Source organism: Advenella kashmirensis WT001 (genome assembly GCF_000219915.2).
GTDB lineage: Bacteria > Pseudomonadota > Gammaproteobacteria > Burkholderiales > Burkholderiaceae_B > Advenella > Advenella kashmirensis.
The window spans coordinates 1-461,373 of sequence record NC_017964.1 but is presented as its reverse complement, the minus strand read 5'-3'; the positions used below and the strand labels follow the sequence as shown (position 1 = coordinate 461,373).

General features: G+C 55.4%; 371 protein-coding genes, 85 pseudogenes and 1 riboswitch (1 of these 457 only partly in view). Of the genes and pseudogenes, 185 read left to right on the top strand and 271 right to left on the bottom strand.

The genetic code is table 11. The features are described from left to right. From TKWG_RS02145 to TKWG_RS02130, 4 genes and pseudogenes are all read right to left on the bottom strand, one after another. Positions 1 to 744 (bottom strand): annotated as a pseudogene (locus TKWG_RS02145) (TRAP transporter large permease); it reaches 539 nt to the left of the window's first position. Beyond that, positions 735 to 1,307 carry a TRAP transporter small permease gene (locus tag TKWG_RS02140; protein WP_014749245.1) on the bottom strand — a complete coding sequence of 191 codons (573 nt, stop codon included), beginning with the start codon at positions 1,305 to 1,307 and terminating at the stop codon, positions 735 to 737. Before TKWG_RS02140 ends, TKWG_RS02145 begins: the two are co-directional and overlap by 10 nt. Positions 1,308 to 1,315: 8 nt before the next feature. Continuing rightward, positions 1,316 to 2,253: pseudogene (locus TKWG_RS02135) on the bottom strand (TRAP transporter substrate-binding protein). Between the two features lie 201 nt (positions 2,254 to 2,454). Continuing rightward, a pseudogene (locus TKWG_RS02130) lies at positions 2,455 to 3,341 on the bottom strand (SMP-30/gluconolactonase/LRE family protein). Positions 3,342 to 3,476: 135 nt separating this feature from the next. On the opposite strand from TKWG_RS02130, the gene TKWG_RS23140 reads away from it, so the two are divergent. Further along, on the top strand, positions 3,477 to 3,869 hold the full coding sequence (locus TKWG_RS23140) for a hypothetical protein (protein WP_148274460.1): 393 nt from the start codon (positions 3,477 to 3,479) through the stop codon (positions 3,867 to 3,869). A 395-nt stretch (positions 3,870 to 4,264) separates the two neighbouring features. Continuing rightward, the gene (locus TKWG_RS02120) at positions 4,265 to 4,531 is read left to right on the top strand and encodes a hypothetical protein (RefSeq protein ID WP_014749242.1); all 267 of its coding nucleotides are present in this window, start codon (positions 4,265 to 4,267) and stop codon (positions 4,529 to 4,531) included. A gap of 119 nt (positions 4,532 to 4,650) precedes the next feature. Here TKWG_RS02120 and TKWG_RS25690 read toward each other — a convergent pair whose 3' ends face one another. Beyond that, a complete protein-coding gene (locus tag TKWG_RS25690) occupies positions 4,651 to 4,902 on the bottom strand; it encodes a LysR substrate-binding domain-containing protein (protein WP_264300266.1) in 252 nt (83 codons plus the stop codon). Positions 4,903 to 5,039: 137 nt separating this feature from the next. Next, a pseudogene (locus TKWG_RS25685) lies at positions 5,040 to 5,555 on the bottom strand (LysR family transcriptional regulator); the annotation flags it as partial. Positions 5,556 to 5,789: 234 nt separating this feature from the next. On the opposite strand from TKWG_RS25685, the gene TKWG_RS02110 reads away from it, so the two are divergent. After that, on the top strand, positions 5,790 to 6,497 hold the full coding sequence (locus tag TKWG_RS02110; protein WP_014749241.1) for a pirin family protein: 708 nt from the start codon (positions 5,790 to 5,792) through the stop codon (positions 6,495 to 6,497). Between the two features lie 245 nt (positions 6,498 to 6,742). Here TKWG_RS02110 and TKWG_RS02105 read toward each other — a convergent pair whose 3' ends face one another. The 5 genes from TKWG_RS02105 to TKWG_RS02085 form a co-directional block, all read right to left on the bottom strand. Continuing rightward, complete coding sequence (locus TKWG_RS02105; RefSeq protein ID WP_014749240.1) at positions 6,743 to 7,714, bottom strand: TauD/TfdA dioxygenase family protein; 972 nt, start codon at positions 7,712 to 7,714, stop codon at positions 6,743 to 6,745. 60 nt (positions 7,715 to 7,774) lie between these two features. Beyond that, complete coding sequence (locus TKWG_RS02100; protein ID WP_171815106.1) at positions 7,775 to 9,067, bottom strand: ABC transporter substrate-binding protein; 1,293 nt, start codon at positions 9,065 to 9,067, stop codon at positions 7,775 to 7,777. After that, a complete protein-coding gene (locus TKWG_RS02095; RefSeq protein ID WP_014749238.1) occupies positions 9,051 to 9,761 on the bottom strand; it encodes an ABC transporter ATP-binding protein in 711 nt (236 codons plus the stop codon). The genes TKWG_RS02100 and TKWG_RS02095 overlap by 17 nt, the downstream gene beginning before the upstream one ends. Continuing rightward, complete coding sequence (locus tag TKWG_RS02090) at positions 9,751 to 10,671, bottom strand: ABC transporter permease (RefSeq protein ID WP_014749237.1); 921 nt, start codon at positions 10,669 to 10,671, stop codon at positions 9,751 to 9,753. Before TKWG_RS02090 ends, TKWG_RS02095 begins: the two co-directional genes overlap by 11 nt. A gap of 63 nt (positions 10,672 to 10,734) precedes the next feature. After that, positions 10,735 to 11,697 carry a TauD/TfdA dioxygenase family protein gene (locus TKWG_RS02085; protein ID WP_014749236.1) on the bottom strand — a complete coding sequence of 321 codons (963 nt, stop codon included), beginning with the start codon at positions 11,695 to 11,697 and terminating at the stop codon, positions 10,735 to 10,737. A 345-nt stretch (positions 11,698 to 12,042) separates the two neighbouring features. Here TKWG_RS02085 and TKWG_RS02080 point away from each other — a divergent pair, with 345 nt between their 5' ends. Genes TKWG_RS02080 through TKWG_RS23890 form a run of 4 tightly spaced genes read left to right on the top strand, consistent with a single transcriptional unit; the run spans position 12,043 to position 15,367 of the window. Next, a complete protein-coding gene (locus TKWG_RS02080; RefSeq protein ID WP_014749235.1) occupies positions 12,043 to 12,756 on the top strand; it encodes a nitroreductase in 714 nt (237 codons plus the stop codon). Then, on the top strand, positions 12,753 to 14,129 hold the full coding sequence (locus TKWG_RS02075) for a CoA transferase (protein ID WP_014749234.1): 1,377 nt from the start codon (positions 12,753 to 12,755) through the stop codon (positions 14,127 to 14,129). Before TKWG_RS02080 ends, TKWG_RS02075 begins: the two co-directional genes overlap by 4 nt. A gap of 45 nt (positions 14,130 to 14,174) precedes the next feature. Continuing rightward, positions 14,175 to 14,933, top strand: coding sequence for an MFS transporter (locus TKWG_RS23895; protein WP_202947757.1), 759 nt, complete (start codon positions 14,175 to 14,177; stop codon positions 14,931 to 14,933). Then, the gene (locus TKWG_RS23890) at positions 14,933 to 15,367 is read left to right on the top strand and encodes an MFS transporter (RefSeq protein ID WP_050981504.1); all 435 of its coding nucleotides are present in this window, start codon (positions 14,933 to 14,935) and stop codon (positions 15,365 to 15,367) included. Before TKWG_RS23895 ends, TKWG_RS23890 begins: the two co-directional genes overlap by 1 nt. Before the next feature lie 129 nt (positions 15,368 to 15,496). Here the strand turns inward: TKWG_RS23890 and TKWG_RS22215 are convergent. From TKWG_RS22215 to TKWG_RS02050, 3 genes and pseudogenes are all read right to left on the bottom strand, one after another. After that, a pseudogene (locus TKWG_RS22215) lies at positions 15,497 to 16,551 on the bottom strand (NAD(P)H-dependent flavin oxidoreductase). Positions 16,552 to 16,890: 339 nt separating this feature from the next. Next, a complete protein-coding gene (ggt, locus tag TKWG_RS02055; RefSeq protein ID WP_014749231.1) occupies positions 16,891 to 18,678 on the bottom strand; it encodes a gamma-glutamyltransferase in 1,788 nt (595 codons plus the stop codon). A gap of 186 nt (positions 18,679 to 18,864) precedes the next feature. Next, complete coding sequence (locus tag TKWG_RS02050) at positions 18,865 to 19,254, bottom strand: RNA-binding S4 domain-containing protein (protein ID WP_014749230.1); 390 nt, start codon at positions 19,252 to 19,254, stop codon at positions 18,865 to 18,867. A 244-nt stretch (positions 19,255 to 19,498) separates the two neighbouring features. Here TKWG_RS02050 and TKWG_RS02045 point away from each other — a divergent pair, with 244 nt between their 5' ends. Both TKWG_RS02045 and TKWG_RS02040 read left to right on the top strand, forming a co-directional pair. Continuing rightward, positions 19,499 to 19,996, top strand: coding sequence for a CreA family protein (locus tag TKWG_RS02045; protein ID WP_148274457.1), 498 nt, complete (start codon positions 19,499 to 19,501; stop codon positions 19,994 to 19,996). A 38-nt stretch (positions 19,997 to 20,034) separates the two neighbouring features. Continuing rightward, positions 20,035 to 20,820, top strand: coding sequence for a DUF3025 domain-containing protein (locus tag TKWG_RS02040; protein WP_014749228.1), 786 nt, complete (start codon positions 20,035 to 20,037; stop codon positions 20,818 to 20,820). A gap of 25 nt (positions 20,821 to 20,845) precedes the next feature. Here TKWG_RS02040 and TKWG_RS02035 read toward each other — a convergent pair. The 5 genes and pseudogenes from TKWG_RS02035 to TKWG_RS02015 all read right to left on the bottom strand — a co-directional run bounded on the left by TKWG_RS02035 (position 20,846) and on the right by TKWG_RS02015 (position 24,759). Further along, positions 20,846 to 21,672 (bottom strand): annotated as a pseudogene (locus tag TKWG_RS02035) (sulfite exporter TauE/SafE family protein). 85 nt (positions 21,673 to 21,757) lie between these two features. After that, positions 21,758 to 22,524, bottom strand: a pseudogene (locus TKWG_RS02030) (ABC transporter ATP-binding protein). A gap of 7 nt (positions 22,525 to 22,531) precedes the next feature. Further along, positions 22,532 to 23,265: pseudogene (gene hisM / locus TKWG_RS02025) on the bottom strand (histidine ABC transporter permease HisM). Beyond that, complete coding sequence (locus TKWG_RS02020; protein WP_014749225.1) at positions 23,262 to 23,951, bottom strand: ABC transporter permease; 690 nt, start codon at positions 23,949 to 23,951, stop codon at positions 23,262 to 23,264. The pseudogene hisM and the gene TKWG_RS02020 overlap by 4 nt, the downstream one beginning before the upstream one ends. A 1-nt stretch (position 23,952) precedes the next feature. Continuing rightward, positions 23,953 to 24,759: a transporter substrate-binding domain-containing protein gene (locus TKWG_RS02015; RefSeq protein WP_014749224.1), complete on the bottom strand. Its 807-nt coding sequence runs from the start codon at positions 24,757 to 24,759 to the stop codon at positions 23,953 to 23,955. Between the two features lie 252 nt (positions 24,760 to 25,011). Between TKWG_RS02015 and TKWG_RS02010 the strand changes: the two are divergent. From TKWG_RS02010 to TKWG_RS01985, 5 genes and pseudogenes are all read left to right on the top strand, one after another. Then, a pseudogene (locus tag TKWG_RS02010) lies at positions 25,012 to 25,613 on the top strand (GNAT family N-acetyltransferase). 69 nt (positions 25,614 to 25,682) lie between these two features. Next, a complete protein-coding gene (locus tag TKWG_RS02005; protein ID WP_014749222.1) occupies positions 25,683 to 25,973 on the top strand; it encodes a hypothetical protein in 291 nt (96 codons plus the stop codon). A 17-nt stretch (positions 25,974 to 25,990) separates the two neighbouring features. Beyond that, positions 25,991 to 26,592 (top strand): annotated as a pseudogene (locus tag TKWG_RS26835) (lysine exporter LysO family protein). Between the two features lie 599 nt (positions 26,593 to 27,191). Continuing rightward, a complete protein-coding gene (locus TKWG_RS01990) occupies positions 27,192 to 27,926 on the top strand; it encodes a glutathione peroxidase (RefSeq protein ID WP_014749219.1) in 735 nt (244 codons plus the stop codon). A gap of 266 nt (positions 27,927 to 28,192) precedes the next feature. Beyond that, positions 28,193 to 29,641 carry a dihydrolipoyl dehydrogenase gene (locus tag TKWG_RS01985; protein ID WP_014749218.1) on the top strand — a complete coding sequence of 483 codons (1,449 nt, stop codon included), beginning with the start codon at positions 28,193 to 28,195 and terminating at the stop codon, positions 29,639 to 29,641. A 348-nt stretch (positions 29,642 to 29,989) separates the two neighbouring features. On the opposite strand, the gene TKWG_RS01980 is transcribed toward TKWG_RS01985, so the two are convergent. The 6 genes from TKWG_RS01980 to TKWG_RS01965 all read right to left on the bottom strand — a co-directional run bounded on the left by TKWG_RS01980 (position 29,990) and on the right by TKWG_RS01965 (position 33,952). Beyond that, a complete protein-coding gene (locus tag TKWG_RS01980) occupies positions 29,990 to 31,015 on the bottom strand; it encodes an ABC transporter ATP-binding protein (RefSeq protein WP_014749217.1) in 1,026 nt (341 codons plus the stop codon). Further along, complete coding sequence (locus tag TKWG_RS01975; protein ID WP_238534290.1) at positions 31,003 to 32,184, bottom strand: ABC transporter permease; 1,182 nt, start codon at positions 32,182 to 32,184, stop codon at positions 31,003 to 31,005. Before TKWG_RS01975 ends, TKWG_RS01980 begins: the two co-directional genes overlap by 13 nt. A gap of 5 nt (positions 32,185 to 32,189) precedes the next feature. Further along, complete coding sequence (locus TKWG_RS24355) at positions 32,190 to 32,552, bottom strand: ABC transporter permease family protein (RefSeq protein ID WP_238534289.1); 363 nt, start codon at positions 32,550 to 32,552, stop codon at positions 32,190 to 32,192. Next, a complete protein-coding gene (locus tag TKWG_RS24350; RefSeq protein ID WP_238534288.1) occupies positions 32,533 to 32,709 on the bottom strand; it encodes a hypothetical protein in 177 nt (58 codons plus the stop codon). The genes TKWG_RS24355 and TKWG_RS24350 overlap by 20 nt, the downstream gene beginning before the upstream one ends. 8 nt (positions 32,710 to 32,717) lie before the next feature. Beyond that, positions 32,718 to 32,858 carry a hypothetical protein gene (locus TKWG_RS23495; protein WP_171815104.1) on the bottom strand — a complete coding sequence of 47 codons (141 nt, stop codon included), beginning with the start codon at positions 32,856 to 32,858 and terminating at the stop codon, positions 32,718 to 32,720. 122 nt (positions 32,859 to 32,980) lie between these two features. Continuing rightward, positions 32,981 to 33,952, bottom strand: coding sequence for an ABC transporter substrate-binding protein (locus TKWG_RS01965; RefSeq protein ID WP_014749215.1), 972 nt, complete (start codon positions 33,950 to 33,952; stop codon positions 32,981 to 32,983). A gap of 257 nt (positions 33,953 to 34,209) precedes the next feature. On the opposite strand from TKWG_RS01965, the gene TKWG_RS01960 reads away from it, so the two are divergent. From TKWG_RS01960 to TKWG_RS01945, 4 genes are all read left to right on the top strand, one after another. Further along, the gene (locus TKWG_RS01960) at positions 34,210 to 35,514 is read left to right on the top strand and encodes a sulfite oxidase (protein ID WP_014749214.1); all 1,305 of its coding nucleotides are present in this window, start codon (positions 34,210 to 34,212) and stop codon (positions 35,512 to 35,514) included. Positions 35,515 to 35,594: 80 nt separating this feature from the next. Further along, positions 35,595 to 36,533 (top strand): EamA family transporter, encoded by a 939-nt coding sequence (locus tag TKWG_RS01955; protein ID WP_014749213.1) that lies wholly within the window; start codon positions 35,595 to 35,597, stop codon positions 36,531 to 36,533. Positions 36,534 to 36,740: 207 nt separating this feature from the next. Continuing rightward, a complete protein-coding gene (locus TKWG_RS01950) occupies positions 36,741 to 36,989 on the top strand; it encodes a GlsB/YeaQ/YmgE family stress response membrane protein (RefSeq protein ID WP_014749212.1) in 249 nt (82 codons plus the stop codon). An 86-nt stretch (positions 36,990 to 37,075) separates the two neighbouring features. Next, positions 37,076 to 37,432 carry a YkvA family protein gene (locus tag TKWG_RS01945; RefSeq protein WP_014749211.1) on the top strand — a complete coding sequence of 119 codons (357 nt, stop codon included), beginning with the start codon at positions 37,076 to 37,078 and terminating at the stop codon, positions 37,430 to 37,432. A 45-nt stretch (positions 37,433 to 37,477) separates the two neighbouring features. Here TKWG_RS01945 and TKWG_RS23490 read toward each other — a convergent pair whose 3' ends face one another. Beyond that, entirely contained in the window at positions 37,478 to 37,801 is a 324-nt protein-coding gene (locus TKWG_RS23490; RefSeq protein WP_014749210.1) for a hypothetical protein, read from the bottom strand. On the opposite strand from TKWG_RS23490, the pseudogene TKWG_RS23485 reads away from it, so the two are divergent. Both TKWG_RS23485 and TKWG_RS01935 read left to right on the top strand, forming a co-directional pair. Beyond that, positions 37,772 to 38,844 (top strand): annotated as a pseudogene (locus TKWG_RS23485) (DUF2868 domain-containing protein). The gene TKWG_RS23490 and the pseudogene TKWG_RS23485 overlap by 30 nt on opposite strands. Beyond that, positions 38,841 to 40,235: a GTPase/DUF3482 domain-containing protein gene (locus TKWG_RS01935; protein ID WP_014749207.1), complete on the top strand. Its 1,395-nt coding sequence runs from the start codon at positions 38,841 to 38,843 to the stop codon at positions 40,233 to 40,235. Before TKWG_RS23485 ends, TKWG_RS01935 begins: the two are co-directional and overlap by 4 nt. Before the next feature lie 216 nt (positions 40,236 to 40,451). Here the strand turns inward: TKWG_RS01935 and TKWG_RS26830 are convergent. The 3 genes and pseudogenes from TKWG_RS26830 to TKWG_RS01920 all read right to left on the bottom strand — a co-directional run. Next, a pseudogene (locus TKWG_RS26830) lies at positions 40,452 to 40,871 on the bottom strand (TPM domain-containing protein); the annotation flags it as partial. Positions 40,872 to 40,938: 67 nt separating this feature from the next. Next, a pseudogene (locus TKWG_RS26825) lies at positions 40,939 to 41,791 on the bottom strand (TPM domain-containing protein). A gap of 110 nt (positions 41,792 to 41,901) precedes the next feature. Then, positions 41,902 to 42,549 (bottom strand): LemA family protein, encoded by a 648-nt coding sequence (locus tag TKWG_RS01920; protein WP_050981502.1) that lies wholly within the window; start codon positions 42,547 to 42,549, stop codon positions 41,902 to 41,904. Positions 42,550 to 42,901: 352 nt separating this feature from the next. Between TKWG_RS01920 and TKWG_RS01915 the strand changes: the two genes are divergently transcribed. From TKWG_RS01915 to TKWG_RS23885, 6 genes are all read left to right on the top strand, one after another. Beyond that, positions 42,902 to 43,273 carry an MbcA/ParS/Xre antitoxin family protein gene (locus tag TKWG_RS01915; RefSeq protein WP_014749204.1) on the top strand — a complete coding sequence of 124 codons (372 nt, stop codon included), beginning with the start codon at positions 42,902 to 42,904 and terminating at the stop codon, positions 43,271 to 43,273. Beyond that, positions 43,273 to 44,019: an RES family NAD+ phosphorylase gene (locus tag TKWG_RS01910; protein ID WP_014749203.1), complete on the top strand. Its 747-nt coding sequence runs from the start codon at positions 43,273 to 43,275 to the stop codon at positions 44,017 to 44,019. The genes TKWG_RS01915 and TKWG_RS01910 overlap by 1 nt, the downstream gene beginning before the upstream one ends. A gap of 210 nt (positions 44,020 to 44,229) precedes the next feature. Further along, positions 44,230 to 45,387, top strand: a complete 1,158-nt coding sequence (nhaA, locus tag TKWG_RS01905; protein ID WP_014749202.1) for a Na+/H+ antiporter NhaA — start codon at positions 44,230 to 44,232, stop codon at positions 45,385 to 45,387. 488 nt (positions 45,388 to 45,875) lie between these two features. Beyond that, positions 45,876 to 47,492 (top strand): peptide chain release factor 3, encoded by a 1,617-nt coding sequence (locus TKWG_RS01900; protein ID WP_014749201.1) that lies wholly within the window; start codon positions 45,876 to 45,878, stop codon positions 47,490 to 47,492. 30 nt (positions 47,493 to 47,522) lie between these two features. After that, positions 47,523 to 48,089, top strand: a complete 567-nt coding sequence (locus TKWG_RS01895; protein ID WP_041709767.1) for a hypothetical protein — start codon at positions 47,523 to 47,525, stop codon at positions 48,087 to 48,089. A gap of 467 nt (positions 48,090 to 48,556) precedes the next feature. After that, positions 48,557 to 48,730, top strand: a complete 174-nt coding sequence (locus tag TKWG_RS23885; protein ID WP_202947756.1) for a hypothetical protein — start codon at positions 48,557 to 48,559, stop codon at positions 48,728 to 48,730. Between the two features lie 416 nt (positions 48,731 to 49,146). Here TKWG_RS23885 and TKWG_RS01885 read toward each other — a convergent pair whose 3' ends face one another. Continuing rightward, positions 49,147 to 49,797 carry a helix-turn-helix transcriptional regulator gene (locus TKWG_RS01885; protein WP_014749197.1) on the bottom strand — a complete coding sequence of 217 codons (651 nt, stop codon included), beginning with the start codon at positions 49,795 to 49,797 and terminating at the stop codon, positions 49,147 to 49,149. A 102-nt stretch (positions 49,798 to 49,899) separates the two neighbouring features. On the opposite strand from TKWG_RS01885, the gene TKWG_RS01880 reads away from it, so the two are divergent. Further along, positions 49,900 to 51,345 carry an MFS transporter gene (locus tag TKWG_RS01880; protein WP_014749196.1) on the top strand — a complete coding sequence of 482 codons (1,446 nt, stop codon included), beginning with the start codon at positions 49,900 to 49,902 and terminating at the stop codon, positions 51,343 to 51,345. A 152-nt stretch (positions 51,346 to 51,497) separates the two neighbouring features. On the opposite strand, the gene bfr is transcribed toward TKWG_RS01880, so the two are convergent. From bfr to TKWG_RS24335, 4 genes are all read right to left on the bottom strand, one after another. After that, positions 51,498 to 51,974, bottom strand: coding sequence for a bacterioferritin (gene bfr / locus TKWG_RS01875; protein ID WP_014749195.1), 477 nt, complete (start codon positions 51,972 to 51,974; stop codon positions 51,498 to 51,500). Between the two features lie 549 nt (positions 51,975 to 52,523). Next, positions 52,524 to 52,790: a (2Fe-2S)-binding protein gene (locus tag TKWG_RS22195; protein WP_014749194.1), complete on the bottom strand. Its 267-nt coding sequence runs from the start codon at positions 52,788 to 52,790 to the stop codon at positions 52,524 to 52,526. 261 nt (positions 52,791 to 53,051) lie between these two features. After that, positions 53,052 to 53,840, bottom strand: coding sequence for an RNA polymerase factor sigma-54 (locus TKWG_RS25680; RefSeq protein ID WP_264300264.1), 789 nt, complete (start codon positions 53,838 to 53,840; stop codon positions 53,052 to 53,054). Further along, positions 53,741 to 54,445: an RNA polymerase factor sigma-54 gene (locus TKWG_RS24335; protein ID WP_014749192.1), complete on the bottom strand. Its 705-nt coding sequence runs from the start codon at positions 54,443 to 54,445 to the stop codon at positions 53,741 to 53,743. Before TKWG_RS24335 ends, TKWG_RS25680 begins: the two co-directional genes overlap by 100 nt. A gap of 17 nt (positions 54,446 to 54,462) precedes the next feature. Between TKWG_RS24335 and TKWG_RS20960 the strand changes: the two genes are divergently transcribed. After that, positions 54,463 to 55,449, top strand: coding sequence for a membrane protein (locus tag TKWG_RS20960; protein WP_014749191.1), 987 nt, complete (start codon positions 54,463 to 54,465; stop codon positions 55,447 to 55,449). A gap of 359 nt (positions 55,450 to 55,808) precedes the next feature. Continuing rightward, the gene (gene leuA / locus TKWG_RS01855) at positions 55,809 to 57,512 is read left to right on the top strand and encodes a 2-isopropylmalate synthase (RefSeq protein ID WP_014749190.1); all 1,704 of its coding nucleotides are present in this window, start codon (positions 55,809 to 55,811) and stop codon (positions 57,510 to 57,512) included. Positions 57,513 to 57,806: 294 nt separating this feature from the next. On the opposite strand, the gene TKWG_RS01850 is transcribed toward leuA, so the two are convergent. Beyond that, positions 57,807 to 58,169: a DUF1840 domain-containing protein gene (locus TKWG_RS01850; RefSeq protein WP_014749189.1), complete on the bottom strand. Its 363-nt coding sequence runs from the start codon at positions 58,167 to 58,169 to the stop codon at positions 57,807 to 57,809. A 206-nt stretch (positions 58,170 to 58,375) separates the two neighbouring features. On the opposite strand from TKWG_RS01850, the gene TKWG_RS01845 reads away from it, so the two are divergent. The 7 genes and pseudogenes from TKWG_RS01845 (at position 58,376) to pdxK (ending at position 67,855) form a co-directional block, all read left to right on the top strand. Further along, the gene (locus TKWG_RS01845; RefSeq protein WP_014749187.1) at positions 58,376 to 62,512 is read left to right on the top strand and encodes a phospholipase effector Tle1 domain-containing protein; all 4,137 of its coding nucleotides are present in this window, start codon (positions 58,376 to 58,378) and stop codon (positions 62,510 to 62,512) included. 30 nt (positions 62,513 to 62,542) lie between these two features. Next, a pseudogene (argS, locus tag TKWG_RS01840) lies at positions 62,543 to 64,224 on the top strand (arginine--tRNA ligase). A gap of 76 nt (positions 64,225 to 64,300) precedes the next feature. Next, positions 64,301 to 64,903 (top strand): hypothetical protein, encoded by a 603-nt coding sequence (locus tag TKWG_RS01835; RefSeq protein ID WP_148274455.1) that lies wholly within the window; start codon positions 64,301 to 64,303, stop codon positions 64,901 to 64,903. Then, entirely contained in the window at positions 64,852 to 65,058 is a 207-nt protein-coding gene (locus tag TKWG_RS22185) for an SPOR domain-containing protein (RefSeq protein ID WP_171815103.1), read from the top strand. The genes TKWG_RS01835 and TKWG_RS22185 overlap by 52 nt, the downstream gene beginning before the upstream one ends. 120 nt (positions 65,059 to 65,178) lie before the next feature. Then, positions 65,179 to 65,814 (top strand): thiol:disulfide interchange protein DsbA/DsbL, encoded by a 636-nt coding sequence (locus TKWG_RS01830; RefSeq protein WP_014749184.1) that lies wholly within the window; start codon positions 65,179 to 65,181, stop codon positions 65,812 to 65,814. Between the two features lie 332 nt (positions 65,815 to 66,146). After that, positions 66,147 to 66,962, top strand: a complete 816-nt coding sequence (locus tag TKWG_RS01825) for a YggS family pyridoxal phosphate-dependent enzyme (RefSeq protein WP_041708898.1) — start codon at positions 66,147 to 66,149, stop codon at positions 66,960 to 66,962. Beyond that, positions 66,959 to 67,855 (top strand): pyridoxine/pyridoxal/pyridoxamine kinase, encoded by an 897-nt coding sequence (gene pdxK / locus TKWG_RS01820; protein WP_014749182.1) that lies wholly within the window; start codon positions 66,959 to 66,961, stop codon positions 67,853 to 67,855. Before TKWG_RS01825 ends, pdxK begins: the two co-directional genes overlap by 4 nt. A 223-nt stretch (positions 67,856 to 68,078) precedes the next feature. On the opposite strand, the pseudogene metC reads toward pdxK, so the two are convergent. Further along, positions 68,079 to 69,283: pseudogene (gene metC, locus TKWG_RS01815) on the bottom strand (cystathionine beta-lyase). A 66-nt stretch (positions 69,284 to 69,349) separates the two neighbouring features. Between metC and TKWG_RS01810 the strand changes: the two are divergent. Further along, positions 69,350 to 69,978, top strand: a pseudogene (locus TKWG_RS01810) (LysE family translocator). A 162-nt stretch (positions 69,979 to 70,140) separates the two neighbouring features. On the opposite strand, the gene TKWG_RS01805 reads toward TKWG_RS01810, so the two are convergent. The 3 genes and pseudogenes from TKWG_RS01805 to TKWG_RS01795 all read right to left on the bottom strand — a co-directional run bounded on the left by TKWG_RS01805 (position 70,141) and on the right by TKWG_RS01795 (position 73,043). Continuing rightward, on the bottom strand, positions 70,141 to 70,896 hold the full coding sequence (locus tag TKWG_RS01805; protein ID WP_148274454.1) for a GntR family transcriptional regulator: 756 nt from the start codon (positions 70,894 to 70,896) through the stop codon (positions 70,141 to 70,143). Between the two features lie 136 nt (positions 70,897 to 71,032). Further along, complete coding sequence (locus tag TKWG_RS01800) at positions 71,033 to 71,797, bottom strand: enoyl-CoA hydratase-related protein (RefSeq protein WP_014749178.1); 765 nt, start codon at positions 71,795 to 71,797, stop codon at positions 71,033 to 71,035. A gap of 17 nt (positions 71,798 to 71,814) precedes the next feature. Beyond that, positions 71,815 to 73,043 (bottom strand): annotated as a pseudogene (locus tag TKWG_RS01795) (CaiB/BaiF CoA transferase family protein). Between the two features lie 294 nt (positions 73,044 to 73,337). Here TKWG_RS01795 and TKWG_RS25675 point away from each other — a divergent pair. The 3 genes from TKWG_RS25675 (at position 73,338) to TKWG_RS01785 (ending at position 74,951) form a co-directional block, all read left to right on the top strand. Then, positions 73,338 to 73,676, top strand: a complete 339-nt coding sequence (locus tag TKWG_RS25675) for a tripartite tricarboxylate transporter substrate-binding protein (protein ID WP_014749177.1) — start codon at positions 73,338 to 73,340, stop codon at positions 73,674 to 73,676. Further along, positions 73,628 to 74,368: a Bug family tripartite tricarboxylate transporter substrate binding protein gene (locus TKWG_RS01790; RefSeq protein WP_081489193.1), complete on the top strand. Its 741-nt coding sequence runs from the start codon at positions 73,628 to 73,630 to the stop codon at positions 74,366 to 74,368. Before TKWG_RS25675 ends, TKWG_RS01790 begins: the two co-directional genes overlap by 49 nt. A gap of 124 nt (positions 74,369 to 74,492) precedes the next feature. Further along, entirely contained in the window at positions 74,493 to 74,951 is a 459-nt protein-coding gene (locus TKWG_RS01785) for a MaoC family dehydratase (protein WP_014749175.1), read from the top strand. A 149-nt stretch (positions 74,952 to 75,100) separates the two neighbouring features. Here TKWG_RS01785 and TKWG_RS01780 read toward each other — a convergent pair whose 3' ends face one another. The 7 genes from TKWG_RS01780 to TKWG_RS01750 all read right to left on the bottom strand — a co-directional run bounded on the left by TKWG_RS01780 (position 75,101) and on the right by TKWG_RS01750 (position 83,208). Next, entirely contained in the window at positions 75,101 to 76,324 is a 1,224-nt protein-coding gene (locus TKWG_RS01780) for a CaiB/BaiF CoA transferase family protein (RefSeq protein WP_014749174.1), read from the bottom strand. A 199-nt stretch (positions 76,325 to 76,523) separates the two neighbouring features. Next, positions 76,524 to 78,890, bottom strand: a complete 2,367-nt coding sequence (locus TKWG_RS01775) for an acyl-CoA dehydrogenase (protein WP_014749173.1) — start codon at positions 78,888 to 78,890, stop codon at positions 76,524 to 76,526. Then, entirely contained in the window at positions 78,891 to 79,799 is a 909-nt protein-coding gene (locus TKWG_RS01770) for an amidohydrolase family protein (protein ID WP_014749172.1), read from the bottom strand. It abuts the gene before it with no gap. Beyond that, complete coding sequence (locus tag TKWG_RS01765; RefSeq protein ID WP_014749171.1) at positions 79,796 to 80,413, bottom strand: carboxymuconolactone decarboxylase family protein; 618 nt, start codon at positions 80,411 to 80,413, stop codon at positions 79,796 to 79,798. The genes TKWG_RS01770 and TKWG_RS01765 overlap by 4 nt, the downstream gene beginning before the upstream one ends. Before the next feature lie 54 nt (positions 80,414 to 80,467). Continuing rightward, positions 80,468 to 81,100, bottom strand: a complete 633-nt coding sequence (locus tag TKWG_RS01760) for a glutathione S-transferase family protein (protein WP_014749170.1) — start codon at positions 81,098 to 81,100, stop codon at positions 80,468 to 80,470. Between the two features lie 52 nt (positions 81,101 to 81,152). Next, entirely contained in the window at positions 81,153 to 81,776 is a 624-nt protein-coding gene (locus tag TKWG_RS01755; RefSeq protein WP_041708896.1) for a flavin reductase family protein, read from the bottom strand. A gap of 364 nt (positions 81,777 to 82,140) precedes the next feature. Continuing rightward, a complete protein-coding gene (locus TKWG_RS01750; RefSeq protein WP_014749168.1) occupies positions 82,141 to 83,208 on the bottom strand; it encodes an MBL fold metallo-hydrolase in 1,068 nt (355 codons plus the stop codon). A gap of 101 nt (positions 83,209 to 83,309) precedes the next feature. Here TKWG_RS01750 and TKWG_RS01745 point away from each other — a divergent pair, with 101 nt between their 5' ends. From TKWG_RS01745 to TKWG_RS20950, 6 genes and pseudogenes are all read left to right on the top strand, one after another. Continuing rightward, positions 83,310 to 83,708: a MerR family transcriptional regulator gene (locus TKWG_RS01745; RefSeq protein WP_014749167.1), complete on the top strand. Its 399-nt coding sequence runs from the start codon at positions 83,310 to 83,312 to the stop codon at positions 83,706 to 83,708. Positions 83,709 to 83,963: 255 nt separating this feature from the next. After that, positions 83,964 to 85,141: pseudogene (locus tag TKWG_RS01740) on the top strand (isovaleryl-CoA dehydrogenase). Between the two features lie 51 nt (positions 85,142 to 85,192). Next, a pseudogene (aceK, locus tag TKWG_RS01735) lies at positions 85,193 to 87,060 on the top strand (bifunctional isocitrate dehydrogenase kinase/phosphatase). Next, entirely contained in the window at positions 87,057 to 88,238 is a 1,182-nt protein-coding gene (locus TKWG_RS01730) for an acetyl-CoA C-acyltransferase (RefSeq protein WP_014749166.1), read from the top strand. Before aceK ends, TKWG_RS01730 begins: the two are co-directional and overlap by 4 nt. Positions 88,239 to 88,355: 117 nt before the next feature. Continuing rightward, positions 88,356 to 89,963, top strand: a complete 1,608-nt coding sequence (locus TKWG_RS01725; protein WP_014749165.1) for a carboxyl transferase domain-containing protein — start codon at positions 88,356 to 88,358, stop codon at positions 89,961 to 89,963. A 14-nt stretch (positions 89,964 to 89,977) separates the two neighbouring features. Beyond that, positions 89,978 to 92,009: pseudogene (locus TKWG_RS20950) on the top strand (acetyl/propionyl/methylcrotonyl-CoA carboxylase subunit alpha). 194 nt (positions 92,010 to 92,203) lie between these two features. Here the strand turns inward: TKWG_RS20950 and TKWG_RS01705 are convergent. The 3 genes from TKWG_RS01705 to TKWG_RS23135 form a co-directional block, all read right to left on the bottom strand. Next, a complete protein-coding gene (locus TKWG_RS01705; RefSeq protein ID WP_014749163.1) occupies positions 92,204 to 92,536 on the bottom strand; it encodes a hypothetical protein in 333 nt (110 codons plus the stop codon). An 84-nt stretch (positions 92,537 to 92,620) separates the two neighbouring features. Beyond that, positions 92,621 to 93,811 (bottom strand): acetylornithine transaminase, encoded by a 1,191-nt coding sequence (locus TKWG_RS01700; RefSeq protein WP_014749162.1) that lies wholly within the window; start codon positions 93,809 to 93,811, stop codon positions 92,621 to 92,623. A 230-nt stretch (positions 93,812 to 94,041) separates the two neighbouring features. Then, positions 94,042 to 94,293 carry a hypothetical protein gene (locus TKWG_RS23135; RefSeq protein ID WP_148274452.1) on the bottom strand — a complete coding sequence of 84 codons (252 nt, stop codon included), beginning with the start codon at positions 94,291 to 94,293 and terminating at the stop codon, positions 94,042 to 94,044. A 108-nt stretch (positions 94,294 to 94,401) separates the two neighbouring features. Here TKWG_RS23135 and TKWG_RS01695 point away from each other — a divergent pair. Continuing rightward, positions 94,402 to 94,859 (top strand): annotated as a pseudogene (locus tag TKWG_RS01695) (DUF494 domain-containing protein). 125 nt (positions 94,860 to 94,984) lie between these two features. Then, a complete protein-coding gene (gene gluQRS / locus TKWG_RS01690; RefSeq protein ID WP_050981694.1) occupies positions 94,985 to 95,911 on the top strand; it encodes a tRNA glutamyl-Q(34) synthetase GluQRS in 927 nt (308 codons plus the stop codon). A gap of 239 nt (positions 95,912 to 96,150) precedes the next feature. Here gluQRS and TKWG_RS25670 read toward each other — a convergent pair whose 3' ends face one another. The 3 genes from TKWG_RS25670 to TKWG_RS01675 are packed head-to-tail and all read right to left on the bottom strand — an operon-like array spanning position 96,151 to position 98,941. Next, positions 96,151 to 96,291 (bottom strand): GDYXXLXY domain-containing protein, encoded by a 141-nt coding sequence (locus TKWG_RS25670; RefSeq protein WP_014749160.1) that lies wholly within the window; start codon positions 96,289 to 96,291, stop codon positions 96,151 to 96,153. After that, positions 96,291 to 97,643 carry a GDYXXLXY domain-containing protein gene (locus TKWG_RS01680; protein WP_148274451.1) on the bottom strand — a complete coding sequence of 451 codons (1,353 nt, stop codon included), beginning with the start codon at positions 97,641 to 97,643 and terminating at the stop codon, positions 96,291 to 96,293. Before TKWG_RS01680 ends, TKWG_RS25670 begins: the two co-directional genes overlap by 1 nt. 5 nt (positions 97,644 to 97,648) lie before the next feature. Beyond that, positions 97,649 to 98,941, bottom strand: a complete 1,293-nt coding sequence (locus TKWG_RS01675) for a DUF2157 domain-containing protein (protein WP_238534366.1) — start codon at positions 98,939 to 98,941, stop codon at positions 97,649 to 97,651. A 160-nt stretch (positions 98,942 to 99,101) separates the two neighbouring features. Between TKWG_RS01675 and TKWG_RS01670 the strand changes: the two genes are divergently transcribed. Genes TKWG_RS01670 through TKWG_RS01660 form a run of 3 tightly spaced genes read left to right on the top strand, consistent with a single transcriptional unit; the run spans position 99,102 to position 104,054 of the window. After that, positions 99,102 to 101,825: a DNA topoisomerase III gene (locus TKWG_RS01670; RefSeq protein WP_014749157.1), complete on the top strand. Its 2,724-nt coding sequence runs from the start codon at positions 99,102 to 99,104 to the stop codon at positions 101,823 to 101,825. Between the two features lie 36 nt (positions 101,826 to 101,861). Then, entirely contained in the window at positions 101,862 to 103,223 is a 1,362-nt protein-coding gene (gene hemN / locus TKWG_RS01665; protein WP_014749156.1) for an oxygen-independent coproporphyrinogen III oxidase, read from the top strand. Positions 103,224 to 103,232: 9 nt separating this feature from the next. Further along, entirely contained in the window at positions 103,233 to 104,054 is an 822-nt protein-coding gene (locus TKWG_RS01660) for a class I SAM-dependent methyltransferase (protein ID WP_014749155.1), read from the top strand. A gap of 24 nt (positions 104,055 to 104,078) precedes the next feature. Here TKWG_RS01660 and TKWG_RS01655 read toward each other — a convergent pair whose 3' ends face one another. The 6 genes from TKWG_RS01655 to TKWG_RS24325 all read right to left on the bottom strand — a co-directional run bounded on the left by TKWG_RS01655 (position 104,079) and on the right by TKWG_RS24325 (position 106,940). Then, a complete protein-coding gene (locus TKWG_RS01655; protein ID WP_041709757.1) occupies positions 104,079 to 104,468 on the bottom strand; it encodes a type II toxin-antitoxin system HicB family antitoxin in 390 nt (129 codons plus the stop codon). 2 nt (positions 104,469 to 104,470) lie between these two features. Further along, positions 104,471 to 104,659 carry a type II toxin-antitoxin system HicA family toxin gene (locus TKWG_RS22175; RefSeq protein ID WP_014749153.1) on the bottom strand — a complete coding sequence of 63 codons (189 nt, stop codon included), beginning with the start codon at positions 104,657 to 104,659 and terminating at the stop codon, positions 104,471 to 104,473. A 300-nt stretch (positions 104,660 to 104,959) separates the two neighbouring features. After that, entirely contained in the window at positions 104,960 to 105,547 is a 588-nt protein-coding gene (locus TKWG_RS01650) for a peroxidase-related enzyme (protein ID WP_014749152.1), read from the bottom strand. Next, a complete protein-coding gene (locus TKWG_RS01645) occupies positions 105,544 to 106,056 on the bottom strand; it encodes a CMD domain-containing protein (protein WP_014749151.1) in 513 nt (170 codons plus the stop codon). Before TKWG_RS01645 ends, TKWG_RS01650 begins: the two co-directional genes overlap by 4 nt. Positions 106,057 to 106,178: 122 nt before the next feature. Next, positions 106,179 to 106,670, bottom strand: coding sequence for an IclR family transcriptional regulator domain-containing protein (locus tag TKWG_RS24330; RefSeq protein WP_238534287.1), 492 nt, complete (start codon positions 106,668 to 106,670; stop codon positions 106,179 to 106,181). A gap of 15 nt (positions 106,671 to 106,685) precedes the next feature. Then, a complete protein-coding gene (locus tag TKWG_RS24325; RefSeq protein ID WP_050981500.1) occupies positions 106,686 to 106,940 on the bottom strand; it encodes a helix-turn-helix domain-containing protein in 255 nt (84 codons plus the stop codon). Between the two features lie 108 nt (positions 106,941 to 107,048). Here TKWG_RS24325 and TKWG_RS01635 point away from each other — a divergent pair, with 108 nt between their 5' ends. From TKWG_RS01635 to TKWG_RS01620, 4 genes and pseudogenes are all read left to right on the top strand, one after another. Further along, positions 107,049 to 108,023 carry a Bug family tripartite tricarboxylate transporter substrate binding protein gene (locus TKWG_RS01635; protein WP_014749150.1) on the top strand — a complete coding sequence of 325 codons (975 nt, stop codon included), beginning with the start codon at positions 107,049 to 107,051 and terminating at the stop codon, positions 108,021 to 108,023. A gap of 17 nt (positions 108,024 to 108,040) precedes the next feature. Then, positions 108,041 to 109,544 (top strand): annotated as a pseudogene (locus TKWG_RS01630) (class I adenylate-forming enzyme family protein). A gap of 19 nt (positions 109,545 to 109,563) precedes the next feature. After that, positions 109,564 to 110,334, top strand: coding sequence for a citryl-CoA lyase (locus TKWG_RS01625; RefSeq protein ID WP_014749146.1), 771 nt, complete (start codon positions 109,564 to 109,566; stop codon positions 110,332 to 110,334). Then, positions 110,327 to 111,121: an SDR family NAD(P)-dependent oxidoreductase gene (locus TKWG_RS01620; protein ID WP_014749145.1), complete on the top strand. Its 795-nt coding sequence runs from the start codon at positions 110,327 to 110,329 to the stop codon at positions 111,119 to 111,121. Before TKWG_RS01625 ends, TKWG_RS01620 begins: the two co-directional genes overlap by 8 nt. Positions 111,122 to 111,205: 84 nt before the next feature. Here the strand turns inward: TKWG_RS01620 and TKWG_RS01615 are convergent, their stop codons facing one another. From TKWG_RS01615 to ilvB, 8 genes and pseudogenes are all read right to left on the bottom strand, one after another. Then, positions 111,206 to 112,519, bottom strand: a complete 1,314-nt coding sequence (locus TKWG_RS01615; RefSeq protein WP_014749144.1) for an acyl-CoA thioesterase/BAAT N-terminal domain-containing protein — start codon at positions 112,517 to 112,519, stop codon at positions 111,206 to 111,208. Between the two features lie 119 nt (positions 112,520 to 112,638). Then, positions 112,639 to 114,200: pseudogene (locus TKWG_RS01610) on the bottom strand (ABC transporter substrate-binding protein). Positions 114,201 to 114,282: 82 nt separating this feature from the next. Continuing rightward, entirely contained in the window at positions 114,283 to 115,296 is a 1,014-nt protein-coding gene (locus TKWG_RS01605; protein ID WP_014749142.1) for an ABC transporter ATP-binding protein, read from the bottom strand. Further along, a complete protein-coding gene (locus TKWG_RS01600) occupies positions 115,293 to 116,285 on the bottom strand; it encodes an ABC transporter ATP-binding protein (RefSeq protein WP_014749141.1) in 993 nt (330 codons plus the stop codon). Before TKWG_RS01600 ends, TKWG_RS01605 begins: the two co-directional genes overlap by 4 nt. Beyond that, a complete protein-coding gene (locus TKWG_RS01595; RefSeq protein ID WP_014749140.1) occupies positions 116,282 to 117,208 on the bottom strand; it encodes an ABC transporter permease in 927 nt (308 codons plus the stop codon). Before TKWG_RS01595 ends, TKWG_RS01600 begins: the two co-directional genes overlap by 4 nt. Continuing rightward, positions 117,205 to 118,179 (bottom strand): ABC transporter permease, encoded by a 975-nt coding sequence (locus TKWG_RS01590; RefSeq protein WP_014749139.1) that lies wholly within the window; start codon positions 118,177 to 118,179, stop codon positions 117,205 to 117,207. Before TKWG_RS01590 ends, TKWG_RS01595 begins: the two co-directional genes overlap by 4 nt. Continuing rightward, a pseudogene (locus TKWG_RS01585) lies at positions 118,176 to 119,637 on the bottom strand (NAD(P)-binding domain-containing protein). Before TKWG_RS01585 ends, TKWG_RS01590 begins: the two are co-directional and overlap by 4 nt. Before the next feature lie 312 nt (positions 119,638 to 119,949). Continuing rightward, a complete protein-coding gene (gene ilvB / locus TKWG_RS01580) occupies positions 119,950 to 121,704 on the bottom strand; it encodes a biosynthetic-type acetolactate synthase large subunit (protein ID WP_014749136.1) in 1,755 nt (584 codons plus the stop codon). A 154-nt stretch (positions 121,705 to 121,858) separates the two neighbouring features. Between ilvB and panB the strand changes: the two genes are divergently transcribed. Then, positions 121,859 to 122,683: a 3-methyl-2-oxobutanoate hydroxymethyltransferase gene (gene panB, locus TKWG_RS01575; protein WP_041709753.1), complete on the top strand. Its 825-nt coding sequence runs from the start codon at positions 121,859 to 121,861 to the stop codon at positions 122,681 to 122,683. Then, on the top strand, positions 122,680 to 123,189 hold the full coding sequence (locus TKWG_RS01570) for an SET domain-containing protein (protein WP_014749134.1): 510 nt from the start codon (positions 122,680 to 122,682) through the stop codon (positions 123,187 to 123,189). Before panB ends, TKWG_RS01570 begins: the two co-directional genes overlap by 4 nt. Positions 123,190 to 123,245: 56 nt before the next feature. On the opposite strand, the gene TKWG_RS01565 is transcribed toward TKWG_RS01570, so the two are convergent. Beyond that, positions 123,246 to 123,740: a nucleoside 2-deoxyribosyltransferase gene (locus TKWG_RS01565; RefSeq protein ID WP_014749133.1), complete on the bottom strand. Its 495-nt coding sequence runs from the start codon at positions 123,738 to 123,740 to the stop codon at positions 123,246 to 123,248. Positions 123,741 to 123,867: 127 nt separating this feature from the next. Between TKWG_RS01565 and TKWG_RS01560 the strand changes: the two genes are divergently transcribed. Beyond that, positions 123,868 to 125,517, top strand: a complete 1,650-nt coding sequence (locus TKWG_RS01560; protein WP_014749132.1) for a YdgA family protein — start codon at positions 123,868 to 123,870, stop codon at positions 125,515 to 125,517. Positions 125,518 to 125,867: 350 nt separating this feature from the next. After that, entirely contained in the window at positions 125,868 to 126,197 is a 330-nt protein-coding gene (locus TKWG_RS01550) for a YegP family protein (RefSeq protein ID WP_014749130.1), read from the top strand. A gap of 153 nt (positions 126,198 to 126,350) precedes the next feature. Here the strand turns inward: TKWG_RS01550 and TKWG_RS01545 are convergent, their stop codons facing one another. Further along, positions 126,351 to 127,691, bottom strand: coding sequence for an aminotransferase-like domain-containing protein (locus TKWG_RS01545; RefSeq protein ID WP_148274449.1), 1,341 nt, complete (start codon positions 127,689 to 127,691; stop codon positions 126,351 to 126,353). 320 nt (positions 127,692 to 128,011) lie between these two features. Between TKWG_RS01545 and TKWG_RS01540 the strand changes: the two genes are divergently transcribed. Further along, a complete protein-coding gene (locus TKWG_RS01540) occupies positions 128,012 to 128,623 on the top strand; it encodes a LysE family translocator (RefSeq protein ID WP_041708874.1) in 612 nt (203 codons plus the stop codon). A 48-nt stretch (positions 128,624 to 128,671) separates the two neighbouring features. Here TKWG_RS01540 and TKWG_RS20935 read toward each other — a convergent pair whose 3' ends face one another. The 6 genes from TKWG_RS20935 to TKWG_RS01510 form a co-directional block, all read right to left on the bottom strand. Beyond that, positions 128,672 to 129,469: a polysaccharide deacetylase family protein gene (locus tag TKWG_RS20935; protein WP_014749127.1), complete on the bottom strand. Its 798-nt coding sequence runs from the start codon at positions 129,467 to 129,469 to the stop codon at positions 128,672 to 128,674. 60 nt (positions 129,470 to 129,529) lie between these two features. Next, positions 129,530 to 130,651: an acyl-CoA dehydrogenase gene (locus tag TKWG_RS01530; RefSeq protein ID WP_014749126.1), complete on the bottom strand. Its 1,122-nt coding sequence runs from the start codon at positions 130,649 to 130,651 to the stop codon at positions 129,530 to 129,532. A 2-nt stretch (positions 130,652 to 130,653) separates the two neighbouring features. Then, complete coding sequence (locus tag TKWG_RS01525) at positions 130,654 to 131,835, bottom strand: acyl-CoA dehydrogenase family protein (RefSeq protein ID WP_014749125.1); 1,182 nt, start codon at positions 131,833 to 131,835, stop codon at positions 130,654 to 130,656. Then, positions 131,835 to 132,824 (bottom strand): Bug family tripartite tricarboxylate transporter substrate binding protein, encoded by a 990-nt coding sequence (locus TKWG_RS01520; protein WP_014749124.1) that lies wholly within the window; start codon positions 132,822 to 132,824, stop codon positions 131,835 to 131,837. Before TKWG_RS01520 ends, TKWG_RS01525 begins: the two co-directional genes overlap by 1 nt. A gap of 78 nt (positions 132,825 to 132,902) precedes the next feature. Beyond that, positions 132,903 to 135,047, bottom strand: coding sequence for an acetate--CoA ligase family protein (locus TKWG_RS01515; RefSeq protein ID WP_014749123.1), 2,145 nt, complete (start codon positions 135,045 to 135,047; stop codon positions 132,903 to 132,905). Next, complete coding sequence (locus TKWG_RS01510) at positions 135,044 to 135,847, bottom strand: enoyl-CoA hydratase (RefSeq protein WP_014749122.1); 804 nt, start codon at positions 135,845 to 135,847, stop codon at positions 135,044 to 135,046. The genes TKWG_RS01515 and TKWG_RS01510 overlap by 4 nt, the downstream gene beginning before the upstream one ends. 111 nt (positions 135,848 to 135,958) lie before the next feature. On the opposite strand from TKWG_RS01510, the gene TKWG_RS01505 reads away from it, so the two are divergent. From TKWG_RS01505 to TKWG_RS01490, 4 genes and pseudogenes are all read left to right on the top strand, one after another. Then, a complete protein-coding gene (locus TKWG_RS01505; protein WP_014749121.1) occupies positions 135,959 to 136,759 on the top strand; it encodes an IclR family transcriptional regulator in 801 nt (266 codons plus the stop codon). Positions 136,760 to 136,816: 57 nt separating this feature from the next. Beyond that, a pseudogene (locus TKWG_RS01500) lies at positions 136,817 to 138,360 on the top strand (Re/Si-specific NAD(P)(+) transhydrogenase subunit alpha). A 1-nt stretch (position 138,361) separates the two neighbouring features. Continuing rightward, positions 138,362 to 139,751: pseudogene (gene pntB, locus TKWG_RS01495) on the top strand (Re/Si-specific NAD(P)(+) transhydrogenase subunit beta). A gap of 268 nt (positions 139,752 to 140,019) precedes the next feature. Continuing rightward, a complete protein-coding gene (locus TKWG_RS01490) occupies positions 140,020 to 140,937 on the top strand; it encodes a pseudouridine synthase (RefSeq protein WP_041709747.1) in 918 nt (305 codons plus the stop codon). Between the two features lie 27 nt (positions 140,938 to 140,964). Here TKWG_RS01490 and TKWG_RS26820 read toward each other — a convergent pair whose 3' ends face one another. From TKWG_RS26820 to TKWG_RS01470, 5 genes are all read right to left on the bottom strand, one after another. After that, positions 140,965 to 141,291: a phosphodiester glycosidase family protein gene (locus tag TKWG_RS26820; RefSeq protein WP_407636910.1), complete on the bottom strand. Its 327-nt coding sequence runs from the start codon at positions 141,289 to 141,291 to the stop codon at positions 140,965 to 140,967. Then, positions 141,222 to 141,746 carry a phosphodiester glycosidase family protein gene (locus TKWG_RS26815; RefSeq protein WP_050981499.1) on the bottom strand — a complete coding sequence of 175 codons (525 nt, stop codon included), beginning with the start codon at positions 141,744 to 141,746 and terminating at the stop codon, positions 141,222 to 141,224. Before TKWG_RS26815 ends, TKWG_RS26820 begins: the two co-directional genes overlap by 70 nt. Before the next feature lie 88 nt (positions 141,747 to 141,834). Continuing rightward, on the bottom strand, positions 141,835 to 142,347 hold the full coding sequence (locus TKWG_RS01480) for a PepSY domain-containing protein (protein ID WP_050981498.1): 513 nt from the start codon (positions 142,345 to 142,347) through the stop codon (positions 141,835 to 141,837). Positions 142,348 to 142,381: 34 nt separating this feature from the next. Beyond that, positions 142,382 to 143,458 (bottom strand): PepSY-associated TM helix domain-containing protein, encoded by a 1,077-nt coding sequence (locus TKWG_RS01475; RefSeq protein ID WP_050981497.1) that lies wholly within the window; start codon positions 143,456 to 143,458, stop codon positions 142,382 to 142,384. An 89-nt stretch (positions 143,459 to 143,547) separates the two neighbouring features. Further along, on the bottom strand, positions 143,548 to 144,081 hold the full coding sequence (locus tag TKWG_RS01470) for a DUF2946 family protein (RefSeq protein WP_148274446.1): 534 nt from the start codon (positions 144,079 to 144,081) through the stop codon (positions 143,548 to 143,550). A gap of 368 nt (positions 144,082 to 144,449) precedes the next feature. Here TKWG_RS01470 and TKWG_RS01465 point away from each other — a divergent pair, with 368 nt between their 5' ends. Further along, positions 144,450 to 144,872, top strand: coding sequence for a VOC family protein (locus TKWG_RS01465; RefSeq protein ID WP_014749115.1), 423 nt, complete (start codon positions 144,450 to 144,452; stop codon positions 144,870 to 144,872). Positions 144,873 to 144,891: 19 nt separating this feature from the next. Here the strand turns inward: TKWG_RS01465 and TKWG_RS01460 are convergent. The 13 genes and pseudogenes from TKWG_RS01460 to TKWG_RS01400 all read right to left on the bottom strand — a co-directional run bounded on the left by TKWG_RS01460 (position 144,892) and on the right by TKWG_RS01400 (position 165,237). Continuing rightward, positions 144,892 to 145,742 (bottom strand): annotated as a pseudogene (locus TKWG_RS01460) (sulfurtransferase). Positions 145,743 to 146,061: 319 nt separating this feature from the next. Further along, positions 146,062 to 146,874 (bottom strand): immunity 22 family protein, encoded by an 813-nt coding sequence (locus tag TKWG_RS01455; protein WP_014749112.1) that lies wholly within the window; start codon positions 146,872 to 146,874, stop codon positions 146,062 to 146,064. 76 nt (positions 146,875 to 146,950) lie between these two features. Beyond that, positions 146,951 to 151,315 (bottom strand): RHS repeat-associated core domain-containing protein, encoded by a 4,365-nt coding sequence (locus tag TKWG_RS01450; RefSeq protein WP_050981496.1) that lies wholly within the window; start codon positions 151,313 to 151,315, stop codon positions 146,951 to 146,953. After that, entirely contained in the window at positions 151,264 to 153,015 is a 1,752-nt protein-coding gene (locus TKWG_RS01445) for a type VI secretion system Vgr family protein (protein ID WP_050981495.1), read from the bottom strand. Before TKWG_RS01445 ends, TKWG_RS01450 begins: the two co-directional genes overlap by 52 nt. 26 nt (positions 153,016 to 153,041) lie before the next feature. Next, a complete protein-coding gene (locus TKWG_RS01440; protein WP_014749111.1) occupies positions 153,042 to 154,124 on the bottom strand; it encodes a pentapeptide repeat-containing protein in 1,083 nt (360 codons plus the stop codon). Beyond that, positions 154,121 to 154,879, bottom strand: coding sequence for a pentapeptide repeat-containing protein (locus tag TKWG_RS24320; protein ID WP_238534365.1), 759 nt, complete (start codon positions 154,877 to 154,879; stop codon positions 154,121 to 154,123). The genes TKWG_RS01440 and TKWG_RS24320 overlap by 4 nt, the downstream gene beginning before the upstream one ends. Before the next feature lie 81 nt (positions 154,880 to 154,960). Further along, positions 154,961 to 156,738, bottom strand: a pseudogene (locus tag TKWG_RS24315) (DUF2169 family type VI secretion system accessory protein); the annotation flags it as partial. Positions 156,739 to 156,778: 40 nt separating this feature from the next. Beyond that, positions 156,779 to 159,145: a type VI secretion system Vgr family protein gene (locus TKWG_RS01425; protein ID WP_014749108.1), complete on the bottom strand. Its 2,367-nt coding sequence runs from the start codon at positions 159,143 to 159,145 to the stop codon at positions 156,779 to 156,781. Between the two features lie 16 nt (positions 159,146 to 159,161). Next, complete coding sequence (locus TKWG_RS01420; protein ID WP_014749107.1) at positions 159,162 to 159,554, bottom strand: DUF4150 domain-containing protein; 393 nt, start codon at positions 159,552 to 159,554, stop codon at positions 159,162 to 159,164. Positions 159,555 to 159,577: 23 nt separating this feature from the next. Then, positions 159,578 to 161,932, bottom strand: coding sequence for a type VI secretion system Vgr family protein (locus TKWG_RS01415; protein WP_014749106.1), 2,355 nt, complete (start codon positions 161,930 to 161,932; stop codon positions 159,578 to 159,580). A gap of 414 nt (positions 161,933 to 162,346) precedes the next feature. Further along, a pseudogene (locus TKWG_RS01410) lies at positions 162,347 to 162,600 on the bottom strand (Txe/YoeB family addiction module toxin). Continuing rightward, positions 162,597 to 162,848, bottom strand: coding sequence for a YoeB-YefM toxin-antitoxin system antitoxin YefM (yefM, locus tag TKWG_RS01405; RefSeq protein WP_014749104.1), 252 nt, complete (start codon positions 162,846 to 162,848; stop codon positions 162,597 to 162,599). The pseudogene TKWG_RS01410 and the gene yefM overlap by 4 nt, the downstream one beginning before the upstream one ends. A gap of 215 nt (positions 162,849 to 163,063) precedes the next feature. Beyond that, a pseudogene (locus TKWG_RS01400) lies at positions 163,064 to 165,237 on the bottom strand (malate synthase G). Positions 165,238 to 165,447: 210 nt separating this feature from the next. Here TKWG_RS01400 and TKWG_RS20930 point away from each other — a divergent pair. After that, positions 165,448 to 166,992, top strand: a complete 1,545-nt coding sequence (locus TKWG_RS20930; protein ID WP_081489186.1) for a UvrD-helicase domain-containing protein — start codon at positions 165,448 to 165,450, stop codon at positions 166,990 to 166,992. Beyond that, on the top strand, positions 166,992 to 167,267 hold the full coding sequence (locus TKWG_RS01390) for a 3'-5' exonuclease (RefSeq protein ID WP_041708867.1): 276 nt from the start codon (positions 166,992 to 166,994) through the stop codon (positions 167,265 to 167,267). The genes TKWG_RS20930 and TKWG_RS01390 overlap by 1 nt, the downstream gene beginning before the upstream one ends. Positions 167,268 to 167,467: 200 nt before the next feature. Here TKWG_RS01390 and TKWG_RS01385 read toward each other — a convergent pair whose 3' ends face one another. Further along, positions 167,468 to 168,241 carry a ferredoxin--NADP reductase gene (locus TKWG_RS01385; protein ID WP_014749101.1) on the bottom strand — a complete coding sequence of 258 codons (774 nt, stop codon included), beginning with the start codon at positions 168,239 to 168,241 and terminating at the stop codon, positions 167,468 to 167,470. 167 nt (positions 168,242 to 168,408) lie between these two features. On the opposite strand from TKWG_RS01385, the pseudogene TKWG_RS26810 reads away from it, so the two are divergent. Next, positions 168,409 to 169,664 (top strand): annotated as a pseudogene (locus TKWG_RS26810) (MFS transporter). 94 nt (positions 169,665 to 169,758) lie between these two features. Here the strand turns inward: TKWG_RS26810 and TKWG_RS22145 are convergent. Both TKWG_RS22145 and TKWG_RS20920 read right to left on the bottom strand, forming a co-directional pair. Continuing rightward, the gene (locus TKWG_RS22145; protein WP_238534364.1) at positions 169,759 to 170,172 is read right to left on the bottom strand and encodes a TlpA family protein disulfide reductase; all 414 of its coding nucleotides are present in this window, start codon (positions 170,170 to 170,172) and stop codon (positions 169,759 to 169,761) included. Further along, a complete protein-coding gene (locus TKWG_RS20920) occupies positions 170,172 to 170,513 on the bottom strand; it encodes a prolipoprotein diacylglyceryl transferase family protein (protein WP_148274444.1) in 342 nt (113 codons plus the stop codon). The genes TKWG_RS22145 and TKWG_RS20920 overlap by 1 nt, the downstream gene beginning before the upstream one ends. Positions 170,514 to 170,662: 149 nt before the next feature. Here TKWG_RS20920 and TKWG_RS01370 point away from each other — a divergent pair, with 149 nt between their 5' ends. The 5 genes and pseudogenes from TKWG_RS01370 (at position 170,663) to TKWG_RS01345 (ending at position 176,817) form a co-directional block, all read left to right on the top strand. Then, complete coding sequence (locus TKWG_RS01370; RefSeq protein ID WP_014749095.1) at positions 170,663 to 171,679, top strand: ABC transporter ATP-binding protein; 1,017 nt, start codon at positions 170,663 to 170,665, stop codon at positions 171,677 to 171,679. Continuing rightward, positions 171,676 to 172,608, top strand: a complete 933-nt coding sequence (locus tag TKWG_RS01365) for an ABC transporter permease (RefSeq protein ID WP_014749094.1) — start codon at positions 171,676 to 171,678, stop codon at positions 172,606 to 172,608. Before TKWG_RS01370 ends, TKWG_RS01365 begins: the two co-directional genes overlap by 4 nt. Continuing rightward, positions 172,605 to 173,558 (top strand): ABC transporter permease, encoded by a 954-nt coding sequence (locus TKWG_RS01360; RefSeq protein WP_014749093.1) that lies wholly within the window; start codon positions 172,605 to 172,607, stop codon positions 173,556 to 173,558. The genes TKWG_RS01365 and TKWG_RS01360 overlap by 4 nt, the downstream gene beginning before the upstream one ends. Continuing rightward, positions 173,555 to 176,310: pseudogene (locus TKWG_RS26315) on the top strand (oligopeptide/dipeptide ABC transporter ATP-binding protein). Before TKWG_RS01360 ends, TKWG_RS26315 begins: the two are co-directional and overlap by 4 nt. A gap of 18 nt (positions 176,311 to 176,328) precedes the next feature. Beyond that, a complete protein-coding gene (locus TKWG_RS01345) occupies positions 176,329 to 176,817 on the top strand; it encodes a GNAT family N-acetyltransferase (protein ID WP_014749092.1) in 489 nt (162 codons plus the stop codon). A gap of 2 nt (positions 176,818 to 176,819) precedes the next feature. Here the strand turns inward: TKWG_RS01345 and TKWG_RS01340 are convergent, their stop codons facing one another. Then, complete coding sequence (locus tag TKWG_RS01340; RefSeq protein WP_014749091.1) at positions 176,820 to 177,530, bottom strand: glutathione S-transferase family protein; 711 nt, start codon at positions 177,528 to 177,530, stop codon at positions 176,820 to 176,822. Between the two features lie 265 nt (positions 177,531 to 177,795). Between TKWG_RS01340 and TKWG_RS01335 the strand changes: the two genes are divergently transcribed. After that, positions 177,796 to 178,110, top strand: coding sequence for a glycine zipper 2TM domain-containing protein (locus TKWG_RS01335; protein WP_014749090.1), 315 nt, complete (start codon positions 177,796 to 177,798; stop codon positions 178,108 to 178,110). Between the two features lie 149 nt (positions 178,111 to 178,259). Here TKWG_RS01335 and TKWG_RS01330 read toward each other — a convergent pair whose 3' ends face one another. From TKWG_RS01330 to TKWG_RS01320, 3 genes are all read right to left on the bottom strand, one after another. Continuing rightward, positions 178,260 to 178,472, bottom strand: a complete 213-nt coding sequence (locus TKWG_RS01330) for a cation transporter (RefSeq protein WP_014749089.1) — start codon at positions 178,470 to 178,472, stop codon at positions 178,260 to 178,262. A gap of 59 nt (positions 178,473 to 178,531) precedes the next feature. Beyond that, on the bottom strand, positions 178,532 to 179,296 hold the full coding sequence (locus tag TKWG_RS01325) for a metallophosphoesterase family protein (protein ID WP_014749088.1): 765 nt from the start codon (positions 179,294 to 179,296) through the stop codon (positions 178,532 to 178,534). A gap of 188 nt (positions 179,297 to 179,484) precedes the next feature. Next, positions 179,485 to 181,986, bottom strand: coding sequence for a penicillin acylase family protein (locus tag TKWG_RS01320; RefSeq protein ID WP_014749087.1), 2,502 nt, complete (start codon positions 181,984 to 181,986; stop codon positions 179,485 to 179,487). A 183-nt stretch (positions 181,987 to 182,169) separates the two neighbouring features. Between TKWG_RS01320 and TKWG_RS01315 the strand changes: the two genes are divergently transcribed. Then, positions 182,170 to 182,934, top strand: coding sequence for an IclR family transcriptional regulator (locus TKWG_RS01315; RefSeq protein WP_014749086.1), 765 nt, complete (start codon positions 182,170 to 182,172; stop codon positions 182,932 to 182,934). A 114-nt stretch (positions 182,935 to 183,048) separates the two neighbouring features. On the opposite strand, the gene TKWG_RS01310 is transcribed toward TKWG_RS01315, so the two are convergent. The 4 genes and pseudogenes from TKWG_RS01310 to TKWG_RS01295 all read right to left on the bottom strand — a co-directional run bounded on the left by TKWG_RS01310 (position 183,049) and on the right by TKWG_RS01295 (position 187,075). Further along, positions 183,049 to 184,215, bottom strand: coding sequence for an acyl-CoA dehydrogenase family protein (locus TKWG_RS01310; protein ID WP_014749085.1), 1,167 nt, complete (start codon positions 184,213 to 184,215; stop codon positions 183,049 to 183,051). 155 nt (positions 184,216 to 184,370) lie between these two features. Continuing rightward, complete coding sequence (locus TKWG_RS01305) at positions 184,371 to 185,594, bottom strand: CaiB/BaiF CoA transferase family protein (protein ID WP_014749084.1); 1,224 nt, start codon at positions 185,592 to 185,594, stop codon at positions 184,371 to 184,373. Continuing rightward, positions 185,594 to 186,556 (bottom strand): Bug family tripartite tricarboxylate transporter substrate binding protein, encoded by a 963-nt coding sequence (locus tag TKWG_RS01300; protein ID WP_014749083.1) that lies wholly within the window; start codon positions 186,554 to 186,556, stop codon positions 185,594 to 185,596. The genes TKWG_RS01305 and TKWG_RS01300 overlap by 1 nt, the downstream gene beginning before the upstream one ends. Positions 186,557 to 186,647: 91 nt before the next feature. Next, positions 186,648 to 187,075: pseudogene (locus TKWG_RS01295) on the bottom strand (cupin domain-containing protein). Positions 187,076 to 187,463: 388 nt separating this feature from the next. On the opposite strand from TKWG_RS01295, the gene TKWG_RS01290 reads away from it, so the two are divergent. The 4 genes from TKWG_RS01290 to TKWG_RS01275 all read left to right on the top strand — a co-directional run bounded on the left by TKWG_RS01290 (position 187,464) and on the right by TKWG_RS01275 (position 191,898). Beyond that, positions 187,464 to 188,468 (top strand): ABC transporter substrate-binding protein, encoded by a 1,005-nt coding sequence (locus tag TKWG_RS01290; RefSeq protein WP_014749081.1) that lies wholly within the window; start codon positions 187,464 to 187,466, stop codon positions 188,466 to 188,468. 93 nt (positions 188,469 to 188,561) lie between these two features. Next, positions 188,562 to 189,563, top strand: a complete 1,002-nt coding sequence (locus TKWG_RS01285) for an ABC transporter substrate-binding protein (protein WP_014749080.1) — start codon at positions 188,562 to 188,564, stop codon at positions 189,561 to 189,563. A gap of 110 nt (positions 189,564 to 189,673) precedes the next feature. After that, on the top strand, positions 189,674 to 190,531 hold the full coding sequence (locus tag TKWG_RS01280) for an ABC transporter permease (protein WP_014749079.1): 858 nt from the start codon (positions 189,674 to 189,676) through the stop codon (positions 190,529 to 190,531). Further along, a complete protein-coding gene (locus TKWG_RS01275; RefSeq protein ID WP_014749078.1) occupies positions 190,528 to 191,898 on the top strand; it encodes a quaternary amine ABC transporter ATP-binding protein in 1,371 nt (456 codons plus the stop codon). Before TKWG_RS01280 ends, TKWG_RS01275 begins: the two co-directional genes overlap by 4 nt. A gap of 207 nt (positions 191,899 to 192,105) precedes the next feature. On the opposite strand, the gene TKWG_RS01270 is transcribed toward TKWG_RS01275, so the two are convergent. After that, entirely contained in the window at positions 192,106 to 192,717 is a 612-nt protein-coding gene (locus tag TKWG_RS01270) for a LysE/ArgO family amino acid transporter (RefSeq protein ID WP_014749077.1), read from the bottom strand. 167 nt (positions 192,718 to 192,884) lie between these two features. Here TKWG_RS01270 and TKWG_RS01265 point away from each other — a divergent pair, with 167 nt between their 5' ends. After that, the gene (locus TKWG_RS01265) at positions 192,885 to 193,814 is read left to right on the top strand and encodes a UDP-2,3-diacylglucosamine diphosphatase (RefSeq protein WP_014749076.1); all 930 of its coding nucleotides are present in this window, start codon (positions 192,885 to 192,887) and stop codon (positions 193,812 to 193,814) included. A 267-nt stretch (positions 193,815 to 194,081) separates the two neighbouring features. Here the strand turns inward: TKWG_RS01265 and TKWG_RS01260 are convergent, their stop codons facing one another. Beyond that, entirely contained in the window at positions 194,082 to 194,843 is a 762-nt protein-coding gene (locus TKWG_RS01260; RefSeq protein ID WP_014749075.1) for an ABC transporter permease, read from the bottom strand. Beyond that, a pseudogene (locus tag TKWG_RS01255) lies at positions 194,840 to 195,768 on the bottom strand (ABC transporter ATP-binding protein). The gene TKWG_RS01260 and the pseudogene TKWG_RS01255 overlap by 4 nt, the downstream one beginning before the upstream one ends. 230 nt (positions 195,769 to 195,998) lie before the next feature. On the opposite strand from TKWG_RS01255, the gene TKWG_RS01250 reads away from it, so the two are divergent. Further along, on the top strand, positions 195,999 to 196,601 hold the full coding sequence (locus tag TKWG_RS01250; protein WP_014749072.1) for a class I SAM-dependent methyltransferase: 603 nt from the start codon (positions 195,999 to 196,001) through the stop codon (positions 196,599 to 196,601). Here TKWG_RS01250 and TKWG_RS01245 read toward each other — a convergent pair. The 3 genes from TKWG_RS01245 to TKWG_RS01235 form a co-directional block, all read right to left on the bottom strand. Continuing rightward, complete coding sequence (locus tag TKWG_RS01245; protein ID WP_014749071.1) at positions 196,591 to 197,106, bottom strand: gamma-glutamylcyclotransferase family protein; 516 nt, start codon at positions 197,104 to 197,106, stop codon at positions 196,591 to 196,593. The two genes, TKWG_RS01250 and TKWG_RS01245, sit on opposite strands and share 11 nt — an antisense overlap. Before the next feature lie 40 nt (positions 197,107 to 197,146). After that, complete coding sequence (locus TKWG_RS01240) at positions 197,147 to 197,569, bottom strand: DUF2214 family protein (protein WP_014749070.1); 423 nt, start codon at positions 197,567 to 197,569, stop codon at positions 197,147 to 197,149. Positions 197,570 to 197,881: 312 nt separating this feature from the next. Next, positions 197,882 to 198,820: a LysR family transcriptional regulator gene (locus TKWG_RS01235; RefSeq protein WP_014749069.1), complete on the bottom strand. Its 939-nt coding sequence runs from the start codon at positions 198,818 to 198,820 to the stop codon at positions 197,882 to 197,884. Positions 198,821 to 198,924: 104 nt separating this feature from the next. On the opposite strand from TKWG_RS01235, the pseudogene TKWG_RS01230 reads away from it, so the two are divergent. Continuing rightward, positions 198,925 to 200,015 (top strand): annotated as a pseudogene (locus TKWG_RS01230) (tartrate dehydrogenase). A 116-nt stretch (positions 200,016 to 200,131) separates the two neighbouring features. Next, positions 200,132 to 201,051: pseudogene (locus TKWG_RS01225) on the top strand (Bug family tripartite tricarboxylate transporter substrate binding protein). 163 nt (positions 201,052 to 201,214) lie between these two features. On the opposite strand, the pseudogene TKWG_RS01220 reads toward TKWG_RS01225, so the two are convergent. From TKWG_RS01220 to TKWG_RS01175, 10 genes and pseudogenes are all read right to left on the bottom strand, one after another. Continuing rightward, positions 201,215 to 201,642: pseudogene (locus TKWG_RS01220) on the bottom strand (secondary thiamine-phosphate synthase enzyme YjbQ). Between the two features lie 91 nt (positions 201,643 to 201,733). Next, positions 201,734 to 202,114, bottom strand: coding sequence for a type II toxin-antitoxin system VapC family toxin (locus TKWG_RS01215; protein WP_014749066.1), 381 nt, complete (start codon positions 202,112 to 202,114; stop codon positions 201,734 to 201,736). Beyond that, positions 202,111 to 202,320, bottom strand: coding sequence for a type II toxin-antitoxin system VapB family antitoxin (locus TKWG_RS01210; protein WP_014749065.1), 210 nt, complete (start codon positions 202,318 to 202,320; stop codon positions 202,111 to 202,113). The genes TKWG_RS01215 and TKWG_RS01210 overlap by 4 nt, the downstream gene beginning before the upstream one ends. Before the next feature lie 219 nt (positions 202,321 to 202,539). After that, positions 202,540 to 203,514, bottom strand: a pseudogene (locus tag TKWG_RS01205) (quinone oxidoreductase family protein). Positions 203,515 to 203,626: 112 nt separating this feature from the next. Then, positions 203,627 to 204,547 carry a kdo(2)-lipid IV(A) palmitoleoyltransferase gene (gene lpxP, locus TKWG_RS01200; RefSeq protein WP_014749063.1) on the bottom strand — a complete coding sequence of 307 codons (921 nt, stop codon included), beginning with the start codon at positions 204,545 to 204,547 and terminating at the stop codon, positions 203,627 to 203,629. 345 nt (positions 204,548 to 204,892) lie between these two features. Further along, positions 204,893 to 205,879, bottom strand: a complete 987-nt coding sequence (locus TKWG_RS01195) for a Bug family tripartite tricarboxylate transporter substrate binding protein (RefSeq protein ID WP_014749062.1) — start codon at positions 205,877 to 205,879, stop codon at positions 204,893 to 204,895. A gap of 16 nt (positions 205,880 to 205,895) precedes the next feature. Next, entirely contained in the window at positions 205,896 to 206,078 is a 183-nt protein-coding gene (locus TKWG_RS01190; protein ID WP_014749061.1) for a hypothetical protein, read from the bottom strand. A gap of 10 nt (positions 206,079 to 206,088) precedes the next feature. Then, positions 206,089 to 207,276 (bottom strand): CaiB/BaiF CoA transferase family protein, encoded by a 1,188-nt coding sequence (locus tag TKWG_RS01185; RefSeq protein ID WP_014749060.1) that lies wholly within the window; start codon positions 207,274 to 207,276, stop codon positions 206,089 to 206,091. A 1-nt stretch (position 207,277) separates the two neighbouring features. Beyond that, a pseudogene (locus tag TKWG_RS01180) lies at positions 207,278 to 208,209 on the bottom strand (hydroxymethylglutaryl-CoA lyase). Positions 208,210 to 208,427: 218 nt separating this feature from the next. After that, complete coding sequence (locus tag TKWG_RS01175) at positions 208,428 to 209,147, bottom strand: IclR family transcriptional regulator (RefSeq protein ID WP_014749059.1); 720 nt, start codon at positions 209,145 to 209,147, stop codon at positions 208,428 to 208,430. 149 nt (positions 209,148 to 209,296) lie between these two features. Between TKWG_RS01175 and TKWG_RS23470 the strand changes: the two genes are divergently transcribed. Further along, positions 209,297 to 209,446, top strand: coding sequence for a hypothetical protein (locus TKWG_RS23470; protein WP_171815100.1), 150 nt, complete (start codon positions 209,297 to 209,299; stop codon positions 209,444 to 209,446). On the opposite strand, the gene TKWG_RS01170 is transcribed toward TKWG_RS23470, so the two are convergent. Together TKWG_RS01170 and TKWG_RS01165 are read right to left on the bottom strand one after the other, a co-directional pair. Next, positions 209,438 to 210,424 (bottom strand): GlxA family transcriptional regulator, encoded by a 987-nt coding sequence (locus tag TKWG_RS01170; RefSeq protein ID WP_014749058.1) that lies wholly within the window; start codon positions 210,422 to 210,424, stop codon positions 209,438 to 209,440. The two genes, TKWG_RS23470 and TKWG_RS01170, sit on opposite strands and share 9 nt — an antisense overlap. Beyond that, positions 210,421 to 210,990: a cysteine hydrolase family protein gene (locus TKWG_RS01165; RefSeq protein WP_014749057.1), complete on the bottom strand. Its 570-nt coding sequence runs from the start codon at positions 210,988 to 210,990 to the stop codon at positions 210,421 to 210,423. Before TKWG_RS01165 ends, TKWG_RS01170 begins: the two co-directional genes overlap by 4 nt. Positions 210,991 to 211,184: 194 nt before the next feature. Between TKWG_RS01165 and TKWG_RS26805 the strand changes: the two are divergent. Both TKWG_RS26805 and TKWG_RS01155 read left to right on the top strand, forming a co-directional pair. Further along, positions 211,185 to 213,389: pseudogene (locus tag TKWG_RS26805) on the top strand (TonB-dependent receptor domain-containing protein). A 188-nt stretch (positions 213,390 to 213,577) separates the two neighbouring features. Beyond that, a pseudogene (locus TKWG_RS01155) lies at positions 213,578 to 216,036 on the top strand (glucose/quinate/shikimate family membrane-bound PQQ-dependent dehydrogenase). Between the two features lie 119 nt (positions 216,037 to 216,155). On the opposite strand, the gene TKWG_RS01150 reads toward TKWG_RS01155, so the two are convergent. The 8 genes and pseudogenes from TKWG_RS01150 to TKWG_RS01115 all read right to left on the bottom strand — a co-directional run bounded on the left by TKWG_RS01150 (position 216,156) and on the right by TKWG_RS01115 (position 223,185). Then, on the bottom strand, positions 216,156 to 216,518 hold the full coding sequence (locus TKWG_RS01150; protein WP_014749051.1) for a DUF488 domain-containing protein: 363 nt from the start codon (positions 216,516 to 216,518) through the stop codon (positions 216,156 to 216,158). Positions 216,519 to 216,729: 211 nt separating this feature from the next. Then, positions 216,730 to 217,323, bottom strand: a complete 594-nt coding sequence (locus TKWG_RS01145; RefSeq protein ID WP_014749050.1) for a fumarate hydratase C-terminal domain-containing protein — start codon at positions 217,321 to 217,323, stop codon at positions 216,730 to 216,732. A gap of 6 nt (positions 217,324 to 217,329) precedes the next feature. Next, positions 217,330 to 218,199 (bottom strand): fumarate hydratase, encoded by an 870-nt coding sequence (locus tag TKWG_RS01140; RefSeq protein WP_014749049.1) that lies wholly within the window; start codon positions 218,197 to 218,199, stop codon positions 217,330 to 217,332. An 8-nt stretch (positions 218,200 to 218,207) separates the two neighbouring features. Beyond that, the gene (locus TKWG_RS01135) at positions 218,208 to 219,233 is read right to left on the bottom strand and encodes a ketopantoate reductase family protein (protein ID WP_014749048.1); all 1,026 of its coding nucleotides are present in this window, start codon (positions 219,231 to 219,233) and stop codon (positions 218,208 to 218,210) included. Between the two features lie 282 nt (positions 219,234 to 219,515). Beyond that, positions 219,516 to 220,777 (bottom strand): annotated as a pseudogene (gene pcaCD / locus TKWG_RS01130) (bifunctional 4-carboxymuconolactone decarboxylase/3-oxoadipate enol-lactonase PcaCD). 225 nt (positions 220,778 to 221,002) lie between these two features. Next, positions 221,003 to 221,792 (bottom strand): annotated as a pseudogene (map, locus tag TKWG_RS01125) (type I methionyl aminopeptidase). Beyond that, the gene (locus tag TKWG_RS01120) at positions 221,789 to 222,049 is read right to left on the bottom strand and encodes a ParD-like family protein (RefSeq protein WP_041709728.1); all 261 of its coding nucleotides are present in this window, start codon (positions 222,047 to 222,049) and stop codon (positions 221,789 to 221,791) included. Before TKWG_RS01120 ends, map begins: the two are co-directional and overlap by 4 nt. A gap of 131 nt (positions 222,050 to 222,180) precedes the next feature. Then, positions 222,181 to 223,185 carry an MmgE/PrpD family protein gene (locus TKWG_RS01115; RefSeq protein WP_014749044.1) on the bottom strand — a complete coding sequence of 335 codons (1,005 nt, stop codon included), beginning with the start codon at positions 223,183 to 223,185 and terminating at the stop codon, positions 222,181 to 222,183. Positions 223,186 to 223,471: 286 nt separating this feature from the next. Here TKWG_RS01115 and soxR point away from each other — a divergent pair, with 286 nt between their 5' ends. Further along, a complete protein-coding gene (soxR, locus tag TKWG_RS22135; RefSeq protein ID WP_014749043.1) occupies positions 223,472 to 223,933 on the top strand; it encodes a redox-sensitive transcriptional activator SoxR in 462 nt (153 codons plus the stop codon). Here soxR and TKWG_RS01105 read toward each other — a convergent pair. Together TKWG_RS01105 and TKWG_RS01100 are read right to left on the bottom strand one after the other, a co-directional pair. After that, a complete protein-coding gene (locus tag TKWG_RS01105; protein WP_014749042.1) occupies positions 223,859 to 224,752 on the bottom strand; it encodes an arylamine N-acetyltransferase family protein in 894 nt (297 codons plus the stop codon). The two genes, soxR and TKWG_RS01105, sit on opposite strands and share 75 nt — an antisense overlap. Before the next feature lie 63 nt (positions 224,753 to 224,815). Next, positions 224,816 to 225,615, bottom strand: a pseudogene (locus TKWG_RS01100) (helix-turn-helix domain-containing protein). Between the two features lie 250 nt (positions 225,616 to 225,865). Between TKWG_RS01100 and TKWG_RS01095 the strand changes: the two are divergent. Then, entirely contained in the window at positions 225,866 to 226,255 is a 390-nt protein-coding gene (locus TKWG_RS01095) for a putative quinol monooxygenase (protein WP_014749039.1), read from the top strand. 80 nt (positions 226,256 to 226,335) lie between these two features. Further along, the gene (locus tag TKWG_RS01090) at positions 226,336 to 226,812 is read left to right on the top strand and encodes an OsmC family protein (protein ID WP_014749038.1); all 477 of its coding nucleotides are present in this window, start codon (positions 226,336 to 226,338) and stop codon (positions 226,810 to 226,812) included. Positions 226,813 to 226,979: 167 nt separating this feature from the next. On the opposite strand, the pseudogene TKWG_RS01085 reads toward TKWG_RS01090, so the two are convergent. Then, positions 226,980 to 228,276: pseudogene (locus TKWG_RS01085) on the bottom strand (MFS transporter). Between the two features lie 143 nt (positions 228,277 to 228,419). On the opposite strand from TKWG_RS01085, the gene argE reads away from it, so the two are divergent. Further along, the gene (gene argE, locus TKWG_RS01080; RefSeq protein WP_014749036.1) at positions 228,420 to 229,583 is read left to right on the top strand and encodes an acetylornithine deacetylase; all 1,164 of its coding nucleotides are present in this window, start codon (positions 228,420 to 228,422) and stop codon (positions 229,581 to 229,583) included. A 214-nt stretch (positions 229,584 to 229,797) separates the two neighbouring features. Here argE and TKWG_RS01075 read toward each other — a convergent pair whose 3' ends face one another. Beyond that, a complete protein-coding gene (locus tag TKWG_RS01075; RefSeq protein WP_014749035.1) occupies positions 229,798 to 231,588 on the bottom strand; it encodes a pyrroloquinoline quinone-dependent dehydrogenase in 1,791 nt (596 codons plus the stop codon). A gap of 77 nt (positions 231,589 to 231,665) precedes the next feature. Beyond that, the gene (locus TKWG_RS20905) at positions 231,666 to 232,448 is read right to left on the bottom strand and encodes a c-type cytochrome (RefSeq protein WP_014749034.1); all 783 of its coding nucleotides are present in this window, start codon (positions 232,446 to 232,448) and stop codon (positions 231,666 to 231,668) included. Positions 232,449 to 232,872: 424 nt separating this feature from the next. On the opposite strand from TKWG_RS20905, the pseudogene TKWG_RS01065 reads away from it, so the two are divergent. Together TKWG_RS01065 and TKWG_RS01060 are read left to right on the top strand one after the other, a co-directional pair. After that, positions 232,873 to 233,891 (top strand): annotated as a pseudogene (locus tag TKWG_RS01065) (XdhC family protein). 8 nt (positions 233,892 to 233,899) lie between these two features. Next, positions 233,900 to 234,538: a nucleotidyltransferase family protein gene (locus tag TKWG_RS01060; RefSeq protein WP_014749032.1), complete on the top strand. Its 639-nt coding sequence runs from the start codon at positions 233,900 to 233,902 to the stop codon at positions 234,536 to 234,538. A gap of 160 nt (positions 234,539 to 234,698) precedes the next feature. Here the strand turns inward: TKWG_RS01060 and TKWG_RS01055 are convergent. From TKWG_RS01055 to exaC, 3 genes and pseudogenes are all read right to left on the bottom strand, one after another. Continuing rightward, a pseudogene (locus tag TKWG_RS01055) lies at positions 234,699 to 237,037 on the bottom strand (molybdopterin cofactor-binding domain-containing protein). Continuing rightward, entirely contained in the window at positions 237,034 to 237,498 is a 465-nt protein-coding gene (locus TKWG_RS01050; RefSeq protein WP_014749029.1) for a (2Fe-2S)-binding protein, read from the bottom strand. The pseudogene TKWG_RS01055 and the gene TKWG_RS01050 overlap by 4 nt, the downstream one beginning before the upstream one ends. Before the next feature lie 365 nt (positions 237,499 to 237,863). Beyond that, positions 237,864 to 239,387 (bottom strand): acetaldehyde dehydrogenase ExaC, encoded by a 1,524-nt coding sequence (gene exaC / locus TKWG_RS01045; protein WP_014749028.1) that lies wholly within the window; start codon positions 239,385 to 239,387, stop codon positions 237,864 to 237,866. A gap of 243 nt (positions 239,388 to 239,630) precedes the next feature. Between exaC and TKWG_RS01040 the strand changes: the two genes are divergently transcribed. The 7 genes and pseudogenes from TKWG_RS01040 (at position 239,631) to TKWG_RS26360 (ending at position 246,530) form a co-directional block, all read left to right on the top strand. Then, positions 239,631 to 241,616, top strand: coding sequence for a sigma-54-dependent Fis family transcriptional regulator (locus tag TKWG_RS01040; protein WP_014749027.1), 1,986 nt, complete (start codon positions 239,631 to 239,633; stop codon positions 241,614 to 241,616). A gap of 255 nt (positions 241,617 to 241,871) precedes the next feature. Further along, the gene (locus tag TKWG_RS01035; protein ID WP_014749026.1) at positions 241,872 to 242,384 is read left to right on the top strand and encodes a VOC family protein; all 513 of its coding nucleotides are present in this window, start codon (positions 241,872 to 241,874) and stop codon (positions 242,382 to 242,384) included. 202 nt (positions 242,385 to 242,586) lie between these two features. Continuing rightward, positions 242,587 to 242,925 carry a VOC family protein gene (locus tag TKWG_RS01030; RefSeq protein ID WP_322786591.1) on the top strand — a complete coding sequence of 113 codons (339 nt, stop codon included), beginning with the start codon at positions 242,587 to 242,589 and terminating at the stop codon, positions 242,923 to 242,925. A 125-nt stretch (positions 242,926 to 243,050) separates the two neighbouring features. Then, positions 243,051 to 243,784: pseudogene (locus TKWG_RS01025) on the top strand (SDR family oxidoreductase). A gap of 261 nt (positions 243,785 to 244,045) precedes the next feature. Continuing rightward, positions 244,046 to 245,083, top strand: coding sequence for a hypothetical protein (locus tag TKWG_RS26370; protein ID WP_322786590.1), 1,038 nt, complete (start codon positions 244,046 to 244,048; stop codon positions 245,081 to 245,083). Positions 245,084 to 245,139: 56 nt separating this feature from the next. Beyond that, the gene (locus TKWG_RS26365) at positions 245,140 to 245,307 is read left to right on the top strand and encodes a hypothetical protein (protein ID WP_322786589.1); all 168 of its coding nucleotides are present in this window, start codon (positions 245,140 to 245,142) and stop codon (positions 245,305 to 245,307) included. Further along, positions 245,304 to 246,530, top strand: a complete 1,227-nt coding sequence (locus tag TKWG_RS26360; protein WP_322786588.1) for a mechanosensitive ion channel domain-containing protein — start codon at positions 245,304 to 245,306, stop codon at positions 246,528 to 246,530. The genes TKWG_RS26365 and TKWG_RS26360 overlap by 4 nt, the downstream gene beginning before the upstream one ends. Positions 246,531 to 246,684: 154 nt before the next feature. Here the strand turns inward: TKWG_RS26360 and TKWG_RS01015 are convergent, their stop codons facing one another. The 5 genes and pseudogenes from TKWG_RS01015 to hglS form a co-directional block, all read right to left on the bottom strand. Beyond that, positions 246,685 to 247,443 (bottom strand): iron ABC transporter ATP-binding protein, encoded by a 759-nt coding sequence (locus tag TKWG_RS01015; protein WP_014749022.1) that lies wholly within the window; start codon positions 247,441 to 247,443, stop codon positions 246,685 to 246,687. Beyond that, complete coding sequence (locus TKWG_RS01010) at positions 247,440 to 248,396, bottom strand: iron chelate uptake ABC transporter family permease subunit (protein ID WP_014749021.1); 957 nt, start codon at positions 248,394 to 248,396, stop codon at positions 247,440 to 247,442. Before TKWG_RS01010 ends, TKWG_RS01015 begins: the two co-directional genes overlap by 4 nt. Next, positions 248,389 to 249,390: an ABC transporter permease gene (locus tag TKWG_RS01005; protein ID WP_014749020.1), complete on the bottom strand. Its 1,002-nt coding sequence runs from the start codon at positions 249,388 to 249,390 to the stop codon at positions 248,389 to 248,391. The genes TKWG_RS01010 and TKWG_RS01005 overlap by 8 nt, the downstream gene beginning before the upstream one ends. A gap of 64 nt (positions 249,391 to 249,454) precedes the next feature. Further along, positions 249,455 to 250,389, bottom strand: a pseudogene (locus TKWG_RS01000) (siderophore ABC transporter substrate-binding protein). A 443-nt stretch (positions 250,390 to 250,832) separates the two neighbouring features. Beyond that, positions 250,833 to 252,209: a 2-oxoadipate dioxygenase/decarboxylase HglS gene (gene hglS, locus TKWG_RS00995; protein WP_014749019.1), complete on the bottom strand. Its 1,377-nt coding sequence runs from the start codon at positions 252,207 to 252,209 to the stop codon at positions 250,833 to 250,835. Positions 252,210 to 252,447: 238 nt separating this feature from the next. Here hglS and TKWG_RS00990 point away from each other — a divergent pair, with 238 nt between their 5' ends. Then, on the top strand, positions 252,448 to 253,092 hold the full coding sequence (locus TKWG_RS00990; RefSeq protein WP_014749018.1) for a TetR/AcrR family transcriptional regulator: 645 nt from the start codon (positions 252,448 to 252,450) through the stop codon (positions 253,090 to 253,092). A gap of 171 nt (positions 253,093 to 253,263) precedes the next feature. Here TKWG_RS00990 and TKWG_RS26350 read toward each other — a convergent pair whose 3' ends face one another. After that, positions 253,264 to 253,641: a helix-turn-helix transcriptional regulator gene (locus TKWG_RS26350; protein ID WP_322786585.1), complete on the bottom strand. Its 378-nt coding sequence runs from the start codon at positions 253,639 to 253,641 to the stop codon at positions 253,264 to 253,266. Between the two features lie 65 nt (positions 253,642 to 253,706). After that, positions 253,707 to 254,099, bottom strand: a complete 393-nt coding sequence (locus TKWG_RS26345) for an AraC family ligand binding domain-containing protein (RefSeq protein WP_322786584.1) — start codon at positions 254,097 to 254,099, stop codon at positions 253,707 to 253,709. Positions 254,100 to 254,131: 32 nt separating this feature from the next. Here TKWG_RS26345 and TKWG_RS00980 point away from each other — a divergent pair. The 3 genes and pseudogenes from TKWG_RS00980 to TKWG_RS00970 all read left to right on the top strand — a co-directional run bounded on the left by TKWG_RS00980 (position 254,132) and on the right by TKWG_RS00970 (position 256,295). Beyond that, positions 254,132 to 255,365: pseudogene (locus TKWG_RS00980) on the top strand (MFS transporter). 62 nt (positions 255,366 to 255,427) lie between these two features. Continuing rightward, positions 255,428 to 255,838 carry a hypothetical protein gene (locus tag TKWG_RS23465; RefSeq protein WP_171815099.1) on the top strand — a complete coding sequence of 137 codons (411 nt, stop codon included), beginning with the start codon at positions 255,428 to 255,430 and terminating at the stop codon, positions 255,836 to 255,838. A gap of 133 nt (positions 255,839 to 255,971) precedes the next feature. Then, entirely contained in the window at positions 255,972 to 256,295 is a 324-nt protein-coding gene (locus TKWG_RS00970) for an EthD family reductase (protein WP_014749014.1), read from the top strand. A 550-nt stretch (positions 256,296 to 256,845) separates the two neighbouring features. Here the strand turns inward: TKWG_RS00970 and TKWG_RS00965 are convergent. Continuing rightward, a pseudogene (locus tag TKWG_RS00965) lies at positions 256,846 to 257,483 on the bottom strand (NAD(P)-dependent oxidoreductase). A 144-nt stretch (positions 257,484 to 257,627) separates the two neighbouring features. Between TKWG_RS00965 and TKWG_RS00960 the strand changes: the two are divergent. From TKWG_RS00960 to TKWG_RS00945, 5 genes are all read left to right on the top strand, one after another. Continuing rightward, positions 257,628 to 258,377: a LysR family transcriptional regulator gene (locus TKWG_RS00960; protein ID WP_014749011.1), complete on the top strand. Its 750-nt coding sequence runs from the start codon at positions 257,628 to 257,630 to the stop codon at positions 258,375 to 258,377. Next, positions 258,329 to 258,544 (top strand): LysR substrate-binding domain-containing protein, encoded by a 216-nt coding sequence (locus TKWG_RS25660; RefSeq protein WP_014749010.1) that lies wholly within the window; start codon positions 258,329 to 258,331, stop codon positions 258,542 to 258,544. Before TKWG_RS00960 ends, TKWG_RS25660 begins: the two co-directional genes overlap by 49 nt. Before the next feature lie 416 nt (positions 258,545 to 258,960). Then, entirely contained in the window at positions 258,961 to 259,146 is a 186-nt protein-coding gene (locus TKWG_RS23875) for an L-lactate permease (protein ID WP_202947755.1), read from the top strand. A 121-nt stretch (positions 259,147 to 259,267) separates the two neighbouring features. Further along, positions 259,268 to 260,656 carry an L-lactate permease gene (locus tag TKWG_RS00950; protein WP_202947754.1) on the top strand — a complete coding sequence of 463 codons (1,389 nt, stop codon included), beginning with the start codon at positions 259,268 to 259,270 and terminating at the stop codon, positions 260,654 to 260,656. Positions 260,657 to 260,826: 170 nt separating this feature from the next. Further along, positions 260,827 to 261,636, top strand: a complete 810-nt coding sequence (locus TKWG_RS00945) for a substrate-binding domain-containing protein (protein ID WP_014749008.1) — start codon at positions 260,827 to 260,829, stop codon at positions 261,634 to 261,636. Positions 261,637 to 261,833: 197 nt separating this feature from the next. Here TKWG_RS00945 and dmeF read toward each other — a convergent pair whose 3' ends face one another. Both dmeF and TKWG_RS00935 read right to left on the bottom strand, forming a co-directional pair. Next, positions 261,834 to 262,829 (bottom strand): CDF family Co(II)/Ni(II) efflux transporter DmeF, encoded by a 996-nt coding sequence (gene dmeF / locus TKWG_RS00940; RefSeq protein ID WP_014749007.1) that lies wholly within the window; start codon positions 262,827 to 262,829, stop codon positions 261,834 to 261,836. A gap of 12 nt (positions 262,830 to 262,841) precedes the next feature. Then, positions 262,842 to 263,117: a metal/formaldehyde-sensitive transcriptional repressor gene (locus TKWG_RS00935; RefSeq protein ID WP_014749006.1), complete on the bottom strand. Its 276-nt coding sequence runs from the start codon at positions 263,115 to 263,117 to the stop codon at positions 262,842 to 262,844. A 189-nt stretch (positions 263,118 to 263,306) separates the two neighbouring features. Between TKWG_RS00935 and TKWG_RS00930 the strand changes: the two genes are divergently transcribed. From TKWG_RS00930 to TKWG_RS00905, 7 genes and pseudogenes are all read left to right on the top strand, one after another. Then, positions 263,307 to 264,029: a GntR family transcriptional regulator gene (locus TKWG_RS00930; RefSeq protein WP_171815098.1), complete on the top strand. Its 723-nt coding sequence runs from the start codon at positions 263,307 to 263,309 to the stop codon at positions 264,027 to 264,029. Positions 264,030 to 264,071: 42 nt separating this feature from the next. Further along, a complete protein-coding gene (locus tag TKWG_RS24300) occupies positions 264,072 to 264,428 on the top strand; it encodes an ABC transporter permease (protein ID WP_238534285.1) in 357 nt (118 codons plus the stop codon). A gap of 106 nt (positions 264,429 to 264,534) precedes the next feature. Further along, positions 264,535 to 264,855, top strand: a complete 321-nt coding sequence (locus TKWG_RS24295; protein WP_238534284.1) for an ABC transporter permease — start codon at positions 264,535 to 264,537, stop codon at positions 264,853 to 264,855. Between the two features lie 2 nt (positions 264,856 to 264,857). Next, complete coding sequence (locus TKWG_RS00920; RefSeq protein ID WP_014749004.1) at positions 264,858 to 265,676, top strand: ABC transporter ATP-binding protein; 819 nt, start codon at positions 264,858 to 264,860, stop codon at positions 265,674 to 265,676. A gap of 37 nt (positions 265,677 to 265,713) precedes the next feature. Further along, positions 265,714 to 266,712, top strand: coding sequence for an ABC transporter substrate-binding protein (locus TKWG_RS00915; protein ID WP_014749003.1), 999 nt, complete (start codon positions 265,714 to 265,716; stop codon positions 266,710 to 266,712). A 5-nt stretch (positions 266,713 to 266,717) separates the two neighbouring features. Further along, the gene (locus tag TKWG_RS00910; RefSeq protein ID WP_014749002.1) at positions 266,718 to 268,343 is read left to right on the top strand and encodes a GMC family oxidoreductase; all 1,626 of its coding nucleotides are present in this window, start codon (positions 266,718 to 266,720) and stop codon (positions 268,341 to 268,343) included. Positions 268,344 to 268,381: 38 nt separating this feature from the next. Next, positions 268,382 to 269,574, top strand: a pseudogene (locus TKWG_RS00905) (mandelate racemase/muconate lactonizing enzyme family protein). Between the two features lie 127 nt (positions 269,575 to 269,701). Here the strand turns inward: TKWG_RS00905 and TKWG_RS00900 are convergent. Further along, positions 269,702 to 270,523, bottom strand: a pseudogene (locus TKWG_RS00900) (SDR family oxidoreductase). A gap of 367 nt (positions 270,524 to 270,890) precedes the next feature. On the opposite strand from TKWG_RS00900, the gene TKWG_RS00895 reads away from it, so the two are divergent. Next, entirely contained in the window at positions 270,891 to 271,583 is a 693-nt protein-coding gene (locus TKWG_RS00895) for a TetR/AcrR family transcriptional regulator (RefSeq protein ID WP_014748999.1), read from the top strand. Positions 271,584 to 271,641: 58 nt separating this feature from the next. On the opposite strand, the gene TKWG_RS00890 is transcribed toward TKWG_RS00895, so the two are convergent. The 14 genes and pseudogenes from TKWG_RS00890 to TKWG_RS00825 form a co-directional block, all read right to left on the bottom strand. Next, complete coding sequence (locus TKWG_RS00890) at positions 271,642 to 272,277, bottom strand: isochorismatase family protein (protein WP_014748998.1); 636 nt, start codon at positions 272,275 to 272,277, stop codon at positions 271,642 to 271,644. Then, positions 272,277 to 273,335, bottom strand: coding sequence for a M29 family metallopeptidase (locus TKWG_RS00885; protein ID WP_014748997.1), 1,059 nt, complete (start codon positions 273,333 to 273,335; stop codon positions 272,277 to 272,279). The genes TKWG_RS00890 and TKWG_RS00885 overlap by 1 nt, the downstream gene beginning before the upstream one ends. Positions 273,336 to 273,368: 33 nt before the next feature. Beyond that, the gene (locus TKWG_RS00880) at positions 273,369 to 274,184 is read right to left on the bottom strand and encodes an alpha/beta fold hydrolase (RefSeq protein ID WP_014748996.1); all 816 of its coding nucleotides are present in this window, start codon (positions 274,182 to 274,184) and stop codon (positions 273,369 to 273,371) included. A gap of 122 nt (positions 274,185 to 274,306) precedes the next feature. Next, positions 274,307 to 275,194 (bottom strand): FAD-dependent monooxygenase, encoded by an 888-nt coding sequence (locus TKWG_RS00875; protein ID WP_238534281.1) that lies wholly within the window; start codon positions 275,192 to 275,194, stop codon positions 274,307 to 274,309. Continuing rightward, complete coding sequence (locus tag TKWG_RS26310; protein WP_238534280.1) at positions 275,137 to 275,535, bottom strand: FAD-dependent monooxygenase; 399 nt, start codon at positions 275,533 to 275,535, stop codon at positions 275,137 to 275,139. The genes TKWG_RS00875 and TKWG_RS26310 overlap by 58 nt, the downstream gene beginning before the upstream one ends. A 105-nt stretch (positions 275,536 to 275,640) precedes the next feature. After that, positions 275,641 to 276,343: pseudogene (locus TKWG_RS00870) on the bottom strand (ABC transporter ATP-binding protein). A gap of 59 nt (positions 276,344 to 276,402) precedes the next feature. Continuing rightward, positions 276,403 to 277,212, bottom strand: coding sequence for an ABC transporter ATP-binding protein (locus TKWG_RS00865; RefSeq protein ID WP_014748991.1), 810 nt, complete (start codon positions 277,210 to 277,212; stop codon positions 276,403 to 276,405). Next, positions 277,209 to 278,204, bottom strand: coding sequence for a branched-chain amino acid ABC transporter permease (locus TKWG_RS00860; RefSeq protein WP_014748990.1), 996 nt, complete (start codon positions 278,202 to 278,204; stop codon positions 277,209 to 277,211). The genes TKWG_RS00865 and TKWG_RS00860 overlap by 4 nt, the downstream gene beginning before the upstream one ends. Further along, positions 278,201 to 279,073 carry a branched-chain amino acid ABC transporter permease gene (locus tag TKWG_RS00855; RefSeq protein ID WP_014748989.1) on the bottom strand — a complete coding sequence of 291 codons (873 nt, stop codon included), beginning with the start codon at positions 279,071 to 279,073 and terminating at the stop codon, positions 278,201 to 278,203. Before TKWG_RS00855 ends, TKWG_RS00860 begins: the two co-directional genes overlap by 4 nt. 30 nt (positions 279,074 to 279,103) lie before the next feature. Beyond that, positions 279,104 to 280,206: pseudogene (locus tag TKWG_RS00850) on the bottom strand (ABC transporter substrate-binding protein). Positions 280,207 to 280,709: 503 nt separating this feature from the next. Beyond that, positions 280,710 to 281,369 (bottom strand): dihydrofolate reductase family protein, encoded by a 660-nt coding sequence (locus TKWG_RS00840; protein WP_014748986.1) that lies wholly within the window; start codon positions 281,367 to 281,369, stop codon positions 280,710 to 280,712. A 206-nt stretch (positions 281,370 to 281,575) separates the two neighbouring features. After that, on the bottom strand, positions 281,576 to 282,826 hold the full coding sequence (locus TKWG_RS00835) for a c-type cytochrome (RefSeq protein WP_014748985.1): 1,251 nt from the start codon (positions 282,824 to 282,826) through the stop codon (positions 281,576 to 281,578). Beyond that, positions 282,819 to 283,373, bottom strand: coding sequence for a (2Fe-2S)-binding protein (locus TKWG_RS00830; RefSeq protein ID WP_014748984.1), 555 nt, complete (start codon positions 283,371 to 283,373; stop codon positions 282,819 to 282,821). Before TKWG_RS00830 ends, TKWG_RS00835 begins: the two co-directional genes overlap by 8 nt. Continuing rightward, positions 283,370 to 286,161, bottom strand: a pseudogene (locus TKWG_RS00825) (xanthine dehydrogenase family protein molybdopterin-binding subunit). Before TKWG_RS00825 ends, TKWG_RS00830 begins: the two are co-directional and overlap by 4 nt. 217 nt (positions 286,162 to 286,378) lie before the next feature. Between TKWG_RS00825 and TKWG_RS00820 the strand changes: the two are divergent. From TKWG_RS00820 to TKWG_RS00790, 7 genes are all read left to right on the top strand, one after another. Further along, positions 286,379 to 287,353, top strand: a complete 975-nt coding sequence (locus TKWG_RS00820) for a TRAP transporter substrate-binding protein (RefSeq protein ID WP_014748983.1) — start codon at positions 286,379 to 286,381, stop codon at positions 287,351 to 287,353. 144 nt (positions 287,354 to 287,497) lie between these two features. Beyond that, positions 287,498 to 288,046 carry a TRAP transporter small permease gene (locus TKWG_RS00815; protein WP_014748982.1) on the top strand — a complete coding sequence of 183 codons (549 nt, stop codon included), beginning with the start codon at positions 287,498 to 287,500 and terminating at the stop codon, positions 288,044 to 288,046. Positions 288,047 to 288,065: 19 nt separating this feature from the next. Beyond that, positions 288,066 to 289,319 (top strand): TRAP transporter large permease, encoded by a 1,254-nt coding sequence (locus TKWG_RS00810; RefSeq protein ID WP_014748981.1) that lies wholly within the window; start codon positions 288,066 to 288,068, stop codon positions 289,317 to 289,319. 119 nt (positions 289,320 to 289,438) lie between these two features. Then, entirely contained in the window at positions 289,439 to 290,659 is a 1,221-nt protein-coding gene (locus TKWG_RS00805; protein WP_014748980.1) for an HTH domain-containing protein, read from the top strand. 46 nt (positions 290,660 to 290,705) lie between these two features. After that, a complete protein-coding gene (locus tag TKWG_RS00800; protein ID WP_014748979.1) occupies positions 290,706 to 291,371 on the top strand; it encodes an NHL repeat-containing protein in 666 nt (221 codons plus the stop codon). Between the two features lie 47 nt (positions 291,372 to 291,418). Continuing rightward, entirely contained in the window at positions 291,419 to 292,192 is a 774-nt protein-coding gene (locus TKWG_RS00795) for a DUF899 domain-containing protein (protein ID WP_014748978.1), read from the top strand. Positions 292,193 to 292,211: 19 nt separating this feature from the next. Next, on the top strand, positions 292,212 to 292,787 hold the full coding sequence (locus tag TKWG_RS00790) for a hypothetical protein (protein WP_014748977.1): 576 nt from the start codon (positions 292,212 to 292,214) through the stop codon (positions 292,785 to 292,787). 19 nt (positions 292,788 to 292,806) lie between these two features. Here the strand turns inward: TKWG_RS00790 and TKWG_RS00785 are convergent, their stop codons facing one another. Continuing rightward, complete coding sequence (locus TKWG_RS00785) at positions 292,807 to 294,054, bottom strand: MFS transporter (RefSeq protein WP_014748976.1); 1,248 nt, start codon at positions 294,052 to 294,054, stop codon at positions 292,807 to 292,809. A gap of 326 nt (positions 294,055 to 294,380) precedes the next feature. On the opposite strand from TKWG_RS00785, the gene TKWG_RS00780 reads away from it, so the two are divergent. Beyond that, positions 294,381 to 294,998, top strand: coding sequence for a TetR/AcrR family transcriptional regulator (locus TKWG_RS00780; RefSeq protein ID WP_014748975.1), 618 nt, complete (start codon positions 294,381 to 294,383; stop codon positions 294,996 to 294,998). A 182-nt stretch (positions 294,999 to 295,180) separates the two neighbouring features. On the opposite strand, the gene TKWG_RS00775 is transcribed toward TKWG_RS00780, so the two are convergent. The 12 genes from TKWG_RS00775 to TKWG_RS20890 form a co-directional block, all read right to left on the bottom strand. Beyond that, positions 295,181 to 296,125, bottom strand: coding sequence for an MFS transporter (locus tag TKWG_RS00775; protein WP_014748974.1), 945 nt, complete (start codon positions 296,123 to 296,125; stop codon positions 295,181 to 295,183). Beyond that, a complete protein-coding gene (locus tag TKWG_RS20900) occupies positions 296,122 to 296,448 on the bottom strand; it encodes a hypothetical protein (RefSeq protein ID WP_014748973.1) in 327 nt (108 codons plus the stop codon). The genes TKWG_RS00775 and TKWG_RS20900 overlap by 4 nt, the downstream gene beginning before the upstream one ends. Before the next feature lie 52 nt (positions 296,449 to 296,500). Next, entirely contained in the window at positions 296,501 to 297,199 is a 699-nt protein-coding gene (locus TKWG_RS24280) for a siderophore-interacting protein (protein WP_238534279.1), read from the bottom strand. Further along, positions 297,091 to 297,573 (bottom strand): DUF2218 domain-containing protein, encoded by a 483-nt coding sequence (locus TKWG_RS24275; RefSeq protein WP_238534278.1) that lies wholly within the window; start codon positions 297,571 to 297,573, stop codon positions 297,091 to 297,093. Before TKWG_RS24275 ends, TKWG_RS24280 begins: the two co-directional genes overlap by 109 nt. Before the next feature lie 3 nt (positions 297,574 to 297,576). Then, positions 297,577 to 298,140: an ABC transporter ATP-binding protein gene (locus tag TKWG_RS00765; RefSeq protein ID WP_171815097.1), complete on the bottom strand. Its 564-nt coding sequence runs from the start codon at positions 298,138 to 298,140 to the stop codon at positions 297,577 to 297,579. Further along, positions 298,107 to 298,391, bottom strand: coding sequence for an ATP-binding cassette domain-containing protein (locus TKWG_RS25655; protein WP_171815096.1), 285 nt, complete (start codon positions 298,389 to 298,391; stop codon positions 298,107 to 298,109). Before TKWG_RS25655 ends, TKWG_RS00765 begins: the two co-directional genes overlap by 34 nt. After that, entirely contained in the window at positions 298,388 to 299,281 is an 894-nt protein-coding gene (locus tag TKWG_RS00760; RefSeq protein WP_238534277.1) for a FecCD family ABC transporter permease, read from the bottom strand. The genes TKWG_RS25655 and TKWG_RS00760 overlap by 4 nt, the downstream gene beginning before the upstream one ends. Continuing rightward, positions 299,260 to 299,478 (bottom strand): hypothetical protein, encoded by a 219-nt coding sequence (locus TKWG_RS23865; RefSeq protein WP_014748971.1) that lies wholly within the window; start codon positions 299,476 to 299,478, stop codon positions 299,260 to 299,262. Before TKWG_RS23865 ends, TKWG_RS00760 begins: the two co-directional genes overlap by 22 nt. Then, positions 299,478 to 300,590 (bottom strand): ABC transporter substrate-binding protein, encoded by a 1,113-nt coding sequence (locus TKWG_RS00755; RefSeq protein ID WP_014748970.1) that lies wholly within the window; start codon positions 300,588 to 300,590, stop codon positions 299,478 to 299,480. The genes TKWG_RS23865 and TKWG_RS00755 overlap by 1 nt, the downstream gene beginning before the upstream one ends. A gap of 17 nt (positions 300,591 to 300,607) precedes the next feature. Continuing rightward, a complete protein-coding gene (locus TKWG_RS00750; protein WP_014748969.1) occupies positions 300,608 to 302,797 on the bottom strand; it encodes a TonB-dependent receptor domain-containing protein in 2,190 nt (729 codons plus the stop codon). A gap of 73 nt (positions 302,798 to 302,870) precedes the next feature. Further along, entirely contained in the window at positions 302,871 to 303,458 is a 588-nt protein-coding gene (locus TKWG_RS20895) for a helix-turn-helix transcriptional regulator (protein WP_050981491.1), read from the bottom strand. Beyond that, positions 303,413 to 303,880, bottom strand: a complete 468-nt coding sequence (locus TKWG_RS20890; RefSeq protein WP_171815095.1) for a hypothetical protein — start codon at positions 303,878 to 303,880, stop codon at positions 303,413 to 303,415. The genes TKWG_RS20895 and TKWG_RS20890 overlap by 46 nt, the downstream gene beginning before the upstream one ends. 821 nt (positions 303,881 to 304,701) lie before the next feature. On the opposite strand from TKWG_RS20890, the pseudogene TKWG_RS00740 reads away from it, so the two are divergent. The 5 genes and pseudogenes from TKWG_RS00740 (at position 304,702) to TKWG_RS00730 (ending at position 308,269) form a co-directional block, all read left to right on the top strand. Continuing rightward, positions 304,702 to 306,398, top strand: a pseudogene (locus TKWG_RS00740) (sodium:solute symporter family protein). A 14-nt stretch (positions 306,399 to 306,412) separates the two neighbouring features. Continuing rightward, entirely contained in the window at positions 306,413 to 306,544 is a 132-nt protein-coding gene (locus TKWG_RS24270; protein ID WP_014748968.1) for a putative transporter small subunit, read from the top strand. Between the two features lie 181 nt (positions 306,545 to 306,725). Beyond that, positions 306,726 to 306,899, top strand: a riboswitch (yybP-ykoY riboswitch). Position 306,900: 1 nt separating this feature from the next. Then, a pseudogene (locus tag TKWG_RS26800) lies at positions 306,901 to 307,079 on the top strand (TMEM165/GDT1 family protein); the annotation flags it as partial. A gap of 54 nt (positions 307,080 to 307,133) precedes the next feature. Beyond that, positions 307,134 to 307,478, top strand: coding sequence for a TMEM165/GDT1 family protein (locus TKWG_RS26795; RefSeq protein WP_407636942.1), 345 nt, complete (start codon positions 307,134 to 307,136; stop codon positions 307,476 to 307,478). A 287-nt stretch (positions 307,479 to 307,765) separates the two neighbouring features. Then, positions 307,766 to 308,269, top strand: coding sequence for a DUF1801 domain-containing protein (locus tag TKWG_RS00730; protein ID WP_014748967.1), 504 nt, complete (start codon positions 307,766 to 307,768; stop codon positions 308,267 to 308,269). Between the two features lie 33 nt (positions 308,270 to 308,302). On the opposite strand, the gene TKWG_RS00725 is transcribed toward TKWG_RS00730, so the two are convergent. Then, on the bottom strand, positions 308,303 to 309,031 hold the full coding sequence (locus tag TKWG_RS00725; protein WP_014748966.1) for an ABC transporter substrate-binding protein: 729 nt from the start codon (positions 309,029 to 309,031) through the stop codon (positions 308,303 to 308,305). Between the two features lie 27 nt (positions 309,032 to 309,058). Further along, a pseudogene (gene acnA, locus TKWG_RS00720) lies at positions 309,059 to 311,718 on the bottom strand (aconitate hydratase AcnA). A gap of 123 nt (positions 311,719 to 311,841) precedes the next feature. Here acnA and TKWG_RS00715 point away from each other — a divergent pair. Together TKWG_RS00715 and TKWG_RS00710 are read left to right on the top strand one after the other, a co-directional pair. Then, positions 311,842 to 312,936, top strand: a complete 1,095-nt coding sequence (locus TKWG_RS00715; RefSeq protein ID WP_014748965.1) for a Bug family tripartite tricarboxylate transporter substrate binding protein — start codon at positions 311,842 to 311,844, stop codon at positions 312,934 to 312,936. Beyond that, complete coding sequence (locus tag TKWG_RS00710) at positions 312,902 to 313,957, top strand: lactonase family protein (protein ID WP_014748964.1); 1,056 nt, start codon at positions 312,902 to 312,904, stop codon at positions 313,955 to 313,957. Before TKWG_RS00715 ends, TKWG_RS00710 begins: the two co-directional genes overlap by 35 nt. 23 nt (positions 313,958 to 313,980) lie before the next feature. Here TKWG_RS00710 and TKWG_RS00705 read toward each other — a convergent pair whose 3' ends face one another. Next, on the bottom strand, positions 313,981 to 314,964 hold the full coding sequence (locus TKWG_RS00705; protein ID WP_014748963.1) for a GntR family transcriptional regulator: 984 nt from the start codon (positions 314,962 to 314,964) through the stop codon (positions 313,981 to 313,983). A 238-nt stretch (positions 314,965 to 315,202) separates the two neighbouring features. On the opposite strand from TKWG_RS00705, the pseudogene TKWG_RS26340 reads away from it, so the two are divergent. From TKWG_RS26340 to TKWG_RS00695, 4 genes and pseudogenes are all read left to right on the top strand, one after another. Beyond that, positions 315,203 to 315,984 (top strand): annotated as a pseudogene (locus TKWG_RS26340) (Bug family tripartite tricarboxylate transporter substrate binding protein); the annotation flags it as partial. 26 nt (positions 315,985 to 316,010) lie between these two features. After that, a complete protein-coding gene (locus tag TKWG_RS24255; protein WP_014748962.1) occupies positions 316,011 to 316,229 on the top strand; it encodes a hypothetical protein in 219 nt (72 codons plus the stop codon). Further along, positions 316,226 to 316,861, top strand: coding sequence for a hypothetical protein (locus TKWG_RS24250; protein WP_238534276.1), 636 nt, complete (start codon positions 316,226 to 316,228; stop codon positions 316,859 to 316,861). The genes TKWG_RS24255 and TKWG_RS24250 overlap by 4 nt, the downstream gene beginning before the upstream one ends. Next, positions 316,750 to 318,189, top strand: coding sequence for a tripartite tricarboxylate transporter permease (locus TKWG_RS00695; RefSeq protein WP_238534455.1), 1,440 nt, complete (start codon positions 316,750 to 316,752; stop codon positions 318,187 to 318,189). The genes TKWG_RS24250 and TKWG_RS00695 overlap by 112 nt, the downstream gene beginning before the upstream one ends. Positions 318,190 to 318,310: 121 nt before the next feature. On the opposite strand, the gene TKWG_RS00690 is transcribed toward TKWG_RS00695, so the two are convergent. The 6 genes and pseudogenes from TKWG_RS00690 to TKWG_RS00665 all read right to left on the bottom strand — a co-directional run bounded on the left by TKWG_RS00690 (position 318,311) and on the right by TKWG_RS00665 (position 325,028). After that, positions 318,311 to 319,021, bottom strand: a complete 711-nt coding sequence (locus TKWG_RS00690) for a TerC family protein (protein WP_014748960.1) — start codon at positions 319,019 to 319,021, stop codon at positions 318,311 to 318,313. A gap of 388 nt (positions 319,022 to 319,409) precedes the next feature. After that, complete coding sequence (locus tag TKWG_RS00685; RefSeq protein ID WP_014748959.1) at positions 319,410 to 320,399, bottom strand: Bug family tripartite tricarboxylate transporter substrate binding protein; 990 nt, start codon at positions 320,397 to 320,399, stop codon at positions 319,410 to 319,412. Between the two features lie 60 nt (positions 320,400 to 320,459). After that, the gene (locus TKWG_RS00680) at positions 320,460 to 321,269 is read right to left on the bottom strand and encodes an HpcH/HpaI aldolase family protein (RefSeq protein ID WP_014748958.1); all 810 of its coding nucleotides are present in this window, start codon (positions 321,267 to 321,269) and stop codon (positions 320,460 to 320,462) included. Positions 321,270 to 321,310: 41 nt separating this feature from the next. Continuing rightward, a pseudogene (araD, locus tag TKWG_RS00675) lies at positions 321,311 to 323,055 on the bottom strand (L-arabinonate dehydratase). Positions 323,056 to 323,068: 13 nt separating this feature from the next. Then, positions 323,069 to 323,891, bottom strand: a pseudogene (locus tag TKWG_RS26790) (Bug family tripartite tricarboxylate transporter substrate binding protein). 192 nt (positions 323,892 to 324,083) lie between these two features. Next, a complete protein-coding gene (locus tag TKWG_RS00665; RefSeq protein ID WP_081489178.1) occupies positions 324,084 to 325,028 on the bottom strand; it encodes a 2-hydroxyacid dehydrogenase in 945 nt (314 codons plus the stop codon). A 119-nt stretch (positions 325,029 to 325,147) separates the two neighbouring features. Between TKWG_RS00665 and TKWG_RS00660 the strand changes: the two genes are divergently transcribed. Next, the gene (locus tag TKWG_RS00660) at positions 325,148 to 325,921 is read left to right on the top strand and encodes a LacI family DNA-binding transcriptional regulator (RefSeq protein ID WP_050981489.1); all 774 of its coding nucleotides are present in this window, start codon (positions 325,148 to 325,150) and stop codon (positions 325,919 to 325,921) included. Then, positions 325,918 to 326,208 carry a substrate-binding domain-containing protein gene (locus tag TKWG_RS20875; protein ID WP_050981488.1) on the top strand — a complete coding sequence of 97 codons (291 nt, stop codon included), beginning with the start codon at positions 325,918 to 325,920 and terminating at the stop codon, positions 326,206 to 326,208. Before TKWG_RS00660 ends, TKWG_RS20875 begins: the two co-directional genes overlap by 4 nt. Before the next feature lie 134 nt (positions 326,209 to 326,342). Here the strand turns inward: TKWG_RS20875 and TKWG_RS00655 are convergent, their stop codons facing one another. The 4 genes and pseudogenes from TKWG_RS00655 to TKWG_RS00640 all read right to left on the bottom strand — a co-directional run bounded on the left by TKWG_RS00655 (position 326,343) and on the right by TKWG_RS00640 (position 328,948). After that, positions 326,343 to 326,927 carry a LysE family translocator gene (locus tag TKWG_RS00655; protein WP_407636941.1) on the bottom strand — a complete coding sequence of 195 codons (585 nt, stop codon included), beginning with the start codon at positions 326,925 to 326,927 and terminating at the stop codon, positions 326,343 to 326,345. 254 nt (positions 326,928 to 327,181) lie between these two features. Next, positions 327,182 to 327,724 carry a uracil-DNA glycosylase family protein gene (locus TKWG_RS00650; RefSeq protein ID WP_014748951.1) on the bottom strand — a complete coding sequence of 181 codons (543 nt, stop codon included), beginning with the start codon at positions 327,722 to 327,724 and terminating at the stop codon, positions 327,182 to 327,184. Between the two features lie 244 nt (positions 327,725 to 327,968). Continuing rightward, positions 327,969 to 328,180, bottom strand: a pseudogene (locus tag TKWG_RS00645) (DUF2945 domain-containing protein). Between the two features lie 243 nt (positions 328,181 to 328,423). Further along, positions 328,424 to 328,948 (bottom strand): cytochrome b, encoded by a 525-nt coding sequence (locus TKWG_RS00640; RefSeq protein WP_014748949.1) that lies wholly within the window; start codon positions 328,946 to 328,948, stop codon positions 328,424 to 328,426. Between the two features lie 444 nt (positions 328,949 to 329,392). Here TKWG_RS00640 and TKWG_RS00635 point away from each other — a divergent pair, with 444 nt between their 5' ends. Then, positions 329,393 to 329,893, top strand: coding sequence for a CinA family protein (locus tag TKWG_RS00635; RefSeq protein WP_041708841.1), 501 nt, complete (start codon positions 329,393 to 329,395; stop codon positions 329,891 to 329,893). A gap of 39 nt (positions 329,894 to 329,932) precedes the next feature. Here TKWG_RS00635 and TKWG_RS00630 read toward each other — a convergent pair whose 3' ends face one another. Continuing rightward, a complete protein-coding gene (locus TKWG_RS00630; RefSeq protein WP_014748946.1) occupies positions 329,933 to 330,115 on the bottom strand; it encodes a DUF3008 family protein in 183 nt (60 codons plus the stop codon). 335 nt (positions 330,116 to 330,450) lie between these two features. Here TKWG_RS00630 and TKWG_RS00625 point away from each other — a divergent pair, with 335 nt between their 5' ends. Further along, entirely contained in the window at positions 330,451 to 330,657 is a 207-nt protein-coding gene (locus TKWG_RS00625) for a CsbD family protein (RefSeq protein ID WP_014748945.1), read from the top strand. Positions 330,658 to 330,722: 65 nt separating this feature from the next. On the opposite strand, the gene TKWG_RS22115 is transcribed toward TKWG_RS00625, so the two are convergent. The 7 genes from TKWG_RS22115 to TKWG_RS00595 form a co-directional block, all read right to left on the bottom strand. Beyond that, complete coding sequence (locus tag TKWG_RS22115) at positions 330,723 to 330,881, bottom strand: DUF1328 family protein (protein WP_041708838.1); 159 nt, start codon at positions 330,879 to 330,881, stop codon at positions 330,723 to 330,725. 325 nt (positions 330,882 to 331,206) lie between these two features. After that, a complete protein-coding gene (locus TKWG_RS26785; protein ID WP_014748944.1) occupies positions 331,207 to 331,698 on the bottom strand; it encodes a GNAT family N-acetyltransferase in 492 nt (163 codons plus the stop codon). 114 nt (positions 331,699 to 331,812) lie between these two features. Then, complete coding sequence (locus tag TKWG_RS00610; RefSeq protein ID WP_202947753.1) at positions 331,813 to 332,409, bottom strand: lysozyme inhibitor LprI family protein; 597 nt, start codon at positions 332,407 to 332,409, stop codon at positions 331,813 to 331,815. Beyond that, the gene (locus tag TKWG_RS24245; RefSeq protein WP_238534275.1) at positions 332,402 to 332,596 is read right to left on the bottom strand and encodes a hypothetical protein; all 195 of its coding nucleotides are present in this window, start codon (positions 332,594 to 332,596) and stop codon (positions 332,402 to 332,404) included. The genes TKWG_RS00610 and TKWG_RS24245 overlap by 8 nt, the downstream gene beginning before the upstream one ends. Then, a complete protein-coding gene (locus TKWG_RS24240; RefSeq protein ID WP_238534274.1) occupies positions 332,571 to 332,951 on the bottom strand; it encodes a P-loop NTPase family protein in 381 nt (126 codons plus the stop codon). The genes TKWG_RS24245 and TKWG_RS24240 overlap by 26 nt, the downstream gene beginning before the upstream one ends. Before the next feature lie 102 nt (positions 332,952 to 333,053). Further along, complete coding sequence (locus tag TKWG_RS00600) at positions 333,054 to 333,455, bottom strand: type II toxin-antitoxin system VapC family toxin (protein ID WP_014748941.1); 402 nt, start codon at positions 333,453 to 333,455, stop codon at positions 333,054 to 333,056. Further along, positions 333,452 to 333,691, bottom strand: a complete 240-nt coding sequence (locus TKWG_RS00595) for an antitoxin (protein ID WP_322786583.1) — start codon at positions 333,689 to 333,691, stop codon at positions 333,452 to 333,454. Before TKWG_RS00595 ends, TKWG_RS00600 begins: the two co-directional genes overlap by 4 nt. Positions 333,692 to 333,929: 238 nt before the next feature. Here TKWG_RS00595 and TKWG_RS00590 point away from each other — a divergent pair, with 238 nt between their 5' ends. The 3 genes and pseudogenes from TKWG_RS00590 to TKWG_RS00580 all read left to right on the top strand — a co-directional run bounded on the left by TKWG_RS00590 (position 333,930) and on the right by TKWG_RS00580 (position 336,256). Beyond that, on the top strand, positions 333,930 to 334,679 hold the full coding sequence (locus tag TKWG_RS00590; RefSeq protein WP_041709709.1) for a maleate cis-trans isomerase family protein: 750 nt from the start codon (positions 333,930 to 333,932) through the stop codon (positions 334,677 to 334,679). A 27-nt stretch (positions 334,680 to 334,706) separates the two neighbouring features. After that, positions 334,707 to 335,602 (top strand): annotated as a pseudogene (locus TKWG_RS00585) (LysR substrate-binding domain-containing protein). 133 nt (positions 335,603 to 335,735) lie between these two features. After that, positions 335,736 to 336,256: pseudogene (locus TKWG_RS00580) on the top strand (MarR family winged helix-turn-helix transcriptional regulator). A gap of 232 nt (positions 336,257 to 336,488) precedes the next feature. On the opposite strand, the pseudogene TKWG_RS25645 reads toward TKWG_RS00580, so the two are convergent. The 7 genes and pseudogenes from TKWG_RS25645 to TKWG_RS00545 all read right to left on the bottom strand — a co-directional run bounded on the left by TKWG_RS25645 (position 336,489) and on the right by TKWG_RS00545 (position 344,697). After that, a pseudogene (locus tag TKWG_RS25645) lies at positions 336,489 to 337,204 on the bottom strand (ABC transporter permease). Between the two features lie 53 nt (positions 337,205 to 337,257). Continuing rightward, positions 337,258 to 338,022 (bottom strand): ABC transporter ATP-binding protein, encoded by a 765-nt coding sequence (locus TKWG_RS00570; protein ID WP_014748938.1) that lies wholly within the window; start codon positions 338,020 to 338,022, stop codon positions 337,258 to 337,260. Continuing rightward, a complete protein-coding gene (locus tag TKWG_RS00565) occupies positions 338,019 to 338,891 on the bottom strand; it encodes an ABC transporter substrate-binding protein (RefSeq protein WP_014748937.1) in 873 nt (290 codons plus the stop codon). Before TKWG_RS00565 ends, TKWG_RS00570 begins: the two co-directional genes overlap by 4 nt. Before the next feature lie 229 nt (positions 338,892 to 339,120). Continuing rightward, on the bottom strand, positions 339,121 to 340,320 hold the full coding sequence (locus tag TKWG_RS00560; protein WP_014748936.1) for a xanthine dehydrogenase family Fe-S subunit: 1,200 nt from the start codon (positions 340,318 to 340,320) through the stop codon (positions 339,121 to 339,123). Continuing rightward, the gene (locus tag TKWG_RS00555) at positions 340,313 to 341,161 is read right to left on the bottom strand and encodes an FAD binding domain-containing protein (protein ID WP_014748935.1); all 849 of its coding nucleotides are present in this window, start codon (positions 341,159 to 341,161) and stop codon (positions 340,313 to 340,315) included. The genes TKWG_RS00560 and TKWG_RS00555 overlap by 8 nt, the downstream gene beginning before the upstream one ends. After that, positions 341,158 to 343,573, bottom strand: a pseudogene (locus tag TKWG_RS00550) (xanthine dehydrogenase family protein molybdopterin-binding subunit). The gene TKWG_RS00555 and the pseudogene TKWG_RS00550 overlap by 4 nt, the downstream one beginning before the upstream one ends. 32 nt (positions 343,574 to 343,605) lie before the next feature. Next, entirely contained in the window at positions 343,606 to 344,697 is a 1,092-nt protein-coding gene (locus TKWG_RS00545) for a TRAP transporter substrate-binding protein (RefSeq protein ID WP_014748934.1), read from the bottom strand. Between the two features lie 351 nt (positions 344,698 to 345,048). On the opposite strand from TKWG_RS00545, the gene TKWG_RS00540 reads away from it, so the two are divergent. The 4 genes from TKWG_RS00540 (at position 345,049) to TKWG_RS00525 (ending at position 348,565) form a co-directional block, all read left to right on the top strand. After that, complete coding sequence (locus TKWG_RS00540; RefSeq protein WP_014748933.1) at positions 345,049 to 345,357, top strand: non-heme iron oxygenase ferredoxin subunit; 309 nt, start codon at positions 345,049 to 345,051, stop codon at positions 345,355 to 345,357. A 62-nt stretch (positions 345,358 to 345,419) separates the two neighbouring features. Next, on the top strand, positions 345,420 to 346,706 hold the full coding sequence (locus TKWG_RS00535) for an NAD(P)/FAD-dependent oxidoreductase (RefSeq protein ID WP_014748932.1): 1,287 nt from the start codon (positions 345,420 to 345,422) through the stop codon (positions 346,704 to 346,706). A 35-nt stretch (positions 346,707 to 346,741) separates the two neighbouring features. Beyond that, the gene (locus TKWG_RS00530; protein ID WP_014748931.1) at positions 346,742 to 348,031 is read left to right on the top strand and encodes an aromatic ring-hydroxylating dioxygenase subunit alpha; all 1,290 of its coding nucleotides are present in this window, start codon (positions 346,742 to 346,744) and stop codon (positions 348,029 to 348,031) included. 15 nt (positions 348,032 to 348,046) lie between these two features. Continuing rightward, on the top strand, positions 348,047 to 348,565 hold the full coding sequence (locus tag TKWG_RS00525; protein ID WP_014748930.1) for an aromatic-ring-hydroxylating dioxygenase subunit beta: 519 nt from the start codon (positions 348,047 to 348,049) through the stop codon (positions 348,563 to 348,565). 106 nt (positions 348,566 to 348,671) lie between these two features. Here TKWG_RS00525 and TKWG_RS00520 read toward each other — a convergent pair whose 3' ends face one another. The 6 genes and pseudogenes from TKWG_RS00520 to TKWG_RS00495 form a co-directional block, all read right to left on the bottom strand. Next, positions 348,672 to 349,307 (bottom strand): isochorismatase family protein, encoded by a 636-nt coding sequence (locus TKWG_RS00520; RefSeq protein WP_014748929.1) that lies wholly within the window; start codon positions 349,305 to 349,307, stop codon positions 348,672 to 348,674. Then, positions 349,297 to 350,342, bottom strand: a pseudogene (locus TKWG_RS00515) (peptidase M29 family protein). Before TKWG_RS00515 ends, TKWG_RS00520 begins: the two are co-directional and overlap by 11 nt. Positions 350,343 to 350,429: 87 nt before the next feature. Then, positions 350,430 to 351,271: pseudogene (locus TKWG_RS00510) on the bottom strand (alpha/beta fold hydrolase). A gap of 17 nt (positions 351,272 to 351,288) precedes the next feature. After that, positions 351,289 to 352,251 (bottom strand): amidohydrolase family protein, encoded by a 963-nt coding sequence (locus TKWG_RS00505; RefSeq protein WP_014748925.1) that lies wholly within the window; start codon positions 352,249 to 352,251, stop codon positions 351,289 to 351,291. Positions 352,252 to 352,362: 111 nt separating this feature from the next. Beyond that, positions 352,363 to 354,096: a TRAP transporter large permease gene (locus TKWG_RS00500; RefSeq protein ID WP_014748924.1), complete on the bottom strand. Its 1,734-nt coding sequence runs from the start codon at positions 354,094 to 354,096 to the stop codon at positions 352,363 to 352,365. Position 354,097: 1 nt separating this feature from the next. After that, the gene (locus tag TKWG_RS00495) at positions 354,098 to 354,709 is read right to left on the bottom strand and encodes a TRAP transporter small permease subunit (RefSeq protein ID WP_014748923.1); all 612 of its coding nucleotides are present in this window, start codon (positions 354,707 to 354,709) and stop codon (positions 354,098 to 354,100) included. A 318-nt stretch (positions 354,710 to 355,027) separates the two neighbouring features. Between TKWG_RS00495 and soxC the strand changes: the two genes are divergently transcribed. From soxC to TKWG_RS00475, 4 genes are all read left to right on the top strand, one after another. Next, positions 355,028 to 356,347, top strand: coding sequence for a sulfite dehydrogenase (gene soxC / locus TKWG_RS00490; protein ID WP_014748922.1), 1,320 nt, complete (start codon positions 355,028 to 355,030; stop codon positions 356,345 to 356,347). Next, on the top strand, positions 356,334 to 356,966 hold the full coding sequence (locus TKWG_RS00485; protein WP_014748921.1) for a c-type cytochrome: 633 nt from the start codon (positions 356,334 to 356,336) through the stop codon (positions 356,964 to 356,966). Before soxC ends, TKWG_RS00485 begins: the two co-directional genes overlap by 14 nt. 160 nt (positions 356,967 to 357,126) lie before the next feature. Next, entirely contained in the window at positions 357,127 to 358,041 is a 915-nt protein-coding gene (locus TKWG_RS00480; protein WP_014748920.1) for a LysR family transcriptional regulator, read from the top strand. A gap of 121 nt (positions 358,042 to 358,162) precedes the next feature. After that, positions 358,163 to 359,161: an MBL fold metallo-hydrolase gene (locus TKWG_RS00475; protein ID WP_014748919.1), complete on the top strand. Its 999-nt coding sequence runs from the start codon at positions 358,163 to 358,165 to the stop codon at positions 359,159 to 359,161. A gap of 4 nt (positions 359,162 to 359,165) precedes the next feature. On the opposite strand, the gene TKWG_RS00470 is transcribed toward TKWG_RS00475, so the two are convergent. Genes TKWG_RS00470 through TKWG_RS00460 form a run of 3 tightly spaced genes read right to left on the bottom strand, consistent with a single transcriptional unit; the run spans position 359,166 to position 361,510 of the window. Further along, positions 359,166 to 360,422: a cyanate transporter gene (locus TKWG_RS00470; RefSeq protein WP_014748918.1), complete on the bottom strand. Its 1,257-nt coding sequence runs from the start codon at positions 360,420 to 360,422 to the stop codon at positions 359,166 to 359,168. Between the two features lie 4 nt (positions 360,423 to 360,426). Next, a complete protein-coding gene (locus tag TKWG_RS00465) occupies positions 360,427 to 360,897 on the bottom strand; it encodes a nucleoside deaminase (RefSeq protein WP_041708824.1) in 471 nt (156 codons plus the stop codon). Between the two features lie 19 nt (positions 360,898 to 360,916). Then, positions 360,917 to 361,510 (bottom strand): ankyrin repeat domain-containing protein, encoded by a 594-nt coding sequence (locus TKWG_RS00460; protein ID WP_238534271.1) that lies wholly within the window; start codon positions 361,508 to 361,510, stop codon positions 360,917 to 360,919. A gap of 336 nt (positions 361,511 to 361,846) precedes the next feature. Between TKWG_RS00460 and TKWG_RS00455 the strand changes: the two genes are divergently transcribed. Together TKWG_RS00455 and TKWG_RS00450 are read left to right on the top strand one after the other, a co-directional pair. Then, a complete protein-coding gene (locus TKWG_RS00455; RefSeq protein ID WP_014748915.1) occupies positions 361,847 to 362,593 on the top strand; it encodes a LysR family transcriptional regulator in 747 nt (248 codons plus the stop codon). A gap of 468 nt (positions 362,594 to 363,061) precedes the next feature. Next, positions 363,062 to 363,940 (top strand): Bug family tripartite tricarboxylate transporter substrate binding protein, encoded by an 879-nt coding sequence (locus TKWG_RS00450; RefSeq protein WP_014748914.1) that lies wholly within the window; start codon positions 363,062 to 363,064, stop codon positions 363,938 to 363,940. Between the two features lie 134 nt (positions 363,941 to 364,074). Here the strand turns inward: TKWG_RS00450 and TKWG_RS00445 are convergent, their stop codons facing one another. From TKWG_RS00445 to pcaB, 9 genes and pseudogenes are all read right to left on the bottom strand, one after another. Further along, positions 364,075 to 364,761, bottom strand: coding sequence for a hypothetical protein (locus TKWG_RS00445; RefSeq protein WP_014748913.1), 687 nt, complete (start codon positions 364,759 to 364,761; stop codon positions 364,075 to 364,077). A gap of 60 nt (positions 364,762 to 364,821) precedes the next feature. Next, on the bottom strand, positions 364,822 to 365,850 hold the full coding sequence (locus TKWG_RS00440; protein WP_041708817.1) for a Gfo/Idh/MocA family protein: 1,029 nt from the start codon (positions 365,848 to 365,850) through the stop codon (positions 364,822 to 364,824). A gap of 1 nt (position 365,851) precedes the next feature. Further along, positions 365,852 to 366,697, bottom strand: coding sequence for a sugar phosphate isomerase/epimerase family protein (locus TKWG_RS00435; RefSeq protein WP_171815093.1), 846 nt, complete (start codon positions 366,695 to 366,697; stop codon positions 365,852 to 365,854). Between the two features lie 34 nt (positions 366,698 to 366,731). Next, the gene (locus tag TKWG_RS00430; RefSeq protein ID WP_014748910.1) at positions 366,732 to 367,799 is read right to left on the bottom strand and encodes an Ldh family oxidoreductase; all 1,068 of its coding nucleotides are present in this window, start codon (positions 367,797 to 367,799) and stop codon (positions 366,732 to 366,734) included. Continuing rightward, positions 367,796 to 368,602 (bottom strand): SDR family NAD(P)-dependent oxidoreductase, encoded by an 807-nt coding sequence (locus tag TKWG_RS00425; protein WP_014748909.1) that lies wholly within the window; start codon positions 368,600 to 368,602, stop codon positions 367,796 to 367,798. Before TKWG_RS00425 ends, TKWG_RS00430 begins: the two co-directional genes overlap by 4 nt. Before the next feature lie 159 nt (positions 368,603 to 368,761). Further along, positions 368,762 to 369,757, bottom strand: a complete 996-nt coding sequence (locus TKWG_RS00420; RefSeq protein WP_050981486.1) for a LysR family transcriptional regulator — start codon at positions 369,755 to 369,757, stop codon at positions 368,762 to 368,764. A 317-nt stretch (positions 369,758 to 370,074) separates the two neighbouring features. Next, a pseudogene (gene pcaG / locus TKWG_RS00415) lies at positions 370,075 to 370,721 on the bottom strand (protocatechuate 3,4-dioxygenase subunit alpha). Further along, a complete protein-coding gene (pcaH, locus tag TKWG_RS00410; protein ID WP_014748907.1) occupies positions 370,721 to 371,479 on the bottom strand; it encodes a protocatechuate 3,4-dioxygenase subunit beta in 759 nt (252 codons plus the stop codon). The pseudogene pcaG and the gene pcaH overlap by 1 nt, the downstream one beginning before the upstream one ends. A 97-nt stretch (positions 371,480 to 371,576) precedes the next feature. Beyond that, positions 371,577 to 372,935 carry a 3-carboxy-cis,cis-muconate cycloisomerase gene (pcaB, locus tag TKWG_RS00405; protein WP_014748906.1) on the bottom strand — a complete coding sequence of 453 codons (1,359 nt, stop codon included), beginning with the start codon at positions 372,933 to 372,935 and terminating at the stop codon, positions 371,577 to 371,579. Between the two features lie 253 nt (positions 372,936 to 373,188). Between pcaB and pcaU the strand changes: the two genes are divergently transcribed. Further along, a complete protein-coding gene (gene pcaU, locus TKWG_RS00400; RefSeq protein WP_148274619.1) occupies positions 373,189 to 374,004 on the top strand; it encodes an IclR family transcriptional regulator PcaU in 816 nt (271 codons plus the stop codon). A gap of 128 nt (positions 374,005 to 374,132) precedes the next feature. Here the strand turns inward: pcaU and nadC are convergent. Together nadC and TKWG_RS00390 are read right to left on the bottom strand one after the other, a co-directional pair. After that, positions 374,133 to 374,989, bottom strand: a pseudogene (gene nadC, locus TKWG_RS00395) (carboxylating nicotinate-nucleotide diphosphorylase). Positions 374,990 to 375,091: 102 nt separating this feature from the next. Further along, on the bottom strand, positions 375,092 to 376,033 hold the full coding sequence (locus TKWG_RS00390; RefSeq protein WP_014748904.1) for an NUDIX hydrolase: 942 nt from the start codon (positions 376,031 to 376,033) through the stop codon (positions 375,092 to 375,094). A gap of 156 nt (positions 376,034 to 376,189) precedes the next feature. On the opposite strand from TKWG_RS00390, the pseudogene nadA reads away from it, so the two are divergent. Then, positions 376,190 to 377,361: pseudogene (nadA, locus tag TKWG_RS00385) on the top strand (quinolinate synthase NadA). Continuing rightward, positions 377,361 to 379,070 (top strand): L-aspartate oxidase, encoded by a 1,710-nt coding sequence (gene nadB, locus TKWG_RS00380; protein ID WP_014748901.1) that lies wholly within the window; start codon positions 377,361 to 377,363, stop codon positions 379,068 to 379,070. Before nadA ends, nadB begins: the two are co-directional and overlap by 1 nt. Positions 379,071 to 379,087: 17 nt before the next feature. Here the strand turns inward: nadB and TKWG_RS00375 are convergent, their stop codons facing one another. Next, the gene (locus TKWG_RS00375; RefSeq protein ID WP_014748900.1) at positions 379,088 to 379,747 is read right to left on the bottom strand and encodes an NAD(P)-binding oxidoreductase; all 660 of its coding nucleotides are present in this window, start codon (positions 379,745 to 379,747) and stop codon (positions 379,088 to 379,090) included. Positions 379,748 to 379,802: 55 nt separating this feature from the next. Next, positions 379,803 to 380,432, bottom strand: a complete 630-nt coding sequence (locus tag TKWG_RS00370) for a GntR family transcriptional regulator (RefSeq protein WP_014748899.1) — start codon at positions 380,430 to 380,432, stop codon at positions 379,803 to 379,805. Between the two features lie 299 nt (positions 380,433 to 380,731). Between TKWG_RS00370 and TKWG_RS00365 the strand changes: the two genes are divergently transcribed. The 3 genes and pseudogenes from TKWG_RS00365 to TKWG_RS00355 all read left to right on the top strand — a co-directional run bounded on the left by TKWG_RS00365 (position 380,732) and on the right by TKWG_RS00355 (position 383,444). Then, complete coding sequence (locus TKWG_RS00365; RefSeq protein ID WP_014748898.1) at positions 380,732 to 382,003, top strand: C4-dicarboxylate transporter DctA; 1,272 nt, start codon at positions 380,732 to 380,734, stop codon at positions 382,001 to 382,003. A 14-nt stretch (positions 382,004 to 382,017) separates the two neighbouring features. After that, positions 382,018 to 382,529: pseudogene (locus TKWG_RS00360) on the top strand (ureidoglycolate lyase). A 63-nt stretch (positions 382,530 to 382,592) separates the two neighbouring features. After that, positions 382,593 to 383,444 carry a bifunctional allantoicase/(S)-ureidoglycine aminohydrolase gene (locus tag TKWG_RS00355; protein WP_014748896.1) on the top strand — a complete coding sequence of 284 codons (852 nt, stop codon included), beginning with the start codon at positions 382,593 to 382,595 and terminating at the stop codon, positions 383,442 to 383,444. A gap of 220 nt (positions 383,445 to 383,664) precedes the next feature. Here the strand turns inward: TKWG_RS00355 and TKWG_RS00350 are convergent, their stop codons facing one another. The 7 genes and pseudogenes from TKWG_RS00350 to TKWG_RS00320 all read right to left on the bottom strand — a co-directional run bounded on the left by TKWG_RS00350 (position 383,665) and on the right by TKWG_RS00320 (position 393,589). Further along, entirely contained in the window at positions 383,665 to 384,624 is a 960-nt protein-coding gene (locus tag TKWG_RS00350) for a 3-hydroxyacyl-CoA dehydrogenase family protein (protein WP_014748895.1), read from the bottom strand. A gap of 177 nt (positions 384,625 to 384,801) precedes the next feature. Then, complete coding sequence (locus tag TKWG_RS00345) at positions 384,802 to 386,052, bottom strand: MFS transporter (RefSeq protein WP_014748894.1); 1,251 nt, start codon at positions 386,050 to 386,052, stop codon at positions 384,802 to 384,804. A 39-nt stretch (positions 386,053 to 386,091) separates the two neighbouring features. Next, a complete protein-coding gene (locus TKWG_RS00340; protein ID WP_014748893.1) occupies positions 386,092 to 386,838 on the bottom strand; it encodes a peptidylprolyl isomerase in 747 nt (248 codons plus the stop codon). A gap of 13 nt (positions 386,839 to 386,851) precedes the next feature. Then, entirely contained in the window at positions 386,852 to 387,538 is a 687-nt protein-coding gene (gene narI, locus TKWG_RS00335) for a respiratory nitrate reductase subunit gamma (protein ID WP_014748892.1), read from the bottom strand. 10 nt (positions 387,539 to 387,548) lie between these two features. Continuing rightward, a complete protein-coding gene (gene narJ / locus TKWG_RS00330; protein ID WP_050981485.1) occupies positions 387,549 to 388,265 on the bottom strand; it encodes a nitrate reductase molybdenum cofactor assembly chaperone in 717 nt (238 codons plus the stop codon). A 55-nt stretch (positions 388,266 to 388,320) separates the two neighbouring features. Further along, positions 388,321 to 389,825 (bottom strand): annotated as a pseudogene (narH, locus tag TKWG_RS00325) (nitrate reductase subunit beta); the annotation flags it as partial. A 15-nt stretch (positions 389,826 to 389,840) separates the two neighbouring features. After that, positions 389,841 to 393,589: pseudogene (locus tag TKWG_RS00320) on the bottom strand (nitrate reductase subunit alpha). Between the two features lie 498 nt (positions 393,590 to 394,087). Here TKWG_RS00320 and TKWG_RS00315 point away from each other — a divergent pair. From TKWG_RS00315 to TKWG_RS23125, 4 genes are all read left to right on the top strand, one after another. Beyond that, the gene (locus TKWG_RS00315) at positions 394,088 to 394,879 is read left to right on the top strand and encodes a MipA/OmpV family protein (protein ID WP_148274438.1); all 792 of its coding nucleotides are present in this window, start codon (positions 394,088 to 394,090) and stop codon (positions 394,877 to 394,879) included. A gap of 7 nt (positions 394,880 to 394,886) precedes the next feature. Continuing rightward, positions 394,887 to 395,582, top strand: coding sequence for a response regulator transcription factor (locus TKWG_RS00310; protein WP_014748884.1), 696 nt, complete (start codon positions 394,887 to 394,889; stop codon positions 395,580 to 395,582). Then, positions 395,566 to 396,987 carry a sensor histidine kinase gene (locus tag TKWG_RS00305; protein ID WP_081489177.1) on the top strand — a complete coding sequence of 474 codons (1,422 nt, stop codon included), beginning with the start codon at positions 395,566 to 395,568 and terminating at the stop codon, positions 396,985 to 396,987. The genes TKWG_RS00310 and TKWG_RS00305 overlap by 17 nt, the downstream gene beginning before the upstream one ends. Positions 396,988 to 397,058: 71 nt before the next feature. Next, positions 397,059 to 397,244, top strand: a complete 186-nt coding sequence (locus tag TKWG_RS23125; protein ID WP_148274437.1) for a hypothetical protein — start codon at positions 397,059 to 397,061, stop codon at positions 397,242 to 397,244. A 22-nt stretch (positions 397,245 to 397,266) separates the two neighbouring features. Here the strand turns inward: TKWG_RS23125 and TKWG_RS23860 are convergent, their stop codons facing one another. From TKWG_RS23860 to TKWG_RS00275, 7 genes are all read right to left on the bottom strand, one after another. Then, entirely contained in the window at positions 397,267 to 397,653 is a 387-nt protein-coding gene (locus tag TKWG_RS23860; protein ID WP_202947752.1) for a hypothetical protein, read from the bottom strand. 148 nt (positions 397,654 to 397,801) lie between these two features. Then, positions 397,802 to 398,488: an MFS transporter gene (locus TKWG_RS23855; protein WP_202947751.1), complete on the bottom strand. Its 687-nt coding sequence runs from the start codon at positions 398,486 to 398,488 to the stop codon at positions 397,802 to 397,804. A 125-nt stretch (positions 398,489 to 398,613) separates the two neighbouring features. After that, complete coding sequence (gene arsB / locus TKWG_RS00295) at positions 398,614 to 399,669, bottom strand: ACR3 family arsenite efflux transporter (RefSeq protein WP_014748881.1); 1,056 nt, start codon at positions 399,667 to 399,669, stop codon at positions 398,614 to 398,616. After that, positions 399,666 to 400,169: an arsenate reductase ArsC gene (locus TKWG_RS00290; protein ID WP_014748880.1), complete on the bottom strand. Its 504-nt coding sequence runs from the start codon at positions 400,167 to 400,169 to the stop codon at positions 399,666 to 399,668. Before TKWG_RS00290 ends, arsB begins: the two co-directional genes overlap by 4 nt. Then, positions 400,166 to 400,933, bottom strand: coding sequence for an arsenical resistance protein ArsH (gene arsH, locus TKWG_RS00285; RefSeq protein WP_014748879.1), 768 nt, complete (start codon positions 400,931 to 400,933; stop codon positions 400,166 to 400,168). Before arsH ends, TKWG_RS00290 begins: the two co-directional genes overlap by 4 nt. After that, positions 400,930 to 401,265, bottom strand: coding sequence for an ArsR/SmtB family transcription factor (locus TKWG_RS00280; protein WP_041708804.1), 336 nt, complete (start codon positions 401,263 to 401,265; stop codon positions 400,930 to 400,932). Before TKWG_RS00280 ends, arsH begins: the two co-directional genes overlap by 4 nt. 101 nt (positions 401,266 to 401,366) lie before the next feature. Continuing rightward, a complete protein-coding gene (locus TKWG_RS00275) occupies positions 401,367 to 402,293 on the bottom strand; it encodes a LysR family transcriptional regulator (RefSeq protein ID WP_014748877.1) in 927 nt (308 codons plus the stop codon). A 139-nt stretch (positions 402,294 to 402,432) separates the two neighbouring features. Here TKWG_RS00275 and TKWG_RS00270 point away from each other — a divergent pair, with 139 nt between their 5' ends. Further along, a complete protein-coding gene (locus TKWG_RS00270; protein WP_014748876.1) occupies positions 402,433 to 402,837 on the top strand; it encodes a RidA family protein in 405 nt (134 codons plus the stop codon). 108 nt (positions 402,838 to 402,945) lie between these two features. Here the strand turns inward: TKWG_RS00270 and TKWG_RS00265 are convergent, their stop codons facing one another. Further along, on the bottom strand, positions 402,946 to 404,400 hold the full coding sequence (locus TKWG_RS00265) for a YdgA family protein (protein WP_014748875.1): 1,455 nt from the start codon (positions 404,398 to 404,400) through the stop codon (positions 402,946 to 402,948). Positions 404,401 to 404,695: 295 nt separating this feature from the next. Here TKWG_RS00265 and TKWG_RS00260 point away from each other — a divergent pair, with 295 nt between their 5' ends. Then, the gene (locus tag TKWG_RS00260; RefSeq protein ID WP_014748874.1) at positions 404,696 to 405,742 is read left to right on the top strand and encodes an MBL fold metallo-hydrolase; all 1,047 of its coding nucleotides are present in this window, start codon (positions 404,696 to 404,698) and stop codon (positions 405,740 to 405,742) included. Between the two features lie 282 nt (positions 405,743 to 406,024). Here TKWG_RS00260 and TKWG_RS00255 read toward each other — a convergent pair whose 3' ends face one another. The 6 genes from TKWG_RS00255 to TKWG_RS00230 are packed head-to-tail and all read right to left on the bottom strand — an operon-like array spanning position 406,025 to position 411,170. Next, positions 406,025 to 407,167 (bottom strand): mandelate racemase/muconate lactonizing enzyme family protein, encoded by a 1,143-nt coding sequence (locus tag TKWG_RS00255; RefSeq protein ID WP_014748873.1) that lies wholly within the window; start codon positions 407,165 to 407,167, stop codon positions 406,025 to 406,027. Further along, positions 407,118 to 408,149, bottom strand: coding sequence for an NAD(P)-dependent oxidoreductase (locus TKWG_RS00250; protein ID WP_014748872.1), 1,032 nt, complete (start codon positions 408,147 to 408,149; stop codon positions 407,118 to 407,120). The genes TKWG_RS00255 and TKWG_RS00250 overlap by 50 nt, the downstream gene beginning before the upstream one ends. Further along, on the bottom strand, positions 408,142 to 408,846 hold the full coding sequence (locus TKWG_RS00245) for a fumarylacetoacetate hydrolase family protein (RefSeq protein ID WP_014748871.1): 705 nt from the start codon (positions 408,844 to 408,846) through the stop codon (positions 408,142 to 408,144). The genes TKWG_RS00250 and TKWG_RS00245 overlap by 8 nt, the downstream gene beginning before the upstream one ends. After that, positions 408,843 to 409,046: a hypothetical protein gene (locus tag TKWG_RS00240; RefSeq protein ID WP_014748870.1), complete on the bottom strand. Its 204-nt coding sequence runs from the start codon at positions 409,044 to 409,046 to the stop codon at positions 408,843 to 408,845. Before TKWG_RS00240 ends, TKWG_RS00245 begins: the two co-directional genes overlap by 4 nt. Next, positions 409,027 to 410,190 (bottom strand): mandelate racemase/muconate lactonizing enzyme family protein, encoded by a 1,164-nt coding sequence (locus TKWG_RS00235; RefSeq protein WP_014748869.1) that lies wholly within the window; start codon positions 410,188 to 410,190, stop codon positions 409,027 to 409,029. Before TKWG_RS00235 ends, TKWG_RS00240 begins: the two co-directional genes overlap by 20 nt. Next, positions 410,187 to 411,170: a Bug family tripartite tricarboxylate transporter substrate binding protein gene (locus TKWG_RS00230; protein WP_014748868.1), complete on the bottom strand. Its 984-nt coding sequence runs from the start codon at positions 411,168 to 411,170 to the stop codon at positions 410,187 to 410,189. The genes TKWG_RS00235 and TKWG_RS00230 overlap by 4 nt, the downstream gene beginning before the upstream one ends. A 95-nt stretch (positions 411,171 to 411,265) precedes the next feature. Here TKWG_RS00230 and TKWG_RS00225 point away from each other — a divergent pair, with 95 nt between their 5' ends. Then, positions 411,266 to 412,003, top strand: a complete 738-nt coding sequence (locus TKWG_RS00225; RefSeq protein ID WP_014748867.1) for a GntR family transcriptional regulator — start codon at positions 411,266 to 411,268, stop codon at positions 412,001 to 412,003. Positions 412,004 to 412,204: 201 nt separating this feature from the next. On the opposite strand, the gene TKWG_RS00220 is transcribed toward TKWG_RS00225, so the two are convergent. Next, positions 412,205 to 413,128 (bottom strand): LysR family transcriptional regulator, encoded by a 924-nt coding sequence (locus tag TKWG_RS00220; RefSeq protein ID WP_014748866.1) that lies wholly within the window; start codon positions 413,126 to 413,128, stop codon positions 412,205 to 412,207. 120 nt (positions 413,129 to 413,248) lie between these two features. On the opposite strand from TKWG_RS00220, the gene TKWG_RS00215 reads away from it, so the two are divergent. From TKWG_RS00215 to TKWG_RS00190, 6 genes and pseudogenes are all read left to right on the top strand, one after another. Continuing rightward, positions 413,249 to 414,229 (top strand): Bug family tripartite tricarboxylate transporter substrate binding protein, encoded by a 981-nt coding sequence (locus tag TKWG_RS00215; protein ID WP_014748865.1) that lies wholly within the window; start codon positions 413,249 to 413,251, stop codon positions 414,227 to 414,229. A gap of 12 nt (positions 414,230 to 414,241) precedes the next feature. Then, positions 414,242 to 415,497 (top strand): annotated as a pseudogene (locus tag TKWG_RS26780) (CaiB/BaiF CoA transferase family protein). Between the two features lie 24 nt (positions 415,498 to 415,521). After that, complete coding sequence (locus tag TKWG_RS00205) at positions 415,522 to 416,442, top strand: SDR family NAD(P)-dependent oxidoreductase (RefSeq protein WP_014748864.1); 921 nt, start codon at positions 415,522 to 415,524, stop codon at positions 416,440 to 416,442. Between the two features lie 100 nt (positions 416,443 to 416,542). Then, a complete protein-coding gene (locus TKWG_RS00200; RefSeq protein WP_014748863.1) occupies positions 416,543 to 417,070 on the top strand; it encodes a MaoC family dehydratase in 528 nt (175 codons plus the stop codon). A gap of 362 nt (positions 417,071 to 417,432) precedes the next feature. Beyond that, positions 417,433 to 417,960, top strand: a complete 528-nt coding sequence (locus tag TKWG_RS00195) for a cysteine dioxygenase family protein (protein ID WP_041708795.1) — start codon at positions 417,433 to 417,435, stop codon at positions 417,958 to 417,960. A 62-nt stretch (positions 417,961 to 418,022) separates the two neighbouring features. Next, on the top strand, positions 418,023 to 418,526 hold the full coding sequence (locus TKWG_RS00190; protein ID WP_014748861.1) for an Lrp/AsnC family transcriptional regulator: 504 nt from the start codon (positions 418,023 to 418,025) through the stop codon (positions 418,524 to 418,526). 134 nt (positions 418,527 to 418,660) lie between these two features. Here TKWG_RS00190 and TKWG_RS00185 read toward each other — a convergent pair. From TKWG_RS00185 to TKWG_RS00135, 11 genes and pseudogenes are all read right to left on the bottom strand, one after another. After that, positions 418,661 to 419,932: pseudogene (locus TKWG_RS00185) on the bottom strand (NAD(P)/FAD-dependent oxidoreductase). Between the two features lie 321 nt (positions 419,933 to 420,253). After that, positions 420,254 to 421,213 (bottom strand): tripartite tricarboxylate transporter substrate binding protein, encoded by a 960-nt coding sequence (locus tag TKWG_RS00180; protein WP_014748860.1) that lies wholly within the window; start codon positions 421,211 to 421,213, stop codon positions 420,254 to 420,256. Positions 421,214 to 421,465: 252 nt separating this feature from the next. Beyond that, positions 421,466 to 423,199: an acetolactate synthase catalytic subunit gene (locus TKWG_RS00175; protein WP_014748859.1), complete on the bottom strand. Its 1,734-nt coding sequence runs from the start codon at positions 423,197 to 423,199 to the stop codon at positions 421,466 to 421,468. Positions 423,200 to 423,249: 50 nt separating this feature from the next. Further along, positions 423,250 to 424,290, bottom strand: a complete 1,041-nt coding sequence (locus tag TKWG_RS00170; RefSeq protein WP_014748858.1) for a zinc-dependent alcohol dehydrogenase — start codon at positions 424,288 to 424,290, stop codon at positions 423,250 to 423,252. A 191-nt stretch (positions 424,291 to 424,481) separates the two neighbouring features. Beyond that, positions 424,482 to 425,444 (bottom strand): tripartite tricarboxylate transporter substrate binding protein, encoded by a 963-nt coding sequence (locus TKWG_RS00165; protein ID WP_014748857.1) that lies wholly within the window; start codon positions 425,442 to 425,444, stop codon positions 424,482 to 424,484. 64 nt (positions 425,445 to 425,508) lie between these two features. Then, positions 425,509 to 426,267 (bottom strand): SDR family NAD(P)-dependent oxidoreductase, encoded by a 759-nt coding sequence (locus TKWG_RS00160; protein WP_041708793.1) that lies wholly within the window; start codon positions 426,265 to 426,267, stop codon positions 425,509 to 425,511. A 43-nt stretch (positions 426,268 to 426,310) separates the two neighbouring features. Next, a pseudogene (locus tag TKWG_RS00155) lies at positions 426,311 to 427,023 on the bottom strand (SDR family oxidoreductase). Positions 427,024 to 427,311: 288 nt separating this feature from the next. Next, entirely contained in the window at positions 427,312 to 428,001 is a 690-nt protein-coding gene (locus tag TKWG_RS00150) for a GntR family transcriptional regulator (RefSeq protein ID WP_014748855.1), read from the bottom strand. A 193-nt stretch (positions 428,002 to 428,194) separates the two neighbouring features. After that, a pseudogene (locus TKWG_RS00145) lies at positions 428,195 to 429,867 on the bottom strand (ABC-F family ATP-binding cassette domain-containing protein). A gap of 344 nt (positions 429,868 to 430,211) precedes the next feature. Then, positions 430,212 to 431,249, bottom strand: coding sequence for an LLM class oxidoreductase (locus TKWG_RS00140; protein ID WP_014748854.1), 1,038 nt, complete (start codon positions 431,247 to 431,249; stop codon positions 430,212 to 430,214). 18 nt (positions 431,250 to 431,267) lie between these two features. Then, positions 431,268 to 431,891 (bottom strand): glutathione S-transferase family protein, encoded by a 624-nt coding sequence (locus TKWG_RS00135; protein WP_014748853.1) that lies wholly within the window; start codon positions 431,889 to 431,891, stop codon positions 431,268 to 431,270. Positions 431,892 to 432,012: 121 nt separating this feature from the next. Here TKWG_RS00135 and gcvA point away from each other — a divergent pair, with 121 nt between their 5' ends. The 3 genes from gcvA to TKWG_RS00120 all read left to right on the top strand — a co-directional run bounded on the left by gcvA (position 432,013) and on the right by TKWG_RS00120 (position 434,328). Continuing rightward, a complete protein-coding gene (gcvA, locus tag TKWG_RS00130) occupies positions 432,013 to 432,897 on the top strand; it encodes a transcriptional regulator GcvA (RefSeq protein ID WP_014748852.1) in 885 nt (294 codons plus the stop codon). A 141-nt stretch (positions 432,898 to 433,038) separates the two neighbouring features. Beyond that, complete coding sequence (locus TKWG_RS00125) at positions 433,039 to 433,398, top strand: hypothetical protein (protein WP_014748851.1); 360 nt, start codon at positions 433,039 to 433,041, stop codon at positions 433,396 to 433,398. Positions 433,399 to 433,632: 234 nt separating this feature from the next. Beyond that, complete coding sequence (locus tag TKWG_RS00120) at positions 433,633 to 434,328, top strand: glutathione S-transferase N-terminal domain-containing protein (protein WP_014748850.1); 696 nt, start codon at positions 433,633 to 433,635, stop codon at positions 434,326 to 434,328. Positions 434,329 to 434,430: 102 nt separating this feature from the next. Here TKWG_RS00120 and TKWG_RS00115 read toward each other — a convergent pair. Then, positions 434,431 to 435,386 (bottom strand): annotated as a pseudogene (locus tag TKWG_RS00115) (alpha/beta fold hydrolase). Between the two features lie 93 nt (positions 435,387 to 435,479). Here TKWG_RS00115 and TKWG_RS00110 point away from each other — a divergent pair. Continuing rightward, complete coding sequence (locus tag TKWG_RS00110) at positions 435,480 to 436,058, top strand: CGNR zinc finger domain-containing protein (RefSeq protein WP_041708791.1); 579 nt, start codon at positions 435,480 to 435,482, stop codon at positions 436,056 to 436,058. A 17-nt stretch (positions 436,059 to 436,075) separates the two neighbouring features. On the opposite strand, the gene TKWG_RS00105 is transcribed toward TKWG_RS00110, so the two are convergent. Further along, entirely contained in the window at positions 436,076 to 436,729 is a 654-nt protein-coding gene (locus tag TKWG_RS00105; RefSeq protein WP_014748848.1) for a hydrolase, read from the bottom strand. A gap of 143 nt (positions 436,730 to 436,872) precedes the next feature. On the opposite strand from TKWG_RS00105, the gene TKWG_RS00100 reads away from it, so the two are divergent. Beyond that, positions 436,873 to 437,763 carry a LysR family transcriptional regulator gene (locus TKWG_RS00100; protein WP_041709691.1) on the top strand — a complete coding sequence of 297 codons (891 nt, stop codon included), beginning with the start codon at positions 436,873 to 436,875 and terminating at the stop codon, positions 437,761 to 437,763. Between the two features lie 43 nt (positions 437,764 to 437,806). Here the strand turns inward: TKWG_RS00100 and TKWG_RS00095 are convergent, their stop codons facing one another. Continuing rightward, positions 437,807 to 438,727, bottom strand: a complete 921-nt coding sequence (locus TKWG_RS00095) for a LysR family transcriptional regulator (RefSeq protein ID WP_041708789.1) — start codon at positions 438,725 to 438,727, stop codon at positions 437,807 to 437,809. Between the two features lie 166 nt (positions 438,728 to 438,893). Here TKWG_RS00095 and TKWG_RS00090 point away from each other — a divergent pair, with 166 nt between their 5' ends. The 3 genes and pseudogenes from TKWG_RS00090 to TKWG_RS00080 all read left to right on the top strand — a co-directional run bounded on the left by TKWG_RS00090 (position 438,894) and on the right by TKWG_RS00080 (position 442,375). Then, positions 438,894 to 440,033, top strand: a complete 1,140-nt coding sequence (locus TKWG_RS00090) for an iron-containing alcohol dehydrogenase (protein WP_014748845.1) — start codon at positions 438,894 to 438,896, stop codon at positions 440,031 to 440,033. Between the two features lie 341 nt (positions 440,034 to 440,374). Beyond that, positions 440,375 to 440,833 carry a cupin domain-containing protein gene (locus TKWG_RS00085; RefSeq protein WP_014748844.1) on the top strand — a complete coding sequence of 153 codons (459 nt, stop codon included), beginning with the start codon at positions 440,375 to 440,377 and terminating at the stop codon, positions 440,831 to 440,833. Between the two features lie 265 nt (positions 440,834 to 441,098). Then, positions 441,099 to 442,375, top strand: a pseudogene (locus TKWG_RS00080) (ABC transporter substrate-binding protein). Between the two features lie 449 nt (positions 442,376 to 442,824). Here TKWG_RS00080 and TKWG_RS00075 read toward each other — a convergent pair. Then, positions 442,825 to 443,352: a LysE family translocator gene (locus TKWG_RS00075; protein ID WP_081489175.1), complete on the bottom strand. Its 528-nt coding sequence runs from the start codon at positions 443,350 to 443,352 to the stop codon at positions 442,825 to 442,827. A 114-nt stretch (positions 443,353 to 443,466) separates the two neighbouring features. Next, on the bottom strand, positions 443,467 to 443,808 hold the full coding sequence (locus TKWG_RS00070) for a winged helix-turn-helix transcriptional regulator (RefSeq protein WP_014748842.1): 342 nt from the start codon (positions 443,806 to 443,808) through the stop codon (positions 443,467 to 443,469). A 124-nt stretch (positions 443,809 to 443,932) separates the two neighbouring features. Between TKWG_RS00070 and TKWG_RS22110 the strand changes: the two genes are divergently transcribed. Beyond that, positions 443,933 to 444,340, top strand: a complete 408-nt coding sequence (locus TKWG_RS22110) for a GFA family protein (RefSeq protein ID WP_148274433.1) — start codon at positions 443,933 to 443,935, stop codon at positions 444,338 to 444,340. Positions 444,341 to 444,402: 62 nt separating this feature from the next. On the opposite strand, the gene TKWG_RS00060 is transcribed toward TKWG_RS22110, so the two are convergent. The 4 genes and pseudogenes from TKWG_RS00060 to TKWG_RS24215 all read right to left on the bottom strand — a co-directional run bounded on the left by TKWG_RS00060 (position 444,403) and on the right by TKWG_RS24215 (position 446,898). Beyond that, positions 444,403 to 444,717 (bottom strand): putative quinol monooxygenase, encoded by a 315-nt coding sequence (locus TKWG_RS00060; protein WP_014748840.1) that lies wholly within the window; start codon positions 444,715 to 444,717, stop codon positions 444,403 to 444,405. Between the two features lie 231 nt (positions 444,718 to 444,948). Continuing rightward, positions 444,949 to 445,341 (bottom strand): sigma-70 family RNA polymerase sigma factor family protein, encoded by a 393-nt coding sequence (locus TKWG_RS23845; protein ID WP_202947748.1) that lies wholly within the window; start codon positions 445,339 to 445,341, stop codon positions 444,949 to 444,951. Then, a complete protein-coding gene (locus TKWG_RS23840; RefSeq protein ID WP_202947747.1) occupies positions 445,338 to 445,886 on the bottom strand; it encodes a sigma-70 family RNA polymerase sigma factor in 549 nt (182 codons plus the stop codon). Before TKWG_RS23840 ends, TKWG_RS23845 begins: the two co-directional genes overlap by 4 nt. A gap of 107 nt (positions 445,887 to 445,993) precedes the next feature. Continuing rightward, positions 445,994 to 446,898, bottom strand: a pseudogene (locus tag TKWG_RS24215) (ABC transporter six-transmembrane domain-containing protein). Positions 446,899 to 446,991: 93 nt separating this feature from the next. Here TKWG_RS24215 and TKWG_RS00045 point away from each other — a divergent pair. After that, positions 446,992 to 447,591: a TetR/AcrR family transcriptional regulator gene (locus TKWG_RS00045; RefSeq protein ID WP_014748837.1), complete on the top strand. Its 600-nt coding sequence runs from the start codon at positions 446,992 to 446,994 to the stop codon at positions 447,589 to 447,591. A gap of 27 nt (positions 447,592 to 447,618) precedes the next feature. Here the strand turns inward: TKWG_RS00045 and TKWG_RS00040 are convergent, their stop codons facing one another. Further along, complete coding sequence (locus tag TKWG_RS00040) at positions 447,619 to 448,566, bottom strand: LysR family transcriptional regulator (protein WP_202947745.1); 948 nt, start codon at positions 448,564 to 448,566, stop codon at positions 447,619 to 447,621. A gap of 304 nt (positions 448,567 to 448,870) precedes the next feature. On the opposite strand from TKWG_RS00040, the pseudogene TKWG_RS00035 reads away from it, so the two are divergent. The 4 genes and pseudogenes from TKWG_RS00035 to TKWG_RS00020 all read left to right on the top strand — a co-directional run bounded on the left by TKWG_RS00035 (position 448,871) and on the right by TKWG_RS00020 (position 455,322). Continuing rightward, positions 448,871 to 450,045: pseudogene (locus TKWG_RS00035) on the top strand (efflux RND transporter periplasmic adaptor subunit). 13 nt (positions 450,046 to 450,058) lie between these two features. Next, positions 450,059 to 453,233 (top strand): annotated as a pseudogene (locus TKWG_RS24210) (efflux RND transporter permease subunit). A gap of 584 nt (positions 453,234 to 453,817) precedes the next feature. Then, a complete protein-coding gene (locus TKWG_RS00025; RefSeq protein ID WP_014748833.1) occupies positions 453,818 to 454,402 on the top strand; it encodes a TetR/AcrR family transcriptional regulator in 585 nt (194 codons plus the stop codon). After that, positions 454,402 to 455,322: a DMT family transporter gene (locus TKWG_RS00020; RefSeq protein WP_014748832.1), complete on the top strand. Its 921-nt coding sequence runs from the start codon at positions 454,402 to 454,404 to the stop codon at positions 455,320 to 455,322. Before TKWG_RS00025 ends, TKWG_RS00020 begins: the two co-directional genes overlap by 1 nt. Positions 455,323 to 455,665: 343 nt before the next feature. On the opposite strand, the pseudogene gyrB reads toward TKWG_RS00020, so the two are convergent. The 3 genes and pseudogenes from gyrB to dnaA all read right to left on the bottom strand — a co-directional run bounded on the left by gyrB (position 455,666) and on the right by dnaA (position 460,938). Further along, positions 455,666 to 458,115: pseudogene (gene gyrB, locus TKWG_RS00015) on the bottom strand (DNA topoisomerase (ATP-hydrolyzing) subunit B). A gap of 178 nt (positions 458,116 to 458,293) precedes the next feature. Then, entirely contained in the window at positions 458,294 to 459,403 is a 1,110-nt protein-coding gene (dnaN, locus tag TKWG_RS00010; protein ID WP_014748831.1) for a DNA polymerase III subunit beta, read from the bottom strand. 2 nt (positions 459,404 to 459,405) lie between these two features. Continuing rightward, on the bottom strand, positions 459,406 to 460,938 hold the full coding sequence (dnaA, locus tag TKWG_RS00005; RefSeq protein WP_041708777.1) for a chromosomal replication initiator protein DnaA: 1,533 nt from the start codon (positions 460,936 to 460,938) through the stop codon (positions 459,406 to 459,408). Positions 460,939 to 461,373: the final 435 nt, after the last annotated feature.

The following is a 461,373-nucleotide window of genomic DNA, read 5'->3' as shown; positions in this document are numbered from 1 at the left end:
GTAGAGCACGGCAATGGCTGCCGATTCCGTGGCCGTAAATACCCCGCTCAATATCCCCGCAATGATCAGCACAATCACAAACATGCCGGGTACCGCGGCCACCATGGACGTGAACACGATACGCCATCCAGGAAACGTACCTGCCGGATAACCGCGTTTGCGTGCAACCAGATAGGCGGCAAGCAGATTGCACAACGTCAGGATCACCGCCGGTACGATACCGGCAGCAATTAGTGCCGCAATGGATACTTTACCGCCAGCCGCCAGCGTGTAGATAATGATGTTATGGCTGGTGGGCATAAGCGCCCCTACCAGCGCTGCATGCGTGGTCACATTGACCGCATAGTCGGCGTGGTAACCTTCGCGTTTCATCATGGGAATCATGACCGAGCCCATGGCCGATACATCTGCCACGGGCGAGCCCGATACGCCGCCAAAAAGCGTGCATGCAACCACATTCGACATTCCCAGGCCGCCTCGCACATGCCCGACCATGGACTTGGCGAAGTTGACAATGCGGTCGGCAATGCCGCCGTACAGCATCAGTTCCCCGGTAAAGATAAAAAACGGAATGGCCAGGAAGGAAAATGCGTTCATGCCGGATGTCATTTGCTGGAACGCAACCGCAATAGGAAGGTCCTCAAAAGCGATCGTGGCAATGGATGCCAGGCCAATCGCAAAGGCAACCGGTACGCCAATCACCAGAAAGCCGATGAACGACATGGAAAGAAGTGTCAAAGCCATGCGGGCACCACCTTTTGATTGCGCAATATCGCGATGATATGCTCGATCGAAAACAATACGATCAGTACACCGGAGAGCATGGCGGGCACATACTTCCATGCTTCGGAAAGACCAAGATTGGGAATTTTTACCGCATGCACCGATTGCGCCAGCTCGCCGCAATACCATGCCATCAGCGCGCCAAACAGCAACACCAGCGCATGCACCAGAATGCATTGCCAGCGTTTGAGCGCAGGCGGCAACAGATCGGCCAGTGATTCGAAACCGATATGGCCGGCATCACGCACACCCACAGCCGCGCCCATCATCGTCACAAACAGCACCAGCAGCAGCGACAGGCTTTCAGCCCAGGTAGGCGTATCGTTCAGGACATGGCGCCCGAATACCTGGAATGCCACGGCCGCAATCAGGCAGACCAGGCCGACGACACTGGCCATCATGCACAGACGCGCCAGCAGTGCACATCCGCGCGTATACAGATCCAGCGGGAAAGCCCAGCCGCAGCCGGGCCTTCCCGCATGAACATCGCCAACGGTTTTGGATTCAATCATTTGGGCAGTCATCACAGGTCCTATTTCACAGCCTGAATGCGCGCAACCAGATCCTTCATTTGCGGTGTTGTAATGAAGCGATCATAGACGGGCTTCATGACGGCCTGGAACGATGCCTTGTCCGGCTCTACAATCTGCGCACCGCCTTTTTCCACCACCGCGCGGGACTTTTCTTCACGCTCTGCCCACAGCTTGCGCATATAGGGAACTGACTCCTGAGCTGCCTGGCGAATGATTTGCTGGTCCGCTGCCGGTAGCTTGTCCCACTGCCGCTTGGAGTACACCAGGATCTCCGGCGTCATCGTATGCTCTGTCAGCGAAAAGTACTTTGCCACTTCGAAATGATGACCACTGTCGTAGCTGGGGAAATTGTTTTCGGCTGCATCCACCAGCCCTGTCTTGAGCGCCGTGTAGACTTCGCCATTGGCATGGGGGTCGCATTGGCGCCAAGCGCTTCCACCATGGCGACCGACAGGTCAGACTGCTGTACCCGAATTTTCATCCCCTTAACGTCCGCAACGGTTTTGACCGGCTTGCTACGGGTGTACATGGAGCGCGCACCGCTGTCATACCATGCCAGGCCTACGAACCCGGCATCTTCGCAAGACTTGAGAATCTGGCTGCCGATATCGCTGTCCAGCACTTTGTGCTGGTGTTCTACCGAGCGAAACAGAAATGGCAGCGACGGCACCCTTGTGGTTTCACAAATGTTATGCATGGCAGCGCTGCTCACCCGGGCCATGGCCAGCGCTCCAAGCTTGACCTGTTCGATCGAGTCATCTTCGCTGCCCAGTTTACTGCCTGAAAATACCTTGACCGTAATACGGCCATCACTTTTTTTCTTGATAAGATCGCCCATGTATTCCACCGCTTTCACGGTGGGATAATCACTGGGATGGATGTCGGCTGTGCGCAGTTCAAGCGCCTGGGCGGTGTGCATGCCTGCAAATGCGAGCATGGCGGCGGTCACGATCTGACCGAAACGGCTGGGGTCAATTGCATTGTCTTCCTCCGGGTTGGGGCTGGTATTGTTGTTGGATATGAACTGATTGATAACACGGTAAAGCGTGGTTGCTGCGGTGCTGCGCGCCGTCCCTGTACGGGCCGGTTTCCATCACGAATCACGATCGCTTAATCGCAATCGCTTAATCACATACGATTAGTCACAATAGCTCGGTTCCTGCAGACCGCGGGTTCCCGGCGTCAGGGCAAAGACCGCGCCATCCAGGCGTCGGGCGCCGCATCTGCCGGACGTATGCTGGTCACAAACAAGGTATCAAGATTACGACCCCCAAAGGCGCACATGGCAACCCGGGGGACGGGCAGTTGCACACTGCGGTCCAGACGGCCGTCGGGCGTATATCGATAGATTCGGCCCGCTTCGTTACCGCAAATCCAGTAACAACCATCCTGGTCTATTGCAGCGCCGTCGGGACGCCCGGCAGGCAAGGCTTCAATGAAAACGCGGCGATTGCCCGGCAAGCCGGTCTCAGGATCATAGTCATACACCCACACCATCTTGCGTGACGGGTGGGAGTCCGACAGATACATGCGGCGGCCATCAGGACTGAACGCCATGCCATTTGGCACAATCATGGGCTCAACCACTGGCATGGCAAGTTCGCCCGCCGCGTAGCGGTATAGCCGGCCTACCGATGCGCCCGCTGCCATGTCCTTGAGCATGGTCCCGGCCCAAAAGCGACCCTGGCGATCGCAGCGCCCGTCGTTAAATCGCATACCCGAACGCGTGTGCATCACAGTTGCCATAAGTTGCACAGCCGGGGCAGGATCGGCGACAGTCAAATCAGAAAGCGAAAAAATCCCTGTTTCCATGGCTGCAAGCCAGCCATCGTCTCGCATGGCAATGCAACCGGCCATCTCGGGCAAAGACCATTGATCAATCGCGCCATTGCCTGGCTCATAGCGCCACAATTGCCTGGCCGGAATATCGGTCCAGTAAAGCGCCTGGTGTTGCGAATGCCATACCGGGCTTTCCCCCACCTGGCACAACATATTGCCAATGCGTTCAACATGGGCGTGCGTCATGCATGTACTCCTGTCCTGGCCTTGCAGATATCACATTCATCATTAGTGTGTGGAGACCATTGCTGCGTCTGCGCGCTTGCACACGCAATGCAGCTTAATGGGTGCAGCCAGCTCCATCGCGGAGGATAAAGGGATATGACGTCCGATAAGATACGCGCCCTATTGCGAATCGGGGCAATAGGTGTGCTTCGGGTGATTGCAAGCCGCGAAAAGTTGCCAGGCACGCCAAGGCATTCCGAGGCATGTTTCTTTTTTCCTTTAGACAAAGCGAAAACTTGCAGCAAGGGGAAAGAATGCAGAAGAATGGGTTTCATGATGATTTGCGTTTTTCATTGTATGACATCATACAAGTATGTGCGTAGTATGGAATTCAATATTTTGGCTGTCAAGCACTCATTAATTCGGGATATCCCTTGTTTGCCGCCTGAATCCGCTAGCCGTTATCTGGTTGAAGATCAGCGCCTGACTGTACCTGCCCTGGCGCAACAAAAGCACCACATTCGTTATACCCAATTGCATTTGGCATAGCTATGCTGGCCCGGCATAATCCGAGAAACCAGTGCAAAACAAAAAAGCAACGGATAGTAGCCTGCGCTTATATCTTTATGCAACTGCGCCGGCACCCAATTCGACAAAGCTGCCCGCTCCAGCTGTGATGCACGGCAACATCCCACTGAATATAATAAATGACCGCTTTGCAAACTTCATGTATATTGGTGATAGCTTATTCCAAATATGGAATTAGTTAAAATCAATCACACTATTGATACCATGATTATTCCATATATGGAATTCACAATTCTGTAATAAGTATTTTTCTATCGATTTTAGAAGTCCATAATGAACTCACTGAAACCTGCAGTGCATCAAAACCGATACACACTTGCGCAGATTTCAACCGATCATTTATGGAGTTAACAATCATGAAAAACGTACTTGCTTCCCTTCTTTTTGGTGCCGCTTTTGTTACTGGCGCCGCTCATGCTGCCGGATTTTCTGACAGCCAATATGGCTTTCCTGAAAATGCGGTCAGCCCCGTGCAACAAAATCTGATCGTTGAACAAAGCGACACCAACGATTCTTCCTATCCAGCCATTCTTATTCGCAGCACCGATAGCCGTGCTGATGTTCAACGCGATCTGGCTGCGTATCAGGCAGAACATCCTGCAGACGAATATCTGGGTGACTAAGTCAGAAACGCGCCAGCTATTACAGTTGGCATAGCGTGAAAAAAAGGCCATATCCCGCAACGGATATGGCTTTTTCTTTGTTGATCACACTATTTATGGTGGATTTTTATCCTGGGCGTTTACGGTTGGCTGGCCAGTAGCGCTTTGATATCTGCAATTCGATAAGCAGCATTTCCCTTCATGACCTGGCTGAATACTTCAATAAATGCTCGTGTGGCTGGCGACAGCAGACGGCGTCCGGGCGTAACGCACCAGACAATCGCTTCGGGTAAATTCCAACCTGGTAAAGCAGGCACCAGCGAGCCGTTTTCAACAAACGGCCTGGCCATGGGTTCGGGCAAACCGCCAATACCCATGCCGTGAAGCGCCATGGTCCGCTGCAGCCCCAGGGAGTTCGAGCTGAACATGCAGGCCGGCGAGCTTCCCAGAAATCGGTGCCGCGGCTCAAGCGCCAGCGCCGAATGTCGCCCATGCTATTCATCAGCATCAGTCCACGATGTGTTTTCAGATCGTCGGGCTCCTTGGGCGGGCCATGCTTGCTCATGTAGGAAGGGCTGGCATACAGGGTCGTCACCAGTGTCGCAAGACGGCGGGCGACCAGGCTGTTGTCATCGGGCAGGGACGTAGCCACACGGATCGCCGCATCGAATCGTTCAGCCAACAGATCCACCCGTCTTGCGGACAGATCCAGTTCCAGCCGCACATTCGGATGCTGCTCTGAAAACAGAGGCAAAAACTCTGCAAGTGCATGTTCAAAAAAATCGGGAGGAAATGACACCCGCAATGTTCCCTGAGGGGTTGCCTGCCGGTTCAGAGCGAAGGCCATTGTCGTTTCTGTTTCATCGACAAGTCGACGCGCATGTTCAAGCACCTCGCTGCCAAACTCAGTGATCATCAGCTTGCGCGTACTGCGAGTAATCAGGCGCTCGCCCAGCTCTGTCTCCAGTCCGCTGATGCGGCGCGACAGGGTAGATTTAGGCAGGCCGAGGCGGTCTGCTGCGGCAGAAAAACTGCCGGAATCCATGACCTGGGCAAAAAGAATCAGGTCGTTTGCGTTGAGTGTCATGACGGTTGCGATTGTTCCAGATTAAGGAAAAAGAGTTCCGAATTTCGGTCTTCAGAATCGCTAATATACCCCATACAATAACAGTATCAGTGGTGCAACAGAGGGCGCGCTGCATTCAGTGCAGATCTATCGCAAATGCGATTGGGGTATGTCCTTCAAAGCATCCTAACCCATTATCAAGGAATAATTAAAATGCTGGAAATCAGAAAAAGTGAAGATCGCGGTGTTGCCGAGCACGGATGGCTAAGTTCTCGCCACTCATTCTCGTTCGGCGGCTATCATGACCCTGCCCATACCGGGTTTGGCCCGCTGCTTGTGATCAACGAGGACCGGGTGCAACCCGGGCGCGGCTTTGGCAAGCATGGTCATCGCGACATGGAAATTATCTCATATGTATTGGAAGGCAAGCTCGCCCACTCCGACAGTATGGGCAACGGTTCGGCCATCGGCTATGGCGACGTACAGCGCATGAGCGCCGGAACCGGCATCATGCATAGTGAATATAACGATTCGGCCGAGCAACCGGTGCATTTCCTGCAAATATGGATTGAACCGGACAGGCCCGGTATCGCACCTGGCTATGAAGAGAAAGCCTTCGCGCCAGCCGAGAAAAAGGGCCGCCTGCGCCTGATCGCCTCACCCGACGGGGAACAGGGTTCGGTGCTGATCCACCAGAATGCAAGGATATATGCCAGCATCCTGGATAACGATCCTGCACTGAGTCATGAACTGGCAGACGGGCGCGCCGGGTATGTGCATGTAGCCAAAGGCAGCGTGATGGTCAATGGCCGGGCGCTACAGGCAGGCGATGCATTGAAAATTACGGATGAAAAATCCGTGGTTCTGGAAAATGGCAGCAACGCCGAAGTATTGGTGTTTGATCTGCCGGCGCAATTCTAAGCGCAATTGCCGCTGGCCGTTCAAACCGCAGGCAGCGCATGCAGTGGCTGCCTGTCGCCAGAACGGCGCCAGACGTATAGACGTATAGACGTATTGCCGCGCAGACGCGCCAATCGCCATGTAATGAAAAGCCACCGATCCGCCTGGAGGAGACGACGGGCCGGACCGGTGGTAAAACCGTTGCAAAACTGATCGTCGCAAATGGATCATTGCAAATTAACGTCACACATTGATTTTACGCAATTTCAATCGGCCTGGTGTGCCAGGACGGGCTCACCTTCAATGGCCGCCGATGCAGTACCATCCGGTCCGACAGGAACATCGCCCACCAGCGTGGTACGGTAAAGCTGGCGATCAAACGCCGTTTCAAATATATCCACCGGTGGCAGATGGGCTGTGGAACGGTTATCCCAGAATGCAATCGATCCCGGTTCCCATTTGAAGCGTACGGTGTACTCCGGTCGAATCACATGTTCAAACAACAACTGCAATAACTGCTCGCTTTCGCGCGGTGCAAGCCCCACAATGTGCTTGAGAAACGATGGGCTGACATAGAGCGCCCGCTCACCAGTCTCGGGGTGCACCCGGACCAGCGGATGGTGGCTGACCAGGGGCCGTTTTCTTACATCCTGCTCAAATGCCGTCTTGCCCTGCGCACCGTCGGGCGGCGCAAAGCGGTGCTCACCGCGCAACGTATCCACGAATGAGCGCAGGGTGGGCGACAATCCGCGATAGGCGGCCACCAGATTGGTCCATTGCGTATCACCTGAATACGCAGGAATGGTCACGCCACGCAAGATGGAAGCAAAAGGCGGGTTCACTGCAGCAGTCACATCCGTATGCCACCCGGTCCAGGGGCGCACCAGGCGCTGACCATCAAAGCGGTTGGCCTTGCGATCGCGTCCGACCGAATAGACTTCGGGATGGCCTGGCACATAACCGAAGACCGGATGGCCAACAGTCAGCTGGCCAAATTGCCGGCTGAATGCAACATGCTGTTCATGGCTCAGGTACTGATTGCGAAAGAAAATAACTTTCCACTTGAGCAGTGCCGCGCGAATGCCTGCTATCTGCGTTGGCGTAAGCGTAAAGCGCAAGTCCAGGCCATCTATTTGTGCGCCAATATGCGCGGTCAGCGGTGTAATGGAAAACTGCGGCCCTGGTGAAGGGATGGCGGCCACTGCCTGTGTATCTGTTGCTTCAAGTACATATGACATATCAAATCCTTTTAGATGATTGCGCTGCTGCAATCTATAGTTATTGAACGAGCTGCAAAATCAAGGTGTCGTAAGGATCGGTCGTGCGAGCACGATGGGTGCCGAATCCGTTTTGGCTTCGGTAGTCGGTGCAGGCGCTTTGGGCAAGCCAGCTGGCGCCGCCACGCTTTGCGACGCAATGACGGCATGCCGGTCATTTATTAGCTGCTTCGGTACAATACCGTCCTGCCGATTCTGTGCAGCGACAATCTCGTTGAATCGCGTATCCAGAAACGGGTCGACCGTGACCTTTTTCTGCAATGCACCGGTTTCGTACAGACCATCAGCAATCTGCTGATAAACCTGCCTGAGCAGATTTTCTATTGGGTAGTAGGTGCCCAGCCCCGATTTGTCGTACAGATATTTTCCCTGTTCATACGTCAGCCCTTGCTGCTTCACATAGCTTGCGCGAATCCACTGTTCGGCGTGACGTTGCTGCCAGTTCAGCACTTGCACCGCACGTCGCGTCAGATCAGCCAGCGCCCGCACTTTGTCCGGGTCGTCCAATACCGATTGGCGTGTCACCAGCACATTCAGACCCCAGTTATGACCCGTGCCGTCTTCAATAATCGGCGGACTGCCCAATCTGAACAGTTGCTGGCCCAGGACAATGGCGGCATCCACCGAGCGCGAAGCAAATGTTGGCGCGACCTCAGATCCGGCCAGTGCCACGTTGCGGATATCCTTGCGAATATCCAGGCCGGCCGAATGCAGGATACCGCTCAGGATCATATGTCGACCCGTGCCAGGCGGATAGGCGATGGTTTTGCCGGCCAGATCAGTCGCTTTATGAATGCCGCTGCCCGGTTGCGCCACCAGAAAAATATTGCCAGGGCTGCCCGGATTGGCAATGACGGCAATCACTTTCAGATCTTTCACGCCAGCGGCCAGTGCAAGCGGCAACGGCGCTTCGCCAATAAAGCCGACATCAACCGCACCGGCCACCAATGCTTCCAGCACAGCGGGCCCGCCGTTAAAATTGGCAAATGTAATGTTGTATGGCGCATCCGCACCCAGACCCGATATTTTCCATGGAATGGAAAACTGGTCGCTTTGTTCTGCGACAACCAGACGTACGCCTGCGGGAACGGCATCCTGCAGCTTTTGGGAAAGACTGGCCTGATCCTCTGTTGCCGCCACCGCCATCCCGGACAAGCACATGAGCAACAACGTTCGGATGCCGGTGCGCAGGCGCACCTGGGCGCATATTCTGGAACGAAACCGGTTCATCTGACGGCAAAAGAGCAACTGCATGGCGACCTCTCCTTGTGAATTGATCACGAAAAAATTATTCTGCTCAGGCTTGCGCAACACCCAGTTCCTGCAACAGCGCAGCGCGTAGCTGAGCAAAGCGCGGGCTATTGCGTCGCACCGGATCGTCAATGGCAACGGGTTCGTCAAAGGCAATATGACCATCTGTCAGTACCAGCACACGATCGGCCAGCAGCATGGCTTCGTCCACATCATGCGTGACCAGCAGCACGGCCGGCCTGTGTCGCTCATACAAATTGCGCAATAACACATGCATACGCAACCGTGTCAATGCATCAAGCGCACCGAAGGGTTCATCCAGCAAGAGCAATTGCGGTTCGCGCACCAATGCCCGGGCCAGTGCGGCGCGCTGAGCCTCGCCACCGGACAATGTGCGTGGCCAGGCCTGCGCATGGCGCGCCAGCCCCACCTCATCCAGCGCCTCCACGGCACGCTGGCGTGTGGATCTGTCCTGGGGCAATCCGACAGTGATATTTCGCAAGACACGTTGCCACGGCAACAGCCTGGGTTCCTGAAACACAATGGCGCGTCTGGCCGGCACCCGCACCTGGCCGCTAATCTCTGCATCTAGCGCGCCCAGCACACGCAAAAAGGTGCTTTTGCCTGAACCACTGCGTCCCAGCAGCGCCACAAACTCGCCCTGCCCCACCGTCAGCGACAACCCGTCAAGCACCTTGCGGGTACCGAATAGCTTGCCCAGTGATTGAACCTGGACAGCAGCAGGATTACTGGCCATCGAAGACCCTCCGCCATTGCAGCAACCGTGATTCCAAATACCGAACCAGGCTGAGCGAGAGCAGGCCCAGCATCGCATATACCGCCAGCAGGACAAAAATAATATCGACCCTGAAATACTCGCGTGCATCGGACATCATCCGGCCCAGCCCCAACGGGGCATTGATGGTTTCGGCAAAGATTAGCGCCAGCCAGGCACTGGTCAGCGCAATGCGCAGGCCCACCAGAAAACCGGGCAGCGCACCCGGCAAAATTACAGTCGCAATCATCTCGCGGCGTCGCACGCCTAATGTGGTGGCCGCCTCTATCAGCGATGCATCGACATTGCGAATTGCGCTGTAGGTGTTGATATAGATGGCCACCAGCACGCCCAGAGAGATAAGAATGATCTTTGAATCCTCGCCAATCCCGAACCAGGCAATCAGAACGGGCAACAAAGCGAAATTGGGTACCGCCCGCAGAATTTCCATATTGGCATCCACGATGTTTTCCCCGGCTCGCGACAATCCGCTTGCGATGGCGCCTGTCAGACCGACTGTCAGGCCCAGCGCCAGGCCGGCCAGCACGCGCTGCAGCGACGACCATAAATGCGTTTGTAATTCGCCTGAGGCCAGCAGCGCATAGGCAGTGCTAAGAACGCTGTATGGCGCTGGCGTCGTGCGCGCATCAAAAATCTGTGCCGAACTGAGTAACTGCCATAATCCCAATAGCAACAGCGGCCCGAGCAAGCGTTGCACCGAGCGAGGAATTCTGCCTGGCGGCTGGCGGGTCTGGGCAATGACTGTCGGATCAACCAGCCCGGCTGGTTCAATGGCGCGGCTGTCGTATACGTTCGCGGGCGATTGCCGGGCCAGCAGTTCGACCGGGTAATCAGCCACCGATGAAACAATGCCGGAAGATGGGGAAACCATTGTGTTTTTGTCCGCTTTAAGATTAATAACCGGCGTCGGCCTGCTTACTGACCGACATCCGGCTCATGCCGCCAGAAACGGCTCACCCTCAATGGAGGTTGAGCGCTCACCCGCTGGCCCTACCGGCACATCACCCACCAGGGTTATACGGTGCAATATGCGCGCCACATCCAGATGTTCGAAGTCACGCGGTGCCAGATGCAGCACTGCGCGGTTGTCCCAGAAAGCAATGGACCCAGGCTCCCAGCGGAATCTGTCGGTGTAGACAGGATTGGCAATCTGTTCAAACAGCAGATCCAGGATATGGCGGCTTTCTCTTGCCGAGACACCCACAATGAGGCGCGTGAACGACGGATTGACGTAAATTACTTTCTCGCCTGTGTCCGGGTGTATCCGCACCACCGGATGCACCGATGCCAGCGGCTTGTTGCGGACCCACTCGCCGATTTTCTCGTTGCTGCGTTCGGCGTTCTGATTGGAGCCGAAACGATGTTCGGCGCGCAGCGTGTCGATCAGATCGCGCACTGGCCTGGACAGACCGCGATAGGCTGCGGCCACATTGGTAAAGTGGGTGTCGCCGCTGAATTCGGGCACGACTTCGGCGCGCAGAATTGAGTAGGCCGGCGGGTTGATCAGCGGCGTCACATCTGCGTGCCAGCCGGGACCGTTACCGCCCTCTTGCCGACGATACTGATCGCCATAGCGTTTTTGGTAGGCCTGCGGCGAGACAGTGTGAATTTCCGGGAAACCGCTGGGCGCCAGATCACCCTCATAAGGATGTCCCGGCGTTACGTCGCCAAACTGCCGACCGAAAGCGATATGCTGGGCGTGATTCAGGTGCTGATCCCGGAAATACACCACGCCCCATTTGTTCAGCGCACCGCGTATGGCGGCAATCTGCTCGCGCGAGAGCGGCTTGGTCAGGTTAACGCCGGTGATCAGCGCGCCGGTATATCCAGACTGCGGCAGAACCTGGATCTGTTGATTGACGGGAAGCTCCCTTACCTTCAATGCTGTCGTACTCATAGGACGGTTTCCTTATGGTGATTGATTGCGGCTGTCCGGTGATATTTCAACTGTGATAAGTTTGCGCCATGGCGATCACCGTCAGACAAAGTCTACGCAGCGCACTTTGAATAGGGAACGTTTTTTTTGCGATAAGAATAGACACGATTCACATTAGAATTTATGGTCATTTTCAAATGCAGGCCCCAGCAAAAGCCGGGTTAGCGCATGGCCGTTGCCGCAAGCGAGAACCCCGCCGGCTCATATTGCATGTACTGAAAAAATGGTAAAGTGAAGTTGCCGTCTTTTGTGTTGACGGCTGAGTATTTCAATTGACATCCATGCCCGACGACCAGACGAGTTCCCATGAATAGCCGAGACCTCCACTTCGAAAATGAAACCCTGCAGGCAATCCTGACCCGCAAAAGCGTACGCGGCTTTTTGCCCGACCCGGTTTCCAGCGAAGACATCCACACCATTTTGCATGCCGCCGCGCGCGCACCCAGCGGCAGCAATATTCAGCCCTGGAAAGTCCATGTGGTGTCCGGTGCCGCACGCGATGCCCTTGCGCAGGCGTTGATGCAGGCGCACGACAATGGCCAGCCGGAACAGCGCGAATACCAGTACTACCCGGTAAAATGGCGCGAACCTTATCTGGCAAGACGTCGCGAAACCGGCTGGTCGCTGTACAACACACTGGGCATCACCCGTGAGGACAAGGCCGGCATGAAACGCCAGCATGGCCGCAATTTTGCGTTTTTCGATGCACCGGTTGTCCTGTTCATTACGCTGGACAACGACATGGAGACCGGCAGCTGGATGGACACTGGCATGTTTATCCAGACCATCATGATCGCCGCCAGATCGCTGGGACTGCATACCTGTCCCCAAGCGGCACTGAGCAACTATCCGGAAATCATTCGGCGCCATCTGCATATCGCTGACGACCAGATTATCGCTTGCGGTATTTCCCTTGGCTATGAGGATACCGAACACCCGGCCAATCAATTTTCCACCAGCCGGATCGAGGTAGACGAATTTACGGTATTTCACACTGATGCGCAGGAAAACGCCTCATGACCGACGCCACCCGCCACCCACAAGCGCCGCTGTCCAACAGCCTTCTTGGTGCACTGCTGCCCGTTTTGCAACTGTCCCCACAGTATGTGCGGGAGCATCTGCAACTGGGTACGGGTAATTTTTTACCGTCCAATCTGCAGGTCAATGAACTGGCTTGCGGCGCCGTGGCTGCGGCCGCATTGTCCGCCGCCGATCTGCGCCAGGCGCAGACCGTGACGGTAGAGCCGGCGCAAGTGTCGGTTGCCTTTCGCAATGATCAATTGCAAACAATCGACGGCGAGCACGCTGCGGTCTTCAAGTCTCACTCAGGCTTTTTTCAAACCAAAGATGGCTGGGTCAGGTTGCATGGCAACTATCCCCATCACCGCCAGCGTCTGCTGGATGCGCTTGGCCTGCCCGATGCGTGCCCGCGTGAACAGTTGGCCGATACGCTCAAGCAGTGGCGCGCCATTGATGTCGAAGAAACAGTGACCGCCGCCAGAGGCATTGCCGTCAAGGTGCGCGACACCGCGCAATGGCAGCAGTCGGAACAAGCGCAGCAAGCCGCTGGCGTGCCGCTGCTGTCCATAGACAATATCGCGCCGCAAACGCCAATACCGCCCGGCTCGCAGCAGGGGCGGCCACGGGTGCTGGATCTGACCCGCGTGATTGCCGGACCGGTTGCCACGCGCACGCTGGCCTATCTGGGCTGCGATGTGTTGCGGATTGATAATCCGGCCATGCCGGAATTGCCGGTGCAACATGTGGACACCGGAGCAGACAAACGCTCTGCTCTGCTCGACCTGCGTGAACCCGAAGCTTTGCACAGGCTGCATGAATTATTGAGCACGGCCGACGTACTGGTCACGGGCTATCGCCCGCAGGCACTGGCGGCTTTCGGGCTGGACAGTGCGACGCTGGCCCGAACCTACCCTCATCTGATTCACGCAACACTGTCGGCCTGGACGTTCGCAGGCCCGTGGGGCGAGCGGCGCGGCTTTGACAGTATCGTGCAGGCAGCGACCGGCATTGGCATGCTGGAATCTGCGGACGGCGCCACGCCCGGGGCCCTGCCGGCGCAGGCGCTGGATCATGCCACCGGCTATCTGCTGGCGGCCGGCATTATGCGCGCACTCAAATGGCGCAGCGAACAAGGCGGCACCTGGCGCGTGCAGGCACATTTGCTGGCCACCGCTCACTGGCTGCTTGCCCGCGGCATTGCCTCTGATAAAGGCATGGCGCTTGCTGATGTGTCACCGTGGCAGTTGCGCCAGCCCAGCCCATCGGGAATCGTTATACAATCACGTCCTGCCTTTGCCATAGACAGCCATGCCAGTTTTTCCCAGGTTGGCGGTCTTTGGGGCAGTGACGATCCGTCCTGGCGGACCGACTAAACGGCTTGGCAGCCACCCGCACACTCCCTATCACCTACCTGCATCATGCAACCTTCAACCTCCGGCACGACGCCACAACACGTGGCCCTGGCCCTGCTCGCGCTGTCCCTGGGCAGCTTTTGTATCGGCACCACTGAATTTGCCAGTATGGGTATATTGCCCCTGATCGTACGCGATCTGCAGGTCAGCATACCGGCTGCAGGTCATGCCATTTCCGCCTACGCCATTGGCGTTGTGGCTGGCGCACCATTGCTGACCATGGCAGGCGCACGACTGCATCGGCGACCGTTTCTGCTTCTGCTGTTTTTCATGTTCATTGTAGGCAATGTGCTGTCAGCGCTGGCACCCTCTATCGAATGGCTCATCGTGGCGCGGTTTTTGACCGGGCTGCCGCATGGCTGCTATTTTGGCGCGGGCGTTGTGGCCGGCGCCCATCTGGTTGGCAAAAGCAAGACCGGCAGGGCTGTCTCGCTGATCCTGCTGGGCCTGACGGTGGCCAATATCATTGGCGCGCCTGCTGCCACCTTTGCCGGACAGGTACTGGGCTGGCGCAATACCTATCTGCTGGTCGCGCTGTTCGGGCTGGCGGCCTTCGGTTGTCTGTGGCGCTGGCTACCTAAATCGGATGCGCTCAAGGGCAATCCGGTCAGCCAGGAACTGCGTGGCCTGAAAACGCCCAAAGCCTGGTTTCTGCTCCTAATTATCGCCATCGGCACCAGCAGCATTTTTGCCGTCTATACCTATATTGGCCCCATGGTGACGGATGTAGCCCATTTGCCGGCCGCGATGATCCCAGTGGCCTGATGACCTTTGGCGCCGGCATGACCAGCGGCAACCTGCTGGGCGGCTATCTGGCCGATAAATATCAACAAAAGGGAATCATCATTGGTTTTTGCTGTGTGCTGATTACATTGGTCATACTTGGCCTGACAGCAAGTACTTCCTGGATGCTGTTGATCTGTATGTTCGGCATCGCGTTCAGCTCTATGCTGGTGGTGCCTTCCATGCAGGTCCAGATCATGCTGAGCGCCCCGCAGGCGCCCACGCTGATGGGTGCCCTGACGCATGCCGCTTTCAATGCCGCCAACGCCCTGGGGGCCTGGCTGGGCGGCATCACCATTACCGCCGGCCTGGGACTGGTCTCGCCGGTATGGGCAGGCCTGCTGATGACGCTTATCGGCCTGGTGATTTTCCTGATGCGAGGCGTTATTCTACGCAGGCATCAAACGCGCGCATAAGGCCATCACGATGACACATGTGATGATGCCACTTGTAATGATAATCACGATGACGATAGCGCTCGCGCGTTAGCCAGGCGCCCGACGCATTGCCGGGCACACTGGCTGATTTCACATGATCCTGCCGGTTTACCAGCCGGCCTCCCTGACCAATGTCTGCACCATTTGCGTAGCCGGCATCGGCCGGGCCAGCGCTGCGGCCTGGCCAGCCCATTGTGCGGCAAAGTCATCACTGCCTTTGGCGCTGGCTGCGGCATTCAATGCCTTGGCCGCATCATAGGTCATGGAATAGCCAGGGGTGGGCGGACGGGCGCTGGCCGGTTCGTCGATATACAGGCGGTTGCGCAAACCACGCGCCGCGCGCCCCGACAGTGTGGTTGTCACCCGGGTGTCATAAGCGCGTTCGCTTTGCAAGGCCTTGCGGTAAGCAGCATTGGCGGCCGACTCCGGACACAGCACAAACGCCGTACCACATTGCACGCCGGCTGCGCCCAGCGCCAGCGCGGCCTTGATGGCTGCACCGTCCATGATACCGCCGGCGGCCACCACCGGCAATGCGGATTGGGTTGCCAGCATATGCACCAGGGCAAATGTGCCATATTGGGCATCGCCGTTTTCCGGGTCGAACACGCCCGATGCCCGCCGGCTTCATAGCCCTGAGCAACCAGTACATCAATGCCGGCGGCCTCGATCTGCCTGGCCTCTGCGGGCGTAGTGGCGCTGGCCATCAGCACGATGCCGGCGTTTTTCAACGCGTCAATGTACTCCTGCGACGGCAGGCCGAAATGGAAGCTGACCACGGCCGGACGGGTTTCCAGCACCAGTTCTAGCATATCCGGGTAATCGGGAAACGGCCGGTAAATGTCTTTCAGTTCTGATGGCGGCGTAGCGCCGAATTCTTCGAACATGGGACGCAGGTGCTCCAACCATGCCTCGCTGGCCGCCGGATCCGGCGCGGTCGGCCGATGACAGAAAAAATTGATATTGACCGGATTACGCGTCAGACGCTGCACCTCGGTGATCATGCTGCGCGCCTGATCCAGCGAGGCGGAGGCCAGCCCCAATGAGCCCAGCGCACCGGCTTCAGATACGGCGGCGGCCAGTGCCGGCGTGGAAACACCCGCCATCGGTGCCTGAATCAGCGGATATGTTGTATTCAATAATTGGACAAGTGATTTGCTCATGACGTTCCTTTTCGCGTGACTACTCGACCGGCCGGGCCGAATGCAGCCATGGCACGGGTCAGCCCATGCTGTGCTTCACGATGTCCGACATCAGGTTTGCCGTCTCATCATACCAAAGCGGCACACAGAATTTGTCCTTGCCATACTTCGCATTGGGGTTTTGGATGCGCACGCATAGCCTGGCGCCTTCCCCACGGATCTGGGGTCAATGCAAAAGCAAACCGCTCAGGTGTCGCCTCAGGCATTCAAAAAAAACGGCGACTGCAAATGCAGCCGCCATTCTCTGTAGAAAACGGCCTGCAAGAGCCCAGGCCGTTCAAACTGCTTTCACGCCCTGATTCAATACCCCAGGGTAACGCCATCCGGATTACGCGGATCAGAATAGCCATACATCATATTGTCACGAATCTGTATGGTTTGCGTGCGGCCCATTGTGGGCTTGACGACGACCTTGTAGCCCTGTTTTTTCAGCAGCTCGATGGTATCCGGACTGAATCCGGGTTCCAGCCGCAGTTCGTCGGGCAGCCATTGGTGGTGAAAGCGCGGCAGCGCAGCAGCAACGGCCGGGTTCATGCCAAAATCAATGCTGTTGGTGAGCGTCTGCAACACCGTTGTGATAATGCGGGCACCGCCGGGGCTACCGGTCACCAGCCACGGCTTGTTGTCCTTAAGGACCATGGTTGGCGTCATGGACGACAGCGGCCGCTTGCCAGGCTCAATGGCATTGGCTTCTCCACCGATCAGGCCAAAAGCATTGGGCACGCCCGGCTTGGATGAAAAATCATCCATCTCGTTGTTCAGCAAAATGCCGGTATTGCCAGCCACAATCCCGCTACCGAAATTCAGATTCAGCGTATAAGTGACGGCAACCGCGTTGCCGTCCTTGTCTACAACTGAGTAATGAGTAGTCTGGTCGCTTTCATATTTCTGCGGCGCGCCCGGCTTGATATCCCTGGCAGGCGTCACTTTATCCTCGCCCACCAGTTTGGCCAGTTCGTCGGCATAGGATTTGGCAATCAGGCCTTTTTGCGGCACTTTCACAAAATCGGTATCCCCCAGGTATTCGGACCGGTCGGCATACGCGCGCTTCATGGTTTCTGCCATCAGTCGAATGGTTTTGGCGCTGTTGGGGCCCGATTCGTTCAGCGGGAAGTGCTCCAGCACATTCAACATCTGAATGATGTGGATACCACCCGAACTTGGCGGCGGCATGGATACAACCTTGTAGCCACGATATTCGCCGGTGACCGGCTCGCGTTCCACCACTTTATAATTAGCCAGATCCTCTTTGCTGATCAGACCCTGATGCTTGCTCATTTCCTGCACGATCTGCTCGGCAATGGCACCCTTGTAGAACGCATCACTGCCCTGCTCTGCGATCATTTTCATGGAATTGGCCAGATCTTTCATGACCAGTTGCTCGCCTGCCTTGAGCGGTTCGTCATCCTTGAAGAAAATGGCCTTGGTGTTTTCCCACTTGCCCAGATTGTCTTTTTCCACGGCCAGCGCTTCGGCCAGCGTCGGGCTGACGGCATAGCCCTTTTCTGCAAGGGCAATGGCTGGCTGCATCACCTCTGCCAGCGGCATGGTGCCCCATTTTTTCAGGGCATGCTCCATCCCTTTGACCGTACCCGGTACGCCAACGGCAAAGTGGGTATACAGCGATTTATTATTGATGACCTGGCCCTTGTCATCCAGATACATGTCGCGACCAGCCTTTGACGGGGCCATTTCACGAAAATCAAGCGCAATGGTCTTTCCCGATTTGGCATCGTGCACCATCATAAACCCGCCACCGCCAATATTACCCGCATTGGGCAATGCCACGGCCAGGGCAAAGCCCACGGCCACCGCGGCATCGACCGCATTGCCGCCTTTTTTAAGGATTTCCAGTCCGATCTCAGTAGCCAGACGCTGTTCGGATGCCACCATACCGTTTTTGGCGCTGACCGGATGGAAGATATCCATGTCGTAGTCATACTTGATGGTAGGCGGCGCCGGCAGGTTGACAGTGCTTGCGGCAGCGGGCGCCTGCTGCGCCATAGCCTGCCCGGCGCCCAGCGCCAATGCGACACTGATGCAGATTGCCGAAAGCGCAAGCCGGCTTGTTTTCTTGTCGAACAACATGTCTGTACTCCTCGATTTTTTTAGATGTATATCCTGAACAATCTGGGGAAAACGCCCGTTGTAAAGGCTGGGTGCCAGTGGATTGAACACGATTGTAAAATCATCCGCAACAAATTGATAGGTGTTGGTGCCGCTGTTTAACCCCTTCTTACAATCTGCTTTGATTGCCCAGCAGATTTGCCGGGCTTACCAGTCTCCGCCCTTTTTCACCTGTTCCAGTTGACGGCGATCACGCTTGGTCGGGCGACCATGCTCAAGACTGAGGGCGGGTTCGCCGGCCAGCCGCCGCTGTTCCTGCGCCGCCTCGCGCGCCAGCCGGCTCGCTTCGGTCTCTTCATAAAGTGTGCGCGCAACGGGCGCCGGCCCCCGAATGGCTGATAACGCCAGCACCTGAACGGTCATCGTGGTCTGATCACGTCGGACTGCCACCAAGTCGCCCGGGCTCACTTCGCGCGCTGGTTTGGCCGGCTGATCGTTAACCAGTACGCGGCCTTTGCCGATTTCAGTGGCCGCCAGCGAGCGCGTCTTGTAAAAGCGTGCTGCCCAGAGCCATTTATCAATACGTAATTTTTCCATAGGATAGAGAGGTAAGCGGTTGCCCAAGCGGGCTCAATACAGGCAAGAGGATGAATGCAACTTCACAGCCAACGTCGTTCCGGACGCAGCACGCTGCCGAACTATTGTAGTCGCATTTGGCGGCCGGTGCGCTCGCGATTTTTACCTACCGCCCAAGGCTAATCGCGTCCCTGTCCTGTCGTGCCCGATTGGGTGTAAACTCTTTGCCGACATTCAACTTATTCCCTTAGGAATCATGAGCATCATGAAACGAGTCTTTTCCGCGCTTGCTGCCTGCGCCGCACTATTGGGCACCGCCGCGCCCGCCACTGCTGTCGCAGATGATATCGGCTGCGTCAGCACCACCTGGCGTATCGTCAACAATGACAAGGTCTGCGTCCAGTCGTTCAACGATCCGCAGATCGAAGGCGTAACCTGCCATCTGTCCTACGCCAAGACTGGCGGTGTGTCCGGTGCACTGGGTTTCGCAGAAAACCCGTCGCGTTTTTCGTTGTCGTGCCGCCAGACAGGTCCGCTCAAGGCTGCGCAACCTGTGCGCAAGGTACAGGAAGATGTATTTACCCAGCGCATGAGCTTTCTGTTCAAGGGGCTCAATGTCTCGCGCCTGATCGACACTGAAAACCAGTCCCTGATCTATCTGGTTGTGAGCGAAAAATTGATTGATGGCTCACCCTACAACAGCATCTCCGTCGTGCCATTAATGCCCTGGCGCGATACCGAACCGGCCATCACGGTCAAGTGAGTTCGCCATGACGACAACAGATGGCAAGGTCGCATTGCATGATTGTTGAGGTTCTGTCAGGGTTGGACGCCACACGTCCCTGGTGGTCACCTTTGCGTGCCTGGCTGCCAGGCCATGCACATTGGGACGCGGCTGCGCTGGCAACGGCAGCCGTGACTTCACCCATGCCAGTAGCGCCATTGCTCAATGCGCTGGCGCCAGCGGCGTGTCCCGTCCGCTTTACCAACCAGTCTGCGCTACCTGCCGATATGGCCTACGAACAGTTCATCGGTCAGAACGGCGTGTGCCCGACACGGGACAATTTGCATGACTTTTTCAACGGCCTGTGCTGGTTTCGGTTTCCAAAAGTAAAGACGCTGTTTAACAAGATCCAGTGCCAGCAGATTGCGCGCCAGGGTGTGGGCCAGCGACGCGGCGTGGTACGCGATACGATCACCCTGCTCGATGAGGGCGGCCTGTTTCTGCAAGCGCCATCGGCCTTATGGGAGGCAATTGAGCAACGCGATTGGCGCCGCGTTTTTATCAAGGAACGCGCCTTGTGGCAGCAGACGCACATCGCCATTATCGGCCATGCCCTGCTGGAAAAATGCGTGAATCCATACAAGGCGATCACGGCAAATGTGATACGCATCCCGTCAGAGACCCCAGCCAATGATATCGACGCGGTGATGGCGCAACATTTGGAAACGCTTCTGACCGAGGAACAACTAAGGGTCAAGCCCCACCGCCCCCTGCCGGTGATGGGCATCCCGGGCTGGGATGCCGCCAGCGAAAACCCGGCTTTCTACGACGACCCGCAAGTGTTTCGCGCACCACGCCCTTAGGACACAGCGGCAAGCGCAGCGCCCGTTACCCGCTGAACACACCATACTGCTGCAGCGCCTTGAACAGCATATAGGCAGCCAGCGCAAACAACAGACCGGCAAAGACCTTGCGCAGTTTGTCGACGGGCAAGGTGTGCGCCATGCGTGCACCTACCGGCGCCAATAACACACTCATGATCACCAGCAAGATGAGAGCCGGCCAGTAAACATAACCCAGCATGCCATCACGCACGCCTACTTCGCGAATGCCCGACAATATGTAGCCCACGCTATTGGATAGCGCGATGGGAAAGCCCAATGCGGCAGAGGTTGCCACCGCGTTGCGCAAGGTACATTGCACCAGACCATGAAAGGGACCGACAAAAACCCGCCGCCAGCACCAACAAGGCCTGAAATAAACCCGATGCCTGTACCGGCTGCCGTGCGTCCTACCATGCCGGGCAGTTGCCGGGACGGTTTGGGCTTTTTATTGCGCAACATGTTCAAGCCCGAGTAGCCAACAAACAGCGCAAAAAACAGCGACAATGCCGCACCGTGCAAATAGGCAAATACCGCACCGCCAGAGAGCAGACCACCCAGCAGGATACCCGGGGCCAGTGTAAAGACCACCGGCCACAGGACCGCGCCCTGCCGATGATGGGCCCGCATGCTGGAGATGGATGTAAAAAGGATCATGCCCATGCTGGTCGCGATGGCCGAATGAACAGCCAGGTCGGGCGACATCAGGGAAGCGCCAAACAGCAGGGTCAGAAAAGGCACCAGCACCATGCCACCACCCACACCCAGCAGGCCGGCCATGAAACCGCCAAAAGCGCCCAGACTCAATAAAGCAATAATGGTCAGCGCACTCATTGACAGTCTCCTGCGTACGTACGCAAGAACAGGGACAATGCGGCAGCAGCAAAAACACGCCTGCTAGCGGCGCGGCGGCCTCGCATTACTTCAGATTTCCGGACAGGAACTGTTGCAGGCGTGGGCTGCGCGTATTGCCAAAGACCTCATCGGGCGAACCTTCTTCTTCGACCGTCCCCTGATGCAAGAACATGACATGGCTGGCCAGATTGCGGGCAAAGCCCATTTCATGGGTCACCACAATCATGGTCCGCCCTTCTTCGGCCAGTTTCTGCATGACGCGCAGCACCTCACCGACCAGCTCAGGATCCAGGGCCGATGTGGGTTCGTCAAAAAGCATCACCTCGGGTTCCATGGCCAACGCACGGGCAATGGCCACGCGTTGCTGCTGCCCGCCGGACATCTGGGACGGATATTGATTTTCCACGGCTGGCGGCAGGCCCACCTTGTTCAGGTATTGTCGCGCGCGCTCGATGGCTTCGGCCTTCGGTACGCCCAGCACATGAATGGGCGCTTCAATAATATTTTCCAGCGCCGTCATGTGGGCCCATAAATTGAAGTGCTGGAACACCATGGCCAGCTTGGTGCGAAACACCTGCAGGCGCTTTTCGTCGGAGACACGCAAGCGCCCCTGGCGTCCTTGCTTACCGTCAGCGTTTCGCCGTTAAGCGATACCGACCCGCTATTGGGCTGTTCCAGAAAATTGATACAGCGCAGGAATGTACTTTTACCGGAGCCACTGGAGCCGATCATGGCGATCACGTCACCGGCTTTCGCCTGCAGCGATACGCCTTTCAATACTTCGTTTTGTCCATAAGACTTGAAGATGTTCTGAACATCGAGTTTATACATATCGATCCTAGTGTTGGCTGTGGCTCAGAAAGCCCAGCGTTCTCTTTTCCAGCCGGCGAAACAGTGCCACGAGAACAAACGAGACACACATATACAGTACGGCCGCCGTACCATAAGCGGCAAACGTCAGATAAGTGGCGGCGTTGGCATCGCGCGCCACCTTCAGAATATCCGGCACAGTGGCAGTAAAGGCCAGCGACGTAGCATGCAGCATCAGAATGACTTCGTTGCTATAGGCCGGCAACGCCCGCCGCAGTGCCGATGGCAAAATCACACGCGTATACATTTTATACCGCGACATCCCGAAAGCGCGCGCGGCATCCAATTCGCCATGGGCACTGTTTTTGATGTAACCGGCAAAAATCTCGGTGGTGTAGGCCAGCGTGTTGAGCATGAGGCCAGCACGAGGCAATTGTAGCCGCTCATGAAAAAAGTATGCAGCAAAGGGGTATCGCGCACCACTTGCAGGCCGATGACGCCGCTGTAAATCAGCAGAATCTGCACATACAATGGCGTGCCGCGGAACACATAACTGAAAAACCAGATTGGCCAGGCGATCCAGCGATTTTTCGACACCCGCCCCACCGACATGGGAATAGCCAGCACCAGCCCCAGCGCCAGGGAGAGCACCAACACCCATAGCGTGACGGCCAGTCCGGAAAATGCGGTGCCATCCCAGAACAGCAACGGCTTCCAATAGTCGTTCAGGATGGTCAGAAAGTTGTTAAGCGACTCGATCATAGCTGCGCCTCGCGCACACCCACAGAATACTTGCGTTCCAGCAGCCACAGCACGATGTTGGACAGGCTGGTGAGCACAAGATAGATGAGCCCGGCCACACAAATGAACAAGAACATGGACGAGGTGGCCCGACCGGCCCCCTGAGTCACCTGAACCAGATCGGTCAGGCCGATAATGGACACCAGGGCCGTGGCCTTGAGCACCACCTGCCAGTTATTGCCTATGCCCGGTAGTGCAAAGCGCATCATTTGCGGAAACAGCACGCGCCGAAATACCTGGCTGCTGCGCATGCCATAGGCCCGCGCCGCCTCCAGCTGTCCGCGCGGCACGGCAAGAAACGCGCCGCGAAAGGTCTCGGCGAAATAGGCGCCGTAGATAAAACCGATGGTAAGCACGCCGGCATAGAATGGCTCAATTTCAATCACCTCCATCCCCAGCATATCGGTAAATTCATTGAGCCCCATCTGGATACTGAAAAAGATAAGCAGCATCAGCACCAAGTCAGGCACACCCCGAATCAGCGTGGTGTAGATGCGGGCCAAGCCGCGCAGCAACCGATTACCGAACAACTTTGCGCTGGCGCCGATCAGGCCCAGCACAAAAGCGACCAGCAGCGACAACAGCGCCAGCTTGATGGTTTCCCAGGTACCGTGCAGAATCTGGACGCCATATCCATGCAAAAACATGCTATTGCTTCACGTTGTTCAGGTTGATTTCACCCGGCTTGAAGTACTTCGCGGCAAGCTTGGCAATGGTGCCGTCCTGCTGCAGTTCGCCCAGCGCCGTATCGATAGCCTGTTTGAGCTTGCTGTCCGACTTGCGCATGCCAATGGCGATTTCCCCCGTCAATGCCTTGTCATCGGTAATGGCCGGGCCTGCGAATGCAAAATTGCTGCCCGCAGGTTTGCTCAGGAAACCACTCTGACCATTGGGCTTTTCAATAATGGCAGCGTCAATCCGTCCGGCGGCAAGATCGGCGAAGGTCTGGTTCTGATCCTGATAGGAAATAATCGTCACGCCGTTGCTGCCCCATTTCTGCTTGGCATAGGTTTCCTGGGTGCTGCCTTGCAATGCGCCCACCCGTTTGCCCTTGAGCGATTCGGCCGTCGGCAGCAGCCCGCTATCCTTGCGCGCCATCAACTGGGTGGGAATACCATAAATGGGCTGACTGAAAGCAAGTACTTTCTCACGCTGCGGCGTAATTTGCATGCTAGAGTGGATCAGCGTGATTTTGCGTGCGGCCAGGGCCGGGATCAAGCTGTCGAAAGATTGTTCCACCCAGATGCATTTGGCCTGCATTTTCTTGCAGATCTCGGTCATGACATCGGCGTCAAATCCCTCTATCTCTCCTTTGGCATTTTTATACTCGAATGGCGCGTAGCCTGGTTCAATGCCCACCTTCAGTTCTTTCCACTCACTGGCCAGCGCGCTTGCACCAAAACTGGCAGACAGTCCCACCATGACGGCAAGTAGCCAATTTTTCATTTTCATCATCTTTTCACTTCCTGAATTTTGTCATACAAAGAAAGCCGTACGGGGGCGGTGATCTATCGCCACGGCCAGCACCCGCGCTTCCTGAAGTCGAAATAGTACTGATTTGTGAACCGTCTGACCACTAGGGATCACCTCTAGCGCGAATTTTGTCCGGATCGATTTGCCTCAAGTATTGGCCCAAAGGGCATTTACGATCACCTGTTATTCTTTATAATGCTATCTTTTGACCCTTGGTCTACGCTGGACGTTCCTATGATCACACCCTTTCCCAAACCTCTTGCGCCGATTCAGCTTGAAGGACACGGCCTCGTGCTGCAACCCATGCGTCTTGCCCATGCAGAGGGCCTGCGCAACGCGGCGGCCGATGGGCAACTGTGGAATCTGACGTTCACATCGGTGCCCGAACCTGGTCAGGAAACGGCGTATATTGAAGCGGCGCTCAAGGGACAGCAGGAAGGTCATATGCTGCCGTTCGTGGTGCTGGATGCAAAATCCCGCAAAATCATCGGCACCACCCGCTATCATGACATTGTGCCCGAGATCGCCCGGCTCGAAATCGGCTACACCTGGTACGGCCAATCGTGGCAGCGTACCCATGTGAATACGGTCTGTAAGTATCTCATGCTGTTCTATGCGTTCGAATCGCTCAAGGCCAATGTGGTGGGCTGGCGTACCGACAACCTGAACCAGCGGTCCCAGAATGCCATCGAGCGCCTGGCGCCAAAAAGGACGGTGTGCTGCGCGGCCACGCCTTGCGTCGTGATGGTACGGTTCGCGACACCCATATGTATAGTGTGACGCAAGAGGAATGGCCAACCATCAAGCAGCGGCTCAAGGAAAAACTGCCCAAATAGCCCTCCTGATTCCGCTGGCCCGCTGGCGACACCCGCAAGCCGTATCCTTTGCCTCCTTCTGCAGTTTCCATGACCTCTTTGCTGTTATCCCTGTTCCCAATTGCTGCCTGGCTGCTGGCCGGCTACATCGTTGGTTATCTGCTATCGCCGCGTACCGTGTCGCTGCTATCCCGCGCCATCACCCCGTTCGTCTGGATCATGCTGTTTGCGATCGGCTATCGCTTCGGACAGCAATTGTCAGTCATGCATCAGGTGCTGCTTATTCTGCAAACCGCAGTGCTGTATTCGGTAGGCATTACATTGTTGTGTTCGTTGGCGCTGCTGGTGCTGTTTCGCCTGGCGCCCGCGTACAAACGGTGACGCATGACCTGGGCATCATGCATGTCATTCGGGAATGCGGCATTGCGCTGGCCTTTTTGCTGGTCGGCCTTGGCTTGGCGGCACTCGCGACCCATTGGGCCGTCACTGTCCCCGTACCAGGTTCCGAGTTTTTTCTGTACGTCCTGCTGTTCCTCATTGGCGCCGATCTGGCGCATACGCCTTTGCAACGCAATGCCATCCGTCCGGCGATGTTTACGCTGCCCTTGGTCGTTATTGTGGCTTCCCTGCTGGCGGGCGCCTCATCGCCTGGGCCACCAACACCGACATCCGCCATGGCTTGCTGCTTGGCAGCGGATTTGGCTGGTTTTCGCTGTCGGGCGTGCTGGTGACCGCCAGGCTTGGCGAATTCTACGGTGCCACGGCGCTGCTTACAGACCTGTTTCGCGAGCTGCTTGCCATTGTCGTGCTGTTCTTTGCCGGAGCCCGCTATCCGATGACGGGTATCGGCGCTGCCGGCGCAACCGCCATGGACACGACGCTGCCCATTGTTCGCAAAACCGCCGGCAACCCGTTTCTGGTAACGGCCATTTTCTCCGGGGTGGTACTCAGCCTGGTCGCCCCCTTCCTGCTGAGCTACATACTTTCGTTATTTGACTAAATATGCTATAATTATGGCTAATTAACGATTAATTTCGCTTATTTTACGTTATTTTAGGTCTATTTTTTGCATCAATGAATGCCTATTTTTTATATCAATTGATGTCTGTTTTTAATAGACCATGTTTAAGAAGTCATATTTAATAGACCATATTTAATAGATCATATTTTCTAGGTCATATTAAATAATGGCACTCTTTATAGACCATATTTGGTAGTCTATTTTAGAAGTCCGTCTCGTAGCTATAGATAGCTATCTTATAGCTATAAACTTCGTTATAGCGATCAACTTCGCGCAGTAGCTTTGACAGCACTCGCGCAACTTCTATGGCACGCCGCATCCGATACCAGCCCATAGGCAACAGGTACGTGATGATGACCAAAAACGCTGTGGTGTGCCGTTTTCAGCGACACCCAGCTGCGAAGTTTGATGTTTAGTTTTAACTATCAACAGAATATAAATAATAAATTTTACTAATCGAAGTCCGTTGCGTACAATGGACACATCTGATGAAACATCGCTGTGTTATCAATAAGGCTTTGCAGCCAACCAGCCTGCTTTCATCGACTGTTTGTTTCACTAACTATAAGGAATCCACTATGTTGCAGAATAAAGAAGGCCAACGCGTCCCATCCGTTACATTTCCTGTGCGTTCTGGCGACGACTGGAAAAAAGTGTCCACCGACGACATTTTCAAGGGAAAAACCGTTGTTGTCTTTTCATTGCCTGGCGCTTTCACTCCAACGTGCTCGTCCACGCACCTGCCACGCTATAACGAGCTGGCCAAAGCGTTCAAAGAACGTGGCGTTGACGACATCGTCTGCGTTTCTGTAAACGACACCTTCGTCATGAACGAATGGAAAGCGCAGCAGGAAGCCGACAATATCACCGTGATCCCTGACGGCAACTGCGAATTCACAGAAGGCATGGGCATGCTGGTTGACAAGGCCGATCTGGGCTTTGGCAAACGCTCATGGCGCTATTCCATGCTGGTCAAAGACGGCGTCGTTGAAAAAATGTTCATCGAGCCTGAAAAAGAAGGCGATCCGTTTGAAGTGTCTGATGCCGATACGATGATTCGCTATATCGATAAAGACTACCAGGACAAACCTTCCATTGTCATGTTCACCAAGCCTGGTTGCGGCTATTGCGCCAAAGCCAAAGCACTCTTGAAAGAAAAAGATCTGCCCTTTGAAGAAGTGGTTCTGGGCAAGGACGCCAGCACCGTGGCCATCCGCGCGATCACCGGCAAAACCAGCACACCGCAGGTTTTCATTGGCGGTCAATATATTGGCGGCAGCGACGAACTGGCGGCACATTTCGCCGCCAAGTAATGCGGTTGTTGCAGTGGCAACAGCAGGTCGCGCAGCCAGGCCAATAGTCTGAAACGCGCCGGTCTGCCCAAGCCTGCCGGAACCCATTCCGGCAGGCGGCTACTGCACTATCCAACGGCATGTTATTGCAAGTTCGATAGCGCAATTACAAAGCCGATAGATCGGCAGCAGGCACACCTTGGGTGATGCCGCTGCTTTTTTTTTCGCCCGCAACTCGGTAGAATGAAAACTGGTTGCATCATAAACACCAATATCAGGGATCGAATATGAAATCAATCAACGCCGATGTCCTTATCCTGGGCGGTGGCACCGCCGGCATGAGCGCGTTTCGCGCCGCCCGCAAATCCACAGACAATGTATACCTGGTAGAAGACCACAAGTTTGGCACCACCTGCGCACGCGTGGGCTGCATGCCTTCGAAACTGCTTATTGCCGCAGCCGACGCAGCCCATCATGTGCGTACCGCCGATCAGTTCGGCGTGCATCCAGATGGCGCCCTGCGCATTGATGGCCGTCAGGTGATGGAAAGAGTGCGTTCCGAACGCGACCGGTTCGTCGGTTTTGTGCTCGAAGACGTGGAAGCGTTTCCTGCAACCCACCGGATCCTTGGCCGCGCCCGCTTCAAAAATGAACATGTAGTCGTGGTCGACGACCATACCGAAATTACTGCGCAGCGTATTGTGATTGCTACCGGCTCGCGTCCTTTTATCGTGCCCGCCTGGCAGTCCCTGGGGGAACGCCTGATCGTCAATGATGATGTCTTTGACTGGGAAACCCTGCCGGCCAGCGTGGCCGTGTTTGGTGCAGGCGTCATCGGCCTGGAAATCGGCCAGGCCCTGCATCGGCTGGGGGTAACCGTGCATGTGTTTGGCAAGGACAATGCACTGGGTGGAATTACCGACCCGGTTGTATTGGAGAATGCGCTGGACATCTTCCGCGGACAAATGGATCTGCATCTGGACGCGGACACCCAGGTCAGTCTGCTGCCCAGCGGCAAAGGAGTAAAAATCGACTATTCCGAAAACGGTACAAGCGGCTCGGTCACGGTCGATTTCCTGCTGGCCGCCACGGGTCGCAAGCCCAATGTAGACAACCTGGGCCTGGAAAACCTGAACATTGACCTGGACGCGCGCGGCGTGCCCAAGGCCGACCCATACACCATGCAAACCAGCGTGGCGCATATTTTCATTGCAGGCGATGCCTCCAACCAATTGCCACTGTTGCACGAAGCCGCCGATCAGGGGCTTATTGCAGGCAAGAACGCCGGTACATTCCCGAGCGTGACAGAGGGCCTGCGCCGTTCGTCAATCAGCGTGGTATTCAGTGACCCGCAAATTGCCAGTATCGGCCTGCGTTTCAAGGAAGTTACCAGCCAGTTTGACAATTGCGGCTGCTACGCTGTCGGGGAAGTCTCTTTCAGCAACCAGGGCCGCAGTCGTGTCATGGGCGTCAACCAGGGCCATCTGCGCATTTATGCAGAGCATGGCAGCGGACGTTTGCTTGGCGCTGAAATGGTCGGGCCGGCAGCGGAACACCTGGCGCATCTGCTGGCCTGGGCGCATCAGCAAAAGATGACTGTGGCACAGATGCTGGATATGCCTTTTTATCATCCGGTCATTGAAGAGGGTGTTCGCACCGCATTGCGTGATCTGAGCAAGCAACTACGCCTGGCAGAGGACCTTGCTGGCGAATGTGCCGAGTGTCCCGGACAATAATGACATTTGGACAGTGCGCTATAGGGACTGATGACGATTTATAAAGACTGCTAAGGACGCGTCAGGATCCATCAGCGCACGCCGGCATGATATCGGTACAGCTGATTCGGCACCGGCAAACAGGGGCAGCGCAACAGCGCGCGCCCCTGTTTTTTGTATGAACACAGCCCCTTGCGACCGCGCCCCATCCCTCTATGCTGAGTAGTGCGCCCGGACACCACAGCGCAGCGATAAACCTCAAGAGAACAATAAGCCAATTACCCCCTGACCGTCATGCCGGCGGGCACACATCTTCCCCTTTCAGCATCTGCTTATTTCCTGGACCGGCAACCAATACTCACGCAGGCATCAAAGATCCAGCCCCCAGGCATGCTCGATCTGCACCTGCACGGTCTGCCCGTGCTCAAGCAGACGGGCGTGGTAAAAGGTTACGGACTGGCCATCGGCCAGATTGGCAATATATTGGTAGCGCTCGCCCTTATAGACACGATGCTGTACGGTCACCTCGATGCCGTCATCGACAACCATGACATGTTCGGGTCGCACCAGCATGGCGCCACGATGCATTGCCCCACTATTGGATAGCAGACTGAGAATGTCATCGCTTCTCAGGTTTTTACCATGCACATGGCTGGGTACATCCAGCACCGCCCCCTTGCCGATAAAAGTGGCTACCCAACGCGAGGCGGGACGGCGATACAGATTTTCCGGCGTGTCCCACTGCTCAAGACGGCCGTGATTCATGACCGCAATCCGATCTGCCATCGCCATGGCTTCGGCCTGATCATGCGTCACATAAATGAATGTTGCCCCGGTCCGAGCATGGAAGTCGCGAAAGGTGGTTTCCATTGAAGCACGCAAATGCACATCCAGATTGGCCAGCGGTTCGTCCAGCAGGACCACGTCGGGATGAGAGACCAGACAGCGCGCCAAAGCCACGCGCTGGCGCTGGCCTCCACTCAAGGCCTGGGGAAAGCGATCGGCCAGATGACCCAGATTGACGGTTTCAAGCGCGGCAAATACCTGGTCACGATAAGGCTGCCCCCGCAGGCCACGCAACGCCAGGGCATATCCTGCATTGTCCAGCACCGTCTTGTGCGGCCACAGCGCATATGACTGAAACACCATGCTCATATTGCGCTGCTCCGGCGCGATATGTTGCTCGGGCGAAGCCAGCAGCCTGTCATTGAGCACGATGCGCCCCTGATCAAGCTGTTCAAATCCGGCAATCATTCTGAGGGTCGTGGTTTTGCCGCAGCCGCTGGGGCCAAGCAGGGCCACAAACTGGCCTTTGTCGATGGCAAGACTGATGTCATCGACAACCGCATGCTCGCCATAGCGTTTGCTAATATTTTCCAGGGTCAATTGCGCCATGGAATCACTCCTCTTGGGACACGTCTGCCCAGGGCGTTCAGGCAAAGCATCAGAACCAGCACCATGAGCACAATCAGCACCGATACAGCCGAAGCCAGCACGGTTTCACCACCATCGTCCAGATTGAACACCAGCACACCCAGGGTCTCGTTACCGGCACTCCACAGCAGTGCCGACACCGTCAGTTCATTGACGGCAATCAAAAAGACCAGCAGCATACCGGCGAACGCTGCAGGCGCCAGTAACGGAAAAACAATATCACGCAGTCGGCGCATCGGCCCGGCACCGCAAAGTTGCGCCGCTTCTTCAAGCGCAGGATCCAGTTGCTGCATGCTGCTCTGTATCGGTTTGAGGCATACCGTCATGAAGCGGGACAAATAGGCAAACAGAATCAGCCCCAGCGTGCCATACAGCGTCACCTGAATCAGCGGCAGCGGGCGGGCAAAAAGCAGAATGCACGCCACCGCCAGCACCACACCGGGAAGGGCATAGGGAATGTCGATCAGTCCCTGCAGAAAAGCGTTGCTGCGCGAAGGAAAACGCACAAACAGGTAGGCCAGGGGCAGGCACAGGCAGGCCAGAATCAGCGAGGCAGAACCGGCCAGCAGGATGCTATTGCTGAAGGCCCGAAAGGTCACGCTCTGCTGGAACAGTATCTGCCAGTAGGCCTGCAGACTCACCGTATCCAGCGACAGCGGAATCCCCATGGCCGCCACCAGCGAACTGGAAACCAGGGCGATCAGCGGCACCACGACAATGGCCAGCACCAACAAAAACAGCGCCAGCTCTGCCAGCCAGCGCCGCGCTCCAAGGGAAAACGCCAGCGGGCTGCCTGGCATGCCGGTCAGCGGCATCCGTGAGGAAAAATGCTGCTGCGCGACCACGCCCACCAGTGCAATCACGCCGATAATCACCGACAGGCTGGACACATCGGCCAGCATATCGGGGCCGAAATCGGCCATTTTCTGGTAAATCAGCGTGGGCAACACGTAATAGGATACCGGGATACCCAGCATTGCCGGAATCCCGAAGTTACCGAGAGCAGACACAAAAGCGATGGCTGTGCCGGCAAGCAGACCGTTGCGGCACAGCGGCAGGATCATATCGCGGACCACATCACGCTGCGAGGCACCGGCCAGACGGGCTGCTTCAATCAACTCTTTGGGCAAGGCAATCAGCTGCCGCGGACCGCCAGATAAACCAGGGGGGCATGCTGGATGCCCATGAGCATGGAAATCCCCCACCAGGAACGCAGATGCTGCGGACTGCCCAGCGGAGGGGCCAGATGAAGCATTTGCAACAACGTACTGCCTGGACCGCTTAACTGTAGCCAGCTCAGGGCGGTCACCTGTGGTGGAATCATCATGGGCAGCATGATCATGAACACCCAGAAGCCTTTGGCACGAATGTCGGTGAGCACCACCAACAACGCCAGTGTGGTACCCAGCAGTACGGAGAGTATAGTGGCCAGACCGGCGGTCAGCAGACTGTTGCCGGTCGCCCGCCAGGTGGATGCGCTACGCAGCATGGACCACATGCGCCGCCATCGCCACCGGCAGATCGGTCATGGCCATAACCAGCAGCCGTGCCGGCGGCAGTAAGGCCAGTGCCAGCACCAGACACAGCAACACCGGCGTCAGAATCGATGCCGGGTTCCTGCCAAACGGCCGCAAAAAAGAAATAGATGTCGCCATAATGAAATTCAGGTTTGTGGTCCGGCTTGCCCGACCGCCTGATTTCGAATTTTGTTGTGTTCAAAAATACCGGGAAAGTTTGCCGGGGTGGAGGTATATCGCCCGGGAGGATTGCGCAGCGCCCACGCAGCGGCAAGTGCCTGCACCATTGTACCCGCCTGCCTGCGATTGGAAATGACACCGGCAAACATCACCTGACCAGTTTGCCCCTGCCCACTCGCAGATATGCAGGCATCAATGCTGCCCGCCCGGGCAGCACGGTCCCGGGCGCTCAGCCGCCATAGATGTTGCTGAACTTTTCCTTGTTTGCGCCCGCATTCTGTAGTGCTGCAGCGGCGTCAAATGGCAGCAGCTTGATTTGGTCGCGCGGCGGGAAGCCTGGCGGGTTTTTCATGCCATTGCGACCTGGAATATAGCCCTGTTGCAGCACCAGTTCCTGGCCTTGCTGCGACAACAGGAAATCAACGAATTTTTTTGCCGCATCGGGATTTTTTGCCGACTTCATAATGGCAACGGGTTCGGTCACCAGGCTTACCCCTTCGGCAGGAAAGACAAAGTCAATGGGCGCGCCCTTGGCCTTTTCACGGATTGCCATGTAGTCCACCAAAATGCCATAGGGTTTGCCGCCAGACGTGATATCGGTCAGCACACCGCCATTGCCTTTCTGGGAAGCTACGCCATTGGCCTTCAGATCCTCATAGTACTTCCACCCAAAGTCAGGATTGCTGGTGAGCGCCGACAGATGAATCATGGCGGCACCCGAATACAGGGGACTGGGCATGGACACCTGGTTTTTATAGTCGGGTTTGACCAAATCCTTCCATGACTGGGGTTTTTGCGCCGCCTTGGTGTTATAGGCAATGCCGGAGGTAATCAATTTGGTGCCATGGTAATAACCGCTATTGTCATACAGCGCGGAATCATATTGTGCGCTTTCCGGCGATTTATAAGCCAGCAACTGGTCTTCTTTTTTTAATTGCTCCAGGGTCACGCTGTCGGCAATCAGCAACACATCGGGCTTGGCAACGCCCGCATTCATTTCCGCACGCAATTTGGTCATGAGCTTTGTCGTACCATCGCGGACCCACTCCACCTTGGTGTCCGGGTGGGCTTTTTGGAATGCGTCAACGGTCATCTGCGCATCAGTTGCCGGCTGGCTTGTATACAGCACCAGCGTATCGGCGGCGGCGATACCGGAAAATGCCAGCAGCGCGGCTGCGATTGAGTTTACTGCGACCTTCATGAAGACCTCATTTTTTAAGCGGGGGAATTGAACGATATTAAAAACTTTATATTTCATGATTGTGACATTCCGAATAATACCTTGGTAAGCCGACTATGGCGCGAAAAGAATGGATGCGACGCCCGCCACCGCCGACAGTCATGGGACGCTTTTTCCGGTTTACAGCGAACCGATTAATCCATAACATGGAGCCTGTTTTTCCTGCGCCAGGCCGCTTCGGACTCGCCCACCTCTTATATTTACTGACAGGTCACGCCATGCCACGCCACGCCACGGTCAACCCGCAAAGACGCACACGGCTGATGCAGGCGCTCGCGTTTGCATTGAGCGCGGCCTGCGGCAAACTCCATGCAGCTACTGCCAGCGCCCGCGGCACCTCGGCCGATGCAGCAGCGAAACCATCGGTCGATACGTCGCCCCCCCCTGCCGCAGCAAACACCGTCCAGCCGCTGCCGCCGCCGGCCGAGCCGGCACCGCTACCCGCAAGTCTGGCCTGGAAAGATGCGGACAGCCTGCTTGTCCATAACCCACACGCCATTGAAACGCGGCGCGCGGTGCTTGGCCGCCAGTTGATTACCCCGACGCAATGCCTGTTTGTCCGCAACAACGCCCTGCCGCCGCCTGCGCGGCTGTTGGCAGAAGAAGGGCAATGGCCAGTCGCCTTTGACGGCGTCGCGCAGCCTGATGCCTATACCCTGGCCGAGCTGCAGGCAATGCCCACGCGTACTGTGGCTACGGTATTGCAATGCGCTGAAAACGGTCGCGCCCTGCAAAGCAGACCGGCCATTGGTACGCAATGGCAGACCGGCGGCGCCGGCTGTGTGATCTGGACAGGCGTGCCATTGACAACGGTCATACATGAACTGGGGGGCGTGGTCCCGGGCAGTCGTTTTCTGACCGCCACAGGCGCCGATAGCCTGCCCGATGGCGTTGCCTCCGACTTTACCCGGGTGGAGCGTTCGGTGCCGTTATCCGCACTTGAACACGCCCTGCTGGCCTGGACTCTCAACGGCGCACCCATTCCCCTGGCGCATGGCGGACCGCTGCGTCTGGTCTTGCCAGGCTATGCCGGCGTCAATTACATCAAGTATGTCCGCCGCATTGCCTTCACCACCGAGGAATCCAGCGCCCACATTCAGACAGCTGACTTTCGGGTGCCGCTGCGGCCGGGCGAGCCACGCCTGACCATCCCTGCCTGGAGGCTTCCGGTCAAATCCTGGATTACCGCCCCCCTGGAGTCGGACGAACCGCTAAAGGCTGGCGTCGTGCCTATCCGAGGGGTGGCCATGGGAGGTACATCTGCCGTGACCCGAATGGAGGTGACCGTCGACGGCGGCACTACCTGGCACCCGGCCCAGCTTACAGGGAGTGATTTGGGTCCGTTCGCCTGGCGCCTGTTCGAGATATCGCTGACCCTGCCACCCGGCCCGGTCAGGCTGGCGTGTCGCGCCACCAATGCTGCCGGACAACAACAGCCGGAATTGACCACGGACAATACGGGGTATTTTGTCAATGGCTGGCGCGAGCATCAAATCAGCCTGACGATTGCACCTGCAGGATAAAACAACGCTGCGGCTTGCAAGCCGACTGCGTGGTGGCGCATAATCGGTACTCCTTTCTTTTACCGTTACCCGGAATTTCCATGCCTTTGCGTCACTGGCTTGCTGCCCTTCTCGTTGTCCTCCTGTGGGGCCTCAACTTCGTGGTGATCAAGTTCGGTGTCGATGAATTTCCTCCTTTGCTGCTGGGCGCATTGCGTTTTGCCATGGTTGCCTTCCCTGCCATTCTGTTTATCCCGCGGCCGGCCATACCGCTACGATTGGTGTTGCTTTTCGGCCTGACGCTATGCTTCGGACAATTTGCTTTTCTGTTCAGCGCCATTGCAATGGGCATGCCGGCGGGCCTGGCCTCGCTGGTATTGCAATCGCAGGCATTTTTTTCCGTCCTGATCGCTGCGCTGCTATTGAATGAAAAGGTACGGCTGCACAGTATCATTGCCATGATCGTGGCCGCCATCGGGCTGGCCGTGATTGAAATGGGGGCTGACAGTGCCCAACCGGTGCCACTGTTTGCATTTTTTCTTACCCTGTGTGCAGCTTTCAGCTGGGGCTGCGGCAATATCGTAATAAAGAAAGCCGGCCCGGCAGTCAATATGTTCAGCCTGCTGACCTGGGGTGCTGTGTTCCCTGTTTTTCCCTTTCTGCTGGCTTCCTGGCTGTTCGAAGGCCCCCAGGCGATGGCTCACAGCCTGGCCAATCTGTCATGGACCGGAGTAGGTTCGGTCATGTACTTGGCCTATGCGGCCTCGTTCGTCGGCTACTACTTATGGGGTCGACTGCTGGCGAACCACCCGGTCAGTCTGGTGACCCCAATGTCATTGATGATCCCCGTAGTCGGTTTATTATCTGCTGAACTGATCCTGCACGAGAAATTATCACTGGTGCAATGGCTTGGCAGCGCCGTGGTAGTGGTAGGCCTGGCCGTCAATATTTTCGGCGGCAGGTTGTATCGCATACGGACGGGCAAGGCATCACAAAAAAGAGATGTTCGTGTGCATACTGCAACAGACAAAAGCAGATAAACCACGAAATCGCGCTGCCGTTTCAAAATAAAAGTCAATATTCACACATGGTGCATGCTTAGCCGGTATGCTTTGAGGACAGACTGCGGCAACGACCGGTTTACTAATATATGGAAACATTTTCCATTTGTGCGGAAATAATCCTTCCTATATGATCTGAACGTTACACGCAGTCAGTAAATCCACTCATTTCAGGAGTAAAAGAATATGTCGATTATCATTACTATCGTGATTGGTTTTATTGTTGGCCTGATCGCTCGCGCCGTCATGCCGGGCAACCAGTCCATGGGGCTCATTCTTACCACGATTCTGGGTATCGTCGGGTCTATCGTTGCAACCTACCTGGGTCAGGCGATGGGATGGTACGGGCAAGGTGACGCTGCCGGCTGGATCGCTTCTGTTGTCGGCGCCATTATCGTTCTTTTCATCTATGGCCTGATCGCCAAGCGCTCCTGACACCGGCATGTTATAAAGAGTGCGTGCCCCAGTGGCACGCATTTTTCGTTTTATCCGCCTTATTTTTTATTGATTACGGGAGGCTCATGACTCGTTACCATACGATTGACGCCAACACTCAGGACGCCGAAAAACCGGCAGGTCTTGTCAGAAAAATTGCCCGTGTCGCCAAACGTGCCGGGCGCACCGTTATTCAGAAAGCCCTGCTGCTGTACTATGCCGTTCGCAATCCGGCTACGCCGGCCTGGGCCCGCCGGGTCATTTATGGGGCATTGGCCTACCTCGTGTTGCCGGTGGATGCGCTACCGGACTTCATTCCAGGCGTGGGCTTTACCGACGACCTGAGCGTGATTGCCGCCGCGCTGGCTGCCGTCGCCTACTACATTACGCCAGAAGTGAAGCAGCAGGCCGAGCAGGCTGCGAACCGCTGGTTCAAGCACTGACACCCCACCCCCAAGACAATCTACGCGATGGCCCGTCGTCATTTTTCATTCAAGGATTTCTGGCTGACCGAGGCCATCCGCCTGCGCGAGGATCACTGGGGCCCGCTTGATGACGCCGCTCTTATTCGCCAGCTGCGCAGCGGCAACGACAGTCCCGAAGAAAAAATCGTGCGCCGGGCGCGCCTGCTGGCAGATCGCGAAAACACCACCACGATCATCGAACAATGGACGCAGGGTGCGAAGCTGGCCCTGCTCATCCTGGCTGTACTGGCCCTGCTTGGTGGCGCGGGTGCGGCCGCGGGCGTATTGGGATCGGCCAATCGCCATATCAATGTCCTGATGGCCATTGTGACCCTGCTCGGTGTACACGGCCTGACATTCCTGTTCTGGATCCTTTCCCTGTTCCTGTCCTCCCGGGCATTCAGCTGGCTGGGGCAGTTCTGGCTATGGCTCAGCCGCAAGATCGCCCGCGGCCCCGAAGCTGCGCTGGCGCCACAATCTTTTGTCTCGCTGCTGGCGCAAAACAGCGCACTCAAGTGGGCCCTGTCTTGCATCAGTCATGGCTTCTGGGTATTGTTTTTCCTTGCCGCCCTGCTGACCATGCTGGGCCTGCTGGCAGCGCAACGCTATACCTTTGGCTGGGAAACAACCATTCTGTCGCCCGACGTCTTTGTTTCGCTGACGCGCACGCTGGCGCACTACCCGCCATGCTGGGCTTTCCCATACCGGATGCTGAACTGGTGCGTCAGAGCACAGCAGGCGCAACACTGTCGGAAAGCACCTACGCCGTCTGGTCGGCCTGGCTGTTGGGCGTGGTCCTGTGCTACGGCCTGTTGTTGCGCGTTATCAGTTTGGCGATATGTCTTTGGCAATTACGCGGTGCGTTGCTGGCACTCAGGCTGGATATCGATCTGCCTTCGTACAGTCCGCTGGTTGCACGGCTTGCGCCGACCAGCGAAAATCTGGGCATTGATGCACCAGCCACCGACGACATGCTTTCGGGGGCGAACGACCACGTCACGCGCGCTTATTCGTCCGAGCCGGTTTATGTGGGTATTGAATTGCCCTCTGACACCCACTGGCCTGTGTTTCCCGTCGCCGCAGGCGCACAGGATGGCGGCGTACTCGAATCGCGTGAACAGCGCCATGCCTTGCTGGATCGGCTCCATGCCCAGCCTGTCAAAGGCCTGCTGCTGGTCGTGGACGCCGCACAGACGCCCGATCGCGGTACCTTGCGCCTGATATCCGAACTGGCCGGCCTGGCCCGCGCCACTCATATTTTGCTGTGGCAGCGCGAGAATCAGACATCGCGCCAGCAGACCTGGCAGACGCAACTGGCGGATGCCGGCTTTTTGCCCGATACGTTGCACCTGAATCCCGCCTCACTTCCTGACTGGATCGCCGCGCCATGACGACGACAGACACTGCACTGCGACTGGCTGTCGTTGGCCACACCAATACCGGTAAGACTTCGCTGTTGCGTACGCTCACGCACGATGCCGGTTTCGGACAGGTTTCAGATGCGCCGGGTACCACCCGCCACGTGGAAGGCGCGCGCCTGCTGCTCAATGGCGTAGCGGCAGTCGAGCTGTACGATACCCCCGGCCTGGAAGATGGTATCGGTCTGCTGGACTATCTGGACCAGCTACAGACCCAAACAGGCAGCCGGCATGATGGCCCCGAAAGCATCGCCCGGTTTCTTGACTCGCCCGAGAGCAAACGGCGGTTTGAGCAAGAAGCCCGCGTGCTCAGAAAGCTCATCGCCTGCGATGCGGGGCTCTATGTCATTGACGTGAGGGATCCCGTGCTGGCCAAACACAAGGATGAACTTGCCATCCTGGCCCGCTGCGGCAAGCCGCTAGTACCCGTTCTCAATTTTATCAACGATACTCACGCGCGCAAACAGGACTGGAAGGACACTTTGGCACGCCTGGGCTTGCATGTCGTGATTGAATTTGACACCGTCGCGCCCGCGCTCGATGGCGAAGCACAGCTTTATCAGAAGCTGGCGCTGGTGCTCGATACGCATGCGGCAACACTGCAGGCGCTGTCCGAAGATGTCGGCGTGCAACGCGAACGGCGCCGCAATGCGGCCTTTGCGCTGGTTGCCGATATGCTGATCGACGTTGCCGCGCTGCGCCTGAGCAGCCAGACCGACGATGACAGCGTCAAAAGCAGCACCGGGCTCATGCAAGACAAAGTGCGGCAACGCGAACAGGCCGGTATCAAGGCATTGTTGACGCACTACCGTTTCCGCCCCGAAGATTATCCCGGTCAGCCGCTGCCGCTTGAAGGGGGGCGATGGAATATGGATCTGTTCAATCCGCAGGCCCTGCTGGACACGGGCATTCACGTGGGCAAAGGTTTTGCCGCCGGCGCCATGGCAGGCGCCGCAGTCGATGTATTTACCGCAGGCCTGAGCCTGGGGACCGCGGCACTGATTGGTGGTGTATTGGGCAGCGTCTGGCAGGGCACCGACAAGCTGGGCAAACGGCTGTACGGACGCTTGCAGGGTTTTCATGAAATCACCGTCGAAGACAGCATTCTGCGCCTGCTGGCCATTCGCGCACACCAGTTGATACGCGCGCTGGAGCTACGCGGCCACGCCGATATGGCGCCGGTGCAAATATCAATAGAGGCTGCCCAGGAAGAACTCAAGGAACAGGCCCTGCCCGAACAGTTGCAGGAAGCACGCAGCCATCCGGAATGGTCAAGGCTGGGGGACCGATTTTCGCCGGGTTCGCGGCGTGACGTCGCAGTGGGGCAATTGGGCAGGACACTGGCCCGAATAGGCAGCCAGTAGCGCGCCTGCACGCGGGCGATCCCGATAAACGAGCACGGCGAAAACCGCTGCCTGATGCCAGGATCGCATCCTTTCTCTGTCTTTATCTTTTAGTCTTCAGTTTTCGGCTTTTAGCCGGCTTGGCCTGTTTTACACCTTGGCCTGTTTAATTGCGTACAGCCAGGCCATTTTGCGCGACCCTATTTCCAGGAACCTGTACGCGTTATCTTTGTCTGCTTACAACAGGACCGGCGCATCCGGCAGATGATTGCGTCCATCGTCGCCTGACGGCTGCCCGCCACATGAAGCCTGCAATATCGCTTCGATAGCGCCGATCGCCTGCAGCAGTCCCTGTTCATATTCCCTGGCGGCAAAGCGCGTCTGCAATATTGTGCAAATTTCATCCCACTGCTGCGGATCCACGCCAATGCCGCGGTCGGCAACAATTTCGAATTTGTGTTTGTTCAGGGAAATATACAGCAGCAGACCGGTACGCATCGGCGTGTCCCATACTCTCAGGCGGCCGAATATTTCCAGCGCCCGACTGGGTGTTTCCCGACTGTGCCCCGGTGTGTCGTGTTCAATTGCCAGCACCAGTTCCCCGGCATGGCGCGCTTCGCTCTTGCGTATTTCACCGGTCAGCCGCTCCATCATGGCATGTGTAAACACGCGCCGTGACAGCCACCAGCCCTCAAGCCCATCCAGCCCCAGCCATTCCCATTTATTACCAGCCACCTGAAGCTCCTCCGCCGCCGCTGCTGCCACCACCGCCGCCACCAAAACCACCGCCGAAGCCGCCGCCTCCGAAGCCGCCACCGCCGCCTCGTCCGGAGCCAAAACCGCCGCCCAGCCCCCCCAGACCACCACCAAGAATGGTGCCGTTACGCCTTGCACCGCGCACGGCGCCACGAGGACGATTTTTCGGGCAATGCCGCTAATAACCAATGCCGCAATAGCGGCCAGCCCTGCCCAAATAACACTGCCGGTAATCGCAAACAACATGACGCCAGCGGCGACCGCGCTGATTACGGGCGGAAAAAATGCAATCAGGAAAAAGCCGAACATCAGCACGGGGCCCAAGGCGCCAAACAGGCCTTCATCAAACGCTTCGCCATCGCCCGCTGTCTTTCTTTCGGGCGCAGGCAGCGCTTCGTTCTCGATCAGCGACACCAGGGCCGTGACACCGGCATTGACGCCGCCGGCATAATCATTGGTCTTGAAATGCGGCGCGACATAGTCATTGATAATGCGCGAGGCCAGCGCATCCGGCACCGCCCCCTCCAGCCCGTAGCCAACTTCCAGTCGCATGCGCCTGTCATTTTTGGCGATCAGAAACAGAATGCCATCATCGACATTGGCGCGACCTACTTTCCATTGATCAAATACACGGCGCGAATAACTCTCGACGGTATCGGGCTGCACGGTCGGGACCATGAGCACAAATACCTGCGCGCCTTTCTTTTCTTCCAGTGCCTGGAGCTTGGCTTCAAGCGCCGCCTGCTGCCCTGATCAAGCGTGCCGGAAGTATCGGTCACTCTCGCAGTCAGTTGCGGGACCGGTACTTCCTGCTGTGCCATAGCCGGCGCGAAACCGGCTACCGCAACCAGCAGAATCAGGAGGCGAAACAGCGATTGCAAACGACGCATGGCAAGCGATCCGCAGGATTGAACAGCGACAGACAGCGGCATTACTGCGCAGGTGCAGGCTGGGCCGGCGCGGCATTACCTGCGGGAGCGCGAGCGCCCGTGTCAAACTTGACGTCGGGATTGCGCATGATTTCGTCCTGATTATCGGTGCCAAAATTGGGCTTGACCTGATAGCCCATTATCTTGGCGGTGATCAGTGTGGGGAACTGGCGAATCAGCGTGTTATAGGCCTGAACGTCCTTGATATAGCGGCCACGTGCGGTAGCGATCCGGTTTTCGGTTCCTTCCAGTTGCGCATTCAGGTCACGAAACAGGGCATCTGCCTTCAGTTGCGGATAGTTTTCGGACACGGCGATCAGGCGCGACAGCGCGGAACCCAACTGGTTCTGGGCGGCCTGAAACTGTTGCAACTGTTCCTGCGAGGGAATCGTATCGGCAGAAATCTGTACGCTACCCACTTTGGAGCGCGCTTCGGTGACCTGTGTGAGCACTTCGCGCTCGTTGACCATATAGGCATTTACACTGGCGACAATCTTGGGAACCAGGTCTGCACGACGTTGATACTGATTAAGTGTCTCGGACCAGGCCGCCTTGACCTGCTCATCCAGCGTCTGGATCTGGTTATAGCCACAACCGGACAAAAACACGGCCATCATCAATGCGCAGATCATTCCGAAAAATCGTTTCATGTTGGTAGCAACCCATAAGGTGGTGAATCGGAAAAAACAATGCCCTAATCATAGCCGTTTTTTCTGCAGGCCGACGCAATTGCACCCCTGCAAACGCGTTGCAGAGTGTTAATTTCATTAAATTGAGGGTTTGCCGTGACATGCTGCCTACAAACACCCTCCAATGCAACGCCCCCACCGGCATCACTTGATGCCCCTCACCGGACGGCGATGACGGATAGTCGGTCAATGGTGAACCGGTTGCTGAGTGATGGCTGATATGTGTTCAAACAGCACTTTTATATCAAATTTGTGCAATACGCACAAATAAGCTATACTTGAACTAACGTCTCATCCCATCGGAGGCTTAGCCATGACCGCATTGCAACAACCCAAACCCGCAGCCGAAGCCGTTCTGGCCAAGGCTGTGTTGCGCGCTGCCGAACAACTCGGCCTGAAACAGGCAGAGCTGGCTGCGGTGCTTGGCATGCACCGCACCGCCATCAGCCGCCTTAAAACCACCTCATCGCTGGATCCTGACAGCAAACAGGGGGAACTGGCCTTGCTGCTGTTACGTCTGGCCCGCGCCCTTTTCGCCCTTACGGGTGGCGATCAGGAATGGATCCGCCACTTCATGCGCACCCCAAACAAAATCACCGGCGGTATCCCTGCAACCCAAATTGAAACCATCCAGGGTATGACCACGGTACTGCAGTTTGTTGATGCCATCCGCGGCAAAGTGTAATGATCTGGCAAAGCTGCAACGGCCCCGATCATATCCGGCCTATAGACGGCAAACTGTACCGGCTCGTGGAAAGCCAGGAGCAGATTGCCACACTGGGCTACGTAGACACGCTGGACGAACAGGCCCTGCTGGAACAAATGCTGGATCAGGCCAAGCCTGTTTCGCAACCAGATTGCGAGCCTCTGCATTATCTGCTCAAAACGCCGTTCCGCTACCCGCCGCTCAAATGGGGCTCGCGCTTTGGCCGCGTGCATGAACGCAGCCTGTTCTATGGGGGCAAGAATATCGGTGCAGTGCTGGCCGAAAGCGCTTTCTATCGTTTTGTTTTCTGGCACTCAATGGATGGTGTGCCGATCAAGGACAGGATCCGCAGCGAACATACGCTTTTTTCGGTGCGCTATGGTACAGAAAAAGGAATACAGCTTCAGGAACCGCCATTTGATCAGTATCAGGCCGACCTGACTGATCCGGTCAATTACCGGGCTGCCCAGCAAATTGGCAGTGCCATGCGCGAGGCCAACGTTGAAGCCTTCGAATACTGCTCGGCCCGCGATCCTGAACACGGCCTGTGTGTTGCCCTGTTTTCTCCTGTGGCATTCAGACAAAAAAAACCACAAGAGACCAATCAGTGGTTTGGGGAGGTCAGCGCGGACCAGGTATCGTTCACGCAACTGAGGTCTGGCAAAGTCATGACCTACGGCATCGGCTTTTTTCTGGTCGATGGCGTCCTGCCCATGCCGGCCTGATCCCCGTTGATAACCCGCCCTTTATTGCCAGAGTGCCTGCCCCCATATCGATGAGCCCGAATGGCGGTGAGCCGGTATGCCCGTGATTAATTGATGCGCGAGCCAGAAAACCGTGCGCATCTTGGCCCACCTTCCTTACGCCAAGCTGAATTTATGTTAGCCTTTTATATTCCGTAACATATCCGCAGCCTGTCTTAGCCGCTAAGTAGAATGAAACGATACATTCCCAAAAAAGTTGTCCATTTTTTCAATAGTGAACCTGCCTCCGGCATCATCCTGATGATTACCGCCATACTGGGCATCTGGCTTGCAAACTCCGGTATGGCCGAGGCCTATTTTTCGACCCTGTCGAGCTATGTCGCAGGCCTGTCGATTCTGCACTGGATCAATGACGGGTTGATGGCCGTGTTCTTTCTCTATGTAGGCCTGGAGGTCAAACGGGAGTTGCTGACTGGGGAATTATCCAGCAATCAGAAGCGGCTGCTGCCCTGCATGGCCGCTATTGCAGGCGTGGTTGCTCCGGCGCTTATCTACCTTGCCTTCAACTACCACGATCCGCAACAAATCCGCGGTTGGGCGGTGCCGGCGGCAACCGATATCGCCTTTGCGCTTGGCGTACTGGCACTACTCGGTTCCCGTGTACCCACCTCGCTGAAGGTCTTTCTGACGGCGCTGGCCATTATTGATGATCTGATTGCCATTGTCGTGATTGCCCTTTTTTACACGGCACAAATACAAAGCCTGTACCTTGCGCTGGCAGCAGTGACCCTTATCGCGCTGATACTGCTGAACCGCAGCAATGTCGTACGCAGTTTGCCTTACGTCATCCTGGGCGTGTTCATGTGGTGGTTCGTGCTCAAGTCGGGCATCCATGCCACGCTGGCCGGTGTCGCGCTGGCGCTGACGCTGCCCATGTCTGGCAAGAACCAGGATACGAACACCAGCCCGCTACTCAAATGGGAACACGGCCTGTCGCCGTGGGTAGCCTTTTTAATCGTGCCGATTTTCGGTTTTGCCAACGCCGGGGTCTCGTTCGCGGGACTCTCCTGGAGCCAGTTGGGGCACCCGGTGGTGCTGGGCATCGCGGCGGGCCTGTTCCTGGGCAAGCAACTGGGCATTTTCGGACTAGTGTGGCTGACGGTCAAAGCCGGACTGGTCAAAAAACCCGAAGGGGCCAACTGGCCGCAGATCTACGGCGTAGCCATGCTATGCGGTATCGGCTTTACCATGAGCCTGTTCATCGGTGCCCTGGCATTTACCGATCCGGCGGTGCAGGATCTGGCCAAGATCGGCGTATTCGCCGGCTCGGTACTAGCGGCAGTGCTTGGGTATATGATTCTGTTTTTCAGCGCGAAACAAAAACCTTAGCTGAGCACGAGGCCCCGTTGCCCGTGCCTGTTGCATGGCCGGTCCCGCAAATCGCCATAAAACCGTTCCGTGCAGGATTGAGCGCGTCGGCACGCACGGCTCTGCAACCCGCTCCAGCGTCGAGATTGATGGGCGTGAACCCGTGCCATCAGCTCGGTCGCAGAAAGGGTATGAAGGCTTGTCATTGCTATGCCCATAAATGATCGTCAATAGCAACTATTGTATGCGCTTCCCGGCACTACAGGTAATGCCAGCGATCCGGGCTTACGACCGGTCCGAATCTGATATCGCCTGACGCAGCGGCCTTCGGCCTGCCTCATCGGTTATACACAGCGCCGACGCAGGCCCGATGAATCATTTGCTCCCAGCCCCATTTCCGTGACCAAATACGCCAATTGCGTTTAACATGTAGGGTTTGCAGGCAATCGGCCCACCCTTCGGGCACATTCGCCCTTGCTCCCTTCTTCAAATTCAGAAAATAGCCCTAGATGTCTACTCATTCCATTCCGCAGGAAGTCGCCCGCCGTCGGACTTTTGCGATTATTTCTCACCCCGATGCCGGTAAAACCACGCTAACCGAAAAACTGCTGCTGTTCGCGGGTGCGATTCAGATTGCCGGCAGCGTCAAGGCGCGCAAGGCCAGTCGCCACGCCTCTTCAGACTGGATGGAAATCGAGAAACAACGTGGGATCTCGGTGGCCTCTTCTGTCATGCAGATGGAATATCGCGACTGCGTGATCAATCTGCTGGACACCCCGGGCCACCAGGACTTCTCCGAAGATACGTATCGGGTATTGACCGCTGTTGATGCTGCGTTGATGGTGATCGACGCCGCCAACGGTGTCGAGCCGCAGACCATTCGCCTGTTGCAGGTGTGCCGCGCACGCAACACACCCATTATTACGTTCATCAACAAGATGGACCGTGAAGTTCAGGAGCCGCTGGATCTGCTGGCCGAAATCGAATCGCATCTGGGCATGGACGCCGTGCCGTTCTCCTGGCCTGTGGGCATGGGCAAATCCTTCGGTGGCGTGTTCGATATCAGGCGCAATCGCATGCGTATTTTCCGTGCTGGGCAGCAACGCCGCAACAATGACGAAGATATCATTGATGGCCTGGACAACCCCGAGATCAGCCGCCGTTTCGGCAGCGCGTTCGACAAGGCCAAGGAAGAGATCGATCTGCTGCAGGACGCCGCGCCAGCCTTCGAACATGAAGCGTTTCTGGCGGGCAAGCAGACGCCGGTGTTTTTCGGTTCTGCCATCAACAACTTCGGCGTGCAGGAAGTGCTGGATACGCTGGTGGAATGGGCGCCCAAGCCAGGCGCACGGCAGGCCCTGCAACGCGTCGTGCAACCGGATGAAACCAAATTTTCAGGGGTGGTATTCAAAGTTCAGGCTAATATGGACCCTGCGCATCGGGACCGGGTCGCATTTGTCCGTGTCAGTTCCGGTCGTTTTGAGCGCGGCATGCGCCTGAAAGTGAGCCGTACCGGCAAGGAAATCCGTCCCAATAACGTGGTGTCTTTCCTGTCCCAGCGACGCGACCTGCTTGATGAAGCCTATGCCGGCGACGTAATTGGTATCCCCAACCATGGCGTGCTGCAGCTGGGCGATGTCCTGACTGAAGGCGAGACCTTGCAGTTTACCGGTTTGCCATTCTTTGCCCCGGAGCTGTTCCAGGGCGTGGAAGTCAAGGATCCGCTGCGCACCAAACAGTTGCGCACCGGCCTGACTCAACTGGGTGAAGAAGGGGCGATTCAGGTGTTCCGTCCGCAAGCCGCAGGCGGCGCATTGCTACTGGGCGCGGTCGGGCAACTGCAGTTTGAGGTTGTGGCGCATCGCCTGAAAACGGAATACGGTGCTGATGCCCGCATGATCCCGTCGCGCTATACCATGGCGCGCTGGGTTACCAGCGAGAACCCGAAAGCGCTCAAGAAGTTCATCGACAGCAATGCAGCACATATTGCCTACGATGTGGTGGATGCACTGGCGTTCCTGATTACTTCCCCTGCGCAGTTGCGGGTGGCGCAGGAACTGAATCCGGAGATTAATTTTCATGCCATGCGTGAACATGGCGGCAAAGTATTTGGGGAAAACGGCTAAAATTGGCCGAATTACAACCGAGGTATGCAGATGTCCTGGCGTTTATTATTTTTATCCCTTCTCATTGTGGCTGGCGTAGCCACATGGGGCGGCCTGCAGGCCGGAGACTGGCTGATAGAACACGCACCGGTCTCTGCCAACGTACCTAACGTCATGGAGTCGGATCCCAATCCCATGGTGGACGCAGAAGGCCGCCCGGTTCAACTGCAACCCCAGCAGCCGTTGATGAGCGGCGCCCAGGGAGTTCCCAAGCGGCCGGATCCGGTTCAGTGGCAAGTAGACGCCGAGCAAGGCGAGCAGGCCATTGAACAAGCCGTCACTACAACCAATAGCGAAGTTACTATTGGCGAAGCGACCGATACGCTTGACGGCGGTACTGCCAGCGACAGCGATCAGGGCATGGTTCCTATCCGGCGCTCACCACGAGCCGGCCGCGCAGCAGCGGCAGGCAACTGGGAACCGGCCTTCCATCAGGCCATGAGTGAATGCCGCGCACTGGGCTTTTTTGACCGGCCGTCCTGCCTGTCACGGGTACGCAATCAGTATTGCGGCGCCAACAACGCATGGGGCAACGTGTCCGACTGCCCATCACGCTGACCGCTTCTCGCCCTTGACCGCAAAGACCACGCGGTTTTGCTGATCACACAACACCTTCAACGGCCTGACAACGGCATTTGAAGGTGTTTTTTTTGGCTGCGCATATCCAGCCTGGCGTGATTTTCCAGCCTGATTCAGGCCAGACAGCGTCTATTGCATTTGAAATAAATGGCGTAATCGACCGGGGCGCGGGATCCAGATGATCTGGCGGGCGTGCGGGAACTGTTCAGGCAGCAGACAGGGCAATGGGCCGGCATGTAAAACGCTTGGCAATTGTTAATTTGCCTGGAACCCGCTGAGTTGCACTTACGACAACGCTGGTCCGATATTGCAATGGGTCGCATGTGTGCCGAACGCCACCGAGTTCAACGAAAAGCACTGAGTATAAAAATCAAAAGCAAGTTACAGATAGTGCCCGGATGCGTTATGCGGCACACTCGCAATATTCCCAATCGCAGACAAAAAATATGAATACTATGTCGACCACAGATACTTCTCCAATGTCGGTGCTTGAACGCATGTTTTTCGCAGAGATGACTTACATGAAGTCCGGGCACAAAGATATCGCGATCCTGGCTACCGCGTTCCATCCCGATGTTGTCGTGCATGAACCGTCGTCGCTTCCTTATTGCGGCGACTAGAACGGGCTGCATGGTGTGGCCGCGTTATTGCGGCAGATGGATAGGTGCTTTAGTAATATGCGTGTACAGGACTTGCAATGCACCGGTACCGAAGCGCACTTATATGTCTCATGCAATTTGTTCCTGACAGCCAGGGCCACCGGAATCACAATCAACCAGCCCTTCGTAGAAATATTGAGTTTTGCAAACGGATTGTTGGTTGAGGGCAGACCCTATTACTTTGACACGACCGAAATAGGCCGGGCTTTGGGAAACGAATATTCCACCACGTTCAATGGTTAAGCGTTACGCTGCTGCGGCCATGGCCGCAAGGATTACCCGGACCCCTGCACCCGTAGAGGGTAAGGCATCGGGCATGGGAAGTGTTTTATATGTTTTAGAAGTGCTATACAACGCTGACCGCATGCCACAAAGATCTATGGCCTGATCGTATATGCACAGCGACGGGCCTTGGCCAGAATGTGTTCAACGCGTTCGACCCGCGCTTGCAGCACTTGCTCAAATACCATGAGTTCGGCCCGGCAAAACCCCTGGCACGCCGTTGCCGCCGCGCAAATTGGACAGTGGTTCTCTATCAAAAGAAACGTGCCGTCTTCAAGCTCCTCAAACTCAGCCATATAGCCTTCGCGCGTGCGCAACTGTGCCAGTCTGGCGACACGCTCTTTCAACTCAGGTAACCCGCCAAGCTCCCGCTGGTACAACTGGCGGCTTGTCTGCTCACGCATATCGAGAAGACGGTCAATCGCCTGTTCTCCGAATGCCTGGCGTACCGTATCCAGTAACTGTACCGTCAACTCCGAATGGGTATCGGGAAAATGCTTGTTTCCCGCCTGGGTGAGTTGCCAGAACTGGCTTGGCCGGCCCACGCCGCGTACCTGAGTGAAGGTTTCAACCATGCCTGCCGAAGCGAGTTTGGTCAGTTGCTGACGTGCAGCTTCAGCCGTCATGCCCAGTACCTCGCCGGCGTCGGCTGCCTGCTGCGGACCTCTCGTCTTGAGCAAATGCAACAGCCGTTGGCCGGTGGTGGATGGCGCCCTTCCTGAATTTTCCAAGTGATTGCTTGACAAAATAATGATGCCTTTCTAATATACAAAGAATTTACTTTTTTTATTACTGTAGCGCATCGTGTCATCGCTGGCAATGGCTGCATCCATTTATCTGGAGTTTGTATGGCAGAACAAGAAGCAAGCTGGTGCAAGCTGCTCTCTGGCCCGAATATGGCGTATTCCCTGGCGCTATCTGGCGGTGTAGCACTTCACGCCATCAACATCTTTGTCGCCACCACGGTGCTGCCCTCGGTGGTCAGGGAAATCGGCGGTCTTGAACTGTATGCCTGGAATACAACGCTGTTTGTGGTTGCCTCGATTCTTGGGTCGGCGCTCACGCCCATGCTGCTGTCACATTCCGGGTCACGCGGCGCATACGCGATAGCCACGATTTTATTCATCGCAGGCAGCCTGACCTGCGCATTGGCTCCAAGCATGCCGGTCATGTTGATCGGCCGTACGCTGCAAGGACTGGGCGGCGGCTTTTTATTTGCCCTGAGCTACGCCATGATTTATGCCGTTTTCGAGGAATACCTCTGGCCCAAAGCAATGGCATTGATTTCCGCGATGTGGGGCGTAGCAACATTGCTGGGCCCGGCCATTGGCGGCATGTTTGCCCAAATGGATGCCTGGCGCGCCGCATTCGGCATACTAATTCCCGTGACTCTGCTTTATATCATGCTGGTATGGTGGGTGCTTCCCACACGCAGCCGTGCAACAACGCCAACAACCAGCAAGATTCCGAGTGCGCAGTTGCTGCTACTAGTTGCTGCGGTCCTGGCAGTCAGTGTCGGCAGCGCGTCTGCCGAACCGCTATTTAATATCACCGGTGTAGTGCTGGCGATCGTGCTCCTGTTGCTTTTGGTTTACAAGGAATCCAGCAGCCAGGTGCGCCTGCTGCCCAGAAACGCGCTACGGCGCAATTCACCGTTGCTGGCTCTTTACCTTACTATTGGTTTGCTGGTTATCGGCATGACCAGCGAAACATTCGTGCCGTATTTTTTGCAGACACTGCATGCTCAAACACCGTTGATTTCCGGTTATCTGGCCGCATTGATGGCTGCGGGCTGGACGGTATCGGAAATATGGAGCTCGAGCTACAAACATAACGGCATACGCCGCGCTATAGTGAGCGGCCCGGTGTTGGTTCTGGCCGGCATGGTGATATTGGCCTTAAGCACCCCAATCTACGCCCAGGGCGGCTGGCTCGTGCTTGCCTTTATCTGCCTGGGATTGACGCTGATCGGTTTTGGTATCGGCCTGGGCTGGCCGCATTTGCTCACGCGTGTACTGCAGCTTGCGCCCGATGATGACCAGGACACCGCAGCCACTTCTATTACCACGGTGCAATTGCTTGCCACGGCGCTAGGCTCTGCATTGGCAGGAATGTTAGCCAACCTTGGCGGGATCAATCACCCGGGCGGTATCGAAGGCACTTCCAGTGCCGCATTCTGGTTGTTCGCCATACTGGCCATTGCACCGCTTATCGCAATTGGCAGTGCAATGCGAGTGGCCAGCGCGCTCGAGCAGGCAAAGCCAGTACGACTATCAGCAAAGACAGCCTCATGAGGAAACGATCCTGCCCTCTGCGGGCAATGTGCCAGAAACGATGATCAACCGGCTGCACGATAACGCGGTATCTTGTTAAGCACACAACCATACTGCCTATTGAATCCGACACAAAATGAACAAGGGGCCAATCCGGCCCCTTGTTACTGCAATCAGTCGTTGTCTCCCATCTGGCTTTGCAGATAGTTCTCCAGACCAATTTTACCGATCAATTCAATATTGGTTTCGAGCCAGTCGATCTGTTCTTCAACGTCTTCCAGGTTTTCCTGAAACAGGTCGCGCGTGACATAGTCACGCACGCTTTCACAGTGCGCAATCGCTTCTGTCAAGGTCTGGTGATTGTCGATCTCGATCTTCAGATCGCATTTAAGAATTTCCGGTACGTTTTCACCGATGTGCAGCTTGTGCAGGTCTTGCAAGTTGGGCAAACCTTCGAGCAGGAAGATGCGTTCGATGATGGCGTCGGCATTCTTCATTTTTTCGATGGAAATATGATACTCGCTCTTGTTGTAACGATTCAGCCCCCAGTTTTTGACCATGCGGGCATGCAGAAAATACTGGTTGATTGAAGTCAGCTCGTTGGTCAGCTGCTTATTCAAAAATTTGAGAACGTCCTTGTCGCCTTTCATGATAGTTTCCTTTACTGTGAGAGGCACCGTCAGTAGCGGCTGATCGGCTGCGAAGGCAGCCCGGTGGTGCAGTTAAGAGAAATTATAAGGGAAGACGCCCGCTTTGCTCCTGTTTACTGCAAAAGCCCTGCAGGTGGTAAATGAGAATGGAAATGAAAGTGTTTTTGTTCAGCAACCAGGCTTCGTATTCTGCCTGCCATTCTGCCCGCATTTTCCTTTTTTAACGGCGACAAACAAAGACAACAGCGCGGCCAACTGTGGCAACCGGAAAACGGCGAGAGTCAGACAGATAGCCGCATCTGAACCATGAACAGGGGCTGGAGATGGCGTCCATGACGGTGGAGTTACGAATGCAATATTGCAAATGTGATGAAGGGCGCGAAGGCGGAGCGTTGGCTTACTAGTATTGCGAATGCAATGGCTGCTCTCTTGGCTAGTGAGCTTACGCCTGTGGTGTTTGCTGTTGTATGACTGTTGGTTTATTGGTAGAGATGGCTTTTAACCTGCGTGAGCCCAGTGCCTTGTGCTTTGCAACGCCCGCCGATCAGATCAGGCGGCCGACCGCCAGAGCACCACAGATTCTGTAGCAAGCGCATCGCATTTGTCTTTGCCGCAATGGTCGTTGGCGCCATCATGAGCAACAGGCGCACCCGTACAGGCTGCTCGCTCCAGATAGCTACAGGCCATTTGTGCGCAGCACCCACAATTGGTGGCGACGCCCAGTTCTCGTTGCAGGTCACTCAGCGTGCTGGCGCCCTGGGAAATAGCGCTGACAACGGCGTCTTCGGTGACGGCATTACAAATGCAAATATACATGAGAGTTATTATCATCTAAGGCAAAAAAAGTTGCAAGCGCCTTATCCGGTTTGGTGAAAATGTCCAACAATCCCGTTCTTTCAGAGCGTTACTGGCATTTTTTTGTGCGTTTTCGGGTATGGCGCGCAAGCGGCTGCCTGCGGGTGGAGATGTGACAGCTCGCAATCAGCGCAATGCGTGGACTGTGCGCACCCATTTGCGACTGCCAACGCCCCCCTTGATTGCGGTTTTATGCGCTCGCAGCAGGTCCGCTCCGCGTCCCTATTCCTGGTTAAGGCTGGCCCGCGCCTTGCGCAACGATGCTGATGGAATGCCCAGGACCTCGCGGTATTTGGCTACCGTGCGACGCGCGATGGTAATGCCCTCTTGTGCCAGCAGGTCTGTCAGGCGGCTGTCCGACAGCGGTTTGCCCTCAGGTTCTGCCTGAATGTAATTGCGAATACGGATCTGCACCGCTGTTGCTGATGCATTTTCGCCACTGTCTGTTGCCACGCCGGAGCCAAAAAACCGCTTCAGCTCAAACACCCCATGCGGCGTTGCGATAAACTTCTGTGTCGTGGCCCGGGAGATGGTGGACTCATGCATGCCCACGGCATCAGCCACATCGCGCAAAGTCAACGGCTGCAAACGCGCCATGCCGTATTCAAGAAAATCGCGCTGCTTGTCCATAATGGCACGCGAGACATCCAGAATGGTGGTAAAACGCTGGCTGACCTGGCGCATGAATCCCTTGGCCGCGGCCAGTTGCTCGGTCATTCCCGAGCCTGCTTCTTTGCCCAGGCGACGAATCATGCTTTCGTACCCTTCGCTGATACGCAGCGAGGGCATCACCGCCTGGTTGATAGTCAGCACCCACTCCTCTTTTATCTTGCGCACCAGGACATCGGGCACGGCATAATCGGCCGTAGGCGTGCTGAACTGCTTGCCGGGGCGTGGATCCAGTTGCCGGATCAGGCATGCGCCTGCCGGATTTTGTCGATATCGGCGCCAGTCACGGACCGCAATTGCGCCATATCGGCTCGTCCCAACGCCTCCAGCCCGTGCTCGCAAATAAGACGGGCACAAGCCAGCACATCGGAATCGGGCGGGTTGGCCAGAGACGAGACATTCAATTGCAGCAGCAGGCATTCGGAAAGCGTACGCGCACCCACGCCGGGCGGATCACATGACTGCAGCAGACGCAGGGCGACGGCCAGATCATCTTCGCTGACATCGGCCTCCTCAGAGAACAATGTGACAATTTCCTGCAGGCTGGACATCAGATACCCGTTATCGTCCAGCTCCTCGATCAGGTATTCGGCCAGGCTCACGTCCCGCTCTGAAGCGTGGGTCAGCCGCAACTGTTCCCGCAAATGTTCGGAAAGCGACAGCCCGACAGCGGTTTCGGGCTGAAAATATTCGTCATCGCGCGATTTCTGACCCGGCTGCGAGGCCCAATCCTGTTGTAAAAGCTCGGCATCATTTTCGCTTGTATTTGTACTATCTTCTGATATTTGGTTATTATCGACAAGTTCAAGCATGGGATTGTCCTGCAACACCTGTGCCAGTTCTGCCTGGAGATCCAGCGCAGAACACTGCAACAAGCGCAAAGATTGTTGCAGTTGCGGGGTCAGCACCAACTGCTGGCCGGTTCGAAGTTCTAACGCATGACGCATATCGATTTGGAATACCTATGAAATACAGCAATGCCGCGGTTCAGCAAAATGATGCCAGATTGGTAAGCAAAACGCTGCTTAAGCTGGCTACCCCAAGGATTATAATGCGTGCCGCCGTGATTATCGTCACAATCGTGATCTGGCTGTGGGTTGCCGCAAGTATCCTTGAATTCGGTGCAGCCCAGGACTACGCGTTTCTGAACAAGTTTAACGTACAACTGGTTTCTTTTTTACAGAGTATCAATACCTACCTGTGGTGGGCTGTGGTCCTGCTGGGCACCCTGATTGTCTATTTTTTCCTGAGCGCCTGGTATACCGGAAGCGTGGAGCGCGCTGCCTATAAGACCGTACCCGCCGAGACCGCAGCCCAATTGATCGGCAGCCTCTCCCCGGAAGGCCGGGACGTGCTCGGCTGGGTCTGGCGTGACCGCAGCGAACCCATCAATATCGGTAACCTGAAAACGACCAAGGATGAACTGGATAACAACCGAGTCAGCAAACTGGCACAGATCCGGGAACAGGAACGGCTGCTGGGCCCTGGCCCAGCGGTGGCGGCAGATAGTCGCATTGCCGCTGCGTTGGCCCAAAGCCCGGTGCAGGATAAGTCTGGCCAAGTGCCTACGCTGCAGCCGGAGCCAGCAGCAACGAAACCTGTCGCTACCGATGTCCGTTCTACAGCGCCGGCTGTCGGCGCTGTGGCGACTGGCACCGCGGGCGCTGCATCCAGTTCCGCAGCAGTTGAGCCGGTAACCAACACCACTTCACCGGCCACCCGATCGGAATCGGAAGATGCGCCGGCATCCGAACCCAAACCCACGGCCAACATCGCGGATGCGACAACCGATGTTGCCACGCCTACACAGAACGAACCGACAATCCCTGATGAACCGGCCAAAGCGCAACCAACGGTCTCCAGCTCCGAACAGACCGAACCGACCATTGGCCGCCCTGAAGCCACGCATCTGCGCCCCCCGCGCGATGAAGTCAAACATACCATTACCTGATCAAAACCGCCGTTATCGCGGCGCAAGTGGAAAAAACGCTTGCGCCGCGAGGTAATTTTTCTTATAGTTAAGGTATGAAGAGCCAGCCCGCATTTTCTCGCAACGCTTTATCCGGTCGCAACACAGCTTGCGCCGCGGCTAAGCTGTGGGCCGCCGCTACACCTGACGCAACGCTTTCTGCCGTTGCCATTTCTGCTTCTCTGCTACTGCTAGCGATCGGTTGTCGAGCCTAGAGCGTTCGTGGCAGTTCGACAGCCCCTGTACAAGCCACAAGGATTCCGTTTTATTATTCTGAATCCCGGCGTCGCTGCTTAACTCCAGTCTGTTCGCACCGGGATTCTCCCCTAAATAGGTGCATCATGATCTCCAACCCCGCTTCCAAATACATTCCCTTCAAGGCGTTCGAACGCGATTTCTCGGAACGCACGTGGCCCAGCAAGAAAATTGAACATCCACCCATCTGGATGAGTACCGATCTGCGCGATGGCAACCAGTCTCTTATCGAGCCTATGAGCATCGAGCGCAAGCTGCGCTTTTTCAAACACCTGGTCAAAATCGGTTTCAAGGAGATTGAAGTCGGCTTTCCGTCCGCCTCCCAGACCGATTTTGACTTCGTTCGCATCCTAATCGAAGAAAACCATATTCCCGAAGATGTGCTCATCATCGTGCTGACCCAGTCGCGCGAAGACCTGATCAACCGGACGGTGGAAGCGGCGGCCGGCGCCCGCCAGGCGATGGTGCACCTGTATAACGCCTGCGCGCCCGCGTTTCGCAAAATCGTCTTCAATATGAACAAGGACGAGGTCAAAAATATCGCCACCACCGGTACGGCGTTGATCAAAAAGGCCATGAGCCGACACCCCGAAACCAAATGGCGCTATGAATACTCTCCTGAAGTGTTCAGCACCACAGAGCCGGAATTTGCAGTAGAGGTGTGTAATGCGGTGGCCGAGGTGTGGCAGCCTACTGCCACAGACCGGATCGTGTTCAACCTGCCTGCAACCATTGAGGCCACCACGCCCAATATGTATGCAGACCAGATTGAATGGTTCTGCAACAACGTCAATAATCGCGAAAGCGTTATTGTCAGCGTGCACCCGCATAACGATCGCGGCACGGCCGTTGCCGCCGCAGAACTGGCTGTGATGGCCGGTGCAGACCGCATCGAAGGCTGCCTGTTTGGCAGTGGCGAGCGTACGGGCAACGTGTGCCTGGTCACCCTGGCGCTCAATTTGTACACACAGGGTATTCATCCGGGTCTGGACTTCTCCGACATCGACGACGTGCGCCGCACCGCAGAATACTGCAATCAATTGCCCGTACATCCCCGTCATCCCTATGCTGGCGACCTGGTCTTTACCGCGTTCTCGGGATCGCACCAGGATGCCATCAAGAAAGGGTTTGCGGTACAGAAAGAAGATGGTGTCTGGGAAGTGCCTTACCTGCCGATTGATCCGGCCGATCTCGGACGCAGCTATGATGCGGTCATCCGGGTAAACAGCCAGTCAGGCAAGGGTGGTGTCTCCTATCTTCTGGAAAACGAACGCGGCCTGAATTTGCCGCGCCGCCTGCAGATCGAATTTTCTCGCGCCATCCAGCGCGTGACCGACGAAACCGGAACGGAAGTCAACGGCAATGCCGTGTTCGATATCTTTGAAAAAGAGTATCTGAAACAGACCACGCCATGGAAACTGATTCGTCACCAAATCAATAGCAAGGCCGATGGCGAAGCCGGCGACCAGTTCAGCATCCGCGCAGAGCTTGAGGTAGATGGTCAGATCAAAGTGGTGGAAGGAAGCGGCGAAGGGGCCATTTCAGCCTTCATCAACGCGCTGAATCTGCCGATCCGCTTTATGGATTATCACGAACACGCCATGGGTTCCGGCGAAAAAACATCTGCCGTCTGCTACGTGGAACTGCGGCTTGGTGAATCTGCCACCGGTTTTGGCGTGGGCATCCACAAGGACATCGTTACCGCATCATTTGTGGCCGTCCTGAGCGCTGTCAACCGCCATCTGAACCAGCAGGCCACAGAAGGCGCCGCCATGCGCGAAGTCGCTTAACGCCAAAGAAGCCTGTTAAATCCGTCACCTGCCAACTGCAGGCGGCGGGTTTCCAGGGATGGTATCCATGGGAGTTTTATTGTCACCGTAAAGCGTGATTCGGGCGCAGGGCTTCTTTTTGCAGCCCTGCGCCCGCTTGCTTTTTCTTGCAGGCGCAATGCCTGCGGGCGCTCGCCCCGCATGAATCATGCCCTATTCTGACTCTCAAACTGTGTGGCAGGAAACTGCCGTGCAGGCCTCGCACGCCGAGCTGAGCGGCGACGAACCTGGTCTGCTATTTCTGACCTGCCCTGTTTACCAGGCGCTGCCTTTTTCCCAGACCACTTCCTTGCCAGCGGCCTTGGCCTGACGCATCATATCCAGTAACGGGTAGGCACGGCGGCGCAAGCTCACATTTTCACTGATGGGATGCACGGCAACCTCGTCGTCCTCTTCTTCGCGATCCTTGTCATCAAACTGATGGTCAGGCGCTGAATCCGGGTCCGCATTGATAGCCTGTTCCAGCTGACGAATGGCTTCTTCCAGCTGGGCAACGGTAAAGACACCCATTTCAGGCACGGTATCATACTCACGGCCTGCCGCCTGCAATACCGTCCTGGCCTGCTCGGCCATCATCAGGACATCGCCAGCTATATCCGAACGAAAAGTAATCAGCATAACGGTTTTCCTCATTAGATATTTTATTGGACTGCGACCACTGCAAATGCATTCAAAAGGTGATGATACGCATTTTTCAGGTTATTGGTCATGCGAACCCGTCCTCGCTCAATTTTTCCTGCTTGCACGCACCTGATTCTGGTGCTTGCAGGCATGCTCCATTTTGCCCAGAGGCCGTTGCCGGACAAGCAAATATTGCGCAATGCGTGCGTCCGGCGGCCGGCACCGGCCATCCGTGCCGCAGCAACAACCCTTTTACCCTGGGTGCCAATGAGCCGGTCATCAATAGCGGTGCCGGCAACCCGGTTAATCTGGCCACCGGCAACAAATACCAGGAAACAACCGATCTGCCGCTGCGCCATGACGGCTTGCTGCTGGTGCGCAGTTATAACGCAATGGACCGGTCAGACCGGGGACTGGGCGCGGGCTGGCGGCACAATTTCGATATTGATCTGCAACGCACGCCCGAAGGCCTGCAAATTACCCAGGCCGATGGCTCGCGCATCCTGTTTGGCAGACGAACTGGCAAAACTGTTCCGGCCGTTATCCCTGCCTATGGGCGACTGATGGTTGCCGATAGCGGCTGGGTCTGGCGCTGGCCTGACGGCAGTACCCTCTCCTTTAACCGTCAGGGGTTGCTGACCGCACTGAACGTGGCCGGACACCACCTGCAGATACAGCGCTACAGCCGCGCCTCGATTTTTGCCGACAGGATCCGTCAAGTCACAAGTCAGGCCGGGCAAATCCTGGTGTTTCATTACACCCAGAATAATCGCGTGCCTGCCCGCACACGCCTGATCCGAATCGATACGCCACATGGACCCATCCGATATCGCTACGATCTATCTGCCGGGCGTCTGGTATCCGCTACCAGGGATGGTGACAGGCTGACGCTATACCTATACGAACCAGCTTATCAGGCAGGAGACCCATACAAACTGACGGGCATGGCGATCGTGCCCCGCAGCAACGCACACGCCAACAACCCCCTTGTTGCCGGCGCCCTGCCCGTGCTGGAGTCTTCTGCCCAATCCGCCGCCATATCGGTCACAACAGCCCGCGCTCCACTTATGGCGAATCTGCCTGACCCCGTTGTACAACGCTACCGCTTGCGGACCTGGCAATATGACCCAAGCGGCAGAGTGATCCGGGCCGTGCTGCACGATCAGCCCACCGGCACGGGCACCCAGTTGTTCAGCTATGGCGCCGCCGGTGCGCAACGCAGCATCACCCGCGTCACAGATGGCAACGGACAGCATACAAGCTTCGTCTGGCGACGCGTCCACGGCCGATATCTGCTCGAATCGGTCAAAGGTCATGGATGCATCGGTTGCGCCGCACCTGGGTTACGGGCTGCGTATGATGGGCAGGGACGCCTGTCCTACGTCAATGGCCTGCATATCGCCCGCTACCCCAACGGCATGCCGGCACGACTGAGTCTGCCCAACGGGCCCTGGCCCGGCCTGCAGTTGCACTACGACCGGCAAGGACGAGGTATTTTCTGGTCCAGCATACTCACCGGCAGCCAGCACATCCAGTACAACAGCAAGGGGTTGCCCACCACCCAGACCTTTGCCAACGGCGTGCGCTGGTCTTACGAGTATGATGCGCAGCAACGCCTGCGCGTCTTGCACGAATCCACCACATCCGGCTCTCCCACTGGCCAGGCTCCGGGGCATGCAGCACCTGTTGTTGCCACGACCACCCTTCATTATGCAGACAACGGCGACGTCACCCTGAAGCATGCCAACGAAACACAAGTGCATGCCATGAATCGGGCCAGCGGCGCCTTGCGGATCCGGATTTCCAGACCCGTCAGCACAGAGAATCCTTACCCGGTGTCCTATGAAGACATGATTCTGCGCTATCCGCAGGCCCGCCAGCATATACAGTTGCTACCCGAGGGCGGCCGCCTGCTCTACACATATACCTCTGGGCAGCAGTTGCACCGCATTGTCTGGGAAGACGCCCGGCTACAGCGGCACCCCGTTCTGCACATAACAGCCGCAGGTGAAGCCACCTTCGGCAATCAGATTCGGATGCAGTACCTTCAGGATGGCTCCGGCCGCCAGCAATTGCATGTGGTAGCCTCTACCGGCACGGCCAGCCGTCCGATCCTGGGCCTGGACCGCCTGGTGGGGCGCAGCGGGCGCATCCTCAAGGAAGATTACTATTATGCGGCAGTTGCCAGCGCCGTTCGTCGATATTATTTTTACGATGGGCGGCAGCGGCTGGCCGGAATGACCGAGCAGCATTACCGCTACATCAAAGGACAGTTAACACGCACACCAGTCGCTTCCGGAAAGCGGCGCGTTTGGTATGCCTGGGACCGCAGCGGCGCCAGTATTGCGCGATTTGACGGCCAGCGCACACGGCGCAGTCGTATCAGACGGGATGCCAGTGGCTTGCCGGTGCAGGTTGGTCGCCTGAAAACGCGTTACGGCATCAACCGCCGACTTGTAGCGGTCTACCAGCAAAATCGGCGTATTCAACAAAATCTATACAACGGCCAGGGTCAACGTATTGCCCGCCACGACCCGCAGGCGTTTACCCACTTTTATTATCAGGACAACCGGGTGATCGGCCACTGGACTGTACCCACTGGCTCGCCGCTACGAGCACCCGCCAACGGCGCTATTTCAAGACGCTACATATATGCGGGTGCCGTGCCGGTCGCCTTTATCGAATACATAAGGCCCGCAGCATTCAACGACAAACCGCAGGCGCCTTTCGCGACGTCGGCAGACGCATCCGTACACGCTACGCTGCGCCGTCTGCTGAACGACAGATCCGCGGCAACGCTGCACTTTATCCACACCGATACCCAGGGACTGCCGCTTGCTGTTACCAACATGCAGGCGCAACCGGTCTGGCTGGCGCGGCCTGAACCGGAAGGAAAGATAACGCCACTGATCGCTCGTGTGCAACTGCCCTTGCGCTACCCTGGCCAGTATGAGGACGAGGCCACCGGCTGGTTCGATAATATCTACCGCACGTACGACCCGGCTTTTGGCCACTATCTTGAACCCGACCCGATAGGCCCTGTTCCCGGCACTGACCCCCTGGGATATGCCGCCGCGCAACCGCGCCGCTATGTTGATCCGCTGGGGTTGCTGTTATTTGCCTTTGACGGCACCCGTAACCAGGGCAGCGACACCAATTCGAATGTGTACAAACTGCAAAAACTGTACGACTCAGGCCCTGTCCACTATATTGGCGGCCCAGGCACCAGCGATGGCCTGTATGCGTTTGCCGAACCGGCTGTCTACGGCACGACCAATCCCCTGCAAAGCCCTTACGTGATGGGTCCGCTAGGCGTGTTGCTGCGCCCTGCCGATGCCCTGGCCGGAGAGTCTGTCGCCGGCATCGTGCGCACCCAGATGCATCGGCTGATCAGTTCCCTCTTTCGGGACGCACCCTCACTGAAAAACGCCAACGGCCACATTCCGATCGACGTCATCGGCTTTTCCCGCGGCGCAGCGGCGGCACGTATTTTTGCGAACCAGATTTTGCAGCAGACGCAAGACGGCCTGTTCAGCGCCCGGGTCCACACGCCCTTTGCAAACAATGGCCAGGCCCCGGATGCCTTTATGACCGTGAGTGCCTGCCTGGATTTGCGTTTCATGGGCCTGTTCGATACGGTTACGCAGCTTGGCGTGCTGGGCTCGAACAACGCAGCCTACAACTATCAGGTATCTCCCGCCTGGCAGTGGGTTGCCCATGCCGTGGCCCTGAATGAACATAACAATATTTTCCCGCTAACCTCCATTGGCAACGGTGAGCGCCAGAATTTTCACGAAGTCGGCTTTATGGGCAACCACTCCGATATGGGGGGCTCTATACAGGCCGCGGATACCACCCACGTAGCCAACGCCAGCGGCTTGCCGGGCGATCTGGGTAATGTAACGCTGCAATGGATGTACCAACAGGGCCGGACGGCGGGCATCACCTGGCGGCCGCTGCCGCGAACCGCCCTGCGCATTCGCAACCCGCTGGTCCATAACAATCTCATGCGCTATGAATGGCAGGATCCGGCCCGGGAGACACTCAAACCGGACCGTGAAATGGAAGGCCTCGACGGGACCTCAATCAGGCAGCATCAGTCTGCACATGTCGGCCGAACCCGACGCATGCAGGTCGAACAGTTTATCGAACGCGATCTGCCGCAATCCCGGCCGCTGACGATCGCCGACCTGTTTTACGGCAACATGATGGCAGTGCCGCCCGGTAAAGAAAAAGCGCTGATCAGCCAGCCAATTGTCGGTCGCGCCGACATCCAGGCCTATGCCCGGTGGCTGCGGCAAACCACTGGCTTTGAGTTACAGACAGGCCAGGTATGGTAAAATCTGGCTTTTTTCCACCCCCCGGACGCCATGCTCCCCGAGCTGCAACAACACTTACTTTCGCTGCTTCAGGCAGCCGTTCACCATACCCTTCCCGAGGCTACCCCGGTTATCAAACTGGAACGCCCCAAGCAGGCCGATCACGGCGATATTGCCAGCAACGTCGCCATGCAGATCGCCAAGCCCGCTCGTCGGAACCCGCGTGAACTGGCCCAGGAGATTGTCGCCCATGTGCTGGCCAACCCGGCCGCCGCCGGCGTGGTGGAATCGGCCGATGTGGCCGGTCCTGGCTTTATCAACTTGCGACTAACGCAGGCAACGCACCAGCAGGTCCTGCACGCCATTACGCAGCAGGGCGGCCAGTACGGCAATGCCGCCAGACGCAACGAGAAAGTCATTGTGGAATTTGTCTCGGCCAATCCCACCGGCCCCCTGCACGTCGGCCATGCCCGCCAGGCGGCCCTGGGCGACTGCGTCTGCCGATTGCTGGATGCCGGCGGCTACGATGTGCTGCGCGAGTTTTATTACAATGATGCCGGCAACCAGATTCACAACCTGGCGGTCAGCACGCAGGCCCGTGCCCGCGGCATCAGCCCGGACGATGCGGCCTACCCCAGCGATGGCTATCGTGGCGAGTATATTGCCGACATTGCCCGCGATTACGTCAACAAGGCAACCGTTGTAGCAGATGATCGCAGCGTCACGGCCTCGGGAGATCTGGATGCGCTGGAAGACATCCGCCAGTTTGCCGTGGCCTGTCTGCGTCGCGAGCAGGACCTTGATCTGCAGGCTTTCGGTCTGAAGTTCGACAATTACTATCTAGAAAGTTCGCTCTATAGCGACGGCAAGGTGGAAGATACCGTCAACAAACTGATCGCCAGCGGCTACACGTACGAACATGAAAACGCCCTGTGGCTGAAAACAACGGAACTGGGCACCGGCGACGACAAAGACCGGGTCATGCGCAAGTCCGATGGCGGCTACACCTATTTCGTACCCGACGTAGCCTATCACGTGGGCAAATGGAATCGCGGCTACACCCACGCCATCAATATCCAGGGCACAGACCATCACGGCACCATTGCCCGTGTGCGCGCGGGCCTGCAGGCACTGAATCTGGGCATACCCAAAACCTACCCGTCCTATATTCTGCACAAGATGGTCAAGGTCATGCGCAACGGGCAAGAAGTCAAAATATCCAAGCGCGCCGGCAGCTATGTCACCATGCGCGATCTGATCGACTGGGTCGGGCAGGATGCCGTTCGCTACTTCCTGATCCAGCGCAAGGCAGACACCGAGTTTGTGTTTGATATTGATCTGGCACTGGCAAAAGGCGAGGAGAATCCGGTATATTATGTCCAGTATGCACATGCGCGCATCTGCAAGCTGCTGCGCGACTCGGCCGACCTCACAGAAGGTCTGGCCAGCGCCGACAGCAGCAGGCTGGTGGCCCCTACGGAAATCACGCTGCTCAAGCGCTTGGCAGAGCTGCCCGGCTGATTCAAACGGCAGGACAGGAACTGTCGCCGCATCAGGTTGCATTCTGGCTTCAGGAATGCGCAGCCGACTTCCATTCGTGGTACAACGCCGAACGCATCATGCTTGACGATATCGAACTGAAACGTGCGCGGCTGCGTCTGGCCGATGCCACCCGTCAGGTCATTGCCAATGGCCTTGGCCTGCTGGGTGTGTCCGCACCCCAGCAAATGTAAGCGAGACTGTTCTACTATGGCAACACGCAAGAAACGCCCCGCCGCCCGCAGTTCCCGGTCTTCCTCCGGCTCTGGCATGACATTTTCGTCTATCCTGCTGGGTCTGATCATCGGCCTGTCCGTGGCTGCCGTGGCCGCTTTCATGATCATGCGTTCGCCTTCTCCCATTCAGGAACGTCGGTCACCGACTACTGGTCAGCCTGGCGCCCTTACCGGCCAGGCCGCGCCCAGCCCGGGCGCAGCACTGATCGACCCAAATGCATGGATGAACAACGACGGCAGCATCAATTCTGCACAACAGCCGCCGACCCGCCCGAAAATTGAACCACTGCCTCCGCTACTGGGCATCCCGGAAGATGCCGGCGATATGCCGTTTACCGCTGGCGGCACCCTGACGCCCGCAACCCCGCCAACAAAAGCAGCGCCCAAGACGGATGACGACCAGATTGCCTCGCTGATTAACACCTTGCCCGGCGAAAAAACGACAGCCACCAAGCGCCAGCCGCCGCACCCGCTACTTCCAGAAATGCACAAACCGGCGCAAGCCCGGCCACCACGCCCAAGACCACAGCAGCAAATACGCCAGCCACCGCGCAGACCCGCAGCAGTGCACCGCGCTACCTGCAAGTGGGGTCCTACCGCGATGAGAAAGAGGCCGATGCCTTTCGCGCCCGCATGATCATGATGGGCTTCAATGTGCAGATCCAGAAAGCCAGAGTGAACAATATGGACGTCAATCGCGTGCGTATCGGCCCCTTCGATAGCGAGAAGGAACTGAGCGAATCCCGCGCCCAACTCTCAGGGGCTAAAATCAACTCCACCATCGTGCGCTAGGCCAGGGCACGTCAGGCGGGAACTTTACGGGGCGCAGCATGTCCTATTGCAGTACCGCCGGATCCAGTGGCGGCTCGCGGGCATGAGTGCCCGATTATTAACCAATTTCACAAACAGACTATGAAATCATCCTCCATTGTGCTCCGTTTCGTATCTGCCGCCCTGCTTACCGGTGCTGCAGCCTTTGTTCCTGTCATGGCCCAGTCCGGACCGGCATTCAAGACATTGAACACCGCCCAGCCTTCAGGATCGGGAGACAAAGTTGAAGTAATGGAATTTTTCGCCTACAGCTGCCCTCATTGCGCAGAAATGGAACCGATGGTGGAAAAATGGGTAAAAACCTTGCCTGCCAATGTCGCGTTCGTACGTGTTCCAGTCGCTTTCAACGCCGCCATGCAACCCATGCAGCAACTGTATTATTCGCTGGAAGCGCTGGACAAGCTTGATCTGCATCCGAAAGTATTCAACGCCATTCACCAGGAAGGCAAAAAACTGTTCACCAAGGCTGCCATTATTGACTGGGTTGCCAGCCAGGGCATCGACAAGGCTGCCTTTACCTCGGCATTCGACTCTTTTGGCGTGACAGCCAAGGTCAAACGCGCCGCAGAAATGACCGATACCTACGCCATTGAAGGCACGCCTTCTTTTGCCATCGGCGGCAAGTACGTGACCTCGCCCGGCATGACGGGTGACTATGCGTCCAGCATCACGCAGGCACAGAAACTGCTTGACCAGGTTCTCGCCGAGAAAAAATAGAACGACAGCGAACGCGCGCCGTATCCGCGCGCGTTTCGCACGCAGCATGGTGTGCGACGCGGAGCGACGCCGCCGGATCGCGAGCCGCTTGTCACTACCAAGGTACCGGCAGCCAGACTACGCCACGGAAAAACCGGGCGCCAGGGTTTATACTGTCAGCTCACCCGATTTTCTTTTCCAATCTTGCGATAATTCCGCATTATCACAGTTTAAAAGAACGCCGTCGCCATTGCGCGATGCAGTCAGGAACGTTCATTCCGGCGTGAACGCCGATGGCTGCGGTGCTTGCGCGACCATTGAATGCAACAGGCCTGCCGGCAGCGAGATGACACATGAGCACACCTCCCTCTTTGGATACCCCCACCCAGCACGATCAGCACGGCCGCTGGCCACAGGCAGAATCTGTCGAAGACTTCCAGCATAATCTTGCGGCAGTTCAGGCACGCATTAACGCCTCCTGTCAGCGCGTCGGACGCGATCCGTCCAGCGTGCGCCTGCTCCCGGTCAGCAAGACCAAGCCCGCAGCAAGCCTGCGCCTGGCCTATGCGGCCGGCTGTCGCCAGTTCGGCGAAAACAAGCCGCAGGAAGCCTACCGCAAGTGGGAAGAGATGGCAGACCTGAGCGATCTGCACTGGTCGGTGATCGGCCATTTGCAGACCAACAAGGCCAAGCTGGTTGCACGCTTTGCCACCGAGTTCCAGGCGCTGGACAGCCTGCGTGTGGCCGAAGCCCTGGAGCGGCGCCTGCAGGCTGAAGGCCGTGGGCTTGATGTTTTCGTGCAGGTCAACACCTCCGGAGAAGCCAGCAAATATGGCCTGCCGCCAGAGGAAGTCGCTGCCTTTTTACAGCAACTACCGGCATTTTCAGCCTTGCGTGTGCGCGGCCTGATGACGTTGGCGCTGCTGTCGGCCGATGCCTCACGCGTGCGCAACTGTTTCATACTGCTGCGCGAACTACGCGAGCGGCTGCGCCAGGACGCGCCTGCCAGCATCGCACTGGATGAACTGTCCATGGGCATGTCGGGCGACTATGAAATTGCCATTGAAGAAGGTGCGACTGTGGTACGCGTCGGCCAGGCCATTTTCGGCGCACGCGATACGCCTGACGCCTATTACTGGCCAACAGCCGAACAAGGAGATGCACGTTGACCAATCCCGTCGAACCTGGCGCGCACACCGACCCGGTGTCTTCGTTGCGTCCACTGCCCATTGATGTAGTCTCGGTCCAGTCGCAGGTCGTCTACGGCCGCGTAGGCAATAACGTAGCGGTACCCGCGCTCCAGGCACAGGGCCTGACCGTCGCCACGGTCCCGACCGTCGTCTTCAGCAACACGCCACACTATCCCTCGTTTCACGGCGGTGCTATCCCTAGCGAATGGTTCAGCGGCTATCTGAGCGATCTGTTCGCACGCAACGCATTGGGAAAACTGCGGGCTGTCCTGACAGGCTATATGGGTGGCCCGCAGCAGGCCCGGTTATTGGCTGAGTGGCTTGTGCGTGTCCTGCAGGCGCGCCCCGCCCTGCAGGTCGTGATAGATCCCGTCCTGGGTGATCATGACACTGGGCAATATGTCAGTCCGGACATGACAGAGGCCTATCTGCGCCATTTGCTGCCGCTGGCCGACGGACTCACACCCAATGGCTTCGAGCTGCAACAGCTCACGGGCATTGAAGGATCGGATATTGATAGTACGGTCATTGCCGCGCGCCGCTTGCTGACCGGTCGCACGCAATGGGTTGTGGTCACCAGTGCGGCACCCGCCGCCTGGCCCGACAACCAGATGCTGGTGGCCGTGGTAACGCGACACGAGCATAAAATCCTGAGCCATGCCCGCATTGATGCCTCGCCCAAGGGGACAGGCGATCTGTTCAGCGCCACCCTCACAGGCCAGTTGCTGTGCGGTGCATCGCTATTTGACGCAGCCCGTTACGCCTGTGATCAACTGATCGATGCATTGGCGCTGACCCGCCAGGCGCAATCGGCCGAACTGCTGCTTCCACCAGCCGCCAGTTTGATGGGAGACCGGCCAGCCGGTGCCTGATCGCGGCTGCCTGCCGCACAACAGGCTTGTGCCCGGGCCTCTGGAGGTGAAAAGTGCGAAAAGTGTGTGAGGTATGAAATACCAAACACGATACCATTCACCACAGGCCGCCTCGCGTTTTGAGCTATCGGGCGTATATTAAACACGTACTTGCCGCCAGGCCTGCCTCACCAACCCACGCGGCCGCAGAGATCCACGCCCGGGTGCCGGCAATCATGCCGGCTCAGACCACACCCGCTTTACGCATGGCCTGCTGCAAGTCGGCAATCAGATCATCAACGGACTCCAGGCCAATATGCAGGCGCGCCACCTGCACATCGCCATTCGCATGATCATCAAAGTAAGCATGGCTGCGCAACGCACCGGTGTCGACCCACTGCACCAGGCTTTCGTACCCCCCCCAGGAATAACCGATGCCGAACAGCGTCAAGGCATTGACGAAAGTACGCATTTGTTCAGCAGACAGAGTCAGCGCAACCGACAATAAGCCATTGGAGCCGGTGCAATCGCGCTTCCACAAATCATGGCCGGCATCTTGCGGCCAGGCCGGATGGAAAATCTGTTGCACTGCTGGCTGCTGCGCCAGCCACTGGCAGATCGCCAGCGCATTGCGCGCATGCTGTTGCATGCGCACCGGCAACGTACGTACCCCCCGGATGGCCAGCCAGGCATCATCGGCGCTAATGGAGAACCCCATCGCATACTGATTGGTGTCAATGGTCTTGATGAGTTCCGGATCGTTGGCAATGACCGCGCCCAGCATCAGATCGGAATGCCCGGCCACATATTTGGTGCCTGCCACGATACTGACATCGGCCCCCAATGCCAGGGCTGATAGGCGTAGCCGGAACCCCAGGTATTGTCGGTCACCAGGATCAGCCCCTGCCGCCGGGCAAATTCGGCCAGCGCCGGCATGTCCAGCATCTGCATGAGCAAAGACCCGGGCGCTTCCACATACAGTATTTTAGTGTTCGGCTTTACGTGCTGTTCCAGTGCCTGCACATCCTTGGCCGACGTAAAGGTGGCGTCAATACCCATGCGCTTTAGCACAGTATTGTTCAGATGATAAACCGGCCCGTAAACGCAATCTGCAACCAGCAGATGATCGCCCGCGCTCAGCAGCGAGAGCAGGGCCATGCTGATCGCACCCAGGCCCGAGGATGCCAGAAAGGCGCGTTGTCCGCCTTCGAGCGCGCAGAATATATCTTCCAGAGCGGCGTGGGTTTCCATACCCATGCGACCGTAGGTGACTAATCGTTCGCCGCGGCTTTTGCGTTTATAGGTTTCTTCCAGATCTTCGACCGTATTGAATCTCACGGTACTGGTGCGGATAGCCGGCAGACCGACTGGCGCAACCGGATGCTGCGCGTCACACGGCGCCGTGCCCAGATGCTGTAAACGGGTATGAATGGAAGATTCGGAAGACATGGTGCGACCCTGTGGTTTATGATTCAAACAGTCAACCATTATAGCCACGTCCGATCCGGAGACATCATGATCAGTGCCGACACCGCATTCGTTTTCGCGGGTATTGCCTGCCTGCTGGCGCTCTCGCCAGGGCCCGATAATCTGTTCGTGCTGTTTCAATCCATGTTCTGGGGCTGGCGTGCCGGCTTCATGATTACACTGGGACTGTGCACCGGCTTGCTCTGGCATACCTTCATTGTGACCATCGGCGTCGCTGCCTGATCGCCGCATCGCAGACGGCGTTTCTGGTGCTCAAGTTGGTAGGCGCTGCCTATCTGCTCTATATGGCCTGGCAGGCCTGGCGCGCGCCGCCGGTCTTTGCCTCTGGCCAGACTGCGCCTTCGCGCCGCAGCGACCTGCAGTTTTACCGGCGCGGCATTCTGATGAGCGCCACCAATCCCAAACTCAGTATTTTCTTTCTGGCCTTTCTGCCGCAATTTGCCCGTCCTGAAGCGGGCTCGGTCACGCAGCAATTGCTGATGCTGAGCGCAATTTTTATTATATGCGCGCTCCTGGTCTTTAACCTGGTGGCCGCCTTTTCCAGTTTTGTGGGACGCTATCTGAAGCAATCTGCGCTGGCCCAGCACGTGCTGAACAAACTGGCCGCCGTGGTGTTTGTTGGCCTGGCGGTAAAACTGGCCACAAGCAGCAAATAAAAGCGCAGTGCCTGTTGGCCAAGGCCTCTGTTCCGGCAGTTAACTTGTGCCGTTAGTTCGGCCTGTTACCAAGCTGCCATACCGCTTTGCTGCCATGGTGTTCTGCTGCCCTATCGCCCTATTGCCCTGTTGCCGCAACCGGCTGGGTGCTCCTAACCGTGTCTATTTCAGGCGAATATCCAGTCGGACCACATCGCCCCGATAAATACCGTCGCCAATAAAAACAATGGTGCCATTCTGATCAACAGCGCTACGGTGCACATGGGCGACCGGTGCGTTCAGCGGCAATTGCAGCAGGTCGGCCAGTTCAGGATCAGCCGACCCCAGCGTCAATGTCTGGTGGGCCTCGACAATGTCCAGCCCTGGCAAGTCACGCAAAATACGCATGGACGTTTTGGTTTCAAATGCCTTGGCCGGAATGCGCCGGCATACTTTCTCGTCGATGAAGACTTCGCCCAGGTAGTAGGGGCGCCCGTTGCGCCAGTGACGGCGGTGCCAGTACTGGTAACTTTGCGCCAGCTTACCCAGCGACAGGTCGGCCGAGGACGGCATGCGCCGGTCCCGGGCTGACAGAATTTCAATACTCACCCCTTCAGGCGCAATAAGCTGACCATCCCAGTTGGAAGCCACTTCGCACCAGAACTGTTCTTGCGGCTTGCCGGTAACAAAGGTACCTTTTGCACGATACCGCTCAATCAGCTTTTCCGCTTCCAGCAAGTCCAGGGCCTGCCGCACCGTTGCGCGGGCGACCTTGCATTCCTCGGCCAATTCGTCAACGGTGGGAATCTGCGAGCCGACAGGCCACTGCCCCGATTCGACCCGGCGCCGAAACAGGCTGGCCAGCTGTACATAGCGGGCGGCAGCGCTGCGGCTGAAGTCAATTGCTGCGGTACTGTTTTTGGTCTGCGCTTGTGTCATCTTCCTGTCCATTGTGTTGGCGCAGCCTGTCGAAAAGCGCATGCATAAGCACGTTTTCTCCTGCGGCATTGCCATTAACTACTGCATTATACCGAGTCATGCAGCCGGCCATGTCATCAAAGGCACATCAATCAGACTATCGTCCCTTGAACACAGGCGCCCGTTTTTCAACGACAGCGCGCACAGCCTCACGCGCATCTTCCGAGTTCATGAGTTTGGTGCTGTACTGCTGTTCAAGTTCATAACCTTCGTCCACCGGCATGGCTTCGATCCGGTTCAACGCCTCTTTCATGGTCACCAGGCCGATGCGGCTTTTGGATGCAATGACCTGCGCCATATCCATCGCGGTCGGCATCAGCAACCGTGGTGCAACCACCCGTTCTACAAAACCTACGCGATGCGCTTCCCATGCGCTGATCTGTTCGCCTGTAAAGGCCATATAGCGCAAGCTGCCTTGCGGCACCAGACGACCGGTATGCGCGCCACCGCCACAACGCCCGACATTGATTTCCGGCATGGAAAAGGTTGCCTTTTCCGACGCGATGCGAATATCGCTACTGCTGGCCAACACACTGCCGGCACCTAGCGCCGGTCCATTAACCGCTGCAATGACTGGAACAACACAATGGCGGATGGCATAAAAAGTGGCACGCACTACTTTGGCCCTTGCGGGATCTTCCTGCGGCGTTGCGGCCAGAAACTCCTTGAGTTCGAGTCCGGCGCAAAAGGCTTTGGTGCCCTTGGCGGTAAACACGACGACATTGATATCGTCCATTGCATTGATCGCTTCAAACGTCTGTGTAATGGCCTCATAACGCGCCAGGGTCAAGGCATTAACGGGCGGCGAGTCCAGCGTGACAATGGCAATTTTTCCCTGTTTTTCCAACTGAATTTCGTTCATATTGATTTTCCTTTGCTTCAAACAATACCAGACTCGCGCAACTGGCGAACCCGCGCGGCGTCATAACCAAGATCGGTCAAGATTTTTTCGGTGTGCTGGCCCAGCAGCGGTGGCGGCGACTCAAACTGCAGCGGCCGATTGGTAAAATTGATCGGGCACACGACTTGTGGTACCGCAACACCGGCAGGATGCGGCACGCTGCGCAGCATGCGACGGTGCTGAACTTGCGGCTCCTGGAATACCTCGGCAATGCTATTGATCGGGCCACAAGGCACGCCGGCCGCACTCAGGGCCGCAACCAGTTCGGCACGCGGCCAGCGGGAGAATTCTTCCTGCAACAGCGCTGTCAGTTCGGCAACGTTGCGCGCTCGCTGGGCATTGACATTAAATCGCGCATCGCTGGCCAACTCCGGCCGCTGCAATGCCTCGCATAATTTGACAAATTGCCTGTCGTTGCCGACAGCCAGAATGACCTCCCCGTCCTGGCAGGAATAGACGTCCTGTGGCTGAATATTCGGATGCGCATTGCCACCGCGTTTGGGCGTCTTGCCTGACAGCAGATGATTCATGGCCTGATTGGACAACACGGCAGTCTGGACGTCCAGCATGGCCAGGTCTATATACTCGCCTTCGCCTGTCTGCTCGCGATTGGCCAGGGCGGCCAGCACAGCCACCGCGGTATACATGCCTGTCATCAGGTCTACGATAGGAATGCCCACTTTCTGCGGCCCGCCGCCGGGCTTATCGTCCCGCTCGCCGGTCACACTCATCAAGCCGCCCATGGCCTGAATCAGAAAGTCGTAGGCAGCTTCGTTTTTACGCGGACCGTCCTGACCGAAACCGGTTACTGAGCAATAGATCAGGCGCGGATTCACTTGTTTCAGACTGGCATAATCCAGGCCATATTTGGCCAGCGCACCTGTTTTGAAGTTCTCCAGAACGATATCGCAGTCTTTGGCCAGATCGCGCACAATCTGCTGGCCTTCTGGCGTATCCAGGCAACGGTGATGGATTCCTTGCCACGATTGACCGACAGATAGTAGCCGGCTTCGGCCGTGTTGTTGCCCGCGCCGTCCTGCAAAAACGGCGGACCCCATGCTCGCGTATCGTCCCCCTGCCCGGGGCGCTCCACCTTGATGACCGTCGCTCCCATGTCTGCCAGCAACTGGCTTGCCCATGGCGCAGCCATGATGCGACTTAAGTCCAGCACCCGTACGTGCGACAATGGTCCGCTTTTCTGACTCATCCTTCCATCTCCTTAAACTGTTATGCCCGCTTCGGTGGTCATGCGCACCGCCAACAAACCATGACTCGTTATCCTGGCGTATCGTCTGCGCCGCATGCGTCGACACGCTGACGCCCGAACACGATGTCGCGCCGCACCATTAGGACATAATTATAGCCTATATAGTTCAATAATACGACCTATTGACATTACTAACAGAATACCCTAGCATGTCCAGTGTCCAGTGCTGCGATACCCGCCACAGCCTTAGATAGAAAAACAAACAGGCACATCACATTATCAATGAGGAACTCAATGAGACAGTCTTCCCCTATTTCGTCCCTTGCCCCTGGCGCAGGTTTGCGCATTCAGGGCGCCCTGGCAGTTGCGCTGACGCTCTGCGCTACGCTGCTGTCGCCTATGCCGGCGCTGGCCGCCGATGACGCCTACCCGTCCAAGCCGATCAAGGTGACCGTACCGTTTCCACCGGGCGGCTCCAGCGATACTGCCGCACGTATTCTGGCCGACGGCATGTCCAAACAGTTGAAACAGACCCTGGTCGTGGAAAACCGCGCTGGCGCTGCCGGCACCATTGGCATTGCTCGGTGGTCCGCGCCCAGCCCGATGGCTATAATCTGGGCGTGGGTCCGGTAGGCGGCACGATCATTGGCCGTCTGATCGGCATGAAAGTGCCTTATCAGCCCCAAGACGTGGTTCCCATTGCCAACATCGGCTCGCTTCCGCTTGTGGTGGCCGTCAACAAGGACCTGCCGGTCAGCAATATCAAGGAGTTGGTGGCGCTGGCCAAATCCAAGCCGGGGAGTCTGTCTTACGGCACATCCGGCGCAGGCACGCCCGGTCACCTGGTCTTCGAGTACTTCAAAAAAATTGCCGACCTCGACATCGTACATATTCCGTACAAAGGCGATTCGCCGCTGACCAGCGATCTGATCGGCGGTCAGGTGCCTATCGGCATTCTGACCGGACCGGCCGCAAAGGCGCAATTGAGCAATCCCAAGCTTAAATTTCTTGCCGTCAGCAGTGCGCAGCGCTATCCGCAAATGGACAAGGTCCCGACGCTGGTCGAAAGCGGCTATCCTGACCTGAGCATTGAGATCTGGAACCTGCTGATTGCGCCTGCCAAGACCGATCCTGCCATACTGGCCAGCCTGAACACCTCCATGAATGCAGTTTTGAAAGAGCAGGAGACGGTGTCGCGCCTGGAAGCACAGGGCTATCTGCCGCCGGTCTCCATGTCGCTGGAGCAAGCCCGCGAGTTTGTAGAAGCCGACCGCAAGAAATGGGAGACCATTGTCAAGACAACCGGCGTCACCATCGGGCAGTAAACAGCACAAGCCGCGGCAGCACAGGGCCAGCGGGTCCGATTGCCCGGCCGGGCCGCTTTAGCCAGCGGCCCTTTTTTCCGTCCGCCTCCCTGCTGCGCGGACATACCAGATCAAAGGAATGCGAATGTTGCTTGTAAAAACCCCTGCCGAACTGGCATCCCATTGCGGACAATCGCTGGGCACAAGCCAGTGGTTTACCGTTACGCAAGACCAGATAGATCACTATGCGCACCTGACCGGCGATGATCATTGGGTGCATGTTGACATTACCCGCGCGCAGCGGGACATGCCCGAGGGCAAAACCATTGCGCATGGTTTTTTTATTCTCTCGCTGATTCCCCTGCTGGCGCGGGACATTTTCAAGATTGAAAATCGCGGCAAAGGACTGAACTATGGCCTGAATCATCTGCGTTTTGTGAGCCCGGTACCGGTGGGCTCCAAAGTCCGCTTGCAGCAGTCACTGGTCGATGCACAACCGAAAAATGGCGGCACGCTATTCACGTTTGAAAATACTTTTGAAATAGAGGGAGAAGCGCGTCCCGCATTGGTCGCCACCATGCTGCTGCTTATTTATGATGAATAAAATCGTGCCGCGCGCAACGGCGCAGCACACGCGCATTCACCGAGCTTGTAAAGACAGAAATAATGCCGTCACTTAAAGCGCAGCGACGACAGGACTGCCGGCCACGTTGTGCATCAGCGTGACCGCCCTGTTACCGGGGCGGCGCGTCATCAAATGATGTTCTTCTCACGCAGGGCCGCAATAGCCGCCTGATCCATTCCCAGCAGCTCATTCAACACCTCGTCAGTATGCTCGCTCAGGGTCGGTGGCGGGCGTCGGTAATTGACCGGCGTGGCAGACAGCTTCAACGGATTGGCAATTTGCGGAATACGGCCCGCGGTCGAATGCTGCATATGCATCAGCATATCGCGGTGCTGCAATTGTGGATCCTCAAATACCTGGCTCAGATCATTAATGGGCCCGCAAGGCACGTTCATGGCGTCCAGTTGATCCTGCCAGTACCGGATCGGCTGCTTGATCATCACCGCCTGCAGCATCGGAATGAGTTCCTTCTGGTTTTGTGCACGCAGGCGGTTCAATACAAAACGGGGATCATCTGCCAGCTGCGGTAACCCCAGCAGCTGTACAAGCTGGCGAAACTGGGAATCGTTGCCAACGGCAATCATCAGATGCCCATCGCTGCATTCAAAGGCCTGATACGGGCAGGTAATGGGCGAGGCCGTCCCCATCCGCTTGGGAACAATGCCCGACACCAGATAATTCATGGCCACATGCCCGATGGATGCTACCTGGGCATCGAACAGGGCAATGTCGATATACTGACCCTCTCCTGAAACCGCATCGCGATGGTTCAGCGCTGCAAGAATGCCGATAATGGCATAAAAGCCTGCCGTCAGGTCCGACACTGCGTAGCCGACTTTTTGCGGCCCGCCGCCGGGCTCTTCTGCGGGATTGCCGGTCAGACTCATCAGACCGCTCATCGATTGGAAAATCGGATCGTAACCCGGACGATGACTGTAGGGTCCGGATTGACCGAAACCGGTAATGGAACAATACACCAGCCGTGGATTGATAGCTTTGAGCGAGTCGTAATCCAGACCATAGCGAGCCAGATCGCCGGCCTTGAAGTTCTCGATCAGCACATCGCACTGTTTAACCAGCTGGCGAATCACGTCCTGACCTTCCTGACTGGACATATTGACGGTGACGGAGCGCTTGCCCCGATTCATGGCCAGAAATGACGAGGTCTCGGCAGTTTCGTTGCCGGCTTCGTCCCTGGCCCGGTAGCCCTGCTGCCGGACATCGTCGCCACGACCGGGGCGCTCCACTTTGATCACGTCTGCCCCCAGGTCAGCCAGCATCTGACCGGTCCACGGTCCGGAAAATACCCGTCCCAGGTCCAGCACCCGGATATGCGAAAGCGTTTGTGCCATGTCTACTCCAATTTCATTTCAGTTGCTATAGTCAGATGCGCCATTGAACGCGCTGTTCAATGGCAAATTTCAGTTGTATTCTCGGCATCTCCGGCGCCGCGACGTCCTACGCATTCATGCCAAGTACACAAGCCTGTTTCGGCTCAAAGCAGCACGCACGGCAACGGTTTGACCCGCGCGCTGCCGGTCAGTCTCGTGGTCATGATGCTGGCAACGCCAGCACCACCTTGGCCAGGATGTTGCGCTGGATCTCGTTGGTGCCACTGAATATTTTTGCTGCTGCCGCGTTGTATAGCGGCATCTGCAAATCATCCACTGCCACAACCCGCTCGCCGGCCTCAGCAACTTGTCCCTGGCCGGTAATCACGAATGCAGCCGCACCGGCCGTGCCCGCCTGCTCTCCCGCCGCGTCCAGCAACAGCAGCGATGCCTTCTCATGCGTTTCTGTTGCCCATATTTTCAGTAGCGACACATTGGCCGGCAACGGTTCATTGCGCCGGACAATATCGGAAAACGCTGCATAGGCGGAAGACAGATCGGCAATATCCATGTGCAACTGGGCGTACTCGGCCATGAAGGCAGGATCCTCACTCAACCCGTTAGCATCAATGACCTTATCGATCATCGCCAGCGTATTCTGTGAATGTTTGGGATTGCCGCTAAACAGCCGCTCAAAGCCCAGCAGCGCCTTGGAAATTGTCCATCCCTGATTGAGTTCGCCCACCAGATTCTCTTTAGGCACTTTCACATCATCAAAGAAGATTTCGCAGTACTCTTCGTCTCCCGCAATGGTGCGTATCGGCCTGACCGTAATGCCCGGCGTTTTCAGATCCACCATCAGAAAGCTGATGCCAGCCTGCTTTTTGACGTCCTTGTCCGTACGGACCAGCATGAACATATGCGTGGCATCCTGGGCCAGCGTCGACCAGGTTTTCTGGCCATTGACCACGAAATGGTCGCCATCGGCCACCGCTTCGCAACGCAGCGATGCCAGATCGGAACCGGCATTGGGTTCTGAATAGCCCTGCGCCCACACATGCTCCCCCGATAAGATGGCGGGCAGATACTTTTGCTGTTGCTCGGGCGTACCATAGCGAATCAGAATCGGGCCCAGCATGACCAGCCCCTGATCGGGCGGGCGTCCTACGCCGTAGCGCTCCTGCTCTTCGATATAGGCAATCATTTTTTCCGCAGACAATGCCATGCCGCCGTATTGCTTGGGCCACGAAGGCGCGATCCACTTCTGGCGCGCCAGCTTGCGGTACCAGTCACCGATCTCGTGCCAGTGCAGGCGGCGGCTGCGATGCCGTAAATGCTCTGGATAGTGGGTCCGATAAAAAGCGCGCAGCATCTGCCGGAACTCGGCTTCAGGCATCGCGTCCCAATCGCCGTCGGTAGGAAACGATGTCCAGGTTTTTTCCGACACATCTGCGTGACCTGCAGTGTCAGTCGGCTGCTGTTGCAGCGTCTTCAGATAGCGCCTCAGGTGGGCGCGTCGGTTACCCAGTTCACTGGATAGCGCGATGGCTTTTTTAAGCATCAGCCCGACATCGGACTCATCAGAATACCCCATACCGCCATGCATTTGCACCGCCAGACGGGTAACCTGACCCGCAGCCTGTTCCGCACGGGCCTTGAGCCGGCTGGCCTGCATGGCCAGCGCAGCGGGCGCCTGCCCTGGCGTTGCAGTAATTTCCCACAGGGCAAATTCGAGCATCTGCAATTGAATATAACTGTCTACCATGCGATGTTGCAGGCTCTGAAATGACCCTATCGGCTTGCCAAATTGCACCCGCACCTTCAGGTATTCCAGGGTGGTATCAAAGGCGCGCCGGGCACAGCCCAGCAGTTGCGCCGAAAGCGCAATCCGGGCGTAGTCATTGGCTTTATCTACTGCAGCCAGCACCTGGGGCCCACGCGCAAGCACTTGTGCCTCATCAACATGGCATGCCTGCAATTGCAACGTGCCAAGGCTGCCGCTATCGACGCGCGGCAAATCGCTCATCTGTACGCCGTCGGCGCCCGCTTCAATCCACAACAGGACATCGTCATCCTGCACGCGTGCCAGGCTGAGCCAGCCGCTTGCGCCAGTGGCAGGCGACACATTAACAAAACTCCCTGACACAGCCTGCCCGTGGCCATCGACCGCAACGGCAGGACCCGAACACGCGCCGGTCTGACCCGCGGTCTGCTGCCACGCGGTGCCAACGATCAGGGATCCATCTGCAATACCAGCAAGCAGACGATCACGCAATGGGCCTGACTCCAGTAAATTGAGCAGTGTCACGCTCTGCACGGCAACGGCAACCAGGGGTTCTGCCGGTAACGCAGCGCCCAGTTCCTGGGCAATGGCGTTCATTTCACCCAGCCCCAGACCCAGCCCGCCCTGCTCCTCGGGAACCAGCACGGCCAGCCAGCCTGCTTCGGCCATTTGCTGCCAGAACGCAAGGTCCAGCGTGGGCGACTGTAATACCCGCGCGCGAATGCGCTCGGCATGGTTTGTACGTGACAGAAGATCCCGGGCACTATCCCGGAAAGCGTCAATTTGTTCCTTGTCCAGCGCCATTTACTTTCCTGCTCCTTCAGCAAATGCATAGAGTTCCGATGGGTTTTTTACCCATACCTGCTGGCGAGTCGCGTCGTTGCCGAACCACTCCCAAGCCAGGTCAATCAGTCGGCCCACATCCGGAGCACGCTCGCCCATCCGCACATACGGCCAGTCTGAGCCCCATAGCACGCGGTTTACATTGGCCTCAAGCAGGGCGTCGTGAAAAGGCCGCACATCGGCGTAGTCGGGCGCCTGGGTCGAAACCCGACACACCGACAGCTTGATCCACAAACGTTTCTCGCGCAGCAACCTGCAGATTAGCTGGAACAGCGGGTCCTGCACGCCCCGGGCCAGCACAACACTGGCCATATGATCAATGACCACAGGCAGGCCCAGATCAGTCACGCGCTCCAGCCATGGCTCGTAACGATCATAAGGGCCCCACATCTGCACGTGCATGCCGGCTGCGCGCATGGCGGGCGCCAGCGTCTCGATACTGTCAAACCCCACGCTTCCCGGAAACAGATTGCCTTGCGGATCACGCGCTTCAATAAAGCGCAGGCCGCAAATGCCGGCAGCGCGCCATTGCATCAACTGTTGTTCATCGGTACCCGGGGCCGCCACGCCAATGCCTCGCAATTGCTCAGGCCGACGTGCAATCGCGTCAATAATGGCCGATACATCGGTGCCGTAAGGCGCCGGCTGAACCAGCACCCCACGTTGCACGCCAACGGAATCGAGCATGTTCAGATAACGCGCTGCGGGCGCATCCGGCGGTGCGTAGGTCGAACGCAGGTGCAAGGGAAAATCGGTATAGGGACCAAAGACATGGCAATGCGTATCACAACTGCCATCGGGCAATGTCACCGCAGGCGCCGTTGGCATGCGCGGCATTTCCACGCTATCGGGAATATAGTTTTCAGTCACGCCGGGATATCCTCCAGACAAATGGGCGCCAGCGTGCTCAGGGCCTGTACGCCGTCACGCTGCGCAGGCACCAGCGGCGCGGGCGCGCCATCGGGCAGCGGGATTTCGTGGGCATTGAGCGTCATGGATACCATGGTGTAATAGCCCACCACGGCGGTCAACTCGACTACACCGGTCACATCAAACCAGGCGCGGATGCGCTCATAGACAGCAGGTGCAACGGTGCCATGCGCCAGCAACTGCCGCGCAAACTCATAAACGGCGGCATCCTGCGGCTCGGTAAAACCCGGTGCCTCGCAGCGCTTGATTTCATCTGCAATTGCCTGCGGCAGACCGGCTGACAGCGCAGCCTGCTCGTGGATGTACCACTCGATCTGACTGTTCCAGTAGCGCGCTGTTACCAGAATCGCCAATTCGTTCAACCGTGGCGGCAGGCTGGTGCCAAAGCGCAGCATTTCGCCCAGCTTCTGCCAGCGCTGGGCCAGCTCCGGATTGTGCAGTACGGCGCGCAATGGCCCAACCAGCCGGCCACGCGGGCCGCTCACGATGTCGTCATAAACGGCACGCTGGGCTTCGTTCATGGTCTCTACAGTGGGAAAAGGGATACGACTCATAAATATTCCTGGATTTGTTGCGGTGATATTTTTTGAAAACAAAAGGCAAGCGCGCTATCGTTCAGGCGTCTCCGCCGGCTCGGTGGCGACAACGGAAGGACGGCGCACGAACACCTCGGCATGCCAGCGCGCCAGATCGGGCGCACGCTGGCGCCAGTTCAGGTCGGCAAACCGGTAGTCAAGATAGGAAAGCGCGCAGCCAATCGTGACGGCCCCCATATCAAACCCGCTTTGCTCAAGCTCGCCTACGTTGTCCTGCAGAAAATTAAGCGTTGCTTCGGTTTTGAGCGCAAACGCGCTTAGCCAGGCAGGCGTCTGTTTCTCTTCAGTCTTATTGCGTTCCTGGCGAAACAGCAACAGGGCATCCATGAAACCATCACCCAATGCCTGCTGCCTTAACACGCGCACACGCCGTTGCGGGTCTTCAGGAAACAGCGCCAGGCCTCGATCTGCGGCACGCCAGGCCAGATACTCGCAAATGACGCGAGAATCAAACAGACTGTAGCCATCGTCCAGCACCAGCGTGGGCAGTTTGATCAAGGGGTTATCAGGCAGCAATGTCAGATTCGGTTCGGCCATGGCAACCGGTGTGCGAACCAGCTCAACGGCGTCGGCCTGGCCGGTTTCGTGAAGAACGATCATTACTTTGCGCACGAATGGCGAGCGGGGTGACCAATGCAGTTTCATCATGTCTCTTAAGAGTTAAGTGGCAGTTTTTCGGGGTCCTGCAGTTGACTGATCAGGCCACGGATTTTTTGTAGGGAATACGGGCCAGCTGGAAGGCATCCCGGGTGTGCGAATACCAGCCGGCGCCATGCATGCGCCCGACCAGGTCCAGCTTGTTGCCGTCGATATAGCATTTATCCGCGTCAATAACCGCAGCGTCATCCACATGCAGGCCTTCAACCCGGGCAAGCAAAATAATGCGCTTGCTATCGACATCAATTTCCTTCCACAGTCGACATTCCAGCGCCACGGGGCTGCCGGCAATTCGACCTGGCTTGACCTTTTCCGAAGGCAGCGTTGCCAATCCTGCTTCCTGCAGTTCGTCAACGTGAAAGGGATATTCGGTGGCGGTAATATTCATGGCGTCCATCAGCGAAGCAGGCACCAGGTTGATAACAAATTCGCCGGTGCGTTCAATATTGCGCAGGCTGTCTTTCTTTTCGTCGCCATGATGACCGATACCAAGCGCCACGACAGGCGGATCGCCAGACAACACATTGAAAAAGGAAAACGGCGCAGCATTGTAGGCGCCATCCTCGGCCTGTGTAACTACCCAGGCGATGGGACGCGGCAGCACCACGCTACCCATCAGTTTGTAGGTGTTTTTTCCTTCCAGGGCCTGCATATCGAAATACATATTTGTCTCCGTGTGTGCCAAAGTCATGGGCTTAGCCAACACCAGGGTCACATTGATAAATGTCGCAAGTATGAATGCGTCATGACGAATGCGTAATGGCAAATGAAACAAAAGGCGAAAAAGCCATACTTATGACCTTTTAAATATAACATCAATCCTGTGCCTGAACAAGCGTCAAGGCAGCAGGAAAGACTTAAAGCAGAAAAACGTGTTGACAATCCGCTACCGACGGGGCGGTCGTGCAGCGGGGGCGGGACCGTCGGCTCGCGTTGTGGAATGGATAAAAACCAGACACGCGCGACCGTACTATCCACCCGATACATTGGCCGGGCACCGCACCCGACCGGCAGCAGCAGCCGAAAAACTAAGCCGCAGCAGAGAACCTCAGCACACCCTGGTCATCTTCGCTGCGAGTCAGCTTGCCTTCGTGATAAAGCGTATGCAGATGGGCCAGGGCCTCACCCATGGCAAATGTCATCTGATGCAGATCCAGCTTGCGCTTGAACATCAGCGGCACCACGTCGGATGCCGACATCGGCTTGTCACGGCACCATTGCAGCACTTCACTCAGGCGTTCGGCATGATGAGCCTGCTGCTGGCTCAGTCGTTCGTGCAGCCCCTTGAAGGGACGACCATGAGAAGGCAGCACCAGGGTATCTTCAGCCAGCGGCTGGTAGCTGTCCAGCGATTGCAGATACAGTTTCAAAGGATCGGCGTCGGGCTCATGATCGAAGACACTAACGTTGGTCGAGATGCGCGGCAACACCATGTCGCCGGAGATCAGCACCCTGAGTTCCGGACAGGACAGGCTGATGTGTTCCGGCGCATGGCCGTAGCCGGCAATAAATTCCCACACGCGGCCACCAATGCGCAGGCGCTCCCCGCCCAGCATCCGCACAAAACGCCGCGGCATTCCTTCCACCAGTGAAGGGTAATAGCTGGCGCGCTGGCGGAGCTGCTCCTGCGCATCCGCATCAATCAGGCCATGCCGCGCAAAATGCGCCACCGCCACATCACCGCCGGTACCTGCGCCGCCAGCCGGTCGAGACGACCAGAGCGATGCCACGTAAAAATCAGTCATGCTCATATGCAGGGGTGCATTCCAGCGCTCACACATCCATGCTGCCAGACCCGTATGATCAGGGTGCATATGGGTCACGATCAGGCGCAGGACAGGCAAACCTTCCAGCGCATTTTCAAAAATGGTTTCCCACAAGGCCTTGACTTCCGGCTTGGCAATACCGGTATCCACGACCGTCCAGCCCTGGCGACCATCCACTTCATCGCGGAGCAACCATAAATTAATATGATCCAATGCAAACGGCAGGGGCATGCGAATCCATTTAACGCCGGGGGCAACTTCCCTGGCCTGCCCCGGTTGTGGCAGCTCATCGCCGAAGGGATAATCCAGTCTTGCTTCAAGTTCGTTCATGCGTACCGCTCCTCATTGACATTTGGTTTTAATTCATAGATCATAGTTTACGTTAACGTAAACATGCAAGCCCGAATCCCCTTCCGGACTGCTTTGCCTCCATGAACCCACGCACCTGGTCTATTTCCGAACTCGCGGAAGAATTCAATATCACGCCGCGAACGCTTCGTTTCTACGAAGATCACCGCATTGTCAATCCCATCCGGGATGGACAAAAGCGTATCTATACCCATCGGGACCGGACACGCCTGAAGCTGGCCTTGCGTGGCAAACGGCTGGGATTGCAACTGTCCGAAATCTGCTCGCTTATCGGCATGTACGAGGGCCCGGGCAGTACACAGCCGCAATTGCAAAGCTATCTGACGATCCTTACCCGCCACAAACAGCAATTGATGCAGCAAAAGCAGGACCTGGACCAGACCCTGGCTGAAATTGACGAACAGGAAAAAAACTGCCTGCAACTGCTGAGCCAAGTGAACGCCGCCACGGCGTCCAAGTGAGAGGGCAAAGTCCCCGCTTACGGGTTTATCCTGATCTGCCTTTTATTGACGTTTACGTAAACGTAATGATATATTGAGCACTTATCCCGGACAGGTGCAATACCCGTGAACAGTGGGCCATTTCCACACTGGCGATTACCCTTGTTTGCGTATTTTGGTCATCAAGCCGTGATCCGGTTCACGTACACTTATATCTGTCAGTGCGGCCTCATTCAACTGGCCCTGCTTACACACCACAACGACGGAGACTTTTTCATGACGCTTCCCGGTTTGAATTTTGATCTGGGCCAGGATCTGGATATGTTGCGCGATGCCGTAGCCGATTTTGCCAAGGCAGAAATCGCCCCACGTGCAGCCCAGCTGGATCGCGACGACCAATTCCCCATGGACCTGTGGAAAAAATTCGGTGATCTGGGCGTCCTTGGCATGACGGTAAGCGAAGAATATGGCGGCGCCAACCTTGGCTATCTGGCCATATGATCGTCATGGAAGAACTCTCGCGTGCCAGCGCCTCGGTAGCCCTGTCCTACGGCGCTCACTCCAATCTGTGCGTCAATCAGTTGCATCGCAACGGCACCGAAGCACAAAAGCAAAAATACCTGCCCAAACTTATCAGCGGCGAGCATATCGGCGCACTGGCCATGAGCGAACCGGGCGCCGGCTCCGATGTGGTCAGCATGAAACTGCGTGCAGAGAAAAAAGGCGACCACTACGTGCTCAACGGAACCAAAATGTGGATCACCAACGGCCCGGATGCCGATACCCTGGTGGTATATGCCAAAACCGACCCACAGGCCAATGCCAAAGGCATCACTGCCTTTATCATTGAAAAAGGCTTCAAGGGATTTTCCGTGGCCCAGAAACTGGACAAACTGGGCATGCGCGGCAGCCATACCGGCGAACTGGTTTTTGAAAACTGCGAAGTGCCCGAAGAGAACATCCTCGGGCAGCTCAACGGTGGCGTCAAAGTGCTCATGAGCGGCCTGGACTATGAACGCGCCGTGCTGGCCGGCGGACCGCTGGGCATCATGCAGGCCGTGATGGACACCACCGTTCCTTACGTACATGACCGAAAGCAGTTTGGCCAGTCTATCGGCGAGTTCCAATTAATTCAGGGAAAAATGGCCGATTTGTACACGACGCTGCAGGCCAGCCGGGCCTTTTGCTACACCGTCGGCAAGCACCTGGATCGCTTGGGCGCCGGCCACGTGCGCGAAGTGCGCAAAGATTGCGCCGCCGTGATCCTGTATTGCGCAGAAAAAGCCACCTGGATGGCTGGCGAAGGCATCCAGATCCTGGGCGGCAACGGTTACATCAACGAGTACCCCACGGGACGCCTGTGGCGCGATGCCAAGCTGTACGAGATCGGCGCCGGCACCAGTGAAATCCGCCGCATGCTGATCGGGCGTGAGCTGTTTAACGAAACACGCTAGTCATCTGGCCTGGTCAGCGAACCAGGCCACTAGCTGCAAGACAAAAGACACATGACTATGCCGCTCACCGCAGATCATCAGCAAGTCCGACAAGTCGAGCCGCCCGTGCCGGAACCTTCTGCGCTGGCCGCAGAAATTCTGGCCGGCTTTAACCGGCATTATTCGCTGTTCCGTTTTGTCGCGCAACGGGCCAAAGCGCTGTTTGAATCACATGATTGGCATGGCATGCAGCGGGTCAACCGTGAGCGGATAGACTACTACGACACGCGGGTGCGCGAGTGCACACGGCAGATCACCCAGTTGCTGGACAAGACCCGCATGGCCATGCAGGATCCGAAGCTGGGCGGCGCTTTTACCAAAGAACAAAGCCAGTACTGGCAGGATATCAAGCAAGCCTTTACGCAACTGCTGCTTGAGCATAGCCAGCCCGAGTGTGCAGAAACCTTCTTCAATTCGGTCTGCAGCCGGATCATGCATCGCGACTATTTCCACAACGACTTTTTGTTTGTGCGTCCTGCCGTTGCTACCGACTATATTGATGCCCAGGGCAGTTCCTATCGCGTTTACTACCCGCATACCCATGGCATCGTATCCACAGTCATAGACATGGTGGCCGATTTCGGACTGGCCCTGCCTTACTATGATCTGCCTGCTGACGCCCATCTGCTGGCCCGCCGCGCCGTGGGCGTGCTGCGCAAAGAGATCATCAAAACCGGCGGCTCGCGCATTGCGCCCGACTGCCAGATTCATGTGCTGCGCAGTCTGTTTTTCCGTAACAAGGGCGCCTATATCATTGGTCGCTTCATCAACAACGGACAGCTCTATCCGTTTGCCATTCCCCTGCTGCATACACCGGCGCACGAGCTGCGGTTGCATGCATTACTGCACACGCGCGCCGATATCAGCACACTGTTCAGTTTTACCCGTGCCTATTTTCTGGTAGACATGGAAACCCCCTCCTCTTACGTTTCGTTCCTGCACACACTGATGCCGGCCAAACCCAAGGCGGAACTGTATACGGCTATCGGGCTGCAGAAACAGGGCAAGACCCTGTTCTACCGCGATTTCCTGCATCATCTCACGCACTCGACCGATACCTTCGACATTGCCCCAGGGATCGAAGGGATGGTGATGACCGTATTTACACTGGGTTCCTATCCCTATGTGTTCAAACTCATCCGCGACAAGATCCGCAAGGACGGGATGGTGCACAAGACCGTTAGACAGAAATACCAGATGGTCAAGCTGCACGATCGGGTCGGGCGTATGGCAGATACCTGGGAGTATTCGCAAGTGGCTCTGCCGCTGCACCGGTTTTCCGACGCCTTGCTCAAAGAGCTGCGCACCGAAGTGCCCAGCCTGATCGAAGAGACAGAAAACGCCATCGTCTTTCGGCATGTTTATATCGAACGCCGCATGACGCCGCTGAACCTGTATCTGAACCGGGCCAGCGATGCAGCACTTGAAGACGCCGTCAAAGGCTACGGGGATGCCATCGCCGAGCTGGCCGCGGCCAATATTTTTGCCGGCGATATGCTTTACAAGAATTTCGGTGTTACCCGTCTGGGCCGCGTCGTGTTTTATGACTATGACGAAATACAGCCTGTCACTGATATGGTTTTCCGAAAGATCCCGCCGGCGCCCAATGAAGAAGCCGAGATGTCCGACGAGCCTGGTACGCCGTTCACGCCAATGACGTCTTTCCCGAGGAATTCGAACGATTCCTGCTGGGAGACCCACGCGTGCGGCGTGCATTCCTGAAACACCACGCCCAGCTGCTGGATTACCAATGGTGGCAGCACCGGCAGAACCGGGTCGCGTCCGGTAAAATTGAAGATATCTTTCCCTACCCCGCCGAGCGCTGTCTGCATCGTGCAGACGTGCCGCGGCAACATAATTCATTAAAGGAATCGACATGAATGATCCTATCGTAATCGTTTCTGCTGCCCGCACCCCCATGGGCGCCATGATGGGCAGCCTTTCCGGGCTGGCCGCACATGAACTGGGCGCCACCGCCATCCGCGCCGCCGTAGAACGCGCAGGCATCAAGGCCGACGATGTCCAGGAAGTGATCATGGGCAACGTCCTGCAGGCCGGACAGGGTCAGGCCCCGGCCCGCCAGGCAGCGCTGGGCGGCGGATTACCAAGAAGCGTAGCATGCACCACCATTCATAAAGTATGCGGATCAGGCCTGAAAGCAGCCATGCTGGCGCATGACCTGTCGCTGGCCGGCAGTGCCGAGGTCGTCGTGGCCGGTGGCCAGGAAAGCATGAGCAACGCCCCGTATCTGCTACTCAAAGGCCGCCAGGGCTATCGCTATGGTCACTCTACTGTCTATGATCATATGGCGCTGGACGGGCTGGAAGACGCCTATGAGCGCGGCACCGCCATGGGGGTCTTTGCTGAAAAATGTGCCGATAAATACACCTTCAGCCGCCAGGATCAGGACGCGTTTTCCATCGAGTCGCTCAAGCGCGCCAATGCCGCCATTGCCGATGGCAGCTTCGAATGGGAAATTGCACCCGTGACCGTCAGCGGCCGCGGCGGCGACACGATTGTCAGTACCGATGAGTCGCCCGGCAAGGCCAAGCCCGAAAAAATTCCTTCCCTCAAACCTGCATTCAAAAAAGACGGCTCGGTCACGGCGGCAAACTCGTCCTCCATTTCCGATGGCGCGGCAGCACTGGTCATCATGCGCGAATCTACCGCCAAAAAACTGGGGGCAACGCCGATCGCACGGATTGTGGGCCATTCCCAGCACTCTCATGAACCAGAGTGGTTTACCACTGCGCCGGTCAGTGCCATCAAAAAACTGCTGGACAAACTGTCATGGAGCAAAGACGAGGTTGATCTTTACGAAATCAACGAAGCCTTCGCTGTGGTAACCATGGCTGCCATGAAAGAGCTGGAACTGGATCACGCCAAGGTCAATATCCACGGCGGCGCCACTGCACTGGGCCATCCTATCGGCGCATCGGGCGCACGGATTCTGACCACGTTGCTTGGTGCCCTGCGCAAGACCAAAGGAAAACGCGGTGTGGCCTCTTTGTGCATCGGCGGCGGAGAAGCGGTGGCACTGGCCGTCGAAATGATCTGACCTTATGGCTGATCCGTGCCGGGCGGCAGGCTGTCCGGCGCGGCTTACACCAAACCATCCACCCTGTTGCTCGCGCCGGTAGGCACGCAGCTGCCGGCTACTTGCATGGAAATGTTTATGCCCGTTATCACCTCAAAAATCAATGCCCGTTCCGCCGGCTTTCTGGAAAACGCACAGGCAATGCAGCAACAGATTGATGATCTGAAGCAGCACCTGGAAAAAACCGCGCTAGGTGGCGGCGAAAACGCCCGCGCCAAGCATGTCGCACGCGGCAAACTGCTGCCACGCGACCGTGTCGAGCGCCTGCTGGATCCCGGTTCGCCTTTTCTGGAACTCTCGCCCATGGCAGCTCACGGTATGTATGAGGGCGACGCACCCGGCGCCGGCGTCATTACCGGCATTGGTCGGGTCAATGGCGTCGAGTGCGTTATCGTGTGCAACGATGCCACGGTCAAGGGTGGCACGTACTACCCCATGACGGTCAAGAAACATTTGCGGGCCCAGGAAATCGCCCAGCAGAATCGCCTGCCCTGCATTTATCTGGTGGATTCGGGCGGCGCCAACCTGCCGCGCCAGGACATGGTGTTCCCGGACCGTGATCATTTCGGACGCATTTTTTATAACCAGGCAGTCATGTCCTCCATGGGCATCGCGCAAATAGCCGTTGTCATGGGCTCGTGCACTGCCGGCGGCGCCTATGTGCCTGCCATGAGCGATGAATCGATCATCGTCAAAAACCAGGGCACCATCTTTCTGGGTGGCCCGCCGTTGGTAAAAGCAGCAACGGGCGAGGTCGTGACGGCCGAAGATCTGGGTGGCGGTGACGTACATACGCGCCTGTCGGGCGTTGTTGATCATCTGGCCAACAGCGACCTGCATGCCCTGCAACTGGCACGCGACACAGTGGCGCGCTTAAATATCAAGAAGAACATCCCCCTTAAACTGCAAGCGGTGCGCGAACCCCTTTACGACCCTGCGGAACTGAACGGCATCATTCCGGCCGATACCCGCAAGCCTTACGACGTGCGCGAAGTGATTGCGCGCATTGTCGACGGCTCCGAATTTGACGAATTCAAGGCGCGCTTTGGCACCACGCTGATTACCGGCTTTGCCCATTTGCATGGCATGCCGGTCGGCATCATTGCCAACAACGGCATCCTGTTTTCCGAAGCGGCGCAAAAAGGCGCACACTTTATCGAACTATGCTGCCAGCGCAAGATCCCGCTGATCTTTTTGCAGAACATTACCGGTTTCATGGTGGGTCGCAAATACGAAAACGAAGGCATTGCGCGTCATGGCGCCAAGATGGTTACTGCCGTGTCTACCGCCTCAGTACCCAAGATCACCGTTCTTATCGGCGGCTCTTTCGGTGCCGGCAACTACGGCATGTGCGGCCGCGCCTTCAATCCGCGTATGCTCTTCATGTGGCCCAATGCCCGTATTTCGGTAATGGGTGGCGAGCAGGCAGCCAGCGTGCTGTCTACAATCCGCCGCGATGGCATCGAAGCCAAGGGCGGCAGCTGGTCTGCCGACGAAGAAGAACTCTTCAAGGCCCCGATTCGCGATCAATATGAGCGCGAAGGGCATCCTTACTATGCCACTGCACGCCTGTGGGACGACGGCATCATCCAGCCGGCCGACACCCGCCGGGTATTGGCGCTAAGCCTGTCCGCAGCCCTGAACGCCCCGATAGAAGACACCCGTTTCGGCGTGTTCCGTATCTGACCGGAGACAAGATCATGTTTCATACCATCCTGATTGCCAATCGCGGCGAAATCGCCTGCCGTGTGGCCGCCACCGCCCGTCGCATGGGCATTCGTACTGTCGCGGTCTACTCCGATGCCGATGCCAACGCCGCCCACATCCATGCCTGCGATGAATCGGTTCATATCGGCGCCGCCGAGCCTCGCGCCAGTTATCTGCTGGGCGATGTGATCCTGAACGCAGCCAAGGCTACGGGGGCCCAGGCGATCCACCCCGGTTACGGTTTTCTGTCTGAAAACGAAGCCTTTGCCCAGGCCTGCGGGCAGGCCGGCGTCACCTTTATCGGCCCACCCGCCTCTGCCATTGCCGCCATGGGCAGCAAGTCTGCCGCCAAATCCCTGATGGAACAGGCCGGCGTTCCACTGGTGCCGGGTTATCATGGCAAAGACCAGGACCCGACCCTTTTGCATCAGGAAGCTGATCGCATCGGCTATCCGGTATTGATCAAGGCCAGTGCCGGCGGTGGCGGTAAAGGCATGCGCGTAGTCAATAGTTCAGAAGAGTTTATCGCCGCCCTGGCTTCATGCAAGCGTGAAGCGATCAGCAGCTTTGGCGACGATATGGTTCTGATCGAACGCTATCTGACCAAGCCGCGCCATATCGAGATCCAGGTATTTGCGGACAGCCAAGCAACGCCGTATACCTGTTCGAGCGTGACTGCTCGGTTCAGCGTCGTCACCAGAAAGTGATTGAAGAGGCCCCGGCGCCGGGCATGACCGCGGAACGCCGCAAGCAAATGGGTGAGGCGGCAGTCGCTGCTGCCAAGGCCGTAGGCTATGTGGGCGCCGGCACGGTCGAGTTCATCGCAGAGCCCGACGGTCGCTTCTACTTCATGGAAATGAATACCCGCCTGCAGGTGGAGCATCCGGTCACCGAAATGATTACCGGGCTGGATCTGGTCGAGTGGCAATTGCGTGTCGCCGCTGGCCAGCCCCTGCCCTTGACGCAAGCGCAACTGACCATGAAAGGTCATGCCATTGAAGCGCGGATTTACGCGGAGAATCCAGACAACGGCTTTCTGCCGTCCATCGGCACGCTCAGCCATCTTCGCCTGCCCGAGCATGTCAGCTTTTGCAACGGCACGGTTCGCGTCGATGGTGGCGTAGGCCAGGGTGATACCATCTCGCCCTATTACGATCCCATGATCGCCAAGCTCATTGTCTGGGGTGAAAATCGGGAACAGGCCATTGCGCGCATGCATACGGCGCTGGCGCAAACCCATGTTGTTGGCGTGCGCACCAATCTGGCGTTTCTGGGCCGGCTCATGGGAAACACAGCGTTTGCCACCGCCGACCTGGATACGGGATTGATCGAAAAAAATCGCGAACAATTGCTGCCCGAGCATACCGAAGCCACGTTGCCTGCTCTGGCCTGCGTGGCGGCTACCTGGATTAGTGCCCAGGCCAAACCGGCCACAACAGCAACCAGGGCGATCACAGCATCGACCCATGGGACAGCACCGACGGCTGGCGCCTGTCGGGCTCTTACCAACAGACCCTGCAACTGCAGGATGGCGATATCGCGCACACGCTGCACATGCAGCGTGTTGATGGCCAGTGGCAACTGGTGCATCAGGGACGCAGCTATCCCCTGTCATGGTCGGCCCAGGCCGATGGCGCCAGCTGGCACACCCAGGTCAATTTGGATGGCCGTAATTATCGCGGCACCGTCGTACGCGAAGGAGAACAGGCCTGGCTGTTTGGCACTGGACAAACCGGTGGCACCCGTATTTTTGGTCTGCCGGATCTACTGCGCCACGCCGCCGACGAGAGCGCCGACCATGGCGGCAACCTGACGGCTCCGATGCCAGGCAAAATCATTTCGCTATCGGTCAAGGCCGGCGATACCGTTAAAAAAGGCGATGCATTAATGGTCATGGAGGCCATGAAAATGGAGCATGCGATTACCGCTCCCACATCGGGTATTGTCGAAGAAGTGTTCTTTGCCGTTGGCGATCAGGTCACAGATGGCGCAGAACTGATCAGGATTGAAGAGGCTGACGCCTGAGTCTTCTCATCCGCTTTGACTGAAAGAGGCGGAGCATAAACAGACCATGGTAGCGTCAAGAGCGGAGCCCATTGGCAGCGATTGAAATACCGAGACAGTGTCTCGGTATTTTCTGCAAGTCACTCATCTGGCCGGCTCCCGGACAACGCCTGGGACATATCAGAACCTGATATGCGATAAAAAATCCGCCTGTTTTACTGCTTGCCTTCGTCCAGATGAATATTGCCACCTTCATTGGCCCAGTCAGCATCACGCTGCTGTTCAATATCGTCTGACAGCGTATCGAGCAGCTCAGCAATTTCGTCCTGATAGGTTTCAATCATATCGTCCGGCAAGCCCAATGACTCCTGGGCTTCCAGAAAACTTTCGGCACAGATATTCAGCGAATTGCGCACGGCCTTTTTATCGCTCACATTCGCCAGCAAGGCATACACCGCATGCTGCAGTGCCGCCTGCTGCGCCATGCATTGATTCAAGTTATCCGACAGCTCGATAACCAGCTCTTTGAGTTCCATCTCGTTCTGCATGTCTGCTCCTTGTCATCCGTTGGGAGAAACCGGATGGATTCGACACCCGGTTCGCTCATTGCCCTGTCGGCAGACAGGGATCGATCAGGCTCTGACCTGGGCAATGACCTCGTCCAGCCACGCCAGCATCAGCTTGAGTTCGTCTTCAGTCATATTCAATGCGGTCATAAAGCGCAGCAGATTCGGCCGCGGCGCATTCAGCAGCATGCCTTCCGGGCCGCGCTCACGCGCTGCATCTACAATCGCCGATCCGTCGTCCTTGTCCAGAATCAATGCGCGCAACATACCCATGCCACGCTCGCCTTTCATGCCCCATTTTTCTGACAGCGCCAGCAGACCTTGCGATAACTGCTCGGAGCGGACCTGAACACTTTGCATAAATCCAGGTGCGGTCAGCGTATCGAACACCGCAATGCCGCCAGCTGTGATCAATGGGTTGCCATTGTAGGTTCCGCCCTGATCACCATGTTCAAAGCACGACACTTCTTCACGAGCCAGCATGGCGGCCAGCGGAATGCCGCCGCCGATGCCTTTGCCCAGCGACATGATGTCGGGCTCAATACCATAGGCCTGATAGGCAAACAGTTCGCCGCAACGGCCCATGCCGGTCTGCACTTCGTCCACGATCAGCAGCATATTGTTCTCGCGGGTCAGTTCGCGCAGTGCTTTCATGAACGCCATTTCCGCAGGAATAACACCGCCTTCGCCCTGCACCGGCTCCAGCATGATGGCGACGGTATTGTCGTCAATCAGCGCCTTGACCGATTCCAGGTTATTCATTTGCGCCTTGGGAAAGCCATCGACCTGCGGCGCAAATTTCGTGTCCCAACCGGCCTTGCCCGAGGCAGACATGGTGGCCAGTGTCCGGCCATGGAAACTGTGGTCAAAGGTAATAATCTTGTAGGCACCTTTTTTGTTTTTCTGGCCCCACTTGCGCGCCAGCTTGATCACGCCTTCGTTGGCCTCTGCGCCACTATTGGTAAAAAACACGCGATCGAAACACGATGCATCAATCAGCCGCTTGGCCAGCGCCACGGACGGTTCATTGAAAAACGCAGGTGACGGGTTGATCAGTTTTCCGGCCTGGTCGTTGAGCGCCTTAACCAGTTGCGGCGGACAATGCCCCAGGCAATTGACCGCCCAGCCCTGAATGCAATCCAGATATCGCTTGCCGGTGTCGTCCGTCAGCCAGGAACCCTCGCCACTGACGAAATACAAAGGCGGGCGGGCGGTAATTTCCATTAGCGACTGGGCATCGGCAGAACTGAATGACATGGCATTTCCTTATAAATGCAAACAGGGACGAAGTAAGTTTTCATTGTATTCAAATTCCCCTTCGCTGTCCGGTCTGCATGATAAATAGGCATTTACGCAGGCCGGTTGCCGTGATCTTTTGATCGGCCAAAAGTGCGCTCCTGCCGCCCATCGCTGGACCGCGCCACGTTTTCACTCCCGGTTTGTACGCCTGTGCTGGTCTGCGACCTCAGTACGGCCAAATTAACGCTTTATCCACGCTTTTTTTGCTCTTTTTTTGCGCTTGTTGCTGCCGCATTTATGTAAATCGAAATCGATTGAAACAGGATGCGCTGCGGCCAGACAACGGTCTTGTCATCGAAAAGTCTTTTGGAATCATGACCCTGTAAGCCATTGTGATATTTTTTTATGACGAGATCCAATAAACCGTTGCCTGCCCACTCAAAAACCCGTACAGTATAATCATTAAGCCTGCGTAACGGCTGACGGGTGTAGCCTGTCACATAGCACCATTTATCTACGCTTTCAGCTTAATTAAAGAATTTTGAAGGCAGGATGGTGTCATTTGACTGAAGGCTATCATTGAATAAACCTTTTGGGGAAAACGCATTATGTATGATGTCCTGGTTTATCTCTTCGAGAATTATTACACTCCAGAATCCTGCCCTTCCGCAGACGTCCTGACCAAAAGGCTCATGGCCGCAGGCTTCGAGCACGATGACATTGACGATGCGATCGGCTGGCTTTTCGGCCTGGCCGAATCCACTGAAAAATGCGTGGAACTGACCAGCATGTCAGACTCCAGCACACGCTTTTACACTCCGGGTGAACAACAGCACCTGGGCGTCGCAGCCTCGGGTTCCTGAGTTTTCTGGAGTATAGCGGAGCGGTTGCACCACCGCTGCGTGAAATCATCATTGATCGAGCCATGGCAGCGCCGGAAGCCCCCCTGTCCTTGCAGCACATCAAAATCATCACGCTGATGGTGTTGTGGAGCCAGGAAGCGGAAATTGATCACCTGATCCTGGAAGAACTGGTGACCGACGACGAAGAAAAACTGTTTCACTAATCCGGTGATCTGACGGCGTGATGGCGCCATGTGTCGCATAAAGCCGGCATAAGGCAAACACGCCGTCATCCCCTGCACGAGCATAAGCGCTTTTGCAGTCAGGCCGGTTGCTGCTCCTGCCCATTCTGTCTACTTCTGTCCCGCTGATTTTGTCCAACCCGTCTTACACCACCGGCGCCCCCTATACGGGGCGTTTTGCGCCCAGCCCTAGCGGTCCCCTTCACGACGGGTCGCTTGTCGCCGCCATGGCCAGCTTTCTGGACGCCCGCGCCCATCATGGCCGCTGGCTGTTGCGCATCGAAGACATCGACACGCCACGGGTAGCGCCGGGCGCAGACCGGATTATCCTGTCGCAATTGCAACAACTGGGAATGCGCTGGGACGGCGACATTATCTGGCAGTCACAGCGGCTATCGCGCTATGCCAACATATACGAGCAACTTGAAGAACAAGGCCTGATTTACGGATGCGCCTGTACACGCCAGGAAATTGCCAGCAATGCCTTGCAGGCCGGGCTGCTGGGCGAGGATGGCGAACGCCCCTACGCCGGCACCTGTCGGGCCGGCATTGCCGCTGGCCGCTCGCCCCGCGCCTGGCGCGTGAGAATGCCTGATAAGGCTTACTCCTTTACCGATAGGTGGGTGGGGGAGCGAACCCAAAACGTTGCTCAGGCCGTTGGCGATATGATCGTCAAGCGCGCCGATGGCCTGTTCGCCTATCAACTGGTAGTGGTGGTGGACGATCACGATCAGCAGGTGACAGATATTGTGCGCGGTCAGGACCTGCTTTCTTCGACAGCCAGGCAGCATCAGTTGGCCCACATGCTGGGTTTTACGCCGCCGCGCATGATGCATGTCCCGCTGGTGCTGGACGGCGATGGCAGAAAGCTCTCAAAACAGAATCACGCACAGGCCATTGATGTACACAACCCGCTCAAGAGCCTGCAGCGTGCATGGGCAGCGCTGGGTTTTGATGTCCTGCCCGTCACCACGGTGAGCGACTTCTGGAACGCAGCCGTGGCCGCATGGCGCCAACGATTTAATATAAGCTGACATCCGATTGGTCGCTGCTTTTAACCGTGATTTGTAGCGGTTATTTGTGCCCGCCATTTTGGCGTGGTTATGCTTATCTGTTATTATTTTTACCGCTATTATTGCCGCTATTATTGCCGTTATACAGCGACCGCCAACGCCCGAACACACGCAGTAAAAGGCGCAACGCGACGCCCCTTCCAACAGGCAAGCCCTTGCTGGATGTCACCGCGCCCTTGTCGAATACCGATGCTCAAGCCCTATAGCCGATTTTGTTTTTCATCCAGCAACCCGGTTAACAATGCCACGCCATCCTGATTGACACGGAATTCCCCGTAGCGGGCACGAGCAAAGTGTTCACCCTGCCCTTCGGGGAAAAAATAGGCATCAGTCACAAACATTACCCGCTCATCCAACGTCCTGCGATAGCGCACCACCACATTGCCTGGCTGGCTGGTGACATCATTTGCGGCAACGTGCGGGTAAAGTGATAGACACCCTGTGCATCGGGTTTCAGTTCCACATACCGATGTGAATAATCGGCAAACACGTCACCATCGTCACCGCCCTGTGACGCAAAATTCAATGTCATATAGTCGCCCTGCATCAAAGAGCGTGGGTCCACCGGACGCAATGCAACCACAAAACGCGTTCCGTCGCGGATGATGGCTTCTTTTTGCATGATGTCCACGTTGGCCGCTGCCAGCACGGCAAGCAGCCCGGCCACGATGCTCGCGAACACCGGTATCCGCAGCCACCCACGGCCCGACCCGGCCTCTGGTACAGACAAGGCGTTACCATTCGCAAAGCGGCGGTCATCGGGCCGGGCAGGCATATCGGAGCGTGAATCCAATGCGCCCTCATGATTGGCAGCCTGCGTGCCATTAGCCGTAACGGGACGCGTGCGGTACCACAGCAGCGCGGTCACCAGCAAAACGGCGCCCTGAGCGGTCAGAAAGTACGCTTTATCCAGCAGAAGAAAATGCAACTGAAAATAAAACTGCGCCAGAAAAACGACAATACTGACCACGCCAACAACCAGCATGCTGCGATAATGTAGCTCGTAGCCCAGTAAGCACAACAGCAGGCCCAGCTGCACCCCCGGCAGGTCGCCCCACAATACGCCTAGCACCAGCAGGACCAGTAATACAACGGTCTGATCCGCCCCGAAAACGCGCCGCCGTCTGGCCGACAGCCATGCGACGCCCACGGGCAGCAGGGCAAACACTAAATTGCATAGATAAACCATCGGAAACCGGGTAGGCAGGTGCCATTTACTCAGCACCATGGCCAGCATGTTCTGCCCCTGCTGCACGCTCTGATGATCGCTGTAAGACACCCCCGACATATGAATCACATAGGCGCCAAGCGGAACGCACAGCAGCGCCCAGGCGAGTGTTTTGTAACGACGCAGCCAGACCGCCGGCAACCCCATCAGAATCACGGTAGCCAGCACAATATAAACAGGCGCCAGCTCATTCAAAAAAGAAACCCATTCTGCGTCACGGTGATAGCCGGACAAACCGGTATCTGCGCGATCGAGTGCAAGACCCGGACTGTATTGCGGCCATAGAATCGCAAACAGGACCAGCGCTGCCACCGCACACATAAACTGAAACCACGGTATGTGATACATATGGTACAGAATTAGCAAGCCGACGATCAGACCCAGTATCGGCAAAGAGCGATCTGCATAGTCTATATAGGTCCCGCTGAAAACCTCAAATGCCAGCAACAGCAAGCCGACCAGCATCAGCGTCACGCCGCTGGCACGCCCTTTGCCGTCCGGGACAAAGTATGCCAGCAGCCCGGCAACCAGTGCCGCGCCGCGGCCATTGCCAGTGGTATATCCAGGACCACAATAAGGGCCAGGCCCAGTAAAAATATAAAACTGAATGAAAAGAGGAACAACATCGGCGAACTTCGCGACGGCGTGGCTGCGGATTCGGTCGCTACCACTGCTGAGGACTGGACCGGGGTCGGGGTTGCCACTGTGCCTGAGGCATGCTCAGTTGCAAGTATGCCTGTCGCACTGCCCGAAGAAACGGCGGGACCCGCCACGGGGGACTGCGATTGATACACTTTCCTGAGCCAGGACACACAGCCGAGCATCCCGCCCAGCGCCACCACAAAAGCCAGCGCCACGCTCAGCTCCATCGACTCGGCGAACAGCCAGCTCGCAATGAGCACGTAGGTCCCGGCATACAGGACTGTAAATACGGCCAGTTGCGACAGTATGAAAAAATCGGGCCTGACACGGCGATAAAGATAAAACCCGCCGGCGACAACCGCCCCCACCAGCACTGCCTGCAGTAACATGGCCTGGTTGGACTCATCATCAAAGAGTGACTCCAGGGATGCGGCCAGCGTACAAAACAAGGCGACCAATATGATAAGTGCCAGCAGCCTGGGAACCACCCGATAGGGATCGCTATAGTGATTGCGCAAACGCTCGGCACCCGCCAGCAGGCCCGCATTGACGCCTGCCACCACCCATGCATAACCCATTGGCGTGTAACGCTGCGGGCTGATCAACACCTGCGTACCCAGCAGCAATATGATGGCGGTATTGAGCACAACCAGCCATAGCACGATGACGAACCAGCTGCGGGCAACCAGCAGCCAGGGAACCGTCAGCAAGGCCCACCAGCCAAACAGCGTCCAGGGATCGGCCCCGGTCTGATAGGTTTGCCCCAGAAGCGCAAACAGCCCGCCGGTAACGACACACGCGAGAAACAATGCGCCGGCAAAAGCCGGCACGCCCTGGCTGCTTGCGTTCACAAGGGCGTGGGCGCCTGCAGCATACCCGGACCTGCGCCGCTCCCGCCAGGCCAGCACCAGGGCAATGGCCACTACGGCAAGCAGCAACGCCTGAACACCGGCAATACGCTCGAACTTGTCAAGACCATCCCAGTTTGCCGCGATCCAGGTCACAATGCCGCTGGCCAGCAAGCCAACACCCAGCACCCGCAATCCCATATTGAAAAAGCGACGCCACCGGACAAGTTGGTCATGCCCGGATTGTGCAGAATGAGCCGTCGGAGCTTGCATCAATTGAATTACCTCTCGTATTATCCGCGGTTGGGCTGCCGGGAAAGTGCCGGCCACCAGAAACAGCACGGCAAGCGATTATAGCTGTGTGGAAAATAGCCGTGTAGTACACTCGGTGAAAAATAACACATCCGCTTGCGGTTCATAACTTCGGAAAACCATGACGAAAACCCTGATTATCGCTGAGAAACCTTCAGTTGCACTCGATATCTCCCGTGCCTTGGGCGGCATGCATCGTGAAGGCGACTACTTTGAGAACGACCAGTATGTCCTGTCGTCCAGCGTAGGGCACTTGCTAACCCTGACCAATCCCGACGATGTTGTCCGCGGCAAATGGTCCTTCAATCATCTGCCGGCCATCCCGGCCAAAGCGTTCGACCTCAAACCGTCGGACAAAAAAGCCACCGATCGGCTTAAAATGCTGGTGCGCCTGCTCAAACGCAAGGATGTCACCGCCATTATCAATGCATGCGACGCCGGGCGCGAGGGAGAATTGATCTTCCGCTACATAATCCAGTATGCGGGCGTCAATAAACCCATCAAACGGCTGTGGCTGCAGTCCATGACACGCAACGCCATTATCGAGGCCTTTGACAACCTGCGCGACGACAGCGTAATGAAACCGCTGGAAGCGGCAGCGCGTTCGCGTGCGGAAGCCGACTGGCTGATCGGCATCAACGGCACGCGCGCCATGACTGCCTTCAACAGCAAGGACGGGGGGTTTTTCAAAACGCCTATCGGCCGGGTCCAGACCCCGACCCTGGCGATTGTTTTCGAACGTGAAGAAAAAATCCGCCAGTTCAAATCACGCGACTACTGGGAAGTGCATGCCACCTTCGTAGCCGCTGGCGGTCTGTATGAAGGCAAGTGGTTCGATCCGGCCTTCAAAAAGGATGAACACGACCCCGAGAAAAAGGACAACCGCCTGTGGTCGGCCGCCAGTGCGCAATCGGTGGTTGTTGCGTGCCGCCATAAAGACGGCACCGTTACCGAAGAATCCAAGCCCTCGACCTCCATGTCGCCGGGCCTGTTTGACCTGACCTCCCTGCAACGCGAAGCCAACTCCCGTTTCGGCTTTACCGCCAAAACCACGCTGGCGTTGGCGCAAAGCCTGTACGAACGCCACAAGGCGCTGACTTACCCGCGTACTGACTCGCGCTACCTGCCCGAGGACTATCAAAGTACGGTCAAACAGACCTTTGAGGCCATCGTAGGCGCCGACTCGCTGCTGGCACGCCGCAATGCGCCCTTTGCAAAGAAAATCCTGCAAAACAGCTGGGTCCGGCCCAACAAGCGCATTTTTGACAACAAAAAGATCTCCGATCACTTTGCCATTATCCCTACCTTGCAGGTTCCCAAGGAGCTGAGCGAAGCCGAAGCCAAGATCTACGACCTGGTCAGCAAACGCTTCATGGCCGTGTTCTTCCCACCCGCGGAATTCCGGGTCACCACGCGCATCACGATTGTGGCCAGCCATCACTTCAAAACCGAAGGCAAAGTGCTGATCAAGCCGGGCTGGCTGGAAATTTACGGGCGCGAGAACCAGGAAAGCGATGCCACGCTGGTTCCCGTGGCTGAAAATGAAAACGTCAAAACCGAAGATATCGCCGCCAAGGAGCTGGCAACCCGTCCACCCGCCCGCTATACAGAGGCGACGTTGCTGTCGGCCATGGAAGGGGCCGGCAAACTGGTGGACGACGATGAACTGCGCGAAGCCATGTCCGAACGCGGTCTGGGTACGCCAGCCACCCGCGCCACCATTATTGAAGGACTGCTTAACGAACAGTACCTGCGCCGCGAAGGGCGCGAACTGATTCCCACGGCCAAGGCCCGCCAGCTTATGACGCTGCTGGTCGGACTGAACGTGCGCGAGCTGACCTCACCCGAATTGACGGGCGAATGGGAACACAAGCTCAAGCAAATGGAACAGGGCCAGCTGGACCGCGAAGCGTTCATGCGCGAAATTGCGCAAAGCACGCAAATTATCGTCAAGCGGGCCAAGGAATACGAGCAGGACACCGTGCCCGGCGACTATGCCACGCTCACAACGCCGTGCCCGGCCTGCGGTAGCGTCGTCAAGGAAAACTACCGCCGCTACGCCTGCACCAACTGCGATTTTTCCATTACCAAGCATCCCGGTGGCCGTACCTTTGAAATTCCCGAAGTGGAAGAACTGTTGCAGAACAAAACCCTGGGCCCGCTCAGCGGTTTCATCAGTAAAATGGGACGGCCCTTTTCCGCTATTTTGCGCATTACGCCGGAAAACAAGCTGGAATTCGATTTTGGCCAGTCTGACGACGACAACAGCGAACCGCTGGACGTGTCCCAGCTGACACCCGTCGGCCATTGCCCCAAATGCAGTGGCAACGTCTACGACACCGGCATGAGCTACGTCTGCGAAAATTCGGTCAGTGAAAAGAAAACCTGCGACTTCAAGTCCGGTCGCGTGATCCTGCAACAGGAGATCAATCACGAGCAGATGGGCAAATTGCTCAGCCAGGGTAAAACCGACCTGCTGGACGGATTTGTGTCCAATCGTACCAACCGTAAGTTCAAAGCCTACCTTGCCATGTCGAAAGCAGGTAAAATAGAGTTTGAATTTGAGCCCCGCCCTGCCAAAACGGCAAAAGCGGCGTCTAAATCGGCTGCCAAAGCCGCCAGCAAGACTGCGGCCAAAAGCGCCGCTACCGCGGCAGAGGCCGACAGCGGCAAAGTGGTCAAAAAAGCAGCCAAGAAAACTGCCCGCAAGACCGCAAGCAAAACTGCCACCAAGAAAACAGCTGTCAAGAAAGCCACTGCAAAGAAAGTCGCGAGCAAAAGCGCGACAGCCCGCAAGCAGACTGCCAAAACCGCCGACCCGGACGACACCGAGCCCGCATTTTAAGCGACCCCCGCCTCACCCCGGGGGCGCATGTACAGAATGAACACACTTATTCAGAAATACAACATCCCCGGTCCACGCTATACCAGCTACCCCACCGTTCCGTACTGGGACGAAAGCAGTTTCGATAGCGACGCCTATCTGCAGACCGTCAGGCGCAGCTTTACGGAGTCCAATGCCCAGGAAGGCATCAGTTTGTATATTCACCTGCCGTTCTGTGAGGTGCTCTGTACGTTCTGCGCCTGTCACAAGCGCATTACAAAAAAACACAGTGTCGAAGAGCCCTATGTCGAGGCGGTCCTCAAAGAATGGGCCATGTACCGCAAATTGCTCGGCGACAAACCGGTCATCAGGGAAATTCACCTGGGTGGCGGCACGCCAACGTTTTTTAGCAGCGCCAACCTGCAGCGCCTGCTGACCGGTATTCTGGACGACGCCATCGTCCATGAGCACCATGAGTTCAGCTTCGAAGGCCATCCCAACAATACCCGTAAGGAACACCTGCAGACCCTGTACGATCTGGGCTTTCGCAGGGTCAGCTACGGCGTGCAGGACTATGACCCCATGGTCCAAAAGGCCATCCACCGCATCCAGCCCTATGAAAACGTGCTCAATGCAACCGACGCAGCGCGCGCAATTGGCTACACCAGTGTCAGTCACGACCTGATCTTCGGCCTGCCGTTCCAGAGTTGGGCGGCCATGGAATCGACCATCAAGAAAACCATCGCGCTCAAACCCGATCGCCTGGCCTTCTACTCCTACGCCCACGTGCCCTGGATCAAGGGCAACGGACAGCGCGGCTTCGACGAAAACGATCTGCCGTCCGGCGAAGAAAAACGCGCCCTGTACGAAAATGGCAAGCGGCTGCTAGAAGAGCTGGGCTACGTGGAAATTGGCATGGACCACTTTTCCCTGCCATCCGATTCACTGTATCAGGCCATGCTCAAAAAAGACCTGCATCGCAATTTCATGGGCTACACGTCCTCGTCAACCCAACTGATGATCGGCCTGGGCGTGTCTGCCATCAGCGACACCTGGTACGCCTTTGCGCAAAACGAAAAAGTCCTGGAAGATTATTATGCCCGCGTCGAAAGCGGTGTATTGCCGCTGTTCCGTGGTCATTTGCTGGACCAGGAGGATCTGGTCATCCGCCGCCATATTCTGAACCTGATGTGCCAACTGCAGACCAGCTGGGCCGATCCGGCCATGCAATTTCCCGAGCTGCCCGAGGTGCTGGAACGGCTGGAGGAAATGCAAAGCGACGGCCTGATCCGCATTGGCACCGACCGCATTGATATTACCGAGGCGGGGCGCACCTTTGCCCGTAATATCTGTATGGCATTCGATCTGCGCATGCTGCGCAAGCAGCCGAATGCACGGATTTTTTCGATGACGGTATAAAGGCACAGCATGACCCTGATTCCGGAAATCAAGCCGCAGCAGTCTTTGGAACTGCTCAAGGAGCTGCATATCCTCACGCGTGAGGGAAAGATCAACCAGGACACACGGCGCAAGCTCAAGCAGGTCTACCACCTGTACCAGTTCATTGAGCCCCTCATGCAAACCGTGCTGGACCAGGGACAGGGGTTATCGCTGGTCGACCACGGCGCAGGCAAGTCCTATCTCGGTTTTATTCTGTACGACCTGTTTCTCAAGGAGCACGTCAGCGCCACGGTGTATGGCATTGAGTCGCGCGCCGAGCTGGTCAGAAAATCGGAAGACCTGGCCCGGCGCCTGGGCTTTGACGGCATGCAGTTCAAGGATATGACTGTCGAGCAGTCCATTGCGTCTGCCGAGCTGCCTGAAAAAATAGACATTGTCACCGCGCTTCACGCCTGCAATACCGCCACGGACGACGCCATCCGCTTTGCCCTGGCTCGCGATGCGCGTTTTATTGTGCTGGTGCCCTGCTGCCAGGCTGAAGTGGCCGCAGCGCTACGCGCCACCAAGGGCAATACCCTGGGCAAGACGCCTTTGTCCGAACTATGGCGCCACCCCCTGCACACCCGCGAGTTCGGCAGCCAAATCACAAATGTATTACGCTGCCTGCAACTGGAAGCGCGCGGCTACCAGGTGACCGTAACGGAACTGGTGGGCTGGGAACATTCCATGAAAAACGAGCTGATCATCGCCAAAAAAACCGGTGGCTTCAAGAAAAGCGCGCGCGAGCGGCAATTGGCCATTCTGAAGGAATGTCATCTGGAAGCGCTACAGGAGCGGTTTGCTTATTGAGGTAGGCAGACCGTCGCGCCGTCATCAGGACGTGGCCATTTCCTTTTCCGCTGCATTGGCCAAAAAGGCCGATCGTGACATATGCAAAGCCTTGGCTCTTGCGTCAATGCGGTGTACCAGATTTTGCGGCAGGCTGATATTGAGGCGTACCGCCTTTGTATCGATTCTTGATAAATCAATATCGACCAGCATCCAGCAGCCGTCCTGAAACCGTTCGTCGTTACACCAATCTTCAAAAGAAGAAGGAGGCGCAATCGCCACGTCTTCGCCTTCGAAATAAACCTCCACAGCCTCCTGCGCCAGTCGGGGTAAATCAGCGAGTTCGTCCGCAGCGGTAAAACAGCCGGGAAAGTCTGGAAAAGTCACGCTGTAGGCGCTATCCCGATCTTTGTGAATGTATGCAGGATAAAACATCATTACCTCCATTTCCAGCCAGCCTGGCGATAGATATTGCGCAACGTACCTAAGGCTATATCTTTACGAGGATGGGGAACAACAACATGTTGAATCTTATGGGGATGCTTAAATTTCATATGATCGCCTTTACCTCCAACCCAAACCCAACCGTCGGCTTTCAATCGTTTAATTACTTCATCACTCTTCATTTTGTGTAATTATACACAACAAAAAAGAAACTGCATTTTTATGGATCAGATTGCCTAACAGGCAATTGCACGCAAAGTGCTAACTCAGCATCGTCAGATTTTGATCAGATTACAGGAGCGATAACCATCAGATCCACAATCGGTCATTTCCGCTAGTGATGAGGCGCGTAGATGAGCGCGACAGCCAGCGCGTGTGCTTTCCCCGTACAGGATGCGCGGATGCCCCGTACGGACCTGTCAGCCTTATCGCGCTCATCGTCCCTATGTTGAACTTGATTGATTACTCCGCCGATGACCTGATCACTCCGCCGGAAAAACAGGCTCGCCCAGATTCTGCATCAGGCGATTGGCCCAGCCGAACACCGATACCGAATGGATCAAGTCCAGCATCTCGATTTCGCTGAAGCCCTGGTCCTTCAATACCTGCAAGTTCTGGGCATCAAACCCGGATACATCGCGTGTCAGGGCTGTCGCAACCTCGATCACGGCAGCATCGCGTTCATTTTTTGCTGCAGTCGCGGGATCAACAAACATGTCGCGCACGATTTCATTACGTTTGGCCAGTTGCTCGAAGCGCTGCGCATGCACCGAAGCGCAATAGACGCAACCATTGATTCGCGATACCGCCAGGGCGCCCAGTTCACGGTCGGCGCGATTTAACCCGCCTGGCGCATACATGATGGCGTTATACGTGAAGGAGCGCTGGTCCAGAATGTGCGGCTCATGCACCAGCAGCAGATAATAATCAGACGTCTTTGCCTGCGGGTGGCTCGCTTCCAGCACTTTGTTCTGCTCCGGTGTAGCGGCATTGGCGTCCACCACATCCAGCCAGGCTTTCCAGCCCAGCGTCTGGTTGGTAAATCCGTTAGCTTTGATTACATCGCTCATGCTGCCTGCTCCAGTTTCTGCATCGCCTTCAATCCGGCTACCAGACGTATCTGGTAGGCCAGAAACCCGATCAATTGCCCAAGCACAACCACGTCCTGTGTAGACATACCTGATTTTTTCAACGTCAGCAACGCTTCTTCGTTGCCTTCTATCGGGTCCAGAATCAGTTTTTTTGTAAATTGCAGGGCACTGTTCAATTCAGATTTCCCAATATCCTCAACATGGTCTTCGGCCACCATCTGCACCAGTTTCTCGTCGATACCCGCTTGCAGCGCCTGCTCGGTATAGTGCGCCGTCAGCTCATGTGCGTTCATCAGGCTGCTGGCATACAGGGCAACCAGCCAGCGATCCTGCAGAGCAAGACTCAGGCCGGGTGAAAACAGGGCTGCATAGCTTGCCTGCGTACCGTTTTTTACTTTCTCCCTGAACTGCCGGGCCTGCCAGGTTTTACTGTCCGGCTTCAGATTGAGCAGCGTATCGATCAGATCGAATGCCTCTGCGCTTTGCATAATATTTCCTTTGCTTTGTTGCTCGTAAATTCATGACGTATGCGATATGACATTCTAACGGAGACTGGCCAAAATTTCGCGCACCTGTACGCTGCTGTTGTTATAGACAGGATGCGGGCTGGTCATTTTATGCAGCCATATGAATCCAATGCGGCAATTTCATCTTTTATTATTTGCACAACCGCTTTCTGACGTTTAACGGTAAACCTGGCCTCGACCGACGATACACTGATGGCAAACCTGGGGCATCCACGTCTATCGGCAATGGCCACGCCTACGCCAAGCACGCCCTGCACGGCTGCATTGCCAACCGCAGACCATCCTCGCTCTCGCGTCGCCGTCATCAGCAATCGCAGCTTTTTTACTGTAATTGCCCCATAGGGATAAAGTTTATGTTCGTTCTCGGCAAGGATACGCTCCTGCTCAGACTCCGGCAGATAAGAAAGCAATGCCAGCCCGGCTGCTCCCACGCCCATCGGCTGCTTATGATCAATCTGGATAGACAGAACCTGCAAGGGGTACGTGCCAATCTCCCGATGAATACATAACGAATCCGCATTATCCTGCCTGATCAGAAAAGACGAGTCTCCCGTCTTCTCGCTGATCGTTCTCAATACGTCCTTAAATTGCTACTCGGATTCATCCCCAACATCGGCAATCTGGTTCAGTTTGTCGCGATTGTATGTGTAGCGGCCCGAGCCAGCAATCTCTCTGATATATCCGTTATTGAGCAGAACGCTGACAAAACGGTACACCGTCGGCCGTGATATTTGGGTTCGCGCGGCGATTTGTGCGATCTTCAATCCGGACGAATCTGCAGTGCTGAGCGCCTCCAGTATGGCCAGCCCGCGTACCAACGTTTTGGGCTCATCCTTGTAATGCATATAAGCTCCTTATGTCCAAATTATGGACAAATTGATTTTGTCACACTTTTGAACCTGACTAGAATGCAGCTGCATATCAACGCAATAAAACATGAGACTGGAGACATGATGAACACAAAATGCTTTGGCATGACGGCGCTGACGCTGGCGCTACTGTCAGCCTCCCCTGTTGTGGCAGCGGCCTATCCCGATCGCCCCATCAACCTGGTTGTTGGGTATTCCGCAGGAGGCGCCACCGATATCCTCGCAAGATTGATTGCGAAAGGCTTGTCCAGCCAATTGGGCCAAACGGTTATTGTGGAAAACAAACCCGGGGCCAATAGCAATATCGGCACGGAATACGTCGCCCGGGCTAAGAATGACGGCTATACCCTGCTGGTGGGGAGCATTGCCAACACAATCAACCGTTCACTCTATAAAAACCTGAACTATGATTATCTGAAAGACTTTAAAAGTGTCGGCTTCATCGCGTCCATCGGCAATGTGCTAGTAGTCAATCCGAAAAAAAACATCCATTCAGTGGACGAATATATTTCGTATGCAAAAAAGAATCCAGGAAAGCTGACCTGCGCCTCATCAGGCATAGGGTCGTCTATTCATATGTCATGTGAACTGTTCAAGATCCTGACGGGCACGAACATTCTTCATATTCCATACAAAGGCAGCGGCCCCGCAGTCAACGATTTGCTGGGCGCTCAGGTCGATTCGATGTTTGACAACATTCCTTCGTCTGTAGCAAGAATCAAATCGAACACGCTCGTACCGCTGGCGGTCACAACAGCAAAACGCGATCCCGCGCTACCGGAGGTGCCCACCTTCAAGGAACAAGGAATTGACAACTTCCTGGTCAGTTCGTGGTTTGCCATTGCCGCCCCCACAGGGACCGACGACAAGATTATCAGCACGCTGAATGAAGCATTGAACAAGGTGATTGCCAGTCCCGAAGTCAAAGACAGCTTTGCCAAAAACGGCTATACCGCAGCGCCCGTAGAGAACACCCCAGCCTATCTGGATCAATTTACCCGGGACGAAATTGCGAAATGGGAAAAAGTCGTGCGCCAGGCGAATCTGCAGGCTAACTGAAAGAAGGTAACAACAAGATGTATCCAATCGATTTTTTTTACAGAGCAGCCATCCGCTATCCCGAACGGATGGCCATTGAATCAAGGCAGGAAAACGTCAGTTATGGCGCATTGGCAGACCAGGTACGCGCCCTGGCTTGCGCAATTGGCAAGCTGGATGGCGAACCCGGTTCCATGGTCGGACTATGCGCGCAGAACTCGGTCGCCTATATTGTGGCCATGCTTGCCATTATGGCTGCCGGCAAGGTATGGGTGCCACTCAATTACCGAAGCACGCCGACAGAAATCAGAAGAATCACAACCGTCATCAAGCCTTCTATTATCATTCAGGACGGTTATGGTGCAGCATTGACAGCCGACCTGGAGAACGTGCATATCATCAATACCGATGATATTCCCACCTTGATAGAACAGTTTACCGGACAGCATCTTGCCGAAGTAAACAGGGCCGATGACGACATCCAGGCCATCAAATTCACAGGCGGCACAACCGGTATGCCCAAAGGGGTGATGCAACCGTACCGGGCCTGGGTGGCCGTCATTATCAATCAGATCCACGGCTGGAAAATAACAAGCGATGACAAATTTGTCATTTGCGCGCCCATCAGTCATGGCACCGGAACTTATGTTTTACCTGTACTGGCACAGGGCGGTGCCTGGTGCTGTCCGGTTCCGCAGAAGCAGCCGACATTGCGCACGCGTTCAGAGAACAAAAGGGGACGATGACTTTCATGCCCCCGACACTCATCTACAAACTGATCGCCGCAGCCGAATCAGAAAAGGATTTTCCATGCCTGCGGCTGCTGATATACGGCGGAGCGGCATGCCGGCAGAAAAAATAGCACGTGCTCAGGATTTTTTCGGCAACGTCCTTGCCACAACCTATGGGCAAACGGAAGCACCACAAATAGCCACGCTGATCGGACCGGAAACACTGGCTCTGCCGCAATACCGCGCTTCTGTCGGGCAAGCCAGCTGGTTCACCGACATTGCGATTGTAGATCCACAGCAGAATCGGCTGCCTCCGAATGAAACCGGCGAAATCGTGATCCGCGGAGATCTTGTGATGACGGGCTACTGGCACCTGCCCGAAAAAACAGCCGAAACGATAAAAAATGGATGGCTGCATACGGGCGACGTCGGCTTTATCGACAAAAAGGGGTTTCTGTTCATCAAAGACAGAATTCGCGATGTGATTATCACCGGTGGTTTCAACGTCTACCCGATTGATGTTGAGAATGTTCTATCACAGCACGTTGGAGTGTACGAGTCAGCGGTTTTTGGAATCACAGACGAAAAATGGGGTGAGTCGGTGAACGCCGCTGTTCAATTGCGCGCTGGCAGTGCCGTGACAGCGGACGAGCTCAAGCAACTGGTCAGGGAAAAACTGGGCCCGGTTCACACGCCGAAAAATATCTATATTTTTGCAAACCTGCCCCGCTCACCAGTGGGCAAGGTGCTCAAAAAAACCATTCAGGAACAGGTCCTTGCAAGCATGCAGGACACCACCGAAACACGCTAATTGTAAATAGGAGTACACGATGAAAGAGCCCGTCACCGAACTATGCGCACACTCACTTACCGGTATGAACTACCGCGACAAGGACCTTGTCAATGATTTGATCGGAGAGGCGACCTTCACGGAGGTCATGTTCCTGCAGATCATGGGAAGAAAAGCCCGACCGGTTGATATCAAAATTGTAGATGCCGTCCTGGTCACCCTGATGGAACACGGACTAACGCCAAGTGCTATTGCGAGCAGACTGATCTACATGAGCGCGCCGGAAAATCTGCAGGGCGCGGTGGCCTCGGGACTGCTGGCCGTTGGCAGTCAGTTTGTGGGAACAATGGAAAACTGCTCGATATTGCTGGACGAGATCATTGCTTCAGCTGATCAGCAAGAAGCGGCACTGACCATTGCCACAAGATATAAAAACCAGAAAAAGCCCCTGCCTGGATTTGGTCATCATCTGCACAAGCCCGACGACCCACGTTCATTGAAGCTGCTTGATCTTGCCGACAGCGAACCGACACTGGAGCGCCACTATATCGACGCGCTGAAACTGTTGAGCCGCGCCGTGGATCAGGTATATGCCAGGCACATTACGATCAACGCAACCGGGGCGGTGGCTTCCTTGCTTGGCGCCATTGGTGTGCCATCACGACTGATGCGCGGTTTTGCGGTCATCTCGCGAGCCGCGGGGCTGGTCTCCCATATCGCCGAAGAGCAGAACATTCCGTCAGGCCGTTTTATCTGGGACACCATTGATCAGGCCATTCCGTATACAAAAAGGGACACAGGCAATGGTTGATGCAGAAAAAGTCGTACTGGTCGCCGGCGCCGGCAGCAGTGCACCAGGCTGGAGTATCGGCAAGGCAACGTCGGTACTCATGGCCCGGTCCGGCGCAAAAGTCATTGCTCTGGACAGCAATGCCGAGGCTGCCCACGCGACCGCCCGGGAAATCGAGCACATCGGCGGAATCTGTTTACCGCTGCAAGGCGATATTACGCGCCCCGAAGAAATGGATCATGTGTTGAAGATTGCCACCGAGCGATTTGGCCCGGTCTCGACCTTGATCGCCAATGCAGGCATTGGAAAAACCGGTGGCATCCAGGAAACATCCGTAGCAGACCTCCAACGCATTCAGCAAACCAATGTGGAAAGCCTGCTGCTGCTTTCAAAACGCCTGATACCAGGCATGATCGAACGTGGCGCAGGCTGCATCGTGTCTGTCGCCTCAGTAGCAGGCATCCGTTATGTGGGGTATCCTCACCTGGCTTATAGCGTTACCAAAGCGGCGTTGATCCAGATGACAAAACTGATTGCCCATGAATATGCTGATCGAAATATTAGAGCCAATACCGTTATCCCGGGGCTGATTGATACGCCCAGAATCCAGAAAAATGTGGGTGCTGTTTTTTCCTCCTCCAATGACATGGAGGAAGTTCGAAAAAAACGCGATGCCCAGGTCCCCATGAAAAGAATGGGCACCGCCTGGGAAGTCGCCCATGCCATCGCATTTCTGGCATCCGATCAGGCTTCGTACATCACCGGTACTGAACTGATCGTGGATGGTGGACTCACGGGAAAATATTAGCGTCTGCGTAGCAGATTCTTCACAATCGGTCAGGCGTGCGCAATCAGCAGAAAAACGCACGGCTGCCTGTCGCCCCCCGGAAGGCTAATGCGATTGCCTGCCCTTAAGGTGCGCTCTCACAGCATTCTGCAGGAATTCCCTGACTGCGGTCCAGCTGTGCTCGTCGGACTGGGCGTTGGCCGAGGGTGTCCCGCCGCCGGTATTAATTTTGCCGGAAACAGGATGCGCATAGACCAGCTGGGTTGTTGGCACATAGGGGAAGACAATGCTGTGGCCCCCGTCCTTGGTATCCACCCACTGCACGACGTGCCCAAATCCGACCTGGCCCAGGTGATCGTAAATCATTTTGCTGTACAAACTGGATGGCCAGGCGCCGTCATCGGTAGCGGACAGCAGAATGATCGGCCCCTGAATCTTCTCGACCTCAATACGTGCGCGAGCGACTGCCTCGCTATCCTGCAAGGCGGTCATGATGGCACGTGCGTGGCGATGTGGCGATGGGCCTTCGTCAAATGGCGCCCAGGTGGCCGTTTTATTGTCCTGCCAGACATGCGTTAACGGTTTGCCGTTAAGCAGCCAGGCGGGGCCATCGCGCCCCACTTTCGGGTCAGCCGCGTTCTGCCCGCTGTGCACCACTGCGCCAGGCACATACGCCACCACGGCACTCACATCCAGTGGATAAATGCTGGCCAGAAGCAGCACCAGTTCGCCGCCACGTGACTGACCGCTCAGGGCAACAAAGCCGCCCAGCGGGCGCTGCGTTCGGCGCAGCCAGTCCATGCCCTTTCTGAAATACTCCAGTGGCGTATTGGAAATATAATCGGACAATCCCGGCGTCTTGAAGTAACCCAATGCAAATGCAATATATCCACGCGACGCATACAATGCCGCACGCGGCTCGTTAATACCGCCACCCGAGCCGTTCAAAATCATGACGGCCGGATGAGGGCCCGGCGTGGCGGGTAAAAACAATGTTCCCACCAGGCCATCCTCGCGTACCTCAATGCGTTCTACGCCCTCTTGCATCAGGCGCTGTGTGAGCGTTGCACGCAGCGTCGTGTTGGCGGTGCTCACAGTCAACTCGGTAATCAGCGGTTGAGCCATCGTGTCTGCAAAGACTTCGCGACAATTATCCTGCTCCGGCACCTGCGACCACAGCAAGCCCATGGGAGACACCTCCTGATAACTGCCCGCCAGCGGGGCCTGGCGCGTCAAATCCACAACACCTTGGGCGTCGGCCTCAAATTGTGCCTGGCTGCGCCATATGACACCAGCGGCGCGCTCGGTTTGGCTCACGATCGTAATACGCTCGCCAGCCGACAAACCTTCAACGCGGATGGTTCGTGGTTCGTCGATCAGCGCATCAGCCGGTGTTACCGACAGTATTTCATTTGACATAGATCTTCCATTAATTCTGCATTCGCACCATCACCAACGGCCCGCGGCAGATGCAAAATCTGCACATCGGGCCCGCAAAACATGGATGGCGAGGTGCTGGTATTACCGCTGCTGCCAGCTTATTCCTTGGTTACCATAACCGGTACGGTACGATCCGAACTCAGTGGTTTGACCACCAGCCCTTGCGCGCCGCCCAGATGTTTTTGTAATGGAACATGGGAATCACACCCACTTCGTCGGAGACCACCTGGGCAGCGTCCTGGATGATTTTTTCACGCTTGGCATCATCGAATTCTTCGGTAGCCTGCTTCAGATAGTCGTCATGCTTCTGGCTGCTGTAATGACCCCAGTTGGATGCGCCCAAACCTTTCTCGGGGTTCACGGTAGCCAGAATGTTAACCATGGCATAGCTGCCTTCACCGGTTCCGTTACCCCAGGCAATCACAGACATGGCGTATTCATTTTTCCGGGCGGCTCCCGAGTATACGGCCCATGGCACCACGGAAACCTGGGTTTTCACGCCGATGCGGCTCCAGAACTGGGCAACTGCCTGCACGGTCTCTGGCGCCATGGGGTAGCGATCGGTCGGCACATGCACGGTCAGGTTAAAGCCGTCAGGGTAACCCGCTTCCTTCAAAAGATCTTTGGCTTTCTGGGCGTCAAAGGCAATCGGCTTGATATTCGGATTGTAGCCAATCGAATCCTTGGGCATCCACTGCTCGGCTACCGTCACACTGCCCTGCAAAATGCGATCAGCGATGGCTTCGCGATTGATCGCTAGCGACAATGCCTGGCGCACTTTCAGATCGAGTAGCGGGTTTTTATCCAGTGGTTTGCCGTTGTTATCGGTAATGAATTTATTGGGTTTAGGATTAAAGCTGGGTTGCAGCAGAAAAACGCGCAGCCCGTTATAGGCGTAGACCTTCACTTTATCATCGCCTTGCAGTTTTTTCAGGTCGGCCACCGATACTTTATCGATCACGTCTACATCACCGGACAGCAAGGCCGTAGAACGGGTTGCAGCGTTGGCAACATAGCGATAGGAAACTTTGTCCCACAATGGTTTTTCACCCCAGTACGTGGGGTTGGCCTCAACCTGAAAGCCTGCGCCTGGCGTGTAGGAAACCAGTTTATACGGACCGGTACCGATCAGCGCCTTGCCTGAATTGAAGTCATCGCTTGTCGCATTCTCTGTGCTTTTTTTCTGCACCAGATGCACAGAAGCCAGATTCAGCGGCAAACCGGGATTGGGAATCGTGGTTTCAAATACCAGCGTGCCGGGTTCTTTCTCTGTCACGCTTTTGATCGTGCGCACGTAGCCTGTGAATGGCGCGACAGAACCGGGCACCTTGCGGATGCGTTCAATGGAATAGATAACGTCCTGCGCTGTAAACGGTGTGCCATCGCTCCATTTGACGTCCGAACGCAATTTGAATTCCCAGGTCGTCGGGCTGGTGTTTTTCCACTCTGTTGCCAGGCCGGGCAACAGTTTGTTGTGATAGTTATTGACCAGCATATCAAAAAAGAACAGACCGGCAGAGCGGTCGCCCGCGAAATTATTCAGTTGCGGATCCAGCGAAGACAGATTGTCGGCAAAGGCGATTTTCAGTTCTTCTGCGTGGGCCATAGTGCCTGCGGCCATCAGGCTTGCTGCAATGGCAGCCAGTACGCGCTTTTTCATTTATATTCCTTTAAAAGGTTGCTGCTACTTAATCAATATAATCAACACAATCGAAATCGGGCAGTTAATCCCTGACGCCCACTCAGGTTTGGTCATTCAAGTGGCAGGCACTCAAATGCCCGCCTGCTACTGCTTTGAGCAACGGCACTTCGGCACGGCAACGAGGCATGGCATGCGGACAGCGTGGATGAAAATGACAGCCCGCTGGCGGATTAAGCGGGCTGGGTATTTCACCCTTGATAATCGAAAACACTTTCTTGCGATCCCGCATTTTGGGAATTTCGGCCAGCAGGGCCTGGGTATAGGGATGATTGGGCCTGCTGAAAATCTCTGCAACCGGCGCCTGTTCAACGATGCGGCCCAGATACATGATCACCACACGATCTGACAAGTGCTCCACCACGCCCAGATCATGGCTGATAAACAGATAGGTCAGACCCAGGTCTGCACGCAATTGCATGAACAGATTCAGAATCTGCGCCTGAATGGAAACGTCCAGTGCGGCAACCGCTTCGTCGCAGACCAGCATATCGGGCGCCACGGCCAATGCCCGCGCAATACCGATGCGCTGGCGTTGCCCGCCGCTGAACTGATGCGGAAAACGGTTGCGCAGGCTGGCCGACAGACCGGCGCGCTCAAGCTGTTCAGATACATACTGGTCCAGGTCACGCGCCGATACCATATTGTGCAGTCGCGGGGACTCTCCCACAATGTCGCGCACGCGCATGCGCGGATTCAGGCTGGAATAGGGATCCTGAAAAATCATCTGGATTTTCAGGCGGGCCGCCTCGGCCTCGTGCCTGGGCAACGTTTTCAGGTCCTGGCCGTTAACCAGCACCTGGCCCGCTGTCGGCTCCATAATGCCAGCCACCATCCGGCCCAGCGTTGACTTGCCACAGCCGGACTCGCCTACCAGGCCGACCACTTCGCCTTTGGCAATATCCAGGCTAACATCATGCACTGCACGCGTCAGCGCCGAGGGACGGGTCAGCCGAAGCTTTTGCAGCCAGGGGTCCAGTATCCCGTCGCTGGCATGACCAAAGGTTTTGGACACATGGCTGACCCGCATCAGCGGCACTTTTATTGCATCTGTCATAGTGTCACTTCCGTTTCGGGAACAGCGCCCGGATGATAGCAACGCACCCGATGACCGGCCGCCAACTCATCCAGCGCCGGCATCGTATCACAGACAGCGGTGCGTCGCGGACAACGCGACGCAAACGCACAGCCGGCAGGCAATGACAGCAGATTGGGCGTCATGCCCGCAATCTGCCGCAATGGCTGCCCTCGCACATTATTGGCCGGCAGGCTCTGGATCAGGCCCTGGGTATATGGATGCTGCGGATTGTCCAGAACCTGGTCTACCGTGCCGGCTTCCACAATTTTTCCGGCATACATCACATGCAAATCATCAGCGAGCCCGGCGACCACCGACAGATCATGGGTAATCCAGATCAAAGCTGTACCGTAGCGGGCCGACAGTTTCTGTATTTCCGACAAAATCTGCGACTGAATCGTGACATCCAGCGCCGTTGTCGGCTCGTCTGCGATGATCAAATCGGGGCGCAATAACAGCGCTATGGCAATGGCCACACGCTGACGCATGCCGCCAGAAAGCTGATGCGGGTAGGCCGACAGACGGGCTTCAGGACTGGGAATGCCCATCAGCCCCAGCATATCGCGCGATTGTTCCCAGGCCTGTTTGCGGCTGATTTTTTCGTGAGCGCGCAGGGTTTCGACCATTTGCGTATCTACCCGCAGCACCGGATTCAATGTCATCATTGGATCCTGGAAGATCATGGAAATGCGGTTACCGCGCAGGTGACGCAATTGCTTTTGCGGCAGGCTCAGCAGATCCTGCCCCTTGAACAGAATCTGTCCGCCAACGATACGGCCCGGCTCGTCGACCAGGCCCATGATGGAAAAGCCCGTGACGGATTTGCCTGAACCGGATTCACCGACCAGTCCGAGAATGCGTCCCGACTCCAGTTGCAGCGATACGCCATCCACGGCCGGCACCTGGCCGGCTCGGGTCATGAAATGCGTGCGCAGATCGCGAACGTCCAGCAAAGGTACCGCACTCATCGCTGCCTCCGCGGGTTGAAAATTTCCCGCAGGCGATCGCCCACCAGGTTCAGCGCCACAATGGTGACCAGCAGCGCCACGCCCGGAAACAGGCTGATCCAGTACTGTCCCGAAAGCATGTACTGATAGCCGTTGGCGATCAGCAATCCCAGCGAAGGCTCGGTCACGGGCACACCCAATCCCAGGAAACTCATGGTTGCCTCCAGCGTAATCGCGCGTGCAACCTGCAAGGTGCCGATCACAATCAGAGGCGGCAGGCAATTGGGCAGGATGTGCCGCAGCATGATCCGCCATTGGGGGATATTCAGGCTTTTGGCCGCCTCTACATATTCCTTCTGTCGCTCTGCCAACGCCTGGCCCCTGGCGGTGCGCGCATAATAGGCCCATTCCAGTATCACAAGCGTCAATATCACATTGCCGATACCCTTGCCCAGATACGCCAGAATCATCATCGCAATCAGAATTGACGGAAACGACAGCATCAGATCCACGGTGCGCATGATAAAGCTGTCGATACGGCCCCCGGCGTAGGCCGATAGCACACCCAGTATTGTGCCAACCACACTTGCAATAAGCGCAGAACCAACACCGACCGTCAGACTGATACGCAGGCCATACAGGATGGCAGACAGCAGGTCCCTTCCCTGTCCGTCTGTTCCCAGCCAGTAGTTATAGGTACCGGCACCGTTGGCGCTGCCTGGCGCCAGGCGCGAATCCAGGATATCCAGTTGCATCAGATCATACGGATTTTGCGGTGTCAGCCAGTGGGCAAACACCGACCCGAAAGCCAGCAGCAACAGTAGCGCAAAGCCGATTACTGCACGCTTGGAAGAGAAAAAATCGGCCAGCCGTTCGCGAAACAGCGACGGCTTGGGTGCAGCAATCACGGCTTGCACGGCAGACTCGGTCACGGGCTGGCTCATCGCGCGCCCTCCAGCCGAACGCGCGGATCAAGCAAGCGATAGGCAATATCCACCAGTAAATTGATGGTTACGAACACACAGACAATAATCACCAGATAGGCCAGGATAACCGGTCTGTCCAGGCCGTTGATACTGTCCAGAATGAGTTTGCCCGCACCAGGCCAGGAGAAGATGCTTTCGGTCACCACGGCGCCGGCGATGGTCGAACCAAACTCCAGCCCCAGCACAGTAACCAGGGGAATCATGATATTGCGCAGCACATGTACGCCGATTACCCGCAGATTGCTCAGGCCCTTGGCGCGGGCAAAACGAATATAGTCCAGCGGCAGCACTTCCTGCACGCCAGCGTAGGTCAGCCTGATCACAAGTGAAACCTTAAATAGTGCGAGATTGACTGCCGGCAACAACATGTGCCGCAGGCCATCGAGCGTCAGAAACGACCATTGATAGCCAAACAGTGTCACGGTTTGTCCTCGTCCTGACGAGGGCAGCCATCCCAGGCTGACGCTGAATGCCATGATCAGCACCAGACCGACCCAGAAGGTGGGCAAAGAAAAGCCCAGGATGCTGCCGGTCATGATCGTGCGGGAAGCAATACTCTCTGAATACAGGCCGGCTATGAGCCCCAGCGGTACCCCTACCACAATCGCAATAACCAGGGCGGCCATTGCCAGCTCCATGGTTGCTGGTAGCCGATGCAGCACCAGTTGCAAGGCCGGTTGGTTGTACACAAAGCTGTTGCCCAGGTCGCCCTGCACCGCACTGGCCAGGAAATGAAAATATTGCAGCCATAATGGCTTGTCCAGCCCCATCTGCGCGATGATGCGGGCACGGTCACGCTGATCGGCATCAGGTCCGATCAGAATATCAATCGGGTTGCCAACTGCGTGCAGGCCGATAAAGACGATCACGGTCATCAACAGGATAATGAGCAACGCCTGCAGAACGCGTTTAATCAACCACAGCGTCATTGCGCCTCCACAGGCAAGGGCGGACCGGCAGGTGTCCACTCATCGCCATCGAGCTCCGGTTCAGCATAGGCTTCCAGTTGCGCATAATAATCGGCGACGTCCTCCTGATACAGGGAGCCGGCAATGGAGCGGGCAATGGCCGATGCCCCATCGGAAATGGCCGGAATATCGCCCGAGACCGTGCCATGCGAGGCCACCGCGGGATAGCTGAAACAGTGAATATGCGCCAAAACGGGGGCATCCACGCCCGCGCGAGGCTGGAATTCGAAACCCGGCCCCAAATCGGGACAGGCAGCCAGTTCGGCATCTTCCTGCCCTGGCTGTGGGTGATAACGTTGCCCCCAGGTTCGCACCAGCGGTGCCAGCTCGGCATATTCCGGACGCAGGTGCCAGTCGATATTGAAGCCTGTGGCAAAAATGAGAAAATCCAGGACAAATGTGCCCTTGGGCGTGGTCAGATAAATCACGTCATCGCGCACATCAATATCCAGTACCGGACAGCCGACGTTGAAACGGGCATTGTGATGAGCCGCCACACGCAAGGTGCTGCCTTTGGGTGGCGGCACTTGCTGCACATTGATGTAATGGCGGATTCGCCACTTCCAGTCGTCCGATAAACCAGCGTAGCCGTGCACCAGGCCGGGACTGCCGGAGCCCTTGCCTTTGTTGATACGCGGAATCTCGTTACGTCGGATGATCATATCCACACTGTGCGCACCGGCTTCCAGTGCAGTGGCCGCGCTATCCATGGCCGAAGCGCCTGCGCCGATCACCCCGACACGCTTGCCGGCAAGCGTGTTGTAATCAAAGTAATCCGAAGAATGCGCACGCAGATGAGCCGGCACCTTATCGGCAAACGCCGGATAACCCGGCCCACCCAGGCCATCGCGGCCGGTCGCCAGAATCAGGCGCCGGGCAGCCACAACTTTTTCGCCCTCAGGAGCCTGCAATGTCAATTCGAGATAATTGTCCGGGTGCAGATGGACATGACGAACGTGATGTTCATTGCGAACATCCACATTCATGACTTTGCGATACCAGCGCAGATAATCCATCCATTGCAAGCGCGGTATTTTATCCAGCGCCTCCCATTCCTGGCGTCCGTACTGTGCTTCGAACCACGCCCGAAACGTAAGCGACGGCAGTCTCCAGAGCGGGCCCCGTCAGCTGTTTGGGCGAACGCAAGGTTTCCATGCGCGCCGTTGTTGCCCACGGCCCTTCAAAGCCAGCTGGCGCACGATCGAAATTACAGGCGCGCACACCCAGATTGCGCAAGGCAACAGCGGCAGTCAACCCGGCCATCCCGCCACCAATAATGGCAACATCGAGCAAGCGTTCACCGTTCACCACCCGAGGTTGCACCCAATCCTTGCCGGGCAGATCAAGACGAGAAAGATCTTCCTGCAAACGTGCTTCAAGGCCGGGCAGTCCGTCTATTTCGGGAGGGTGATAACTCATTCTGCAACTCAATGAATAAATGCAAGGGTTTTCCCTTGCTGGTTTTATTTGATTATTACGCAATGATATAAAGGAATGCGTAACTCACCATTTTAAAGAATATGGCCAGTTTAATATATATTATTTAGTAATTAATATATATCAATAATAATAAACAATGTCATAGGAAAAAGGCGGCGCAATCACAGATGCAATTGAATCGAAGAGTGGTATTTAAGGCGATGGTCAAAGCGCATCGAACCCGCATATCAAAACAAAAGCCCGGCCATAACAATGACCGGGCTTGCATTCAAACAGAACAGGCTGCCGCGATTATTCTTCCACGTACCAGGTATCTTCAGACAGCATAACCTGCTGATGCCCATAACCAGCCGGCATCATGGGGAAACAGTTCTCCTGCGGCTGCACTTCCACATTCAGAAAATAAGGGCCGTCATAGTCAAAGCAATCGCGGATGGCATCTTCCAGCTGCAGCGGATCTGACACCGTGGCCGCCCCCCACCCAAAAGCCGTGGCCAGCGCGACAAAATCTGGAATGGAAGCATTATAGCTGTGGCTATAGCGCCCCTCGTGAATCAACTCCTGCCACTGGCGAACCATGCCCATATGCCGGTTGTTGCACAGAATCACTTTGACCGGTGTTTCGTGCTGAATCGCGGTCGACAACTCCTGGATATTCATGAGGACGGATGCGTCGCCGCTAATACATACCACCAGCGAATCCGGATTGCCCACTTGTGCGCCGATCGCCGCAGGCACGCCGTAACCCATGGTGCCTGCGCCGCCTGAGGTCAGCCAGCGATTGGGTTCACGAAACTTCAGATACTGCGCGGCCCACATCTGGTGCTGGCCGACATCAGTGCTGACAATCACATCCCGGCCTTCAATCAGGTCATTGACCGTGGCCAGCAAATGCTGCGGCAGAATCACGTCGTCCGACGGCGTAAAGCCAAGACAATTGGTGCTGCGCCATTTTTCAATGCGCGTCCACCAATCGTCAATCAACCCGGGCTCGCGCTCCAGCGACTTGACTTCATTAAACAGTGACTTGAGCACCGGATAGCAATCGCCCACCAGCGCGACGTCGGCCCGCACCACTTTATCAATGGATGCAGGATCGATATCCAGGTGAATCTTGACGGCATGCGGGCAGAAGTCGGACAGGCGTCCGGTAATACGGTCGTCAAAGCGGGCGCCGATACATACGATCAGATCAGCATGATGCATGGCCAGATTGGCTTCGAGCGTGCCGTGCATGCCCAGCATGCCCACGAACTGTTTGTCGTTGGCCGGAAAAGCGCCCAGCCCCATCAGCGTGAGCGTGCACGGCGCACCGGTGTAGCTAACCAGATTGGAAAATACCTCGCAGGCATCCGGGCCGGAATTGATTAGCCCGCCGCCGCCATAAAACACGGGCCGCTTGGCATTGGCGATAAGCGAAGCGGCGCGCTTGATGGCAGCCTGCATCACGGAAGAGGTCATTTGACCAGCCGTATTGACGGCAGGCTCGATCACTTCGCCTTCGGGTTCCTGGGGCGCCTGCGCCATCTGGATATCCTTGGGAAAATCAATCAGCACAGGTCCCGGGCGGCCGGCGGCCGTCATGTTATAGGCTTTGGCGGTCATGGCGGCCACGTCTTCAACCCGCTTGATCTGGGCGTTCCATTTGGTGACCGGCCGGGAAATGCCTACCGCATCGCACTCCTGGAAGGCATCGGTGCCGATGGCGCCGGTTGCCACCTGTCCGCTGATACACAGGACAGGTATCGAGTCGCACAATGCATCAAGCAAACCGGAAGTGGTATTGGCCATGCCCGGGCCGGAGGTGACCAGGACAACGCCGGGCCTGCCGGTCGAGCGCGCATACCCCTCGGCCGCATGCATGGCAGCCTGTTCGTGGCGAACCAGCACGTGATGGATGCGCGGCTCGGAATACAGCGCATCATACAGCGGCAATACGGCGCCCCCGGGATAGCCGAAAATGGTATCGACTCCGTTTGCAATCAGGGTTTCAAGCATCAGGCGGGCACCATTGAAGGCAGGCGTATCGTTCTGGGGTGTGTTCATTATGCAAATCCAACTGACAGACAGGTTTTCTATAGAAGCTTAAATAATATCCTTTTTGTCATGCACTGACAGAAAACCCGCGATTACACGGTAAACTTACCCCTTCGCCATGTGGCCGCAGGCGGCCAGCCGTATTTCCAGAAAGGTGCTTTTGATGAGTGTGCATACCACAGCAAAACGGATTACCGTCCCGCAATTGCGGGCCTACAAAAACCAGAAAAAAATTGTCTCGCTCACATCCTATACCGCGCCCTTTGCCCGGGTGCTGGACGAGTACCTGGATATGATTCTTATCGGGGACTCCACCGCGATGGTCGGTTACAACATGGAGAACACGCTGGCCATCACGCTGGAACAGATGGCTGCCCACGCACGGGCCGTGGTGCGCTCCACGCAGAATGTCTGCGTCGTGGTAGACATGCCCTTTGGCAGCTATCAGGAATCGCCCGAGCAGGCCTTTCGCAACGCCGCGTTCCTGCTCAAGGAATCGGGCGCCGATGCCGTCAAATATGAAGGTGGTACGCCGCTGGCCACCACCACGCGCTTTCTGGTCGACCGCGGTATTCCCGTGCTGGCTCACATCGGCTTAATGCCGCAATATCTGAACACCATGGGCGGGTTCAAGGCCCAGGGTATGTCAGATGAAGCGGCCGAAATCATCTATCAGGATGCGCTGGCACAGGAACAGGCCGGCGCCTTTGCTGTGGTGATCGAAGGCACCGCAGAGCCCCTGGCGCGCCGCATTACACAGGCATTGAGCATTCCGACCATTGGCATTGGTGCTTCGCCCGAATGCGACGGTCAAATCCTGGTGGCAGAAGATATTTTCAATCTGACGCCCAACCGCATTCCCAAATTCGCACGGCAGTTCTCCGACGTACAGGCTGCTATCCGCGAAGGCGTGCAAGCCTACGCCAACGAGGTACGCGAAGGCACTTTCCCGACACTGGACCATTGTTTTGGCGTCAAGAAAAAATGATCGAAAAAAAGAAAAATATCGCCAATCCACCCTGGCATGTCGTGCGCAAATCCACGTTGCACGGCAATGGTGTTTTTGCTGCCCGCAATATACCACAAGGCACCCGTATCATTGAATACACGGGCAAACGCATCAGTCCCAAACAGGCCGATGACATGCACCCGGTCAACCCGGATGATCCGTTCCACACTTTCTTTTTTTCCACCAGCGGCGGCAAGATCATTGACGGCGGCAACGGCGGCAACGATTCGCGCTGGGTCAATCACAGCTGCAATCCAAATTGCGAAACCCAGGAAGGCAGTGGTGGCAAACGCGTCTACATTTATGCAATTCGCGATATCCTCAAGGGCGAAGAACTGTTTTATGATTACGGGCTGATCATGGACGGCAGAATCACCAAAACGCTGCGCGAACAATATAAATGCCTGTGCGGCGCGCAGGCCTGCCGCGGCACTATGCTGGCTCTACCCAAAAAAAAGAAGGCAAAGCTCAAAGACCATAAGTAGAATAAAGGCAGGCCCGCGCCAGGACTATGGGTCTTGTTGCGGGCCTGCTGTCAGCATTATGAATCGGCTGCCTGCATCGCCTGCAAACACGCCAGTGCATCGCCCTGCACAATCTGCGTGCTGCAGGCAATCATCAGATTCAGATTCATCCCGAAATCCTCTACCGTGTAACCCTGCGCATCCACAACGCGCCCGTCCTGCGTTTGCACACCGGCCTGCGCCACCAGCGGTTGTATCTGTTCGGTATAGACCCAGACCGGCTTACCCCTGGCCACGGCATAACCCACCTCGAACACGGTGCCCGAATCGGGCTCCAGACCGCGGAACGGATTCAGATTGGCCATGACACAATCGGCCTGTTCGATCAGCGCAATATTGGCGCGATAAATCCAGTCGGCCAGCGCGGCACCGCTTAACTGCGGCGGTGCTGCATTATCCAGCGGATACAACCCGGCAAAGCCATGACGCGCGCATAGCGCTTTGAGCCATTGCCCATAGCTGGCTGCATCCGGCCGAAAGACATCAAAGCCGGCAAGGTAGACTTTTTTCATTTACAATTCATCCACAGTTTCATTCGGGCAATTTCCCCGCAAGCCACATCTTACATTCCGCAACATTGCGTCTGCAATCGGACTGACGGAATATTAAACTCATTGGGGCATGCCGCAACATCATTGAATGTTGCACATCACACATATCATGGGCAAAAAAATTACCAAGACACTGGCTGCCGTTGTGCTGCTGGTTATACTGGGCTACTTCGGTGGCACGTGGTATAGCGGTACAAAAGTAGACGAACAGGTTATCCGCCGCACGCAGGACATCAACGCACAACTGCGCAGCAACGGGCTTCCCGTGCAGGTGACGTCGGAGAAAAAAGATGCCGGCCTGTTCTCCTCTACTTACACGCTGACCCTGCGCATCGACAATGCCGGGCAGTCGCATTCGCTGGATTTCAACGTGCAGGTCGAGCACGGTCCCCTGCCCCTGTCCCGGTTGCAGCAGGGCAAGCTGGAACCGGTGCGGGCGCTCAGCCACGTCACCCTGATCAACAATGAAAAAACCTCACGCCTGTTCGAACTGAGCCAGGGGCAGCCACCGCTTGAGCTGTTGCTGACTACCCATCTGGACGGACAGACACGATATCGCGGAAGCGTGGCTTCGCTATCATTCAATAATACGCGGGACGGACAGCTGCATTTTGATGGCATGCATTTTGAAGGCACGGTCGACGCGAGCAACCAGGTGGCCCAATTTGCCGGCAACATGCCGTTAATACAGGTCACGCCGCCAAAAAATGAAACCGGTACCAGCACATTAATTTTCCGCGATCTTGAGATGTCGTCGCAGTATGACGGTCGCGATACAAAGAACCCGTTATGGCGCCAGCAATCAACATTAGCAGCATTCTCGCTTGCCAGTGACAATGCAAAACTGGAAATTGATCAGTACCAGACCGATTCGGAAGCGGACACCCAGGACAGCGGGTTGGCACTGCAACAAACAACCGTATTGAACCGGGTTCGCATCAACGGCACCGATCTTGGCAAATTGCAATATGCCGTGGCAGCTTCAGGACTGGATCGTGCCGGCGCCATGCAGTTTATAACGCAAGCCTGGCAGCAACTGCTCAACGCAGGCCAGGCCGGCGAGCAGGCAGCGCCACAACAGCAATGGCTGGCGTTACTGGCCAGTCTGGACCTGATGCTCTCGGGCAAGCCTGAACTCACGATAGGGCCCATTGCATGGACCCTGCCAGAAGGCGCTGCCAGTGCCACGATCAACGTGGCGCTGAACAATCCGGTTCCCCTGCTGTCCCAGTTCGGAAACGACCCCTACGCCCTGCTGCTCAATGCCCTGCGCTCGGTCCGTTTTCAGTTGCAGGCAGACCAGGCCATGCCGCAAGGCGTCGCAAACAGGGTCAGCCAGCTTAACGCCAGCGCGTTGACATCACCAGGATCGGTCCCCGAGCCCACGACAGCAGAAAAACTGGACACTATTATCGATATCCTGGTCACCAACCAGTTGCTGTACCGCAAGCAGGGTCAGATCGGCCTGAACGTGAACATAGAAGGCGACCCGTCGCTGGCCTCTGCCGGCGCCGTAGCCATGAATGGCAAGCAGTACGATCCGCTGGAGTTTGTCAACGCCGTGCAGACACGTGCCGCAGCAGCCGAATTACAAATCAGGCAATTGACCCCGCCCCCTGCGCAGCCCGACACGCCTGGGCAACAGGCCCCTGAGCAACCAGCATCCGGACAACAAGCTCCTGAGCAAGTAGCACCCGAGCAGCACATCCCCGAACAAGAAGGTTCCAGGCAAGACTAAGACCGGCAGCCGTCGTGCGAGAAAGTCGGCAAGCGGCGGCGGCGTGGCCGATAGCACGGTCCATGCTGCCAAGGCGCCCAGGCAACGCGTTGGGTTGCGCCGGTAAGCGCGCCGAGGACCACTTGCATATTATCTGGCAGCGCAACATGACACTTGCCATCCGGCAGCCGACCGAATACAGTGCCGTTGACTGACGCCCCACGCACGGCCGGCCCGCACCGCATCACGCTCTTGTCGGAAAGCAAGACACATTATTTCATTTTACATTTTACGAATTTGCAGTATGCTTTGCCAGGCAGTTTCTTTCATGCGGTATTTATTCAATTACACTTGCAAGGAAATTCATTGCTATGTCTGCTTCTTTCGAACTCAAAAAATCCGTTGATGGCCAGTTTCATTTTTCCCTGCACGCAGCAGATGGCGCATCTGTCCTCAGAAGTGAAACCTATACGACCCTTGCTTCGGCCAAAAACGGGATCGAGTCGGTTCGCAAGAATGCCGGAACGGACAGCCGCTACGTCTTTGAAAAATCCGCCAACGGCAAGACCTATTTCAATCTGAAAGCGGCCAACGGCCAGATCATCGGCAGCAGCCCGCTGTTTGCAGATCCCCACGGAGCCAGGCAGGCCGCCGACACGGTCAGGCATCATGCTGCCACTGCGCCCGTGCACGAAGCCTGAATATGACAATTATCCCGCCCCTTATGAATCTTCACATGCAAGCGTCCTGACTCGCTTGCGAAACAGCATTCAATAGCGCCGTTTTGATATCGCAGGCCTGCCCGTAAGGTATGCCAGCGGGCAACCCTGCCAAATCGTTCATCGCGGCGCAAATCAGCCCTGCTGCCAGGCTGCAAGGGCCTCCCATAAATAGGGATGGTCATAGCTGCTGACCGACAGACGCAGGTAGGTGCTGACGCGCTGATCAGGATAAAACAGGGAGCCGGGCGTGGCCGGAATATTATGCTGGTTCAACTGGCGAGCCAGTGGTTCGGCATCGCGGGACATATCGAGCCAGAGAAACAGCCCGGCTGCAGGCGGCTGAGCCAGGACATAGCCCAGATCGCCCAATCGCTCCAGCATCTGGGTGCGTGCCCAATTGATGCGTTGCCGCAGCCGTTCTATGTAAGAACGATAATGCCCGCCGTGAATGATTTCATGAATAACACGCTCATTCAGGCTTGAAGTGGACAGGCCGGAAAGCAGCTTGAGCATGGCTATTTCATTCAGAATATTTGCTGGCCCGGCAATATAGCCCACTCGCATCGCAGCACCCAGAGTCTTCGAATAATTGCCAAGCAGAAACGTGCGTTCGCACTGATCCAGCGTACTGATACGCAGTGGCGGGCCCGCACTCAGTTCGCTGTAGGTATCGTCCTCGACAATCCACATGTCGTGCTGCTGGGCCAACCGCAGCACATCATGTGCAGCCCGTGCGCTTAAGGTAAAGCCGGTAGGATTATGCACGGTACTATTGCAGATGAACAGGACCGGCTTATGCTTGCGACAATGCGCTTCCAGTTGCGCTGTATCGGGTCCCTGCGGGGTCCGCGCCACCGTCAGAATATTCACGCCAACCATGCGCAAATAGGCAAACACGACAAACCAGCACGGCTCTTCAACCACTACATAATCGCCAGGCCGGACCAGTTGACGGATCAGCAGATCCACCGAGTGCGTCACACCGGTGGTCAGCAGCACCTCGCCGGCCGGCTGCACATGCAAATCATGCGCGGCCAACTGGGCCATGATCGTCTGGCGTAGTGGCGCAAACCCAAAGGGTTCGCCATACATAAGCGCAGATGGTTGCATCTTGCGAGCCACCTTGCGAATGGAACGCGCGACAATCTCGGTGTCCAGCCACTCCTGCTTTAAGCCCAGATTGTTTTGCTGCGAAAAAAGGCGATTCAGAATCCAGGGGACATCAATTCTGTCCTGGGACAATGTCGGTATGATTTCACCGCTTTTGATACCCCGTGCCGGCTGTCTTTTATGCTGAACGAAATAACCGGACCGGGCGTTGGCGGTAATGTGGTTGGTCGCAACCAGGCGATCATAGGCCTCGACAATCGTATAGCGACTGACATTCAATTCCTGCGCCAACAGCCGGACCGACGGCAAGCGACTACCCTGCCTGAATACATTCTGTTCAATGCAGACAACAAAACGATCCACAATCTGGTCCACCAGGGTATGTGAACCCGACCGTACCGGCTGCCAATGGGCCAGCAGCGGTGCCCCCGGAGCTTGAGAGCCTGATCGCCCTGGGTAGCCGAGTCCGGCACCGGCCGGGATTGATCTTTGCGGCGGTCATCGCTGGCTGCGGATTGCCTGAGCAGATGCGCAGGAACGGGAGGGCTGGGCTGGCTTGTCATCAATCTGTTCCGGTAAAAGCAGCAGTACAGGAAGGAAAAAACAATATATAACTGTATCGGTACTGTACCGGTATCTTGTCATATAGTGTCTGTTCACGCAAGACCTGTATCGAGATTCTCATGACTTACACCATGCTCATGGCATTTGCCATTTTTATCGCCGTCTCTTCGGTAACCCCGGGACCCAACAACCTCATGCTGTTGTCCTCGTCTGTCAATTTCGGGGTACGCCGCACGATTCCACATTGCCTGGGAATCAGTGCAGGCATGGGGCTCATGATCGTGCTGATGTCTTTTGGCCTGCACTGGGTAATGCAGCACGCCAGCTGGCTGATCGATCTGTTGAAAATAGCCTCACTGGCTTACTTGCTGTGGCTGGCCTGGAAAATCGCCTCGATTACCCCGACGCCGCTTTCCGTCCAGAATGAAGCGTCCCCTTTCGGTTTCTGGAATGCCGTTCTGTTCCAATGGATCAACCCCAAGGCCCTGATCATGGTGATCAGCATGTTCAGCATCTATGTACCGGACAATATCGGACAACTGACCCTGCTGCAGATCTCCCTGATGGCAATTGTCATCAATCTGCTGTGCATCAGCGTGTGGATGTTCGGCGGTACGCTTATGCGCAGGCTGTTTACTACGCCAGCCACACAGCGCGGCTTTAATATCGTGATGGCGCTGCTGCTGGTGGCCTCTGTCGTGCCCATGGTGTCCGCCGATCTTGGTATATAAGCGCGTCAATAGCGCAAGCCCGGCGGCAGTGCGGCTAAGGCAACAGCCTCAGGGTTGCAGCGCCTCGGGCGACAAGAGAACACAAGTGAGATTTCGGCGCTTTATTTCCTGCAGCAGGTCGGGCAGGACTTGCGGTGTAACTGCCGGGTAGTCATGCAACAGAACGACGGCACCGGGTTCCAGCCTGCTTGTGATACGCGACAGCAGGCGCGTCGGACTGGCAATTGCTGTATCGAAAGAGCGCAATGACCAGCCCACGCAAGGCAGCCCACTGGTCCTGACCGCCTGCCCAATCCCCGGATTGACCACACCAAATGGCGGTCGGTACATCCGGGGCGTCACGCCGGTAATGTCTGTGATGGTCTCGCTGCAACGCTGAATATCGGCAAGAATCGTGGCCGGCCGTCTAAAAGGCAGGGTATGGGCGTGGCTATAGCTGTGGTTGCCAATGGCGTGTCCCTCCTGGACGATCTGCCGCAACAGGTCCGGACGGGCAGCAGCATGCGCGCCCACAATAAAAAACGTGGCCTTCACATCATGCGCTTTGAGTATGGCCAGGACCTGCGCAGTACCTGCGGTGGGACTGTCATCGAAACTGATGGCAATCTGCCCGCCTGGCGCGCTGGATGCGCCCCCGTCAGGATGAACATGCCTGAGGGTGTCCACAAACAGATTGGTTGCCATATTCATACTGGCCACGCCAAGCACCACCACATACAGGGAGACGACCAGGAATGCAGCTACAGGCCACAGCGAATACAGCAGCACGGCAAGCGCAATAACAAGAAGATGGGCAGCCAGCGTGTGGCGGCGAAACCATGAAATCACAGTGATATTTATCTGCACAGGCAAGCGGGTCCATAACGATAGCCAGTGCCCCCCCTGCCGTCAAGCAATATTGTGCACTTATATGGTCATCCGGTCCGCACTAAGCTGCCACACCTGCTGCAGCCGGTCTGCATCGGTGTACCGATGATTCATCATGGCGCAAAGAAAATGCGCGCGTTTCAGATAAAAATGCACATCGCATTCCCAGGTCATGCCCATTGCGCCATGTACCTGCAGGGCGTTTCTCACGGCCACGCCGGCAGCCTGCCGGACCGTATGTTCGGCCAGGTTCGCCAGCAGGGTCGTCTCGGCAGTCGTTGCCGGTTCCATACTCGCGGCCGCCTGTGTCAGCAACAAACGCGCATTGTCCAGGTCGATCCAGTCCTGGGCCAGCCGGTGCTTGATCGCCTGAAAACTGCCAATGGGACGACCAAACTGCTGCCGTTCCCGCGCATAGGCACTGGCAATATCCAGGGCCCGCGCCGCCACGCCCAGCAGTTCAGCGGCCACCAGCATGCGGGAACGCAGTTCAAAGGTATCCCAACTGGCCTTATCACATGCGAAATCGTCTTGTATTTGCAATATGGGTGCGTCCAGCCAGCCGTTATGTATAAATGGATCAATGCCCGGGCTGCCAGCGATGCCCTTGGCCACCCCTGCCCACACCTTGCCATGAGCATAGCTGAGCACCACTATCGGGCTGTCAGGGCGACAATACGGCACAAACATTCTGCTTTCGCCCGCAGAAATGGCAAATGCGGCAATGCGCCCATCATGCATGCAGCGATCCAGCCATTGAGATATCGGAGCGTGCGCCGCCTGTTCGGACAAAAAGGCGCTCGTGTTCATCCACGCGCCCAAGGGTAGCGGCAGCAATGCACTGCCGGCCAGCTCCATGACCTTGACGGCTTGCGGCATACCCAGTCCGATCCCGCCATGGGTTTCACCCATCAGCAACCTGGGCCACTCCAGTTCGCACAACTGCGACCACATCCCGGCAAAGAGATCGCTGTCGCACCCGACATTATCCTCGGCAACATCATCGGCCTGCAGCAATAGCGCTTCAGGCACAGGCTCTGGCGCGCCTCCTGCACGCAGTTTGTCTGTCGGTAAAGCACCGCGCAAGGCTGTCAGCGAGCATTGCTCTGCAAGAAACCGCCGAACCGGGTCAAGCAGCAAATCGTCATCAGTATGTTGCATCTCTATCCCTTTGCCAGTCCCAGTATCTTTTCGCCGACAATATTGCGCTGAATTTCCGAGGTGCCGGCCAGAATGGTCTCGGCCCTTGACCACAGGCTGGCATGCGCAAAGAATGCCACTTCGGCCTGCATCTGCATGGCGGGCACGCATAAATTCAATCCAAGCAATTCCAGCGCCAAATCCAGCATGCGCTGATGCGCCTCGCTCCAGTGCACTTTGGTTGACGAACCTTCAGGACCTGGCGGTTCTCCATTCATGGCGGCCAGCAAGGCACGACGTGATTTCAATTGCAATACCATGCTGTCGGCGAACAAGGCTGCCCAGCGTTGCCGGTAGCTCTGCAGTGCGATCGGGGTCAACCCGTGCGCCACACTGTCGATCAGTGCGCGCACTCGCGCCAGCTCGCGTTCAAACTGCACCAACCGGGGAATGAAATAGGTGCCACGTTCAAAGCTGGCGGCAGCCATCGCCATCGACCACCCATCACCCTCCTGCCCCAACAGACAGTCCGATGGCACCTTGACCTGCTCAAAAAACACTTCGCAAAACTCTGCCTCGCCGGTCAGTTGCCGGATGGGCTCGACCCGAACGCCGGGCTGGTGCATGTCCACCAGCAAAAAACTCAAGCCGCGATGCCGTTGCGCGTGCGGATCGGTACGAACCAACGCAAAACAGTAATCGGCCAGATTGGCAAATGATGTCCAGATTTTGTGTCCGTCCAGCACATAGCCGTCCTGCGTTTTACGCGCCCGGCTGGTTACCGCTGCCAGATCCGAGCCGGCCCCCGGCTCCGAATAACCCTGGCACCAGATCGCTTCATTGCGCAAAATTCCCGGTAAATACCGCGCTTTTTGCGCCGCCGACCCAAAATGCAACAGCGTGGGCGCGAAAATGCCGTGTCCGATCAAATTAACCCCGAGCGGCGCGCCGCTACGGGCCAGCTCTTCCAGATAGATGGCCTGATGTGAAAGCGACAGCGCCTTGCCCCCATACTCCCGCGGCCAGCCGAGTCCCGACCAGCCGTGGCGGCACAGGGTATCTTCCCAGGCTCGCCGGTATGGCAGCGAGACCGGATCAATCCTGCCGGGCCAGTCGCGCTGGAACTGCGCATAATGCTCTGCCATCCAGGCCCTGACATAAGCACGGAACGCCTCGGGGCTTTGTGGCAGCCGTTCATCTGTCATTATGGGTTCACCGTAATGTTGGCCTTGCGGATCACTTCACCCCAGGTTTTGACATCCTTGCTGATGAACTGGCCAAACGTGGCCGGATCACTGGCAATCACATCCAGACCCAGCGTTTTGAATTTTGCTTTCACATCATCCTGTTGCACGCTCTCATGTACGGCCTTGTAAATCACCTGCACAACCTCGTCGGGCGTACCTTTAGGCGCCACCAGCCCGAGCCAGGGCATGGCAGAAAAACCCGGCACCGCCTGCGCAATGGTCGGCATATCGGGAATCGACGGGGACGGTTTGTCCGTTGTGACGGCCAACACCTTCACTTTTCCTGCCTTGGCATAAGGCCCGGTTGATGCCCAGGCATCGAACATGACCTGCACCCGTCCGGAGATCAGATCAGTCAACGCCGGCGCACTGCCTTTATAGGGAATATCCTGCATGTCAACATTGGCCATATTCTTGAACATCTCGGCTTCCAATTGTGTCGAGGAGCCGGTGCCCAGCGAGGCGTAGCTTACCTTGCCTTTATTTTGCTTCAGATACTCAATCAGCTCTTTTACGTTCTTGACAGGAACCTCCGGGTTGACAGAGATCACATGGACCACCGAGGCAACCTGAGTGATCGGCACGAAGCTTTTGACCGGATCATATTTGACGTTCTTGTTGATGCTGGGAATCGTCCCCAGCGAAGAGGCGGCCAGCAGTAGCGTATAGCCATCGGGCTTGGCGCTGGCCACATGCTGCGACGCTATCAGCGTGCCAGCACCCGGTTTATTTTCCACGATGACCGGCTGCTTGACCTTCTGGCCAATCTTATCGGCAAGTAATCGGCCCAGAGTATCGGCAGCACCGCCGGCAGAAAAGGGGATCACAATCGTAATGGGCTTGTCCGGGTATGCAGCCCGTGCCGCCTGCGGCACGATTGTTAGCGCACCAGCGGCTATCAGCAAGGCCGGGCTCATCCATTTGGGTAAGGTTTGTTTTTTTTGCATTGTCTGTCTCCGTTCTGTTTTAATCAATTGCTTCAAACTACATGTGGGTGCCACAACTGCCTATCGGGTACGTTACTTTCATGACACCGCGGTATCTGCAAGCAGCAACGCATCCAGCATCACCACGCCCGAGCCGGCTTGCCGCACCAGCAACGGATTGATCTCGATCTGATCCAGTGTCGGCTGGCCGGCCAAAAATGCGTGTCCCACCGCCACCATGGCCTGCGCCACGGCATCCACGTCGGCACGTGGCCGACCGCGAAAGCCGTCCAGCAAAGCAAAGGCCTTCAGGCTGCGCAGCAGTTGCACTGCTTCGCTGTGGGTGACCGGCAGCAGAGCATGAGCCGTATCGCGATATATTTCAGTCATGATTCCGCCCAGCGCCACCGTCAACACCGGTCCGAATACAGGATCGCGGGTAGCGCCCACCAGCAGTTCAGCCACGCCTTGCTGCATCGGGGTGATCATCACGCCTGCAATCGCCGCGTCGGGCTGATAGTTGCGGCAGTTTTCCAGAATTTGCTCATAGGCCTGGGCCGCAGCCTGCGCGCCCGTGATACTGAGCAGCACCCCGCCTGCCTCTGTCTTGTGCGCAAGATCGGCACTAACCACTTTCATTGCCAGGGGCACGCCCAATTGCTCTGCAAGGGCAGCCGCTTCTTCACACGTCCTGGCGATGCGGACGTCCGGATCAGGCAACCCGAAGCCTGCCAGATAGCGGCGGGCGTCCACTTCGTGACAGGGTAAGACCGGCACTTCCATCGGCACCTGACCGCCCGCTGCGCTGACTCGCCCGGCTACCGGTTGCGCGTCAATCCCCCCAAGGTCGTTATCCGTGTCAATGGGCGCATGCCGCTGGCGGCGCCGTTCCTGCCAGGTCAAAAACGGTCCCAGTGCCCTGACTGCATGTCCCAAATCGTCGAACACGGCAACGCCCGCCTCACGCAAAGCCTGGCGGCAGCTCGCGTTGCCGGTATCGATTGCGACAAAAAGGCGCGGATATTTCTGTACAACCTCAATCAGCGGCTGCGCCATGCGGTCCAGCATATACCCCGGCGCATTGATTACCACCGTGTCCAGTGCCGACGTGACCGCCAGCGCTTGCAACACCTGCACGATAAATTGCGGATCATTGACTATATTGCCGGTCACATCCACGGGGTTGCCAACCATGCCATAAGCGGGAATGCCCTGGCGCAGTTGCGCCTGCACATCATCAGGAAGGTCCGGCAGCTGCAGGCCGGCCTGGATAAAACGATCGGTCAGGATCGCACCCAGTGCGCCCGACATGGTCACCACGCCAATGCGCGCACCCGCAGTCCGATGGCGCAGCCGCGCCAGCATGGCAATATTGGCCATTTGCGCGAAGTCGTCTGCAGCAATCACATTCAGATCGCGAAAGGCCGCTTCGTATATCTTCTGGTCGCCCGCCAAAGCAGACGTATGCGATTGCACGGCCACCGCCCCCTTTTCGGTCACGCCTGCCTTGAGCACCACCAGCACTTTGCCTTGCATCTGAAAGCGGCGGCAAGCATCAATGAAGCGCCGGCCATCGCGAATTTGTTCTACATAGCCCAGCACAATCTCGGTATGTGGATCCTCTGCCAGATACGCCAGATACTGAGCAAAATCCACCGTCGCTTCATTGCCTGTATTGATAAAATGTGAAACAGGCAGATCCTGGGCACGCAGCAGCCCGTAGAGCGCAGAACACACGTTGCCGCTTTGTGTGAGCACACTCACGCAACCGGTATCGCTTTGCATGCTGGCGGTTTTGAAGATGGCGGCAAACGCCGTGAACGCACGCGTATTCAGATTGGCCAGGCCCATGCAATTAGGACCAGCCACCTGCATGCCGCTTTCCCTGCAAAACTGCACCAGCTCCTGCTGCAGCAGCACGCCGGCGGCGCCCTCTTCGGCAAAGCCTGCAGCGTAGACCACGGCAGCGCGAATGCCAATGGCATGACAGCGTCGCAACATGGCAGTCACATCACGGGCGCCAATAGCCAGGACAGCCAGATCCGGCACCGCAGGCAAGTCCTCGACCTGCGCGTAACAGCGATAACCGAAAACCTCGGTATATTTTGGGTTGACCGGGTAGACCTCCCCAGCAAAACCGAAGTGCGACAACAGCTCCAGTGGCATGCCGCCAATGCGGCCGGCATTGTCGCTGGCCCCGATCATGGCAATGGAACGCGGATTCAATAACGGTTCCAGACTCATGCACTATCACCACTTTTGTTACGCTGGATCGCCTGGGCCAGACCTTTTTTCTTGACCTGGGCAAACTCATCGCTCATATGCGAAAGCTGATGGACGTCAAAATGAGCAGAAAGTGCGGTACGCAGACCCTGGGCATCCAGCGTCCGATTCAGGGATTTTTTTACCAGCGTAAGGGCAAACGGCGGCGCCGCGGCAACCCGTCGCGCCAGCGCCATGGTTTCCTCGTTCAACTGCGCACGCGAGACAACGCGGTTAACCATGCCCATTTGCAAGGCCTGATCGGCGGTGACCCGCTCGCCGGTAAACAGCATTTCCTTGGCCCGACGCAATCCCATGACCCAGGGATGAATCAGGACCTCGGTGGCGGCCGCCGCCAGCGTATGACAAACGGGATCGGAAAAAAATGCGTCGTCGGAACAGACCACCAGATCGCACATATTGGCGATCATGAAGCCGCCGGACACGCAGGCCCCTTGCACCCGGGCGATGACCGGCTTGGGAAAATCCCAGATTCTCATGCAGTAATCAAAATAGCGCAAAGACTCGTAGGCCCAGCGCTCTTCCACGCTGAAGTCGGCACGGCTGGCCTGGGCTTCCTTCAAATCATGACCGGCAGAAAAATGGTCACCTTCGCCGCCAATAATCACGACCCTGACAGACTGATCAGCTGCGGCCTCGCGCATGGCCTGATCCAGTTCATCCAGCAGCGCCTGGCTCTGCGCATTGCGTGCCCCGGCCCGCGCCAATGTTATCGTCCGTATGGCGTCCTGATCCAATACCTCTATATGCTGATAGCCCATTGTTTTCTTCCTTTATGACCCATGGCGGGATCTGTTGAATATCGCTTTTGATTGCATTAACGCATCAACCACTCCTACAATACAAAATGTTTTTTAATAAATTCCCACATTATGGACATCAAACAGCAAGCCGGCGCACAAAGCATCCGCCGTGCGCTTTCACTGCTACGCCTGATCGCGCAGCATAATGAACAAGGCCTGACGCTGAGCGAGCTGACTGCCTTAAGCGGGTTGGAACGCTCTACAGCGCACCGGCTGGTCACCTGTCTGCTTGAAGAAAATTTTGCGCGCCGCGAAACCGGCGGCAAGCGCTTTCAACTGGGCGTCGACGCCATGCAAATGGGATTTTCCACCATGCACCATGCGCCCGTGATCGAAGAATTGCGTCCACTGGCCATGAAACTGTCGCGCCTGTCCGAAGACACGGTCTTTCTGGTCATACAGCAGGCCGATCAGGTGCTATGCCTGCTTCGCGAACATGGTGCATTCCCGGTGCGAATATTCACCATAGGCGTCGGTGAAAAGCGGCTTCTGGGCATTGGTGCCGGCGGCCTTGCATTGCTGTCAACGCATACCGACGCCGACATCGCGCTGATCTACCAACGCCATGAACAGACTTATCGAAAGTCTGGGCTCTCGTTGCCCATGCTGCTGGAAAAATGCCACCTGACGCGGCGCAATGGCTATGCCTCGATTGAAAGCACCATCACACCCGGGGTTGCCGGCGTCGGTTATGCATTCTCGGTCTCGGCCATCACACAAGTGGCCTTCAGCTTTGGCGCCATAACGCCACGCCTGACAGGCCAACGACGTACGCAAATGGGTCGCCTGCTCATTGACGAGTGCACAATCTGGCAGCAAAAACGCCGGATTATGCCAATCGCCTTGCAAAACACGTCAGTCTCCGTATGATGTAACTTTCCGGTTACTGACGCCCCGAAAAATGGGGAGGCTACAAAGGAGATCTGCATGCAGATAGGGATAGTAAAAGAACAACTTACGGGGGAAACGCGTGTTGCCGCCACGCCGACCTCGGTAGAACAGCTGCTTAAGCTGGGATTCACAGTTGTGATCGAGTCAGGCGCAGGCGCAGCAGCCAGTTTTGACGATGCCGCCTACGAAAAGGCGGGCGCCAGCATCGCTCCTGCCGATCAGGTGTGGCAATCAGACCTGGTCTATAAGGTCAATGCGCCCGACGACGCAGAAATTGCCCGCATGAAAAAAGGCGCCACGCTGGTCAGCTTTATCTGGCCGGCTCAAAATCCCGAACTCGTGCAGAAACTGTCTGAGCACGGCATCACCGTGCTGGCCATGGACATGGTGCCGCGCATTTCGCGCGCCCAATCGCTTGATGCCTTGTCATCCATGGCCAATATTGGCGGCTATCGCGCCGTGATTGAAGCGGCGCATCATTTCGGCCGCTTTTTCACCGGCCAGATCACCGCTGCCGGCAAAGTACCGCCGGCCAAGGTGCTGGTTATCGGCGCCGGTGTGGCCGGCCTGGCAGCCATTGGCACGGCAGGATCGCTGGGCGCCATCGTACGCGCCTTCGATACCCGCCTGGAAGTGGCCGAACAGATTGAATCGATGGGCGGCCAGTTCCTGAAACTGGATTTTGGCGATGAAAACGGCTCGTCTTCCGACGGCTATGCCAAAACCATGTCCGAAGAGTTTATCAAAGCGGAAATGGCGCTGTTTGCCGAGCAGGCCAAAGAAGTGGACATTATCATTACCACGGCCCTGATTCCCGGCAAACCTGCGCCCAAGCTGATCACTCGTGAAATGGTTGACTCCATGCGCGCCGGTTCGGTCATCGTGGATATGGCTGCCGCCGCTGGCGGCAACTGCGAATACACGGAACCTGGCCAGGTCATCACGACCGCCTCCGGCGTCAAGGTCATTGGCTACACTGACCTGCCTGGGCGCCTGCCGGCCCAGTCATCACAGCTGTACGCCACCAACCTTGTCAACCTGAGCAAGCTCATGAGCAAGGAAAAAGACGGACAGATTCTGCTGGACCAGGAAGACACTGTTTTTCGTAATATGACCGTTGTGCATAACGGCAGCATTACCTATCCGCCGCCGGCGATTCAGGTCTCGGCCGCGGGCAGCAAGCCTGCAGCCAAGAAAATAGAGCCCAAACCGGTCAAGCCACCCAAATCGCCCGCCTTCAAGTTCGGCGTCCTGGCCCTGGTCTGCGTGATTTTTGCCTGGATCGGCACCAGCGCACCCGCTGAGTTTCTGTCCCACTTCACGGTGTTTGTCCTGTCCTGCGTAGTCGGCTATTACGTGGTTTGGAACGTCACACACGCCTGCATACGCCACTGATGTCAGTCACCAATGCCATATCCGGCATTATCGTGATCGGCGCCGTGGTGCAGATCGGCCATGGCTCCGGCCTGGTCAATATCCTGGCCTTTATCGCCATCCTTATTGCCAGCATTAACATTGCCGGTGGTTTCCTCGTTACACGGCGCATGCTGAAAATGTTCATGAAAGGCAAAGGAGAATAAGATGGGTGCAGGATTCGTTACTGCCGCGTACATTATTGCGGCATTGTTTTTCATTGCCAGTCTGGCTGGTCTGTCCCGCCAGGAAACCGCCCGTTATGGCAACGGTTTCGGCATGGCCGGGATGGCCATCGCCTGATCGCAACCATTCTGGGTCCCAATTCCGCCTCGGTCATCTGGGTGATCGTGGCCATGCTGATCGGCGGCGCCATTGGCCTGCACCTGTCACGCAAGGTGGAAATGACCCAGATGCCTGAACTGGTTGCTGTTTTGCACAGCTTCGTGGGTCTGGCTGCAGTACTGGTCGGCTATAACAGCTATATCGAAGTACAACAGCACGCCATGCCAGAAGGCGCGCTGCTCAACATTCACCTGACCGAGGTATTCCTGGGCGTGTTTATTGGCGCAGTCACCTTTACCGGTTCGATTGTCGCCTTTGGCAAGTTGCGCGGCAGCTTCAGCTCCAAACCGCTGTCTTTGCCACATAAACACAAGCTCAATGCTGCGGCGCTGGTTGTGTCTTTCATCCTGCTGTGGATCTTCGTCTCTAACGGCGGCTCTACGACGGCGCTGATTATCATGACCATCATTGCACTGGCCTTTGGCTGGCATCTGGTAGCCTCCATTGGCGGCGCCGATATGCCGGTTGTGGTTTCCATGCTCAACTCGTACTCAGGCTGGGCCGCGGCGGCAGCCGGCTTTATGCTGGCCAATGACCTGCTGATCGTGACCGGCGCCTGGTCGGTTCATCCGGTGCCATTCTGTCCTACATCATGTGCAAGGCCATGAATCGTTCGTTTTTGTCAGTGATTGCCGGCGGGTTCGGCACCGATGGCAGCAGCACTGGCAGCAGCGAAGAAGAGACCGGCGAATATCGTGAAATCAAGCCCGAAGACGTGGCCGAGATGCTCAAGGGCGCCAGCTCCGTGGTTATCGCCCCCGGCTACGGCATGGCGGTGGCGCAGGCGCAGTATCCGGTAGCTGAAATCACCTCATTGCTGCGCAAGCAGGGCATTGACGTACGCTTTGGCATTCATCCGGTTGCCGGTCGTCTGCCCGGCCATATGAACGTGCTGCTGGCCGAAGCCAAGGTGCCTTATGATATCGTGCTGGAAATGGACGAAATCAACGACGACTTTGCCGATACCGATGTGGTTCTGGTCATTGGCGCCAATGATACGGTCAACCCCGCTGCCAGCGAAGACCCGACCAGCCCCATTGCAGGCATGCCGGTATTGGAAGTGTGGAAAGCGCGCGATGTGGTGGTGTTCAAGCGGTCAATGAACACCGGCTATGCCGGCGTACAGAACCCGCTGTTTTTCCGCGAGAATTCCAGCATGTGTTTCGGCGATGCCAAGGCAACCGTCGAAGCCATTCTGGCTGCTTTAAGGTAATCTATCGGTAACGGCAGGCATCGTCGCAAGCGATGTCTGCCGCGAACCGGACCAGCATTACGGACCAGCTTTAAAGCGGCAGCGGTTCTATCTGCAGACAGGCAAGCATCTATGCCGACTGCAATAGTAATAAACAATGTCAATGACACCTGTATTTACCGTTGCCATTGCACCGCCGCCGCATTATTTCATCTGTCATAGACAACCGAGCTGGCCGTCCTGCACGTTCCTGTTTTCAGTTTTCTTTTCATCACACTGTCCCTGCTGTATGTCTGTGCTCCCCCCCCTTCCTGTCAAAAATGGCGTCGCGCCCAGCCGGGTCTACCTGCCTCGCGAAACCTGGCCCGATCTGCTCAGTTTTATGCTCGCCAAGTTCCCGCATATGGATCCCGACATTCTGCGGGCAAGGCTGGCCAAGGGCGATATGGTGGACTCGCAGGGCGCGCCTTTCTCATTGAACAGCCCGTTTTCTCCCGATACCTGGCTCTGGTATTACCGGGAAGTGCCCGTGGAAACGGTCGTGCCATTCGACATTGATATTCTGTACCAGGACGAATTGCTAATTGCCATCGACAAGCCTCATTTCATGGCCAGCATTCCCGGAGGTCGCCATTTGCATGAGACGGCACTGGTGCGCCTGCGCGACCAACTGGGCAACCCTCATATCAATCCCATCCACCGGCTGGACCGGGACACGGCCGGGGTACTGGTGTTTTGCGCAGACCGGGATCGCCGCGGCGTATACCAGACATTATTCCAAACCAGGTCCGTACACAAAATTTATGAAGCGGTCGCACCCTGGCGTAGTGACCTGACGTTTCCCCTGTTACGCGAAAGCCTGATCCGCCGCAGCGGCCAGGTCTTTGTGATGCACGAAATTGATGGTGCGCCCAACAGCCGCACGCGGATTGAGCTGCTGGCGCACAACGGCACACTGGGGCACTACCGGCTGGAGCCTGTCACAGGCAGGAAACATCAATTGCGCGTGCATATGAACGCCCTGGGCATGCCCATTTGCAATGACGAATACTATCCGGAACTCAAACCGTTGCGCACCGATGAAACATTCGATAACCCGTTGCAGCTGCTGGCGCGCAGCATGCAATTTACCGATCCGGTGACTGGCATTGAGCGTTATTTCGAAAGTCGGCGCGAACTGGAAATGACCGCCAGAATTTACAAGTGAAATAGTGTCGGGATCAATGACGAGCGCTTAGCGCACGGCAGTGTCGCGAACGCCGAACTGGTTTGCGACACTGCGCTCCAGAAACAGTTGCCGCGATGGCAGGACGTTAATGCGTTTGTTATTGATGACCAGGGTGGTACTGCTGCCCCCATCCAGATTGATCGCATCGCGCACGCCAAGTGAACGGTACAGACGCGCAAGCTGGTTCAGCGTATACCCCTCAAAACCGGGCAGCCGCCCTTCTACGACAATAATATAGAGCCAGCGCCCATCACGGCTGAGGCCTACCGACGTACGGGGATGCGCTGCGCGTGCATTGCGATTGCAAGTGGTTGACGCCCCTCGTGGACAAATATAGGTGCCGCCGCGCAGATTCTGCCATCCTGAAATGACGGTGTGCCATTGAGGGTCCACCTCGGCTGATGATTGGGCTTGTCGATCCGGCAATGGTTATCTGCCGTGCAGGCAAGAAACGCGTGCTGGCGCGTATCGCGGGTGTTGCTCCAGCGATGACCCTCGCTGACTACCAGCCCCTGCGGCCGGTACTGAGGGTCAAAAAAAGAAGCATTGATCGCCACATTAAGCCGATTGCGAAACGCAAAGTTCTTGACTGTCGTGGGTGCGGTGCCAACCGCGGTCCCCACCAATTGCACGGACGGACAGGACAAATCGACCTTGACGATATGCACATGCGCGCTGTTTTGCAAAGTATGCGCGATGCAGGGCGAGACCTGTTCGGCCGTCTGTGCAACCGCAGGGGCAAGTGCCCCCAGGCACCATCCCATCAATCCAACGAGCAGGGTTTTCATACAGCAACGCATCCGTGGGGTTATTTGTTCAGGGACAGAGTATACCAACCGTCGGAATATCCGGTCAGCACCTGTGGCGTCCCTTTTATCACACCGTGTTTGTCCTAAGTCCATTTAAGCGGCGATAACGTGCCAGGTACCAGCGGTCCAGCAACCATACCACCAGCATGCTCACGCCGGCCACAGGAAAAATCAGACCGAATGTCACCAGGCCGATCATCCACCCCCGCATGCTGGGTAGCGCATCGGGAATCCGAGGTGCGCCCAGAACGCCGGCCGGACGCCGCTTCCACCACATGACAAACCCGGTCACAGCCATGGCACACAGTCCCAGCGCAATAACGGCGCACAGCAACTGGTTAGCCCAGCCGAAATAGGTGCCCATATGCAGAGACACGGCAAAGGAAATCACCCTGGCAATCACGCCATACTGCTCATATGAAACGCCATTGATAACCCTGCCGCTGTACTGATCCACATTCATCACTTTCTCGCCAGTGGGATCGCCTGGGTAATAGGAGACTGAATAGACCCCATAGCGGTTCGCGGGCAGCGCAATCGAATACTCGTCAGGAATATTACTGGCGTGGGCCAGCGCCATGATCTGATCCAGCGGGATCGGCTCGGCTGCCCCTTCATGCTGCTATGGTCGCCAGGCATTGCCATCGCATGACTTGCGTCTGCCATGTTGGCAACATGAGCAGCATGATTGTCGTGACCTGCTGCGCCTTATGCCCCTCGTGTGCCTGCTGAGACTGGCGCTGATGGTCCGCATGCGCTGAAGCACCCTGCTGTTGCGGCGCTGAACGCGATTGCGGCACAGGCAGCAAACCGGCCCCCCAGGCCGTATGCTCCAGCGGCAGATCCTGCACAAGGGCTGGCGCCGCTGCGCCTGCGTCATGTCCCTCATGTCCTTCATGCGCCTGCGACGTACTGCCGGGCGGATCCGGCGGATAGCCCAAATTGACTTGCGCCACCAGCTGCTTGAACTGCGCTCCCCAGGTACTGGTCCAGGGTAGCCCCGACATGACAAAAAACACCGCGCCGGCAGCCAGCATAATGCCCATTGTTGCGTGAATTTCACGCCAGAACGGGCGGCCCTTTTTCTTCACATCTGGAATCATGGCCTGTTTCAGGCCTTTTTTGCGACGGGGCCACCATAGCGCCACTCCGGTGCCGATCATGATCAGCGTCCAGCAGGCCGCCAGCTCCATCAACACTTCTCCGGTTTTACCCAGCAGCAGACCGCGATGGATCTGGCGCGCCAGGCCGATCCAGTAGGTTGCGTTGAAGTTGAGCGTGGGCATTTTGCCCAATGTCTCGCCGGTATACGGATCCAGAAAAATACTGGATTTGCCGTCCACCGGATCCAAATATGTAAACTGCGCGCTGCGATCCGGTGCATTATGAATCTCTGCCGTCAGAATCGGCACGCCGCCAGGCGTACTGTCCTGGGCAATTTCATAAAGCGTTTGTTGCGGTAGCCTGGGCGAAGTCTGAGGTGTGACGTAAAGCTGTGATTTGTAGGCCACCGCCTCAATTTGAGGCTTGTACAGATAAATAGTGCCGGTAATGCCAAGCACGATCAGCAACGGCATGACAAACAGGGCCGCATAAAAATGCCAGCGCCAGAGCATGGCGTAGCGGGCCTTCGGCAAGGCGGCGGCCGCATCAGCAGCATCGGCCGTAGAGTGTTGCGTACGGGACATCATGAGATTTCCTGAAAAGCAGATAACGATGTATCGACACGATGCACTGCGAGGCTAAGCCGCAGTGCCGAGTCGACATGGGAACAGCGTTCTTAGGAAAGTATCGGAGGCGCGCGAGACAGCGGCACAAAGGCCGGCTGCGCATAATAAGATGCATGCTGATGCTGCGGCGCTATCCGGCTGACAAAACCATAGGACATGGTCGGCAGGTTTGCGCTGTACAGTAGCGGCAGATGATGGGTGAAGAAGCCACAATAAAGACATTCGGCAGCGTGATCGGCACCGTGATCAGGCGAGGCTGGCGAATCACTACCGGCCGGGGGCGCGAACGATGTCGGCATCTTGCCATGTGAGGCGTGCGCGGTGATCACATCTGCGGTGACTTCATCTGCGTCAGCATGCGCGCTATGATGACTGACCACCAACACGGGTGACCCCGTGCTGTTCAGGGCCACTGCAGGCCCCTGGACAGCCTGCGCACCATAACAGATATCCGCCGTAAAAATGTCGTTGACACTGGCCTGATAGCGGTTTTTCAATGCATTGACGCCAGGCATGAACACAGCCAGGCATACGGCGAGTATGCCCAGCCACGCGGTCATGCGAATGCCTGTCTCTCGGTTCATAGCTGTAATCGATATTAATCTGCAGAGTATTCCGGTTCAAATTGCCAGACAGGACCAGTTTACCCGAAAACCTTGCAGGCGCAGCGCTGTCACGGGCACGAACGTACGTTTCAGTCCGACCAATTTGAGTCGACCGAAAGCCGATACGGTCACTTGCCGTTAGTGGGCGTTTCGTGTTGTGATTATGGAGACAGGCAATAACAGGCTTTGCTGCCGCCCCCGAAGCTGCTCCGCAAGCGAGCGCTATCAGGCTCAAGGAGTATGCTTGGGCCTGGCTTGCAACTGTTGTAGCTCATATGGCGCACCATTGCGGCCAGATAATTCGCGCATTGCCCGTTTAGCACCGTTTTTTTTCAGGAGCGCATCGCATGAAACCCCATATCACCGTTCTGACACTGGGCGTGGATGATCTGGAGAAGTCCCTGGCTTTTTATCGGGATGGACTGGGCCTGGCCACCAATGGCATTATCGGTACCGAATTCGAAAACGGCGCCGTGGTATTTTTCGACCTGCACAAGGGCCTGAAACTGGCCCTGTGGCCAAGAAAGAGCCTGGCAGCAGACACCGGGTTGCCCGTCACGCCCCGTTCATCACTTGAGCTGAGCATTGGACACAACGTGGACAGCAAAGAAGAAGTCGATCGCATTATGCAGGAAGCGCAAGCGGCCGGCGCCGCCCTCATCAAGCCGGCACAGGATACCTTTTACGGTGGCTATGCCGGCTATTTTTCTGATCCGGACGGTCATCTCTGGGAAGTTGTCTGGAATCCCGGGTTGGCAACACTGGGTTAGCCGACTGAACGCACACGTATCACTCTCGTGCGACAGGCGCGCCGCCGGTATTGGACCACTGGCTCCATGACCCGGGATACAGGGCAGCGCCCGATAAGCCTGCCACCTCCATGGCCAGCAGATTATGGCAAGCCGTCACGCCCGAGCCGCACTGGCTGATCACGCGCTCGGGCTGCTGCCCCTGCAGGCTGGCAGTCAGTTCCTTGCGCAAGTTTCAGCATCCTTGAACCGTCCGTCCGCTTGCAGGTTGTCCTTGAAAAAGCGATTGGCTGCGCCGGGAATGTGCCCGCCAATCGGATCCAGCGTTTCGTTTTCACCGCGGAAACGGTCCGGGCTGCGGGCATCCAGCACCAGCCTTTCAGCCGCGCTGATATTTGCCAGCACGTCATCGTAATCAACCGTACGGGTCAGTGAGTCGCGCTGTGTCAGCATCCCTTCCTTGGCCGGCTGCGGCGGTTCGGTGGTGACCGGATAACCGCCTTTCTGCCACAGATTGAAGCCGCCGTCCAGCACCGATACATTGTCGTGGCCGATCCAGCGCAGCATCCACCATAGCCGGGCTGCAAACATGGAATCATTGGCGTCATAACACACAACATGGGTATCGTCGCTAATGCCGATGGCGGCCATCTTGCGGGCAAAAAGCTCGGGCGCCGGCAAGGGATGTCGTCCCTGGTCTGCAGCCCCTTTGGTACTGAGCACCTGGTCCAGATCAACATGCCGGGCTCCCGGAATATGACCATCGTTATACAACTGCAGGCCTTGAGACGGATTGGTCAATTCGAAACGACAATCGCACACGACCAGGTTGCTGGCGGTGTCCAACAGGTTTGACAGTTCCTGTGCACTGATAAGAGGATTTGCTTTCATGGTCTGTTCTTCACGGTTTCAGTTGAGGGCGCATGGCGGCGGCAATCAATATCCACTTTGCCTGCATCCGATGGCGGACATGCTGTCCGCCAATTTCCGACCAGCAGCAGCACCCATGCCCCTCAGGTGCGTATGATCCTGGCCTCCCTGGTTCGGTTCCAGCATAACATGCCCGGAAAGCAGAAAGCGATCGATTCGGGCTGATTGCCGCTCATGTTTTCATGATTCTGCCGCCCTCAAGCCAACTGATGCGGTTTGTATACAGACAAGTGCCATTTTCTGAATATGCCGATCGGCATTTTTATAAAAATAATGCCCTTTACCCTGGATATTGCGTTTTGAAGACACCCAGATAACGCAGCCCGCAGAAGGTTTTCCCCGCTTCGATATCCAGAGACGTAGCATCGTCCGTGCTCACGCTGATAAAGGCATTGATGTTTTCCATGCCTGCATTTCGGCAAGCGTAAAAAACCGCATCTGCACTGTCACCCAACACCAAACGCTGATTCACTATTGGCAGACTAAAAAATTCGGCTACGGGTAAAACAGTGCCGTCGCGCAGTTTGTATCCATAATACTGAACGTCATCGGACGTCAACCCTGTCTCGCCGCTGAATGTTCCCTCGGTGGCATATTCGCGTAAATCCGGCAATGCCGCTGCTATCGTCACGCCCGCAAAGATATGATCGAACTTATGGCGAACCTCAGGTTCCGGCTCTTCATATTCATAGCTGCCGGCAAATTTCAGACCGTTAAAATCCTGATCTGCCTCACCTTTGTAGACATGTTGCAACAAGCACACTGTGGTATTGGCCTGCGTGACGCCCTGGCCCAGGCAACGCGCAAGCATTTCCTGCTCCATTTGCTGCGGACAACCCAGCGTCTGTGCCAGGGCACTCACAACTTGTTCGATCGGCTCCGCGCGCTTCTGATAATTAACGGCGATGAAATCATGGTCAAACCAGTTCTCTCCTAAATCACGAACGAATTGACCGTTCTCGGGCGTGCCGGCGGAAATATATCGTGTCAGGGATTTCTCGTTCGTGATTGTTCCGATCCAGACAGAAATCACTTTCAGGCGTTTGTTGTTTTTGAATCTTTCATCGGTAAAACGGTCTATGAAGTCAAGCATTGTCAATCATCCAAATATAAAGTTGTTAGGCATTTATTCCATTTCATTACGCAGCCGGTGTACCTGACACAAGCAACTATAGCACGCGAAAACCACCGGTCTGAGATGCGCCATTTCTGGCAAACTGTCTTGCGAATGACTGGATAATGTCCAGGGCTTCATCCGGGTCTGCTGCGTCCTGTAGCTGGGCCATCAACTGCTCATGGGCAACACTGCTGGCCCGGCACCCGCTGCTATTGCGACTGGGATGAGGTCCCTGAATAATATTGCCTTTGTCATTGATATTCTGAAAATAGACATCCACCGTCGGCGTCGCCCACGACTTCAGTGTTTCTGCATTCAGCCCAAGCTCCTTGGCCTTGGCCGCCATCGAGACCGGAAACCATTCGTGCATGCCGCCGCTGCCCCGCAACGCTTTCTTGATCAGTTCACGCGTGGACTTCGAACCCATAAAATCGGCAATCTGCTCGGCAGTCTGTCCATTGAACCAGCTATTGAACTGCCCTGACGGCCACATGGCCAGACCAAACGGGTCAATCCACATGGTGCTGCTGGGACCGTAAAGGTAAAGATTAATGCCTCCGAACAGACCGATCGGGTCCTGGCGGATATACCGTCCGGTATCAGGATCATAGTATCGATAACGGTTGTAATGCAGGCCGGTTTCACTATCGTAATACTGTCCTTGAAAACGAATGTTGTTATGCGCGTAGTCAGGCGCATCCGTGGAACCGGAGGCATTCGCTTGCCGTAGTTTGCCCCAGAATCGGTAGTCGCCTGTCCAGATTTTCTGCTGCGACTCATCGAACAATTCCCGGGGCGTACCGATATGATCACAATGGAAAAATGCCACATCACGAACGGCACCAACAGAGGCTTCGCTCCAGGCATTTCCGATAGCCGGAGATAGATATTGCGCCAGGGGGACAAAACTTTCAAACTCATACAAATAATGTTTGGCGCACTCCTGTCCCAAGATCGATTCAAACGCGAGGTTTTCCCCATCCCAGCCGTAAATTACCCGGACGGGCGCGGGGTCGTTTTCACCCTTGGCGACCTGTTTGCCGATCCGGCGTCCGAAAGCATCATAATAATAGGTGGCAACAACATCGCTAGCGCCCTCTCTGGCGGATTGCACCGACTCCAGCTGACTGAAGGCATTCCAGGTAAAGGCCTGTCGGCAGCCCGGGCTGCTTTTGCTGACCATATTGCCCTGTGCATCATATTCAAAATGAATACCGGCGTACTCCCTGAGCACATTACCCACAACCGCCGGCACATCAGCAGGCAGGGTGCTGGACTGCCTGTCCGCAGGAATGGTCGTTGTAATATTCGAAGCAGGATCGAAACTGAATGTCTCGTCAAAGACAGGTGTGGCCGCACGAACAATCCGTCCCAGCGGATCATATCGATAGAGCGCATCGCCTCTCGTGGAATCGGAGACGCCGACCAGCTGGCCGATTTTATCGTAGTGATACTCGCGCTTGAGGCGGACTTTCTCGTGAAAATTACCCTCCAGCAGCAACTGGGTTTGCAATCTTCCAGCCCTGTCGTATTCACTACGTTGCTGCATGGAGTTCATCAGCGTTCGTGATTTTTCCTGATACACATCATTGCGTGTAAAGCTGGCCAATGTGGATTTATTCAGCAAAATCTCATGAACGTAGCTACTGCCCGAAATCAGCCAGTCCGTTTCCACGCCGTCCGGACGGCGGGTTGCGATGCGATTATCTATTTCGTCGTAAGTGTGCCGCCACACAAAATCCCGTTGCGTGTCAAATAGCGTGTACTGCTGGTGCACCGCGAGGACATTTCCAATGGCATCATAGGAAAAAGTATTCTGACTGACGGCGTTGGATGCCCGAAGCAGTCGGCTGTTTGCATCGTAATCGAAGCGTTCCGTACTTCCCTGGCCGGAACGCGCAATAATCTGGCCAATGACGTCGTACTCATAGCGAGTGGTCACATTGCCTTCGGTAACCGAGGCCAGGGTGCCGGTATTTTTGGTATACGTATATTTTGTTATTTTTTTGTCGAACCCCGATTCCTCAAGCAGTCTGCCAAAGGGGTCATAGGTAAACGAATACTGTTCGTTATTTTCATTGATCAGTTGCGTCAGTTTGCCGGCCCGGTTGTATCGATAATCAATGGACGTGCGGATCGGACTGGTCCTGCGCGCAAGCCTGCCTGCAGCATCATAACTGAATGACGTCTCCTGCCCGAGTGCGTCTTTGGCCGCCAGCAGGCGCCCCTCCGCGTCGTACGATAAATGCCGCAGTTCACCATCGGGCTCTGTCACTCGCGCCAAATGCCCTTTATCATCATAGTCATAGGCGGTTTTTCTTCCTTCAGCATCAATAACTCCAACAACACGATCCAGATGATCGTATTCCCAGGTTGTCGTGTTATTGGAGCAATCTGCATACTGCAAAATTTTATTGGCATTGTTATACACAACGCGCTTGACTCCGCCCTTGGCGTCCTTGATGGCGATGGCGCTACCGGCAAGGTTATAGGTAAACTCGGTGACCCGCCCCAATGGATCAATCTGGCGAATCATTTGCTGGCGATCATTGTATTCACGTCGCCAAATAGCGCCCATCGCATCGGTTACCTGGACCAGTTGTTCATCCTGGTTATAAATCCAGCTAACCCGAGTGTTGTCACGACGGATGTGTCTGGTCAGATTATCGCGATCATCATATTCAAAACGGTCTGTGGTTCCGTCCGGATTAACAATCGCAATAATATTGTGATAATCATCACGTTTTCGTTCTTCGATGGTACCGTCAGGAAAGTAGATATGTGAAATGTAGTTGTATCGATCAAACCGGTATGTTGTTGTCTGTCCCAGCGCACTGGTGACATGGGTAAGTCGATTCTCCCTGTCCCAGGACAGAATAATTTCATGGCTGCCGTCATCGGCATACTCACGAAAGCAACGCGTATCGGGACCGGTGCCCTGCCACTCAAGATTAATGCCGCGCCCCGTTCTGTCGGTATAGCGGGTAATTAAATGGTGACTGTAGGCATACTGGCGTTCCGACAGGTATTCATCGACAGCCCGCACGAGATCGCCAGCGCCATCATACTGATAATAAGCAAGCTGCCGTTCTACCGTATTGTCATCGTGCGTCACGTCCGTCATAATGCGCCGGATCCGGCGCTGGTCATCGTGTTCGAACCTCAACACCCATAAGTCGTTCTGTATGGAACGCAGCAGGCCCTGCTCCTGATAGTCAATGTCGATTTTGTTACCGGCCCGATCGGCGATAGAGACCAGCCGGTAAACGGCATCGATCTTGCGGAATGTTTCAAATCGTTCATGTTTCTGACTAATGACGAGCGTTTGCTCATCAAGCCTGCGCCAGTTTATTTCCTCGTTGCGGTCATATCGTTCCTCGCCCGAGGCCAGTGGCGCGGTTTCGATCGTTCTACCTACAATTGAATAATAGGCAAGACCCTTTACGTTCTCTTCGATAAAGAGCGTAAATGGCGTAATCCATCGTGGTCCCAATGGCCCATCTTCATCATTGGCGCGGAAATTGGAACGATAGACCCGATCCCAGCTGATCGGGAAAGCGCCCGATAAGAAAAAATCACTTTGGGCAATACGCTCATCGCCTACGTCAAAACCAATAGACCAGGCCGACCTACCCATACAATCTTTGCAGTCTGCATGTGGCTTGTCAGCATCCCCCCTATTCCCGTTTCCATCCCTGTCGCCTTTGCCGCCCTTGCCACCATCTCCACCACTGCCATCCTTGCCCTTGCCTTTTGCCCCGATACCTCCGCCGCCACCGGGACGTTTGATCTTAAAGCCCTTATCCAGCTCGATGCCCGTGATGTTCACATTGAGCAGACCCATTTTCTGGTCCTGCCCGCCCAGCTGGATGTTGGCACCGTACAGGCCAATATGGGCTGCCTGCATGGAGTCACCCATGCCGTACAGCTTGATATCTGCAATATTCTGATTGTGATTATGCCCCTCGACCATCACATCCTTGATACCATCCACACTCAAATCCAGCGTGTAGCTCTTCTTTCTGGTAACTGTATTGTTGTCCAGCATTAACGCCGTTTCCACATTGGTCGGACTCTGTTTGATGATCTTGCCTGGCGTCTGCACAATACCGGCTCCGACAGAGCTGATGTCCAGCGGGCCGCCTGCCCTGATATCAATTTCTTCCTGGGTGGATTCTGAATAAATTGTGGGCGATTCCATGGTGATGTCGCCGGCCTGCAACTGCGAGCCCGACTTGATATTGCTGGTCTCCCCAGTCCCCACGGTTTCCGATACCGTACCATTGACCGTCTCTTCATCATGAGTGGTGGTTGTGATGTGCAGACCCTGCAGCGTATGGCTGGCCTGTCCCCCTACGGTACTGGTTAGCGGTCCGGTAATGGTCTCGTCCACACCGTCATTGAACGACTGCTGCAAATTAGCGCCAATCTGTTCGTCCAGGGAACCTGCACCGTCCGGTTGTGATCAGCCTGGTAATGTTTAACCGCACCGGCGGCCATGGTGATATCGGAGGAGCTGTGCGCAGTGTGCGAGCGCAGCCCGGCGATCGCGGACACAACATTGCCTGCCACATCGTGTGTCTGGTTGTTCTTGACATGGGTGTCCATATCCTTTTCAGCCACCATGGCCAGCATCTCGCTGCCCTGCCGGTCTTCGAACATCAGCTTGTTCGCGTTGGCAGGCGTGCCGTTCTTGCTGCGGGTAAGAAAGCCGCTTTGTGTGGCATCATCCGGCAAATTCACCGGTGGCATATTGCTGGCGTTATAGACCCGTCCTACTGCAATGGGGCGATCGATATTGCCGTTGATGAAGTCCACGACCACTTCTTCGCGCACGCGAGGAATTTGCACCCCGCCAAAGCCACCGCCGGCCCAGGGATTAGACACCCGTATCCAGCATGAGCTGTTCTCGTCCATTACACCTTCACGGTCCCAGTGAAACTGTACCTTGATGCGACCATACTTATCAGTCCAGATCTCTTCGCCTGGCGGGCCCACCACGGTCGCCGTTTGCGGGCCGCTCATTTTAGGGATGGGCGTGCTGCGTGCGGCGCGATATTGCACATTGGCCGGAATATGCCGGGAGGTCGCAACAAACCGCGCTTGCTCTTCAGGCTGATCGTGGCTGGCATACGATGGATTCTGTATGTCATATTCAGTATGAACTACCAGATATGCCTTGTTTTCCGCCTGATGAGGATAGTTTTTCAACGTGAAGGTATAACCGGGCGCCATCGTCCGCACATTGGACCGTGCCACAGCCTGCTCCTGCAGGCATTGCAGCGACTGTAAATGCACTTTTACATAATGCTCGGAGTCAGATGAGTCAATGTACCCTCCCATGGGTTCATACATTTCCAGATCCAGCGCCTGGGTAGCACGCGGGCTCGCTCTGCGCTTGGCGCTCATATCGGCCAGCGGCTTCTGAAAATCGTAATCCATGGTGGCATAGCCCGTGGGCGTCAGCTCCCCCGAGACTTGCCAATCGGCAATAGACGCCTGCATGGCAATGGCAGGCCGGTCGTCCGGATAAAACGGAATCACGGGCACCACCGGCAACGGATCGTGCGCCTGGACCTCGTCTGTCAACACCACGACATGGCGTGACGCTTCATGACGGAACCAATAGTAAATGCCCTCATGCTCCATCAGCCTGCTGACAAAGTTGAAATCGGTCTCGTTGAACTGGACGCAATAACCCCACTTGCGATAATTATTGAGCAGCCGCTTTTCAACCGCGAAATCATATTTGCCAAGCACCTTGGTGATAATGTCGACTGCCGTTTCATTCTGAAAGATGCGGCTATCGCTGTTCTGCGTCGCGTACCATAAGCAGGGCCTGACTGTCGCCTGATAAATGTAATAACGCGGTGTCAGGGTCTTGCGATGCAGGAATTCAAATCCGGTCACAAGGCCGTTCAGAAAACGGGGTGATGCGCCTGTCTCTATTTCGAATGTCACCGATTGCCCCAGCATGGATTGCAGATCCAGCTTTGCGTGTTCCGAAACAAACCGCACTGTCCATTCGAACAGACAGGATAGCCCTTCATGCCCCCGCAGGGACTTGAATTTAAGCGCGTCGCCCAGCGGCGTGATGGCATTGACAATACGGTTCATGACTGTGCTCTATCTATCGTGTTGGGTCAATCGCGCTGCGGAAAAAGCATAGCGCGCTGCGTTTCGCTCCATAACTCGGCCTCATACAGTTCCGGGTCTTTTTCCAGGGCGCCGGCGCGCCGCTTCAGGTTCAGGTCGTCACTGAGCGCACGATGAAAACGAGTGCGATTTAGCCGGGCGTCATCAAAACGCGCCTGATACAGGTCCGCATACGAAAAATCGGTATGATTCAGCTGGGCCCGGTCAAAGCGGCATTGCCGCGCACTGGCGTGATGCCAAACGGACATGGACAGGTCCGCACCCACAAAACTGGCCTCATCCGTGATGGCATCCACAAATACACTTTGCGCAAACTGCGCAGCATCGCAGCGCGTCCCACTCAGATCCGCCTCGGCAAAAACAACGAACTGGCCTTTACTATTGCGCAGATCTGCGCCTTTTACGCTGGCACTCTTGAAAGCGGCCTGCACCAGATTGGCCGAAGCCAGGCATACCCCGTCAAGGATCGCCTCGGTAAACACACTCCGCTCCAGGTCCTGTCCCTGCAGATTCTGGCCACTCAGATCCGACTGCAGCCAGATCACATTGACCAGGCTGGCCTCTTGAAAATTAACGGTTTTCAGATCCAGCCCGAACAACGTGGACTTGAACAGCTGCGCCCGTGAAAAATCGGCCCGCTCCAGATCCGATTTCATGAACGTCATTTCCCGGCCCTGGACACCGCTATAGCACACACCCGCCAGACAACAGCCGATAAAGACCGTTTCATCCATCATGGCATGGCCAAAATCCGCGTCGCGTACATCGCATTCATGCCATTTGGCCTGAAACAGCAGGGACTGACGCCAATGTGTGCCGCCCATCAAACACGTGTTGAAAAATACGGCGTTGGCGTAGCATTCGTTCAGGCTGGCACGGTCAAAGCGGCAGTTGGAAAATACGCTTTCGTCCAGTCTCGCACCATCGAGTTGGGCATCTGTGAAATCAACGCCTTCGAACAAGGCGCCCGACAGATTCCAGTCGCGCAAATCACGTCCCTGGAGCGATATTTTGAGAATCGGTACGCCGTTATCCACCAGTTCCCGAAGCTGCGCATCGGTCAGGCTCATGCCGGTTCCTTTCTCTGCGTGGGTTCCAGCTGAATCTGCTGTGTGTAGTTGTCATGCTGCAGGCTGTCCGCATCAATATTGCTCTGGGCGAAATCGGCCCGGAAAAAATTCACCTTGCTCAAATTGGCGCGAACAAATGTCGATTTCCTGAACAGGCCTGTCATGAGGTTGGCTGCCGTAAAATCGCTGTTGCGAAACTCGGTTCGCATGAACACGCCGTCGGGGGTTTCCATGCCACGACAATCTGCCTGTTCAAAAACCGATTTGGAACAATCGGTATTGCGAATAACCGCCTGTAGCAGGCGCGGCCGCAGAAAATGAACGCCGCGCATGCTGCCGTCGCTGATCCTGGCCTGACTGAAGTCGCAATCGACCACCGGTTTTTCAGCAATCAGGGTGAAGGCGCTCATGACGGATCCTGCAAACGACATGCCGGACAGTTCACACAAGGCAAAGGCGCAGCGGGTCAGCCACGAGTCGGCAAAGGCGCTGGCGGTGAAGATGCACTCATAGAATGCGCACTTGTTCAGTCTTGCGTCCTTTGCCGCCACATGATCCAGTGTGCAAGAGAGCATCACGGTTGCATCCAGCGCCAATTCATTGAGGGTCGTATTTTCGAAACGCACGTTCCGAAATACAGACTCACCAAATGTCGCAGCGGAAAAATCACAGCGGCTGAACGTGGACTCATCGATGATCGCCTGATGAAAATCACAACTGGCATAGGAGACAGCATCAAACCGCGTACGCGACATATTGGCGGTGTGAAACCGGCAGTGATCAAACTGTGTTCTGCAGTAGATGCCACTGAACAGCACGGCCTCGGTTAAATTGCAATGGATGAATCTGGCGTCGGTCATGTCGGCGCGCATCAGTACCGCCTGACTGAAATCACAATATTCAAAGACCAGGCCCGTCAGATCGGCACCAGTCAAATCCATGCCGCGCAGATCGCGGTTTACCTGTGCCGCAAGAATGGCCTTTTGCCGCAGTTCTCTGGCGAGCGTCTGATCCAGCACATAGCTGCCGGACCGGTACTGGGCCGAAAACAGCAAGCCACGATGGCGCTGGCGCCGGGCAGCACGAAGATTGTCTTCACTGGCTTGCGCCTGGCCAATTTGTGCCAGCAGTTCATCCAGCGCACGATTGGGCTGTTTATTCTTCGGATCCGGAACCCGGATCCGTGCATTGATGTCTTCAATGGTTTTCAGAAAATCCGGTTCTCCCAGCAGGGCAGGCAGCGTCTTGTCCCTGCCTGCCGATTGTCTGAAGCGTTTTGCCGCCGCCTTGGCCTGCACCAGTTCGGCTCGTTGCTCACGGACCGCCCCATGACGCTGCCTGTGCTTTTCCAGCAATTGTTCCATGCTCGGCTGCGGACGAGGCCCGACAAATTCCGGCAGATAATGTTCGGCATCCAGCCCCATGCCGGCCAGATCGGCGCGCGCATGTAGCAGCAAGTACCGCTGCAGGCGATGCTGCTTTTCCCACATCGCGCCATTTAAGTCAGGCTTGATGTCAAAACCGGCCGTTTGCAGATTTTCCGGCAGCAGTTGCGCATCTTCATAGGCCAGCAGCGCAGACTCGTCATGATCCAGCCGTGTTTGCATGTAGCGCTGGTAATGCTCATGCGTTTTGGGAGAATATTGCCATTCCAGCGCTCCCAGAATATGTTTAATTTCTTCGCCATCGTCATGCCAGCCCGGCAGCGTTGCGTGAAACAGCACAATATAGCTTTCCAGATGCGGCACCAGCCAGAGCGTGGTCGGCGCCAGCTCGACATCATGAATCTCGGATGCACAACCGGCATCCTTCTGCAGCTGCACCAGGCATCTGGCCTGCCACGCCGGCACCGTGCCCTGCCAGCACGGCTTGTCCGGGTGCATATTCCATACGCGATATTCGGTGTTGGGCGGCAGTTGCGTCTGCCCTTCAAAGATCTGATCGGGCATGGCGGCATTGAACAGGCTGGGATCCATATCAGGAAAAACCCCGGCGCATCGGTTTTGTGCCATTGTTCGGAATAGGTACCGACTTTGCCAAAGCGAACGGGCCAGGTAATACTCTGTGCCCCCAGTCCCGCGGGGCGAATGGCTTCCCCGAAATCACGAATGGGATAATCGGGCCACTCCACATTGGGCATCCGCCTGGCGCGCACGCCATTGATGGTTTCCTCGACCGTTCCCTTGCCCATCGGGTTATTCGCAAAGCCAGGCCCGCCGTAGGCATTTTGCCAGCCGATATTGAGCTGTTCAAAAGGCTGCGCCGGGGTAATGCGGTTGTCCAGAAAGTAACGGTCTCCGTACACCTGCACTTGCTTGACAAGATCATTGACCTGCACCTGGACAAGGCACTGTATTTTGTCTTCCGAGTGCGCAGTATAGGCGTTGCCCGATACCAGAAACTCTGCCTGCGGCTTGGGCATACCCAGATCCAGAATACCCTCGGAATTGAGGTGTTCAGCGACAAACGACCAGAGTCCCGCTTCATTCTGCAGCACCGGATAACCCTTGCGGTTGTCCACCAGAATGGCCGCAGACAGACCGATATGAGCCTGGCCACGCCAGCGGTACGGCCTGACCTGAATACTCAGGCAGAACGGCTTGGAAATTTTCATGCGCCCATGCCACCTGTCATATCTATGACACTCATCATATTCATATCTCGATCCTGAATACGTATTTCCTGTCGGTCTTGCCCAGCGACATGTTGGCGCCAACAAGACCGATAGAAACCAGATCAACAGAATGGCTGTTTCCCACAAGTTTTACCTGCGCCCCCACCAGCGATATCTTGCTCAGCTGCATGGTGTCGTACATGCCGCCAGCGGCCAGCTTGACGGCTACACTGGTACTCGCGCTCTTGCTGGCACGCGAATTAATGCCATTGACACCGATAGCCACCTTGATATTCTGCTCATGCAGCGTCGATGGATTAACCGACTGCATCAACGTGGACTCTCTGGTCAGGCTGCCCGATTTCATCAGAATGTCAGACAGTGCATAGGCTTCCCATGTCGCTGCGCAATTGAGCTTGAACAGACCACCCGCATCTACTTTGAAACTGTCTGCTTTCATGATGGCATCACCGGCCGCCACGCTTTTACTGAACAATCCGCTTACCGTCACGTCTTCGCCACTATCAAAATTGCGAATCACTGCGCCGGTGATGTTATCGGTCCGGTGCGCATTCAATGTGCTCTGTATTCCCTGGCCGAATGCATGCAGTGCCGGCTCACCCGCCACGGTCAGTGTTTCAGCGCCGCCAACGGTGACGGTATTGGCGCCGGTGTATTCGCGTTTCTGGCGCTGCGCCACCGTATCTGTCGCATCGGCCGCCACGGCGAACCGGTGTCCACTCTCATGCTGGTACGTCGCTGCCTGTGCTACCTGCTTGCTGAACAGCCCACCATAATTCCAGGTATGCGCGCCGGCAATATTGGTGGCCGACATTCCGCCCACCCGGTGGTTGGCATTATTCTTCACCCTGGTCTGCATGTCTTTCTGGGCCACCATTTTGAACATTTCACTACCCTGGTTATCTTCGAACATGACAGTATTGGCCGCATCCGGACTGCCATCTTTGGTGCGCGTATGAAAACCGCTGTGGGTCGCCTGCTCCGGCAGCGTCACCGGCGGCATATTCTCGGCGTTATAAACCCGGCCGACCACCAGGGGCCTGTCAGGCTGACCGCCGACAAAATCCACAATCACTTCTTCGTTCACACGTGGGATCTGCAACCCGCCAAAACCGCCGCCTGCCCAGGGGCTGGACACCCGGATCCAGCAGGAACTGCGTTCGTTTTTGCTTCCGTACCGGTCCCAGTGAAACTGAACCTTGATACGGCCGTATTTGTCGGTCCAGATCGACTCGCCTGCCGGCCCGACAACCCGCGCCGTTTGCGGCCCGCTCGTTCTTGGCTCCGGCGTTTGGGCCGGCTGGCGATACTGGACGTTTGCCGGGATTGCCTCTATCGTGGTCAACAGCGCCGCATGCTGATTCGCAGGCGTCTGGCCGGTGTTGCCGACACTGTGGTACGGCGCTTCAACGAACTCGTACTGGCAACGGACAATCAGATACTCGCGGTTCTGCGTCTTGTCCGGATGGTTTTTCAGTACAAAGGTGTGGCCGGCGGACAGGGCCCGTGCATTACTGGTGGCCGTGATGGTTTGTCGTTTCATTTCCAGCGCCTGCATGCGCACTCGGGCATAATGGGCGCCATGTTCCGGCTCGGTATAGCCACCCATCGGATCATAGTGCTCCAGATTCAGTTCGTGGCCTGCCTTGCCCTCGGCTAATTGCCGCACATCCAGGCGCGCCTGCGGCTTGTTCAGATCATAATCGGTAGCGGCATAAGCGGTAGGCGTAATGCAAACCCGTGGCTGCCAGATTTCCACATACTCCTGCAGCGGATTAACCTGATGATGGCGACTGTAATATGGCAGTTGCGACAGGCCTGGCGTGGGACGATGGGTGCTCAGGTCGTCGGCCACAACAAGGGTGTGCCTGCCCTTGTCATGTTCGAACCAGTAATAGATACCTTCGTGTTCCATCAAGCGGCTGACAAAATCAAAATCGGTTTCGTCATACTGCACGCAGTACGTCCACTTGCGATAATGCTCAGCAAGCCGCAGATCCAGCGCAAAGCCATATTCGCCCAGCACTTCGCTTAGAATATCCAGAACGCTTTTGTCCTGGAAAATACGATAATCGCTGGTCTGCGTCGCATACCACAACCACGGGTTGAGCGTAGCTTCATAAACGTAATATTTCGGCGGATACGAATCCCTGCCGGTACGACTCAGGCGCGTCACAATACCGTTGATAAAGCGCGCAGACGATTGCTGGTCAACCTCCACGGCCAGCGCTGCTCCCAGCAGGCTTTTGATATCCAGAGCAGGTGTGTCGGTGAGTATTTCAAGCGTAAATTCGAACAGGCCCGATATCTGCTCCTGCCCTTTGATTGAACGCAGCAGCAATTGACCGTCGGGAAAATCGCCATGCAGCCGGAAGGTTCTTTTCATTGTTTTCCCCTGCCGGTCATGGTGCCAGTATGCTGACAATGAAATTGCCCGGCACCAGGGTAAAACCGATAATATTGAACATATTCTGCAACCCGAAAGAACACAGGCGGTTGGCCGGCGTACCAAACAGAAAGGTCGTGTATGAATTGAGGAAAAGGCGGCGCGACTGGCCGACTACGGTATGCGACAGAATCCCCGTCCCGACGCCGGGAAAGTCGCCCAGCGTGAGTGGGATGGTGGTCATCATGTTATGGGCAAATCCACCCATGAACAGAATGGTGACTGCAATTGGTATGGCCATCATTGGAAACCCCATATCCGGATAGGGAATCGGCAGCAGCGCGGGAGGCGTCAGGCAGACGTCTGGAAATCCCAGATCCAGTCCCATCAGTTGCGTGGTTGCCAGCATATGCGTGTCCTCTTTTCCTGTTCTCAGTTTCTGGTAATCAGGCCGGAAATCAACACAGCCATCACGAAGTTTTCTTCGCCCGAGCCGTATTTTTTCAGCTTGAAGCCAGATATCTCGATCTTTGCCGCATTCATATCCCCCTGCAGCGGCGTGCCCACCAGGCCAACGGCGCTCATGCGCAACGATGTGGCCGCCATACTGGAGGAGATGCCAAACAGATTGGCCGACACAATGCCTGAAGATTGATAGATATCTTCGGTGGTGTTCTTCAAGCCTTTGAGCTTGAAAGAAAAATCATGCGCCTCGCTATGCTGCGTCGAGGTATGCCCCAGCGTTGCCGGGTTGCTCAGGCTCTGCGGGCCGCCAGACGCCAGATTGAGTTTCGATCTGGCATTGAACTGCGACAGCCCGCTAGTAGACTTCATATCCACTGATCCGGCTTTCATGGACAAGGGACCACCCTTGACTTGCTTGAAATAACCACCCGATGTAATGGTGCAACTTTGCGTGCCATTGACAACGCGCCTGACCGGGCCGGAAACCGTGTGGGAAAAATCGGTTTGAACCTGGCGGCTGCGCCCCGCGTTATAGGTGAAGTTCGCCAGTCCGGCATTGATATTCTGGACAAAGCCGCGCCCCATCACGGTTACCGCCGTGGCCCCTACGCTGTGAGTGCGCGGACCGATAACAATGTCATTTGACATACCGACGATATTGCGCTGATGATTGGCTCCATAGGTTTCCCTCGAAGGACCGCGAAAAATATTGTCGTCAATTCCGCCCACGCTCATCGTGGTCGCACCGCCGTGTGTGCCGGCCTGTGCGCCGGCCACACTGAGGTTTTCATTGTTTTTGACATGCGTGTCCATGTCGCGTTCGGCGCCAAACGCAAGTTGCTCGGCGCCAGGACGATCTTCAAAGAGCATGGAGTTGGCGTTATCAGGTGCGCCGTCCTTGCTGCGGGTCTTGATGCCGCTTTGAGTAGCATCTGCCGGCAGATTCATGGCCGGCATATTGCTGGCGTTGTATACGCGTCCAACGACAATCGGCCGATCCAGAAATCCGCCCACAAAATTGACGATGACTTCGTCATTGACCCGCGGGATCTGCACGCCCCCGAAGCCGCCACCTGCCCAGGGGCTGGAGACGCGAATCCAGCACGAGCTGTCATCGTTGCGCTGCCCCTGTCTATCCCAGTGAAACTGCACCTTGATCCGGCCATATTTGTCTGTCCATATTTTTTCTCCTGCCGGCCCCACCACCAGAGCGGTGTGCGGGCCGGCGGCACGTGGGATGGGTGTCACGCGCGGCGCGCGGTACTGGACATGCGTCGGAATGGCAGTGAAACGCAGGCGAATCTGGTGCTCCCATGACGGTTTTCCACCCGCAGATGCGCCTGGCGCTTCCTTCAGGTGATAGTTCGTACGCAACACCAGCCAGGATGTATTCTGTGACTGATCAGGATGGTTTTTTAATGTGAAGGTGTAGCCGGCGGCCAGACCGGGATGGTCGGCCTGCGCACCAACGGTTTCATTGTCTGCCGTCAGGCTCTCCAGCCGTATCTGCGCGTATCGCTCGCCGTCTTCGGGTTCGGTATATCCGCCTATGGGGTCGTAGATTTCCAGTGTCTGCGGCGCAACGCCTGCGGCCTTGCGCTTGACGTCCAGCCCGGCCTGCGGTTTATTGAAATCAAAGTCTACGGTGCAATAAGTGGCAGGATGGACCTCTCTTCGCGGCATCCAGCGATCAATATGTCGCGTATCGGGGCGGCTGAGCCTGTCAGGCGCAAAATAGGGAATGCGTCCGTCCCCCGCGATCACTTCGTGAGCCGAATCTGCATCTCCCACAACCAGCACATGTTTGCCCTGTTCGTGACGGAACCAGTAATAGATGCCCTCGTGCTCCATTAGGCGGCTGATGAAATTGAAATCGGTTTCGTCATATTGCACGCAATAGACCCAGTCGCGATAGCTTTGGGCAAGCCGGTACTCCACTTCGAACGGGTATTTCTGAAGAATCTGCCGGATCACCGCCAGTGCACTCTGATTCTGAAAAATCCGGCTGTCGGACGTTTGCGTCAGATACCACAGCCATGGCCTGACCGTGAATCGATAGATATAGTATTCAGATGTCTGGCTTTCGCGCCCCACGAACTGGGCTTCTGTAATCAGGCCACTGAACAGGCGTTGTCCTGCGGCATGTGCCACCATTACCGTCAGCGGCGTCGCCAGCAGCTCCGCCAGATTCTCTGCATGGCTTTTTGATACCAGATCCACGTGATACTCAAACAGTGTGGATACAGCTTCATGACCTTTTAACTCACGGAACAAAAAATGGCCTTGGCCTTTGACCGTGGTGGCTTGAATTATTTTTCCCATACGCCTGTTTTTCACCGCTACCCAGGCCTGCCAGTACAGGCTTGAAGTAACGGTGGATCCCGATAGCGACTGTATCAATCGCTTATAAGAATGATGAACGCCACTGCTGCGTGGCTGTGCAAGTTATCCGGGCAAGTGTAGGCAGGGATAATGTCAGGCGTGTGTCGTGTCATCGCTGTACATGCAACAGCACGTGTCCGTCATCGGCCGACAACCCGTAAAGCCAGTGTTTATGGGGTGTTGCGCGTCGCTCACTGAAACGTAACCTAACGTTACATGCTTGTGCGTTTTCATTTGCTGCATCGAAAGCGCCACCACCGCGTGACAATTGGATCGTTGCAAGATAAAAAAACCGGCCTCCTTAAGGGGCCGGTCTGATAAGCATGCCCGCGCTTGAATTAGCGCGGGGCAATATCAATAGTGATAACGGCAAGCTGCGATCAATATGGCATCATCGGCAACGGCATAGACCAGCCGATGCTCCAATGTAATACGTCTTGACCAATAACCGGCAAGATGATGTCTTAGCGGCTCAGGCTTGCCGATGCCTTCAAACGAAGTGCGACAAGTATCTTTTAATAATTCATTTATTTTTTAACCATCCGTTTATCAGCGTCCTGCCAGTACAAATAGTCTTCCCACGCTTCTTCCGACCACGTCAGCTTCACTCAATCAACCCTCGTTCCTTGGCATTGCCACTTTTCAGATTTTCGATGGAGTCCATTAAACGTCTGGCATTGGCGGGAGACTGGAGCAAATAAGCGGTTTCTTGCAGCGAGTTATATTCTTCAAGCGACATCAGGACACAGGCCTGACCATTCTGGCGCGTGATTAGAACAGGAGCCTTATCCTCTACTGCCTGAATCATTGTGGCAGACAAGTTCTGTCTGGCTTGGCTATAGCTTACGGTTCTCATTGCCATCTCCGGATAATAATTGCTCATTGTACAATGAATTGTCTGCACCAGCAAGACTCCATAGCGTCAGGTCACACTTGATTTTTACACCCAACTGCATAAAAAAGCACCTCAACAGCGGACTCATCATCCATCTGTCAAGGTGCATTCGAAGACTACCGGTTTGGCACTGCCATGCCCGCACTTCAAATGAGCGCGGTGCAATTAGCAATACCTTATTTAATGCCGTACTGCTGTTTGGCTTTCTGACGCCACTGATGAAGCAGAGGCTCGGTGTAGCCATTGGGCTGCTGCACACCTTTGAAGACCAGATCGCACGCAGCAAGGAACGCTGGAGATGTCTCAAAGTTGCCTGTCATGGGGCGATACAGGGCATCGCCTTCGTTCTGTTTGTCCACGATGCCGGCCATGCGCCTCATGGTTTCCATAACCTGTTCTTCGGTCACAATGCCATGCCGCAGCCAGTTGGCCATGTGCTGGCTGGAAATACGCAAGGTGGCGCGATCTTCCATCAGGCCAACGTTATGGATATCGGGCACTTTGGAGCAGCCAACACCCTGGTCAACCCAACGCACCACGTACCCCAGGATGCCCTGGCGTTGTTGTCCAGTTCCTGCTGTTTCTCGGCGTCGGACCAGTTGGTGTTGTCGGCAACCGGGATGGTCAGCAAGGCGTCAAGACGCTCGTCGGTGTCATTTTTCAGGCTGTTCTGCACTTGCACAACATCGGTCTGATGGTAGTGAAGCGCATGCAGGGTGGCCGCCGTTGGAGAAGGCACCCATGCCGTATTGGCGCCAGCCTTCAGTTGCGCGCCTTTTTGCGCCAGCATATCGGCCATCAGGTCGGGCATGGCCCACATGCCCTTGCCGATCTGCGACTTGCCCTGCAGCCCGCAAGCCAGGCCAAACAGCACGTTGCGTTTTTCGTAGGCATCGATCCAGGACGATTTTTTCATATCCCCTTTGCGAATCATGGGGCCCGCTTCCATGGATGTGTGCATTTCGTCACCGGTACGATCCAGGAACCCGGTGTTAATGAACGCGACGCGATCGGCCGCAGCAGCAATACACGCCTTCAGGTTGGCGCTGGTGCGACGCTCTTCATCCATCACGCCCATTTTGATGGTGTTGGGCGCCAACCCAAGCAATTGCTCGGTCCGGCCGAACAGCTTGCTGGCAAACGCCACTTCATCAGGCCCGTGCATTTTGGGTTTCACAATGTAGATAGAACCCTTGCGCGAATTACCGCCTTCACGTTTCAGATCGTGCATGGCGACAAGCGTGGTAAATACCGCATCCAGGATGCCTTCGGGCGTTTCATTACCGTCCTTGTCCAGAATGGCCGGATTGGTCATCAGGTGGCCCACGTTGCGAATGAACATGAGCGAGCGACCGGCCAGCGTAGCCGGTTTGCCATCCTTACCGGTGTACTGGCGGTCTGGATTGAGTTTACGGGTGAAGGTTTTGCCGCCTTTTGACACTTCTTCGGCCAGCGTGCCGTTCATCAGACCCAGCCAATTGCGATACACCAGCACTTTGTCTTCGGCATCCACAGCCGCAATTGAGTCTTCGCAGTCCATGATGGTGGACAGTGCAGCCTCAAGCAAAACATCCTTGACGCCCGCCTTGTCCTGTTTGCCGATAGGATTGGATTTGTCGATCTGCACTTCAAAATGCAAGCCGTTCTGGCGGAAAATCAGCGCCTCGGGGGCTGCCGCATCACCCGGGTGGCCCAGATACAGGTCTGCGTCGGCCAGCGTTGTTTTGCTGCCGTCGGCCAGGGTCACTGAGAGCGTGCCGTTTTCTGCGGTGTAGGCTGTGGCATCCTTGTGCGAACCGCTTTGCAGCGGAATGGTCTGATCCAGGAAGTCACGGGCAAAGGCAATCACCTTCTCGCCGCGCTTGGGGTTATAGCCGCCATCGCGCGTCGCGCCGTCGTCTTCGCTCAGTGCATCGGTGCCGTACAGGGCGTCATACAGGCTACCCCAACGCGCATTGGCAGCGTTCAGCGCATAACGGGCGTTGGTAATGGGTACGACCAGTTGCGGGCCGGCCTGATTGGTAATTTCGTAATCGACGTTACTGGTATTGACCTGCACGGTATCAGGTGCGTCTTTCAGATAGCCGATTTCCTTCAGATAGGCTTTATAGGCCTGCATGTCGGCAATCTTGCCCGGATGCTGACGGTACCACTCATCCATTTTGGCCTGGATACGGTCGCGTTCGGCCAGCAATGCCTTATTTTCCGGCGCCAGATCATTGATGAGCGCATCCAGTCCTTTCCAGAACGCATCGGCGTCTACGCCAGTGCCCGGCAGGGCTTCCTGATCAACGAAATTTTTCAGCACGGTGGCGATCTGAAGGCTGTGAACCTGGGTACGGTCGGTCATATTGGCTCCTGATTGATGATTTGTTGAGGTCGGGTGGCGTGGTCCTGGAATTTGGCCCGCTCTTTACCCTGATTATTGCTATTATGACGACTCCGGCAGACAGCCTCAAGGCAGCAGACAGTTATTTGAGAATTTACTTTCGGTATACATTCATGCAGTTAATCTTTTATTTATTTTCAATATGGTAAATTCTCCTCTTCTGTTTGACCAATACCCCGATCGTGCCTGCTGATCGAAGGGGTGGCCGGCAGCGGCAAAACCACGTTGATTGCCCACGAAGCGGCGCAATGCGTCACACAGGGCCGCACACTGCTGGTCACCTTCAGCCGTGCCGGCCGCGACGTTCTGCAAAACTATATGCGCGCGCGCAACCTGGAAGCCGGATCCAATACGAATCTGCATATTTTTACCATCGACGGCCTGGCGCACTTCCTGTTGCGGCGCCTGGGCGATGAACGTTATGTGCTTGATCGCCATGCCATTGTGAACGACCTGCTGCCCGATCTGGTAAGCGATGTCTGTCAGGAGCTGCAGGATATGTCCGAGCAGGACGACGCCGTGACGCTGCAGGCACCCGCCCTGTCGACTGATGCCATGGAAAAACTGATGTCCGACCTGGATTACTACCGGGCATCCCTGGCCTGGCAGGCCGAATCGACAGAAGACGAACAGGCCGCTTTTGGCGATGGCTTGCATCATCCGCCTGAGCTGGTACGCGCCGTTTTCCGCCGCTATGATGCCCTGCGCGCCCACTGGAAACCTGAAGCGGCTGAACCAGATGACACCCTGCTGGACCCGGCCTATAAGCCCGAGCGCGGCAAGGGCATGTATGGCTTTCGCCTGGTGTCCGAGGCCTCCTATGATTTGCTCGAAGCGCTGGACAATGGCGCCGAACTGCCGGGCAGCGCCGCTGCCTACCGGTTTGTGCTGATCGACGAATTTCACGACACCACACCCCTGCAGTTAATGCTGCTGTCGCGCATTGGCCGCGATGCCCACAGGCTGATGGCCGTGGGCGATCGTTACCAGACCATCTTTGCCTGGCGCGGCGCCAATACCGAGCTGGTTTTCGACGCCTTTGTCCGGGATTTTTCCGCCAGACGAGTAAACAGCCTTACCAGTTATCGCTTCGGTCCGGAACTGGCCACGCTGGCAGGAGAACTCACGCAGCGGACCATTACCTCGGCCGTCGTCTCCGATACGCCGGTGATGGTCTGCAGTGGCAACTGGGAGGACGCCGGCGCACTGGCCCCCCTGGGCAAACAAAGCATCGTCTGCCGTCATGGCCCGGACCGGATTCGTGCCGCCTTTTCCCTGTTGTGTCACGGTCCCGCCTCGATCAAACTGGCCTGGCCGCTGGCAAACACGCCGGCCATCGGCATTGCGACAGTCCTGTATGCCTTGCGTTTTCCACAGGCCATGGCACAGTTGCGTACGCTGCCGCTGGCCTTGCGACAATTTTCTTCGCTGCCCGGCTGCCTGGCGCCCGACACGGTCCGTGAATTGGCGCAAACCGGGTTAACGCCCGGCAATCTGCGCATGTACACGGAAAACTGGCTTGCCGCAAGTAAATTGGTGTTCGGCCCCAGCCTGAAACATGCCCTGCAGCGGTGGCTGACCACAGCGCACGCGCCGGACGCCAGCGCCACAGATGCGCTGCAGACCTTTGCACGCCAGGCCGATTTGTTCCGCGACCTGACCACGCCCCAGCGACTGCTGGACGAATCGTTGCTGCAGGCTGGGAGGGATTATTGATGTATTTGCAGCAAAACCCGACGCCAATGCAGGCATGGCCCGCAGTCCTGGCAGCCGTGGCGGCCCGTTGCAGTACACGCGGTGGCGTGCCCCTGCTTACCGTTACCGAAGCCAAAGGTCATGAATATGATCACGTACTGGTCTATGACACCGCAGATACGACGTTCCGCAGCAAAACCGACGCCCCCGACGTGGAGCGCAACCGGTATTACGTCGCCTGTACCCGGGCACGCAAGTCACTGACGCTGTTCAGACCAGCCAGGGAGCCGGCCTAGGCGCAGCCAGACCGGCACGCGATGTTGTGAGGTGCTGGCGGCCTGTTTTACATTCGTTGGGCTCTCTTGTTTGAAAGCTCCATACGGCCTACCAGCTACGCGCCAGCGCCGATACCGGCAAACCCCCCGTGACCGGCGGCTATACTGCCAGCATGCCCCGCTCTGGAAAAACCGGGTTGGCAACTGCCCGATAAACCTGCTTACTGTTCGGCAAACGCCCGTTCAATCACAAACGCACCGGGGCGCGAGGTGTTGCCTTCGCTGAAACCACGACGCTCCAGCGCCGTTTTCAGGTCGCGCAGCATCTCGGGGCTGCCGCAAATCATGGCGCGGTCGGTCTCGGGGTTCAGGGCAGGCACGCCCAGATCGGTAAACAGCTTGCCGGACTCCAGCAGCGCTGTGATCCGGCCTTCATTGCGGAATGGTTCGCGCGTGACTGTAGGGTAGTACTTCAGTTTTTCCGACACCATTTCACCCAGGAACTCATGCTTGGGCAACTCATTCGTAATGTAGTCGTGATAGCATAGTTCGTTGGCAAAACGCACCCCGTGCACCAGAATGACCTCATCAAAACGCTCATAGGTTTCCGGATCGCGAATCAGGCTCATGAAGGGAGCCAGCCCGGTGCCGGTGGCCAGCATATACAGGCGCTTGCCGGGAAGCAGATAGTCTACCAGCAACGTTCCCGTAGGCTTGCGGCCCACAATAATGCTGTCGCCGACCTGGATATGCTGCAGGCGCGAGGTGAGCGGGCCGTCAGGCACCTTGATGCTGAGGAACTCCAGATGATCTTCATAATTAGCGCTGGCAATACTATACGCACGCAACAACGGTTTGCCATTGACAGGCAAACCGATCATGGTGAAATGCCCGTTGGAAAAACGCAATGCCTGATCACGGGTAGTGGTAAAACTGAACAGTCTGTCTGTCCAGTGGTGGATGCTGAGGACTTTGCCTTCCAGAAATGCGGCCATTGTAAAACGTACCTTCAGGGGGAATAAAAAAACACAGAATGGACAATTATTGCAATTGTACTAGGCACAATACTTGTCGCTGATCAAAGAACCCTTTATTTTAGTGGTTAAATCACAGCTGCACTGCCGCCTTGGTATAATTCGGCACATCTTCCTGGTTGTTTCCCATGCCTCCCTCTTCGCGCAAGCCCTCCGACAAACGGTTTATCAGTCTGTCCATGCTGCTATTCCCATTGGCCATGGTGCTGTATGAACTGTCCGCCTATATCGGCAACGACATGGTTCAGCCGGCCATGCTCACCATCACCGCCGAATATGGCGTAGACGACGCCTGGGTGGCCTCGTCCATGTCGCTATATATTCTGGGCGGCGCCTGCCTGACCTGGCTAATCGGCCCGTTATCCGACCGCTACGGTCGGCGTCCCGTCATGCTGGCGGGCGTCATGTATTTCATCGCGACCAATTTGCTCATTCTGCTGGCCCCCACCATTGAATGGTTCATGCTGCTGCGTTTCCTGCAGGGAATGGGGCTGTGCTTCATTGCGGCGGTCGGCTATGTCAGCATACAGGAGGCGTTTGAAGAACTCACGGCCATTCGCGTGATGGCGCTAATGGCAAATATTTCCATGGTCGCGCCCCTGCTGGGCCCATTGGCCGGCGCTGCCTGATCAGTGTAGTGTCTTGGCACTGGGGCTTTGTCATTATCGCGGCGATCGCCTGTGTCTCGCTGGTGGGCCTGTTCCTGCACATGCCTGAAACCGTCAATCTGGCCCTGCCCAAAAAGCCGCCGGCACAGATCTGGCAGCAGTACCGGCTGGTGTTCAAAAACAGCCTGTTCATGCAACTGACGCTTTATTTTCCGTTGATCGTACTGCCCATGCTGGTTTGGATCGGCCTGTCGCCGGTATTTCTGATCAAGGATATGGGCATGACCAACATGGGTTACGGCCTGTCCCAATTACCCATTTTCATCAGCCTGATTGTCGGCAATCTGGCGCTGGCCAGATATGCGCCGCGCTTTCCGGTAGGGCAATCGGTGTATTTTTCCATTCCCCTGATGATCGCCGGCGGCATTCTGCTGATTCTGGCTGGCTTTATTCCGTCCTTTGAATATCTTGGACTGGTTGCCGGGCTGGCCCTGTCAGCGTTTGCCCAGGGCATTAGCTTTGCGGTCCTGTATCGCTTTACCCTGATGGCCTCCGATCAGCCTAAAGGGGTCGTGGCCGCGGTCATGAGCCTGATCATGATGCTGATACAAGCAGTGGGCATTGAACTGTTCAAGCTGGTGTATGTGCATTGGGGCCTGGCGGCCCTGTGCGTCATGAACGGCCTGTTGATGCTGTTATTCGCTGCATTGACGCCACCGCTGATGCGTAGAACCATGCGCGTGGTCACACCCGGCCCGGTCGTTCCTGCCGCCTGACCCGATACCGCAACGGGATGTCAGAGCGGGCAAGTGCTGCCGGCCGGGGCGACACCGCAGCCGGCGCCCTGCTACAGCCCGTCCAGTTTTTCGCTCAGCACTTCGCGACTGATCTCGCCCACCTGGGTCCGTTGCAACGTGTTGCCACTAAAGAACAACGTTGTGGGCAGACCGCGCGTACGAAACTGCGCCGACAGGTCGAATCGGGATCCAATCGAATCCACTGGCTCAGGTCCAGCTTCTCCTGCCGCAAATAGTTCTCGATCGTGGCCGCCGACTCTCCCTGATTCACAAATAGAAACCGTACATCCGGGTTTTGCCGGGCCGCCTGCTCCAGCATGGGCATTTCGCGGCGGCAGGGGCCGCACCAAGTCGCCCAAAGGTTGATGACCACTTTCTGGTTGCGCAGATCCTGCAGGTTGTGCATTTGACCGTTCATGTCTGGCAATGCCATGGCCGGCAAGGGCTGGGCAAGCGGACCGGGCACCAGCAGCGCTAGCGAGACCATCACCGCGGCCACCAGGCCAAGCAGCGCCCCGCCAAGCGCTCGCGGCGCAAACCCTGCAATAGCACCAGAGAGACCACCGCCGCAGCGATGGCCCATCCGATGTCAAAGCCACCCTGCCAGAAATAAAAGATGCGCCAGGGTTCGGTCAGAAAACTATCCCAGTGGCGAATGACAAAGCCCAGCCGGGCACTGGCCAGCACCAATAGCATGACCAGCCAGGGCCAGCGATCAAACTGCGGGCTGACCCGCCGCGTGAGCACGGCACAGCCGGCCAGCAGCGTAATCACACCCGCCATAACCGCAAGCACCATGGGCGCAAAGAAAAAAGGACCTATTGCCATCGCAGCAAAACCATTGTAGAAAACCCTGAAAATACCGCTCACATCATAGCATCAGGGCTAACTGCAATATCCCGGCCGATGCTTTGCATATAATATCGACACTGACACCAATCCAAAGCCGGCCGGCGCCGGCGCTCTTTTATTAGCGAATGACTACTGCGTCCACCCACTCTGCCTGTACCCGCAACGACCGTCCGGTGCTGGTGTCGGTGCATAATCTGAAAAAACACTTCGATCTGGGCAGGCAGCAATGTGTATACGCCGTCAATGGCGTGTCATTTGATATCCACGAAGGCGAAACACTGGGACTGGTGGGTGAGTCAGGTTGCGGCAAATCCACCACGGGCCGCAGTGTGCTGGGTCTTTACGATCCGACAGAGGGCTACGTTACCTTTCGCGGCCAGGATATTCATCAAGTCAAAGGCCATGCGCGCCGCAAACTGCTGCGCGACATGCAGATGATATTTCAAGACCCCTATGCCAGCCTGAACCCTCGCGCCAGCGTGTTCGACCTGATTGCCGAACCGCTGGATATTCACGGTCTGTACCGGGATCCCAGGGAAAAGGCGCAACGCGTCGGCATGCTGCTTGAAGAAGTTGGGTTGAACGCCTCGTTTGCCCGACGTTATCCGCATGAGTTTTCCGGCGGCCAGCGCCAGCGTATCGGCATCGCCCGTGCGCTCGCGCTTGAGCCGGCATTCATTGTGGCCGACGAGCCCATTTCCGCGCTGGATGTCTCCATTCAGGCACAGATCGTGCAGTTGCTGCAGCGTCTGCAACGCGAACGCAAACTGACCTTTCTGTTTATTGCCCATGACCTTTCCATGGTGCAATACGTCTCGGATCGGGTAGGCGTCATGTACATGGGTTACATGGCGGAGCTGGCCGACAGCCACGAGCTCTATCACAACCCGCTACACCCCTACACCCAGGCCTTGCTGTCGGCAATTCCGGTGCCCGATCCACAGATACAGCGGCAGCGAACCGGCCAGGTGCTTCATGGCGAATTGCCCAGCCCGCTGGCCCCCACCACTGGTTGTGCTTTCAAGTCGCGCTGTCCCAAGGCCATGACGGTCTGCCAGAGCGAGGCGCCCGTGTGGCGCGAGCACACGCCGGGACACTTTGCCGCCTGCCATGCGCTGGATGCCGACGGATCACACCCATGAAAAAATATATTCTGCAGCGGTTTGCACTGATGCTGGGCACCATTTTCATTATCGCCACGCTCACCTTCGTGCTGATGCATTTGATTCCCGGCACCCCCTTCGATCAGGAACGACAAACCAGTGCGGCGGTGCAGGACAACCTGCGAGCGTTCTACAAGCTGGATCAGTCGCTACCGGTGCAATACCTGCATTACCTCAAAGCCATTATCACGTTCGACTATGGCCCTTCCATATCCAATCCGGATACCTCCGTCAATACACTCCTGGCCCGTGGGTTTCCGGTGTCGTTTGAACTGGGTCTGATTGCACTTGTGGTTGCAACCCTGTCCGGCATAGCCGCAGGCACTGTGGCGGCATTGCGGCATAACCGGCTGATCGATCGCGCAGTCATGGCTGTGGCAGTGGTGGGCATTTCCATTCCCAACTTCGTGCTGGCAACATTGCTCATACAGGAGCTCTCGGTAGGCCTGGGCTGGTTTCCTGCTGCCACCTGGCGTACGCCATGGCACAAGGTGCTGCCGGTAATTGCCCTGGCCGTCACACCCATGGCCATCCTGGCTCGCATCACCCGCTCCAGCATGCTCGATGTACTGACGCAGGACTATATGACAATGGCGCGCGCAAAAGGGCTATCACCATGGCGTATCGTGATCAGGCATGGCCTGCGCAATGCCCTGCTGCCGGTGGTAACACTGCTCGGAACGCTGGCGGCGTCCATCCTGACGGGCACCTTCGTGATTGAAAAAATCTTTGCCATTCCCGGCATGGGCCGGTATTTCGTCGATTCCATCAGCACTCGCGACTATCCGGTCATCATGGGCACAACCGTGTTTTACAGCGCTATTCTGGTCTTCCTGCTATTTCTGGTCGATATTGCCTACGGCCTGCTTGACCCGCGCATTGCGCTTCACCGCAAGGGGCAGTCATGAACAGCCACGCGACATCGCAAGAGACGCCAATCATTACCGATGACATGTTCGAGGCGGCCCCGCCCGATCCGCAAGCAGTCGTGCATGTCTTGCGACCTTCGGTCTCTTACTGGCGTAATGCGTGGTGGCGCCTGCGCAGCAATCCTGCCGCCATTGTCGGGCTGGTATTTCTGATCATGCTGATTATCATGGCGGCACTTGCTCCCATGCTATCGGTCTGGTCAGTGACCGCCCAGGACCTCAAAAGCCAGAACATGCCGCCGTCATCGCTGCACTGGTTCGGTACCGATGATCTGGGCCGCGATATTTTCGTCAGGACCTGGTACGGCGCACGGATTTCACTGTTCGTCGGTTTCATGGCGGCACTGATCGATTTTGTGATTGGCGTCACCTACGGCGGCTATAGCGGATACAAAGGCGGCAAGACAGATATTTTCATGATGCGCGTGCTGGAGGTTCTCTATGGCCTGCCCTATCTGCTGGTGGTCATTTTGCTGATGGTGGTCATGGGCCCCAGCCTGCTCACCATTATTATCGCCCTTACCATTACCGGCTGGATCAGCATGGCCAGACTGGTGCGCGGCCAGGTATTACAGTTGAAAAATCAGGAATATGTGACCGCCGCCCGCTCTTTCGGTGCCGGCACGGCGCATATCATTCGTCGCCATCTGCTGCCCAATGCAATGGGGCCGATTCTGGTGCAGATGACATTGACCGTCCCCACCGCCATTTTTGCCGAAGCCTTTCTCAGTTTTCTGGGCCTGGGCGTACAGGCCCCCTATGCCAGTTGGGGCGTCATGGCCAACGATGCGCTGGGCGTCATTCTGTCGGGTGACTGGTGGCAACTGTTTTTCCCTGCCCTGTTCATTTCCCTGACCATGTTCGCTTTCAACGTCGTGGGTGATGGGCTTCAGGATGCGCTGGATCCGCGACTGGGGCAAAACAAATGAGCATGCTACACACTGATACCGGCGCAATAAAGGACGCGGCCGTCCCACCTGCCAACGACCAGACGCAACCGCTGCTGGCGGTGCGCGATCTCTCGGTTCGCTTTCGCACCTATGGCGGGCATGTTCATGCGCTGCGCCAGGTTTGCCTGCATGTCGCACGCGGCGAAACCCTGGCCATTGTCGGCGAATCGGGCAGCGGCAAGTCAGTCACCAGCCAGACTATCATGGGGCTGTTGCCGGCTGCGACTGCCCAGGTTACCTACGGCACCATTACCTTTGATGGACGCGAACTAACGACACTGACACCGCCGCAATGGCGTGAGATCCAGGGCAAGCGTATTGCCCTGATTTTCCAGGACCCGATGACGGCGCTCAATCCCACCCTCACCATCGGTGAACAGATGACCGAAGGGGTGCGACGACATTTGAAATATAGCGCAGATCAGGCAAGGGAGCGCGCCATTCAAATGCTTGATCTGGTGGGCATCTCCAGTCCACAACAGCGGCTGAAACAGTTCCCGCATGAGTTTTCCGGCGGCATGCGCCAGCGTATCGTGATCGCCATTGCATTGATGTGCGATCCGGACCTGCTGATTGCAGACGAACCCACCACGGCGCTGGATGTTACCATCCAGGCCCAGATTCTGGCGCTGTTCAAAGATATCCAGGCGCGCACCGGCATTGCCATCATCCTGATCACCCATGACCTGGGCGTTGTCGCGGGCATTGCCGACCGGGTCACGGTCATGTATGCCGGCCAATGCGTTGAAACCGCAGACGTCCATGCACTGTTTGCCCAGCCTGCCCATCCGTATACCCGTGCGCTGCTGGCCTCGGTACCGCGCCTGGACATGCCGGCCGCCAGCCTGAAGGCCATTGCCGGCCAGCCGCCCGATCTGTTCGCCCCACCCGCAGGCTGTGCCTTCGCTGCACGTTGCCAGCACGCCATGCATGTCTGCCGCCAAATCGCGCCACCGTCCACTGCCCTGCCTGCGCAAGGCTCGGTGCGCTGCTGGCTGCACGACGCCCGGCGCCACAGACCAGCCAGGCGGAACCCGAAATCTGATACGGTTGTTTCGACAACCCCATTTGCGCCCACGACGCTTTCATTTTCAGGTATGTTTGCATACATTGGATTCCGTCAAGGGATCATTTGTTTGGAAATTGCCATGAAAAATCTGCTATCTGCGGCGCTGCTTGCTGCCGCGCTGGGCGTTGCCCTGCCAACCGTATCCCACGCCGAAAAAGTCTTGCGCTTGAATAATGTGGAAGAACCCTCGTCGCTGAATCCGGCCCTTGGCCTGAATCTGATTTCCTGGGAACCACTGAACAATTTGATGGAAGGCCTGGTGCGCCTGGACGCCAAACATAATGCAGCCCCTGCCACGGCAGAAAAATGGGATGTCTCTGCGGATGGAAAAACCTACACATTCCATCTGCGCAGGAATGCCAAATGGTCCGACGGCTCGCCAGTCACAGCCGGTGACTTTGTCTACGGCTGGACCCAATTGCTGACCCCGGCAACCGCCTCGCCAGCCGCCTTTTTACTCTACGATATTGTCGGCGCGCAAGACTTCAATGCCGGCAAAGCCCAATCTGATGCGCTTGGCGTTCGGGCGCTGGATCCGCACACCCTGCAGGTCACGCTCAATGCCCCCAGCCTGTCGTTTTTGAACATCCTGACCAACCCCGGTTTTGCCCCTGTCAACCAGAAGGTTGCACAGGCCAATCCCAAATGGCACACCGAAGCAGACAGTTATGTAAGCAACGGCCCGTTCATGCTCAAAGAATGGGAGCATGCCAGCAGCATGCGGTTTGAAAAGAACCCGAACTACTGGGACAAGGATGCAGTCAAACTGGATGCCGTGGACTGGGTCATGATCAACGATCTGAATACCAGTTACCAGATGTTTCGCACCGGCGAACTGGACGCCACACCCTCGCCGCTGCCAGCAGCGCTTTACGAAAAAGTAAAAGACAGCAAGGAATTTGTGACAGTGCCACAGGCCGGCGTGTATTTCTATCGCTTCAATACCAAGATGCCGCCGTTTCAGAACGCCGACATCCGGCGCGCTTTCGCCCTTGCCGTCAACCGGCAGGATATTGTCGATTATGTCGTTAAACAGGGCCGCAAGGCAGCCGACGCCTTCGTCAGCCCAGGGTTCACCGGCCCCGATGGCAAAGATTTCTACCAAACCAGCAACGGTTTTGTCAAAACTGATGTAGCCCAGGCCAAGACTTTACTGAAAAAGGCATTCAAGCCGAAAAATATACGACACTGCCGCCGGTGACGCTTAGCCATATCAATAATCCTGATGACCGCAAAATCGCGCAGGCACTGCAAGCCATGTTCAAGGAAAATCTGGGCGTAGACGTGCGTCTGCAGGCCATTGAGAGCAAGGTGTTTTATACCCAGCAGCGCGGCGGCAAATTGCAGTTCTCGCGCAGCTCATTTACCAACGACTATGCCGATCCTTACAACGCACTGGAAAGCTTTGTAAGCGACTCAAGCATGAACCGTACCGGCTGGTCCAGCGCCGAGTACGATACGCTGCTCAAAACTGCCCGCAACGAAACCGATGCTGCCAGAAGATGGGAATTGTTGCAAAAATCCCAACAAGTGTTGTTTGCAGACATGCCTATTTTCCCATTGTTCTTCTACAATCAAGGCTTCATGCAGAAAACCGGTGTCACAGGCATTCTGCGGCACCCGGTTGGCTATATCGACCTGAAAACAGCAGATATTCAATAAAAGCAAACGGGGGATCTCATGTATGACGTTGTGACGGCGGATCTTGACAACCCAGAACACGCCAACGCTGTTCTGACTGTGCTCAACGCCTACGCATCCGACCCGATGGGCGGCGGCGAGCCACTATCGGCCCACACCCAGAAAAACCTGATAGCTTCACTCAAAAAACGCAGCAATATGTACACAATACTGGCCTTTGACAGCCAGGAGCCAATTGGCATTGCGCTATGTTTTGAAGGGTTCTCCACTTTCGCCTGCAAGCCGCTGCTCAATATCCACGATTTTGCGGTGGTGCCGCAGTACCGCGGCAAGGGGGTCGGCAAGCAGCTGCTGGCTCGTGTCAAACAGCTGGCTCGCAATCTGGGCTGCTGCAAAATTACCCTGGAAGTGCTCGATGGCAATGCGCCGGGCAAAGCGCTCTACGCCAGCCAGGGTTTTGAACCCTATACGCTGGGGCCACAAACCGGGCAAGCGATTTTCATGCAATGCCCAATCGACAGTCCCTGAAATCAGACCGGGCTGTATTGGGCTGCCGCCGGATGAATCCGGCGTTTTACGGGACCGGCCACCTCCTCATAGGCGGCCAGCACGCGGGTGAACCATTGGCCAACGGCTGAATCGTCCTTCCAGTACTGAAAGCCGAATATCCAGCTGAAGATCAGGTGCGCCACGACCACAAAATCGGTCGCTCCCGGCTGGCTGCCATCCAGATACGGCATCTTTTTCAACTGTGATTCCAGCGCCCCCAGGGCCTTGTGTGCTTCGCTCGCGCTGGCGCTCGCCTGCAGTTGCTCCAGCGTACACCCAAAGCGCTTTTCCCGGCTTTCCCGAAAATACCCCTTGGCCGATTCCGGTTGCGCTTCGTAGATCGCCATCAGGGACGGTTTGAAAATGACCGGCGTAATATGACGCAGAACCAGTTCCGAAATAAACCGGACCCGAGCGCGTCCGGCCTCGCTATCGAGCCCCAACGGCGCCTGCGGATAGGCACGATCCAGATATTCCAGGATATCCAGGCTTTCTTTGACCACGGTGTCCCCATCGGACAGCACAGGAACCAGCTGCGAATCTGCAAATGCTATTTTTTCCTTATCCATAAAGCCGATGGAAAGGCCTTCGAAAGAGAGCCGTTTGTGTGCAAGCGCAAGCCGCACCCGCCAACAGTAAGGTGAAAATACCAGGTCGGGTTCGCTGGCACAGAGTTCGTAAAGCCGGATCATTCGTGTCTCCTTTGACATTTGGCGGTAAAACCGGGTTTTTAATCACAATAATCACCCGAACACGCAGCTATCATGCGGCTATTGGGCGGACATCTGACGGTATTTCCAGGCAGCATGTGGCAACGGGAATACAACGGGCAGAGGCTTAAACTTTCAATCCATTTCCAAACAGGCTTGCCAGCTATTTTTCGATACATTTGCTTGCCATCGGTACAAACAAAGCGATTATGATAGCTCCATAGTTATTCCATAAGGAGAGTTTACTATGACCTCGCAAATGATAAAAAAAGTCTGTCTTGTGGCGCTTATGGGTGCCGTTCTGGCAGGCTGCTCTACCCGTCACCCGAATCGGGACCTGGGAACCGTTGGCGGCGCCGCACTCGGCGGTGGTGCCGGTTACGCCCTGACTGACGGCAACCCTCTGGCCACACTGGGCGGTGCCGCACTGGGCGGACTGGTCGGCAACCAGGTGTTCAAGGACAGCGATGATCGGTATGACCGCGGTCGCCGTTACTATCGCGATGACCGTCGCCGTGATCGTCATTATCATCGCCGCCACCACCGTGACTGGGACGATTAATATCTGAAGGCTGCTTAGCAAAGCGCGCAGCCCAATTGCGTAACGAAGCCGCTACACGTCTTAACGACAATGTAGCGGCTTTTTTATGTGCCACCTGATTGTTGCATGCGGCCTGATAGATTGCGATGTCGCTGTCAGGCCAGCGACGCTCAGACAGTCAGAACGTAACCCGCGCTTTTGACCGTATCGGCCAGTTGCTGCGCGGTGACACTGTCATTGGCAACGATATCTGCCGATGCGCCCTCCAGGCTGACCTGCGCCGATACCACGCCGGGCACCGACTCCAGCGCATGGGTTACATGCGCAACACATTTGTCGCACGTCATGCCCTCTACTCTGGCTTTAATCACGTTTGTACTCATTACGCTCTCCTGCTGTTAACCATCTTCAAGCCCCACTCAGCCATATCATAGCCCAGTCTTTACCTAACGGGTTGTACTTGCGCATCCGGCAGCGCAGCAACCCGGTCTTCGCCGCTGCCATCCAGATCGCCTGCTCGGATAACCACAGCGTTGCTGTCAAGCACACCGCGCAGGCCCACCGCGTGCGCGGCAAATCCCATGCGTTCAAAATGCGCCGAATAATCATAACAATCATGATGATGTCCGTGAAAGACACGGGTAGCGCCCAGCCTTACCGCCAGTCGATCCAGCACGACAAAACCATAGCGATTGCAGGAAGGCGCTTCATGCAGTACCAGAATGTCGGCCCGTTCCTGCATCAGGGCTTCGTAATCGCTCGGAAAAATAGAACTGCGATGGCGCAGGCGGTCGCCCTGGCCATTCTTGCCCGCCTTGAGCAGGCTATGCGCTTCATAATCCTGGGGACAATAGAATCGCCAGTAAGGCCTGGCCGGGTTCCAAATGGTGCCCCTGAATACGCCTCCCAGACCGGCAACACGCACGCCATGGATATCTACAACCCTGCCATGCAGATTACGGTCAGCCAGTTCGGAATCGAACAGATTGTGATAGATGGCCGCACTATCGGTATCATGGTTACCGGGAATCCACCAAACATCGGTCATCTGTCGGATGTCGCCAAGAATTTCATGCAGCGGCTGATTGGCCTGGATATCGCCAAGAAAAATGACAGCATCGGGTTTGCCAGCCATGACAATCTCCCGACAGTGCTCAAAACCGCCATGCGTATCACCAAAAAAGAAAATGCGCGCTTTCGCATTCATGACCGCACCTGGGAATCTGACATTCCAATGAGAGTCCTGCCCATGTCGCGCAACGCTTGCGGACACAGGCAGGCTTGATTCATTTTACGCGCAAACCGCCAGCGCAAGATGCAGATTGGACAGCGGCCCCCGCCTTAAGTTCTTATCATTGTCCAGGCAGCGGCCGCGCTGTCAGCATAAAAGCGGCTTTACTGCTTTTTCCCCGGTTCGAAGTTCAGGACCTTGACGGTATTTTCCTTGACTTTTTCCTTGCTGAAAGTCAACGGGATATAGTCGCCCTTTGCCCAGATAGGCGCCAGGTCGCGGTAACCGGGCTGGCGCGGATCGCCCGATTGTCCGGGGGTATTGATGACCCTGGAGGCATCCCACTGTCCGACATCGAGCACCATGCGAAAAGAGGCGCCCGACGTCAGGTTGTAGCTTTTCTCGCCGTAGCTGGCCGCCATGGGCGTATAGCCGGATCCTCCGATAGGACCCGCATTCACATTGAATGTCTTTTTCTCTTCATCCGTGAGTAGCGCATTCAGCGGATGCAGGAACACTGCCTGATGCAGCGTACCCCATTTCCACGCCTGCGGATCATCGCCCAGCTTTTCCCTGACTTCGGCAACAGCCTGTCCGAGCGAGTCCAGCATAATCTGATTGCGCTCGGCTTCGGTAAACCAGCCATCTGGTTTTTCTATGACATTGAGCACGCGCTCCGGGTCGGCCAGCCCGATCATTTTTGCGATTTCCGGATCAAATGCACGGTCCACCACGGCCTTGCGCAAATAGCGACTGAACCACACCTCGAAGACCGCCGCTTCGGGGCTGTCTGCGGTCACTTGCCCATCCCATTTTTTAAGCATCTCCACCACCGGCTTGAGCTTCTCGTCGTCGGTGTTCACCTGTTGCAGCACGGTAATGGTCCTGATCGCTGGCAGCGAGACTTTATCGTTCTGCCAGGCTTCAGAATCGGCGATCGACGATTTGTCTTTGGCGCCGATAATCCGCTTCAGGCGTTTAGAGCGAAAATCGCTGCTCCATTCATAGCCAACCCCTTTTTTGAACGCCGGATGATCCGGAGGAATATTGTTTTCGTTGGCCGTCACGATATAACCGGCTTCGGGATTGTACAGGCTGGGCAATTCGTCCATGTCCCGATAGCCGCTCCATTCATAGCGACCGTCCCCGGGAACCGGCGTCAGGCCGTCCCAATCCCGCTTGACGGTGAGCCCGCCCGGCATCCAGGCAATATTGCCGTCAGCATCGGCAAAAACCTGATTTTCACCAGGCGCGCCCCAACGGTTCATGGCGGCCTTGAATTCATCCCAGTTGGTCGCACGCATGTAATCCATGGAACCGAAATACGGAGCCATACCCAAGTCCAGCCAGGCGGCCCGCAAAGCCCAGGCGGTGTGGCTGCCCTCATCCTGATACAGGATCGGACCATGGCGGGTAAAACGCAGCGTCACTTTCTGGGCAGGCCCGCCCTTGACTTCGATCTCTTCCTCTACGGTCTCCATGGGTTCCCAGCGTCCCTGGTATTTATACTCGTTCTTGTTCTCGGGATTGATTTCATACTGGTACATATCTTCCTGATCCATGTAAAAACGGGTCAGGCCAAAACCGATCTGATCGTTATGACCGATAGAAATGCCCGGCAGAAACGGCTCACCGGCGCCAATGACCGACAATCCCGGCGCATTCAGGTGACTGATATAACGCAGGCTGGGCGCACCATGGGAGCGGTGCGGATCATTTGCCAGTATCGGTCTGCCGGTTGTTGTCCGCTCGCCGCCAATAACCCAGTTATTTGACCCAAGCCCTCTCTCGGTATCACTGTCGTTCCTGACAATCTCATACAGCGCGGACACGGGCAATGGGCCACTTGTATTTGCCGCAGATGTTTTTTCGGCCTTGTCCTGGCGCTGCCCGTCTGCGGGCTTGGCCTGGTTGGCACCGGGCGGCAGTTTGGTCAGTTTGGGCGTGGCCGTGGCAAGATCATAGGCATCCTTGATTTTTTTCACTGGAATCGAGCACGGATCCAGACCCTCGACCAGCTTCGGGTCAATGGTCGGACTCAATTCGCGCCGCAACCAGTCTGCCTTGACCGGATCATCCTTGACCTTGCAAAAAACCTGCGCGCGATCCAGCTCGTTCTTGGCGTTCAGTGTCAGGCCATGGTGGCGAATCCGCACGACATCCTCGGCCTGCCACAACGACGGCTGATAGCCCAGTTTTTTGAATTCTTCTGGCAACAGTGCCGGATCGGCTTTCGTCATTTTTACGTATTCATTGATGCCGGCAGTAAATGCCTGCGCCACGCGTTTCGAATCCGAGCCATAAGCCAGCCACTCGCGATACATATCGCCGCGAAACAGAACGGCGCGCGCCATGCGATCGCCCGCGACATAATCGGGACCGAAATCCTTGGCCATTTCACCCAGGCCGCGCTTGCGCCATAAATCGATCTGAAACAGCCGATCCCGCGCCGCATTGAACCCCTGCAGGAAAAAGGCATCGTAAAGTGTCTGCGCGTAGATATGCGGGATGCCCCATTTGTCGATCGAGATTGAACCTGATTTTTCCAGGCCGCTTACCTCAAAGGTATCGGCAGCGGTTGCATCGGCTGTGCGGGCGCTGGCGGGGATGAACGATGTACCGGTAAAAACGGCAGCGATTGCAACGGCCATGAATGCGCGTTTCATATCTTCTCCTTGTATTTCAATTGTGTTAATTAATTATTTTAAACATGAACTAAATCGCGGACTGAAACGTACCGTCTTCTTTGTCCAGAGAATGGCACGAGTACCCGCTGCAATCAAACAAAACAGTGTAAGAAATTATGGCATCGGTTAAACTGTAGCCCTGTCACTCCTGTTTCCCTATTCATGAACACCACTGCCCCCGGCACCGAAAACCATCGCGTCAAAACCGCGCTCAGGGTTATCGAAATTATCGAGATCTTTTCCCGCGAACAAAAGCCGCTGGCGCTCTCGGAACTGGCCCGCGAACTGAACGCCCCGGCCTCCAGTTGCCTGGCGCTGGTGCGCACGTTGTTAAGCCTGGGCTATCTGTACGAAACCTCGCGCCGCCAAGGGTATTACCCAACGGGGCGGTTGCTGGCCATGGCCCAGCGCATCACCAAAGCCGACCCGGTGCTCGAGCGGCTGTCTCCAAGTTTGCGAGAGTTGTGCGCCATTACAGGCGAGACAGTGGTGCTGGGTAAACTCACTTCGTTGAACACGGTGGTGTACCTGGACGTGCTTCCGTCTGAAAACCCCATTCATTATGTTGCCGTGGCCGGAGAGCAAAAGGAAATTCACGCCAACTCGCTGGGCAAGGCGCTGTTCTCGGCGCTGGATGAACCGGCGCAGCTGGCATTGCTGGACAAGATGAGTTTTGCCAGGCGCAATGACCGCACCATTACCACGCGCGAACAGTTTCTGGCGGAAATCAAGGCCGGACAGGAAAAAGGGCTGTTCACCAATCTGGGCGAATCCATGGTCGATGTCGGCGCCATCGCCTGGCCGGTGACGGTCTCGGGCGGCCATTTTGCCATCTCCATTGCCGGGCCGTTGTACCGGATTGAGGCCAATTTGCAGAATCATGCCCAGAAGCTACGGGTGATGTGCACCTTCATTGAACAGCATTAAGCATCCGGGGTCCGGCCTGCTATTGTCGTTACCCACAGCGATCGAGGCTGCAACCGACGCACGCCGGCGCGGCCCGGATCGACATTACAGCCGCGTGCACCTTCCAGTGCGCCGTCAGTAGGATTTGGGCAGGCCCAGCACTTTTTCGGCAATGAAGCACATAATCAGTTGCGGACTGACCGGTGCAATACGCGGAATAAAGCTTTCACGCAAATAGCGTTCAACGTGATATTCCTTGGCATAGCCCATCCCGCCCAGGGTCTGGATCGCCGTCTGGCATGAGGTAAACGCCGCTTCGGCGGCCAGGTATTTGGCCGTATTGGCGTATGCGCCTGCCGGCTCATTGGCGTCATAGGCGGCAGCCGCACGGGACACCATCAGATCGGCGGCTTCCAGCTGCATCCAGCATTGCGCCAGTGGATGCTGAATGCCCTGATTCTGACCGATAGGCCGATTAAATACGATGCGCTCTTTCGCGTATTGAACTGCCTTGTCCAGCGCCACCTGACCCAGACCGACCGCTTCTGCGGCAATCAGGATACGCTCGGGGTTAAGACCGTGCAAAATATATTCGAAACCTTTGCCCTCGTCGCCCACGCGATCGCATTCGGGAATTTCCACTCCATCAAAAAACAGCATATTGGAATCGACGGCCTTGCGTCCCAGTTTTTCGATTTCACGTACTTCAACCTGGCTGCGATCCAGATCAGTGTAGAACAGGCTCAGACCTTCGGTGGCTTTCGATACCTGGTCTTTCGGCGTGGTGCGGGCCAGCAGTAGCATTTTGTTCGCCACCTGGGCAGTGGAAATCCAGATTTTGCGTCCATATATCCGATAGTGGTCACCATGCTTTTGCGCGCGCGTCGTCAATTGCGTGGTATCCAGCCCGGCATCGGGCTCGGTAACGGCAAAGCAGGCTTTGTCCTTGCCTTCGATCAGTGGCGGCAATGCCCGTTGCTTGAGTTCTTCAGAACCAAACCGAACCACCGGGTTTAGCCCGAAAATATTCATATGCACGGCCGAGGCGCCGGTAAAGCCTGCACCCGAGCGCGAAATGGCTTTCATCATCAACGCGGCTTCGGTAATACCCAACCCTGCGCCACCATATTCCTGCGGCATGGCCACGCCCAACCAGCCGGCCTGGGCCAGGCGCTGATAAAACGCCTCTGGATACTCGCCTGTTCTGTCGCAGGTGAGCCAGTATTCATCGTCAAAACCACTGCATAGCTGTTCAATGGCAGCCACCAGCATTTGCTGATCCTGAGAAAGCGAGAAATCCATCATTACTCCGTCGTTTAGGTGTGATATGTCACTTCAATGGCGCAATGCCCCATGGCAAGCGCTACGGTATGCCGCCACTCATCGGCCGTGCCGGCAGTCGGCTGTAAGTCCGCACTTGCAGCAGCCATCGCTCTACCTGATGGCCGCGCATTGGCTTAGTGCTCGCTCGCGCTACGCTTGGCCGCCTTTAATATGGCCTGTTTTTTCTCGCTGTCCATGGGCAAACCGTCGAGCAGTTCTTCTGTATGCTCGCCCAGCGTCGGCGCATGGCGATAGACGTTAAGCGGCGTGGCCGAATATCGCCCGAGCGGCGCAATCGTATGGACCACTCCCTCGCTGGGATGCTCGGTTCGCACCAGATGGCCGGTCGCCTTCAGGTGCGGGTCTGCAGGAAGGTCTTCGATGGCGTACAGCGGTGCGCACGGAATATCGTTGGCATCGAACAGCGCAAGCCAGTCTGCCGTGCTGCGGGTTCGCAGGATCCCGTCCACAAACCGGTATACTTCATCAATGTTTTCAGCACGCCGGGAGTGGGTGGAAAAAATTGAATCGGTGATCTGGTCGGCGCGATCAATCGCCGCCAAAAACTGCTGCCAGTGCCTATCGTTGTAGATCAGGGCGCTGACATATCCATCCAGGGTCTGATAGGGCTTGCGATGTTCGGCCAACAGACGAGAGTAGCCCATGGAGCCTGCCGGCGCGTTCTCATCGAATGTGCGCTGGCCCAGGTGATCACCCAAGATCATTTGCGCCATGCCTTCAAACATCGGCACCTCAATGGATTGACCTGTACCGGTTGCCCGGCTGTGAATAACGCCGGCCAGGCAGGCAATGGCCGCCTGCAGCCCGATGGTGCGATCGGCCAGCGTCAGCGGCGCGTAACGCGGCTCATGCCCGCTGTTGCGTTCATAAAGCCGCGCCACACCGGTCATGCCCTGAATCAAATCATCGTAAGCCGGCTTGCCGGCATACGGGCCGTCATTGCCAAAACCATAGGCACCCACATAGACGATTTTCGGATTCACTGCGCTGACCGCTTCGTAGGACAAGCCCATGCGTTCCATGGACTGCGGCCTGACGTTATAGAGCAGCACATCAACCTCGCGCACCAGATGCAGGCAGGCTTCCCTGCCTTCTTCGGTTTTCAGGTCAAGCACCACCGATCGCTTGTTGCGATTCAGATGCAGGTATATCGCGCCCATACCCGGATTGCGCATGGGCCCCACCTGCCGTATCGTATCGCCCACGGGCGACTCTACCTTGATCACATCTGCGCCCAGATCTGCCATCATCTGGGTGGCAAACGGCCCCAGAATAATGGATGTCAGATCCAGGACCCGTACACCGGCCAGCGGGCCGCTTCGATTGCTGTCTGTCATTATTGAACCTGAATTCCCGCGTCCTTGATGAGCTTGCCCCATAACTCGTACTGATCACGGACAAATGCCGCAAATTCCTGTTGCGTACCGCTGAAGGCATCAAATCCCAGGCGCGCCAGCTCCTGCTTGACCTTCGCATCGCTCACGATTTCATTGATGGTTTTGTTCAATGTTGTCACCGCTTCCTCGTCCGTATCGGCCGGGCCCAGAAAGCCATTCCAGGAATTGATGTCGAAATTATCGATACCGGCCGCTTCCATGGACGGCAGCTCGGGCAACAACGTGCTGGGCTTGGCGGTAGAAACCGCGAGCGCCTTGATTTTCTTGGATTGCACAAAAGGCATGCCCGAAGTCAGATCAGTAAACATATAGTCCACCTGTCCCCCGATCAAATCGGTCAGCGCCTGTGGCGTACCCTTGTAGGGCACGTGCAGGGTCTCAATACCCGCAGCATGCGATAGCGTAGCTCCGGCAACAATACCGGTACTGTTGCCGGAGGCGTAGGTCAGCTTGCCCGGGCTGGCCTTGGCTTGCTGGACCAATTCCTGCACCGAATTGAAGGTTTGCTTCATGTTGGCAACCAGGATGAACGGCAGGTTACCGCCGCGCGCAATTGGCGTGAAATCCTTGAGCACATCGTACGGCACGCTTTTTTGCAGCCACGGCGCAGCCGACAGCGGCGTGTTGGTTGAAATCAGAATGGTATAGCCATCGGGCTTGGAGCGGGCCACCTGCTGCGCCGCAATCGTACCGTTACCGCCAGGCTTGTTTTCTACAATCACCTGCTGGCCAAGACGGCTGGTCATTTCACGGGCAAAGATGCGTCCGACAGAATCGGTGCCCGAGCCGGCCGGAAAAGGCACGACCATGGTAATGGGCTTTTCCGGCCATGCCGCTGCCGCGGTGCTCGCCGCAACAAGGGCGGCGGCACCCAGCAAACAACGTAAGGGTTTGATATTCATATATGTCTCCAGTAAAGGACTAGGCTTCTTTGAGCGGCGTTACCAGAAAAGGCACGCTTGGGTTTGTGCTACAAATCGGGTTATCCAGCGATCAATCCCGTATCACCCGGGCCGGATTTTCTTCATAGGGAGGAGAATAAATGACCAGAAGACGCGCAGGTTCGGCGCTGGTTACTGTGAAGATATGCTTTTTGTCCGCAGGAAAAAAACAGCAGTCGCCGGCCTGCAGAGAACCCTTCTCTCCGTCCATTTCCACATCCGCCGTGCCGGACAGCAAATACACCACCTGCTCAATGCCCGGATGGGCATGCGGCAAGGCGCCCGATTCTGCTCAATTGTACCCACCAGCACTTCCAGGTGGCGCGCACCCACCGTTTCGGGCCCGATCAGGCGCCGATTGACTGTGCCATGGTGATTGGCGGGACTATAGCCGGGGACGTCTGCTTCCCGGACGATCCAGGCACAGGCGCCTGGTTTTTTGCTGGTCGTGCTCGCGGTTTGCGCTGTACTGTCTGTCATGACTTGGTTTCCTGTGGGTCAGATAAATAGCCAGAATTAGCCAAAGTATTTAGCTTATTCATTTTAAGCCGTTTAATTTAACCCATTTAATTTCTGTATGTGAATTAATTTTCTCATATATGAATTAAAAAAGCTGCTAGGGATTTTACCAAGGGGGCTGGTTTGCCCGGGTCCGCTCGATTTGTTACAATGGTCGGGTTTTATTAATTCATCGTTTCAATTGTGTACACCTTTTGCGCCGATCGCGCGAAAGTGTTTTACCTGTCAATCGGGCGCTTTGCCGCCCATCAATTTTTGTTTGTATCGACGGCGCTACGTCGTTTTCCGCATACTCTTTGGCATACACAGTTATTTTTATAACCCTGTAAGACTTAAGGAGGCTACGGCCATGTTCTTAAAACACAAAATTCTCTGCGCAACGCTACTCGCCGCGTTTGGCCTGGGCTTGTCCGCCACCGCACAAGCTGCAGACGCTCAGTGTGAAGTAGATCGCACCGTCAACTTCGGCGGCATGAACTGGGAATCGAACCTGGTGCTGGTCGACGTTCAGCGCACTATTCTTGAAAAAGGCTACGGCTGCAAAACCGAAACCCTACCTACCGAAACCCTGCCCGCCCTGGCAGCACTGGAGCGCGGCGATCTGGATATCAACACCGAGATCTGGCTCAACAGCGTAGGCGACCCCTGGGCCAAAGCCGAAAAAACAGGTAAGGTCAAACGCGTGGCCGACCTGTACACCGGCGGTGAAGCCTGGTTCATTCCGAAATACGTCGCCGAAAAATTCCCTGATCTCAAATCCGCAGCAGACCTGCCCAAATACAAAGAAGAATTTGCCGATCCGGAAGATCCAAGCAAGGGCCGTTTCTACGGATGCCCGGCAGGCTGGGGATGTGAAGTGGTTAGCAGCAATCTGTACAAAGCCCTGAAACTGGACAAAGATTTCACCCTGTACTCTCCCGGCACCGGCGCCGCGCAGAAAGCGGCCCTGACCTCGGCATACAAACGCAAGCAAAATATCGTGTTCTACTATTGGTATCCGACTCCGCTGGTGGGTTCGCTTGATCTGGTCAAGCTGGAGTTGCCGCCTTACGACGCGGAAAAACAGAAATGCCTGACCAATCCTGATTGCGCCGATCCGCAACCCAGCGCCTATCCGGACAACCCGGTCTTTACGGCACTGAATACGGAATTTTCCAAACAGGCGCCAAAACTGACCGAATTCTTTTCCAAAGTATCCGTTCCCCTGCCGGTCATGGACAAAACACTGGCCCATATGGAAGAGAGTGGCGACGATTCGCGTGATGTTGCAGACTGGTTCCTGAAAAACCAGGGCGAGGTCTGGGAAAAATGGGTTTCCCCCGAAGTTGCCGCCAAAGTGAAGGAATCGCTCTAATCGACTGCTCGTCAATTGAAAAGCCCGTTTTCGGACGGGCCGATGCCAATCCTAGCGTTTAGCTTAACTTTTAGCCATAAGAGGCACATTGCCATGATAAAGACTAAAGTTCTATCTGCTGTATTCATTGCTTCGGCCGCGTTCGGGCTTGCCCGCACTGCAGCCGCGGCCGATGCGCCAGCCTGCGAAGTGGACGATACCATCAAGTTCGGCGGCATGAACTGGGAATCAAACCTGATTCTGGCCGACGTCGAGCGCCATATTCTTGAAAAAGGCTACGGCTGCAAGACCGAGGTCGTCCCCACCGAAACGCTTACCGCTTTGGCCGCATTGGAACGCGGCGATCTGCAAGTGAATACTGAAATCTGGCTCAACAGCGTCAGCGACGCCTGGGCCAAGGCCGAGAAAAGCGGCAAGGTCAAGCGGGTTGGCGAACTGTATACAGGCAGGGAAGCGTGGTATATCCCCAAATATACTGCCAGCAAATTTCCCGACCTGAAATCAGCCGCCGATCTGATCAGGCACAAGGACGCGTTTGCCGATCCTGAAAGCCCCGATAAAGGCCGGATTTACGGCTGCCCGGCAGGCTGGAACTGCCAACTGGTCGCCACCAATCTGGCCAAGGTCTCAAGCTGGACAAGGACTTCGAGGTTTATGCTCCCGGTACCGGCGCAGCCAGAAGGCAGCCTGATGTCTGCTTACAAGCGCAAAAAAGATATCGTTTTTTATTATTGGGAACCCACGCCGCTGGTCAGCACGCTGGAATTGGTCAAGCTTGACATGCCTGCCTATGACAAAGAAAAGCAACAGTGCCTGACCCGTGAAGACTGCGCCAATCCCCAAGCGGTTGGTTATCCGGACAACCCGGTGTTTACCGCACTTAATACTCAGTTCATACAGGATGCACCCACACTGACTGCCTTTTTCAGCAAAGTGTCGGTCCCGTTTGATGTCGTCAACAAGACCCTGGCCTATATGGAAGAGTCGGGCGGCGAGACAAGCGAAGTCGCACAATGGTTTCTGAAAAACCAACAGGACATCTGGTCCAAGTGGGTCCCCGCCGAGGTGGCCGATCGTGTCAAAGCCACGCTCTGACCGCTGCGCCAGTCACATCCGGACAACAACGCTGTCTGCCGGGCACATTCGTGTCCTGCGGCCCTGGCCCGGTCCTGTCTTTCCCTCTATTTTGATGAAAAAATAAAATTATGTTTCCTGAAATTATCTCTGCGCGCGATGTGCGCAAAAGCATTGACGGGTTTGTGGACCATCTGGTCACCAATTACGCCGATGCACTCAATGCAATGTCAGAACCACTCCTGCATTTGCTGGTGTGGCTCGAAAAAGTCCTGCGTGGCGCGCCATGGTGGAGCGTTATTATCGTGGCCGTGCTGGTCGCTTTCGCGGCCAGCCGCCGCCCCGTGTTCTCCCTGATGATGGGGGTACTGCTGGCAATGCTGGGCGTCCTGGGCCTGTGGGATGCAGGCATGCAGACCCTGTCGCTCATGATTATGGCGACTGCAATTTCGATCATTATCGGCATTCCACTAGGCGTCATTACGGCCAAGTCCAACCCGGTACGATCAGTCATGCTGCCCGTTCTGGATGTTATGCAGACTCTGCCCAGCTTTGTGTACCTTATTCCGGTTGTCATGCTGTTCGGTCTTGGCAAAATCCCGGCCATTATCGCAACCGTGATTTACGCAGTTCCTCCCCTGATCCGCTTGACAGACCTGGGCATCCGGCTGGTGGACCGCGAAGTGCTTGAAGCCTCACGAGCCTTCGGCGCCTCTTCCTCGCAGCAGCTGTTTGGCGTGCAATTGCCACTGGCGCTGCCAAACATCATGGCCGGTATCAACCAGACCACGATGATGGCGCTGTCAATGGTGGTTATTGCCTCCATGATCGGTGCGCGCGGCCTGGGCTACGAAGTGCTGCTTGGCATCAACCGCCTTGAAGTAGGCCGCGGCCTGCTGGCCGGGCTGGGCATTGTCATTCTTGCGGTGCTTTTTGACCGCATTACCCAGTCTTATGGAAAACGGAAAAATACAGGCGGTGCGCTATGAGTAAAATTGAAGTCAAAAACATCTACAAAATCTTCGGCAAAAATCCGGAAAAATGGATTGATGCGGTCAAACAGGGCATCTCCAAGGAAGAACTGCTGGCCAAAAGCGGCCATACGCTGGGCCTCAAGGACATCAGCCTGAGTATCGAAGAAGGCAGCATTCATGTCATCATGGGGCTGTCCGGTTCAGGTAAATCCACGCTCATCCGCCACTTTAACCGCTTGATTGAACCCACAGCAGGCCACATCCTGGTCGACGGCACCGATGTGGTGACGCTGGGCCGCAAGGACCTGGAAAAATTCCGCCAGCAGACCATGAGCATGGTCTTCCAGCGCTTTGGCCTGCTACCGCATAAAACCGTGCTGGACAATGCCGCCTACGGCCTGTCCATTCAGGGCATGAGCAAAACCGAGGCGCACGACAAGGGCCGCTACTGGCTTGACCAGGTCGGTCTGGCCGGCTTTGAAAACCAGTATCCACACCAGCTCTCTGGCGGCATGCAACAGCGTGTTGGTTTGGCGCGTGCGCTGGCGACCGACGCCGACATTCTGCTGATGGACGAGGCATTCTCTGCACTGGATCCGCTGATTCGCCGCGAAATGCAGAACCAGTTGCTCGAACTGCAGGCCAAACTCAATAAAACCATTGTGTTCATTACCCATGACCTGGACGAAGCGCTGCGCCTGGGCAACCGTATTGCCATTCTGAAGGACGGCGAGCTGATCCAGGAAGGCACGCCCGAAGATATTCTGCTTTCTCCTGACAATGAATACGTCGCTGCGTTCCTGCAGGACGTGAACCGTGGCAAGGCACTTAACGCCAGTCACGCGGTCAATGCGCCACGCCTGACCCTGACCATGCGCGCACGCCCTGCGCATGCCATCGAACGCATGAAGCAATACGACTACAAGTTCGCCCCTGTGCTCGATGGCAAGGCCTTTGCCGGCCTGCTGCGCCTGTCAGCCGCCGAAGATGCGGTCCGGGCCGGCTTGCGGGATATTTCCTCGAAAGTGGAAGAAGCCCGCACCGTCTCGGCAGATACCAATCTGGACGAAGTGCTCACCCATATGCTGCAATCGACCGCGCCGGTCGTGGTCACAGGCGACAACGATGAATTTGTCGGCCTGATGTCGCGCGCCAAGGTTGTCGAACTGGTGAGCCCTGCCATCGAAAATGGCAATGGGGATAGCAGCGGCACTGCGGACAGCAATGCCGCGACAACACAGGCACCGGCAACACAAGCGCCCGTCGCGCCGGCCAGTGCCCCGGCGGAACGGGACGACGAACCTGAGCCGCCGGAAGGGGCCATTGAGCTGGACGAGTCATTGAAAAACAAGCCGGAAAAAGCGCCCGGTCATAGTCACTGACCAGGCTGGCGGCCGGTTTTACATGAATACCGGCCAGACCCTGCACCACAGGCCATACCCGCGTCCGAACATAAACCCATGTTCGGACGCTTTTTTTGCGCTGCGCTACGCCTGCCACGCCCGTCCGGACCTAACCCGCTGCAGCCCACTACGGCCCGCCATGCCCGACTCATCCCACCTTGCCCCGGCCTGCTGCCAAGCGCAGTGCTACCCCAGGGATTCGCCCCAGACCAGTTGCCAGGCAATGGTCCACATGGTGATGCCCACGATCAGGTCCAGCACCTTCCATGCCACGGGCTTTTTGAATAACGGCAACAAAAGCCGCGCACCGTAGCCAAGGGAAAAGAAAAAGACCAGCGATGCGGTAATGCCCCCGGCGGCGAACAGCCAATGTTGCTCCGGAAAGCGGGTGGATACCGAGCCGATCAATAGCAGCGTATCAAGGTAAACATGAGGATTAAGCCAGGTCAGCGCCAGGCAGACCAGCAAGGTTCGCTTCAGGGACGGCGCCTCGATATGGCTATCGCCCATGCTGGCGGTTTTGGTAATGGCCGCATGAAAGTGAAGCAAGCCATAAACAAACAGAAAAAGCGCACCGGCGTATTTGATCAGCGGCACGACATGCGCCGCATAGCGGGCGACAACGGAAAACCCCAGCACACCGGTCAGGATCAATGCAGCATCCGACAGGCTGCATACCAGACAGACCCAGAAGACGTGGCTTTTGCGCAACCCCTGCTTAAGGACAAAGGCATTTTGCGAACCGATAGCAAGAATCAGGGAACCACTTAGAAACAGACCGGCAAGATACGCATTCATTCAGGTACGACTCAATTGGAATACGACCGCCAATGTGTTAAAAAGGAAACAGTCGCTCAGATGACAAACAGGTGACAGATAATATACCGGGTATTGTCACACATGCGTCACAACGGATTGGTGTAATAAGAGTCATTCCCGACCTGTACTTATGGCCTGACATTATTTTGTCTGAACATCCCACTACCCACTATCGCACGATCTGGATCTCCGATGTCCACCTGGGCACCAAAGGCTGCCAGGCGAGCGCGTTACTGGATTTCCTGAAACACACAGAATCCGATACCCTATATCTGGTCGGTGACATTATCGATGGCTGGCAGCTCAAAGGCAAGTGGTTCTGGCCGCAGTCGCATAATGACGTCATACAGAAAATACTGCGCAAATGCCGGCAAGGCACCCGGGTGGTGTTTGTTCCCGGCAATCATGACTCGTTTGCCCGGCATTATGTACAGCAGAACTTCGGGGGTATCGAAGTCGTCGAAGAAACCGAGCACACAACCGCCGATGGCAAACGCCTGTGGATCCTGCATGGCGATCGTTTCGACGGCGTCGTGCAATTTGCGCCGTGGCTGGCCTACGTGGGCGATCATCTGTATACCGTTGCCCTCACCTTCAATATGTGGCTCAACAGCGCCCGCGCACGCATGGGGCTGGGATACTGGTCGCTGTCCCAATACCTGAAGCAGAAAGTGAAAAATGCGGTCAGCTATATCTCCGCGTTCGAAGACGCCGTCATGCAGGAAGCACGCAAGAACAATTATGACGGCGTGGTTTGCGGCCATATCCATAAGGCAGAAATCCGTGAAGTGGACGGCATTCTGTACTGTAATGACGGCGATTGGGTCGAAAGCATGACCGCGCTGGTGGAACATGCGGACGGCTCATTGCATATCGTAACCTGGACGCCCCCGGCTGTGGTGCGTGAGAAAAAACCAAAACGCAACCGCCTGCGCGATACGGTCGTGACCACCCCCGCGGCCAGCACACCACTCGCCGAGCCGGTGTCACGCACCGCTACGGAAAGAGAGGAAAATGTGCCGGCCCATACGGACGAATCCGATAAGCAAGAGCCCAGTAGCGTTATTCAGGCCTGAAAAAGCCGTCAGAACGGACGCAATCGCAACCGGCGCACCTCTGGCCTAAGCCCTTAGATGCCAAGCACCGAACATGCAAGACCTGATGGTCTGCCTGGCACCGCACCCCTCATTAGTCCCAGTCGGGCCCTGCGATCATACGGGCCGTCTGTGCCCTGACCATCGTGCGGGTGTGGCGTATTTCGGCCACGACTGGGGCACATCAAAGGCCGCGGACGCCCCTTTGGGGGTTTCATCGCACGGCATCTGGCCGGCTCTATGCACCTATCAAGGCCGCAGCTTGTAGCCGGTACGGAACATCCAGGAGACCACCAGGGCACACACCAGCAAAATAAACAGGATGGTGAACAGGCTAACGTAATGGTTCACATCGGCCACACCATAAAAACTCCAGCGAAAGCCGCTAATCAAATAGACCACCGGGTTGAACAGCGCCACTTTGGACCAGATGCCGGGCAGCATATGAATGGAATAAAACGCGCCACCCAGAAAGGTCAGCGGCGTGATAACCATCAGCGGAATGATTTGCAGTTTCTCGAAACCATCGGCCCACAGCCCGATAATGAAGCCGAACATGCTGAAGGTAATCGCCGTCAACACCAGAAACAGCACCATCCAGAACGGATGCTGAATCTCGTATTCAACAAAGAAGCGGGCCGTGATCAGGATCAGCACCGACAATATCAGCGTCTTGGTTGCCGCCGCCCCCACATACCCCAGAATCACCTCGAAATAGGACACCGGGGCCGACATGATTTCATAGATCGTGCCGGACCACTTGGGCATATAAATGCCAAAGGACGCATTCGAGACGCTCTGCCCCAACAAGGCCATCATCAGCAACCCGGGCACAATAAATGCGCCATAGGATACGCCGTCAATGTCGCCCATGCGCGAGCCGATAGCAGCGCCGAACACAATGAAGTACAGCGCCGTGGACAGCACCGGCGATGCGATGCTTTGCATGAGCGTGCGGAACGCCCGCGCCATCTCAAACTTGTAAATTGCTTTTACGCCGTACAGATTCATGAATCTTTCCTTACCAGGCTCACGAAAATATCTTCCAGTGAGCTTTCTCGCGATTGCAGGTCTTTGAGCTCAATGCCGACGTCGCCCAGCTGGCGCAACATTTCGGACAGGCTTTTACCCGTATTGTCTTCCGATTCCTTGTTATAGGTGTAGACCAGCGTGCGCCCGTCTGCAGACAAGGTCAGCGGATGGGCAGACATGGCTGGCGGCAGCGCATCCAGCGGCTGCGTCAGTTGCAGATGCAGCTCTTTCTTGCCCAGTTGCCCCATCAGTTGTTCCTTGTCCTGCACCAGGATGATCTCACCGTTATTGATCACGGCAATCCGGTCGGCCATATCTTCGGCCTCTTCAATATAGTGCGTAGTCAGGATCACGGTCACGCCCTGCTCGCGCAGCTTGCGTACCAGATTCCACATATCGTGACGCAGCTCCACATCTACGCCGGCCGTCGGCTCATCCAGGAACAAAATCGAGGGTTCATGCGATAACGCTTGGCGATCAGCACGCGTCGCTTCATGCCGCCGGACAGGCTCAGAATCTTGCTATCCTTCTTGTTCCACAGGGATAACGCCCTGAGCACCCGCTCTATATGCGCCGGATTTGCCGGCTTGCCGAACAGGCCGCGACTGAATGTAACGGTGTCCCATACTGTCTCGAACGAGTCGGTAAAAAGCTCCTGCGGAACCAGGCCGATTTTTGGCCGCACACGTCGATAATCGCGCTGCACGTCGTCGCCATCAACCAGAATCTTGCCTTCGGACGCGTTGACCAGGCCGGTCACGATGCCGATCAGGGTTGTTTTGCCTGCGCCGTTAGGCCCCAGCAGGGCAAGAATTTCACCACGGCGGATGTCCAGATTGACGCCTTTGAGGGCTGTAAAACCGCTTTTGTAGGTTTTACCCACCCCCTGGATGGAAACGACGATATCGCCACCATCACTACTGTTGTGAGAGTTATTCACGCAATAACCTATTTGAAATATGCAGAATTTAATATGTAGAGCAGCACAAGTATAAAGAATTCCGGGCAGGAAAAAAGAAATTGCTGCAAAAGAAGTGTGGAGCAAAAATATGGGCGAATGAAACAAAACCCTATTTTAATTTCCCAATCCGATACACTTGTCTTAATCCACAATACATGAATGGGCATAACAACATGGTCGAAATCGCAGGCAGCAAGGGCTATGCAGAAAAGGCACAACGGTTTGCCGCTGACTACGAAAGCGTCACCTTCGAAAAAGTGCATAACCCGGTACGTGGCTTTTACCCCGGGGCACCGGCAAAAGTGCTGGATATCGGCGCAGGTACCGGACGGGACGCAGCTGCACTGGCGGCGCTGGGCTACCAGGTCGATGCCGTCGAACCTACCGCAGCCATGCGGGAACAAGGTGACCTGCATCACGCCGATGCCAACATCAACTGGATCGCCGACAGCCTGCCGGAACTGGCCCTGGTGCGCGCCAGTGCAAAGCGCTACGACCTGATCCTGCTGACCGCAGTGTGGATGCATCTGCGGGAAGAGGAGCGGCTGCCTGCCATGCAGCATTGCGCCGCGCTGTTGGGACGCAACGGTATTATGTCGATGTCTTTGCGCCATGGCCCCGTCCCGGCAGAGCGCCACATGTTCGACATTCCGGACGAAGAAACCATCGCGCTTGCACACACATGCGGGTTGCAACTGCTTTATCAGAAAAGCTATAAAAACGACACGCTGGGCCGCAACGACATTTCCTGGAGCTACGCTGTCTTCAGGAAATAAAGCCAACCGGACGCCAGCACACCGTCCCGGTTGCATCCGGATACAGGCGGCGGCCATCGTGTTCACGCTCCCTGATATACGTCCATGCCGTTTGTGGTCCGGCATCAGTGTTCACAGTGGTCAGTACCCGCTCATACAACCCCTGCCCATCTGTGCGAAATTCTTCCAGCAGATCTATCAGCGGCACGTCGCGTTCCGGACGATCAAATTGCATCAGTTCGCCTTCAATCAGATCCCAATCGCCATCGGGCCTGGCCATCGAGCCTGGTGCACACTCAAGCAACGCGTCCATCCCGGGCCGGTCAGTGCCCCGTGCCAGAATGGCTTGAGGGGTGATTTCCACCATGGGGTAGCCCTCATCGCGGTCAAGATGGTAAATCCGGCCCCAGAGCCAGGCTTTTTGCTTGTGTACGGCCATGGAGCAATGACGTTCGTAATTACAGCAGCCGGTTTTCAGCGTTCCGTACACAAAGAGCTGCATCACGCGAGGCACGGTAGCGGACACGGTTCTTTCTCCTAGCCCCAGGAGCCTATGCCACGCGCCATCATGCAGCCGCCAGCACAATCAGCACCAGGCAGACCAGTTCATAATGAATCAGCTTGCGAATCCGCTTGATCACCGCCGGGTCCAGCACCGGTTCGCGACCACGATTCAGGCTTTTGCGCCACGACAGAAAAGTCATGGTCGGATAAATGGACAACACGCCGACTGCGACAAACAACAGCAGTTTGGCAATAAAGGGAATGCTATGGAAATAGTAGGCTGCACCTTTTTCAAAAAAAATGACGCGCAAAAAGCCCACAACCAGCAGCAGCATGGCCGACGCGCCATAAATGGCATCGGCACGCAAAATACGGCGGGCACGTTCGATACTGATACGGTCTTTGACCAGCACCAGCTCGATGGCCAGCGTGGCAACCAGCACGAAAGCCAGAACGTGATGCAAAAACGCAAAAAAAAGTGTCATGGTCAATGCCCTTGTGGTTGAGCAACAATATGAAGCAGAACGTAAACTGCCCGGCTATGCTATTGGGCGATCCTGTCTGAACATCAGACTGTCGCTAAGTGCCGGCGGCGCGTACGCTATCGTAACCGTAATTGGTCGGCGTCTTTGCCGCTCAGCCGCTCCAGGGTCTACTGTCTGCCTGTCCGTGCGAGCGTGCCATTACTTTAATGGATAATACAGACGAAATTCAACCACTAATCTTCACCCGCAACATGCTAGCGACAACCCGCTGATTTCAAAAGAAAATATTAATAATCGTCTGCGTGACCGGGCCTACCAACCGGCATTGACCGTAATATTAGACCCGGGATTCAAGTTATCAAAACTGCGCGACAGATAGTCCAATAGCAGATTCATTCGTGCCGTGGTGTGCGGCTGCTCCCGGTACACCGCATATATGTCGGCATTGGGCGTAGTGTAATCGGCCAGCACCTGCACCAGGCGCCCGCTGCGCATATACCGGGCAACGTCCCATTCGGCGCGCATTACAATCCCGTGCCCATCCAGGGCCCACTGCACCCCCACATAGCCGTCATTGGTGATCAAATTGCCGGCTACGGGCACTTTCTCGGTGCTTTGGCCATTGCTCAATATCCACTCTGAATAGGGTAGCTCATCCTGCTTGATCACAATACAGTTGTGCTTGAGCAGATCCTGTGGCAGCGCAGGTTTGCCGGCCCGCGCCAGATAGGCGGCAGAGGCCACCAGCAGGCGCCGGTTTTGGGCAAGCAGTCGGGTTTTGAGTTTCTGATGGGGTGGTTTGCCAAACTGAATGGACAGATCGAACGCATCCTCGCTCAAAGCAGGCGGATAAGGCGTTAAAAACAGCTGGATCGTGATGGACGGATACTTTTTTATAAACCGCGAAACCAGCGGCTGGATATAACTTCTGCCAAACCCCAGCGTTGCATTCAATCGGATCAATCCTTCGGGCTCGGACTTGAACCTGAACATCTCCCGATCCAGCGATTCGATCTGCGCCAGAATACTTCGCGCATGTTCCAGGTACACCAGGCCTTCTGCGGTCGGACTCATGCGGCGCGTGCTGCGATTGACCAGGGTCATACCCAGGCGCTTTTCCAGCTGAATCAACCGCTTGCTGGCTGCCGACGGCGTAACGTCCAGGCGCAGTGCAACGGCAGACAGGCTGCCGGCAGAAACAAGCGCATCAAAAAAATACAGATCGGCGGAATGACGAGGGTCTTTTTTCATCCATTTTCAACTTTCAGGCACAAATCCTGTGAATTTTTTCGCATTTTAGCACCGACGAATATTTCTAGAATAAGCGCAGGTTCTCTAAATCAGGATAATGAATGATGAAATCGTACAAAATCGCATGCATACCCGGTGATGGTATCGGCAAAGAAGTTATTCCCGCGGGCCAGACCGTGCTGCAGGCACTGGCAGACACCCTGAAGCAGTTTTCATTCGAGTTCACGGCATTTGACTGGGGCGGCGATTATTATCGGCAGCACGGCGTCATGATGCCCGCTGACGGCCTGGATGCCCTCTATGACAAAGATGCGATTCTGTTCGGTTCGGCTGGCGACCCGGATATTGCCGATCATATTACCTTGTGGGGTCTGCGCCTGAAAATATGCCAGGGGCTTGACCAGTATGCCAACGTGCGCCCGACTCGTATTCTGCCGGGCATCGACGCCCCGCTGAAGCGCTGCCAACCCGACGACCTGGATTGGGTCATCGTGCGTGAAAACAGTGAAGGCGAATATTCGGGGGTCGGTGGCCGGGTCCACCAGGCCAGCCGCTGGAAGCGGCAACCGATGTGTCCATGATGACCCGTGCCGGCGTCGAACGTATCATGCGCTATGCCTTTGCACTGGCGCAATCACGCCCCCGCAAACTGCTGACCGTGATTACCAAATCCAATGCACAACGCCATGCCATGGTGATGTGGGATGAAATTGCAGTTGAAATTGCCAGGGAATTTCCAGACGTGACCTGGGACAAGGAACTGGTGGACGCAGCCACAGCCAGGATGGTCAACAAACCTGCCACACTGGACACCATCGTGGCGACCAATCTGCACGCCGACATACTCAGCGATCTGGCTGCGGCGCTGGCCGGCAGCCTGGGCATTGCGCCTACCGGCAATATTGATCCGGAACGCCGCTATCCCTCCATGTTCGAACCCATTCACGGCTCCGCTTTCGACATCATGGGCAAAGGGCTGGCCAATCCGATAGGCACATTCTGGTGCGCCGTGATGCTGCTGTCGCATCTGGGAGAAGAGCATGCCGCAGGCGTACTGATGCAGGCAATCGAAAAAATCACGGCCAATGCCTCGCTGCATACCGGCGACCTGGGTGGCACAGCGACAACGGCGCAGGTAACGGATGCAGTTTGTACTCACATCCGCAACCTTGGCAAAGCACAGAAAGCGGCGTAACGCCGACGGTGGAGGAAGACATGCTATTTACACAAACAATCGAACAACCCCGCACATTGCTGCGCAAAACCGGCTTGCTGGCGTTGAGCCTGTTGACCGGTGCAACGCTGACGGCCATGCACGCTACAGCCCTGGCGCAGGCCTATCCGGCGCAGCCGGTCAAGCTGGTGGTCCCTTTCCCTGCGGGCGGCACCACAGATGTGTTGGCACGCGCACTGGGCCAGAAGCTTGCGGAAAAAATCGGCCAGCCCGTGATTATCGAAAACAAACCCGGCGCCGGCGCCACCATTGGCGCAGAATATGTGGCCCGGGCCAAGCCGGATGGCTACACCTTGCTGATGGGCGCGGTCCACCACACCATTGCCACTACGTTCTACTCTTCTCTGCGTTACGATTTTCAGAAGGACTTTACGCCTGTCACGACTGTGGCCATGGTGCCTAATGTACTGGTCGTCAATAATAAGGTGGGCGTAAAATCAGTCGCAGACCTGGTCGAGCTGGCCAGGCGAGAGCCGGGCAAACTGAGTTTTGGTTCCAACGGCGTGGGCACCGGCCAGCATTTGATTGGCGAGCGCGTACAGCTTATGTCAAAGACCAAGTTGCTGCACGTGCCTATAAGGGTAGCGGCCCGCTGACGACAGATCTGCTGGGTGGGCAAGTGGATATGTCATTTGACACGATCACAACCGTGTTACCGTACATCAACGAGAAAAAACTCACGGCACTTGCCGTCACCACAGGCACTCGTTCCCCGGCATTGCCCAATGTCCCCACACTTGATGAAGCGGGCCTCAAGGGCTTTGATGCCGGTACCTGGTTCGGCATTCTTGCGCCCAAAGCAACACCCGAACAAACGGTGTCGTACCTGAACAAAAATCTGGTACAAATTATTCAGTCGGACGGCTTCAAAAAAGACATGGCCAAAATCGGCGCTGAAACCATTGGGGATACCCCAGCACAAATGGGCACGCGCATTGCCGATGACACCGGCCGTTATGCAGAGCTGGTCAACAACCTGAAACTGAAAGCCAACTAGCTCCCGCCGTGCCGGAGCAAAGGTAAAACGGCTGCATATAAAGATGCAGCCGTTTATTGTGACGCAGCGCGACAGCACTTACATTGCTACTGTCCTGGCTGTTCCTTACAGGACTGCTTGCAACCTTTGGCAGCGGAACCCGGCGCACAGCACCATCAATAGACTAATTGCCCGCCTCACCCTGCACTGTGACCACAACGGTTCGTGGCCCGCCGTGGTTGCGATGCTCGCACAAATAAATGCCCTGCCAGGTGCCAAGATTAAGCGCACCGTTAGTAATGGGTACCATCAGCGTGCAGCCCAGGATACTACTTTTGAAATGTGCCGGCAGATCATCACTGCTTCATAAGTATGCGTGTAATACGACTCATCTTCCGGCACAAGTCGATTGAAATAATTTTCGAAATCCACCCGTACAGAGGAATCGGCGTTTTCATTGATGGTCAGCGATGCTGACGTATGTTTAAGAAACACATTCATGATGCCCACACGCAGACCGGACAACTCCGGCACCTGACGCACAATCTCATCGGTCACCAGATGAAATCCTCTGGGACGTGCTTTCAATTGAAATTCTTTCTGAATCCACATGCGCTACTCTTTATAGATGCAATATTCGAAGAAAGGAAGCCTTGATTGCAAATACGAAATGCAAAAATGCAGGATTGTCCTGCCGCAGATTTTAATACCCCGACGCCTGAAAAGCGATCCTGAAACGGTCTGCCATCGCGCGAAGGCGCTTGTCCAGCGTCCACAATTGCGCGCCCGGCGTAATAAGTGTAGAGGCAAGAAGAACCATATCTACCAGGCCGCACCCCGGGCCATAAAGCCGTTCACGTTCAATAAAATCCGCAACTTCCCGCAAGCCCGCCTGGCTACAGGGTTGCAAGAGCCCTATGTTATTCAGTGTTTGCAGGCGCGGCGCGGGCGGCGTTCCACAGGCCAGTTCAATCTGGATCATGGGATGGCCCAATACTCGATCGGTCTCAAGCAACTGGACCAATGCATCATTCCGCACTTTGAAGTGATCTACCCACACCGAGGTGTCGACAAGCACACTCATAGTGATCCGGCGTCATCCCTGCGGCGCGGTATGTCCTTCATATCTGGCGCCTGTCCGCCCAATGCAGCAAGCCGCCGCCCGGCCTGGACGCGCACATAGGTTTTCATCGCCTCCCGGCATAGATCGGAAGCACTCACTATCCCAGGACCGGCAAGTTCCAATGCCTGCGCGTATAAAACCTCATCAATGGTGACAGTGGTTCGCATGATGGTCTCCCCATAATCCTATCGCATCAATAATGACTTGATACATCAAATATGATGTTATTTTACATCATCAATAGCATCAACAGAAGTCGTAAATGGTCAATCGCTCTTTTTGCACAGGGTCACTTCTGCTCAGGGAACAAGTCAAGAGAACTGGCGCTCGACCGACGAACAATGCCCGATATCCGCTCGCCCTGCCGGCAGATTTCACACTTCCCATCAGGGCTTGAGCAGCAACGTTCCCATTCGTGATCTGGACTCCAGCGCTGGTGCGCATGCGCAGCTTCGGCCAGCGGATAGACCTGTCCGGTTCGCACTGCAAGCACGCCCCGCTCGATCAAAGCAAACAGTTCGCTGGCCATGGATTCGAGCATCGCGCGCTCGGCGGTATAGTGAAACACTCCCGGTCGGGTCAGACTATTGGATTTGGGTGCGAGGATGGACACCTCAATCGGGTCGATGCTGCCCGAAGATTGTCCGAAATTAACCAGATGGCCCAGTCGGGCCAGCGCGGCCAGTGAGCCCAGGAACGTGTCCTTGCCAACAGAGTCATAGACAACATTGACCCCCTGATTGTTGGTGATCTGACGCACCCGCTCCACGAAATTTTCCTCGCGATACAAAATAGTGTGCGCGCAACCCAAGGCGCGCGCCTGCTCGGCTTTTTCTTCGCTGCCAACCGTTCCTATTACCGTAGCGCCCAGATAACTGGCCCACTGGCAAAGCAGCTGCCCTACGCCACCGCTGGCAGCATGTACTAGAATGGTGTCGCCCGACTGTACTTGATGGACCTGCCGCAACAGCATGTGGGCCGTCAGGCCCTTGAGCAGCACCGATGCCGCCAGATCCTGGTCAACGGCATCCGGCAGGCGAATGGCCAGCCTGGCTGGCAGAATCCGCTCCGACGCGTAGGCACCATATTGATTCGTAATATAGGCAATCGAATCGCCTGTCGAGAAGCCGGTCACCTGCGGCCCGATAGCCTCTACCACGCCTGCAGCCTCAATCCCGGGAATTCCGGGCAATGTCAGGGTTTTGTACAGACCGCTGCGAACATACACATCGTGAAAGTTGACGCCGATTGCCGTCTGCCGGATGCGCAGTTCTCCCCGGGCCCGGTGCGGCCACATCGACATGTTCAATCTTCAGCGCCTGAGGCCCGCCATACGCGCTTAGTAAAATCGCAGTTGCCATATTGCTATCTCCACTCAACCCGTTCATTCGTGATGAACTACTGACACGAGAATATCACAAGCGAGCATGGCAACTGTAATCGAGACGACGCGTTGGCGCTCAACGCCGCCAGTCAATACAGTGACGGAGCGCCGACCGGTCGGGTTTTGAAACGACGATGCAGCCACATATATTGGTCCGGGGCGCGCATGATTTCTTTTTCCACAACTTTGTTTATGTAAGCGGCAGCGGCAATTTCATCGTCCATGGGATAATTTTTGAGTTCGGGCTGAATCAGCAGATCATAACCACCCGCGTTCGGACGGCGGATCAACACCACCGGCACCAGCGCCGGTTTAGCGAGCCGCGCCAGCATATAAGGGGCGCTGGTGGTGGCCACTTGCGCAACCGCAAACAGCGGAGCAAAGACACTGCCGCTGCGGCCATAATCCTGATCGGGGGCCAGCCACACGGCCTCGCCCTGCTTAAGTGCGCGCACCAGACCACGCAAATCCTTGCGGTCCAGCATCGCCTTATTGGAGCGCATGCGACCCTTGGTCTGTGCCCATTCCATTGCCTTGTTATTATGTGGTCGATAAGTTGCCATCATCGGCTGGCACAGCCCCATTGCACGGCCGCCAAGCTCCAGCGGCATCAGATGCACACCAATCATCAGCGCACCGCGTCCATCCTGTTGCGCCTGCTTCAAGTGATCCAGTCCGGAAACATCAAACCAGCGTTTCACCCGCTCGTCGGACCAAAACCAAGCCATCCCGGTTTCCATCAAACCCATGCCCAGCGACTCAAAATTGGCCCGTACTCTCTGCTCGCGTAACGCCTGATCCATAGTGGGAAAACATAACTCCAGATTGCGACGTGTAATGCCGACCCGGCGTTTAAGAAAGCGCATGGAACAGCGTCCCATCCAGATACCCAGCCGATGCAAAATGGGATATGGCAACTGAACCAGCAGAAACAGCACGCCCAGGCCAAACCAGGTCAGCCAATAGCGGGGATGCAGAAAGGTGGATTGAAAATTTCGTGAGTACTTCATAGCAGTTCCTAGGTGCGTCCGAGCAGAAAACAGTCTAAGGAACCCACTCGATTGCAGTTCTGACAGTTTGACACCTGTACACAGGCATCGTACCTTTCTGTCATCTGCTGAAATAGAATACGGCTATGAAGAGGAAAGAGAGGGGCGTGTAGTAGCTTGGCAGGAAAACCGCAAGGCTGTCAGACAACATAAGCACTTGGGGCAAGTCAAGCATACCATATCCACGGATATAGCAAGGCCTGGATCGCAGCCTCTGCACCCGCCGTTGCAGACTGGCCGAAATGTGAACATGCGAGCCAGACCAGCATTGGAGATGCGAATTGCGCCGAATCTGCGAAAACAGACTTATTTCAGTTGAAATTGCATCGCCTTGAGCAAGGTCCGCCATTCCACCTGTTCTTTGGCCAGATATGCCTTGGCATCGGCCGCAGAACCTCCTACAACCGTGTTGCCGTCCGCTTCCATCCGCTTGATAAATTCCGGATCCTTGCTGACAACAACAAAGGCCTTGCTCAGCCGGTCAACTGCTGCTGCGGGCAAGCCTGCCGGCCCGACAATCAATTTCCAGTCAACCGCATTGAAGCCCTCATAACCTTGTTCTGCAACGGTAGGAACCGTTGGCATGGCAGCGATACGTTTGCCGGACGTAACCGCCAGCGCACGCAGACTGTTGTCTTCGATCAGCTTGATCACCGACACCGGTGTCGCAAACATATAATCGGTCTGACCGCCAATCAGTTCGGTCAGCGCCGGCGACGCGCCTTTGTAAGGCACATTCAGCACCTTGATACCGGCCTTGTACGACAACATTTCGCCGGCCAGATGGCCTACAGTACCCAGGGTGGCAAGCGCTTGCTTAAGCTGCCCGGGCTTGGCTTTGGCGGCAGAAACCACATCGGCCAGCGATTGATAAGGCGAGTCTGCCCGAACCACCAATACGGTTGGCAATTCGGCCACCACCGCGATCGGCGTAAAATCTTTGCTGGCGTCGAACTTCATATCCTGCATGATCACCGGATTAATGGCCAGATTCGAGGTCTGCCCCATGCCCAGCGTCAATCCGTCGGGTTTGGCGCGGGCCACCTGGGTCATGCCGATATTGCCGCCTGCACCCGGTTTGTTCTCAATTACAAACTGGATATCCTTATCCGTCTGGCTGATCTTCTCGGCAATAAGCCGGGTGATGCTGTCGGTGCCGCCGCCAGGCGTATATGGTACGACCATGCGCACCGGTCGCTGCGGCCAGTCCTGTGCATGCACATGGCCAGTGGTCAAGATTGCAGCCAGCAGCATACCGCCGGTCAATCCGGTCATCATTGTTTTGTTGAACATCGTTGTCTCCGTTACCTTATTGTTCGGGTTGTTGAAAATTATCTTGTGCAGCACCAACCGCAGCGTGCAGCACGGTGCCTGTGGCGGACTCGGTAACCAGCAAGGCGCGTTGCGGGTAGCGCCCTTGCGCGTGCGCCATAGAAATCAATAAAACAGGGGTTAACAGCGACGTAGCAAATGCGACCGTTATTTTTTTCATGATTGTCTCCTTATTGCGTGGCAATAACATTGTTTTCCAGCAAGGTATTAATTTGCGCGTCGCTCAACCCGGCGCTTTGCAAAATACTCAGCGTATGTTCGCCAAGCCGTGGTGGATTCAGGCGCACGCCCAGGCGCTGGCCATCCATGCAAATGGGCAGCAGCGGTACGTTGGTTTGCCGACCGTCCGGCATCTGCATGGGCGCCAGTCCGCCAGTCTCCAGAAGATGCGCGTCCTGCAACAGTTCTTCGGGCCGCGCAATGGGTGCGAACGGTAGTGCATTGGCCTCAAACAGATCGGCAAGCTCTTTCTTTGAATACGCTGCCATGCGTTCCTGCAGCAGGGGCAACAGCCAGGAGCGCGCCTGCACGCGCTGGTTATTGGTTTCCAGATCCGGGTTGTTCAGCAGCTCGGGCAACCCGAAGGCGTCACAGAAAATCCGCCATTGCGTATCACTGACCACTGCCAGAAATATCTGCTCACCGTCCTTGACATTGAAGACGTCATAAATGGCCCAGGCCGAAATGCGGCTTGGCATCGGATCGGCGGCCTTGCCGGTGACCACGTACTGCATCATGTGCTGGGCGACCAGAAAAATATTATTTTCGAACAGGGCACTTTGCACCTGCTGTCCCTTGCCTGTCTGTTCACGTGCCTTGAGCGCAGCCATCACGCCAATGGCGCCGAACATGCCGCCCATAATGTCATTGACGCTGGTGCCCGCACGTATCGGGTCGCCCTTTCTGCCGGTCATATAGGCCAACCCGCCCATCATCTGCACCACTTCATCCAGTGCAGTACGATGTTCATAGGGCCCGGGAAGAAACCCCTTGTGGCTGACATACACCAGGCCCGGGTTCCGTTCTGACAGGGACGCATAATCGAGCCCCAGTTTTTTCATGGTGCCGGGTTTGAAATTTTCGCTTACCACATCGGCTGAGCCGATCAGGTCCTTGACCAATGCCAGCCCCTGCTCGGATTTCAGGTCCACAGCCAGGCTTTTTTTATTGCGATTGAACGCCGAAAAAAAACCAGCCCCCGAACCCAGCAGATGACGGGTGTTATCTCCCTTGAGCGGTTCAATCTTGATGACATCGGCACCCAGGTCTGCCAGGATCAGGCCACACGTGGGCCCCATTACCATGTGCGTAAACTCAATGACTTTCAGCCCCGCATAGGGCAATGTTTGTTCTGTCATATCACACTTGTTGTTGAAAGGTTAAAGGCACGCCGGCTTCGGCCACCATGCCATACAGGGCTTCTTGCGGCACGCCGGCCTTCAGCGGCTCCCGGGCGTCAATCAGTTTTGCAATATTGATCCCGGTATCAATGCCCATGGCCTCAAACATGAACACCAGGTCTTCGGTCACCACATTGCCGGAAGCACCAGGCGCATACGGACAGCCGCCGAGTCCGCCCAGCGACGCATCGAACGTGCGCACGCCGGCATCGTAGGCAGCCAGATTGTTGGCCATGCCCAGCCCGCGCGTATTGTGCATATGGGCCGCGCCACATTTGTCGCCTATTTCTGCAAAGACACGCCGGAAAAGCCGTCGCACCTGGGCCGGATTCGCATACCCGGTGGTATCGGACAGCCCTGTTTCATCGGCGCCGGCAGCCACCAATTGGGACGAGAGCCTGACCACTTCGTCTTCACTCACTGTTCCCTGGATCGTGCAACCGAATGCAGTGGAGATGCCTGCCTCTATTTTCACGCTGGGTGCAATCTCGTTGCGCAGCGCCACGATCTCGCGCACTTCCTGCACCATTTGCTGCCGCGTTTTTCTCACATTGGCCAGTGAATGCGCCTCGCTGGCAGACACCGGCAGCGTCAGCTTATGCGCACCCGCCTCCAATGCATTGCGGCGCCCCGCAGGTTCGGCACCAATGCCATGACCGTCAGATCGGCGTAACGAAGTGCATACCGCACGACCTCGGGTGCATCGGCCATTTGCGGCAGCAATTTTGCAGGCACGAACGAACACACTTCAATTTCCCGAACGCCCGCTTTGTAAAGCGCATCGATCAGTCTGAATTTGTATTCGGACGGCATGATGCTCTTGACGCTCTGCAGCCCATCGCGCATCCCCACTTCACTGATCAACACCCGTTCGGGAGCTGTCTGGTTCATGCTTTCTCCTTTGTTCTATCTTATAGAATAATATTCTGTTAAATAGAATATTAGAACAAAAATATCGTGCGCGTCAACACGCAATCGCAAATGTGATTGGCTCGCGGCATAAGTGTCAGATACAGAATAGAGCCGAGACGCAAAACAAAATCGGCCGCTGTGGGCCGATTTGCGTGGAGTAATGCGCCTGCTATAGCATGGCGTTTGTCATGAAAAAGTCAGTCTTTGCTATAGCCCAATTTCTTGCTTAATGTCATGGCCGCTTCGAGCACGTCTTCCCTGAAAGAAGGCTGCAGGCGAGACGAAGGCATGGTCAGCGTCAATGCCCCTGCAAATTCGTGATGCTCATTAAACACAGCAGCAGAAACGCCCGCCAGATCGGGCATGCGATCACCGTCCAGCACGATGACGCCATCGCGCCGGATCTGGTCATACAGTTTGCCTTTGGCACCGGTAAAGGCCTGCAGCACGCGCGCGCCAGACCCTTTATCCAGCGGCAACACATCGCCTTCTCGGGTTCGGTAGCTAATCGGCAAGGGCGAATTGACCCGGTGCAGGCACAACCGACTATTGCCGCTGATGACATGATACGAGGCGCTTTCCTGGGTTTTTTCCACCAGTGCGCGCAGTACCGGGATAATGACATCGGCCTGCGAAAACGCCGAATTGTATACGCCATACAGCCGCACAACGCCTTCGCCCAGGCCATAGCGTCCGTCATCAGACTTATGCACCATGCCGTAGTGTTCCAACGAGGCCAGCAACCGCAGGATGGTGCTCTTGTACATGCGCGTGCGGTCTGCCAGCTCTACCAGCGATAGATATCCGTCGTTCTTGCGAAACACAGTCAGCAGCGACAGGGCGCGATCCACCGCTGCAACGCCACCCAGCGACGGATTCTCGTCGGCGACCGATAATGTTGACGCTTTTCTTGGCACAATCCACCTCTTGATTCGATGAAGGTATTTTATAGTGGATTGGCATTGCCCCGGGCCGATTCAGCACTGACTCTGTGCAGACAACAGGCAGCGGCATAATGCCAGGCTTTTGTCTTTCAATATAGACGAACTGAAATTCGGAAAAATGAATGATTGAATATTTTATACTCAGTACCGATATGCAGATGCAGATCCACTCGAACACGTTCTATGACGTTGCCTGCACGATTGAAAACGACTGGCGCACCGTTATTGTTCCGGCCGAACGCTCCCTTGAGTGTTCCTTTTCATCATACTGATTGGAGCCCGTTTTGCCTGCCGCGCCTGCGCGCGCCGCAACTGCTGCGTGCCGGAAAATCCGGCCAGTCGCAGACCATGCGCATCCGGCGCTCAATGTCGCTGATTTGCGCCAGTGTATACAGGCGTACCTCTTCGATATAGTCTCGCACCGACACCCCCAATTGCTGCCTGAAAATTCTCAATAACTGACGCGGACTGACATGGGCAATGGTTGCAAGCCTGAGACTGTCCCAAGGCGCAGCAGGGTCCGCCTCTATGGCATCCTGAACGCGAAGCAACGCCTGGTGTTGGTGATGGCGGTATTGCAGTAACGGAGAGATTTCCGGTTCCTGCCGGTGCCGCCGCCGGGTAACGCGCATCGATTGCGCCGTTGCACTGGCTATCCCCTCGCCTGCAACCACGGAAACACAATGCAAGGCCAGATCAATACCGGCCGTAATCCCGGCGCTGGAGAGCAGATTACCATCGTCCACATACAGCCGGTTGCGCATAACCTGCGCCTGCGGCGCAAGACGCGCCAGCTCATCCAAAAAATCGTGATGTGTCGTCAATGTTCTGCCTGACGCCAGCCCCGCATCGGCAAGCAGCAACGCGCCCGCGCAGATCGTCAGTAGCGCACAGCCGGAATCGGCACGCACCTTGAATAATTCGACATACCTGGTCAGCCATGCGCGTGCTTTGAGCCAGACCGGATCATGATGGATGATGCTCGCCGTTGGCCCGCTGCGACCGGAGAGCACCAGCCAGACCGGACCACTTTTACGCAACTGACGCAAATCCGGCAGCGGTGCGATGTCATGAAACGACAGCCCCACCGAGGATGTGATCGTATGTTCGGGCGAAATAAACTGAAGCGCAAACTGCGCGGGCTTTCCCGTTGCCTCAAGGTGCTGGTTGGCCAGACGGAACACTTCGGCCGGACCGGCCACATCCATGATCAGCGTACCAGGCAGAAGCAGGAAACAGACAGAGATCATGTTGCTGCCGTGTCCCGGCAAGTGTCCCCGACCAGATCGCGCACATGAGCAATGCTGGCAAAGCGCTGGTGCAGGACCGTCTCGGTCCGGCGATGAATTTCGTCGGCACTCATGGGTACTCCATCAGGTGATGTCATATCGAATGTCAGCGTCGCATCGGTCACAAAGGTCACTGAAAAGCCCTCGTCAGACAGGTGGCGCGTGGTGGTTTCGCAACACTGCTCGGTACGGATTCCGGCAATCATTACATTCGTGATGCCCCGATCGCGTAACCAGCAAAGTAATGGCGTCCCGACCAGCGCGCTGTGTTTCTGCTTTTTTACCACCAGTGCGGGTTCAAAGTCCATTAATCCCTGCAATGGACGGACATGGCCGCTGGCCTCGTTGAACGGGCTGTCTGCTGCCGTTTCGCAATGGTAGACCCGCACAATGGGCACGTGTTGCGCATCGCAATGGGCAATCAACGCGTTGGCTTGGGCCAGAAACAATGCAGCGCGGCTCTCGTTCCAGTAGGGACGGTGACGAAAGGATTCCTGAACATCAATGAGAGCAAGTATTTGATTCATGTTTGATCCTGTATGTGTATTGACGGGTTATCATAGAACGTAACAAGATTTAAGTTCGCTTCAAAAACGGACATCACATGGCCTTTAACAGACATATCGCTCTTATGCTGGCAGGTACGCACCGCAAGCAAGATGAAGCATGAAGCGCGTCGCCTGGCCTGTATTCTGACCATTTAATCTGCATGAGTTTGTCCATGAGTTCGCCTACTTTTACGCCCGCTGTTGTGTCCGGCTGCCTTTTTTCCCTGTTTGCCTGCACGGCGCTTGCCCAGCCATTGACCGCAGCGCAAGCGACCGTCACTGCCGGGCAACAGCCTGTACCGGCCGCTACCACCGTCACACCAGAGACACCCGTTACCCAGCTCTCTCCCATTGTGGCCACCAGCACCCGCATGGACCGCCCGGCAAGCGACATACCAGCATCGGTCAGCGTCATAGATGGTGCGCAAATCCGTGCGAACCAGATGCAGGTCAATCTGTCCGAAGGCTTGCGCGGCATTCCGGGTCTGACCGTACGCAATCGCCAGAACTATGCCCAGGATCTGCAGGTGGGCATTCGCGGTTTCGGCGCCCGCTCGGCTTTTGGCGTACGCGGCATCCGCCTGTATGTGGACGGCATTCCGGCAACCATGCCGGACGGACAAGGCCAGACTTCCAACATTGATCTGTCGTCCATAGAATCGGCAGAGGTCCTGCGCGGGCCATTTTCCACGCTGCACGGCAACTCATCGGGCGGGGTACTGCTGACTGAAACCGAGACAGGTGAAGGGCCGCTTACCCTGACCCCGTCTTTTGCTGCCGGCAGCAACGGGCAACAGCGTTATGGCATGAAAGCATCAGGCTCTCGCGGCGAAGGCGCCGGCGCCGGCGCCATAGACTATCTGCTGAGCACCAATCATTTCCGTACAGACGGCTATCGCGAGCACAGCAGGCAGAAAAAAACCAGGTCAATGCCAAACTCGGCCTGCGCGTGGGCGATACCGGCCATCTTAGCCTGCTGCTCAATCATGTCGATGTTTCGGCGCAGGACCCGCAGGGCTGACGCGGGAGGAATTCGAGAGCGATCCACGATCCTCGTCGCCCAATGCCCAAACCTACAATGTACGCAAAACCACCAAGCAGACCCAGGGCGGCCTGGTCTATGAACAGCCGTTGTCCGAGCGGACCGATCTGCGCGTCATGGGCTACTATGGTCAGCGGGAAACCAGACAGTTTCTGTCCATTCCGATTGGCCCGCAACGCGCGCCCTCACATTCGGGCGGTGTCATCTGGCTCAAAAGGCAATACGGGGGTGCAGATATTCGACTCACCTCGCGTGTCTCCCTGGCCGACAGGCCACTTACTCTGGTGGCGGGCCTGGCCTGGGATACGATGCGCGAAGCGCGCAAGGGCTATGAAAACTTCATAGGCAACCAGCTTGGCGTGCAGGGAAACCTGCGTCGCGACGAAATCAACAATGTCTGGAACCTTGATCCCTACGTGCAGGCATCGTGGAACTTTGCCGAAAGCTGGACGCTGGATGCCGGCCTGCGCTACAGCAACGTTCACTTCAAGTCCTCAGACCGCTATATTACGAATGGCAATGCCGACGACAGCGGCACCGCCAATTACAGCAAGCTGTTGCCCGTCATTGCGCTGAACTACCAGGCCACGCCTGACTTGTCTCTGTATATCACGGCCGGTCGCGGCTTTGAAACACCGACCTTCAATGAGTTGTCCTATCGTGCCGACAACGAACCGGGCCTGAACTTCGGTCTGAAGCCGTCGGTCAATACCACGCTGGAAGCCGGAATCAAGGCCAATGTCGGCTATGGCCAGCTGACCGCCGCCGTATTTCGCACCTACACCAAGGACGAAATCGTAAGCGCCGGCGCCTCGGGCGGACGCACTACCTATCAAAATGCGGGCCGGACGCTGCGCGATGGGGTCGAACTGGCCTGGGACGCACGACTTTACCGCAATCTGCGCGCTCACCTTTCCTATACTTATCTGCATGCCCGCTACCGCGACAGCTTTTGTTCCGGCCCGTGCTCCGGTGCCAACCCGCAAGTGCCCGCCGGCAACTTGATTCCCGGTATCGCCCGCAATTCGGCAACGGCCTCCCTGGCGTGGGAGCCGAACAGGGCTGGAACGGCGGTGTCGATGTCGACTATCTGGGTAAAATATACGTAAACGACCAGAACAGCGAATCGGCCCCTTCGGCGATAGTCACCGGCCTGCACACCGGCTACACATGGCAACGCGATCATTGGACTGTCAATGCATTTGCGCGCGTAGACAACGTCTTCAATGCGCGATATGCCGGATCAGTCATCATAAACGATGCCAACAAACGTTATTATGAACCTGCGCCTGGCAGAAACTGGACTGCAGGCATGACAGTAAGTTACCGATTTTAGCGTTAGAATATCTCCAGCCTTGTCGATCCGGTCCGCATGACTGCGCCGGCTGCATAAATCACGCTGGCGTTGCAATTTGCCAGCGGCTTGCGCACTATTGCACAATGCGCTGCACCAGAGCCCGAAGAATCATCGTTGTAAAGTTGTCTGTTTCAAAAGGGGAATACAATGGACGAACGCAGACCCATATCCGGCATTGCCGCCACCGGCCTGACACTGCTGGCAGGCTCATTATTCTGATCGGCCTGTTCCTGACCGGCGCAGGTGCCTGGCTCGCCGTGCTCGGTGGCAGCGTTTATTACGTATTGATGGGTCTGGCCCTGCTGCTGTCAGGCTACCTGATCTGGAAACGCAGCCTGCTTGGCGCCTGGCTTTATGCCCTGGCCTTTATTGCCACCCTCATTTGGGCAGTATGGGAAGCCGGCTGGGAATTCTGGCCATTGGTCGCTCGCGTCTTTGCCTTTGCCGTGCTGGCTTTTCTGGTCACCCTGGCCGTGCCTGCATTGCGACGTGCCCAGGGCAGAGCGCCCTGCCGGGTCACGCGCTGGGCCTCGGTTGTACTGGCCATCGGCATTGCTGCCACGTTCACCCTTTTCTTCTTCCCGAAATCGGTCCTCGAAGCCGAGCATATTGCCGCTGTCACCAAGGCCGACCCCAATGAACAGCCAACAAACTGGGAGCACTGGGGTAACACCACTAGCGGAACACGCTTTGTGGCCATGGACCAGATCAACAAGAATAATATCGACAAGCTGCAAGTAGCCTGGACAGCCCATACCGGCGATATTCCCGAGAGTACAGGATCGGGGGCCGAAGACCAGAACACACCGCTGCAGATTGGCGACACGCTATACGTATGCACGCCCTACAGCAAGGTACTGGCACTGGATGTGGACACTGGCAAGGAAAAATGGCGTTATGATTCCAAGGCAACCGCGCCTAACTGGCAACGCTGCCGCGGTCTGGGTTATTTCGATGCAACCGCCAGTGCCAGTACTGTAGCCCAGGCCCGTGCCGAAGTTGCTCAACCGGCCGGCGATCAAAATCCTTCCTCAACCGACGGCACGACACCGGCCGGCACAATGCCGGATAGCCAGCCGGCTAACGCGGTAACCTGCGCGAGGCGCCTGTTTTTACCCACCACCGATGCCCGCCTGATTGCAATCAATGCCGACAACGGCCAGCCCTGCACCGAGTTCGGCAATATGGGCACGGTCGACCTGAAAGTGGGCATGGGCGAAGTCAAAGATGGCTACTACCAGCAAACTTCTACACCACTGGTAGCGGGCAATCTGGTAATTGTAGGCGGACGCGTTGCTGACAATTTTGCCGTAGACGAGCCACCAGGCGTCGTGCGCGCCTTCAATGTCATTTCCGGCAACCTGGAATGGGCATGGGATCCGGGCAATCCGGACATAACCGGCGCACCGCCCGAAGGCCAGACCTACACCCGGGGCACCCCGAACGTGTGGTCTGCCATGTCCTATGATGCGAAACTCGGTCTGGTCTATTTGCCTACCGGCAATGCCACACCGGACTTTTACGCCGCCCAGCGCACTGAGCTGGATGACAAATACAGTTCCTCTATCGTCGCACTGGATGTAAAAACCGGCAAGGTGCGCTGGCACTTCCAGACCACCCATCATGACCTGTGGGACTTTGACCTGCCTGCGCAACCATTGCTCTATGACATTCCCGATGGCAAAGGCGGCACCAACTTCGCACTGGTACAAGTGACCAAGCAGGGCGAAATTTTCATGCTTGACCGCGTGACCGGCAAACCGCTGGCACAGGTACAGGAAAAACCGGTACCGCAGGGCAACGTCAAGGGCGAACGCTACGCCGCCACCCAGCCGTTTTCCGTAGGCATGCCTTCTATCGGCAACCAGACGTTAAAAGAAGCCGATATGTGGGGCGCCACCGCATTTGACCAGTTGCTGTGCCGGATTCAGTTCAAGGGTATGCGTCACGATGGTGTCTACACACCGCCTGGCGAAGACCGCGCCCTGCAGTTTCCCGGCTCGCTGGGCGGCATGAACTGGGGCGGCGTCTCGGTTGATCCGACCACCAACTATATGTTTGTCAACGACATGCGGCTGGGCCTGGCCAATTACATGATCCCTCGCGACAAAGTGGGCGCTGGCGCCAGCGGTATCGAAATGGGTGTGGTTCCTCAGGACGGAACGCCCTATGGCGCCATGCGCGAACGTTTCCTGTCGCAATTGGGTATCCCTTGCCAGAAACCGCCATTTGGCACGATGACCGCCATAGACCTGAAAACCCGCAAGATCGTCTGGCAGGTTCCGGTCGGCACCGTGCAGGACACGGGGCCGCTGGGCATTCGCATGAGTATGCCCATACCTGTCGGTATGCCCACATTGGGCCCATCGCTGGCGACCCAGGCCGGGCTGCTGTTTTTCGCAGGCACCCAGGACTTCTACCTGCGCGCCTATGATTCGGCCACCGGCAAGGAAATCTGGAAGTCTCGTCTGCCAGTAGGCAGCCAGTCGGGCCCCATGTCGTACATTTCTCCAAAACCGGCAAGCAGTACATTGTGATCAATGCCGGCGGAGCCAGGCAATCTCCTGATCGCGGCGACTACATCATTGCCTATGCGCTGCCGGATGATGTCCGCAAGGAACAATAGCAGATGAAATAGCCTGGCTGATGTGCTGTCCGGCATCAGCCTATCGCAAGAAAAGCGTTAATACACATGCAATACACGGCCCCAATAGCAACTGTCATAGACAGCGCTATCGGGGCTATTTATTTCGCATGAGCAAGCAAATAATCCCGCAACACATTTGCGTTATTGTGCTGTTCGTCTTTTGCCGAATACAGCAGGGTCACGCGCTGTTGTCGCGATTTGTCTACCAGTTGTTGCACCGCCTCCGGTTCTTTATCCAGTTCGGCACAATAGCGTTTCGTAAATTCGGCCCATTGATCCGTGTTCTCATGGATCCATTTGCGCAACGAGGTGCTGGGGCTTACTTCCTTGAGCCAAAGATCATGTTTCAGATCTTCTTTTTTGATACCGCGCGGCCATAATCGGTCGACCAGCACACGGCAACCATCGTTATCATCCGGGTCATCGTATACACGCTTGGTCTGAATCTGATTTTTTTTCATTATCGGTCTCCTGTCACATCATGCTTGCTGGCCGACATCAACAGCCGGCGCCTGCAATGCTTGTCCCAACGCCTTTGCTTATAGTACTGCGAATGCACACAGAGGTGGCGTCGGCGTAGCGTATAGACATGAGCGGATGTGGTGCCTGGTTGCGGGCGTGTTTATTATTATCGTCAGGCGGCTTAAAGCGGCCTTCCAATGCCGCTGTATCCTAAGCGCCGCTTTTCAGCTGTTCCTGCGCGGCCTCATGAATCCGGGCATACAGATTGTTGCCATGCGCGTCGATCCCCACCGTGACCGGTCCCAGTCCTTTCACACGCAGGCGCACCACGCGATAGTGAGTCAGCATATCGGTCCACCCTACTTCCAGCACCTGCTCAATGGCCTGGCTCAATAGCGTGCAGCCGCCGCCCAGGAAAGACAGATAGACGCATCCGGCTTCTTGCATGGCCTGGGCACTGGCCTCATCCAGCCCGCCTTTGCCGCCGGTGGCATGCAGTTGCAGTTCGCGAATCAGCCGGGGCATATGCGGATTGAAACGGGTGCTGGTGGTTGGATTGATATACAAAATCTCAAACTGCCCCTCAGTTTCCCGACTATAGCTGCCCAGATGGAACAGCGAAGCGCCGTGCAGGTTCATGGGAAACGGCTCTTTGCCATCCAGGCAATCCAGAAAACGGGCATGGGTGGGCAGTCCGGCGGTAATAATAATTTCACCATCAATAATGACCTGATCGCCCGCCCGCAGCTTGCGTGCATCACTGGCAGACAGTGGAAAAGTCATGCGGTGAGTGGTAATGGACATGCGCGTTTACTCCAGCATTTGAATGCGACCGTCGTTATAACAGCGCGCCCGCGTACGCCGGTTGATCCAGCAGTTAAAACAGACCGCTACCGGTGTAAAGCCATGACCGGCACAGTAATTGATATGAACCGCCATGGATGTACTATCGCCCCCGGTGCCCATGGGGCCAAAACCGGTTTTATTGATCCGCTCCAGCAAGTGCGCTTCCATATCCACCAGAATGGGTTCGGGATTGACCGTGCCAATTTGCCGCAGCGTCGCCTCCTTGGCCATTTTCGCCGCATAATCAAACGAGCCGCCAATGCCCACGCCGATCACCACTGGCGGACAAGGTTGTGATCCGGCCTTAACGACGGTCTCCATCACAAAATTCTCTATGGTCGGCAAATCGGGAAAACTGAATATTTCCAGCGCAGCCCAGCGCCCCGAACCCAGAGCCTTGGGCGAACAGGTTATGTCGATATAGTCCGCCCCATCCACCAGATCGAAGGTGGTAATCGGCATGCCCTTGCCCTGGTAACCGCGCTCCAGCGTGAGCGGATTAGTCACATGCGGCAACAGCGGCGGGTTGATCGTGGCAACCAGTTCTGCGAACCCTTCTTCAATAGCCTGTTTCACATTGCCCTCGAACTGCGCCTGCGTACCAATCTGCATGAAATAAACCGGCACGCCAGAGTCGGAACAGACCAGCGACTGCTGGCTGCGCGCCGCATCGGCGCTTTCGATCATGATTTGCAAAGTGCGCCGACCGGTCTCATTGGTCTCGCGAGAACTCGCCTGCACCAGGGCCTGGCGAGTATCGTCCGGGATTTGCTTAAGTGACCGCTCATAAAGCTGCGCAGTCACCTGTTTGATCATTTCAAATGTAATGGCCATTGGTTCTCTTATTGTTTAAGCAGTCCGAAGGTCTGGGCGCGCATACGAGCCAGCGCATAGATGGTTGCTGCGATCGGCGTGGCGATATGCAGGCTTTCTGCCAGCTCCACAAACGCGCCAAGAATGGCCTCGATTTCGACCGGGCGTCCTGCTTCGGTGTCCTGCAACATGGAGGTCTTGACCGCACCCAGCTTGCGCGTGACAGCAAGACGTTGCTGTGGCGTCACGCTTACCGCAATACCCAGCGCCGCGCCTATCGCAACCACCTCGTCCATAAGCGCGACGAACAAACGGTAAATGGCAGGATCGTCAATCATCAGATCGGTCTGTGAGCCTGTGAGCATGCTGACCGGATTGAAGCAGGCATTGCCCAATAGTTTTTCCCAGACAGCGGAACGAATGGCAGATGTTTTTTCTGCAGCCAGACCGGCCGCATTGAACAGCGCAACCACACGATCAAGCCGGTCCTGGATTGCCTGATCTGCCTGGCGGTTTATTTCGCCAAGCACCAGCCGGTTGCCCGAACTGTGATGAGACACGCCCGGCTCCGGGCTATAACACGATGGATAGACAACGCAACCCACAATGCGACGGGTGTCAATGGCCTTGGCAATAATACCTTGCGGATCCAGAGCCTTAAGTTGGGTGGGTAGTTGTTGAGCGGACAGCTCGCTGTTGTCCAACCCTTGCGTAAACCACCAGGGGATACCGTTGATGGCCGGAATGACAATCGTGTCCGCGTGGCACAGTGCGGGTACCATGGCGGCAATATCCTGCAGCGCATGGGTCTTGACGGTCAGAATGATGATATCTTGCGGCCCGAGCGCTGCGGCATCGGATGAGGCGCGCACTTGCGCGACCAGCCGATCCTGACCTTCTTCCAGTATCCAGCCACGCGCCTGTATGGCCTGCAGGGTCTGGCCGCGAGCCAGTACGCTGACCTGGGCGCCGCTATTGGCCAGGCGCACACCCAGATAGCCGCCGATAGCACCTGCGCCGATGATGCAGACCCTGGTTTTATCCTGTGTACTCATCTATTCCCTTCTGGTGTCAGTATGGATATGACATGCAGCATCGCCATTGCGAGCCAGCATATATTGCAGCCCCTGCCTTCAGAGCAATTTATACTAGAACATGCTCATTTAAATGTCAATAGCTTATATTATTGACCTTTATAGCAATAATCATCCCCGGCGATTGAGCAGATGGTATACGCCTTTACCCGGCGTATACCATGTCGTTTGTGATGCGCAGTCTCCTGCCGGCACGCGTTCCGTCGTAAATTGCCGTCTGGCGCCGGCACAAGTGTGGTTTGCTCAGCCTTGTTTATTCAGAAATTGCTGTACCGCTTGCGCAAACGCCTCGGGCTGCTCGACAACGGCAATGTGCGATGCATCCTCCAGCACCACCAATTGCGCGCCCGCAATCTCGTTGCTCATGATTTCCGACATCTGCAGCGGCGCCCCCTGGTCCAGGCGACCGGCGATGACCAAAACCGGCAACGACAGATTTTTGAGCCTGTCCGTGGTATCGACCGTGCCAACGGCGTTGCAGCACCCAATATATCCTTCGGTGTCGGTGGTCAACAGGCGACGACGGTAAGCCGCTACTTCACCGGCATGCTCGCGCCGGAATGTCTCGTGAAAGTAGCGCTGCATCACGGCGTCGGCAATGGCTTCAATACCCTGGTCCTGCACAGTTGCAATACGCTGACGCCAGTTGTCTCGCGCCTCTTGCGGATACCCCGATGTGGAATTGGCAATCACAAGTGAAACCAGCAGCTCGGGATGACGCAAGGCCAGCTCCTGCCCCACCATCGCACCCATCGACAGACCGACCCACACCACGGGGCCACAGTCCAGCTCGCGCAGCAGTCGCGCGGCGTCCTGTGCCAGCTCAGCCATGTCATACAGGCCTGCAGCGCATCTGAACTGCCATGACCGCGATGATCGTAGACGATCACATCGTGATCAGCCGCCAGCTCGCTTGCCAGACGGTCCCACATGGTCAGATCGCATCCCAATGCATGACTTAGCACAACTGTATTTTTTGCCTTGCCATTGCGGGCCTTGCGTATCGTGTAGTGCAGCGCCGGCTTGCTGACCGTACGACCTTCCTGCCCGGTCCCGGAATGACAGACATCCAAAGGAGACAACGCTTGCGGCTCATAGCCGATTTGCGGCCCCACTTCCCGCAAGATAGCCATGGCATGGCTGAAAGCCGTGTTGGCAGCAGGTACACCGGCATAAACCGCCGCCTGCATCAGCACTTCCTTGATCTCGTCCGGGGTCAGGCGCGACGACGCCTCACCCGTGAGCGCCGCACGCACATGCAGGTCAAATTCTTCCCAGCGTCCCATTGCAATCGTAATAGACAGAACAATAATACGGCGCGTCTTATGATCCAGACCGGGTCGGCTCCAGATTTCGTGCCAGGCAAACCGGGAGATCAGTTGTTGAAACTCCGCATTGAAATCGTTGGCGCCGCTCAGTGAGCGCGCTACCCAGGCATCGCCCAGGACGCGACGACGGTTATCCAGGCCTCGTTCAAGATCATGGTCAACGGGATCAAAACTCATGCTGCGTAATTCCGAAAAAAAGGACAATAGGAAAGTGGAAAACAGATAAAGGAATCGTGTCTGCGTCATTCGGCGTGCGTGGCGCGCCCGGACGACCACAGATCAGCGGTATGGCGCGCTTGCAACGTCGACGGTAATCGTACCGCAGAATCGGCCTCTACATTATGGGTCAGGCATAAACGCAGGTAATCGCCTGCGTCAGCCTATGCAACACGCGTGCGACGGTCAGCGAATGGGTTCGTAGCCGTCCTGATCTTCCGGCCAGGGGGTAAGCACCTCAAACCCGTCGGCCGTAACCACAACCATATGCTCCCACTGAGCCGACAACGAGTGGTCCTTGGTCACCACCGTCCAGCCATCGGCTAGTTGCCGCGAATGACGTTTGCCGGCATTGATCATGGGTTCGATGGTAAACATCATGCCTTCCTGTAGCCTGAGCCCCTCGCCTGGTCGCCCGTAGTGCAGCACTTGCGGATCATCATGGTAGATCTGTCCGATGCCGTGACCGCAATATTCACGAACGATACTGAAGCCTTCGCGATGGGCTACATTCTGTATGGCGTAGCCGACATCGCCCAATGTGGCGCCAGGACGCACCTGACGGATACCGGCCACCATGGCTTCATAGGTTGTATGCACAAGGCGCCTGGCCAGCGGCCCGGGCTCACCCACAAAATACATGCGGCTGGTATCACCGTACCAGCGTCCTTGATTATGGCCACATCAATATTAATGATATCGCCGTTGCGCAGCACCTTGTCGGAAGGAATGCCATGACAGATGACATGGTTGACCGAGGTACACACAGTTTTGGGGAAACCGTGATAGCCGATGTTGGCCGGGATGGTATTCTGGACATTGACGATATATTCGTTGCACAAACGGTCCAGCTCATCAGTGGTCACGCCGGCTTTTACATGCGGTGCGATCATATGCAGTACGTCGGCCGCAAGCTTTCCGGCGATGCGCGCTTGGCGATGTCCTGTGGGCTTTTGATGGAAACACGCTGGCTCATTGACGCGCTCCTGCGGGCGCACCCGCGCGGATCGCCGCCGTGTTCATGGTCGAGATGGAGCCCAGATCCAGTGAGCCGCTCTGCCCGGCCTGCACCAGCAGACGGCACAGATCACTATGATCAAGGTCTGGATACATTTCAGCGAGCATGCCAATGCGCATCCAGTGCTCGGCCTGAGCGTTGATGGAACGGCTAAGCGCCGTACTGGCCAGACGCAGGTTTTCATGCATCTGGTCGGAAATTTTTACAATACCCATAATTTGTCCGGATTCAGTAATAAAAATGGCGCGGCCGCAGGGCCACGCCAGCATATAACATCATTCAATGGAAGATATTATACGAAACGTATACGTTTAGTATAACATGAGACGCAGATTCGTGGCCGGCTTTACGAATCAAGAGGCGAGCCAATCCGCTCATTCACATAGGTCGTCAGCTCACCCGGCGCCGTATGCTCCAGACGCAGTATCAAGCCGATGATCGTCTCGGCCTCGTCATCGCTGATGGCTGATGCCACCTGCCTGCGAAACTCTCGTATGGCCTCAATCCCGGAACTTGTCCGGTTACGCTGGATCGCAGCCCAGGCGTCGAGCGGCGCACGGTTCAGGTTAAGGGCGCTCATGGCCTGCTGAAGTTGATTAATTAATACAGGCAGACACTGACCGCCCAGTGCTGCCATATGCGCCGACAGCACTGCGTCCATTGCGGCCCGACCGGGGCCGGGCAAATCAGCCTGATCCTGGCAGACGCTGGCATCAGCTGCAAGCGCGCCGCCCTGGCCGGCTATTGCTGCATTCTTTGCCAATTGCGCCGCCTGCGCGACAGCAAATCCCATTGCGTGCAGCGTCGCATTTGCTGGCAACTGGCTTACCCTGGCTGCCGCCGCCGCGGCGCTCACCGTTGCGTTCACGACGCCACTCCGCCACTGCTGGCTGTGATCGCTATCAGGCAGACTGGCCAGTACCTCTGTTGCAAGATATCCGGCAGCCAACGCGCTCATGAATAGGTGTCCGCTGCCCTGACTGGCCTGGACAAGCGACCAAGCCGCAGCAATGATGGCAGAATCGACTGTCATGGGTCCGGCATGCATTTGTGCACCAGGCTGCCGGATATCAAGTATTGCACCTGTTGACAAGGCTGACAGCACTGGCTGATGCTGGGCATATCCGGTTGAACCCAGAGCAGCCTGCGATCCGCTGCGGGTGCTGGTGCCTGGCCCGGTAGTGGCAGTCACGCGGGATATCGTTTTCCGCTGGTTTATATCTGCGCTCAATATTGTTGCAAATGCCTTGAGCACACGCCAGCGAATCTGTTCTGCGGCAGCAACCGGCACATTTTCAATTGTAATAGTGCTGATGAGTTGCGCAAATTGCGCCGTCACCGGATCGCTCATATCTTTCTAATCTCTTCTCTTAATTGCAACTGCTATTGTGCAGCATCCTGCATATTGCCGCCAGTTGCATTCAGGAGGTTTCTTGATGTGGATCATATTTTTCAAATTTATAAACCACAACAACCACAGGGATATTGCACATGCAATCGATCGCATGCAATTTCAATTTGAACATTGCTGTGCGCACGAGCTTGCACTATGTGCTCACGAATCGCCCCCTGGCCCGCTGACAGCGGGCCGATCACAGATATAATAACTGAACCTTAGTTTAGGTACGGGAGTGTCCATGCCAGAGATAAAACCTGAAGAACACGGAAAGCTGCTGTCGGTGGGCGAAGTAGCTCAACGCAGTGGTGTAGCGGTATCTGCGCTGCACTTTTATGAGCGTAAGGGATTAATTGCCAGCGTAAGAAACAGCGGCAATCAGCGCCGCTACAAACGTGAAGTCCTGCGCAAAGTGGCAATTATCAAAGTTGCCCAACGGGTGGGCATTCCGCTGACGGAAATTGCCGACGCGTTTGCCACCCTGCCCAGCGGCCGGACCCCAAGCGCAGCAGACTGGGAACGCATGTCCCAGGCCTGGCATGATGATCTGAACGAGCGCATCCGGACACTGACCAGCCTGCGCGATCAACTCACCGAATGTATAGGTTGCGGCTGCCTGTCCATTGCGTCATGCCCCTTGCGCAACTACCTGGACAGGCTCTCGGACAGCGGGCCTGGCGCTCATTTCCCACCCCCGGGCTAGCAGTTGCCATTTTTTTTCGAATGCCGTCATATCTGGCACGCAAACCCCGAAAACGTCATGCAACGCGGCTTGCGCCGCTTGCGCACTGTCCAGAACGGCCTGTACCGTCTGCCCGTCTTGGTAACGCGTGGTTAGCAGATTGTTGCGCAAGGTGTAGCGCCCATTCTGGAAAATCCTGGCTGCCACAACGGAATGACGGAAATGGGAATCGTCGTGTGTGGAGGTGTAATAGTTGGGTGCAATGTAGTCCACCGGATGCTGCCGGGTCAAATCAAACCGGTACATATTGCGCCAGCCCGTATTGGTTTGCAGCTGTAGCCAGTATTCACCATCAATCAGCAGACAGCGATAAGTGCCGTGACTGGTTTGCTGCACATTTTCCCTGTTCATTACCATGGGCGCTGGAATGGAGTTGCCGCCAAATCCCACATCGACAATATAAGGACGATGCTCCAGTCTGACATGCAGCAGCATATGGGAGCGAGGGGTGACGGCATTCTCGTCGGCGCCCCACAGCACCCGCGCAACCAGGTTGGACACGTTAAAACCCAGGCGAGACAACACATGGGCGAACAGCATATTCTGTTCGTAGCAGTACCCGCCACGCTCGCTAAATACCAGTTTGTGCTCCAGGCTGGACAAATCAATATGCACCGCCCGGTTCAGAAAAGGGTCCAGATTTTCAAATGAAATAGTCTTCTGGTGCAACAACTGCAGCGCTGCAAGGGTTTCCAGTGAGGGGGCCTGAGGTCCTGTATAACCGAGTTTGGCAAAATACGCATTCAGATCGATTTTGTAATCTGTGAGCGGGGTCTTCATCAAAACACTCCGGGTAAAAGAATAAATGACGATCGCAGTGTAAAACCTCAACCTATATTAAGGTCAAACCATCTGCTCTGCCGGCAAGGCCAGGTTCCGCAGGATCGCTGCAGAGTCGGCATTGGCCGGCAGAAATATTTCCAGCACCAGCTCCGAAAGCGCGACCTCCAAAGGGGTTCCGAAGGTCATGGTCGCGCTCAGCAGGGACAGCACACCTTCGTGCGTGCCTATCTGCAATGGCACGGCAATGGTATGGTTAACTCGCGACAGGTGAGGGATCCCATCCGGCGTGGGATAGGCAACCAGCTCATCATACAGTGCCAGCAACCACGGGTCAGCCGTCTGCTCGTACTGGCGCTGCAGGCGTTGCAGCAAATGCGCACGCCATTCAGAAAAATTGAGAATGCGTGTTGCCAGCCCTTGCGGGTGCAAACCCAATCGCAGTACGTTCACAGGCGCCTGCAACAGCTCTGGCGCCACATCGGCAAGCAATAACGACAGGCTGCGATTGGCATGCACCAGGTTCCAATGGCCGTCCACCGCCATGGCAGGAAACGGCTCATGCGCCGCCAGCAAGGCAGTGATCGCGCTGTGCGTTTCATGCAGTGGCGCATCGCTCAGCGCGTGTTCGGCATAATGCGGGGCATATCCGGCGCACAGCAGCAATTCGTTACGCCCCCGCAGGGTATATCCAGATGTTCGGCCAGCAAAAGCAACATCTGGCGGCTGGGTTGCGCCCTGCCGGTTTCCATGAAACTCAAATGCCGGGCGGAAATATTTGCCAGGCAGGCCAGGTCCAGCTGACTGTAGCGTCGCCGCTGTCGCCAGTCGCGTATGAGGCCTCCAACCGTGGTTTGTGTCATGATTTTTGCAGGTTTGATTGGTCGGCGCAGGCGTGCCGACGAACGCACGGGCGGCCTGTGGCGTGTTGCCACAACAACAAAAGCAGCCTGTTGACGCTAGCATAATCGGGGCCCGAACATTAAACCATTACCTTGCAGGTAATGGACATGCGTCGCGTTTTATATCACAGTAGATGCAACTACCCCATCACATCACGTCTGCGGCCCGAAGACAATTTGCCCTCGCTCCGTAAAATAAAAGGAATATCGCATGATCGAGCTATCCGAATCAAGTCCTGATTTACACAAAAATACAAATCACCGTAAGCTTGTCTCGTCTGTGAGCCACCCAACAGAAGAGACCTACGTTATTATTTTTCATTTGAAAGCGGGTACACAAGCGCAGTTTCTCGCGCTACTTGAACCCGTGCTGGACACCATGCGAGACGAAATCACATTCGTCAATGCAGCGCTGCACCGCGATCCAGCGTCGGAGACGATTTATATGCTTTATGAAACCTGGCTGGATCGCGAGGATGTATTAAATGTACAGATGCACAGGCCTTATCGCCAGGCCTTCTGGAACACCCTGCCGGAACTGCTGGAGAAGCCTAGACAGATACAGGTATGGAAACCGGTCAGAACCGACCTGACCATCTAAGGCTACAATGTGCGGGCAACCATCATGGCGTGCCCGTCGCCCAGCACGGTATTGTTTATCATTTCCATCAGGAACAGACCATGGCAGTCAGTCACCACTATGACGTAATCATCGAATGGACCGGCAATCGCGGCGTCGGTACGCTCGACTATAAAAGTTATGATCGCGACCACGTCATCCGCGCCAATGACAAGCCAGACATTGCCGGCTCATCGGATGCAGCATTTGCCGGCGATGCGCAGCGCTGGAATCCCGAAGATCTTCTTGTGGCCTCTGTGTCTGCCTGCCACAAGCTATGGTACCTGCATTTGTGCGCGGACGCCCGCATACAGGTCATGAGCTATATCGATCATGCCCATGGCGTCATGCAGACCCACGCCAATGGGGGTGCCTTCAGCAAGATTGTACTTCGGCCGGTTATTACAGTTAGTCGGGAGCAGGATATCGACAAGGCCCGGCAATTGCATCATGATGCCCACGAAAAATGCTTTATTGCCAGTTCGGTAAATTTTCCGATAGACGTCGAACCCGATATCCAGGTTGCCGCAGCGCAATAGCACAGGTTTGCGCGGACAATGAGCACATGCCCGCAGCTTTGATGTACTCGCTTTGACATAGCCATTTGAAGTACCCATTCTGAAATAGCAAAGGCCATATGACAATCGCCATATGGCCTTTGCTGCTTTGCCAGCAGCTACTTTGAGTTGCCGGCCTGCATGGGCAATCAGTGCGTCACTTCGCTATCAGCCCGTTTGCCCAATATGATGGCCGCAACCAGACCCAGACCAACACCGAACATCACATAATAAGTGGGTGCCATGGGCGAGCCGGTCTGCTGAATCAGCCAGGTGACAATGAACTGGGCAAAACCGCCGATCAGCATGACCGCCAGGTTATAGGAAATAGACAGGCCAAGCGAGCGCACGCGCGTTGGAAACAACACGGCCATCACGGTACTGAAAACGGCAAAGAAAGCAGCCGCACACAGACCGGTGGCCAATTGCACCACAATCAGCTTGGAGATGGTTGGCGCTGCCGTAAGCCATGAATAGATCGGGAACAGAATCACAAAATACAGACCCAGTGAACCAATCAGCAACCGGCTGCGACCAATGCGATCGGACAGCAGCCCCATCAGGGGCGTAAGAATAACCACCCACAATGCCCCCAGCATCTGCACTTCAAAGGTTTCTTGCAGTGGCAATTTCAGTATCTTCGTGGCAAACGTCACCAGATAAGTGAACGTAATGTATACGGTCACGGTGGCGGCTGCCACAAGCCCGATACCCAGCACCGTTTCGCGCCAGGCATTTACCAACAGCTCACCAATCGTGATACGGCGTCCTTCTGCCGCTTCCAGCTTCTTGGCGTTGCGAAACACCTCGGTTTCATCCAGTTGTTGCCTGATATACACGGCAACAGGAATGATGATCAGCCGACAAAGAACGGGATACGCCAGGCCCAGGCTTCAATTTCTTCCTGCGTAAAGTACACGGTCATCAAGGTGCCCGCTGCAGCGCCAATCAACAGACCGATCATCTGGCCGGTCATTTGCCAGGAACCGTAGAATCCGCGTTTGCCTGGCGGCGCCATTTCAATTAATAATGCCGTTGCCGTACCGAATTCACCACCTGCCGAAAAGCCCTGGATCAGCCGGGCAATCAGAATCAGGACAGGGGCCAGGATGCCCGCGGTCAGATAGGTGGGCGAAAAAGTGATAATCGCCATGGACACGGCCATGAGCGAGGTGACCAGCACCAGCGCCGCTTTACGCCCTTTCCTGTCGCCATACATGCCAAGGATGACCCCACCCACCGGCGCATGAAAAAACCGACGCCGAATATGGCAGTTGTCATAAGAATAGCATTCAGATCACCGCTTTCTGCGGACGGATCTACAGGAAAGAAGAGCCTGGCGATAATTGGCGTCATGAAGGCGAAGACCAGAAAGTCGTACCACTCCAGCGCATTGCCAATGACCGCAGCAGCCAGGTTGCGCACCGAAACCTTGGTGGATTGCATGAAAATGTCCTTTACCGGTTAGAATAGAAATTAAAATACTTTGTAATGACATACAGCACAAGCACGCAAGAATGGTTAACGCGTAAAAACACCGATTCTGTGGTTTTTCCATACTCCTTATCCTGTATCAAGGACAATTTCGCATGACAACCAACATCACCAAAGAAGAATGGCTTGCCACTCTGGTCGGCATGGACACAACCAGTCGCAATTCCAACATGGGATTGATCGAAACCGTTCGTGACGCCCTGTCCGCTCAGGGTGTCGAGAGCTGGCTCACGACCGATGAAAAAGGCGCCAAGGCCAATCTTTTTGCCACCCTGCCTGCATCCGACGGACAGACCCAGGGCGGCGTTGCACTATCGGGACACACCGATGTGGTACCCGTGGACGGGCAAGACTGGAACAGCGATCCTTTTGTACTGCTGCCCTCCCAGGATCGCTTTTACGGTCGCGGCACCTGCGATATGAAAGGATTTATTGCGACGGCAATGGCCCTGGTGCCCGAGTTCCTGCAGCAAAAGCGCTCCAAACCCATTCACCTGGCCTTTTCCTATGACGAAGAAGTTGGCTGTGCGGGTGCGCCGTTCATGCTCAAGGAACTGCAAAAACGCAACCAGAAAATAGATGGATGCGTAGTTGGCGAGCCTACGGGCATGCGCGTTGTAGTCGCACACAAGGGAATTAATCTGTTTACCTGCCGCGTGCACGGCAAGGCAGCACACTCGTCGCTCACACCGTTCGGCTGCAACGCCATTGAACATGCGGCCAGATTAATCTGCCACATTCGCGATCTGGCCGATCACTATCGTGATAGCGGGCCTTATGACAAGCACTATGATGTGGCCTATTCCACCATCACCACCAACAAAATCCAGGGCGGTATTGCCGTCAATACGATCCCCGGCGAATGTCAGTTCAATTACGAGTTCCGCAACCTGCCCGGCATGCCCGGCGAGCAAATCCAGGCCAGGATCCAGGAATATGTAAACAACGAGTTGCTACCGCGCATGCAAAAAGAATATCCTGATGCACGCATCGATATTAGTGCCGATGCCAGCGCCCCACCGCTGGAAGCCTCTGAACAGGCGGCTATTACCGAGCTGGTCCGGGCATTGACTCAGGATCGCGAAACACGCAAGGTTGCTTATGGTACCGAAGCAGGTCTGTTCCAGCAATTGGGCATCCCCACCATCGTATGTGGGCCCGGTTTGATCGAGCAGGCGCACAAGCCCGACGAATTCGTGGAATTTTCACAATTGAATGACTGCGAAAATTTCCTGAGGAAACTGTCGGCAAGTCTTTGAATGCCATAGGGCGGTTATCGCCGCAAATCTAACATCGCTTGCGTACCCTCCCATGGTCGCTTGTACGACTGACCATCCTCCACAAAAAAAAAGATGGGCCCCTAAAGGCCCATCTTTTTTTACCAACATCGGCTAGCGAAAAAACGCTGCTTGCCTCTGGTTTATCGAACCCGCGTGACAGCAGAACACCGTCACGCGAACTTCGTTCGCAACCTTATTTCTTGCCGTTTTTAGCCTTGATATCGTCCAGCGCAAATACAAAGACCGAGTGACCGGAGTCAACAACGTTTTTCAGCTCGGGACTCAGAATTGCAGCAGGCGGTGTCTGGGCGTTCGGGCCTGTTACCACAGCGATGTACTGCTTGCCATCAACGCTGTAGGTCATTGGGAAACCGCCGATCGAGGTATTCAGACGAATCGACCACAGCTTCTCACCGTTGTTCTGGTCATACGCAGCAAACTCGCGCATGCTGTCGCCGGTAAAGACCAGGCCGCCACCGGTTGTCAGCACGCCAGAACTGAAAATCGGTTTCTGCTTTTTAACCCACAGGAACTTGCCGGTTTTCACATCGACCGCATACACGCGACCGACGCTATCTTCACCTGGCGCAAACGATACGGCACCCGATGCCTGAGCACCCACAGATTCGCCAGTACGCAGCTCGATCGGCTTGGGCGTGAGCTCCTTGCATGAAGAGCTGACGGGGACATACAGGGCGTTGGTCAACGGGCTGTACGCTGCTGTCATCCACAATTTACCCAGGTCACGACCGCCACATACCTTGACTGTTTCATCGATAGACTTGGCTTTCAGATCAGTATTGGTAATGACCTTGCCGTCTTCAGTAAACCCTTTGATCACGTTCTGGAACACAGTATCGCGTGCCCACAGCAGCTTGCCGGTATCACGATCCAGTACAAAAGCTGTACCGTATTTGCCAGGAACAGATGCAATCACATCATATTTCTTACCAGCTTCTACATCCTTGCTCATGTAGGCCACTTCGTCCTTGGATGGGGCAATCTGGCTTTCTACAAGAACGCGCTCAAACGGACTGTCCAGATCCCAGTCGTCATTGGGCATATGCTGATAATGCCATTTGACTTTACCGGTTTCAGCATCAATGGCCAGCGTAGAGCTGGTGTACAGCGCATCGCCGTCGCCACTGCCGCGCAGAATGGATGGATACGGGATCGGCATACCGATGCCCCAGTACAGCATTTTGCGTTTTGGATCGTAAGAACCGGTGATCCAGGGCGAGCCGCCCCAGCGGTTTTCCTTGGCCAGGCCGCCCCAGCTGTCGTCTACCGCAGGATCGCCAATGGTGTTCAGACGCCACAGTTCCTTGCCGGTTTCAGCATCATGGGCGGTGATATAGCAACCACCCGCCGTGCCTGTAATACTGCAGCCAGAGGTGCCGGTGAAGACTTTGCCGTCAACAACCAGCGGTCCTGCCGTAAAGCTGTAGCCTTTTTCCCATTCGTTAACCTGGACTTCCCACAATTTCTTGCCGGTTTTCGCTTCAAGCGCGACCAGTTTGGCATCCGGCGTGGTCAGGTAGACCTTGTCTTCGTACAACGCCAATGAGTTACGCTGACGATTGGCTTGTGCATCGTGATAGCCACCCGTAAATTTTGGCAACGGCTGAGTGTATTCCCAGATCAGATCGCCCGTTGTAGCATCCAGTGCCTGCACATGACTGCGGTTCATTCCCAGGAACATGATACCGTCGTGAACCAGCGGCGCCGTTTCCTGCAGGCCGCCTACCGGCATGGACCACGCCCAGGCCAGATCCAGTTGCTTCACATTCTTTTTATTGACCTGGTCCAGGGGGCTGTAACCCTGATTGTCAATGGTACGGCGCCAGCTCGGCCAGTCGCCGTCAGCAGGATTCAGAATCTGTTCGTTGGAAATGGGTTTGTAATTTTCGATCTTCACTTGTGCCTGAGCCGCACAGGCAAACATCACTGCGGCAGATACAGCCAGAAGGCTATGGATTTTCATTTTGTGTCCTATTCTTCAATATTCGTTACGGGTCGCGGCTCACAAGAGAGCATCACGACATTGGTCAAATGCACCGATCAGCGCGCGGCCTTGGCCTGTTCCACAGAAACGCCGCCATAACTGTTACCCCAGCTGTTGCGAACGTAAGTGGCGACGGCAGCAACCTGCTCGTCATTGAACTGGCCACCCAGGGCCGGCATACTGTTCAGGCCGTGGATAATCGTGCTGAGCAAGGCAGGTGCATTGGCCAGCCTGTCAAACCCTTCAAGCTTCGTGCCAAACGCGCCCTGGCCTTCTGCGCCGTGGCAGGCAGCACATGTGCTGGCAAATACTTTGGCGCCGGCAGCCATCAGTTCTGGCGTGGCTTCGACTTTTTCACTAGTCACTTCAGGCTTCTCGATCGTGCCCAGAACAGTCACCATCACGCCAACATCGGCAAAACCCTGGCCGTTCATGTCGCCCGGTTTTTTGTCGCCGTCAAAGCGATACAGGGGAAGGCCGGCGTAGCTGACCTGGGATACGCCCTTGTCATTTTTGTCTGCCTTGAGCAGACCTGGCAGAATTTCGTGACCCAGCGGACGGCTCTCGGAAACCACGGGTTCCCAATGCTTCATACAGGCGTCATCGCAATTGGCCTTTTGATCTTTGCTCAGCGTATACAGGGTGCGCCCCTGGGCGTCGACAAGAAAGGGCGTCATGGTGCCGCTGGTACCCTTGGCAATCAGGGCGGCAGAGGTTGACCCGGCAGTCTTGCCAGCGCCTTGTGAACCGGCTGCCGTGTTTGCATTTGCCAGGCCAGCAAAGCCGAAGGCAGCCGCACACGCGACTGCTGCGGCAGTGTGTGTCAGTTTAATTTTCATTGCTTTTCTCGTGTTGGGAGGGTTCAAATTAGTCATCGCTCAAGCCATACTTTGGTTGACTAGTCAATGATATAGGTCAAATGATATGCTTTTATTTCAACCGGGACAACCCGTCTGCCCGTCTTTGGCTGTTTTGGTCTCGTGATCAAGGACTTAACGTTGATTTCATCTGCTACTAATCGGCTATAACGTTGGTATCACGACACAACGCGTCGTTTCACTGTTATTTCACCCCCCAAAAAAACACGGGTCAGCCAGGGCACGGACCACCACCGATAGTGATTGAACGAAAAAGCCTTTGTCTGGCTGCCCACCGGGCGCGCAACGCTGCCCAATGCATCCGATTGCATTACAATCGACATGACATGACGACTGTCATCAACAGGGGCTGCACGGCTCCGACAAACAGGAACAGGCGGTAGTAATGGAAAATCTTGATGTCCTCGTATTGCGCAAACTCTGCGCCTGGCGCCGGGAAGGGAAAAAGCCCTGCTGGCCACCGTCATTCGGACCTGGGGCTCCTCGCCGCGTCCGTTGGGATCGGTCATGGCCTTGTGCGAGGACGGCGCTGTGGTCGGCTCGGTATCCGGTGGCTGTATTGAAGACGACCTGATCTTTCGCTACACCGGCGGCAGCGAAAATACGGTGCTGGTCAATGGCGGTCCGCCCTGCCTGGTCCGCTACGGCGTGACCGCTGAAGAAGCCTATCGCTTCGGCCTGCCTTGCGGCGGCACCCTGGAGATCCTGCTCGAATTCAATCCCGATGCGCAGGCGCTGGATGAATTGGTGGCCGCCCTGGAACAGGGCCAGTTGATGCAGCGCGCCGTGCAACTGGATAATGGCGTTGTCCGGCAGCAGCCGATTGATCAGCCGTTACCGCTCAGTATTGATGACAAGACGCTGAAAAACACCTTTGGTCCGGAGTTTCGCATGCTGCTGATCGGCGCTGGGCAGCTGACCGAGTACGTTGCCACCATGGCCCTGTTCAGTGGCTTTGCAGTGACCGTCTGTGATCCGCGCATCGAATACCGCAACGGCTGGTCAGTGCAAGGCGTGACCGTGCTCTCGGAGATGCCCGACGACGTGGTCACTGCTTTTCGACCGGACCGGCGCAGTTGCATTATTGCCCTGACCCACGACCCCAAGCTGGACGATCTGGCGCTCATGGAAGCGCTGCTTTCAGATGCCTTCTATGTGGGCGCTATCGGATCACGTCGCAATAATCACATTCGTCGTCAACGGCTGCAGGAGCATTTTGGCATCACACCACAACAGCTTGCCCGTCTGCGCGGCCCGATAGGCGTGTATATCGGCAGCAAGTCTCCCGCTGAAATTGCCGTCAGCGTCATGGCCGAAGTGATCGCCGTGAAAAACGGCCTGCTGCTGCCCGAGAACTTCGATGTCTCCCATGCCAAGGCCAACCCGTCTGAATACGCCGCCTGACAGCCGACATGCTTGAACCTGACTGCCGAGCGCCCGCACCCGATATCGTCGCGCTTGTCCTGGCGGCAGGCAAGGGCTCCCGTTTTGATGCATCAGGCGTGCGTTACAAGCCAGTACAGCCTTTGGCCGATGGTACCTCCATGGTTTATGCCGTCTGCCATACGTTGCTGCAGCATATTGATGCTGTCACGGTTATCTGCGGCCCGCAGCAGGAGGCGGTGCGCCATGCGCTGGGCGGGCTGCCAGTAAACCTGATTCATTGCGCCGATGCTCACATGGGCATGAGTGCCTCGTTGCGTTGCGGAATCAGCCACAGTCCGGCCCAGATTGGCTGGATCATTGCCCTTGCCGATATGCCCTGCATCCACGCCGATACGGTGCATGCAGTCGCCACGCGCCTTCGCCAGGCTGGTGGCATCGTGCGGCCGCAATTTCGCAACACACCGGGGCATCCGGTGGCATTCGCCAGCCAGTTCAGGGACGAACTGCTGCAGGTAACGGGCGACGAGGGCGCGCGCGCAATCATCCGGCGCCATCCCGACGCCTTAACGCTCATCCCCGTCAATGATCCGGGCTGCCTGCTTGATATTGACACCCAGGAGCAACTGCAGCAAATCGGCAAGGCCGGCGGTCAGCGGGCGCCGTAATAAAAAAATCGGGGCGCATCAAGCACCCCGATACATTCAGGAAAAACACCAGGAGACGCGCCCGCCTTGATCGGCATAACGGAGCATATGCAGTCCCCGTTGCCAGCGCGACAGACCCGGGCCAAACGGCTACCGGCCTGCTCCCGGTTAACTGCCTCCCTTAGCTTTTTTGCTGCATCTGATTACCAATAGGCAGGCTGCGAATCCGCTTGCCGGTGGCAGCAAAAATCGCATTGCACAGGGCTGCCGATACTGGCGGCGTACCTGGCTCGCCCACGCCACCCAACGGTGCATCATAATCACTGGCCGCAACAAGATGCACATGAATTTCACGCGGTGCGCTCATCATGGAAGTGATGCGATAGTCGTGGAAATTGCTCTGCACCGCCGCACCGTTCTTGAAGCTGATCTCCCCCATCGTGGCCAGGCTCACGCCCATGACGGTTGCGCCTTCGATCTGCGAACGAATGCGTTCGGGATTAACTTGCGGCCCGCAATCGACCGCCACATCCACGCGCGGAATGGACAGCTCGCCATTATCAGACACTTCCACATGAACCACTGTCGCTACATAAGTCACAAAGCTATAGTGCGCTGCCAGACCCATGGCCTGCCCTTTTGCACCAGATTTTCCCCAACCCGCTTCGCGCGTGACCACTTCAATCACATTGCGCAGGCGACCCGTATCCACCGGATACTTTTCGGGCGACTCATCGTGATTCCATGAATCTGACAGATCGGCAGGATTGATGCGCCTGGCAGGGCCGATCAGATCCAGCAGAAAGTCGCGGTGGTCCTTGTCCAGTTCGGCGGCCATTTCCGCCACAAAAGACTGGATAGCAAACGCACGTGGAATGTTCGAGACCGAACGGAACCAACCAATGCGGGTATGAGCCTCGGCTTCGGGATTTTCGACCCGAACATTGGGGATGGCAAAAGGCACGTTGGCCGCGCCCATGCCCAGCTCTCCTGCAGACTGCAGCTTGGTGTCGGCAAAGGTAGAGCCAATGGAGGGCGCTGCTGTGCGGTGCAGCCACGCCGTCACCTTGCCTTGTGCGTCCAGGCCCGCTTCCAGATGCTCCACCGATACGGTGTGATAATAGGAATGCTGAATGTCATCTTCTCGAGTCCAGGTCACCTTCACTGGTTTGCCATCCATTGCCTTGGACAGCAGCCCGGCTTCCACCACAAAATCCGGCTTGGACTTGCGGCCGAAACCGCCGCCCAGCAATGTCTGGTTAACCTTGACGTTTTCCGGCGGCAGCTCCAGCCATTTGACCAGCATGTCATGGGTCGCCTGCGGCGCCTGGACACTGGCCCAGGCTTCACATTTGCCATCGACGATTCGTACCGTGGCCACGGGTGTTTCCATGGGCGCCTGAGCCAGATGCGGAACGTAATACTCAGCCTGTATGCGCTTGGCGGCACTGCCCAGCGCGGCCATCGCATCGCCGTCGTTGCGTACTGCTTTTTCGGTCGGCTTGCGCACGGACGCTTCAAGCTGCTTGCGATATTCTGCGGAATCATAAGAGGCGTGAGGGCCACCCTCCCATTCGATCTTCAATGCCTTGCGTCCGGCAATGGCCGCCCATGTATTGGTCGCGATCACGGCCACGCCGCCCAGCGGATTGAACATGGCCGGCGGTGGCGAACCGGCCAGCGTCACCACTTTTACCACACCCGGGATTTTCAGCGCAGCTGCATCATCTACCTTGACCAGCTTGCCGCCGAATACAGGAGGACGGGCCACCACGGCGTACAGCATGCCTTCGAGCCGGACGTCCTGGCCATATTGCGCGCGTCCGGTAACGATATCCATACCGTCTGCAATATGCGTCTGTCCTTTGCCAATATAGCGAAAGGCGTCTGCCGATTTGAGTTTCAGCGCGTCACCGGACGGCACTTCAAGCTGCGCCGCTTTCTGCGCAACGTCACCAAAACCGAGTTTCTTGCCGGTCGGCGTATGAATCAATTCATGATTTTTTGCATGCACTTCGGATTCGGGCACATTCCACTGGCTGGCAGCCGCAGACACGAGCATGGCTCGCGCAGCAGCACCCACGCGCCGCATCGGCATGAAAAAATGACGCACACTGCGCGAGCCGTCGGTGTCCTGATTGCCGAAACGCGCTTCTTCGGCCCAGGCCTGTTTCACCGTAACGCGCCCCCAGTCTGCTTCCATTTCATCGGCAACAACCATTGGCAGGCTGGTCCGGACGCCCTGTCCCATTTCGGCCCGATGGCAAAGAATCGTGATTGCGCCGTCAGCGGCGATCGCCACGAAAATCAGCGGGTTGTCGACCGTTCCATGCGGCATGCATCGGCGCCATACTTTTTGGGTCCCTTCTGTTCTTCGCCTTCGGCACGGGCACGCAACGGCAACCCGACAGCCAGCACAAAACCACCCAGGGCAAAGCCCTTGAGCATCTTGCGTCGACTGATATTGCTGATCTGCACGTCGGCTGCCGCAATTGCAAATGTATTGTCTCGTATATTCATTTTGCACCTCCGGACTGGGCAACGTTCTTGATGGCACTGCGAATGCGCGTATAGGTGCCACAGCGGCACAAATTACCGCTCATTGCTGCATCAATATCAGCATCGGTCGGCGCCGGGGTCTTTTTCAACAGGGCCGTGGCAGACATGATTTGTCCGGTTTGACAGAAACCGCACTGGGGCACGCCCATTTCCACCCAGGCTTTCTGCACCGCTTTGCCGGTTTCGTCATTTTCCAGGGCTTCAATGGTGACGATTTTCTTACCCACTGCTGCGGTAATCGGCGTCACACAGGATCGTATCGGCTCACCGTCCAGATGCACCGTACAGGCGCCGCATAGGGACATGCCACAACCGAACTTTGTCCCGGTAAATCCAAGGTGATCGCGAAGCGCCCAAAGAATGGGGGTATCCTCCGGCAGATCAACTTCATGCTTCGAACCGTTAATTTCAAGTGTAATCATCGCAGCTATCCTTTGCGTTCGTTGCTAAACAAAAACCATCATCGTAAAGCCCCATCATTGACGTACCAGCGCACCCGATGCAGGCAAACCTGACTCGCATTACTGTATTCAGTATAGCAATCTTATCGGGATCGTGATCAACTTCGTGATAACCACATTTGTCATGGCATATAGCTCCAGCATGACATCAGGCCACCTGCTATCGCACGGCAGCGCAGGTGGCAATGTTCAGTTGTTCTAACCGCAGAAATAAAAAAAATGAAATACAAATGTCATAAAAAAAGAAAACCGATGCGGCCTGCAGACATGCGTGACGCATCGGCTCTTTAACCGGACCGCCCAATGCGGTCCGACACGAACAACCATTAGAAAAAGCCCAGCGCCTTGGGACTGTAGCTCACCAGCAGGCATTTGGTCTGCTGGTAGTTCGACAGCGCCATTTTGTGATTTTCCCGGCCAATACCCGACTGTTTATAGCCACCAAATGCGGCATGAGCCGGATACAGGTGATAGCAATTGGTCCAGACCCGCCCTGCCTCAATACCCCGGCCCATGCGATAGGCGCGGGAACCATCCCGGGTCCACACGCCGGCACCCAGACCATAGTAGGTGTCATTGGCAATGGCCAGCGCCTCTTCTTCATCACGAAACGTCGTGACAGAGGCAACCGGCCCGAAAATTTCCTCCTGGAATATGCGCATATCATTCTTGCCGGAAAGCATGGTGGGTGTCACGTAATACCCCTCTTCCAGGCTTTGTACGCGATTGCGCTCGCCACCGGTCAGGCATGCGGCGCCCTCCTCGCGACCAATATCAATATAGCCCAGGATCTTGTCCATCTGCGCCTGCGATGCCTGAGCGCCCACCATGGTATTCATATCCAGCGGGTTGCCGGTCTTGATCTTCTGCACGCGGTTAACCGCTTTCTCGATGAACTGATCGTATATGGACTCCTGGATGAGGATGCGTGAAGGACATGTGCACACTTCGCCCTGGTTGAGCGCAAACATCGAAAGCCCTTCAAGCGCCTTGTCAAAAAAGTCGTCAGACTGGTCCATGACATCGGCAAAAAATACATTCGGGCTCTTGCCGCCGAGCTCAACGGTGGATGGAATCAGATTGTCGGCAGCCGCATGCAGGATATGCTTGCCGGTGGCGGTCGAGCCGGTAAAGGCAATTTTGGCGATACGCTTGTTGGTGGCCAGCGCATTGCCCGCTTCCTTGCCGTAGCCATTGACAATATTGATCACGCCGGGCGGGAACAGGTCACCAATGATCTCCATGAGCACCAGGATCGAAGCGGGAGTCTGCTCGGCCGGCTTGAGCACCACGCAGCAGCCTGCCGCCAGCGAGGGTGCCAGTTTCCAGATTGCCATCAGGATTGGGAAATTCCATGGAATGATCTGCCCCACCACACCCAGCGGCTCGTGAAAATGATAGGCCACCGTTGTATTGTCGATTTCGGAAATACCTCCTTCCTGCGCCCGGATGCACCCCGCAAAATAGCGCAAGTGATCCACTGCCAGCGGCAGATCGGCAGCCATGGTTTCACGCAGCGGCTTGCCGTTGTCAATGGTTTCGGCCACGGCCAGTACTTTGATGTTCTGCTCCATGCGATCGGCCATCTTCAGCAGCAGGTTGGCCCTGTCGGTCGTTGATGTCTGCCCCCAGGCACGGCGCGCGGCATGTGCAGCGTCCACAGCCCGCTCGATATCATCGACGCCGGATCTGGGGACTTCGCAAAACACCTGACCATTGACCGGAGAAATATTCTCAAAGTATTCGCCGGACACAGGCTCCACCCATTTGCCGCCAATATAGTTGCCGTACTTGGTCTTATAGGGGTAATCGGTGTCAATGCCAAATTGCTTCAAATCGGATAGATTCATGTCTTATCTCCAGATATACATTTTTAAAATGACGCAAGGCTGTATCGCCTGGCGCGGCTATCGTTCCAGAGCAAAGTTCATGCCATACCGCCGGCAGGGAGTAAAACAGGGTTTTGGAGTAGAATAGTTTGGACGCATCGCATGCGGCATGCAAAACATAGCAATAAAGTGTCGCGAATCACGACAGCAGGCAGGCAACACAAGCAACAACTGCCTGCTTTTGCAACACATCAGGAGACTACGATGTTGCATCACTCGCTGAACTCCGCCGGTACCGTGCAGCCGAATGCGCTGATTCAGCGCTCCTGGCAGCGCTGTGAAAAGCAGGCGGACACGCTGGCAAACGAACCGGTTCTGCTGGACCGGGCAGACCTCAATACCCGTCTGGACCAATACGCCAGCCTGCTGCAGACTGCCGCGCCACACATTGCCACTGCCAGCGGTATCGCAGCGCAGGCACAGGGCATACTGCTGCTCTCGGATGCCAGCGGCGTCATCCTGCACGCCACCGGCAACAATGACTTTCTGCACAAGGCCGATCAGGTTACCCTGCGGCCAGGCGCCAGCTGGGCCGAAGGCCATCGGGGCACCAATGCCATCGGCACCGCCCTGATCGAAAACGGCTTTACCCGGGTCATCGGCCAGGAGCACTTTTTGCCCTGCAATCGGATCCTTAGCTGCCATGCTGCGCCCATTCGCTCACCCAGAGGAGAAATTCTGGGCGTGCTGGATATTTCCGGCGATGCCCGTACCTTGCCGGACTACACCGGCGATCTGGTCCGGATCACGGCCCGCCAGATCGGCAACCAGATTCTGGATCTGGCCGGCACGCACATTGCACGGCTGCAGTTCCAGCGCCACGCAGGGCCGGTCAACGTGGCGCAATGCGGCACACTGCTGATTGCCGATCAGCAGATTGTGGGCGCCAATGAAACAGCAGCCGAACTGCTTGATGTCCCGCTGATCGCCCTGCTGGACGAGCCCGTCGATAAATGGCTGCCCGCCTGGAAGCAGCTACAGTCGCAACCGATGCTCAGCTTGTGCGCCGACGGTACAACACTGTATGCAACTTTGCAGTTTGAGCGTATCGGTGTCGCCGGCAGCATCTCGTCACAGACACTGCACAATGAAGGGACAACGTCCATACCACCACAAGCAAAAAGCCGCAGCGGTTCGGGTGAATTACCATCAACGCTGCCCGCGCTGGCGCCGGCGTTGCAGCACCAGTTGCGCCAGAGTACCTTGGCTCTCAACGCCGATCTGGGCATTCTGCTGCTGGGCGAGACAGGCACCGGCAAGGAAGTGTTCGCCCGCCACCTGCATGCGCATAGCCGCTGGCGCGATGGTCCGTTTGTGGCCATCAATTGCGCAGCGCTTCCGGAGAGCCTGATTGAAGCAGAGTTGTTCGGGTATGAGCCTGGCGCATTTACCGGAGCCCAGCGCAACGGCTCCCGGGGACGCCTGCGCGAGGCCAATGGCGGCGTGCTCTTCCTGGATGAAATTGGCGACATGCCATTGCAACTGCAATCGCGCCTGCTGCGTGTACTGCAGGAACGGGTCGTGCAGCCTTTGGGCTCCGATAAAACATGGCCGGTACAGTTCGGGCTGATCAGCGCCACCAACCAGCAAGCCGCGGCACTGAGCCGCGAGGAAAATTTCCGCCAGGACCTTTACTATCGCATCCAGGATCATCTGGTTCAGTTGCCGGCGTTGCGCGACCGTGCTGACCTGCGCACCTTTATCTGCGCAGAACTCAGACGCCATGAGCAGACGCCCAGCCTGATTTTCGCCGATCAGGCGCTGGATGTCCTTTGCGCCTATCACTGGCCCGGCAATTACCGACAGTTACGATCGGTGCTCAAAACGCTGGCGGCCTTTTTACCCGCAGGCAGTATTATTCATCCTGAATCCTTGCCGGCTCATCTGCTGCAGCAAATGCACACCGCTACCGGCATGACAGCAACAACGACGAACCATCCCGGCATGCCGGCAGCGCAGGCGGATCTGGCGACGACGATCACGCAGACCGAAGCGAGGGCGTGGCCAGATGCCCCAATGCCTTCAGAAAAGCCCTTGCCGGAGGTCAGTCTGAAGGATTTGCAGGTACTGCGCATCAGGCAGGCGCTCAGCAAAAACCGGGGCAATGTCAGCAAAACCGCCAGAGAACTGGGATTGCACCGCAGCACGGTATACCGGCAATTGACACGAGCCACCTCGGAAGTGCAATAGGCCGACACCGCCGCAGCGCCGGTTGTGTTTTGCAGTGCGATCTGCAAGTACGAATGGTCGTTGCAGCTGACGTTTTCTGCCTTTAGTCCCTGCCGTATCTCCCCTTGCAGAATGACGCATCTGCCTATTTACCGACAATTGGTTCCTGCGCATACTGACACCATGCAACAAAATGGCCGGATCAGGCGGATTGCATCCCCTTCCTGGTTCTCATTATCGCGTTTGCAATAGTGTTGTGCGCAAAAGGAAATAGACATGAAAATCACATCGAAAATCTCCCCCTGCCTTTGGTTTGATGATCAGGCCGAGGCCGCAGTCCGGTTTTATACCGGTATTTTTCCTGATTCAAAAATTACCCAAACCACTTATTATCAAGGTGAAAAGATGACGCAAGTCAGTGGCAGACCCGAAGGCAGTGTCCTTACGGTCGCATTCGAGCTTGCGGGCATACCTTTTACCGCCCTCAATGGCGGCCCCATTTTCAAGTTCAATGAAGCCATTTCTCTGCAAGTGCATTGCGAGTCACAGCAAGAGCTGGACAAATACTGGGCGGCATTAAATGAAGGCGGCGATCCGTCTGCCCAGCAGTGCGGCTGGCTCAAGGACCGTTACGGCCTGTCGTGGCAGATTGTGCCCGCCATATTGCCAACGCTATTGACTGACCCTGCCCGCGCCCAACGCGTCATGGAGGCATTGCTGCCAATGAAAAAACTGGATATAAGCAAACTGCAGCAGGCGGCGGACACAGCCGGTGCACAGACATCCTGAGTGGCCCAACATCAAGGCCGTTCAACTTCATTTATTACCGTTTTCAATAGAACACTTTTCACTATCGTATCCAGTCTGTTTACGACTGACCACACCAGGAAAACATCATGAACCAGACCTCTATCGTTCCTTACCTTTTTTTCGGCGGCCATTGCGAGCAAGCCTGAACTTTTACAAAGATGCCGTAGCGCGCCAGCTTGATATGATGATGCGTTTTGGTGAGAGCCCCGAGCCGCCGCCACCTGGCGCCGTTCCCCCGGATTTTGACAACAAGATCATGCACGCAAGCTTTCGCATTGGCAGCAGCCTGATCATGGCTTCCGACGGCTGCGGTGGTGAAAGCACCCTGAGCGGATTCGCCTTGTCAATTATTCCGGCCAACAAAGAAGACGCCACCCGGATGTTCAACGCGCTGGCTGAAGGCGGCAGCGTCACCATGCCGCTGGGTGAAACCTTTTTCTCCCCTTGCTTTGGCATGCTCAAAGACCGTTTCGGCATGGAATGGATGATTGCCATGCAACCGGCAGAACAGACGGCATAGGCCTGACCCGGCGCTGCGCCGCACGCGCGTTGATGTACCGGCTCGGTAGAGAGCCGGACTTTACTCCTGCACAAGCCACACTGTATGATCTGGCATCGTGACATGATGCAAAACAGGAGAACAGGATGGACAAGACTGCGTTGATTACCGGCGGGGGGCGTGGCATTGGGGCGGCAACCGCCAAATACCTGGCAGCCAGGGGATATGGCATTTGCATTAACTATTATCAAAATGAACAGGCCGCCCAGACCCTGGTCGCCCAGATCATGGAGCAATTTGGTGTCCCCTGCATTGCCATTGGCGCAGACGTTTCCGAGGAAGCGCAAGTGCTGCGGCTTTTTGCAGAAATGGATGAGCTGCTGGGCCCGGTTACCCATCTGGTTAATAACGTTGGCGTGTTGTTCAAGCAGATGAAAGTGTCCGAAATGGATGCAGAACGCATCAACAAAACCCTCACCACCAATGTGACCAGCTATTTTCTGTGCAGCAGAGAAGCGATAAAACGCATGCAACCCGGTGGGGCCATCGTCAATGTATCCTCGGTGGCTTCGCGTACCGGATCAGCCGGCGAGTATGTGGATTACGCTGCATCCAAGGGCGCAGTTGACACATTCACCCGAGGCCTGTCGCTGGAACTGGCCCCGCAGGAATCCGGGTCAATTGTGTGCGGCCGGGATTTATCTATACAGATATCCATGCGGATGGCGGCGAGCCCGGCCGGGTTGATCGCATCAGCAGCCAGATCCCCATGCTGCGCGGCGGCCAGCCAGAAGAAGTCGCATCGGCCATAGCCTGGCTATTGTCTGATGATGCGTCATACGTGACCGGGTCATTTATTGATCTGGCCGGCGGACGTTAGGCCTGCGCCGTCCCAGACCGGCAAGGGATCGTCCGGCAAGCCGCCTTGCGGCTTTCATTCACTATAGCAATCGTGTTACCGTATAGTATCCCCAGAGTCGGCGTGCCGCATACCTTTCGAGCTATGCCTGTCAAGCGTGTTAAATCAGGTGTTATGTCAGTAGTGTTATATCGGTAAATAGCACGCATCATATTGCAGCTGTAATAAGAATGTCATGGCTGCCGGCCTCTGAGTAACCCTATTGGACAAGGAGGTAGCGTAGTGCTTGAACGGTTCGCGACAGGGTCGCAGATATCCAGACTAACGGGCGCGCAGGCAGCCAGCTCGTTGCCCGCCCTTATACCTACCCTTATCCTCCGATTATTTCTCCCGTTTTTGCTGCTGCTCGCAACGCTGTATTTGAATACGGCAGGCGCCCAGACTCCCCCCGCATCTGAACCCGGCATCACACCGGCCTCTGCCGCACAACTGGCCGATCTGCTGGAAAATGAAAAGACACGCAAGCAACTCATAGAGCAACTGCGCGCGCAGGCGCCCGCTGCACAGCAAGCGGCATCCGGCCAAGCACAGAGCAGTCTTGATGACTCGCTGCCGCGCCGGGTCGCCGACAGCACGCAGTTCTTTCTGACCAAGCTGTTGAACGATATGGGCGATGCGGCGGCGGCCATCGGCGCCATGGCGCGCGGTGAAGGCACTGGTGGCGCCGGCATGGCTGACTGGAAGTCGGCACTGCTGAACTTGGCACTGGTTATTGCGGCCACGGTCGTCGCTTTTGTTCTGCTACGTTTACTGGCCACACGTATCTTTGCCATGATCAATCGGTGGGCCGGACAACCGGCGCCCGCCCTCGGGCGGCGTCGCCTGGCTCAGCCGGCCACACTGAAAAAAATTGCCGCAGTCATTGGCGCACTCATTGTCGATGTTGCTGCCATTGCCCTGGCAGGTGTTGTCGGATATGGCGTTGCGTTGTCAGTCGCCGGACCCGACAATACCGTGGGCACATTCGAATCGCTCTTTGTTAATGCCTTTGTCGCCGTTGAAATTGCCCGGGCGCTGGTGCGCACAGTATTTGCAACGCGCTTTCCGCAACTGCGGCTGTTCGCCATGCGTGACGAAGTTGCCATGTACTGGAATGGTTGGCTGTGCCGACTGGTTGGCATTACGGGCTACGGCATGCTGGTTGTCGTGCCTGTCGTTACCGCGCTGTTTACCGCGGCATTGGGCAATCTGGTCGGCCTGCTCATCATGCTTGGCATGTATATTTATGCCTTGCGAGTGGTCTGGAATAACCGCGCCTGATTCGTGAACGGATCGTTGAACGCGCCAATCAGACCTCCACCGCATTTTTTGCAACCATGCTGCGCTTGCTGGGTCGTGTCTGGCATATCCTGGCCATTATCTATTTCACCGTTCTGCTTGTTGTCAGCCAGGTGGATCCGGTCGATGCACTGCCATTTATGGCACGCGCCACGGTGCAAAGCCTGGTGGCCATTGCCTTGGCCTGCTGGTCTCAGCCATTTTGACAGCCATTCTAAGTCACCCGATCCGGTTATCCGATGAGATCCGGGGCCGGCTGCCATTGCTGGAAGCGCGCATCAATTCTTATGTTCCGGCAACTCTCAAAGGCCTGCGTTTGATTACGCTTGTCATCGTGCTGCTGTTTGTGCTGGATGCATGGCATGCATTCGATCTGTCTGCCTGGGTCATGTCCGAATCGGGCCGCGCAACCATCAGCGCTGCTGTGCATGTGGCCATCATCCTGCTGTTCGCCGCACTGGCATGGACCATTATTGCCAGCATCATCGAGAGCCGCCTGAGCGGCACGGGCAACCGGGCGCCCAGTGCCCGCGAAAAAACGCTGCTGTCACTGTTTCGCAATGCTGCGCTGATCGTGATCATCACCATGACGATCCTGGTCCTGTTGTCCCAGATCGGCATCAATATCGGCCCGCTTATTGCCGGCGCCGGTGTGGTGGGTCTGGCCATTGGTTTTGGTGCGCAAAAGCTGGTGCAGGACATTATCACGGGTATTTTCATCCAGCTCGAGAACGGCATGAATGTCAATGATGTCGTGGAAGCAGGCGGGGTTTTTGGCACCGTGGAGAAAATGACCATCCGCTCGGTGGGCATTCGCACCATGGACGGCGGCTATCACCTGATCCCGTTCTCGTCGGTTGACGTTGTCGCTAATCACATGCGTGATTTTTCCTATCACATGGGCGAGTACACCATTGCCCATCGTGAAAATGTGGACGACGCCATCGAACACCTGCGCGCCGCGTTTGCAGAATTGATGCAGGATGAAGTGCTGTCGCCTGAAATTCTGGAAGAAATCACCATCCCCGGCGTGACCGCCATCAACGAACGCGGCGTCACGATTCGAGTACTGATCAAAACCACGCCTGGCATGCAATGGGCGGTGCAACGTGGCTATAACCGTCTGGTCAAGAAGCATTTCAACGCCGCCAATATCGAACTGCCATACCCACATACCGTGGTTTATTTTGGCCAGGACAAGGACGGCAACGCACCATCTGCCAGGGTGGATCTTGGCCGCAAGGCCGACCATATGCAGGTGCCTAAAGGCAAGGCGCCGGCGGCCGGGCATACGCCGCGCAAACTGGCGCCACGCCGTGGCGGCTCGGAAGATGTGCTGGGCAATGAGCTGGAGCAGCGGGTGCCCGATGAAGATGAGAATGGTGAGGGAGAAGGCAACAGCTCGCTACGCCCCGGCCCGATATCCTGACAAGGCCACAACTGACAAAGTCGCGACTAAGGAGGTCGCGACTTTCTTTTACCATACCCACCATATCAATTATGGGGACTATGCAGACAGTGTGCCGCAATCGCCCTGCACACCGCACTGGTGAACACAACGCTTTTTTCAGTATGCCTCTATGTCAGGTGTAATGAACGCAAATCCGATTATTCTGCCATTCATGCACGACCACATCCAGCCCGTATAGCTCCTTGAGCACCGGCGGCTGGATGAACGTCTGCGGCGATCCCTGGTGCAGGACCTTGCCGTTGCGCATGCCGATGATCAAATCCGAATAGCAGGAGGCGAAGTTGATATCGTGCAACACCATCACCACTGTCTTGTGCAACTGGTCGGCAGCGCGTCGCATCACCTTCATGATGTCAACGGCGTTTTTCATGTCCAGGCTGTTCAGTGGCTCATCCAGCAGGACATACTCTGTGTCCTGGCACAGGACCATGGCAATAAAGGCACGCTGGCGCTGCCCGCCGGAGAGTTCATCCAGGAATCGCTGCTCCAGCCCATTGAGATTCAGATAGGCAATGGCGCGCTCAACATGGCTGCGATCCTGCACTGTCAGGCGGCCCTGCGTATGCGGATACCTACCAAATGCCACCACATCCTGAACCGTCAGGCGCAGGGGAAGATGATTGTCCTGACGCAAAATGGACAGATGCCGGGCCAGTTCTGCTGTATCAGTGCGAGCGATGTCCAGCCCGCCAACCTCAACCGAGCCGGCAGACATGGGCAGCAGACGGCTGATCATGCCAAGCAATGTAGACTTGCCGGCCCCGTTGGGGCCGACAATGGACGTGACCCCACCCCGGGGGATATGCACTGAAACATCATCCACCACGCGCAGATTGGCGTAGTCCTTGCTGACACCATTGACTTTTATCATCGTTGTCCCTTGCGCACAATCAGCGCGATAAACATCAGCCCGCCGGCAAACTCAATTACAACGCTGACCGTAGTATTCAGGGCCAGGCCATGCTCCAGCACAGTCTGGCCGCCTACCAGCGCGATAATGCCAAGCAGCACGGCAGCCGGCACCGTATATTTATGTTTATCGGTCTGCATGATCATGTACGCGAGGTTGCTCACCAGTAATCCAAAAAACGTCACCGGCCCTACTAACGCCGTTGATACCGACACCATCACGGCAATCAGCACAAGGGTGAGCCACAGTGTCTTGCGGTAGTGTATTCCCAGGTTGATCGCGACCTCGCGCCCCAGCGACAGCACATCATAGGCCCGGCGCAGCCGCCAGCCGATCAGCGACACTGCCCCCACCATCACCACCGAGGCCACCAGCAGATTGGTGCGAATGGCATTAAAGCTGGCAAACATTTTGTCCTGCAGAAACAGAAACTCGTTGGGATCAATCATTCTGACCATCAGGCCGGACAGACTGCGAAACAGCAGCCCGAAGACAATGCCGACCAGTAACAGCAGATGCAGACTATGCGAGGCACCAGAGAAAATCCATTGGAACAGCAGGCAGGCGAAAACGGTCATGATGCCAACTTCCAGCACGAACTTGCCCGTCATGCCCAGCTGACCACCCGCAGTCATGCCGAACCAGAAAATCACCACCGCCTGAATCAGGGTATAGAGCGCATCAAATCCCATGATCGATGGCGTCAGAATACGGTTGTGCGTGATGGTTTGAAACAGCACAGACGACACCGCAACGGCATAGGCAACCAGCAGCATCGCTGCCAGTTTGCTGGCGCGGAACGACAGCACGAAGTCCCAGTGCCCGTTGGCGCCCCATGTCATGAATGCGGCCACCGAGGCCAGCGCAAAAAAAGCCAGCAGGGAAAGCCGCAAGGCGGGTGACAGCTTAGCCAAAACGAGCCCGCCTGTTCAGAAGTAGATATAGGAACAGCCCGCTGCCTACCACACCCACCACCGTACCGATGGGAATTTCATGCGGATAAATGATCAGGCGACCAACAATATCGCAGGCCAGGACAAACAGCGCCCCAAGAAAGGCCACCCACGGCAGCGAGCGCCGCATATTATCGCCAAAGATCAGGCTGACCACATTGGGCACCAGCAGACCAAGGAACGGCACACTGCCCGCCGTGACAACGACTACAGCACTGATGGCCGATACCAGCACCATGCCGATCAGCATAAGACGTTTGTGATTAAGACCCAGGTTGGTGGTAAATTGCTCGCCCATGCCCAGCACGGTGAAGCGGTCTGCCGCGAAATAGGCTGCGCAGGAAAGGGCAAACGCCACCCATAGCAGCTCGTAGCGCCCCCGCAGGACACCTGAAAAATCACCCATGGTCCACGTATGCAAAGCCTGAAGCAGATCGTACTGGTAAGCAAAGAAGGTGGTCACCGCTTGCACAACGCCCCCCAGGACCAGGCCGACCACCGGGACCAGAAAGGCAGAACGCAAGGGAATGCGGCGCAGGATCAGTAGAAACAGTGCTGTGCCGGCCAGCGCGAACATGGCGGCAACCAGCATCTTCCCAAGCACGGGGATGCCCGGCGCCAATAAAGTAACAGCCAGTATTCCCATGGTTGCAGACTCTACGGTCCCGGCCGTGGAGGGTTCGACAAAGCGATTGCGCACCAGCATTTGCATGATCAGCCCCGCAACCGCCAGCGAAGTGCCTGCAAGCACCAATGCAAGCGCGCGCGGCAGGCGACTGATCAGCAGCAATTGCCAGGCTTCGCTATCGAAGCGCAATAACGCCGCCAGCGACATATCGCCCGCACCCAGAAACAGGCTGACCAGAAACAAAAAGCACAAAAGCAATAACAGCACGCCGACCAGGAGCGGGCGAACCTGTTTATTGTTTCTGTGCCCTTCGGGATAACCGCTCATGAAAGACCCGCAATGGCGTCAATTGTTACGGACGCCGGGGCCCGGACTGGCGAGCGCCCCATGATTACTGCTTGCCGTCCAGCGCTTTGGACAACTGGTCCACGTTCTGCTGCATGGCGGTCAGCCCGGCGCTGCCGAGCAAATACCAGTCCATGGCATTCAAATAGACAATCTGCTTCTTTTTCCACGCGGTGGTTTTATGGATCAGCTCATTATCCAGCAACTTGCTGGCGGCAACACCCTCGCGACCAATGGCGCCATCCCGGTCAATCACAAACAACCACTGTGGATTGGTTTTATAAATAAACTCAAATGACACAGCCTGCCCGTGATTTGACGTGGACAGGTCGGGCGCGCAGCGGGAATACCGAAAGTGTCATGAAGAATTCCGAAGCGGGAACCCGGGCCATACGCACTGACTTTGCCGCCGGTGGTAAGAATAATCAGCCCCGAGCCGGCTTTGCCGGCCTTTTGTTTGAGCGCCGCGATAGATTGGTCCAGTCTGGCCAGCTGTTCCGTGGCTTTGTCCTGCTTGTTGAAAATGTCGGCCAGCGTAAGCGTGTTGCGTTTGACGCTGCCCAGCAAGTCTTTGGTATTGACGGTCAAATCAATGGTTGGTGCCAGTTTGCTCAGATCTGCATACTTGGGGGCCGAACGGCCGCCGACAATAATCAGATCTGGCGACAGCGCATTGACCGCTTCGTAGCTGGGTTCAAACAGTGAACCGACCTTTGGGACAGACTTTTGCGCGTAGGCAGCCAGTTGATTAATGTACTTGGCCTCGGGCACGGCGGAAGCTTCTATGCCCAGCGCATGCATTGTATCGAGTGAGGCCAGGTCAAAAACGACTGTTTTCTTTGGCTCGCCTTCGATAGTGGTTTTCCCGCTTGCATGATCAACAGTCAGGGCAACGGCCTGCAATGGCAGCACGATGCTGGTGGCCACCGCCAGTATGCCGGTCACCAACCCGCTACGAACTTGAGACTTCCAAAATGACATGAAAAATGACTCCGCTTCTGATTCAAACTGCAAAGATTACCCTCACGAACGCGTGGCGGCACGGATCTGACGCAGATGGTACGCGCGCAATGCACGTGCATCAGAGGGCCGGGACAGGGTGTCGCAAGGGTAACAAAATGATTGATTTGACAACAGAAAATTGTAGCATAACTGGTAATAAGATGTATTCTTATTCATTGATTTTCATGCAGAGCCACCCGTCTTCGACCGCAAGCAACAGGTAAAAACGCCGCAAAACGCGCCGCAAAACTCGGGCATCAAGCACGATCCGGTGTGCCCGGTCGCAACGCCGTTGGCGCGGTCTGCATTGCCCTGCAGGCATACCACTGGTTCACTACAGCCACAATGCAGACAAGGTTAAGGACCCAATGACCCAGCGCTGGAGCAAAGCCGGCCACAATAGTGCAGCCGGCCTGCCGGTCTTATTTTTTCAGTTGCAAAGCGAGCTGGTCAAGCGAGCGTTGCTGTGCTGCCTCGTACAACGCAAACTCGTCATTGACTTTGGCCCCCAGCGCTTCTTCAAAAGCGGCCCGGGCGGCACTGACCTGATAGCTTTTCTGATCATCGCCACCCAGATTCGACTGGAAGATACCGGCGGCACTGACGGGCAAAAAGTCTTCGTAAATAATCGGCTCGGCGTGCACCAGGCCGGCCTCGATCATGGCGTCAATATCCTGCTCATGGGCGGCCTGCTCAGCAATGGCTGCGCGCCCCTGTTGCGTCAGGCTGTAGCGGAAATAACCCAGGCCGCTTTTGCGGATCGTCGCCAGGTCGTCCGGAAATTCAGCAAACGCACGCGCCAAGCGCTCTGCATAGCTATCGCTCGCCTGCTCATTTGATTCGCGGGCGCGCAGCAACAACTGATCGTACAAGGCGCGTCCCTTGGGCGTCAGGGCCAGGCCGCGTTGTTCTATTTCACCAAAGCGCGCAGTATGGGCACCGATCACTTTTTCTGTGCCGGAGTCGAACGTCACGTTTTCTTCCAGCGCCTTGAAACTGGTCTGGCGCAACAGAATCGGATGGCGCCGGGTTGGCGGGCCCTCAATCGATTCCTTGGCAGGAATATTGCGATTGAGCATTTCCTTTTGTGCCGCGTCAATATCCAGCGTGCGGGGAGTCAGATGGTTGATGTGGGGGCCTTTGAAGCAAACCACATCTGCAATTAACCGGTGGGCGTCTAGCAACTGGTTGTACGTTTCAATACTTACCGTCGCTTCGTTGTGCCAGCGGAAAATATCCGTAGCCTGCGTCACGAACTCATCAGCCTCTTCGCTGCTCAGACCGCCCTCGGTTTCAAATTTATCTGCCAGTTCCAGAACGCGTGCGCTGAATATAGAGCGCTGCTCCAGAATCTCGGCAGCCTTGCTGCGCAATGCTTCATCATCAATGAGCTCGAGCCGCAACAGAGAGGTGAACACCCGGAACGGATTGGCTGCCAGCGACGCATCATCCACCGGCCGGAACGCCGTGGCGTGTACCGGTACCCCTGCCACCGACAAATCATAATAACCCACCGGCTGCAGCCCCATCACCGCGAAAACACGCCGAATGCCGGACAGCTCGGCAGGCGTACCCAGACGGATGGCGCCATGGCGCTCCAGGTTCAGGCGCAGGATTTCGCCAGATTCATTCAATTGCGCTTGCAATTGCGGATTTTGCTGCAGCGTCTGCGCATTAACATCGGCAACCAGCTCAAGCAGATCGCGATAAAGCGGCACTTCCTGCCCATACATATTGGACATGGCAGTTGAAAACCGGGTACGGATTTCGTCGGTCGAGACGAAATGATTGTTTTCCATAACGAAGATACTCTTTGTAGTTCAGTTGGCAAAAGTAAAGACCGGCAGAGCAACAATAGCCCTGCCGGCAGATGGACACATTTCGGCTGCCGGATTTGCCCAGTAGGCAAACAGCTAAATGTGACCATAAAGTCACTTTTTAGTATAGCCGAATCAAACCGCGCGCCGGTACTGTTTTTCTCTTGTAGAATGGGTTATCGGCATCACTGATGCAGTTTTCATACACTCCCGGATCCCTATGTCCCGTCGTCAGCAAACAGAACAGCAGATTCTCCAGGCCCTGGAAGACCAAATCCGCGAAGCCGGAATGGGAGGCATTGGCATCAACGCCGTTGCCCGTCGCGCCGGCGTGAGCAAGGAACTGATTTATCGTTACTTCAACGGGCTGGACGGTCTGCTGCTGGCCTGGATGCAGGAGCAGGATTTCTGGACCGGCCATCGCGGAATGCTGGGCAACGACGAATCAAGCCAGCAAACGCCCCAACAACTGGTGCTGTCCATGCTGCGTGCCCAGGTTGATGCGCTGGCCGGCAACGACACGCTGCGTGAAGTGCGCCGTTGGGAGCTGGTGGAACTGAACGAGGTCACCGCCAAGCTGGCCCAGCGACGCGAGAAGGCCGCCCGCGCATTCATTGACCGGGTCGATGGCCTGACGCCGGAAATCGATATGCCCGCGACGGTGAGCATCATGCTTGCCGGAGTTCTTTATTTGATGCTGCGGGCCAAAACCGAGAGCCGGTTCCTGGGCATTCCCATACGCACAGACGAAGGCTGGGAGCGCATTTTCAATGCCCTGGAAACCATGACGGCAAACTTCCCTCAGGCTTTGCGCGAACAGTCGCTGGATGAACTGGAAGCCCGGCGCGAGCCGCCATCGCCCTGATTGGCAAACGTTATCTGGCGTCTGGCAAGGTGCCAGCAAAGTGGATATTGAACACAAGGCCGTTAATAGCGCGTCTGACGGCCCAAGCACATAGCTGCCTCGTGAGACAATACACGCAGATAAAGCAGAAAGCAGACAACCCGCCCCGCTTACCTCGCCTATCGGGGCAGCTTATATGTTGGCCGGGTGCAAATACATATTGGGCGACATGCCCAGTGCACGACGAAACATCGCGCTGAACGCACTGGGACTGCGATAGCCCAGTGCCCGTGAAATGGTGCCGATAGACTGGCCCATCGATAGCCTGCATACCGCATCGGCCAGCCTGACCTGCTGCAACCATTGCCGATAATTCATGCCCAGCTCTGACTGAAACAGCCGTATCAGCGTGCGCTCGCTGGCGCCCACTGCATCGGCCCACGCGCCCAACGAACGGTTCAATCCGGGCTCGTCCATGATGGCGGTGCAGATGGCTATAAGCCGGCGATCCCGGGGCCACGGGATCTGGGTAGCCACCGTTTCTGCTGAAGGCAGTTCCGAAAGAATCAACGCTGCGATCCGGCCGCCCCGTTCATTTTGCGAATAGATAACGGGTTCAGCGGTCAGGCTCAGGATCAGCTCGCGCAGCAGATTGCTGACTTCAATGACCTGGCAACCGGCCCATAATGATCTGGCGGCGCTGCATCAATATACAGGGTGCGCATGTCCACGTGGGAAACCGCCATCGTGCAATGCGGGACATTGGGCGGCACCCATAAGGCCCGCAGCGGCGGCAGCAGCCAATAACCCCTGTCGGTACTTACGCGGATTACGCCGCGCGACGCAAAAAGCAATTGCGCGCGTCGATGCGAATGCGTTGCCGATCCCGTACCGGCAGCAAACTCCTTGGACATGGCAGCCACGACCGGAGCAATGTCCTGGTAATCTTCTGCGTTGACGCTTCTGGGCAGCGGCTGCATCACTGTCACTTTCTCGACGAAAATTGGCACTTGCAATAATTCTAGCACGGCTACACTGACTCATTGCGAATGTCATATATATGTTGAATGCAATGTCGATAGAATCCACCGCCGTACATCCCTCCCAGCCCGAGAACAGCACCGCCTTCAAGGTGCTTGGCGCGATCAGTGTCGCTCATATGATGAATGACATGATCCAGTCGATCCTGCTGGCCATTTACCCGATGCTCAAGGATGACTTCAGCCTGAGTTTTGCGCAAATCGGCCTGATCACACTGGTCTACCAGATCACTGCCTCGCTGCTGCAACCCCTTATCGGGCATTACACCGACAAGCATCCGCAGCCCTATTCGCTGACCATCGGCATGGGCTCAACGTTGCTGGGCCTGCTACTGCTGTCGGTCGCGCCGTCCTTTCCCTTTCTGCTGCTGGCCGCCATTCTGGTGGGCGCCGGTTCGTCAGTATTTCATCCGGAATCATCCCGCATTGCCCGCATGGCCTCGGGCGGCAAGCATGGCCTGGCGCAATCACTGTTCCAGGTAGGTGGCAATGTCGGCTCTGCACTGGGGCCCTGTTTGCTGCGCTGATTATCCTGCCTCGTGGTCAGGGCAGCGTTGCCTGGTTTTCGCTGGCGGCCTGGTGGCCATGGTGGTGCTGCTGCAAATCGGACGCTGGTATGAGCGCAACCGCGGCCTGCTGGTCCTGCGCACCAAACGCTCGGCCAATGCGATTGAGCTGCCGCGCAACAAAATCATCGCCGCGCTGGCTGTCCTCGGTGTGCTGGTTTTCTCCAAGTATTTCTATATGGCTTCCATGAGCAGCTACCTGACGTTTTATCTGATGGAAAAATTTTCCCTGTCGATACGTACATCACAGCTTTATCTGTTCATTTTCCTGGCTGCCGTCGCCGTCGGCACCATCGCGGGCGGACCGATAGGCGATCGGATCGGCCGCAAGCGGGTCATCTGGGCGTCCATCCTGGGTGTGGCTCCCTTTACCCTGTTGCTGCCACACGCCAATCTGTTCTGGACCGGCATCCTCATCGTGATTATCGGCCTGATCCTGGCTTCGGCATTTTCCGCCATCGTGGTCTATGCCCAGGAACTGGTACCCGGCAAAACCGGCATGATTGCCGGTCTGTTCTTCGGCTTCGCATTTGGCATGGGCGGCGTCGGCGCCGCGGCACTGGGACATCTGGCGGACACCACGAGCATCTCGTATGTGTACAGCGTGTGCGCCTGGCTGCCATTGCTGGGGATTGTCGCCGCACTGTTGCCGGATACGGAAAAGCGCGAGCTGGCGCGCCGGCCATGATGCATGAGCGCACCGCATTCGCCTGGCCGGCACGATAGCCCGAACTGCCATGGCCGCTAATCATGGCTCATGCGCTGCGCCGTAACGACCTTGAACTGCACGATCGTTGCCGGATATTTTGCGATGCTGTCATGCGTGCTGCCGCCAACTGCGGCACATTAACTGGGTACAATGAGAAAAATAACGTTATGCGCCCTCGCCGAGGCCGCTTCAACACGACAAGGAAGCCGCTCATGAGTACTCTGCCCAAATTTGCAGCCAACGGATGGCGGCGTCTTGATAATGGCAACGTTCAGCATCTGTCTGGGCTGGAATTTGCGCCCGACCCCCATGAAAGACTCAAGCTGGTTGATGCCTCGCTGTCGGTGTTCATCAGGAACCTGCGGCATGAAGGTGCCACCGAACAGCAGGCCGAAAGGCTGCTGCACAAACTCACTCAACAGGCTGCCCAACAGTTTGTTGGTTTGCATTAATCCACGCCATGGTCTGTGATCTTGATCGGCGTCAAACAACAAAACCATCAGGACACGTACAATTGCCAGCCTATTGGATGTAATGCGCTAAGATACAAAAAATAATTATTCCATCGACAAAGGAGACGTTGTAATGATTAAAGTCAGTGTGATGTACCCCAACACCCCAGGCGCGCGCTTTGACCACGATTACTATCGTGACAAGCATTTGCCTTTGCTCAAGGAGCGCATGGGTGAGCGTTGCCGATATTACACCATAGACCGGGGCATCGCCGGTGGCACGCCCGATGCACCCCCTACCTATATCGGTATGTGTCATATCTTCTGTGACAGTGCCGAAGACTTTCAGGCAGGATTCGGACCGCACGCCGACGAAATTCTGGGCGACATCCCCAACTACACAGATCTGACCCCGATACTGCAGCTCAGTGAAGTAGTCACCGATACTCGCAGCTAGCGGCGTTGTCGCCATTCACTGAACTTTCAAGTGCGACCAGCGGCGGGTCTGAACACCAGTGCATCAGACCCGCCGATAGTCACGATCGCATTTGTGATATTTTCCAGCAATAAAGGCACGCCGGACGGTCATGTACGAAAAGTGATCGAATGGTAATCATCTGTTCATGCACGACAGCGAGAGTGCCCCTTATGATTGACCTGATCTGTACCCGAGAGCGATTTTCCTGCACATGCCGATCAACGATTGGCGCAGCATGAACCTGGCACCAGCGGCACTGCGGATCACGTTTGCCCCGGCTCCGGTCGCACCGCCCAGCGATGTCAGTTAACGGAACCGGGAAGAACAGTGTGTAAGTCAGCGAGTGGCACGTTAAATAAAACCCTGACAGGCGGCACAATGATATTCCCGGGCACGGGTAACCTTCCATTGGGGCCGCCATCTCTTTTGGCCAGCAGAAACGATAGTGCACGACCGACCGGCCAGTCGGCTGGCACAATCCTCAACGGCTCCGTCGCTCTGGGCCGTCGCCGCTGCACCCAGGGCCGCCTCAGTAACCGACCGTGAAACGCGCCCGTACGTGTCGCGGTGTTTCCAGCTCATCAATCATGGCCAATGCAAAGTCCTGAGTAGAGATACGGCTTTGGCCGTCAGCATCAACGATCAGTTCATCGTCGGCCTGCCGGAATGTGCCGGTACGCTCGCCCGGTTCAATAATCGCCGACGGACTCAACATGGTCCAGTCCAGATCACGGTCATTACGCAACTGCGTGAGCACATCCCGGGCGCCTGCGCAGTGGCTTTCCACTGTTGCGGAAAATCAGGCGTATCGATGACCAGCACGCCTGGCTGTGCGTACAGGCTGCCAGCGCCGCCCACGATCAGCAGGCGCTTGATTGCCGCCTGTTTTGTTGCTGCGATAATTGAATCCACACCTTTCATGTAGTATCCATAGACATCCTGCTGCGCGTGACCACTGAATGCACTAATTACCCCATCATGCCCGGCCAGTTGCCTCGCCAGTTTTGCACCATCCAGCACATCTGCCTGCTCAATCGTCAGATTGTCCTGCGGCTGCAATTTTTCGGGATGTGCCACCAGGGCGGTTACCTGATACCCGCGTGCCAGCGCCTCTCTTAGCACGGCATTGCCGATAAAACCCGTAGCGCCGATCAGTGCGATTTTCATATTGAACTCCTGAATGTTATTTGACCTATGGCTGGACACCTTGTGTATCCGAAAGACCAGAAAACACATCATTGCAGAGTTCATTGATTCGATAAACAAGTAAAACTATAATTCATTGTTCCCGAATCAGTAACAATACTTATCATGAACACTGCTGTCGGCATTGATTTGAATGCACTCGCCATTTTCTGCATGGTGGCTCGCTTGCGCGGGTTCACGGCGGCAGCCACGCAGTTAGGCATGACCAAAGCCAAAGTCAGCATACAGATCAGCCGCCTTGAAAAGCATCTGGGTACCCCCCTGTTCACACGCACTACACGCCAGGTCAACCTGACCGATGCCGGCAGAAGACTGTTCGAACAATGTGAACCCATGCTGGACCAGTTACAGGAAACGCTGGATCAATTGGGGGAAGACAGAACAACACTATCGGGCACCTTGCGACTGAGTTCAACGGTTGATCACTCCATCCTGTCGCTGGCCAGCGCAGTGGCGATTTTCGCCCGACGCCATCCTGACCTGCATATCGACCTGCGCTCAAGCGATCGCGTCCAGGACCTGATCAGCGAAGGCATTGACGCCTCGATTCGGGTGGGCTGGTTGCGTGACTCGTCCATGCGCGCCATCAAGCTGGGCAGCATGCGTCAGTTCGTGGTCGGCTCCCCGGCCTATTTACGCAAGGCCAAACCCATCCAGACGCCTGCCGATCTTGCTGATCACCCCTGGATTTGCCTATCCTTGCTGCCCGCGCCACTTACCTGGACGTTCGAGCATCCCAATAATGCGAACGCTACCATACACGTCAGGTCCCGCATCCGGTCGATTCACCCGGCGCACTGCGCGCCATGCTTCGTGAAGGTTATGGCATTTCGATACTGGACGAGCATAGCGTAACCGCAGACATCACGGCAGGCAGCCTTGAGCCCGTCCTGCAGCAGTGGGCGTTACCGCAGGTCGGCATTTATGCGGTGTACCCGCCAGGCCGGCGGGTCTCCTCTCGTGCTCAGCGGTTTATTGACTTCTATCGCGGCTATCTGAACGAACTGGGAACAATAAAGTGAGCACCGCAAGCAGGATTTTTTTGTGACAACGTGCACGATTGAACACAAGCCACGCGCAATGCGCTTTGCATGTCTGTAGAAAGCCATGCGCGCGCCTTATCCCTGTGATGCCCTCATAACGTAAGCCGCCAGGCACATGGTCGCCTGGCCATGTGGCAAAGGCTGCAAACCGTTCATCGCCGGGCTTATACAGGCTGGCAACGTAATCTTAGCCTGATGCCATGCGCGGCGCTTATTCATCAAATATTCAGGTTAACATGGCAATTCATTTTTTCTATGCGCCTTTTATCGGAGCATGGTCGAGACAGCCATGCGCTCGGATACCACAAGCAACTGCCGGTGTCTGAAGTGATCAAACGCGTTGAAAGGTGCATCTTTCGGGAAAAATGATTTGTAGAACTAAAGGAGCAACAAATATGAGCAACACCGCGCTTGCGCTACTTGCATTTCTGCCGCTGATTCTGGCAGGCGTGCTATTGATCGGATTCAGAATGACCGCCAAAGTGGTCATGCCTATTGTATTCATTGTCACGACCGTGATCGCTCTTACTGCATGGCAGATGAGCGTCAATCGCGTGGTCGCTTCAGCCCTGCAGGCCTGATTCTGACTGCCTCCATTCTATGGATTATCTTCGGCGCCATTTTGCTGCTCAATACCCTGAAGCACTCGGGCGGTATCACAGCGATTCGCAAAGGGTTCACGGACATTAGCCCGACAGACGCGTGCAAGCGCTTATTGTGGCGTGGCTGTTCGGCTGCTTTATTGAAGGCGCTTCGGGCTTTGGCACACCCGCTGCCGTAGCCGCGCCGCTGATGGTTGTCCTGGGTTTTCCCGCGCTGGCAGCCGTTGTGGTCGGTATGATGATACAGTCTACCCCGGTTTCCTTTGGCGCCGTTGGCACCCCGATCGTGGTGGGCGTCTCCGGCGGCGTCAATAAGGCAGGCATTACCGAACAACTGGTCGCGCAAGGCTCCTCATGGGAAGAATACTTCCGCCTGATTACCTCCGAGGTTGCGCTCACGCACGGCGTGGTGGGCATATTGATGCCATTGATCATGGTCATGATCATGGTCAGGGCCTTTGGCGCAAATCGTTCGTGGAAGGAAGGACTTGCCATCGCACCATTTGCCCTGTTCGTGGGTGTGTGTTTTGTGGTTCCCTATATGCTGGCCGGGGTGTTTCTCGGACCTGAGTTTCCTTCAATGATCGGCGCCCTGGTCGGGCTGGCGATCGTCATTCCTGCGGCTAAGCGCGGCTTTCTTATTCCGCGCGAGACATGGGACTTTCCCGAGGCCAGCCAGTGGCCAAAGACCTGGATTGGGGACATCGATGTAAAACCTGTAGAAACTGCGGGAAAGACGCCTATTTCCACATTCAACGGCTGGCTGCCCTATATTCTGCTAGCCGTTTTTCTGGTCATCTCCCGTACGGTTGAGCCCGTCAAGCAGGCGCTCAATGCCGTGAGTTTCGGATGGAGCAATATCATGGGGGAAGACAAGGTTTCAGGTACGCTGGAGCCTCTGTATCTGCCCGGCGGGATTCTCATTTTCGTTGTGTTCATTACGATTTTCCTGCATCGCATGAATCGTAATGATATCCAGCAAGCTGTTGGCGAATCGTGCCGCACCATTCTGGGTGCCGGCTTCGTTCTGATTTTCACCATCCCAATGGTGCGAATTCTGATTAACTCGGGCGTTAATGCAGCGGACCTGGTCTCCATGCCCGTGGCCATGGCGCAATTTGTTTCGGACAGCGTGGGCAGTGTTTACCCCTTCTTCGCACCCGCGATGGGCGCGCTAGGTGCTTTCATCACCGGCTCCAATACTGCGTCCAATCTGATGCTGGCTGACTTCCAGTTCAATGTGGCTCAACAGCTGGGCGTCTCTACCGCAATGATGATTGCAGTGCAGGCAGTGGGGGCTGCTGCCGGCAATATGATCGCCATTCACAACGTCGTGGCCGCCTCGGCAACGGTCGGGCTGCTTGGTCGGGAAGGTATCACCTTGCGCAAAACCATTCAGCCGACGCTGTACTATCTGATCTTTACCGGCGTTATTGCCATGCTGGCTTTCTACACCTTCGGTGTAACCGATCCGCTGATCGGCAAATAACAACCGGCCCATCAGCCATCTGGCCGCCCGTGTCTGAACAGACCGGGCGGTCAAGCAACAGCCTGGCCATCCAGGTCTGCCACTGCAATTGAACTTGATGCGCGCTCTGCCTGAGCGCCAGCAGAACAAAATCACTGAATACCAGAGACCATTCCCAAGGAGAAAATATCATGCCTGTCAAATTTCCCCGTCGCCGCGCAATGTTTGTCACGCTTGCACTATCTGCTGTACTGGCCGCTTGCGGCCACATGCCAGGACAATCGCCGAAAAATACGATAACGGTGATCTCTTCCGGCGGCTTTGCCTCTTCGGTCGAAGCGCTTGCCCCGCAATTTGAAAAGCAATCGGGCTATCACGTTGAAATTGTCCATGGCTCGTCCATGGGCGGCGCGCCCGATTCCATTCCGGCCCGACTGGATCGACAGGAACCCGCAGACATGGTCATCCTGGCCCGCAAATCGCTGGATCAGCTTGTCAACAAGGGTCAGGTCGTCAAGGGCAGCCAGGTGGATCTGGTGCGTTCGCTCATCGGTATTTCCGTGCAAAAGGGCGCCCCCAAACCTGATATCAGCAGCGCCGAGGCGGTAAAACGTGCCCTGCTGGCGGCGCCTTCCATCGCCTATTCTGCCAGCGCCAGCGGCACCTATTATGAAAAGGAAATGATCAAGAAGCTGGGAATCGAGGCCCAGGTTAAGGCCAAGAGCAAGCGTATTGTGTCCGAGCGCGTAGGCGCCGTGGTGGCGCGCGGTGATGCTTCTCTAGGCTTGCAGCAAGTCAGTGAGCTATTGCCGATCAAAGGGGCCGATTACGTGGGCCCGCTGCCACCTGCCTTGCAAAAAGCCACCGTCTTTTCTGCCGGGGTGACCACGCATGCGCGCAATCAACAGGGTGCCAATGATCTGATCAAATTCCTGACCTCCCCTGCCGCCGTTCAAACGATACGGCAAAACGGCCTGGAACCGGCCTTCCCGGCACAATAAACAAGGGGCCGCTGGTGGGTTCTTTGTCATCCAGCCAGGTGATCTACGACTGGTTGTTTGACAGAAGCGTTGATTAACAAAAGCATAAGCGGCAGCGGATCATGCGAGAGATCCGCTGCACGTACATATGCCGGACGCAACTGCTGAGCGGTTCCACCACGCAGTAACGACTCGCTAGCCGACCTGACTTGTATGTGCTAAGTACGGGCAGCCTCAGGGACAGAAGGTTCGCGGGACGGCGTGGGTGCCGTCTCGCATTCAATGGTCAAATGTGATATTTCATGGACCGGCCACAACTGCTCGCGTATTTGCCAGGCCGTCAGGCCGTTACCCGCCACGCTGACAATGGCCGCGCGAGCCTGTGGCCCGACTTGCCAGACGTGCAGGTCAGTGATATTTACATCGGGTACCGGCGCCAGTATGTCGCGAATCTCCTGCGCAACGTGTTCGTCTGTCACGTCCAGCAGCACGGCAGCACTGGCCTTCATCAGGCTGTAGGCCCATCTGCCGATAACCAATGAGCCCACCACGCCCATCGCCGGATCCAGCCATACCCAGCCAAAATAACGGCCTGCCAGCAGGGCTACAATGGCCAGGACCGAGGTCAGGGCATCGGCCAGCACATGGATATAGGCAGCCCGAATGTTATTGTCGCCGCCAGAGGCATGTCCGTGCGCATGATCGTGTCCGTGGTCGCCGGCAGCCCCATGGTGGTGATGACTGTGATGAGCGTGTCCGTGATGATGGCCGCCCGACAGCATGAGCGCGCTCACAACATTGACGATCAAGCCGACAATTGCAACAATGGCGGCCTCCCCAAATGCAACGCTGGTGGGATTCAACAATCTGGCGACTGATTCAACCGCTATGCCGAGGGCCACCATGGCAAGAATGAGCGCAGACGCAAACCCGGCCAGATCTCCTACCTTGCCGGTTCCGAAGCTGAAACGCTGGTTGTCTACATTGCGCCGTGCAAACGCGTATGCGCCCGCCGCAATTCCAAGAGCACCGGCATGCGTGGCCATATGAAAGCCATCAGCCAGCAAGGCCATGGAGCCGGTCAGATAGCCGGCCGCAATTTCCACGATCATCATGACAAATGTCAGGATGACCACCCACAGCGTGCGCCTGGCATTCTCATCATGGGCTGCGCCCAGAAACGCATGGCTATGGGGGCTGTGTTCCGAATACATCATCTGTTCCTTTTATTTCGAATACTGGCGAATCGCCTTGAGCAATTCGTTCACGCCCGCCTGGCGCTGCTCATCGCTCAATCCCGGGTCAGCAACATGAAATTGCGCATGCGTTTCTATAATCTGTTCAAGCAATCCGTTTAAGGCGCCGCGCGTCGCGGCCACAAGATGCAACGTCTTGCCACAATCGGCCTTGGCCTGCAGCGCGCGCTCAATGGCCTGGACCTGTCCGGCAATTCTGCGAACCCGCTTGAGTAATTCCTCGTTATCAGCATGTAAATGCGCCATACCCTACCCCCCTATGCTATATAGACCGTAATCATAATTCAGCGGACTGGTTTGCACAATCGACAATCGCCGATAGTATGTATATTCCCGGGCCACATTTGTCCGGGCTAACCCCTACTTGTATATTTCAATTGTGCTTATTAATATGATGATATGCACAATGAAATAAAACCTCGCAACGAAAGCCGCATGCCGCTGTATCTGCAGGTGGCCAAGCTCATGCGCCAGAAGATCGAAAGCCAGCAATGGCGTTTCGGTGAGCAGATTCCTACCCTGGACAATCTGGTGGCGCAGTTCGAGGTATCACGCATCACCTTGCGCGCTGCGCTCAACCTGCTGGAGGACAACGGCATTATCCGGCGCACGCGTGGAGTGGGCACATTTGTTGCCAAGGACCTGTCCGAACAGCGCTGGTTCAGGCTGGCCAACAGTTTTGACGAACTGGTCCAGGCGGTGTCGACATTGAAAATTCGTATGTTGCCCATCGAGCCGGGCGAGCGGGCGCCGGATCCGGCCTTCGGTTTTGATGGTAACAGTGCGTCCTACCAGCGTTTGCGCCGCGTGCATTACCGTGAAAACACGCCTTATTGCCTTATTGATATTTATCTGGACAAGACGATTTTCGACAGCGACCCGGACGGCTTTCGCACCGCGCCGGTAGTACCGCAGTTGGCCAAGCGGCCTGATATCAGCATTCATCAGGCCCGGCAGATCATGCGCATCACCGTATCGGATAAGGAGACGGCGTCGCATTTGAACATTGGGGTGGGTGATCCGATTGCCGATGTCTGCCGTGTCTTCAAGGATCCCTCGGACAAAATCCTGTATTACGCGCATATTCAGTATCCTGCGCAGCTGATTCAGATTGACACCGATCTGCTGCAAAACGATATCGCCCATCACCAGTATTGAGGTCACTGGACGCTGCACCTAAAAAAACATATGGAGACAAGGATGGCAAAAGCCACAAGTAGCAGCAACCGACCGGGTAATCTGGCCTGGTCCTTTTTTCCCTTTATCTGCCTGATCGCAGTCTGGATGCTGGTGCACGCGTCGGGCTGGATCAGTCCGGCCTTGCTGCCTTCGCCACTGGAAGTGCTGCAAACGTTCTGGACACACCTGACCCAGGGAGGCCTGCTGGTGAATATGGCCATGTCCATCCAGCGCGTGGTGGGCGGATTGCTGCTGGGTATGTTGCTGGCCGTGCCCATTGGCTTTCTGATCGGCTGGTACAAGCCCATACGGCGTTTTGTCGACCCGCTGGTCAATTTCTTCCGCGCCTGCCGCCTATCGCGCTTATTCCACTTGTGATTGTGTATTTCGGCATTGGGGAAATGGCCAAAATTGCGATTCTTTTCTATGCCTCCTTTTTTGCCGCCGTCATTGTGATGTACGAAGGCATGAATCAGATCAGCCCGTGTATATCCGCGTGGCCAAAACGCTGGGCGCCACGGATATGGAAATTTTCCTCAAAGTCATGGTACCCATGACCGTGCCCCACATGCTGACTGCGCTCAGGGTCGCGCTGGGCGTGGCATGGGCAACCCTGGTCGCGGCTGAACTAGTGGCAGCCCAGGAAGGCCTGGGCGCGATGATACAGAACGCTTCGGCATTCTTTGATTTGCGCGCCATTTACGTGGGGATTATTAGCATTGGCGCAATTGCCCTTTTGATGGATGTGGCCATTCGCAAATTATCGAACCGATTGATCAGTTGGCAGGACCGGGCCGGGGAATAGACATGCAGACAAACAAAGAACGGATTGTTTTCGACAATGTTTCCATGCAGTTTGATACACCGGGTGGTGTACTGGAAGTTGTCCGGGATATGTCCTTTAGCGTCAACCAGGGCGATTTTATTTCACTTGTAGGGCCATCCGGATGCGGCAAGACCACGCTCATGAATATGGCCGCAGGCTTTGTCAAGCCAACCCGCGGCGCGGTCATGCTAGATGGTAGACCGATAGAGCAGCCTGGCCCGGATCGGGGCGTCATGTTCCAGGAGTATGGCGTTTTTCCCTGGCTCACGGTCGAGCAAAATATTGCATTCGGGTTAAACCTGAAAGTGAGCAAGAACCTGAATGCCGCAGACAAGAAAGAAATTGTGGATCGTTATCTGAACCTGATGGGGCTGGCCGATTTTCGCAAGGCATTTCCGAAAACACTGTCGGGCGGCATGAAGCAGCGGCTGGCGCTCGCCCGAACCTATGCGGTGCGTCCCGAATTTGTCCTGATGGACGAACCGTTTGGGGCGCTGGATGCCCAGACCCGCAGCGCAATGCATGATCTGCTGCTGGATGTGCTGTACGCGGAAGGCAAAACGGTGATGCTGATTACGCACTCGGTAGAAGAAGCCGTGTATCTGTCCAATAAGGTGCTGATCATTTCTGCACGCCCTTCACGCATTCGGGAAGTGATCGATATCCCCTTTGCGTACCCTCGCAATCGATCGCTGCAGGAAACACCAGAGTTCAATGCATTACGCGCACGTATCCACAACAGCGTGATGCAGGAATATGCCGCGCAGGAAGCACTGGCAAAGGAAAAACGCGTCGCCTAGACGCACTGGCTGTCAAATACCAAAGGAGATCGTTGCTATGAAACGTAGAACTTTTATCAAGATGGCGGCCGGTACGGCAGCCGTTGCGTTACATGCGTCACCCGTTTTCGCCCAGAGCAGCACCAAAGTCAAAGTGGGCTATCTGCATACTTTGGCCGTAGATGGCCAGATTTGGCTGGCCGAGGACATGGGGATCTGGAAAAAGAACGGGCTGCAGATGGAATTCATTCAATTTCAGACCGGCCTGGAACTGTTTCAGGCCATGAGCGGCGGCAGTATTGACGTACTGAGCACCGGCGCCGTCATGTCCAATTTCCCTGCTCGCGGACAAGGCAAAGTATTTTTGATGAACGACGTGGAGTTCGCTACGGCGCAGTTGTGGGTGCACCCCGATATGGGAGTCAACTCGATCGCTGATCTGAAAGGCAAGCAGATATCCACCACCACGGGCACCACCGCCCATGTGTTCCTGGATAATGCCTTGCGCAAAAACGGACTGGACCCCAAGAAGGATGTGAAAATCATCAACCAGCGCATGCAGGATGCTGTGACTGCGTTCATTTCCAAAGCGGTGCCGGCCATTGCCTTGTGGGTGCCGTTCAACATTCCCATACGTAACAAAGTGCCAGGCGCAAAAATGCTGGTGGATGCCTCCAAGTTTTACCCCGAAGCGGCCATCATGGGCGGCTGGGCAGCGCGCAATGATTATTACGAAAAAAACAAGGACGTACTGGAAAAAATTATCCGCGGCTGGGCCGAAGCCAATGACTATCTGATTGCCAATACCGACAAGGCGCTGGCAGCCATTCAGGCAAAGCATTATCCCCAGGTACCCCTGGCAGATATCAAGGAGCAGTATGCGGCTCAGAAAATGTTCACCTCGGCCGAGTGGGCCAAGCTGTATGCAGACGGTTCGGTCACCAAATGGCTGCAGCGCGTCAGCGATTTCTTTATTGATTTTGCCAGCATTCCAAATGCCACACCGGCGGCCCAGTACTTTGATCCCAAACTTTATCTGAACGTGATTAAAGCATGAACCAAATGAGTGAACAACGGCCGATGCAGCATTCGGGTGCCTACGATTATATTATCGTGGGAGCCGGTTCGGCCGGCTGCGTGCTGGCCAATCGCCTGTCAGCCAATCCAGCCGCTCGCGTACTGTTGCTCGAAGCGGGTAAGCCAAACAAAAATTTCTGGCTGCACCTGCCGGTCGGCTATTTCAAAACCATTTACGACACCCGTTTTTCCCGCCAGTTCGATACCGAGCCGTGTGAAGGCACGGCGGGCAGAAACATCATCTGGCCGCGCGGCCGGGTGCTGGGCGGATCCAGCTCTATCAACGGCCTGCTGTATATTCGAGGCCAGCATCAGGACTATGATGACTGGGCCGCCAAGGGTGCCACGGGCTGGGATTATCAATCGGTATTACCCTTCTTCAAACGCTCCGAGGGCTACGAACATGGGGAAAGTCAATATCACGGGGGCCATGGCGAATTGGGTGTATCCGATCTGAAAAATGACCATCCGTATTGTCAGGCGTGGCTGGCTGCCGGGCAGGAGTTCGGGCTGCCCTTCAATCCCGACTTCAATGGCGCCACCGAATTCGGCGTGGGCGCCTATCAGTTGAGCATGAAAAACGGTTGGCGCTCCAGCGCGGCTACCGCGTTTCTGCGACCGGTGCAGGCCCGTGCCAACCTTACCGTGCTGACCCAAGCGCATGTGACCCGTATCCTGTTCAACGGCACAACCGCTACCGGTGTGCAATGGCTGCAAAACGGAACCGTCCATCAGGCACAGGCGGATGCCGAAGTCATTCTGTCTGCCGGTGCCGTGCAATCTCCGCAAATATTGCAACTGTCGGGGATCGGGCCAAAAGCGCTGCTGGAAACGCATGGTATTGCAGTGGTCTTTGATGCGCCTGAAGTGGGCGAAAACCTGAAAGACCACTACCAGGCGCGCACGATTGTTCGCCTGAAAAAGAAAATGTCGCTCAATAATGACGTTCGCAATCCGCTGAAGCTGGCTGCCATGGGCCTGCAGTGGGCATTCAGGCACACCGGCCCGCTTACCGTAGGGGCGGGACAGGTCGGCGGATTCGCAAAAACAGAATACGCGACCGACGGTCGATCAGATATGCAGTTTAACGTGATGCCCTTATCGGTAGACAAACCCGGCACTCCGTTGCATTCTTACCCCGGCTTTACCGCCTCTGCCTCGCAGTGCCGACCGGCATCACGAGGCAGGCTGCAAATCCGCAGCACCGATCCATTGGCCCCGCCCGCTATTGAAACCCGTTATCTGAGTGAAGAGATTGATCGCCAGACGCTGGCCGCAGGGCTGCAAATGCTGCGGGACATCTATAGCCAGCCGGCCTTTCGCGATCTGATCGATACCGAAGTGCTGCCTGGCAGCGATCACCAATCGCGCGAAGGCATGATTGCATTTGCACGCGAATGCGGCGGCACGGTGTTTCATGCCGTTGGCACCTGCCGCATGGGCTCGGACCCACGTGCAGTGGTCGACCCCATGCTCAAGGTCCAGGGTGTGCAGCATCTGCGCGTTATTGATGCATCTGTCATGCCCGACATGATTTCGGCCAATACCAATGCGGCTTCGATCATGATCGGCGAAAAAGGCGCAGATCTGATTCTGAACGCAAAAGGCTAGCGCACGTGCACAAAAATCAATCGCAATAAAGGATAATCATGCAGGACACCGATAGCCAAAGCGCTGGTTGCAGCACGCGGGGCAACAGCAGGAATGCCGATCTGCAATTGCAGCCGATCAAACTGGCACACGTGGAGGCGCTGGTTTTTCGCGCGCCTGTCAGCGAGCCGGTGCAGACCTCTTTCGGGATCATGTACGACCGGCCAGCAGTGCTGGTTCGAGTGCAAAGCCAAGAGGGACTGGTCGGCTGGGGCGAAATATGGTGCAATTTCCCCAGCGTTGGCGCCGAGCACCGCGCCCGCATCCTGCAATCATGTATTGCGCCGATATTGCTCGAGCGCACCTGGGACAACCCCAGACAGGCATTTGAAACCCTGCACCAGCGCCTGCATGTGCTGGGGATACAGAGCGGCGAGCCAGGCACGCTGGCACAGGCCATCGCCGGCGCGGACATTGCCCTGTGGGATCTGGCGGCAAGGCAGGTGGGCAAACCGTTATGGCAGCTATTGGGCGGCACATCAGAGATTGCCGTTTACGCTTCAGGCATCAGCCCCAGCAACCCTGAAAAACTGGCCATGGCCAAACAGCGTGAAGGCTATCGCGCCTTCAAGCTGAAAGTGGGATTCGGTCGCGAACGCGATATCGGCAACCTGCGCAGCCTGCGTGAACTGCTGGGACCGGACACGCCTTTGATGGTAGATGCGAACCAGGCCTGGTCTGCGGACGAAGCGCAGCACATGGCCAGGCTTCTTGCGCCCTTTGCGCCCGACTGGCTGGAAGAGCCGATGACGGCCGATTCACCGCTGGGCGCCTGGCAGCAACTGGCCGCAGCCAGCGACATTACCCTTGCCGGCGGCGAGAACATCCGGGGAGAGCCAATTTCCGCGACATCGTTGATGCAGGCGCTTTCGGCGTGATCCAGCCCGATCTGGGCAAATGGGGCGGCTTCAGTGGCTGCGTGCCGGTCGGCCATTATGCCGTCGCCCACCAGCGTCTGTTCTGTCCACACTGGCTGGGCGGCGGCATTGGCCTGGTGGCCTCCATGCACCTGAAAGCCGCTGTTGGCGGACCGGGTTATGTCGAAGTGGACTCCAACCCGAATCCGCTGCGGGACCTGATTGCCGGGCCTTATCTGACGCCGGACGAAGGCCGGGTAACGCTTTCTGATGAACCCGGAATTGGTATCACACCCGACATGGACCAGCTACGACAATTCCAGTTGAAATATTAAGCCGGCAATTTATCGTGCCATAGGTACTGCTGCGCCAGTCAGGCTGCTGATGGATTGAGACTGATATGATCCCTGCCCATCGCATAATGTGATTTACCGCAGAGCCCGGAGCCCTGCACAAGCTGGATCAGAACGTGCCGCTGTACATACCGCCATCAATCAACATGTTCTGGCCCGTGATATAACCGGCCTGCTGACTGCACAGAAAGGCGCACAGCGCCGAATTCGTCAGGATGGCCAAACCGCTTGGCAGGCACAACCGCCTGCTGAGCCTGTCTGATCGTGTCCTCGTCCTTGCCTGATTTGGCGGCCGTCACTTTGATATTGCCCTCCAGACGATCGGTGGCAAATTTTCCAGGCAGAATGTTGTTGATGGTCACGCCCTTTTCCGCGATGCTCGAGCGCGCTACACCGGCAACAAATCCCGTCAGGCCTGAACGCGCTCCATTGGACAGCCCAAGAATATCGATAGGCGCCTTCACTGCGCTTGACGTGATATTAACGATGCGCCCGAAGCCACGTGATGCCATGCCATCAACGGTAGCCTGATCAGTTCGATCGGTGTCAGCATATTGGCGTCAATCGCCTTTATCCAGGCATCGCGCTCCCATTCTCGGAAGTCGCCCGGAGGAGGCCCACCCGCATTGGTCACCACAATATCAAAATCCTTGCCAGGACCGCCTGCGGCACTGAAGACCGCCTCGCGCCCTTGAACAGTTGTGATATCACAGGCAATGGAAATGACTTTTGCGGCGACAAACCCATCGCGTTTTGCCGCGGCTTCGGATACAGCAGCCAATTCGCTTGCTGCAGCTTGCAGCACCTCGGGGCGCCTTGCATTAATCACCACATTAACGCCGTTATCAACCAGCGCCTTGGCGCATCCAAAACCCAGCCCTTTGCTGGCGCCACATACCAGGGCCCACTTGCCCGCTATTTCCAGATTCATACCTGCTTCCTTTTCATGCTAATGCGATGCATACCGTTTACGTTTTTCGTTCTGCACAGGGCAAAAGCGACAGATGTGCAGACCAAGGGAAATCATAAACGAAATATGCGGTTGATACTGCCATGGTCAAACTGACAGTGAAGATGAAACGATTTGGCTCCCAGCAACCATCAACAATTTGTTTTTTGGCCGGCATTAATGCCCGCCGGCTGTCGTGACAACGCAACCGTATGCGCACATCACTGGTGCACATGGATGATTTGTATTCACAGCCGATCAATTTATGATATTTTATGGTGCATGAGCTCGCTGGCGAGCCGATTGGGAACGAACAGGTACGAACCAATATTTAATTAATCGATCAATTATGAAAAAAACAGAGCAGCTTGCAAAAAAAACCTCCGTGCGACGGGCCCGAAAAATCAACGGCCCAGGTCGTCCCGAAGGGGCGAGCGTTGTGCGGGACGAAATTCTGGATGCCGCCGAAGTGATCTTTTCCGACAAGGGTTATGCGGGAACGGCATTGCGGGAAATTGCCGATCAGGCAAATGTGACTCAGGCACTGATCAGCTATTATTTCGGCTCAAAATTCGGGCTGTTTCAAGCTGTGTTTTTGCGCAGAAGCGAATTGGTTTCCCGGGAACGCCTGGAGCGCCTTGAAGCGCTGGAACAGCAGAAGACCCCTCAGGTTAAGGATATTGTAAGAACATTTCTGGAGCCGGTATTGTCGTTGCGAGGTACCTTCCAGGGGCGCGCGTTCCTTCGATTGCAGGCCAGGCTTCATACCGAACCCTCAGAAATTTCCTATTCACTTCGTTCCGAGGCCTACGGTGGTTCAACCCAGCGCTACGTTGCCGTGCTGAGAAAAGCGTTGCCCCAACTGAGTGAACTGGATGCCTGCTGGCGAGTGACCTTCATGATCGGCACCTATCTATATGCGTTTTCAGACACACACAGGATGGAAGAAATGGCGCCCAAAGGACTGTACGATGTCAATGATACGGACGAGTTGATCGACCAGGTAACCCGGTTCATGGTCGGCGGATTGCAGGCGGCATAAACAGTCAGCGATGAGGGCCGGCGTGACAGACCGGACGCCGCCCTCAGACCGCCTGAGATCAATTGCCAGACACCGCCTGGCTGCAAAGTGCGAGGGCCGCCTGACTGTTCATTACCATTGCGTATTTCTGCTGCATGTCAAATAAACTGGCATCGTGCGGCCCAATAGCGCGATCGCCCACGCAATCGGTTAGCACAAGTGGTGTAAAACCCAGCGACATTGCATCCACAACACTGGCACGTACGCAACCGCTAGTCACGCAACCGGCCACCAGCAGCGTACTCACGCCGTGCTGTGTAAGCCAGGCCGCCAGCATCGTCCCGAAAAACGCCGATGGAACCGTCTTGCGTACAACCAGCTCACCGGCTATGGGCGCCAGCTCGGGCACAATCGCACTCGCATGACAGTTTTCCCGGAGCGTTAGCATCCCTGGCACTTTACGGCTGAACACATTGTGATCTGCGCCATCGTCCGCAAACACAATCCGGCTATGGGCCACAGGCCAGCCGCTGTGTCTTGCGTGTTGCAATAATGGCTGTGTTGAAGCAATTGCACTTGCGATATTACCGCCGCCAAAAATTGCGGGGTCGGCAAATCCATTGACAAAATCGACGATCAGCAGGCCGAAGGGCGGTGCCAGGTCCACATCTGTACCGAATCCCTGGCGCTTGAATACTTGGCTTTCCTCGCTCATTACGCACGCTCCGGCTGCGTTAACGCAGACTCGACTACCCTGCCGTCAGCAACCACCTGCAGATCATCCAGATAAACATTGCATCGCCTCATCGGCACATCGATATGGCACGCTGTCGTTCGGCTGCCGCCTGCCTCGTTGTTCGGCCCCAGCGAAAACAGAAAATTGCCGCTTACTGCACGCGCATCCATGCCTATGGTCGCCTCTCTGTCGTACAAACCCAATGTAGACCAGTAGGCCCGCTTTTGCAGGCCCCACCCAATGTGGGAAATGGCGTAAGCCTCAGGATCGGCAAACGATTCTATGTATTCCGATAGCATTTGCGCCTCAACCCCGCCGCTTATATCTGTGACAAAGCCGTTTTTCACAGTCAGCGTCATTGTCTCGCCAACGTATGACTTCATTGGCAGCAGAATATCGCCTTTTGACAGCACGATGGTACCTTGGGTTTCTCCCTCATTCGGCCAGGTAAAGGTAAAGCCGCTAGGCCAATGATCCCAGCGCCCCGGTTCATCAACAAAGCCATATTCAGATACGCAGGGATACTGGCCCAGCGGACAGCGCAAATCGGTTCCTGCTGCCGATGTCACTCGCATTTGTCTTGCCTCTTTCAGTAATGCCGCAGCGGCCTGGGTTCGTACATAGTCTTCCTGGGTCGGCTGCATTCGCAAGAGGACCTCCGGCGGTTCCACTGCCAGCAGGATTTTGCCGCCGCCTTGCAAAATGTCATGCTGTTCCGGTGAAAACAGCAGCGTCATCAAGTCCAGAACCAGGTCACTCGCCTTCAAGGCGGCAATCGCCGGCTTGTTGCCGGTCAGCGGCGTCGTGCCAAGATAGGCCAGCGGATCGCGGCTTAACGATTTTTCTGCGTTTACCGGTGGCAAATCCAGGCGACTGACAATCGCACCCAGCATGGTCGCTGCCGTCATGGCGCAGCGCAGTGTTTGCGCATGAGTGTGATCACTGGTCAGCACCGTAACCGCATCCCCCTTTTTCAGTTTTGACAAGTTCAGTACATTAATCCACGCCTGAATCAGATCTGTATCGCGCACAGCCATAGTATCTCCCTGTTCTGCCTTATAAAATCACAATCAATGGTCCAGAGGATGACCCAGGAAATCTCCGAAAGCCCGATAAAACCCGGCTTCGTTATCCCAAGGAATCATATGACCTGCGTCTTTGACCCGCAGGTACTGCATAGACGGCAAGAGCTGCCGTAATTGTTCAACTTCGGTATCACGAATAACGTCGCCTCGTTCGGCGGCCATCAGCAGAACCGGGACATTGATCCGAGCCACATCGGCATGAATGTCATCCGTCTGGAATGCATGAAAGCTTGTCGTGATTGCCCGCTCGTTGCAGGTGTGCAGCCATTGTGCGCGTAGCCTCAGTTGCTCTTCGGTCCAGGTCGGGCAGTACTGGCGCATCTGTTCAACGCTCATTCCCCGCTGGGCCTGCCTGATCGAATCCACATACCAGGCTAGATTGGCCGGGTAACGGCCAAGGCACGGGTCCACGGCCACCAGGCGCATCAGTCCTGCGGGCCGCTGTCCCGCCACGCGTATGCCAATACGTCCACCCATAGAATGCCCGACGATCGAGTACGCAGGCAGACTCAGCGCCTGCGCAAAGGCAATAACGTCGGCAGCCATTGCATCAAGGCTGTAATCGAGCTCATCATTGGCCTGGCTCAGCCCCCTGCCTCTTGCGTCCAGCACGTAAGTGTCGAAATGGCGCCCCAGGCGCTCTGCAACAAAGCGCCAGGTTTCAACCGGGCTGGTAATACCCGGTATCACGATTACCGGATCACGTTCAGCCCGGCCATCAGTCTGTCCGCCAAACCGCAGATAGTGCTGACGTATGTTATTGGCCCAAACGTGTGCGCCATAAAGATATGTATTTGTCATCGAATTTGTTTCCTGATATTTTCGCCACCAAAAAGGGCGGCCAGCGTCGACAGCGCCGTTGGTAGCTACTTCCCGAATCTATCCACTCCTGTCACGGCGCATTTAAACTGGTCGCCACTGGTTTATTCGACCGTTTCCATCGTGCCGATGCGCTCTTTGCAACGGGTCGCGTCGTATTCATAGACCCATTCGGCCTTGATGCCAACAGCGTTGGGGTTTTCAGCCTGTTGCTTTCTGAGCGCCTCGTCGCGTGCCCGCTGCTCTTCGGGCGTGGACAGATGGTAAGTACGGCCGCGTTCGCGCGCCTCCAGTTGGACGCGGGCGGTACGCGCAAGCCGCTCTGCCTCATAGCACTTGAGAGCCGCTTCGTGGTCTGCTGGAAAATGAGCAATCATCTCTGCCAGCACGAAGGCATCCTCCAGCGCCATGGCCGCACCCTGTGATAGAAAGGGCAGCATGGGGTGTGCCGCATCTCCGAGCAGCGTTGCGCGGCCTTTTGCCCATTGCTTCATCGGATCCCTGTCAAAGAGTCCCCATTTGAAGGTCTGATCTGGATCGGTACGTTGCAGCAGATCGATAATGTTCTGATGCCAACCGTCATAGGCGGCCATTAGTTCTTCACGGGTGCTCGGTTCGGTCCACGACTCTGCAACCCAGTCTGCACTTTCATTGACCGCGACAATATTGACGGCCGCCCCGCCCTTGACGTAGTAGGTAACGATATGGGCCTTGGGACCAAACCAGAACGACGCATCCGGGCTCACAAAAGGCAATGGGTGCTGCTCTACCGGCACCAGGGCACGCCAGCACATATGACCGGTAAAACTGGCCTGATCCGCTCCCCAAAGAGAGTCGCGCACCGCCGAATGGATACCGTCGGCTCCCACGATAATGTCAGCCTGGAAAGTTGAGCCATCATCAAAGTGCGCCGTGGCAGACTGCGCATCCTGTGTTACTCCGGTGCAGACGGTATTGAATCTGACATGATCCGCGGCAATATCCTTGCACAAAATGGCATGCAAGTCCGCACGATGTACATGATGGAAATCAGCCCCGAAATTTTCACGGCACATTTGCTGTAAAGGGGTACGGAACAGCTCACGTGCATCATCCCAATTGCGACCACCATGGCCTTGGGCAAAAATCCGATCCGGTCCAGATCCGTCTGCAATCCCAGCGCTCTGAGTACTTTGACTGCGTTAGGCGTCATCTGCACGCCGGCGCCAATTTCACCAAAGGCAGGCGCACGCTCAAAAACGCATGCCTTTATACCGTGCAGCTGCAAAGCGCGCGCCAGTGCCGCACCACCAATACCGCCTCCGATGATTCCTACTTTCAAAGTTTTCGACATACATTCCACTCCAGTTCCAACAACATATGCAATGAGCATATATTATTTATTAAATAACTAATTAATTAATTAAAAAGCGACACTACCCGCCGCTTGCCAGCCTGGTCAGCCGCCCAGGTATGCGCTCAGCAGCTCAGGATCGTCCAGCAAGCCAGCCGCTTCCCGTTCTGCAACCACTTTGCCGGTTTCGTATACATAAGCGCGCGTAGAGACCGACAGCGCGTTATAAACATTCTGCTCAACCAGAACAACGGTCACCCCATGCGAGTTGATTTCCCGGACAAACTCAAAGACCTCCTCGGCCATGCGCGGACTCAGCCCAAACTGGTTCATCCAGCAACAACAGCGAGGGTTCGGACATCAACGCACGGCCGATTGCCAGCATCTGCTGCTCTCCACCGCTGAGCGTGCCTGCCAGTTGGCGATGCCTTTCCTTAAGGCGGGAAAAGCGGTCATACACGAGCGCAACCCGCCGCTCCACTTCGGCATCTTTTTTACATAGATAGGCACCCAAAGTCAGGTTTTCATATACAGTCATGGTCGGCCAGATATGACGTTCCTCTGGTGACTGGGCAATGCCCTGGGCAACGATGCGATCTGCGGAAACACCTGCAATATTATTTCCCTGATAAATAATCTGCCCCTGCGTCGGCTTGAGCAGGCCGGAAATGGTCCGCAACGTTGTGCTTTTTCCGGCACCGTTAGCACCGATCAGGGCAATGACCTCTCCCTGCTGAACCATCAGATCAACCCCATGCAGTGCCTGGGTCTTTCCATAGCTGACGTGCAAGTTCCGGATCTCAAGCATCGGGGTTGTCGGTGTACGGTTACTGGCCAGATCATCAGGCTGTGGCAACACTATTGCATTCATGAATGTTCCTTTGCGTTTGCACCCAGATAGGCTTCCACAACTTTCGAGTTTCTCTGCACCTGCTCTGGTGTTCCCTCGGCCAGCTTCTGTCCGAAATGCATCACAACCACACGATCGGATACGCTCATGACCAGCCCCATGTTGTGTTCGACGATCAAAATAGATTCAACCAGATCGCCAATCAGTTTTCTTAGCACATTGCCGAACTCCCGGGCCTCATGGCTATTGAGACCTGCCGCCGGCTCATCCAGCATCAGAATCCTGGGCTTTGCAGCCAATGCCAGCGCCACTTCCAGTAAGCGTAGTTCGCCGCAGGACAATTGGGCTGCAGGCACATTCATATGCCGCGACAAACCAATCGTATTGACGATGCGTGCCGCGCTGTCGCGGATCGCCGCTTCCGTTTGCCGCACTTTTGCGGTAGGAAAAAACGTTTTCCAGACCGGCTGGCGCGCTTCAATATAATGGCCGGTCAACACATTCTCAAACACCGAAAGCGATTTCAGAATATTGGTTTTCTGAAAGCTGCGTACAATGCCGCGCCGCGCCATGCTGTACGGTTTTTCGCCCGTTACCTCCTGTTCATCGAAATGGACCGTCCCGGAAGTGGGCGCATAAAAACCCGTGATCAGGTTAAAGCAGGTTGTTTTGCCAGCGCCATTGGGTCCGATCAGGCCGACAATTTCTCCGCGATTCACGTTAAAGCTGATGTCCTTGACTGCATGGATCCCACCGAAGGACTTGCACAACCCATTGACCTGCAATACGCCGCTGGGCTGCCTGTCTTGCGCATGCGTTCTCATCATGCCGATCTCCTTTTCGTGCTGTTTACAGACAGGGCCACCGGACTCACATGGTTCTGCTCCCGCTTTTCACGGTGCCGCGTCACAAACCCCATGATTCCATTAGGCATGAATAGCACAATCGCAATAACGATCAGGCCGAACAGTGATAATCGCAGTTCCTGTGCTTCTCTGAGATATTCTTCAAGAAAGGTGACCAGCAGTGCCCCCACCAAAGGTCCGATCAGCGTACCCTTGCCCCCGATAAGCACCATCGTGATCATGGTCACCATGAATGCAAATCGGAACATCTCCGGTCCTACAAATGAAATGTAATGTGCATAAAAGCCGCCCGCGGTACCACTAAGAAATGCCCCCAGTACCAGCGCCATCATGGAATAGTTCAGCGGACGAATGCCAACAGACTGCGCAACATACCTGTTTTCCCGAATGGCCACTGCAGCGCGTCCTGCGTTGGAATTCACAAAACGGTATGCCAGGTACAAGGCAAGTGCCAGCAGCAGCCATGCAATGGCGTAATAAAAATGTTTGCCGGCCAGACTGTCCACCTGCGCCAGAAAAGCGGGCTGTGGCACCCCGGCAATGCCCATCGGCCCCTTTGTTACTGCGACCCAGTTATTGGCAACCAGCCGCAATACTTCCGAAAACGACAGGGTAATGATGACGAAAAACGGCCCGTGCAATCGCAACGTGATGGCGCCGATAATTGTCCCCATGACGGCGGCGCACAACCCTGCTGCCGGGATCGTAGCCCACATTGGCCAGCCGGCCTGAGACGAGAGCAGTGCTGCCGCATAGGCACCAGTTCCCAGAAATGCTGTATGCCCCAGGGAAAACTCGCCAACATAACCAACCACAAGGTTCAGGCTTGTCGCCAATACAGCATAGAACATCACAATAATGGCCACATGCAGAATGTACTGGTCGCTTACAACAAATGGCAGTACCGCTGCCAGCAGCATGAATGCCGTCAGGCAATTGCGTTGAATCTTCATGCTCTCTCCGCACGTTTAACAAATAATCCATAAGGGCGAAACAACAGAGTCAAAATCACCAATATGAAACCGATAATATCCACCCACCCTGTAGCAACATAGCCGCCCCACAATGCTTCTGCCAGGCCCAGCAGCAAGCCGCCCACGATAGCGCCGGCAAAGCTACCCATACCACCAAGAATAACGACCACAAAGGCCTTCATGCTTACCAGCCCGCCAATGGATACCTGCGTAGAGTAAATGGACCCAAGCAGCATGCCCGCCATGGATGCAATCACTGTTCCCATCGCGAATGTACCCGCGTAGATATTTGCGGTCCGGATCCCGACCAGCTTTGCAGCCATAGGATCCTGAAACGTGGCCCGCATCGCACGACCCAGGCGGGTTTTCTGAATAACCAGATACGTGATAATCATCAAGGCGATGCTGACTGCAACAGCGAACAGACGCGCCTTGGTCAACACGATCGGACCAAGAAAGAGTGGTCCCCCAGCCAACGGCGATTCTATTTTCAGCGGTGCGGTACCCACCAGAAGCAAGGCAGTATTGGCCAGAAAAATAGACAGGCCGATTGTCAGCAGAATTCCGGGCTCTTCACCCTGATCCCGTATTCGCTCAATCAAAAATCGATCGATCAGCCAACCGAAAACACCCAGCACCACGGCGACCAGCAACAGGCCTGAGAAAAAATCCAGACCCAGGCGCGTGGTGGCCCACCATCCCATGACGCCGCCAACCATGTACAGCTCGCCATGAGCAAAGTTAACGACACGCATCAAGCCCAGAATCAATGTCAGACCCAATGCAGATAACGCGTAAAATGAGCCAATAACCAGCCCGTTAGCAATATATTGCGGTAGCAACTCCATCCGATTTCCTTATGTCGTTATCCAAAGCGATTACGGTTTCTCGGTGCGTGCCTGAGTGACCACATGAGTCTTGCCACCCTGAATTTGCACCAGTACGGTATCAAAGCCGTAGCCCTCGCCTTTTTCGGTGAACTGAAATCGTCCGTTGGGCGCTGCATAGTCCGTCTTGTATAGTGCATCCCGGATTTTTTCCGGCTCATCGGAACCCGCGCGCTCAATCGCCTGCATCAGGATGTTCATGGCGTTGTAGCCTGACGCATCGTACTTGCCCGGGAGCTGCTTGTACTCTTTTTGGTAGCTTTCAACGAACCCGGCATTGCGCTCGCCTTTCATATTGGAAACATAAGGCACCGCCGCATAGATGCCTTCCGATGCCTCTCCGGTCAAACCGATAAAATCGGCGGTCGCCCATGAACCTACACCAAACACTTTGGTTTCAATGCCGAACTCTTTGAGCTGCTTTACCAGAATGGAACCATCCTGCGTTTCCGCAGCCACGAATACGCCGTCAGGCTTAAGTGCTCGCAGTTTGGTCAACAGCGTATAAAAATCAGTCGTTCCATGGTCGAAGTATTCCTTCATGACAGATTTGACACCCAAAGCATTCAGATCCTTTTCGAAATCCTCCACTCCACCGCGCCCCAGTCATCATTAACGCCGATATATGCCACGGTCTTGAGCTTAAGATCGTCAGCCAGTATCTTGCTGAATGTCCTGGCCATCAGCCTGTCGGTTTCTGCCGAGCGAAAAAAATATTTCATACCCTTCTCGGTCAGGTCTGCTTTGGAAGAGACACCCGATAACAATGGTATTTTGTATTTTTCAGCAACTGCCATCACCGCTGCCGTGGCAGAACTGCAGAAAGCGCCGGCCAGAACGGGCACCTTATTGCGTTGAATCAGTTTTTCCGCGGCATTAACCGAGTTTGCAGGCTGGCATTGCCCATCCTCTATCTGCAACTGAACCTGTCGACCGTTGATGCCGCCTTGCGCATTGCGTTGCGCGACGGCAAGCTTTGCACCTTTGACATACGCCTGCCCGTTGTATGCGACTGAACCGGTCAAGGGCTGGATTACTCCAATCCGGACTGGCCCGCTGCCTTCCGCAGCAACCGCCGCACAGCTGACAAGCATTAATCCACTGATACCTGATGTGAGATATTTCATAAAACACTCCAACAATGATGGCTGGCGATTGCGCGAAAAACGCATTCCCTGATTCGATTTGAATGGACCGAGCGATTTAAATAATTAAACACTCAATTAATTATTAAGGTACAACGAGCACTATCACAGGTGCAATAAGGGAAAACGTTAATAAGCAGTTGGGCGCCGACAAACAGAGGGTTCTGGCACCCATATAGGCAATATCTGTGCGCACGGCAGCGTAACCGTTGGTCCGGCTTTTTTTTGTTTTTCACATAGACGCGTTTGGGCAAGGGTTTTGTGCCCCGCAGGCAGCGCAACTGCAGCCTGGAAGTAGTACGTTTTTCGATAACAGCTCATTATTTGCACAGCCGTTGAAGCTGCGTATCGGTGAAAAATATCCTGGCGGCTCTTCACCGTATACGCATCATACGGGTTTGTTCACCACACCATGGCGCCTGCCGGTCTGTACCCGATAGCCATGTTAATAGTCAATCCAAATGTTTGCGTCGCTCCAGCTCGGCCGCAGAGGGATGCTCAGCAGCGAACGAACCTGTTTCAATATCACCGGCACGCACATAGTGGTTGACAATAACACCGCTATCGGATGCCTGCGTGCTTAACAATTCAAATGCCGCCGGCGCCGCCCCTTCTGCAAAAAGCCTTTTGCCTTTACCCAGCACCAGCGGAAATATCATGATGTACATTTCATCGACCAGATCATGTGCGTGCAGGGTTTGCAGAAAATCAGTCGAGCCCTGGGTAAGCAGATCCGGCCCTTCCTCTTCTTTCAGTTTGCGCACTGCCGCCACCACATCAGCACCCAGCACCCGGCTGTTCTGCCAGTCCGGCTTGAAATTCGCATTACGTGTGGCAACGTATTTTTCTATCTGATCGAATAGTGCGCCTAGCGGCTCTTCCGGCCCGACATACGGCCAATGGGCAGCAAAAATATCGTAGGTTTTTCGGCCAAGCAGTAAATCAAATGGACGGGCAAAGATTTCCCCAACCTTCACACCCAGTGATTCATCAAAATACGGAACCAGCCAGCCGCCATATCGAAATCCACCCACCGGGTCTTCCTGCGGGCCGCCCGGTGCCTGCATGACCCCGTCCATACTCACAAATGCGCCAACAATGACTTTTCTCATCAACGTTCTCCTTTGCTGATATCGACAAACGCAGTAATTTCAGTTGAAATGCAAATGCCCGACTACGAGAGTAAAGTATATACCTGTAGCCAGCCGCCCGGTCGTCGGCGCAGCGGGTGGCACGACGGGCATTTGCCTTGCTGCCCCGTTTGCCCTGGTCGGCGCTCAGCCTGATGCTGCTGGTGCTGAGCGCGCTATCGATAACATCAATGCTCGCGCAAAGCGTCAATCTGCGCAGCGGTGATATCCCCTGGCAAACCACCCCAGGTAGTACGCGTGTAATTGACCAGTTCGGCCATTTGCTGATCGTTCAGCTTGCGGGCAAACCCGGGCATGCTTTGCATATTGCTGTTGCCGGGAAACGCCTGCTCGGGCAGACCATCAAGAATAGAGGCGATCAGATTGGTGGCGTCGCCCTGACGGATCGTTGCATTGCCTGCCATCGCAGGTGCAACATTCGGTTTGCCCTCGCCTGACACGCCGTGACAACCCGCGCATAGATTCAGATACTGTGCCCTGCCCTTATCGCCGCCTGGCGTCAATTGTGCCACCTTGGGTGGCGGTGGTTTATCACCCATCAGATACGTGGTCATGGCCGTCATATCCTCTTTTGTCAGGTACTGCGTACTAAGCGCCACCACCATATGCATTTCACTGAACGCAGAGCCTTGCGGGGCCGTGCCGGTTGCCAGGAATTGGCCCAGGTCACCGGGTGTCCAGCCGCGCTCAGCCAATCCGCTCGGCGTGATATCCGCAGCCTTGAAGCGACCAAGGGTACCGCCCTTGAGCGATTGCGCCAGATCCATCTGGCCAAACATGCCGCGTGGCGTATGGCATTCGGCGCAGTGCCCCATCACATCGGTCAGATACCGCCCCCGCACCCATAATTCGGAGTCGCCTGAAGAGACTGCCGGCAGCGGATCCTTGTTCTGAAACAGCAGGTTCCAGCCGATCATCAGAAAGCGCTGATTAAACGGGAACGGCAGATCATTCTGGGGCGTTGGTACATCGATGGCGGGTCTGGTCATCAGATAGGCATAAATATCATCCAGATCCTGATCACTCATCATGTAATAGGAGTTGTACGGCATCGCCGGATACAAGTGCCGCCCGCCAGGCGTGATACCTTCTCGAACTGCACGATGAAAGTCTTCCCGGGTCCAGCGACCAATACCGTAATCGGCCGAGGGTGTAATGTTGCTGCCATGCACTGTTCCAAAGGGGGTTTCCATGGGAAAGCCACCGGCAAACAGACCACCGCCTTCCACAGTATGACAGGCGGCGCAATCTGCCGCCCTGGCGGCATAGCGTCCGCGCGCTATCTGTTCGTCCGTGGCCGACACCTTCTGCACCGGATTATCATTACTGCGATTTTCACGCCACCACAAGACGGCAACAATAATTAGCAACACAACCACTATCAGGAACAGGGCCGGAAGAAAACGTCTTTTAGCCATTTTTTGTCTCCCTGATCAGGCCTGGCGTCTTAAGGACCAGGTCACGCACCGCTTCATAGTAGCGGACATAGCCCGTGCAACGACAAATGTGATTATTCATTGCCTTGAGAATCGCCTCTTCCAGCTCATCCCTGGCAATGGGATTGCGCTTGAGCCCTTCAATGAATACCGTCGCGGCGTTCACAAAGCCTGGCGTGCAGTAGCCGCACTGGAAGCTGTAGTGGTCCATGAAGGCCTGTTGCACGGGCGATGGAACTTCCTCGCCCTTGTCATTGATCGTAGCGTGCCCTTCCACAGTGCGGATCGCCTTGCCGTCGAAATAATGGGCCCCGGTAATACAGGTTCGCGTCTCGTGGCTACTGCCATCGGGCTGATCTTCAATAACAACGCAGGCATGACAAACGCCCTGGCCACAGCCAAGGCGCGAGCCGGTCAGATTCACGTATTCATTCAGAAAGTCGATCATCATCATGCCTTCGGCAATGTCAAGCGGACCTTGTTTCTTGCCGTTGATGGTCAGCGTAATCGGTCTGGTGGTGATTTTCATTGGAGGACCTCTTTGATGTTGTCAGCGCGTACCGGCAGATGGCGAAAATAGTGTCCGGTGGCATGTGCGATTGCGTTGACTATCGCTGCAACCACCGGAATCATCACAACTTCAGCCATACCCTTGGGGGGATCGGTCTCGGACAACGGAGGAAGAATGTCGCCCGTTTGCTGCCACACGGCAACATCGCTTGCCCGTGGCACCTGATAGCGATTGAAATTCCAGGTGCCGTCACCCGGCCCGTCTTCATACAAAGGCAGGTATTCGTGCAACGCGTGGCCAATACCCATGGCGATGCCGCCTTGCAATTGACCGGACACCAACTCCGGCACGATCAGATTACCGCACTCCATGAACGAATGATGATTAATAATCTCGACCTTGCCTGTCCCTGTATCGACAGACAGCTCACCAGTGTGCCAACGGCACTGTAGTAGGTCACTGCTGCATTGTTGCGCTGCATCGGCGGGTAGTAGACACGGTCACGGGCAATCGCCTGGTAAGCAGGCTCGCTGCCCTTGCGCAGCGCCAGCCCGTCAACCGGCAGACGCAGTTGGCTGGCATTGATCGTAAAGTCAGCTTCTGCCCACTGCCAGCGGTTGAAACTATGCACCACCACCCCGGTGACCAGCCCCATCTCATGCGCCTTTTTTGCCAAGGTGGCAAACGGCAGGATTTGCATGCCCACAGCGGTGAGCCCGCCGGGAACCCAACGGGCATCCTCTCTGCGAACAATCAGCGGAGCGGCCTGACCGCCGCCTATGCCGGCCTTCCAGATGGCCAATGCGGCCGGCCACAGGCTCTGCTCGAAAAGCAGTCGCGATGCTTCCCGGGTGGTATGCGAGAAATAGAACGCTGAATTGCTGGCACTGGATGGCGAGCAGTACGAAGGCGTCCAGAAGGGATCAGCAGACAGCCGGTCCTGGTCCTCTTGTGGCATCATGTAAGGATCTGCCGTTGCGACCATAGGCAGCATGTCCCAGTCGGTGGCCGAAAAGTGCGATTCATCGGCCGGCTTGCCCATCCATTGCGCACAGACCACGGCCTGCGATGTGGTCATGCCGGTGCCCATTTCCGCACCGCTGTGGTGGAGCACCAGCTTGCCATCGGCAGAGAATTCGACCCGCGCAAATGAGGTCTCGGCACCCGTGCCAAAGTCCTTCTGCACACAGGCAAAGCCGACCCCATAACGTTTACCTGGATGCTGTGTTTCAAAATCGGTCTTGCGCTTGTTTCTTGCGGTCCACATTTCATGCTTTGCCGCCAGATCCAGAATTTCATCGGCACGCACGGCACCCGCCGGAATCGCGCCCTGCGTGTTTTTCATGCCGGACTTGAGCACATTGCGCTTGCGAAAATCGATGGGGTCCAGATTGAGCCTGGCCGCCATTTCATCCATCATCATTTCTGTTGCCGCCATGCTCTGCAACGTACCGTAGCCCCGGGCAGAACCGGCATCGATGGCGCGCGTGGCCACCCCCACGGCAGCAAAATCGCTTTTTGGAATGTAGTAAATGGATTGGGCCGAGGTCGCCGCCACCATCACGACAGACGGCGTGAAATTGCGCCGGCCGCCGCCGTTGCCGATCATATATCCGCGAAAAATATCAATTTTCCCGGTCGCCTTGTTTACCGTCATCGAATATGAAATATCGAATGCGTGGCGCTTGATCGACGTCTGAAACTGTTCGTATCTGTCATTGGCCAGGCGTACGGGATGACCGTCGCCGTATATGGCCACCATGGTGCCGACAAAAGGGAAACTGCTATGATCCTTTGAGCCGTATCCCACGGTATAACAGGGGTGCAGGACCAATTGCCTGATCGGCGTATTCATTTTGGCAAGCATTCTGGGAATTTCTTCGGCCAGCTCCGGCGGCGACTGCGTCGGAATGACCATGTGCAGGGTCTGGCTGGTCGGGTCAAACCAACCATTAGTGTTATCGGCCTCCATGGCCGCAGTATCAATCGATTGCGAGAAATAGTCTGCCGAGAGCACTTCGAACTTGTCTGATGGATTTTTTATTTCACTGTCCATCTGCTGCGCATGATACATCCCCTCTTCGTCCAGCTTGCCGCCTTCGCGCCCTTGCGGCCATACCGGCAATCGCTTGCGCATGCCGGCAGGAAAAATAGGCATATCCTTCAGGCTGGAAAAGGTATCTTCATCATAGGGCGATGCGCCGCCGACACGAACAAACCGGAACGTGCCCCAGGGGTCGCGCTCCAGCGGGCCGGTTTGCCGGCCATAGCGAATGGCATCCGGATGAAATTGAATGGCATTTTTGGCAAAGCGGAACCGGGCAAAGTCGTGGTAAATCAGCACCGCCACAGCCTGCCCCAGATAGGCCGGTGTCTTGCCCACCGGCAGCAACATGTCTTCGCCGTAAAACTCGGGAAATGTCAGGCCGTCGCGGGCCAGATCCTCGGCCGTCACAAGGCGATCAGGTTTGAACTCATCCCCAAGACGGGACAGATCAATGCCTTCAAAAATACGATCGGCAAAGGTGGTGCGCAGAATGAAGGCATGCGCCTGCTTTTGCGGCCAATGTGGCATGTCTGCGGCGCGAATGTCGTAGGCAAAGACTTTTTTTCCCAGCGCCTTGGACTGGGCGTCGATGCGGTGACGGATTCTTTTTGTTTTCGAATCCCATATCGGGGCCGCCAGGATTTTTTCTTCGAACAGCGCATTGTATGCGTTGCTGTTGAGCGGCGCCAGATACACGGTGATACCTGCAACCACGGTTTTTTTCAGGAAAAGTCGTCTTGACTGATTAAGCTGACTCATGGATTTGCCTTTTCAAGGATTGGAACTTGCTTGTGAACCAGTTGAAATGTTGCCGCGACCCGCAGTTTTTGCCATTACATAGCGCATGATGGCAAACCCGTAAGTGTTTTTATCGATTCTATGCGATCGACTGAATGTAGTATATTGGTCTTGTTCTCAGCGGAGCTGTTCTGGGAGCTACGTTATCACAATATTCATAATTACGGAGACAACACCTATGAAATTCGCTCCTATGCGTATCATCAATGCGCTCGGCATGAGCGTTGCGCTGGCCTTTTCAGCCGGCGCACTGGCTGCCGATAAACCCATCGTAATCAAGTTCAGCCACGTCGTGGCTGCCAATACGCCAAAGGGACAGGGTGCCCAGAAGTTCAAGGAAGTGGCGGAAAAACTGCTGCCCGGCAAAGTCCAGGTCCAGGTCTTTCCCAATTCGCAATTGTTTGGCGATGGCAAAGAACTGGAAGCCCTGCTGCTGGGCGATGTCCAGCTGATTGCCCCTTCGTTGTCAAAATTTGACCGTTACACCAAAAAGGTCCAGTTGTTTGATCTGCCCTTCCTGTTCAACGATATGGCTGCGGTAGATCGCTTCCAGCAAAGCGACAAAGGCAAGGAACTGCTGGACTCCATGAAGGATCGTGGACTAAAGGGTCTTGCGTACTGGCATAACGGCATGAAAGAGCTATCGACCAACAAGGCGCAACTGCAGCGGCCCGAGGACGTCAAGGGCTTGAAGTTCCGCATCCAGGCATCCGATGTGCTTGAGGCGCAGTTCCGGGCACTCGGCGCCAACCCCCAAAAATTGGCTTTCAGCGAGGTATACCAGGCATTGCAGACCGGTGTAGTGGATGGCCAGGAAAACACCTGGTCCAACATCTACTCGCAAAAATTTCATGAAGTGCAGAAAACCATTGCTGAAACCAACCACGGCGTGATTGACTATATGGTAGTCACCAACGCGCAATGGTGGGACGGCCTGCCCGAAGATATTCGAGCCGGACTTGAAAAAGCCATGGCCGAAGCCACCACCTTTGCCAATGGCAAGGCAGCCGAGCTGAACGAACAGGATAAGCAGCGCATCGTTGATGCAAAAAAAGCCCAGGTAGTACAGCTGTCCAAGGAAGACGTGGCCGCCTGGCGCACAGCCATGGAACCGGTATGGAAGAAATTTGAAGCCGATATCGCGCCGATCTGATCAAGGCCGCCCAGCAAGCCAATAAGTAAATTGGATTTACGTTTACGCTGACCGCTTGCCCGCCCGACATTCGGGCTGGCAGCGGTTATATGGATAATCGTCTGACCGACAGGCTTTTTGCGGGTTCAAAAAGGAGTATCACACATGAACGCTAACTGGTTTCATCGGCTTGAGGAAGGACTGATCGCCTTTCTTCTGGCCGCCATGACGCTGATCACCTTTGCTCAGGTCATAGCGCGCTATGTCTTCAATTACAGTTTCACCTGGGCGCTTGAGCTGGCCATATTCATCTTCGGCGGCTTGATCTTCCTGGGGCTGTCATACGGTGTACGGGTCAAGGCGCACATTGGCGTTGATGCGCTGATCAAGGCCCTGCCCAAAAAGGCGGCCCGCGTTACCGGCATTGCGGCCTGCGCACTGTGCCTAGTCTATACCGCTATCGTATTCTACGGCGCCTGGATTTACGTGGACAAAATGTACACCATTGGCATTCTTGCCCAGGATATACCCGTTCCCCAGTGGGTTCCGCGATTGGTATTGCCTGTAGGCTTCGCGCTTTTATTCATACGGTTTGCCGAAATCCTGTTCGATATGCTGCGGGGCCGTCGCGCCCAGCTGCTTGGCGATGAAGCCGAAGAGGCGCTCAAACATGCCAGTGATGATACGTCTGTGATCAACCAGGAGGTCAAATGACTACCGTCGCCTGTTCGTCATGCTGTTCGTGTTCATGTTCATGGGCACGCCGGTTGCGGTGGCATTGGGTTTATCCTCACTGCTGACCATTCTGTTCTTCGGCACAGATTCCCTGGCCTCATTGTCGCTCAAAATGTACGAGACGTCTGAGCACTTTACGCTTATGGCCATCCCGTTTTTTGTACTGGCAGGCGCTTTCATGACTACCGGCGGTGTGGCCAAGCGCATGATTCGCTTTGCAATCGCCACCGTCGGGCATTTCCATGGCGGTCTTGCTATTGCATCTGTCATGGCCTGCTGCCTTTTTGCGGCAGTCTCCGGATCATCTCCGGCTACCGTGGTTGCAGTGGGCTCTATTGTGATTGCGGGCATGGTTCGCTCTGGCTATCCCAAACCCTTCGCGGCCGGCGTGGTATGTAACGCCGGTACACTGGGCATTCTGATTCCGCCCTCAATCGTCATGGTGGTTTACGGGGCTGCAACAGAAACCTCGGTAGGTGCGCTTTTTATGGCAGGTGTAATACCGGGCATTTCGCTGGGTTTACTGCTCATGATCGCCATCTATATTGTAGCCAGGATCAAAAATTACCCCAGGCAACCGCGCGCCAGCCTCAAGGAAGTACTCGCCGCCGGCCGCGATTCCATCTGGGGCCTGGCACTAATCTTTATCATCCTTGGTGGTATATACGGCGGTATTTTTACACCAACCGAAGCGGCGGCTGTTTCTGCAGTCTACGCATTCCTGGTAGCCGTGTTTGTTTATCGCGATATCGGCTTACGGCAAGTGCCAGACGTGCTGGTCGATGCTGCCAAAGTCACGATCATGCTGATGTTCATCATTGTAAACGCCTTGCTTTTTGCCCATGTATTGACCACCGAGCGCATTCCGCAAATCATCGCAGAACAAATCATTGCGTGGGATATGCAAGCTTGGCAGTTTCTGATTGTCGTCAATATTCTGCTGCTGGTCGCCGGCATGTTCATGGAGCCGACAGGCATTATTCTTATTCTTGCACCAATCCTGTTTCCAATTGCCACACAACTGGGGATTGATCCGGTGCACCTGGGCATTATCATGGTCGTCAACCTGGAAATCGGCATGGTTACGCCGCCGATCGGCCTGAACCTTTTCGTTACCGCTGGAATCACCAAAATGTCTATCGGCCAAGTCATGCGGGCCGCTTCGCCATGGCTGATCCTGTTGCTGGGATTCCTGATTATCATCACCTATGTTCCCGCCATCTCCTTGTGGCTGCCGCAGCTATTGGGATAGTGAAATAGTAATGGGATAACGACATACTGATCTGCCGTTTTCCGTTAAAAGACAGGCACCGTGCCTGTCTTTTTTTCGCCCGTTATCACTATTTCAATTGAAAAGAGTATGCTATCGGCATGGATTCCCTGACTGCCGCTTGCGCCCGTATGCTTGCTGCCGGCGATGTGCTCAATGCCCTGAAGCTGGTTGCACTGCGCGATGACCCGCCTGCGCTTGCCTTGCGCGGCGTGGCCATGGCACGCCTGGGGGACTACGCCCGAGCCCGTGAGCTGCTTGAGCAGGCGGCCCGCAAGTTCGGCCCCCATGAACCCGTGCAAAGAGCGCGCTGCATTGTTGCTGGCGCAGAAGTGGCTCTGGCTATGCGCCAGCTCGATAGCCCATTGCACATGCTTGCCGCTGCACTGGCCACCCTGCAGGCGCGCAATGATCATGCCAATGCCCTGCAGGCCCGGCTTATCATGGCGCGCCGCTTTCTGTTGCTCGGCCGCCTTCAGGATGCGTCGGCAACGATCTGCGATCTTGATACGGCCGGCGTACCGGCCTCTCTGGTCGCCGTGGCAGAACTGGTCCAGGCCGAGCTTGCACTGCGCTCATTGCATATGGAGCGCGCCCAAATCGCGCTGCGCCGAGCCCAGGCTGCTGCCGACCAGGCCACGATCCCTGCGCTTCAGGCCGAAGTGACAGCAATGCAAAAAACACTGCAGCGCCCCGCTGCACGCCTGCGCACGGCCGATGACGACAAGACATTAACGCTTGCAGAGGTTGCCGACCTGTTTGCCTCGACCGCACTGGTGGTCGATGGCTGTCGTCGGGGCATCAGTGTTGACGGCACGTGGCTGTCACTGGCCCGGCGGCCCATTCTGTTTGAACTGATCCGTGCGCTTGCCTGCGCCTGGCCCGGTGATGTGTCGCGGCAGTCGCTGATCGCAACGGTTTTTCGGCTTCACGATCCAGATGAATCGCATCGAGCACGCTTGCGCGTAGAAATGGGACGACTGCGCAAGCTGGTCAGCACGATGGCACAGATAGAAGCGACCGCCAACGGATATGCGCTGATGCCGCGGGACAATCGAAGCGCAGTGGTGCTGGCTCCGCCCATTGACAGCGATGCAGCGGCATTGCTGGCGCTGCTTGCCGATGGTGCGCCCTGGTCCACCTCGGCCCTGGCGCAGGCTTTGGGCGCCAGCCAGCGTACCGTACAGCGGGCACTGGCCGATCTTCAGGCCAACGGTCAGGTTCATGCACTAGGAAAATCGCGCGTACGCCGCTGGGTCTCCTCATCTCTGGCCGGTTTCACGACAATATTGTTACTCCCCTCTGTACTGGCGTTGAAATAGAATGACCTTAACGTACCACTTCGCGGTACGACAACGGGAGACAGACATGAAGCACTCAGCAAACGCAGACATAGCAGCGACAAACTCCAGCGTCGCGCAAATCGTGCAGGAATACGGCCCCTTTCCGGATGCCGATACCATTCACGGCGTCACCTTTGACGGACACCACGTCTGGGCCGCCACCGGATCCAGCCTGCTCGAGTTCGATCCGGCACAGCGCCAGGTCACACGCAAGCTGGCGTGCACCTGCGATGCAGGCACGGCATTTGACGGCACCTATCTGTATCAGATTACCGGTGAGCAGATCAACAAAATTGATCCGACCGACGGTAGCGTGCTGGCGACCATTCCGGCACCTGGCCATGGCAATGACTCCGGCCTGGCCTGGGCCGAGGGTAGCCTGTGGGTGGGTCAATATCGCAATCGCACGATCGTTCAGATCAATCCTGAGAGCGGCGCTGTCATCCGCAGCATCCAGTCCGACCGTTTCGTCACCGGTGTGACCTGGGTCGACAACGAGCTTTGGCATGGCACCTGGGAGGCAGATGAAAGCGACATACGCCGGATCGATCCCGACAGCGGCGCAGTACTGGAACAACTGATCATGCCAACCGGCACCGGCGTCAGCGGGCTTGAATCTGATGGTGCCGATCTTTTCTACTGCGGCGGAGGCGCCAGCGGAAAAGTGCGCGCCGTACGCCGTCCTAAATAATTGCAATTGCATTATCCAGAATGACTCGACGAGTCAGGGAGCACGTAATGAATATGTCTTATACAGAAACAACAGCCGATCGCCATGCGGTGGTCGCTCATGATGAATGGATCGCTGCGCGCAAGCAATTGCTGGCGCGCGAACGGGAGCTGACCCGCCTGCGCGACCGTATCGCAAGCGATCGCCGCGCCTTGCCATGGGAACGGGTCGATAAGGATTACCTTTTCGATACGCCCGAAGGGCCAAGAACATTATCAGCGCTGTTTGGCAAGCACCGTCAATTGATCGTACAGCATTTCATGTTTGCGCCAGACTGGGAACAGGGTTGTCCAAGCTGCTCCTACATGGCCGATCACGTGGACGGCATGACAGCGCATCTGGCGCAACGCGATATCACATTCGTAGCAATTTCACGCGCGCCGCTGGCGCAGATTGAACCCTTTGCCCAGCGGATGGGATGGCAATTTGACTGGGTCTCGTCCAACGAGAGTGATTTCAACTACGATTACGGCGTCAGTTTTCTGCCCCAACAACAGGCGACAGGCGAAGTTCACTACAACTACCGCGACCAGTATTTCCCTCAAGCAGAGGCCCCCGGCATCAGCGTTTTCTATAAGGATGACGACAATACTGTTTTTCATACCTATTCCACCTACAGCCGCGGCGTGGAAGTGATGATGGGCACCTACAGCCTGATAGATCTGACGCCCATCGGCAGAAACGAGCGTGATGTGCCAAACAAAATGGAATGGGTTCGCCACCATGACCGCTATGACCTATCCGAAACGGGTACGGCGTCATGCTGTCATACTGCGACATGAGCCAGAATCGGAGGCGGATATGCAAGACCTTTGGCCATGGCTGGCCGTTGCCGGAGCGGGCGCGCTGCATGGGATGAATCCGGCTTCGGGCTGGGTCTTTGCCGCAGCGCTGGCTTGCCATGACAAAAGGCGGGCGATACCGGCCTTGATTCCCATTGCCATCGGCCATATGGCCTCGCTGGGGCTGGTGGCCGCTGCAGTTGTGTATGGGCTGCCCATGAACCGCGTCGTACTGGCGATTGCGATAGGCCTGTTACTTGTCCTTGGCGGCATCCATTGCATCGGTAGAAAAACGCTGCCAATGATGGCAGCACCGGCAAGCCAAGCCGGGCTGGCGCTTTGGTCACTTGTTGTGTCTACCGCGCATGGTACGGGATTGATGCTGGTGCCTGCCTTCGTTCCGCTGTGCATGACAGGATCACCTGCTGGCCAGATTACCGCCAGCGGTTCTCTCCTGCTCGCATCTGCTGCTGCAGGTGTACATATGGCGGCAATGCTGATCACCACAGGCGTGCTGGCTATCCAGGGCCGCAAAGGTGTGCATGTAGCTGCGACGCTATGGCGCAAATACCGGCACTACTGGCCGGCGCCGTAGCAGCGCAAGCGCCGCAAGCTTATGCCATTGCCGTGCGCTTGCGATCAATTGCGTTTTCGTTAATTGGCAGATTCACCAATGTTGCGAACACACTCAGCGCGATGGCCAGATACCAGACCACATCATAGCTGCCATAGATATCATATAGCTTGCCGCCCAGCCACACGCCCAGGAACGAGCCTATCTGGTGGCTGAAGAAGACAAAGCCGCCCAGCATGGAAAAGTGCCGAACGCCAAAGATCTGCGCAATGATGGCATTAGTGGCCGGCACCGTAGACAGCCACAGGAAGCCCATGACGGCAGAGAAAATATACACGCTGACTGCGGAAATGGGTACAACCAGAAACACGATAATAGCCACTCCGCGTGCCGAGTAGATAAAAGCCAGCAGATAACGCTTGGGCCATACCTGGCCGAGCGAGCCAACCAGATATGTACCGAACACATTGAACAGGCCGATCAGCGCCAGCGCATAACTGGCTACTTCGGCACTCAGGCCTTCATCTTTCAGGTAACTGGGCATGTGAACCCCGATGAAGACCACCTGGAAACCACAAACGAAATAACCCAGCACCAGCAGACGGAAACTGGGATAGGCAAATGCTTCGCGGATGGCCTGGATAATGCCTTGTTGACTGGCCAAGACGGATGCCGAAGACTGCCCGGCGGCAGCAACGTTCATGTTCTTCTCACGCAACCCGAAAGCCAGCGGCACGATCACCAATACCGCACAGCTTAAAACGACCAGCGCTTGTTGCCAGCCGAAGGAATTGATGAGTATATTCTCTGCGGGCAACATCAGGAACTGACCGAAGGAACCTGCAGCCGCTGCCACGCCCATGGCCCATGAGCGGCGACTGACCGGAATATTGCGGCCGATGACCCCGAAAATCACCGCATAGGTGGTGCCGGCCTGTGCCATGCCAAGCAGCACACCAGTGGTGAGCGTAAATGTAAGCGGTGAGGTGGTATAAGCCATGCCCAGCAGCCCCAGCGCATACAAAATAGCACCTGCAATAATAACTTTGAATGCCCCGAAGCGGTCCGCCAGCATGCCGGCAAACACGCCCGTGATTCCCCAAACCAGATTCTGAATGGCGATGGCAAAGGAAAAAGTCTCGCGCCCCCAGTCGTTGGCCTGGATAACGGGCTGCATCCACAAGCCAAAGCCGTGCCGCACGCCCATGGAAAAGGTGACAATCAAGCCCCCGCAGATCAGAATTTGCCATGCAGAAAGTGGTCGGGTTTGCGCGGGAGCCGAAGACATAATGTGCCTGTTGCCAGAGAGTTCAGTGAAATAGATTATATACACAATCTATTATTAGGTTCAACGAATATCATCATATCAGCAGACCTCAACTTATTTGATGAATTTTTTGTCTGTTTTGCGGCACAGTACGCTGCACTTGCAGGATAATAAATAGCGGTCTCTTGTAATCTATTACAATATGGCCAGATGTAGCGTATCGACCAATACGCGCTGCAATGTACCAGGCGAGAGATCCCTGCGCCACATGGTGGTGGCTTAACGGGTAGCGTGGGTGGTAGCTCGGTCGTACCGCATCATTTCATTTGTGTTCAAGAGGAATTGTTATGGGCCGCTCGTCCAGGCAACAAGCCGAACAGAATCGCGCCGAAATTCTCAAGGCAGCCAGCAGGCTGTTTCGTGAGCACGGCGTGGACAATGTATCCATTGCAGATATCATGACTGCGGTCGGCCTGACCGCAGGCGGCTTCTACCGGCACTTTGCATCAAAAGAGGCGCTGGTCAACGAGGTATTGTCCACCGTGTTTGCACAGTCCTCGGAACGATGGAAGCAAACCTGCGACACTAATCGGGAGGCAGCACATGGCGGCCTGCAGGTGCTGATCCAGCAGTATTTCAGAAAAAAACAGGCAGGCCAAACCTGCCCTATTCTTGCCTTTGCACCGCATGTCAGCCACGAAGCGACGGGCACCGAAACAGTTGGTCTGTACGGCTCGCACACAGAAGAGCTATACAGGCACTTTCGTGCAGCAGCCCTGCAAGCGAGGCCACCGGACGGGAAAACGGCCATGTCCGAACAGGACATTCTGGTGCTTTTTGCAGCCATGGTTGGTGCGGGTTTTCTTGCGCAGTCGGTGAACGATCAGGAATGGATCGAGTCGCTCAAATCAGCGGTGATTGCCAGTACCGGCCTGTCCGATCCGGAAAAATCGCAAGCGACATAGCACAATCAATCCAGTCATGACCTGCGGGGCCGCCATTTATGGTCGCAACACTATGACGCTTCATCCCGTTTCACTGCGCCCGGTCCCGGTTTTAATGTCCGCTTGCCATAATGATTGGCGCAAGCCCGTGCTGGAAACGCCGGCAAACAAGCCTACCGCCAGTGCACAGGCCGAGCCGCCAATCACCAGCGCGCGACCCGGTGACCACACACTGGCCAGAGCGCCAGCCTGCAAGCCGCCCAGGGCGGGCCCCAGATAGCCCTGCAAAAGCCACAAGCCGGAAACACGACCACGCAGGGCGTCCGGCGTATGTATCTGCAATAAGGCACCACGAACAATATCGGACGCCGTATCGGCATGCCGGCCATGGCCAGAAACACCAGTATGGGCCACACACCCCACGGCAGGCCCTGCGTGAGGCCGCCAGCGGCCACGCCGGTAAAAGCAATTGCCATACCCCAGAGCAACGCGCACACTACCACCAGTCGCCCCGGGCGGGCCAACTGGCGCGTCCAGCCCGAGGTAAGCGCCACCAGCAAGGCGCCACAGGCCGGCGCCGCATACAGATAACCAACCATTTGCGGTCCGCCTTGCAATACTTCCCGCGCCAATTGCGGCATCAATACATGCACACTGGCAAACAGCATCATGACCAGGTCCAACCCCAGTAAACAGGCAATGATCCGGTTGTGTCGCACGTAGAGCAAACCGTCGCGCCATTGCACATAAACCGGTGGTTTGACTGTCTGCATCCGATCTGTCTGGCCTTCAGGCTGCAGCAAATTGCGCGGCAGGCGGGCAAGCAGGATGGGAACCAGTGCGGCGCCCACCAGCACCACGAGAAAACAGGCAGCCAGCCCGATCTGCGCCAGCAACGCCCCCGCAATAAGCGGACCGATCAGACGGCTCAGTTCCATGGTCAGCGCATTAAGCGCGCCCGCCGCGGCCAACTGATGCGGCGCCACCAGGCGCGGCATGGCGGCCATCAATGCCGGCGCGCTGATGCCACTAGTCAGCCCGCTCAGAAGCGTTGCCAGGTAGATTTCTGCCAGCCCCGGCTCTGCCCGCAGGCTGTTTGCGCACAGCAGTACGACCACCGCCACATAACCACTGCGCCCCCAAATCATGATACGCCGGCGATCACCCCGATCCGCCAGGCGCCGCCCCAAACCAGACCGAGCAGGGATCCCGCAGCCAGGCCGATGCTGACACCCGCCACGTGCAATGACGAACCGCTGATCGCGTACACCTGCCAGGCAACAGCAACGGCTAAAATAGCAATCGACAGCAGGGAAACGGAACGGGCAAGATACAGGCTGCGAAAGGCAGGCGAATGGATCAACGGATCCAGATCCAGCGTCATGCGGGACCACTGCCGCCGCTTGCCCGTAACTGCTAACTTACCCCGCGGAGGCGAAGGCGACGAGCCGTCTTCAGCGGACTCGTTCATGGGCCCGCCTGCGTCCCTTGCGGCTCGGCGGTCTGCCTTGCCGGCGCACTTTTCATCTGTGTTTCGTCCAGACCGCGACGCCAGTATGCAACAACCAGTTGTTCCTTGCTGCCCAGGCCAACGGTATCGCGCAGCCAGGCGCGTACCGCTTGAGCGGTGGAAAACTCTGCCCCACCCAAACGAACCGGTCAGCATCTGCTGCAATGGAACATGCCTGAATGGCATCACTGAGCAATGTCGTTGTACCCGCCGGCTCGCCCGCCCGATGAAGCCATTGCACCGTCATTCCTGCCGGCATTGATAGCGGGATCTGGTCGGCAGGCGTCTGCACTTCGATGATCACAACACCGGTTGTGGCGGCGGGCAGCGCCTCACCGATGCGTGCAATGGCCGGCAAGGCGGTTTCATCACCAGCCAGCAACATCCAGCCGGCAGGACTGGCAGTGCGCCCGCCAGGGCCTGAAAGGCCGATTTGCTGGCCCTTGGTGGCCTGTGCCGCCCAGCGCGAGCCCGGGCCGGCATCCTCGTGCAGCACAAAGTCTACTTCAAACCACCCCTGCTGCGCATGAATGCGCCGGATCGTATAGGTGCGTATATCCAGGCGCTTGTCACCCTTGGGAAAATTCGGCATACCGTTGGCAGTCAGAGTGGGCCATTCTGGATCGAGCACACCGGGTTGCGGAAAAATGAGCTTGCAATGAATATTATCCTCACGGTCGTAACGAACCAGATCGTCAGAGCCGAATCGCACGCGCGCATATGCGGGCCAATTTCGGACACGGCCTGAACTGTGATCAGGCGAAACGCCGGGGGCCGTTCGAGTTTCACATTGTCACCCTGCCATTGGATAGCCTGTGGTGGGCAGTTGCCGAACTCCTGAATATGATGAAAAACCATCATTCTGCCTTCATACAGCGACGACTCAGAAGGCGCTGCAACCTGCGCATGCAGGCCATCTGCCTGCGCGGTGAAGCTTATCTTTGCATCGGCATAGTCCACTTGCCAGCTATTGTCCCGCCGAACGGCAAAAAGGTCGTGTTCGTGCAGATGCGCCAGAATCTGTCCCAGTACATTTTCGGCGTTATCGAGCTGAACAATTGTGCTCGTCTGAAAAGCAGTCATCATGAATTATCCTGTGGTTGTCTGACGGCCTGAGCCATTCATATCGGTCGTGACAGCATCTACAAGTACAAAAGGACGCCCTTGCTCGCAGGTACGAACGCGCGCCTGCACGCCCCATACATCCCGCAGCAGGGCATCGGTAATAATGGCATTGGGGCGGCCAAATGCATGTATGCGCTGGTTATGCAAAATGGCGATGCTATCTGCCCATTGCGCCGCAAGCGCCAGATCGTGCAATACAACAATGACAATCCTTCCTTCATTGGCCAGGCGGCGCGCCACATTCATCACCTGCCATTGATGCGCCAGATCCAATGCGCTGACCGGCTCATCCAGCAACAGGATCGGGCTGCCGCGCACCACGGCCTGGGCCAGTGCGGCCAGTTGCCGCTGGCCTCCCGACAACGCCTGCAGCTGGCGCAGGGCCAGCTCGCCAATCCCCAGATGTTCGATCATGCGCAAGGCAGTCAATTCATCATCTTTACGCGCGCCGGTCCGTCCGCACTGCAATGCCACCAGGGTGGCTTCCAGTACCGTCAGGTTGCTGCTTTCCGCAGCGGTCTGGGGCATAAAGCCAATATGGGCACCCGCTTGCCGGCAGACCAGCCAGACCAGTTTTCGTGTCCATAACGAATCTGCCCGCTGGCCGTCACCAGACCCGCAATCGCCTTGAGCAGGGTAGACTTGCCGGCGGCATTGGGGCCAGCCAGCGCGATCAGCTGGCCGGGCTGGATATCATGCAGGTCAACACCACAAAGCACGGTACGCTGTCGGTAGTGAACACCCAGGTTCTCAATATGCAGATTCGGCCCGGCGCTCATTCCCGCCCCCCGCTGCGACGCAGGATCAGCCCCATAAAGACCGGCAGGCCCACCAGCGCCGTCACAATGCCGATGGGAAGCGTAATGCCTGGCAGCAATGACTTGCTGGCGACAGAAGCCAGCGCAACCAGTGCTGCGCCAATCAGCACGCTGGCCGGCAACAGGTAACGATGCCCATCGCCGACAATCATCCTGGCTACATGCGGCGCGACCAGACCGACAAATCCCACCGTGCCCACGAACGCCACGGCAGTGGCCGCAAGCAAGCTGATGCGCACCAACGCCCAACGCCGCAGTGAGGTCACATCAATACCAAAACTGCGGGCACGCTCCTCGCCCAGACGCAGCGCCGTCAGTTGACCGGCCGCAAGCCACGAAAATGGCAGAGTCACGGCCAGGGTCGCCGCGACAATGGCGACACTCTGCCAATCAGCACGGGCAAGGCTGCCCATGCTCCAGAACACCAGTTGCGCAAGCGCTTCTTCGCTGGCCATAAACTGCAACAGCGAGAGCAATGCACCGGCAGAAAAACCGATGGCAATCCCGAAAAGCACCAGTGTCTGCGCCTGGGCGCCGCGCCATTGCGCCAGAAGCTGCAGCAGCATGAGCGAAGTCAAGGCGAACACAAACGCATTGGCAGGCACCAGCCAGTTAGCGTTGCTGCCAATCACCCCCCAGTCCAGCACAATGGCCAGCGCTGCCCCCAGTGCTGCCGATGACGAAACACCCAGCGTGAAAGGCTCGGCCAGCGGATTATTCAAAATGGTTTGCATTTCAGCGCCGGCAAGGGCCAGCGCAGCGCCAACCAGCAGCGCCATGAGCGCCACAGGCAGCCTGACCTGCCACAGCACGACCCGCATCGGCGTTGTCAGCGAATCCGGGTTCCACAAGCCTGTATGACCTGCGCCGGCGTTAGCGCCGCACTGCCGGTAAAAAGATCGATAAGCGCGGCTACCAGTGCCAGCAGGGCCAGTGCCGCCACGATGCAGCGGCGGCGACGCATGACGCGCCTGTGCTGTTGCCAGCGCGCATGGATCGCGGCAGTCTCTGCGTCCGGGGTCGCGAGAAATGTGTGTTCAAATTGCATTAGTGGGCTTTTTGTGTCGGGTTTGGCGTAACCCAGAAAGTGCCGCTCAGCGGCTTGGCCATGAAGCGCTGGTTGATCTCGTCCAGCGTGGCCATGGGATCCACATCGCTGAACAGTTCGGGATGCAACCAGGTGGCGATCAGTTCCAGATTGACAATGGGGTAGCCGCTGTGCCAGATGCCATAGGTACGTTGATTGCGTACGGCACTGGTCTGGGCAATACCAATCCGCTGGGTAACGCGCTGCAGACTGGCACGGCTGGCGGCAGCGTCAATGTCCGGCCCCAGTAGCAGACCGCCACGCGCTTCAATATGGCGACCGCCCGTGCCGATATAAACTTCGGGATTACTGGCAATGACATATTCGGCGCTCAGTTGAGCGGATAGTCCTTCAACAATCTCGCTGCCCAGCAGCTTGCCGCCCGCCATTTGAACAAGATCGCCCATGAGCACCCCCGAGCCCACCGACATGCAACAGGGACCCGTGCCGGCATGCGGCTCCATCAACACCGTTGGCAAGGCCGCCTGCTGCTCCCTGAGCCTGGCCACGCGTTGCGTGATGCGCTGCACATGACGAACAATAAAGTCTGCGACTTCTCGACCACGTTGCTCCCGGCCGATCAGGATGGCCATCTTCTCCAGACCTTCGGTGGCGTTACGGTCGCGCAGATCCGCTTCCAGATTGAGCACAGCTACCGGTATGCCGGCTTGCTCCAGTCGGGCAATCGTCTGCTTTGCATTGGCAAAAAAATGGTCAAGCACCACCAGGTCCGGCTGATTGGCAATCAGCATTTCCGCATTCAGATTTTGCGGACCATCAATCACCATCTGGTTGATCTTGTCGAACGCAACCGGGTCAATGCTGCGCCAGTGAGCCAGCGTATGCTTGTCCAGGCGCCAACGGTTCCACGCCACAATGCGTTTGGCCGGATTCTCTTCCAGCATGGCCATGACCGTGAAGTCGCCAGGCTCGGAAAAAAAGATACGCTGCGCCGGCTGTGCCAGGCGCACCGTCCGTCCTGCCTGATCGGTGATTTCTATCTGGGCGCTTGCGGGCAGACTGATCAGTAACATACCGATCAGCCATGCTGCAGAGATCCACTTTTTGAGCATTCCTGGCACAGGCAATCCTAGAAATTGATGCTGGCGCCAAGCCATACACGGCGACCCTGGTCAACCATCCAGTTGCCGTCCAACCCTTCGTAGCGGGTACGCAGATCCAGTGGCGTTTTGTGATCGGTCACATTCAGTACCGCAAGACGCAGTGCCAGATTCTTGTTGACCTGATAGCTACCGCCTACATCAAATGTCGCGCCGCCCGGGCGCGTGCGCACATCCATGGCGCCATTGCGATAGGCTGCGTAATAAGATTTGCCGGTCAGATTCCAGCGCAGATAGGCAGACAGCCGGTCACTGGGCTGCCAGTCCAGGCGCATGTTCAGTACATGCTCCGGCGTGGTTTCCAGCGGCTCTCCATCCAGCGAGCGGCCGTTAAATGCAACCTCACCACCGCCTTTGCGCTTGGACTTGGTGTACGTGTAGTTCGAAGACAGACGCAGCGTATCGGTCAGCGGCAGATTCAGGCCCAGCTCCACGCCGTAGATCTGTACTTTGTCAATATTGTCGTAAACATACAAGTGATTTTTAGTGCCCGGATTCAGCGGATCCTGCCTGCCGGTATCGTAGCTGGCGACCTTGTTCTTGAAATTGGTATTGAACAGCGTTGCGGAAAAATTACTGCCTTCTGCCCAGTCATACACCAGTCCAAGCTCCTGAGTCACGCTGGTTTCCGGCTCAAGATCGGGATTGCCGCAAAGCGGTCCACGAAAACCGGAGTTACCCCCGGTGGACATGCAATAACCTGGCGTGCTCTGGCGAATGGTCGGCGCCTTAAAACCGCTGGCAATCCCGCCCTTGATCGTGAGCGCATCGGTCAAATGATAGACGCCGTAAAGCCGCGGGGACCAGTGGATTCCGAAGCGCTCGTCGTGGTCCATGCGAACCCCGGCGGTCACGGTGAACCGGTCGGTTACATAGTAATCGTCCTCAATGAACAACGCATAATTGCTCAGTGACACTTCATTGGTATTAGTCGGATAGTTGGCAAAAGCAGCCTCTTTCTGAATACCATCCAGACGGCTGTGCAGATACTGGCCACCGAAGCGCAACGTGTGCGAAGTGAACGGCATGCTGAACGTGGCATCCAGGGTCGTATTGACGATACGGCGATTCTCGGTGTATTCGCCGGTTTTGGGCCAGTTTTCCTGGTCGTTGGTCTCACGATACAGGGAGATTTTCGATTCGCCCAGACGCCAGTGTCCGGTATGTGTCAGCCCGAATGACGTGCGACGATATTGCACCTTGTTCCACGGCAGCGAAGGCTGGATTGATTTGCCCGGGGTTGCTTCGGTCGTCAGGCGCTGCGAAGCCACATCAAACACCAGGTCCTGATTTTCGGCCAGTTTAGCCGCCAGTTTCAGTCCTATGCTCTTATTATTCCTGCCATAGGGGCCGGACACATTGGAAAAGTGATTGCTGCCTTCGGTCTGATCGTCATATGAGCCATAAATCTGCAGACCCAAAACCTCGTCCTTGATCGGCCCGCCAAGCCAGAACTGGGCTTCGCGCCCATTGCCATAGTCGTTGTCGGTCTGCAGGGTGACAGAACTGTCCAGGGCAACCGACCATTCTTTGGGCACCTTCTTGGTAATGATATTGACCACGCCCCCCATTGCATCTGAACCATACAGGGAAGACATGGGCCCGCGCACCACTTCGATGCGTTCAATGGCCGCCAGCGGCGGCATGAATTCATACTGGACGCCGCCGGTACCGCGGTTCATGGTTTCGCGTGTATTCTGGCGCTTGCCGTCCACCATGATCAATGTGTACTCGCCAGGCAGGCCACGAATGGCAATATCGCGGCTATTGGGATCGCCTCCCACCATATACACGCCTTCCACTTTACTGACTGCTTGCGCCACAGAGGTATAACCGCTTTTTTTGATGTCGTCCTGAGTGATGACGGTCAGGGAGGCGGGAGCATCCTTGGCACTTTGCTCCATACCGCTGGCGGTCACGACCACTGCATCCAGTGTGGCGACCGGCGCTTTTTCCTGCGCATGCACGGCGCCGGAAAAAACAGCGCCAGCACCATTGGCGCAAGTGCCATGTCTATCCCAAACCGTCTGCCGCTCTTGTGCTTGCCGGACATTTTCATTACTGATTCCTTGTATTCCTAACTGATTGGTGACGCCCTTGAAGGCACAAGGCGTCCTGCCACCACCCCATTTGGAGACAGCAAGGTCATATTGAATCATTCTCATTTACAAAATAAGTTTGACGAACACGCAAAGTTCTTTGCGTTCAGGTCAGTTTTCGGCTCGTCCGCGATCAAAGCCGGGAACAAAGGCTTTTGGGACTTAAGCCAAACTGGCGCCGAAAGGCCGTCGCGAAGTTGGCGGCACTGGAATAGCCTGCCTGATAGGCGGCTTCGGTAATACTGGTGCCCTGCTCCAGGCTGGTGCGGGCCTGATGCAGCCGCATAACCCGCCGGTAGTCATTAACCGAGGTCCCGAAGGCACTGCGAAATTGCCGCTGCAAGGCACTGGCGCTCAGGCCGAAACGGCGCCCAAGCTCGGCAATCTGGGTCGGCTGGGCAAAAGGCGTCTGCAATTCGCTGTCAATGAAACTGCGCAAGCGCAGCATACGGTCCTGGTCTCGCTGTCGCAAATTACCTTTTAACGTGCCTGTTGCGGCGATATCTGCTCGCTGGCTCGCCAGGGCTTCATAAAGCAATTCCAGCGCGCGGCTGGCAAGTCGCAAGCGGCTGAGCTCATCTGTCGGATCCTCCGAATGACACAGCATTTGCTCGGCCAGTGCCAGCGCGTGCGGCGACGGTTGCCAGACTTTGATGCACAGCGTATCGGGAAAATTCAGGCAGGTGGGGCGCTGCCGGGCCGTTGGCGCGCGCCCGTCCATATCGGGCAATTGGTCTTTTGTGTACAGCCAGCCATGACTTTGCAGCCATTCGGGCGTGACGTGCAAAGCAAGTTTGCGTTCCCATTTGCCCCGCTGCCACTGCCGCTCAAACAGGCGTCGTCGGGCATGCTGATAATGGCGGCAGTAGCACCATGTGATGGATCATCTGCGCGCAGATACACCCGCTGTCCCCCGATGCGCACATCTACGATGCCAGCCAGCGCGAGCACAACCCGCAAGCCGGACTTGATGTTCACCCGTGAAACCATATTGTGCAAATCGATTACTTCGGTTCCATGCATGGATAAGCCCGGCTGCAATTGCACTGTTCGCAATCGCCCCTCCAGTACCGGCTCATTGGCAGCCACCGGATCAGATTCAAATCGGTAGCCCGGCGTGTTGAAGTCGAGTCGTCGTACCATGCCAAGCGCCCGCCAGGGTCGCCTGCCCGCCGCCGGACGCCGCACAGGCGGATTGACGATATCGACAGCGCTTTCAAAGCCTGGTTTCATAGGTTAAAAAGGGGAGTACCCGAAAGAGGATGGCAGAGCGTTATTATCACACAAAATTGAGAATGATTCTTATTTAATTATTATTATTCGCGCTAAAAATTGCCTGCCTGACAGTCCGAATATCAGCGCCGTTTGTTTGCCCTGCGCAGCGCAGTCATCCATATGATCCATATCCCCGGCTGGACTTGTGGTCGCAATTCCTATACACTACGCCGTGTATTACGGTTGACATAATGAATTTTGACTGTAATTGTCTGCAGATAGGCAACCGCAGGTATTCAAACCATGCTAAAGCCCTACACCGGCTTGTTGCTGCAGAAACAAACCCATAAGGTTTATTCCAGGGGAAACGTCCCCGTCATCAGGCTGCTTCGCAGCCCGGCATTTGCCGAACAACACGCCCAGTCTTTGACTGCGGAACAACCCGGCCGGTCCCTATGACCGCCAGCGCACGTCCTGTCCAATTGGCCAGGGCTGACCACGACAATCGCAAGGTCGACCTGACAGGCAACGCTATCGGCTAATAAAGCCCGCAGCGAATGCATTGTCATTGGCATTTCGATGTCTATCCAATCCGCCAGCGATTGCAATTGTGGTTACGTGCGCTCGATTCAACAGAGGCACCTTATTTGTGTTTCTCTCAGCCCTTGTGTCCGGATGCGCGAACTTCGGACCAGGGGACGGCTGCGTCCATGTCATTGCGCAGCCTTAACCAGGACGATAGAACGTATATGCAAGAACAAACCGCCTTTTACCAACTGTCCGGCACCACCGCATTGCTTTTACTGGTCGGATTTTATGGCCTGACTTTTCTGATGTCGCTCATGATCGGCAAGAAAAAGGAAAACGTCGATAGCTACATGGTATCGAACAATGCAGTGGGCTTCGGGCTCTCGGCTGCCAGTATGATTGCCACATGGATCTGGGCCGCCTCTTTTTACGCCAGCGCAACCTCAGGCTACCAATATGGCCTGTCCGGGCCCATCCACTATGGTTTCTGGGGAGCGCTGATGATTCTGTTCATCTACCCCTACGGCCGCCGCTTTCGTGCATTGGCCCCAAGGCGCACACCCTGGCGGAAGTTATGCATGCACGCCATGGAACTTCCAGCCAGCTGATCATGGCCATTTCCAATCTGCTGGGCAGCTGTATCAGCCTGATGGTGAACTTTACCGCGGCAGGCGCACTGGTGTCCGTCCTTAGCCCACTGTCCTTTATTCAGGGCGTGCTGATTGCCGGGCTGGGTGTCTTGTCCTATACGCTCTGGTCCGGATTTCGGGCCTCGGTCATGACCGACTTTGCCCAACTGGTGGCAATGATTCTGGCAGCCATCGTCATCATCCCATTGATATTCTTTAACGCCGGCGGCACCGATATGCTCGCGGCCAATTGGGGCAACCTGTCTGCGGAACAGTCAGATTTCTTTTCGACCAAAGCGATTCTGGAACAGGGCGCGCCGTATTTCGTGGCTGTACTGGCCTATGCCATTGGCAACCAGACGATCGCGCAGCGCCTTTTTGCCGTTCGTGAAGACCTGATCAAATCCACCTTCCTGACCGCCACGATTGGTTATGGTGCGGTGGTTATCGGACTGGGCATGCTGGGTATGCTTGCCCTGTTCGTAGGCCTGACACCGGCAGATGGTGATATGAACAATATCATTCCACAAATGGCTTCTACGTATCTGCCTCCATTTGGCATCGCGCTATTTTTCATCCTGGTTGTGGGTTCCTTGTCGTCGACCGCTGACTCGGATCTGTCTGCCCTGTCGTCCATTATGATGACCGATATCTACGGCAAAAACATGGCCCGTGGAACGCCGGATCCGAAGCGAATGCTGTGGTGGGGCCGGGCAACCATGGTCGTTGCCACCATGATTGGCGTGGTGTTTGCCAGCCTGCGTCTTGATATTCTGGTTATGCTGGTATTTGTAGGTGCCTTGTGGGGAGCCATCGTGTTTCCTGTGATCGTAAGCTTTTACTGGGACAGGGTCACCAACAAGGCTTTCACGACATCCGTAATATGTGCCGTCGCCCTGTTTGCCGTGGCACGGTTTGAGCTTCTTCCGCTGCAGGGCCTGGTTGCCGTGCTCTTTGAGCTAAGCGCCTCTGTGGGCGCCGGCGTTGTCCTGGGCCTGATGGCGTTTGCGTTTTTTAACCGCAAAATTGCCATTTTTGTTGCTATAGCAACTGTAATCATCGCCGTTCCCAATGCAGTGGGCTTCCTGCGCGACTATCCGGTACTGCTTAGCTCGCTGACCTCATATGGCGTTAGTGCCGTGGTATGCATCGCCTTGAGCTGGAACAGCAGTGAACGCTTCGATTTTGCGCTACTTGCTGAACGCGTTACGTCATTCCAAAAGAGTGCTGATACCGATAAAGAAACATCAACAGACGCAGACGGTGACGTAGCGCCGGCACGTGCCTGAAAGAGAGAGAAATTATGAATGAATTAATCCTTACCGCATATATCCTTATCTGGCCGATTATTTCCGCTGCCATTCTATTGGTGCTGATTGTTGCGCTGGTACGCGATTTGCGCCATGCCAGCAAAAGCGACAGTGAAATGATTTAACAAAATCTGCGCCTACGCTCGCCTGGCAGACAAGCGTAGGTGTATTTGGCAAGCCCCATTGATTTATAGCCGTGCAACCGCCTTCAGGGCCGTTCGTTTCCCAGATAATAATTATTCTTATTTACCATATCCGCTTATTTTCTACGGTTTATCCCGGTAGCGGTAAAAGGTCCGATATAATCTAGCCATCACTGGGGAGTAGCCGCTCATTTTCCTGAGGTTTACGTCAACATACTTGATGCATGCATCATGGCGTAAACAGCGATATCGCTTGGCAAGACCTTTGATCACTTTTTTCCGTTCAGACCGGAGGAAAAGGTGATCATTCGTCTATTGTCCGGTCGCGGTATTGATTCATGCAAACCCTTCTGCTTTCCACCGGCGTGGTTACGCTGGCCGAAATCGGCGATAAAACGCAATTGCTTGCCTTCATCCTGGCAACCCGATTCAAAAAACCATCCCCATTATTCTTGGCATTCTTTGTGCCACCATCGTCAATCACGCACTGGCCGGCGCAGTGGGCGCCTGGATTACGACCGCCATCAGCCCGCAAGCACTACGCTGGATACTGGGCATATCTTTTATTGCCATGGCTGTATGGACGATGATTCCCGATAAAATTGAGGAAGAAGAAACGCAGCTGGGCAGAAAATTCGGCGTCTTTGGCGCGACCCTGGTTACCTTTTTCCTGGCGGAAATGGGCGATAAAACACAATTGGCCACCGTCGCACTGGCCGCCAAAAGCGCCTTTCCGATTGAAGTGGTCATTGGCACAACACTGGGCATGATGATTGCAGACGTACCCGCCGTCATTCTGGGCAAACAGCTGGGCCAACGCGTGTCCATGAAGCTGGTGCACACGATCGCGGCCTGTATTTTCCTGGTACTGGGCATTGCCACTCTGCTTGGCGCCGGTTCTGGCTGGGGGTTCTGATTCTGCTGGTAGCGGTATTGGCTCTATTATTCAAATGCCATGTTTTGCGCCATAAGCAAGGGATGATAAGATTGTTGCGTACCTGTAATGACAGGCAGCGAGCACAAATCAGATTGGCCTGAACAGGTGCTTGCCTCAATCGCATTTGCAATAGATCCTTTTCAGGCACGAATCCAAACAAACATGAATAGACAATAAACAGTGCGTAATGCGACCGCCTGCATTACGCGCTGCCGGTGCAGACTACGTAGCCTCGTTTATTTTATTCATAAGACAGGAGTGCAGTCATGGTCAGTTCTGTAAAATCCACAACAGCGGTACCCAAACCCAAGGCACGGCCGGCGCGCAAAGATGCGCCTGTCAAAGATACCGAGGCACAGCCATTATCAGAGCCCGTTGTTTTGCTGTCCGGTGGTAATCCCCAGATTCCCAAGGGATACGGCGATGCGCCCGTGCAGGCATATATAAAGGCCATGCCCGGCTGGAAAAGCCAGATCGGACGCCAACTCGATACCCTTATCGAACACATCGTACCCGACGTCAAAAAGGCTGTGAAGTGGAACTCGCCCTTTTATGGCGCCAACGACGATGGGTGGTTCCTGAGCCTGCATTGCTTTACGAAATACATCAAGGTCACTTTTTTCCGCGGCACCTCGTTGCGGCCCACTCCGCCGGGAAAATCCAAGCATAAGGAAGTGCGATATCTGGATATTCGGGAAGGCGAATTTGACGAGCAGCAGATCAGCGACTGGGTGAGGCAAGCCAGCCAACTGCCGGGAGAGAAACTGTAGAGATAAAAACGGCATAGGCACAGCCTTATTGTCTTAGTCTGCAACCGATGCGCCTTCGATGCCATAACGCTTCAGCGCGCGGGCAACAAACCCGCTGCTTTTCATTTCATCCACAAACTCTCTCAGAAAAACGGACGCTGCCTGGCCACGTCCTATTGGTAGGCCCATGGCCTGTTGTATAACCATGAAGCGGCCGGGCAAAATGCGCAGGCCTCCCAATCTGGACGCATCGGCCTCTAGTTGTTGCCTCACCCCCGCTGCGACATCCGCATTGATCTGCTGATAGGTTTCTACAACCGCGGGAGATGTAGGAGCGCGCACAATTTGCGCAAACTGCAATTGTCTGGTCAGAAACAGATCATACGCGCTACCCTTGCCAACAACGACACGCAAGCCCGTCTTGTCCACTTCACTGTTCTCACGTATTGGAGAGTCATTGCTGACCAGATAGGCGCCTTCAATCAGTACATAGGGCGCTGAAAAGGCAATGCCGGCGCCACGCACGGGGTCAACCGCAAAAAAACCGACATCCGCCTTGTCATTTGTCACCGCGTCTACCGATTTTCCGGCAGAGTCAAACACCACCAGCTCCAGCCCGACGCCCAGTCGTTGAGCCAGCGCCTGAGCCAGGTCAATTGACACGCCATAGGGTTTTCCTGTTTTCGGGTCCAAATTGGCCAAAATAGGATTTCCGGTATTGATGGATGCCCGCAAAACACCTGTTGGAGTCAGCCCTTGCTGAACTGTGATGTCGATTGTCATACTTGGGTTTCCTTATTGTATTCAGTTCTATTGTACGGTGCCTGCAGCGTTCACATCGCAGGTCTGCTCGTTGATTGTTTGGCGCAAAATGGCAGGCATGACACCACCCTGCTTGAGCAGTTCCACTTCCAATTGCGTTTCAACCGCCGCGCGCGCCCAAAAGGTGAGTGTGTCTCCGTCTTTTCTGATCAGTTTCACCGCAATATCACCTCGCGGCCGCAATACAGTTTCCGGCGCAATAACTTCTATTTGATCGCCAGGCTGAATATTCAGTTTTTGGTTGCCGAACTCCGGCGGCAATTGCAATGGTAATATTCCCATGCCAATTAGATTGGAGCGATGAATACGTTCAAAACTGAGCGCAAGTACAGCACGAATGCCCAGTAATCGCTGTACCTTGGCCGCCCAGTCGCGTGAAGAACCGGTACCATAGCGTTCACCTGCAACCAATACGACAGATTCTCCAGCTTGCTGATAGCGATTGGCCGCGTCCCATAGTGGCATGATACCTCCGCTGGGTATATGCAGAGTATGTGCAATGGGCGCACCTGGATGCAATAGATTTTTCAGCGTCTTGCTATGGAACGCACCACGCAGCATGACCTCCCAATTGCCCCTGCGGGAAGCGAACACATTCAAATCATAACGATCTTCACCTCGTTCCACCAGAAAATCCGCTGCCAGACTGTCTGGCGGAATGGCACTGGCCGGGGAAATATGATCCGTTGTGACATCGTCCCCAACGATCAATAAAGGATAGGCCCGAAACGAGCCTAACACGCTGCCCGCTTCAACAGAAGCAAAAGGCGGGCGTCTCAATGTAGTGGATGCCGGATCCCAGGGAAAACGGGCAGACTCGGGCGCGTCAAGCTGACTCCATAGAGGATTCTCCGAAGCAAGACGAAAGGCGCGAGAAAAATCCGCCGGATCCAATCCCTGCTCAAGACAACTTGCGATTTCAGCACGCGTCGGCCATAAATCTTCAAGACGCACCGGCTTGCCGTCTGGTGTGTAGCCCACGGGCTCACTACCAAGATTACGTTCGGCATCGCCTGCCAAAGCATACGCCACCACCAGGGGCGGCGACATCAGAAAGCCAAGCTCCAGATCCGGATGCACCCGTCCAGGGAAGTTCCTGTTTCCTGAAAGCATGGCAACCGCCATAATCTGTCGTTGCTCCGATGCCTGCGTAATGACGTCAGGCAAGGGCCCCGAGTTTCCAATGCACGTGGTGCACCCATAGCCAACGATATCAAAGCCGACCGCCGCCAGATCATCCAATAGTCCGGCACGCGCCAGATAACTGGCAGCAGCAGGCGAGCCCGGCCCCAGTGACGTCTTGACCCAATGCGGGACATGCAGTCCGTATTGCCGCGCCTTGCGCGCCACCAGTGCAGCCGCCATCAGCAGCCCCGGATCCGACGTATTCGTACAACTGGTGATCGCCGCGATGGCCACGGGAAACCGCGGCAGGTCTCTTTGCCGGCCTTTTGGGTGAAAATCAAGTGCCTGCAACGTTACCGCAACATTGGGGAACGGCATCAAGTCCTGCGGGCGCCGCGGACCTGCAACATGCATACCTATATCGTCCAGCTCAATGTCCAGCAAACGGGTATACCGTGGCGTGGCTGCTGCGTCAAACCACAATCCGCTTCGGTGCATATACTCCCGTACAAGATCAATATCCGCCGCTTTTCTGCCTGTTTTGCGCAGATAGTCCAGAGTATTTTCGTCAACGGGAAAATAGCCCGTCGTCGCCCCATATTCAGGAGCCATGTTTGCGACCACACAACGCTCGCCTGCCGTCAATGTTTGTACACCCGGACCGTAAAATTCGACGAATTCGCCGGAAACGCCAATGGCTCGTAATCGCTGGGTAACGGTCAAAGCCAGATCGGTAGCCAAAACCCCCGGACGCAACGCCCCCTTAAGCTTTACTCCAATCACATCAGGAATACGCAACATGGTCGGCATGCCAAACATGACGGTTTGCGCTTCCAGCCCACCCACACCCCAGCCCAGGACGCCGATTCCATTGATCATGGGCGTGTGGCTGTCTGTGCCGATCATCATATCGGGAACCGCCCACTGTTTGCCTTCGATCAATTGAACAGAAACGACCGTAGCAAGCTGCTCCAGATTGATCGTATGCATGATTCCGGTCCCTGGCGGGTTGATATGAACCCCGCGCAGGTGCGCGACGCCCACCGCAAAAACCGATAGCGCTCGTGATTACGCCGTATTTCATGCTGCATATTCACTTGCGCGGCATCCGGTCGTGCATAGGCCTCTACCGCCAGCGAATGATCAATGGAGACATCTACCCGCAAGCGGGGATTGAGCACTTTGGGATCGACCCCGGCCTCGGCAAGTGCATCGCGCATGCTGGCAATATCGACCAGCGCCGGAGTACTGGTGGTGTCGTGCATCAATACGCGGCCCGGTTGAAAGGCAATTTCACTCTCACTGGTGCCGCTCTCGAGCCAATCGCTGAACGCTCTTAAGGTTGCTTCCCGTTCGCTGAACGGCAAGTTGCGCATGGCGTTTTCAAGCAACAGGCGCAATACCACTGGCAACTTCGATAAAGAAGCACCGAAACATGCTTCCAGATCGGTGTAATGGTATAGGTTTTCGCCGACAGCAAAAGTACCGACGACACATGTGTTGTGTTCAGTCAAATTTTTCATGAGATTATTATTGCATTTTTTCGTATTAAAGTGCAATAATAATTTAAGACCTTCCATAAAGATCGCGCTGATGGCCCGATAGCACAAGGCAAGGAAATGAAATTATTACTGGAGGAACATCTCATGAGTCAATTCTGGTCCCGGTCTCTTGCAGCACTGGCAATCACTGGATCCACACTGGGTGTCAGCAGCTATGCACATGCCGAATCCTATCCAAATCGCCCTGTCACCATCATCGTACCGTTCTCGGCGGGCGGCGGCGTGGATTCCATGGCGCGAATTCTGGCCGAAAAATTGCGCGACACCTTAAAGCAAAGCGTTGTTGTGCAAAACAAGCCTGGCGCCAGTGGCATGCTTGGCGCGCAGTATGTCGCCACTGCCCGTCCTGACGGATATACCTTGTTGCTCGGCTCTGCCGGAGAGACATCGATTAATCCGTATGTATACAAATCTCAAATGAGATATTCACCGGAAAAGGATCTGCTTCCAATCACCCTGGTTACCCGGGTACCAAATGTACTGGTATCCGGTCCTTCACTCAAAGCCGACAATGTCGCTGCTCTGATTGCCATTGCTAAAAAAACGCCCGGCAAACTCACTTACGCAACCAGCGGCGTAGGCAATCCGCAGCATTTGAACGGTGAGCTGCTACAGGAAATTGCAGGAATCAAGATGATGCACGTGCCATACAAGGGGGCATCCGCTCAGCTTGCTGATGTCGCTGGCGGCAATGTCGATATGACATTTGTGAGTTATGCAGGAGCGGCACCCTTTATTCAGAGCGGCCGGGTCAAAGCGCTGGCAGTCACCTCGGCCAAGCGCGCAAGCTTTGCCAAAGATATTCCCGCCATCGCAGAAACAACGGGTTTGTCTGCTTATAAATTGGAAAACTGGTTCGGTCTTTTTGCGCCTGCCGGTACGCCACAGGACGTGGTTGAGCTTATTAACAAGGCTGCGTCCGACGCAATCGCCGATTCTGCCCTGGCACAACGATTACGCGAACAAGGAGGCGAGCCCGAGTCAATGTCATCGAAGGACTTTGCTACCTTCATCAGGCAAGAGAGCCAGCAATACAAGAAAATAATAGACGATGCCGACATCAAGGCAGAGGCTGAACAACCATATGTATTGTCAGCGTCATTGCAACGCTGCCCTTTAATTTTTTATTACCTCAGGTGTTTCCATGTACGCTTATATCGGCTCTCGTACCACTCGTGATCGCCATGCGCGCGGCGAAGGTATAAGTATCTACCAAGTCAACACAGATACCGGGGAACTGATACCGGTGCAGGTGCTAAAAGGCATGACTAATCCGTCATTTCTGGCGCTGAACAGCAGTGGCACCAGACTGTATGCGGTACATGGCGATACAAGTACTGTCAGTTCCTATACTGTTGATACCAATACAGGCAAACTGGCACCGCTGAACCGGCAGGAGACCGGCGGCATGAATCCGGTTCATCTGGCACTGGACCCAAGCGAGTGCTACCTCGTGATTTCGAATCATATCGGCGCTAATCTGGCGGTCTTACCCATTACCAGAGACGGCTTACTGGAACCGGTCAGCCAGCTTGTCTCACTCATTGGCATGGGCGAGCCCGGGCCGCATCGCATAGAACAAAAGCATGCAAAACCGCACCACAACCCGTTTTCTGTCACCGGGCGCCATGTTCTGGTGCCCGATAAAGGATTGGACCGCATATTTACCTATTCATTTTCAGACGGACAACTGAGCCCGGTGCAGCCCATATCCGTATCAAGCCGCGAAGGATCCGGGCCGCGCCATATTGCTTTTCATCCCAATGCGAATCATGCCTATTGCATCAACGAACTTGATTCCACAGTCACCACATATCGTTATCACAGTCTGACCGGTGCGCTGCAGGCGGAACAAATACTATCCACACTGCCTGCGTCGTTTACCGGCAATAATCGCGCCGCCGAAATTATCGTCGATGCTGCAGGCCGTTATGTTTACGCCACCAACCGCGGACACGACAGTATCGCAATCTTCTCCATTGCCAGCAATGGCTTGTTGTCCTGGGCAGGATGTGAAAAGTCAGGAGGCCGCACTCCGCGCTTCATCGCGCTGGCGCCTGGCGGTCGGCATCTGTATGCGCTTAACGAAGATGATGATTGCATCTGCACATTCAGCGTTGACCCGGCAACGGGATCGCTGCGCAATACGGGTGTATCGATACACTCGGGCAGCCCCGTATGCATGATTTTTTCAACCTGAAAAGAACCCGTGCAAAAATACAATTAACTCAACTTCGCCGCTCGGGCATGACCCGTTCGGCCTGTCCCAGCCTGCACACGCTTTTTTGCAGTGGTCTGCTCCCGTGACTGGACATCAAGCAGACTGCTGATATTCGACAGGTTCTGCAGTGTACATTCCAAATGTGATTTAAGCGCCTGGGATGCGGCTTTGTTTTTCCCCTTCTCCAGCAGATCAAGAATGGCAAGATGCTGCTCACAGTGATCCTTATAGCGTGCCCGGTCCTGCATTGAGCGATACGACAACAAGCGACGCACGCGATTGACCCGTTTGATGGTTTCTATGAAAAAGGGGTTGCCAGAGGCTTCAACCAGAGACTCATGGAAACGAACGCCGCGGTCGTGCAATTGGTCGGCAGTATCCGTGTCAATGCCCCCACGCAACAAATGCATTTCGGCCGCACGACACTGCTCTATGACATTGGGGCTGATATGAAAAGTGGGCTCCAGCAAGGCAGCCGGTTCCAATGCAAGGCGCAGTCGGTAGGATTGAAGCAAACTTTCTGGCGTTGTCATCATCGATGAGAATTCCCAGCCATATCCCGGCTTGCGATGCGCCCAACCCTCATTGGTAATACGCGTCAACAGCGCCTGCACTTGAGCAGCAGTCAGGTTATATCGATTCTTCAGCAATGTTTCACTGCACTGGACCGGCAACTGGCCTGTCAGCAAGTCATCGGCCACCTGGAAATAAACTCCAGACACAACATCCACTTCTGTCATTTCTGCAAGTTCAGCTTCATCCAGTCCGTCTTTGGCTAAATCCCGGGCAAGAAAGTAACCCCGGTTTTCTTCTCGCACAACAATACCGTTGTCGCAAAGTTGCTTCAATGCGTCATTGACCGGAGACCTGGAGACCCGCAACTGATCAGCAATTTTCTGTGCTGCAAGATGCGCGCCGATACCCAGCTGTTGCTGTCGAATCAATTCAATAATTTTGGGAATAACGATGGTGCTCTTGGATTTCATGAATTCGACATACTTTTGAAAGATGCAAAAAAGAGGGTAGTCGTGGGCAGTGCGACATAGACCTATACCGGGACCATAGTCACGTCTGCTGGCAGGCAGTCACGCTAAAAGAAAGATTTTAACCCGATTACAGAAAACGCCCTTCGTAAGTGTTTTCCATAGGTATCCAAATTGCATATTATGATTATAAAATGCAATATAAATTTCCACACCACACGAATCCCCCAGGAGACACGCCATGCATTCATCACATTTGTCGTTAAACAGAAGTGAGGGCATGACAGCCCCCGCAAGCAGCAGGTTCGCCGTATTCGGCAAGTGGTTTGCCGCATTTGCTATTGGCATGGCATGCATCCCTGCCCATGCCGAAGAATTCACAGGAAAACAGTTGAAAATCACTGCTCCGGCTGCACCCGGCGGGGGTTGGGATAGTTCGGCCCGTTCCTTGCAACAGGTCATGATGTCCACCAAGGCAGTACCCTCGGTACAGGTCGTCAACATACCTGGCGCAGGAGGCACAGTCGGGCTGGCGCAGTTTTCCAGCAGCGCAAAAAAAGACCCCAACCAATTGCTGATGATGGGTGTCACCATGGTGGGCGCCATACTCACCAACAAGGCCCCCGTAGGCCTTGATTCGGTCAAACCCATTGCTCGCCTGACAGCCGATCCGCTGGTCATTGTCGTGCCGGCAGCGTCCAAATATAAAACCGTTGCCGATCTGGCGGCCGACCTGAAAGCGGATACATCCAAAGTCGTCTGGGCCGGCGGCTCTGCTGGCGGTGCAGACATATCCTGGCTGGCCTGTTTGCCAAGGCGGCAGGAGGGAATGCAGCCAAGCTCAACTACGTACCGTTTTCAGGCGGTGGTGAAGCGCTGGCTGAAATGCTTGGTGGGCGGGTATCTGCAGGCATTTCAGGCTACAACGAGTTTGAAAGCCAGGTCAAAGCAGGCAATCTGCGAGCCCTTGCCGTCTCCACGCAAGAGCGCGTATCCGGTGTCGACGTACCGACACTGAAAGAACAGGGATATGACGTCACGTTTACCAATTGGCGTGGTCTGGTTGCCGGAGCGACATCACCGATGCTCAGCGCGATGCGCTATCAGATCTTGCCAAAACGGTACTTGCCAGTGCCGAATGGAAAAAAATCCTCAAGGCGCGCGGCTGGGAAGACGCTTATCTGAATGCCGCTGATTATGCAGCCTTTCTCAAGGAAGAGCAGGTTCGCGTTCGTGGCGCACTCGACTCAATCGGTTTATTGAAATGAGCAACCCGGATTCCACCAACAGTCCGTCGGTGAGCGCGCTCCTTTGCGTCGGACTATTTCTGCTTATTGCAGCCGTGATTCTTTGGCTAGATGCCGGCACCCTTCCTGAGGCCAATGCCATGGGCGTAGGGCCGGCTGCCGGGTTGCGGCTGATTTCCGGATTATTACTGATCCTGGCCGGCGCCCATTTTTTTGCCGCATGGAGAAGGCGCAGCGTTTACGTTCCAAGCCAATCAGGTTCGAGCGCAGATAAAGTATCGCTGATCTGGGGTATCGGAGGCATGGCTGCCATGAGTGCCCTGGTTGCCTTCAATGGCGGCTTCATCCTGGCCGCAACCGTGCTTTTTACTGCGACCGCGAAAGCTTTTGGCAAACCTGTGGGCCGGTTTCCATTGGCATTGGCCTGGTCCTATCGCTGGTCGCGTCCTTATTCTTTACCCAATTGCTCATGCTCTCGCTGCCCTCGGGGCTTATCGAAAGCGTTCTATACTCGGATTCCTAAATGGAAACATTCAACTATCTGGCGCATGGATTATGGATCGCGCTCGAACCCGGCAACCTGCTTTTTGCTGCAATCGGCGTACTTTTGGGTACCCTTGTCGGCATCTTGCCAGGCATCGGCCCTTCCCTGACGGTGGCACTGCTTTTGCCGGTCACATTCCAGCTGGATCCTACCGGTTCAATCATTATGTTTGCAGGCATTTACTTCGGAGGGATGTACGGTAGCTCCACAACTGCAATATTACTGAACACACCGGGCGAAGCCGCCTCAATTGCAACCGCAATTGAGGGCTACAAAATGGCCAGGTCCGGTCGCGGCGGCCCAGCCCTGTCCACGGCCGCCATCGGTTCATTTGTCGCGGGCACCCTAGCCACAATATGCCTAGCTTTGCTAGCCCCCGTTCTGGTGAAAATTGCAGTCCAGTTCGGACCGTGGGATTACTTCGCACTCATGGTGCTTGCATTCATTACCGTTTCCGCCACTTTCGGCAGTTCTGTCCTGCGTGGAATTACCAGCCTGGCATTGGGCTTGACCTTGGGCCTGGTAGGGATAGACAAGCTCACTGGCCAGGCACGCCTTGATTTCGGTGTACCCATCCTGCTGGACGGAATTTCCATCACAACATTAGTGGTCGGACTTTTTGCCGTAGGAGAAGCGTTTTATATGGCATCCAGATTCCATGGCCAAGAAGAAAAAGTGGAGCCGGTTCGCGGCTCGCTTTGGATGACGCGTCAGGACTGGTCGCGATCATGGAAAAGCTGGGTCCGCGGCTTTGGCCTTGGTTTTCCCATTGGGGCCCTGCCGGCCGGCGGCGCCGAAGTGCCCACGCTGCTGTCCTACACGCTTGAACGAAAGCTCACCAGACATCCGGAAGAATTCGGCAGTGGTGCCATTGAAGGCGTTGCCGGACCAGAAGCAGCCAACAATGCGGCAGCCACCGGCACACTTGTACCATTGCTGGCACTCGGGCTGCCAACATCGGCGACGGCAGCCATGATGCTCGCCGGGTTTCAGCAGTTCGGGCTGGCGCCCGGTCCCCTGCTGTTCGTCAACAATGCCGACCTGGTATGGGGACTGATTGCCAGCTTTTTTATTGGCAATCTGATGTTGCTGGTGCTGAACCTGCCATTGGTAGGACTTTGGGTGCGATTGCTCGCCATTCCACAAGCGTGGCTTTACGCGGGCATCCTGCTGTTCGCCGCATTGGGCACCCTCGCAGCAAATCCTTCCTGGATTGAATTGACCATGTTGCTGATCTTCGGATTGGTTGGCTACGCCATGCGTTGCTGGGACTATCCGGTAGCGCCAATGATTGTCGGGCTGATTCTTGGTCCCATGGCAGAAAGCCAGTTTCGTCGGGCGTTGCAAATCAGTCTGAATGACTACCTGGTATTTTTCAAGCATCCCGGGTCTGCGGTCATGCTGTGCCTTGCCTTACTGGCGCTGATCGCCCCATGATCTTTAAAGGGTTGCGACGCTTCCGGGCAGAAGACGCATAGAAAAATGCCGATCACAAACGCTACAGGCGGCCTTAAGGCCGCCTGTAGCGTTGCCGGTACGGCTGCTGCGTTATGCCTGCTTACGCCTGCCCGGCAGACGCCATTTTCTTGCGTCGCGCCAGCCAGCTTCCAACCAATGCAACCAGCAGGGCGCCGCCGAGCTCAACGGCGATCTTGACCGTACCGGTGACTTCGCCGAAACGTTCCAGAACAACCTGGTCACTGACCAGCATGCCCCCTGCGATCCAGCCCAGCAATGCCGCACCCAGAAGCACCACCCCGGGATAACGGTCAATGAGTTTCAAGACCAGTGTGCTGCCCCAGATAATAATAGGTACGCTGATAATCAGACCGGCAATAACCAGCCCGGTCTGATGATCGGCGTGCGCACCCTGCGCAGCGCCGGCAATCGCAATGACGTTATCCAGGCTCATGACAAAGTCTGCAATAATAATCGTCTTGACCGCTGACCAGACCGACGATCCGCCTTCGATCTTGTCATGCGCATCATCATCCGGGATAAGCAGCTTGATCCCGATCCAGATAAGCAGCAATCCGCCTACAATTTTGAGATACGGAATCGTCAATAGCGTCAATGCAAATGTAATGAGCACGACCCGCAGAATAATTGCACCAGCAGTGCCCCATAAAATTCCCTGCATGCGCTGCTTTTTCGGCAAATTACGGCAGGCCAGCGCAATCACAACCGCATTATCGCCACCGAGCAGGATATCAATCATGATGATTTGAAATACTGCTGTCCAGCTCAGAGTCTGAAAAAATTCAAGCATAAGTTCACCCGGAATCCAATAGTCTAAAAATTCGAATTGAATATGGATCGGCCCGCTCTGGTTGCACGCCAGGGTAATGCGCTGCCAGCCAATACAGAAAGTATCGACAGAAACGAAAATGGCCTGATCCGTAAAGGACGCAGGCCATTTATTCTTAACAGGATTTATGGACCTTGCCCTTTAGATGGCAAGGTCTTGCTTACAACACCTGGTGTGTTGCCCGGGCACCGGGCGCCATGCCAAGGCATGACAGCCGTAATGACGATGCGGCGGCGGAAAGCTACTCCCCTTGATCAAATAAGTATAGCTTGTCAGAAAATTATGTCAACTAGGGTCGTTACGTATTGTCCCAAAGGAACACACGTCCTGCTGTTTGCGAAAAATAGCATCATTGCGGTTTTTCATTGCTAATGCCCATCTCCTTAATCAGTTTGCTGTATTTTTCCGATTCAGCTTTTGCAAATGCTGCAAATGCTTTGGCCCCCATGAAATGAGGTGGCGTATCCAGAGGCTCAACGTCAGCTTTGTAGCCTTCGCTGTTCACCGCCTTTTCACATGCGGTTTCCAGTGTCGCGACAATGTCCTGAGGCAGTCCCTTGGGTGCAATCAGCCCGCCCCAGATGGTTGCCTGGATCGGCCATCCTCCCTCCTTGGTTGTAGCCACCTGTGGGCTGGACTCGAGCCGTTGATCGGAAAAAATGCCCAGAGGACGCAACTTGTATTGCTTGGCCACGGTTGTGGTGTCGCTGATCACCATCACCTGTTTCCCCATCAACCCGGTCACCATTTCCGCAGAGCTTTTATAGGGCACATGCAGCGCAGTTGAATCTGCCTGTTTCATGAGCATTTCCATGGCAATATGCAGCAACGTGCCCGTGCCGGACGTGCCGTAAGTCAGCTGCTTCGGATGTTTTTCGGCGAATGCGACAACATCCTGCAGGTTTTTAAATGCCGAGTCCTGAGGCACCATCATCATTAGTGGCACCGAATAGGTTCCGCAGATATGATCAAAATCCTGATATGTGTAACCTGTCTTGCGCATGCCAGGTTGTAGTACTTCCGGGCCGATGACAGACAAACCAAGCGTGTAGCCATCCGGTTTGGCTCGCTTCAGTTGCATCATGCCAATTGCGCCACCCGCACCGCCCTTGTTGTCAATAATGAGATTGCCGCCCATCGCCTGGCGCAGGTGTTTTGCCAGAATCCGAGCCATGATATCAGACGTACCGCCCGGGCCGAAAGGCACCAGAATGGTCACCGGATTTTCCGGATAGGCATTCTGGGCTGTGGCACTGGTGCTCAGGACAGATGTAGCGACCAACAACGTTGCATATTTGATAAGCGTTTTCCGATTCAATGTCGTAATGCCCAATATCATATTTGTCTCCTTCTTTGTTAAAGTGCAACGGTGCGCCAGATTGCCGTCAACAGTGGCGAATCAATAAACACCACCGTCATAACCTTTTGCCAGTGCCGGGCGGATTGCTTGAATGAATGCGGTGGCCTGACGCATCATCATGCCCATGTCAGAGGCCACCGCCACAAATGCATAGCCGGAACTGATAAAGCTTGAGACCATTTCCGGGGTAGGTCCGACAATGCCGCAAGGCACGCCGATGGCCTGACAACGCCGCGCCACGTCGGCGATTACGTGCTGCACCTCCGGATGAGCCAGATTGCCGATATGCCCCATATTTGCCGACAGATCGCCTGGACCCAGAAATAGCGCATCCACGCCTGGCACGGCTGCAATGTCTTCAAGTGCCGCCACGGCCTGTGGCGTTTCAAGTTGAATAATGGTGAAGACCGAGTCGTTCGCGCGCTTTGCATAATCGGTCGCAGTGCCATAGCCACTGGCCCGATGGACTGCGGCAAAGCCACGTGTTCCAAGCGGGGGATATTTGGCGTTGCTGACCGCCTGCCGCGCAGCTTGCGCGCTGTCAACAAACGGCACCATCACGGTCTGGGCGCCAAGATCCAGCGCCCGCTTGAACAGAACGGGATCGTTTGCCGCCAGACGTGCTACCGCGCAGGCATTGGTCCCCGCGATAGCCTGCAATACATGCAGGGCATCCTGATCGTCAAGCGGTACATGCTCCAGATCTACCAGCAGCCAGTCAAAGCCGGCGCGCCCCATTGCTTCAGCGGTACTCGACGTACCGGACATGAGCCAGGTGCCTAGCGGCGCCCCAGGTTGAGCAAGACGGGCGCGAAAAGGGTTTTCTAGCAGATCAGTTGCTGCGGGCATACATACTCCTGTTGTAATTAATACAAATGCAATGGTTTAAATCAATAAATGGGGGGTTCCGGCGTCTTGTCGTTTCCGGCCAGGGAAGTGAAATCACAGCCGAGATTAGCTTGTGTCACTTCGTGTTGGTAGATGCGTGTGAATCCGCGCTTATATGGTTGCTCCGGGGCGCACCATTGAGCGCGGCGCTGCGCCAGTTCACTGTCGGAAACCAAAACATCAAGTGTTCTCGCGCTGATGTCCAGACGAATCAGATCGCCTGTACGCACCAATGCCAGGGGACCGCCCACGGCAGACTCCGGCGCTATATGCAAAACACAAGTGCCATAGTGGGTGCCGCTCATGCGCGAATCAGACAATCGGACGATATCGCGCACCCCCTGCTTCAACAGCTTCTTCGGGATAGCAAATTGCCCCATTCCGGCATACCCGGCCCGCCAACAGGACCACCATTGCGCAGCACCAGGACTGTATTTTCATTGACGTCCAGGTCCGGATCATTGATGGCGGCCAGCATGTCGGCATTGGAATCAAAAACCAGCGCAGGGCCGGTATGTCGCAACAGCGCCGGGGTCGCGGCAGAAGGTTTGATTACGGCGCCATCCGGACATAGATTGCCCCGCAACACGGCCAATGCCATACCGGCTTCGGGGCACTGCGGTGTGGCGGGAATGACCGGGTTATCCAGCTTGCGGATCACATCATCATCGGAACTGGTCTGTCCCTCGATATTGGCACCCAGGGTCATACCGGTGCAGGTGAGGGCATCCAGTTGCAAATGCGTTCGAATACGTTGCAATAATGCAGGCAGGCCACCCGCATAGTAAAAGTCTTCCATCAGTCGGTTGCCCGAAGGAAACAAATTGGCCAGCACCGGCACCTGACGTGCCAGTGCATCGAAATCATCAAGACTGAGTTCAACCCCGGCTCGCCCAGCCATCGCCGGCAAGTGGACAGCAGCATTGGTGGAGCCACCTAACGCCATCCAGGTTGCAACCCCATTGAGGAACGCGTCACGGGTCAAAATGCGCGAGGGGCGCAAATCCTCCCAGATCATGGAGACAATGCGCTGGCCGCAGGCCCAGGCCATGCGAGTATGGGCTGCGTCCATGGCTGGCAGGCTGGTTGAACCGGGTAAGGCAAGCCCCATGGCCTCGACAATGGAAGTCATGGTGCTGGCCGTACCCATCGTATTGCATGTGCCGGGCGCGCGAGTCATCCGGGCTTCCAGCCCGATCCATTCAGGCTGGTCGATGTTGCCAATGGTGTATTGTTCCCAATACTTCTTGGTGTGCGTTCCCGCCCCCACGGCCTGACCCTGATAACGATCATTCAGCATGGAGCCAGCCGGGCAGAACAGCGCCGGCACATCCATGGATAATGCCCCCATTACCAGGCCCGGCGTGGTTTTATCACAACCGCCCAGCAACACCACACCGTCCAGGGGAAGACTGCGGATCAACTCCTCTGCCTCCATGGCAAGAAAATTGCGATACAGCATGGTTGTGGGCTTGACCATGACTTCGCCAAGGCTCATGGCCGGCAGCTCCAGTGGATATCCGCCGGCCTGCAGTACACCACGCTTGATCGCCTGCGCACGATCACGAAGATGCGCATGACACGGCGACAGATCACTCCAGGTATTCAGGATGCCTACAATAGGACGCCCCATGAATTCATCTCGCGAGAGCCCCTGCTGCTGCATGCGCTGACGGTGCGCAAAACCGCGAATATCATCGCTTGCAAACCAGCGCTGGCTGCGCAATTGATGTAATTTTTTCTGCACAACAATACTCCAATCAGTCTATTTGAATACCCGCATCACGGACCAGGTCGCCCATCACCTTTGTGTCTTTCTGCAGTAAATCTGCAAACTCCTGCGGTGTCGAAGACAGCACTTCGTACCCCTGATTTTCCAGCGGTTGGGCAAACGCTTGTGATTGCAGGATCGCCACAATGTTCTGGTTCAGTTTCCTGACGATTGCTTCGGGCGTCCCGCTGCGAACCAGAATGCCATTCCAGACGCTGGAGATCACACCAGGGACACCGGCCTGCTCGAACGTAGGCACATTTGGCAAGACTTTGGCTCGCGTGGGTGCCGCAACAGCCAGTATCCGAATCTTGTCCGAATCGGCATAACCAACCACCGAAGGCAGATTGATGAACATCGTGGGCAACGATCCTCCCATGACATCAGTAAGCGCCGGTGGGGCCCCCTTATAGCACATGCATCAGTTTTGTGCCACTCTGCTTTTGGAACAACTCCCCGGCCAGATGCATGGAATTGCCGTTACCAGCAGACCCGAAAGGAATACGACCCGGTTCGCGTTTGGCCGCCTCGATGACATCCTCAACGCTTTTGTATGGGGTGCCAGAGCCCACAATTAACACATTTGGCATCTGGTGCGTCAATGTCACCGGCTGCAAATCCTTGATCGGGTCGTAACCCATATCTTTGTACAAATGCGGATTCACGGCCAGCGTGCTGGTCGATCCGAGCAGCAAGGTATAGCCGTCGGCAGGCTGCTTGGCAGCATAGGCTGACCCAATATTACCGTTGGCGCCGGCACGGTTGCTGACCACGACAGTCTGCCCCAGACGCTTTCCCAGCTCGGTAGCCATGCTGCGGGCAAACTGATCGGCCACCCCGCCGGCTGGGTACGGAACAACAAATGTGATCGGCTTTTCGGGATACTTATCTGCTTGTGCATAAACAGGTAAAAAAAATATCATGCCTGTCAGCAGTAGCGCCATGGTGTAGCTTCGACGAACGAATTTGGATGGATTCATGTTGTCTCCTTGCTTGTTATAGGGTCAGTTCACAGGTGAAATAAGACATTTGCCATTGATATGCTGCAAAATATTGTCGACCACTAGCGCAGCCATGGCCTGGCGGGTTTGCACGGTGGCGCTTGCAATGTGAGGGCTAAGAATCGTGGATGCTGAATGAATAATTGATTCTGGTACGTGAGGCTCTTCCTCAAAGACATCCAGGGCCGCAGCACCCAGTTGACCGCTTTCCAGACAGTCAATCAGCGCCGACTGGTTTACAACAGAGCCGCGAGCGATGTTAACCAGTACGCCTTGCGGGCCGAGCGCCTCTAGCTCGGCCCGGGACACCAGATGATGGGTGTCGGCGCCACCAGGCGTGGTCACAATGAGCACGTCTGCCCATCCAGCCAGCGCCAGCACAGTCGGGAAATACGAATAGGCAACGCCGTCCTGCTGTCGCCGGCCCGTGTATCCGATCTGCGTACTAAATGCGGCAGCGCGGTTGGCAATCAGATGGCCGATACGTCCCAGCCCCACAATACCGACTTTTGAACCCCAGAAACGCCTGGCCAGCGGAAATGCTCCCTGGCGCCCCCACTTGTTCTCGCGCACATACCGGTCTGCTGCGGGCACTTGCCTGAATACGGCCAATACCAATGCCATTGCAAAATCCGCCACATCCGCCGACAGAACGTCTGGTGTGTTAATAACACGAATCCCCCGGGCATCGGCCCAGCCCAGATCGATAGCGTCGTACCCCACCCCGTTGCACGCGATGAGCGCCAGATTGGCCAATGCGTCGCGGCACAGCGACGGCACACCAGCCATGCCGTTGGTAATCAAGACCCGCACATCTGACCCATGCCGGGCGCAAAATGCGTCGGGTGACGGCAATGATTGCCACTGCACAACATCAAAGTGCTCCAGCAAAGGCACAAGCGCTTCCTGAGAAAATGGTGTGACAACAAGCAGAAGGGGTCGGGTCATAGGTACAGGCAATGGTAGAAATACATTTGGCCGGATTCGGTATGTTACCGGTAACTGTTACCGGTAACATTGATATAATTGTAGGGCGTTGGTCAAACAACACGCCATTGGGATAAACCATGACTCAAAAACAAACATCACGTACCACGCGTCGCAAAGCTGGCTCATACACCATCCATGACGTGGCCGCTCTGGCCGGCGTTTCCTCCATTACCGTTTCGCGCTACTTCAATTCACCTGAAAAAGTCTCGGTTGCGTTAAGAGAGCGCTTGCGTGAAATTATCGACCGGATCGGCTACGTGCCCAGCCAGGTGGCAGGTGGGCTGGCTTCGGGACATGGGCGGGTGGTTTGCGCGGTTATGCAGAACATCGCAAGCGCGACTTTCGCCGATCTGGTCAAGGGCATGACCGACGAACTGCAGGCGTCTGGATTGCAACTGCTCCTGGCCAATGCCCAGTATTCTCAGGAGCTCGAAGAACAGGCTATCCGTACTTTTGTCGGCTGGCACCCCACCGCACTGATCCTGACACGCCATGACCACACGCCCGCGGCCGAAGCCATGCTGCGCGCGCTCAACATCCCTGTGATCGAAGCCTGGGGGCTCGTACCGGGACGACCATTTCATCAAGTGGGATTCCCGCATATCGAAACCGGAGCCATATTGGCCAGACACTTTCTGGAACAAGGTGCGACTCGGATCCGGTTTGTCATGTCACAAACCACCGAAGATTTTCGCGCCAGACAACGCGCTCAGGGCTATGCCCAAGCCATGACCGGTGCTGGTCTGGAGGCGGACGTGCAGATTATCCCGGAAGACGACGAATTCGAGGCAGGAGCCATTGGCATTGAAGGTTGTCACGGTTACCTGTACATTCCAAGCCCCAAGCCTTGATTTTTGCCAATGACAATATGGCCGCTGGTGCCATACTGCACGCTCCTTCATGCAATCTTGTCCTGCCGCGCGATTGCGCCATTGCAGGGTTTGGCGATGCATCCATTTCCGCAAGACTGCGCCCGGCACTAACGACCCTGCGCCCGGCACGCTATCAGATTGGCCAGCACGCAGCGCGGACCGTCCTGCAGCAGTTGATGCTCGGGACAGGAGGCGAAAGCACTATTGTTGAAGACCTGTTGCCATGTGATCTGATTATCAGGGAAAGCAGCCAATTGCATTTGTAATGCTGCAATGATTTAACATGCATGCCGTTGAATTACGATGCCATCTTGCAGGCAACGCAATTTAACTCCTGCAAACAAAATACCCACGCTCCTCCCAGTGAGGTGTTGCGCCTTGCTCCAGGCAGCAAATATGATCAGCGTCTGGCAGACATGGCCATTCTGATTGCCAGACCCGCTAGCACCGTACCCATTAGCCAGCGCTGCGCCACCACCCAGCTCGGGCGGCTGGCCAGGAAAGAGGCAATGCTGCCGGCCATAATGACAATCAGCATATTGACGCTGATGCTGATCGCAATCTGCACTGATCCCAGCGCCAGCGACTGGGTCAGAATGCTGCCTTTTTCCGGATTAACAAACTGCGGCAGCAGGGACAAGTACATAACTGCGATTTTGGGGTTCAGCAGGTTCGTCAGAAAACCCATCAGAAACAATTTTCTTGGGCTATCGGGCGCCAATGTTTTCACTTGAAATGGAGATTGGCCTCCTGGCCGCACCGCCTGCCAGGCCATATAAAGCAAATACAGGGCACCACCATAGCAGAGCGCCTCATAGGCGTAAGGGACGGCAAAAAGCAAGGCGGTTATACCCAATGCGGCGCTCACCATATAGAAAATGAAGCCGAGTAGCACGCCCAGAAGGGACATCATGCCTGCGCGCCGCCCCTGACATAGCGAGCGTGACACCAGGTAAATCATATTAGGCCCGGGGGTAAGCACCATACCCAGGGAGACCGCAGCAAAAGCAATGATGGTAGTTGTGTCCGGCACGATAGTTCCTTTTGAGGCAAGCGCATGTGAAAATAATCGTACTGCAAAACAAGCCGTCCCTGATTTAATATGACAGCTGCACTCTATAAAAAATGCTACACCGGCATCATGTTGCGCATGCAACCGTGCAAGATTACCGTCGTGTATTGTCAAGCTTGCTTCATGACCATCTTCGTTGCTGCGACAACCGCCAGATAGCTCAGTTATTACGTAATCAGCTCACGTATATCCTGCTGCAATTGCGGCAGCACTTCGTCTTCGAACCATGTGTTCTGCTTGAGCCATCGATTGTTATGCCAGGACGGATGCGGTAACGGATAGATGCGCAAGACAGGGTCGGCAAGAGCGTACTGGCGCCAGGACCGCACTGTTTCGGTGACGCCTTGACGCGCCACCTGCGGACCCAGATGCCAGCCCTGCGCATAGCCACCGATCGTCAACAGCAATTTCAGATGAGGCAAGCGGCTAAACAATGACGTACGCCATATTTCCTTGCACTCTCGCCGTGGCGGCAGATCACTGCCATCGGCTCTGAGTCCGGGAAAACAGAATCCCATGGGAATAATCGCGACCCGGGAATCGTCGTAAAACTCCTCTTCAGAAACACCCATCCATTGTCTGAGTCGGACACCGGATGCGTCATTGAACGGACGCCCGGTTTTATACACCCGGGTGCCAGGCGCCTGACTGGCGATACAGATGGTTGCCGTCTGAGATACCTGAATAATGGGACGCGGCTCTGGAACCATAGCTTGTCCATAGCGAGGTTGATCATGACAAACCCGGCAACGGCGAATCTCATTAATATATTGTGCAAATGATCGGTCGTCGCTATCTTTTGTCGAATTGTTCATACTTGAAATGCGCTGGATCTGCAATGCAGTCGTAATATGCTCCGGACATCACGGCCAATGCAAAATGGCAATACTCGCCGGCATGCATGGATCATGTCAAACAGACCGGTATAGCCCGGACACATTGGAGATATGTATTTCACTTGATATGCCGCAATGCGCTACCTTTATGTGCAGCAACGTGATCAGTTTTGTCGCTTTTAATTTCGTATTGGGGTTCGTCTTTCGAAGCACGATGGACGTACCCCTTGTGATCGAAGTCGCTTGTATGAATAGCAATGATCTTGCCGGAAACCTGCCCGCTTCGCTATTCCAGCTAACATGGTCGCCCTTTTTGAATTTCGCTGTCATCTTGCCTGCTCCTTGTGTTTCCATATTACACCCGTCATGAATGAGCTGCCAAGTTCGTGGCATACCGCAGATGCAAACAATGCGAATCGATCGCCAACGAGAATACGCATTGAGCTCATTTGAAACGGACGGACACAAAAAATGCCAGCATGCCGTAAAGGCGATGCTGGCTATCGGCGAACCTGCGCTAAACGCGATCTGCCTTATAAAGAAAACGGTATAACAAGCGTTAGCGTTGCCCGATCAAAGCATGCGCGGCAGCACATCAATCGCGCCGGATGCTTTCCTGTGGGCATAGACCATGCCAATATGGCCTATGACCAGCGCCAGCAGCGTCCAACCGAGTTCACCATGCAGCAATCCGGCCAGATCGATCATCCATTGGACCTTTTCGCCGGTCGGTTCCATTAGCGGAATGCCCAGATATGAAAACGGGCGATCCGACCCGTAAGTGCGTAGCAATGCCAGCGCCGGAATGACCAGCATGAGCGCATACAATACGCTATGCCCCAGTCCCGATACCGTGGACAGCGATGGCGGTCGGCGTGAAATATTGATTACCGCCCACAGGACTCTGAAGACGCCCAGACAGAATACGGTAAATCCCATGATCGAATGCGTCGGCCATAACGTATCGGTAATGGGCGTTTCATCTGCAAAATAATGCAGCGCAGCGGTAAAAAACATCCAGGCAAAGCCCAGCGCCATCAACCAGTGCAATGCCCGGGAAACTAAACCGTATTTCTCTGATGAATCAAACAGCGACAATGTATACCTCCATTCTTAAAAAAGGAAATTGTTTGTGACCCAGGCCCACCCGCATTTCAAGTGAATGGCTGTATGTCGGCAGCACCACTGCGGCCAATAGCGGGGAAATTCAGGGAGCAGAATGCTGCGCGCTTGCCCTCAGGCAAAGCGGCACAAAGGCACCGGTAAAGATCAATACTTCAGCAAGTAATACACCCAGCCATAACATTGGCACCAGGAGCATATCTGAACTAATTAATTGAAAAATCAATCTTATCGTATTTATATCTTATCCATATGACGCTCGTTTTGATATCGATCAACAAATATTTCAATTGACTACCAGAGTATGCGTTTGCAACTGCTGATCTATATTTTTTAGACTGGTTTAAAATCAAATCGTCTACGTAACACTGCCCCACTCGCTTTTTATCCGCTTTTTTATTTACCAACGCCAATGTGCCAATGCTATCTATAAAATTCGTTGCCAGATACATGGCAGACCACGATCTATCTCTTGTGACTGCCGAATCGTGCACCGCCGGACTAATCGCCTCGGCCCTGTCCGAAGCACCCAACGCAGGCAAGCTGCTGGACTGCGCATTCGTCACGTATACGGTTGCCGCCAAAAAGCGGCTATTGAATGTGAGCGCTGAAACGATTGAAAGATTCAATCTCACGAGCGAACAAGTGGCCAGAGAAATGGCCCTGGGCGCATTGGCTCGTAGTTCGGCCAATATTGCCGTGTCCAATACCGGCGTAGTCGATAACATTGATCCGGCTGTAAAGGCAGGAACACAATGCTATGCGTGGGCGTTCAGACAAGCTGGCAGCAAACAGGAAATCGTCTTCACCGAAACCCGACGATTTACCGGCAGTAGCCGAAAAATCCGCAAGCGTAGCGCACTCTATGCTTTAAGTCGCATTCCCTTTTATGCAGCACAGATTCCGGGAAATACTGCATAGCGGACCGCGTCTTTTTCACTCATTGGGTGAAACGAGGCTTTAATGCTTGTGCTTTGGCTTATCGGACCGGCTGGTGCTGGCCATTTCCTTGAGCTCTTTTTTGGACATGGATTTGTACATTGATTTGGATGCGCCTTTCAAATCGCCCACTTTCTTTTCGCCCTCTTTGGCCGATAGTGCAGCGCCTGCTGCCTGTTGCTGGCTTTTGGATTTCGCTGGCATGATGATATCTCCGTGTCGAAGTGAGAGTCTTCATTATCTGCCTGCGATGCAAGAGGATGCAAACATCCTAAGCCGCGTTTTGTAAATACTCGTAAAGCGGGAATTTTTATCAAAAATAAATTCTGGCATTAGCCCGTCAACGTCTGCGATCCGACCATCATGGCGCATTCTCTCTCGTTCAAATATCAACAATATCTATATATTTCATATACCTAGACTTATTAATAACATGTAACAAAATGGTTTAGCGAAGCTTTTAATTGCTAGTATGAATTGTGGACCTTCCACTTCAGAGTTGTTCCACCTTAATGTGTTTATGCTGAAAGGAGATAAAAATGAACCAGGACATCGCTCAAGGAAAATGGGAACAGATCAAAGGCTCCGTCAAGGAAAAATGGGGTGATCTGACAGATGACGACATTGCACAGGTCAATGGCAATGCACAGAAAATGTGCGGTATATTGCAAGAGAAATACGGTAGAAGACGCGAGGACGCCGAGCGCGAGGTCAACGACTTCTGGGCCGAACAGAATCGGCTATAGAAGATAAAGCAAAGGCACCCTACCGGGTGCCTGAGTTTTTATGAATCCCTTTTTCTAGAATCACCCTAGCGCTTCTTGCGGATAAAAATAGTGAGCAAGGTGAGTACCAGAAATATGATAAACAGAATCTGCGCCACCAACGCTCCCCAGCCTAGAAACCCTCCAAAGCCCAGTATGGCGGATATAACTGTCAGAACAAAGAAAAATACTGTGTGCCAGACCATTTGTACCTCCTATCCTTATGACAAATGTCATGTTGGGACGATGTTCAAAAGAAGTCTATAGTTGTTATCCTAGTACCGATAAAGGCAGCGTTAAACCTAATTTACAGATTAATAACATTCTTAATGTTCGGAAGGAAAATGGGCGCTGGACCTTGGAAAAATACAGCCGATATGCGTCATATGATTTCGCTTATACAGCCATACAGGGCATAAGATCGGAATAAGCATGATTCATACAGCGCATCCTGCGCACTCATGATCGGATCGTTATGATCAGGGGCGTTAACTAATCTAGTGCAGCGTCCGTATCGTTGAACAATTTGGCCTACTCTTCTTGGTTATTTTTTTCGAATCGGCACCGGAATATCAAAATGCAGTACCTGCTCCTGCACACCCAGTTTGTTATACAGTGCAATGGCCGGCGCATCGCCCTGTCGGCCTGCACATAGACAACCCAGCCGGCGTGGTCTGCCGCAAACTCACATAAATGCCGGATAAGCGCGGTAGCAATACCCTGCCTGCGATATCCGGCGTCCACAGCAAGATCATAGATGTAATACTCCCGCCGCGCCATCTCGAACTTGTCCAGCGCATAAGCCACCAGACCACCCAGCACATGCCCATCGTTTAAAGCGACGAAAACAGCAACATGGTCCTTGGCCAGAAAATCCGTCAAGTAGGTATTAGTCGCAGGCTTGCTCTCATAACTGACGGGATCGTCAAATGCCCGGCTAAACAGTAAATTCAATTGACGCAGCAGTGCTACATCGCCAGGCAGAAGGCGACGATACTGAGTTTTCGATGAGAATTTTTGCATGTGTCTTTCCCGATCTGACACGAAAGCACGCTGCCCACCCTTGCTCGAATGGCCGACTAAAACACGGGCGAAATGGCTGGCGCGCCCATCAACCGTTCACGGCAGCGCCGGTTATCAAGGTGCAGTCACGCACGAGACATCACCTTCCTGGCATTGAAGCAGCGTATTGAGTTCGTCGGCCCGGGCTTTTGTCTTATCCGTCAGGCAACCAGCGACGAGCATCGCCTGTATGGAACCCCCTTGCGCTCCCGAGCTCTGGAATTTGCAGTCCAGATCACGGTACTGGATCCAGGCGTTCTGGGCTGCTTTCAAGTCGGTCTTTTGGGAAGCCTCAAGCTTATTTAACACTTCCCGATAAACCTTGTTCAAGCGCGCATCTGCTTTTTTATAGTCGGTATTGGCGGCCTGGTTCATATCGCCTTGCGTTGCAGCGTAACTCTCGTTACCAGGGTATGCGAATACCATGGTGCAGGCCAAAGCTGAACTCAGTAATACGTTTCTGAACATATATCCTCCGATAGAATGTATTGATCGACTAAAAATCCAAACAGCTAAGGCCACTTCAAGCCAGGCTATCAGGCTATTGCGAAACCTCAATCGAAACAGCAAACGTGTGCTGCTAATGGAGCAGTTAATGGCCGGATACTTTTCACCTGCCGCCGCAACGGACCAATAGCCGGCGCACAACAGATGGATCTGACGCTCAGTCACGATGCTGACTGCGCAGCCCCCATTGCCGGTAAACGTCATTAATGGCACGCACCGACGGGAGCGATACGGTAGGCAACGCAATTTGCTCAAGCATTTTCGTATAACGTTTGTGGTTTCCTGGCGTGACAACTGCAATATGACGGATCATCTCCCATTTGAGGCTATCCTGAGCGCTTCCAGGCTCCATGACGTTCACGCTCCAATAGTGTACGACGCAAGTAACGGAACAGGCTGGTCGCCGTGTGCACGTTCAGCAAAATAATACCTGTCGCCCGCTCGAAACGCTGCGGCATGTACTTGGAATAATTGCCGTCCATCACCCAGCGCTCGCCCGCGATAGCCTCTTCATGCAGTGCAGAAAACGTTGCTGCCGGGCGAGGTACCCAATCGGTATTGGGTTCATGAAAAAGCTGATCCAGATGCACCGGCCTCAGGTCACCTTTGCGGGCAATGGCTGTGGCCAGGGTAGATTTCCCACTGTTTGACGGCCCCAGGATGCAGATTCTGGGGCCTAGAGAGGAAAGAGAAATCGTGTTTTGCATTGCTTTGAGCACCAGAGGAATTGCAGTTGGGATAAGACTACCCATGTCTTGTCCGCACTTGATTACGATGACTGCCTTGCACGCACGCCAGAGACTGCTACGTTATAGCCAGTTTTCTATCTGCAAGCCTTGAATGCGACCAAACTCGCTGACATTGCCCGTCACTAGTATGGCTCCAATAGCATAGGCGTGTGCTGCAATCAGTAGATCGTTTGGGCCGATAGGTTTCCCCGCAGCTTCCAGTTGTTCACGTATCACGCCATACTCAGTATCGGCGGGCACATCAAATGCAAGCACTTGTACACTCCCAAGAATTGCTTCGATCTGTGCTGACAACCGGGGCGACTTTTTTCTCGCACAACCATATCGTAATTCGCAGGCTGTGATGATGCTGACGCAAATGGTTTCAGCGCCAGCAATTGCAATCTGCTGGGCAGTCTTGCCCTGAGGGTTTCTGGCTAATTCAGATACGATATTCGTATCGAGCATGTAAAGTTTACTCACAGATCGGTATCCTTGAGCGGCAGGAGTGTGTCATCGACTTGCGGAAACTGATCCTCGGGAGCAAGCGGCTCGAGCGCTGCCAGCACTTCGACCAGGTTTTTATGTTGAATCGGCTCAATGATTAATTTGTCCCCTTCCCGGTGAATTAAAACCCTTTTACCTGGTAATTCAAAGTCTGCGGGGATGCGAACCGCCTGGCTTTTATTATTGCGAAAAAGCCTGGCTTCTCTTGCCAATGCGGGGTCCAACTTTCGCAGTACTGTCATAAAAACCTCCGTTAAGCATATACATTTGTATATGCAAATTATACAGCGTTATCACGAGATAATCGCCTGAAGTTTGCTGCCGCTAATAGGTCTTCGATCCCGCCCGTTCAGCCATCGCAAAATGCGATGGCTCCATAGTAAATGGTTGATTTGGTTAATTTAAATGCCTGATTACAATCAATTTTTCAATGATTTTAAAGGGTCAGAAATGAGAAACTACCGAATCGGCCAGATTGTGCCCAGTTCCAATACCACCATGGAAACCGAAATCCCGGCCATGCTGAACGCGCGTCGCCAACTGTTCCCCAACGAAACCTTTACGTTTCACTCTGCACGCATGCGCATGATGAGCGTTACACCAGAGGAACTGACGGCGATGGATCAGGCCAGCGACCGTTGTGCCATCGAATTGAGCGATGCCCGCATGGATGTCATGGCCTATGCTTGCCTGGTGGCCATCATGGCCCAGGGTAACGGCTATCATCGCCAATCGCAGGCACGTCTGCAAAAAGCGGTTCAGGAAAACAACACCAACATCCCTATCCTGAGCTCGGCCGGTGCGCTGGTAGACAGCCTGAAGGAAAAGAACCTGGGCAAGGTCTCCATTATCACCCCCTACATGAAGCCGCTCACACAGCGCGTGATAGAATACATTGAAGCCGAAGGAATCAGTGTTCATGACTCCATCAGCCTGGAAGTATCTGATAATCTGGAAGTGGGTCGCCTGGATCCGGCCAATCTGCTGGAACACGTGACACGCCTGGATATAGACGGTGTAGATGCGGTCATTCTGTCTGCCTGCGTGCAAATGCCATCGCTGCCTTCCATCCAGAAAGCTGAAGACAAAATCGGCAAGCCTGTGCTGTCCGCTGCCGCAGCCACGGTTTATCAGATGCTGAAAACTCTCAACCTGGAAACGCGGGTGCCTAACGCCGGATTCTTGCTGTCGGGCAACTAGCGGGTTCGTACTGCCACTGAACGTGCCGTGAAAATTGATCTGCTCACATTAAAATTATTTATACGGGTTGTTGATGAGGGCACGATCAGTCGCGCAGCAGAACTGGAAAATATAGCGGCGGCCGCCGTCAGCCGCCGCCTTTCGGAACTGGAAGACAAGCTTGGCCTGGTTCTGCTGAACCGGACCAACCGCGGTGTGACGCCAACACCGGCTGGCCTGGAACTGCTGTACCGGGGACGCGCGATTCTTAACAGCGTACAGGCAGTGGAACACCAGCTTATTGATTTTGGCAAAGGCCAGCGCGGCAGCGTCACGCTGGCAGCCAACCCCACCGCGATAACGCAGTTTCTGGCTCCGTTACTGGCCGACTTTACCGGCAAATACCCCAATATCCAATTGCATCTGGAAGAGAAAAACAGCCTGAGCATCACCAGAGCGCTGGCCGCAGGCAAACTGGACATTGGCATCTTCACTCAAATTCCCTATCAGGACGATATCGAAGTTGCGCTTTTTCGCAAGGATACACTAATCGTTCTGGTGCCTGCCGGACATCCGCTGGCCCGACAGGATCGGGTTTCTTTCAGGGATACGCTAGCGTACAGCCACATTACGCTTACAGCAGGCACCCAGCTCAATTACCAGCTCATCAATGCCGCGCGGCAGAATCGACCAATGTCAGGATTGATATTGAGACATCAGGCTATGACGCCATGTGCCTGCTTATCAACGCCAATATGGGCATTGGCATTCTGCCTGAAGGCTGTGTGGATCTGTACCGGGTACCCGATACCGTAAGAGTCAGGCTGGATGAGCAATGGGCAGAACGCAAGATTCTCATTGGTGCCCGTCGCATCCGGGACCTGTCTCCAAGCGCAAGACAGGTATTTGATTTCCTTTCGGAAAATAATGACAGTATACTGTAGTTATTGCTAGTGCAGAGACCGTATTTTCCCGATAGAATTGCGAAAAGGCACCGGTAACTTTAGCGGTCAGGACAACCCCTCGGGCAATCCTGCACTGCGCTTCAAGTCACTTCAGTATAAGGTTCACTGCATAATGAGAAAGAGAGACAACGACGATCTGCCTACGGCCGACCATTCAGACGAAATCAAGACCAAATTTCATGATCAGGGGCTATGGTCCAGGCCAGGATTCCTGGTTCGGCGCCTTAATCAAATCCATTACTCCATGTTCTTCGAAGAGTGCAAGAACGAGAACATCACGCCCGTGCAACACGGCGTGCTATCGGTATTGCTGAACGAAAAATATCTGGATCAGTCATCCATCGGCCTGAAGGTGGGTCTGGATCGCACCACCTCGGCAGATGTTATCAAGCGTCTGGCTGATAAGGGCCTGGTAAGCCGCAGGTCAATCCCGACGACCGGCGTTCACGCCAGTCTTTCATTACAGAAGAAGGCATTCGCATAATGAAACAATTGCGCAAAGGGATGATTCGTTCTCAGGAACGACTGCTGGAACCGCTGAACAATGAGGAACGGGAAATTTTCGTACGGCTGCTTAGCAAGCTGGTAGAAGAAAACAACCAATATGGGCGGGCGGCGTTAAAGGATATGTAGCAGGCCTGTATAAGTCATGTTCGTGGGTTGGTCGTGTCGGCGGCGCTCCCACGGACCATTCAGAAGCTTGGTACGCGCCAGCCTGGCCCATATCCTGGCAATAATACATTCTCCCGATGGCCAAACAATGCCCGGCGCAGCCGCCCATGATGGCAGGGCTTGCCGATCTTATGCTTTATCGTTTGATCTTAGATAATGGATCATGGGCGGTCAGGGCATAACGGTCAGCCGCCTATTCATGCCGGCGACGCCCTGCCATGATCCTGCGCTCCACCCACGCCAGCAGGCCGTAAAGAGCCATCCCCATCAGCGCCAGAATAAACAGCGAGGCAAACACCCGCACGGTGTCAAAACTTCCCTGTGCGCTCATGATAATGTAGCCCAGTCCCTGCTGGGAAGAGACAAATTCGCCCACGATCGTGCCTACCAGGGCCAACGACAATGCAACTTTCAAGCCGGCCACGATCGACGGTAGTGCCGATGGAAGTTTTACCTTCAGGAAAAATCCAGTGGACTGCCCTTGAGCACACGCCCCAGGTCAATCAGGTCAGGCGGTACGGAACGCAGTCCGTGGACCGTATCGATGATCACGGCAAACACGGCGATCATGAAAGCAATCAGGATTTTCGGTTCAGAACCGGTGCCCAGCCAGATCACAAAAAGAGGCGCCAGGGCGACCTTTGGAATGCTATTGAAGGCAATAATCAAAGGGTAAAAATAGCGCTCGAAAAAGCGCGAACTGACTAATGCAACGGCAATAAGGACACCACCTGCGACAGCACAGGCAAAGCCGGCCAGCGTAATCAGCAAGGTGTGCCATGCCTGCATGGCGTACCAGCCTGCCTCACGGAACAATTCAACGAACACATCGCTGGGCGCAGGCAGGATAATAGGCGGGACCAGCCCGGCGCGGCATACCATTTCCCAGATGATCATCAGCACGATCATGGAGATCATGCCATGCAGGCCATTTCGCGCGGAGTTCATTATTGCACTCATCATCAATGCTCCATGCCTTCAAACAGGCCGCGAATATGCGCAGACAGTTGGCCGAATGCCGCCGATTCCCTGATCTGCAGCGGACGGGGCCTTGGAAAATCGACAGGAATGGCTTCGACGATGCGACCAGGGCGCGGGCAGAACACCAGTACAACATCGCCAAGGAAAATGGCTTCAGCGATTCCGTGAGTCACGAAAAGCGTGGTATTGCGAGTCTGCATCCAGATGCGTTGCATCTCGACATTCATCTGATCGCGGGTGAGCGCATCCAGCGCCCCAAAAGGCTCGTCCATCAGCAGCAGGCGCGGGTCATCCACCAGCGCCCTGCAAATAGAAGCGCGCTGACGCATGCCGCCGGACAGCTCATGCGGATAACTGTCGGCAAAGCCGGCCAGTCCGGTCAGACTCAGGAGCGAGTCGACCCGCTGCCGGTAATCTTCCTTGCGCTTTCCGGCAAATTCAACCGGCAGCAGAATATTGTTGCGGATCGTGCGCCACTCCAGCAACGCATCTCGCTGGAATACCATGCCTATATTATCCGGCGGACCTTTCACCGGGTCCTGCCCCACCTGCAACGATCCCGCAGTGAGCTTCTCCAGGCCGGCCACACAGCGTAGAAACGTGCTCTTGCCACAACCGCTTGGTCCCAGAATACTGATGAACTGACCAGGCTGGATTGATACGCTGACGTTCAGTAGCGCCTGCGTTTGATTGGTTCCGCCGTACTGCTTGGATACACCCTCTGCGATCACGCCGGCTGCATTCATTTGACAATCTCCGGTGCAACATTCGCGATGGGTTGAACCAGGTCCCTGACATAATATTCATCGGGATCAAGCTTGTGCTGTATCGATCCAACCTTATGCAGTGTACTGACTGATTTTTTAAAATCATCGGGGTTGACCATGCCAATCTGCTGCTCCCTGTTTTGCGGGAAGTAGGGCTTGAGCGCATTGAGCTGTTCGGCAAGAATACCTTTGTCCAGCCGTGCCTGCGGACGCTGGGCCACAATGGCGTTAACTGCCTCGGCCTCGTGTCCGTCCATAATGTATTGCCAGCCGTAAGCGACAATACTGGCGAACTTGCCAATGGCCTCTTTCTTTTCTTCCAGCTTTTTCTCATTGGTGAACAGGCCAAAGCTGACCATGTCCAGACCGTAAGCGGAAAACGGCAAAGGTCGCGACTGGCGCTGGCGGGTGACGCTGGGCAGAATAAATGGAATGGTGGAAATCACGGCGTCGGCACGTTTGACGGCATACGTGGCTGCCTTGGCCGATGCATCAACACTGAGCAAATCCACGTCGGCCCGATTCAGCTTGCCTGCCTTCAGGAAAAAATCAATGAATGGCGCCTCGAGCGATCCGGCCGTGTACAGCACTTTTTTACCTTTGAGCTGGGCAGGCCCCTCGATATCCGAATCAGACGGCACCAGCGCGCCAATGTCGGTACTGGTCATGAATGGCGCGATGGCTTTCAGGGGCATGCCTTTGTCGCGACCGATCATCATTGCGGCCAGTGACGCATGACCCACATCAAAATGATCGCCAGCACCCAGCATCTGCACGGTACTGACAGAGCCATTGCCGTCTTCCATTCGAACATTGAGCCCTGCCGCCTTGAACCAGCCTTTTTGCATCGCCAGGTGAAACGGCGCCTGTACTGCCCAGGCGTCCAGTCCAACCGCACTGCCAAATCTGTGGAGGCCGCTGTGGCAATGGGCACCCAGCTACATACCACCATTGCCACGAGGCACTGTCGGGCTTTTCTCAACAACGCTTTCATTAATGCATGCTCCTGTTATGTGTTAGCTCTGGATAACCATTACATCTGCAATCGCGGCGCATTGCCCGGCGGCCTTGCTGTGCCTAGCGCCCGACGCCGAATAATCCCTTGATGCGGCCCCATATCACACTCATCATTAACTTGAACGGGCTGATGTGTGATTGCGGAATGTCACTGGCATCCGCATCCGGATTCAGCAATCGGAACTCCACGTTTTTGCCGAAATCGGCAATCATGCGCTTGACGAAATCCTGGACCAGGCCCGAACGCGAGAACTGCGCCAATGGTCCTTGCAAAGAATAGGCAAGGGATACGTTGACCCGGCACAGATGTTCCTCTTTTTGCACGATCGCATAAGTCACATCGCCCCTGGCCCGCGAATTGCTTAGCGAATCCACACCCTCACCGCGCAGCGTTGCAACACGATCGGCATCCCGACGCTCCAGCGTGGCGTTGCCCTTGAAGGCGGCGGCCATGGGACCGAATTTGATGGCGATCTGGCCCTTGACCCGGTCGCCGTCCTGTTCCTGGATCACCGCGCCTGGCAGGCAACCAGCTACCGCTTTGAGATCGGTCATGAAGGTCCATACTTGCCCGGCCGGCACCTTAAGATCAAAGCCGCCTTCAACACTCGTGCCCTTGCCCTCCTTGACGCCACCAGGCTTGCCTGTCGCAGGCGCCTGGCCGGCGGTAACGGACGCGGCCACGTTTACCGGCTTTGTCGCAGCAAACGGCTCGAAGGCCTGGAAGACAGGAAATTCTCGCGGCGCATTTTGCCGCAAACCGGCGCGCAATTGCTCCACCTGCTCGTCCGGCTGTTCCTTCAGTCTGGCCAACACAGACAGCACCGCTGCCGTAATGCCCTGATAGCCCGTACAGCGACAAATGTTGCCGCTCAGTTCAATCCGTACCCGCTCCTGGTCTGCATCTGGCAGCCGCAGCACAATGTCGCGACTGGTCGCCAGCATGCCCGGCGTACAAAATCCGCATTGCAGGGCATGATATTCATTGAAGGCACCGCGCAGCATGCGCATGATGGCATCATCGTCGTAGCCTTCTATGGTGGTCACCTTCTTTCCTTCACAGGCAACCGCAAATGTGATACAGGACCGGACCGGCTTGTCATCCACCAGAACGGTGCAGGAACCACAGACCCCATGCTCGCAACTCAGGTTAGTGCCGGTCTGACGCAGGTTGTCCCTTAGAAAATCCCCCAGATGGGTGCGGGGCGTCACATCTTGGCTCACTTGCTTGCCATTGACTTGCAGTGCGAGTTCACTCATTTGTTATTCCTTGTTCTCCCAACGCCTGGCGCAGGCTGCGCTCGACAACGGTGCGAAACCATGTCCGCTCGGCAGGGTCTTTGTTTTGCATATGGGGTGCAATGGCCTGGTCAATTGCCTGTGGCGTTACCGCAGCCATACCGTACCGGGCCGCACTGACAGAAAGATCCGGCAGCAATTGTGGCGCGCCGTCAAGCGCACCAATCACGATGCGAGCGACCGCGTTGGCCCGGTCGAAATAGCAGGCGCAACTGGCCTCGGCAAATTCTCCGACCTTGCGCACGAATTTGTAATAGCCCCAGCGCACTTCGGGCGAAGACAGTGGCACGTGTACCGCCACAATCATTTCTTCGGGCTGCAGGTCCGTGGTATAGGCCGCCTGCATATAGCGGTTGGCAGGAACCATGCGAGCGCCCTTGCGTGCACGAATTTCCAATTGCGCATCCAGCACGTTGCACACCAGCACCCAGTCTGCGGCCGGATCTGCATGGGCCAGGCTCCCGCCTATGGTGCCGCGGTTACGCACCGCGCGATAGGCAATCCTGCCCGCGACGTAGTGCATCATATGACCGCGCAGTGCTTCGTGCGTCCCATCTTCGATATCGGCATGCGTCACGGCAGCGCCGATTCGAATGCTGTTTTTTTGTTTTTCCACGGTGCGCAACGCGGCGGCAGCAGAGATATCGATCAATTTCTGCGGACGCGCCAGGCGCAGGTTAAGCATGGGCCCCAGTGACTGGCTGCCTGCCAGTACCTTGACATTGATATCTTGCACATCAAGAAGCGTCAGCGCTTCTTCTATACCATCAACACGGGCATAATCAAATTTAGCGGCCTTCATGCGACCCCCTGGATATTGGCCGTGACTGTTCCCTGTCCGGTATCCTGGCGGGCATTCGCAGGATCAGCCTGCGCCATTGCCTGCAGGATGCGGCGGGGCGTCATGGGTGTGCGCGTGACCAGCACGTTCTGTCCTTTTAAAGCGTCGTTGATAGCAGACATCAGCACGGCAGGCGGTGCGATCGCCCCGCCCTCTCCCATACCCTTGGCCCCGAACTCGGTATTGGGCGACGGCGTCTGCGTGTGTTCAATGCGAATATTGGGCACTTCCGGCGCGCCGGGCATCAGATAATCGGCCAGCGTCGAAGCCAGTGGCTGGGCCGTGTCGTCATAAGGCATCTCTTCATACAATGCCGTGCCAATTCCCTGCGCCGTGCCACCAATGGTCTGGCCTTCGACAATCAGCGGATTGAGAATCGTGCCGCAATCTTCCACCACCACGTAATCCAGTATTTTCACGATGCCGGTCTGCGGGTCCAGTGCAATAACGGCAGCACAGGATGCATACGTAAAGCTGCCGGTATCGACCTTGGGCTTATAGCCAACAGTGATCTCCAGACCGCTTGGGTCCACATCGGCAGGCAGCTTCTGGGGATTGATATACCACGCATCTGCAATGTCAGCGACGGTGACATGCCGCTGACCATGACGCACCTGCCCGTCAACCAGCTCAACTTCATCCGTGGGTACGCCCAGCATATGGCTGCCGATATGCAACAGGCGCGGCAACAGCGCTTTGCAGGCCCGGGACACGGCGCCGCCGGACATTACCGCAGAGCGCGATGCATACGTCCCCGTGGAAAACGGGGTACGGCCGGTGTCGCCATGCGTCAGGTTGATCCTGGATACATCAATGCCCAGAATTTCATTTGCGATCTGGGCAAAACTGGTTTCCATGCCCTGTCCGTGCGAGTGCACGCCAACGCTCAGCTCCAGGCTGCCATCGGCAGAGATGCGCGCCATGGCCTGATCAAAGCCGGGAATGACGGCGGTTCCCCATGCAGCAAATACGGAAGTGCCATGGCAGATTGTTCGGTATAGGTGGCCACCCCAATGCCCAGCAATGGCTGGCCCGGCTTGCGGGACTGCTGGCGCGCTCGCACATCCTGAACGTTGATCATCTCCAGTGCTCGGCGCAAACCTGCCGGATAATCGCCGCCATCGTAGTGTTTGTTGGCCACATTCACGTAAGGCATATCTTCGGCACGGACCAGATTATCCAGGCGCACCTCCCACGGCTCGCGCCCCACTTCCCGCGCAATGGCGTCCATCAGTTGTTCGATCGCCAGGCACACACCGGTACGGGCAACCCCACGATAAGGCATGAAGCCGGGCTTGTTGGTCGCCACACCGGTTGTGGTGCACCGATAGCCTTGTATCCGATAAGGCCCCGGCAGATTGCCCAGGGCCTGCCCCACCTCCAGCCCGACAGTAAAGGGCCAGACGGAGTAGGCACCTGCATCAACCGTAATGTCGGCTTCCAGTGCCAGAAGACGGCCTGTATTATCGATATGGCCGGTCAGCGTATATTCGTGCTCGCGGGTATTGGCCCCAACGATGAGGTGCTCGCGCCGGTCTTCCATGTACCGGAACGCCTTTTTATAGGTTTTGGCCAGCCAGGCCACGCACAGTTCTTCCGGATGGAGCACGCATTTGTAGCCAAAGGCGCCGCCCACATCAGGAGAAATCACCCGGATTCGTGATTGATCCAGATTAAGGAACTGTGCAAAGCCCGTACGGTGCATGTGAGGAATCTGGCTTCCACAGTATACGACCAGCTGATCGGCCTGATGATCCAGTACGCCAGAACAGCCTTGCCTTCCATGGGCAGCATGCATTGGCGCGACAAACTCACGCGGTGAGTGACGGTACGCTGCGCCTGGGCGGCGTACTGCTCAAACTTTACATCGTTGGCCAGTTGTACAAACAGATTGTTCTTCCAGCTGTCATGTACAAAGTTATCCTGCGCCTGACGTGCCTCATGCATATTGGCATATACGGGAAGTTCTTCGTAATCGACCTCAACCATTTCCGTGAAATCTTCAGCATCGGCGCGGGTAGGTCCAAACGCCATGGCAACGGCCTCGCCTACCAGCCGCACCTTGCCGCTGGCCAAAGGCGGCGTGGTGGAGTTCTGGTACCCTGGCAGCGTGGACGGTGCGAAGATGTCTTCACAGTCCATCGCGTCTCGCAATATCACATTGTCCTGCGCCAGCGCATCAACCGTGATGCCTCGCAATCTGGCATGCGCCATGGGGCTGCGCAGAAAAGCGACTTCCTGCAAGCCTGGCAGTTGCATATTGCCGATAAAATTGCCTTTGCCCTGCAAGTGACGATCGTCCTCCTTGCGTCGAAGCCGTGCCCCAACACCCTGTGGTTTCACTGTCGCCGAGGTCTTTTCGCTGTCGTTCATAATCCTGCCTACTCTTTGCCCAGCAATAATATTTACTGGTCCTTGTTCAATTGCCTGAATGTAAAGTTATCCAGAGGGCTTTCAGCAACGCGGAACCAGGCCGCCTGGTCTTTCTGATAGGCCTTCCACTGCGGATAGATCTTGGCAAAATCGGCATTCTTGCCTGCCAGTTCCTCCCACAGTTCTTGCGATGCCTGGTAGGCTGCATCCATCACATCCTTGGGAAACAGGCTAAGCTTTGCTCCCTGAGCAATGAGCTCGCGCAGTGCTTTGGGATTAAGCGCGTCATAATGCGTCAGGCAGGCCATATACTGCTCATTGCTGGCCGTCTCAAAGGCGATCTTAAATGTATCGGGCAGTTTTTCCCATGCTGCCTTGTTGACCATACTGGTCAGCGCGGCGCTACCTTCGAACCAGCCTGGCGTATAGTAATACGGCGCTACCTTGTTCAGGCCCAGTTTTTCATCGTCATAGGGGCCAATCCATTCTGCAGCGTCAATCGTACCCTTTTCCAGCGACGCGTAAATATCCCCAGGCGCAATCTGCTGTGCAATAGCGCCCATTTTGAGCAGCACCATGCCGCCAATACCGCCAATACGCATTTTCAGGCCCTTGAAGTCGGCCAGAGATTTTATTTCCTTGCGAAACCACCCACCCATCTGCACGCCAACGTTGCCACAGGCAAAGTTCACGATATTAGACTTGGCATACATTTCGCGCAAAAGATCCATGCCCCCACCATAGTGCAGCCATGAATAGTGCTGACGCGCATTCATGCCGAACGACAGGCCGGTATCAAAGGCCAGCGCCGGATTCTTTCCGATGAACGCGGTGCTGAGCACATGATTGCATTCCACTGTTCCATTGGAGACCGCGTCCATGTTCTGCGAATAAGGCACGATTTCCCCGGTCTGAAACACGTCGATCTGAAATTTGCCTTCGGTCAGTTGGCCGATCCGCTTGCACATGTTTTCCGCCGAGCCATAAATAGCGTCCAGGTTCTTGGGCCATCCGGCCGACATGCGCCATTTGACTTTCGGGGCCGTTTGAGCCATTGCTGGCGCTGCCGCCACTGATGCCAGGCCAACGCCGGCAGATTTAATCAGGAAACTGCGTCTTTTCATTTTTTTCCCCTGGAACGAGATGACTGTCAATGGAATATTGAATTACCAACCGCCTGCAACATTTATGCAAGTATGCTGATTATTTTTTTGTGGATCAAGCAGGGTAAATACTGATAATCAAAAATCACGTCTGTAATGTATTGATTTTTATGGTGATTTTTTGTCAAAAAACTTAAACATCAATTCAATTGGCTTACACAACAGCAAAATTTCAACTGAAATGAGTGTTGCCTGAAAAAATATTGTAGTATGATTTAATACAGTATACTGAATAATATTTTTACTGCGCTGCCCTCTGCAAAACATCGGCGGCTACACGAATTTTTCTATTTATTTTAGCGAGGAACAATAATGGCCTGGATAAAAATTGACAAGGCAGATGAGCTGGATAATGAAGAATCTCTCGGTTTTGAAATAGAAGGCCATAAGCTTGCCCTGCATAAGCTGGATGACCAGTTCTATGTCAGCGACAACATTTGTACACATCAGTACGCCCTGCTGTCGGAGGGCTTTCTGGAAGACGGCTGTATTGAGTGCCCGCTGCACCAGGCGCAATTCTGTTTGAAAACCGGCAAGGCAATGAGTGCGCCTGCCACAGTCGGCATCAAAGTATATGAGGTCAGGCAGGAAGATGACCAAGTACTGGTTTGTTTTCCCTGACCCTATTTACTGCATCCATTCCAAAGACATATGCCATACCCTGCCTGCGATAGAGGTAAACAATGCCTGAACTGAATACTAACCAGACCATCTTGATTGTCGGAAACGGACAGGCCGCTGCCATGGCAGTGCAGCAATTGCGCAGCCTGACATTTACCGGCTGCATAAAAGTGGTCGGCCAGGAGCCTTATCCGGCTTACGAACGCCCACCGTTATCCAAGGCCATGCTTGCCGATCCTGGCGCCGATATTTCGAGCATCTGTATTCATGCCCAGGATTTCTACGACACGGCAAAGATTGAACTCATCCTGGGAAAGTCGGTAACCCGGATCGATCCTGAGCAAAACCTTGCCCTGCTTGAGGACGGCCAGCAGATTTCCTACGATTATTGTCTTCTTGCCACCGGCGGCCAGGCCCGGCAACTGCCGGCCTACCCCTATGGCAGCCCTTGCGTGCACTATATTCGCACGGCCGATGATGCGCTGCGGCTTCGACAGGCCTTGCGCGCCGACGCGCGCGTGGTCATTCTGGGCGGCGGTTTTCTCGGCATGGAGCTTGCCTCTACTGCGCGCGCCCTGGGCGCGACTGTCGATGTGATAGAGGCTGCTCCAGCGCTTTTGACACGCAATGCGCCTTTGCTTTTTTCGCATTGGCTACAGGAACGTGCCCGCCACGCCGGTATCACCCTGCACCTGGGTACAAAGATTGCTGCCAGCCAGCAGTGCCCGCAAGACAGCACGCTGAAATTGACACTCGACAATGGTCACCTATTGAACGCAGATCATCTGATCGTTGCCATTGGCATGAATCCGAATTCGGAGATCGCAATCCGCTCAGGCGTGAAGGTTTGCCCTCAAACCCTGGGCATTGAAGTTGATAACCATGGCCGCACCAATATCTCGAACGTGTTTGCGGCAGGCGACTGTACGACCCAGGTTGATCGGCAAACCGGCGAACGCGTACGCATGGAGTCCTGGCAGAACGCCAACGAACAGGCTCGTATCGCTGCAGATGCCATATTGGGTAACACGCCAAAGGCCGCCGCCTTTCCCTGGTTCTGGACGGATCAACTGTCCTGCAATATCCAGATGCTGGGCGCTTCTGTGGCCGATCTGCAGTTTCTGGTACGAGGCGAGATCGACGCGCATGCCGCCACGCCGGAATTTTTGCTGCTTGGCCTCAAGGACAACATCCCTCATTATGCGCTGGCTGTAAACGCCGCAGGTCAATTACGCGCTATCCGCAATCTTCTGGAAAAGAAACTGCCTATTGACCCCGCTGCCTTCAGCAACACCGACATCCCTATCAAGCAATTCGTTAAAAAGGCGACCGCCGCAGCCGTCATGTAAGTGACGCGCCGCCGGATCATTTCAGGAGAAAAATCATGTTTCAGTCGCAAACGGTCATTGGCCAAACACTGGGCACCAAGAATATTGCTGCCGAGCAGTGCATCTGGCCCGAAGACAAACTGCATACTATCCCCGATTGGGTCTACACCAGCCAGTCCATTTATGACCGCGAAATGGAACGCATTTTCCACGGCAACACCTGGAATTTCGTTGCCCTGGAAGCTGAAATTCCCAAGTCAGGAGACTTCAAGCGCTCCTATGTTGGCGCAACGCCTGTGGTGGTATCGCGCGCAGAGGATGGCTCCATCAACGTCTTCGAGAATCGCTGCGCCCACCGGGGTGCCGAATTTTGCCGAAAAAACCAGGGCAATACCAACGAATTCGTATGTCCTTACCACCAGTGGTCTTATAGCCTGAAAGGCGACTTGCAGGGCATTCCGTTCAAACGAGGCGTAAACAAAGAAGGCGGCATGCCGCGTGACTTCAAAAATGCAGACCATGGGTTGAAAAAACTGAATGTGACTTCGTATCATGGTGTGATTTTTGCCTCGTATTCAGACCAGGTTGAACCGATAGAGGAATACCTGACACCGGAGATTCTTGAAGATTTCAATGTTATTTTTCCGGGTAAACCACTGCGGGTCGTGGGCTACTATCGCAATGAGCTTCCATGCAACTGGAAAATGTATCACGAGAATCTGAAGGACCCCTATCACGCGACGCTGCTGCACTCATTCCTGGTGGTATTCGGGCTGCTGGTGGCCGGCAATAAATCACAAATGTTTGTCGACACCGTCCACGGCCGCCACGGCTACATGGCCTCGGCCAAGTCCGAAGACAAATATGCCAGCGTCAGCGAAGAAAACAAAAAGGAAATGCGCTCCTACGTTGACACGATGCGACTCAAAGATGAACGCTTCCTCAATTATGTCAAGGAATTTGATTCTCCGTGGTCGGTTACCATGCAGACAATCTGGCCTAACCTGATCGTACAGCGCGAGATGAATACCCTGGGCGTGCGCCAGATTATCCCTAATGGACCCAACAGCCTGATCATGCAATGGACCATGTTTGGCTACGAAGACGACTCCGAGGAAACCATACGCCATCGGCTGCGCCAGGGGAACCTGATGGGTCCAGCCGGTTTTCTGGGACTGGAAGATAACGAAGCGATGAAATTCGTTCAGGAGGGGGTACGCCGTTCTACCACCGATACCAGCATTATCAAGCTGGATGCAAATAAGGTTGGCACCTCTGACACGTTGATCTCGGAATCTGCCATACGCTCCATGTATGAGTACTACCGCAAAGTAATGGATATCTAAAAAAGGAAATTGCAAATGAAACATACGTTTGCCTACCGGCCCCAGAGTATTTCAATTGAAAGGGCGTTGGCATTGCGCCCGGAGATAGAAAATTTCCACGCGGAGTACTGTGCTGTACTGGATCAGAACCAGGTTGAACTGTGGCCTGAGTTTTTTACCGAAGACGGGCTTTATCGCGCTACGTCGCGCGAGAACGCCGAATTGGGCATGCCGGTGGGGCTGATCTACGCAGAAGGCCGTGACATGATGCACGACCGTGCTGTAGCGACTTCGCGCACTCAAATGTATGCTCCCCGCTTTACCCTGCACCTTGTTTCAAACTTGCGTATCCTGGAAGAAACAGCAGTGGGTGAAATTGAGTCACAGGCCAATTTTCTGCTGATGCAGACGTTGATTGAAGGCCCATCCACCGTCCATCTTGCCGGCACGTATCATGACACCCATGTGCACGTAGACGGGCAGCTCAAGCTCAAAGAGCGACATGCCATATTCGATACGGAAATCCTGGCAAACAGCCTGGTGTATCCGATCTGAGTTGCTGGCTCCACACACACGTAAATTGAAAGAGCACGACATAATCGTGCTCTTTTTTTTACTTCTATGTATGCAGCCACAAGCGTTTGCGAACGGCCCCGAAACGTTAACGCACTTCAATACCCAACGCAGTCAGCGCCTGGTCTCTTTTCATGACTGTTGCATACTTTTGCTGCATATCGAACAGATTGGCCAGGTGAGGGTCCTGTGCACGATCGCCGACACAGTCTTCGATAACCAGCGGAACAAACCCCAGCTGGCTGGCGTCGACAACACTGGCCCGGATACATCCGCTGGTGACCGCGCCAGCGACCAGCAGCGTATGCACACCGCGATGCGTCAGCCACGCGGCCAGGGATGTACCAAAAAAGGCAGAGGCCACGTTCTTGCGAACCACCAGTTCACCCTGCCGGGGTGTCAACTCGGGAACGATTTGGCTGGCAGGCGCCTGCTCTGTCAAAGTCAGCATGGACGGGATCTTGGCGCTAAATACATTGTGATCGGAACCGTCATCTGCATAGACAATGCGCGTATGCGCTATTGGCCAACCGGCCTGGCGCGCAGCGGCCAGCAATGGCACCGTATTGTCGATTGCCTCCCGAATATTGCCGCCACCAAACACAGCGGGGTCGGCAAAGCCATTGACCAGGTCCACGATCAACAGCCCAAAAGGCGCTTTCAACTGAATCTCTGCGCCAAAACCCTGGGCAGCATATACTGCCGAATCGCTATTATTTACCATGTTTATGTTCCTGCAATTTGCCCTTTACCACGACCGCCTCCCCGTCCAGACAGACAGTGCAATTACGCAAGGGAATATCGATGTGACAAGCGGTTGTACGCGAGCCACCTGCTTCATTATTGGGCCCCAGCGAAAACAGGAAATTGCCTGCAAACGCCCGGCGTCCATACCTATGGTCTGTTCCTTGTCATACAGTTCAAGCACTGACCAATAGGCTCGCTTTTGCAAACCCCAGCCAATATGCGAAATAGCATATCCCTCAGGATCATTGAACGTTTCCATATACTCGGCAAGTCGCTCGGCCCCGATCCCGCCATCAATTTTTACCGCATAGCCATTTTTTACGGTGAGCACAATCGGGGCCGACACATAGGATTTCTGCGGCAGCAAGATGTCTCCGGCATCAATCACGATAGTGCCATTGGCGCCCCCTTCATTAGGCCAGGTCAATGAAAAGCCGCTGGGCCAATGGTCCCAGCGACCGGGTTCATCGACAAATCCATATTCGCTGATGGCGGGAAATTCCCCCAATGGGCACCGCAGATTGGTTCCCGCATCCGAGACCACCGTCATTTCTTTTGCATTTGTAATTAACGCAGAAGCGGCCAGCACGCGTTCGCGATCTTCTGTCGTCGGCAGACAGCGAACCAGAATTTCCGGCGGTTCTACCGCCAACAGGATTTTGGTGCCGCTCTCCAGAATATCGATCTGCTCCGGCGAAAACAGCAAGGTCATCAGATCAAGCACCAGATCGCTCGCCTTGAGCGCGGCGATAGCGGCAGGATTACCTGTTAGCGCTGTGGTTCCCAGATAGGCCAGCGGGTCCCGACTCAGGGACTTCTCTGCATTGACAGGTGGCAGATCCAGCCGGTTAACAACGGCGCCCAATGATTGCACAGCGATCAGGGCACACGACAGGGTCTGGGGGTGCGTGTTGGTGCTGGTCAGTATGGTAACAATCTGCCCCTTTTCCAGCCGGGACAGGGTCAGCACATGCTGCCATGCGGCGATGAGTTGATAGTCGCTAACGGCCATGGACATCTCCTTTCAATGTATAGTTGCAATCACAAAATGCGGGGAAGGCACCACGAATACAACGGGCGCTTCCCTTGGTGCAAGAAGCTAGCAAGCTTGCGGAACGCGTACCAGGTGCTGTCCCAGAAATTGCCCGAAAGCCTTATAGAAGCCCTCCTCGTTATCCCAGGGAATCATATGGCCGGCATTGTCCACCCGCACATGCGCCAGTTCGCCGAACAACCCTTCCATTTCCCTTACGTCCTGGGGCAATACCACTTCTCCGCGCTCTGCGGTTATCAACAGCACCGGCACGCGAATCTTTGGAAAATCAGCAAAAACATCATCGGCATGAAAACCTTCGAAACTTTCCACAATCGCACGTTCATCACAAGTGTGAAGCCACTGAGCGCGCAGTCGCAATTGTTCCTCGGTCCACGTGGGGCAAAACGCTTTCATGTCCTGCGCGCTGCATCCCTTGCGCGCCAGCGCCATCGAATCGACATACCATGGTAACTTGGACGGATAAGCCCGACGGCCCGGGCCTGAAACTGGTGGATCCACCATGACGAGTCTGCTCAGGCCGGCGGCTGCGTGGCAGCCGCTCTGGCGCCAATACGGGCGCCCATGGAATGACCCACAATGATGTAGTCTTTCAAATCCAGTTCCCGGGCAAATTCAATGACATCCCTGGACTGCGCATCCAGACTGTAATCCAGGGATGCGCTGGCCTCGCTTAATCCACGACCGCGCACATCCAGAACATAGGTGTCATAGTGCAAACCAAAGCGTTCGCCCACAAAAGCCCAGGTCACCGCCGGGCTGGTAATGCCCGGTATGATCACAATACTGGGACGCGCCTTGCGTTCGCCCTGCTGCCCGCCAAACCGCAGATAATGCTGGCGGATTCCATTGGCGTGGACGTTGGCACCATACATAAACGTGCTCATGCGTTTCTCCGGATAGGTCAAAGGTTAAACAGTTTTTTTGCGTTTTCGTAGCACACCATTTTTTTGGTCTGCTCATCCAGCGGTGCAGTATCAATGAAGTTTGCCGCAAGCTCGATAGACTCGTAGGGATAGTCGACAGAGAACATCACTGCTTCAGGTCCCATCTCTGCAATCGCGCCCTGCAACGCAGCATGAGAACAAACCCCGGAGGTGGTGATCAGGATATTGCTGCCAATGTATTGCGAGGGCTGCTGCTTGAGGCTGACGCCATGCGGGTAAACGGCAAAGCGACTGTCAAAACGCCAGCGCTGAAATGGCAATCCTTCGCCCATGTGCCCCAGAATGACCTTCACTCCAGGGAAACGATCAAATACGCCACCAAACAACAGGCGCAATGCGTGGGTACCGGCTTCTACACCCCACCCCCAGGTCGCGCCCACCAACTCGGGGTGTCCGCTATAGGCGTGAGGAACATCATAGGCATCAAAGGGATGCAGATAAAGCGGCACACCCAGTTTTTCCAGCTGCTCCCAGAACGGATCATATTGTCGGTCGTCATAATAGACACCGTGCGTATGGCCATTGACCAGCGCGCCCTTGAAACCCAGGTCATTCACAGTACGACGCAATTCTTCGATCGCAGCGCCCGGATCCTGCATGGGCAATGTCGCAAAGCCGCCAAACCGTTCCCGATTGCGATCGATTTGCGCGGCAAGAAAGTCGTTGTTCTGGCGACTGCGACGCACCGCCGTTGCTGCATCGGGTTCATTTTGTACGCCCGGCCCGGTCTGCGACAGGATCACATAGTCGATCGCGTACTGATCCATGAGCTGGATTCGCGTATCGTCAAAATCTGCAAGACGTGCATTCAGTTCACTGCTGGCCTGCGTATTGATATGTTTTACAAATGCCTTGGAATAATCATCGAATCCCACGGCACTAAAGTGCTCTTCGAAAGCGATCTTGCGCGTCAGTGTCATGCGTGAACCTTGTCCTTTAAGTGATAACTGCTGATTTTATTACAGTATACTGATTAAATTCCGGTGCGACAACGTCCGATTTGTTGTGCACACCCTATCCTGGAAATGACCTTACTTGAATATTGGGGCCGGCTCTGCTTGCTGTTGCGGACTTTTGGCGGGGCTGGTTGCGAAAGGCTCTGGTGTGGCTGAGCCACTGCCATAGGGATCGGCACCGTAGCCACCGGAATCGTAAGAGGTTCCCATGTCGAACTTCACGGTGGCCGGATCCACTCCCGTGCCGGTCCCTTTGTAATGCAGCACCATACCCGGCCAGATCATGACCGAGGCAACCATAAGCAACTGAATCACGATAAAGGGAATGGAACCGCGATAGATTTCACCCGTGGTAACCCGCTTGATCAGCTTGCCGGTAATACGGTCGACATAATCTTCTTTAGGTGCAACTGATCGCAGGTAAAACAGCGCGAATCCGAAAGGTGGATGCATAAAGGACGTCTGCATATTGACTGCCAGCAAGACGCCAAACCAGATCAGATCAATACCCATTTTGTCGGCAACGGGTCCCAGCAGCGGCACAATGATAAAGGCCAGCTCAAAGAAATCCAGGAAAAATGCCAGAAAGAAGGTGGCTACACTGACCACGATCAGAAACCCGGTCTGGCCGCCTGGCAGGGACGCAAACAGGCCTTCAACCCAATGCTGTCCGCCGAAGCCGGTAAAGGTCAGGGTAAAGATTGTTGAGCCGACCAGTATTAATACCACGAAACTGGTAAGCTTTGTCGTGGTGTCCATTGCCTGCTTGAGCAACCCCCAGCTCAGGCGCCGCCGCAGCAGCGCCATCACAATCGCGCCAACCGCGCCCATGGCACCGCCCTCGGTTGGCGTGGCGATACCCAGGAAAATCGTACCCAGCACCAGAAAGATCAACAGCAGAGGCGGAATCATCACAAACACAACCCGCTCTGCAATTTGCGACAACATTTGCAATCGAAGCACCTTATTGGTTGCCGCGATAACAAATGCAATAACTCCCCAGAGCAGCATGTTCAGAACGATGAATTCGTCGGCTGCCGTTTTTTCCGTCAGGAGCATGTTGCCCAACAGCCACGCGCCCAACGCAGCAATAACAGACAGTACCAGCAGTGAAGCCAGGCCGCTTTTGCCATTGGGCTCACGATAGATCCGCGCCTCTTCGGGAAGCGCCGGCGCACTGGACGGCTTGATGATCGAACAGATAACGACATATACAATATACGCGCCGGCCAGGATAAAGCCGGGCACCATCGCACCGCGGTACATATCTCCAATAGAGCGGCCAAGCTGATCGGCCAGAATAATCAAGACCAGGGAGGGTGGGATAATCTGTGACAACGTCCCGGACGCAGCAATCACACCTGTTGCCAGCTTGCGGTCATAACCGTAACGCAACATGATGGGCAGCGATATCAGCCCCATGGATATGACCGATGCCGAGACCACGCCGGTGGTGGCCGCCAGCATGGCGCCGACCACTACCACGGCAATGGCCAACCCACCACGAATCGGGCCAAACAACTGGCCGATTGTTTCCAGCAAGTCTTCTGCCATGCCGGAGCGCTCCAGAATTAGTCCCATGAGCGTGAAAAAGGGCACCGCCAGAAGCGAATCATTCAATACGATGCCAAACACCCGATCCGGCAGTGCCTGCAGGAAGGAAAAAGTGAACTCGCCGAAAACGATGCCAAGCAACGCATACAGTATGCCGTTGGCGGCCAGTGTAAATGCGACAGGAAACCCCAGCAGCAGGAAACAGATCAATGTCAGAAACATGATCGGTGGCATATTGTTAATAAAAAATTCCATGCTACTTGTCCGTCCTTTGTTCCATTTCTTTGAGTCTGGCCTCATTGGCTATTTCTTCGGCCAGCAATTGTTCTGCGGTCTTGCCATGCGCCGGGGCCAACGGATCCGGCCCCCGGCCGGCAAGAAAAGCTGCGCATTTAATCAAATGCGAAACACCGGCCAGCACCAGAAGGAAAAACCCAATGGGAATAAGCAGTTTCACCGGCCAGCGGATCAACCCACCGGCATTTGACGATTGCTCGCTGGTCAGAAAGGACTGCATGAAAAATGGAATGGACAGATCCAGCATGAGCAGACAGGCGGGCAACATAAAAAACAGCACACCGAAAATTTCGATCAGAATCTGCGTGCGCTTGCTCATCATCTGAGAAATGATATCGACGCGAACATGCTCGTTCTTCATAAACGTGTAACCTGCGGCCAGCAAAAATATGGCGCCGAAAAGATACCACTGGATCTCCAGCCACGCATTGGAACTTACATGAAAGGCTTTACGGATCACCGCGTTACCTGCGCTGATCAACACCACCACAAGGGTAAGCCAGATAACGGCTCGCCCAATGGTGTGGACGAGCGCATCGATCGCTCTGGATAGACTAAATAAGAGGTTCATCAAAATGGGCCGCTACGAAATGGTTAAACAGGACGAGCTGATATGACTGAATATTAGTCAGTATACTGCATATATTTTTCGTCACTCTATCAGTAATAACCATTACTGCGACGACAGGACAAGTCTCATCGCGCTGACGGCACCGTGCGCAAAACGGACTGTTTCAGACCAAAACCATGCTTGCGATAAATTTTCATTTCACACATAGCCGCGTCCACTAAATATATAAGCGGTAAGTACTGGACGCATCCATACCGCAACCCTATACTATTTGCAGTCACACCGATCCAATCAACATTCGCACCGGAGACCATTGAGATGGCTAACGAATCGACTGAAGAAGCTCTGGCGGTAACAGACGCAGACGCGCAACACACGCGTCGGCAATTTTTGCGTAACGGCGTTACAGCGGTCACCGGCGTTCTTGCAAGCAGTGCCGGCTTAAGTGCCGCTGCTGCCCAGTCGGGAACAACGGCCAAAGAAGGTGCCGCAGCAGCCGACAGCGCGTTGACCATCCCTTCCTGGACTAAACAGCCTGGCGCCCTGGTTGGCAGTCGTCCTTACGGTAAGCCTTCGGAATTTGAAAGCGGCGTTATTCGCCATTTGCGCAAGACAGACAAACAGTATTTTTCTTCCTCGACCCGCTCTCCACTGCAGGAACTCGATGGCATCATTACGCCTAACGGGCTGTTCTACGAACGTCATCATAATGGCATTCCAGATATCAATCCCGCCGAACACCGATTGGTCGTGCATGGGCTGGTAAACAACGCGCTGTCTTTCACATTGAATGATATCCGGCGCTTTCCCTCGCATTCCCAGATTTATTTTCTTGAATGCTCCGGCAATCCGGGATATGCGGTCTATGGCAAGACTGCAGCCGAAGTCAACGGCCTGGTCAGTTGTGCCGAATGGACCGGCGTGCCGCTCAAGACGGTTCTAAACGAGGCCGGCGTCAAGCCCGAGGCCAAATGGGTCATTGCCGAAGGCGCAGACGGCGCAGGCATGACGCGCAGTATCCCGCTGGAAAAGTGCCTGGACGATGCCATGCTCGTATACAGCCAGAACGGCGAGCGCTTGCGGCCCGAACAGGGGTATCCGCTAAGGCTGCTGCTGCCCGGCTATGAAGGCAATATGAGTATCAAATGGCTGCGACGCCTGCAGGTCGCAGATCAGCCGGTGCATTCACGCGAGGAGACATCAAAGTACACGGACATCCTGCCAGACGGCAAGGCCCGTGAGTTCACATTTGTGATGGAAGCCAAGTCCATCATTACCAGTCCTTCAGGCGGGCAGCAGATCGATGGCAAGGGGTTTCATGAAATCCGCGGCATTGCCTGGAGCGGCAAAGGGCGCATTACCAAAGTAGAGATCTCGGTTGACGAAGGCAAAACCTGGCAACCGGCGCGATTGCAGACACCGGTACTGAGCAAGGCGCTGACCCGTTTTCTGTTCCCATGGGAATGGAACGGCGAACCCGTGGTCATACAAAGCCGGGCCACCGACGAATCCGGCTACACACAGCCTACGCTGGAATCGCTCGTTGAGGTGCGCGGCGTCAATAATACCTATCACAACAACGCGATTACACCCTGGCGTATCGCATCTGACGGAAAGGTGACTCATGCACGTGCTTAAAACTCCGCTTGCGGGAACATGTGCAGCCAGGCACGCCGTTGTGCTGCTTACATGTGCTGCGCTACTGGGTGCAACTGCGGGCGCCGCCCATGCCGAACAGAAATTCGGCTTTGGCCAGCCGGTAACGCCGGAACACATCGCCGCGTGGGACATCAATGTATTTGCCGATGGGCGCAATCTGCCGGAGGGCAGCGGCACAGTCACGCAGGGTGGCACCATTTACGCCCAGCAATGCGCTGCCTGTCATGGCAGCAAGGGTGAAGGAGGCAGTGGCGACAAGCTGGTAGGTGGCATTGGCAAGCTGGCCAGCGGCAAGCCAGTCAAGACAGTGGGCAGCTACTGGCCTTACGCCCCGACTTTATTTGACTATATCAGGCGCGCCATGCCGCTGACGGCGCCCCAAAGCCTGAGTAACGAACAGGTTTATGCCGTTACCGCCTATCTTCTTCATTTGAACGGGCTGGTGGAACAAGACGCGCGCCTGGATGCAAAATCGCTTGCTGCAATCAAGATGCCCAATCGCGATGGCTTTGTACCAGACCCGCGCCCGGATGTTCCACAAAGCTCTGGCAGCAGCAAGACGCCCTCCAGCGATAAACCCGCGACACCATCGCAATAATATCAAGGTGATCATGCTGCTTTGAGCGAAGCGCGATATTTTCCATGTATATTGCACAATATTCCATGACCCATAAGGTGATGACGATTGTAATAATACTGCTACCCTGGATATCATCGCGCATTCTCGCCTGCCGGCCAAATATAAAAGGGTGTTACCCGTGACCCGGCCGATAGGCGACCTGGACATTAATCTGTTGCTCGCACTGGATGCCCTGCTGCAGGAACAGAATGTGACCCATGCTGCAGCCAGACTGAACATCACCCAGTCGGCGCTTTCCGGGCGCCTTACCAGGCTGCGTCGCATTTTCAATGATCCATTGTTTGTACCGTCCTCATCAGGCAGGGGGATGACACCCACCTCGCATATGCTGGCCCTCAAACCGGAACTGCAACGCCTGCTGCAACAGCTAACGCAATTTGTCCAGTCGGCGCACGTTTTCGATCCCGCCACCAGTGAACGCACCTTCCGTATTGCCGCGATGGACAATCCGGCGGCTATTCTTGCGCCGGCGCTGTTGCCTTTGATTCAGAGCCAGGCCCCGGCGGTCAGAATCGCCTTTGTTCTGCCTGATAAAAGCCAGGTCCATGAGCAACTGGAGCGAGGCGAGGTGGATCTGTTTATTGGCACCGCGCAGGATGCAACGCCAAACCTGATTGGGCGCCTGCTCTTTGATGAAGAGTTCCTGACTGCGCAACGCATCGGGCATCCGCGTGGCACCGGCCCGCTATCGCTGGATACGTTTTGCGAACTGGACCATCTGCTAATTTCGACCAGCGGCGGTATGTTCAACGGCATGATCGACGAAGCACTGGCCGATCTCGGCCGGCAACGGCGTGTAACGGTGTCGGTCCAGAGCTACGCCCTGGCCCCGCTGATCCTGAATTCGACAGACTGCATCTGCACCCTGCCCAGACGTTTTCTACAGCGCTTTACCAGTAGCCTGGAGCTGTTTACTCCGCCGCTGGCACTTAATACCTTTTCGATGAAGCTATTCTGGCATTCGACAGTGAATGCCGATCCGGCGCACCGCTGGCTGCGGTCAATGGTTTTCGACGCAGTGCAGACAAAGTGAGATCATTGGGTTTTCGAGCCATCAGCAGTATCGATAGGTCAAATTGAAATTTACGATTTGTGCAACACCGGACAATGACGCATGATGTGATTTCTCCACCCAACCATGGAAAATCAAAAAAATGTCACGTATTACCCCCCTTCTTTTTTCCGGCGTCCTGACCATCGCAAGTGTGATTGCCTTGCCCGTCACTGCCCTGGCAGCCTCTGCCCAGACAGCACCTGTTGCCAAGACCGCTACGTACAAACAGGTAGCCGATGCCTATTCTATGCCGCTTGGCAATATGACCATTACCGCCATATCTGACGGCACCGTACCCCAGGACCTTTATCAATTACTTATTGGCCCATCCCACTCTCATATCGACAGTCTGCTGAACAAGGCGTTTCTTGCCAATCCGGTGGAAGCGTCCATTAACGCATTTGTGATTCGCGATGGCGAACGTATTATTCTGATCGATACCGGCTCCGGAGAGCTTTTCGGGCCCGGTTACGGTGGCAAACTCTATGACAGTCTGGCCAGCGTGGGAATCAAACCAGAACAGGTGACCGACGTGCTTATTACGCATATTCACACCGACCATACCGGCGGCCTGGTACTTAACGGCAAACCGGCGTTTGCGAATGCCACGGTCCATGTCGGGGCACCAGACCTGGCCTTTTTCCTGGATGCCGGCAACGCCAAGAAAACCGGCTACGATGATAAGTATTTCGCAGAAGCGATCAAAACGATCGGCGTATATGAAAAACTGGGAAAAGTGAAAACTTTCGATGACGGGCAAACCGTACTGCCCGGCGTAAAAGCCTCCATTCACCCGGGACACACGCCAGGCAGCGCGTTCTTTACTGTCAACAGCCAGGATCAATCCATTGTTTTCGTTGGAGACATCGTGCATGTTGCATCGCTGCAATTTCCCGAGCCGGAGATTGCCATTGTTTATGACCTGAAGCCAGAAGACGCAATATCGGTAAGAAAAAATGCGTTTTCCGATTTCGCCGACAAGCGCCAGCTGATCGCTGCACCCCACTTGCCATTTCCCGGCATCGGCCATGTCCGCTCCGAAGCAAAGACCCATTTCAGCTGGCATCCGGTCGAATATCGCAACCGTACAAGCGATTGATGATTCAGCGCGTATCGTGGATTGGCATCACGGGGGCGGCCGGTAGCAACATGTCCTGTTGCGTGCGCGTGACGGCAGGCGCGCGCATGGCAACTGCATAACGCCCGGGAGCAAAACGCCAGACCAGGATGGCGACCACAAGCACGGTTGCCACATGTCCCATCCATCCAACCTTATAGCTACCAGTCATGTCGTGCAGTAGTGCAACAAGCCATGCCGGCGTCGCGGCGATCAAAAAGCCACCGCCCTGCATAAGCGCCGTGAGGGCCCCGGCCTGTGCCGGGTCAGGCAGATGATCCAGGGCCACGATCATTAGTAAGGCAAAGCAGCCACCCAGGCCGCAGCCCAGTATGATCACCCAGGCAAGCGCAGCCAAGTCCGGTGCCAAGGCCAAACCCGCAAAACCGATGCCCTGCATGGCAAGTGTGAACCACAGCCAGGGGCGGCGATCCAGGGCATTCCTGGCAAACCACGGCAGCGTCAGCGCCGACAACGCCTGGCTCACCGCCAGCACTGCCAGCAAGCCGCCACTGGCCCCCGCGCTCCAGCCGCGCTCCTGAAAAGCCGGCGCCAGCCACGCGACCACAGATGTATAGCCGCCATTCATCAATCCGAAGCAAAGCATCAACAACCAGGTACGAGGTCGCGCCAGCAACCGCCGGGCTGTACCTTCCGTCCTGCTCATGCCCTTATCTATCGGCAGAACACACCATGCCAGCAAAAGCGCCGCAGCCGCCGGCAATGCAAACCAGGCCAGACCAACAGTCCATAGTCCTGTGCTCGAAGAAACGTCAGGCGCGGTGACGGCACCCAGCGCTCCACCGCCCATGAGCATTGCCGAATAAAGCCCCATCATGGGACCAACCTGACGGGCAAATTCACGCTTGATAATCCCCGGAAAAATCGCCTGTATAACTGCGGACCCCAAGCCGATCAACGCAGCCGTTGCGATAAGACTCCATCCGCTTATGCTCAGCAGACGCAATGCGCAACCACAACAGATCACCAGCAACGCAGCAATGATAGAGCGGCGTGCACCAAACGTATTTTGCAGAGCCGGCCCGATAAATGCCACACAACCCATCAACAACATCGGCACCAGCGTCAACATGGCCATGCCTTGCAGGCCCAGCCCCGTGTGCTCCTGAATATTGCCGGCAAGGGGCCCGATACTGGTAATGAAGGGTCGCAGATTGAACCCGGTAAGCGCTACAGCTGCAACAAGCATGGCTCGTACCAGCGCCGATTGGACCTGCATCATGGATTCAAGCTCCTTGTTTTTGGTGTTTCCAATGGGCGTACAGATCGGGCCTGCCCGCAATTCGGGTTGGCACATGACGAATGGTCATGGACTGCTCTGCAAACGGCCTGGCCAGATCGGCATATATTTCTGCTGTCGAAAGACCATAGGGCGCGCCGTCTTCGTTGCTATAGGCGTAGTTCACTTCTTTGATTCCGGCCAGCCTCATGGCCGCCATGCACATGGGGCAAGGGTGACCGCTGGCAAAGACACTGCACCCTGCCAGACTGGCTGAACCCAGGTGCTGACTGGCCGCCCGGATGGCCAGCAACTCAGCGTGCGCGGTGGGATCGTTGGTCGTCATGATTTCGTTGACCGCCTGGGCGATGACCTGGCCGTTGCGAACGACCAGAGCCCCAAACGGGCGACCACCCCTTTGCGCATTGGCATAGGCAAGCTCAATCGCCTGCTGGAGAAAATTCATAGTCTGTTGCATTGATGTGCCTTTTCAAATATCAACGCCCGCCAGCGGCGCGCAACATGTTTTCTATTTCGCGATAGCCATGTGAACGCGCGTGCGCAAGCGGAGTCACGCCTTCGCGGTCAGCCAGATTGGGATTGGCCCCCGCTTTTAGCAGCGCATCCACGATCTGCTGGTGCTGCTGCCCGCCGGAGCCAAGAATAATGGCCTCCAGCAATGCGGTCCATCCCAAATTATTAACATGGTCAATATCGACCCCGGCTTCAATCAACGTTTTGACGGTTTGGACATGGCCGCGTTCGGCAGCAGGAATCAGGGCTGTTCCGCCATACCGATTGGTACTTTTGAGATCGGCACCATGAGCCAGCGTGAGCTTCAGAATCTCCAGATGTCCCCTGGCACCGGCATACAAATAAGCGCTGTCACTGATATTGTCTTTTGCGTTAACATCGGCGCCGGCCGCAATAAGCATTTGCGCAACGCGCACCTTGTTGGCCCTGGTGGCAACCAGCAGCGCGGTCGCGCCCGAGCTATCGCGTGCGTCTATTTCTGCGCCATCGGATAAAAGTTGTTTGATGGCAGCGACATCATCATTGCCAGCTGCACTATGCAACGGATTTGCTTTCATGACTGCTCCCGAAAAGATAGGTGTGCAGGCCAACACCAAGGCTGCAAACACCGCCGCGACAATCGATCTGGTCATATGACCTCCAAAATCATTACGAATGGGGTTGGGATCAGTGCCTCGCGCTTCCCGGACCGCGGATATTGTTGCGGGACAGGGCCGCTGAAACATGGAACGTACACATCATGTGCCGTTGTGCTGGCATTGACACCGAACCGCCGCCAGTATAGTCGGGCCATCTGGTATTTGGAAATTAAATTATTAAATAATAAATATTAAGAATGTGCATGTTTTGTTTATAATTGCGCTCAGGATAATTCATAAAACAGGGGAACAAAATTGCTTGACCCCCGCCTTCTTGCAGCGTTTGTCGAGATTGTCGACACCGGTAGCTTTACCGCTGCCGCCGATCGCCTGCACCTCACGCAATCGACCGTCAGCCAGCAGTTGGCAAGGCTTGAATCATCTGTTGGCCAGCAACTGGTAGACCGTAACGCCCGTCCGGTACAGGCCACCGTCCCCGGCGAGCGGCTGGCGGGTTACGCCCGGCGCATTCTCGCGCTTGAACGCGAAGCGCAAGCCATGCTGGGAGATCCGGCCGGCACCCAATCCATACGCGTCGGTCTGCCCGAAGACCTGGTGACAGATCAAATGGCAGAAGTCTTCCGGGCTTGTACCCATACGCACCGCTCGATTCGGCTGGACATTACGACGGGCTTGAGCCGCAACCTGACCGACCGTTACCGTGGCGGCGAACTCGATATTGTCGTCGTCAAAGAGTCAGCGGCAAGCGCCGACTGTCACGCCTGCTTCCCGGAAGCATTGGCCTGGTATGAAAGTGCAGACAATAGCCAACCGTGGTCCGACCCCGTTGCGCTGGTCACGTTTCCGCCCGGCGGACTGTACCGTGAAGCCATGTTTGATCGTATCGAACGGGAGCGCAGAAAATGGTACGTTGCTTTTTCAGGCAGCAGCTTTCAAAGCGTGCTGGGCGGCGTGTGCGAGAGTACGCGCCTTTGGGCAACATGCCCGCGATGGTTGTCTCTCTCTACGCGTGGGATAAAAGCGGCCCCGCAGCAGCGTTGATCAATCAGATGACAGCGGTGCTGGAGCGCCGACTGGAACCATAATTGACGACAAAACAACTCAGGCCTTCCTGCCGCATGCCTTGATGTCACGCCCCAAATAACAGACACAAATACCCGGGCAGTGGTTTTCTCCCATGCCTAATCGCTATAGCCTTCGCTTCAACCAGTGTGTGAGTGTGCAGTTACTTTCTTGTTCTAAGCAAACGCTTATGCCTCATATATAAAAATCGTTTTGGACATTAGCAGATTGATCCGTTGTAATGCAGTTGTCTCCAGGCGAAAAACACATAGAAATGGGTACGCTGGGGCACAAATACATCAGACCGAAACACATAGAATGAGAGACAAGACGATGGCCCGGAATAATAGACGCAGGTTCTTGCAATATGCCAGTATTGCACCACTCTCAGCGGTACTTCCCGCTAATGGGAGCACAAACGACTTTCCCAATAAACCTATCAAAATAGTGGTCGGTTTTTCCGCAGGCGGGACAACCGATGCCTTGCCACGGCTTTTTGCCACACAAATGAGCCAAATTCTTGGGCAGACAATAGTGGTAGAGAACAAACCAGGAGCGGCCGGTAATATCGCCACAGCACAGGTGGCGCGCTCTGCGCCGGACGGATATACGCTTCTTGCGTCCAGTATCGGTCAGATTACCGTTTCGCCGCATACGATGGACATGTCGGTTGATCCGCAAAAGGATCTGGAACACATATCAATGTTTGGGGAAGGTGACCAATTCCTGACCATTAACAAACAGGTTCCGGCTACCAATATTCAGGAGTTTATCCAACTGGTAAAAAGCAAGCCTCATACACTGTTTTATGGCGACTCAGGAGCCGGCGGCAATATGCATCTTTATCTGGAGTATTTCAAGATGCTGGCACGTCTGGATATCGATGCTGTGCATTTCAAAGGAGGCAGTCAGATCATGCCGGATCTGATCTCCAACCGTGTGCAATTGAGTCTGCTTAGCAATATTGTCATGAATTCACATGCAAAAGATGGCAGTCTGCGGCCTATACTGCTATACGGAAAAAAACGCGACCCCGACTACCCGGATGTACCCACTGTTCGCGAAGCCGGCTTGCCTGATCTGGAAACAGCCAGCAACTGGTTTGGTCTGCACGCGCCAAAAGGCACCCCGCACAGTGTCATTGACAAAATTTATCGCGCGCTGGTGGAATCCATGAAGACTAAAGAAGTCCAGGAAGGCTTAATAACGCTGGGCATTACCGCCGGCGGCAATACGCCTGAAGCGTTTAGCCAACGTATTGCTCGAGAATCTGAAATATTTAAAAAAGTCGCTGAACTGACGAAAATTAAACCCGGTTCAAACTGATACATGATTGTGGTATCCGTGGATGTGTTGATAAAACGCTAACCAGCGATATAAAAAACCGGTAGGGATGCAATTTCATCATTCTCATCCTTACCGGCTCTTATGCCAAAGCTTACCAAACCATTAGGGTTCCATCAATTTGGCTGAACCAGATTCTGTATGCTGTACTCCAACTGATACAGGCCATTCAGGATGTCAGTCGCAGCGCCTGCTTTTATTAGCGTCTCTTCCGAAAGATACTGTGCGCATGCATTACGCACCCCTTGTTCACCTGATCCCTCAATCAGCAATACCAAATCGGGCAATTCGATAACGCGTCCACGTTGGTTGCCGGAATTACCTCCGGTCAATGTAGTATCGTTCTCTACAAAATGCACGCCTGTTATTCTTGGCAAATCGATCAATCTCGGTAGCAGGTTATTCACAAGATTTTTTATCAGCGAGGCTTTTTCACCCTCCTGTGCCCTGATACGTATAGTCTTGATGAACCCACCCATCGCGTAACCCTGGCTATAGTGAATTCTGCAACCCCCACGAACGTTATTGCGAAACGCGGGGAGTGTCTTTGTGGACCAAGGCGTCGGATTGGTCAGACGGGTCTTGTATGCATCACTTACGAGAACGTCTGCAGTGGAGACTTCGTATAAGGTCAGAAATTCTACCTGAGCATCCACGGCAATATAACGTCTGCCTCTGACAAAACCGGCAATACCAAGCCTTTCTACCATGTGCTCGCGGGGATGCCACTCAAAAAAATCTTCACGCATATCGGGTGCAATATCATTCCAGATCGCTATCAGTGCTTCTCCTGCCAATACCATGTCATATTCCTTTATAGATGATTGATTGTGTAAAGCGGCATACTATATGCCGGTACCCTGTTACTGCTCGGTAGTCAGTGCGACTGGATCCCCGGCCGAACGATACGCCTGTTCCATGAGCTGCAAGCTGCTAAGCTGATCCTGAGCACTGGTCCAGAATGGACTATGGTCGATCAGACAATCTGCAAAATGTTGGATCGATGCGTCAAAACACCCCTGCCTTATCTCAGCTTCGTCATAAGTGACCATATCCTGCTCCTGGCCAATCAGCCTGAGCACAGCATTCTCAAGAATCACACTGCACCGAGTACCGGCGATTTCCAGTCGATCAGGAGAACGTGTATCATGGCCCGCTGCAGTCATGACGCCATCTATGGTGACCGGAAACCCGGATTCGGAACGCAGCAATAGCGTTGCACTATCCTCTCCTTTGAGCGCCGGACATGCCCTTGCTGTACAGCAGGCAATAAGCGACATTTCGCCAAACAGTGAACGAACAACGTCAATCTCGTGGATAAGTGACTCTGCAATCAGAACGCGTTGCTCGTTCTGGAGAAACGGCTGACGTGTAAAGGCGTGTATTTTGCCGTCTTCCTTTCGCGGCAACATGCTCGAGCGCCACAATGCGATGCGCACCTGGGCGATCGTACCGAGCGTGCCAGCGTCTATCCATTCACCAATTTTTTTAAAGTAAGCGCGGTATCGCCAGTTTTCATTGACCATGACGCGAATGGATGAGCCAACCTCCTGGACTAATGCCAATGCCTCATCATAAGTGGGGCATAGAGGCTTTTCGCATAGCGCGTGCACGCCATATCTGGCGGCCATACGGACCAAAGCGGCATGGGTTTCGCGCGGCGTGATAATGTCTACCGCATCCAGCGTCTCCTGCTCGAACATGCATTCGGGAGATTCATAAACGCGCTCGATTCCAAACTGAGCAGCTCTTGCCCGGCCCCGTTCGACCGACGAATCACATACTGCAACGACCTTGGCATTGGTACAGTTGGACCAGGCAGCCAGGTGATCGGCACTAATCATGCCACAGCCAATAACGCCAATCCGAAGGGGGCTCACGGTTGAAGACATATTAACGCGCCCCCGCTTCATGTTTGCGCGCATGGTATTGCGCCATGAAATGCGTCGCATCGGCAGCCGCCACGCTGGCTTTTTCGGAAGGCGTTTTGTCTCTCATATCCTGTCTGGCCACTTCGTATTCAATTTCACAATCAGCAGGCAATTCATCCAGAAACTGAAACAGGGGCAACACACCTTCACCGGCCGGTAGCCGCGCACCACGAGCTTCCTGTAACAGGGCTTCGTCTGTCATATCGCCTGACCACGCATTGGCATCGCATAATTGAGCGAAAACAACCCGCTCGGCAGGAACAATCCTGATGTGCTCGGGCGTGGCGCCGGAGCGAGCCAGGTGCAGCGCATCCAGCAAGAGTCCCGCCTGGCTGCTATTGCTTGCCTGGATGACCTGCCAGGCGGCTTGCAGCGTACGAATCCCGCTGTATGGCAAAAATTCAAGCGCAACCCGAATGCGGGCCTTTTCGGCCAATTCGCAATAGGCAGAGAACGTGTCAATGAACCGTGATGCATCGGGGTCAAAACTATTGGCCACCAGTATCGGCACGCCCAGTTCCGCCGTAGCGTCAATAACTGGCTCCACATCTTCAATTCGGGTCTCGGGATAAAACTGATAGCCCGATACGTTAGACAGTCTCACGCCCAGGTCAGCTGCCTGATTTCGCAGTGCCACAATGGTTGCGGGATTGTTCAAAACAGGCGTTGCAAATGCATCACCCGGGCGTCGTCCGCAGATTCTGATACCAGTGGCCCCGAAGCCGGCAACGGCCGCAGCGTCAATAGTCTGCGCAGGAGTAGCGCCGATGGTTAAATGAGCAAGAGTAAGGTCTTTTATAGTCAGCATATTTTTCAGTCTGTCAAAACGTTGAAAGCGACAACTATTGCAGTGTTGCCGGTGCGGATACATCCAGGCGATCTGCCAGTTCCAGCAGATCGTTCCATACGGCGCCTGATATGCGTATACCTGTGATCTGCTGTTCTTTCTGAACGCGCCATGCACGCTCTCCAGGCAGCAGGATCTCTTGCATGTCTGCAAGCAGGGGGGTATTTTTGAGCATCATGGCCATCTCGTCGACTCTGCGCTTAAACGCATCGGGTTCGATAAATTTCGATATATCAATTGCCATATGAATATGCCCATTGCCAATGTCCCGCTGGGTATCCACAAACCACGCCGGTATTTCAGACAAAATACGAGATCCGGTCAGCACGCCACACAGGATTTCCCCAAACACGGCCAGTCCATATCCCTTATAGCCCAAAGGCAGCAATGCACCGCCGGCGGCCAGATCGGCCGGGTTATCAGTTGGTTTCCCGTGACGATCAATGATCCAGTCTGTAGGAATGCGGCGATTGTTCTTCGCGGCCAGACGCACCTTTCCTCCGGCAGCCACACTCAATGCCATATCCAGTACAACCGGCCCCTGCGTCAACCCTGGAGCGGCGAAAGCAATTGGATTGTTGCCAATATTGTTTACGCTTCCTCCCCAAGGAGTCATTCCGGGGTAGCCGTTAGTCCAGGCGATACCGATCATGTTTTCAGGCATCGCCATAAGCGCATAATGCGCGCAGGCACCAATGAAATCACTGTTGTTTACTGCCACAAACCCGATACCGGCTGTGTGGGCTTTTTCCATCGCCATACGCATGGCATGGGTTGCGCTCACGGCGCCCAGTGCTCGATCACCGTCAAGCAGTGCTGTAGCCGGCGCCTCACGCACGGCTTTGATTTGCGGGTCAGCGTTTGCTCCGCCTTTGACCAGACGGTCGATAAGGAAAGGGACGCGCACGATACCATGCGAATGGGTTCCTCTTAGATCAGACATAACCAGACTATCGGCGACCAACTCGGCATGCACTGGACTCAAACCCGCTGCAAGAAAGATCGATTTGGTAAATTCCTGTAATTCAATAGTATCCACGCGCAATTGCTTTTCTTCTGTCATACAGCACTTGCCTTTCGTGCTGCCGGCACACCGCCATGCACGAGCCATCCATTGGTTGCCAGAACACCGGCGTCGACAGGCAAATTGGCACCAGTAATGGCAGATGCCCGATCCGATAGCAGAAAAGCAATCGCTTCGGCTACTTCCCGTGGTTCGACCAGCCGGCCCAGCGCACTAACCTCGATCGGCGAGATGGCATATCGTTCGCCTTTTTCAATATTCTCGAGCATCCGGGGAACGCCCACAAAGCCAGGACTGACTGCGTTGACCCTGACACCGCTGCGCCCCCACTCACCGGCCATGCCTTCGGTGAGCATGTTGACCGCCGCCTTGGCCGAGTAATACGCATGGCCATGGTTGGGGCGCTGCCCCACCATGGAAGATATATTGACAATGGAACCTTCACCACGCAAGGCCATCCGCTTACCGAATTCAACACAACTGACATAGGTGCCCCGATAAGCGGAATTGACAATTCGCTCCCAAACTTCCAGAGGCAGGTCTTCCGGCCTGACCTGCGGCTGGAAAATCGCTGCAGAGTTGACCAACGCATGTACAGGCCCGATTTGCGATTCAATATGTTGTGCTGCCTGCGCAATTGATTGTGCATCCAGAATGTCTATCCTGATCGGATCGCCCTTGATACTTGCAGCAAGATCCCGGGCAGCCTGGTAATCAATATCTGCGACCACCAGTTTCCAACCATATTCATATAGTTTTTGACATGTGGCTGCACCAATGCCATTTGCACCACCCAGGACAACAGCAATACGACCTTGTCCCTCTTGTTTTATTGTGTTCATTGCCAGTTCCTTTCGTTTGACACTGTGACGGCCCTGTTTCCGGTCTTATACGAACCGAATACAGTGCGGGCACGGGACTATTACAACGAATTTGAACGGTAAAGTCCAAAACGATCGGAATATGGCAGACCCAAGTTTTTTCTTTTAGCTGGTGATAAATCAGCGTGGTGCGCGGTACTCGTCCCTCTGGGTAGCGACCACATCGGAAAGCGAATGCTCAGCGGCTGTGCAGCGATTGGCCAGTGAGCCAAGACGCGATATGTACAGTTGCACGATCTGCGCAAGCAGATTGATCAGCGCCTCTTCGTGTTTGAATGATGCCCTGGTGATAGAGCGAACCAGATATAAGGTTCTGCTTAAGGCCGGATCGGTGATTCGCCGCCCATTCAGCAAGCCCAGCTCAATGTGTTCAATAGCGTTGCCATAGGGCATTACGGCAGCAGCATCACCGGCGGCTACCATCCGCTTCATCATGGAAACAGACGATACATCCAGAATTACATTCAGTTCGATTGCTCGTCGTTTGGCTGCGGTGAATAATTGTTCTCGCACACCGTCCCGTTGTCCAGGAAGAACCAGCTCGTGTTTTGCCATTTCCGAAAAGGCGATCGGTGTATCGTGCAGCCGACCATTGCCGTTTTGCGCACCGTAGACAAAGAGCATCTCCTCTTCCAGAAGAGGAACTCTGATCATTCCTGGTCGCTCATGGACTTCGTACGCAAGGGCCAAATCAATTTCGTGGCGCTCCAGTGCATCAATCAATACGATGCTTCGTTCTTCCACCACACCAAGCTTGACCCCTGGGAGTTCCTTTTTTGCCAGCAAGATGAGATCTCGTCCCACTATATTCATAAAACCATTGGTCAGCCCAAGCATAATTGCTTCCATTTCAAAGCGACCTTGCGCCTTGACCAGACGCTCAGTATCGTCCACCAAGCGCAGAATCTCGCAAGCCCGTTCGTAAAGCAGCTGTCCTGCACGGGTTGTTCGCACACCACGGGGATGACGCAGCAGCAGACTGACGCCGTAATCCTGCTCAAGTTGACGAACCTGCATTCCCAACGCAGGCTGAGCCACATACAGTTGCTCTGCGGCGCGGGTAATGTTGCCCGTTTCGACGATGCGGGTGAAGTATCTTAATTGCCGCAAATTCATGAACATGCCTATATTTTCAGATGTATTGAAGGAGTCTTGAGCACTTTGCAGGGCATCTTGCTGTTCTCAGGCAAACTGCCGGTGGCTATTTAGAGAACGGCCTAATGTATTTTAAATGAGTTCTTGGACGTTTCCTTGTGGTGTCGTGGCGCAGCAATGATCGTGATTCATGACACTTGAAATCAGCCTCACGACGGACCGGACCGATTCTGGTCGTCTTGGCGATCTATAAAATCATGCTACGCAGCACCCCGGACCAACGGCCAATCGGGGGAACAGCCCGCTTTTTTATATTTAGCTATACAGACTGCACGGGATCAGATGTCAAAGAACACGGTCTCATCCGGTCCCTGAATCCGTATGTCAAAGCGGTAAACCACCTGGCCATCGCGCTCCTGGCGTCTGGCGATCAACGTCTGCCGCCGCTGTATCCATTCAATACTATTGAGAATTGGATCTTTGGCATTGGCATCGGCTTCATCATCAAAGTAGACGCGTGTATTAAGACCAATGTTGATGCCACGGGCGAAAATGGTCAATGCGATATGAGGCGCTTGCATCGAGCCCTTGCGACCCGGCACCTGCCTGGTTTAATGGTCTCAAAATGCCAAAAGCCACTATCAAAGTCGGCCCCGGTGCGCCCCCAGCCCGAGAAATTCGCATCCACTTTCCCGACCCGCGTATCGGCGCGACTGGGAAAAACACCATTGGCATCGGCCTGCCAGATTTCGACCAAGACATCACGCACCGGAATATCCAGTCCGTCAAAGACCTGGCCTTCCAGCCGGATGCGCTGACCTTGTGTTTCATTCCTGATCAGGCTATTGCCAAAATTGTGTTCAAAAACCTCAATATAGGCCTGCTTGGGCAGCAGGCCAATATGTACATAAGGCCCGCCAGTCTGCGACGGTGTTTCATGCAGCTGTTCAAAGTTCCTGAGATTCATACTATGTGCCCTCCTCATCAAGTTAAATCATTTTCGAAATACGTCGAACGACGTCCGCGCAGATTGATATCAAAGCGGTAACAACGGCTATCGGCCTCGATAAAATTGCTTTTATCCTCAAGGGCAATCAGCGCGCGGCGCTGTTCATCAGTTGGCACGGTTTTGAGAATCGGACATGAGTCTATAAGCGTATCGCCTTCGAAGTACAACTGTGAGATAAGGCGCTGTGCCCAGCCATCTGCAATTACAGAGAAGTGGATGTGTGCCGGCCGCCATTCATTTATCCGGTTACGCCAGGGATACGGACCCGGCCGAATGGTGCGGAAAACATAAAATCCGTTCTCATCGGTCAGCATGCGACCGCAGCCGCCAAAATTCGGATCAAGCGTCCCGATATATTGATCGTTGGGATGACGATAGCGGCCGGACGCATTGGCCTGCCACACTTCAAGCAAGGCATTTTTAACAGCGCGACCAAACTGATCACGGACATAGCCGTGAATAATGATCCGTTCACCTATCGGCAACCCATCTTGCACACAGTTCAGAATCAGGTCATTGTCTTTCGGCCCGAACTTATCCTCACTGAAATGCGGTGCAGTCACTTCAGTAAGTGTTTGTGCAATCGAAATCAATGCATTTCTGGGTGAACGCAATACGCTGGTTTTGTAGCCTGGGGTATGAGCCGGCGGGTGGTCATCGGTATTGCGTTGGGCGTATGCGCCTGAACGACTTGAGCCATGATTACTTTCTCCATTTAATATTCGCAAATTCAATCCATTAATCCTTAGAAATGGGCACTGCCCGAATGCCAGCTCGTTTGCCGGCTGCGACCACCTGCCGCCCGGCTCCGCACGAGTCCATGCATTAATATCAATCGGCTGCCCCAACAGCTTGCCTGAGCACCGCGTCTATTTGTTCCTGGATATTGCCAATATAGGATGCAGGTCGAAAAATATCGTCAAGCTGCGTTGCTGTGAACTGCTGCCGGACCTCTTCTATCTCGCCAATGAGCGCTTTCAGATGGCGCTGTTCTTTGATCGCTCTCTTGCATGCATCTTCAACCAGGTGATGCGCATTGAGACGACCCAGCTTCGGTGCCAGCGCCATCATAACGGCTTCTGCCATCACCAGCCCATGAGTGCATTCAAGATTGCGCTGCATCATTTCTGGACTCACCCGCATCCCGTCCAGTACGTTCAAGGTACGTTCCAACGCCCCTGAGCACAATTGAAAAATTTCAGGTAGCGACAACCACTCTGCCTGCCATCCGCCCAGGCTACGCTCATGCTCCTGGACCATGCCCTGATACAGGCTTGCCATCAGTACCGGCACCCGGCTGGCCGCAGCCAGCACAGACGCAGCAGCCACTGGATTGCGTTTATGCGGCATGGTGGATGAACCGCCTCGCCCATTTCCTGCCGGCTCTTGCAATTCGCCTATTTCGGTCTGCATCATCAGTGACCAGTCACGGGCCATTTTTCCCAGATTGCCCACAATCAGCGCCAGTACGCTTGCCATTTCGACAATGCGGTCTCGTTCACCATGCCATGTACAAACAGGCGCAGTCAGGTTCAACTGCCGGGAAAAAGCAGATACCACTGCTGAACCATGATTCCCCAGGGATGCCAGGGACCCCACCGCTCCGCCCAGTTGCACTGACAGTACTCGTGGCTTCATTTGTCCGATACGGGCCAGGTCGCGTTTGCAAACCGATGCCCAACGCGCCAGCTTGTGACCGAAGGTAATCGGTAATGCCTGTTGCAGCCAGGTACGCCCGATCATGATCAGGTTGCGATGCGTCTGCGCCTGAGCCAAAACTGTTTGATGAACATTCCCAAGCTGCGCCTCGATAATATCCAAGGCATCACGGCACTGCAAAATACAGGCCGTGTCCAGAATGTCCTGGCTGGTGGCTCCCCAATGAACATAGCGCGAGGCTTTTTCGTCGCTTGCTTTAACGATAGCCGTCAGTTGTTTCACAAATGCAATAGCAATATTGCCCGCCTGCTCACTGGCCATGACCAGCGCTTCCATATCCAGTTGTTCAACGATCTGGGCCGTGCAGATTGTTTCGATACTTTGCGCAGCTTCTTGCGGAATCACACCAACCGATGCTTGCGCCTTTGCCAGCGCCACTTCAACCACAGTCATATAAATCAACAAAGAGCGGTCGCTGAAAATTTCTGTCACTTGCTTCTGATAGAACAGACTGGCATATAAGCGGCTCATGGCTGCGCTTCCTTAAGATTGCTTGATATCAACATACTGCTGGTTTCGATAATCCTTGCAATGACCTGACGTTACGATGGACGGTGGTTTTGCCCATACGTCATGTGAATTACCTGACCTCCATTTTTTATTTTTTTCACCAGTCTTTCTACCCCGTTTTGGTAAATTTTGTTCGATGATCGTACAAATATGATTATTATCGAACAAATGCCACATATTTCATTGGAGACTGAAATTGACCATCACAAACGAAATAGCCGACCGAAAACAAAGAGTTATTGAGAATACCCGGAATAAAAAAACAATTCGATATGAAGATTTTGTAGCTGGTATCAGCAAAGGCATGGCTTTACTGGACAGTTTCGGCTCTGATCGACATCGTTTGAATATATCGATGGCGGCAGAAAGAACCGGCATGACCCGAGCTGCCGCACGTCGTCATTTATTGACGCTGGAATATTTGGGCTATTTGGAATCGGACGGTCACTATTTTTATCTGACCCCCAAGGTATTACGGTTCTCGGGTTCCTACATCGGCGGCGCGACCTTGCCCAAAGTCTCGCAACCATTGCTCAATTTGCTTACCAACCAGACATCTCTGATCTATTCCGTGATGGTACTGGATGGTTACGAGGCGATTACCATCGCCAGAAGCGCAGCCCAGCAGCAAAGTGATCGCGTCAATCCCTATGGGCTGACACTTGGCAACCGCCTGCCCGCTCACGCGACATCGGCGGGCAAAATCCTGCTGGCCCATTTGAATGCAGAGGAACAATTACAATGGCTGGAACATTTTCCGCTACAACGCATGACCAGATTCACCCAGATTGATAACACATCATTTTTAGCGCTGCTGCGTGAGATTCAGAAACAAGACTGGTGCTATTCAAGTGAAGAGCATGAACTGGGCGTGCATGCCTTGGCGGTCCCGGTATACGGACAACAGGGCAAAGTAATCGCCGCGTTGAACATTGTTTCGCCAACGACAAAAACGACAAAAAAATACTTAATACAGCATATTTTGCCGCTGCTGCAGGATACGGCCAGAGAGATTCGAAACGTAGTTTAAGGCCTTATCCGTCGCCGGCGCCTACAAATGATACACAAGGGAAGCGTGCACCGTTGTCGAGTTCACACGGGCGCACCGCAGGTTCCTGCCAGTATCCTAGGGTCAACACCTCATGTCCGCCGTTGCCTTCATGCCTGAAAATCCAGGCCGATATCCAGTGCCTTGCTGCTGTGCGTCAGATACCCGATCGCGATATAGTCGACGCCGGTTTGCGCCACGGCTTGTACCGTTTCAGGGGTAATGCCGCCGGAGGCTTCCGTTTGCGCCTTGCCCTGGCACATTGCCACGGCCTGGCGCAAGGTATCGCAATCCATATTGTCCAGCAATACAAGCCTGATGCCCTCGTCCAGTGCGATCGCCAGCTGTTCCAGCGTATCGACTTCAAGCTCGACGGGCGTCAGATGTCCTGCATGCGCATGGGCCTGGGCAATGGCAGTGCGCAGATCGCCGGCCAGCGCAATATGGTTGTCTTTGATCAGCATGGCGTCATCCAGCGCCATCCGGTGATTCCAGCCGCCCCCGACGCGCACCGCGTATTTCTGCAGTACCCGCAAGCCCGGAATAGTTTTGCGGGTGCAGGTAATGCGAGCGTTCGTATCTGCGACCAGTTTCACAATATCGGCGGTCTGCGTGGCGATGCCGCTCAGGTGTGTCAGGAAATTGAGCGCCGTACGCTCGGCGGCAAGCATGGACCGGATATCCCCGGAAACCGTCGCCAGTAACTGGCCTGCCTCAACATGTGAGCCATCCTGCTGGACAATTGTCATTTCTATGGAAGGGTCGATCTGCGCGAAGGCCAGCCGCGCCAGCGCCATTCCGGCAATCACGCCCGGGCGGCGCGAGACCAGATGCAGACGCCCTGCTTGCCGACGGGGATGGTCGCCTGCGAAGTAATGTCGCCTTTTCGCCCCATGTCTTCTGTCAGCGCTGCCTGCACAAATGGCAATAAAACAACGTCGGGTAATTCGTGAGCAGCGGGATTCATAAGCAAACAGGTCCTGTTAAAAGATCGCCCCATAGAGGCTGTTATATACTCAAATTGAGTATATAACAGCTATAAAAAACCGACAATGGCTTATTGAAAAGTTTATTTATTGACCGGGAGCTTACTGCCGGACAGCAGGCTTTCGAGCAAGACCGTATCCTTGAACCGGTATAGCTGCGCCGGGCGTCCTCGTTCCTGGACTGTGCTTTGTCCGGTGGGTTCGAGCAAGTCCTGGTGCTGCATCAGGCGCCGGAAATTCTGCTTGTGCAGCTCCACCCCGGCCAGGCTTTCGATACTTTTCTGCAATTGCAGCAGGGTAAATTCAGTGGCCATCAATTCGGAAATAACCGGGCGGTATCTGATTTTAGCCCGCAATCTGGACATGGCCATGGCCAGCACCCGGCGATGGTTGTGCTGCATGGCCTTACCCGTCATGGCCTCAGGGAGAGCTCCATCAAACAACGGTGATTCCGGAATCAGACCCACTTCATAGAGCAATTCATAGCGGTACAAGGTATTGTCTTCGATCCAGGCATGTTCACCCTGCCCCCAGCACAGATCAACGCGTCGCTGCCGACTCTGGCGAATCGCGTCATTTTCGGCAAAGGCGACCCATTTTCTCAGAGCAGGGTAAAACACACGAGCGATCCATTCCGGCCTGCCCTCGCGGTGGTCTTCCCAGGGGAAGTAACGGTACCAGTCCTGCCAACTGGCATTGGCTTCGAGCAAGCGCTCATCGGCTTCCTTGACCAGCCCCAGGTAACTGACATACAGCACGGGATGCCCCGAGGCGCGAGTCCGCAGCGTATCGACAAAGGTATAGAGCTGCTCCACGTAGCCCATGGGCTGCATGGTCTGGTTCTTGACCCACTGGCGCACGCCAGCCTGCAACGAGCTATGCACGGGCGATAGCGGTCCATAGGGCAGGATATTGCCGGCTTCCACGGTCAGCACCCTTGCGTTCAGATTGGTAATCGCGATCAGTACCGCGACAACCTCGGTTGCGCCTTCTGCAGTGCTCGACACGGAAAAACCTGAAGCCATACCTGTACATATCCATCAATGATGTATGGATTCTATCAGAACGGCTCTGATGGCATTTGCACCACAACGCATACTGCAGGGAAATAAAAAGTGCTTTACGATTTATACTCAATTAGAGCATAATATATTTTCAAATATGGCACGGAATACGGATTCATGACATCAACTTCCTTCTCTGTACGCAAGACGTTTGACATTGATTTTCCGGCACTGGAGCAGTCGGTACGCAGCACGGACGCAGGATCAGCCTGTCAGGTCAAACAGGCATGGGCTGGCGTACCCGAACCGCTAGGCAAGCAGGAACGGGACGCATATCGGCAGCAGGTTGTCGATCATCTGACAAAGCAGCAGGCAGTGTTGGTTGCGCATTACTATGTTGATGCGGAACTACAGGATCTGGCGCTACAGACCGGCGGTTGTGTCGGAGACTCGCTGGAAATGGCCCGCTTCGGCCGGGATCACCCAGCCACCACATTGGTCGTAGCCGGCGTTCGATTCATGGGTGAGACCGCCAAGATCCTGAGTCCTGAAAAGCAGGTGTTAATGCCTGACCTGGATGCCAATTGCTCGCTGGATCTGGGCTGTCCGCCCGATGCTTTTGCGGCTTTCTGCGATGCCAACCCGGGACGCACGGTGGTAGTGTATGCCAATACCAGCGCGCAAGTGAAGGCCAGGGCCGATTGGGTGGTCACCTCTTCGATCGCGCTGGAAATCGTGACTTACCTGCACCAGCGGGGTGAAAAAATTCTGTGGGGTCCTGATCGCCATCTGGGCCACTACATACAACAGCAAACCGGCGCAGACATGCTGCTGTGGCAGGGCTCATGCCTGGTGCACAATGAATTCAAGGCCGAAGAACTGGCCGACCTGAAAAAAGCCAATCCGCAAGCGTGCGTGTTGGTGCATCCCGAATCGCCGGCTTCGGTGATCGCCCTGGCTGATGTTGTTGGGTCCACCAGCCGGCTGATTCAGGCGGTTACCGAGATGCCGGCGACGCACTTTATCGTGGCAACCGATCAGGGCATTGTGCACGAAATGCAAAAGCAGGCGCCAGGAAAAACGTTCATCGCCGCCCCACGGCAGGTGAGAGCGCCACCTGCAAGAGTTGCGCCTTTTGCCCATGGATGGCAATGAACGGGCTTGCCGGCGTGGCCAACTGCCTGCAAACGCATAGCGGACAAATCATCCTGAATCCAGAGCTGGGGTATCGGGCGCTCCAACCCATCGCCCGCATGCTCGATTTTGCCGCTGCCTATAAAAAGAATATCCGGGCCAGCGGCGATCTGAGCCGCGATGTGCATTTATTTTCCCAAATCGGACCTGCCTGATGAAAGCCACAACGCATGACTATGATGTGTTGATTATCGGTGGTGGCCTGGCCGGCCTGTCGGTTGCACTCAGCCTGCCTGGCACTATGCGTATTGCCATTGTCAGCAAACTTTCACTGGAGACCACCGCCAGCAGCAAGGCCCAGGGCGGGATCGCAGCGGTGCTGGATGCCGACGACCATACCGACAACCACATTCGTGATACGCTGATTGCGGGCGCTGGACTGTGCGATATGACAAGTGTCAGCCACATTGTGCAAGGCGCACCGGCGGCGATCGACTGGTTAAGAGGCCATGGCGTCCAATTTACTCTTGCGGGCCCGAATCAATTACATCTGACGCGCGAAGCCGGCCACAGTCATCGCCGCATCGTTCATGCCGCAGACAGCACCGGATTAGCAATCACATCTGTGTTGCAGAGTCAGTTGCGACAACTGCCCAACGTGGACGTGTTTGAGCATACTGTATGCGTCGATGCATTAGTTACACATGCATTAACCACGCATGAACTGGCCAGGCAAAAATTTGTCTCGCAGGAACACGCAGACCGATCCGCCTGCCGGGGCATTCAGGCCCTGGATACGGCCTCGGGTAAAGCGTTAACCCTGACCGCCCGCCATACCGTCCTGGCCACGGGCGGACTGGGACAACTGTTCCCTTATACCACCAACCCGCTCACCGCCACCGGTGATGGTCAGGCCATTGCCTGGCGGGCGGGCTGCCGCATTGCCAATCTGGAATTTATCCAGTTTCATCCTACTGCGCTTGCCTTGCCCAATACTGCATCTTTTTTGATCTCCGAGGCGGTCCGGGGCGAAGGCGGCGTGCTGTTGAATGCCGGCAAACGCCGCTTCATGCCTGAGTATGACTCGCGCGCCGAACTGGCGCCGCGCGATATTGTGGCACGAGCCATCCACGCTGAAATAAGCAGGCAACAAGGACAACCTGTATGGCTGGATATTTCCCACCGCCCGGCCGGTTTTATTCGCGAGCACTTCCCCATGATTTACCAGACTTGTCTGGACGCGGGACTGGACATCACCCGCCAAGCCATTCCGGTCGCGCCGGCAGCACATTACTCCTGCGGTGGCATCGTGACCGATTTGAGCGGACGTACTACTGTCGACTATCTATATGCCGTAGGCGAAGTAGCCGATACCGGCCTGCACGGCGCCAATCGGCTAGCCAGCAATTCACTGCTTGAATGTATTGTGATTGGAAGAAATTGCGCTCAGGCCATTATTGAGCAATGCAGTCAGGCGGGCAGCATGCAAGCTGCCACCACAACGACGCAGCTTGCCGACAGTGGACGACCAGCGATCAAGGGCCACCCTGCTTCGCTCGATGAGACTGCTTTGCCTGATGAGCCGACTGCGCTGCCCGATGCAACAGATATCCGGCAGCTCATGGGAGAAAACCTGGGCATCATTCGAACCACACCGGGCATTGGCCATGCGCTTGAGCAGTTAGCACGCTGGCGCAAGCTGCTGGCACAAACGCCGCCACAGCCCTGGACACCCATGCGACTGGATTTGCACAACCGCCTGGATTGCGCGTGGCTGATTGCAACATGTGCCGCCCAGCGTAAGGAAAGTCGTGGACTTCACGCACTGGCAGATTCCCCACAAACACCGGCCGAACCCGCCCCCAGTGTGATTGGCTGGTCAGAGCAGCACAAGCCGGTGCGTGCCGAAAGCGTAACGGGCTAAGCGAACCGTTACATCACTCACGCCCGCGCCAGTTGCTGCATGGCCTGGGCCACCGGCATATCGCCTTCGGTCAATTCAATAATGATCCGGTTTACTTCCGGATGCTCAATGATCTCAACCAGGGCAGCCGCAACGTCAGGACGCGGTATGCCCCCATAGGGAATGGCCAGACCTGCGCGTACCTTGCCGGTACCGGCTGTATCCAGCAAGGTACCGGGTCGCAGAATGACCCAGTCCAGATCCGTTGCAGCCAGATGCACGTCGGCGTGTTTTTTCACCACCATGTAATTTTCAAAGGTCTCGGATACAGTCTTGCCGCGACCTGCTTCCGGGAATGCCGACACCAGAATAAAGCGCCGAATGCCCGCTGTCATGGCTGCCGCTACGGCCAGTTCCAACCCACTCCCATCAATGGCATTGGTCATTTGGGCTCCACCCTTGCCGCCAGCCCCTGCCGAAAACACCACCACATCGTTGCCCGCCATGAGCCGGGCCAGCTCGGCTGCCTCCAGTTGCAGCAGATCTCCATATACCGGGACCGCGCCCAGGGCCTTGAGTTCGTCTGCCTGCCGGGCGTTCCGATGCAGTGAATGAGGTTTGTGACCACGTGCACTCAATTGCCTGGCAAGATGACGGGCCACTTTTCCCGAGCCGCCAACGATAAAAACATTTGTCATATTTTCTCCTGTTGTGCTTCGCCCGCGCAAAGCAATGACGATGTAAGCCGCGCCGCTACGTCAAAACAAGGTAATGATGCTGCGCAGGCCTGGGCTGCATCGCCGTCGCCACGTATGCAATCGACGCATGCCCGCGCTTATCTGACTGTTTTGAACAGCTGCCCGTTGTTATCAACGATACCCCACCAGCGCAGGGTTTTCTGCAAATGGGTTCTGACCGCCTGCACGGCCTGTTCCGGCGCGCGGCCTGTATATGATCGATGATTTGCAGATGTTCGGTCATGGCCGGAATGATTCTTTCCGGCAAGGGTCGGCGTGAATGTTGCATGACACTCAGGCGATAACGATTTTCATCATAAACCGCCAATGCCACCGGGTTATTCAGTGCCCCGGTAAGCCAGGCATGCAGTGACCAGTCTACCTCCATCGCTTTGATCTGTAGTTGAGCGGATATGGCGCCTTCTGAAGCCTGTTCCAGCACACGCTCATGTTCCTGGCGCAAGTGTGCCAGCTCTCGATCCGGCGCCTGCTGCGCCAACAGACGGGCGCCTTCTTGGTCAAACAGATAACGCAGGTGAAACCCGGCATGCAGTGCCTCCGCGGTGGCTTCAAGCACCAATACGCCTCGTTTGGGCAAAATTGAAACCAGTCCGGCGGCGGCGGCTCGCTTTACCGCTTCGCGCACGGGGCCAACGGCAGGCCGGTCACCTCTACTAGTTCTGATATCGAAATCATCTGGCCCGAGCGTATTTGACCGCAAGCGAGCAAATCCCGAAAGGCTTCAAAAGCCTGTTCCGCCAAAGACTGATCTGAAGAGCGTATGGGAGTTCGCATGGTAAGAGAGAGGCCTTTTAGGGTTTTCACGACTATCGCATTTTAAGTCATTCTAATTATAGTTGACATGTTATCTGACATTTCAGATGGCATTTCACAAATAACCAACAGGCTGGCGCACTCTACGGCGCTCCCGGGGAGTGGATCTAAATGCGTATTATTTGTCGAAGTCTCTTTTGCCAGGTTGTGGTGGCGTTGATTCTGGGCGCGATTATCGGCGTGTTCTGGCCACACTTTGGCGAGCAGCTCAAGCCGCTGGGCGACGGCTTTATCAAGCTGATCAAAATGATTATTGCGCCCTTGGTATTCTGCGTGGTGGTGCACGGTATTTGCGGCAGCAGCGATCTGAAGAAAGTGGGCCGGGTGGGCGCCAAAGCCCTGCTGTATTTTGAAATTGTCACCACCTTTGCCCTGGCGCTGGGCATTGGTCTGGCCTATTTGTTCGAGCCCGGCCATGGCATGAACGTGAACACATCCTCGCTCGATGCCAGCGCGCTGACGCCCTATGCAACCCAGGCCGAGCATGCAACAGATACGGTGAGCTTTCTGATGCGGGTGATTCCCAAAACCTTTATCGATGCATTTGCCTCCGGCGATATCCTGCAGGTGCTGCTCATTGCCATTCTGTTCGGGGCGGCAGTGGCTGTAATGGGCGAGCGCGGGCGACCGGTTGCTGCGCTGGTGAATCAGTTATCCCATGTGTTTTTCAAGATCATCGGCTTTATCGTACGCCTGGCGCCACTCGGTGTATTGGGCGCTGTAGCCTTTACCGTCGGCAAATATGGCGTGGGCACGCTGGGCCAGCTGAGCATGCTGGTGGCCCTGTTCTATGTCACCTGCACGATATTCGTGATCGTCATCCTTGGCCTGATCCTGCGACTTGCCGGTTTCAACATTTTCAAACTGCTTGCCTATTTGCGCGAAGAACTGCTGGTGGTGGCTGGCACCGCGTCGTCAGACGCCGTGTTGCCCCAGGTTATGCATAAACTGGAGCGAATGGGCGTCAAAAGCACCACTGTAGGGTTGGTAATTCCTACCGGCTACTCGTTCAACCTGGATGGATTTTCGATTTATCTGACACTGGCTGCCGTTTTCATCGCGCAGGCGACCAATACGGCCTTGTCATTTACCGATCTGATCACAATCCTGGCCATTTCAATGCTGACATCCAAAGGAGCACACGGTGTACCCGGCTCGGCCATCGTGATCCTGGCGGCAACCCTGAGTGCCATTCCGGCGATTCCCGCTATCGGACTGGTATTGGTACTGTCTGTCGACTGGTTCATGGGCATCGCGCGCGCCCTGACCAACCTGATCGGCAACTGTGTCGGTACGATCGTTATCGGTGCCTGGGAAGGCGATATTGATCGGCAACAGGCGCATAATACGCTCAACGGTCAGACCGGAACAAACGAGGATTAAAGGTAGCAGCAAGCATGACACTCAGACGTTTGACAATAGAGCCGCTGACACGCAATGCCTTCGCACCCTTTGGCCAGGTGATCGAGGCCAGCGATGCGGCAAAGCACTTTACGATCAACGACGGCAATACCGAACGTTACCACGATCTGGCCCATATTGATCCGGGCCCGCAGGGCGAGGCAATTGTGTCTATTTTCCGTGGCTTGCCACGCGCCTTGCCCTTCGAAATTACCATGATGGAGCGCCATCCTCTGGGCAGCCAGGCCTTTATGCCACTGTCGTCGCGCCCCTATCTGGTGGCGGTTGCCGCGGCCGGTGAGGCGCCGACCATTGAGCAGGTGCGCGTGTTTTTATGCCAGAGCCAGCAAGGCGTAAACTACGCCGCAGGCGTCTGGCATCACCCGCCTATTGCCTCGCGTGGTAGCTGGCAGTCTCGGACTTTCTGGTTATCGATCGCAGCGGACCAGGAGAAAATTGCGATATCGCCACACTCACGCCCGGCGGCCTGATCGGCCCGCTTCTCTGAAGGTGACGTGTGCTTGCCGTCCCCCTCTCTGCTTTAACTGACACTACTCGAGGACTTTTTCCAATGTCAAAGACCCCCTACTACTATGCACCCCATGGCGGTCATCCGGCCCAGACCGAACTGCTGACTGACCGTGCCATGTTTACCGAAGCCTATGCCGTCATTCCCAAAGGCGTCATGCGCGATATCGTCACCAGCTATCTGCCGTTCTGGGAGAACACCCGGCTGTGGGTGCTGGCACGCCCGCTCTCGGGCTTTGCCGAAACATTCTCCCAGTATATTGTTGAAGTCGCCCCCGGCGGCGGCAGCAGCCAACCAGAGCAGGACCCGCTGGCCGAAGCCGTGCTCTTCGTGGTCGAAGGACAGCTCTCGCTCACCCTGGCAGGTACTGAACATACGCTCACCCCCGGTGGCTATGCCTTCATTGCACCCGCCTCGAACTGGGCCATAAACAACAAGAGCGACAACGCTGCCCGTTTCCACTGGATCCGCAAGCGCTACCAGGCTGTCGAAGGCATTCCTGCCCCCGCCTCCTTTGTCACCAATGAGCAACAAGTTGCCCCCGTGGCCATGCCCGATACCGAAGGACGCTGGGCCACCACGCGCTTTGTGAACCCCACCGACATGAGCCACGATATGCACGTCAATATCGTGACCTTCCTGCCCGGCGGCGTGATCCCGTTTGCCGAAACGCATGTCATGGAGCATGGCCTGTATGTGCTCGAAGGCAAGGCCGTTTATCGATTGAACCAGGACTGGGTCGAAGTTGAAGCGGGCGACTTCATGTGGCTGCGCGCCTTCTGCCCACAGGCTTGCTATGCTGGCGGGCCCGACAAGTTCCGCTACCTGCTGTACAAGGATGTCAACCGGCATATGAACCTGACACTGGCGCGCCGCGGTAAGTGCCAGCGCTGATGCGCCGTGCCTGGATAGCCTGCCTGTTCGGTTCGGGTATAGAACAAACCGGGAGTGCAATGCCTGCGAGTGTACAAATCCAGCATGGCGATCCACGATCACGACTGTCATTGCCGCAGCGCCTGCGACGCCGTACGGCCCATACCGGCATACAAGCATACAGGCGCATTAGTCTGACCAGCCGCATTCGCGGCGGGCGTTGCGGTAAGAGCTTAAGTGCTCAGGGCTCGATCTCGGGCAGGTCTGCGGCCAGAATATTCAGCCCGGTGCGCAAGGCCTTATCGTAGCGAGCCCGCTCGGCGGCAATCTGCTCTGGTGTCCAATCGTAAAACCCCTGGCCGGACTTCATGCCCAACTGGCCCTGGCCGGGCTTGTCGGCCAGCACCGGGGGCGGTTCGCTTACATTGGAGAGGGTCGGGTAGATCGTAGCGGCCGCAGCAGCGTGCACATCCAGGCCTGCATGCTCTTTTTGCATGATCGGGCCTGCTGCGATATAGCGAAAACCAAAGCCGAAACGCACTGCATTGTCGATATCCTGTGGCGTGACGATGCCCTCCTGTATCATCGAGAAAGCTTCGCGGCCCAATGCATGCTGCAGGCGGTTGGCGACAAAACCTGGCACATCCTTGCGAACGATGATCGGTACCGATCCGCAACGACGCATAAACGTGGCAAGGTCCTCCGCGCTCTGCTGATCCGTATCAGGACCCAGTACAACCTCCACCAGCGGCACAATGTGCGCTGGCATGAAAAAATGCAAACCGATCATGCGCTCGCGTTGCGACAGGCCTTGGGCGATCTGGCTGATGGGAAAACTTGAGCTATTGCTGGCCAGCACCGTATCCGGCCGCGCAAGAGCAGACAAAGATTTGAACAGTTCACGTTTGTAATCGAGTTTTTCCGGAATGCATTCGATGACCAGCTTAATGTTCTGCCAATCTACCGCCTCCAGTGTCGCTGCCATGGTCAGCAGCTCAACATTGTCGGCACAGTTGATTTGCGCCAGGTTAGCAGCAATGCGCTCCCTGATCTGCTGATGCGCCGCGCCACGGGTCTCGACAAGATGCACCGGGCAGCGCGCGCGCAGAAGCACTACGGCGACATCTGCCCCCATGGTGCCGCCTCCTACCACTACCGCCGGTGTTGACGATGGAGCGCCGAGAATAATGCCGTTTGTCATGAAGTCTTCCTGTTAGCCAAAAACAAACATCATAATCGGTATGCCCGCATCGTATCAAGATGAGCGATGAGTCCGGCTCTGTGCTTCGGCCACGCAGCAAGTATATATTTTTGCCTGTGGTATTCAGGAGCGCCCGCAAAACGTCTGCAAACCAGCATACAGCGCTGCGGCGGCGCACTACCTGCCTGCAGGATCAACCATCTCGCCCGAAATCTGGACGCGTCTGACCTCTGAAATATAAATGATAATTAACGAGACCCACACCACGCCATAAAGCAACATAAAGCAGCTTGAGCGGATCTGAAAGAGCTCGGCGAGAATGCCGAACATAATGGGCAACAAAAACCCGGCCAGACCGCCTGCCAGTCCGACAATGCCGGTGACGGTTCCCATATTGTCCGGAAAATCATCTGCCACATATTTGAAGGTGGACGCCATGCCAAATGCAAAGACCGCCCCCAGCACAAACAGAATGATCACAAACAGCCATATCGGCATATATAAATGAAATGTCGAGGCGCCCTCCAGCGTTTTGATGGTCAGCTGGGTATCCGGATACGACAGCAGAAACAGGCAGACCCAGGCGACCCAAAGACACCACCACGTGACATTGTGGGCGCCGAAGCGGTCTGCCAAGCCGCCGCCGACCGCCCGCAATATGGCGCCCGGCAACGAAAACCCGGCGGCCAGGGCGGAGGCAGCGACCAGCGTCAAGCCGTACTCACCCTGAAAATACTGAGGAATCCACAAGGACAGCGCCGTGAATCCGCCAAATGTGATCGAATAATACTGACAATACCGCCAGACTTTGGGATTTCTGAGGATCCTGAACTGGTCTGCAAGACGGCCGGTAGTCTTGCCTGCACCAGGATCAGGTGCCGACACAAACCAGAAAGCGACTGCGGTGATCAATAAAACGATGGCATAGATTTTGGGGACGGTACGCCAGCCGAAGCTCTCGAGCAGAATGGGCGTTAAAAACAGGTTAACGGCCGCACCCACCGTGCCGGCGCCGAAAAACCCCATGGCAAAGCCTTTTCTTTCAGCAGAGAAAAAACGCGCAACGTATGGCGTGCCAATGGCAAATGAGGCACCAACCAGCCCAAGAAATAATCCGATGACCAGAAAATGCCACAGCTGCTGGGAATAACTCACAAGGTAGACCGGAACCGAGCAGCCGGCCAACAGGATTGTCATCATGATCCGTCCGCCGAAGCGATCAGTCCATATCCCCAGGGGCAGCCTGAACAGCGCGCCGGTCAGGACGGGCGTGGATGTCAACAGCCCGAACTCAAAGGCGCTCAAGCCAAGCTCCTGGCGAATCTGAATACCAAGGACACCGAACATCATCCATACAACAAAGCAGACCATAAATGCAAAGGTGCTGCTGTAGAGCACGGCGTACGCTTTGGGATTCTCGGTCTTCATCGTTTGTCTCTCTCGTGATGATAAGAAGGGATACGTTGATTACTGCAGCAGGGGCGAATCGGCCCCCTCAATGTCCAATCCTTTGATCTGCGCCTGCCCGACCAGCAACTGCAGATATTGCGAGGTAGCACGACGCCGACTTGACTGACTAAGCCAGTCTGCAATGCGCTCGCGGACCACATCGAATGTCATCACATCGCCTTCGTGCTTTACACCGGTGCGCACAATATGGAATCCGTGACGGGTATCGACCAGTCGATTCAGCAGCGAATGCGGCGGCAGGGCAAACACTGTTTTTTCAAACTCCGGTACCGTTTCGCGACGGTGAACAATTCCCAGGGAGCCTCCGTTTGAAGACGATGGGCAATTGGAGTACTTGCGAGCATATTCAGCAAAAGCCTCCGGCACATCCTGATGAAGGTTGTTAAGAATGTCTCCTGCATGCGCACGCAGCCGCTTCGCATCAATCTGCGGCGTCAGCTGAAACAGGATATGCCAGACCTGGACGCTGTCATTGTGAATGAACTGGTTTTTATGCTGTTCGTAATATCGACGACAAGCTTGCTCATCTGGTTCGGGCGTCTGGATTTCGGCGTCAAACACCGCCTGCATCAATGCCTGCGAGCTGGTTTCCTTTATACCCAATGCGCTTGCGCGCTGGCGCACCAGCTCCCTGAGCACCAACTCATGGCTTGCGCTTTTGACCGGATCCCGTTGCTCGCTGTGTCTGGGCAATTCAGCCGCCAGTTGCGCTTCATCGATACCAACACCGTTGACCACAATCATGATTATTTCTCCATCAGCGTGAACGCACCAGCTGCCAGGCCCGTGTCAGATAGGAAACCGATGCAAAGCCGCTCCATACGTGAACCAACCGGGTGAACGGAAAAATCAAAAACAGGGTCATTCCCAATATCATATGCGCCTGGTAAACCCAGGGCGCCCCCAGCATCACCTCTGCAGCGCCGCTACGAAATGTCACGATACGCTGCGCCCAATCGCCCAGCATCAGCATGACCGCGCCATCCTTATGCTCTACCGACGTGAAAATCGAAAGCAGCCCCAGTAACAACACTACAAGTATCCAGAACAGGGTCAGCCAATCGCTGAACCTTGAGGTGGCAACCAGCCGCGGCTCGGAGATGCGCCGGTAGATCAGCAGCAATAACCCGACCAGACAGACAATACCGAGTGCAGCCCCGACCACAATGGCCAGCCACTGCTTTGCCTGCGTGGACACGCCCAAAGCGTGATAGACCGCAGGCGGGGTCAATAGACCGAACAGATGGGTAAAGAACAGGGCAATAATTCCGCCATGAAACAAAATGCTGCCCAGGCGCAACGTACTGCGTTTAAGCAACTGGCTTGAATCGCTCTTCCAGGTGTACTGGCTGCGCTCAAATCGCATCAGACTGCCCAGCAGAAATATCGCCAACGCAATGTAAGGATATATTCCGAAGAAAAAATGATGTAGATATGAGTACATCGGGCGCTCCCTATTTTTCTGCAGCTATATTTGACACAGTCTCTTTCCTGGGATCGGTTTCATAAAACGTAACCGGTTGATCAACCGCTGGCTTGCGATAAAGCATTGGCTCTGTACCGTCGGCATTCGGCCCGAAGGTCACCATTGTTTCTTCCATGTCGCCTTGCGGTGGCTCTGGCAGCGGCTCAGGCTCAACCGGCGTCATGCCGCGCAATACCTGGAATATGGCCGCATACGGGCTTTGGGCCCGGGCGAGTTTTTCTTGAATGCGAGACAGAATATGAATGGCATCGCCCAGCAGCTCAGCAGCCTTTTCTGCCGGGATCTGCGACAGGAACTCCAGAAACAGGGGGATATAGTCGGGTAGCTCGGTGGTGTCCGGCAGCAGGCCGTGTTCAATATATTCATTGCGCAAATCAACCATGGCCTGACCCCGATCTCGTGATTCGCCATGGATATGCTCGAACAGATGCAAGGAGTGGCTTGGTTTGCTGTCAAACGTCTCCACGTATTGCTCTTGTAATTGAATCAGATCCGGGTTATTGGCCAGCAGATCCAGTATGGGTGCCAGATGGCCCGCCTGCTCCTGATTTAACAATGAACGCAACATGGGTAGCGCATCAATTAGCTCTTCGTCCGGGTAGCCCAGTAAAGCAGACAGGACAGCATAGGTGAGCTGTTGTGGCGGTTCTTGCGTTTGTGATTGCGTGTATGAAGCCGCGCTCATGTGGGTTCTCCTGAAGGAACCGCCTTATTGCGTTGCAGGTCCATGAATACCACCTGCTGGGCATCGCCCTTCGGTTTTTGCCGAACAGGCTGCCTTTGGATGAGCCGCTGGAACAGCCGTCGCCAAAAGAAAAACCACATCCGCCTTTCATATCGAAAGCATCTTCTGCATATTCACGATGCGAGGTGGGAATAACGAACCGGTCTTCGTAATTGGCAATGGCCAGATATCGGTACATTTGCTCAACCTGTGCAAGCGTCAGCCCCACCTGCTGCAGAATGTCCGGCCGCTCCACGCCGTCCACGGTTCTGGCACGCATATAGGCACGCATGGCCAGCAAGCGCTCCAGCGCCAGCGCGACCGGCGCCTCGTCTCCTGCCGTTAGCAGATTGGCCAGATAACGCAGCGGTATTCGCAATGATTTGATATCCGGCAGGGCACCGAATGTGCCAATATCGCCGCTGTTGGCGGCAGATTGAATGGGAGACAATGGCGGTACATACCAGACCATGGGCAACGTCCGGTATTCCGGGTGCAATGGAAAGGCAATCCGCCACTCCACCGCCATTTTGTAAGTTGGAGATTGCTGCGCGGCATCCAGCCAGCCCTGGGGCACACCGTCGGACAGGGCCTGGGCGATCACGGCCGGATCGTCTGGGTTCAGGAATACATCCAGTTGTGCCTCGTATAGCGCGGCTTCATCCTGCACCGAGGCGGCATGCTCAATCCGGTCGGCATCGTAAAGCAGCACACCCAGATAGCGAATTCGGCCAACACAGGTTTCCGAGCAAACCGTGGGCTGGCCCGCTTCAATGCGGGGATAACAGAATATGCATTTTTCTGCCTTGCCACTTTTCCAGTTATAGTAGATTTTTTTGTATGGACAGCCCGATACGCACATGCGCCAGCCACGACATTTATCCTGGTCAATCAGGACGATACCGTCCTCTTCCCGTTTATAGATGGATCCCGACGGGCAACTGGCAACACAGCTGGGATTCAGGCAATGCTCGCACAAGCGGGGCAGATACATCATGAAGGTATTTTCAAACTGCCCATAGATATCTTTCTGGATATCTTCGAAATTGTAATCGGCAGACCGTTTGGAAAATTCGCCGCCGAGAATCTCCTCCCAGTTCGGTCCCCACTCTATTTTTTCCATGATCTTGCCGGTAATGAGCGAGCGCGGACGCGCCGTGGGCGCCGTTCTGGACTCCGGCGCAGATTGCAGATGATCATAATCGAACGTGAACGGCTCATAATAGTCGTCAATTTCCGGCAAATTCGGATTGGCGAAAATATTGGCCAGCAATTTGAGCTTTCCGCCTGGCGGGGTTCGATCCGGCCATTTTCATTGCGCTTCCAGCCGCCGTTCCAGTGCTTCTGATTCTCCCAGTCTTTGGGGTAACCAATCCCGGGTTTGGTCTCGACATTATTGAACCACGCATACTCCATGCCATCGCGCGAGGTCCAGACATTCTTACAGGTGACAGAACAGGTATGGCAGCCTATACATTTGTCCAGATTCAGAACCATGGCAATTTGTGCCCGTACTTTCATTGTCCTCTCCCATCGCTAGGTTTTCGATACTTCCGAATCCCGTAGCGGCGATTCGAGCCAGTCAATTTTCGACATTTTCCGTACGATCACAAATTCGTCACGATTGGAGCCTACCGTTCCGTAATAATTCAAGCCATATGACAACTGTGCATAGCCGCCAATCATGTGCGTAGGCTTGATCACGGTTCTGGTCACGGAGTTGTGAATACCTCCCCGGGCCCCGGTGATTTCCGAGCCGGGCATATTGATGATCTTCTCCTGCGCGTGATACATCATCGTCATACCCTCGGGCACCCGTTGACTGACAACGGCGCGTGCCACCAGTGCCCCATTCACATTGAATGCTTCAATCCAGTCGTTATCGGCGATACCGCCTTTTGCCGCATCTACTTCAGATAGCCATACGATGGGCCCGCCACGGGACAAGGTCAGCATGATCAGATTGTCTGTATAGGTCGAATGGATGCCCCACTTCTGGTGCGGGGTAATGAAGTTCAGGAGCAGATGCGGATTGCCATTGCCACGGGACTGCAGCATTGGTGTAATCGACTTGGTGTCGACCGGCGGCCGGTACACACACAGGCTTCGCCAAAGGCCCGCATCCAGGTGTGATCCTGATAGAGCTGCTGGCGTCCGGTCAGGGTGCGCCACGGGATCAGCTCATGCACATTGGTATAGCCGGCGCTGTAGCTGACGTGATCGGACTCCAGGCCTGACCAGGTCGGCGAGGAAATAATTTTGCGCGGCTGTGCCTGCAGATCGCGGTAACGAATCTTCTCATGTTCTCGCGGTTTGGCCAAATGCGAATGATCACGTCCGGTGAAGGCAGAAAGGGCTTCCCATGCCTTGACCGACACTTCGCCATTGGTTTCAGGGGCAAGCGTCAGAATCGTCTCGGCGGCGTCGATATCGGTTTCCAGCTTTGGCAAGCCATAACTGACGCCCTCATCGGTCACACGATGGTTCAATTGAGCCAGCAAATCACATTCATCATTGGCCTGCCATGCGATGCCTTTGCCGCCCACACCCAGTTTTGCAGTCAACGGTCCCAGGGAAGTGAACTGTTTGTAAAGCGACGCATAGTCGCGTTCCACGACGGTAAACGACGGCATGGTTTTACCCGGAATCATCGGCCTGCGTCGTGTTTCCAGTCCGTGACGCCAAAAGGGTCTCCCAGCTCAGCCGGACTGTCATGCTGCAGTGGCGTGAGGACCAGATCTTTCACCGTAGCAAGCTCGGTCTGCGCAATACCTGAAAAGGCTTTGGCGATGCCTTTATAGATTTCCCAGTCGCTGCGCGATTCCCAAACGGGATCAACAGCTGCCGATAGCGGGTGAATAAAGGGATGCATGTCAGATGTGTTCAGATCGCTTTTTTCATACCAGGTTGCTGTAGGCAGCACCACATCTGAATAGACACAGGTGGTTGACATACGAAAGTCCAGCGTCACCAGCAAGTCCAGTTTCCCTTGCGGGGCACTGTCATGCCAGGCCACTTCAACCGGCTTTTGATCGCCATCTTCCCCCAGCTCCTTGCCCTGGATGCCGTGATCGGTGCCCAGCAAATGTTTAAGAAAATACTCATGGCCCTTGCCGGAAGAGCCGAGCAAGTTGGAACGCCAGATAAACATATTGCGCGGGAAATTATCAGGATGATCAGGGTCTTCACATGACAGCTTGAGCTTGCCGCTCTTGAGTCCCTGCACGGCGTACTGCACCGGATCCTGCCCAGCCTCCTGGGCTTGGCGCACCACCTGCAAGGGGTTGGTCTGCAATTGAGGCGCAGAGGCAGCCAGCCCATTCGTTCGGCCCGGACATTGAAGTCTATCAAACTGCCTGATACGCTTGCGGGTCCGCCAGGGGCGACAACAGCTCCGAAACCTTAAGCTTCTCGTAACGCCACTGGCCTGTATGCGCATAAAAGAAAGACGTGCCGTTCATGTGGCGTGGCGGCCGACACCAATCCAGGCCAAACGCCAGCGTACTCCAGCCCGTCTGCGGACGAAGTTTTTCCTGGCCAACATAGTGACACCAGCCACCACCGGATTTGCCGACACAGCCACACATAACCACCAGATTAATAATGCCGCGGTAGGCCATATCCATGTGATACCAGTGATTCAGGCCGGCGCCCAGGATCACCATGGACTTGCCCTGGGTTTTATCTGCGTTCTCGGCAAACTGCCTGGCAACCGTTATTACATCCTGTGGCTTCACACCTGTGATACGTTCCTGCCAGGCCGGCGTATACGGCACGTCGTCATCATAGGTGCTTGCGGTATTGTCTCCACCCAGGCCCCGATCCAGCCCATAATTGGCCATGAGCAGATCGTAGACTGTTGTGACCAGTACTTCCCCTTCTGTGGTGTTGACCCGCGACACAGCCATATTACGTAACAGCACATCGTCGTGGTCCGTCCCCTGGAAAAAATCGTTGACCTGGCTGCCAAAATAAGGGAATGCGACCGGGACAACTTCGTCGTGTTCGCCCACAATGGACAGACGCAAGCGATGCGGCCTGCCTTGGTCGTCACAGGGCTCCAGGTTCCACTTGCCCTGGTCCTGCGCATACTCGCCCGTCCAGCGAAAGCCGATTGATCCGCGCGGCACAACTATTTTTCCGGTTATTTCGTCATAGGCAACGGTCTTCCAGGCCGGATTATTTTTCTGATCCAGTGAATCGGCAAAGTCCGAAGCTCGCAGCATGCGTTCCGGCACATATTTGTCTGCTTGCCGTACCAGCCGAACCAAAAAGGGCATGTCTGAATACTGACGGCAGTATTCACGGAAATATTCGCTTTTTCCCTGCAGATGAAATTCTTTCAGAATGACGTGGCCCATGGCCAGCGCCAGGGCTGCATCTGTACCTTGCTTCGGATGCAGCCAGATATCGCCAAATTTCGCTCCCTCTGCGTAATCCGGAAAAATCGAAACTATCTTGGCTCCCCGATAGCGCGCTTCAACCATAAAGTGGGCGTCTGGCGTTCGGGTCTGGGGCACATTGGACCCCCACATGACGATAAAACTGGAGTTGAACCAGTCGGCGGACTCAGAGACATCAGTCTGCTCGCCCCATGTCTGTGGACTGGACGGCGGAAGATCGCAGTACCAATCATAAAAACTCAGTATGGTGCCTCCCAGCAGCGACAAATACCGACTGCCTGCAGCAAACGAGACCATCGACATGGCTGGGATAGGTGAGAATCCGACAATTCGATCGGGCCCATAGCGCTTGATCGTATAGGCATTCGCAGCCGCAATCAACTCATTGGCCTCGGTCCATGTGGTACGCACAAAGCCGCCTTTACCGCGAATTTTTTTGTACTCGTCAGCCAATTGCGGATTGGTGCAAATAGACTCCCAGGCTTGCAGCGGCGCCATCGTTTTGCGCGCTTCACGCCACATCCGCGCAAGTCTGCCGCGCAGCATCGGGTATTTGATGCGATTGGCGCTGTATAGATACCAGGAATAAGAGGCGCCCCGCGAACAGCCGCGCGGCTCATGATTGGGCATGTCCGGCCGGGTTCTTGGGTAATCGGTCTGTTGCGTTTCCCAGGTGACGATGCCACCTTTTACATAGATCTTCCAGGAACAGGAACCCGTGCAATTGACACCGTGAGTGGAACGGACAATCTTATCGTGCTGCCATCGATCACGATAAGCCTGTTCCCAGGACCGGTCTTCGTTTACGAGGTTCCCGTGTCCATCTGAAAATTCGTTTTTATTGCGAATGAAATATTTGAGACGATCAATAACATGACTCACCACAGCTCCTCGTGCACTTAGAGTGGGTTAATTCGGCCTGACAGCCAGGACAAAATTTCGTTTAGCATAAAGATCTGGTGAAAATAGTAACTACATTTCTATCAAAGAGTCAAGAAAGGTTAAATTTCAATTGCAATATTATTTCATTTTGCGTGTCGCACTGGCATGGCTCGATGCGCGAATCAGCCGGTATAAAGCATATACCTGCTGCAGGCCAGGCCTGTTGCGAAACTCGCCCGCAAACGACCATGGCGCATGAACCGAATTGGCTTGTCCGGATTTTTATTTGCCGCAAGTTAAGGGTCCACGACGGGGTAAGGATTGTATTGACTCGTGGTTTTCAATAAATTGGTCACAAAGAAATAAGTCGCCGTTGACACACACCCTTGGAATCGGGCCTGACACGTGCAAGCCTGTTGCAATTTTTTTTCCTGCAGTAAGGATTGGGTAATAGAAATAGCCAGACAATCTGCACTCCAAGTTGATCAGGGGAAATATATGCAACCGCGAAACACTCGCACAAGACGAATATTGACAGCCGCTTTGCTGGCCTGCGTCGGCCCGACAATGGCTCAGGCCGAAGGCCTGCGAATCCCTGAGTATCCGCAGGAAAACGAATCGCAATGGAGTCTGGGTGCCGGAATCGGCTTTGAGCGTAGTCCGTATCGCGACGTGGGAAATGAAACCAGCGCCATCCCCCTGCTGGGATTTCAGAATCGATACGTACGATTTTTCGGCACGACCTTCGACGCCAAACTGCCGTCTGCCGGCCCGGTTGATTTTTCAATCCGGGCCAGATACGCTTTGGGCGATGGTTATAAATCATCTGACTCGTCCTACCTTTCGGGTATGGACAAGCGCGAAGGCGGATTATGGCTGGGACTGGCCAGCACATGGCATAGCGGCGTTGCCGACGTTTCGCTCGAATGGATGCGCGCTGTGGGCAAGAGCAAGGGTAATCGTATTAAACTGGCAGTGGAACGTTCTTTCGCCGCGACCAATCGGATTCATATCACGCCTTACGCCGGTATTCAGTGGTCCGATAGCAAGGATGTGGATTACTACTTTGGTGTCAAAGACAGCGAAGTCACGGCTGAGCGCGCCCGTTACGAAGGAAAATCCAGCACCAATATTAACGCCGGCATCAGAATAGATTACACCCTCACCAGACATCAGAATCTGTTCCTGGATGTTGGGGTACAGCGGTGGGGGTCCGGCGTAACCGACAGTCCGCTGGTTCGACGCAGTACCTCTCCATCTCTCCGAATGGGCTACCTGTATAGATTCTGAAGAAGACATGTCATCTAACCGTATTGCAATCCTCGAAGACAACCCACGCATGGCTGTGCTCATGTGCAAAGCCCTGGCAACTGCCGGTATTGAAGCGGACGTTTTCGAACGCCTGGACTCCGTCTGGCCGGCCATGACACCCGGCATATACGGCGTATTCGTGATTGATCGCAGTGTGCCGGACGGCGATGGCCTTAACCTGGTCAGGCGCTTGCGTGCCGATGGCAATGCAACGCCCTGCCTGATGGTCACGGCAAGGGATGCCATCCATGACCGCATTGAAGGACTGGAGTCCGGGGCAGACGACTATCTTCCCAAGCCCTTTTCGCTAGAGGAACTGGTCGCCCGGGTGCGCGCACTGCTGCGTCGGCCGCTTATATTGACAAGCCTTGAACCGACTTTTGCCGGTATTTCCGTACACACCGCGCGCGGCTGCATGAACTACGGGAACGTGTCGACGCCTCTGGCTCCGGCAGAACTGCAGATCCTGCTGGCATTGGTGCAGGCGGCAGGCCAGGTAGTACAGCGAAGCCGTCTTGAGGCGGCCGGGTGGGGTTTGGGAGAAGGGGTTACACCCAACGCACTGGATGTCGCGGTACACCGTCTGCGTCGCAAAATTCTGGCGGCCGGGTCCTTAACGCAAATCGTAAATCTGCGCGGCAAAGGCTTTGCGCTTCAAAAGGCGGATGATGAAGCTCAATAGCCTGACAGGAAAACTGCTTTTTGCCAGCACCATTGCACTGATTCTCACAACAGCATTTGTCGCGATTCTATCTCACGTAGTCATTACCTATTTTCCACGCGTAATGCTGGAAGCTGATTTTGTCGGAAATGAACGTCAACTGAGCGGTGGACTGGTCTTTGACGCTGCCGACAGGCCAATTGCAGTGAACGTAAATCCTGGCTTATCCAGCGTTTTCGAGGTTCTGAAAGATGACGTCATCTATCGCGTTGTTGATGCACAGGGTAAAGTGCTGCTGGCATCAGACGATGGTGCCCATCCGTTTGCCGCCGCCGGACAGCCTTTTAACCCGCAGTTAAAGAGATTTAACCTGGCACCGGACGGCAATTTACTCCATGTGGCTACATTCGCACTCAACAGGCCTGGTCCGCAATATTATGTGCAGGTTGCCCGCAGTGAGCGCTTTCAGCAGGCGCTGACCCAGAATGACGGCGGTACCGTACGCCTCACAACACTGATCATGACCATCGTTGCCTTGTTGATTTTCAGTGCCATCGTACTATGCACCATCTATCGCCTGGTAAAACCGGTACAAAAGGTATCACTGGCCGCATCGCGTATCACACCCAGGAACCTGCAAGCCAGACTGGCGACCGAAAGTCTGCCCTGCGAGCTGGTGCCCCTGATCACTGCATTTAATGGCGCCCTTGATAGACTGGCCAACGGGTATCGCGTTCAGCAGGAATTTCTGGCCACCACTGCGCACGAACTTAAAACGCCGCTGGCACTGATGCGTGGCACGGTCGAACTGGGTGACTCAAGCGACCGAGCACAACTGCTTGCCGATATCGACGCCATGTCACGCCAGATTCAACAGTTATTGCAACTGGCCGAATGCAGCGAATCTCATAATTACATCATGGCCGAAACGGACCCGACCGTGGTGGTGGCAGATGCGATCGTCAAACTAGACCGGCTGGCCGACAGCCGTGATGTGGCGATCAATACCAATGCGCTGGTCCAACCGATTCTGATCAAGGCCGACCGTGCAGCACTGGCCATCCTCATACGCAATCTGCTGGAGAACGCCATTCAGCATGCGCCGCCCGGCACCACCGTACAGGTTCTGCATGATGAGAACGGACTTACCGTGCGAGATTACGGACCAGGCATAGATCAGAACGATCTGCCCAAGATATTTCTTCGTTTCTGGCGAGGGGCAGACAGCGAGGGCCGATCAGGATTAGGACTGGCCATTTGTCAGCAGATTGCCCTGGCGCATGGCTGGACCATATCGGTCGATGCGGCCAATCCGGGGGCCACCTTTCGGATTGCTTTTGATGGCACCGAACAGCCGTCACCCGAAGAATACCACTTGACATCCACATCACTTCAGAGCGGCATCGGCGAACCCGCCACGCCCTAGAGGCAGGGGGTGGCGCTGCCGTATTATTAACCCAATTGCAGGGATAGCACCGTTTCAGTATGCTCAACACAATGAAAAATTATCTTGATCTGATCCCCCTCATGGATGTATCTTCGGTCGCCAGGCAGGCGGGTCGTACGAAGATTCCCGACTTGCCTGATAGCACGCGCACCCCGATGTCCGTGCCCGCAGAGGCACAATGTGCTACCGAGCCCTCTTCTGCCCAGGAACTAGATTTGTCTGAAAGTACTATGTAAAGCTATCGACCAATCAACCGTGTCATCGCACCCTGGACACCAGCCGCCTGATCAGCACGTACGCAACAATCGCCCCCGCGCCCAAAGCCATGGTGATTGCCAGCGCCCAGTGAATGCCGATATTGGTCATTCCGAAGGCCAGGGCGAACGGCGCAACGGCCGAAACGGTCAAACGTGCGGAGGTGATTTTTCCCTGTAATCTGCCATAGCCCTGACTGCCAAATAGCACCAGTGGCAAGGTGCCTGCAACGATACTGAACAAGCCGTTGCCCAGGCCGAATAAAATTGCAAAAGTGATCGCCCCGGCAATACTGGGTGCAGTGCTGTTGAGCACGCCAATCGCGGCACACATGAGCGCAGAGGCGATGGTGGCAAGCGTCACGGGCGACAGATTCCCGCCAAACACCATATTGGTGAGCCGACTGAGTACCTGGGCGGGGCCAAAGAGCGTACCTACCAGGCCGCCGTTGCGCCCAGCCCCAGGCCCGATAGCAGCGGCACCATGTGCACCAATATGGCAGATGCCACCAGCGATTGCAACGCAAACGCAATCACCATCAATACAAAGCCGGTGTGCCGGGCTGGGCCTGCCAGTCGGCTGGCAAGACTTTGACTTCGGTGTCCGTTGTGGCTTTGCCTTGGCGGGCACCACGCGCCAGCCAGGCGTGAATGGGCAGGCACACCAGCAGATTGATGGCCGCAAAAATATAATAAACGTTTTGCCACGATAGCTGCGCATGCAACGCTGTTGTTATGGGCCAGAAAATAGTGGAGGCAAAACCGCCGATCAGCGTCAGGTATGTAATGCTGCGCTGGGCCGTTAGCGGATATTTTTGCACCAGGAGCGCAAACGCTGCCGCGTACTGCACCAAATTCGCGGTTATTTCAACCGCGATCAGGGCAATCACAAATACGATATTATTCGTGGCTGTTGCGCATGCAATGAGCGCCAGGGCGGCCAGGCCTGAGCCCAGCGTCATGACCCGTCCGGCGCCGAACCGATCTATCCAGATGCCTATCCAGGGCGCCATCAAGCCGCCTGCGAGCAGGGCCGCAGACAGCACACCGAAAACCCATTCAACCGACCACTCCAGATCTGCGGCCATATCGGACGCAAGAATACTGAAGGCATAGTACAGGGTGCCGTAGCCAATAATTTGTGTCAGGCCAAGCGAAGCAATAACCGCCATCAGATGACGATCCCATTCCCTTGTTTGTCCAGGGAGGGCCAGTTTTAATGCCATGGGAATGGATCCTTGCTACCGTTCACGCGGGTATCAGCGGGCTATCAGATTGACGGCCGGACCAGCTGATCAGACCCGGTCAGCGCGTACCCAACATGGGCAACGCGCTGATTGGAAATTTAACACTATTTTTGCTCGTACCAGTGTTTTGTCTGGTTCACGATGCGCACAACCAACAGCATGACGGGTACCTCGACCAGTACGCCCACGACCGTGGCCAAAGCCGCGCCTGAGCGCAACCCGAACAGGCTGATGGCCGCCGCAACCGCCAGTTCAAAGAAATTACTGGCGCCAATGAGGGCCGACGGACAGGCAACTGCATGGGTTTCGCCAGCCTTTTTATTCAGCCAGTACGCCAGTCCGGAATTGAAAAACACCTGGATCAGAATCGGTACTGCCAGCATTACAATGACCAGCGGCTGCGCCAGAATAGCCTTGCCCTGAAAGGCAAACAGCAGCACCAGCGTGAACAACAGCGCCACAATGGACCAGGGCCCGATAATGTCCATGGCCCGTTCGTAGGCAGCCTGCCCCCTGTTAAGAAGCCAGCGGCGCCAGACCTGCGCCAGGATAACCGGCACGATAATATACAGCACCACCGAAACCAGTAAGGTATCCCAGGGCACGGTAATGGAAGACAGGCCGAGCAGCAGACCCACAATCGGAGCAAATGCCACAATCATGATTGCGTCATTTAGCGCCACCTGGGATAACGTGAAATACGGGTCACCCTGGGTCAGGCGACTCCACACAAAGACCATTGCCGTACACGGCGCGGCGGCCAGCAGAATCAGCCCGGCAATGTAGCTGTCAAGCTGGTCTGCCGGCAGGTAAGGCGCAAAGACATGCCGCACAAAAAGCCAACCGAGAAATGCCATGGTAAACGGCTTGACGGCCCAGTTTATAAATAGCGTAATACCAATACCGCGCCAGTGTTTGGTGACCTGGTTCAGGGCAGAAAAGTCAATCTTTACCAGCATCGGGATAATCATGACCCAGATCAGCACGCCGACAGGCAGATTGACCTGGGCCACTTCCATGGCGCCAATAGTGCGAAAGACATCGGGCAGGCCCTGGCCCAGCAACACGCCGACCACAATGCACAGCGCCACCCAGAGCGTCAGGTAGCGCTCAAAAACACTGATCGCGGGACGAGGCTCTGCCTTAGTCGACGCACTCATGCCGTCTCGCTGGTACCGATTTTGGTCAGTTCGTGCTTGATTGCTGTCTGATCCAGAATATGCAAGGGCAGGCTAACAAAAAGACGGACACGATTCATGATGTTGCGAAAAACTTTATCAAACGCCTGTCTTTTTTCTTCATCAGACCCCTCTACTGCTGCCGGATCCTCAAATCCCCAATGCGCAGTAATGGGCTTCCCGGGCCAGACGGGGCAGACCTCGCCTGCGGCGTTATCGCATACGGTAATGACAAAATCCATGATGGGCGAATCAGCCATTGCAAATTCATCCCAGCTTTTACTGCGCAACTTCTCAGCGGGATAGCCGATTGATTCTGTTTTTTCGACAGCAAAGGGATTGACCTTACCGGTGGGATGACTACCTGCACTGAAGGCATTGAACCGTCCCTGCCCCATCGTATTGATAAGGGCTTCGGCCATGATGCTACGGGCGGAATTGCCTGTGCACAGAATAAGCACGTTATAGGTTCTCTGGGTCATGACGTTTCTCGCTCAGCTTGAATTTGAGGGCTAATGGCAATGGATGAAAGATCTTTGGCAGGGTCAATGACCCGGCCACTGGCTTTTCGTTCGGAATATCGGTCGGTCAATGCATCCTGATGCGGGCGCAGCAATGCGGTAAAGCGCAGCAGCTCTTCCATAACATCGACAATACGGTCGTAATATGGCGAGGGCTTCATACGCCCGTCCTCGTCAAACTCCTGATAGGCTTTGGCCACGCTGGACTGATTGGGAATGGTGAACATGCGCATCCATCGGCCAAGCAAACGCAGGGTGTTCACCGCATTGAAACTTTGGGAACCGCCCGATACCTGCATGACAGCCAATGTGCGCCCCTGGGTAGGTCTGATGCCGCCCATTTCCAGAGGCAGGTGGTCTATCTGTGCCTTCATGATCCCCGTGATCTGGCCATGCCTTTCCGGGCTGCACCAGACCTGGCCTTCTGACCACATTGAGAGTTCTCGTAACTCCTTGACGGCGGGATGGTCATCATTTTTTACCTGATCCGGCAAGGGTAAATCCGAGGGATCAAAAATCCGGGTTTCAGCGCCGAAAAACTGCAAAATACGCGCCGCTTCTTCCACGGCCAGACGGGAAAAAGAGCGAGAGCGCAATGAGCCATACAACAGCAGGATGCGCAGGGGCGGAGTGTCTGGCGCCAGGCCCAAAGCAGGTCTGCTCAGTGCGAAGGCCGGGTCCAATGCAGGCAGGTAATCAACGTCAATAATGCTGCGGGTTCTCATTCAGCCACCGTCGTATTTTCAGTTTGCACACAGGACAAATCGCAGTCTTGTCCACTGCAGCAGTTCTCTGTCAGAAAGGCAACCAGGCTGGCTGCCCTTGCATACTCTGCCGTATAGATGACAGACCGGCCCTCCTGCCGCGACGCAATCATGCCGGCATGCGAGAGTTCCTTCAGATGAAAAGACAAGGATGAAGGCGGAATGCCCACGGCCTCACTGATTTTCCCGGCTGCCATGCCAGCAGGGCCGGCCTGTATCAACAGCCGAAACACCATGAGGCGAGATTCCTGGGCAAGGGCAGCAAGAGCGGCGATAGCAGTTTTAGTTTCCATATTTCAATAATATTGGAAATATCAAAATGATTCAAGCAATTTTTTGTTCACCTCGCCAAGACCAGGTGCGCCGGTTGGTGTCTTGCAGAAAGCGTCTGTGCTTATTGCACTTTGCGTTGCGCGACGGGCGCGTGCACTTCCATAAGTTGTGCCACCCAGTCAATAAACACGCGCAGCTTCGCACTAACATGCCGATTGGGCGGATAAGCGACATACATGGGCATCGGATCCAGCTCCCATTGCTGCAACAGGGGAATCAACTGCCCCGTTGCCACATGCTCGCGGGACATGTAATCAGGCAGCCAAAGCGCCCCCAGGCCGGCCAGACCGGCAGCCAGGTAGGCATTGCCATCGTCAACCGAAAGAATGTATTTGCTCTGTATGGTGACGCGTTCATCGCGATAGCGCATGGTGGGCGACAGCGCCTTTCCGCTGCGGGCCCACAGGAAGGCCACGACGTGATGATCCGGCGTATTCAGCTCCTGGGGATGCTGCGGTACGCCAGAGCGTGCCAGATAATCCGGCGCGGCATACATGCCAAGCTGCAAATCACCTATATGCCTTGCCATCAGGGACAGATCAGTGAGTTCGCCGCCACGGACAACACAATCGACATTGTCATCAATCAGATCCACCACCCGGTCGCTCACGCCCATATCCAGTTGAATGTCCGGATACCGGGCATGGAATGCCGGCAGCGCCGGCACCAGTACCATGCGCGCAAACGGACTGGGCACATCAACTCGCAGCCGCCCCCGCGGCAATGCTGCTGCGCTGGACAGGCTGGTTTCTGCATCGTCCATATCGGCCAGCAGCCTGATCACGCGCTCGTAGTAGGCAGCGCCATCGGCGGTCACGTTAACCTTGCGTGTGGTCCGGTTAAGCAGGCGGACACGCAGGCGCGCCTCCAGCTGCTGCACCAACTGCGTGACGGTAGTTCGGCTCATATGCAGCGTCTCTGCCGCCTTGGTAAAGCTACCGGTTTCCACCACTCGGGCAAATGCCCACATCGCATCAAATCGGTCCATAGGTGTTCCCAGATATAGGATTGTTTGTATTTTACAAACAGTGATGGACAGTATCGCCTGTTTATCCATAAAACCGGAAACCATAGAATCACTTCATTGTAGATATCGAGTCTGCCAGACTCATTCATGGAGAGAAGCTATGACAAAACGCGACGTCGTTTTTCCGCCTGGGCGCCAGGCACTGTATGACAAAAATCACTATTCACCAGCAATTCGGGCCAATGGCTTCCTGTTCGTTTCGGGACAGGTCGGCAGCCGGGAAGATGGGTCACCAGAACCGGCTCTGGAAGCACAGGTGCGCCGCGCATTTGAAAACCTGAATGGTATTCTGAAGGCGGCAGGCAGCAGTTTTGACGATGTGATTGACGTGACGGTCTTTATGGTCGATCCGCAAGCAACATTCGAAACCATCTGGAAAGTGGTGCCCGAGTATTGGGGCCAGGCCCCTTATCCCACGCTGACAGCCGTGGGCGTTACCTGGCTCTACGGCTTTGACTTCGAGATCAAGGTTATTGCAAAGGCGGAGCAGCAGACGGACCAATAACCCGTCAGGCGAGGAAAGCACCTTGACGGGCTCAATCTGGGGGCCTAAAGCAGGCTAGTATCCAGCCAGCCCCGGATCACCGGAATGGCCCCGGTTAATCACAGTCAATCAGCGGGGTGCACCAGAGACGGCAGAACCCGCTTTAGCGGCCAGTTCCTGCACGCTCATTTTTTCTGCATTCAGCGTGATTTGTTCTTCTGGCTTCGCGGTTGCATCGTAAGCGATATCGCTGCTGATCACACCGTTATCGAGTTTGCCGAGGCCTGACATCTGTGCCATCATCCCTGCCATGCTGGCAAGATCATCCCCTTGTTTGTCGGCCGCATCCTTATCTTTTACACCGCTGATCTGGGTACCGGCAGATACCACATCACGGATCAGCTTGGTATCGACCTTCAGCCCAAAATCCACCTTCTTGAGCGACTTGGCCAGAAACAGATCATCTTCCACAGTCGTTCCATCGGGCTGGCCGGTGCCATCAAAATTGGCAGAGGCCTCTATTGAACCTTCGCCGCCAGCTGTTTTCCACGCAAAAGGCGACACACGCACTTGCAGTTTGTTGCGTATCAGATTGGTAAACAGTTCTGCGTAATACTGTTCAATTTTCTCGCCCTGCTGCTCAACATTGTCTGGCGTGATATTGAGCGTTGCGGCCTGCTGCCTGAATTTATTCACCGCCTGGCGATCAAGATGTTCAAAGGCGACGTTCAACTTGATGGCGCCAAAATCAACATTGTCAACCAGCACCTTGCCAAGATCGTAGCCGACGTTCAGGTTCAGGAAATCATCCACTTCTTCCGTTTTCGCATCGATCTTGAAATCGGCGATTGACACTGTTTTATCGTTCTTCGGCTTGATCTCAAGCATGCCGATACTCATTTTGCCCGGGCCCACGAACAGGCCGGAAGCGGTTTTGCTGGAACTGGCCTGCCCCGTCACGTTCTTCATGGAAAAATCAACTTTGGCATAGTCAGTCAGGCTCACCTCGGGAAGATCGAACGTCATGTCAAGCTTGGTAAAGTCCTTGTCTACGAACGACGTTACCGTTACCGGCTGAGACTTGACGGTGCCCTCTCCAAAGGTCGCATCCAGTGCCGCCAATTTGGCGGAGGAATGCACGTTTCCAGAGAAATCAATGCTATCGTTTTGTACGTAAGGCTCTTTACCGCCAGCCGCGTCATACAGTGGCTTGGTCTTTTCATCGTTGACCAGCGTGGTAGACGCGGTTGCATATCCGGTGACAAATTCACCCCGCGACAAGGCGGTGAGCGATATCGGCCCGTGTTCGATATGGCTGTTGAGCAGGACTTCCTTGGGCAGGGCCGACATTTCCGGCAAGTTCATATTGAGTTTATATACCGCGTCGGACGAGAAAACGCCCTTGTCATAACTGACCACTTCCATACTCATTCGTCCGTCGCCTTCTTTTTTCAGATAGTCGTTGGCTTTAACCAGATAGTCGTCAACCCGTTGCTGGATCTGCGTACCCAGATACCAGCTTGATCCGGTCCAGACTGCACCGGCAGCAATAACAACACCAGCGACGATTGCGGCTTTACTCATCAAATGAATCCCTATAGATTATGAACTGCGAATGGGTTGGAAATATCCACACATTATAGCGACCAAACCTTGGGCGGCCACGTGCATGATGATCGCCTTGACGTTATTTTAATCAACGGAAAGCGGGTGCCGGTTTGCGGTCCTAGCTGCCTTTGTGCGCCAATGCTTCATTCGGCAAGACGTTGAAAAATTTAACGTAGCTTCATGAGCGGCCGTGATCTGTCTATAATTGACTGGCGCCGCAAGCCTGCGTCGTGCAGCACGTTAGCTCAAACACTAATAACAGGAGACTCTAATGCGGCTATTCAGGTCATGGATTAACAACAGTGACAACACCAGCGATGATGCGGTCGCATCGTCTGGCAGACGTTACTTTCTGGCGGCCGGATGCGCCTGCTGCGCAACCTATGCGTTAAACATTTCGCCTGCTGCAGCCCAGTCGCCTGATGTGCAGCGCCACCTGGCTGCAGCGCGTACTGCAGCCGGCAGCGATCTCAAACAGTTACTGAAGCTGGGTAACGTGGCATTGCCGGCCAGCGCCAAAAAAGGCCCATCGATCGAAGAACTCATGGCGCAACCCGCGCCCCCGCCAGGTCAGGCTTTCGATAACCTGTATTTCGTTGGCGGCAAATGGGTAAGTGCCTGGGCCATTACCACATCCGACGGCATCATCCTGATCGATGCAATGAACAATGCTGATGATGCCGAAAATGTGATCGTCGCCGGCATGCGCAAGCTGGGGCTGGACCCTGCACAGATCAAGATGGTCGTCATCACGCACGGCCATGGCGACCACTACGGCGGCGCCAATTACCTGGTAGAGCATTTTCAGCCGAAAATCATTGCCAGCGAAGCTGACTGGACCATGATGGAAACCAAGCTGGAGTTCGAAGTGCCCAGCTGGGGGCGTCCACCCAAGCGAGATGTAGTCGTAGAAGACGGCGCCAAGCTGACACTGGGCGACACCACGGTCGACATCGTGATGACACCGGGCCATACCATGGGCACGATCTCAGTGGCGTTTGACGTAAAAAACGGCAGCCAAAGCCACCGCGCCTTCCTGTGGGGTGGCACGTCATTCAACTTTGGCAAGCAGCCCAACCGCATGGAACGCCTGCAGGCGTATATTGACGCGACTGACCGGGTGCGTGATATGGCAAGCAAACAGAACATTGACGTGTTCTTGTCCAACCACAGCGGCATGGACCTGGCCGATGTCAAACTGGCGCAAATGAAAAAGGGCGAGCCCAATCCGTTCGTGATGGGCGTTGATACGACACAACGTGCGTTAACGGTGATGCATGAATGTGCGCTGGCGACCAAGGCGGCGTGGAGCGTGTAAGGGACCGAGGGCAAGCGAAGTCCGCACTTTTGGTTCTATCTAGTCAGGATAGACATTGCCACCGCATGCCTTCGTCTTTTTTAAAAATGCTCATTGATAATCTGTCATTCTACGAATCTGATCGACGCCGCCGCGCAAGATGTGTTGCCAAGCATATAGTTCATATGTTCGCACTCTCTATTTCATCAAAAAGAGATATGAACAGTGAGACCGCACAATGATCACCGAAGTTTAGAAGTCTCTTATCTTATATATCATTTCTTTTCTCACCTAAATGACCGACTAGACATAACATGGTCCGTCTATCAGGGGATGGGCAGCAACAAATTTTTCGTCAATGACCAATCCGATACCTACGCCATCGCCGGCGGTCACGCAGCCCTCGGCATCCAGCACATAAGGCGGTTTATCGGTGAGCTGATCACGGAATGGATTGTAAGCAGTAAGATCAGCCTCAAAATAGCCAGGATTGTCAATTGCGCACATATAGCTGATTGAAGTGGCCATGTTTATGGCCGTGGCAGAGGTATGGGGATTCACGCTTAAACGGTGACTACTGGCCATCGCGGCTATTTTTAGTGATTCGGTAATCCCGCCTGCCTTGGACAGATCCGGTTGTACAAAACCCAGCACTTGAGCTTCAAGTATCGGCTCAAACTCATAACGGGTGTAGTGGTTTTCACCTGCGGCCAGCGGGGTTCGTCCAAGTTGCGACGCGCGGCGGTATAACCCTAGATCATGGGCAGGGAACGGCTCTTCAAGCCAGCCTACCTTAAGGTCGTCATAGAAGGGCATGACGCGACGTACATCGTCCAGTGTGTAATTGGTATTGGCGTCTACCAATATATCAATTTGGTCGCCCACGCCCTTGCGCACTGCAGTCACGCGGGCGATATCGCGTTCGATATTGTCTCCCACCCGAAGCTTCAATGCCCGGTAACCCTGGCTGACATAGCCCGCAGCCTCGTCGGCAAGCGCCTCGGGAGCCTGCCAGCCCAGGGATATGCCCCCCGCATATGCCTTGATGGGTTTTTGTTTACCGCCGATAAGAGTATGCAAGGGCAATCCCGCAACCTGACATCGAATATCCCATAGCGCCAAGTCGAGCCCGCTTAGCGCCAGTGCAGCAGCAGCGCCCATACCGTGGCTGGATATTTGCATTTTATGCACTTTTGACCATACTCCCGAGACATCCATCGGATCCATTCCCACGACCAACTCCGCCAGCGTGGTGTCAATGAGCCGCGCGATGGCGCCGGGGCATCGGCCATGATGCGCTTCGCCCCATCCTGTTAGTCCTTCGTCTGTTTGTACACGCAGCAGCACGGCGTCGCGTTTTACACTTCTGCCTATGCCCAAGCGCACGGATTTGTCTTCAGGAACAGGAAAGGAAATAGGATGGGCCTGAATACTGGAAATTTTCATCTCGAACCTTTGCAAATGAATTAGTTATAGATTTCTGGATTAACCAGATTGGCAAATCGATGCCCTGTAACAAGCGCAGGACTTCGTCAACCGACCCCTGGCTCATTCTTTTCATGCTGGCTGTTGTAATGCCAGCGATATGAGGCGTTAGATACAAGTTTTTCTGTTCGGCTGGGTAAATGCCAGGCTTAACCGGTTGTACATCGTGCACATCCAGCACAGCAGCGGCAATTTTTCCATCGCGTAATGCATCCATTAATGCGGCTGTGTTAATGACCGGTCCACGCGAAACATTGATGACTATGCCAGACGTTTTCATGCTGTTGAACTCAGCCGTATCGGCCAGCCCGATCGTGTCCGCATTCAGGGGGCACGATAGAACGACAATATCGGCCTGCGAAAAAAGCACTTGCTTCTCGGCGTACTCAATCCCGTCTGGCAAGCTCTCTTTGCGCCTGGATAGACCGATCACCTTCATCCCCAGCGCTGTCGCTACCTTGGCCAGCGTACTGCCGATTGCGCCAACGCCTACAATTCCCAGCGTCAATCCGCCCAGTTCGCCCATTTGATCCGCCAACGCCCGCTTGGGCTGCCAGTCTGATCCGCTATTCTGGATGCGCTGCATGTCGACCTGCCGTCGGACAAGCATCATGGCCGCAATGCAATACTCGACAACGGAGCTGGTGTTGCATCCAGGGATATTGGCCACCGGTATTTTATGAATGCACGCTTTATCCATCGGTATCATGTCCAGGCCCACGCCATGCCTGACGACCCCTTTAAGCCTGGTCTGATGATCAAAAATATCATCGGGAAGCTTTGCACGCACAATCAATGCATCCGCATCGGCCACCAGATGCCGCAAGGTATCAGGATCGGTTTGCGGAGCGACAATGACGTTGGCGTGCTGCCGAAGCCGCTGCGCTTCCTCTGCCAGAATGTCGTTTGTCAATAACACGGTATATTTATTTTTTTCAGGCATCGTGATGCTCCCTTTCTACTTCGTTACGCAGCACGCCCAATTTTTCTATGCTGATGGACAGACACATTCCCGGAACCAACCAAGCGGGCGGTTCATGATTGGCAGCAACCCCTGCAGGCGTGCCGGTCGCAATAACGTCGCCGGGTTCCAAAGGCATTTGCGCTGAGATAAACTCAACAAGCTCGTCAATGCGAAACAGCATCTGGCTGGTATTTGAATCCTGCAGGCGCGTGCCATCGGCATCAAGCGTGATGGCCAAGTCATGCGGGTCGGCGATGGCGTCGGCCGGGAGTATCCAGGGTCCCATCGGTCCGGATGTCCTCTGGTTTTTTCCTCGCACGAAACCGCCATCATGTTTGACATAATTTGTCACGCTGACATCGTTGAAAATAGTATAGCCACAGATATAGTCTGACACTTCGCTGCGGTCTATTTTCAACGCCTGTTTGCCAATAATCACGGCCAGTTCTGCTTCATAGGTAACGTGGTTGGCCGGATTGATCCGGATCATATCTTCCGGCCCGATAATGGTGCTGGCCGATTTAATAAAGATGACCGGCTGCTCCGGTGGCGCCCGTTTGGTTTGCAACAATCCGTCACGATAGTTGAAGGCGGCGCCCACAATCTTCCCTGGATTGGATAGCGGCGCCAGGATTTTCACTGCTGACAGGGGCAACAGGCACTGATCGTTGATCAACTCGGACGCCAGCCGCGCGCCAGGGCCTGCAGACCGTAGCTGATCCAGTCCAGTATGGTCGGTTGCCGGTCCTGCAGTACCGCAGGCCTGAGTGGATGCGCTCCATCCACAACATAGTCAACTGCGTCCTGGTCCCGCCTCCGCGTTATGATGACACCTGCGCGGGCACGACCAGCGTGCTCAAATGTGATAAACCGCATGCTGTTCAAACCGCGTATTTTTCAAGAATGCTACGGTCAATGTCGATGCCAAGGCCTGGTTTGGTCGGGATAGAGACCGAGCCGTTACGCAATACGATGGGCTCAGTAGCCAGATGATCCCGAAACGGATTTTCGCATTGCTCGAATTCAAAAAGGGGTGGCATCGGCCTGAAACTTGGAGGCTGATCCGGCAGTGCCGCGATGAAGTGCAGCGTAGCAGCCACGCCAATAACAGACCCCCATGCATGGGCACGCACTCTACCCCGTGGGCGGTAGCCAAAGCGGCAATTTTCCTGCACTCGCTAAAACCACCGGCAGCGCATATATCGGGCTGGATGATATCCATTGCCTTGCGACTGACAATATCCCGGAACCCCCACCGCGTGTACTCGTTCTCCCCGCCGGCTACGGCCATATCCAGGGCTTGTGTCACCTGAACATAGCCGTCAAGGTCTTCTGGAGAAATAGGTTCTTCAAACCATTCCACGTCCAGTTTCTCCAGTTCTCTTCCCAGCCTGATTGCTGCAGGAACCGTGAAACAGTGGTTGGCATCGACCATCAACCGGATGTCGTCGCCAATTGCCTTACGCACGGCTTCAACCCGAGCCAGATCAAGCTTGGGCGAGCCAAGACCGATTTTCATCTTGATAGCGGAAAAGCCGCCATGCTTATACTCCAGGGCTTCCTCGACCGCCTCTTCGACCAATCGATCCATATCGATAAAATATAGTCCAGTGGCATAAGCGGTCACCGTGTCGCGGAAAGCGCCGCCGATCAGCTTGTGTACCGGCTTGCCGCAGATTTTACCGATAATATCCCAAAGCGCGATATCAATACCGCTCATCGCTGCTATTGCCATGCCTTTGGCGCCATAGTCTTTGATTCGGTTATAAAGGTCTTCCCATATCACTTCTACGTCAAACGCATCGCGGCCAATAATACGTGGCGCAAATTGCGTATCGATAAAACTGCGTGCGACCTGCGAGGGGCCATAGCATTCACCCCAGCCGATCGTACCGTCCTGCGTTTCTATTTCAACGATGCACGAGCCGCGCGTTTTATAAAGCCAGCCCCGCGACGACGTAAAGGGCCGTGCGATCGGCGCGCTGACAACATGGCAAGTTACCTTTTTGATTACACTCATTTCTTGTCTTCCGCTTTGTTAAATACTTTTTCGCTGGCGCTATCCAGCGTCTTCTGGACTGCATTGATTTCCCGGGTCAGGCCATCGCCCTTGAGCGGACTGATGATGACGCCGTTGCGATCGGCAAAAGTCTTGAACTGGTCACTTTCTATTGCATTGGAGAACAATTCAATCAGCTTCGTACGCACCGGCTCGGGCGTTTTAGCCGGGGCAACGATATAGGCCATTTGCACTAGCGGTCCGTATGGAAAGACGTCATATCCCATTTCCTTGAACGTCGGCACATCGGGCATGATAGCCAGCCGCTCGTTGGCAAAAACGGCAATCGGCTTAACGTTCCCCGCGTCAATCTGCGGCTTGCTCTCTGATGGTTTGAGCACTGCTGCGGAGATCTGCTTACCGGCAAGATCTGCGATCACCTTGGCGCCACCGGTATAAGGCACATTGATGTACGGCGCCTGAGCTGCACGTGCAGTCATCTGCGCAAATATGTGATTCAAATTATGAGACCCGGGTGTGCCGATAGACACTTTCCCTGGATTGTCCTTTACGTGTGCCAGAAAGGCCTTCAGATCCTGCGGCCCGCTGTTGGTCGGCACCAGAAGCATCAAGGGATCAACCGAGACTCTTGCAATGGGAACAAATTGATCATTGGTCAGTGTCGTCAGTTTTTGCGAGATCTGGGCAAGGGTCGAACTTGTGCCCATGCCGACCATGTAGCCGTCGGGTGCCGCCCGGGCAACTTTGGTCATTCCGATTGAACCCGTCGCGCCGGGTACATTCTCCACAATCAGGGACACCCCGGATTGATCGGCAACGATCTTTTGCAATTGTCGTGCAGCAATATCATTTGACCCGCCCGCATTCCATGGAATGACGAACTGTATATCTTTCTGCGGGAAGCCTTCGGCCGCCACAGCAGGGACATAGATCGCGGCGACCGCCGACAGCACCCATGCTGCAATGTTTATTCGTTTCATAAGTTGTCTCCTGAAAGAGTGGATTGTTGTCGTGTCGTTTCCACATTTCCGAATTCTATCGAAGTTTGTTATAACAAACAACAAATAAATTAAATATGTTTGTCCACAAATCGGTTAACATTGCAGCAACTTTCCAATCATTCCCGGTCCCTATGTTTGCTCCGCTCTTGCCGCTTGAGAAAAATAATTTATCTGATCTTGCTTATCTCGCCATGAAGAACGCATTGCTTTCCGGTGCGTTCAAGCCTGGAGAGCGGCTTATTCTGAGAGATGTGGCGGGGAAACTGGGAATCAGCCTGACTCCTGTGAGGGATGCGGTGAATCACCTGATAGCCGAACGTGTCCTGGATCGCGGCCCCGGAGGGCAAAAGGGTGGCGCCTCTGTCCCACAGCTGAACAGCGATCAGATCAGGCAGCTTATGTTCCTGCGTGCCGAGCTTGAGTCAAAGCTGGCCTACGCCGCTGTTGCTCATATCAAGGACAGCGATATTGAAAGGCTTGAAGACATCGTCAATCAAATGGGCAACTGCATTGATAGCGACAGTAAGAGCAAGTATCTTGAATTGCATAGGAGCTTTCATTTTTCGCTTTACGAACACGCGAAGATGGACGTCGTGCAGGACATAACCGAAATCCTCTGGTTACGCTGCGGCCCGGCACTCAATGCCGTGCTGCCCGATTACGTCCCGAATCTGAAGCAGCAGGACCATCACCGGGCAGCGGTGGATTTTCTGAAAAAACGCGATGCAAAACACGTGTCCCAAAGTATCAGAATGGATATCACTGAAGCCGGCAATTATATTTATCAACAGCGAACCGGGAAAAACGCCTAGAAATAACCCACTGGCAACCGCTTCTCCCCCTGCCAAATCCGCTGAAGGCCCTGTCGTTGCGCCATTGTTCGTCGCAGACAAATCCGGGGCTGAAGATCGCATTGGTATTCAGGCGAGGCCATTCACTCTGCCTGGAAAGGTAGACCAGCTGAGCGCTGCCTTTACAACCGATTCAAATACCTTATATCTCCCCCGTACGACCTACAACTCCAGCGCCGCTTTGAGCAAAGCCACCCGGGGATTGATCGCACCGGCACGACTGATCAATGCTACGGAGCTCGAATGGGGTTCGGGCGCCACGCGCAACTGCCTGACGGGTCCGGTCTGCAACGTGCTGTGATGAAGAAGCGCAACATCGGGCACGATACCAATGCCCAGACCAGCAGAGACAAATTGCAAGCTGGTGGTCGGGCTGGTCGATTCGATCACCGGCACAGGCGCAGGCAAGCCTGCGTGGGTAAAGCAGTCTTCGATCAGCTTGCGCCCCATGGAGCCTTCTACAGGCATCACCCATTGTTCCTTTGCCAAACGAGCCCAGTCCAGGCGCCGCGAACGGACCAGTGGATGTCCCACGGCTGCAACTACGGCGAACTGCACCTCGAACAGCTTAATGTATTCGAAAGCCTCAGCTTCGCTGGCCAGCGTTTGCTGGGGAAACGTGGTGATGAGCGCATCCAGCTCCCCTCGCTGGAGGGCACCAATCAAGGCCGGCACTCTTTCTTCAAGCACGTGCACCCGAACGGCCGCTTCGCCCTTTACTAGCTTGGCAATTACGCTAGGCAGATAGGTTTGCGCCACGAATGGCGGTGCGCCGATACGAATTTTGGTTGCAAAGCGCTCGGCCTGGATGGCCTCTGTACGAAGGTGTGATAGTTCGTGCAGAAGCATCGTGGCCCCGCGCAGCACCACTTCGCCCTGCGCTGTTGGCGTCAAGCCGCGCGCTGTGCGTAAGAACAGGGCAAAGCCAAAGGCACTCTCGATTTCCGTCAGCGCCTTGCTCAATGCCGGTTGCGTCAGGCTGAGCGCCTGCGCTGCCGCCCGCAAACTGCCGCGGGTTTGTACTTCCGTCAGCAAACGCAAGTGCCGAAAGCGCAGTTTGGCGACCAGATAGTCAGGTTCGATCAATATTGTTGTCCAGAAATATTATCCAACAGCATCAAACAGAAGGTTATCGCTATATGAAAATATATCACTTTTTCTATTCACTGCGATCGTCTACGCTTGATGCATTATAAGGAGACAAGCATGCATCGCCGGAAATTTTGCCTTGGCGCCCTGGGCGCCGGCCTGTTGGTCAAGACCGCCGCATCTCAGGCAGCGGACACCTATCCTTCAAGAGCTGTCCGCGTCGTTGTCCCCTACCCAGCCGGTGGCGGACCTGACATCATGATGCGGCAGTTCGGCCCGGCTCTGAGCGTCACGCTGGGGCAGCCCGTCGTGGTGGAAAATAAAGTCGGGGCTGGCGGTGTACTGGCTGCCCAGTATGTTGCCCATGCACCCGCCGACGGCTACACCGTACTGATGGGTTCCAATTCTCATTTGATTCAGAAGATATTGCAGCCCAAACTGAACTTTGATCCTCTCAATGATTTCATTCCCGTCACCATTATGGGCACATCGCCCAGCGTGCTGGTCGTGGCGGCCAGTTCGCCCTACCGCAACGTGCAGGATCTGATTGCGGCTTTAACGGCTAATCCCGGGAAAATGAATTATGGCTCCGGCGGCGTGGGCTCGGCTGCCCACCTTGGCGGTGCCACCTTCGTGTCTTTGCTCAAAGCCAAGGCAACGCATGTGCCATTCAAAGGCTCAGTGGAAATTCCGCTGTCACTGCTGCGCGGTGATACCGAATTTGCGTTCACCATCGCAGGCACGGCCATTCCGCAAGCCAAAGGAGGCAAGCTGCGCGCGCTGGCTGTGACAAGCAGGGAGCCGTTGGCCGAGCTGCCTGGCGTCCCCACCCTGCACGATGTTTTGCATAGTGATTTGGCGATACAAGAATTCTGGTTTGATTTCTGGCTACCCAAAAACGCCCCAAAGCAAGCGGTCGATACGCTTTACAGCGCGACCACGAAGGCGCTCGCGGACGAGGCCGTCAGGCGCCAGTTTGCTGCTGGCGGGATTAACGTAGAGCATAGCGCCAGCCCGCAAGCCGATGCCGCATTTGTGCGCAGCGAATATCAGAAATGGGTAAATATCATCAAGCTTGCCGGCGTGACCGTCGGCTGACCGGAGTTATACATGTCCAAACCGTTAGAAGGCGTCCGAGTCCTGGATCTGTCGCATGTCATCGCCGGGCCCCTTGCTTCATTTTATCTGGCACAGCTGGGCGCAGAAGTCATCAAAGTGGAACCCCCGCTGGCCGGTGAAGTGCTGCGCTCAATGAAGGCCGCAACGGACACCGACACCCCCACTGGATTTGCCGCCATCAACGCCGGCAAACAATCCCTGGCGCTGGATATCCGGACACAACAGGGCGCCGATCTGCTGCGCACACTGGCGGCATCGGCTGACGTCTTCATAGAAAATTTCCGTCCCGGCGTTGTCGCCCGGTATGGCCTGGACTATGCCAGCATCAGGCGAGTCAGGCCTGACATCGTGTACTGCTCCATCTCGGGCTTCGGACAACAGGGTGCCTGGGCGCAACGTGGCGCTTATGATCACGTCGTTCAGGCCCTGACCGGTATGATGATGATGTCGGGGGAAGGAGACGACGCGCCCCCCATCAAGGTTGGCTTTCCTGTTATTGATGTGGCCGTCGGTATACTGGCTGCGCTCTCTATTGTCTCGTCGCTACACCGCAGGCGCGCGAGGGCACCGGTCAGTACATCGATGCATCCATGATCCAGGCCTCGCTGATGCTCATGTACCCCAATAGTTGCGCTTATCTGAGCGATGGGACGCCGACTCGACGTGTGGGCAACCGCGGATATACCGGCAGCCCGGCTGCAGATACATATCGTTGCTCGGACGGCTGGCTGGCCGTTGCCGCCAACACCCCCGCACAGTTTCGCAAACTCACAGCTGTGATTGGCGTTGAGGATTTGTGTGAAGATGCGCGCGCACTGGACCTTGTTGCCTTCAACGCCCCCAGCGGATTTGTCGTGCCTAATGACAATGAATATGTTGTGACGCGTCTGAAAACGGCTTTTTCGACCCGCAGCGCAGTGCAACTGGAAGCGATGCTGAGCGACGCCGGTGTCCCGGCAGCCAAGGTCAGAAAGCTCGAAGAATTTCTTCACGAGGCAGATACCACCGATTGCGTCGATCTTCCAGACCATTGGTTCCATCAGGGCAACAGCCAGGTGCGTACCCGCGGCATAGGCTTTGTTTTCGAGCAGGATGGGCAGCCCACGGTTGACGGTGCCCCTGGCCTGGGCCAGAATACCCATTCTATATTGGCGCGAGCGGGCCTGAGCGAGGACACCATCGCACAGCTTGAACGTGCCGGGGTCATCCGGACCGATGCCGAAATGGCTGCATCCATGCCCCCCTGAACATTTGTATAACACGGAGACCCCATGACACCTCTTCTACACAACCGCATTGCCATCGTGACCGGCGCAGGCCGCGGTCTTGGTCGTTCCCACGCACTCGAACTGGCCCGCCACGGCGCCCGGGTCCTGGTCAACGACATGGGCGCAGATCAGCCAAATTCGGATGCGCAAGCCGTTGTCCAGGCCATTGCCGCGGCCGGCGGAGAAGCGATCGCTCATGGCGCCGATGTCACTGATCCAGAACAGGTTCAGGCGATGGTCGAACAGGCAATAGCGCAGTGGGGTCGTGTGGATATTCTGGTGAATAATGCGGGCATCCTGCGTGACAAAAGCTTTGCCAAGATGACTCTGGAGGATTTCCGGCTGGTGCTGGAGGTGCACCTGATGGGGTCGGTGCACTGCACCCACGCCGTGTGGAACAGGATGCGTGCTCAGAACTATGGCCGTATCGTGATGACGACTTCTTCTTCGGGGCTTTACGGTAATTTCGGGCAGGCCAACTACGGTGCTGCCAAAATGGCGCTGGTCGGCCTGATGCAGACCCTGGCGCAGGAAGGCGAACGCAATGGCGTGCATGTGAACTGCCTTGCCCCCACGGCAGCCACGGCCATGACAGAGGGGCTGCTGGAGCAGCAAACACTGGATATGCTGTCCCCTGCATCGGTCAGCCCGGCCCTGGTTGCGCTCGTTGCAGAGAACGCCCCCAACCGTACCATTCTGATGGCAGGCGCCGGTAGCGTTGAACAGGCAAACATCACCATGACACATGGCATATATCTGGACGAGAGCGAACGCTCGGCCAACGTGCTGCTGGATCGGTTTGAAGACATTGCCGATCGCCAGAACGAAGTGGTGCCTGGCACTGGATTCGACCAGTTACGCCACGAAGTTGCCAAGGCGCAGGCATACCGCCAGACTCGCGGGCCGGATACGCAAACTGCGTAGTCAGGCTTTGCCCATATAGAAAAAGACACACCATTGGTCCAACCCGCAGAGAGCCCGACTGTCGCCTGCATCACAACCTGCACAGCACACCCACGGCGCTGTGCTCACTTATATTCTTGCCATGACAACCGCCCCTACCCGTACCAGTACCATACAGGAGTTCGATTGCGTTGCCGCGCTTACTCAATTTGTCGGGCAGCCGGCCATCACATCGGCACCGCTGCTGATTGATCAGGAGATGATTAATCGATTTGCGCAGGCAACGCACGACCATCAATGGATCCATGTGGACCCGGCGCGAGCGATGGCGTATTCACCGTACCAGAACACCATTGCACATGGATTTCTCGTCCTGTCGCTGCTGACCTACTGGCAGACAAGCTGCATCGCCTTTCCCGGCGCCGTCATGGCATTGAACTATGGTTTCGACAAAATCCGCTTCACCGCTCCGGTTGTGGCGGGATCGCACGTCTCGGCCCGTTTTGCATTGACACAAGTTGCCGAAACAAAACCCGCACATGCCCGCTGCACCTGGGACGTAACGGTAAACGCAGAGAACGCATCGCGGCCATCGGTTTATGCCGAATGGCATATCCTGGTTCAATACGAAGACGGGTCAGAAACGTAATCGCGGGGAATCAACCTGCCTGCTGACCCCTATACTGTTGTGCCAATGACAGAAACGCCGCCAGTCCACGTGATCCCGACGAAGTGTTTCCTGCAAAATTGCCGTGACTTCGGGCAACAGCGGGGTTTCATTGTCATTTCAATTGCCATCTTTTTATACCATCATTTTTTGGCGCCGTTTTTTCCTTGTCCAATGCCTCGGAGCGCCCTCATCGACGAGTTACCAAAAAGACGAGCTACCAAAACTCCTATTGTTGGGAAAATAATTCTAATAATCACTTATTATCATTAAATATAAGCAAATTAATTCCAGTTATATATTCCTATAATTTATAGCATTGGCAAAATAAATGTAGGACGAAAATGCTTAACTCTCTTCACGCCCAGACCGTATTGAACAGAATGTCTGTCGATATTGACGGCGTAATGCAAGCCAATCAGAAACGGCTTTTAAATGGTATTTCCCTCTTACTGGACGAAGCCGAACAGCTTTTGCCTTTGTTACCGCCAAGTGCGCTGGCCTTGCCTTCCAGCACGTACACACGTCATCTGGTTTATGCAGACGAGCTGGGTCGATATTCGGCCATGCTGCTGGTCTGGCACCCGGGGCAGCAGAGTCCGGTACATGGCCATAGAACCTGGTGCACCTACAAGGTATTACAAGGTCAACTCAAAGAACATCACTATAAATGGAACGCAGAGGCCCGACGCGCTGAAAAGTGCGGCGAAATCCTTCGTCAAGCAGGAGATGTTGTTTCGGCGCCGGCGGGGCTTGCCGATATTCATCAGTTGGTCAACCAGAGCGCTGAAGTTGCGGTGTCGCTGCATATATATGGCGTTGATAGTCAACGTATTAGTACACATGTCAATTACCTGATGCCCAATGCATGAAAGCTCGGTCGGTTAGAATAATTAAATCGAGGTGACCGATCACAAACGACACAGGAAAAATTTTGGACAAAACTGATCTGCTTATTTTAGACATTCTGCAAAAGGATTCAACAGTATCTATTAACGAAATCGCGGATCGGGTAAATCTTTCGCAAACCCCTTGCTGGCGAAGAATCCAAAGACTGGAGGCCAGCGGCCATATCATGGGTAAAGTGGCGCTGCTCAATCCAAATCTGCTCAACCTGAACGTTACCGTTTTCGTTTTCATCAAAACCAATAAACACAATCGTGATTGGTATGAAAAATTCAGCGCAGTCGTACAGGCCATACCCGAAATTGTAGACTTTTATCGCATGAACGGCACCGTAGATTATTTACTGAAAATTGTCGTTCCGGATATAGCAACATACGACGCGGTTTACCAGCGCCTGACCAGAACAATCGAGATTTTTGACGTGACCTCATCGTTTGCGATGGAAAAAATGAAGTCTACGACTGTGCTCCCCTTAAATTACGCTCAACTAGGCCGTGATTCAGACGAATCAGACAGTGGATCGACAAATTGAATCCAACCAGGTTGTTTCTACATCGTGAATTAACACAGCAATGGGAGCGCGCGGCGCTGCCGTCTACGGTCCTTGAAACACAGTCGTGATGAAGCCTATTCCGGTTCTCTAGAACAACTCATCTCTGCCGTTTCCTAAAGCGACGTGCCCAACCTAATCGGGCTCCCGTCGGTAAAACGGGAAAACCGAAAGCGATGCAGCTTATGCCCCACGTCGTTGCCCTGGATCAGATCCGCAACGACGCGACCCATGCCAGGCCCGATCCCAAATCCATGACCACTCATCCCTGTTGCAACAACGAGACCGGGATGCGTAGGCACGCAATCAACAATGGGAACCGTATCGGGCATAAGGTCAATCATGCCGGCCCAACTCTTTTGGAAACGAACAGGCTCCATCTGAGGAAAAAGCCGCTTGAACCCGCGCTCGATTGAACGAAGGTCCAACGCATCGGGCGCTGGATTAAGTACCGCATGCTTTCAAAAGGACTTGGCGTGTCGGGCGTCCAGTCACGGGGAGTCCTCCAGCATCTGGATACCCCGCGGGCGCCGGAGCGCATAACGCGTTCCCAGAGGGTCGGCTTTCAAGGCGGGAATATATTTCGTAACGTGCCGCAAGCTATCGGGCCCAAGATAAAGCCGGTGGCTGCCGGCAGGGGCGAGCGTATAGCCACCATCCAGCCTGCGGCGAAAAGCGATGTGTTTTTCAACGGCAGCGCCAGCGTGAAACTCAGGAATTGGCTGCGTTGCCGCCACCGTTGCCTTGACTGCCAGTTGTGGAATTGTAATGCCGTGTTTTTTCAAAAAGAGCGACGACCATGCGCCCCCCGCCAGCAGGACGGATGATGTTGCGATATACCCCTGCTCGCTCCACACCCCGGCAATGCGGCCGGCCGCAGTTTCAAGCGCCCTGGCTGCGCAGTTCTCAACGATTGTCACGCCCTTGCGACGAGCAAGCCTGGCCAACGCAGGAACAGCCAGCGACGGCTCAGCCCGCATATCCGAAGGCGTGATCATTGCGCCCTTGAATGTACCCGACATGCCTTTGATCTGCTCGGAGACTTCACCTGCGCCGACCATCCGTGTATCCATGTCGTGTGCCGCGGCAATTTTTATGAACGCGTCGAATTCGGCCATTTCCTTGTCAGAACTGGCCAGGTAAGTCACGCCGGTTTGCCGAAGCCCGATATCCTCTGCGCATTCCTGCACCAGTTGTGGCCATAGCCGGGCTGCTTCGATCATGATAGGCAGCTCGTCCTCATCCCTGCCCTGCTTGCGAATCCAGCCCCAGTTGCGCGACGACTGCTCGGCTGCCACGCGGCCTTTTTCCAGCACGGTTACCGCCACCTTGCGCTCGGCAAGGTAAATGGCAGTTGTAATACCAATTATGCCGCCCCCAATGATCACGACATCGGACGATTTGGGTGGCGGGCCGGCGTAGACAATGGGGTCTGTTTCTGAAAATGGGAAGGCGTTCACGTGCTGTGTTTCACAATGAATGAGATTGGCTGGCTTGGTGCGGTACAGTTCTGGTTAGTTTAACTTTTAATCAAGCGATGTGTTGGCGCGCAAGCAATCTATTTAGCAATCGAATCTGAAGTGTATCTCTCCTGTCCCGTACCACTATTGCGCATTTTGGCGTCGCCGCAATAGGGCTTAGCACCAAAATTTCGACACGAAATAAAGACGCAATCTAGGTGTGAACGCCACTTATACTGATGATGTGGCTTAATCTATTCTTGGCAGATTAGCCTCCTTTATTGCCTTGCCCATAACTTTACTGCCTTCTTCCAATGCCTTCCTATACTCAGCCCCCGTCAAACCTACTGGATCAATGCCAATCGCTTTGAAATTCTTATCAACCTGAGGATCTTTCATCGCAGCTAATGCCGCCGCTTCAAGTACCTTGACACGCGACGAGGGAGTACCCTTTGGCGTTGCGACGCCAAGCCACGAGTCGATTTCAACAGAGAACCCCTGCTCCTTGAGAGTTAGCACATCGGGCAATTCTGGCCAGCGAACAGGGCTTGCAGACGCGATCATTCGCAATTTCCCTGCTTTTATTTGAGGGATGATGTCAGACGGATTCTGAACAATGACGTCCACCTGTCCACTCAGTAACCCAGTTACAGTTTCTGAGCCTGACTTATATAGAATTTGCTCAAACTTTGCTCCTGTCACCTTTGCCAACGCAAACATGGCCAGATTGTTAGGTGCTGATGGCGCTCCAAAAAAAAGACCATTGCTTTTTTTCGCGGCAGTCACCAGATCCTGGACACTCTTATATGGTGAATCAGCACGGACCGCAACGCCATACCGGAACCGACCGAAACCGGCTACAAACGCAAAGTCGTCGATTGTATACGGAACGTTCATCAGATGTGGAGCAATGGCCACAGTACTATAGGTGACTAGGCCGTAGGTATACCCATCATTTTTTTGTCGTGCCAGGAAAGCAGGTCCCATCGTTCCCAACGCCCCCGGCTTATTAACAACAACGACAGGCTGGCTCAGATATTTCTCCATGCCGCTAGCCAGGTGTCGCGATGCGACGTCCGTCGCACCTCCCGCTCCATAATTGACAACCAGACTTATCGGTGCCTCTGGAAACGACTCCGCGGCAGTCATTCCGGACACACCCAATGTTAGCCCTATTAAAATACCGAACTTGCTTATATATTGTCTCATTACCTTTTCCCTGTGGACTCTGAAATAACGTATGCCACCTGCGACATTTATTGTCGATAACGGCGCTGTTCCTAGTATTGGTAAAACCGACCCTACTTCAAAGCACCTCACCTACACCGTGACAGCAGTTGCTGCACAAGCGCACGATCCAGATGCTTGACTCATGGCGGACGCTCCTTTCGCCGCAGCCATCGGACCCTAACTACCGATGGCTGTAAATGGCAACGCCAGCCATGAATGCAATTTTCCGTATCATTCCGCGGAATAGAAAGTTAACGGCGGAAATGCATTCTGATCGCAAATCACTTCAATCAAAACGGTCTTATCCGACGCCTTGGCCTGTTTGATCGCTTGCTGCAATTCATCAGGTTCAGTAACGCGAATTCCCAGGCAGCCGCAAGCCTGCGCTACTGCCGCATGATTGACCTGCGCGAAATTCACGGCCGATGTATGGTCGCCGTACTTCTTATTTTCCGCATGCTTCTGAAAACCCAGAATGCCATTGTTGATGACAAACAGCGTCACCTTGATGTTCATCCGAATTGCCGTCTCCAGCTCTGACCACACATGGCCAAAACCACCATCGCCCACCACCGCATAGACATCAACTTCGGGCTGAGCCACTTTTGCACCCAATGCCATCGGGAACCCCCAGCCCAACCCCGCTAATCCCCGTGGGGTCAGAAAACGTTGACCAACCCGTGCTGCAGTCAGGTAATTGGTAATCCAGATGGAGGAATAGCTGGCATCGGCCACGACAATATCAGTTGACTTAAGCACTTGTTGCAATTCGTGCATTAAACGCTCGGGACGAATAGGCGTTTGTTCGCTAGTGCGTACGGCAGTAGACGCTTGAAGGTCAAACGCTTTGTTCGCAGCAATTTGCTTTTCCAGCACGGGCCTGGCAGCAATCCGCTTTTGCAGATCACACTTACCCAATTCAGCGGTCAATGCCTGAATAGTTAGTTGCGCATCGCCTTTTAACCGAAGCGCTTCGTAGTTCCGTCCAATTTCATTACCGTCTATGTCTATATGGATATAGTTGGCACCCTGTGGATACAGTGTCCAGCTCTCGGTCCCATTCTGGTTTGTTCTGTTACCGATCAGCAAAATAGTGTCGGCATTTTTGACAAACCCGGCTTGGCTTTTTGTCAGGCTATTAGGCCCCAGAGCATTAGCGACAACGCCCAACGACAGCGGATGGTTTTCATCGACAGCGCCTTTACCCATGTTTGTTGTTGCTACTGGCAAATGCGCTAATTGCTGCAGCTGCGCTAACGCTTCGGCCGCTTGCGAACTGTGTATTCCACCACCGGCAATGATGATAGGGCGCTCTGATACAGCGATTAATTCTGCCGCTTTTGACACAAGATCGGGCGCTGCCACGCTGCGGTCCAGAGGATACCTCCCCAAACTCGCTTTGCGTGTCGAAATCGGACCGTCCTCAGCAAGCACATCAGCCGGCAAAAGCAAGACGGCAGGCCCAGGTCTGCCGGAACACGCAGCCATGAACGCCTGGTCCAAATAATCCTCTGCACGCTCAGCGACGCTCAATGTTCTAACCCATTTAGCACAACTGTCAAATAATTTGACATGATCGAACTCCTGGAATGCATTTTTATCGGTCTGATTTCGCGCAACCTCCTGAACTAGTGCAATGACGGGGATCGAGGCTTTCATGGCTTCGGCTAGAGGAGCAACAAGCAATGTTGCCGCCGGGCCATTCTGGGCAGTCACAATAGTAGGCGTGCCACTTATGCGAGAATATCCATCTGCCATATAGCCGCCAGCGTTCTCAGTTCGATACGCGATTTGTTGGATGCCGATTTCTTCACATGCCAGATGCAATAAGCTCGGCAGGCTTTGGCCGAATATCACTTCTACGCCATGGCGTTTCAGACCACGCGCAAGAGTATGCGCAACAATGTTCTTGCCCTTTGCGATGAAACCTGGGGTACTTAAGGGTGTCTTGATTTCAGTATTCATAAATGCAGTCTCAAAAATTGATATTGATATAATCCAGATATAGAAAAAAATTAGTCTGGCCGTAGAATAACCTTGGACACCGAGCGCGCAAGACACTGGCGGAAGCCTTGCTCCGCATCATTAATTTTCAACTCCATAGATATCATGGGCCGTACTGATTCCGGTTCGTGAACGATGCGATCGATTATGCGCTCCCAATTCTGGCGGCGCGAACCATGCGCACCACGTATTTGCTGCTTGTTGCGGATCATCTCCGTCAAATCGAAGGATGCACGCTGGGCGTGTATACCTGCAGCAGCAAGAATGCCACCTTTACGCAAAATCTGGAGCCCTTCCGTGATGCTGGATGCGTGTCCAGTAGCTTCAATCACAACGTCAGCAGGTTTGCCACCTGTAATACGATGAATACCTTGCTGCAAAGAGATGCCGTCTGCCAGATCAATGCAATGCGTTGCGCCCATTGCTTGTGCAACCTCAAGCCTGGCAGCGTCGTTCATGCCGACAGCAATGACACGACTGGCCCCCCTCCAACGTGCCGCGCGCACAATTGCCTGTCCGATGGTTCCGGGCCCAAGCACGACTACAGTGTCGCCAGCAGTTACTTGCCCTACGTCGCAGGCGTTGTCGCCCACACACAGTGGTTCGGTCAGCGCCGCCAGCGACAAATCCGTTTCCGCTGGAATAGGTATGCAACCCGATGCGGGCACACGTACATGACTGGCAAATGCACCGTCCCGAGTCAGCCCCAACGTCTCTTTGTTCGGGCACAAATGCGGTGTGCCACGCGCGCAGGTCACGCAACGCATGCAACTGATGCCCGGCATCACAACCACCGAATCACCCACTCGTAGGCCGACCACGTCGTCTCCTACAGCTGCGATCTTTCCTGAAAACTCGTGTCCCAATACAACCGGCAATCGAGAACGCATAAATTCATATCCCGATGTCCATTCATAGACATGAACATCAGATCCACAAATGCCGACTGCAACTACCGCGACGATGACCTCCCCAGAAGCGGGACTATCGGGTTCTGGAATATCATCCAGCGATACTCCATGCACCGGACTCGTTTTTCTGACTGCTAGCATTAACTTTATCTCCGTTTCTATTATGTGTAGTTCCAAAATATTGCAGACTACTGCACTACACTTCGAGACAAGTCTGGATATTTGAATAGTTCATCCAAGACGCATCCTGTTAATTGTCAAATTTGATCCTGAGAATCCAGGTAAAGACATTATGTTGTTGTGATAAAGACGCACGTATAAATTTCTGAAGATCAATTGATACGGGCAATATCATGTTCCTTGATCATGCGTCCCATCGCCTCATAGCCTTCATCTACCGTTTTCCTGAATGCAGCACCCGCCATCGGCGTTGCTTGCATACCATGAATTCCTTCTATGAATTTGATGTACTCTGGATCATTGACCGATTTCATGACAGCAGCCTCCAACTTCTGGCGTGCCTCATCGGGTATCCCTTTAGGTGCGGCAATGCCCAGCAATCCAATTGTCGAAATATCGTAGCCTTGTTCACGCATGGTAGGCACCTCAGGAAAGGCAGCCAATCGCTTCGCGCTTGCAGAGGCAATCAGTCTGAGCGATCCTGATTTGACCAAGGGAGCAAAGTCGGGCGGGTTCTGCAATGCCATTTGTACATGCTTGCCTGCAGCAGCCGTTACCGCTTCCATCCCAGATTTATATAACACCTGTTCGAACACACCGCCGGTCATTTTCGCCAGACGCAGTATAGGCAGGTTATTGGGCGCACCAGTAATCCCGTATGCCACGCCTTCGGGCTTTTTCGCTGCAACAACCAGATCATCGACGTTCCTGATCGGCGACTCGGCGGACACCACAATGCCATAGCTGGTGCTACCGATGGCGCCGATCATCTCGAAGTCATTTCTTTCATAGGGCACCTGCATCAGTTGCGAGGTATATGTAATTGCCGTGTACCCCAGGATACCAATGGTGTAGCCATCTGATTTGGCTCGGGCAAGATGCGCTGCCTGTAGTGTGCCCTGTGCTCCCGGCTTATTGACCACCACGACAGGCTGACCCAGCTCTTTCTCCAGGTAACTAGCCAGGCGTCTGCTCACCGCATCGGTGGTGCCACCGGCACCGTACGGTACGGTCATTTCAATCGTACGCGCAGGATACGTCTGCGCATGCAGCACGGAAGCATGCGTCAGCAGGCCTGCTGTAATAAAAAAATAAGCTGAAATAGTTTTGACCATATCGTTCATCTCCTCGTTTTTTGGGTTTTGTTGTCCTATCTTTTTTAATTTTTCACTGGAGTCCTCATGGCATATAAAGACCACCATTTACATCCAGAACAGTACCGTTCAGAAAACTGGCTTGTTCCGTGATATAGAAGGATGCTGCGGTCGCGACGTCTTCAGGAGTCCCCAAGCGCCGTACAGGTGTTCTTTCGACAAATGCGGCATTGACCTCGGGCTTTACTACGTCGGTCATCGGCGAAGTAATCCTGCCCGGCGCCAGCGTATTGACGGTAACGCCGAGCGGACCCAGCTCATCGGCCGCATATCGGCTCAATCCAAGGACTGCAGTCTTGGAGCAAACATAGGCCACACCCGGAACGCTGGCTCTTGTCCTGGCAGCCTGCGAAGCAATGTTGATGACGCGCCCCCAGCGTTGTGCAATCATGTCTGGCGCCACTTGCTGAATCAGCATCATGGGGGCGGTCAGATTGACCTCCACAACGTGACGCCATTGCTCTGGTTCGACTTGCAGTACGCCTGCACCCTTACCATCGGCAGACTTGGGCGAAATACCCGCATTGTTAACCAGAATGGAGATTGCCCCCCATGTCTCTCTGATTTCTGCCAACGCTAACGTAACTGCCCGATAGTCAGTGACATCGATTTTTTGAACCAATATGTTGCGCGTATCTGCATTGACAGAATCCGCCTGCATGGCGTGTGCGTCCCACACGCAAATCCGCAAGCCCATCTCGGAGAAGCGGCGAGCGACAGCCAATCCAATGCCGCCAGCTGCTCCTGTCACTAGTGCCACACGTGGCGAATCATTCAATTGCATTGTTTGTCCTTGTTTTAAAAGTGGAAAATTAAAGCGCCGATGCTCATCGGCGCCCTCCATCAAGGCCCAGATGCTGCCCTGTCACATAGGCAGCACCGTCAGACAGCAGGTATGCCGCAGCTTCGGCTACGTCCTCCGGTGTGCCGAATCGGTTCAGCAAAATGGTGGCCAGCATTTTCGCTTCTTCAGCGCTACCAACAGGCCGGGCTTTGCGAAACATGGCAGTTTCTATCGGACCTGGCAGTATTGCGTTGACTGTAATGTCACTGTCGGCTAACTCAACGGCCCAGGTGTTAGTGCATCCCAGCAGAGCACTTTTGGCAGCAGCATAGGCGGTGCGTCCGGCTGTCCCGTTCACAACGCGACTGGAGATATTGATAATGCGACCAAACCGGCGGGCTCTCATTTGGGGAATGAAGTGCTGGGTGACTTGTACCGCCACACGAACATTCAGATCGAACACTTGGGTCAGCGTGATCAAATCCACACTTTCCAAGGCTGGGGACATGCAATGCCCACATTATTGACGATTCCATCAATATGATGATTCTGCGAGATCAGATGCAACACGGTGTGCGTCTGGCCAATATTAGACAAATCGCATGCCATCAATGTCCCAGGAAAGCTCTCACGATCCCCACCTCGTGCAATGCCTATCACTTGCCAGCCGACGCTAGCCATTTTGTGCGCAATGGCCAGCCCGATACCATGGCTGGCACCCGTGATAAGCACTGTCCGTTCCTGGGATTGTCTCATTTTCTTTATTTTTTACATTTTATAAAATATAAAATGTAGTTTATAAAATTTGTTTGAAAGTGTCAACCAGACAGAAAAACAGCATATGGTGGTATTGGAAGGTGCCAAACTTGGACTATCCAGAATTCGTAGACGATAGCGTCAAATGTCTTCTACGGGTCCACTGGCCTGGTTGCCAGAGGAGGAAGCTTTAAAATTATGTTGGCAGGTGGCCATCTGCTGTGGCACGGCATTACCACAGGCGTAACTCGGACGTCGGCGCCTGACTACCAGCCGTTGCTTCATTTTCTACATGTCGGAAGGAAAAATGGCATCCAAGTTATCAGCCAAATGCTGTTGCAAGTAGCGCAAATCTTGCTCTACGCCCTTCTGCACAAGATCAGGGTCTGCTTTCTCCAGCCCCTCGATGACCACCTCATGCGGATGTCCGTCTTTCACCAGGTTGGGATCTGGGAAATTGGGTTTGTAAAGATAATTCAAGTAAGGTGACATGCGCATCCAGAGCTGACGGATCATCACCACGGTCGTCGGCATATCAGCCTGCGTGTACAACGTCATATGAAATTGCTTGTTGAGCACGAGTATTTCCCGAGTTTTTCGCTCCTGCATTGCAGTCCTCATGCGGCCATGGATCTGCTTCAATTTGGTAATCATTGCAGGAGTGATGCGTTGGCTAGCGCTACGTGCGGCATAACATTCCAGTAGAATCCGTAGCTCCCTAAGCTCGTTGACCAATGCTCTCGAGACTTCAGGCACAAAGATTGATTTGCTTGGAGACATCGCTAAAGCACCTTCGGAGACTAATTGCAATAGCGCTTCGCGAACCGGAGTCTGGCTGACTCCAAATCTCTCTGCAACCTCTCTTAAGACCAGTGGTTGCCCAGGCATAAAATCTCCGGCCATCAACTCTTCCGCTAGTTGCCCACTTATGCGAGCAGTCAGATTCTGGCGTTCGAGGCCTATCTTTGGAGCATTCATCAAAACTCACCACTTGTCAGGAAATCAGATTTTATATTTTATATGATCTTCCCTTATCCTGGCCAGTCACTGCATCCGCAAATGGAGAATGAGCGAGCTGCCCTATATTGCAACGCTCGTTATCGCCAGCTAACGACTCAATCTCCGTTCCAACTGCACCAACGGCACAACAACCGCCCCCTCACCTTATCGCTCAAGCAACCTTTCTGCCGCTCGCCGCTTCCCGCTGACGCTTGGCCTCTTCCAGTAGATATACCTGGTAATCGTCCAGGTCGCCGTCAAAATCTGTCATGCCGCCGCGCGACACCAGCCAGAATTCATCGCAGACCGAACGCAACAACGCGCGGTCGTGGCTGACCAGCATCGCCGAACCTTCGAATTCGTTCAGCGCGACGCTCAGGGCTTCGCGTGTGGCCAGATCCAGGTGGTTGGTCGGTTCATCCAGCAGCAGAAAATTGGGACGCTGCCAGACGATCATGCACAACACCAGGCGCGCTTTCTCCCCGCCGCTCATGCTGCCGACAGACTGCTTGACCATATCACCACTAAAATTAAAGGTGCCCAGAAAATTGCGCAGCCCCTGTTCACGACAATCCATGGCGCTGGGGCGCATGCTGGCCGGCGTGTCGCGCACCAGGCGTATCATGTGTTCAAGCGGGGTCTCGGCCGGTCGCAGGACATCCAGTTCCTGCTGCGAAAAATAGCCGATATTCAGGCCTTTGCCCGGGATGATTTCGCCGGCGATCGGCGCCAAGGCACCGGCTATGGTTTTAACCAGCGTAGACTTGCCTTGTCCATTGGCGCCAAGAATGCCGATACGCTGCCCGGCCAGAACAGTACGATTAACATTCTGCACGATGACCGTAGGCGCTGCACCGGCCGGTGCGTCTTCCGGCACAGGGTAGCCAAAGCTGCCATCGGTCATTGCCAGCATGGGGTTGGGCATGCTAAGCGGTTCTTTAAACTCGAACTGAAACTCGGCGTCAGCCAATACAGGTGCAATTTTTTCCATGCGCTCAAGTGCCTTGACGCGGCTTTGCGCCTGCTTGGCTTTGCTGGCTTTTGCCTTGAAGCGGTCAATGAATTTTTGCAGATGCGCAACCTTTTCCTGTTGCTTGGCGTGCGCTGCCTGTTGCAGCAACATTTGTTCGGCACGCATGTCTTCAAACTTGCTGTAATTGCCACCGTAGCGCACCAGTGTGCCATTGTCGATATGCAGCGTCACGTTGGTGATCGCATCCAGAAACTCGCGGTCATGGCTGATTACAACCATGGTGCCTGCATAGTTTTTGAGCCACGCTTCCAGCCACACCAGGCGTCCAGATCCAGGTGATTGGTCGGTTCATCAAGCAACAGCAGGTCCGACGGGCACATAAGTGCGCGAGCCAGCTGCAGGCGCATGCGCCAGCCACCCGAAAAGCTGTTTACCGGTCGGTCAAGTTCAGCCACGCTAAAGCCCAGTCCCAGAATAAGGGCCTGCGCACGGGCAGCGGCATCGTGAGCGCCGGCGTCGTGCAAGGCCATATACGCGTGCGCCATGCGCATGCCGTCATCACTGGCCTCGGATGCCGTAACTTCGTTTTGCGCGGCTAGCAGGATCGTGTCACCCTCCACCACAAAGTCCGTTGCGCTCTGCTCGGTTTCCGGCATGTCCTGCGCCACTTGTGACATACGCCACTGCGATGGGATGGAAAACTCGCCGCCATCCTCGTGCAGCGTGCCATTGAGCACCGCGAATAATGAAGACTTGCCCGCGCCGTTGCGGCCGACCAGACCCACCTTTTCCCCGGGATTGAGTGTGACGGAGGTTTTGTCGAGCAATACTTTGCTGCCGCGACGCAAGGTCACGTTCTTGAGAATAATCATTGAGGGTAGGTCTTCATTTTCGGGAACAAAAACCCCAGCCGAGACTGACCGGGATGAGATCAAGGATGACGGGGCGATGAGCCGGACGGGCAGCTTGCCTGATGGCAAGACGGCGGAAACGGCGAAAGGAAGGAGCAATTGTAGCAGCAGAGGGTCGAAAATGGGCTGTCGCCACTGCTGCAGACACACACTGGCCGGGACACTGTCCTTAGCCCATCTTGCGCAGAATACGTAGATACCAGAACCGAGGGCAATGAGCATACCTGAGACGGTCCGCCCAGCAAAACGCGATGGCTGTTACATACTGCAGCCCATCCCGCGGGCCTGACAGGCGGCTCGTACGCTTACCAAGCAGACAAAGCAGGCGACGGTCCCTGGTGCGAGGCAAAGAATGGGAGCACTTCTTCTGCCAGCTCCTGGACCACCTCCGCCGGCGGCCTCCGGGAGAATTGAATGCCCAGTGCGGCGTGATTAACCCCTGCCGCCTGCCACTCCTGCAGCAGCGAAACCAAGCCCTTTCGTCCTGTGCGCAATATGAATCCACCACGTAACGGCGTGCGTGGGTAATTAGGGTCATCGCTCAGATCCAGCCATTCATTGGTCATATGCGGCCTGAATCCCACATCGGGAATCAGGTCGCGCCACGCGCGTATTTTCTCGGCCAGCCGCAACGGTCCGCTGGGCGTATGGGTGGCATTCGGGTAGGTCAGCCACCCATCGGCATGTTCGGCGATCCAAGAAAGTGATTGTCCAGACGAACCAGTCACAATCAAGGGAATCATGCCGGATACCGGTTTAGGCAAAAACTCTGCCTGACTGAAACGACCCAATGGAGAATCAATCTCCAGATATCCTGGCCGCATGAGCTGGCGAAAGTACGTTACCGCCTGCGCAAAACGTTCTGCACGCTGATCGTGTGCCAGGCCATAAGCGGGAAACTCGATAGGCCGATCACCCGAGGCTATGCCCAGCACCAGGCGACCGCCGGACAACTGGTCGATCGTCGCAGAGGCCTTGGCCAGATCAATAGGGTGTCGCAATGAAAAGATCGTGCTGCCGGTGGCTAATGCGACGTTTTCCGTGCGCGCGGCCAGAAACGCCAGATAGGTAAAGGGATCGAGCACCTGCGCGGCATCCCCGAAAGACGGGTCGAATAAGGGCACGTCACGTACCCATATCGCGGCAAAATTCCATCGGTCAATCTGCGTGACCAAATCCGTTTGACCGGCAAAAACGCTTATGTCTCCCTCATAGAATCGGATCGGTAGGAAAATGCCAAGGGTCAGGCGATCCGGTGCGAACATCCGTCGATAGCCGGGATGTGCGTAGAACGCTGAATAAGGTGCCCCGAAGGCATGTTGAATCAATGCAGTGGTATTCATCGCCATTCTCCACGTTCGTCAGGCGCCAGTTGCCGGCGCAGGCAGGGTGGTGCCTCTGCGCACGGCAGGCCGATCCGCCACGCGTTCATGCCAGCCACTCAGGTGAAGGTGATGGCTAAAATCGAAATGAATGATGCGTGCAATATGTGTCCAGCCGAAATTTGCGATATCCGCAATGGAATAGGTATTGCCCGCCAGATAGCGGTTCTGTGCGAGCTGGCGATCAAGAACGGCAAAAGCACGCTCCGTCAGGCGCCGGTAGTGCTCAATCGCGGCTGGATTGGGCACTGTTTCGGCCAGCTCGAAATGTACGCGCTGACCAATGATCGGTCCCACGCTGGATGCATGAAACTGCAGCCACTTGATGGTTTCCCAACGCCCTTGGATATCAGCGGGAAGTAACTGTCCGGTTTGTTCGGCCAGATATAGAAGAATAGCTGCCGATTCAAACAGCACGACCTGGGTCTCATCGTCAACAAGAACAGGAATCCGGCCATGCGGATTGAGCGCAAGAAAATCCGGCTTTCTGTTATCACCGGTCTCGATTCGCACGTGATGCAGGCGATATGGCAGCGACATTTCCTCAAGCGCGATTGTCGCCTTAAAGCCGTTGGGTGAACTGTCGGTATAAAGATGCAACATGCTATCCCTTTATTTAGATTTACTAATGATATAAAAACTGATTAAACTACCAACAGTTTCTCTCTTAGATCCACTCTGGTAAAGCGATAAAATCTCCCTTTTATATTTAGAAAAACTAATTTTGACTAACACCCCTCCCCTCAAAGCACTGCGTGCCTTCGTTGAAGTCGGCCGGCGCGGCAGCATTAAAGCAGCGGCCGTCGCACTGCATGTCACACCCGGCGCTGTCAGCCAGCAGATCGGTTTATTGGAAGACAGGCTCGGGGTCAGATTACTTGAACGCGAACGCCAGGGCATGCGCCTGACAGAGGCCGGCGCCAGTGTTCATGCCCTGCTTGGCAATGCGTTTTCACAGATTGACAGCGCGATGGATGCCCTGGAAACAATCAAGAGCCGTCAGACGCTGGTCATTAGCACAGTGGCAAGCTTTGCAGCATCCTGGCTGGTGCCTCGGCTTGGCAGGTTCAAACAACGCTACCCCCACATTGAAGTTCGTGTTGAAGCCAGCTCCACCTTGGTAGACTTGCGCCATGATCGCGTAGATATCGCCTTGCGGCATGGGCTGGGAGACTATCCAGGACTGGACGTCACGCCATTGATGGCGCCCGTGTTGGTGCCGGTAGCCTCGCCAGGCCTGCTCGCATCGCATCAGACATTAAGTGATCCGGCTGATTGCCTGCACTACCCTCTGCTACACGATTCCGATCGTGCCGACTGGCCACTCTGGTTACGTGCCCACGGCGTCAACGAAGATGCCCGCATGCAACGGGGTAATGCTTTCGAGGACGATTTTCTGCTTATCCGGGCAGCAGAGGCTGGCCAGGGCCTGGCCCTGGTTCCAGAAACATATGCGCAAGAAGAGATCGCAGCAGGACGCCTGGTGCAAGTGCTGGATAGGCCCTGGCCAGCGCGATTTGCGTACTATATGGTGAGCAGACCCGGTGCCTCCCAAAGACCTGAGATTCGTGCATTTATGGACTGGATAACCCAGGAAGCCGCCACTTGATTCTGCTCACATACGTTGAACAACGCAGTTCTATCACGGGCCGTAATCCTGCAAAAAAATACGCGTAGCCGCAGATTCGATTTGCAGGCCAGGGGAGTACGGCTTAAACTCAAAGCCAGGCCATAACCGGTATATACGCGTATGAACCCATCAGATACAGACTCGTCGTACCAGACTATCGATTTGTCCAAGCTGCGCGATATTGGCTGGACGCTGTGGGATCCAATCAGCCTGCTCGGTACAGCGGAAAGCAAGCAGCAATGGTATTCGGACAGAAACCTGCCTTTTGCAGACGAGTATGATGCTTACCTTGTTTCTGCCGCAAACGCACTTAGAAACGGTGCGCCTGCGCAACAAGTCGTAGATTACCTGGTTCATATAGAAACACAACATATGTGCCTGACCGAACGCCCCGATACCCGCAGTCGCGCCAAAGCTGTTGTAACCGCCATTCTGGCCGACGACAGCATTTGGTTTGACTCGGGTGGATCACCCGGATAAGTCCAAAGATCTATCGCAATCTGCTAAGGTTCATCTCACTTTTAAAAAAAGGCCAACGACTACCAAGACCGGCCTTTATCTCGCAAGCAATTGTCTGACGCATGACGCACCGGGTGCCTTGCAAAGGCAAGATCGTTTGCCATATCACGAGCCTGATCGAGTCTCTGGCCACATCTGCTGGATCCTGTACCGCTTCGACATCTGTGATTATCAATACAATAACCTGGAGAATAAATGACACTCAAGCATCCCATTTTCACGCGCTGGCCGGCGCAGCACCCCGATCGACTGCAACTTTTTTCTACTCCGACACCCAATGGCGTGAAGGTCGGCATCATGCTTGAAGAAACGGGGCTGGCCTATGAGCCGCACCGGATCGATATTTCGGCAAACGAAAGCCACGATCCTGCATTTCTTGCGCTTAACCCCAATGGCAAGATTCCCGCGATCTATGATCCCAACGGGCCTGACGGCAAGCCGCTAGCACTATTCGAATCAGGTGCGATCCTGCTCTATCTTGCCGACAAGACAGGACAATTTATCTCGGCTGATCCCGCCGCCCGTTACGAAACAATTCAGTGGCTGATGTGGCAAATGGGCGGCGTGGGGCCCATGTTCGGCCAACTGGGCTTTTTCCATAAATTTGCTGGTAAAGAATACGAGGACAAACGCCCGCTGACACGCTATGTCACCGAATCGGCGCGGTTGCTCGGCGTGCTGGACCAAAGGCTGTCTGGCCGCGACTGGGTGATGGGTGCCGACTACAGCATTGCCGATATTTCGCTGCTCGGCTGGGTGCGCAATCTGATCGGCTTTTACGAGGCGCGCGAGCTCGTCGGCTTCGACCGTTTTGCGCATGTGCAAGCGTGGCTTGACCGTGGCCTTGCACGCCCGGCAGTGCAACGCGGCCTGGAGGTGACGGCCGTCTAGCTGGTTGCGTTAAAAGGAAAGGGCTGTGGCAAAAGTGATCCGCATCTCGCTGCGGATCACGGCAGCACCGCCCCGTTGTGGATCCGCCTGCCATCCTCTCCGTCACTTCACATTTTTGTCCAGAAATGCACGGATGACGGGGATGATTTCTTTGCCATGGGTTTCCAGGGCAAAATGACCGGTATCATAGAAACGAATGTCCGCTTCAGGGATATCGCGCTTCCATGCCAGGGCGCCGGCCGGCAGGAAAAACGGGTCGTTCTTTCCCCAGACCGCCAGCAACGCTGGTTGATATTGGCGAAAGTAGGCCTGGAGCTCGGGATATTTCTCTACGTTGGATGCATAGTTCAACAGCAGGTCCAGCTGTATGTCTGCCATACCAGGGCGAGAAATGAATGTGCCTTCGAGCGTATAGCCGTCCGGCGCCAGGAGGCTGACATCGCTTACCCCCTCCACATATTGCCACTTGATTGAGGCCGGCGTCGGAAAATCGGCCAGCGCCTTACGGTTTTCCTGGGTAGCGCTTGCCAATACTTCCGGATCGGCTCCCAGCCCTTGGCCAGACCCTCTTCATAGGCATTTCCATTTTGCGAAATAATCGCAGTCACACGGGCGGGATGCGCCAGTGCCAGACGCCAGCCCACAGGCGCACCATAGTCGTGAACCGCCAGGGAGTAGCGGTCAAGCTTGAGCTGCGTGGTGAACTGCTCAATCGTTTTTGTGATATTGGCAAATGAATATTCATACTTGCCACGCTCAGGAGATTCGGTGAAACCAAACCCGGGCAAGTCTGGCGCGATAACGTGGTACCGGTCTGCCAGCGCAGGAATAAGGTCGCGCCACATATACGATGAGGCCGCGAAACCATGCAGCAGCAGGATGGCCGGCGCAGCAGGATCACCAGCTTCGCGGTAAAAAACCCTTACATCGCCAACCTGCTCGTAGCGGTAATGAACCCGTTGGTTTGCCGAAACACGCTCGTCTGCGGCCTGCGCTTGTCCTGTGAGCAAAGCGGCGGCTACTCCGGCCGACGCTGCAATTGATTTGGTGGATATCATGACCGACCCTTTAGTAACCTGTAAAAATGATTATTGAAGGTTATCAGCGATTAGAGTATCCTGTCAACATATAAATTACCGGTTACTCGTATCATGTCTTCTGTCACTAGCGGAACACCCTTGTTTATAGCCAATAATCTTGCGCTCGACTTTATCAACACCGAGTACGGCGTGGGACCCCGGCACTGCGATTGCTTTGAGGACGATCACAGCGTGATCGAATGGCTCAGGCTTGCCGGGCTACTGCCCGACGGCAGCAACAGTGCACCCCCCGGTCTGCTGCAGCTCGCTCTCGCGCTCAGGGACAATGCCAAAACGGTGATCCTCGCCGCTAAAACAGGAAGCTCGGCCGATCCCGCCGTCATCAACCAGGTATTGGAAGCGGGCCGCCCAACAAACGAACTCGAGTGGGACAAAGCCAGCAACACATTCAGGATCGTCAAGCGACGTCAGAGCATGAATGCAGCCAGCTTGCTTGAACCTGTTGCACAAGCGCTCGTGCACTTGCTCTCGAATGAAGATCTGCAACTTGTACGGGAATGCGAGGCGCATGACTGCACATTGTTTTTCCACGACTTGACCAAGTCGCATCGGCGGCGCTGGTGCAGCATGGCCGCGTGTGGCAACAGAATGAAAGCCGCTGCCCATCGCGCGCGCAAGAACGCGGGATAGGCAGATAGCAATTTACATCAACCCGCTACCTTCGGCACAGGCGTGTTCAGCAATTGTTGCTCCCACAAAAATGCAATGCCGCTACCGGCAACATGCTGAACCAGCACCTCGGTCAGTTCAGCGGCGTGCTCGGTGCGAGCCCAGTCGCGCTGCCATTCGGAGGCCACTGCCAGCCAGGTCATCATGTTCACGCCGCCTGCGATCATGCGCTGGATCGCTACCTCATGCGCCTCCACTGAAACGCCGCCGGAAGCGTCGGTCACGACCGTGACATCCCAGCCTTCACCAGCCGCCTGGATAGCCGGCATCGCCACGCAGATTTCGGTCCACAGACCGGCAATGATCAGTTGCTTGCGGCCGGTCGCCGTCACGGCGTCGACCACTTTTTTGTCCTCCCAGGTGTTGATGAACGTACGGTCAATCACTGCCTGACCAGGAAACACATCTGTGATTTGCGGAAAAATGAGCCCGCCGCGATCAGCAATCACGCTCGTTAGTATGGTGGGAACGCCGAAGGCTTTGGCCGTTTTTGCCAGCGCCGTCGCATTATTAACGACCATGTGCGGATCGTGGCTATTCAGGTTTGTGAGCTGATAAGGTTGGTGGTCGATCAGAACAAGCACGGAATCTTCGGGACGAAGCAAAGAGGCAAGGCCATTACGAAATGTCATGAATCTATCCTTGAGTATGAATTGGAATGGGTGAGAAGGCATGCGCCGGCTGTGACGCTACCTGGGCAAATTCTGGCATTCCTGCGGCAGATACGGTAGTCTTGCTTTATACGACGCTGTGTCGCAAAATGAGGAACGCAAAAGTGGACATCCAAGAGCTGCGAACATTCGTTGAAGTTGCTGATGCCGGGGGCGTTTCGCCCGCTGCGCGCCGGCTCGGTGTGTCCAAGTCAATTGTCAGCCGGCGGCTCTTGCGGCTTGAGGAGGAACTGGGCGTACTGCTTCTAGCGCGAACTACCCGCGGCGCGGCGCTCACCGAAGCCGGTGCCACCTTCCGGGACTATGCCGCCAGAGCCTGTGCCGAGATCGACGTAGCCCGGGAAACGATCCTGCCTGCCGGCGAGCTATGCGGCCGCTTGCGTGTGGCAGTGCCCATCTCTTTCGGCTCCACGCACCTTGCTCCCGTACTTGCACGCATGGCGCAACTACATCCCCAGCTTCACGTGCATGCATCCTATAGTGATCGCTTTGTCGATCTCATATCAGAGGGTTTTGATTGCGCGATTCGAATTGGTTACCTTCAGGACTCCGAGCTGATCGCAAGACGCATCGGATCAATCTATGGGAAGCTGGTGGCGAGCCCGGACTATATCCAAGCCTACGGCTCCCCTGAAACGCCTGATGACCTGGCCAGCCATCAGGGTCTTATGCAAGGCACGGAAGCCTGGCAGTTTCTGGATGGCGACAAAATCATCACGACTCGTCCGCAAGGGCGCTTCAAGGCAGACAATGCCACCGCATTGGCCGCCGCTGCACTGGCGGGACTGGGAATTGCCTGGATCCCAGATGCCGTCACCCGTGAACACGTGGCCAGCGGCGCGCTGGTGCCGGTCATGACACGTTATCCGCCCCCACCTGCGGCAGCATATGTCATCCGCCCGCCAGGTCGACATCCGGAAAGAAAGGTACGGGTCCTGACCGAATTGCTGATCGCGTGTTTCGAACAGACGCCAAAGCCCGCGTCCCTTGGCTAGCCAAACCCGATGGTATGCTTGTCAAACGTACGAAAGCGCGTGATTATTGAGGCAGCAGACAATTTCTCATTAACTTGGCACCAATAGACAACAGCGCGCCCCGTCGATAAGCCAGCTCATATGGTTCACTGCGTAACGTGAACTCAAACGGCAGTACCCTGACCAGATTATTGCGCGCAAAGAACGAAGCGACATCTGTGGAAGCCAGCGCGACAAAAGACGGATTTCTCATCAATAAAGCTAAAGTTGCAAATGGGGAAGTTGTTTCCAGCAAATTCGCAGGAAATCGAATCCCGGCATTGTAAAACTCACGCTCAAGCAAGAGTCTCATGGGCATATTGGCACGGTACACAATCCATTTACATTGCGCCAGTTCTTCAAGCGTCAAGCGATCACTACGCGCAAACGGATTATCACAATTGGCAATGACACTTAATTCTTCAGACTGCAGATGCTCGCTCTCATAAATGTCCGGCGTTTTGCTGACCGACGTGCGACATATCGCCATATCAAGCCGGCCGGCGTCGATGAGGCTCAGCAGTTCGGCGCTGGTGTCCTCAACAATCTCCACTGACATGCCTGGATGCGTTTGCATGAGATCGGCAACGGCATCGGTAAGTAACGGTATTGCGCCCATGATGCAGCCAACAGCTACCCTGCCGCCGTCCCCTTTCTGAATTGCATCCAGTTCGTTTCGCAAATGACCAAGGTCGGTATAGATCATACGGGCGTACTTCAATACGCATAAGCCCAGATCATTGGCCTGCAGGCCACGGTTGGTTCTATTGAAAAGCGCAGCCCCAAATGTCGTTTCAATTTCATGTAGCGCCTTGCTCGCGCCTGGCTGGCTGATTGCCACCTCATTTGCCGCCCCCAGCAAAGAGCCATGTTCGGAAATGGCGATCAACAAGCGAAGATGCCTGATATGCAGCCTGGATGCAATAGAGGACAAAGTAGGCGTCATGGGTTAGCTAAAAGTTATATTTGTATGAATAATTTTCAATACATCGCATATCAACATCACACATACAATGGCCAAAAAACCTACATAAAACAATGAACAAACGGGGACATGGTCACACAAGCACACTGTCCATATTGATTTTCATTATAACTTTTTATTAATTCAGATGGCACTCATACAATATCTCACTCATATCCAGTTTGACTTCGGCGCTGTGCGTTTATTACAAGCGGAATGCGATCGCATCGGGATCAGGCGCCCGATGGTTGTCACAGACCAGGGCATCCGATCTGCTGGCCTGCTGGAGGTCGCTATGCGCTTTTTGGGTCATGCAGACAAGATACCTGTTTTCGACGAGACCCCTTCCAATCCGAATGAAAAAGCCGTGCGCAAGGCTGTTGCGATTTATATAGAAAATGAATGCGATGGGATCATAGCGATAGGCGGCGGATCTTCAATCGACCTGGCCAAGGGCGTTGCAGTATGCGCAACGCACGAAGGGCCACTTAAGACCTTTGCCGTTATTGAAGGCGGGCTTAGCAAAATCACATCGGCCACAGCCCCTGTAATCGCCATTCCAACCACGGCGGGCACGGGCAGCGAAGTGGGCAGAGGTGCGATTCTGATTCTGGACGATGGCAGAAAAGTGGGGATTATTTCGCCTTTCATTGTTCCCAAGACGGCAATCTGCGACCCGGAACTAACAGTGAAGCTGCCAGTACAACTGACGGCTGCCACCGGCATGGATGCCATTGCACACTGCCTTGAGACGTTTATGTCTCCGCTATTTAATCCGCCTGCTGACGGTATTGCACTGGACGGATTAAACAGAGCGTGGAGCCATATCGAACAAGCAACCAGCAACCCTGAAGATCGGGACGCGCGTCTGAACATGATGAGCGCAAGCATGCAGGGTGCACTGGCGTTTCAAAAAGGCCTGGGCTGTGTCCATAGTCTTAGTCACTCTCTTGGCGGTATCAATCCGCAACTGCACCACGGGACACTGAACGCTATCTTTTTGCCTTCAGTTATCCAATTCAATACACCCGCGACAACAATGGTGCAGGAAAGGAAACTGGATCGAATAGCCGCAGCAATAGGACTGGCAAGCGCAAGCTCGGTGGCCAGTGAGGTTCTGAATTTGACCAAACGGCTTGGCTTGCCTACAACCTTGGCGCAACTTGGGGTGACGCGAGAATTGTTTCCCAACATTATCAATGGCGCGCTTGCCGACCACAGCCATAAAACCAATCCGCGGGAAGCGACCAGAGAAGATTACATGGGAATGCTTGAGGCAGCATTTTAGACACTATGTCGGACTGGGATCAGGGAGAAACAGAAGTGTAATTCCGTAATCACAATTGAAATAATATTAGAGTTTAAGAATTTTTTTTGCAGTTGCGCGAGCTAAATGTCTTAATTGCAAATGCAGACCGGATTTTTCAGCCTGCTTTTCATCTGCTGCCTATAGCGCGCTGCTCAAAAGCTCGCAATTTAACCGTGCAATCCTTTGATGTTTAAAGCTCAGTACCGCTGGCAAAAGAGCCATTTTGTAGGAAAAAAATGGCAACATCGAAAGCAAGGGACGACTTTTACATCAACCTAGTGCAGTGATAACCGTAATTTCCAACTATATTGGAGGCCAATATGACCGAGGATAAACAAAACCATACACAGGATAGTCGTGCTACAGACGATCCGCCGCCACGAATTATGCATATTGATGATATTGAATGGGAGACTATTCGCTGGCCGGGCGAAACCGGAAAAATGCTCAGTCATCCGACCGAAGAAGATCCTACTTTGCCTAACGCCGGTTTACTCCGTCTTGAACCGGGCGCATATCATCCCTGGCATCGTCACGACTTCGCTCAGGTTTGGTATATCCTGGAAGGCGAATTTACCATTGGCGGCGTTAAATGCGGTCCCGGCACCGTACTACAGCATGGGGATCCACACTGTGAACCAGAATTACACACCGAATCTGGCGGACTGATGTTCATAGTCCAGTACCCCGGCCCTACCACTGGTGGAAAAGTAATTTATGACAAACGTTTCAATATGGCGAAACGAAAAACGGTCGAGTCAGAACGTATTGACCTCTAGTATTCAAGAGGCAGTTATCGCGATAGCCCTTACTGCCTCTCAAACGACAACAATAAGATGACCACAATGGGCTAAGCCCGTGTGAGCCATTGCGATAATTTTTATTAGTTTTCATTTTTTACCAATCAGTGCTGATAAGCCGGATAGGGCAGAGACGGACCATGCACCCTCGTGATGGCGTGTCACAAGAATAATTGATCGAAAGTAATCTTCTTATCTTATCTACTTGTGTAGAGAGGCAGATTCAATTGAGTATCCATGAAGAATGCTTCGAATCAATACCTGCCGTTACTTTTCTATAGCCAAAGGAGCGAACATGAATTTTAATTCATACCAATTTACTCGAAAAATCACAACTGTAATTGCCAGCCTAACACTTGTTTTAGTTATGATTCCCGCTAGTGCGCAAGTGTCTGGAGATGTCGTAAAAATCGGCATCCTGAACGACCAATCAGGACTGTATGCAGATTTGTCCGGCACAGGATCCGTGCAAGCAGCTCGCCTTGCAATAGAGGAGTTTGGGGGAAATATTCTTGGCAAGAAAATTGAGCTTGTTTGGGCGGATCACAGGAACAAGGCAGATATAGGGGCAGGTATCGCACGTGCCTGGTTCGATCGGGAAGGAGTAGATGCTATTGCCGATTTTTCAAACTCAAGTGTCGGTTTTGCCGTGCAAGCGTTGGCCAATGAACGAAAAAAAATCACACTGATTGCGGCAGGGTCTTCGGATTTTACCGGAAAAGCCTGCAGTCCATTTTCCACTCAATGGGTCTACAATAGCTATAGCAACGGTTACGGCCTGGCACGCCTGATGAACCGCCGGGGCCTCAATTCCGTTTACTTGCTAACGGTGGACTATGCATTTGGTCATGCTTTTGCCAATGACGTGCGCAAAGCCACTAGCGAAAACGGTGGCAAGGTGCTAGGAGAATTGCGTTTTCCTTTAAACTCGTTCGACCTGAGCTCCTATCTCTTGCAAGCACAAGTCTCCAATGCGAAATTGATCGTTGCTGCGGCTGCCGGCAGCGATATGACATCGATGGTAAAGCAGGCGGCTGAGTTCGGCATCACGCCGAAACAGAGCCTTGCCGCACCCAGTGTATTCATCACTGACGTACATAGCATGGGACTACAAGCCGCTCAAGGACTCCAGTTCATGAGCGCGTTCTATTGGGATCGCACGCCAAAGTCCCGCACTTGGTCGGAAACGTTTTTCAAGCACCAAAAGGCGATGCCAACAATGACGCAGGCGGGTGTCTACTCTTCAGTACTGCACTACTTAAAGGCGGTGGAGGCGCCAAAACAGACGAAGCAGTTGCAGTCGCAGCCAAGATGCGAGAGCTCCCTGTTAACGATATGAATATCGAGAATGGACGTGTTCGAGAAGATGGTCAGGTCATGCATGACATGTATCTGGTCGAAGTTAAAAAACCAGAGGATTCTCAACGCGCATGGGACTATTACAAATTGCTCGCAACAGTCCCTGCCGATGAGGCCTTCCAGCCTATCAGTGATAGCGCTTGTCCTCTCGTAAGAAAATAGCAGAACATTATCCTTAGAGCAGGAAAACGCCCGTTTCTTCAACTATTTGTTCTATCGATCCGCAATAGAAGCAAAATTTGACGGAGGAATGACAGAACGCTTCTTGAAAGCAACTGTGTGGGCGCTACGACCATCGTAGCCGCGCTCAAAGCGATCCGTGTTATTTGGGCTCCACTGAAAAAATGAGCCATGGACAACATCGGTCGCAGTTGCTGGCGCCACTTTTCCAAAAGTGATGCATTGTCTGTATATTTTTTCAACCGTGATGAAATGCATGCACTGCAAGCAACGAGGCCAGCCATTGGTCTTGCAACAGGAAGCTCAGTGAACGCAACGCAATGTCAGCCCTGGGGGCATTCAGCGCAGCCTCGAAAAGCGCTTCCCCCGGGCGCGACAGCCATCGCTCCAGCGCCCCGGATCCAGGTTTAAGAATCCGCAGGCAAACACCATCAGCGGCTTGTTGCCATTCTCACGCCCAGACCAACCAGGGCGGCGCCCATCAGGGCATCGACGGGACGACGGATGCCGGCGTAAATGGATCGGACGCGGCCGATTGAGAATACGGACGCCAACAGGCAAAGCCACAGGCTGGTAATGCTGCCCACCAGCGCAACAACAGCAATATAGATCAGAGGCGGCGCACCAACAGGCAGCAAGGTCACGAACAAGGTAGCAAAAAAGGTAGCCGTTTTGGGGTTGGTAATGCCAACAAGGAAACCGATGCGCCATGACTGCCCCGCTCCCTGCGTGGACACGCCCGCCAGGTTCTGTTGGTCATACTTCCCTTTGAAAACACCAATCAGCATACGACTGCCCAGGTAGACCAGATATATGGCCCCTGCCATGCGGATAGCTTCGTACAGCCAGAATAACTCTTTGATGAGCAGGCCAAATCCAAGAATGGCCAACGTTGCCCAAACAACCACCGCACTGGCGATGCCTAAACCAACGAAAACGCCCGAACGCCGGTTACTCAAGGCATGCGAAGTTACCGCGACAAAATCAGGCCCAGGCTAGCGCATGCCAGCAGAATGATGCCAGAGAGAGTGAGCAATTGCGATAGGTAGTCCATAAGTGTGTAATCCAGGTAGCTACAATAAAATTGATTGTTGCGCTTTCCAGCGCTCATGCTGTTTGCCCCAGTTCGACATTGCCGTTACGGCATCGTTCAGGCTGGCCCCAAGAGGCGTAATCGAGTATTCGACTCGTGGTGGCACTTCCCCATAGTCATGTCGGCTGATCAAACCGTCAGCTTGCATCTGCCGCAATTGCTGTGCGAGGACTTTCTCGCTGATTCCGGGCAGCAACCGCCGCAGTTCGGCGAAGCGATGCGGGCGCAAATGCAAAGGCCACAGCAACGACGTTTTCCACTTCCCGCCAATCGCCTGCAGCGCCGTAGCAAACCCGCAATCATCCGGTGCCGTGCTTCTCATATTGTTGGACTCCTGGCCGTTTTTGGACCCTTACCGCAAGGTGCGTACTTCTCAAACCTGAAGCAATTTTATAACATGGCATTGCGCGCGTCCAAGCAGTAAATCTTACAGCGGCCACGGAGAAATGCGAATGTCTAGTTCAATACACAGAGCGACTTGCTCCTGCAGGAAGGTAGAGCTCATCTGTACCGGTGAACCAAGGCGGGTCTATGCCTGCGCCTGCACCGAGTGCCAGCGCTGCACCGGCACAGCCTTCTCTTACCGTGCGATTTACCCGCAAGCGGCGATCGTGAGCAAAAAAGGCGAAATCAAATCCTGGCGTAGAACCGGGCCATCCGGAGGATGGCTGGAACAGCATTTTTGTACAACTTGCGGGTCCGTCATCTTCATGACCGCCCAGGGGCTCAAGGATGCGATTTCCCTGTCTGTTGGCTGCCTTGAAGAGCCGGGTTTCCCAGCCCCGCAAATGCTGCACTTGCCCCAACGCCGGCATCAGTGGCTTTGTCTGGACGGCATCCCTGAAGCCGGCTGACTTTGTCGTCCGAAATTGCGGGCCGCCAGACGAGCCACTTTCCGCCGGGCGGCTGCCAATAATCAGACCGTGTCTCCCTTGATCCATTGGGGCGTGATTGACCGAAGCTCGCTGGGAGCGGCCAGCAACGCTGCGGTCTCTCGCTGGTAATCCGCAAACCACGGCTGTTTGACAAAATCCGCCGAAGTGGCCTCACCGTCAGATAACTGATAGGCAACGATCACGTCGGGATCGGTGTCGTCGAAGCCATAGACATAATAAATCTGCCCTTTCATTTCTTCCACATAGGCACGGGCATATTTCTCCCAGATAAGCTTTACTTCTTCGCGCTTGCCGGGTTTTGCATGGTGTCGAACATAAAATGCTTTTTTGCTCATGATATTCTCCTGAAACGTTGCAGCGACGCGCTGCAGATATTGGGAACATTCCCATACCCTTATGACGTTTGAACAGAGGCATCTGTGACGCGTTCCGGATTTATTTTGAACAAAACTGCAGCGCTTTCCTGCCAGGCAAAAAAATCCCGGTGCAAGACATGTCTTTACCGGGATAAATGCTCAATAGAATGACACCGACAGGTAGCCCTCTTTATTCAATAGCCTTTGCCTTCAATGCAGTTTAACCGCGTCAAAACCTGCCAGCTTGTCTGGGTTGCGTACAATGAAAATATCCGTAATGTGGTCGGTATGATCGAAAGCGAAAGAAACAATGGCAACGATGCTGTCTTGCTCTCTTAAGACAAGCCCTTTCGATCCGTTCAGTTCGGCCAATTCCCATTGGTAGGCAGGCCACCACCTTAGCAGATAGTCCGTGAGGAACCGTAGTACTGCCTCGCCCTCCAGGATCTCCATCACAGCAGCCGCCTTCCCTCCGCCATCGGCGGTCAGGCGCACGTCGCTCGCCAGCGTCGCGGCCAGAGAGCGAGGATCTCCGGTGCGGATCGCATTTTCGAAAGCAGAGAGAAGTGCTTCCTGCCGTGCCACCGCAGGCCGATACCTCACCTGGTCGTCGCCAATCCGCGATTTGGCCCGCGATACCAACTTGCGACAGGCCGGCTCATTGACCTCGAGCGCCGAGCGACGTCGGCGTAGGACATGTCAAATATCTCGTAGAGCAGGTATGCAGCTCGTTCCTTCGGGGTTAGCCGTTCCAGCATGAGTAAAAAGGCGGTCGATAGTGATGAGGAGAGCTCCATTTGCGCCTCTACACTATTGTCCGTGAACGTGTGAACCGGTTCTGGCAGCCAGTTGCCCACATAATCGACACGGCTGCGATATGAGGCGCGCAGAAGATCGATCGCGCGCCGTGTGCAGGCGGTGGTCAACCAGGCACCCGGAGACTCGATGCCCTCGATATCCAGCGCCTGCCAGCGCAGGAAGGTGTCCTGCACCGCGTCTTCTGCCTCCGCGCGAGAGCCTAGAATCCGGTATGCAATGCCAAGCAGACGCGGGCGCTCCTGCTCAAAAAAGTGCAAATATGTCGTGTCAGGTTCCAACGCCGTGCTTGATCCTGCGTGCAATTGCCCTGGTCGATACCTGGAAACCATGTTCCACTCCCCCCTACAGTAGTAGCAATACCTTATTGACGGTTCATCGCTTGCTATTGTGACAAAATTCCTCAGAAAATATCACCAGCCTGTTACGGGGGCGTAAATCAACGATTGGCATCAAGGCCAGTCTCTGTACTCACTCGCCTACCTATATCTTTAAGTTGCGAATATTTCTCCAGGAGTTTGGGACCATCATCCAGGCTCGTAGCAAACATCCACATATAGGTCATCACCGAATAGATATGTCCGGCGCTGATTTCCTCTGACTGAGTCATCCATGCAATAGTCAAGCTAAAGAGCAAAGCCACAAGCGCGCCGATTGACAAATAACCCAGTGCTTCGCGGTCGGAAAGCCGTATGCGCAATTTTGCCAGGGTCGAGTAATGTCGTTCCAACGATAGCGTTGTCGCCCTGTTTACGAAATCAACCTCTTTTTCCAGACGATTATTGAGCTTGTTAAACAGCACTTCATTTTTTCTTGTATAGCCGGAAAGAAAGCATGCAAGAAACACCAGTATGACCAAACACCCGATACCCGCCCAGAGTTCAATAAGCAGCAACATCACGGCCGCTCCAAGCATGGAGACCAGCGATGTAAAAAGCATAGGCAAGTGCAACTCGAAAAAATCCACAAACTCCCTGGAAAGGCTACTCGCGCAGCAACGGTAGAGTGATTGAGGTTATTTTGACGTTGCGCAAGCACGACCGAGACCGCCAGACCGGCGTATATTCTGGCGAAAGTGCGTGTATCCAGACTGCGGCGCGCAGCACCGAGCAGCCAGATAAATAAAATCATCACACCGTAAAGCACAGCATTCAATGTCTGGCCTGACAGCATGGCATTAATGGCTACTCCGGCTAAAATCGGGTACATCAGATACGTAACGTTCTCTGCAACAACCAGAAAAAACGTAATTGCTAACTTTTTACGATGCCGACTGGCCAGTAACTTCAAGGTATTGGAGGCATTCCCGGTCGCTGATCGCGCCGAGGCAGTTTGGGGATTCATTATGATATTTCTGTTAATATTAAATTGAGCACGCGCTCAATATTGAGATGTATAGTAATTGAGCAATCGCTCAAAGTCAACAGGAATCCAAAATTGAAAGCTAAATCTGAGTTAATGAAAGAAAAGATTCTTAAGGCCGTTATTGACCTGTTTATGGAAAAAGGTATAGAGAAAGTCACTACGCGTGACCTGACAGACCGCTTAGGCGTTGCTCGCAGCCATATTTATCATTATTTTAAAGACTGGCAATCGCTGTCCATTGAAGCAATATCGGGCTTTATGCATGATGAACTGGACGAGTTCCAATCTATCATCGCACCAATGCCCGCGCGCCAAAAACTACAGGAGTTTATTGATGGCATTGTGTCCGAAGCACCGGACCCTACCAGAAAACTTTACAGTTCCTTGTGGCTGCTATCGACCCATAACAAGGCCTACTCAGAGCTGATGGAATCGTTCCTGGACCGCTGGCATCAAGTCCTGACCGATATCATCGTATCTGGAATGAACGAACGCGTGTTCTGCAGCGTTGATGCACAGCGCGTAGCACGCCAATTGGACGCACTTCTATTTGGCTACAGCGAACACCTTTTTACGCTTCCTTCTGAAGGACTGTTAAAAGAGGCGCAAGAAGACATTGACGATTTCATTCAACGAACCCTGCTTGCACGGAGTGAGAAAGAAATCAGTTGATAATTCGATGGGTGCAGTGGTAAGTTTCTAAGCTGCAATCTGCTCCTGTCGGTCCGTCATTTTCTGTGAACTACAGTATCCGCATTTGAACGTGCTCAGAATAAGATCCACAAAACTGCGTACTTTGGGATCCATATACCGGCTTGATGCGAATACGGCGTGAACCGGCGCGGGTGCATCTGCCCAATCAGGAAGTACCCACGACAACGTGCCATCGGTCAGATACGGCTCGGCCATGAAACGAGGCAACTGCGCGATCCCAAGGCCTGCAAGCGCCAGGTTTCTCGCAGAGATCGTACTATTGACCGCACAGCGCGGGGACGCCGTGATCCTCTCTGTGTTTGGTCCATTGACAAGGGTCCAGTTCGAGCGGCCACGCGCCTTCGTCATGATCAGATCGTGATGCTTCAGATCGCTAACGGTGGATAACGCCGGTGCGCGGTTCAGATAATTAGGGGCTGCATACAGCCCGAAAACCATCTCGCCGAGCTTGCGCGCAGAAAGCCCTGAATCGTCGAGCGTACCGACACGAATCGCGATATCAAATCCTTCATGAATGATGTCGACCAGGCGGCTGGTGTATTCCGCCTCCACCGTCACCTTCGGTGACTGCCGCAGAAACGCCGCAATCCATTCGTCCACGACCATCGTCCCGAACTCAGCGCCCGCCGTGATTTTGATCAATCCTTTTGGCTCTCTGGACTGCTGCGCTACCGAAGCCTGGGCTGCCTCAGCGGCAGTCAGGATGCACATGGCGCGTTCGAAATAGTCGCGCCCGACCTCGGTAACGCTAAGACGACGTGTCGATCGGGTAAGAAGCTGCGCGCCGAGTTTTTCTTCCATACGCCGGACGATGCGGCTAACGCGTGCCTTATCCGTGCCAAGTCGATCCGCGGCCGCCGTGAAGGAGCCATCGGTTACAACCGCAGCGAATAATCTCATTTCTGGTAGATCTATTAATGTGCTCGTAGTCATGGTAGGTGGCTTTTAACTGTAGGTATCAACCAACAGATCGGGATGAACCCGACACGCTGGAATGGCTTGATTAATTCGCAGCAATTGTTGTCTTTGCAGTCAACAGTCTATCGCATTCTTCACTATTTATCAATTTTACGGTTAAGACTATATTGTATTTCAAGTGGCATTTGAGCTCGCCAGACCGAAATGAATTCTGCGCTCAGCGCCGAGCGACACGCGGCTTTGCCGTTGTGATCCACGTCCCCCGTTTTAATTTTTCCTTTCATTTTCAACAGAAGCACCTTCAATGTATTCCTTCATTATGTCTTACCGTAAGCGGCCAATATTGGCCGCCTGGGTTGTCAGTGCCATGACCGTTATGATGTTGACTGGCTGCAGTGACCAGCCCAAAACGGCGTCCATGCCACCTCCCTCAGTCAGCGTCGCCCAAGTAGCACTGCAAGAGGTCAGACTGTGGACGACTACAACGGCCGTATTAATGCGGTTGAAACCGTTAAACTGCGCCCGCGCGTCTCCGGCTACATTGAGCGCGTCGCCTACACCGAAGGTAGCCAGGTGCACAAGGGCGATGTGCTGTTCGTCATCGATGCGCGCAGCTACCGCACTGTCCTGGCACAGGCCCAAGCCCAACTGGCGCGCGCCCGCGCTCGTGCCAGCCAAAGTGCCAGCGAAGCCAAGCGGGCGCAGATGCTGGTCGCTCAGCGGGCCGTGTCCACCGAGATGTACGAACAACGACGCACTGCCGCCGCAGTCGCACAAACGGATGCGCAGGCGGCGCAGGCTGCCGTGAATGCCGCACTTCTGGACGTTGAGTGGACACAAGTGCGCGCACCGATTTCGGGCCTTGCAGGCAGGGCCGAAGTCACAGCCGGCAATCTGGTTAGCGCCGACGATGCAGGCAGTGTACTGACCACGCTGGTCTCGCAGGAAAAGGTATACGTGTATTTCAACGCCGATGAAAGTGCGTTCCTGCGTTATGCGCAAATGGCGCGCAACGGTCGGCGTGGTAGCGATCTGGACGGCAAATTGCCCGTACAGGTCGGCTTATCGGACGAAGATGGATTCCCGCATCGCGGTACCGTAGACTTTCTTGACAACCAGATCGACAGCAATACCGGCACTATTCGTATGCGTGCCGTACTGGACAACAAAGACGGGGCTCTCACTCCCGGCCTGTTTGCACGCGTGCGCCTGCTCGGTAGCGGGCAGTTCGATGCGCTGCTGATCAACGACAAGGCGGTGTTGACCGACCAGGATCGCAAATACGTGTGGGTTGTTGATGAGAACGGTAAGGCCCAGCGCCACGACGTCAAGCTTGGCCGCAAGGCCAACGGCCTGCGCATTGTCGAAAGCGGCCTCGCCCCTGGCGACAAGGTGATCATCGACGGCGTGGATAAAGTGTACATGCCGGGCCTTCCGGTTGCTGCGAAAGCCGTGCCGATGCAGCCGATCGCAGCGAACATAGCGAATAACTGAGGAAATCGGCGCCATGGATTTTTCAAAGTTTTTCATCAACCGCCCGATCTTCGCTGCGGTCCTGTCTATCGTGATTTTCGCCGCCGGCCTGATTACGATCCCGATCCTGCCGGCTGACGAATACCCTAACGTCGTGCCACCGTCAGTGGTGGTGCGCACCGTGTATCCGGGCGCCAACCCCAAGGTCATTGCCGAAACCGTGTCCGCCCCCCTGGAAGAAGCGATCAACGGCGTGGAAGGCATGATGTACTCGAAGTCGGTCGCCGGCTCTGATGGCGTGCTGCAGATGACTGTGACGTTTCGCCTGGCACTAATGCCGACGATGCCACCGTGCGTGTGCAAAACCGCGTTGCCCAGGCGCAAGCGCGTCTGCCCGAAGACGTGCGCCGCCAGGGCGTGACCGTACAAAAGCAGTCACCGACATTCCTGATGGTTGTTAATCTCGTCTCGCCGGATGACCGCTACGATTCGCAGTATCTACGCAATTACGCGCGCTTGCATGTCAAGGACACGCTTGCACGGATTCCCGGTGTCGGCGACGTCGGGGTGTTTGGCGGCGGCGACTACGCGATGCGAGCCTGGCTCGATCCTGGAAAGATTGCCGCCCGCAACCTGACCGCAAGCGACGTCGTCACGGCAATGCGCGAGCAGAACGTGCAAGTGTCAGCTGGCCAGATTGGCGCCGAACCGATGCCCAATAGTCAATTTCTGAGCTTGATTAATGCGAAGGGACGATTGAGCACCATCGAGGAATTCGGCGATATCGTGCTCAAGAGCGGTCGCGACGGCCAGATTGTGCGCCTGCGCGATGTGGCTCGTCTGGAGCTTGGCGCAAACGACTATAGCTTGCGCGCACAATTGGACGGCAAGAACACCGTGGCGTTGCCAATATTCCAGACACCCGGCGCCAATGTGCTGGACATCCGAAACCAGGTGATTACCACGATGGATGAGATCCAGAAGGGATTCCCACCCGGCGTCAGCTATGAGTCGGTGTATGACACCACCATCTTTGTGCGCGACTCGATCAAGGCAGTCGTCAGCACGCTGCTGGAGGCAGTACTGCTGGTCGTGTTGGTGGTCATCCTGTTCCTGCAGACCTGGCGCGCCTCGATCATCCCGTTGGTTGCGGTGCCGGTGTCGGTCGTTGGCACCTTCGCGGGGCTGTACCTGCTGGGCTTCTCGATCAACACCCTGAGCCTGTTCGGACTGGTGCTCGCGATCGGCATCGTGGTCGACGACGCCATCGTCGTGGTCGAGAACGTCGAGCGCAACATAGAGCAAGGGCTGACCCCGATGGCCGCCGCGCATCAGGCGATGACGGAGGTTTCCGGTCCGATCGTCGCCATTGCACTGGTGCTGTGCGCGGTATTCGTGCCCATGGCGTTCCTCTCGGGGGTGACCGGCGAGTTCTACAAGCAGTTCGCCACCACCATCGCCATCTCCACGTTGATCTCGGCGGTCAACTCCCTGACCCTGTCTCCTGCCCTGGCTGCGCTGTTGCTCAAGCCGCACGATGCCCCAAAAGATGCCCCGTCGCGCGTGATCGACCGCTTGTTCGGCTGGCTATTTCGTCCGTTCAACCGGTTCTTCCAAAAGAGTGCTGCTCAATATCAGGCGCTGTATCTCGCGTGCTGGGCAGGCGCGGCGCGGTATTCCTGGTGTATGCGTTGTTGTTGCTCGGTACCGGCGTGATGTTCAAGGCGGTACCAGGCGGCTTCGTACCCGACCAGGACAAAGGCTATCTTGTCACCGGTGTCATCCTGCCAGCAGGCGCATCGCTCGAACGCACCGACGCGCTGCTCAGAAAGGTTGTCGACATCGCCATGAACACAGAGGGCGTGGCGCATACGGTGACATTTCCGGGCTTGAACCCATTGCAGAACACGAATTCACCGAATACGGGAGCGACTTTCCCTGTCCTGAAGCCGTTTTCTGAACGCAAACGCAGTGCCGCGCAAATCAATGCTGAAATCAACCAGAAGATTTCTGCATTGCAGGAAGGCGTCACGTTCTCAATCTTGCCACCGCCGATCCTGGGGCTTGGCAATGGCGCAGGCTATTCCTTGTACGTTGAAGACCGCGCAGGCATGGGATACGGCGCCCTGCAAAACGTCATGGGGGCGCTGCAAGGCGCGATTTCGCAGACGCCTGGCATGACCTATCCGGCTAGCAGCTATCGGGCCAACGTGCCACAGTTTGATGCTGAAGTGGATCGCGTCAAGGCCAAGGCGCAGGGTGTGCCATTGACCAGCGTATTCGACACCTTACAGACCTATCTCGGGTCGGCCTACGTCAATGATTTCAACCAGTTCGGCCGCACCTGGCAGGTAATCGCACAGGCTGACGCCGAGTTCCGCGACGATATTGAAGATATCGCCAATCTGCGCACCCGCAATGACCGCGGCGAGATGGTGCCGATTGGTAGCGTGGTGAAGATCAAACAGACCTTCGGACCCGATCCGGTGCTGCGCTTCAATGGCTATCCGGCCGCCGACCTGGCCGGTGGCGCTGATCCGCGCGTGTTGTCTTCGAATGAGGTGATGGGCAAAATCGCCGAATTGGCGCAAAAGGTGCTGCCGCCTGGCATGCAAATCGAATGGACGGATCTTAGCTACCAACAGGCCACGCAAGGCAAGGCGGCATTAGTGGTATTCCCGGTCGCCGTGCTGCTGGTGTTCCTGGTGCTTGCCGCGTTATACGAGAGTTGGACGCTACCGCTGGCCGTGATCCTGATCGTGCCAATGTGTCTGTTGTCCGCGCTGTTCGGCGTGTGGCTGACCGGTGGCGACAACAATGTATTCGTACAGGTCGGCCTGGTTGTGCTGATAGGCCTGGCATGCAAGAATGCGATCCTGATCGTTGAGTTTGCTCGTGAGCTGGAAATGCAGGGCAGAGGTATCATCGAGGCGGCGCTGGAGGCCTGCCACCTGCGGCTGCGTCCGATAGTCATGACCTCCATTGCCTTCATCGCTGGCACCGTTCCATTGCTGTTCTCCCACGGTGCCGGCGCAGAAATTCGCGCAGCGACTGGCGTCACGGTGTTCGCCGGCATGTTGGGTGTCACGTTGTTCGGCCTGTTTCTGACCCCCGTGTTCTACGTCGCCTTGCGTAAACTGTCCGGACGCAAGCTGGTCCAACATGGCGCATCAACCTTTGCCAATGATCCAACATGCGATAAAGGATAATCCGATATGAAGGTTTATATAGATGCTGCGCCCGAGGGTTCGCTTTGATCGCCTGCATATCAAACAGGTTTTAGGCGGTACTGCGAACGCCACCAGAAATGCTGCTGCACATACCCTAGTAAAAATGTTGCGAATCCTTGAAAGGAAAGATACCCTGCGCGCAAATAAAAACAGGCTCCGATAAAACTTCGGAGCCTGTTTGGCAATCTGTATCGCTACAAATTTTTTTCACTAATTATGAGAATCGATTTTCATTAATTGTGAGAATTTTTCGCTAATTATGAGAACCTACACACCTACTGTCGAGTCTCACAATTGGTGAAAATAGTTTGCTTGATTTTAAAGGCTTTTTTCATTAATTGTGAGACAGGCACTTTTCAAAATCTCATAATTAATGAAAATTTCCGGAGTTGGTCTCACAAATAATGCAAATATTTTAGAACCAAAAAGACATCACTTTTTGTATGCTCTGGGTCTATATTTAATGCATTGAAATATCCCAATTCTCTATGGAATATTAAAATTGATATTCAAAAGCCGCATTAGTATGTATACTAGTCTAACTACTAATGCAAACACCTACTATGACTCAAGATAAAGATTCTCAGAGAAGCGCGAAGGCACGATTGCTCGAAGCAGCTTCTATTCTTTTCTATAACGATGGACTCGCGGCTTCTGGCATCGATCATATTGTAGAAAGAGCAGGTGTTGCCAAAAAGAGTCTCTACAACAATTTTTCATCGAAAGCTGAGTTAATCGCAACTTACATTGAAGCTAGGCATGCGGAGTGGTTGGAGCTGTATCAGTTGCGCCTTATAAAGGCCGATACGGTTCAGGACAAAATAATCAGTGTTTTTTTGGCTTACCAAGATCATGCCGAGTTCGCATATGAGAAAGGTTTCCGTGGATGTGGTTTGTTAAATGCCGCTGCGGAGCTACCTGTGGGAGCTCCAGGGCGAGAGGCTGTTCGGAGGCATAAAGAGCAGGTTGAAGAGATTTTAAAATCGCATTTGATTGTCTATTTCCAAGGAAATGCGGAGCAAGCCACGCAGTTGGCTACACATTTTTCGTTTCTACTTGAAGGCTCTATTTCTAGAGCTGGGCTTGAGGGTAACAGTATGCGCTTAACCCAAGCCATACAAATAGCAATTACGATGTTGAAGTCATAATGAGTTTTCATGCTAACAATAGTGCCTTGGGCATAGTGGGTGTTTTGATTGCTGCTTTCCTGTGGGGAACAACGGGAACGGCAGCATCGTTTGCACCAAATGTGAGTCCTGCTGCGATAGGCTCTGTTGCAATGGGTATTGGAGGGTTGCTGCAAGCGGCCATCGCCTATCGCGCAATAGAAAAAAGTCGTGCACGGTTGCTTGAACAATGGCGGCTTTTGATTTTCGGTGCGCTAGCAGTTGCGATATACCCACTCGCCTTCTACGCTTCGATGCGGTTTGCTGGTGTAACGATAGGAACGGTAATCACAATTGGTTCTGCCCCTCTTTTATCCGCCCTCATTGAAAACCGTATGGATGGTTTACGTCTATCTAAACGATGGATATCTGGGGCTGCGTTGGGTTTGGCTGGGATGTTACTTATTTGCTTCGCGAAGGCAAAGGGGCATGGTGAAGTAGACCCTTCATCTTTAGGAATACTAGGCGTTTTGCTCGGCCTGGTTGCAGGATTTACTTATGCTCTTTACTCATGGACCGCGTGGCGTATGATGCAAACTGGGATTTCATCACAAGCTGCCATGGGTTCAACATTTGGTATTGGCGGTATTTTGCTTATGCCAGTATTACTGATAACAGGGGCGCCACTTTTGGAATCCGTCGAGAATTTTGCTGTCGGTGCCTATATGGCAACAGTGCCTATGTTCATCGGATATGTATGTTTCGGGTACGGCTTAGCCCGCATACCTGCCAGTACCGCGACCACAATAACCTTGATAGAGCCTGCGGTGGCAGCAATGCTAGCGGTATTCATTGTTGGTGAACGTCTGGCTGTTATGGGATGGATAGGGGTAATTTTAGTTATCGGCTGTTTATTCGTAATTACATTACCTATAAAAACTACTAAGACCTTTGCCACTTGACAATACCTAAATGCCGTAACTGCGAAGCGCCTACGGAACAAAAATCTAAGAAGTCGTACATATGACTACATTGATGAAAAAAATGTGGGCATAATCCAACGTAAAGTCGCTACTCAAATTACGATACGGCTTATATCGATAAGCACGTGAGTCAACCACCTGACCGTTTTCGCCTCAAATAAACTCGCAAACGTTAAAGATAATAAAACAATAGGCAAATATTTCTAAGATATTTGCCTATTGTTTTATTAAATGCTCTAGTGTCCGAATATTCTCACTAATTGTGAGATTCCAATTGCATCAATTGTGAGACGATTTCACTAATTGTGAGACTCGACAACACCTACACATCCAGATTCCCCGCCATCAATGCATTGCGCTCAATAAACGCGCGGCGTGGTTCGACTTGGTCGCCCATGAGTGTAGTGAACATTTCATCAGCGGCAATCGCGTCTTCAATCTGTACGCGCAACAGGCGGCGTACATTTGGATCCATGGTCGTTTCCCACAGCTGGCCGGGATTCATCTCACCCAGACCTTTATAGCGTTGCTTGCTGACCACGCGATCGGCTTCGCTGCGCAGCCACTGGATGGCCTCGCGGAAGTCACTCACATACTGTTCCTTGCGCTTATCGCCTTCCCCACGGTAGACGCGTGCGCCTTTGTCGATAAGGCCGTTGAAGGTATGTGCTGCACGTGACATGACGCCGTAATCGGTGCCTTCAACAAAGCGGCTGTCAAATATGGTCACCTTGATATTGCCGTGATGCATACGACGCAACACAAGGCGGTACTTCTCGGTTTCCTGATCAAACTCTGCGGTGACACTAACCGCTTGTGGATGTATTGGATCGTGCAGGGCGGCCTGCATCTGTTCGGCAGATGCCTTGGCAGACGCATCGTCGTCCAGATTAATCACCACGCCTTCGGCAATGGCAGACAAGGCTTCCACGTCCATGATTTTGGACAAGCGGTGAATCACGCTATCGGAAATCACATACTGGCGAGCCAGCTCTGCCAGGGCGTCACCTGTAATCACATCCGCGCCGCCCTGAGGCTCCAGCCCGGCGTCTTTGAGCGCGACCTGCATCATGAACTGGGCCTCTTCAGCCTGGTCCTTCAGATAGCGTTCTTCACGGCCCCATTTGACCCGGTAAAGCGGCGGCTGGGCAATATAAACGTAGCCACGCTCAACCAGCTCCGGCATCTGGCGATACAACAGCGTGAGCAACAGTGTACGAATGTGCGCGCCGTCAACGTCGGCATCGGTCATGATAATGATGCGGTGATAGCGCAGTTTTTCCACATTGAAATCCGGCCCAATGCTGGTACCCAATGCAGTAATCAGGGTTGTGATCTGCTCGCTGGCAATCAGTTTGTCAAAGCGCGCTTTTTCCACGTTCAGCACTTTGCCGCGCAGTGGCAGAATAGCCTGAAACTTGCGATCGCGCCCTGTTTGGCAGAACCGCCCGCAGAGTCGCCCTCCACAATATAGATTTCAGATTTTGCAGGATCTTTTTCCTGGCAATCGGCCAGTTTACCAGGCAGGCCAGCACCCTCGAGTACGCTTTTGCGTCGAGTCATCTCGCGTGCGCGGCGCGCGGCCTCGCGAGCCCGTGCTGCGTCCACGATTTTGGCGCAAATGGCTTTTGCATCGGTGGGGTTTTCAAGCAGCCAGGTTTCCAGCGTGCGGGCCACGGCCTCTTCCACCGCCGGACGCACTTCACTGGAGACCAGCTTTTCCTTGGTCTGAGAGCTGAACTTGGGCTCGGGCACCTTGACCGACAGCACGCAACTCAAGCCTTCGCGCATATCGTCGCCGGTGGTGTCAACCTTGGCTTTCTTGGCCATTTCGTTGTCGCCGATGTACTTGTTGATGACACGTGTCATCGCAGCACGCAAACCGGTCAGGTGAGTACCGCCATCGCGCTGTGGAATGTTATTGGTAAAGCACAAAACACTTTCACCATAACTGTCATTCCACTGCATGGCCACATCAACGGTAATCGGCGGGCCATCGCCGTTAGACTCTGTGGATACGGCAAACACATTAGGATGCAGAACCGTTTTTGTGCGATTGATGTATTCAACAAACCCTTTTACGCCGCCAGAGAATGCAAAGTTCTCTTCCTTGCCCTGGCGTTCATCAACCAGACGCACCTTCACGCCATTGTTCAGGAACGATAATTCACGCAGTCGCTTGGACAGGATCTCGTAATGGTACTCAATGTTCTCGAAAATCTGACCATCGGCCAGATAGCGCACTTCGGTGCCGGTTTTATCGGTCGAGCCAACGACCTTGAGCGGCTCTACACGCTCACCGCGACGGAACTCCATGTTATGGACCTGACCATTGCGACGAATAGTCAGACGCAGCCATTCGGACAATGCGTTTACGCAGGATACACCCACGCCATGCAGGCCGCCCGACACTTTATAGGAGTTCTGATCGAACTTGCCGCCGGCGTGCAGTTCTGTCATCACGATTTCAGCCGCGCTGCGGTGGAACTCGTCACCCTTGTGTATGTCAGTTGGAATACCACGACCGTTATCGGTCACGGAAATGGAATTGTCGGTGTGAATGGTCACCACGATATCATCGCAATATCCCGCCAGCGCTTCGTCGATCGCGTTGTCCACCACTTCGAAAATCATGTGGTGCAGACCGGTGCCATCCGATGTATCGCCAATGTACATGCCGGGGCGCTTGCGCACGGCCTCCAGGCCCTTGAGCATTCTGATGGAATCGGCGCCGTATTCGTTTTGCTGAACTGGCTGGGTATTTTCTGACATAGTTTTGGTAACTCTTCTATTAATTAACTGCTTTGGCGGGAGCAACTGCCTGAACGCAGCAGCAATATTTCAACTGAAATTAAAAATAATTTGCCGGCACGTGTCGCGGTTGCACCCCGCTGTGAACAATAACCGGCCATCCCTTTGCAGGGCAAAGATTGGGCCGGCTGTCACGATTTTAGATACGCATTGGCATGACAACGTATTTGAAGTGCTTTTCATCGGGCAGGGTAATCAGCGCCGAGGCGTTGACATCAGGCTTGACCGACCAGATTACTTCGTCTGTTTTCGCCATGGAAAGCACGTCCTGCAGATAGGTCACATTAAAGCCAACGCTAAGCGGCTCAAAGCTGTAATCAATCTCGATTTCGTCCTGGGCATTTTCCTGATCTGCATTGATATATTTCATTTGCAGCAGATTGTTTTCCAGATTCAGCTTGATGCCTTTGAGCTTATCGGTCATCAGAATGGATGCAATGTGCAAACTGCTTTGCAGCGCTTCGCGGTTAACGTTGAAATGACGTGTGTAATCAGTAGGGATAACACGTTTGAAATCGGGGAACTTGCCTTCGACAAGCTTGGAAATCAATTCAATGTCACCGAAAGTGAAACGGATCTGACTAGCCGACACATCAATATTGACGGGCTCGTCGCTATCGTCCAGCAGACGCTGCACTTCAAGAACGGTTTTGCGCGGCAGGATAACTTCGCTGGAAGACTGAATGCCTTCAATATCTTCAGCGGCATGGGCCAGACGGTGACCGTCAGTGGCTACGGCGCGCACCATGCCAGGCTCGAACACCATGAGCGTACCATTCAGGTAATAACGGATGTCCTGCTGCGCCATGGAAAAGTGCACCATGCCGAACAGCTTGCGCAATGCCTTTTGCGGCATTGTGAAAGACACGTTCCAGCTCTCGGGTACAGATACGGTCGGGTACTCGGACCCGCTCAGGGTTTGCAGCTCCAGCCGGCTTCGACCAGACTGAATACCCAGTTTGCCGTCCTGCAGCTTGAGTTTGACTTCATTGGCCGCGGGCAGTGCGCGTACAAAGTCAAGCAGCTTGCGTGCGGCAACCGTTGTAGACTCCACATCGTCACCCACGCCGAAGTCGGCATGCGTGGTGATCTGGACCTCTAGGTCAGTTGCCACAAACGCAATTTTATTCCCCTCTTTACGCAACAGAATATTTGCCAGGATCGGCATCGTGTGCCGGCGCTCTACAATCCCGGCGACCGTTTGCAGCGGTTTGAGCAGCGCATCGCGATTCGCTTGTAACAGTTGCATGATTATCCTTTTAAGGTTTGTTCCAATACGTGTAACTGGTGATTCAACTCGGCGTTCTTGGCACGCTGTTCCGTAATCTTGCGAACTGCATGCAGCACCGTTGTGTGATCTCTGCCGCCGAACGAATCTCCAATTTCCGGCAGGCTTTTCTGCGTTAATTCCTTGGCCAGGTACATGGCAATCTGCCGAGCCATGGCAATATTAGCCGGTCGACGTTTCGAGTACATTTCCTGGACCTTCAGCTTGTAAAAGTCGGCCACCGTTTTCTGGATGTTCTCGATGGTAATCTGGCCGATTGATACCGACAGCAGATCCTTGAGCGCTTCCTTGCAAAATTCGACCGTAATAATTTTCACGCCATGAAAGCCGGCGTATGCCGACACCCGGGACAACGCGCCCTCCAGCTCCCGGACATTACTGCGCAAATGCTTTGCTATGAAAAACGCCGCTTCTTCCTTCAGGACAATGGAGGTTTTCTCTTCGGCCTTGCGCAACAGGATGGCTACCCGCATTTCCAGCTCGGGCGGCTCGATCTGGACCGTGAGGCCCGAATCAAAACGCGACGTGAGCCGGCTGTTGATGTCCTGCAATTCGCGCGGATAAGTATCGGAAGTAATCACGATTTGCCGGCCGCGCTGCACCATGGTTTCGTAGAGCAGAAAGAACTCTTCCTGCGTACGCTCTTTCTTGCGAAAAAACTGGATGTCATCGATCAGCAGCAGGTCCAGCGAATGATAATACCGTTTCAAATCGTCAAAAGTATTGGTCTGGAACGATTTGACCATGTCGGAATAATACTGGTCTGCATGGATATAACGAACGCGGCTGACCTTGCCGGCCTTAAATAGCGCGTTACCGATGGCGTGCATCAGGTGCGTCTTGCCCAGACCGGTGCTGCCATACAGAAAAAACGGGTTATACGAAGAGACGCCGGGGTTTTCAACAATTTGCGCAGAAGCGGCATTGGCGAGCTGGTTGGATTTACCAATGACCAGGCTTTCGAACGTCAGGTTCGCATTCATATGCGAGCGTTTGTATACGTGGTCTTCAGGCGCCTGTCCGACGGTTTCGATAATGACCACAGGCTCTTTGCCTGTTGCTGCCGGCTCAACCGCCGTTGTCGTGCGGGTTGCCGCATGCAGGGCTGCGCTGGCGCCATGGCCATTGAGCGGGGCGGCCGCGCCGTTGGTGTATTCACGGGGCGCCGGAGTGCCAGTCGCTGGACCAGCAGGCATGCCAGCAGGCGGCGCTACCGCCGGGCCATGCACCTGGGAGACGTGGTGGTCGCGCCGTGCGACCTGGAAGATGACCCGGATACCAGGCCGATTGAACCAGTTGCTGGCCAGTTCCTGGATGCGCTGGGTATAGTTGGTGCGCGCCCAGTTCTGTTTGATGGCGTTTGGCGCGGACACGCGAACTTCGCCCAGTTCTTCATCAAAACTGAGAAAAGACAAGGGGTGCACCCATGCCTTCATCTGTTCGGGGGGGAGTTCCTGGGCCAGGGAATGCACGCAGGATTGCCAAAACTCTTGCATATCGACGTCAATCTGAAAACATCCTATTTTACCCTGATTCGGACAAAGTTATCCACAGGCAGCCCGGCTGTTTCAAAGTTTCCACAGCAACCGGCGCTTTCCCGCAAAAAACGTCGTAAATTCAGACAATAACGCATCATTTGTGGCAATCTTCCATTATCTAACCGCCATTTTTTGCAGATCGAGGCGCCCCGCCAGCAGACACCTGACAACACAAAGGCAAATATTATTGGAAAACCCACCTAAACCATTGACTATTCACAAAAAATTTGATGAAATATAAGGCTTTACAAAATTGCGATACGTGCCTGATGTTTAGCGGACGGCATAGTTGATGCGTGATGAACGCATTTTTCAGCCGCTGCCTTCTAGTATCTTTTAAGATTTCAGGCACTGCGATACGTAAAACCGCTGGAAAAGACTCTGGGGCCGGTT

Bases quoted from the DNA above. Each gene is read 5' to 3' on its own strand.
- TKWG_RS23840 (WP_202947747.1), bottom strand. From the start codon at position 445,886: ATGGTTTCCAGGTATCGACCAGGGCAATTGCACGCAGGATCAAGCACG.
- TKWG_RS01095 (WP_014749039.1), top strand. From the start codon at position 225,866: ATGATCGAGCTATCCGAATCAAGTCCTGATTTACACAAAAATACAAAT.
- TKWG_RS01520 (WP_014749124.1), bottom strand. From the start codon at position 132,824: ATGCAAAAAAAACAAACCTTACCCAAATGGATGAGCCCGGCCTTGCTG.
- TKWG_RS00230 (WP_014748868.1), bottom strand. From the start codon at position 411,170: ATGAAACGAATAAACATTGCAGCATGGGTGCTGTCGGCGGTCGCCGCG.
- TKWG_RS01725 (WP_014749165.1), top strand. From the start codon at position 88,356: ATGCCCGTTATCACCTCAAAAATCAATGCCCGTTCCGCCGGCTTTCTG.
- TKWG_RS01635 (WP_014749150.1), top strand. From the start codon at position 107,049: ATGAACACAAAATGCTTTGGCATGACGGCGCTGACGCTGGCGCTACTG.
- TKWG_RS01510 (WP_014749122.1), bottom strand. From the start codon at position 135,847: ATGGGCTATCAGCATATAGAGGTATTGGATCAGGACGCCATACGGACG.
- TKWG_RS00525 (WP_014748930.1), top strand. From the start codon at position 348,047: ATGAAACATACGTTTGCCTACCGGCCCCAGAGTATTTCAATTGAAAGG.
- TKWG_RS00860 (WP_014748990.1), bottom strand. From the start codon at position 278,204: ATGAAGATTCAACGCAATTGCCTGACGGCATTCATGCTGCTGGCAGCG.
- TKWG_RS01615 (WP_014749144.1), bottom strand. From the start codon at position 112,519: ATGTCAAATGAAATACTGTCGGTAACACCGGCTGATGCGCTGATCGAC.
- TKWG_RS01340 (WP_014749091.1), bottom strand. From the start codon at position 177,530: ATGATCCGGCTTTACGAACTCTGTGCCAGCGAACCCGACCTGGTATTT.
- TKWG_RS01745 (WP_014749167.1), top strand. From the start codon at position 83,310: ATGAACCCACGCACCTGGTCTATTTCCGAACTCGCGGAAGAATTCAAT.
- TKWG_RS01780 (WP_014749174.1), bottom strand. From the start codon at position 76,324: ATGGCACAAACGCTTTCGCATATCCGGGTGCTGGACCTGGGACGGGTA.
- TKWG_RS01310 (WP_014749085.1), bottom strand. From the start codon at position 184,215: ATGGATTTCTCGCTTTCTCAGGATCAGCAAATGCTGGTGGCTGCCATT.
- TKWG_RS00990 (WP_014749018.1), top strand. From the start codon at position 252,448: ATGTCCCGTCGTCAGCAAACAGAACAGCAGATTCTCCAGGCCCTGGAA.
- TKWG_RS00070 (WP_014748842.1), bottom strand. From the start codon at position 443,808: ATGAGAAGCACGGCACCGGATGATTGCGGGTTTGCTACGGCGCTGCAG.
- TKWG_RS23125 (WP_148274437.1), top strand. From the start codon at position 397,059: ATGAAAAATTATCTTGATCTGATCCCCCTCATGGATGTATCTTCGGTC.
- TKWG_RS01550 (WP_014749130.1), top strand. From the start codon at position 125,868: ATGTCTGCTTCTTTCGAACTCAAAAAATCCGTTGATGGCCAGTTTCAT.
- TKWG_RS01895 (WP_041709767.1), top strand. From the start codon at position 47,523: ATGTCCTGGCGTTTATTATTTTTATCCCTTCTCATTGTGGCTGGCGTA.
- ggt (WP_014749231.1), bottom strand. From the start codon at position 18,678: ATGTTGTTCGACAAGAAAACAAGCCGGCTTGCGCTTTCGGCAATCTGC.
- TKWG_RS00160 (WP_041708793.1), bottom strand. From the start codon at position 426,267: ATGCAATTGAATGATTCGCCACGTGTGGCACTAGTGACAGGAGCAGCT.
- TKWG_RS00755 (WP_014748970.1), bottom strand. From the start codon at position 300,590: ATGCTCAAAAAGTGGATCTCTGCAGCATGGCTGATCGGTATGTTACTG.
- TKWG_RS24350 (WP_238534288.1), bottom strand. From the start codon at position 32,709: ATGGCGACATCTATTTCTTTTTTGCGGCCGTTTGGCAGGAACCCGGCA.
- TKWG_RS00775 (WP_014748974.1), bottom strand. From the start codon at position 296,125: ATGATTTGGGGGCGCAGTGGTTATGTGGCGGTGGTCGTACTGCTGTGC.
- TKWG_RS00175 (WP_014748859.1), bottom strand. From the start codon at position 423,199: ATGAATACTGAAATCAAGACACCCTTAAGTACCCCAGGTTTCATCGCA.
- dnaA (WP_041708777.1), bottom strand. From the start codon at position 460,938: ATGCAAGAGTTTTGGCAATCCTGCGTGCATTCCCTGGCCCAGGAACTC.
- TKWG_RS00350 (WP_014748895.1), bottom strand. From the start codon at position 384,624: ATGACAAACGGCATTATTCTCGGCGCTCCATCGTCAACACCGGCGGTA.
- TKWG_RS00095 (WP_041708789.1), bottom strand. From the start codon at position 438,727: ATGACGCCTACTTTGTCCTCTATTGCATCCAGGCTGCATATCAGGCAT.
- TKWG_RS01415 (WP_014749106.1), bottom strand. From the start codon at position 161,932: ATGGGAAAAATAATTCAAGCCACCACGGTCAAAGGCCAAGGCCATTTT.
- TKWG_RS02080 (WP_014749235.1), top strand. From the start codon at position 12,043: ATGAATAGCCGAGACCTCCACTTCGAAAATGAAACCCTGCAGGCAATC.
- argE (WP_014749036.1), top strand. From the start codon at position 228,420: ATGACAACCAACATCACCAAAGAAGAATGGCTTGCCACTCTGGTCGGC.
- TKWG_RS01370 (WP_014749095.1), top strand. From the start codon at position 170,663: ATGACTACTGCGTCCACCCACTCTGCCTGTACCCGCAACGACCGTCCG.
- TKWG_RS01285 (WP_014749080.1), top strand. From the start codon at position 188,562: ATGATAAAGACTAAAGTTCTATCTGCTGTATTCATTGCTTCGGCCGCG.
- TKWG_RS01170 (WP_014749058.1), bottom strand. From the start codon at position 210,424: ATGATCTCTGTCTGTTTCCTGCTTCTGCCTGGTACGCTGATCATGGAT.
- TKWG_RS00660 (WP_050981489.1), top strand. From the start codon at position 325,148: ATGACTCAAAAACAAACATCACGTACCACGCGTCGCAAAGCTGGCTCA.
- TKWG_RS00835 (WP_014748985.1), bottom strand. From the start codon at position 282,826: ATGGCTAAAAGACGTTTTCTTCCGGCCCTGTTCCTGATAGTGGTTGTG.
- TKWG_RS02015 (WP_014749224.1), bottom strand. From the start codon at position 24,759: ATGATGAAAATGAAAAATTGGCTACTTGCCGTCATGGTGGGACTGTCT.
- TKWG_RS24355 (WP_238534289.1), bottom strand. From the start codon at position 32,552: ATGTGGTCCATGCTGCGTAGCGCATCCACCTGGCGGGCGACCGGCAAC.
- TKWG_RS01490 (WP_041709747.1), top strand. From the start codon at position 140,020: ATGTCTGTGCTCCCCCCCCTTCCTGTCAAAAATGGCGTCGCGCCCAGC.
- TKWG_RS00750 (WP_014748969.1), bottom strand. From the start codon at position 302,797: ATGATTCAATATGACCTTGCTGTCTCCAAATGGGGTGGTGGCAGGACG.
- nadB (WP_014748901.1), top strand. From the start codon at position 377,361: ATGAAAGCCACAACGCATGACTATGATGTGTTGATTATCGGTGGTGGC.
- TKWG_RS01600 (WP_014749141.1), bottom strand. From the start codon at position 116,285: ATGAGTGCGGTACCTTTGCTGGACGTTCGCGATCTGCGCACGCATTTC.
- TKWG_RS00690 (WP_014748960.1), bottom strand. From the start codon at position 319,021: ATGCTTGAATTTTTTCAGACTCTGAGCTGGACAGCAGTATTTCAAATC.
- TKWG_RS01455 (WP_014749112.1), bottom strand. From the start codon at position 146,874: ATGCTTGACTTCATAGACCGTTTTACCGATGAAAGATTCAAAAACAAC.
- TKWG_RS01390 (WP_041708867.1), top strand. From the start codon at position 166,992: ATGTATTTGCAGCAAAACCCGACGCCAATGCAGGCATGGCCCGCAGTC.
- TKWG_RS20920 (WP_148274444.1), bottom strand. From the start codon at position 170,513: ATGGCAATAGGTCCTTTTTTCTTTGCGCCCATGGTGCTTGCGGTTATG.
- TKWG_RS22110 (WP_148274433.1), top strand. From the start codon at position 443,933: ATGCGAATGTCTAGTTCAATACACAGAGCGACTTGCTCCTGCAGGAAG.
- TKWG_RS02090 (WP_014749237.1), bottom strand. From the start codon at position 10,671: ATGGTTTCCCCATCTTCCGGCATTGTTTCATCGGTGGCTGATTACCCG.
- TKWG_RS00890 (WP_014748998.1), bottom strand. From the start codon at position 272,277: ATGAGCGAGGAAAGCCAAGTATTCAAGCGCCAGGGATTCGGTACAGAT.
- TKWG_RS01525 (WP_014749125.1), bottom strand. From the start codon at position 131,835: ATGACAGATGAACGGCTGCCACAAAGCCCCGAGGCGTTCCGTGCTTAT.
- TKWG_RS00195 (WP_041708795.1), top strand. From the start codon at position 417,433: ATGCTTAACTCTCTTCACGCCCAGACCGTATTGAACAGAATGTCTGTC.
- TKWG_RS01145 (WP_014749050.1), bottom strand. From the start codon at position 217,323: ATGTCCATTACCACTCACCGCATGACTTTTCCACTGTCTGCCAGTGAT.
- TKWG_RS00635 (WP_041708841.1), top strand. From the start codon at position 329,393: ATGCTATCTATAAAATTCGTTGCCAGATACATGGCAGACCACGATCTA.
- TKWG_RS01240 (WP_014749070.1), bottom strand. From the start codon at position 197,569: ATGACACTTTTTTTTGCGTTTTTGCATCACGTTCTGGCTTTCGTGCTG.
- TKWG_RS02085 (WP_014749236.1), bottom strand. From the start codon at position 11,697: ATGAGTACGACAGCATTGAAGGTAAGGGAGCTTCCCGTCAATCAACAG.
- TKWG_RS00260 (WP_014748874.1), top strand. From the start codon at position 404,696: ATGCGGCTATTCAGGTCATGGATTAACAACAGTGACAACACCAGCGAT.
- TKWG_RS01950 (WP_014749212.1), top strand. From the start codon at position 36,741: ATGTCGATTATCATTACTATCGTGATTGGTTTTATTGTTGGCCTGATC.
- TKWG_RS00305 (WP_081489177.1), top strand. From the start codon at position 395,566: ATGATGAAGCTCAATAGCCTGACAGGAAAACTGCTTTTTGCCAGCACC.
- TKWG_RS00865 (WP_014748991.1), bottom strand. From the start codon at position 277,212: ATGATGAGAACGCATGCGCAAGACAGGCAGCCCAGCGGCGTATTGCAG.
- TKWG_RS00365 (WP_014748898.1), top strand. From the start codon at position 380,732: ATGCGTATTATTTGTCGAAGTCTCTTTTGCCAGGTTGTGGTGGCGTTG.
- TKWG_RS23855 (WP_202947751.1), bottom strand. From the start codon at position 398,488: ATGGCATTAAAACTGGCCCTCCCTGGACAAACAAGGGAATGGGATCGT.
- TKWG_RS01755 (WP_041708896.1), bottom strand. From the start codon at position 81,776: ATGTATTTCGATATGCAGGCCCTGGAAGGAAAAAACACCTACAAACTG.
- TKWG_RS00960 (WP_014749011.1), top strand. From the start codon at position 257,628: ATGAACACTGCTGTCGGCATTGATTTGAATGCACTCGCCATTTTCTGC.
- TKWG_RS02140 (WP_014749245.1), bottom strand. From the start codon at position 1,307: ATGACTGCCCAAATGATTGAATCCAAAACCGTTGGCGATGTTCATGCG.
- TKWG_RS00935 (WP_014749006.1), bottom strand. From the start codon at position 263,117: ATGGCGCATTTACATGCTGATAACGAGGAATTACTCAAGCGGGTTCGC.
- TKWG_RS01195 (WP_014749062.1), bottom strand. From the start codon at position 205,879: ATGTTCAACAAAACAATGATGACCGGATTGACCGGCGGTATGCTGCTG.
- TKWG_RS00780 (WP_014748975.1), top strand. From the start codon at position 294,381: ATGGGCCGCTCGTCCAGGCAACAAGCCGAACAGAATCGCGCCGAAATT.
- TKWG_RS00650 (WP_014748951.1), bottom strand. From the start codon at position 327,724: ATGGTTCCAGAGCCGCGTCCCATTATTCAGGTATCTCAGACGGCAACC.
- TKWG_RS02045 (WP_148274457.1), top strand. From the start codon at position 19,499: ATGAAACGAGTCTTTTCCGCGCTTGCTGCCTGCGCCGCACTATTGGGC.
- TKWG_RS00715 (WP_014748965.1), top strand. From the start codon at position 311,842: ATGAGTCAATTCTGGTCCCGGTCTCTTGCAGCACTGGCAATCACTGGA.
- TKWG_RS00705 (WP_014748963.1), bottom strand. From the start codon at position 314,964: ATGAAATCCAAGAGCACCATCGTTATTCCCAAAATTATTGAATTGATT.
- TKWG_RS01620 (WP_014749145.1), top strand. From the start codon at position 110,327: ATGGTTGATGCAGAAAAAGTCGTACTGGTCGCCGGCGCCGGCAGCAGT.
- narJ (WP_050981485.1), bottom strand. From the start codon at position 388,265: ATGAGCGCGGCTTCATACACGCAATCACAAACGCAAGAACCGCCACAA.
- TKWG_RS24325 (WP_050981500.1), bottom strand. From the start codon at position 106,940: ATGCATTACAAGGATGAGCCCAAAACGTTGGTACGCGGGCTGGCCATA.
- TKWG_RS02050 (WP_014749230.1), bottom strand. From the start codon at position 19,254: ATGGAAAAATTACGTATTGATAAATGGCTCTGGGCAGCACGCTTTTAC.
- TKWG_RS01035 (WP_014749026.1), top strand. From the start codon at position 241,872: ATGAAAATCACATCGAAAATCTCCCCCTGCCTTTGGTTTGATGATCAG.
- TKWG_RS01190 (WP_014749061.1), bottom strand. From the start codon at position 206,078: ATGAAAAAAATAACGGTCGCATTTGCTACGTCGCTGTTAACCCCTGTT.
- TKWG_RS00970 (WP_014749014.1), top strand. From the start codon at position 255,972: ATGATTAAAGTCAGTGTGATGTACCCCAACACCCCAGGCGCGCGCTTT.
- TKWG_RS01800 (WP_014749178.1), bottom strand. From the start codon at position 71,797: ATGAACGAAATTCAGTTGGAAAAACAGGGAAAAATTGCCATTGTCACG.
- TKWG_RS00265 (WP_014748875.1), bottom strand. From the start codon at position 404,400: ATGAGTAAAGCCGCAATCGTCGCTGGTGTTGTTATTGCTGCCGGTGCA.
- TKWG_RS01440 (WP_014749111.1), bottom strand. From the start codon at position 154,124: ATGAGCCTGACCGATGCGCAGCTTCGGGAACTGGTGGATAACGGCGTA.
- TKWG_RS01785 (WP_014749175.1), top strand. From the start codon at position 74,493: ATGTTGCTTGTAAAAACCCCTGCCGAACTGGCATCCCATTGCGGACAA.
- TKWG_RS01215 (WP_014749066.1), bottom strand. From the start codon at position 202,114: ATGAGTGTGCTTGTCGACACCTCGGTGTGGGTAGATCACTTCAAAGTG.
- TKWG_RS01385 (WP_014749101.1), bottom strand. From the start codon at position 168,241: ATGGCCGCATTTCTGGAAGGCAAAGTCCTCAGCATCCACCACTGGACA.
- TKWG_RS01150 (WP_014749051.1), bottom strand. From the start codon at position 216,518: ATGAAAAAAAATCAGATTCAGACCAAGCGTGTATACGATGACCCGGAT.
- TKWG_RS01980 (WP_014749217.1), bottom strand. From the start codon at position 31,015: ATGGCGCAATTGACCCTGGAAAATATTAGCAAACGCTATGGCGAGCAT.
- TKWG_RS00910 (WP_014749002.1), top strand. From the start codon at position 266,718: ATGAGTGAACAACGGCCGATGCAGCATTCGGGTGCCTACGATTATATT.
- TKWG_RS22145 (WP_238534364.1), bottom strand. From the start codon at position 170,172: ATGGTCTCGCTAGCGCTGCTGGTGCCCGGTCCGCTTGCCCAGCCCTTG.
- TKWG_RS00630 (WP_014748946.1), bottom strand. From the start codon at position 330,115: ATGCCAGCGAAATCCAAAAGCCAGCAACAGGCAGCAGGCGCTGCACTA.
- panB (WP_041709753.1), top strand. From the start codon at position 121,859: ATGAGTGTGCATACCACAGCAAAACGGATTACCGTCCCGCAATTGCGG.
- TKWG_RS01915 (WP_014749204.1), top strand. From the start codon at position 42,902: ATGACCGCATTGCAACAACCCAAACCCGCAGCCGAAGCCGTTCTGGCC.
- TKWG_RS01335 (WP_014749090.1), top strand. From the start codon at position 177,796: ATGACCTCGCAAATGATAAAAAAAGTCTGTCTTGTGGCGCTTATGGGT.
- TKWG_RS01005 (WP_014749020.1), bottom strand. From the start codon at position 249,390: ATGAGCGGTTATCCCGAAGGGCACAGAAACAATAAACAGGTTCGCCCG.
- arsB (WP_014748881.1), bottom strand. From the start codon at position 399,669: ATGAGTGCGTCGACTAAGGCAGAGCCTCGTCCCGCGATCAGTGTTTTT.
- TKWG_RS01965 (WP_014749215.1), bottom strand. From the start codon at position 33,952: ATGAAGGTCGCAGTAAACTCAATCGCAGCCGCGCTGCTGGCATTTTCC.
- TKWG_RS01480 (WP_050981498.1), bottom strand. From the start codon at position 142,347: ATGGCGCTGGCCCACGCCAGTAATATTCCTGACGAGTATTCGATTGCG.
- TKWG_RS00565 (WP_014748937.1), bottom strand. From the start codon at position 338,891: ATGCAAAAAGGCTGGTTCAAGGCGGCAGGGCTCAATGTTCGAATGGAA.
- TKWG_RS01315 (WP_014749086.1), top strand. From the start codon at position 182,170: ATGAACACCACTGCCCCCGGCACCGAAAACCATCGCGTCAAAACCGCG.
- TKWG_RS01250 (WP_014749072.1), top strand. From the start codon at position 195,999: ATGGTCGAAATCGCAGGCAGCAAGGGCTATGCAGAAAAGGCACAACGG.
- TKWG_RS00150 (WP_014748855.1), bottom strand. From the start codon at position 428,001: ATGAATGCTCCAAAGATAGGCCTCGAACGCCAGAATCTGACTGCTCGC.
- TKWG_RS23470 (WP_171815100.1), top strand. From the start codon at position 209,297: ATGATTGAATATTTTATACTCAGTACCGATATGCAGATGCAGATCCAC.
- TKWG_RS00270 (WP_014748876.1), top strand. From the start codon at position 402,433: ATGACAAAACGCGACGTCGTTTTTCCGCCTGGGCGCCAGGCACTGTAT.
- TKWG_RS22115 (WP_041708838.1), bottom strand. From the start codon at position 330,881: ATGGTCTGGCACACAGTATTTTTCTTTGTTCTGACAGTTATATCCGCC.
- TKWG_RS23885 (WP_202947756.1), top strand. From the start codon at position 48,557: ATGAATACTATGTCGACCACAGATACTTCTCCAATGTCGGTGCTTGAA.
- TKWG_RS01625 (WP_014749146.1), top strand. From the start codon at position 109,564: ATGAAAGAGCCCGTCACCGAACTATGCGCACACTCACTTACCGGTATG.
- TKWG_RS01120 (WP_041709728.1), bottom strand. From the start codon at position 222,049: ATGGGTATTGTAAAAATTTCCGACCAGATGCATGAAAACCTGCGTCTG.
- TKWG_RS00110 (WP_041708791.1), top strand. From the start codon at position 435,480: ATGTCTTCTGTCACTAGCGGAACACCCTTGTTTATAGCCAATAATCTT.
- TKWG_RS24240 (WP_238534274.1), bottom strand. From the start codon at position 332,951: ATGCAAAACACGATTTCTCTTTCCTCTCTAGGCCCCAGAATCTGCATC.
- TKWG_RS01805 (WP_148274454.1), bottom strand. From the start codon at position 70,896: ATGACACAAGCGCAGACCAAAAACAGTACCGCAGCAATTGACTTCAGC.
- TKWG_RS01185 (WP_014749060.1), bottom strand. From the start codon at position 207,276: ATGACAGAACAAACATTGCCCTATGCGGGGCTGAAAGTCATTGAGTTT.
- TKWG_RS01880 (WP_014749196.1), top strand. From the start codon at position 49,900: ATGGCAGAACAAGAAGCAAGCTGGTGCAAGCTGCTCTCTGGCCCGAAT.
- TKWG_RS00465 (WP_041708824.1), bottom strand. From the start codon at position 360,897: ATGCAACAGACTATGAATTTTCTCCAGCAGGCGATTGAGCTTGCCTAT.
- TKWG_RS00545 (WP_014748934.1), bottom strand. From the start codon at position 344,697: ATGAAAAGACGCAGTTTCCTGATTAAATCTGCCGGCGTTGGCCTGGCA.
- TKWG_RS02005 (WP_014749222.1), top strand. From the start codon at position 25,683: ATGACCTCTTTGCTGTTATCCCTGTTCCCAATTGCTGCCTGGCTGCTG.
- TKWG_RS00240 (WP_014748870.1), bottom strand. From the start codon at position 409,046: ATGCGGTTTATCACATTTGAGCACGCTGGTCGTGCCCGCGCAGGTGTC.
- TKWG_RS00315 (WP_148274438.1), top strand. From the start codon at position 394,088: ATGCAACCGCGAAACACTCGCACAAGACGAATATTGACAGCCGCTTTG.
- TKWG_RS00420 (WP_050981486.1), bottom strand. From the start codon at position 369,757: ATGAATTTGCGGCAATTAAGATACTTCACCCGCATCGTCGAAACGGGC.
- TKWG_RS00475 (WP_014748919.1), top strand. From the start codon at position 358,163: ATGTCACGTATTACCCCCCTTCTTTTTTCCGGCGTCCTGACCATCGCA.
- TKWG_RS23860 (WP_202947752.1), bottom strand. From the start codon at position 397,653: ATGGTGTTTGGCGGGAATCTGTCGCCCGTGACGCTTGCCACCATCGCC.
- TKWG_RS00020 (WP_014748832.1), top strand. From the start codon at position 454,402: ATGAGTTTTCATGCTAACAATAGTGCCTTGGGCATAGTGGGTGTTTTG.
- TKWG_RS00830 (WP_014748984.1), bottom strand. From the start codon at position 283,373: ATGAAAATCACCACCAGACCGATTACGCTGACCATCAACGGCAAGAAA.
- TKWG_RS00805 (WP_014748980.1), top strand. From the start codon at position 289,439: ATGGATTCCCTGACTGCCGCTTGCGCCCGTATGCTTGCTGCCGGCGAT.
- TKWG_RS00915 (WP_014749003.1), top strand. From the start codon at position 265,714: ATGAAACGTAGAACTTTTATCAAGATGGCGGCCGGTACGGCAGCCGTT.
- TKWG_RS01015 (WP_014749022.1), bottom strand. From the start codon at position 247,443: ATGATAAAAGTCAATGGTGTCAGCAAGGACTACGCCAATCTGCGCGTG.
- TKWG_RS01290 (WP_014749081.1), top strand. From the start codon at position 187,464: ATGTTCTTAAAACACAAAATTCTCTGCGCAACGCTACTCGCCGCGTTT.
- TKWG_RS00435 (WP_171815093.1), bottom strand. From the start codon at position 366,697: ATGCTGACTATAAAAGACCTTACTCTTGCTCATTTAACCATCGGCGCT.
- TKWG_RS01470 (WP_148274446.1), bottom strand. From the start codon at position 144,081: ATGAACCGAGAGACAGGCATTCGCATGACCGCGTGGCTGGGCATACTC.
- TKWG_RS00025 (WP_014748833.1), top strand. From the start codon at position 453,818: ATGACTCAAGATAAAGATTCTCAGAGAAGCGCGAAGGCACGATTGCTC.
- TKWG_RS00105 (WP_014748848.1), bottom strand. From the start codon at position 436,729: ATGACATTTCGTAATGGCCTTGCCTCTTTGCTTCGTCCCGAAGATTCC.
- TKWG_RS01135 (WP_014749048.1), bottom strand. From the start codon at position 219,233: ATGAGTACACAGGATAAAACCAGGGTCTGCATCATCGGCGCAGGTGCT.
- TKWG_RS00425 (WP_014748909.1), bottom strand. From the start codon at position 368,602: ATGAACACAATAAAACAAGAGGGACAAGGTCGTATTGCTGTTGTCCTG.
- TKWG_RS01900 (WP_014749201.1), top strand. From the start codon at position 45,876: ATGTCTACTCATTCCATTCCGCAGGAAGTCGCCCGCCGTCGGACTTTT.
- TKWG_RS01595 (WP_014749140.1), bottom strand. From the start codon at position 117,208: ATGAGCCAGCCCGTGACCGAGTCTGCCGTGCAAGCCGTGATTGCTGCA.
- TKWG_RS00495 (WP_014748923.1), bottom strand. From the start codon at position 354,709: ATGAACCTCTTATTTAGTCTATCCAGAGCGATCGATGCGCTCGTCCAC.
- TKWG_RS01320 (WP_014749087.1), bottom strand. From the start codon at position 181,986: ATGAAACGCGCATTCATGGCCGTTGCAATCGCTGCCGTTTTTACCGGT.
- TKWG_RS23140 (WP_148274460.1), top strand. From the start codon at position 3,477: ATGACGTCCGATAAGATACGCGCCCTATTGCGAATCGGGGCAATAGGT.
- TKWG_RS01280 (WP_014749079.1), top strand. From the start codon at position 189,674: ATGTTTCCTGAAATTATCTCTGCGCGCGATGTGCGCAAAAGCATTGAC.
- TKWG_RS01210 (WP_014749065.1), bottom strand. From the start codon at position 202,320: ATGCGAACCACTGTCACCATTGATGAGGTTTTATACGCGCAGGCATTG.
- TKWG_RS20960 (WP_014749191.1), top strand. From the start codon at position 54,463: ATGAAATACAGCAATGCCGCGGTTCAGCAAAATGATGCCAGATTGGTA.
- TKWG_RS24320 (WP_238534365.1), bottom strand. From the start codon at position 154,879: ATGTCGCGTACGCGGTTTGATGCTGTCTCCTATGCCAGTTGTGATTTT.
- soxR (WP_014749043.1), top strand. From the start codon at position 223,472: ATGCCAGAGATAAAACCTGAAGAACACGGAAAGCTGCTGTCGGTGGGC.
- TKWG_RS00120 (WP_014748850.1), top strand. From the start codon at position 433,633: ATGACACTCAAGCATCCCATTTTCACGCGCTGGCCGGCGCAGCACCCC.
- TKWG_RS00895 (WP_014748999.1), top strand. From the start codon at position 270,891: ATGAAAAAAACAGAGCAGCTTGCAAAAAAAACCTCCGTGCGACGGGCC.
- TKWG_RS01560 (WP_014749132.1), top strand. From the start codon at position 123,868: ATGTTGCACATCACACATATCATGGGCAAAAAAATTACCAAGACACTG.
- TKWG_RS01670 (WP_014749157.1), top strand. From the start codon at position 99,102: ATGACGAAAACCCTGATTATCGCTGAGAAACCTTCAGTTGCACTCGAT.
- TKWG_RS25655 (WP_171815096.1), bottom strand. From the start codon at position 298,391: ATGAGCGCCGGGCCGAATCTGCATATTGAGAACCTGGGTGTTCACTAC.
- TKWG_RS00310 (WP_014748884.1), top strand. From the start codon at position 394,887: ATGTCATCTAACCGTATTGCAATCCTCGAAGACAACCCACGCATGGCT.
- TKWG_RS00795 (WP_014748978.1), top strand. From the start codon at position 291,419: ATGAATATGTCTTATACAGAAACAACAGCCGATCGCCATGCGGTGGTC.
- TKWG_RS00570 (WP_014748938.1), bottom strand. From the start codon at position 338,022: ATGAATGCAGCCGGCGTGATCGCAGAGGGTGTATCCAAGCAGTACGGC.
- TKWG_RS01075 (WP_014749035.1), bottom strand. From the start codon at position 231,588: ATGAAAATCCATAGCCTTCTGGCTGTATCTGCCGCAGTGATGTTTGCC.
- TKWG_RS01700 (WP_014749162.1), bottom strand. From the start codon at position 93,811: ATGTCATTCAGTTCTGCCGATGCCCAGTCGCTAATGGAAATTACCGCC.
- TKWG_RS00125 (WP_014748851.1), top strand. From the start codon at position 433,039: ATGAACCCATCAGATACAGACTCGTCGTACCAGACTATCGATTTGTCC.
- TKWG_RS00885 (WP_014748997.1), bottom strand. From the start codon at position 273,335: ATGGCTGTGCGCGATACAGATCTGATTCAGGCGTGGATTAATGTACTG.
- TKWG_RS22175 (WP_014749153.1), bottom strand. From the start codon at position 104,659: ATGAAGAGTGATGAAGTAATTAAACGATTGAAAGCCGACGGTTGGGTT.
- yefM (WP_014749104.1), bottom strand. From the start codon at position 162,848: ATGAGAACCGTAAGCTATAGCCAAGCCAGACAGAACTTGTCTGCCACA.
- TKWG_RS00560 (WP_014748936.1), bottom strand. From the start codon at position 340,320: ATGAGTGAACTCGCACTGCAAGTCAATGGCAAGCAAGTGAGCCAAGAT.
- TKWG_RS00505 (WP_014748925.1), bottom strand. From the start codon at position 352,251: ATGACACTGACGCGCAAGATCGCTTTCGAAGAGCACTTTAGTGCCGTG.
- TKWG_RS01960 (WP_014749214.1), top strand. From the start codon at position 34,210: ATGCCACGCCACGCCACGGTCAACCCGCAAAGACGCACACGGCTGATG.
- TKWG_RS00625 (WP_014748945.1), top strand. From the start codon at position 330,451: ATGAACCAGGACATCGCTCAAGGAAAATGGGAACAGATCAAAGGCTCC.
- TKWG_RS26795 (WP_407636942.1), top strand. From the start codon at position 307,134: ATGGCTGTATGGACGATGATTCCCGATAAAATTGAGGAAGAAGAAACG.
- hemN (WP_014749156.1), top strand. From the start codon at position 101,862: ATGAACACACTTATTCAGAAATACAACATCCCCGGTCCACGCTATACC.
- TKWG_RS23875 (WP_202947755.1), top strand. From the start codon at position 258,961: ATGAGCAACACCGCGCTTGCGCTACTTGCATTTCTGCCGCTGATTCTG.
- TKWG_RS00440 (WP_041708817.1), bottom strand. From the start codon at position 365,850: ATGTCTTCAACCGTGAGCCCCCTTCGGATTGGCGTTATTGGCTGTGGC.
- TKWG_RS24335 (WP_014749192.1), bottom strand. From the start codon at position 54,445: ATGCGTCATGCGTTAGAACTTCGAACCGGCCAGCAGTTGGTGCTGACC.
- TKWG_RS00945 (WP_014749008.1), top strand. From the start codon at position 260,827: ATGCCTGTCAAATTTCCCCGTCGCCGCGCAATGTTTGTCACGCTTGCA.
- TKWG_RS01955 (WP_014749213.1), top strand. From the start codon at position 35,595: ATGCCTTTGCGTCACTGGCTTGCTGCCCTTCTCGTTGTCCTCCTGTGG.
- TKWG_RS00280 (WP_041708804.1), bottom strand. From the start codon at position 401,265: ATGGAAACTAAAACTGCTATCGCCGCTCTTGCTGCCCTTGCCCAGGAA.
- TKWG_RS25675 (WP_014749177.1), top strand. From the start codon at position 73,338: ATGAGACAGTCTTCCCCTATTTCGTCCCTTGCCCCTGGCGCAGGTTTG.
- TKWG_RS01140 (WP_014749049.1), bottom strand. From the start codon at position 218,199: ATGGCCATTACATTTGAAATGATCAAACAGGTGACTGCGCAGCTTTAT.
- exaC (WP_014749028.1), bottom strand. From the start codon at position 239,387: ATGAATCTATCCGATTTGAAGCAATTTGGCATTGACACCGATTACCCC.
- TKWG_RS25670 (WP_014749160.1), bottom strand. From the start codon at position 96,291: ATGTTTGTGACTGATGCCTATTTTTTCCCCGAAGGGCAGGGTGAACAC.
- TKWG_RS00355 (WP_014748896.1), top strand. From the start codon at position 382,593: ATGTCAAAGACCCCCTACTACTATGCACCCCATGGCGGTCATCCGGCC.
- TKWG_RS00930 (WP_171815098.1), top strand. From the start codon at position 263,307: ATGCCGCTGTATCTGCAGGTGGCCAAGCTCATGCGCCAGAAGATCGAA.
- TKWG_RS26785 (WP_014748944.1), bottom strand. From the start codon at position 331,698: ATGCAAAAATTCTCATCGAAAACTCAGTATCGTCGCCTTCTGCCTGGC.
- TKWG_RS01645 (WP_014749151.1), bottom strand. From the start codon at position 106,056: ATGCAAAGCGCAGAGGCATTCGATCTGATCGATACGCTGCTCAATCTG.
- TKWG_RS01910 (WP_014749203.1), top strand. From the start codon at position 43,273: ATGATCTGGCAAAGCTGCAACGGCCCCGATCATATCCGGCCTATAGAC.
- TKWG_RS20895 (WP_050981491.1), bottom strand. From the start codon at position 303,458: ATGGACGGGCGCGCGCCAACGGCCCGGCAGCGCCCCACCTGCCTGAAT.
- TKWG_RS26310 (WP_238534280.1), bottom strand. From the start codon at position 275,535: ATGTCGAAAACTTTGAAAGTAGGAATCATCGGAGGCGGTATTGGTGGT.
- TKWG_RS26365 (WP_322786589.1), top strand. From the start codon at position 245,140: ATGCTGCGCTTGCTGGGTCGTGTCTGGCATATCCTGGCCATTATCTAT.
- TKWG_RS01260 (WP_014749075.1), bottom strand. From the start codon at position 194,843: ATGAATCTGTACGGCGTAAAAGCAATTTACAAGTTTGAGATGGCGCGG.
- TKWG_RS00800 (WP_014748979.1), top strand. From the start codon at position 290,706: ATGAAGCACTCAGCAAACGCAGACATAGCAGCGACAAACTCCAGCGTC.
- TKWG_RS20905 (WP_014749034.1), bottom strand. From the start codon at position 232,448: ATGAAAATTAAACTGACACACACTGCCGCAGCAGTCGCGTGTGCGGCT.
- TKWG_RS02110 (WP_014749241.1), top strand. From the start codon at position 5,790: ATGCTGGAAATCAGAAAAAGTGAAGATCGCGGTGTTGCCGAGCACGGA.
- TKWG_RS25660 (WP_014749010.1), top strand. From the start codon at position 258,329: ATGCTTCGTGAAGGTTATGGCATTTCGATACTGGACGAGCATAGCGTA.
- TKWG_RS00730 (WP_014748967.1), top strand. From the start codon at position 307,766: ATGGTCAGTTCTGTAAAATCCACAACAGCGGTACCCAAACCCAAGGCA.
- TKWG_RS01530 (WP_014749126.1), bottom strand. From the start codon at position 130,651: ATGCAACATACTGATGACGATTTGCTGCTTGACCCGGTTCGGCGGTTT.
- TKWG_RS00170 (WP_014748858.1), bottom strand. From the start codon at position 424,290: ATGCTAGCAGTCAGAAAAACGAGTCCGGTGCATGGAGTATCGCTGGAT.
- TKWG_RS00920 (WP_014749004.1), top strand. From the start codon at position 264,858: ATGCAGACAAACAAAGAACGGATTGTTTTCGACAATGTTTCCATGCAG.
- TKWG_RS01680 (WP_148274451.1), bottom strand. From the start codon at position 97,643: ATGCTGGTCGGCTTGCTGTTGCTGGCATTTGAGGTTTTCAGCGGGACC.
- TKWG_RS01325 (WP_014749088.1), bottom strand. From the start codon at position 179,296: ATGAATGCGAAAGCGCGCATTTTCTTTTTTGGTGATACGCATGGCGGT.
- TKWG_RS02075 (WP_014749234.1), top strand. From the start codon at position 12,753: ATGACCGACGCCACCCGCCACCCACAAGCGCCGCTGTCCAACAGCCTT.
- TKWG_RS01475 (WP_050981497.1), bottom strand. From the start codon at position 143,458: ATGATGTCCCGTACGCAACACTCTACGGCCGATGCTGCTGATGCGGCC.
- TKWG_RS01105 (WP_014749042.1), bottom strand. From the start codon at position 224,752: ATGAAGACCCCGCTCACAGATTACAAAATCGATCTGAATGCGTATTTT.
- TKWG_RS01465 (WP_014749115.1), top strand. From the start codon at position 144,450: ATGAAACCCCATATCACCGTTCTGACACTGGGCGTGGATGATCTGGAG.
- TKWG_RS00710 (WP_014748964.1), top strand. From the start codon at position 312,902: ATGTACGCTTATATCGGCTCTCGTACCACTCGTGATCGCCATGCGCGC.
- TKWG_RS23495 (WP_171815104.1), bottom strand. From the start codon at position 32,858: ATGGTGCAGGCACTTGCCGCTGCGTGGGCGCTGCGCAATCCTCCCGGG.
- TKWG_RS01920 (WP_050981502.1), bottom strand. From the start codon at position 42,549: ATGAAACGATTTTTCGGAATGATCTGCGCATTGATGATGGCCGTGTTT.
- TKWG_RS00340 (WP_014748893.1), bottom strand. From the start codon at position 386,838: ATGATTGTGGTCAACGGTGTTGGTATCGATGAAGCGCAACTGGCGGCT.
- TKWG_RS01605 (WP_014749142.1), bottom strand. From the start codon at position 115,296: ATGACAGATGCAATAAAAGTGCCGCTGATGCGGGTCAGCCATGTGTCC.
- TKWG_RS00205 (WP_014748864.1), top strand. From the start codon at position 415,522: ATGACACCTCTTCTACACAACCGCATTGCCATCGTGACCGGCGCAGGC.
- TKWG_RS01775 (WP_014749173.1), bottom strand. From the start codon at position 78,890: ATGGCGCTGGACAAGGAACAAATTGACGCTTTCCGGGATAGTGCCCGG.
- lpxP (WP_014749063.1), bottom strand. From the start codon at position 204,547: ATGAAGTACTCACGAAATTTTCAATCCACCTTTCTGCATCCCCGCTAT.
- TKWG_RS02040 (WP_014749228.1), top strand. From the start codon at position 20,035: ATGATTGTTGAGGTTCTGTCAGGGTTGGACGCCACACGTCCCTGGTGG.
- TKWG_RS01705 (WP_014749163.1), bottom strand. From the start codon at position 92,536: ATGCAGAACGAGATGGAACTCAAAGAGCTGGTTATCGAGCTGTCGGAT.
- TKWG_RS01565 (WP_014749133.1), bottom strand. From the start codon at position 123,740: ATGAAAAAAGTCTACCTTGCCGGCTTTGATGTCTTTCGGCCGGATGCA.
- leuA (WP_014749190.1), top strand. From the start codon at position 55,809: ATGATCTCCAACCCCGCTTCCAAATACATTCCCTTCAAGGCGTTCGAA.
- dmeF (WP_014749007.1), bottom strand. From the start codon at position 262,829: ATGTATTCGGAACACAGCCCCCATAGCCATGCGTTTCTGGGCGCAGCC.
- TKWG_RS00685 (WP_014748959.1), bottom strand. From the start codon at position 320,399: ATGATATTGGGCATTACGACATTGAATCGGAAAACGCTTATCAAATAT.
- TKWG_RS01650 (WP_014749152.1), bottom strand. From the start codon at position 105,547: ATGAGCGATGTAATCAAAGCTAACGGATTTACCAACCAGACGCTGGGC.
- TKWG_RS22195 (WP_014749194.1), bottom strand. From the start codon at position 52,790: ATGTATATTTGCATTTGTAATGCCGTCACCGAAGACGCCGTTGTCAGC.
- soxC (WP_014748922.1), top strand. From the start codon at position 355,028: ATGGCTAACGAATCGACTGAAGAAGCTCTGGCGGTAACAGACGCAGAC.
- TKWG_RS01985 (WP_014749218.1), top strand. From the start codon at position 28,193: ATGAAATCAATCAACGCCGATGTCCTTATCCTGGGCGGTGGCACCGCC.
- TKWG_RS00840 (WP_014748986.1), bottom strand. From the start codon at position 281,369: ATGAGAAAAGTCATTGTTGGCGCATTTGTGAGTATGGACGGGGTCATG.
- TKWG_RS00540 (WP_014748933.1), top strand. From the start codon at position 345,049: ATGGCCTGGATAAAAATTGACAAGGCAGATGAGCTGGATAATGAAGAA.
- TKWG_RS01730 (WP_014749166.1), top strand. From the start codon at position 87,057: ATGAATGATCCTATCGTAATCGTTTCTGCTGCCCGCACCCCCATGGGC.
- TKWG_RS00485 (WP_014748921.1), top strand. From the start codon at position 356,334: ATGCACGTGCTTAAAACTCCGCTTGCGGGAACATGTGCAGCCAGGCAC.
- TKWG_RS00085 (WP_014748844.1), top strand. From the start codon at position 440,375: ATGACCGAGGATAAACAAAACCATACACAGGATAGTCGTGCTACAGAC.
- TKWG_RS01235 (WP_014749069.1), bottom strand. From the start codon at position 198,820: ATGAAAAAAGACCCTCGTCATTCCGCCGATCTGTATTTTTTTGATGCG.
- TKWG_RS02020 (WP_014749225.1), bottom strand. From the start codon at position 23,951: ATGTTTTTGCATGGATATGGCGTCCAGATTCTGCACGGTACCTGGGAA.
- TKWG_RS00665 (WP_081489178.1), bottom strand. From the start codon at position 325,028: ATGACCCGACCCCTTCTGCTTGTTGTCACACCATTTTCTCAGGAAGCG.
- TKWG_RS23865 (WP_014748971.1), bottom strand. From the start codon at position 299,478: ATGCAATTTGAACACACATTTCTCGCGACCCCGGACGCAGAGACTGCC.
- TKWG_RS01090 (WP_014749038.1), top strand. From the start codon at position 226,336: ATGGCAGTCAGTCACCACTATGACGTAATCATCGAATGGACCGGCAAT.
- TKWG_RS00680 (WP_014748958.1), bottom strand. From the start codon at position 321,269: ATGCCCGCAGCAACTGATCTGCTAGAAAACCCTTTTCGCGCCCGTCTT.
- TKWG_RS00445 (WP_014748913.1), bottom strand. From the start codon at position 364,761: ATGGTATTGGCAGGAGAAGCACTGATAGCGATCTGGAATGATATTGCA.
- TKWG_RS00855 (WP_014748989.1), bottom strand. From the start codon at position 279,073: ATGGAGTTGCTACCGCAATATATTGCTAACGGGCTGGTTATTGGCTCA.
- TKWG_RS02105 (WP_014749240.1), bottom strand. From the start codon at position 7,714: ATGTCATATGTACTTGAAGCAACAGATACACAGGCAGTGGCCGCCATC.
- TKWG_RS01945 (WP_014749211.1), top strand. From the start codon at position 37,076: ATGACTCGTTACCATACGATTGACGCCAACACTCAGGACGCCGAAAAA.
- dnaN (WP_014748831.1), bottom strand. From the start codon at position 459,403: ATGCAACTGTTACAAGCGAATCGCGATGCGCTGCTCAAACCGCTGCAA.
- TKWG_RS25690 (WP_264300266.1), bottom strand. From the start codon at position 4,902: ATGGCGCTTCACGGCATGGGTATTGGCGGTTTGCCCGAACCCATGGCC.
- TKWG_RS00390 (WP_014748904.1), bottom strand. From the start codon at position 376,033: ATGGCTTCAGGTTTTTCCGTGTCGAGCACTGCAGAAGGCGCAACCGAG.
- hglS (WP_014749019.1), bottom strand. From the start codon at position 252,209: ATGGAAAACAATCATTTCGTCTCGACCGACGAAATCCGTACCCGGTTT.
- TKWG_RS01850 (WP_014749189.1), bottom strand. From the start codon at position 58,169: ATGCTGATTACTTTTCGTTCGGATATAGCTGGCGATGTCCTGATGATG.
- TKWG_RS01115 (WP_014749044.1), bottom strand. From the start codon at position 223,185: ATGAGCGATCCGGTGACGGCGCAATTTGCGCAACTCATCAGCACTATT.
- TKWG_RS01365 (WP_014749094.1), top strand. From the start codon at position 171,676: ATGAAAAAATATATTCTGCAGCGGTTTGCACTGATGCTGGGCACCATT.
- ilvB (WP_014749136.1), bottom strand. From the start codon at position 121,704: ATGAACACACCCCAGAACGATACGCCTGCCTTCAATGGTGCCCGCCTG.
- nhaA (WP_014749202.1), top strand. From the start codon at position 44,230: ATGAAACGATACATTCCCAAAAAAGTTGTCCATTTTTTCAATAGTGAA.
- TKWG_RS00820 (WP_014748983.1), top strand. From the start codon at position 286,379: ATGAAATTCGCTCCTATGCGTATCATCAATGCGCTCGGCATGAGCGTT.
- TKWG_RS01305 (WP_014749084.1), bottom strand. From the start codon at position 185,594: ATGACAGACAGCAATCGAAGCGGCCCGCTGGCCGGTGTACGGGTCCTG.
- TKWG_RS01660 (WP_014749155.1), top strand. From the start codon at position 103,233: ATGACCCTGATTCCGGAAATCAAGCCGCAGCAGTCTTTGGAACTGCTC.
- TKWG_RS01675 (WP_238534366.1), bottom strand. From the start codon at position 98,941: ATGCAAGCTCCGACGGCTCATTCTGCACAATCCGGGCATGACCAACTT.
- TKWG_RS01360 (WP_014749093.1), top strand. From the start codon at position 172,605: ATGAACAGCCACGCGACATCGCAAGAGACGCCAATCATTACCGATGAC.
- TKWG_RS01935 (WP_014749207.1), top strand. From the start codon at position 38,841: ATGACGACGACAGACACTGCACTGCGACTGGCTGTCGTTGGCCACACC.
- TKWG_RS01765 (WP_014749171.1), bottom strand. From the start codon at position 80,413: ATGAGTCGTATCCCTTTTCCCACTGTAGAGACCATGAACGAAGCCCAG.
- TKWG_RS00765 (WP_171815097.1), bottom strand. From the start codon at position 298,140: ATGCCCCAGACCGCTGCGGAAAGCAGCAACCTGACGGTACTGGAAGCC.
- TKWG_RS24275 (WP_238534278.1), bottom strand. From the start codon at position 297,573: ATGATGACTGCTTTTCAGACGAGCACAATTGTTCAGCTCGATAACGCC.
- TKWG_RS01275 (WP_014749078.1), top strand. From the start codon at position 190,528: ATGAGTAAAATTGAAGTCAAAAACATCTACAAAATCTTCGGCAAAAAT.
- TKWG_RS01425 (WP_014749108.1), bottom strand. From the start codon at position 159,145: ATGAAAAGAACCTTCCGGCTGCATGGCGATTTTCCCGACGGTCAATTG.
- TKWG_RS00180 (WP_014748860.1), bottom strand. From the start codon at position 421,213: ATGAGACAATATATAAGCAAGTTCGGTATTTTAATAGGGCTAACATTG.
- TKWG_RS01060 (WP_014749032.1), top strand. From the start codon at position 233,900: ATGCTTGAACCTGACTGCCGAGCGCCCGCACCCGATATCGTCGCGCTT.
- TKWG_RS01570 (WP_014749134.1), top strand. From the start codon at position 122,680: ATGATCGAAAAAAAGAAAAATATCGCCAATCCACCCTGGCATGTCGTG.
- TKWG_RS00555 (WP_014748935.1), bottom strand. From the start codon at position 341,161: ATGAAGGCCGCTAAATTTGATTATGCCCGTGTTGATGGTATAGAAGAA.
- TKWG_RS01540 (WP_041708874.1), top strand. From the start codon at position 128,012: ATGACTTACACCATGCTCATGGCATTTGCCATTTTTATCGCCGTCTCT.
- narI (WP_014748892.1), bottom strand. From the start codon at position 387,538: ATGTACTCATATCTACATCATTTTTTCTTCGGAATATATCCTTACATT.
- arsH (WP_014748879.1), bottom strand. From the start codon at position 400,933: ATGAGAACCCGCAGCATTATTGACGTTGATTACCTGCCTGCATTGGAC.
- TKWG_RS02095 (WP_014749238.1), bottom strand. From the start codon at position 9,761: ATGGCCAGTAATCCTGCTGCTGTCCAGGTTCAATCACTGGGCAAGCTA.
- TKWG_RS00375 (WP_014748900.1), bottom strand. From the start codon at position 379,747: ATGACAAATGTTTTTATCGTTGGCGGCTCGGGAAAAGTGGCCCGTCAT.
- TKWG_RS00470 (WP_014748918.1), bottom strand. From the start codon at position 360,422: ATGATGCAGGTCCAATCGGCGCTGGTACGAGCCATGCTTGTTGCAGCT.
- TKWG_RS01760 (WP_014749170.1), bottom strand. From the start codon at position 81,100: ATGAAACTGCATTGGTCACCCCGCTCGCCATTCGTGCGCAAAGTAATG.
- TKWG_RS26815 (WP_050981499.1), bottom strand. From the start codon at position 141,746: ATGAAAACCCTGCTCGTTGGATTGATGGGATGGTGCCTGGGGGCACTT.
- TKWG_RS00655 (WP_407636941.1), bottom strand. From the start codon at position 326,927: ATGGTGCTTACCCCCGGGCCTAATATGATTTACCTGGTGTCACGCTCG.
- TKWG_RS01345 (WP_014749092.1), top strand. From the start codon at position 176,329: ATGTATGACGTTGTGACGGCGGATCTTGACAACCCAGAACACGCCAAC.
- TKWG_RS00430 (WP_014748910.1), bottom strand. From the start codon at position 367,799: ATGACAGAAGAAAAGCAATTGCGCGTGGATACTATTGAATTACAGGAA.
- TKWG_RS00590 (WP_041709709.1), top strand. From the start codon at position 333,930: ATGAGAAACTACCGAATCGGCCAGATTGTGCCCAGTTCCAATACCACC.
- TKWG_RS00500 (WP_014748924.1), bottom strand. From the start codon at position 354,096: ATGGAATTTTTTATTAACAATATGCCACCGATCATGTTTCTGACATTG.
- TKWG_RS01050 (WP_014749029.1), bottom strand. From the start codon at position 237,498: ATGATTACACTTGAAATTAACGGTTCGAAGCATGAAGTTGATCTGCCG.
- TKWG_RS01165 (WP_014749057.1), bottom strand. From the start codon at position 210,990: ATGAATCAAATACTTGCTCTCATTGATGTTCAGGAATCCTTTCGTCAC.
- TKWG_RS24245 (WP_238534275.1), bottom strand. From the start codon at position 332,596: ATGGAGCCTGGAAGCGCTCAGGATAGCCTCAAATGGGAGATGATCCGT.
- TKWG_RS01445 (WP_050981495.1), bottom strand. From the start codon at position 153,015: ATGAACCGTATTGTCAATGCCATCACGCCGCTGGGCGACGCGCTTAAA.
- TKWG_RS24250 (WP_238534276.1), top strand. From the start codon at position 316,226: ATGAGCAACCCGGATTCCACCAACAGTCCGTCGGTGAGCGCGCTCCTT.
- TKWG_RS00135 (WP_014748853.1), bottom strand. From the start codon at position 431,891: ATGTTGCATCTTTATACCGACAGTTCACCCAACGGCTTTAAGGCGACA.
- TKWG_RS00535 (WP_014748932.1), top strand. From the start codon at position 345,420: ATGCCTGAACTGAATACTAACCAGACCATCTTGATTGTCGGAAACGGA.
- TKWG_RS00815 (WP_014748982.1), top strand. From the start codon at position 287,498: ATGAACGCTAACTGGTTTCATCGGCTTGAGGAAGGACTGATCGCCTTT.
- TKWG_RS01990 (WP_014749219.1), top strand. From the start codon at position 27,192: ATGTTGCAGAATAAAGAAGGCCAACGCGTCCCATCCGTTACATTTCCT.
- TKWG_RS01420 (WP_014749107.1), bottom strand. From the start codon at position 159,554: ATGCTGGCAACCACGCAACTGATGGGACTGGATCTGGGATTTCCAGAC.
- TKWG_RS00165 (WP_014748857.1), bottom strand. From the start codon at position 425,444: ATGGTCAAAACTATTTCAGCTTATTTTTTTATTACAGCAGGCCTGCTG.
- TKWG_RS00090 (WP_014748845.1), top strand. From the start codon at position 438,894: ATGGCACTCATACAATATCTCACTCATATCCAGTTTGACTTCGGCGCT.
- TKWG_RS00810 (WP_014748981.1), top strand. From the start codon at position 288,066: ATGCTGTTCGTGTTCATGTTCATGGGCACGCCGGTTGCGGTGGCATTG.
- TKWG_RS01655 (WP_041709757.1), bottom strand. From the start codon at position 104,468: ATGTTTTATCCTGCATACATTCACAAAGATCGGGATAGCGCCTACAGC.
- TKWG_RS01835 (WP_148274455.1), top strand. From the start codon at position 64,301: ATGACATTTTCGTCTATCCTGCTGGGTCTGATCATCGGCCTGTCCGTG.
- TKWG_RS02120 (WP_014749242.1), top strand. From the start codon at position 4,265: ATGAAAAACGTACTTGCTTCCCTTCTTTTTGGTGCCGCTTTTGTTACT.
- TKWG_RS00250 (WP_014748872.1), bottom strand. From the start codon at position 408,149: ATGCCTGAAAAAAATAAATATACCGTGTTATTGACAAACGACATTCTG.
- TKWG_RS01830 (WP_014749184.1), top strand. From the start codon at position 65,179: ATGAAATCATCCTCCATTGTGCTCCGTTTCGTATCTGCCGCCCTGCTT.
- TKWG_RS00785 (WP_014748976.1), bottom strand. From the start codon at position 294,054: ATGTCTTCGGCTCCCGCGCAAACCCGACCACTTTCTGCATGGCAAATT.
- TKWG_RS01590 (WP_014749139.1), bottom strand. From the start codon at position 118,179: ATGACGCTGTGGTTGATTAAACGCGTTCTGCAGGCGTTGCTCATTATC.
- TKWG_RS00140 (WP_014748854.1), bottom strand. From the start codon at position 431,249: ATGAATACCACTGCATTGATTCAACATGCCTTCGGGGCACCTTATTCA.
- TKWG_RS24300 (WP_238534285.1), top strand. From the start codon at position 264,072: ATGGCAAAAGCCACAAGTAGCAGCAACCGACCGGGTAATCTGGCCTGG.
- TKWG_RS24270 (WP_014748968.1), top strand. From the start codon at position 306,413: ATGAATGAATTAATCCTTACCGCATATATCCTTATCTGGCCGATTATT.
- TKWG_RS00790 (WP_014748977.1), top strand. From the start codon at position 292,212: ATGCAAGACCTTTGGCCATGGCTGGCCGTTGCCGGAGCGGGCGCGCTG.
- TKWG_RS01300 (WP_014749083.1), bottom strand. From the start codon at position 186,556: ATGAATATCAAACCCTTACGTTGTTTGCTGGGTGCCGCCGCCCTTGTT.
- pcaB (WP_014748906.1), bottom strand. From the start codon at position 372,935: ATGAGCCGCTTATATGCCAGTCTGTTCTATCAGAAGCAAGTGACAGAA.
- bfr (WP_014749195.1), bottom strand. From the start codon at position 51,974: ATGAAAGGCGACAAGGACGTTCTCAAATTTTTGAATAAGCAGCTGACC.
- TKWG_RS00225 (WP_014748867.1), top strand. From the start codon at position 411,266: ATGTTTGTCCACAAATCGGTTAACATTGCAGCAACTTTCCAATCATTC.
- TKWG_RS23465 (WP_171815099.1), top strand. From the start codon at position 255,428: ATGGCTCATGCGCTGCGCCGTAACGACCTTGAACTGCACGATCGTTGC.
- TKWG_RS01515 (WP_014749123.1), bottom strand. From the start codon at position 135,047: ATGAGTCTGGAACCGTTATTGAATCCGCGTTCCATTGCCATGATCGGG.
- TKWG_RS00290 (WP_014748880.1), bottom strand. From the start codon at position 400,169: ATGACCCAGAGAACCTATAACGTGCTTATTCTGTGCACAGGCAATTCC.
- TKWG_RS20900 (WP_014748973.1), bottom strand. From the start codon at position 296,448: ATGAACGAGTCCGCTGAAGACGGCTCGTCGCCTTCGCCTCCGCGGGGT.
- TKWG_RS23895 (WP_202947757.1), top strand. From the start codon at position 14,175: ATGCAACCTTCAACCTCCGGCACGACGCCACAACACGTGGCCCTGGCC.
- TKWG_RS01270 (WP_014749077.1), bottom strand. From the start codon at position 192,717: ATGAATGCGTATCTTGCCGGTCTGTTTCTAAGTGGTTCCCTGATTCTT.
- TKWG_RS01825 (WP_041708898.1), top strand. From the start codon at position 66,147: ATGAGCACACCTCCCTCTTTGGATACCCCCACCCAGCACGATCAGCAC.
- TKWG_RS00255 (WP_014748873.1), bottom strand. From the start codon at position 407,167: ATGAAAATTTCCAGTATTCAGGCCCATCCTATTTCCTTTCCTGTTCCT.
- TKWG_RS01505 (WP_014749121.1), top strand. From the start codon at position 135,959: ATGGACATCAAACAGCAAGCCGGCGCACAAAGCATCCGCCGTGCGCTT.
- TKWG_RS00725 (WP_014748966.1), bottom strand. From the start codon at position 309,031: ATGACAATCGACATCACAGTTCAGCAAGGGCTGACTCCAACAGGTGTT.
- TKWG_RS01030 (WP_322786591.1), top strand. From the start codon at position 242,587: ATGATGATGCGTTTTGGTGAGAGCCCCGAGCCGCCGCCACCTGGCGCC.
- TKWG_RS01750 (WP_014749168.1), bottom strand. From the start codon at position 83,208: ATGAACGAACTTGAAGCAAGACTGGATTATCCCTTCGGCGATGAGCTG.
- TKWG_RS00880 (WP_014748996.1), bottom strand. From the start codon at position 274,184: ATGACAAATACATATCTTTATGGCGCACACGTTTGGGCCAATAACATA.
- TKWG_RS00235 (WP_014748869.1), bottom strand. From the start codon at position 410,190: ATGAGTGTAATCAAAAAGGTAACTTGCCATGTTGTCAGCGCGCCGATC.
- TKWG_RS23890 (WP_050981504.1), top strand. From the start codon at position 14,933: ATGACCTTTGGCGCCGGCATGACCAGCGGCAACCTGCTGGGCGGCTAT.
- TKWG_RS00460 (WP_238534271.1), bottom strand. From the start codon at position 361,510: ATGAAAGCAAATCCGTTGCATAGTGCAGCTGGCAATGATGATGTCGCT.
- TKWG_RS01330 (WP_014749089.1), bottom strand. From the start codon at position 178,472: ATGAGTACAAACGTGATTAAAGCCAGAGTAGAGGGCATGACGTGCGAC.
- TKWG_RS00215 (WP_014748865.1), top strand. From the start codon at position 413,249: ATGCATCGCCGGAAATTTTGCCTTGGCGCCCTGGGCGCCGGCCTGTTG.
- TKWG_RS00275 (WP_014748877.1), bottom strand. From the start codon at position 402,293: ATGGACCGATTTGATGCGATGTGGGCATTTGCCCGAGTGGTGGAAACC.
- TKWG_RS01040 (WP_014749027.1), top strand. From the start codon at position 239,631: ATGTTGCATCACTCGCTGAACTCCGCCGGTACCGTGCAGCCGAATGCG.
- TKWG_RS00060 (WP_014748840.1), bottom strand. From the start codon at position 444,717: ATGAGCAAAAAAGCATTTTATGTTCGACACCATGCAAAACCCGGCAAG.
- TKWG_RS20890 (WP_171815095.1), bottom strand. From the start codon at position 303,880: ATGGTACGACGACTCGACTTCAACACGCCGGGCTACCGATTTGAATCT.
- TKWG_RS00040 (WP_202947745.1), bottom strand. From the start codon at position 448,566: ATGACTACGAGCACATTAATAGATCTACCAGAAATGAGATTATTCGCT.
- TKWG_RS00530 (WP_014748931.1), top strand. From the start codon at position 346,742: ATGTTTCAGTCGCAAACGGTCATTGGCCAAACACTGGGCACCAAGAAT.
- TKWG_RS00520 (WP_014748929.1), bottom strand. From the start codon at position 349,307: ATGGTAAATAATAGCGATTCGGCAGTATATGCTGCCCAGGGTTTTGGC.
- TKWG_RS00345 (WP_014748894.1), bottom strand. From the start codon at position 386,052: ATGAAGACCGAGAATCCCAAAGCGTACGCCGTGCTCTACAGCAGCACC.